At 34.8% G+C, this 450786-nt stretch carries 424 protein-coding genes, 5 tRNA genes, 3 pseudogenes and 1 riboswitch; of the genes and pseudogenes, 152 read left to right on the top strand and 280 right to left on the bottom strand.

Annotated elements, in window-relative coordinates:
• Both ACM39_RS18705 and ACM39_RS07160 read left to right on the top strand, forming a co-directional pair.
• Positions 1–813: pseudogene (locus ACM39_RS18705) on the top strand (hypothetical protein); the annotation flags it as partial.
• A gap of 30 nt (positions 814–843) precedes the next feature.
• A complete protein-coding gene (locus ACM39_RS07160) occupies positions 844–1185 on the top strand; it encodes a DUF4280 domain-containing protein (RefSeq protein WP_048510337.1) in 342 nt (113 codons plus the stop codon).
• Between the two features lie 74 nt (positions 1186–1259).
• Here ACM39_RS07160 and cphA read toward each other — a convergent pair whose 3' ends face one another.
• A complete protein-coding gene (gene cphA, locus ACM39_RS07155; protein WP_048510336.1) occupies positions 1260–3890 on the bottom strand; it encodes a cyanophycin synthetase in 2631 nt (876 codons plus the stop codon).
• Between the two features lie 202 nt (positions 3891–4092).
• On the opposite strand from cphA, the gene ACM39_RS07150 reads away from it, so the two are divergent.
• The 3 genes from ACM39_RS07150 (at position 4093) to ACM39_RS07140 (ending at position 6293) form a co-directional block, all read left to right on the top strand.
• Complete coding sequence (locus tag ACM39_RS07150; RefSeq protein WP_048510364.1) at positions 4093–4980, top strand: cyanophycinase; 888 nt, start codon at positions 4093–4095, stop codon at positions 4978–4980.
• A gap of 132 nt (positions 4981–5112) precedes the next feature.
• Positions 5113–5955 (top strand): isoaspartyl peptidase/L-asparaginase, encoded by an 843-nt coding sequence (locus ACM39_RS07145; protein ID WP_048510335.1) that lies wholly within the window; start codon positions 5113–5115, stop codon positions 5953–5955.
• Between the two features lie 101 nt (positions 5956–6056).
• Positions 6057–6293 (top strand): YtxH domain-containing protein, encoded by a 237-nt coding sequence (locus ACM39_RS07140; protein WP_048510334.1) that lies wholly within the window; start codon positions 6057–6059, stop codon positions 6291–6293.
• Between the two features lie 50 nt (positions 6294–6343).
• Here ACM39_RS07140 and ACM39_RS07135 read toward each other — a convergent pair whose 3' ends face one another.
• The 4 genes from ACM39_RS07135 to ACM39_RS07120 all read right to left on the bottom strand — a co-directional run bounded on the left by ACM39_RS07135 (position 6344) and on the right by ACM39_RS07120 (position 9544).
• On the bottom strand, positions 6344–7141 hold the full coding sequence (locus tag ACM39_RS07135) for a class I SAM-dependent methyltransferase (protein ID WP_048510333.1): 798 nt from the start codon (positions 7139–7141) through the stop codon (positions 6344–6346).
• Between the two features lie 85 nt (positions 7142–7226).
• Positions 7227–8594 carry a histidine--tRNA ligase gene (hisS, locus tag ACM39_RS07130; protein ID WP_048510332.1) on the bottom strand — a complete coding sequence of 456 codons (1368 nt, stop codon included), beginning with the start codon at positions 8592–8594 and terminating at the stop codon, positions 7227–7229.
• Between the two features lie 148 nt (positions 8595–8742).
• On the bottom strand, positions 8743–9198 hold the full coding sequence (locus tag ACM39_RS07125; protein WP_228377071.1) for an HRDC domain-containing protein: 456 nt from the start codon (positions 9196–9198) through the stop codon (positions 8743–8745).
• 13 nt (positions 9199–9211) lie between these two features.
• Positions 9212–9544 carry a single-stranded DNA-binding protein gene (locus ACM39_RS07120; protein ID WP_048510330.1) on the bottom strand — a complete coding sequence of 111 codons (333 nt, stop codon included), beginning with the start codon at positions 9542–9544 and terminating at the stop codon, positions 9212–9214.
• A 300-nt stretch (positions 9545–9844) separates the two neighbouring features.
• On the opposite strand from ACM39_RS07120, the gene ACM39_RS07115 reads away from it, so the two are divergent.
• From ACM39_RS07115 to ACM39_RS07090, 6 genes are read left to right on the top strand one after another with little or no spacing between them, the layout of a single operon-like run.
• On the top strand, positions 9845–10447 hold the full coding sequence (locus ACM39_RS07115; RefSeq protein ID WP_048510329.1) for an HPP family protein: 603 nt from the start codon (positions 9845–9847) through the stop codon (positions 10445–10447).
• 6 nt (positions 10448–10453) lie between these two features.
• Positions 10454–10798 carry a hypothetical protein gene (locus ACM39_RS07110; protein WP_048510328.1) on the top strand — a complete coding sequence of 115 codons (345 nt, stop codon included), beginning with the start codon at positions 10454–10456 and terminating at the stop codon, positions 10796–10798.
• Between the two features lie 25 nt (positions 10799–10823).
• Positions 10824–11729 (top strand): TIGR01777 family oxidoreductase, encoded by a 906-nt coding sequence (locus tag ACM39_RS07105; RefSeq protein WP_048510327.1) that lies wholly within the window; start codon positions 10824–10826, stop codon positions 11727–11729.
• A 22-nt stretch (positions 11730–11751) separates the two neighbouring features.
• The gene (gene nudK / locus ACM39_RS07100) at positions 11752–12333 is read left to right on the top strand and encodes a GDP-mannose pyrophosphatase NudK (protein WP_048510326.1); all 582 of its coding nucleotides are present in this window, start codon (positions 11752–11754) and stop codon (positions 12331–12333) included.
• Between the two features lie 21 nt (positions 12334–12354).
• Positions 12355–12939: a hypothetical protein gene (locus tag ACM39_RS07095; RefSeq protein ID WP_048510325.1), complete on the top strand. Its 585-nt coding sequence runs from the start codon at positions 12355–12357 to the stop codon at positions 12937–12939.
• A 5-nt stretch (positions 12940–12944) separates the two neighbouring features.
• A complete protein-coding gene (locus ACM39_RS07090) occupies positions 12945–13805 on the top strand; it encodes a hypothetical protein (protein WP_048510324.1) in 861 nt (286 codons plus the stop codon).
• On the opposite strand, the gene ACM39_RS07085 is transcribed toward ACM39_RS07090, so the two are convergent.
• Positions 13802–14263 carry an Lrp/AsnC family transcriptional regulator gene (locus ACM39_RS07085; RefSeq protein ID WP_048510323.1) on the bottom strand — a complete coding sequence of 154 codons (462 nt, stop codon included), beginning with the start codon at positions 14261–14263 and terminating at the stop codon, positions 13802–13804. The genes ACM39_RS07090 and ACM39_RS07085 overlap by 4 nt on opposite strands.
• 154 nt (positions 14264–14417) lie before the next feature.
• Positions 14418–14605, top strand: a riboswitch (cobalamin riboswitch).
• 184 nt (positions 14606–14789) lie between these two features.
• On the opposite strand from ACM39_RS07085, the gene metE reads away from it, so the two are divergent.
• Together metE and ACM39_RS07075 are read left to right on the top strand one after the other, a co-directional pair.
• Positions 14790–17105, top strand: coding sequence for a 5-methyltetrahydropteroyltriglutamate--homocysteine S-methyltransferase (gene metE, locus ACM39_RS07080; RefSeq protein WP_048510322.1), 2316 nt, complete (start codon positions 14790–14792; stop codon positions 17103–17105).
• Positions 17106–17428: 323 nt separating this feature from the next.
• Positions 17429–17875 carry a KTSC domain-containing protein gene (locus ACM39_RS07075; protein ID WP_048510321.1) on the top strand — a complete coding sequence of 149 codons (447 nt, stop codon included), beginning with the start codon at positions 17429–17431 and terminating at the stop codon, positions 17873–17875.
• A 275-nt stretch (positions 17876–18150) separates the two neighbouring features.
• On the opposite strand, the gene ACM39_RS07070 is transcribed toward ACM39_RS07075, so the two are convergent.
• The 8 genes from ACM39_RS07070 to recQ all read right to left on the bottom strand — a co-directional run bounded on the left by ACM39_RS07070 (position 18151) and on the right by recQ (position 30556).
• Positions 18151–21339 carry an efflux RND transporter permease subunit gene (locus ACM39_RS07070; RefSeq protein ID WP_048510320.1) on the bottom strand — a complete coding sequence of 1063 codons (3189 nt, stop codon included), beginning with the start codon at positions 21337–21339 and terminating at the stop codon, positions 18151–18153.
• A gap of 6 nt (positions 21340–21345) precedes the next feature.
• Entirely contained in the window at positions 21346–22407 is a 1062-nt protein-coding gene (locus tag ACM39_RS07065; protein WP_048510319.1) for an efflux RND transporter periplasmic adaptor subunit, read from the bottom strand.
• Between the two features lie 6 nt (positions 22408–22413).
• Complete coding sequence (locus ACM39_RS07060) at positions 22414–23766, bottom strand: TolC family protein (protein WP_053073303.1); 1353 nt, start codon at positions 23764–23766, stop codon at positions 22414–22416.
• 97 nt (positions 23767–23863) lie between these two features.
• Complete coding sequence (locus ACM39_RS07055; protein WP_048510318.1) at positions 23864–24457, bottom strand: TetR/AcrR family transcriptional regulator; 594 nt, start codon at positions 24455–24457, stop codon at positions 23864–23866.
• A gap of 211 nt (positions 24458–24668) precedes the next feature.
• Positions 24669–25493, bottom strand: a complete 825-nt coding sequence (locus tag ACM39_RS07050; protein WP_048510317.1) for a S1 RNA-binding domain-containing protein — start codon at positions 25491–25493, stop codon at positions 24669–24671.
• A gap of 157 nt (positions 25494–25650) precedes the next feature.
• Positions 25651–27054 carry a dihydrolipoyl dehydrogenase gene (lpdA, locus tag ACM39_RS07045; protein WP_048510316.1) on the bottom strand — a complete coding sequence of 468 codons (1404 nt, stop codon included), beginning with the start codon at positions 27052–27054 and terminating at the stop codon, positions 25651–25653.
• Between the two features lie 164 nt (positions 27055–27218).
• Positions 27219–28301 (bottom strand): glycosyltransferase, encoded by a 1083-nt coding sequence (locus ACM39_RS07040; RefSeq protein WP_048510315.1) that lies wholly within the window; start codon positions 28299–28301, stop codon positions 27219–27221.
• Between the two features lie 50 nt (positions 28302–28351).
• Positions 28352–30556, bottom strand: a complete 2205-nt coding sequence (recQ, locus tag ACM39_RS07035; RefSeq protein WP_048510314.1) for a DNA helicase RecQ — start codon at positions 30554–30556, stop codon at positions 28352–28354.
• Between the two features lie 160 nt (positions 30557–30716).
• Between recQ and ACM39_RS07030 the strand changes: the two genes are divergently transcribed.
• The 4 genes from ACM39_RS07030 to ACM39_RS07015 all read left to right on the top strand — a co-directional run bounded on the left by ACM39_RS07030 (position 30717) and on the right by ACM39_RS07015 (position 36406).
• Entirely contained in the window at positions 30717–31676 is a 960-nt protein-coding gene (locus tag ACM39_RS07030) for an SIS domain-containing protein (RefSeq protein ID WP_048510313.1), read from the top strand.
• 138 nt (positions 31677–31814) lie between these two features.
• Positions 31815–32642, top strand: coding sequence for a twin-arginine translocase subunit TatC (gene tatC / locus ACM39_RS07025; protein WP_185097452.1), 828 nt, complete (start codon positions 31815–31817; stop codon positions 32640–32642).
• A gap of 160 nt (positions 32643–32802) precedes the next feature.
• Positions 32803–34434, top strand: a complete 1632-nt coding sequence (locus ACM39_RS07020) for a M1 family metallopeptidase (RefSeq protein ID WP_048510312.1) — start codon at positions 32803–32805, stop codon at positions 34432–34434.
• A 115-nt stretch (positions 34435–34549) separates the two neighbouring features.
• The gene (locus tag ACM39_RS07015; RefSeq protein WP_048510311.1) at positions 34550–36406 is read left to right on the top strand and encodes a peptidase M61; all 1857 of its coding nucleotides are present in this window, start codon (positions 34550–34552) and stop codon (positions 36404–36406) included.
• A gap of 72 nt (positions 36407–36478) precedes the next feature.
• On the opposite strand, the gene ACM39_RS07010 is transcribed toward ACM39_RS07015, so the two are convergent.
• The 3 genes from ACM39_RS07010 to pepE form a co-directional block, all read right to left on the bottom strand.
• Positions 36479–37636, bottom strand: coding sequence for a sensor histidine kinase (locus ACM39_RS07010; RefSeq protein ID WP_410470241.1), 1158 nt, complete (start codon positions 37634–37636; stop codon positions 36479–36481).
• A 3-nt stretch (positions 37637–37639) separates the two neighbouring features.
• Positions 37640–39013 carry a D-alanyl-D-alanine carboxypeptidase/D-alanyl-D-alanine-endopeptidase gene (gene dacB, locus ACM39_RS07005; protein ID WP_048510309.1) on the bottom strand — a complete coding sequence of 458 codons (1374 nt, stop codon included), beginning with the start codon at positions 39011–39013 and terminating at the stop codon, positions 37640–37642.
• 100 nt (positions 39014–39113) lie between these two features.
• Positions 39114–39806: a dipeptidase PepE gene (gene pepE / locus ACM39_RS07000; protein WP_048510308.1), complete on the bottom strand. Its 693-nt coding sequence runs from the start codon at positions 39804–39806 to the stop codon at positions 39114–39116.
• A gap of 184 nt (positions 39807–39990) precedes the next feature.
• Between pepE and ACM39_RS06995 the strand changes: the two genes are divergently transcribed.
• Positions 39991–40545: a tetratricopeptide repeat protein gene (locus ACM39_RS06995; protein ID WP_048510307.1), complete on the top strand. Its 555-nt coding sequence runs from the start codon at positions 39991–39993 to the stop codon at positions 40543–40545.
• A 38-nt stretch (positions 40546–40583) separates the two neighbouring features.
• On the opposite strand, the gene ACM39_RS06990 is transcribed toward ACM39_RS06995, so the two are convergent.
• Complete coding sequence (locus ACM39_RS06990; protein ID WP_048510306.1) at positions 40584–41069, bottom strand: YdeI/OmpD-associated family protein; 486 nt, start codon at positions 41067–41069, stop codon at positions 40584–40586.
• A gap of 177 nt (positions 41070–41246) precedes the next feature.
• Between ACM39_RS06990 and fsa the strand changes: the two genes are divergently transcribed.
• A complete protein-coding gene (gene fsa, locus ACM39_RS06985; protein ID WP_048510305.1) occupies positions 41247–41900 on the top strand; it encodes a fructose-6-phosphate aldolase in 654 nt (217 codons plus the stop codon).
• A gap of 174 nt (positions 41901–42074) precedes the next feature.
• Here the strand turns inward: fsa and ACM39_RS06980 are convergent, their stop codons facing one another.
• The 4 genes from ACM39_RS06980 to ACM39_RS06965 form a co-directional block, all read right to left on the bottom strand.
• Positions 42075–42638 (bottom strand): sugar O-acetyltransferase, encoded by a 564-nt coding sequence (locus tag ACM39_RS06980; RefSeq protein ID WP_048510304.1) that lies wholly within the window; start codon positions 42636–42638, stop codon positions 42075–42077.
• Between the two features lie 95 nt (positions 42639–42733).
• Complete coding sequence (locus ACM39_RS06975) at positions 42734–43639, bottom strand: GLPGLI family protein (RefSeq protein ID WP_048510303.1); 906 nt, start codon at positions 43637–43639, stop codon at positions 42734–42736.
• A 70-nt stretch (positions 43640–43709) separates the two neighbouring features.
• Positions 43710–45533 (bottom strand): M56 family metallopeptidase, encoded by a 1824-nt coding sequence (locus ACM39_RS06970; protein WP_048510302.1) that lies wholly within the window; start codon positions 45531–45533, stop codon positions 43710–43712.
• Between the two features lie 2 nt (positions 45534–45535).
• On the bottom strand, positions 45536–45901 hold the full coding sequence (locus ACM39_RS06965; protein ID WP_048510301.1) for a BlaI/MecI/CopY family transcriptional regulator: 366 nt from the start codon (positions 45899–45901) through the stop codon (positions 45536–45538).
• Between the two features lie 336 nt (positions 45902–46237).
• Here ACM39_RS06965 and ACM39_RS06960 point away from each other — a divergent pair, with 336 nt between their 5' ends.
• A complete protein-coding gene (locus tag ACM39_RS06960) occupies positions 46238–46819 on the top strand; it encodes a hypothetical protein (protein WP_048510300.1) in 582 nt (193 codons plus the stop codon).
• Positions 46820–47002: 183 nt separating this feature from the next.
• Here ACM39_RS06960 and ACM39_RS06955 read toward each other — a convergent pair.
• The 3 genes from ACM39_RS06955 to ACM39_RS06945 all read right to left on the bottom strand — a co-directional run bounded on the left by ACM39_RS06955 (position 47003) and on the right by ACM39_RS06945 (position 47299).
• A tRNA-Met gene (locus ACM39_RS06955) sits at positions 47003–47075 on the bottom strand.
• A 39-nt stretch (positions 47076–47114) separates the two neighbouring features.
• Positions 47115–47187, bottom strand: a tRNA-Met gene (locus ACM39_RS06950).
• A 39-nt stretch (positions 47188–47226) separates the two neighbouring features.
• A tRNA-Met gene (locus ACM39_RS06945) sits at positions 47227–47299 on the bottom strand.
• Positions 47300–47400: 101 nt separating this feature from the next.
• Here ACM39_RS06945 and ACM39_RS06940 point away from each other — a divergent pair.
• The 4 genes from ACM39_RS06940 (at position 47401) to ACM39_RS06925 (ending at position 50036) form a co-directional block, all read left to right on the top strand.
• Entirely contained in the window at positions 47401–48012 is a 612-nt protein-coding gene (locus ACM39_RS06940) for an L-threonylcarbamoyladenylate synthase (protein WP_048510299.1), read from the top strand.
• 62 nt (positions 48013–48074) lie between these two features.
• The gene (gene yaaA, locus ACM39_RS06935) at positions 48075–48833 is read left to right on the top strand and encodes a peroxide stress protein YaaA (RefSeq protein ID WP_048510298.1); all 759 of its coding nucleotides are present in this window, start codon (positions 48075–48077) and stop codon (positions 48831–48833) included.
• A complete protein-coding gene (prmC, locus tag ACM39_RS06930; protein ID WP_048510297.1) occupies positions 48834–49685 on the top strand; it encodes a peptide chain release factor N(5)-glutamine methyltransferase in 852 nt (283 codons plus the stop codon).
• A 66-nt stretch (positions 49686–49751) separates the two neighbouring features.
• Positions 49752–50036 (top strand): DUF4180 domain-containing protein, encoded by a 285-nt coding sequence (locus ACM39_RS06925; protein WP_228377070.1) that lies wholly within the window; start codon positions 49752–49754, stop codon positions 50034–50036.
• 26 nt (positions 50037–50062) lie between these two features.
• Here the strand turns inward: ACM39_RS06925 and ACM39_RS06920 are convergent, their stop codons facing one another.
• The 8 genes from ACM39_RS06920 to ACM39_RS06885 form a co-directional block, all read right to left on the bottom strand.
• Complete coding sequence (locus ACM39_RS06920) at positions 50063–51046, bottom strand: NAD-dependent epimerase/dehydratase family protein (RefSeq protein WP_048510296.1); 984 nt, start codon at positions 51044–51046, stop codon at positions 50063–50065.
• Positions 51043–51828: an SDR family NAD(P)-dependent oxidoreductase gene (locus ACM39_RS06915; RefSeq protein WP_048510295.1), complete on the bottom strand. Its 786-nt coding sequence runs from the start codon at positions 51826–51828 to the stop codon at positions 51043–51045. The genes ACM39_RS06920 and ACM39_RS06915 overlap by 4 nt, the downstream gene beginning before the upstream one ends.
• A 140-nt stretch (positions 51829–51968) precedes the next feature.
• Positions 51969–53060, bottom strand: coding sequence for an AraC family transcriptional regulator (locus ACM39_RS06910; protein ID WP_048510294.1), 1092 nt, complete (start codon positions 53058–53060; stop codon positions 51969–51971).
• Positions 53061–53092: 32 nt separating this feature from the next.
• Positions 53093–53746, bottom strand: a complete 654-nt coding sequence (locus ACM39_RS06905) for a rhomboid family intramembrane serine protease (RefSeq protein WP_048510293.1) — start codon at positions 53744–53746, stop codon at positions 53093–53095.
• A gap of 6 nt (positions 53747–53752) precedes the next feature.
• Complete coding sequence (locus ACM39_RS06900) at positions 53753–56335, bottom strand: DNA gyrase/topoisomerase IV subunit A (RefSeq protein ID WP_048510292.1); 2583 nt, start codon at positions 56333–56335, stop codon at positions 53753–53755.
• Between the two features lie 6 nt (positions 56336–56341).
• Complete coding sequence (locus tag ACM39_RS06895; RefSeq protein ID WP_048510291.1) at positions 56342–56818, bottom strand: hypothetical protein; 477 nt, start codon at positions 56816–56818, stop codon at positions 56342–56344.
• Positions 56819–56866: 48 nt separating this feature from the next.
• Complete coding sequence (locus ACM39_RS06890) at positions 56867–58753, bottom strand: DNA topoisomerase IV subunit B (RefSeq protein WP_048510290.1); 1887 nt, start codon at positions 58751–58753, stop codon at positions 56867–56869.
• A 261-nt stretch (positions 58754–59014) separates the two neighbouring features.
• Positions 59015–59797: a TIGR00266 family protein gene (locus tag ACM39_RS06885; protein WP_048510289.1), complete on the bottom strand. Its 783-nt coding sequence runs from the start codon at positions 59795–59797 to the stop codon at positions 59015–59017.
• Between the two features lie 98 nt (positions 59798–59895).
• Between ACM39_RS06885 and ACM39_RS06880 the strand changes: the two genes are divergently transcribed.
• Positions 59896–61044: a methionine aminotransferase gene (locus ACM39_RS06880; protein WP_048510288.1), complete on the top strand. Its 1149-nt coding sequence runs from the start codon at positions 59896–59898 to the stop codon at positions 61042–61044.
• Positions 61045–61138: 94 nt separating this feature from the next.
• On the opposite strand, the gene ACM39_RS06875 is transcribed toward ACM39_RS06880, so the two are convergent.
• Positions 61139–61903, bottom strand: coding sequence for an SDR family NAD(P)-dependent oxidoreductase (locus ACM39_RS06875; RefSeq protein ID WP_048510287.1), 765 nt, complete (start codon positions 61901–61903; stop codon positions 61139–61141).
• 86 nt (positions 61904–61989) lie between these two features.
• On the bottom strand, positions 61990–62928 hold the full coding sequence (locus tag ACM39_RS06870; protein ID WP_048510286.1) for a helix-turn-helix domain-containing protein: 939 nt from the start codon (positions 62926–62928) through the stop codon (positions 61990–61992).
• Between the two features lie 162 nt (positions 62929–63090).
• On the opposite strand from ACM39_RS06870, the gene ACM39_RS06865 reads away from it, so the two are divergent.
• Both ACM39_RS06865 and ACM39_RS19195 read left to right on the top strand, forming a co-directional pair.
• On the top strand, positions 63091–63282 hold the full coding sequence (locus ACM39_RS06865; RefSeq protein WP_048510285.1) for a hypothetical protein: 192 nt from the start codon (positions 63091–63093) through the stop codon (positions 63280–63282).
• Between the two features lie 207 nt (positions 63283–63489).
• A complete protein-coding gene (locus ACM39_RS19195; protein WP_165585104.1) occupies positions 63490–63648 on the top strand; it encodes a hypothetical protein in 159 nt (52 codons plus the stop codon).
• Positions 63649–63766: 118 nt separating this feature from the next.
• Here ACM39_RS19195 and ychF read toward each other — a convergent pair whose 3' ends face one another.
• From ychF to ACM39_RS06835, 6 genes are all read right to left on the bottom strand, one after another.
• Positions 63767–64858: a redox-regulated ATPase YchF gene (gene ychF / locus ACM39_RS06860; RefSeq protein ID WP_048510284.1), complete on the bottom strand. Its 1092-nt coding sequence runs from the start codon at positions 64856–64858 to the stop codon at positions 63767–63769.
• A 188-nt stretch (positions 64859–65046) separates the two neighbouring features.
• A complete protein-coding gene (locus ACM39_RS06855; protein WP_048510283.1) occupies positions 65047–65598 on the bottom strand; it encodes a ferritin in 552 nt (183 codons plus the stop codon).
• A 368-nt stretch (positions 65599–65966) separates the two neighbouring features.
• Positions 65967–67577 carry a glycoside hydrolase family 10 protein gene (locus ACM39_RS06850; protein ID WP_048510282.1) on the bottom strand — a complete coding sequence of 537 codons (1611 nt, stop codon included), beginning with the start codon at positions 67575–67577 and terminating at the stop codon, positions 65967–65969.
• Positions 67578–67709: 132 nt separating this feature from the next.
• On the bottom strand, positions 67710–69515 hold the full coding sequence (typA, locus tag ACM39_RS06845; RefSeq protein ID WP_048510281.1) for a translational GTPase TypA: 1806 nt from the start codon (positions 69513–69515) through the stop codon (positions 67710–67712).
• A gap of 202 nt (positions 69516–69717) precedes the next feature.
• Positions 69718–70266, bottom strand: coding sequence for a type 1 glutamine amidotransferase domain-containing protein (locus tag ACM39_RS06840; protein WP_048510280.1), 549 nt, complete (start codon positions 70264–70266; stop codon positions 69718–69720).
• Positions 70267–70345: 79 nt separating this feature from the next.
• On the bottom strand, positions 70346–70615 hold the full coding sequence (locus tag ACM39_RS06835) for a DUF1294 domain-containing protein (RefSeq protein ID WP_048510279.1): 270 nt from the start codon (positions 70613–70615) through the stop codon (positions 70346–70348).
• A 56-nt stretch (positions 70616–70671) separates the two neighbouring features.
• On the opposite strand from ACM39_RS06835, the gene ACM39_RS06830 reads away from it, so the two are divergent.
• On the top strand, positions 70672–71028 hold the full coding sequence (locus ACM39_RS06830; protein ID WP_048510278.1) for a hypothetical protein: 357 nt from the start codon (positions 70672–70674) through the stop codon (positions 71026–71028).
• Positions 71029–71093: 65 nt separating this feature from the next.
• Here the strand turns inward: ACM39_RS06830 and ACM39_RS06825 are convergent, their stop codons facing one another.
• Positions 71094–71774: a YceI family protein gene (locus ACM39_RS06825; RefSeq protein WP_048510277.1), complete on the bottom strand. Its 681-nt coding sequence runs from the start codon at positions 71772–71774 to the stop codon at positions 71094–71096.
• Positions 71775–72011: 237 nt separating this feature from the next.
• Between ACM39_RS06825 and ACM39_RS06820 the strand changes: the two genes are divergently transcribed.
• Positions 72012–74135, top strand: coding sequence for a Tex family protein (locus ACM39_RS06820; protein ID WP_048510276.1), 2124 nt, complete (start codon positions 72012–72014; stop codon positions 74133–74135).
• 41 nt (positions 74136–74176) lie between these two features.
• On the opposite strand, the gene ACM39_RS06815 is transcribed toward ACM39_RS06820, so the two are convergent.
• The 6 genes from ACM39_RS06815 to ACM39_RS06790 form a co-directional block, all read right to left on the bottom strand.
• Positions 74177–75748, bottom strand: coding sequence for a M20/M25/M40 family metallo-hydrolase (locus ACM39_RS06815; RefSeq protein ID WP_048510275.1), 1572 nt, complete (start codon positions 75746–75748; stop codon positions 74177–74179).
• Positions 75749–75894: 146 nt separating this feature from the next.
• Positions 75895–76071, bottom strand: a complete 177-nt coding sequence (locus ACM39_RS06810) for a histone H1 (protein WP_034678341.1) — start codon at positions 76069–76071, stop codon at positions 75895–75897.
• A gap of 142 nt (positions 76072–76213) precedes the next feature.
• Complete coding sequence (locus ACM39_RS06805) at positions 76214–77317, bottom strand: calcium:proton antiporter (RefSeq protein WP_048510361.1); 1104 nt, start codon at positions 77315–77317, stop codon at positions 76214–76216.
• A gap of 44 nt (positions 77318–77361) precedes the next feature.
• Positions 77362–77631, bottom strand: a complete 270-nt coding sequence (locus ACM39_RS06800) for a hypothetical protein (RefSeq protein ID WP_048510274.1) — start codon at positions 77629–77631, stop codon at positions 77362–77364.
• A gap of 315 nt (positions 77632–77946) precedes the next feature.
• Entirely contained in the window at positions 77947–78156 is a 210-nt protein-coding gene (locus ACM39_RS06795) for a hypothetical protein (protein WP_048510273.1), read from the bottom strand.
• A gap of 106 nt (positions 78157–78262) precedes the next feature.
• Complete coding sequence (locus ACM39_RS06790; protein WP_048510272.1) at positions 78263–78823, bottom strand: helix-turn-helix domain-containing protein; 561 nt, start codon at positions 78821–78823, stop codon at positions 78263–78265.
• A gap of 168 nt (positions 78824–78991) precedes the next feature.
• On the opposite strand from ACM39_RS06790, the gene ACM39_RS19555 reads away from it, so the two are divergent.
• Genes ACM39_RS19555 through ACM39_RS06780 form a run of 3 tightly spaced genes read left to right on the top strand, consistent with a single transcriptional unit; the run spans position 78992 to position 82461 of the window.
• The gene (locus ACM39_RS19555; protein ID WP_262483792.1) at positions 78992–79123 is read left to right on the top strand and encodes a hypothetical protein; all 132 of its coding nucleotides are present in this window, start codon (positions 78992–78994) and stop codon (positions 79121–79123) included.
• A complete protein-coding gene (locus ACM39_RS06785; RefSeq protein ID WP_048510271.1) occupies positions 79123–80157 on the top strand; it encodes a pesticidal protein Cry7Aa in 1035 nt (344 codons plus the stop codon). The genes ACM39_RS19555 and ACM39_RS06785 overlap by 1 nt, the downstream gene beginning before the upstream one ends.
• A gap of 39 nt (positions 80158–80196) precedes the next feature.
• The gene (locus tag ACM39_RS06780) at positions 80197–82461 is read left to right on the top strand and encodes a glycosyltransferase (RefSeq protein ID WP_082140542.1); all 2265 of its coding nucleotides are present in this window, start codon (positions 80197–80199) and stop codon (positions 82459–82461) included.
• A 93-nt stretch (positions 82462–82554) separates the two neighbouring features.
• On the opposite strand, the gene ACM39_RS06775 is transcribed toward ACM39_RS06780, so the two are convergent.
• The gene (locus ACM39_RS06775; RefSeq protein WP_048510270.1) at positions 82555–84690 is read right to left on the bottom strand and encodes a catalase; all 2136 of its coding nucleotides are present in this window, start codon (positions 84688–84690) and stop codon (positions 82555–82557) included.
• Between the two features lie 860 nt (positions 84691–85550).
• Between ACM39_RS06775 and ACM39_RS06770 the strand changes: the two genes are divergently transcribed.
• From ACM39_RS06770 to ACM39_RS06760, 3 genes are all read left to right on the top strand, one after another.
• Positions 85551–86153 carry a hypothetical protein gene (locus ACM39_RS06770; RefSeq protein WP_131701423.1) on the top strand — a complete coding sequence of 201 codons (603 nt, stop codon included), beginning with the start codon at positions 85551–85553 and terminating at the stop codon, positions 86151–86153.
• 88 nt (positions 86154–86241) lie between these two features.
• On the top strand, positions 86242–90585 hold the full coding sequence (locus tag ACM39_RS06765) for a DUF11 domain-containing protein (protein WP_082140541.1): 4344 nt from the start codon (positions 86242–86244) through the stop codon (positions 90583–90585).
• Between the two features lie 19 nt (positions 90586–90604).
• On the top strand, positions 90605–91105 hold the full coding sequence (locus ACM39_RS06760; protein ID WP_048510267.1) for a hypothetical protein: 501 nt from the start codon (positions 90605–90607) through the stop codon (positions 91103–91105).
• Positions 91106–91226: 121 nt separating this feature from the next.
• On the opposite strand, the gene ACM39_RS06755 is transcribed toward ACM39_RS06760, so the two are convergent.
• A complete protein-coding gene (locus ACM39_RS06755) occupies positions 91227–92306 on the bottom strand; it encodes a helix-turn-helix domain-containing protein (protein ID WP_048510266.1) in 1080 nt (359 codons plus the stop codon).
• Between the two features lie 640 nt (positions 92307–92946).
• Between ACM39_RS06755 and ACM39_RS06750 the strand changes: the two genes are divergently transcribed.
• The 3 genes from ACM39_RS06750 (at position 92947) to ACM39_RS06740 (ending at position 94826) form a co-directional block, all read left to right on the top strand.
• Positions 92947–93342, top strand: a complete 396-nt coding sequence (locus ACM39_RS06750) for a helix-turn-helix domain-containing protein (RefSeq protein WP_228377069.1) — start codon at positions 92947–92949, stop codon at positions 93340–93342.
• Complete coding sequence (locus ACM39_RS06745) at positions 93339–93659, top strand: helix-turn-helix domain-containing protein (RefSeq protein WP_117590729.1); 321 nt, start codon at positions 93339–93341, stop codon at positions 93657–93659. Before ACM39_RS06750 ends, ACM39_RS06745 begins: the two co-directional genes overlap by 4 nt.
• Positions 93660–93971: 312 nt before the next feature.
• Positions 93972–94826, top strand: coding sequence for a helix-turn-helix transcriptional regulator (locus tag ACM39_RS06740; protein WP_165585103.1), 855 nt, complete (start codon positions 93972–93974; stop codon positions 94824–94826).
• A 174-nt stretch (positions 94827–95000) separates the two neighbouring features.
• Here the strand turns inward: ACM39_RS06740 and ACM39_RS06735 are convergent, their stop codons facing one another.
• The 25 genes from ACM39_RS06735 to pckA form a co-directional block, all read right to left on the bottom strand.
• Positions 95001–99740 carry an FN3 associated domain-containing protein gene (locus ACM39_RS06735; RefSeq protein WP_048510262.1) on the bottom strand — a complete coding sequence of 1580 codons (4740 nt, stop codon included), beginning with the start codon at positions 99738–99740 and terminating at the stop codon, positions 95001–95003.
• 67 nt (positions 99741–99807) lie between these two features.
• Entirely contained in the window at positions 99808–101160 is a 1353-nt protein-coding gene (locus ACM39_RS06730; protein WP_048510261.1) for a hypothetical protein, read from the bottom strand.
• Between the two features lie 953 nt (positions 101161–102113).
• On the bottom strand, positions 102114–103274 hold the full coding sequence (locus tag ACM39_RS06725; protein WP_048510260.1) for an aminotransferase class I/II-fold pyridoxal phosphate-dependent enzyme: 1161 nt from the start codon (positions 103272–103274) through the stop codon (positions 102114–102116).
• A 20-nt stretch (positions 103275–103294) separates the two neighbouring features.
• Positions 103295–103888 (bottom strand): acetyltransferase, encoded by a 594-nt coding sequence (locus ACM39_RS06720; protein ID WP_048510259.1) that lies wholly within the window; start codon positions 103886–103888, stop codon positions 103295–103297.
• Positions 103889–103906: 18 nt separating this feature from the next.
• Positions 103907–104512 (bottom strand): sugar transferase, encoded by a 606-nt coding sequence (locus ACM39_RS06715; RefSeq protein ID WP_048510258.1) that lies wholly within the window; start codon positions 104510–104512, stop codon positions 103907–103909.
• Positions 104505–105608, bottom strand: coding sequence for a glycosyltransferase family 4 protein (locus ACM39_RS06710; RefSeq protein ID WP_048510257.1), 1104 nt, complete (start codon positions 105606–105608; stop codon positions 104505–104507). The genes ACM39_RS06715 and ACM39_RS06710 overlap by 8 nt, the downstream gene beginning before the upstream one ends.
• 835 nt (positions 105609–106443) lie before the next feature.
• Positions 106444–107823, bottom strand: coding sequence for a phenylacetate--CoA ligase family protein (locus tag ACM39_RS06705; RefSeq protein WP_048510256.1), 1380 nt, complete (start codon positions 107821–107823; stop codon positions 106444–106446).
• A gap of 59 nt (positions 107824–107882) precedes the next feature.
• The gene (locus ACM39_RS06700) at positions 107883–108749 is read right to left on the bottom strand and encodes a glycosyltransferase family 2 protein (RefSeq protein ID WP_048510255.1); all 867 of its coding nucleotides are present in this window, start codon (positions 108747–108749) and stop codon (positions 107883–107885) included.
• Between the two features lie 6 nt (positions 108750–108755).
• The gene (locus ACM39_RS06695; RefSeq protein ID WP_048510254.1) at positions 108756–109925 is read right to left on the bottom strand and encodes a glycosyltransferase family 4 protein; all 1170 of its coding nucleotides are present in this window, start codon (positions 109923–109925) and stop codon (positions 108756–108758) included.
• 7 nt (positions 109926–109932) lie between these two features.
• Positions 109933–110955 (bottom strand): RimK family alpha-L-glutamate ligase, encoded by a 1023-nt coding sequence (locus tag ACM39_RS06690; protein ID WP_048510253.1) that lies wholly within the window; start codon positions 110953–110955, stop codon positions 109933–109935.
• 4 nt (positions 110956–110959) lie between these two features.
• Positions 110960–111541, bottom strand: a complete 582-nt coding sequence (locus ACM39_RS06685; RefSeq protein WP_048510252.1) for an acyltransferase — start codon at positions 111539–111541, stop codon at positions 110960–110962.
• On the bottom strand, positions 111519–112769 hold the full coding sequence (locus ACM39_RS06680; protein ID WP_048510251.1) for an oligosaccharide flippase family protein: 1251 nt from the start codon (positions 112767–112769) through the stop codon (positions 111519–111521). Before ACM39_RS06680 ends, ACM39_RS06685 begins: the two co-directional genes overlap by 23 nt.
• Positions 112769–113866 carry a right-handed parallel beta-helix repeat-containing protein gene (locus ACM39_RS06675; protein WP_048510250.1) on the bottom strand — a complete coding sequence of 366 codons (1098 nt, stop codon included), beginning with the start codon at positions 113864–113866 and terminating at the stop codon, positions 112769–112771. Before ACM39_RS06675 ends, ACM39_RS06680 begins: the two co-directional genes overlap by 1 nt.
• Complete coding sequence (locus tag ACM39_RS06670) at positions 113863–115233, bottom strand: O-antigen polymerase (RefSeq protein ID WP_131701421.1); 1371 nt, start codon at positions 115231–115233, stop codon at positions 113863–113865. Before ACM39_RS06670 ends, ACM39_RS06675 begins: the two co-directional genes overlap by 4 nt.
• Positions 115234–115353: 120 nt before the next feature.
• Positions 115354–116646 carry a nucleotide sugar dehydrogenase gene (locus ACM39_RS06665; protein WP_048510248.1) on the bottom strand — a complete coding sequence of 431 codons (1293 nt, stop codon included), beginning with the start codon at positions 116644–116646 and terminating at the stop codon, positions 115354–115356.
• Positions 116647–116668: 22 nt separating this feature from the next.
• Positions 116669–117637 carry an SDR family oxidoreductase gene (locus tag ACM39_RS06660; RefSeq protein ID WP_048510247.1) on the bottom strand — a complete coding sequence of 323 codons (969 nt, stop codon included), beginning with the start codon at positions 117635–117637 and terminating at the stop codon, positions 116669–116671.
• A gap of 2 nt (positions 117638–117639) precedes the next feature.
• Positions 117640–119979 carry a GumC family protein gene (locus ACM39_RS06655; protein WP_048510246.1) on the bottom strand — a complete coding sequence of 780 codons (2340 nt, stop codon included), beginning with the start codon at positions 119977–119979 and terminating at the stop codon, positions 117640–117642.
• A 3-nt stretch (positions 119980–119982) separates the two neighbouring features.
• Complete coding sequence (locus ACM39_RS06650) at positions 119983–120693, bottom strand: polysaccharide biosynthesis/export family protein (RefSeq protein WP_228377068.1); 711 nt, start codon at positions 120691–120693, stop codon at positions 119983–119985.
• 322 nt (positions 120694–121015) lie between these two features.
• Positions 121016–122926, bottom strand: coding sequence for a polysaccharide biosynthesis protein (locus ACM39_RS06645; protein ID WP_048510244.1), 1911 nt, complete (start codon positions 122924–122926; stop codon positions 121016–121018).
• A gap of 363 nt (positions 122927–123289) precedes the next feature.
• Complete coding sequence (locus tag ACM39_RS06640; protein ID WP_048510243.1) at positions 123290–124528, bottom strand: aminotransferase class I/II-fold pyridoxal phosphate-dependent enzyme; 1239 nt, start codon at positions 124526–124528, stop codon at positions 123290–123292.
• A gap of 55 nt (positions 124529–124583) precedes the next feature.
• Complete coding sequence (locus ACM39_RS06635) at positions 124584–125180, bottom strand: methyltransferase domain-containing protein (protein ID WP_048510242.1); 597 nt, start codon at positions 125178–125180, stop codon at positions 124584–124586.
• The gene (locus ACM39_RS06630; RefSeq protein ID WP_048510241.1) at positions 125177–125548 is read right to left on the bottom strand and encodes a glycine cleavage system protein H; all 372 of its coding nucleotides are present in this window, start codon (positions 125546–125548) and stop codon (positions 125177–125179) included. The genes ACM39_RS06635 and ACM39_RS06630 overlap by 4 nt, the downstream gene beginning before the upstream one ends.
• An 11-nt stretch (positions 125549–125559) precedes the next feature.
• Positions 125560–126657 (bottom strand): glycine cleavage system aminomethyltransferase GcvT, encoded by a 1098-nt coding sequence (gcvT, locus tag ACM39_RS06625; RefSeq protein ID WP_185097451.1) that lies wholly within the window; start codon positions 126655–126657, stop codon positions 125560–125562.
• A 6-nt stretch (positions 126658–126663) separates the two neighbouring features.
• Positions 126664–127044 (bottom strand): glycine cleavage system protein GcvH, encoded by a 381-nt coding sequence (gene gcvH, locus ACM39_RS06620; protein ID WP_048510240.1) that lies wholly within the window; start codon positions 127042–127044, stop codon positions 126664–126666.
• A gap of 1 nt (position 127045) precedes the next feature.
• Positions 127046–128653 carry a phosphoenolpyruvate carboxykinase (ATP) gene (pckA, locus tag ACM39_RS06615; RefSeq protein ID WP_048510239.1) on the bottom strand — a complete coding sequence of 536 codons (1608 nt, stop codon included), beginning with the start codon at positions 128651–128653 and terminating at the stop codon, positions 127046–127048.
• A gap of 131 nt (positions 128654–128784) precedes the next feature.
• Between pckA and ACM39_RS06610 the strand changes: the two genes are divergently transcribed.
• The 6 genes from ACM39_RS06610 (at position 128785) to ACM39_RS06585 (ending at position 134604) form a co-directional block, all read left to right on the top strand.
• On the top strand, positions 128785–129468 hold the full coding sequence (locus ACM39_RS06610; protein WP_048510238.1) for a Crp/Fnr family transcriptional regulator: 684 nt from the start codon (positions 128785–128787) through the stop codon (positions 129466–129468).
• A 109-nt stretch (positions 129469–129577) separates the two neighbouring features.
• Positions 129578–130315 (top strand): YoaK family protein, encoded by a 738-nt coding sequence (locus ACM39_RS06605; protein ID WP_048510237.1) that lies wholly within the window; start codon positions 129578–129580, stop codon positions 130313–130315.
• A 117-nt stretch (positions 130316–130432) separates the two neighbouring features.
• Positions 130433–130792, top strand: a complete 360-nt coding sequence (locus ACM39_RS06600) for a hypothetical protein (RefSeq protein ID WP_048510236.1) — start codon at positions 130433–130435, stop codon at positions 130790–130792.
• 229 nt (positions 130793–131021) lie between these two features.
• Positions 131022–132146 carry a serine hydrolase domain-containing protein gene (locus ACM39_RS06595; RefSeq protein ID WP_048510235.1) on the top strand — a complete coding sequence of 375 codons (1125 nt, stop codon included), beginning with the start codon at positions 131022–131024 and terminating at the stop codon, positions 132144–132146.
• 150 nt (positions 132147–132296) lie between these two features.
• Positions 132297–132557 (top strand): SemiSWEET family transporter, encoded by a 261-nt coding sequence (locus tag ACM39_RS06590; RefSeq protein WP_048510234.1) that lies wholly within the window; start codon positions 132297–132299, stop codon positions 132555–132557.
• 106 nt (positions 132558–132663) lie between these two features.
• Positions 132664–134604 carry an oleate hydratase gene (locus tag ACM39_RS06585; RefSeq protein ID WP_048510233.1) on the top strand — a complete coding sequence of 647 codons (1941 nt, stop codon included), beginning with the start codon at positions 132664–132666 and terminating at the stop codon, positions 134602–134604.
• A 181-nt stretch (positions 134605–134785) separates the two neighbouring features.
• Here the strand turns inward: ACM39_RS06585 and ACM39_RS06580 are convergent, their stop codons facing one another.
• The 6 genes from ACM39_RS06580 to ACM39_RS18700 form a co-directional block, all read right to left on the bottom strand.
• Complete coding sequence (locus ACM39_RS06580) at positions 134786–135439, bottom strand: DUF6766 family protein (RefSeq protein ID WP_048510232.1); 654 nt, start codon at positions 135437–135439, stop codon at positions 134786–134788.
• A gap of 12 nt (positions 135440–135451) precedes the next feature.
• Entirely contained in the window at positions 135452–136975 is a 1524-nt protein-coding gene (locus ACM39_RS06575; RefSeq protein WP_048510231.1) for an FAD-dependent oxidoreductase, read from the bottom strand.
• Between the two features lie 135 nt (positions 136976–137110).
• Positions 137111–137611, bottom strand: coding sequence for a CinA family protein (locus ACM39_RS06570; RefSeq protein WP_048510230.1), 501 nt, complete (start codon positions 137609–137611; stop codon positions 137111–137113).
• 54 nt (positions 137612–137665) lie between these two features.
• Positions 137666–138832, bottom strand: coding sequence for a zinc-dependent alcohol dehydrogenase (locus ACM39_RS06565; protein ID WP_048510229.1), 1167 nt, complete (start codon positions 138830–138832; stop codon positions 137666–137668).
• Between the two features lie 448 nt (positions 138833–139280).
• The gene (locus tag ACM39_RS06560; RefSeq protein ID WP_048510228.1) at positions 139281–139865 is read right to left on the bottom strand and encodes a ferritin-like domain-containing protein; all 585 of its coding nucleotides are present in this window, start codon (positions 139863–139865) and stop codon (positions 139281–139283) included.
• 77 nt (positions 139866–139942) lie between these two features.
• Positions 139943–140614: a KGG domain-containing protein gene (locus ACM39_RS18700; RefSeq protein ID WP_053073302.1), complete on the bottom strand. Its 672-nt coding sequence runs from the start codon at positions 140612–140614 to the stop codon at positions 139943–139945.
• Between the two features lie 412 nt (positions 140615–141026).
• On the opposite strand from ACM39_RS18700, the gene ACM39_RS06550 reads away from it, so the two are divergent.
• Positions 141027–141485, top strand: a complete 459-nt coding sequence (locus ACM39_RS06550; RefSeq protein ID WP_048510227.1) for a PA2169 family four-helix-bundle protein — start codon at positions 141027–141029, stop codon at positions 141483–141485.
• 48 nt (positions 141486–141533) lie between these two features.
• Entirely contained in the window at positions 141534–142535 is a 1002-nt protein-coding gene (locus ACM39_RS06545) for an SDR family oxidoreductase (protein WP_048510226.1), read from the top strand.
• Between the two features lie 94 nt (positions 142536–142629).
• On the opposite strand, the gene ACM39_RS06540 is transcribed toward ACM39_RS06545, so the two are convergent.
• On the bottom strand, positions 142630–143055 hold the full coding sequence (locus ACM39_RS06540) for a low affinity iron permease family protein (RefSeq protein WP_048510225.1): 426 nt from the start codon (positions 143053–143055) through the stop codon (positions 142630–142632).
• Between the two features lie 288 nt (positions 143056–143343).
• Between ACM39_RS06540 and ACM39_RS06535 the strand changes: the two genes are divergently transcribed.
• The 8 genes from ACM39_RS06535 to ACM39_RS06500 all read left to right on the top strand — a co-directional run bounded on the left by ACM39_RS06535 (position 143344) and on the right by ACM39_RS06500 (position 151682).
• Entirely contained in the window at positions 143344–143940 is a 597-nt protein-coding gene (locus ACM39_RS06535; protein ID WP_185097450.1) for a Crp/Fnr family transcriptional regulator, read from the top strand.
• A 553-nt stretch (positions 143941–144493) separates the two neighbouring features.
• Entirely contained in the window at positions 144494–145918 is a 1425-nt protein-coding gene (locus tag ACM39_RS06530) for a helix-turn-helix transcriptional regulator (RefSeq protein ID WP_131701420.1), read from the top strand.
• A gap of 215 nt (positions 145919–146133) precedes the next feature.
• Complete coding sequence (locus ACM39_RS06525; protein WP_048510223.1) at positions 146134–147819, top strand: hypothetical protein; 1686 nt, start codon at positions 146134–146136, stop codon at positions 147817–147819.
• A gap of 181 nt (positions 147820–148000) precedes the next feature.
• Positions 148001–148972: a hypothetical protein gene (locus ACM39_RS06520; RefSeq protein ID WP_048510222.1), complete on the top strand. Its 972-nt coding sequence runs from the start codon at positions 148001–148003 to the stop codon at positions 148970–148972.
• A 47-nt stretch (positions 148973–149019) separates the two neighbouring features.
• The gene (locus ACM39_RS06515) at positions 149020–149952 is read left to right on the top strand and encodes a hypothetical protein (protein WP_048510221.1); all 933 of its coding nucleotides are present in this window, start codon (positions 149020–149022) and stop codon (positions 149950–149952) included.
• A gap of 3 nt (positions 149953–149955) precedes the next feature.
• Complete coding sequence (locus tag ACM39_RS06510; protein ID WP_048510220.1) at positions 149956–150933, top strand: hypothetical protein; 978 nt, start codon at positions 149956–149958, stop codon at positions 150931–150933.
• Positions 150934–150942: 9 nt separating this feature from the next.
• Positions 150943–151356: a hypothetical protein gene (locus tag ACM39_RS06505; protein ID WP_048510219.1), complete on the top strand. Its 414-nt coding sequence runs from the start codon at positions 150943–150945 to the stop codon at positions 151354–151356.
• Positions 151332–151682, top strand: coding sequence for a hypothetical protein (locus ACM39_RS06500; RefSeq protein WP_048510218.1), 351 nt, complete (start codon positions 151332–151334; stop codon positions 151680–151682). Before ACM39_RS06505 ends, ACM39_RS06500 begins: the two co-directional genes overlap by 25 nt.
• 165 nt (positions 151683–151847) lie before the next feature.
• Here ACM39_RS06500 and ACM39_RS06495 read toward each other — a convergent pair whose 3' ends face one another.
• From ACM39_RS06495 to ACM39_RS06480, 4 genes are all read right to left on the bottom strand, one after another.
• A complete protein-coding gene (locus tag ACM39_RS06495) occupies positions 151848–152369 on the bottom strand; it encodes a hypothetical protein (RefSeq protein ID WP_048510217.1) in 522 nt (173 codons plus the stop codon).
• Between the two features lie 475 nt (positions 152370–152844).
• Positions 152845–152916: transfer RNA gene (locus tag ACM39_RS06490), tRNA-Arg, on the bottom strand.
• 28 nt (positions 152917–152944) lie between these two features.
• Positions 152945–154705 carry a TonB-dependent receptor gene (locus tag ACM39_RS06485; protein WP_048510216.1) on the bottom strand — a complete coding sequence of 587 codons (1761 nt, stop codon included), beginning with the start codon at positions 154703–154705 and terminating at the stop codon, positions 152945–152947.
• A 68-nt stretch (positions 154706–154773) separates the two neighbouring features.
• Positions 154774–157737: a tetratricopeptide repeat protein gene (locus tag ACM39_RS06480; protein ID WP_048510215.1), complete on the bottom strand. Its 2964-nt coding sequence runs from the start codon at positions 157735–157737 to the stop codon at positions 154774–154776.
• Positions 157738–157989: 252 nt separating this feature from the next.
• Between ACM39_RS06480 and ACM39_RS06475 the strand changes: the two genes are divergently transcribed.
• The gene (locus ACM39_RS06475; RefSeq protein ID WP_048510214.1) at positions 157990–159669 is read left to right on the top strand and encodes an APC family permease; all 1680 of its coding nucleotides are present in this window, start codon (positions 157990–157992) and stop codon (positions 159667–159669) included.
• Positions 159670–159798: 129 nt separating this feature from the next.
• Positions 159799–160146: a DUF962 domain-containing protein gene (locus tag ACM39_RS06470; protein WP_048510213.1), complete on the top strand. Its 348-nt coding sequence runs from the start codon at positions 159799–159801 to the stop codon at positions 160144–160146.
• Positions 160147–160287: 141 nt separating this feature from the next.
• Here the strand turns inward: ACM39_RS06470 and ACM39_RS06465 are convergent, their stop codons facing one another.
• Positions 160288–162309 (bottom strand): hypothetical protein, encoded by a 2022-nt coding sequence (locus ACM39_RS06465; RefSeq protein WP_048510212.1) that lies wholly within the window; start codon positions 162307–162309, stop codon positions 160288–160290.
• A gap of 146 nt (positions 162310–162455) precedes the next feature.
• Between ACM39_RS06465 and ACM39_RS06460 the strand changes: the two genes are divergently transcribed.
• Positions 162456–162800 (top strand): DUF4377 domain-containing protein, encoded by a 345-nt coding sequence (locus tag ACM39_RS06460; protein WP_053073301.1) that lies wholly within the window; start codon positions 162456–162458, stop codon positions 162798–162800.
• A gap of 55 nt (positions 162801–162855) precedes the next feature.
• Here the strand turns inward: ACM39_RS06460 and ACM39_RS06455 are convergent, their stop codons facing one another.
• On the bottom strand, positions 162856–163788 hold the full coding sequence (locus ACM39_RS06455) for an SPFH domain-containing protein (protein WP_048510211.1): 933 nt from the start codon (positions 163786–163788) through the stop codon (positions 162856–162858).
• A gap of 369 nt (positions 163789–164157) precedes the next feature.
• On the opposite strand from ACM39_RS06455, the gene ACM39_RS19550 reads away from it, so the two are divergent.
• Positions 164158–164721: a nitronate monooxygenase gene (locus tag ACM39_RS19550; RefSeq protein WP_262483791.1), complete on the top strand. Its 564-nt coding sequence runs from the start codon at positions 164158–164160 to the stop codon at positions 164719–164721.
• Complete coding sequence (locus tag ACM39_RS19545; protein ID WP_262483793.1) at positions 164604–165182, top strand: NAD(P)H-dependent flavin oxidoreductase; 579 nt, start codon at positions 164604–164606, stop codon at positions 165180–165182. Before ACM39_RS19550 ends, ACM39_RS19545 begins: the two co-directional genes overlap by 118 nt.
• A gap of 4 nt (positions 165183–165186) precedes the next feature.
• Here the strand turns inward: ACM39_RS19545 and ACM39_RS06445 are convergent, their stop codons facing one another.
• Positions 165187–166542 carry a deoxyguanosinetriphosphate triphosphohydrolase gene (locus ACM39_RS06445; RefSeq protein WP_048510355.1) on the bottom strand — a complete coding sequence of 452 codons (1356 nt, stop codon included), beginning with the start codon at positions 166540–166542 and terminating at the stop codon, positions 165187–165189.
• A gap of 70 nt (positions 166543–166612) precedes the next feature.
• Here ACM39_RS06445 and ACM39_RS06440 point away from each other — a divergent pair, with 70 nt between their 5' ends.
• Positions 166613–167350 (top strand): DNA-formamidopyrimidine glycosylase family protein, encoded by a 738-nt coding sequence (locus ACM39_RS06440; protein WP_048510210.1) that lies wholly within the window; start codon positions 166613–166615, stop codon positions 167348–167350.
• Between the two features lie 69 nt (positions 167351–167419).
• Here ACM39_RS06440 and ACM39_RS06435 read toward each other — a convergent pair whose 3' ends face one another.
• Positions 167420–167755 carry a DMT family transporter gene (locus ACM39_RS06435; RefSeq protein ID WP_048510209.1) on the bottom strand — a complete coding sequence of 112 codons (336 nt, stop codon included), beginning with the start codon at positions 167753–167755 and terminating at the stop codon, positions 167420–167422.
• Positions 167756–168721: 966 nt separating this feature from the next.
• Here ACM39_RS06435 and ACM39_RS06430 point away from each other — a divergent pair.
• Both ACM39_RS06430 and ACM39_RS06425 read left to right on the top strand, forming a co-directional pair.
• Positions 168722–169165 carry a MepB family protein gene (locus ACM39_RS06430; protein ID WP_048510208.1) on the top strand — a complete coding sequence of 148 codons (444 nt, stop codon included), beginning with the start codon at positions 168722–168724 and terminating at the stop codon, positions 169163–169165.
• A gap of 38 nt (positions 169166–169203) precedes the next feature.
• Entirely contained in the window at positions 169204–169923 is a 720-nt protein-coding gene (locus ACM39_RS06425) for an AAA family ATPase (protein ID WP_048510207.1), read from the top strand.
• A 235-nt stretch (positions 169924–170158) separates the two neighbouring features.
• On the opposite strand, the gene gcvP is transcribed toward ACM39_RS06425, so the two are convergent.
• Positions 170159–173017 carry an aminomethyl-transferring glycine dehydrogenase gene (gene gcvP, locus ACM39_RS06420; RefSeq protein WP_048510206.1) on the bottom strand — a complete coding sequence of 953 codons (2859 nt, stop codon included), beginning with the start codon at positions 173015–173017 and terminating at the stop codon, positions 170159–170161.
• A 523-nt stretch (positions 173018–173540) separates the two neighbouring features.
• On the opposite strand from gcvP, the gene ACM39_RS19190 reads away from it, so the two are divergent.
• Positions 173541–173696 carry a hypothetical protein gene (locus ACM39_RS19190; protein WP_165585102.1) on the top strand — a complete coding sequence of 52 codons (156 nt, stop codon included), beginning with the start codon at positions 173541–173543 and terminating at the stop codon, positions 173694–173696.
• Here ACM39_RS19190 and ACM39_RS06415 read toward each other — a convergent pair.
• A complete protein-coding gene (locus ACM39_RS06415) occupies positions 173693–174343 on the bottom strand; it encodes a J domain-containing protein (RefSeq protein ID WP_048510205.1) in 651 nt (216 codons plus the stop codon). The two genes, ACM39_RS19190 and ACM39_RS06415, sit on opposite strands and share 4 nt — an antisense overlap.
• A 205-nt stretch (positions 174344–174548) precedes the next feature.
• Between ACM39_RS06415 and ACM39_RS06410 the strand changes: the two genes are divergently transcribed.
• From ACM39_RS06410 to ACM39_RS06395, 4 genes are all read left to right on the top strand, one after another.
• A complete protein-coding gene (locus ACM39_RS06410) occupies positions 174549–175103 on the top strand; it encodes an RNA polymerase sigma factor (protein ID WP_228377067.1) in 555 nt (184 codons plus the stop codon).
• Between the two features lie 14 nt (positions 175104–175117).
• Positions 175118–175465 carry a hypothetical protein gene (locus ACM39_RS06405; protein ID WP_048510203.1) on the top strand — a complete coding sequence of 116 codons (348 nt, stop codon included), beginning with the start codon at positions 175118–175120 and terminating at the stop codon, positions 175463–175465.
• 85 nt (positions 175466–175550) lie between these two features.
• On the top strand, positions 175551–175808 hold the full coding sequence (locus ACM39_RS06400) for a hypothetical protein (protein WP_048510202.1): 258 nt from the start codon (positions 175551–175553) through the stop codon (positions 175806–175808).
• Between the two features lie 316 nt (positions 175809–176124).
• On the top strand, positions 176125–176958 hold the full coding sequence (locus tag ACM39_RS06395) for a glycosyltransferase family 2 protein (RefSeq protein WP_048510201.1): 834 nt from the start codon (positions 176125–176127) through the stop codon (positions 176956–176958).
• 235 nt (positions 176959–177193) lie between these two features.
• On the opposite strand, the gene ACM39_RS06390 is transcribed toward ACM39_RS06395, so the two are convergent.
• The 18 genes from ACM39_RS06390 to tpx (ACM39_RS06310) form a co-directional block, all read right to left on the bottom strand.
• A complete protein-coding gene (locus ACM39_RS06390; protein WP_048510200.1) occupies positions 177194–179197 on the bottom strand; it encodes an alpha/beta hydrolase family protein in 2004 nt (667 codons plus the stop codon).
• Between the two features lie 179 nt (positions 179198–179376).
• Positions 179377–179835, bottom strand: a complete 459-nt coding sequence (locus ACM39_RS06385; protein WP_048510199.1) for a membrane protein — start codon at positions 179833–179835, stop codon at positions 179377–179379.
• 95 nt (positions 179836–179930) lie between these two features.
• Positions 179931–180380 (bottom strand): SRPBCC family protein, encoded by a 450-nt coding sequence (locus ACM39_RS06380; RefSeq protein WP_048510198.1) that lies wholly within the window; start codon positions 180378–180380, stop codon positions 179931–179933.
• 40 nt (positions 180381–180420) lie between these two features.
• The gene (locus ACM39_RS06375; protein ID WP_048510197.1) at positions 180421–180849 is read right to left on the bottom strand and encodes an SRPBCC domain-containing protein; all 429 of its coding nucleotides are present in this window, start codon (positions 180847–180849) and stop codon (positions 180421–180423) included.
• Between the two features lie 17 nt (positions 180850–180866).
• Positions 180867–181700 carry an SDR family oxidoreductase gene (locus ACM39_RS06370; RefSeq protein WP_048510196.1) on the bottom strand — a complete coding sequence of 278 codons (834 nt, stop codon included), beginning with the start codon at positions 181698–181700 and terminating at the stop codon, positions 180867–180869.
• 45 nt (positions 181701–181745) lie between these two features.
• The gene (locus tag ACM39_RS06365; protein WP_048510195.1) at positions 181746–182612 is read right to left on the bottom strand and encodes a VOC family protein; all 867 of its coding nucleotides are present in this window, start codon (positions 182610–182612) and stop codon (positions 181746–181748) included.
• 60 nt (positions 182613–182672) lie between these two features.
• Entirely contained in the window at positions 182673–182912 is a 240-nt protein-coding gene (locus ACM39_RS06360) for a hypothetical protein (protein ID WP_048510194.1), read from the bottom strand.
• 35 nt (positions 182913–182947) lie between these two features.
• Positions 182948–183361: an SRPBCC family protein gene (locus ACM39_RS06355; RefSeq protein ID WP_048510193.1), complete on the bottom strand. Its 414-nt coding sequence runs from the start codon at positions 183359–183361 to the stop codon at positions 182948–182950.
• Between the two features lie 80 nt (positions 183362–183441).
• Positions 183442–183873, bottom strand: coding sequence for a VOC family protein (locus ACM39_RS06350; protein WP_048510192.1), 432 nt, complete (start codon positions 183871–183873; stop codon positions 183442–183444).
• A gap of 183 nt (positions 183874–184056) precedes the next feature.
• Positions 184057–184833, bottom strand: a complete 777-nt coding sequence (locus ACM39_RS06345) for an alpha/beta fold hydrolase (RefSeq protein WP_048510191.1) — start codon at positions 184831–184833, stop codon at positions 184057–184059.
• 2 nt (positions 184834–184835) lie between these two features.
• A complete protein-coding gene (locus ACM39_RS06340; RefSeq protein ID WP_048510190.1) occupies positions 184836–185360 on the bottom strand; it encodes a hypothetical protein in 525 nt (174 codons plus the stop codon).
• 17 nt (positions 185361–185377) lie between these two features.
• Positions 185378–185788, bottom strand: coding sequence for a VOC family protein (locus ACM39_RS06335; protein WP_048510189.1), 411 nt, complete (start codon positions 185786–185788; stop codon positions 185378–185380).
• A 39-nt stretch (positions 185789–185827) separates the two neighbouring features.
• Entirely contained in the window at positions 185828–186238 is a 411-nt protein-coding gene (locus tag ACM39_RS06330) for a VOC family protein (protein WP_048510188.1), read from the bottom strand.
• A 75-nt stretch (positions 186239–186313) separates the two neighbouring features.
• Entirely contained in the window at positions 186314–186904 is a 591-nt protein-coding gene (locus ACM39_RS06325; RefSeq protein WP_048510187.1) for a Crp/Fnr family transcriptional regulator, read from the bottom strand.
• Between the two features lie 232 nt (positions 186905–187136).
• Positions 187137–188348 (bottom strand): DUF763 domain-containing protein, encoded by a 1212-nt coding sequence (locus ACM39_RS06320; RefSeq protein WP_048510186.1) that lies wholly within the window; start codon positions 188346–188348, stop codon positions 187137–187139.
• A gap of 123 nt (positions 188349–188471) precedes the next feature.
• Positions 188472–188597: a glyoxalase superfamily protein gene (locus ACM39_RS19415; RefSeq protein WP_228377066.1), complete on the bottom strand. Its 126-nt coding sequence runs from the start codon at positions 188595–188597 to the stop codon at positions 188472–188474.
• A 15-nt stretch (positions 188598–188612) separates the two neighbouring features.
• A complete protein-coding gene (locus ACM39_RS06315; protein WP_048510185.1) occupies positions 188613–188960 on the bottom strand; it encodes a VOC family protein in 348 nt (115 codons plus the stop codon).
• 83 nt (positions 188961–189043) lie between these two features.
• Positions 189044–189544, bottom strand: a complete 501-nt coding sequence (gene tpx / locus ACM39_RS06310) for a thiol peroxidase (RefSeq protein WP_048510184.1) — start codon at positions 189542–189544, stop codon at positions 189044–189046.
• Positions 189545–189711: 167 nt separating this feature from the next.
• On the opposite strand from tpx (ACM39_RS06310), the gene ACM39_RS06305 reads away from it, so the two are divergent.
• On the top strand, positions 189712–191931 hold the full coding sequence (locus ACM39_RS06305) for an NADP-dependent isocitrate dehydrogenase (protein ID WP_048510183.1): 2220 nt from the start codon (positions 189712–189714) through the stop codon (positions 191929–191931).
• A 205-nt stretch (positions 191932–192136) separates the two neighbouring features.
• Here the strand turns inward: ACM39_RS06305 and ACM39_RS06300 are convergent, their stop codons facing one another.
• Complete coding sequence (locus ACM39_RS06300) at positions 192137–192475, bottom strand: winged helix-turn-helix transcriptional regulator (protein ID WP_048510182.1); 339 nt, start codon at positions 192473–192475, stop codon at positions 192137–192139.
• 103 nt (positions 192476–192578) lie between these two features.
• Here ACM39_RS06300 and ACM39_RS06295 point away from each other — a divergent pair, with 103 nt between their 5' ends.
• Positions 192579–193325 (top strand): SDR family oxidoreductase, encoded by a 747-nt coding sequence (locus ACM39_RS06295; RefSeq protein WP_048510181.1) that lies wholly within the window; start codon positions 192579–192581, stop codon positions 193323–193325.
• Positions 193326–194061: 736 nt separating this feature from the next.
• Here the strand turns inward: ACM39_RS06295 and ACM39_RS06290 are convergent.
• The 4 genes from ACM39_RS06290 to ACM39_RS06275 all read right to left on the bottom strand — a co-directional run bounded on the left by ACM39_RS06290 (position 194062) and on the right by ACM39_RS06275 (position 198098).
• Positions 194062–195252 carry an MFS transporter gene (locus tag ACM39_RS06290; RefSeq protein WP_082140544.1) on the bottom strand — a complete coding sequence of 397 codons (1191 nt, stop codon included), beginning with the start codon at positions 195250–195252 and terminating at the stop codon, positions 194062–194064.
• Positions 195253–195327: 75 nt separating this feature from the next.
• Positions 195328–196329 carry an aldo/keto reductase gene (locus tag ACM39_RS06285; RefSeq protein ID WP_048510179.1) on the bottom strand — a complete coding sequence of 334 codons (1002 nt, stop codon included), beginning with the start codon at positions 196327–196329 and terminating at the stop codon, positions 195328–195330.
• Positions 196330–196417: 88 nt separating this feature from the next.
• Entirely contained in the window at positions 196418–197323 is a 906-nt protein-coding gene (locus ACM39_RS06280) for a helix-turn-helix domain-containing protein (RefSeq protein ID WP_048510178.1), read from the bottom strand.
• A gap of 349 nt (positions 197324–197672) precedes the next feature.
• Entirely contained in the window at positions 197673–198098 is a 426-nt protein-coding gene (locus ACM39_RS06275; RefSeq protein ID WP_053073299.1) for a hypothetical protein, read from the bottom strand.
• 359 nt (positions 198099–198457) lie between these two features.
• Between ACM39_RS06275 and ACM39_RS06270 the strand changes: the two genes are divergently transcribed.
• Positions 198458–198703 carry a GNAT family N-acetyltransferase gene (locus tag ACM39_RS06270; protein ID WP_228377065.1) on the top strand — a complete coding sequence of 82 codons (246 nt, stop codon included), beginning with the start codon at positions 198458–198460 and terminating at the stop codon, positions 198701–198703.
• Position 198704: 1 nt separating this feature from the next.
• Here ACM39_RS06270 and ACM39_RS06265 read toward each other — a convergent pair whose 3' ends face one another.
• Positions 198705–199802, bottom strand: coding sequence for an MBL fold metallo-hydrolase (locus ACM39_RS06265; RefSeq protein WP_048510176.1), 1098 nt, complete (start codon positions 199800–199802; stop codon positions 198705–198707).
• Between the two features lie 172 nt (positions 199803–199974).
• On the opposite strand from ACM39_RS06265, the gene ACM39_RS06260 reads away from it, so the two are divergent.
• Entirely contained in the window at positions 199975–201513 is a 1539-nt protein-coding gene (locus ACM39_RS06260; RefSeq protein WP_048510175.1) for a S41 family peptidase, read from the top strand.
• Positions 201514–201545: 32 nt separating this feature from the next.
• Here ACM39_RS06260 and ACM39_RS06255 read toward each other — a convergent pair whose 3' ends face one another.
• The 5 genes from ACM39_RS06255 to ACM39_RS06235 form a co-directional block, all read right to left on the bottom strand.
• The gene (locus ACM39_RS06255; RefSeq protein ID WP_048510174.1) at positions 201546–202142 is read right to left on the bottom strand and encodes a hypothetical protein; all 597 of its coding nucleotides are present in this window, start codon (positions 202140–202142) and stop codon (positions 201546–201548) included.
• A gap of 18 nt (positions 202143–202160) precedes the next feature.
• Positions 202161–202661, bottom strand: coding sequence for an RNA polymerase sigma factor (locus ACM39_RS06250; protein ID WP_048510173.1), 501 nt, complete (start codon positions 202659–202661; stop codon positions 202161–202163).
• A 253-nt stretch (positions 202662–202914) separates the two neighbouring features.
• The gene (locus tag ACM39_RS06245) at positions 202915–203730 is read right to left on the bottom strand and encodes a hypothetical protein (protein WP_048510172.1); all 816 of its coding nucleotides are present in this window, start codon (positions 203728–203730) and stop codon (positions 202915–202917) included.
• An 18-nt stretch (positions 203731–203748) separates the two neighbouring features.
• Positions 203749–204252: an RNA polymerase sigma factor gene (locus tag ACM39_RS06240; RefSeq protein WP_048510171.1), complete on the bottom strand. Its 504-nt coding sequence runs from the start codon at positions 204250–204252 to the stop codon at positions 203749–203751.
• A gap of 158 nt (positions 204253–204410) precedes the next feature.
• Positions 204411–206039 (bottom strand): NADP-dependent glyceraldehyde-3-phosphate dehydrogenase, encoded by a 1629-nt coding sequence (locus tag ACM39_RS06235; protein ID WP_048510170.1) that lies wholly within the window; start codon positions 206037–206039, stop codon positions 204411–204413.
• A 291-nt stretch (positions 206040–206330) separates the two neighbouring features.
• Here ACM39_RS06235 and tpx (ACM39_RS06230) point away from each other — a divergent pair, with 291 nt between their 5' ends.
• Both tpx (ACM39_RS06230) and ACM39_RS19600 read left to right on the top strand, forming a co-directional pair.
• Positions 206331–206903: a thiol peroxidase gene (tpx, locus tag ACM39_RS06230; RefSeq protein ID WP_048510169.1), complete on the top strand. Its 573-nt coding sequence runs from the start codon at positions 206331–206333 to the stop codon at positions 206901–206903.
• Between the two features lie 73 nt (positions 206904–206976).
• Positions 206977–207153, top strand: a complete 177-nt coding sequence (locus ACM39_RS19600) for a bacteriocin-like protein (protein WP_410470240.1) — start codon at positions 206977–206979, stop codon at positions 207151–207153.
• Positions 207154–207266: 113 nt separating this feature from the next.
• Here the strand turns inward: ACM39_RS19600 and ACM39_RS06225 are convergent, their stop codons facing one another.
• From ACM39_RS06225 to ACM39_RS06200, 6 genes are all read right to left on the bottom strand, one after another.
• Positions 207267–208040 carry an NAD(P)-binding domain-containing protein gene (locus tag ACM39_RS06225; RefSeq protein WP_048510168.1) on the bottom strand — a complete coding sequence of 258 codons (774 nt, stop codon included), beginning with the start codon at positions 208038–208040 and terminating at the stop codon, positions 207267–207269.
• 3 nt (positions 208041–208043) lie between these two features.
• The gene (locus ACM39_RS06220; protein ID WP_048510353.1) at positions 208044–210029 is read right to left on the bottom strand and encodes a urocanate hydratase; all 1986 of its coding nucleotides are present in this window, start codon (positions 210027–210029) and stop codon (positions 208044–208046) included.
• Positions 210030–210240: 211 nt separating this feature from the next.
• Positions 210241–210534, bottom strand: a complete 294-nt coding sequence (locus ACM39_RS06215) for a hypothetical protein (protein ID WP_048510167.1) — start codon at positions 210532–210534, stop codon at positions 210241–210243.
• An 85-nt stretch (positions 210535–210619) separates the two neighbouring features.
• Positions 210620–211600: a 2-hydroxyacid dehydrogenase gene (locus ACM39_RS06210; protein ID WP_048510166.1), complete on the bottom strand. Its 981-nt coding sequence runs from the start codon at positions 211598–211600 to the stop codon at positions 210620–210622.
• Between the two features lie 91 nt (positions 211601–211691).
• Positions 211692–211955 carry a hypothetical protein gene (locus ACM39_RS06205; RefSeq protein ID WP_048510165.1) on the bottom strand — a complete coding sequence of 88 codons (264 nt, stop codon included), beginning with the start codon at positions 211953–211955 and terminating at the stop codon, positions 211692–211694.
• 601 nt (positions 211956–212556) lie between these two features.
• Positions 212557–213210 carry a protein-L-isoaspartate(D-aspartate) O-methyltransferase gene (locus ACM39_RS06200; RefSeq protein WP_048510164.1) on the bottom strand — a complete coding sequence of 218 codons (654 nt, stop codon included), beginning with the start codon at positions 213208–213210 and terminating at the stop codon, positions 212557–212559.
• Positions 213211–213347: 137 nt separating this feature from the next.
• Between ACM39_RS06200 and ACM39_RS06195 the strand changes: the two genes are divergently transcribed.
• From ACM39_RS06195 to ACM39_RS06165, 7 genes are all read left to right on the top strand, one after another.
• A complete protein-coding gene (locus ACM39_RS06195; protein ID WP_048510163.1) occupies positions 213348–214310 on the top strand; it encodes a Gfo/Idh/MocA family protein in 963 nt (320 codons plus the stop codon).
• 215 nt (positions 214311–214525) lie between these two features.
• Positions 214526–216247 (top strand): cellulase family glycosylhydrolase, encoded by a 1722-nt coding sequence (locus tag ACM39_RS06190; protein ID WP_048510162.1) that lies wholly within the window; start codon positions 214526–214528, stop codon positions 216245–216247.
• Between the two features lie 63 nt (positions 216248–216310).
• Entirely contained in the window at positions 216311–217189 is an 879-nt protein-coding gene (gene bla-A / locus ACM39_RS06185) for a CGA/CIA family class A beta-lactamase (RefSeq protein ID WP_048510161.1), read from the top strand.
• 66 nt (positions 217190–217255) lie between these two features.
• On the top strand, positions 217256–217666 hold the full coding sequence (locus ACM39_RS06180; RefSeq protein ID WP_048510160.1) for a hypothetical protein: 411 nt from the start codon (positions 217256–217258) through the stop codon (positions 217664–217666).
• 24 nt (positions 217667–217690) lie between these two features.
• Positions 217691–218581 carry a 3-hydroxybutyryl-CoA dehydrogenase gene (locus tag ACM39_RS06175; RefSeq protein ID WP_185097453.1) on the top strand — a complete coding sequence of 297 codons (891 nt, stop codon included), beginning with the start codon at positions 217691–217693 and terminating at the stop codon, positions 218579–218581.
• 72 nt (positions 218582–218653) lie between these two features.
• Complete coding sequence (locus tag ACM39_RS06170; RefSeq protein WP_131701419.1) at positions 218654–219973, top strand: hypothetical protein; 1320 nt, start codon at positions 218654–218656, stop codon at positions 219971–219973.
• 37 nt (positions 219974–220010) lie between these two features.
• Positions 220011–220250 carry a hypothetical protein gene (locus ACM39_RS06165; protein WP_048510157.1) on the top strand — a complete coding sequence of 80 codons (240 nt, stop codon included), beginning with the start codon at positions 220011–220013 and terminating at the stop codon, positions 220248–220250.
• Positions 220251–220296: 46 nt separating this feature from the next.
• Here ACM39_RS06165 and ACM39_RS06160 read toward each other — a convergent pair whose 3' ends face one another.
• The 3 genes from ACM39_RS06160 to dnaN form a co-directional block, all read right to left on the bottom strand.
• Complete coding sequence (locus ACM39_RS06160) at positions 220297–220707, bottom strand: META domain-containing protein (RefSeq protein WP_048510156.1); 411 nt, start codon at positions 220705–220707, stop codon at positions 220297–220299.
• Between the two features lie 164 nt (positions 220708–220871).
• Complete coding sequence (pheT, locus tag ACM39_RS06155) at positions 220872–223274, bottom strand: phenylalanine--tRNA ligase subunit beta (protein WP_048510155.1); 2403 nt, start codon at positions 223272–223274, stop codon at positions 220872–220874.
• A 303-nt stretch (positions 223275–223577) separates the two neighbouring features.
• Complete coding sequence (dnaN, locus tag ACM39_RS06150; RefSeq protein WP_048510154.1) at positions 223578–224708, bottom strand: DNA polymerase III subunit beta; 1131 nt, start codon at positions 224706–224708, stop codon at positions 223578–223580.
• 200 nt (positions 224709–224908) lie between these two features.
• On the opposite strand from dnaN, the gene ACM39_RS06145 reads away from it, so the two are divergent.
• Positions 224909–225262 (top strand): diacylglycerol kinase family protein, encoded by a 354-nt coding sequence (locus ACM39_RS06145; RefSeq protein ID WP_048510153.1) that lies wholly within the window; start codon positions 224909–224911, stop codon positions 225260–225262.
• Between the two features lie 167 nt (positions 225263–225429).
• On the opposite strand, the gene ACM39_RS06140 is transcribed toward ACM39_RS06145, so the two are convergent.
• The 17 genes from ACM39_RS06140 to ACM39_RS06060 form a co-directional block, all read right to left on the bottom strand.
• Complete coding sequence (locus ACM39_RS06140) at positions 225430–226056, bottom strand: SGNH/GDSL hydrolase family protein (RefSeq protein WP_082140540.1); 627 nt, start codon at positions 226054–226056, stop codon at positions 225430–225432.
• Between the two features lie 14 nt (positions 226057–226070).
• Positions 226071–226469, bottom strand: coding sequence for a ribonuclease inhibitor (locus ACM39_RS06135; protein ID WP_048510152.1), 399 nt, complete (start codon positions 226467–226469; stop codon positions 226071–226073).
• Positions 226432–228183 carry an AAA family ATPase gene (locus ACM39_RS06130; protein WP_048510151.1) on the bottom strand — a complete coding sequence of 584 codons (1752 nt, stop codon included), beginning with the start codon at positions 228181–228183 and terminating at the stop codon, positions 226432–226434. The genes ACM39_RS06135 and ACM39_RS06130 overlap by 38 nt, the downstream gene beginning before the upstream one ends.
• Before the next feature lie 67 nt (positions 228184–228250).
• Complete coding sequence (locus ACM39_RS06125) at positions 228251–228550, bottom strand: DUF6804 family protein (protein WP_048510150.1); 300 nt, start codon at positions 228548–228550, stop codon at positions 228251–228253.
• A gap of 2 nt (positions 228551–228552) precedes the next feature.
• Positions 228553–229233: a hypothetical protein gene (locus ACM39_RS06120; RefSeq protein WP_048510149.1), complete on the bottom strand. Its 681-nt coding sequence runs from the start codon at positions 229231–229233 to the stop codon at positions 228553–228555.
• Between the two features lie 17 nt (positions 229234–229250).
• Complete coding sequence (locus ACM39_RS06115) at positions 229251–231773, bottom strand: Hsp70 family protein (protein WP_048510148.1); 2523 nt, start codon at positions 231771–231773, stop codon at positions 229251–229253.
• A gap of 12 nt (positions 231774–231785) precedes the next feature.
• Positions 231786–232688 carry a hypothetical protein gene (locus ACM39_RS06110; RefSeq protein WP_048510147.1) on the bottom strand — a complete coding sequence of 301 codons (903 nt, stop codon included), beginning with the start codon at positions 232686–232688 and terminating at the stop codon, positions 231786–231788.
• A 10-nt stretch (positions 232689–232698) separates the two neighbouring features.
• Entirely contained in the window at positions 232699–234189 is a 1491-nt protein-coding gene (locus ACM39_RS06105) for a hypothetical protein (RefSeq protein ID WP_048510146.1), read from the bottom strand.
• Between the two features lie 371 nt (positions 234190–234560).
• Positions 234561–238265 (bottom strand): phosphoribosylformylglycinamidine synthase, encoded by a 3705-nt coding sequence (locus tag ACM39_RS06100; RefSeq protein WP_048510145.1) that lies wholly within the window; start codon positions 238263–238265, stop codon positions 234561–234563.
• A gap of 28 nt (positions 238266–238293) precedes the next feature.
• Entirely contained in the window at positions 238294–239256 is a 963-nt protein-coding gene (locus tag ACM39_RS06095; protein ID WP_048510144.1) for a WG repeat-containing protein, read from the bottom strand.
• Positions 239257–239308: 52 nt separating this feature from the next.
• The gene (gene purB, locus ACM39_RS06090) at positions 239309–240736 is read right to left on the bottom strand and encodes an adenylosuccinate lyase (RefSeq protein WP_048510143.1); all 1428 of its coding nucleotides are present in this window, start codon (positions 240734–240736) and stop codon (positions 239309–239311) included.
• 164 nt (positions 240737–240900) lie between these two features.
• A complete protein-coding gene (locus ACM39_RS06085) occupies positions 240901–241302 on the bottom strand; it encodes a hypothetical protein (protein ID WP_048510142.1) in 402 nt (133 codons plus the stop codon).
• A gap of 115 nt (positions 241303–241417) precedes the next feature.
• Entirely contained in the window at positions 241418–243745 is a 2328-nt protein-coding gene (bglX, locus tag ACM39_RS06080) for a beta-glucosidase BglX (RefSeq protein ID WP_048510141.1), read from the bottom strand.
• 64 nt (positions 243746–243809) lie between these two features.
• The gene (locus ACM39_RS06075; RefSeq protein WP_048510140.1) at positions 243810–244517 is read right to left on the bottom strand and encodes a prolyl oligopeptidase family serine peptidase; all 708 of its coding nucleotides are present in this window, start codon (positions 244515–244517) and stop codon (positions 243810–243812) included.
• Between the two features lie 152 nt (positions 244518–244669).
• Entirely contained in the window at positions 244670–246058 is a 1389-nt protein-coding gene (locus tag ACM39_RS06070; protein ID WP_048510139.1) for a glucoamylase family protein, read from the bottom strand.
• A gap of 76 nt (positions 246059–246134) precedes the next feature.
• The gene (locus tag ACM39_RS06065) at positions 246135–247601 is read right to left on the bottom strand and encodes a RagB/SusD family nutrient uptake outer membrane protein (RefSeq protein ID WP_048510138.1); all 1467 of its coding nucleotides are present in this window, start codon (positions 247599–247601) and stop codon (positions 246135–246137) included.
• Between the two features lie 3 nt (positions 247602–247604).
• Positions 247605–250448 carry a SusC/RagA family TonB-linked outer membrane protein gene (locus ACM39_RS06060; protein WP_048510137.1) on the bottom strand — a complete coding sequence of 948 codons (2844 nt, stop codon included), beginning with the start codon at positions 250446–250448 and terminating at the stop codon, positions 247605–247607.
• 375 nt (positions 250449–250823) lie between these two features.
• Here ACM39_RS06060 and ACM39_RS06055 point away from each other — a divergent pair, with 375 nt between their 5' ends.
• Positions 250824–251501, top strand: a complete 678-nt coding sequence (locus ACM39_RS06055) for a DUF4197 family protein (RefSeq protein ID WP_048510136.1) — start codon at positions 250824–250826, stop codon at positions 251499–251501.
• Between the two features lie 41 nt (positions 251502–251542).
• The gene (locus ACM39_RS06050; RefSeq protein ID WP_048510135.1) at positions 251543–251848 is read left to right on the top strand and encodes a DUF493 family protein; all 306 of its coding nucleotides are present in this window, start codon (positions 251543–251545) and stop codon (positions 251846–251848) included.
• Between the two features lie 57 nt (positions 251849–251905).
• On the opposite strand, the gene ACM39_RS06045 is transcribed toward ACM39_RS06050, so the two are convergent.
• From ACM39_RS06045 to ACM39_RS05970, 16 genes are all read right to left on the bottom strand, one after another.
• The gene (locus ACM39_RS06045; RefSeq protein WP_048510134.1) at positions 251906–252256 is read right to left on the bottom strand and encodes an ArsC/Spx/MgsR family protein; all 351 of its coding nucleotides are present in this window, start codon (positions 252254–252256) and stop codon (positions 251906–251908) included.
• A gap of 103 nt (positions 252257–252359) precedes the next feature.
• Complete coding sequence (locus ACM39_RS06040) at positions 252360–252974, bottom strand: deoxynucleoside kinase (RefSeq protein ID WP_048510133.1); 615 nt, start codon at positions 252972–252974, stop codon at positions 252360–252362.
• Between the two features lie 41 nt (positions 252975–253015).
• Positions 253016–253984, bottom strand: coding sequence for a hypothetical protein (locus ACM39_RS06035; RefSeq protein ID WP_228377064.1), 969 nt, complete (start codon positions 253982–253984; stop codon positions 253016–253018).
• A 275-nt stretch (positions 253985–254259) separates the two neighbouring features.
• Positions 254260–255282, bottom strand: coding sequence for a glutaminyl-peptide cyclotransferase (locus ACM39_RS06030; RefSeq protein WP_048510132.1), 1023 nt, complete (start codon positions 255280–255282; stop codon positions 254260–254262).
• A gap of 83 nt (positions 255283–255365) precedes the next feature.
• Positions 255366–255791, bottom strand: coding sequence for an SRPBCC family protein (locus ACM39_RS06025; protein WP_048510131.1), 426 nt, complete (start codon positions 255789–255791; stop codon positions 255366–255368).
• 20 nt (positions 255792–255811) lie between these two features.
• Positions 255812–257425, bottom strand: coding sequence for a Na+/H+ antiporter (locus ACM39_RS06020; protein WP_048510130.1), 1614 nt, complete (start codon positions 257423–257425; stop codon positions 255812–255814).
• 172 nt (positions 257426–257597) lie between these two features.
• A complete protein-coding gene (locus ACM39_RS06015) occupies positions 257598–258272 on the bottom strand; it encodes a DUF2490 domain-containing protein (protein ID WP_048510129.1) in 675 nt (224 codons plus the stop codon).
• A 458-nt stretch (positions 258273–258730) separates the two neighbouring features.
• The gene (locus ACM39_RS06010) at positions 258731–259180 is read right to left on the bottom strand and encodes a VOC family protein (RefSeq protein WP_048510128.1); all 450 of its coding nucleotides are present in this window, start codon (positions 259178–259180) and stop codon (positions 258731–258733) included.
• Between the two features lie 66 nt (positions 259181–259246).
• Complete coding sequence (locus ACM39_RS06005; protein ID WP_048510127.1) at positions 259247–259618, bottom strand: VOC family protein; 372 nt, start codon at positions 259616–259618, stop codon at positions 259247–259249.
• 152 nt (positions 259619–259770) lie between these two features.
• Positions 259771–260241 (bottom strand): hypothetical protein, encoded by a 471-nt coding sequence (locus ACM39_RS06000; RefSeq protein ID WP_048510126.1) that lies wholly within the window; start codon positions 260239–260241, stop codon positions 259771–259773.
• Positions 260242–260255: 14 nt separating this feature from the next.
• Entirely contained in the window at positions 260256–260711 is a 456-nt protein-coding gene (locus tag ACM39_RS05995; RefSeq protein WP_048510125.1) for a DUF1569 domain-containing protein, read from the bottom strand.
• Positions 260712–260911: 200 nt separating this feature from the next.
• Positions 260912–262117, bottom strand: coding sequence for an ABC transporter permease (locus ACM39_RS05990; RefSeq protein ID WP_048510124.1), 1206 nt, complete (start codon positions 262115–262117; stop codon positions 260912–260914).
• Between the two features lie 2 nt (positions 262118–262119).
• Positions 262120–263076 carry an HlyD family secretion protein gene (locus ACM39_RS05985; RefSeq protein ID WP_048510123.1) on the bottom strand — a complete coding sequence of 319 codons (957 nt, stop codon included), beginning with the start codon at positions 263074–263076 and terminating at the stop codon, positions 262120–262122.
• A 12-nt stretch (positions 263077–263088) separates the two neighbouring features.
• Positions 263089–264504 carry a TolC family protein gene (locus ACM39_RS05980; RefSeq protein ID WP_048510122.1) on the bottom strand — a complete coding sequence of 472 codons (1416 nt, stop codon included), beginning with the start codon at positions 264502–264504 and terminating at the stop codon, positions 263089–263091.
• A gap of 432 nt (positions 264505–264936) precedes the next feature.
• Positions 264937–265425, bottom strand: coding sequence for a serine protease inhibitor ecotin (gene eco, locus ACM39_RS05975; protein WP_048510121.1), 489 nt, complete (start codon positions 265423–265425; stop codon positions 264937–264939).
• Positions 265426–265467: 42 nt separating this feature from the next.
• Positions 265468–271350 (bottom strand): alpha-2-macroglobulin family protein, encoded by a 5883-nt coding sequence (locus ACM39_RS05970; protein WP_048510120.1) that lies wholly within the window; start codon positions 271348–271350, stop codon positions 265468–265470.
• A gap of 18 nt (positions 271351–271368) precedes the next feature.
• Between ACM39_RS05970 and ACM39_RS05965 the strand changes: the two genes are divergently transcribed.
• Genes ACM39_RS05965 through ACM39_RS05955 form a run of 3 tightly spaced genes read left to right on the top strand, consistent with a single transcriptional unit; the run spans position 271369 to position 273506 of the window.
• Positions 271369–272124 carry a hypothetical protein gene (locus ACM39_RS05965; protein ID WP_048510119.1) on the top strand — a complete coding sequence of 252 codons (756 nt, stop codon included), beginning with the start codon at positions 271369–271371 and terminating at the stop codon, positions 272122–272124.
• A gap of 3 nt (positions 272125–272127) precedes the next feature.
• Positions 272128–273207, top strand: a complete 1080-nt coding sequence (recF, locus tag ACM39_RS05960) for a DNA replication/repair protein RecF (protein WP_048510118.1) — start codon at positions 272128–272130, stop codon at positions 273205–273207.
• Positions 273208–273209: 2 nt separating this feature from the next.
• The gene (locus ACM39_RS05955) at positions 273210–273506 is read left to right on the top strand and encodes a hypothetical protein (RefSeq protein ID WP_048510117.1); all 297 of its coding nucleotides are present in this window, start codon (positions 273210–273212) and stop codon (positions 273504–273506) included.
• On the opposite strand, the gene ACM39_RS05950 is transcribed toward ACM39_RS05955, so the two are convergent.
• From ACM39_RS05950 to ACM39_RS05940, 3 genes are read right to left on the bottom strand one after another with little or no spacing between them, the layout of a single operon-like run.
• Complete coding sequence (locus ACM39_RS05950; protein WP_048510116.1) at positions 273484–275514, bottom strand: recombinase; 2031 nt, start codon at positions 275512–275514, stop codon at positions 273484–273486. The two genes, ACM39_RS05955 and ACM39_RS05950, sit on opposite strands and share 23 nt — an antisense overlap.
• Positions 275515–275527: 13 nt before the next feature.
• Positions 275528–276172, bottom strand: a complete 645-nt coding sequence (gene mtgA, locus ACM39_RS05945) for a monofunctional biosynthetic peptidoglycan transglycosylase (protein ID WP_048510115.1) — start codon at positions 276170–276172, stop codon at positions 275528–275530.
• A gap of 43 nt (positions 276173–276215) precedes the next feature.
• Positions 276216–277262, bottom strand: coding sequence for an ABC transporter substrate-binding protein (locus ACM39_RS05940; protein ID WP_048510114.1), 1047 nt, complete (start codon positions 277260–277262; stop codon positions 276216–276218).
• Positions 277263–277309: 47 nt separating this feature from the next.
• Here ACM39_RS05940 and ACM39_RS05935 point away from each other — a divergent pair.
• The 3 genes from ACM39_RS05935 to ACM39_RS19185 all read left to right on the top strand — a co-directional run bounded on the left by ACM39_RS05935 (position 277310) and on the right by ACM39_RS19185 (position 278623).
• Positions 277310–277383 (top strand) — tRNA-Arg (locus ACM39_RS05935).
• A 498-nt stretch (positions 277384–277881) separates the two neighbouring features.
• Entirely contained in the window at positions 277882–278100 is a 219-nt protein-coding gene (locus ACM39_RS05930; protein ID WP_131701418.1) for a hypothetical protein, read from the top strand.
• Between the two features lie 373 nt (positions 278101–278473).
• The gene (locus ACM39_RS19185) at positions 278474–278623 is read left to right on the top strand and encodes a hypothetical protein (protein WP_165585101.1); all 150 of its coding nucleotides are present in this window, start codon (positions 278474–278476) and stop codon (positions 278621–278623) included.
• A 62-nt stretch (positions 278624–278685) separates the two neighbouring features.
• Here ACM39_RS19185 and ACM39_RS05925 read toward each other — a convergent pair whose 3' ends face one another.
• The 3 genes from ACM39_RS05925 to ACM39_RS05915 form a co-directional block, all read right to left on the bottom strand.
• Positions 278686–279321, bottom strand: coding sequence for a hypothetical protein (locus tag ACM39_RS05925; protein ID WP_131701417.1), 636 nt, complete (start codon positions 279319–279321; stop codon positions 278686–278688).
• Positions 279276–279812 (bottom strand): hypothetical protein, encoded by a 537-nt coding sequence (locus tag ACM39_RS05920; protein WP_048510111.1) that lies wholly within the window; start codon positions 279810–279812, stop codon positions 279276–279278. The genes ACM39_RS05925 and ACM39_RS05920 overlap by 46 nt, the downstream gene beginning before the upstream one ends.
• 165 nt (positions 279813–279977) lie before the next feature.
• Entirely contained in the window at positions 279978–282311 is a 2334-nt protein-coding gene (locus tag ACM39_RS05915; RefSeq protein WP_165585100.1) for an alpha-amylase family glycosyl hydrolase, read from the bottom strand.
• A gap of 412 nt (positions 282312–282723) precedes the next feature.
• Between ACM39_RS05915 and ACM39_RS05910 the strand changes: the two genes are divergently transcribed.
• The 14 genes from ACM39_RS05910 to ACM39_RS05840 all read left to right on the top strand — a co-directional run bounded on the left by ACM39_RS05910 (position 282724) and on the right by ACM39_RS05840 (position 300791).
• Positions 282724–284379: a DUF6377 domain-containing protein gene (locus ACM39_RS05910; RefSeq protein ID WP_048510109.1), complete on the top strand. Its 1656-nt coding sequence runs from the start codon at positions 282724–282726 to the stop codon at positions 284377–284379.
• Positions 284380–284626: 247 nt separating this feature from the next.
• Entirely contained in the window at positions 284627–287428 is a 2802-nt protein-coding gene (locus ACM39_RS05905) for a SusC/RagA family TonB-linked outer membrane protein (protein WP_053073298.1), read from the top strand.
• Between the two features lie 11 nt (positions 287429–287439).
• Positions 287440–289008, top strand: a complete 1569-nt coding sequence (locus tag ACM39_RS05900; protein WP_048510108.1) for a RagB/SusD family nutrient uptake outer membrane protein — start codon at positions 287440–287442, stop codon at positions 289006–289008.
• A gap of 13 nt (positions 289009–289021) precedes the next feature.
• Positions 289022–290140, top strand: coding sequence for a SusE domain-containing protein (locus tag ACM39_RS05895; protein ID WP_048510107.1), 1119 nt, complete (start codon positions 289022–289024; stop codon positions 290138–290140).
• 8 nt (positions 290141–290148) lie between these two features.
• On the top strand, positions 290149–291252 hold the full coding sequence (locus ACM39_RS05890; protein ID WP_048510106.1) for a SusE domain-containing protein: 1104 nt from the start codon (positions 290149–290151) through the stop codon (positions 291250–291252).
• A gap of 70 nt (positions 291253–291322) precedes the next feature.
• A complete protein-coding gene (locus ACM39_RS19020) occupies positions 291323–292633 on the top strand; it encodes an alpha-amylase family glycosyl hydrolase (protein ID WP_228377063.1) in 1311 nt (436 codons plus the stop codon).
• 6 nt (positions 292634–292639) lie between these two features.
• On the top strand, positions 292640–294634 hold the full coding sequence (locus tag ACM39_RS19015; protein WP_048510104.1) for a glycoside hydrolase family 97 protein: 1995 nt from the start codon (positions 292640–292642) through the stop codon (positions 294632–294634).
• Positions 294635–294942: 308 nt separating this feature from the next.
• Positions 294943–295311 carry a hypothetical protein gene (locus ACM39_RS05875; protein ID WP_048510103.1) on the top strand — a complete coding sequence of 123 codons (369 nt, stop codon included), beginning with the start codon at positions 294943–294945 and terminating at the stop codon, positions 295309–295311.
• A 19-nt stretch (positions 295312–295330) separates the two neighbouring features.
• Positions 295331–295723 carry a DUF5004 domain-containing protein gene (locus ACM39_RS05870; protein WP_165585099.1) on the top strand — a complete coding sequence of 131 codons (393 nt, stop codon included), beginning with the start codon at positions 295331–295333 and terminating at the stop codon, positions 295721–295723.
• Between the two features lie 287 nt (positions 295724–296010).
• Entirely contained in the window at positions 296011–296766 is a 756-nt protein-coding gene (locus ACM39_RS05860) for a helix-turn-helix domain-containing protein (protein ID WP_048510100.1), read from the top strand.
• A 29-nt stretch (positions 296767–296795) separates the two neighbouring features.
• Positions 296796–297974 (top strand): FAD-dependent oxidoreductase, encoded by a 1179-nt coding sequence (locus ACM39_RS05855; protein WP_048510099.1) that lies wholly within the window; start codon positions 296796–296798, stop codon positions 297972–297974.
• 973 nt (positions 297975–298947) lie between these two features.
• Entirely contained in the window at positions 298948–299511 is a 564-nt protein-coding gene (locus ACM39_RS05850) for a hypothetical protein (RefSeq protein ID WP_048510098.1), read from the top strand.
• A gap of 83 nt (positions 299512–299594) precedes the next feature.
• Positions 299595–300293 carry an ABC transporter ATP-binding protein gene (locus ACM39_RS05845; protein WP_048510097.1) on the top strand — a complete coding sequence of 233 codons (699 nt, stop codon included), beginning with the start codon at positions 299595–299597 and terminating at the stop codon, positions 300291–300293.
• A gap of 51 nt (positions 300294–300344) precedes the next feature.
• Positions 300345–300791, top strand: a complete 447-nt coding sequence (locus ACM39_RS05840) for a hypothetical protein (protein WP_048510096.1) — start codon at positions 300345–300347, stop codon at positions 300789–300791.
• 36 nt (positions 300792–300827) lie between these two features.
• Here ACM39_RS05840 and ACM39_RS05835 read toward each other — a convergent pair whose 3' ends face one another.
• The 10 genes from ACM39_RS05835 to ACM39_RS05795 all read right to left on the bottom strand — a co-directional run bounded on the left by ACM39_RS05835 (position 300828) and on the right by ACM39_RS05795 (position 310658).
• Positions 300828–301628 (bottom strand): patatin-like phospholipase family protein, encoded by an 801-nt coding sequence (locus tag ACM39_RS05835; protein ID WP_048510095.1) that lies wholly within the window; start codon positions 301626–301628, stop codon positions 300828–300830.
• Positions 301629–301998: 370 nt separating this feature from the next.
• Positions 301999–303387 carry a dihydrolipoyl dehydrogenase gene (gene lpdA, locus ACM39_RS05830; RefSeq protein WP_048510094.1) on the bottom strand — a complete coding sequence of 463 codons (1389 nt, stop codon included), beginning with the start codon at positions 303385–303387 and terminating at the stop codon, positions 301999–302001.
• 230 nt (positions 303388–303617) lie between these two features.
• Positions 303618–303878 (bottom strand): hypothetical protein, encoded by a 261-nt coding sequence (locus ACM39_RS05825; protein WP_048510349.1) that lies wholly within the window; start codon positions 303876–303878, stop codon positions 303618–303620.
• A 130-nt stretch (positions 303879–304008) separates the two neighbouring features.
• Positions 304009–304500 carry a DNA-deoxyinosine glycosylase gene (locus tag ACM39_RS05820; protein ID WP_048510093.1) on the bottom strand — a complete coding sequence of 164 codons (492 nt, stop codon included), beginning with the start codon at positions 304498–304500 and terminating at the stop codon, positions 304009–304011.
• Positions 304501–304672: 172 nt separating this feature from the next.
• The gene (locus ACM39_RS05815; RefSeq protein ID WP_048510092.1) at positions 304673–306667 is read right to left on the bottom strand and encodes a S9 family peptidase; all 1995 of its coding nucleotides are present in this window, start codon (positions 306665–306667) and stop codon (positions 304673–304675) included.
• Between the two features lie 190 nt (positions 306668–306857).
• Positions 306858–307202: a phage holin family protein gene (locus tag ACM39_RS05810; protein WP_048510091.1), complete on the bottom strand. Its 345-nt coding sequence runs from the start codon at positions 307200–307202 to the stop codon at positions 306858–306860.
• A gap of 156 nt (positions 307203–307358) precedes the next feature.
• Entirely contained in the window at positions 307359–307781 is a 423-nt protein-coding gene (locus tag ACM39_RS05805; protein ID WP_048510090.1) for a PaaI family thioesterase, read from the bottom strand.
• 140 nt (positions 307782–307921) lie between these two features.
• On the bottom strand, positions 307922–310045 hold the full coding sequence (locus ACM39_RS05800) for a type IA DNA topoisomerase (RefSeq protein WP_048510089.1): 2124 nt from the start codon (positions 310043–310045) through the stop codon (positions 307922–307924).
• Positions 310046–310180: 135 nt separating this feature from the next.
• Positions 310181–310315 (bottom strand): hypothetical protein, encoded by a 135-nt coding sequence (locus tag ACM39_RS19540; protein ID WP_262483790.1) that lies wholly within the window; start codon positions 310313–310315, stop codon positions 310181–310183.
• A gap of 46 nt (positions 310316–310361) precedes the next feature.
• Positions 310362–310658, bottom strand: coding sequence for a GNAT family N-acetyltransferase (locus tag ACM39_RS05795; RefSeq protein ID WP_048510088.1), 297 nt, complete (start codon positions 310656–310658; stop codon positions 310362–310364).
• Between the two features lie 591 nt (positions 310659–311249).
• On the opposite strand from ACM39_RS05795, the gene ACM39_RS05790 reads away from it, so the two are divergent.
• The 4 genes from ACM39_RS05790 to ACM39_RS05775 all read left to right on the top strand — a co-directional run bounded on the left by ACM39_RS05790 (position 311250) and on the right by ACM39_RS05775 (position 316395).
• Positions 311250–312278, top strand: a complete 1029-nt coding sequence (locus ACM39_RS05790; RefSeq protein WP_048510087.1) for a methionine ABC transporter ATP-binding protein — start codon at positions 311250–311252, stop codon at positions 312276–312278.
• The gene (gene metI, locus ACM39_RS05785; RefSeq protein ID WP_048510086.1) at positions 312271–312927 is read left to right on the top strand and encodes a methionine ABC transporter permease MetI; all 657 of its coding nucleotides are present in this window, start codon (positions 312271–312273) and stop codon (positions 312925–312927) included. Before ACM39_RS05790 ends, metI begins: the two co-directional genes overlap by 8 nt.
• A 160-nt stretch (positions 312928–313087) precedes the next feature.
• Complete coding sequence (metQ, locus tag ACM39_RS05780) at positions 313088–313900, top strand: methionine ABC transporter substrate-binding lipoprotein MetQ (protein WP_048510085.1); 813 nt, start codon at positions 313088–313090, stop codon at positions 313898–313900.
• A 233-nt stretch (positions 313901–314133) separates the two neighbouring features.
• Positions 314134–316395 (top strand): glycoside hydrolase family 3 C-terminal domain-containing protein, encoded by a 2262-nt coding sequence (locus tag ACM39_RS05775; protein ID WP_048510084.1) that lies wholly within the window; start codon positions 314134–314136, stop codon positions 316393–316395.
• Positions 316396–316507: 112 nt separating this feature from the next.
• On the opposite strand, the gene ACM39_RS05770 is transcribed toward ACM39_RS05775, so the two are convergent.
• The 3 genes from ACM39_RS05770 to ACM39_RS05760 form a co-directional block, all read right to left on the bottom strand.
• The gene (locus ACM39_RS05770; RefSeq protein WP_048510083.1) at positions 316508–317068 is read right to left on the bottom strand and encodes a DUF2652 domain-containing protein; all 561 of its coding nucleotides are present in this window, start codon (positions 317066–317068) and stop codon (positions 316508–316510) included.
• A 79-nt stretch (positions 317069–317147) separates the two neighbouring features.
• Positions 317148–317510: a hypothetical protein gene (locus ACM39_RS05765; protein WP_185097449.1), complete on the bottom strand. Its 363-nt coding sequence runs from the start codon at positions 317508–317510 to the stop codon at positions 317148–317150.
• Positions 317511–317638: 128 nt separating this feature from the next.
• Positions 317639–319027 (bottom strand): MFS transporter, encoded by a 1389-nt coding sequence (locus ACM39_RS05760; protein WP_048510082.1) that lies wholly within the window; start codon positions 319025–319027, stop codon positions 317639–317641.
• Positions 319028–319170: 143 nt separating this feature from the next.
• Here ACM39_RS05760 and ACM39_RS05755 point away from each other — a divergent pair, with 143 nt between their 5' ends.
• The 3 genes from ACM39_RS05755 (at position 319171) to ACM39_RS05745 (ending at position 321251) form a co-directional block, all read left to right on the top strand.
• Positions 319171–319641, top strand: a complete 471-nt coding sequence (locus ACM39_RS05755) for an Lrp/AsnC family transcriptional regulator (RefSeq protein WP_048510081.1) — start codon at positions 319171–319173, stop codon at positions 319639–319641.
• A gap of 293 nt (positions 319642–319934) precedes the next feature.
• Positions 319935–320384 (top strand): MarR family winged helix-turn-helix transcriptional regulator, encoded by a 450-nt coding sequence (locus ACM39_RS05750; protein ID WP_048510080.1) that lies wholly within the window; start codon positions 319935–319937, stop codon positions 320382–320384.
• A 24-nt stretch (positions 320385–320408) separates the two neighbouring features.
• On the top strand, positions 320409–321251 hold the full coding sequence (locus ACM39_RS05745) for a universal stress protein (protein WP_048510079.1): 843 nt from the start codon (positions 320409–320411) through the stop codon (positions 321249–321251).
• 101 nt (positions 321252–321352) lie between these two features.
• Here the strand turns inward: ACM39_RS05745 and ACM39_RS05740 are convergent, their stop codons facing one another.
• The 3 genes from ACM39_RS05740 to ACM39_RS05730 form a co-directional block, all read right to left on the bottom strand.
• Positions 321353–321949: a Crp/Fnr family transcriptional regulator gene (locus ACM39_RS05740; protein ID WP_048510078.1), complete on the bottom strand. Its 597-nt coding sequence runs from the start codon at positions 321947–321949 to the stop codon at positions 321353–321355.
• Between the two features lie 109 nt (positions 321950–322058).
• A complete protein-coding gene (locus tag ACM39_RS05735; RefSeq protein WP_048510077.1) occupies positions 322059–322601 on the bottom strand; it encodes a flavin reductase family protein in 543 nt (180 codons plus the stop codon).
• Between the two features lie 194 nt (positions 322602–322795).
• A complete protein-coding gene (locus ACM39_RS05730) occupies positions 322796–323119 on the bottom strand; it encodes a hypothetical protein (RefSeq protein WP_048510076.1) in 324 nt (107 codons plus the stop codon).
• Between the two features lie 256 nt (positions 323120–323375).
• Here ACM39_RS05730 and ACM39_RS05725 point away from each other — a divergent pair, with 256 nt between their 5' ends.
• Entirely contained in the window at positions 323376–323861 is a 486-nt protein-coding gene (locus ACM39_RS05725) for a hypothetical protein (RefSeq protein ID WP_048510075.1), read from the top strand.
• 182 nt (positions 323862–324043) lie between these two features.
• Here ACM39_RS05725 and ACM39_RS19180 read toward each other — a convergent pair whose 3' ends face one another.
• The 33 genes and pseudogenes from ACM39_RS19180 to ACM39_RS05570 all read right to left on the bottom strand — a co-directional run bounded on the left by ACM39_RS19180 (position 324044) and on the right by ACM39_RS05570 (position 352044).
• Positions 324044–324184 carry a hypothetical protein gene (locus tag ACM39_RS19180; RefSeq protein ID WP_165585098.1) on the bottom strand — a complete coding sequence of 47 codons (141 nt, stop codon included), beginning with the start codon at positions 324182–324184 and terminating at the stop codon, positions 324044–324046.
• 65 nt (positions 324185–324249) lie between these two features.
• Complete coding sequence (locus tag ACM39_RS05720) at positions 324250–325653, bottom strand: TonB-dependent receptor (protein WP_082140538.1); 1404 nt, start codon at positions 325651–325653, stop codon at positions 324250–324252.
• A 230-nt stretch (positions 325654–325883) separates the two neighbouring features.
• A complete protein-coding gene (gene pstB, locus ACM39_RS05715) occupies positions 325884–326630 on the bottom strand; it encodes a phosphate ABC transporter ATP-binding protein PstB (protein ID WP_048510074.1) in 747 nt (248 codons plus the stop codon).
• Entirely contained in the window at positions 326620–327477 is an 858-nt protein-coding gene (gene pstA / locus ACM39_RS05710; protein WP_048510073.1) for a phosphate ABC transporter permease PstA, read from the bottom strand. The genes pstB and pstA overlap by 11 nt, the downstream gene beginning before the upstream one ends.
• Positions 327467–328357 carry a phosphate ABC transporter permease subunit PstC gene (gene pstC / locus ACM39_RS05705; protein WP_048510072.1) on the bottom strand — a complete coding sequence of 297 codons (891 nt, stop codon included), beginning with the start codon at positions 328355–328357 and terminating at the stop codon, positions 327467–327469. The genes pstA and pstC overlap by 11 nt, the downstream gene beginning before the upstream one ends.
• A 5-nt stretch (positions 328358–328362) precedes the next feature.
• Positions 328363–329223: a PstS family phosphate ABC transporter substrate-binding protein gene (locus tag ACM39_RS05700; protein ID WP_048510071.1), complete on the bottom strand. Its 861-nt coding sequence runs from the start codon at positions 329221–329223 to the stop codon at positions 328363–328365.
• Positions 329224–329588: 365 nt separating this feature from the next.
• The gene (locus ACM39_RS05695; RefSeq protein WP_048510070.1) at positions 329589–330416 is read right to left on the bottom strand and encodes a helix-turn-helix domain-containing protein; all 828 of its coding nucleotides are present in this window, start codon (positions 330414–330416) and stop codon (positions 329589–329591) included.
• Between the two features lie 57 nt (positions 330417–330473).
• The gene (locus ACM39_RS05690) at positions 330474–331517 is read right to left on the bottom strand and encodes an SDR family NAD(P)-dependent oxidoreductase (protein WP_048510069.1); all 1044 of its coding nucleotides are present in this window, start codon (positions 331515–331517) and stop codon (positions 330474–330476) included.
• A 230-nt stretch (positions 331518–331747) separates the two neighbouring features.
• On the bottom strand, positions 331748–332662 hold the full coding sequence (locus ACM39_RS05685) for a helix-turn-helix domain-containing protein (RefSeq protein WP_048510068.1): 915 nt from the start codon (positions 332660–332662) through the stop codon (positions 331748–331750).
• Between the two features lie 55 nt (positions 332663–332717).
• Complete coding sequence (locus ACM39_RS05680) at positions 332718–333755, bottom strand: NAD(P)-dependent alcohol dehydrogenase (protein WP_048510067.1); 1038 nt, start codon at positions 333753–333755, stop codon at positions 332718–332720.
• Between the two features lie 216 nt (positions 333756–333971).
• Positions 333972–334343: a VOC family protein gene (locus ACM39_RS05675; protein WP_048510066.1), complete on the bottom strand. Its 372-nt coding sequence runs from the start codon at positions 334341–334343 to the stop codon at positions 333972–333974.
• Entirely contained in the window at positions 334340–334879 is a 540-nt protein-coding gene (locus tag ACM39_RS05670) for a DUF4199 domain-containing protein (RefSeq protein ID WP_048510065.1), read from the bottom strand. The genes ACM39_RS05675 and ACM39_RS05670 overlap by 4 nt, the downstream gene beginning before the upstream one ends.
• Positions 334880–334988: 109 nt before the next feature.
• A complete protein-coding gene (locus ACM39_RS05665; RefSeq protein WP_048510064.1) occupies positions 334989–335468 on the bottom strand; it encodes a response regulator transcription factor in 480 nt (159 codons plus the stop codon).
• 284 nt (positions 335469–335752) lie between these two features.
• Entirely contained in the window at positions 335753–335980 is a 228-nt protein-coding gene (locus tag ACM39_RS05660; RefSeq protein ID WP_048510063.1) for a hypothetical protein, read from the bottom strand.
• A gap of 24 nt (positions 335981–336004) precedes the next feature.
• On the bottom strand, positions 336005–336358 hold the full coding sequence (locus ACM39_RS05655; protein ID WP_131701416.1) for a hypothetical protein: 354 nt from the start codon (positions 336356–336358) through the stop codon (positions 336005–336007).
• Between the two features lie 41 nt (positions 336359–336399).
• Entirely contained in the window at positions 336400–336606 is a 207-nt protein-coding gene (locus ACM39_RS05650) for a hypothetical protein (RefSeq protein WP_048510061.1), read from the bottom strand.
• 154 nt (positions 336607–336760) lie between these two features.
• The gene (locus tag ACM39_RS05645; protein ID WP_048510060.1) at positions 336761–337735 is read right to left on the bottom strand and encodes a hypothetical protein; all 975 of its coding nucleotides are present in this window, start codon (positions 337733–337735) and stop codon (positions 336761–336763) included.
• A 4-nt stretch (positions 337736–337739) separates the two neighbouring features.
• Entirely contained in the window at positions 337740–338033 is a 294-nt protein-coding gene (locus ACM39_RS05640; RefSeq protein WP_048510059.1) for a hypothetical protein, read from the bottom strand.
• Positions 338034–338074: 41 nt separating this feature from the next.
• A complete protein-coding gene (locus ACM39_RS05635; protein ID WP_048510058.1) occupies positions 338075–338827 on the bottom strand; it encodes a hypothetical protein in 753 nt (250 codons plus the stop codon).
• A gap of 440 nt (positions 338828–339267) precedes the next feature.
• Complete coding sequence (locus ACM39_RS05630; protein ID WP_048510057.1) at positions 339268–339771, bottom strand: DinB family protein; 504 nt, start codon at positions 339769–339771, stop codon at positions 339268–339270.
• Positions 339772–340429: 658 nt separating this feature from the next.
• Positions 340430–341800, bottom strand: coding sequence for a T9SS type A sorting domain-containing protein (locus ACM39_RS05625; RefSeq protein ID WP_048510056.1), 1371 nt, complete (start codon positions 341798–341800; stop codon positions 340430–340432).
• A gap of 238 nt (positions 341801–342038) precedes the next feature.
• Positions 342039–342251, bottom strand: a pseudogene (locus tag ACM39_RS05620) (helix-turn-helix domain-containing protein); the annotation flags it as partial.
• A gap of 17 nt (positions 342252–342268) precedes the next feature.
• The gene (locus ACM39_RS19405) at positions 342269–342532 is read right to left on the bottom strand and encodes a DUF2975 domain-containing protein (RefSeq protein ID WP_262483789.1); all 264 of its coding nucleotides are present in this window, start codon (positions 342530–342532) and stop codon (positions 342269–342271) included.
• 429 nt (positions 342533–342961) lie between these two features.
• Positions 342962–343864 carry a helix-turn-helix domain-containing protein gene (locus ACM39_RS05610; RefSeq protein ID WP_048510054.1) on the bottom strand — a complete coding sequence of 301 codons (903 nt, stop codon included), beginning with the start codon at positions 343862–343864 and terminating at the stop codon, positions 342962–342964.
• Positions 343865–343885: 21 nt separating this feature from the next.
• Positions 343886–344674 (bottom strand): SDR family oxidoreductase, encoded by a 789-nt coding sequence (locus ACM39_RS05605; RefSeq protein WP_048510053.1) that lies wholly within the window; start codon positions 344672–344674, stop codon positions 343886–343888.
• A gap of 12 nt (positions 344675–344686) precedes the next feature.
• Positions 344687–345598: an NAD(P)H-binding protein gene (locus ACM39_RS05600; protein WP_048510052.1), complete on the bottom strand. Its 912-nt coding sequence runs from the start codon at positions 345596–345598 to the stop codon at positions 344687–344689.
• A gap of 198 nt (positions 345599–345796) precedes the next feature.
• A complete protein-coding gene (locus ACM39_RS19535; RefSeq protein ID WP_262483788.1) occupies positions 345797–345925 on the bottom strand; it encodes a hypothetical protein in 129 nt (42 codons plus the stop codon).
• A gap of 1 nt (position 345926) precedes the next feature.
• Positions 345927–346739, bottom strand: coding sequence for an oxidoreductase (locus ACM39_RS05595; protein ID WP_048510051.1), 813 nt, complete (start codon positions 346737–346739; stop codon positions 345927–345929).
• A gap of 132 nt (positions 346740–346871) precedes the next feature.
• Entirely contained in the window at positions 346872–348326 is a 1455-nt protein-coding gene (locus ACM39_RS05590) for an alpha/beta hydrolase fold domain-containing protein (protein WP_048510050.1), read from the bottom strand.
• A gap of 250 nt (positions 348327–348576) precedes the next feature.
• Positions 348577–349404 (bottom strand): helix-turn-helix domain-containing protein, encoded by an 828-nt coding sequence (locus ACM39_RS05585; RefSeq protein ID WP_053073297.1) that lies wholly within the window; start codon positions 349402–349404, stop codon positions 348577–348579.
• Between the two features lie 310 nt (positions 349405–349714).
• A complete protein-coding gene (locus tag ACM39_RS05580; RefSeq protein WP_048510345.1) occupies positions 349715–350686 on the bottom strand; it encodes an aldo/keto reductase in 972 nt (323 codons plus the stop codon).
• Positions 350687–350841: 155 nt separating this feature from the next.
• A complete protein-coding gene (locus ACM39_RS05575; protein ID WP_048510049.1) occupies positions 350842–351672 on the bottom strand; it encodes a pirin family protein in 831 nt (276 codons plus the stop codon).
• 6 nt (positions 351673–351678) lie between these two features.
• A complete protein-coding gene (locus tag ACM39_RS05570) occupies positions 351679–352044 on the bottom strand; it encodes a DoxX family protein (protein WP_048510048.1) in 366 nt (121 codons plus the stop codon).
• 107 nt (positions 352045–352151) lie between these two features.
• Between ACM39_RS05570 and ACM39_RS05565 the strand changes: the two genes are divergently transcribed.
• Positions 352152–352499 (top strand): winged helix-turn-helix transcriptional regulator, encoded by a 348-nt coding sequence (locus ACM39_RS05565; protein ID WP_048510047.1) that lies wholly within the window; start codon positions 352152–352154, stop codon positions 352497–352499.
• Positions 352500–352735: 236 nt separating this feature from the next.
• On the opposite strand, the gene ACM39_RS05560 is transcribed toward ACM39_RS05565, so the two are convergent.
• The gene (locus ACM39_RS05560; protein WP_048510046.1) at positions 352736–353533 is read right to left on the bottom strand and encodes an SDR family oxidoreductase; all 798 of its coding nucleotides are present in this window, start codon (positions 353531–353533) and stop codon (positions 352736–352738) included.
• An 86-nt stretch (positions 353534–353619) separates the two neighbouring features.
• On the opposite strand from ACM39_RS05560, the gene ACM39_RS05555 reads away from it, so the two are divergent.
• Complete coding sequence (locus ACM39_RS05555) at positions 353620–353961, top strand: winged helix-turn-helix transcriptional regulator (RefSeq protein WP_048510045.1); 342 nt, start codon at positions 353620–353622, stop codon at positions 353959–353961.
• Here the strand turns inward: ACM39_RS05555 and ACM39_RS05550 are convergent.
• The gene (locus ACM39_RS05550) at positions 353948–354412 is read right to left on the bottom strand and encodes a thiopeptide-type bacteriocin biosynthesis protein (protein ID WP_165585095.1); all 465 of its coding nucleotides are present in this window, start codon (positions 354410–354412) and stop codon (positions 353948–353950) included. The two genes, ACM39_RS05555 and ACM39_RS05550, sit on opposite strands and share 14 nt — an antisense overlap.
• The gene (locus tag ACM39_RS05545) at positions 354402–355073 is read right to left on the bottom strand and encodes a lantibiotic dehydratase (RefSeq protein ID WP_082140536.1); all 672 of its coding nucleotides are present in this window, start codon (positions 355071–355073) and stop codon (positions 354402–354404) included. Before ACM39_RS05545 ends, ACM39_RS05550 begins: the two co-directional genes overlap by 11 nt.
• Before the next feature lie 158 nt (positions 355074–355231).
• Between ACM39_RS05545 and ACM39_RS05540 the strand changes: the two genes are divergently transcribed.
• Positions 355232–355696 (top strand): hypothetical protein, encoded by a 465-nt coding sequence (locus ACM39_RS05540; RefSeq protein ID WP_048510043.1) that lies wholly within the window; start codon positions 355232–355234, stop codon positions 355694–355696.
• Positions 355697–355883: 187 nt separating this feature from the next.
• Here ACM39_RS05540 and ACM39_RS19175 read toward each other — a convergent pair whose 3' ends face one another.
• The 3 genes from ACM39_RS19175 to ACM39_RS05530 form a co-directional block, all read right to left on the bottom strand.
• The gene (locus ACM39_RS19175) at positions 355884–356042 is read right to left on the bottom strand and encodes a hypothetical protein (RefSeq protein ID WP_165585093.1); all 159 of its coding nucleotides are present in this window, start codon (positions 356040–356042) and stop codon (positions 355884–355886) included.
• Positions 356043–356109: 67 nt separating this feature from the next.
• Positions 356110–357339, bottom strand: coding sequence for a type II toxin-antitoxin system HipA family toxin (locus ACM39_RS05535; protein ID WP_048510042.1), 1230 nt, complete (start codon positions 357337–357339; stop codon positions 356110–356112).
• On the bottom strand, positions 357336–357641 hold the full coding sequence (locus ACM39_RS05530) for a helix-turn-helix domain-containing protein (RefSeq protein ID WP_048510041.1): 306 nt from the start codon (positions 357639–357641) through the stop codon (positions 357336–357338). Before ACM39_RS05530 ends, ACM39_RS05535 begins: the two co-directional genes overlap by 4 nt.
• Positions 357642–358264: 623 nt before the next feature.
• On the opposite strand from ACM39_RS05530, the gene ACM39_RS05525 reads away from it, so the two are divergent.
• The 10 genes from ACM39_RS05525 to ACM39_RS05480 all read left to right on the top strand — a co-directional run bounded on the left by ACM39_RS05525 (position 358265) and on the right by ACM39_RS05480 (position 368171).
• Complete coding sequence (locus ACM39_RS05525) at positions 358265–358966, top strand: SDR family oxidoreductase (protein ID WP_048510040.1); 702 nt, start codon at positions 358265–358267, stop codon at positions 358964–358966.
• 16 nt (positions 358967–358982) lie between these two features.
• Positions 358983–359888, top strand: a complete 906-nt coding sequence (locus tag ACM39_RS05520) for a helix-turn-helix domain-containing protein (RefSeq protein ID WP_048510039.1) — start codon at positions 358983–358985, stop codon at positions 359886–359888.
• 96 nt (positions 359889–359984) lie between these two features.
• A complete protein-coding gene (locus ACM39_RS05515) occupies positions 359985–361016 on the top strand; it encodes a zinc-dependent alcohol dehydrogenase family protein (protein WP_228377061.1) in 1032 nt (343 codons plus the stop codon).
• A 58-nt stretch (positions 361017–361074) separates the two neighbouring features.
• Positions 361075–361626, top strand: a complete 552-nt coding sequence (locus ACM39_RS05510) for a flavin reductase family protein (protein ID WP_048510038.1) — start codon at positions 361075–361077, stop codon at positions 361624–361626.
• Between the two features lie 286 nt (positions 361627–361912).
• Positions 361913–363061, top strand: a complete 1149-nt coding sequence (locus ACM39_RS05505; protein ID WP_048510037.1) for an NADH-dependent flavin oxidoreductase — start codon at positions 361913–361915, stop codon at positions 363059–363061.
• 54 nt (positions 363062–363115) lie between these two features.
• Positions 363116–364135: an aldo/keto reductase gene (locus tag ACM39_RS05500; RefSeq protein ID WP_048510036.1), complete on the top strand. Its 1020-nt coding sequence runs from the start codon at positions 363116–363118 to the stop codon at positions 364133–364135.
• Positions 364136–364153: 18 nt separating this feature from the next.
• Positions 364154–365539 (top strand): aldehyde dehydrogenase family protein, encoded by a 1386-nt coding sequence (locus ACM39_RS05495; protein ID WP_048510035.1) that lies wholly within the window; start codon positions 364154–364156, stop codon positions 365537–365539.
• A gap of 142 nt (positions 365540–365681) precedes the next feature.
• Positions 365682–366530: an oxidoreductase gene (locus ACM39_RS05490; RefSeq protein ID WP_048510034.1), complete on the top strand. Its 849-nt coding sequence runs from the start codon at positions 365682–365684 to the stop codon at positions 366528–366530.
• Between the two features lie 59 nt (positions 366531–366589).
• Positions 366590–367312 (top strand): putative quinol monooxygenase, encoded by a 723-nt coding sequence (locus tag ACM39_RS05485; RefSeq protein ID WP_048510033.1) that lies wholly within the window; start codon positions 366590–366592, stop codon positions 367310–367312.
• Positions 367313–367331: 19 nt separating this feature from the next.
• Entirely contained in the window at positions 367332–368171 is an 840-nt protein-coding gene (locus ACM39_RS05480; RefSeq protein ID WP_048510032.1) for an oxidoreductase, read from the top strand.
• A 263-nt stretch (positions 368172–368434) separates the two neighbouring features.
• Here ACM39_RS05480 and ACM39_RS05475 read toward each other — a convergent pair whose 3' ends face one another.
• Positions 368435–368932, bottom strand: a complete 498-nt coding sequence (locus ACM39_RS05475; RefSeq protein ID WP_048510031.1) for an SRPBCC family protein — start codon at positions 368930–368932, stop codon at positions 368435–368437.
• 41 nt (positions 368933–368973) lie between these two features.
• The gene (locus tag ACM39_RS05470) at positions 368974–369285 is read right to left on the bottom strand and encodes an EthD family reductase (RefSeq protein WP_048510030.1); all 312 of its coding nucleotides are present in this window, start codon (positions 369283–369285) and stop codon (positions 368974–368976) included.
• 119 nt (positions 369286–369404) lie between these two features.
• On the opposite strand from ACM39_RS05470, the gene ACM39_RS05465 reads away from it, so the two are divergent.
• On the top strand, positions 369405–370385 hold the full coding sequence (locus ACM39_RS05465) for a GlxA family transcriptional regulator (RefSeq protein WP_048510029.1): 981 nt from the start codon (positions 369405–369407) through the stop codon (positions 370383–370385).
• A gap of 77 nt (positions 370386–370462) precedes the next feature.
• On the opposite strand, the gene ACM39_RS05460 is transcribed toward ACM39_RS05465, so the two are convergent.
• The 6 genes from ACM39_RS05460 to ACM39_RS05435 form a co-directional block, all read right to left on the bottom strand.
• A complete protein-coding gene (locus ACM39_RS05460; RefSeq protein WP_048510028.1) occupies positions 370463–371332 on the bottom strand; it encodes an AraC family transcriptional regulator in 870 nt (289 codons plus the stop codon).
• Positions 371333–371507: 175 nt separating this feature from the next.
• Positions 371508–372362, bottom strand: coding sequence for an oxidoreductase (locus ACM39_RS05455; protein WP_048510027.1), 855 nt, complete (start codon positions 372360–372362; stop codon positions 371508–371510).
• A gap of 19 nt (positions 372363–372381) precedes the next feature.
• A complete protein-coding gene (locus tag ACM39_RS05450) occupies positions 372382–373233 on the bottom strand; it encodes an aldo/keto reductase (RefSeq protein ID WP_048510026.1) in 852 nt (283 codons plus the stop codon).
• A 23-nt stretch (positions 373234–373256) separates the two neighbouring features.
• Positions 373257–373682, bottom strand: a complete 426-nt coding sequence (locus tag ACM39_RS05445) for an SDR family NAD(P)-dependent oxidoreductase (RefSeq protein WP_082140535.1) — start codon at positions 373680–373682, stop codon at positions 373257–373259.
• Positions 373683–373713: 31 nt separating this feature from the next.
• Positions 373714–374619: a DMT family transporter gene (locus tag ACM39_RS05440; RefSeq protein ID WP_082140534.1), complete on the bottom strand. Its 906-nt coding sequence runs from the start codon at positions 374617–374619 to the stop codon at positions 373714–373716.
• Between the two features lie 23 nt (positions 374620–374642).
• On the bottom strand, positions 374643–375506 hold the full coding sequence (locus ACM39_RS05435) for an oxidoreductase (RefSeq protein WP_048510024.1): 864 nt from the start codon (positions 375504–375506) through the stop codon (positions 374643–374645).
• A gap of 262 nt (positions 375507–375768) precedes the next feature.
• On the opposite strand from ACM39_RS05435, the gene ACM39_RS05430 reads away from it, so the two are divergent.
• On the top strand, positions 375769–376755 hold the full coding sequence (locus tag ACM39_RS05430) for an aldo/keto reductase (protein WP_048510023.1): 987 nt from the start codon (positions 375769–375771) through the stop codon (positions 376753–376755).
• Positions 376756–376854: 99 nt separating this feature from the next.
• Positions 376855–377775, top strand: coding sequence for a helix-turn-helix domain-containing protein (locus tag ACM39_RS05425; protein WP_048510022.1), 921 nt, complete (start codon positions 376855–376857; stop codon positions 377773–377775).
• A gap of 83 nt (positions 377776–377858) precedes the next feature.
• On the opposite strand, the gene ACM39_RS05420 is transcribed toward ACM39_RS05425, so the two are convergent.
• The 10 genes from ACM39_RS05420 to ACM39_RS19010 form a co-directional block, all read right to left on the bottom strand.
• On the bottom strand, positions 377859–378905 hold the full coding sequence (locus tag ACM39_RS05420) for an NAD(P)-dependent alcohol dehydrogenase (RefSeq protein WP_048510021.1): 1047 nt from the start codon (positions 378903–378905) through the stop codon (positions 377859–377861).
• A 91-nt stretch (positions 378906–378996) separates the two neighbouring features.
• Complete coding sequence (locus ACM39_RS05415) at positions 378997–379923, bottom strand: AraC family transcriptional regulator (RefSeq protein WP_048510020.1); 927 nt, start codon at positions 379921–379923, stop codon at positions 378997–378999.
• An 83-nt stretch (positions 379924–380006) separates the two neighbouring features.
• The gene (locus ACM39_RS05410; protein ID WP_048510019.1) at positions 380007–380810 is read right to left on the bottom strand and encodes a helix-turn-helix domain-containing protein; all 804 of its coding nucleotides are present in this window, start codon (positions 380808–380810) and stop codon (positions 380007–380009) included.
• A 98-nt stretch (positions 380811–380908) separates the two neighbouring features.
• A complete protein-coding gene (locus ACM39_RS05405) occupies positions 380909–381883 on the bottom strand; it encodes an NADP-dependent oxidoreductase (RefSeq protein ID WP_048510018.1) in 975 nt (324 codons plus the stop codon).
• A gap of 121 nt (positions 381884–382004) precedes the next feature.
• Complete coding sequence (locus ACM39_RS05400) at positions 382005–382328, bottom strand: hypothetical protein (protein WP_048510341.1); 324 nt, start codon at positions 382326–382328, stop codon at positions 382005–382007.
• 105 nt (positions 382329–382433) lie between these two features.
• Positions 382434–383186, bottom strand: a complete 753-nt coding sequence (locus tag ACM39_RS05395) for an SDR family oxidoreductase (RefSeq protein WP_048510017.1) — start codon at positions 383184–383186, stop codon at positions 382434–382436.
• A 56-nt stretch (positions 383187–383242) separates the two neighbouring features.
• The gene (locus ACM39_RS05390; protein WP_048510016.1) at positions 383243–383719 is read right to left on the bottom strand and encodes a DUF1097 domain-containing protein; all 477 of its coding nucleotides are present in this window, start codon (positions 383717–383719) and stop codon (positions 383243–383245) included.
• Between the two features lie 33 nt (positions 383720–383752).
• Positions 383753–384493 carry an SDR family oxidoreductase gene (locus ACM39_RS05385; RefSeq protein ID WP_048510015.1) on the bottom strand — a complete coding sequence of 247 codons (741 nt, stop codon included), beginning with the start codon at positions 384491–384493 and terminating at the stop codon, positions 383753–383755.
• A gap of 96 nt (positions 384494–384589) precedes the next feature.
• The gene (locus ACM39_RS05380; protein ID WP_228377060.1) at positions 384590–385492 is read right to left on the bottom strand and encodes a helix-turn-helix domain-containing protein; all 903 of its coding nucleotides are present in this window, start codon (positions 385490–385492) and stop codon (positions 384590–384592) included.
• 166 nt (positions 385493–385658) lie between these two features.
• Positions 385659–385886 carry an SDR family NAD(P)-dependent oxidoreductase gene (locus tag ACM39_RS19010; protein WP_053073294.1) on the bottom strand — a complete coding sequence of 76 codons (228 nt, stop codon included), beginning with the start codon at positions 385884–385886 and terminating at the stop codon, positions 385659–385661.
• A 582-nt stretch (positions 385887–386468) separates the two neighbouring features.
• On the opposite strand from ACM39_RS19010, the gene ACM39_RS19355 reads away from it, so the two are divergent.
• Positions 386469–386918 (top strand): hypothetical protein, encoded by a 450-nt coding sequence (locus ACM39_RS19355; RefSeq protein WP_053073293.1) that lies wholly within the window; start codon positions 386469–386471, stop codon positions 386916–386918.
• 235 nt (positions 386919–387153) lie between these two features.
• Here ACM39_RS19355 and ACM39_RS05370 read toward each other — a convergent pair whose 3' ends face one another.
• The 8 genes from ACM39_RS05370 to ACM39_RS05340 form a co-directional block, all read right to left on the bottom strand.
• Positions 387154–388107: a DUF6624 domain-containing protein gene (locus tag ACM39_RS05370; protein WP_048510013.1), complete on the bottom strand. Its 954-nt coding sequence runs from the start codon at positions 388105–388107 to the stop codon at positions 387154–387156.
• Positions 388108–388819: 712 nt separating this feature from the next.
• Positions 388820–388960, bottom strand: a complete 141-nt coding sequence (locus ACM39_RS19005) for a hypothetical protein (RefSeq protein WP_131701425.1) — start codon at positions 388958–388960, stop codon at positions 388820–388822.
• Between the two features lie 126 nt (positions 388961–389086).
• Positions 389087–390001, bottom strand: a complete 915-nt coding sequence (locus ACM39_RS05365; RefSeq protein WP_048510012.1) for a helix-turn-helix domain-containing protein — start codon at positions 389999–390001, stop codon at positions 389087–389089.
• Between the two features lie 35 nt (positions 390002–390036).
• The gene (locus ACM39_RS05360) at positions 390037–390414 is read right to left on the bottom strand and encodes a DUF1097 domain-containing protein (protein ID WP_048510011.1); all 378 of its coding nucleotides are present in this window, start codon (positions 390412–390414) and stop codon (positions 390037–390039) included.
• Positions 390415–390540: 126 nt separating this feature from the next.
• A complete protein-coding gene (locus ACM39_RS05355; RefSeq protein ID WP_165585092.1) occupies positions 390541–391050 on the bottom strand; it encodes a nuclear transport factor 2 family protein in 510 nt (169 codons plus the stop codon).
• Positions 391051–391133: 83 nt separating this feature from the next.
• Positions 391134–391877, bottom strand: coding sequence for an SDR family oxidoreductase (locus ACM39_RS05350; RefSeq protein ID WP_048510009.1), 744 nt, complete (start codon positions 391875–391877; stop codon positions 391134–391136).
• 188 nt (positions 391878–392065) lie between these two features.
• The gene (locus ACM39_RS05345) at positions 392066–393037 is read right to left on the bottom strand and encodes an aldo/keto reductase (protein WP_048510008.1); all 972 of its coding nucleotides are present in this window, start codon (positions 393035–393037) and stop codon (positions 392066–392068) included.
• Positions 393038–393115: 78 nt separating this feature from the next.
• Positions 393116–393685 carry a Crp/Fnr family transcriptional regulator gene (locus ACM39_RS05340; RefSeq protein WP_048510007.1) on the bottom strand — a complete coding sequence of 190 codons (570 nt, stop codon included), beginning with the start codon at positions 393683–393685 and terminating at the stop codon, positions 393116–393118.
• Between the two features lie 329 nt (positions 393686–394014).
• Between ACM39_RS05340 and ACM39_RS05335 the strand changes: the two genes are divergently transcribed.
• The gene (locus ACM39_RS05335) at positions 394015–395106 is read left to right on the top strand and encodes a DUF5700 domain-containing putative Zn-dependent protease (RefSeq protein ID WP_048510006.1); all 1092 of its coding nucleotides are present in this window, start codon (positions 394015–394017) and stop codon (positions 395104–395106) included.
• Positions 395107–395228: 122 nt separating this feature from the next.
• On the opposite strand, the pseudogene ACM39_RS19400 reads toward ACM39_RS05335, so the two are convergent.
• The 6 genes and pseudogenes from ACM39_RS19400 to ACM39_RS05305 all read right to left on the bottom strand — a co-directional run.
• A pseudogene (locus ACM39_RS19400) lies at positions 395229–395585 on the bottom strand (DUF1826 domain-containing protein); the annotation flags it as partial.
• A 182-nt stretch (positions 395586–395767) separates the two neighbouring features.
• Positions 395768–397153 (bottom strand): tRNA uridine-5-carboxymethylaminomethyl(34) synthesis GTPase MnmE, encoded by a 1386-nt coding sequence (gene mnmE / locus ACM39_RS05325; protein ID WP_048510004.1) that lies wholly within the window; start codon positions 397151–397153, stop codon positions 395768–395770.
• A gap of 102 nt (positions 397154–397255) precedes the next feature.
• A complete protein-coding gene (locus tag ACM39_RS05320) occupies positions 397256–397834 on the bottom strand; it encodes an NAD(P)H-dependent oxidoreductase (protein ID WP_048510003.1) in 579 nt (192 codons plus the stop codon).
• Positions 397834–398853: a saccharopine dehydrogenase gene (locus ACM39_RS05315; RefSeq protein WP_048510002.1), complete on the bottom strand. Its 1020-nt coding sequence runs from the start codon at positions 398851–398853 to the stop codon at positions 397834–397836. The genes ACM39_RS05320 and ACM39_RS05315 overlap by 1 nt, the downstream gene beginning before the upstream one ends.
• 54 nt (positions 398854–398907) lie before the next feature.
• The gene (locus tag ACM39_RS05310) at positions 398908–399474 is read right to left on the bottom strand and encodes a Crp/Fnr family transcriptional regulator (protein ID WP_048510340.1); all 567 of its coding nucleotides are present in this window, start codon (positions 399472–399474) and stop codon (positions 398908–398910) included.
• Positions 399475–399761: 287 nt separating this feature from the next.
• Entirely contained in the window at positions 399762–401531 is a 1770-nt protein-coding gene (locus tag ACM39_RS05305) for an aminopeptidase P family protein (RefSeq protein ID WP_048510001.1), read from the bottom strand.
• 263 nt (positions 401532–401794) lie between these two features.
• Here ACM39_RS05305 and ACM39_RS05300 point away from each other — a divergent pair, with 263 nt between their 5' ends.
• From ACM39_RS05300 to ACM39_RS05275, 6 genes are all read left to right on the top strand, one after another.
• A complete protein-coding gene (locus ACM39_RS05300) occupies positions 401795–402232 on the top strand; it encodes a DUF6526 family protein (protein WP_048510000.1) in 438 nt (145 codons plus the stop codon).
• 27 nt (positions 402233–402259) lie between these two features.
• Entirely contained in the window at positions 402260–402427 is a 168-nt protein-coding gene (locus tag ACM39_RS05295) for a hypothetical protein (RefSeq protein WP_048509999.1), read from the top strand.
• 9 nt (positions 402428–402436) lie between these two features.
• On the top strand, positions 402437–403540 hold the full coding sequence (locus tag ACM39_RS05290) for a DNA topoisomerase IB (RefSeq protein WP_048509998.1): 1104 nt from the start codon (positions 402437–402439) through the stop codon (positions 403538–403540).
• Positions 403541–403621: 81 nt separating this feature from the next.
• On the top strand, positions 403622–405247 hold the full coding sequence (pruA, locus tag ACM39_RS05285) for an L-glutamate gamma-semialdehyde dehydrogenase (protein ID WP_048509997.1): 1626 nt from the start codon (positions 403622–403624) through the stop codon (positions 405245–405247).
• A gap of 230 nt (positions 405248–405477) precedes the next feature.
• On the top strand, positions 405478–405687 hold the full coding sequence (locus tag ACM39_RS05280) for a hypothetical protein (protein ID WP_048509996.1): 210 nt from the start codon (positions 405478–405480) through the stop codon (positions 405685–405687).
• A 154-nt stretch (positions 405688–405841) separates the two neighbouring features.
• Positions 405842–406054, top strand: a complete 213-nt coding sequence (locus tag ACM39_RS05275; protein ID WP_048509995.1) for a hypothetical protein — start codon at positions 405842–405844, stop codon at positions 406052–406054.
• 62 nt (positions 406055–406116) lie between these two features.
• On the opposite strand, the gene ACM39_RS05270 is transcribed toward ACM39_RS05275, so the two are convergent.
• Both ACM39_RS05270 and ACM39_RS05265 read right to left on the bottom strand, forming a co-directional pair.
• Positions 406117–406767, bottom strand: a complete 651-nt coding sequence (locus ACM39_RS05270; protein ID WP_048509994.1) for a hypothetical protein — start codon at positions 406765–406767, stop codon at positions 406117–406119.
• 16 nt (positions 406768–406783) lie between these two features.
• Positions 406784–407437, bottom strand: coding sequence for a hypothetical protein (locus tag ACM39_RS05265; protein WP_131701415.1), 654 nt, complete (start codon positions 407435–407437; stop codon positions 406784–406786).
• Positions 407438–407874: 437 nt separating this feature from the next.
• Here ACM39_RS05265 and ACM39_RS05260 point away from each other — a divergent pair, with 437 nt between their 5' ends.
• Positions 407875–409035 (top strand): thioredoxin family protein, encoded by a 1161-nt coding sequence (locus tag ACM39_RS05260; RefSeq protein WP_048509992.1) that lies wholly within the window; start codon positions 407875–407877, stop codon positions 409033–409035.
• 217 nt (positions 409036–409252) lie between these two features.
• Here ACM39_RS05260 and ACM39_RS05255 read toward each other — a convergent pair whose 3' ends face one another.
• The 3 genes from ACM39_RS05255 to ACM39_RS05245 form a co-directional block, all read right to left on the bottom strand.
• On the bottom strand, positions 409253–409936 hold the full coding sequence (locus ACM39_RS05255) for a hypothetical protein (RefSeq protein ID WP_048509991.1): 684 nt from the start codon (positions 409934–409936) through the stop codon (positions 409253–409255).
• A 176-nt stretch (positions 409937–410112) separates the two neighbouring features.
• Positions 410113–411609 carry a tetratricopeptide repeat protein gene (locus ACM39_RS05250; RefSeq protein ID WP_048509990.1) on the bottom strand — a complete coding sequence of 499 codons (1497 nt, stop codon included), beginning with the start codon at positions 411607–411609 and terminating at the stop codon, positions 410113–410115.
• Positions 411610–411775: 166 nt separating this feature from the next.
• Positions 411776–412798, bottom strand: coding sequence for a 3-oxoacyl-ACP synthase III family protein (locus tag ACM39_RS05245; RefSeq protein ID WP_048509989.1), 1023 nt, complete (start codon positions 412796–412798; stop codon positions 411776–411778).
• Between the two features lie 73 nt (positions 412799–412871).
• Here ACM39_RS05245 and ACM39_RS05240 point away from each other — a divergent pair, with 73 nt between their 5' ends.
• The 4 genes from ACM39_RS05240 to ACM39_RS05225 all read left to right on the top strand — a co-directional run bounded on the left by ACM39_RS05240 (position 412872) and on the right by ACM39_RS05225 (position 416573).
• On the top strand, positions 412872–413771 hold the full coding sequence (locus tag ACM39_RS05240; protein WP_048509988.1) for a CorA family divalent cation transporter: 900 nt from the start codon (positions 412872–412874) through the stop codon (positions 413769–413771).
• Positions 413772–413949: 178 nt separating this feature from the next.
• Positions 413950–415536, top strand: coding sequence for a patatin-like phospholipase family protein (locus ACM39_RS05235; protein WP_048509987.1), 1587 nt, complete (start codon positions 413950–413952; stop codon positions 415534–415536).
• 23 nt (positions 415537–415559) lie between these two features.
• Entirely contained in the window at positions 415560–416030 is a 471-nt protein-coding gene (locus tag ACM39_RS05230; RefSeq protein ID WP_048509986.1) for a hypothetical protein, read from the top strand.
• 222 nt (positions 416031–416252) lie between these two features.
• Complete coding sequence (locus ACM39_RS05225; protein ID WP_048509985.1) at positions 416253–416573, top strand: hypothetical protein; 321 nt, start codon at positions 416253–416255, stop codon at positions 416571–416573.
• 59 nt (positions 416574–416632) lie between these two features.
• Here ACM39_RS05225 and ACM39_RS05220 read toward each other — a convergent pair whose 3' ends face one another.
• The 6 genes from ACM39_RS05220 to ACM39_RS05195 all read right to left on the bottom strand — a co-directional run bounded on the left by ACM39_RS05220 (position 416633) and on the right by ACM39_RS05195 (position 422954).
• Positions 416633–417184: a DNA-3-methyladenine glycosylase I gene (locus tag ACM39_RS05220; protein WP_048509984.1), complete on the bottom strand. Its 552-nt coding sequence runs from the start codon at positions 417182–417184 to the stop codon at positions 416633–416635.
• Positions 417181–417501: a MazG-like protein gene (locus tag ACM39_RS05215; protein ID WP_048509983.1), complete on the bottom strand. Its 321-nt coding sequence runs from the start codon at positions 417499–417501 to the stop codon at positions 417181–417183. The genes ACM39_RS05220 and ACM39_RS05215 overlap by 4 nt, the downstream gene beginning before the upstream one ends.
• 387 nt (positions 417502–417888) lie before the next feature.
• Positions 417889–419463 (bottom strand): DHA2 family efflux MFS transporter permease subunit, encoded by a 1575-nt coding sequence (locus tag ACM39_RS05210; RefSeq protein WP_048509982.1) that lies wholly within the window; start codon positions 419461–419463, stop codon positions 417889–417891.
• A 442-nt stretch (positions 419464–419905) separates the two neighbouring features.
• A complete protein-coding gene (locus tag ACM39_RS05205; RefSeq protein ID WP_048509981.1) occupies positions 419906–421009 on the bottom strand; it encodes an HlyD family secretion protein in 1104 nt (367 codons plus the stop codon).
• A 21-nt stretch (positions 421010–421030) separates the two neighbouring features.
• Positions 421031–422344 carry a TolC family protein gene (locus ACM39_RS05200; RefSeq protein WP_048509980.1) on the bottom strand — a complete coding sequence of 438 codons (1314 nt, stop codon included), beginning with the start codon at positions 422342–422344 and terminating at the stop codon, positions 421031–421033.
• Positions 422328–422954: a TetR/AcrR family transcriptional regulator gene (locus tag ACM39_RS05195; protein ID WP_048509979.1), complete on the bottom strand. Its 627-nt coding sequence runs from the start codon at positions 422952–422954 to the stop codon at positions 422328–422330. The genes ACM39_RS05200 and ACM39_RS05195 overlap by 17 nt, the downstream gene beginning before the upstream one ends.
• A 415-nt stretch (positions 422955–423369) precedes the next feature.
• Between ACM39_RS05195 and ACM39_RS05190 the strand changes: the two genes are divergently transcribed.
• On the top strand, positions 423370–423825 hold the full coding sequence (locus ACM39_RS05190; RefSeq protein WP_048509978.1) for an Hsp20/alpha crystallin family protein: 456 nt from the start codon (positions 423370–423372) through the stop codon (positions 423823–423825).
• Positions 423826–423925: 100 nt separating this feature from the next.
• Entirely contained in the window at positions 423926–425122 is a 1197-nt protein-coding gene (locus ACM39_RS05185) for a cation:proton antiporter (protein WP_082140530.1), read from the top strand.
• Positions 425123–425164: 42 nt separating this feature from the next.
• Here the strand turns inward: ACM39_RS05185 and ACM39_RS05180 are convergent, their stop codons facing one another.
• Positions 425165–426283: an ATP-binding protein gene (locus ACM39_RS05180; protein ID WP_048509977.1), complete on the bottom strand. Its 1119-nt coding sequence runs from the start codon at positions 426281–426283 to the stop codon at positions 425165–425167.
• A gap of 303 nt (positions 426284–426586) precedes the next feature.
• Here ACM39_RS05180 and ACM39_RS05175 point away from each other — a divergent pair, with 303 nt between their 5' ends.
• From ACM39_RS05175 to ACM39_RS05165, 3 genes are read left to right on the top strand one after another with little or no spacing between them, the layout of a single operon-like run.
• Complete coding sequence (locus ACM39_RS05175) at positions 426587–427882, top strand: membrane protein (protein WP_048509976.1); 1296 nt, start codon at positions 426587–426589, stop codon at positions 427880–427882.
• Positions 427883–427884: 2 nt separating this feature from the next.
• Complete coding sequence (gene lptC / locus ACM39_RS05170) at positions 427885–428475, top strand: LPS export ABC transporter periplasmic protein LptC (RefSeq protein ID WP_048510338.1); 591 nt, start codon at positions 427885–427887, stop codon at positions 428473–428475.
• Between the two features lie 6 nt (positions 428476–428481).
• Positions 428482–429525, top strand: a complete 1044-nt coding sequence (locus ACM39_RS05165) for an anhydro-N-acetylmuramic acid kinase (RefSeq protein ID WP_048509975.1) — start codon at positions 428482–428484, stop codon at positions 429523–429525.
• A 48-nt stretch (positions 429526–429573) separates the two neighbouring features.
• Here ACM39_RS05165 and ACM39_RS05160 read toward each other — a convergent pair whose 3' ends face one another.
• The 3 genes from ACM39_RS05160 to ACM39_RS05150 are packed head-to-tail and all read right to left on the bottom strand — an operon-like array spanning position 429574 to position 432024.
• The gene (locus ACM39_RS05160) at positions 429574–430113 is read right to left on the bottom strand and encodes a hypothetical protein (RefSeq protein ID WP_131701414.1); all 540 of its coding nucleotides are present in this window, start codon (positions 430111–430113) and stop codon (positions 429574–429576) included.
• A 20-nt stretch (positions 430114–430133) separates the two neighbouring features.
• Positions 430134–430718, bottom strand: a complete 585-nt coding sequence (locus ACM39_RS05155; RefSeq protein ID WP_048509973.1) for a DUF6705 family protein — start codon at positions 430716–430718, stop codon at positions 430134–430136.
• 19 nt (positions 430719–430737) lie between these two features.
• A complete protein-coding gene (locus ACM39_RS05150; protein ID WP_048509972.1) occupies positions 430738–432024 on the bottom strand; it encodes a hypothetical protein in 1287 nt (428 codons plus the stop codon).
• 140 nt (positions 432025–432164) lie between these two features.
• On the opposite strand from ACM39_RS05150, the gene ACM39_RS05145 reads away from it, so the two are divergent.
• Positions 432165–432542 carry a helix-turn-helix domain-containing protein gene (locus ACM39_RS05145; protein ID WP_048509971.1) on the top strand — a complete coding sequence of 126 codons (378 nt, stop codon included), beginning with the start codon at positions 432165–432167 and terminating at the stop codon, positions 432540–432542.
• A 75-nt stretch (positions 432543–432617) separates the two neighbouring features.
• Here the strand turns inward: ACM39_RS05145 and ACM39_RS05140 are convergent, their stop codons facing one another.
• Positions 432618–433007, bottom strand: a complete 390-nt coding sequence (locus tag ACM39_RS05140; RefSeq protein ID WP_048509970.1) for a hypothetical protein — start codon at positions 433005–433007, stop codon at positions 432618–432620.
• Positions 433008–433043: 36 nt separating this feature from the next.
• Here ACM39_RS05140 and ACM39_RS05135 point away from each other — a divergent pair, with 36 nt between their 5' ends.
• Entirely contained in the window at positions 433044–433655 is a 612-nt protein-coding gene (locus ACM39_RS05135) for an NUDIX hydrolase (protein WP_048509969.1), read from the top strand.
• Here the strand turns inward: ACM39_RS05135 and ACM39_RS05130 are convergent.
• Both ACM39_RS05130 and gldJ read right to left on the bottom strand, forming a co-directional pair.
• Positions 433648–434919 (bottom strand): UDP-N-acetylmuramoyl-tripeptide--D-alanyl-D-alanine ligase, encoded by a 1272-nt coding sequence (locus ACM39_RS05130; protein WP_048509968.1) that lies wholly within the window; start codon positions 434917–434919, stop codon positions 433648–433650. The two genes, ACM39_RS05135 and ACM39_RS05130, sit on opposite strands and share 8 nt — an antisense overlap.
• Positions 434920–434983: 64 nt before the next feature.
• Positions 434984–436585, bottom strand: a complete 1602-nt coding sequence (gene gldJ / locus ACM39_RS05125; RefSeq protein WP_048509967.1) for a gliding motility lipoprotein GldJ — start codon at positions 436583–436585, stop codon at positions 434984–434986.
• Positions 436586–436749: 164 nt separating this feature from the next.
• Here gldJ and porU point away from each other — a divergent pair, with 164 nt between their 5' ends.
• The 3 genes from porU to ACM39_RS05110 all read left to right on the top strand — a co-directional run bounded on the left by porU (position 436750) and on the right by ACM39_RS05110 (position 444232).
• The gene (porU, locus tag ACM39_RS05120) at positions 436750–440649 is read left to right on the top strand and encodes a type IX secretion system sortase PorU (protein ID WP_048509966.1); all 3900 of its coding nucleotides are present in this window, start codon (positions 436750–436752) and stop codon (positions 440647–440649) included.
• Positions 440650–440708: 59 nt separating this feature from the next.
• Positions 440709–441872 carry a type IX secretion system outer membrane channel protein PorV gene (gene porV, locus ACM39_RS05115; RefSeq protein ID WP_048509965.1) on the top strand — a complete coding sequence of 388 codons (1164 nt, stop codon included), beginning with the start codon at positions 440709–440711 and terminating at the stop codon, positions 441870–441872.
• 77 nt (positions 441873–441949) lie between these two features.
• Positions 441950–444232: an FUSC family protein gene (locus ACM39_RS05110; RefSeq protein ID WP_048509964.1), complete on the top strand. Its 2283-nt coding sequence runs from the start codon at positions 441950–441952 to the stop codon at positions 444230–444232.
• On the opposite strand, the gene ACM39_RS05105 is transcribed toward ACM39_RS05110, so the two are convergent.
• Positions 444213–444827, bottom strand: coding sequence for a 4'-phosphopantetheinyl transferase family protein (locus ACM39_RS05105; RefSeq protein ID WP_048509963.1), 615 nt, complete (start codon positions 444825–444827; stop codon positions 444213–444215). The two genes, ACM39_RS05110 and ACM39_RS05105, sit on opposite strands and share 20 nt — an antisense overlap.
• Positions 444828–444972: 145 nt before the next feature.
• Positions 444973–445503 (bottom strand): pyridoxamine 5'-phosphate oxidase family protein, encoded by a 531-nt coding sequence (locus ACM39_RS05100; RefSeq protein ID WP_048509962.1) that lies wholly within the window; start codon positions 445501–445503, stop codon positions 444973–444975.
• 170 nt (positions 445504–445673) lie between these two features.
• Here ACM39_RS05100 and ahcY point away from each other — a divergent pair, with 170 nt between their 5' ends.
• Positions 445674–446987 (top strand): adenosylhomocysteinase, encoded by a 1314-nt coding sequence (ahcY, locus tag ACM39_RS05095; RefSeq protein ID WP_048509961.1) that lies wholly within the window; start codon positions 445674–445676, stop codon positions 446985–446987.
• 291 nt (positions 446988–447278) lie between these two features.
• Positions 447279–447671 (top strand): inner membrane protein YiaA, encoded by a 393-nt coding sequence (gene yiaA / locus ACM39_RS05090; RefSeq protein WP_048509960.1) that lies wholly within the window; start codon positions 447279–447281, stop codon positions 447669–447671.
• Between the two features lie 95 nt (positions 447672–447766).
• Here the strand turns inward: yiaA and ACM39_RS05085 are convergent, their stop codons facing one another.
• The 4 genes from ACM39_RS05085 to ACM39_RS19170 all read right to left on the bottom strand — a co-directional run.
• Positions 447767–448714 carry a hypothetical protein gene (locus ACM39_RS05085; protein ID WP_131701413.1) on the bottom strand — a complete coding sequence of 316 codons (948 nt, stop codon included), beginning with the start codon at positions 448712–448714 and terminating at the stop codon, positions 447767–447769.
• 39 nt (positions 448715–448753) lie between these two features.
• Positions 448754–449332, bottom strand: a complete 579-nt coding sequence (locus ACM39_RS05080) for a DUF6705 family protein (RefSeq protein WP_131701412.1) — start codon at positions 449330–449332, stop codon at positions 448754–448756.
• Between the two features lie 31 nt (positions 449333–449363).
• Positions 449364–449939, bottom strand: coding sequence for a DUF6705 family protein (locus ACM39_RS05075; protein WP_048509957.1), 576 nt, complete (start codon positions 449937–449939; stop codon positions 449364–449366).
• Positions 449940–449956: 17 nt separating this feature from the next.
• On the bottom strand, positions 449957–450786 hold an 830-nt coding region (locus tag ACM39_RS19170), incomplete at its 5' end, for a hypothetical protein (protein ID WP_048509956.1).

Here is a 450786-nt window from a genome sequence, read left to right as displayed (position 1 = left end):
AAAGATTTCGAGAAAATAAATACCAATACTAGTGATAAAAGAGAATTTTTGTCAAATGGAAATTTTATGAAAATTACTTGCGGAAACTATGGTTGTTATTATGAGGAACTCATTAAAAATAGTTATTATAAAATCAACAAAGAGTTTTATTCAAATAGTAATATTCAAAGTAAAGGTATCTCCTTCAACCAAGATACCTTTAAAATGGGCATTTGGTATGAGTTTGACGAAAACGGAAAACTTATAAAAGAAACCAACTACGATGATGGGTATGATTTTACACTAGAGGATGTCATACAATATGCGGAAACACAAAAAACCTTTCAGAGATACGAAGACCAAGACAATACAGTTTTTCCAAAAGGAGAATATACCATTTTAAACAGCGAAAACCACAACAAAATAAAAAAAGATACCTTAAGCAACGGGCAAAAACTTTGGATAATTGAATGTCACGAGGATGGATATCCGATAGAGCGGGATGAAAGCATGATTAAGGACGGAAAAATTGTAGGCAATGCCATTTTGCTTGTATATACCCAAATAGTTTTAGACGGGAAAACGGGCAAAGTACTATACAAAAAGATTATTGGTATAGATGAAAAAAATCCCGAAGCATATAAAAAAGTAATTCAGTTCCAAAAATCCACATCCTTTCTTGCCTCTCCCGAAGAAAAAAGCACGTATAAAAAACCCGGACTTGGTGTTGCTTATACTTACGGAGAAGCCTTTCGAAAAGGCACATTCCAAATCTATGACGGAAGAGCCTACACAAAATCCGAATGGGAAGAATTTCGTAACCCGCTTCCTTGACGGAAAAGAATGTTGTAAAATATACTTATTATGCCACAAAAACTTACAGAAAAAGCATTATTGCTTTGCGATAAAGGAGCAAAGCCGAGCCAGCTGAAAGTTACAAGCCAAACTTTCAGCAAAGCAGATGAAAAACTTATTGCCACAGAACAGGACAAGCAGGCAGAAACCAATATTCCTAATTTTGGAGCATGTGCCGTTACTCATGGCCAATGCACACCTGCCGTTGTCAAATGGAATAAGACCACGGAAAAGGATACTATTAATAATTTTAAAATTCTTACAGATGAAAGCACGTGCCAGTGTTCGGTAGGCGGTAAAATCTCCGTACAAGACAAAGGACACACGGAAAAACATGAGGTGTACAAATAATCCATAACCGTTACTTTTGGCATAAATAAAAACCCCGGGAATTTAATTCCCGGGGCTTATTTATACTTAAAAATTTATATTTTTTTATCGTCTTCCAGCAATTCCCTCGCCTGATACTCCTGCACCAAATCAATAGCATTGGAAATCACATCACTCAAAGCGGTAATGAAAGTCCCTTCTTCCGCCATTCCCATTGCGTGTTTTAGCGCTTCGATTTCTTTAGGAATAATTTCATAACTTACATCTTTTCCCGCCTCATTAATTCCGTCTATAATCAACCCGTTAATCTCTTCTTCTTTTCTTCCGCGAAGATGTTTTTCGTTTCTGATAATGATATAATCAAACATCCTTCCTGCGATTTTACCACATAACCTGATATCTTCGTCCCTTCTGTCTCCGACACCGGAAATAATTCCGATTTTCTTTGTAGACTCTACGTTTTTAAGGTAATCTTCAATCGCTTCATAACCGGCAGGATTGTGAGCAAAATCAATCAAAACTTTAAAGTTTTTAAATTTAAAAACATTCAGTCTTCCCGGTGTAAGCTGCGCGCTGGGAAGGAAAGTCCTTAGCGAATTTGAAATATCTTCAATCCCAAAACCGTGAAGATAACTTGCTAAGCTTGCTGCTAAAACATTTTCGATCATAAATCTGGCTTTGCCATCCATTGTGATCGGGAAATCTTTTGCTTTTCCAATTCTGATCTTCCAGTCACCTTTTTTTATCGTTACAAAACCTTCTTCGTAAACACAGGTAATTTTGCCTTCTTTCGCGAATTTTTTGATATGAGGATTATTTTCATCCATACTGAAAATTGCAACATTACTATCCAAATCATTTACAATTCTCATTGAATATTCATCGTCAGCATTCATAACACTCCAGCCGTTCTTCCTCACACTATCCAAAACGACTCTTTTTACTTTCGTCAAATCCTTCAGGTTATGAATATCATTCATTCCTAAATGATCTTCTTTTATGTTGGTCAAAACACCGATATCACACTGTGAAAAACCTAATCCTGAACGTAAAATCCCACCTCTTGCAGTTTCCAGGACAGCAAATTCCACCGTTGGATCTTTCAAAATAAATTCAGCCGAAAGCGGGCCTGTCGTATCCCCTTTCGTAAGCATCGTATTCTGGATATAAATTCCGTCAGAAGTTGTGAAACCTACTCTGTAGCCATTGCTCTTAACAATATGAGAAATCAGTCTCGTTGTAGTTGTTTTCCCGTTTGTTCCCGTCACAGCAATAATCGGAATCGTGAAAGGTTTTCCCTGAGGATAAAGCATATCTACAACCGGAGCTGCAACATTTCTCGGAAGGCCCTCGCTTGGAGCAAGATGCATTCTGAATCCGGGAGCAGCATTAACCTCTATAATCGCACCACCACTTTCTTTTAAAGGCTGAGTAAGATTTTCAGCCATAATATCAATCCCACAAACATCCAAACCAATGATTTTAGAAATTCTTTCTGCCATTGTGATATTTTCTGGGTGAACCATATCTGTAACATCAATCGAAGTTCCACCGGTTGAAAGGTTTGCCGTTGATTTTAAATAAACAACCTCCCCTTTTTGAGGAACAGTTTCAAGAGTATATTGAAGTTTTTCAAGAAGTTCGGTTGTATCTTTATCAATCTCAATTTCAGTTAAAACATTTTCATGTCCGTAACCTCTTCTTGGATCCCTATTTTCTTTATCAATTAATTGCTGGAGGTTCAGCTCACCATCACCCACGACATGAGCAGGAACCCTTCTTGCAGCCGCAACCATTTTATTGTTGATCACCAAAACTCTGAAATCATAGCCCGTAATAAATTTTTCAACAATTACTTTTTTTGAATATTTCTGGGCATGCTCCAATCCTATTCTTGCTGCTTCCCAATCGTTTACATTAATAGAAGAACCTTTTCCATGATTCCCATCCAAAGGTTTTAAAACAATCGGATAGCCAATTTTTTTGATCACTTTATCTAATTCTTCCTCATCTGCAATCAATTCTCCTATCGGAACAGGAACAGCAGCATCATGCAGCATCCTTTTCGTCAGTTCTTTGTTACACGCAATATCTACGGCAATGGAGCTGGTTTTCCCTGTTATGGTTGCCTGGAATCTTTGTTGGTTGATTCCATAGCCAAGCTGCACCAGAGAATTTGTCCCTAAACGAATCCAAGGAATTTTCCTTGAAACCGCCTCTTCTACAATACTTCCCGTAGAAGGCCCGAGACGCACACGTTCTCTGATCTCCTTTAATTTATGAATACAAGCGTTTAGATCGTATTCTTCACCCTCAGTAAGAGCTTCAGCGATTTTTACGGCTTCTTCAGCAGCATAAATCCCTGCATTTTCCTCAATATAATTAAAGACAACATTATAAATACCCGGAGACTTTGTTTCACGGGTTCTTCCGAAACCGACATCCATACCTGCTAAAGTCTGAATTTCCAAAGCAATATGTTCTATGACATGTCCCATCCAGGTTCCCGTTTCTATACGATGAAAAAAACCTCCTTCTACTCCTTCTGAGCATCGGTGGGTAATCAAAGACGGGATTAGTTTTTCTATTCTTTCTCTAAAACCTTCTATCTTATTTGTAGGGTAATTTTCCATTTCTTCAAGATCCAACCTCATCTGTATCAGCTTCTTTCGTCTGATACTCCAGATATTCGGGCCTCTCAATGCCTGTATCTTTTCAATTTTCATAATCTATTTGCATTTTTAATAGTTAACAATAACTCCATTCAAAATCAAAGATAATGTAAAACCCTAAACGAAACTATACCACATTTAAAGATTTATTAAAAAATAAATAAAATTTATCAACAATTCTAAAACCTTCACAATCAATTTAAATGTGGTATGAATTTCGCTAAATGTTAATTATTTTTTAAATTTGCACAATATGATGAAACCCGTTGGAAAATTAATTGTTATCGGAGGAGCTGTAAACAAAGGAAGTTTTGCAGAAACCGATTTCGACCAGAATATAGAAAAAAACCTCAATTTTTTTGAAAGAGGTATTTTAAGAAAAATAATCAATGAATCGAAGCTTAAGGAAGATTCTGTAATAGAAGTAGTTACCACTGCTTCTCAAATTCCGCAAATTGTGGGTACAGAATATAAAAAAGCATTCGAATTCTTAGGTGCTAAAAATGTAAACATTCTTGATATTCACAATCGTGGAGAAGCGAATTCTGATGCAATGGTTGCAAGGGCCAATGCTGCGGATGTTGTCATGTTTACAGGTGGAGACCAATTAAGACTGACTTCCATTCTCGGAGGAACAAGATTTCATGATACCATTTTATTGAAATATCAGGAGCAGGATTTTATTTATTCCGGAACTTCCGCAGGAGCGGCTGCCGCTTCTGAAAATATGATTTACCAGGGAAGCAGCTCCGAGGCTTTGTTGAAAGGGGAAATTAAAACCACTCAAGGTCTGGGCCTGATTGATAATGTAATTATTGATACTCACTTTGTGCAGAGAGGCAGGATCGGCCGCCTTTTCCAGGCAGTGGTAAATAACCCCAGAACCCTGGGAATCGGGCTAGGCGAAGATACAGGACTTTTCATTCATAATGATGTAATGACAGCTGTAGGTTCCGGGCTTGTAATTTTAGTTGACGGTAGATTTATAAAAGACACCAACCTTACAAATATTAACCTTGGAGAGCCTATTTCGATTGATAATTTAACGGTTCATGTGATGTCGATGAATGATCATTATGATTTGACCACAAAAACATTAACAATTGAGAATTCGCAGTTTAACCCGATCCCTCAAGATAAATAAACTTTAATGATGGGTGATAAATTAGTAGTTATGAGTTTTAAAGTTGCAAATAAAATGGTAGATTCTGACCCTAATTGGGCTTTGCATAAAATAAATTTATAATCAACAAATCACTCATAATTTTACAAAACTATGAAGATAATCATTCACGGCGGTTTTTTCTCTGAAAGCGATCAGAGCCATGAAGTGAAAGCTGCAAAACAAACTTCTTTGAAGAACATCGCTCAAAAAGCTTTTGAATATTTACAGCGCAATTCAGCTTTCGACACAGTTGCTTATGCAGTTTCTTTATTAGAAGATGACGAGCTTTACAATGCAGGAGTCGGCTCACAGATTCAAAGAGACGGCATTATCAGAATGAGTGCAGCAATTATGGATGGTGAAACTCAAAAACTAAGTGGAGTTATCAATATTCAGGATGTAAAAAATCCGGTTTTTGTTGCTAAACAGCTGATGAAAGAAGACGACAGGGTTTTAGGAGACAGCGGAGCAAAAAAATACGCTTTAGAAAATGGTTTTGAGAATTTTTCGACTGAAATTCCGCAAAGAAGAAAAGAATATGAAGCAAAATTAAACAACGGTGGAAAAGGAACTGTGGGGTGTGTCGCTATTGATAAAGACGGAAAATTAGCCGTTGCAACCTCTACCGGCGGAAAAGGGTTTGAAATTCCGGGAAGAATTTCTGATTCGGCCACTGTTGCCGGAAATTATGCTAATTCTTTCTGCGCCGTGAGCTGTACCGGCGTTGGAGAAGATATTGTAAGTAATGCAACAGCCGCAAAAATTGTTACAAGAGTCACAGACGGAATGTCTCTGGAAAATGCATTCACCAAAACTTTTGATGAGCTAAAAACCATTGACGGATTTGCAGGTGCCATTGCCATTGATAAAGAAGGGAATATTTATCATCAGGATTCTTATCCCACTATGGTCTTTGCAAGCTTTAATGGTAAAGATTTTGAGGTATTCAATTAATTTTAACATTTTTTTATTATTCCATTCCGTTTTTTGGCACACATTTTACATGATTACTAATAACAACATTTTAATATTAATTAATTAAAAAAATAGAAATCATGGGAAACAAAACGAAAGGCTTATTAGCTTTACTGGGTTTAGGTGCTTTAGCTTATTGGAAATATAAAAAATCTACTCCGGAAGAGCAACAAGCGGTAAAAGATAAGATCAACACGGCAAAAGATAACCTGAATAAATGGGGAAATGACTTGAAAAGCAAAGCTACTGATGCTGCATCTCAGGTTCAGAATAAGGTCGAGGAAGTAAAAACAAAGGCTGAAGACTCATTCAATTAGAATTTAGTTTATTTAACATTCATATATTTAGAAAGTCATCGTAATTATAATTACGATGACTTTTTATTTGCCTTTAAAGCATATACCAAAGGTATTTTATTTCCAAATTGAGGAATTCTCCACTTTCCTTTTTCAAATTCCTCAACATGTTTGAAGCAAGGATAGGGTGACCAGTCAAACTCCTGAAAATTTTTAACTGCTAAATTGTTTTCGATTAAATTTTGGAGAACATCAGCCAATGAGTGATTCCACATTACATATTGCTGAATAATCTCTGCCGAAAAATCTGCATAAGTACCCTCGTAGGTTTCCACAATTGGTTTTTCATTAAAATAATTATACGTGACTCTTTTAAAATCATCATCAAACATCCAGACCACAGGGTGAAATTCCGCCATAACGAATTTCCCCCCCGGTTTTAGGAAATGATTGATAACACCTGCCCACTTTTTTAAATCCGGAAGCCAGCCAATGGTTCCATAGCTTGTAAAAACAATATCAAACTTCTCATCCAAAACATTCGGAAGATCATAAACATCAGAACAAACAAATTGTGTATCTGTTTTACATTGCAGGGCTAAGTCCTTTGCAGTTTCGATAGCTTTGTCAGATAAATCAATGCCAGTAACTTTTGCTCCCAACCTTGAAAGAGAAATAGAATCCTGCCCAAAATGACACTGTAAATGCAGAATACTTTTATCTTTTATATTTCCCAAAAGTTCTAGCTCTATTGAGTTTAAAGAAGTTCTTCCCTCCAAAAACTCATCTACAAAATAGAAATCTGATTTTAAATGGGGCTCTACTTTTGCATTCCATGAATTTTTATTGATTTCTAAATAATCTTCCACTGGTTTTTAGTTTTAAGAGTTCTATTATTAAGCTGATTTCCGCCGGATAAAAATAAAAATACTTTTTTATTGTGTTGCTTTACTTTTATCTTAAAAACTCTTCTAAAGAGACGGTTTTCTGTTCCCCGGCTTCCAGGTTTTTAAAAGTAACAGTTCTATTTTTAATTTCTTCTTCTCCCAGGAAAACAAGATTTTTAATTCCTTTTTTCTCGGCATAAGTAAACTGTTTTCCTATTTTGGCATTTTCAGGATATAATTCTGCAGAAATTCCTTTTACTCTTAATTGCATAATTAATTTTAAAGCTTCTACAGTTTCCTCCCCTCCAAAGTTGGCAAATAAATATTCAGTCTTTGAAGTCGCTTCCTCCGGGAAAAGACCAAGCTCTTCCATTACCAAATAAATTCTGTCAAGACCGAAAGAAATACCAATCCCCGGAATATTTTTCACCCCAAAAACTTCTGTAAGATTGTCATATCTTCCACCACCACCGATAGATCCCATTTGAACTTCATCAGCTTTAACTTCAAAAATCGCTCCTGTATAATAATCTAACCCTCTAGCCAATGTAATATCGAAGACAAGGTTTTCCATATTTACGCCAAGGTTTAAAGATTGTGTCAATACAAATTCTAATTCCTCAACTCCCTTTAAACCAACTTCATTACCGACAAATTTTTCTTTAAGCAGAAGAAGGTTTTCCAAAGCGTCATTTGACTGATTGAATAAAAAATCTAATTTATCAATTGATTCCTGGGCAATTTCTCTCTCCAATAACTCTTTTACAACACCTTCTTTTCCGATTTTATCTAATTTGTCAAGGGCAACGGTAAATTCAATTAATTTATCTGTAATTCCTGCATATTCTGCTAAACCGGATAGAATTTTCCTGTTATTTAAATGAATTGTAACAGGAATTTTTAAATCTGAAAATGATTTTAAATACAGCTGCACTAAATCAACTTCCTGAAAAAGGCTTTCACTTCCCACAACATCCGCATCACACTGGTAAAATTCTCTGAACCTTCCTTTCTGAGGGCGATCAGCTCTCCAAACCGGTTGAATTTGGTAACGTTTGTATGGAAAAGTCAGTTGTCCATGATTCATCGCCACAAATCTTGCAAAAGGCACTGTAAGGTCATAGCGAAGTGCCTTATCAGTAATATTTTCAGAGTTAAACGGTTTTTCTAAAGTTTTTTGAAAATCATTCAGCATTTGATTTTTTTTAGATTCTTTAGCTTCATTAATACTTGAATTTAAAATCTTAAAAATCAAACGATCACCTTCTTCTCCGTATTTCCCTGTCAATGTAGAAAGATTTTCAAAGCTCGGTGTTTCCAAAGGCTGGAATCCGAACAATTCGAAGTTTTTCTGTAAAATATTGATGATAAATCTTCTTCTCGAAACTTCTAATGCTGTAAAATCTCTCGTTCCTTTTGCTAAACTCGGTTTCATTTTATAATTGATAATGATAATTAATATGTATAAGTCTTGCAAAAATAGTGAATTGAAAGGACTTTTTGTAACATAAAAAGCCGAAGAAACAATATCCTTCAGCTTTACAATTTATAATAACCATTTGCGTTTCATTCATCCGAAAATATCAAATGCTTTCCAAAATTTCCAGAATTTCTTCACCGTAATTTTCTATTTTATGTTTTCCGAAGCCTTTAATATCAAGTAATTCCTCTTTTTTGGCAGGTTTGTATTTAGCAACAGACATGAGTTCTTTATTGGTCGCAATAAAGTATATCGGTAGATTTTGTTCCTTGGCTTTTTCGGATCTCCATAATTTTAAAGCTTCTAATATTTTTATTTCATCCGGGTTTAAAGTATCATTTTCTACCGAATATCTCACACTTTTAGCATCTTTTACTTTATTCTGAGCTACTTTTAATTCCTCAAAATATAAAACGACTGACCAATAATTTTCGTCATTTACAAATGCTGTTTCTACTTTTATAATTTCGTTTGCTGCCAAAAAATTATCCAGCATCATTTGATCTTGATGCAAAAATTCTTCAGGTAATCTTATTTTAAAAACTTTTACTTTCATCATTTGTGTTTTTATGTTATTTACCCCCTAAAAGCAGAATTTCATCTACTCTGATCTCTGTAATATACTTCTTCACGCCATCTTTATCATCATAGGATCTGTATGTCAGTTTTCCTTCAACAGCTATTTCTTTTCCTTTGGGAACATATTTCTGGAAAATTTCTGCTGTCTTACCAAAAGCAACTAACGAGTGCCATTGTGTTTCTTCTATTTTTTCTCCTTTTGCATTCGTGTAATGGTCGCTTGTTGCCAAAGACACACTTGCTTTCACATTACCGTTATCGAAGGTTATCATTTCAACTTCTTTACCTGTAAAACCGATTAAGGTTACTTTGTTTCTTAGTGACATAACATTTATTTTTTTGATTAATACTTAGATAAGAGACATTCACTGTTTTCTAAAATCTCTGTTGCAAAGATTCTATAAATCAAAAATAAGAGTCGGTATAAAACTGTTTAAATTCGTTTGTAGTCGTTTAAAAACGGATATACATATCACTAAAAGTTATAAACCATTTGTATTCATTTACATTTTAATGTGTCCGGTTTCATCTAGAATTTAAGATAACATTTACAATGTATATCTACACTCAACAGTCGTTTGCAAACGGATAATTATGTATCTTTATCTTTAAAATAAAAAGCAGTAGTGAAAAAGACAATTAAAAGGACTTTCAGGGTTTCAAAATATGTGATTTATAAGGAAACTCTTGTTGATTACAAAGAACATTTCTGGTCATTTTTAGGAGCGTTTTTTGGTATTGGAATTATTGCTTTTATACAGTCTCATACCCTTTCAGTGACGGAAAACATCTTTCTTATTGGTTCTTTCGGAGCTTCAAGTGTTTTGATTTATGGGGCTATCCAAAGTCCGTTGGCCCAGCCTAGAAATTTAGTTGGAGGCCATGTACTTTCAGCCTTGGTTGGAGTAACCATTTATAAAATTGTCCCGGATATTATTTGGCTTTCAGCCCCTTTAGCGGTAGCATTTTCAATTGTTTTAATGCAATATACAAAAACATTACACCCACCGGGTGGTGCTACAGCTCTTATTGCGGTAAGCTCAACAGGAAAAATTCCGGAATTGGGTTATTGGTATGTTATTTCTCCTGTTTTGTCAGGATGTATTATATTGCTAATTGTTGCTTTATTTTTTAACAATATTACTTCAAATAGAAGTTATCCTGCACACAACAGATTGAAACGGCTGCTAAAGAAAAAACATGAACATTTACACAAAATGAAAAAATAAAAAATTATGAACTGTCTCGAATGTGGCGAAAAAATTCTCGGTCGATCAGACAAAAAATTTTGCAATGATGCCTGCCGAAATGCCTACAACAATAAGCAGAATAGAAACTCAACGAATCTGATGCGAAATGTCAATAATAAACTTCGCAAAAATTACCGTATTTTACAGGAAATAAACGTTGATGGTAAAGCAAAAACCACCCAATCCAAGCTCGATAGCTTAGGTTTTGATTTCGAATATTTTACTAATATAAAGGTTTATAAAAACGGCTCTGAATACAAATATATTTATGATTACGGTTATAAACTTTTGGAAGATGATTTTGTTTTGATTGTGAAAAATCAAACATAAAATACATTATATTTAAATTATTAATATGAAAGAAGTTGTTTTGATTACCGGAGCCAATGGCTTAGTTGCTCAAGAATTATCAAAAATAATCGATAAAGAATATGATGTTCGGTTTTTAACCCGGAAAAAAAGGCAAAACAATGAATATGAATGGAATGTAAAAAAACAAATCATCGACGAATCCGCATTTGAAAACATTTCCCATATTATTCATTTAGCCGGAGCCAATATTTCCGAACAACGCTGGACAGACGAAAGAAAAAAAGAATTGATTTCCAGCCGGGTTGATTCTGCAAACTTACTTTTGACAACATTAAGAAAGAAAAATATCAAGCTAAAATCTTTTATTTCTGCTTCAGGAATAAATTACTACGGAACCAAAACAACTGATAAAATTTTTACAGAAGAAGATTTACCTGGAAATGATTTCCTCAGTGAAGTTGTAGTACTTTGGGAAAGAGCTGCAGATGATTTTAAAGAACAAAATCTAGCCGAAAGAGTTGTTAAAATCCGTACTGCAGTCGTACTTTCTGATAAAGACGGAGCTTTAAAGAAAATGCTTTTCCCAATTAAAAATTATATCGGTTCACCTTTAGGAAGCGGACAACAATATATGCCCTGGATTCATATTAAGGATATTTGTCTGATTTACGAATTGGCTTTAAAAAATTCAGATATTGACGGGGCCTACAACGCTACTTCGCCACAACATACGACTAATGAAAATTTAACGAAACAAATTGCCGCGGTTTTGCAAAAACCTTTATTCATGCCAAATATTCCAGGCTTCATTTTAAAGTTTTTATTTGGTGAATTGGCAAGTGCTTTGCTGGAAGGATCTAGAGCTTCTTCACAAAAAATTCAGAATGCGGGTTTCAGGTTTGAATTTCCGGATTTGAAACAGGCTTTGGAAGACTTGCTTAGAAATTAAATTAACTAAGATTGTAAAATCTATGCAAAATACAAACGTAAGTATTGAAAAAACAGAAGTTTTATCAGACAACTGGTATACTTTAAAAAAGATCACTTTCAATATTCAAAAAAGAGACGGAACAATAGAGCAACAAAGCAGAGAGGCCTATGACAGAGGAAATGGTGCGGTGATTTTGCTTTATAATATAACTTCAAATGCAGTTATTTTAACCAGGCAATTCCGTTTACCTACTTTTATCAATGGAAATCCTAACGGAATGTTGATTGAAGCCTGTGCAGGATTGCTGGACAACGATAATCCCGAAGAATGTATAAAAAGGGAAACCGAAGAGGAAACAGGATATAAAATTTCAAAGGTTGAAAAAATATTTGAAGCCTATATGTCACCAGGTTCTGTGACGGAAATTCTTCACTTTTTTGTGGCAGAATATTCAAACGAAATGAAAGTAGCGGACGGTGGCGGACTTGAACATGAAGGTGAGAATATTGAAGTATTGGAACTTCCATTCAATAATGCGCTTGCAATGGTAGATTCAGGAGAGATTAAAGATGCAAAAACGATTATGCTCCTTCAATATCTTAGGATTAAAAAGATTCTTTAAAGCTAATTTAAATCAAAAACTATGAAACTATTATATACATTAAGCCTTACTTTATTATTATCTGTCAATGTTTTCGGACAGAAAAATGAAAAACTAAGTCCGAGAGACAAAGCTCTTATCGAGCAATACAAAAACGAATACAAGAAGAAAAATTATAAAAAATTTGAAGGAAAAATCACGGTAACAGATACTCAGGTTCAGTTTGATGATAAATTCTTTTACTATGATAAAGCTGATAAGATCACAGCTTTGCTATTAAAAGAAGGATTGCTTTATCCACAACTTTTCACTGATTATCAGATGCGGAAATTTCTTGATGAAACCACAGATAAAACCCAAAAAAGATTTTTAAAATTACAAAAAGATCCTCGTGCAGGCTTTGATGTAAATAACGTAAGACTGAGTAACGCTGCTGAAATAAGCTCATTGAGTTCTAATCCTAAAACCAAAATTATTAAACTAACTTATAAAGACAGCAAGCTGGGAAATACCTCAATTTCGTATCTGATTGAGCTCACCAATAAAAATGCAGTGAAAGATACTGCCTTGGAAGATTTTATTAAAGGTTCTGAATTGACATATTTACTACAACAGAGATTGGATTAAAGCTTATGAGTATTTTTAATTCACCAAGCAGCCATTCAAAAATTGAAAAGATTCATCAATTTATTACTTTAAATAAAGGTGAAAATTTCGATTTTTGGGAAGAAAAAGGATTTCAGGATCTTCATGTTCTACTATTAGCCCTTTCAGATTCAGAAGTAGAGAAACTAGGAAAAAGAATAGAAAATTGGACAGAATATGATCAGGCAATTCTCACAGACTGTGTTGCTCATGGTATCGACAATAAGTTTGATTTAAAATATGATGATAAAAAGAAAAGTTTAATAACTAAACTTTATTCTCATGTTCCTTATTTTTCGCATCCTGATATAAAAAAATGGCGGAAAAATTATAGAGCTAACTCCAAAACAAAAAGCAATAATCTAAAGGTCTTTTCTATCTATGATTATTTATTGAAGAATGAATATAGAGATAGTGATTTTTGGAGTCTGGGAGGAGGAAACGACGAAATCCAGTGTATATTAAATAATTTTAATGATAGCGATTGGAAAGATTTAAAAGAAGACCTGCTTAATTGGAGTAATGATCACCAAACAGCAATAGTAAATGCAGTCCCTTTTGGTTTTGACAGGATATTTGCCTCCACATTGCAGGAAAGAATGATTTCTCAAGCCGGAAATTTTTTACTGGATGTATTTGTTTTACTGGATGATACTGACATTAGATTAGACATTTCATATCATAGCTTTTTTATAAATATGGGTAATACCCAACAAGTTGAAAAACTGAAATTTGTGAAAGACTGGATGCTGAAAAATGGCTTTGATTATCAATCGTGGAAACAATCAACGATAAACCCTATTACCAACATTGAAGAAGCGATAAATAAAGCAAATAATTCATTCTAAATACTCACTCCATACGTATTCTTCACTTCCGCCATCACAAAAGTACTGTGTGTGCTTCCGATAGAGTCTACAGAACCTAGTTTATTAAAAACAAAATCCTGATAATGTTTCATATCTCTTACCTGAACTTTTAAGAGAAAATCAAAGTCTCCTGAAATGTTATAGCATTCTGCAACTTCATCAATCTGTAGAATATCTTCAACAAATTGATTCCCAACAGAACGATCATGAATTTTAAGTTTCACCTGACAAAAAACAGTGAAACCACGGTTCAGCTTTTCGGCTTCCAAAACTGCCGCATAATGCTTGATATATCCTTCCTGCTCAAGCCTTTTGATCCGTTCAAAAACAGGTGAGGCTGAAAGATTTATTTCTTTTGCAAGCTCTTTTACGGTCAGTTTGGCATTTTTTTGCAGGATTCTCAGCAATTGCAGATCCTTTTCGTCTAGTCTTTCCACAGAATAATATTCTTTTTAAGGTTCTAAATTTCAAATTTACAGCATAAATATCTTTTGAAACCCATTAAAACCAAATATTATACTTAATATTTTAAATTAAACCAATCAATTTACTTAATTTAATATCTTTGAAACATATTTTGTTCTTTAACATACTTCATCAAACGGAAAAGGTTTTACTTAACGTAGATTAATAGGGAATCGTGTGAAAATCACGAGCTGTCGCGCAACTGTAAGTAACACAACGAAGGTTTTTGTCCACGTATATATCCACTGTGCAAACGGGAAGGATGACAAAAACTGTTACAAGCCAGGAGACCTGCCTGTTCCGAATTGACAATGCTTTCGCGGTCTGAAGCTTTTTGATCAAACAGATGGTACAATTCAATATTTTTTTATCACTTATCGATAAATTATGTCCTTACTGTATCTATCTATTTCTCAAGATTTCTTTCTTCGAAGGTATTGCGAAGCATCCGAAGAACTTTTAAAATCATTATTGTTTCATTTAAAAGTTTAAAAGAAAATGCAAACGCACCTACTTGGCTATCCGCGTATTGGTAGCAACAGAGAACTCAAAAAAGCCTGCGAGCAATATTGGTCAGGCAAAATAGCTTTGGATAAATTGTTAGAAGTTGGAAAAACCATTGCCCAAAACAATTGGAAACTGCAGCAGGAAGCAGGAATTGATCTTATTCCCTGCAACGATTTTTCCTATTATGATCAAGTCTTGGATATGACATTGACAGTCGGGGCAATACCGGGACGTTATCAGGAAATTACTTCCAAAAAATCTGAATTTGATCTTTATTTTGCGATGGCAAGAGGTTTCCAGCAGGATGGATTAGACATTACTGCTATGGAAATGACCAAATGGTTTGATACCAATTATCATTATATCGTTCCAGAATTTCATAAAAATCAGGAATTTAAATTATTCTCCAATAAAATTATCCAGGAATTCATCAGTGCAAAGCAGGCCGGAATCAATGCAAAACCTGTGATTATCGGTTTGCTGACGTATCTCTTATTGGGAAAAGAAAAAGAAGAAGGTTTTGATAAGTTAGATTTAGCGCAAAATTTGCTTCCGGTTTATCTTCAAATTTTAAAGGAACTGGAAAATCATGGTGCAGAATATATTCAGTTTGATGAGCCATTTTTAGCGTTAGATTTAAATGAAAAAACGAAAGAAACCTATCAGTTTATTTATGCCGAAATCAGAAAACAGTTCCCGAAACTTAAATTCATTGTAGCAACTTATTTTGAAGGTTTAAAGGACAACCTTTCTTTGGCAGTTTCCCTTCCAATGGATGTCTTACACCTTGATTTGGTTCGTTGTCCTGAACAATTGGATGAAGTTTTATATACGATTCCAAACACTTTAAGCCTTTCATTAGGAATCGTCGACGGAAGAAATATTTGGAGAAATGATTTCAGCAAATCTCTGGCTTTTATTAATAAAGCGATTCAAAAGATAGGATCAGAAAGAATTTTCATTGCACCTTCATGTTCACTGCTCCACTCTCCTTTTGATCTTGATTCAGAGAAAAATGATGAAATCCTGTCTCCTGAAATCAAGCAATGGATGTCTTTTGCAAAACAAAAAGTCTATGAAATTGTTAATTTAAAAAAACTCACTTCAGAAAACCCGGATTACAATGCCTTACAGGAGCTGGCAGAAAATAAAAAGGCGATTGAAAACCGTAGAATTTCAACATTAATTCACAATGAAAAAGTAAAAGACCGTGTTGATGTAACCACTGAAGAAGATACACATAGGAATTCCCTGTTTAGTATACGAAAAAAAAGCCAGCAGGAGGTTCTGCAGCTTCCTTTATTTCCGACAACAACCATTGGTTCGTTTCCACAGACGAAAGAAGTGAGAAGTTGGCGGGCAAAATTCAAAAAAGGTGAATTGAATGCCGAACAATATGATATCTTATTGAAACAGGAAACCGAAAGAACGATTCGTTGGCAGGAAGAAATCGGGATTGACGTGTTAGTTCACGGAGAATTCGAGCGAAATGATATGGTGGAATATTTCGGGGAACAGTTGGCCGGATTTGCCTTTACTCAAAACGGATGGGTTCAAAGCTACGGAAGCCGTTGCGTAAAACCTCCGGTGATTTTCGGAGACGTTCACAGGCCGGATCCGATGACGGTGTATTGGTCGGAGTACGCTCAATCGTTGACTCAAAAATGGGTAAAAGGAATGTTGACTGGGCCTGTGACGATTCTTCAATGGTCTTTTGTGCGTGATGATCAACCTCGTTCGTTGACTTGTAAACAGATTGCTTTGGCGATTCGTGATGAGGTGAATGATTTGGAAAAAGCAGGAATCAGAATCATCCAGATTGATGAACCGGCGATTCGTGAAGGGCTTCCGTTGAGGCAATCCGACTGGCAGAATTATCTGAAATGGGCGGTTGAAGCCTTCAGAATTTCGGCAAGCGGTGTGGAAGATGCCACCCAGATTCACACGCACATGTGTTATTCTGAATTTAATGATATCATTCAAAATATCGCCGATATGGATGCAGACGTCATTACGATAGAATGCTCCAGAAGCCAAATGGAACTGTTGAATGCTTTTGCAGATTTCAAATATCCGAATGAGATTGGACCTGGAGTTTACGACATTCATTCACCAAGGGTCCCGTCCAAAGAGGAAATGGTAGAATTGCTAAAAAAAGCACAAGCCGTAATCCCTGCCCAGCAACTTTGGGTGAATCCTGATTGTGGTTTGAAAACCCGTCATTGGGATGAAACAGAAAAAGCGCTGATCGCCATGGTGGAGGCTTCAAGGGAAGTGAGCGGGGAATTTTTGGAGAAGAAAAATTGAGATATTAGTTTGCAGGAGCCAGAAGGCTCCTGTTTCTTTGTTTAATTTAGATTTAAATTAATAAATTTCACATTATTTGTTATTTAATAAAAGTAATTATATAATACAAAAAGAACTAGTTCTTTCTGTATTATCCAAGTTTAAAATATTCATTTGTAAATTTCAATCTAAGTTGAATGATTTATATTGAAAAGCATGTCCAGATTTTTTTCAAATGATCTCAACAAGATATTCTTTATCTACAAATAAATTAATACTGAATAACTTACACTTTCTCAATTTAAAACCTTAATTTTGCACCCTGAAATAAGGATTTTGCAGTTATGAAAAAATTAGGCGAATACAGAAAGCTTCTTGAAGTTGATAAAACCGTTACTTTAAAGGAATTAAAGACAATTTACAGGAATACGATGAAAGACACACATCCTGATAAATTTATCAATGATGAAGTGGGAAAGCTGGAAGCAGAGGAAAAAAGCAAATCTGTGATTGAAGCCTATCATTTTTTGGTAAGCATTAACCCGGAAACGCAGGAAAAATATAAAGAAGAATATACGGAAACGATTACAAAATCTAATATTCAGGATTTTTATTTGGAGAAGTCAGTTTTGACAGTTCAGCATTTAAACGGAAAAACATACGAATATATTGGTGTTCCAAAAAATACATACATCAAAATGGTAAATGCGGATTCACCAAGTCGCTTTGCAAGAAGACATATCTATGGAAGTTTTGTCTTCAGAAAGTCTGGCGAGGTGATGGCAGATTAATTTTTCATATATAAAATAAATGAGGCTTTCAGATAATTCTGGAAGCTTTTTTATTTCTATTACTGATGATAATTTTTTAACGTAAAGAGCGCAAATTTTCTGGTTAAATTTTTGAAAATATTTTTCGTCTGTAAAGGCGTTTCACTCAGCAAAGAGAAAGTTATTTACTAGTATTTATAATTTTGAGATTGCTTCTTCGTTTTACTCATCGCAATGGCATCAAAAAAGCGCATCATTTCTGATGCGCTTTTCGATTAATTAAAGGCTGTTATATTTTAGTCTACGTGTTTTGGAGTAAATCCGTCTTCACTTAGTTCTCTATGCTCATAATCGGCTTTCATCTCAGCTTCGTAGTCTATTTTTTCATGTTTGCCCATTCTCCTTAAGATTGAATCAAATAATGAATAAACTACCGGTACAATAATCAAAGTAAGGAATAATGACGATGTCAAACCGCCAATAATTACCCAAGCCAATCCGTTATTCATCTCGGCTCCGGCTCCTTTTGCAATCGCAATTGGAATCATACCGAAAATCATCGCAATCGTAGTCATTAAAATCGGACGAAGACGTGCGTGGTTTGCCTGAATCAAAGCATCATGTGTATTAGCTCCTGCCGCTTTCCTCATATTCGCAAAATCGACAATCATAATCGCATTCTTCGCTACCAAACCAATCAACATGATCATCCCCAGCATCGTAAAGATATTTAATGAATTTCCTGTGATAGCAAGAATTACCATTACTCCAATCAACGCCAAAGGAATTGAGAATAATACCACAAACGGATATACAAATGAGTCATATAACGAAACCATTACCAGGTAAACCAATACAATAGCCGCCATCAAAGCGATTCCTAATGTACCGAAACCTTCTGTCTGGTTTTCCATATCACCACTCCAGATGTAACTTACACCAGCAGGTTTTGTCTTTTCATTATCCATAAACATCGCAGCCCACTCGTTTGCAACATCTCCTACAGGACGACCAACTACTTTAGATTTTACCTTTACAGAAGGGGCTTTATCTCTACGTTCCAATAAACTTGGTCCTGAACCCATTTTTACATCAGCAAACTGGCTTAACCTTATCTGTTCTCCCTGAGGATTTGTAAACATCAGGTTTCTCACATCATCAATTGATTGTCTGTTGGCATCACCAAAACGGATATTGATATCATATTCATATTCTCCTGCCCTGAATTTTCCGTCTGTATTTCCACTGAATGCAGTCTGCATTGTTTGTCCTACACCCGAAAGATTTAACCCTAAAGAAGCCATTTTATCCCTGTCGATATTCACCTGAACTTCCGGATTTCCAGAGTCAGTTGATAATTCAGCATCCACAGAACCAGGAACTTTTTTCAGTAGTTCTAAAATTCTTTGTGCCTCTTTATTGGCTGTTTCGTTATCCTGAGCGGTGACAACCATTTCAATTGGTGCATTATCTGCTCCCATTAATCCGATTGGTGCTGTTTTAAACTCAACTCCTGTGAATTTTTCTTCTAAAGCTCTCTTGATTTTAGCAGATTTAATATCTGTACTTTCATTACGTTCAGATTTATCTACCAAAATTACCTGAATTTCTGATTGATACAATGTAGCCTGTGCTCCACCAAAACCTGATGACTGCTGACCTACTGTTGTAATCATATCAACTACATCTTTATCATTCCTAAGGTATTTTTCAACAGCTAAAGTAACTTGGTTGGTTTTTTCAACAGAAGCGTCTTTTGGTAATTCCATCTGAACAAGGAACTGTCCTCTATCCATTTTAGGGAAGAATTCGCCTCCGATAAATCCGAATGCAACCAACATAAACGAAGAAATTAAAATAATAAATGTTACTACAACAGTCATCACTCTTCTTAATGTTGTTTTTAAAGCCCATTCCAAAATTCCTGTAATCCAGTGTGTGAATTTTTCCAATTGCTTTTCAAACCAAAGGATAAATTTCTCAAAAGGATTTTTACCTGTCAAATGCACTAGTTTACCATATCTTGAAGATAACCAAGGAATGATGGTAAATGAAGCTAATAAGGACAATAATGTAGCAATAACTACCGTTACGCAGAACTGCGCCAGGATATCAGATACTAATCCCGAACTCATCGCAATCGGTAAGAATACTACCACAATTACTAAAGTAATTGCTGTTACGGTAAATCCAATCTCAGAAGCACCATCGTACGCTGCACGAATTCTGCTTTTCCCCATCTCCATGTGACGATAAACGTTTTCCAAAACCACAATCGCATCATCCACAAGAATACCAACAACCAGTGAAAGTCCTAATAAACTCATCAGGTTTAAGGTATATCCCATCAGATACATTCCGATTACTGTCGCAATCAATGACATCGGAATAGAAACCATTACGATGAATGCGTTTCTTATATTGTGAAGGAATAATAACATCACTACTGCCACCAAAATAATCGCTAAAAATAAGTCGAAAATTACGTGGTCTGCAGCTTCAAGCGTAAAGTCTGTAGTATCATCTACAATATTGATTTTGATCGCCTGAGTTTTATAATCATTCTGAACCTGAGCAATTGTTTTCTGAACTAATTCTGAAACCGCAACCGCATTTGCATCAGACTGTTTTTTAACCTGAAGTAAAATAGTTGAATTCTGATTGTATCTCGCTACTTTCTCTACGTCTTTTTGTGTATCGAAAACTGTAGCAATATCAGACAAACGAACCTGAGCTCCATTTTTATTCGAAACTACAAGATTGCTCATTTCAGCTACGCTTCTATACTTTCCTGAAAGTCTGATCGTAGATCTTGAAGTCCTTGTTTTCAGAGCTCCCGTAGGGAAATCCAAGTTTGAAGAAAGAATTGCCTGCTGTACATCTGCAATTGCAAGACCGTATCCCTGCATTTTCTTTTCATCTAAACTCACCTGAATTTCTCTTTCCTGCCCACCTACAAGGTCAACCTGAGCAACACCATTTACACGAGAGAAAATAGGTTCTATTTTTTTATCTAAAAGATCATAAAGATCTTTATTATTAAGTTTATCACTGGAAATACTCAACGTCATAATCGGGAGATCATCTAATGAGAATTTTTGCAATGATGGCGGATCTGCATCGTCCGGAAGGTCTGCCAAAATAGCGTTTACCTTTCTTTGTGCATCATTCAAAGCATAGTTTACATCGGCACCTGTATTCAACTGAACCATAATTACCGATAAACTTTCATATGATGAAGATTCTACTTTTTTTACGTTTTCCAAAGAACCCACGGCATCTTCAATCTTTCGCGTAACTGAAGTTTCCACCTCAGAAGGTGATGCTCCCGGATACACTGTGGAAATCGTTACCATATTGGTTTCAAACTTCGGAATCAACTCGTACCCCATCATGGAGTAACTTAATAGACCACCCAGCGTAAGTATCGTAAACAATACGATAACGAGGGACGGTCTTTTAATGGATATTTCTGCTAACTTCATCTTCTCTTACTTTACGATATTGATTTTTGAACCGTTATCAAGGTTGATTTGTCCGCTGGTAATTACTTGTTCACCACCATTCAATCCGCTTAGGATCTGAACTTTATCTCCGTATACTTTTCCTGTCTGTACTTTGATTAATTTAGCCGTTCCGTTGCTCACGATAAATAATTGTCCTGAGCTTACCCCATTTACGAAAGCTTCCGCAGGAACTGTTAACATATTTTGAGTTTCAGCACCATGATTTGTCTTAAACAAAGCCGTTGCGTACATACCTGCTTTTAGATTTCCTCTGTTTTGAACTTCAATTTCAACCGGGAAATTCAAAGAAGCATCACTTTTAGGAGCAATAAATGTAATTCTGCCACTGAAAGAATCTTCCGGCAAAACATTTACCTTAATAGGGACTTCCTGACCTAGCTGAATTCTTCCAATCTGGCTTTCATCCACCAAAACTGAAAGTTTTAAGCTGTTAATATTAACGATTTCAAACATTGAAGTCCCCGGAGATACTACAGTTCCCGGCTCAACCATTTTTTTATTGATAGTTCCGCTGATTCCTGCACGGATACTTGTATCATTTACCCTTACTCCCTGAGCTCTTACTGCGGCCTGAGCATTTTTTAACTGTAATCTTGAGTTATCAAGCTGTTGCTTTGTAACACCTCCTGTTTTAAAGGCGTTTTCGTAACGCTGATTATCAATAATTGCATTCTGCAGGTTATTTTGAGCCTGAGAAATATCAACTTCGATAGCATCTTTTTTGATTGTTGCCAAGGTCTGTCCTGCAGAAACTTTCGAACCTTCTTTTACCATAACACTTACAATACGTCCCGCAATCTCAGAAGACTGGTTCATTTCCTGTTTTGGCAGAAAAGTTCCGTTTGCAGTATAATCTGTATCGATATTTTCTCTTGCAACAGTTACAACATTTACGTTGATTTTATCAACCTGCTTAGCAACTTCTTTTACTTCTGTTTCCTGTTTCTTCTTATTATCAGCGATTTTATATGCGGCTAAACCTATAAGTACAGCTGCGACGATGATATATATTAAAGTTTTTTTCATAGTTTATTACGGGTTTTGTAGTGTGTTTAATTCTCCTTTAGCCTTGATTAATTTTATTTCCGCCTGTTTGTAATCTAATAAGGCATTTGCATAGTTCTGTTTAGCTTGGGTAAGAGCATTTTCAGCATCTAAAACTTCTGTAAGTGTTGCCAGACCATATTGGTAATTTGCCTGGGTATTTTTCTGAACCCTTTCCGCCAAACCTGCATTATCTTTCATACTCTCGATATTGATTAATGCATTTTCCATATTGGTAATTGCATTTTTGTAATCTAAGCTTAAATTTAATTGAGTATTTTGAATATCCTGATCTAAATCCTGAATATCAATTTCTGCCTGATTGATTTTTGCTTTCGTAGCGCCACCTGTGAAAATTGGGATATTAATATTTAAGCCAATCGCCGAGTAATCGCTCCAAAGAACTCCGTTATTCATCCCGTTGGTAAGAGGGAATTTTCTTCCTTGTCCTCCCCAGCCGTAATTAGCCACCAAATTCACCGTCGGATACAAATAAGCTTCCGTCGCCTTTTTATTGTATACAAGAAGCTCTCTATTTTTATTTAAAACTTTGACTTCTGTACGGTCATCAAGATTCACATTGCTCGCAATCAGTTCAGGTTTTGGCTCGATCGATTTTTCCTCAAGCTCAATATCTGTAGAAATCGGGATTCCCATATAAAACTTCAATGCATTTTTTGAAAGCTCTACAGAGTTGATTAATGTTTGCTTATTTGAGCCAATATTAGTCAGCTGAACGTTTGTACGATCTAAATCTATCGCTTTTGCCAAACCGTTATCTACTAAGCTTTTAATAACATTCCTCACCCTTTCTGTGTTAGCATAGCTTGCTTCCACTGTCTTCAAATTTTCTTCCTGAACAAAAACCTGATAATAAGCTGTTGCAACATTTTCGATGATTTGTTCGTTTGTCAACTGAGCATTTAATACATAAAACTCTCTTGTAGATTTCGCAGCTTTAAGGCCTGTAAAAACTCTCTGATCAAAAATCGCCTGTTGAAGCTGTACAGAAGCTGTTGAACTCCAAGGCTGCCCCAACTGAGCTCTTATCCTTTCTCCGGCAAATTCAAGCAAAGATTCCTGAATAACAGGATTATAGGTTAAACCTGCCGTAGCGCTTATCTGAGGCAAAGCCCCCGCTCTGGCTTCATCAATTTTATATTCAGCTTTTTTGATCTGTAAAGCAGCTTTTTTGGCTTCTGCTTTATTTTGCAGTGCCTGTTTGATTGCTTCTTGCAGAGAAACCTGCTGTTGAGCAGACACCGATGAAAAGCTGAAAATCATAAATGCAGCAGCTATCCCAATTTTTAGCCTTTTTGCAGTTATACGTTTTCTTTTCATAATTTATTACTTCGTTTATTTTTTTAATGTAATTTTCTTCTTCAATGTTTTTATTTCTAAATGACGAACCATTTCCTAAAATACTTTAATATGTTGTTTAATTTTTAAATAACATATTTAAAATAATCTCCTTTCTTGCGGCAATAATCTTATCAAATTTTTCATCGCTTATCATAAGATTTTCCATTAATAATGGCCTGACTGCACTTGGGAAGACTAATAATGAAACCATATTTAAAACAAACTGAATAGGTTCCATTGTTTCGATATTTCCCAATTTCATTTCTTTTTTTATGTCTTTGTATAGTTTCTTTAATTCATCTTCTTCGATGTCTCTTTTATGACAATTTCCTTTGTTAATCTGCGAAACGATATAGGTTTCCAAATATGGGTACTGAAGACTTGTCGATAAACTATGCTCGATAAACTGCGCCATTTTTTCTTTAAAAGGCAAATCAGAATTTTGGATAACTTTAGATTTATCCTGTTCTACTTTTTGAGCTTCATCAAAAATGATCTGAATCAAATTATCCCTCGAACGGAAATAATAGTTGATAAGCGTTCTGTTTACTCCTGCTGCGTCAGCAATTTCTTGCGTCGTAGCATCAAACTTCCCTTTCACAAAGAATAAATTCTTTGCTGTCTCTTTGATTAATTCCTGTGTTTGGTCTTTTTTTGCTTGATTTGACATTTTTGTTAAACAAATTTGTGCAAATGTAAATCAAATTTCATTTTTGACAAAATTGTTAAACAAAATTATTAAACAAATTATTATGATATACATCATGTTTTAATCATGTAATAATGAATTGAAATGAGATAAATGAAGAGTTTTATAAGGACAATCAACCTTTTGATAATAAGCAAAAAAAAGCGAGCAGAAAATTCTGCTCGCTTTCATTTTATAATAATTTTATTTTGTCTTCCAAAATATCAATCACTTTATCTTTGTAAAGACCTCCAATGGCCTTCTTAAAATTCTTTTTACTCATCTGAACCTCATCTTTAATTTCTTCCGGTGAAGATTTGTCTGAAAGATAAAGCAATCCGTAATTTTCTTCTAATTTATTTAGGATTTTTAGCCTGAATTCATCAATATTTTCAAAACCTTGAGGCTGTAGAGAAACATCTATTTTACCGTCTTCACGAATTTCTTTGATATAACCGTTTTCTTCCGATAAAGGATATAATTTTTTGAAAACATCTGATGTATAGATCAATCCGATGTATTTTTTATTGATAACAACATTCCAGCCCAATTCGCTTTCATTCATCATAATCAAATCAACCTTATCCCCTTTCTGGAAAGGTAAATTTTCATATTGAGGATTTCTTTTAAATTTTGTTGTTCCTGTAATTAGATCTAAGCTTTCATCAATATAAATATAAACCAGATATCTTTTACCTTCAATGATTTTGGATTTCTGTTGTTTATAAGGAATGAATAAATCTTTAATAATTCCCCAATCCATAAAAGCTCCACTCGGAAGACTTTGAACACAGCTCATTACTGCAAACTCACCCACTTCAGCCAATGGAATTTCTGTTGTTGCTTTTAATTTATTATCATCCTGATACACAAAAACTTCAATCTCATCCCCAATTTCTTTTTCATCCTGAGTGAAAATTTTAGGCAAAAAAGCTTTTTCACCTGATTCATCAGTTAAAATCCATCCTGAACTGATTTTTTCTGAAATTTTTAAAGTCTGAGTTTTCCCGAATTGCATGTAATGATAAAATTAGCTGACAAAGGTAAGGAAAATAATTTGCAAGTTGAAGAGTTGTTGTATCGGAGCGCCTAAGAGTTTGAGAAAATAAAAAGACTGCCAATAATTGATGACAGTCTTAATTTATATTTAAATGATTAAAATTTTTAATCAAATATTACATATGAATAGGTCTTTTTCCAGTTGCATCCAACGCAGCCTCCTTAATAGCTTCGGCGTATGTAGGGTGGGCGTGAGAACTTCTTGCGATATCTTCAGCACTTGCACGGAACTCCATTGCAATTACCCCTTCTGCAATAAGATCTGCCGCTCTAGCTCCTATAATATGCATACCCAAAACCTCATCAGTTTTCTCGTCTGCAATGATTTTAACCAAACCATCAACATCACCACTTGCACGGCTTCTTCCTAAGGCTCTCATTGGGAAAGAACCAACTTTGTAAGCCACACCTTCTTCTTTCAATTGTTCTTCAGTTTTACCAACTCCGGCAACTTCCGGCCAAGTATAAACAACACCGGGAATTAAATTATAGTTAACGTGAGGTTTTTGTCCAGCTAACGTTTCAGCAACGAAAACTCCTTCTTCTTCAGCTTTGTGAGCCAACATTGCACCTTTGATAACGTCACCGATTGCATAGATATTGGCAACGTTTGTCTGTAAGTGGTCGTTTGTTTTTACTCTTCCTCTTTCGTCTAATTCAACACCTGCTTTTTCTAGTCCAAGGCCATCTGTGTAAGGTTTTCTACCTACAGAAACCAAACAATAATCTCCTTCTACAGTTACTTCTTCTCCTTTTTTATCTTTAGCCGTAATTTTTACAGTATCACCATTTCTTTCAACAGCAGAAACAGCCGTGGAAAGCATGAATTTCATTCCCTGCTTTTTAAGAACTTTAGTTAATTCTTTACTTAAAGCTCCATCCATTCCAGGGATGATTTTATCCATAAACTCAACAACAGTTACCTGGGCTCCTAATCTTAAATAAACTGAACCTAATTCAAGGCCGATAACTCCACCACCGATAACTACCAAATGTTTAGGAATTTCCTTAAGGTTTAAAGCTTCCGTAGAAGTAATTACTCTTTCTTTATCAATTGAAATAAAAGGTAAAGAAGATGGTTTTGAACCCGTTGCAATGATTGTATATTTAGATTCGATCGTTTCCGTAGAACCGTCATTTTTTGTTACTTTAATCTGAGTAGCAGATTCGAAGCTTCCAACACCTTCAAAAACAGTGATTTTGTTTTTGTTCATCAGGTAGCTGATTCCATCAGTATTTTGTTTGATAACCTCATTTTTACGTTCAACCATTCTTGCAATATCAGCTTGAGGCTCGTTAATAATGATTCCGTGGCCAGCAAAATTGTGTTTTGCGTTCTCAAAATGTTCAGAACTGTCCAAAAGAGCTTTTGACGGGATGCATCCTACGTTAAGACAAGTTCCTCCTAAAGTTGGATATTTTTCAATAATTGCTGTTGTGAAACCTAATTGTGCAGCACGGATTGCAGCAACATATCCACCAGGACCAGAACCGATTACGGTAACATCGAATTGACTCATGTTATTTTATGAATTTGTTATTATTATCTATCTTAATTCTTACAAATTTACTGATAAATTACCAAGCATGAAAGTGAGATTTGTCAATTTTGAAAATGACCTTTATTTGTGATAATAAACGGAATAACCTGTTACTAAAATTCATGCAAAATTTCGAATCTAAATTATTTCTTCATCAAATCCAGCAAAACCTTTTCATACATGTCTAAAATAATATTTTTTGAAAATCTAGATTTTATGGAGTTTTTTATTGCGTCTTTATCATAGGAATAATGCAGGATATTCATGATTTTCTGTGCGAAATCTTCATGATTTTCGATATCTGAAATTTCCCCGTTTGTTTTGTCCTGAATAATTTCATTGATTCCGCCTGGGCAATTGTTGGCTAAAGAATACGTTCCGCAGGCTCCTGCTTCCAGTAAAACATTGGGAAAACCTTCATATCTTGAAGAAAGTATAAATAGATCTGCATATTTTAGAAACTGATAAGGATTTTCCTGTCTTCCATGGAAGATAACCTGCTTTAAATCTAAAAAATCTTTCATTTGATGAAGAATTTCCCTGTCTTTACCATCCCCTAAAATATGAAGAATAATATTCTCATTTTTAAGTCTGGAAAAAACTTTCAGCAAATTATCAAAACCCTTTCTGGCAGATAAATTACCGATAGCAACAACATTTTTATAATTATATTTAAAGCTTTCAGGTTTTGTAGAAGCAGCCAGTTTTGATTCAATAAAATCAAAATCAACAGGATTATTTATCTTGACAATCTTACTTTGTCTAATATTAAAATTATTAATCAAATCCTTCTTCATATCATCACTTTGTGCAATGATTCTCTGGTAATTATTGTAAAAATTATAAAAAAACTTTATTTCTTTTCTTGTAACGTGCTGTGTAACGACATTCGTTTCTCGTGCAATAAATTTTGTTTTTGGGAAAAGCTTGATAAATAGAGATAAATAGGCATTTACTTCACCAAAACCAGAAAATACAATGTCTGGTTTTCTTCGGTAAATCTCCCTTAAAATTGGTTTTAATGAATGCCTGATTCTTTCCCTATTTACATCAATAATTTCAACATCATTCTTAAGAAAGCTGAGATAGCCTCCTTCCTTACGTAAAAGCAAAATCTTAGGTTCAAATCTATCCCTGGAGAGATGATTCGCAATAGTGGTAACAATTCTTTCCGCACCCCCGGTTTCCAAATCCGGCAGAATAAATATGACAGAAATTTTTTTCATTTTATTAAAAAACCTCACCCATAATGCAGGTAAGGTTAATATTTTTAACTTTAATTAGCAACATCACTAATGAATTTTATTCTCAACATTCTTACTTCTTCATCGGAAAGCTCATCGCCAAATTCATCCAACAAGACTTTCATACTATCGCTTTCAGATTCGTTCATGAATTCCATAAAGCCATCAACAATATCTTCGTCAAAATTATCTTCAATATAATAATCAATATTAAGTTTTGTTCCCTGATAAACAATACGTTCCATTTCTTTCAACAATTCATCCATCGTAAGATTTTTAGCTCTTGCAATATCTTCAAGGTCTATTTTTTTATCTGTACTTTGGATGATGAAAACTTTGTGGCTGGATTTGTTTGCCACCTGTTTCAATACCATATCCTGAGTACGCTCGATATTATTATCTTCTACATATTTATTGATAAAATCAGCAAATTCTTTCCCATATTTCTTAGCTTTTCCTTCACCAACACCATAAATTTTTGCAATTTCATCTAAAGTGACAGGATATTGTACCGTCATATCTTCCAAACTGGGATCCATAAAGACCGTGTAAGGCGGAATTCCGTATTTCTTTGCGACTTTCTTTCTTAATTCCTTTAATAGACTATATAAATTTTGGTCCAAACCTCCGCTGGACTGTAACTGAACCTGATCACTTTCAGCCTTTGTCTGGGTTAAATCAAATTCTCTGTCTTCGGCAATTAAAAACGAATGTTCCAGTTTACCATTTAAAACCTGTCTTCCCTTTTCCGATATCTTTAAAACTCCATACGTTTCAATATCTTTCTGTAAAAAATTCTGAACTGTTGCCTGTCTTAAAATAGTTTTCCAATAATTATCTTTTTCATCTTTTCCAAAGCCGAAATAAGAACTTTGCTCCAGCTTATAAGATTTTGTCACCGCATTTTCCTTTCCTGCAATCACAGAAATCAAATCCTTTGCTTTGAATTTTTCTGCATTATCATCAATTAATTCCAAAACTTTCTTCAAATCGTTGGTAGCATCCTTCAATTTTGGCGGGTTTGATGCGTTATCACACATATTAGCACCTTCGCCATTGACCGGATCGAAGTTTTCACCAAAATAATACAATATATATTGTCTTCTGCTCATTGAAGTTTCGGCATAACCAACCACTTCATTCAAAAGTTGCAGGCCAATCTCTCTCTCAGAAACAGGTTTCTGAGCCAAGAATTTCTCTAATTTTTCAATATCTTTTGGATCGTAGAAAGCCAGACAGTATCCTTCTCCGCCATCCCGGCCTGCACGGCCGGTTTCCTGATAATAACTTTCCAAAGATTTCGGAAAATCATAATGAATTACAAAACGTACATCAGGTTTGTCAATTCCCATTCCAAAAGCAATTGTTGCAACAATTACATCAACATCTTCCATCAGGAACTTATCTTGATTTGTAACCCTTACTTTTTGGTCTAGGCCGGCATGATATGGTAAAGCATTTACTCCGTTTACCTGTAAAAGCTGAGCAAATTCTTCAACCTTTCTCCTGCTCAAACAGTAAACAATCCCTGACTTGCCCTTATGTTGGTTAATAAATTTTACAATTTCCTTATCTACATTTACTTTAGGCCGTACCTCATAATAGAGATTCGGTCTATTGAAACTTTCCTTGAATACCAACGCATTAGTCATTCCCAACGTTTTCTGGATATCATCCTGAACCTTAGGAGTTGCAGTAGCCGTAAGTGCTATAACGGGTACGTTTGCAATTTTATCGATAATCTGTTTCAGATTCCTGTATTCCGGTCTGAAATCATGTCCCCATTCTGAAATACAGTGTGCCTCATCAATAGCAAAGAATGAAATCTTTACTTCTTTCAAAAAGTCCAGATAATCTTCTTTAATTAAAGATTCAGGAGCTACATACAGAAGTTTTGTCTTACCGCTTTTAATGTCGTCGAAAACCTGTTTGGTCTGCGTTTTGTTTAATGATGAATTTAAAACGTGTGCTACTCCGTCATCAGATGAAAGACCGTTTACCGCATCTACCTGATTTTTCATTAAGGCTATTAAGGGCGAAACCACTATTGCTGTGCCCTCGGAAATAAGTGCCGGAAGCTGATAGCATAAGGATTTACCTCCTCCCGTCGGCATCAAGACAAATATATCCTTCCCTTCTAACAGGTTTTCTATAATTTGTTCTTGCTGGCCTTTAAAAGTAGAAAACCCGAAATATTTTTTCAATTCGCCTGATAAATTGGCTTTTTTTGCGCTCATCTAATTTTCTATTGCTAAATTTGCATCTATCCCAAAGTTATAAAAATTTTGCTTAAAATAAAAGCGAACGAATTTATAAAAATAAAATTTATATTAAATATTCTTTTTAAAATATAACGTTTTTTAAGATATTTATTGTATACACCCCTATAAAAGTAAAATGGAAAAAGCCAACATCATTTCAATAGCAAAAAGCACTTTAGAAATAGAAATTTCAGAACTTGAGAAACTTAAAAACAGACTTGACGATGATTTTGTAAAAGCTGTCGAAATCATACATTCTGCAAAAGGTAAGCTAATAGTGGTAGGAATCGGTAAGTCGGCTCATGTCGGAAATAAAATTGTTGCAACGTTAAATTCTACCGGAACTCCTTCACAGTTTCTTCATGCTTCAGAGGCCATTCACGGAGATTTGGGGGTTATCCAGAAACAGGATGTGGTTTTATGTATTTCCAATTCGGGGAACTCACCTGAAATTGTAAACTTGGTTCCTTATTTAAAAGACTATTCTTCTGCACTAATCGCAATGACAGGAAATAAAAACAGCAAACTTGCTGAATTTTCTGAAGTTATTCTAGATACTCATGTTGACATGGAAGCTTGCCCCAATAAACTGGCCCCTACAAGCTCAACAACCCTACAAATGTCTCTTGGAGATGCTCTAGCAGTTGCTTTAATGGAATTGAATGAATTTAAAGCTAACGACTTTGCAAAATTTCATCCGGGAGGAAGCCTGGGAAAAAACTTAATTTCGAAAGTTGACGATTTCCTTTCTTCACAAAAACCTCAGGTCACAGAAAACGATACGGTGAAAGATGTGATTATTTCTATCAGCAGCTCAAGACATGGAATCACAGTGGTGGCTAATGAAGACGAAATCATCGGTGTAATTACTGATGGTGATTTGAGAAGAATGCTAATGAAAGGGGATGATATTTCTAAGGTTTTAGCAAAAGATATCATGTCTGCAAACCCTAAAACAATTGAAAGAAGTGCTTTGGCAAAAGAAGCCATGAAAATTTTAAAAGAAAACAATATCGGTCAGCTTATCGTAACGGAAAACGGAAAATATTTCGGAATTATTGATTTGCATAAGTTGTTGGATGAGGGAATAAATTAAAAGTTAAGAAACACAAGGCTTGAAGTTAATATTGAAAATGTGAAAATTTTTCAGATTAATAAATAAACTAACTTCTAAATTTCTACCCTCTAACTTCTTTAAATATTTCATAAATTTGAATCCTTAAAAATATATTCTGTGAGTGAAGGTAAAGACATGTCCTTTCTTGGGCATATTGGAGAATTAAGAGGTCACCTCATCCGCTCAATTCTTGCTATTATAGTAGCTGCATTTGTTGTCGGCTTTAATATCAACTGGATTATGGATCACATCTTTTTTGGTCCTACAAGGAATGATTTTCCGACTTTCAAGATTGTAAATCACTTTTCGAGAATGCTTTTGGGTGAAAACAGCATTCACCTTCCCAAAGATTTTCCCGTACGTGCAAGTAAGCTTTACCAACAGTTTAACGTAATGATGGCTGTTTCCATATTTGGTGGTATGGTAGCTGCTTTTCCTTATATTGTTTGGGAGCTTTGGAGATTTATCAGCCCCGCACTTCATCCGAAAGAAAGAAAAAATTCAATCTTTATCATTAATGCAGTCTGGATGTTGTTTATGATCGGGGTTTTATGCGGATATTTTTTAATCCTTCCTTTTGCCGTAAATTTTGGAGTTATTTTTAAGATTTCAGATATTATTGTTCCGCTTTACGATTTAAGCGATTATACAACTCTATTTTTACAGGTAGTTCTAGGAATGGGAGTTATTTTTCTTTTCCCTATTCTTATTTATTTCCTTACAAGCATCGGAATTCTGACCCCCCTGTTTATGAGAACTTACCGTCGTCATGCGATTGTATTGATTATGGTTGTAGCAGCTATTATTACCCCGGCAGACGTTTTAAGTATGATTATGGCTGCCTTGCCCCTTCTTTTATTGTATGAGTTCAGTATTTTGATGTGTTCATATACGTATAAAAAAGTTCAGAAACGTGAAGGAAATCTTCCAGCCGTTCAGAAATAGCTTTAGCTAAGCTTTATAATATATTCCCGCATTGATGTCTGCGGGATTTTTCTTATTATCATAAAGAAGTGTATCTGATTTAAAAACACGTATATTTTGTTCTTTCGCAGTTTATTATTGATTAATTTTCTATTTTTGGAAAGAGTTAATTTAATTTTAAATGAAAAAGCTGTCATATACACTTTTATTTGTATCGGGATTGTCATTTGGACAATTCTTTGAAAAGGATAAAATCTTCACAAAACAGGACACTTTAAAGGGTTCTAACACACAGTTCCGAAATTTTTGGGATGTTAAAAAATATGATTTATCTGTTGAGCCAGATTTTAGCCAACAAAGTATTAAAGGCAATAATAAAATCAGTTTCGAAATCATAAAAGATATTGTAAACCCAACTTTCCAAATTGACTTACAACAGCCAATGAAAGCCGATAAGGTGGAAGGAAACTTCCCGATTACTGGATATAAACAGGACGGCGATTTTATTTGGGTTAAAACTAATAAAAATTTCAAAAAGGGAGAAAAATATACGATTGATGTAACCTATTCCGGAAATCCTGTCATTGCAAAACGCGCACCTTGGGACGGAGGTTGGGTTTTCACACAAGATGAAAATGGAAATCCCTGGATGAGTGTTGCCGATGAGGGAATAGGAGCTTCGATTTGGCTTCCGACAAAAGATATTTGGAGCGATGAGCCGGATAACGGAATCATAATGAAAATTATTACTCCAAAAGATTTGGTAGGTGTAGGAAACGGGAGATTAATCGATAAAAAAGCAGAAGGCGATAAAATTATATATACCTGGGAAGTTAAAAATCCTATCAACCCCTATTCCATCATTCCTAATATTGGGAAATATGTGAATTTTAAAGATACTTTCAACGGAGAAAAAGGAAAACTTGATCTTGATTATTGGGTGTTAGATTATAATTTAGAAAAAGCTAAAAAGCAATTCCAGCAAGTAAAACCCATGCTCTCGGCATTTGAATACTGGTTTGGTCCTTATCCTTTCTATGAGGATTCTTACAAACTTGTAGATTCGCCATATTTAGGCATGGAACATCAAAGTAATGTTGCGTATGGAAACGGTTATCAAAACGGTTATCTAGGAATGGATTTCTCAGGAACAGGAATCGGTTTAAACTGGGATTATATTATCATTCATGAAAGCGGCCACGAATGGTTTGCTAATAACATCACCGCCAAAGATCAGGCAGATATGTGGATTCATGAAAGTTTCACGATGTATTCTGAAGTTCTTTTCACAGAAAAATACATGGATAAAAAGTCTGCGGATATTTATGCCATCGGAATTAGAAAGAAAATTCAGAATGACGTTCCCATTATTGGAAAATATGGGGTAAGAAATGAAGGAAGCGGAGATATGTATCCTAAAGGAGCAAGTATGCTTCACACCATCCGTCAGGTTATCAATAATGATGAAAAATTCAGGCAAATTTTAAGAGGAATCAGTAAAGATTTTTATCATCAAACAGTAACAACAGAACAAATCGAAAGTTATATTTCAAAAAAATCCGGAATTGATTTCTCAAGTGTTTTCAATCAATATTTAAGAACAACACAAGTCCCGGTTTTGGAATATTCTCAAAAAGGACAGGAGCTAAAATTCCGCTATACAGATGCTGTTAAAAATTTAAAACTGCCGATCAGAATCAATGGCGACCAAACCATTAACCCAACCGAAAAATGGCAAACTGTAAAACTAAAAAATAATAATCCTGCTGAGTTTAATCAGGCTTATTACATCGATTATAAAAAGGTACAATAATTGAAATAAAAGGGCAAAATCATGATTTTGCCCTTTTATTTTTATGAAAAATTTAATATAGTATCCGTAACAAAATGATTTTTACAACAACTACTTAATTATAAAATTTAACTCAATGAAGAAAACAGCATTAAGCTTAGGTGTTTTAACCGCTTTTCTGGTTAATGCACAATCTATAAAAACAACAATTGATTTAGTCAATGTAAAAGACGATAAAGTTGCCGTTACCATGGAATTTCCTAAAATGAAATCCGGTGACATAAAATTCCATTTTCCGAAAACCGTTCCCGGAACTTATTCTGAGGATGATTACGGAAGATTTGTAGAAGGTATCAAATTTTACGACAATAAGGGAAAAGAGCTAACGTATACTAAAGTAAATGATAATACATACTCATTAAAAAACGCTCAAAATTTAACTAAAGTTACCTATTTGGTTAATGACAGTTTCGATGACGAAATAGATACTTCAAAACATAAAGCTGTATTTTCACCTTCAGGAACTGATATCGAACAAGGTAAAGTTTATTTAATCAACACTCATGGTTTTGTGGGGTATATTGATAATATGCAGGATGTTCCCTATCAGCTGGTGATTCAAAAACCTACTGATTTCTACGGAACAACGGCTTTGGTAGATCAGGATAAATCTGAGTCGACGGATACCTTTACATTGGCAAACTATGCTAAAGTTACCGATTCTCCATTAATGTATACAAAGCCTGACTATATCACTTTTAATGCAGGAGGGATGGATTTGGTTCTGGGAGTTTATTCTCCGACAGGAAAATATAAAGCCGCTGATTTTAAAGACAATTTAGAAAAAATGGTTTTGGCTCAAAAGAAATTTTTGGGTGATATGAACACCAATAAAAAGTATGCTATCATGCTTTACCTTTCTGGTGGTGACGGACCTCAGATTAAAGGTTTCGGAGCCTTGGAACATCACGAATCTACAAGTGTTGTTCTGCCTGAAATGATGCCTAAAGATGCCATTGACAAGACTATTACCGATGTTGTTTCTCATGAGTTTTTCCATACGGTAAATCCTTTGAAAACACATTCGGAAGAAATTCATTATTTTGATTATGCTGATCCGAAAATGTCTCAACATCTTTGGATGTATGAAGGAGGAACGGAATATTTCGCCAATTTATTCCAGATTCAGGAAGGATTGATTAATAAAGATGAATTCCTGCAAAGAATCACAGAGAAAATCACCAATTCAAAGAATTATGACGATACCATGCCGTTTACGGTAATGAGTAAAAATGTTCTGAAAGAGCCTTACAAAGATCAATATAGAAATGTTTATGAAAAAGGAGCTCTTTTGGCAATGTGCCTTGATATCGAATTGAGAAAACTTTCAAACGGCGAGATGGGCTACCGTGATATGATCAGAAAACTATCTCAGAGATTTGGTGAAAATAAGCCTTTCAAAGATGATAAACTGATTGACGAATTGGTAACGATTACGGGTTATCCGCAGGTAAAAGATTTTTACAATAAATACATTGCAGGAAATCAGCCAACTCCGTACGAACAATATCTGAATATGGTAGGCGTAGAAATAACAAAACAGGAAACTCCACCAATTTTCTGGTTCATCAAAGATCCACAGCAAACGGGCTATAATGAAAAGAACAAAACTTTTATTTTCGATGAAAATTCACCATTATCTCCTTTTGCTAAAAGTGTAGGCTTTAAAATCACTGATGAAGTTTTGGCTTTAGACGGTAAGTCAATTAATATTCAAAATGTTCAGGAATTTATTGGCTATGCTAAAACCATTAAAGAAGGACAGAATGTAACATTAACGGTTTTAAGAAAAAATGGAGAGAAACTGGAAAAAGTTAATCTTCAGGGAAAAGCAATTTTGGATAAGATGTCAGTAGAAACACTCCAATTCAAACCTAATCCAACACCTGCAGAACAGAAACTGCAAGAGCAATGGTTGACCGGAAAAAAATAATCTTAATTAAAAATTAAGCGGGGAATTTTCCTCGCTTTTTTGCTTGCAATGGCTGATTTGTATGGCTAGCGTTTAAGCTTTCTTAATTGTTATCCTAAAAGTTGTTCCTTTTCCCACCTCGGTCTGCGAAATTTTAATATCACCGTTATGGTATTCCTTAACTACTCTTTTGGCCAATGACAACCCCAATCCCCAACCTCTTTTTTTCGTAGAATATCCCGGTTTAAAAGCATTCCTGGCTTGTTGTTTTGTCATCCCGCTACCGGTATCTTTTACTTCTATCAAAATATTTTTATTTCGCTCAAAGACGGACATTAGCAAAGAACCTTCCCCTTTCATTGCATCAACAGCATTTTTAACTAGATTTTCGATAACCCAGCTCATCAGAATCTTATTATGTGGAACTAAAATATTATATGTTGGGAGATTGAGAGTAAAATTAATTTTTTTAGAAATTCTGGTTTTTAAATAATTGAAATTTTCCTGAATAGTTTGATTAAAATTCATATCATTCAGTTCAGGGACAGAACCAATTTTGGAAAATCTTTCGGAAATTGTCCGTAATCTCTCAATGTCTTTTTCAATCTCATGCACACCTTCGGAATCCGGGTTCTCAAGCTTCATGATTTCCATCCAGCCAATCATAGAAGACAAGGGTGTTCCGATTTGGTGAGCAGTTTCTTTTGCCAGTCCTGCCCAAAGATAACCTTCGTCCGTTTTCTTGATTGTTCTTAAAAACCAAAACGAAAACAAAAAATATGATAAAATAAAAAAACCTAAAATGTATGGTGAATAGCGTAAATTATTCAGCAATTTTGAGTTGTCATAATACACAAACTGGTTATTTCCATTGGGAAATTTCAATTCAATCGCCGGATAGTTTTTAGACATTTTTTTAGCCAGTTCCGTAATCTTAAAAGTATCTTTTTCTATCTCTCCGGGAATGTTTCTATGCGCAATAGGTCTGTCATCTTTATCTAAAAGAATTACGGGAATTGTTGTATTGGAACTATAAATCTGGAGAATCAATTCCTGAACCTCAAGACTGGGAGTATTGACTTCCTGCTGAAATTTTAAGGCGCTTACTAAAATATCCACCCTCTTGACTTCTTCCTTTCTGAGATAATTAATAAGCAATGTAGAAGCCACAACGATAGTAACAACTACCAGCGTCATCAAAGTGAAAATAATCCAGTTATTCAGTTTGGAAAGTATCGTTCTTCTCAAGATAATTTATTTTAAAACATTCAGAATTTTTTGCAATTCGCTGCTTCCGCTCCCTTGATAATTGTTAATAATGATTGAAAATACATATTTTTTTCCATCTTTTGAAGTTTGATATCCTGCAAAAGATTTTGTATCCTTCATTGTTCCACTTTTCATTTTCATCCCATTGTCCTGAGTCGGAAAGCCATCATAATAAGACTCAAACCAAGGTTGTTGTTTGGCATATAATAAAGCCTGGACTTGTGCTTTTGCCGAAACATAATTTTGTGGCGAAAGCCCGCTTCCATCTGCAAAATTGATCATATTGGCATTAATTCCTTTTGACTTCCAGAATTCTTTAAGATATGCTACCCCACTTTTGAAACTTGAATTTCCTTTCTTTTCTTTTCCCAACGTTTTAATTAAAGTCTCACCGTAAAGATTGATGCTTTTTCTTAAAAACCAATAAATAATTTTATCTAAAGTGGGTGATTCATAGGTAAGAATGGTATTATTTTCCGGAAACTTTAAAATATGTTTTCCCTCAATGATAAGTTGAGAATTAGTAATTATCTTTCCTGTAAAATCGATTCCGGATTCTTTAAACCATTCTTTGATCTCAATACCCAGCTGTAACGGTGGGTTTGGGACAGAACCTGAAACTGTAACTGTTTTTCCGGCTGGTAAAGTTCCGTTAATCAAAGCAACATCTGAATGTGGAGCTGTAAAAATCAAACTCTGGTCTGAATTCCCGCCAGTTTTCAATTCATTAATCCATTTTACGTTTTCAAGAGGATATGAAAATCCTTTAAAGTCTGTTCCGTTAATATTGATATCAAATTGATTTTCCCGCCAATTTATTCCCCAAACTCCAGCTCCATAATAGTTTCCCAAATCGTCCCAAGGCCATCCCCCCGGAATGGTTTGAGCATCAAAATAGCTGTCATCAATAACCAAATCTCCGGAAATTTTTGTAATTCCAGATTTTTTTACAGCATCGATAAGCTTCTTTTTAAACATTTCAGGTTTATAAGCTTCGTAGCGCCAACTTCCCAATGTGGGATCTCCATTGGATGCAATGAAAAGATTACCACTCAAGTTTCCTCCCGAAATCGTTCCTGAATATCCTGATAATGTTTTATAGGTATAATTCTTCCCTAAAGTTTCCAAAGCCGCTGCAGCGGTAAATATTTTCTGAGTAGATGCTGTAGACAGTCCTTTATTTCCCTGATACTCGTAAATAAAATTTCCTTTTTCATCAGAAACATAAAATGATAAACTGGAAGAAATTGCTCCCGAAGAATCCATTAAATCTTTAGTTGCCTTGTCTAGTTTTTGAGCTATATTTTGAGCAAAAATTATCTGTGTTGAAAGGGTAAGAACTGCTAATGTTTTTTTCATCGCATTTTTTTGTTTTTCCTTAAATCATTTTCAGGCGCTTCGTGAACGAAAGTTCACGAAGCGCCTGAAAACCTTTATTCAAATATAATTAAAATAATATTTATAATTCCGAACCTGCTTCTATCTCATAAGGTTCTTTATCTTTCTCAAAAACTCTCGTCAGTTCCTGACCTTCCACAGTAATTTTATTCCCAATCCTTCTGATCCAGTTGCCTTCACGAAGTCCTACAACTTTCAAATTATTTTGAGTTAAAAATTCTTTGATTCTGGTTTCTCTGGTTTCTCCGTTGTGCTTCAAATCCGGATTTGGATCAAGATAATGAGGATTCAAATTAAACGGAACCAATCCCATACAGTCAAAACTTGGAGGGTAAACGATTGGCATATCATTCGTAGTTTTCATATTTGGTCCGCCAATATTACTTCCTGCGCTGCATCCCAGATAAGGTTTTCCACTTGCTATATTTGATCTTAGCACAGACATTAACCCTCCTTCGTGTAACTCTTTAACCAGCAAAAATGTATTTCCGCCGCCTGTAAAAAATCCTTTAGCCTTATGTAAAGCTTCTGTTTTATCTTCAAACTCATGAAGCCCTTTTACTTTAATATTAATTGTTTCAAAAAAAGATTTTGCTTTCGCGGTATAATCATCATGAGAAATTCCGCCCGGACGAGCAAAAGGAATAAAAATTATTTCGTCGATTCCTTCATATAGTTTAATTAATTCTTCTCTTAAATATTCTAAATATTCTCCCCCGAAGAGTGTGGAAGTGGAAGCCAATATGATATTCATATAAATTATATTGATTAAAAGATAGTACATACAAAGATAGCTCAAACAGTAACGAATCAAAAATTAAGCTAAAAAAAACATTTATCCCGTTAATATTTTCTAAAAAAACTTAAAGCTTCTAAATTTTTAATTTTTATGGAATTATTATTGAATTTGAAATACATAATTTGAAAAATGTAAGATTATGAAAATGACTAAAATTAATATCAAAAATCTGTTTTTAGGTTTATTATTTGTAGGAAGTGCAAGCTTTTTAAATGCCCAAACTACTCAGACTGACAGTACAAATAGTACTGCTGCTACAACCCAAACAACAGGTAATACCACTATTGAAGGGCTTAAAAAACAAATTGAAGCCAATCCAAAAGATACAGAATCGTTAGCAAAATTGGCTACAGCATATCAAGAAGCTTCAGACTGGACAAATGCAGTTGAAACTTGGAAAAAAATATCCGCTTTATTACCAGACTGGGCTCCATCGTATTACAGTCAGGCATATGCCTATCAATCTGCTAAGGATGATGCCAATGCAAAACTTTCTTATGAAAAATACATTTCTACTGTAAAACCAGAAGAGGTGGAACAAAATAAAAAAAATCTAGCTTACGCTTATTTTTATATTGCCTTTGCAGAACAGCAAAGCGATCCTGATAAAGCTAAGGAGCATATTGCAAAATCTTTACAGTATGACCCCTCTAATCAGGATGCTATAAAGCTTAGCAAAACATTAAATTCATAAAAAAAGAATCTGGGAAAAATTTTCCCGGATTCTTTTTTTTAATTGATTTTTTTACCAAAAAAGTCAGTTTTACCATGTAAGTGTTTAATGATTTTTTCAATATTTCTATCAATACTTTCTTGAGTTTTTAAGTTATTGATATAACGAACCAACTCCAGTTTTCTTGAAGGAATAAGATTTTCAAAATTTTGCAAAGCTACCGGATTTTCTTTGACAGCTTTATCCAATTGAGGATGTATGGGAATGGTTCTAACTGAGCTGTCAAATTCAATGCATATCCCTATCATTTCACCAACCCGTTTAGGAGAATCTTTTAACATTGTCAAATTAATATACAATCTCCATTCACCCAAATATTTCATTAAGTTTTGCTTAAACTCTTTACCATTTACAGTTCCTTTTACAGGAATCGGGCTTTTATTCTTTCCCGAAGTTTCAAAAATATGCTGTAAAATTTCCTCTGGAATGAAAACAAAAGGATTAATTCCGACGATTTTGAGATGGGCTGTGAAATGATTTTTCATGATCAATATTTTTTTTGTATCAGGCTTTAGAAGCTAAGATAAATTTACAATTTTTTCTTTTTTGTAAAGGAATCTTATATTTCTAATACTAAGCAATTTCTCACTCCTAAACCGCAAATTAAATTTTCCACTCACAAAGGAATGATTATCTTTGCAGGAAATAAATCTAATTAAGAAATGAAATTTTTTATTGACACTGCCAATTTAGAACAAATCAAAGAAGCTAAAGACCTTGGAATTCTTGATGGAGTAACTACAAACCCTTCATTAATGGCCAAAGAAGGCATTCAGGGAGCTGAAGCGATTAAAAATCACTACAAAGCTATCTGTGAAATCGTAGACGGAGATATTTCTGCAGAAGTACTTTCCACAACTTATGACGACATGATCAAAGAAGGGGAAGAATTGGCGGCAATCCATCCAAATATCGTTGTAAAAATCCCAATGATTAAAGATGGAATCAAAGCATTAAAATATTTTTCAGATAAAGGAATCAAAACTAACTGTACATTGATTTTTTCTGCAGGGCAGGCTCTTTTAGCTGCAAAGGCGGGCGCAACGTATGTTTCTCCTTTCTTGGGAAGATTAGATGATATTTCAACTGACGGATTAAACTTAATCCAGGAAATCAGATTGATTTTCGATAATTATATGTACGAAACTGAAATTTTAGCAGCATCTATCCGCCATTCTATGCACATTATCGATTGTGCTAAAATTGGGGCAGATGTTATTACTTCACCACTTCCTCCAATCTTGAGCTTATTGAAACATCCACTGACAGACAGCGGGTTGGCTCAGTTTATTGCAGATTCCCAGAAATTAGCTTAATAATTGACACTTTTAGAATATAAAAATCCCGAAACCTTAGTTTCGGGATTTTGCTTCATTTCAATAAATCTAATTCTAAGAGATTATTTTTTATCTCAGGCTATATATCCACTCCTAAAAATCGAGTCAGTGCAATGATTGTTTTTTAATTTCACGTTTTTTATGTAAAATAATTTAGTATTCTTCAATATTTTTTACAACTTTACAGGGGTTTCCAACAGCTACTACATGATCCGGAATATCTTTCGTAACAACACTCCCAGCGCCGATTACAGAATTATTCCCAATCGTAATTCCTGGTAAAACAACTACATTTCCGCCTAGCCAAACATTATTGCCCACAGTAATTGGACGTGCATATTCTAATCCCTCATTTCTTTGTTTTGTATCTAATGGATGCCCTGCTGTATAAAAACTACAATTCGGACCGATGAAAACATTATCTCCGAACGTGACCTTAGCGCAATCAAGAATAATAAGATTATGATTGGCATAAAAATTCTCTCCGACCTCAATATTGTAGCCGTAATCACACCAGAATGACGGTTCTATGCAAATGTTTTCTTTCGTTTTTCCAAGGATCTTTTTGATGAGTTTATTTCTGTTTTCAGTATCAGAATTTTTAAGCTGATTATATTCAAGACACAAGTCTTTGACAGCGATTCTTTCATTAATTAATTCCTGATCATAATTTGCATTATATAAAAGTCCCTGTTCACATTTCTCTTTCTCAGTCATGATTTAATGATATTTAAATTTAAATATAACAAAGAAAAACAGGACAGAAAAACTTCCATCCTGTTTTGTATTTAAATAAATAATTTTGAGACGGTTTATTTTACCAAATCCGGTTCAATCGGGTTGTTGTTTTTTGCTAAAGTTTCTTTAGTTCTTTTCTCAACATCTCTAAAAACCTGGTTGGGGTCAGAAATTTCTTTACCATCTGCCGTTTTTACCCTAAAGGATATCTTTGTATTGCTGTCACCTCCATTTCTCATCATCATTTCTCTCATATTTTTGGCAGGATCGTTTACGTAAGCTTTCCAAACTTTTTTGTATTGGTCTTTTGTTATTTCAATTTCCTTTCCTCCGATTCCCACAAGTCTTACATTTCCCGGAAGTTCCGTTTCACTTCCTGTAGATGATGATTCTATTTTTTTATTTCCTACCAAAGTCATAATATGAGAACCGGTAGTATCTTCAATCTTTACAATCAGTCCCGGAAGCCCATAAAATTTGTAAGGTCCGTCCTGAAAAGGAATATCCGTAGTAAACCAAGCTATCCAATCTCTTCCGCCATAGCTTGTAGTCGCTTTTTGAGCATTATACTCCCCGATTTTCTGTTTATCTGAAAGTATTTTCCATTCAGGTTTTTGGTCTTCTTTTACCTTATATTGATCCATCGAAACTCTTGTAAGCAAAAAAGTTTTAAAGTCAGGGTATGTTTTTGTTACTTTATAAGAAACCTGCCCGGAGTTTTCTTTTCTGTTCACGCTGATATTTCCGGAACCTCCTTTTATCTGCTTTTGCAAATCAGCCATTGAAGTAGAATCTGATACAAATTTATCCCGGCTGTAATAGTTTGAGCCATTTTTATCAATATCCAGCAACATCATTTCTTTTTTCACATCGTTCTTATCATTAGAATCCGGAATGAATTTATATTCATAAAAAAATCTGTTTACCTGTGCATTTCCCAATACACTTAAAAGTAAAAAAAGTAGAATATTATTTTTCATAATTGTATAAAAAAGGCTCTGCCAATATGTTTTAAAATAATACCGACAAAGCCTGATTGGAACTTTTTAATTATTTTTTCTTTGTTTCAATTCTTATTTCTCCCGAAGGATCGCCATCTTTTGATCTTTTAATAACATTCATATTGGCAATATCATTAGGATTTATGGCATCCAATTCTTGTTTTGAAACCTGCTTACCGTCAATATAAAACTTCATATTATTTGTATCTCCAGAATATTTTTTCAACCCTGTTCCTACTACAATATCAGCATTATTCTTCATTGTTCTTACCCTCACATTTTCAAATTTCATAGGTTTAGCATTAAATGTGTTACTATAAATATACATTCTTCTGTCACCGTCTAAAGCCCTTCTTTCTGCTTCCAGCTTGGCACGCTCACCTTCAAGTTTTGCTCTTTTCTCATCCAGTTTAGCTCTTTCTTTTTCAAGCTTTGCTCTTTTTTTGGCAGTAGCAGCAGATTCTTTAGACTTTTCAGAAGATTTGAAAACCATATCAGTTTCAGGAGACCATTTCATATCTTTAAAACTATATACTTTTACTTTTGGAGCATCCGGTGCATTGGGAGCTGATGGAGGAAGCGGGGCATCAGGAAAATCAAAATTCATTTCAGGCATATCTGGAATTTCGATATTCATATTTTTAAGCTCCGCAACTTTACTCTTCCATTCGTCAGATTTGAAATATTCATTGATTTTTTTTACATCTGCATTATCCATTTTGTAAGCCATTCTAAAGTCATCAGAGCTTGCAATCTTTCCGATTTCCGCTGAAAGAGCACCCAGCTCATCCACATTCTTTTTAAACTCTTTACTTTCAGGTTTTAATTCCTTTAGAGCAGTGCTTTTTTCTTCAATTTTTTTACTCAAATCATTCAACTTTTGCTGAGTTTCTTCCTTTTTAGCCAGTTTTGGTGCAATTACCTCTGTTTTTTGAGCTTTTCCAGGAGCAATCGTGTCTTTCTTAATTTGAGAAACAGCTTTTTCAATTTCTATATTTGTTGCTTTAATTTCCTTGTTTTTAGCATTTACCAAATAAGCAAACGCTACTGAAAATACAATCGGCAATGCAAAAATTCTACGCGCATATCCGAATTTGGTTTTAGGTTTTTGTAACATTTTTAATCGTTTTTTTAGATTTGAACTTAAAAACGGACTGGTCGCAGGCAACTGTGTTCCGGAAAAGTGACTTGCTAAAAGCATCTGCGCAAATGCTTTTGTGTCCGATTGTTTCACGGCTTTTTTATCAGCCAGATACTCGTGGATTAAACTAATTTCTTTTTTGATGATATGAAAGAATGGATTGAACCAGAAAACAGAAGTAATAATTTCAATAAAAATTTTATCGAATGAATGTTTCTGCTCAATATGTACCATTTCGTGTTTCAAAATCTGCTTTCCGATATCTGAATTCAGTGTGATGGAATTCTTCCAGAAAAGATTTTTAAAGTAAGAAAAGGGAGCTTCTGTCAAGTTGGTATGATAAAAATTAATTCCATCAAAACTTTCCTTTTGAAATTGATTTTTAATTTGTTGGATTCTGAAAATCCCATAGATAAACCTTCCTAAAAAATAGAAAGAAACCAATCCCAAACCTGAAAAAATAATTCTAAGATAAATGTGGTCATTGTTTATGTTTTTAGTTGTGTTAAAATTCTGTACCTGATCAATCAGCTTATACAAATCATTGCTTACTTCAATCGTGAAATCTTCGACCTTTATTAAAGGAAGCAGTAACGATATCAACATTGCAGACAATAAATAAAATCTGTTGTAATGATGAAATGTCTTGTCTTTAAGAGACAACTGATAATACAAAAACATTACACCAGAACATAAAATTACTTTTCCAAAGTATAAAAGAATTGCTTCCACGGCTAGTTTTTCTTTTTGAGTTCGTTTAATAGCATTTCAAGATCTTCTACGGTCATTTCATTTTTTTCTACCAAGAATGAAACGGCGCTTTTATAAGATCCTTTAAAATAATTTTTAACAAGGCTTTTCATGGTTTTTCCGGAATATTGCTCCTGTGAGATCATCGGGAAATACTCATGTTGTCTTCCGTATACATTGTAGTCTACGAATTCTTTATCTTTCAATACTTTTAAAATAGTAGAAACAGTGTTGGTATGCGGTTTTGGTTCCGGGAAAAGATCAAGGATATCTTTTAGAAATCCTTTTTCCAAATTCCAAAGGTACTGCATCACTTGTTCTTCTGCTTTTGTTAAAGTCTGAATTTTCATATCCTGTTCATTTTATCATTATTGAGATATAAATTTAATCAAAAATCTATATCACTAAGAAATTAGTTATACAAATGTAAAAATAAAACTGATTCAAACAACTATTTTTTTAGTGATAAAAAATAAAACAATATAAACCACTGATAATCAGAGCAATAAATTTTATTAAAATATGTTAAATTTTTAACATACTAAAATTATCACCTAAATAATCCACAGAAAAAGCCTTCATTTCAATAGAAATTCTTAAAACTTGTTAATTTTTATTAAATAAAATTAAAATGGATTTGTTTAAACTGAGAAATTATATTTATTTTAGTGCTTTAAAAATTTCTCATGAAAAGATATAATTTACTGATTGTACTATTACTACTAATTTTTAACGTTACTACAGCTCAAAAGAAGAACTCTCCTGCTGCAGATTTGAGTATTTTAGGAGAAACTAAATCTAAAATAGAAAAAACAGTTCCGTTGGTTATTCAACATTTACAGACCATTGCTACTAAAGAAGGTGACAATAATATTGTGACAAACGGAAAAACAGCTTTAGGTAAAGAATATGGTGTTATGGAATCTGAATGGTTTTTATACAGAAATAATATGAAAAACTGTATCCTGAATAACTCTTCTAAAAAAGCAAAAAAATGTATGCAGTACCACACTTCAATGTTCAGGGGAACTATGATCAATTACAACAATTATATTACAAACCTTACTAAAAAGAACGGATATTTAGGCGTAGAAGGTGATACAAAATTTGATTTCAAACCTGCTGAAATTTCAACTAAATTAGGTGAGGCATATTTCAATGCAAACAATGCGGCAGCAAGAATGAAAGGAACCCAGAAAACAGAATTTTTAGACCAAACAATGGCTGAAGATAATAACCTCACTCCTTATAATCAACTGGCTCAATAATTATTACACTAAAATACTATATAAAATCCTGCTTTTTCGAAGGTGGGATTTTTTGTAACTGAATATAAAAACGAAAAGAATATTATCAAAACTAATTACTGAATATTGTAATTTATTCGATTGAGAACAAATTCTAAAAATAAAAAAGTGAACCACAAATATGTGGTTCACTTAAACACTTAGTAGCGGGAACCGGACTCGAACCGATGACCTTCGGGTTATGAGCCCGACGAGCTACCTACTGCTCCATCCCGCGGTATATTTTTAGAGTACTTATCGAAAGTACTTAGCTTAGTAGCGGGAACCGGACTCGAACCGATGACCTTCGGGTTATGAGCCCGACGAGCTACCTACTGCTCCATCCCGCGGTGTATCTTTAGAGTGCTTACCGAAAGCACTTAACTTAGTAGCGGGAACCGGACTCGAACCGATGACCTTCGGGTTATGAGCCCGACGAGCTACCTACTGCTCCATCCCGCGATATTGGACTGCAAATATACGGCTATTTTTTGAAAATCCTAATTTTTGTTTTAAATAAAGGACTTTTATGAAAACTATTTTAATATTTGTATCTTTGTACTATGGCAAAGATATTGAAAATTTACCCTGACAATCCTCAGGAAAATCTTATCAACGAAGTAATTAAAACTTTAAATAACGGTGGATTAATTATTTACCCGTCAGATACAGTTTATGCCCTAGGTTGCAATATTTTTGACATAAAAGCCATGGAAAAACTGGCCCAGCTGAAAAAACTGAAGCTTGAAAAATCAAAATTCTCTATTATCTGTAATGATTTAAGCCATCTCTCAGATTTCACAAGACCTATTGATACTTCTGTTTTCAGGTTTTTGAAAAGCCATCTTCCAGGGCCTTTTACTTTTATTCTGGAAGCAAACAAAAATTTACCTTTAGCCTATAAAGGTCATAAAACTATCGGTATCCGTGTTCCGGATCATTCGATTCCTCAACTTATTGTCGAAAAATTAGGCCATCCCATTGCATCAACATCCATTAAAGATGATGACGAAATCATAGAATATTCTACCGATCCTGAATTGATTGCTGAAAAGTATGATCATTTGGTTGACATCGTTATCGATTCCGGTTACGGAGATAACATGGCGTCTACAATTGTAGACCTCACTTCCGGAGAGCCGGAAATTATAAGACAGGGAAAAGGAATTATTTAAATTTAATGGCAAAAAATTAAATATATTAATAATTGCCTATTTTATACACATCTTTATACTTAATGAAAATAGTAACATCTCCTGCGAAATTAATGAACATTGAAAATTCAACAGATTTGTTGAAACTTTCAACACCTAAATTCATTGAAGAAGCAGAATTTATACAAACATATTTAAAACAAAAATCGCCGAAATACCTCTCAGAATTAATGGAAATTTCGCCAAAACTGGCAGATGAAAACTGGGAAAGAAACCAAAACTGGAAATCAAAACCAACCGCTAAGGAATCTGCCCCTGCAATGTTTGCCTTTACAGGTGAGGTCTATAGAGGGCTGGATGCCAAAACATTGGATAAAATAGCGGTAGATTATCTTCAAAAAAATTACAGAATGCTTTCCGGATTATATGGTTTATTAAAACCTTCTGATAAAGTAATGCTTTACAGACTTGAAATGGGAAGACATTTTGAGTTTGATACCTACAAAAATCTCTATGAATTCTGGAGAGAAAAAGTAACGGAACAGCTTAATTCTGAGATGAAAAAGAACGAAATTCTTCTTCACTTAGCCAGTAACGAATATGGAAAAGTAATCGACCGTAAAAAACTGAATCACAAAGTAATAGATTTCGACTTCTACGAAATGAGAGATGGAAAACTGAAAACCATAGTTGTTTATACAAAACACGCAAGAGGTTTGATGGTAAGATTCTGCGCAGAAACCAACGCTCAGACTTTGGATGATGTAAAGGCTTTCAACTATGAAGGTTACTTAATTGACGAAGAAAAATCTACAGATACAAAACTGGTTTTTACAAGATAAATGACAATTTCAGCATTCAAAAATTATTTTAAGACAAAACTTTCTGGCATTTATACAGATTCAGAAAGTGCATTTTTGAGTTCTGTTTTTATTGAAAAAATCGTCGGCTTTGACTCTTTTCATCAGAGACAGTTTTCTGATCATGAATTATTGATAGATGATGAAAAACAGCTCCATCAGGTTATTTCTGAATTAAAAACAAACAAACCTTATCAGTATATTTTAGGTGAGGCAGAATTTTACGGGATGACCTTTTACGTTAATGAAAACGTGCTGGTTCCACGACCTGAAACAGAAGAATTACTGGAATTTGCAATAAAAAAAATACAAAATTCTGAATTTAAAGATCGAATTTTAAAGATCCTTGATATCGGAACAGGAAGTGGAATTATCCCCTTAGTTTTAAAAAAATATTTTCCGAAATCCGAAGTAAGTTCTATCGATTTTTCTGAAAAAGCTTTAGAAACAGCTAAAAAAAATGCAGACTTTCATCATCTGGAAGTTAATTTTATTCATGCTGATTATCTGAATTTTGATTTAAAAGAAAACTTTGACATTATTATTTCAAATCCACCTTATATAGGAATTGATGAAGAACAGGAAATCACTGATTCTGTAAAGGAATTTGAACCTAAAATTGCGCTTTTCTCCCCTACTTCCGATCCTTTGATTTTTTACAGAAAAATAGCAGAAGATTCAAAGAAATATTTAAAAGAAAACGGGCTTTTATTTTTAGAAATTAATCAAAAGTTTGGTACTGAAACTTTAAATTTGTATGCTGACCATTTTTCAGAAGCCTTATTAATAAAGGATTTATCTGAGAACGATCGCTTTATTTTTGGAAGAAAATAATTAAACATGGAAATCAAAACCCACGAAAAAAGCAATATAAGAATCGCAGAAATTATTTCTGATTAGTTGGTTATAAATTCCGTTCAGGATAGTTTAGATTTATTGGGAAATATTTATTACCAGGGGTTTGACAAAGTAATCTTATATGATAAAAATATTTTACCAGAGTTTTTCGATTTAAAAACAAAAATTGCCGGCGAACTGTTACAGAAATTTTCGAATTACCGATTACAACTAATCATTATTGGTGATTTCAGCAAGTATCAAAGCAGAAGTTTAAAAGACTTTATTTTTGAAAGCAATAAGACACAGCTCGTGAATTTCGTTACCCATATCTCGGAAGTATTGTAGCAGAATTTAAATATGAAAAAAATCGTTTAAAAATTTGCGCGGTTCTTCTTTTGATTTTCAAAAAATAATACAGCATCCTCAATTGCTTTTTCTATTGATTGATATTCAATGGCAAGTTTTTCTATCGATTTCTTATTAGAATAGAAATTGTCAATTTGAAGGGCTTTCATATTTACAGAACTGAGGCTGGTTCTCATTTCAAAAACCCTCAAAAAATCCCCTGCAAGCCCTAAAATTCGTAAAATAATGTCTGGGATAGGAATCATTATCGGGTTTTGTTGGGTTAGTTTATTTACTTTTTTGAAAAAACTTTTATATTTCAAATTTTCATTGGCCAAAATATATTTCTCACCATTTTGCCCTTTTTCCAAAGCTTTTAAAATTCCGGCAGCAACATCTTCTACATGAACGAAATTTTTTCCTCCCTCCGGATAAAACACAATTTTTTTATTCCATACCCAAAAAATAATTTTTCCCGAACTTGGTTTATGATCGTAAGCTCCAATCATAAAAGTGGGGTTTAAAATAACAACCTTAGTTTTCTGATTATTTTTTAAAAGAAAATTTTCTGCTTCTAATTTACTTTTAGCATAAAAAGAATGAGTAAAAGGATACTTTTGCGGGGTATTTTCATTTCCTAAATCGCCTAACCTTCCAAAACCCAACGTATTCGCCGAACTCACAAACAAAAACTTTTTCACTCTCGCTTCTTCTGAATGGGAAAATAAATGGACTGCTGCATCGTAATTAATTTTTTTATAATTTTCATAAGAAAGCAGATTTTGTTGGGTTTCCGCAGCAATATGAATCACATAATGTACGTCTTTCAAATATTCCGAAACGTCAGAAAACAGGCTTGCTTCAATTAGTTTCAAGTTCTTATTCTTTTCACCCAAATAACCATTTTTCTTGCGCACCAAAGCAATAACAAAATAACCATCTTGTAATAATTTTATAACAACATTCGCTCCCAAAAGCCCAGTAATACCAGTGACAAAAACTTTTTTCATGCTTCAATTTCTTTTTTAATGGCATTTGTCATTAAAGGTAGTTTAATCCAAATGGGTAAAATTTTCATGACCAGCCAGCTCACCGGATTTACCATAATGACAGAATCTTTTTTGAAAAGCTGATCAATACAGTAATTTGCCACCTTATTGGGATCAAGAAGTGTCAATTTTCCCAGAAAACCTTGTTTTTCAATTCTTTTGCAGACGTCAATATTAGTTTTCATTGCCCCGGGATTGACGACGCTTACAAAAACATTTGTATCTTTCAGCTCTTCATGTAAACCTCTTGAAAACGAATGCACAAAAGTTTTAGATGCAGGATAAACGGTTTTAAAGCCTATTGGAGAAAAAGCAGCCATACTGGAAACATTTAATATATAAGCTTGAGGCTGTTTTAATAAATTAGGTAATAATTGATGTGTCATAAGTGAAGTTGCCATTACATTTACCTGGAGAATATTATTAATATAATTTGGGCTTGCATCTAAAAATTTTCTTGTGCCTCCCAGTCCCGCATTATTAATTAAGATATGAATATCAAATAATTTATTCAGCCAGGCGGTAAGTTTTAAAACGTTTTCATTCATGGAAAGATCAACTTCATAATAATATGTTTTAACATTAAATTTTTCAGAAATCTCTTCGCTAACTTCTTTCAAATGTTGATTGGGAAGACTAATAAGAATAACATTTATATTCTTTTTAGCAAGACTTTCAGCAAATGCTTTTCCTAAACCCTGGCTTGATCCTGTGACTACTGCGTACGACTCTTTGATATTCATAATAAACTTTCTGAGGCAAAATTATCCCCGGAAAGTCCTTTTTATGTTCCAAATTATCAGAGTGAACACATTTTCAAACAAGAAAAATAAAATAATTAATTCCTGAAAATCAAATGCTTACCAATAAAAAAAGTAAGAGTTTATAAATCTGAACTATTTTTAAATTCAGAAGGAGTCTGATTGGTGAATTTTTTAAATGTAGTATTAAAAGACGTTTTTGAATTAAATCCTGATTCGTAAGCAATTCCAAGAATCGAAAGCTTGTGATTATCCTTCAACAGTTTTTTGGCATAATGTATTCTAAACTCATTAACGTATTGGAAAAAATTCTTTTGAAACCCAGTATTGATGACGTAGGACAAATGATGCGTGGAAACAGAAAGTAATTCAGCCAGTTTAATCAAATTAAGTTCGCTGTCAAGATATGGTTTCTGAGTTTCCATTACCTCTTTCAATTGTGTTTTAATTCTCAATAATTCTTCATCGGAAATAAGTTTTCGCTTAATTTCTTCTGTTTCGGAATCATTAATGGAAATCAGTTCTTCACGCTGTTTCTCTTCTGCCGGATAAATTTCTTTTTGTTTTAAAGAATTGTAAGCCACAAAATAAACTACCGATAAAAAGACTGTATTAATAAAAACATTAAGAGAATTTGCATTATATGACAAATTATAAATCACATAAATAATGCTTACGATAAAAATAATAAGAATGATATATTCAAGCCAATTAAGATTAATCCCTTCTGTATTTGCAGAAAATTGCTGAATTTTTTTCTGGTGTTTTCTAATCGTAAAGTATGAAAGCCCTGTATAAAACAAAGCCTGAAAGAGAATCAAACCTATAATAACATACTGAAAGGTGTAAAAACCTGACTCCACGAGCAAAAGGCTTATCAAAAACAGTATAGGAAGAACTGCGTATTTAAAATCTGAAATTTTAAACCTGAAAACAGGATTGGTATAAAATAATACACTGAAATAAAAAACAATAGGCGTTAAAAACTGGATAAAACGGACAAAAAACAATGAGTGGAATTCTATCGTTGAATCAGTCACTAGAAACAGTACTTCATCCAGCCAAAAGGTTGACCATAAGAAAAGAAATATTCCGAACCAGAAATTGGCTTTTTTATTTACCTTTAGAGGGTTGGACAGTTTTAATAAAGACAGCAAAACCAATGAACCATAAATAAGTACAACGATAAAATTGTTTAATTCTGATGCGTTCATTGGTTTTGATATTTTGATGAAAGATAAACCTTTTACCCTATTCTTTTTCTAATAAATATTTCATAAGAAAGATAAATAAGAGGGAGTGCCATAATACCAATATACAAAGCATTATCAATAGCTCTTTCCGGCTGGTTTGCTATCGCATATACTAAACCGAAAAATGCTCCCCCCAAATGCGCTGCGTGGCCAATATTATCGTGTTGTCTCGGATTCAGCATCATATAAACCGAATATCCAAAATATAAAAGTCCAAAAATAAATCCGGGAATTGGGATTGGAATAAAGAAAAGATAAATTCCAATATCAGGTAACATTGCTATTGCTGCAAATAAAATCCCCGAAACTCCTCCGCTTGCCCCAATAGCAGAGTACCAAGGTTGTTTCTGGTAAATGAAAAGCGAAAATATATTACCCAATAAAATAGAGCCCAGATAAATTATCAGGAATCCAATATTTCCAAAGCCCTGTACTACAATTGGGCCAAAGAAATACAACGTCAGCATATTAAACACCAAGTGCATAATATCTGCGTGTAAAAACCCTGCAGAAAGCAAACGAACGTATTCTTTTCTATTTTGAATCGCTCCCACACTGAATTTATATTTTTCAAAAATCCCGATATTATTAAAAGCAATAAAGCTTATAATAGATGTAGCTGCTATGATTAAGATTATAATGTTCATATTCTGTTAATTTTCAGCACTTTCTTCACCTTGAAACAAATCACCAATTATACCTCCGTCTTCGTCACTTTCCGTCGGTTCCGGATCTTCATACACTTCAGGTTCTTCTTCGGGCTCCGGAATTGTGATATTAATGGTTTTCACTTTAAATTTAGTAAATTGATTTCCAATTGCTTTTATTCCTTTTACAGAAATAAATTCATCAATATCAACAGTTTCGGGATCACGATCTTTTCCTTTATCTTTAGCAAAATTAATCTCAGCAGTAGCCCCATTTGCCACAATCACATTTTCGATAAATGATTTTGGATGTTCCGATGGCATGAAAGTCTGTACGTTCGGTGTATTTTCAAACAAGAAACGTTTAATGAAATAAATATCCTTTTCACCATCATAATAAATACACGTCACGGGCTGCTCGGGCTTCCATTTTTCAAGGATTAAATATTCATCATCAAAACGGTTTCCAAGATCAAAGCTCACTAATTTTGCCTCTCCGTTGGTATTGATAGTCAATATTTTGTCATCACCCTTAAAGCTTCCCAACAAAGTTCCTCTAGCATCGGCATTTAGTCTTCTCACCGTTTCGTCATACCATATTCTTCTCGGAGCTAAAGTAGAAACCCCTTCTTCTTTCATATCCACTTTTTTCACTGAATACTTCGTCACCAGATTTCCTTTAGAATCACGACCTTTGATGGCTAATTCAGAAAAATCAATCTCCATTTTATTTTTCCTGATTCTCGGATTGGGTTTTAAAAGAACAGTTACCGTTTCAGCTTCACCATTCGGATTTGCTGAGAAATACAGTATTTCTGAGCCTTTTTTATCCGAAGCTAAAGGATAATCGGTATTTCTCGTAACACCTGTCACAGAGAAACGCTTCATATAATAGGGTCCCTCTCTGCCTTCACGATAAATCATGTTATAGACTGTTCTTTTATCATTTTTCTTCCAAATTGCGACGTGAAGAATATCTTTTCCGATAAAAGTTTTAGCTTCTACTTTTACGACCTTCATGCTTCCGTCTTTTCTGAAAGTGATAATATCATCGATGTCCGAACAGTCAAATAAATATTGGTCTTTTTTTAGAGAAGTTCCAATAAAACCTTCTTCGAAATTGGCATAGAATTTTTCGTTGGCAACGGCAACTTTAGTCGCATCAATAGTATCGAAAATTCTAAGTTCTGTTTTTCTTTGTCTGTCTTTCCCGTATTTTTTTTGAATATTCAAATAATAATCAATCGCATACTGAATGAGATTTGCCAAATTATATTTTACCTGCTCAATCTTTCCTTCAAGAGCTGCAATATTTTCTTTAAATTTATCTAAATCAAACCTCGAAATTCTCTTGATCCTGATTTCAGTCAGTTTTAAGATATCCTCTTCTGTTACAGCTCTCAACAGATGTCCTGTATGAGGTTTTAAACCTATATCAATCGTTTTCAAAACATCTTCCCAGGTTTCAACTTCTTCAATATCATGGTAAATTCTATTTTCAATGAAAATTCTTTCCAATGAAGAGAAGTGCCAGCTTTCCTGCAGCTCATGAAGCTCAATTTCAAGCTCTTTTTTAAGTAAAGAAACTGTATGATCTGTATTTCTCCTTAAAATCTCAGAAACATTCAGAAACATCGGTTTATCACCAACAATGACACAGGCATTCGGGGAAATGGTAACCTGACAATCCGTGAATGCATATAACGCATCAATTGTCTTATCAGGTGAAGAATCATTAGGAAGGTGAATCAGAATTTCTACTTTATCAGAAGTATTGTCCTCGATTTTTTTAATCTTAATTTTACCTTTTTCATTGGCTTTTAAGATAGAATCAATCAAGTCGCCCGTATTTTTGGAAAACGGAAGTTCAGAGATGACTAAAGTATGCTTATCAGTTTGCGTAATTCTGGCTCTGGCTCTTACTTTTCCACCTCTTTGCCCGTCATTATACTCCGAAACATCTAGGAAACCTGCGGTAAGGAAGTCAGGATATAACTCAAACTTTTTACCTTTTAAATGGGCAACAGAAGCATTAATTAATTCATTAAAATTATGCGGGAGAATCTTCGTAGAAAGACCAACTCCAATTCCCTCAACTCCCTGAGCAAGAAGCAAAGGAAATTTTACCGGTAAATCGATAGGCTCATTATTTCTTCCGTCATAAGATTTTGTCCATTCCGTTGTTTTAGGATTAAAAACAACTTCAAGCGCGAAAGGTGTCAATCTCGCTTCAATATATCTCGCTGCCGCCGCCGAATCGCCTGTATAGATATTCCCCCAGTTTCCCTGAGTATCTATCAAAAGTTCTCTCTGCCCTATACCTACCATAGCATCCGTAATAGAAGCATCACCATGAGGGTGATATTTCATGGTATTTCCTACAATGTTGGCAACTTTATTATATCGCCCGTCTTCCAGCTCACGCATAGAATGCATGATTCTTCGTTGTACAGGCTTAAAACCATCAAAAACTGATGGAATTGCCCTGTCTAATATTACATAAGAAGCATAATCCAGAAACCAGTCTTTGTAAAGCCCGGAAACTTTTCTTAAGCTCTCACCTTCATGCGAGTGTTCTTCTGTCATCATTTACATTTAATCCTTTTTCTCATTATTAGTTTTTACAACTTTATTTAAAGAGAGTTTTAAATCGTTTATTTCTTTTTTCGTTAAATAAGAAATTTCATATTTCAACATTGTTGTCCCGCTATTTTTACTTGAAATTGTAATATATAGCCGTTTAACAAAAAAAATAGTTATAATCTCATAGCTTATTAATTTATACTTAGGAAATTCATCATGTAAAGGCTTACTTAAAAAGGGAATGATATTTCTGTTCTTAAAATTGAGAGCTTCCCCATCACTATCATATTCAAAAATCTGTCTCCCGTTCAGATAAAACAGTGTAAGCAAAATAATAGGAATGATTAAAAATAAATAACTCTCCATTCCCAAAACATTAAACCTAAATTCCTCAAGTAAAAAAGCTGCAATACCCCCCGCCAGAATCATTATCAGTATTGTGTTGACAAAACTGTATATTGAGGCTTTAGTCCGATTGCTTAGTCTCATGGTTGTTGTTTTTGTTGTGTTGTGTGTATTTCATCATTGTTTGTGTTTCTAGCTTTCCACAGCTTCGTTTAAAATTTCTTTTTTATCGATATCCGGATCTTCTATCACCAGATTTTCCAGAATGAAAGTCTGTCTGTCCGGTGTATTTTTACCCATGTAAAATTCTAAAAGCTGCTCAATAGTCTGATCTTTCCCTGCAACCACAGGCTCAAGACGAATATCTTTTCCTATAAAATGTTTAAATTCATCAGGTGAAATTTCTCCAAGCCCTTTGAATCGTGTAATCTCAGGATTTTTCCCCAATTCATTCAGTGCTTTAATTCTTTCAGCCTCTGAATAACAATATCTCGTTTCTTTTTTATTTCTAACCCTAAACAAAGGCGTCTGAAGAATATAAAGATGCCCGTTTTTGATCAAATCAGGAAAAAACTGTAGAAAGAACGTAATCATCAAAAGACGAATGTGCATCCCATCGACATCGGCATCTGTTGCAATAATTACCTGATTATATCTTAAATCTTCAAGACTTTCTTCTATATTTAACGCTGCCTGAAGTAAATTAAATTCCTCATTTTCGTAAACCACTTTTTTTGTCAGTCCATAACAATTCAGAGGCTTTCCTTTTAATGAAAATACAGCTTGAGTCTCTACATCTCTTGACTTTGTGATAGATCCTGATGCAGAATCTCCCTCTGTAATAAAAATCTGTGTTTCACCTTTCCTTTCCGCTTTCTGATCATTGTAATGCTGTCTGCAGTCACGAAGTTTTTTGTTATGCAAAGAAACTTTTTTAGCTCTTTCCCTTGCTAATTTCTGAATTCCTGAAAGTTCTTTTCGTTCTCTTTCCGAAATTAAAATTTTCCGCTGAATCGCTTCTGCAATTTCAGGGTTTTTATGTAAAAAATTGTCTAATTTACTCTTTAAGAAATCTATAATAAACGTTCTCACTGTCGGACCATTTGGACCCATATCATTTGAGCCTAATTTGGTCTTCGTCTGAGATTCAAAAACAGGTTCCTCTACATTGATGGAAACTGCTGCAACAATTGATTTCCGAACATCTGAGGCATCAAAATTTTTGTTGAAAAATTCACGAATTGTTTTCACATACGCTTCTCGAAAAGCATTCAAATGTGTTCCTCCCTGTGTTGTATTTTGTCCGTTTACAAATGAAAAATAAGTTTCTGTCTGAGATTTATCTGTATGAGTAATGGCAACTTCAATATCATTATCCTTCAGATGAACAATAGGATATAATGTTTCATTTTCAAGCTCTTCGTCCAGTAAATCCTTTAGCCCATTTTCAGAATAGAAAGTTTCACCGTTAAAAAGAATTTTCAACCCTGGGTTCAGGTAAGAATAATTGCGGAGCATCCTTTCGATATATTCTTTTCTGAATTTAAAATGAAGGAAAATTTCTGCATCGGGAATAAAAGAAATTTCAGTACCATTCCTGTCTGAAGTATCTTTTTCATCAAAATCTTCAGTGATAAGTCCACGGGAAAATTCTGCTACTTTCATCTTTCCGTCACGGAAAGAGCGTACACGAAAATAGTCCGAAAGGGCATTCACCGCTTTTGTACCCACCCCGTTCAGGCCTACCGATTTTTTAAAAGCTTTACTGTCGTATTTGCCTCCTGTATTCATTTTAGAGACAGCGTCCACTACCTTTCCCAGTGGAATTCCACGACCAAAGTCACGGATGGTAACCTTACCATCATCAACTTTTATTTCAATTCTTTTACCGGATTTCATTCTGAACTCATCGATCGAGTTGTCCAGAATTTCTTTTAGCAAAATATAGATACCGTCATCAGCAGACGAGCCATCTCCCAGCTTCCCGATATACATTCCGGGGCGTAAACGGATATGCTCCTGCCAATCGAGGGTTCTGATATTATCTTCTGAATATGTTGGATTTATTTCTTGTGACATATATATTTACAGCAAACATACAAAAATACGAAATTTGCTAAAATTATACGATAGTTTTACCTGCAGATTCCTCATTTTTTATTATTATAGAATAAATTTTCGATAATTAATTTTTCATATTTAAAATTTCAACCGAAATACATAAAAACAATTCTCCAAATGCAACCAAATAAAATATTTTAAATAAAAATTTAAATCAGGTAATTCAAAATAAAAAAGGCTGCCCTCCGACAACCTTTTCATAGTTAGATATTTACATATTTAAAATCCATCTCCATCCAGTAAGTTTCCGATTCCGCCTAAAACACTTCCCTGTTCACCTTTTTTGGTCGTTCCATATTGCAAAATCCTGCTTGCCAGTCTTGAAATCGGCAATGTCTGAATCCATACTTTTCCAGGTCCCCGAAGCTGTGCAAAAAACAAACCTTCACCTCCAAAAATAGTATTTTTAATTCCTCCAACAAACTGGATATCATAATCAATGGTATGCGTAAAACCAACGATACAACCTGTATCTATTTTTAAAATTTCTCCCGGCTGAAGTTCTTTTTCAATAACATGACCGCCGCTGTGAACGAAAGTCATTCCGTCACCTTCCAGTTTTTGCATAATAAATCCTTCACCGCCAAATAAACCCGTTCCAAGCTTTCTCTGAAATTCGATTCCTACTGAAACTCCTTTTGCCGCACAAAGAAAACTGTCTTTTTGGCAAATCACCTTCCCACCCAATTTACTTAAATCAAAAGGAATAATTTTTCCGGTATAGGGAGCCGCAAAGGTCACCTGTTTTTTGTTTGAAGAAGTATTTGTAAAAACGGTCATAAAAAGATTCTCACCTGTCAGCATTCTTTTTCCCGCCGAAAATAATTTTCCCATTAATCCTTTTTCAGTTCCGTCTCCGAACAATGTTTCCATCTGGATTCCTTCCGTCATCATCATAAAGCTTCCGGGTTCTGCAATGACGCTTTCCTGAGGATCAAGCTCAATTTCCACACACTGCATTTCCTCACCATAGATTTTGTAGTCTATTTCATGATTAATCATGGTTTAAAATAATTAAAAGTTAGTATACAATATTAGCATTTTTTACACTTTATTCTGAAAAAATAAATTAAATTCGATATGTTTAAAAATCTCAGTTAATGATACAACTTCCATTGTCAAAACTTTCCAATGTAGGAACTACAATTTTCAGCCAAATGACTCAATTGGCAAATGAAAATGAAGCCATTAATTTATCACAAGGATTTCCCGATTTCATGCCAGATTCTGAGTTGCTAAACCTTGTTGATAATTTCATTAAAAAAGGCTTTAACCAATATGCTCCAATGGGGGGAATGATTGGTTTAAAGGAAGAAATTGCAAGGAAAATCGAAAACAGTCATCAGGCAACCTATCACCCTGACTCTGAAATCACGGTAACGGCGGGTGGAACTCAGGCTATTTTTACAGCCATTGCGACTTTCGTAAAAAAAGATGATGAAGTTATTATTTTTGAGCCCGCTTATGACTGTTATGAACCTACGGTAGAGCTTTTCGGAGGAATTGTAAAACGGTTTGAGATGAAAGCGCCTGATTATGAGATTGACTGGAATACAGTAAAACAATTAGTTTCCGATAAGACTAAAATGATTATTCTGAATAATCCGAATAATCCTTCCGGAAAAATTTTAAAAGAAAATGATATTCAGGAACTTATCAGTATCGTAAAAGGAACCTCAATCCTGATTTTAAGTGATGAAGTGTATGAGAATATTGTCTTCGACGGCAAACAGCATTTAAGTATCTGCAAATATCCTGAGTTAAAAGAAAGAAGCCTTTTGATAGCTTCATTTGGTAAACTTTTCCATGTCACAGGATGGAAAGTTGGATATTGCGCTGCTCCGAAATTACTGACAGACGAATTTAGAAAAATACATCAGTTTAATGTTTTCTCGGTAAATACTCCGATTCAATTAGCGTTGGCCGAGTATATGAAAAATGACGATCATTATAATCAATTAAGCCGATTTTTCCAGGAAAAAAGAGATTTTTTAAGAAAAGGATTGGAAAATACTTCTTTTGAATTACTTGATTGTGAAGGAACGTATTTTCAGGCCTTGAAATATGATACAATTTCAGATAAAAATGATTTCGATTTCGCCAGTGAACTCACTATCAATCATAAAGTTGCAAGCGTTCCTTTTTCATCTTTTTATAAAAATAAACTGAACGAGAATGTGATTCGTCTTTGTTTTGCTAAAAAGCAAGAGACTCTGGAGAGAGCTTTGGAGAACCTTTCTAAACTTTAAAAATAAAACTCTCCCGCAGATTTTATTGATCAAGCAGATTTAAATTTTATCTGCTGAATTTATAAAGTCTGCGAGAGATATCTTTTAAATATTTTTATAAAAACATTCCTCCTGAAGCCTCAATTCTTTGTCCCGTAATCCAACCTGCTTCGTCCGTACACAGGAATGCAACCACTCCACCGATATCGTCTGGAAGCCCGGCTCTGCCTAAAGCTGTGATCCCCGCAACCATATCGTTCATATCTTTATTATCCCTTACTCTTCCCCCTCCAAAATCAGTTTCAATAGCTCCCGGTGCCACCACGTTTGCTCTAATTTTTCTTGGCCCTAATTCTTTAGCCATATATTTTGTCAGCATTTCAACACCAGCTTTTATAGAACCATAGACAGATGATCCCGGCAAAGCAAACCTTGCCAAACCTGAAGAAATATTGATGATGCCTCCTCCTTCATTAATAAAAGGTAAGAACTTTTGAGTTAAGAAAAAGATTCCTTTAAAATGAATATCAATAATATCATCTACCTGTTCCTCCGTTGTTTCTGTAATTGGAGCATATAAAGCTGTCCCTGCGTTATTTATAAGAAAATCGATATTTCTGCTTCCTGTATTTTCTTCTAGATGATCACCAACATTTTTTACAAAGGCATCGAAACTTTTAAAATCTTTTGTATCCAATTGATATGCAATTGCTTTTCTACCAAGATCCTGTATTTCGCTGATCACAGCATCCGCTTCTTCTTTATTGCTTCTGTACGTGATGATAACATCAATACCTTTTTGAGCAATTTTTATAGCTGAATTTCTTCCCAATCCACGGCTTCCGCCTGTTACTAATGCGATTTTTGTTTTTGTACTCATTTATTTTGTTATTTAATGATACAAAGTTGGGCAATTTTCAAATACGAATATTTGCTTGAATCAATCTGAAATTTGCAAAATTCAAATCATGTACGGAATTCTAAGGGAGTAACTGTTGTTTTTCTTTTGAAGAAGTTTGAAAAATGAGCAATTTCTTCGAAGCCTAAAGCATAAGATATTTCCGAAACACTCCATTTTGTCTGTCTTAAAAGAATTTTAGCCTCCTGAATCAACCTGTCTGCAATGAATTCCGTTGTGGTTTTCCCTGTACTTTCTTTTAGTTTCTTATTTAAATAATTTACATGAACCGCCAATCTATCTGCATAATCTTTTGCAGTTTTCAATTGCAATCTCTGCTCGGAGGATTCGATAGGAAACTGTCTTTCCAGCAATTCGATAAACAATGAAACTACCCGTAGTGAAGCATCGTTTGAAGTGGATAATTTGGTTGCCGGCTGTAATTTCTGTCCGTAATGGATCAGTTCCAGGACATAATTTCTAATCAAATCATATTTAAAAATATAATCAGATTCTATTTCATTTTTTATCTTTTTAAAAAGCTGCTCAATCTCGTCTGCCAATTCATCTTCGATTTCAAATATCGGAATATTTCCGGGCTGAAAAATAGGCAAAGATTCAAGAGTACTATGAGATTTATCCTTAATGAAAAAATCTTCTGTAAACACACAAAAACTCCCTGACTGACACACATCTTCAGGAACCCAATGGTAAGGAACTTTTGGAGTTGCAAATAAAAGCGCATTTTTTTTAATTGAAATGATTTTATCCGCATATTCGGCTCTGTTTTTCCCTCTGATTAAGCTTATCTTGAAATATTTTCTTCTGTTATAAGGCATTTCAGAAGTTGTTTTTACCTTTTCAATAGTTTGAGCTATATCAAAAACATTAAAATGTCCAATATCTTTATGAAGGCCTTTTGGAAAAATACTTTCAAGGTCTTTTCCTAACTTGGCTGTCATTTCTTTATAAAAATCTTCTAATGAAGCATGAACAATTTTTTCCATGATTTAATCTAGGATTTGTAAAATTCAAATATACAAACTTGCAGAAATATGATTAGTGAATAACTTAATTTTCTAACTATTAAAAATTTTTCTTTATTTAGTGATATACTATATAAATTTTCCTTAACTTTAGCTTAATCTAAATCATTAAAAATCAATATTATGAAAAATCTATTTTTAAGCAAAGGAAAAAAATTAGACAAAAAGCAACTGAGAACTATTGCAGGAGGGCTGATTAACTGCATGGAGGCAATTATCTGTACGGACCCTCCTTGTGAAATTTATGGACCCGATGATCCAAGAGCATGTACTTTGATTTCTGCATCATGTGCTCAAAAAATTTGCCGACCTTAAATTTAATAACACCTAAGAAATCATTACTATGAAAAATCAAAACGTACAAAAAGGGAAAAAACTAAACAAAAGAGAATTGAAAATCATTAAAGGAGGTCTTCAAATGTGTTGGGATGCAGATACTCAACAATGCATAGCTTATGGACCACGCTGTGGTGAATATATATGCAGATACCCTATTTTACCCTAATAATTAAAAATCAGATCATGAACAAAGAAGATCTTCCAAATGGGAAAAAGCTAAATAAGAGAGAGTTAAGAGCTATTAAAGGCGGTCTTAAAGATTGTATCGATCCTCAAACAGGAGGATGCCGAATCATTTCAATAGGTTGCGCACAGTTACAATGCAGACCCGAATTACCATAAAACTCATTAATCTTACATATTTTTCAGGAAAGCCATTCAATTGAGTGGCTTTTTTATGCAAAAAACGCTCCCAAAATACATTGGAAGCGTTTTTTATATATAACTAACTTTAATATTCTTAAACGTTGAACCTAAAATGCATAATGTCACCATCCTGCACAATGTATTCTTTTCCTTCTACAGAAAGTTTTCCTGCTTCCTTGATTTTTACCTCAGAACCGTAAGTCATGTAATCATTATATTTAATGACTTCAGCACGGATAAATCCTTTTTCGAAGTCAGTGTGAATAACTCCTGCAGCTTGAGGAGCAGTCCAGCCCTGTCCGATAGTCCAAGCTCTCACCTCTTTGACACCCGCTGTAAAATAGGTTTGAAGCTTCAATAAATCATAGGCTTTTCTAATCAAACGGTTAACTCCAGGCTCCTCAAGCCCCAGTTCTTCAAGGAAAATTTGTCTTTCTTCGAAAGTTTCAAGTTCATTGATGTCTGCTTCGATCTGAGCGGCTAAAACTACAACTTCTGCGCCTTCATTCTGAGCCATTTCCTCGATTTTACCAATCCATTCGTTTCCGTTTTTGATAGAATTTTCATCTACATTACAAACGTAAAGGACCGGTTTATTGGTTAAAAGCTGAACATCCGAAATAATTGATTTTGCAAAATCATCCATAGGAAATTCTCTTGCGTTTTTCCCATCTTCTAAAAATTTCTGAAGATTTTGAAGCGTTTCGTATGCTAAAATATCATCTTTCTTTCCGGATTTGATGAATTTTTTCGCTTTTTCAACAGCTTTCCCTACGGTTTCCAAATCTTTTAACTGAAGTTCTATATCAATGATTTCTTTATCTCTCATTGGATCTACCGAACCCTCAACGTGAACGATATTTCCGTTATCAAAACATCTTAAAACATGGATAATTGCCTCACACTCACGGATATTTGCCAAGAATTGATTTCCTAAACCTTCTCCCTTGCTTGCTCCTTTCACAAGACCTGCAATATCTACAATCTCAACAACAGCCGGTAATACTCTCTCCGGCTTTACTATTTTTTCCAATTCAAACAATCTCTGATCAGGTACAGAAACTGTTCCCAAATTTGGCTCGATTGTACAGAAAGGATAGTTTGCTGATTGAGCTTTTGCATTGCTCAGACAGTTAAAAAGAGTTGATTTACCTACGTTTGGTAAGCCTACGATTCCACATTTCATATTGTAAAATTCAAAGTTTTAATATTTAGTGCCCAAAGTTTAATGCAAACTCAACTTAAAATTTTTGAATTTCGAACCTTGAACTTTCAGCGTGCAAAGATAGTGAATTTAAAGAGAGTTTCATAATAAAAAAATCTGTCAGCATTTTGACAGATTTTTGAAATAATTATAGTTTCACCCATTAGGTTTTATGGATTCGCACCTGTGGCTTCCTGAGCTAGCGGAACATCATTTGGAGCGTCCTGCAAAGTTTTATCTAAAGTAAACAAAGATTCATCTGTAGCTCTGTCGCCACCTGCAATTTTTAATTTGTCAATCAGGTTTTGAGCTAATGTTTCTTCCTCTATCTGTTCCTGAACGAACCACTGCATAAAATTCCAGGTTGCCCAGTCTTTTTCTTCTAAAGATAAATCTACAAGCCTGTAAATAGAAGTTGTGTTATCAACTTCATGTTTAAAAACACCATCAAAACACGCAGATAAAGAATCTGGATCCTGTGGCGGAGCCGGAATTGCATCAACTTTAGGCTTTCCTCCTCTGTTTAATACATATTCCATGAATTTAATAGAGTGATTTCTTTCTTCCTGTGCATGCCTGTAAAGAAAGTTGGCAATTCCCTGATATCCTTTGTCATCTGCCCAAATTCCGTAAGATAGAAAAACGTGTGATGCAAGAATTTCTTTATTCATTTGATCGCTTAATGCTTTTTCCATCGTATCGGAAAGTCTTTTAGTATTCATAATGTATATTTTTTTTGTGATTATAAAATAATGATGCAAAAATGATTCCGAGAAAGTTTTTAATTTAAACTACATAACACAATACAACTTTATAATTCACTGAATTACATCATTTTAAATTAATAATTTATAGTTATTCTAAAATAAAAACCAGCTCATTCTGAGCTGGTTTTATCATTTTCAATGTAAAAATGTATTTTTTTAGAAGCTATTTATCATTATTCACTCATACTCCCCCATGCCTTAGCTTCCCATGCCTGCTTCGGGCAACCGTTACTATCGGGATTAAAAAATGTACTGTAAAAAAAAACTTTGAATTTTCCCCTAACAGGAGAATATTGGCACCGATTACTCGAATTAAAACATTCTTACTTCACCTTTTTTGCTATATAATCGCTTTCATTTCCAAGCCTGTCGATAGCTTTGATAGCTACTCCGTTCAGCGTTTTTCCGTCTTTAAATTTAGGAATATCTCTTGAAAGCGTGTCTAATGTTAATATTTCAGTTTGCCAAACTCCATTATATTGTGTAAAAAGTACCCATTGGAAAACATCTTTTATATTTTTATTACTCCAACTTGCCTGCACAAAGCTTCCGTTATCATTTGTAAACAATGTGGGTGTCTGTAATGGAACAGCTTTTATCCAAGGGGTTTTCGGAACCAATGCTTTTTCGCTGTAAGGCCCATTTTTTAGAGTTGGAAGCATACTTGCATTTTTGGTTAAACCGGCAATACTCCAATGAATTTCACCCGCATCTTTTCCTAATATCTGTCTGGAAATTTCAATCTGATTCTTAATTTCTGCCGGGCGATCCGAAACTTTAATTTCAACTGTATTCAGTCCCGGCCACAAATGGCGGTTCATTGAGTTTTCTGATTTCCACCAATTTAATAATGCTTCAAAACCTTGCCCTTTAGAATCTACCGGCCAATATAATTGAGGGGAAAAATAATCTACCCAACCTTTATTTAACCATAATTTAGCATCAGCATATAATTCATCATACTGGGAAGAACCAACAATTCCTGCCGGATATCCTGGTTTCCAAATTCCGAACGGGCTGATTCCGAATCTTACATAGCTCTTTTCAGCATGAATTTCTTTATAAATTCTTTCGACAAATTTATTGACATTGTCTCTTCTCCAATCTGCTCTTGTTAAAGTTCCGCCACTGTTTGTATAAGCATTCCAGGTTGCATTATCCGGAAAATCTGCTCCTTTATTATAAGCAGCATACGGATAAAAATAGTCATCAAAATGTACAGCATCTATATCATATCTTTTCACAATATCTTTCACAACATTGGAAACATGACCTTGTGTTTTCGGATTTGCGGGATCAAACCAATACATCCCGTTTTTTAGCCTAACGACAATATCTGAAAGTTTATTGGCCATTGATAAACTATTGGGATAGCCTCCATTCGTATGATGAGCACGATAGGGGTTTAACCAAACATGAAGCTCCAGACCTCTTTTGTGAGCCTCATCAATCCAAAATTGCAAAGGATCGTAATTTGGATACGGCGCTTTACCTGTTTCACCTGTCAAAAAGTATGACCACGGTTCAATATTACTTGTATATAAAGCATCTGCAGAAGGACGAATCTGGAAAATTACCGCATTGAAATTATTGTTTTTCAACATATCCAACATATTAACAGCTTCTGCCTTTTGCTGCTCAACGGTCAAATTATTTCTTGATGGCCAATTGATGTTTGCAACACTTGCAACCCACGCTCCGCGGAACTCTCTTTTGATTTCAGGAAGATTAGTTCTGAAAACTTCTTCTGCCGGGGGTGTTGTTACCGGTTTTGTGGTTACAGCAGGCTCTTTGGGTTTCGAGATATTGTTATTTGGTTTTGTTGTACTTTTTGTGGGAGATGCTGTTTTCACAGAATTATTCTGAACAGAACAACCTGTGAATGACGCAAAAATTCCCGATAAAACAATAAGTTTTAATTTATTCACTTTCATAGTCTGTAAAACTACTTTAATTATTTTTTTCGTTATCTAAATATCAGTATGAAAAAATAGACATTTTCTACCAAATACTTTATAAAAAAGCCCCGAAAAATCGAGGCTTTGATTTAATATATAAGAATTTTATTATGCTTTCGCTGATCTTTCCATTCTTTTTCTTTCTTCTTCAGAAAGGATTTTCTTTCTCATACGGATGAAGTTTGGTGTAACTTCAATCGCTTCATCACTTTGAATGTATTCCATACATTCCTCAAGAGAGAATAAAATTTTAGGTGCTACACCTGTATCTTTATCTTTACCGGAAGCTCTCATGTTGTTCAACTGTTTTGCTTCTACAATATTTACCACCAAGTCACCAGGTTTGTTTTGTTCACCGATGATCATACCTGCGTAGATTTCCTCACCCGGATCAACGAAGAACCTACCTCTATCTTGTAATTTAGCAATAGAATATTCCGTAGCCGGACCCTGAGTTTTGCTGATTAATACTCCATTGTTTCTTCCAGGAATAGAACCTTTAAAAGGCTTATATTCTGTAAAACGGTGTGCCATAATAGCTTCACCTGCAGTAGCTGTCAACATCTGAGAACGCAATCCGATCAAACCTCTTGAAGGAATTTCGAATTCCATGTGTTGCATCTCTCCTTTAGTTTCCATAATGTGAAGGTCACCTTTTCTCTGAGTTGCCAAATCAATAACTCTTGAAGCATATTCTTCAGGAACGTCTACAACCAAAGATTCATAAGGCTCACATTTTTCTCCGTCAATTTCTCTCAAGATAACCTGTGGCTGACCGATAGTCATTTCGTAACCTTCTCTTCTCATTGTTTCAATCAAAACTGATAAGTGAAGAATACCTCTACCGAAAACCAGGAAAGTGTTTGCATCATCAGTCTGCTGAACTCTTAATGCCAAGTTTTTCTCTAATTCTTTTGTTAATCTTTCTTTCAAATGATTAGAAGTAACATATTTACCATCTTTACCGAAGAAAGGTGAATTATTGATAGAGAATGTCATATTCAATGTAGGCTCATCAATTGCAGTTCTTTCCAACGGCTCAGGATTTTCAAGGTCCACGAATGAATCACCAATCTGGAAGGCATCAAAACCTACTACAGCACAGATATCTCCTGCTTTTACTTCTGTAACTTTTTTCTTCCCTAATCCTTCAAAAACGTAAAGTTCTTTTACTTTTCCTTTTAAAACTTTACCATCTGCTTGTGCCAGCCCAATCCATTGGGATTCTTTGATTTCTCCTCTTATTACTTTTCCGATAGCAATTCTCCCTAAGAACGAAGAAAAATCTAAAGATACAATCTGCATCTGTAAACTTCCTTCTGCAACTTTCGGTGCAGGAACATATTGTAAAATTCCGTCTAGTAATGGTAAAATATCTTCAGTTTGTTCTAATGAAGTATTGAACCAACCTTGTTTTGAAGAACCATAGAACGTTGGGAAATCCAACTGTTCTTCAGTTGCTTCAAGATTAAAGAACAAATCAAATACCTGATCGTGAACCTCATCAGGACGACAGTTTGGTTTATCAACTTTATTGATAACAACCAAAGGTCTCAATCCTAATTCCAAAGCTTTTTGCAATACGAATCTTGTCTGTGGCATAGGCCCTTCAAAAGCATCAACCAACAAGATTACACCGTCTGCCATTTTCAATACTCTTTCTACTTCCCCACCGAAATCGGCGTGACCAGGAGTATCGATTACGTTAATTTTAGTGTCTTTATAAGTAACAGAAATATTCTTAGATAAAATGGTAATCCCTCTTTCTCTTTCAAGATCGTTGTTATCCATTATCAATTCTCCACTTTCCTGATTTTCTCTGAAAATGTTTGTAGCATGAATAATCTTGTCAACCAAAGTCGTCTTCCCGTGGTCAACGTGTGCGATAATCGCAATATTTCTAATGTTTTGCATGAATGATTTTTACGGGTGCAAAAATAGTGATTTTAAATGAATTAATTAAAAAGATTATGCAATATTTAACAATATCATAATGAGAAAGTTATTAGCAATGTTTCGTAAACTGTAAATAAAAGCGGTTAATCCTTGGAAATACTAAATGGAAAAAGGTTTAAGTTTTCCAACTTAAACCCAGATTATTTTATAAAACTATAAATTATAAAGTTTGCTCTTTGTGCTTACCTTCTTTAATTTCTTCGACCATTTTGGCATTAAATGCCGGTAAGTCCTTCGGAGTTCTGCTGGTAACTAAACCCTTATCCACTACAACTTCACTGTCTTCCCAATTTGCACCGGCATTTTTTAAATCTTTACTGATGGAATTTACCGATGTTAATTTTCGTCCTTCTACAACTTCAGCATTAATTAAAATCTGAGGACCATGACAAATGGCTGCAACAGGTTTATGTTGTTGGAAGAAATCTTTGACAAAGCTTAATGCTTTTTCATTTGTTCTCAATTGATCAGGATTGATAACTCCACCCGGTAAAACCAATGCATCATAATCGGAAGCCGAAACTTCGCCTAATATTTTATCTACATTATATGATTTTCCCCAGTCTTTTTCGGCCCAGGCTCTGATACTTCCAGATTCAGGACTGATGATATGTGCAGTCCACCCCTGTTGCTCTAAATATTCTTTTGGTGATGCTAATTCACTTTCTTCGAAACCGTTTGTTGCCAGAATGGCGATGTTCTTTGACATAATATTAATGAATTTAAGTGTTGTTTGATTCTAAGTGAAAAAATAATGCCGGGACTACTATTTGTGGTTATAAAATTTGTTAAATGATTTGATTATTAAAATCTTTCAATAAATAAACCATCCCGACCTGTACTAAAACAACCACTCCAAACTTCCATAAAAAAGAAAATTTAGAAATTTTATGTCTAAAAAGAAGCATCCCACAAATCGCCCCAATAGTTCCGCCAAATAGGGAAACCAATAACAAATTGTTTTCAGAAATTCGTCTTTGATGTCTGATTGCTTTTCTTTTATCCAAACCAAAAACAATAAAACTGAAAAGATTAGCTGCTGTTAATAAATAAAACATAGGAACAAATCTAAAACAAGATTCTATAACTTTGCAAGTCCAATAAATAAAAATCAATGACAATACAGGATTTAGCCGGAAACTATTCTGTTCAGGGCAGCAATCAGGAAGCAACAGATCATATTTCTTATCACGGGATATTAACTTTATCTATCGACGAAAACAACCGTATTATCGCTCAATGGATGATTGGTGATCACATACAAAATGGTACCGGATTTTATAGGGATCAGATCTTAGTTATTAATTTCAAATATGAAGGCGATGATAATAAAGTTTACAAAGGCGTTGCTGTCTATCGTTGTCTCAGCAAAGATATTTTGGATGGATTTTGGTCTGAAAAACATGGAAATCCCTTGTATCTCGGAAGTGAATATTGTGTAAGAATTAAAAATTCAAGGATTTTGAATTAATTTTAATTTAAATAAAAAAAGCTGCCCTAGAAAAGCAGCTTTAAAGTTTTGTATCTAGCAATTAATTATTTTTTAGCTTTTACGTCTACAGCAATTTCGATGTCTTTGCTGATCCCCCATTCTGCAGGATCTGCCTCAGAAGTACCAAATTTAATACCCCAATCAGCTCTGTTTACTGTAAATTTTGCCTGAATAGAAGCTGAATTATCCACAACTTCCACTTTCGCAGGAAAAGTTACATTCACCGTTTTTCCAGATAGTGTAAGGTTTCCGCTTACTGTTTTGTTTGCTCCTTCAATTGCTCCTTCTTTCGGTGCATCCTTTAAATCTGCAACACTTGTAATTTTAAACTCAGAAGTAGGGTTTTTAGCTACATCAAAGAAATCAGGATTTTTTAAGTGAGCTTCCAAATCCGCAGGTTTTTTATCCTTTTCAGTTACTGAGGCCGGATCTACTTTAATAGAAGCCATATCGATAACAAAATTACCCGCAGAAAGTTGTCCGTTTTCAACATTCAAATCTCCCGATTTTACATTGATGGTTCCCCAACGTGGCGCAAAACCTCCTTTGTGGAAAGCCTTCCAATTTACCACAGAAGTCGCGGCATCCACAGCCAAAACTTCACCTTTTCCTTCTGCAACAGCCTGTTCAGTAGCCGTAGCAGCCGTATCTGCAGATTTTTCTTTATTACACGATGCTGCAAGCAATCCGAATCCTACTAATGCGATTACACTAAGTTTTTTCATATTTATTTAATTGTAAAAAATTGTTATTTTAATTATTAAGGAGGCTAAATTTATAATAAATATCCTAACTCCTCATTTTTGATAGGTCAAAAGTAAATAAACCAACTTTTCATCTCCTTATCATACATCAAGAAATGAAAATTATTGTTTTTTTATTCCTTTATTGATTCAAATATACTAAATCTGTTATTCTAATCGAGATCAAAAATCCCTATTTTAGCATTTTAATTTTACAAAATGACAAATATTGAATTTATTCAAAATACCATAAATATTTCTGAGAAAAGCATCAATGCCACCCTTCAATTATTAGCTGAAGACTGCACCATTCCTTTTATTTCCCGCTATCGAAAAGATAAAACAGGAAATCTGGATGAAATACAAATTGAGCAAATTTCAAAAATCAGCAAACAGTTTGAAGATATTTTAAAAAGAAAAGAAACTATCCTAAAATCGGTTGAAGAACAAAACGCTTTAACTGCTGAATTTAAACAAAGAATTGAAGGAAGTTTTGATATCCAAGAGCTTGAAGATTTATATTTACCTTTCAAAAAACGTAAGAAAACCAAAGCTGATTCGGCAAAAGAAAAAGGATTAGAGCCTCTCGCTAAAATCATTATGAGTCAAAAATCTCAGGATATTCAGTCTTTAGCTTCAAAATATATTAATGATAAGGTTTCTTCCGACGAAGAGGCTTTACAAGGAGCAAGAGACATCATGGCAGAATGGATTAATGAAAATATGTACGTTCGCAAAAACCTCCGCCGGTTGTTTCAACGGAAAGCAGTTGTAACTTCAAAAGTTGTAAAAGCTAAAAAAGACGAAGAAGATGCCCAAAAATTTTCTCAATATTTTGAATGGCAAGAAAGTCTAAACAGAACTCCTTCTCACAGACTTTTGGCAATGCTTAGGGCTGAAGCTGAAGGCTTTGTAAAAGTAAATATTGATATTGATAAAGAAGAAGCGATTGAGTTTATTGAAAATGCAATTATTAAATCAGACAATAAAAGTGCAGACCAAATTTCTTTAGCTATAAAAGATAGCTATAAAAGATTACTCGAACCTGCTATTTCCAACGAAACTTTACAGGAAGCAAAAGAAAAAGCAGATAAAAAAGCCATCGAAATTTTCGCTGAAAACCTGAGCCAGCTATTACTTGCTCCTCCTTTGGGCGAGAAAAGAATTTTGGCAATTGATCCCGGATATAGAAGCGGCTGTAAAATTGTCTGCCTGGATGAAAAAGGTGATTTATTGCACAACGAAACCATTTATCCTCACGCTCCTCAAAATGAAAGTGGCATGGCGATGAAAAAAATCCGTTCTATGGTCAATGCCTATAATATTGAAGCAATATCCATTGGAAACGGAACAGCAAGCCGTGAAACAGAATTTTTCATTAAAAAAATTGCATTTGATAAGCCTTTACAGGTTTTTGTAGTTTCAGAAGCCGGCGCATCAGTATACTCTGCGAGTAAAATAGCTAGGGACGAATTTCCGAGCTATGATGTGACCGTTCGTGGTGCTGTTTCTATCGGGAGAAGACTTTCAGATCCTTTAGCGGAATTGGTGAAAATTGATCCAAAATCTATCGGAGTCGGACAATATCAGCACGATGTAGACCAGACTCAATTGAAAAACGAATTGGATTCTACGGTGATGAAATGTGTAAATTCTGTCGGAATTAATTTAAATACAGCCAGCAAGTCCCTTTTAAGTTATGTTTCCGGAATCGGGGAGAAAATGGCAGAAAACATTGTGAATTACCGCGCTGAAAATGGAGCTTTTGAAGACAGGAAACAACTAAAAAAAGTTCCGAGATTGGGAGAAAAAGCCTTTCAGCAGGCAGCGGCATTTATTAGAATTACCAATTCAAAAAATCCTTTAGATAATTCGGCTGTTCATCCTGAGGCGTATGGAATTGTTGAAAAAATGGCGAAGGATTTAGGGATAAAATCCAATGAATTGATTGCAAATAAAGAAAAAATTGCACTAATTCAACCTGAAAAATATATCACGGAAGATATTGGAATTTTAACGATAAAAGATATTTTAAAAGAGCTTGAAAAGCCGGGACTTGATCCTAGAAAAGCGGCCAAAGTATTTGAATTTGATCCTAACGTAAGAAGCATTAAAGATTTAAAAACAGGAATGATTTTACCGGGAATCGTGAATAATATTACGGCCTTTGGATGTTTTGTAGATTTGGGGATTAAAGAAAGTGGTTTAGTTCATATTTCGCAGTTGAAAGACGGTTTCGTTTCAGATGTAAATGAAGTGGTGAAGCTGCATCAGCACGTCCAGGTACGAGTAACCGAGGTAGATGAGGCGAGAAAAAGAGTGCAATTGAGTATGATACTTTAATAATTAACCGAGGCTGTCCAAAATGGACAGCCTCGGTTAATTTATTTAAAATCCTTAGAATCTCTTTTCGGCTGTTTAATTTCCGGCCATTTTGCTACTTCACCTTTATCGTTTATAGGCATTTCACGTTTTTCTCTATTGGTAAATTCAGGATCTTCAGAAGCCATATAAGCTAATGTCGCCGTTAAAATTACATTGCTTTTCACTTCATCAAAAACAATTTTATCATATGTATCTTTTGTTGTATGCCATGTATAGCCAAAATATCCCCAGTTTAATGAACTCAAAGAAAACCCAGGTACTCCGGCTGCAACAAATGATGCATGATCAGAACCACCACCTCCCGGCATTCCCGGGAAATCTGTTTTGATTTGGTCTTTGATATTTTTAGGAACTGCAGTCAGCCATTTCCCGATATAATCATAGGAATTGACAAAGCCCTGTCCGCTGATATTCACTACTCTACCCGTGCCGTTATCTTGGTTAAAAACTGCCTGTACCCCTTTAATAATTTCAGGATTATCAGCGACAAAACCTCTGGAACCATTTAACCCCTGTTCTTCGCTACCCCAAAGTCCTACAACAATTGTTCTTTTATTATTTGGATAATATTTTTTTAGAATTCTCATTGTTTCAAGCATCGTAAGAACTCCTGTTCCGTTGTCTGTAGCACCTTGAGCACCGTCCCAAGAATCTAAGTGAGCAGAAAGAATCACATATTCATCAGGTTTTTCTTTTCCTTTAATCATCCCGATTGTATTAAAGGTTTTTGCATCCGGAAGAATTTTTGACTGAATTTCAATTTTAATTTTAGGTTTTGCTCCATTTTCAGCCATTCTGTACAACATTCCATAATCTTCTACATCAATATCAATCATAGGAATTTTATTCGTTTTTGCTCCGAAAATTCTGTTTGCACCCATAATCCCCGTCCAGTTTGAAATGGCAACTCCCGCAACTCCTGCTTTTTCTAACGCTTCCGGCAACGTGCTGTTATCCAATCCTATATTCCTTACATAGTTTTGGAAATCTTTTGAAGCCTGTTCTTTTTCTTTTTTTAGTTTTTCATACAGTTCGGGAGTCGCAAATTCTTTTATTTGTTCATCAGAACGACCTATTTTTTGATATTGTGCGATAAGTACAATCTTTCCTTTTACAGAAGATAACCATGTATCAAAATCAGCTTTGGAATTAACTTTAGGAAGGATGATTACTTCTGCTTCAACAGCTTTTTTGGTCGCCGGGCTCCATGCTAACTGTGTTGCGGATAAAGATTTTATTCTTGGATACGTCATATCAACATGGGTAATACCTCTTTCCCAGCCCTTCCATGTTCCGAATTGCTGAAGATTCGCTTCAATGTCCCACGAACGGAGTTTCTTTGCCGTCCATTCATTTGAAGCCAGCATTTCAGGAGTCCCCACAAGACGGGGACCGATTTCATCCAGAAGCTCATATGCCATTCCTTCCAATTGAGAATTGGTATTCACTTCATTTACAAAATTCTGAACAATAGGATTAAGCTTTTCTTTTGGATCTACCGTTACCTGAGCCCATGAAAACTGTGTGGCGAGAACCATAGCGGGCATTAGAAAAAATCTGTTTACCTTCATAACTTTTATTGATTGCTTTAAAGATAAAAAGATTCAGGGAGAACTTAAAATAAAAGGAGGAAATTGCTTTAAATAAAAGAAATTAAGGCTAAATTTTAATTTAAATACATAAAAAAACCGACTTCTTAAAGTCGGTTTAGGAACAATTATTTTTTTGATTCTTCAACAGAAACTTTTCTGAAATCTTTGAACAATTTGCTTAGTTCCAAAGCTGCTTTACGAGCTCTTGTTCCAGCTGCTTTGTTTCCTTTTTCTACTTGTTGGTTTGCTTCAGTTGTAAAAGCTTCAAATTCCGCGTTGATTTTTTCAATTAGTTCTTTCATTATTTTTAAAATTTAGGGTGCAAATATAGTTTTTATGGTGATTCCAGCCAACTTTGACAGAAAAACTTTGGCACAATTAATAAAATTTAATACCCAAATTTAAAATTCAATTTAATTTTTAATCAAAAATGTTAAAATTTGATCACGGAGCAAGGGTAGTAAAAAGATATAGAAGAAAAATAGAAATAAGAACAAAGCCCTGCATAATATTAGTACGTCCCGTTGCCAAAGAGATAGTAATAATAAACAGAGACAATCCCAAAAGAAGTGTCGATTTTATATCAATTCCCAGCGTCATTCTAAAATCTGCCATCACAGAAGTTACAGCTATTACAGGAATACTGAGCCCTATACTGGCCAATGCAGAGCCAAATGCAAGGTTAAGGCTGGTTTGTAATCTATTATTATATGCCGCCCTGATTGCTGCAATACCTTCAGGCAATAAAACGATCCCTGCAATGATAATTCCTACTAACGATTTTGGAGCTCCTGCCCCTACGACCAAGGTATCGACATCTTTCGAAAGATATTTTGCTAATAAAACAACAATTCCTAAACATAAAACTAAAAATATAATGCTAAAAAACATTACTTTTCTGGTAGGTTTTACAGGAAGAATTTCGCTTTCATCTTTATCAGAATCATTTTTATTGGGAATAGGTGCAATAAAAAAAGCACGGTGCCTAATCGTCTGAACCATTGTAAAACCAAAATATAGGGCTAAACAGGTAATCGAAATAAAAATCAACTGTACAGAGGTGTATTCCCCTTTGTCATGGCTCGTGGTGTAATTTGGCAAAATCAATGTAAATGCTATGATAGCTACAAGCGTAATCAGAGCCGTACTTACTCCCTGTAATGTAAATACCTGCTCTTTGTAGCGAAGTGATCCTACAACAATACAAATCCCAATAATTCCTGTAAGAATAATCATTACTGCGGCAAAAACGGTATCTCTTGCAAGACTAATTGTTTCCAATCCTTTTGCACTCAGCATAATCGAAATAATAAGAGAAGCTTCTATGACCGTTATTGCAAAAGCAAGAAGCAGAGTTCCATAAGGTTCCCCAACCCGATAAGCAATAATTTCTGAATGATAAACTGCTGCGAGAACAGAACCCATGAGAAAAAAAGTAAGGATTATGGAATATAAATGTCCCGTAAATGAATAATGAGCAAAATATGCTATCCAGGCCAGTATCGGAATAAGCATTGTCCATCCCAAAAGATAGATCTTGTTTTTCATATACGTTAATAGTTTGATGGAAGAGCTGTATTTTTTTAAGTTCTTCATATCACATCATAATCATTCAGGACAGTTGCAAAATGATATTCAATAGTGTTCGTAGAACTATTGCATAAGTATGTCAATTGATCATTATCGTAATTTTCAAAACTAAAATCATCAGGAACATCAATGATATATTCGGTGACTTTCTCTGTTTTAATAATATCAATTTTCATCAGATCATTAAGTGAACTGAGCATATCTTTTTCTTTAAATAAAGGCATTTTCTGAGTCACAGAGTCTTTAAATATATATAACTTAATTGTTTTCATAATCTTGATTTTTCAGATCTTTTTCAAATACGACAGGCGCTGCATTCTGATAGATATAATGTATCCCTTCATTTGTGACATAAACAAAAAACGTCTTATGTAAAATAATCAGGATATAAAGCCTGAATTTTATGGTTACTTTAGGAATCCTATAATAAGATTTTTGTATGTTATTGGTTTATAATAATGAATATTGACAGGTCATTTTTGATGTTATTATCATAAAAAAAGAACAGACACTTAAAAGTTTCTGCCCCTTTTTCTATTAAAACTCTTTAAAACATATTTACTATTTTTCGAGTTTTAATAAGCTCATTATGAAAATTGAGTGTTCTTGAGAATCTTAATGACTTCTTCACGGTTTTTACTTAATTTATTCTCTAATTTTGCCAGCAATTCATTTTCTTTCCCTTTTTCAAACACCAAGTCTGAATCTTTTAGCTGTGAAAACTTCTCTTTTAGCTGTCGGGATTGTTCTTCCCAGTCTCCCGTGATTTTAAATCCATTATTATGATTTGTATCCATAAAATCAGAATGTTTGTGTAATATAATTATTACTATTCAAAGATGGTATTTTATATATCTGTTTTTCCTACATATTTCGGGAATAAATTTGCATATATCACACCTTTTACAAATCTTCTAAATTCTTCAAACGTTTTTTTTTCAGCTGTTTATAAAACGAAGGTGAAAGCCCTGTGATTTTCTTGAACTGATTAGAAAGATGGGCCACGCTACTGTAGTTGAGCTTATATGAGATTTCTGTAAGGTTAAGCTCATCATACAAAAGCAATTCTTTTACTCTTTCTACTTTATTGATTATTATAAAATGCTGTAAAGTCACTCCTTTTACTTCAGAAAATGTATTGGCAAGGTAAGTATAATCATAACCTAGCTTTTCACTGATATAGTCAGAGAAGTTTTCCTTCGGAAGAATTTCAGAATAATGAATCATTTCCGTGACTACATTTTTTATTTTTTCTATCAGGATACTTTTTTTATCATCTAACAGTTCGAGCCCGGTTTTGAGTAAATTTTCTTTTAATATCTGCCTTTTTTCGGAACTTATATCATCCGGTATTTCTACCAAACCAAGATCTACCACAGCATTCCTGATATTCAGTCTTTCCAATTCCTGATAGACAACCATTTTGCAGCGTAAGCTTACCATATATTTTATGTACAACTTCATAATCCATACTCTATTTGTACAGCCTGTCAATCAAAATTTTAACAGCTATTTCTTCAAAGTTAAACCTTTAATTTCTAAATATCTATGATTTATGTAATAAATCAATAAACTATTACAAACCTTTCCTTTTTTAAAAAACCAACTTTACATTAATAAAAAGTATGTAAAATGTCAAAAGAAAAAGACGGAAAAAGAAAATCAGATAAAACACCTCCCTCAAAATCTGCAAAAGAAAAGCGGGATGATAAACTTATCAAAAGAATAAATAAAGAAAATGAAAGTAGGCACGCCAGTACCTAATGAAATATGTACCCGTAAAAAAAGAAGGAATTATACTCAGAAAAACCCAACTAAATTTTGAAAGTGAAGGCGTCTTAAATCCTGCCGTAATCAAAGAAAAAGGAAAAATACATTTATTTTACCGAGCCGTAGCTAAAGGCAATTTCTCAAGTATCGGGCATTGTTTGTTATCAGATCCTGTTACGGTAGAAAGCCGAATGGATATTCCGGTGATAGTTCCTGAGTTTGAATATGAAAAACATGGTGTCGAAGATCCCCGGATCGTAAAAATAGATCATCTTTTCTATCTTACCTGCACCTGTTATGACGGTATGAATGCCTTGGGAAAACTGCTAACTTCCAAAGACATGATATCATGGAAAAATGAAGGCATTATTGTACCCAAAATCTCTTATGAAAAATTTAAGCTTTTATCCGAATCGGATGGGACAATACATGAAAAATATCAGCGATTTAACAAATCCAGAATTAGTAACAACAGTAACGAACCCTCATTTTTATGGGATAAAAATTTGATTTTTTTCCCAAGAAGAATAAATGGTAAATTATATTTTATTCATCGTATAAGACCCGATATTCAAATTGTCAATATTGAAAGCATTGAAGAATTAACCCCAGATTTCTGGGAAGATTATTTTTTGCATTTTAAGGATCATATTCTTTTATCTCCAAAATACGATCATGAGATAAGTTATATCGGCGGAGGATGTCCCCCTATAGAAACTCAAAGTGGCTGGCTAATGATATACCACGGTGTTCATGATACTATTAGCGGATATGTTTACAGTGCATGTGCAGCCTTACTGGATCTTGATGACCCAGAAAAAGAAATAGCAAGACTTCCTTATCCTCTTTTCAGGCCGGAGGAGAAATGGGAATTAAAAGGCGAGGTTAATAATGTATGTTTTCCCACCGGCTCCATTATAGAGAATGACCACCTGTATATTTACTATGGAGCAGCCGACAAAAGAATTGCCGTAGCTTCTGTAAATATTTCCGAATTATTGACAGAGCTAATGAAATATCCATCATAACCGATAGTTCTAAATAACTATCCCATTTAAAAATAAATAATGAAAAAAGATATTAATCCAGATGTGGAGGACAAAGTGATAAAACTATCTGTCAAAAGCAAAATAAACACAATTCATAATAAATCTGAGATTCTCTTTATCAGTACTTTTCCTCCTAAGGTGTGCGGAATTGCCACTTATACCCAAGATTTAATAAGATCTCTTCAATCAAAATTCGGAGAATCATTTAAAGCAATTATCTGCCCGATGGAATCAGAGGATGAAAATTATCAGTACGAAGAAAAAATTGAATATAGTTTAAATACATCTGATATAATTTCTTATTTAGAGCTGGCCAATCAAATTAATAAAAATGATAATATTCAGCTTGTCATGCTTCAGCATGAATTCGGATTTTTTAATGATGTTAAAAACGGGTTACTCCTTTTGCTCAAGAATGTAAGAAAAGATGTTATTATCACTTTTCATACAGTGCTGCCAAAACCGAATCATGAACTGAAAGAAAAAGTAAAAGAAATTGCAGGTTTTTCTCAATCTGTTATTGTCATGACCGGAATTTCTGCACATATCCTTTCAAATGATTACGATATTCCTTTTGATAAAATCAAGGTGATTCCACATGGCACCCATTTACTGCCCTTTACCAATAAAGTTTCTTTAAAGGAAAAATATCAACTTCAGGATAAAAAAGTGCTTTCTACATTCGGGTTATTGGGTTCCGGTAAAAATATCGAAACAACTTTACAGGCATTACCGGAAATTATCTCTGAAAATCCGGAAGTTATCTTCTTAATTATAGGAAAAACCCATCCTGTCATCGTAAAAAACGAAGGTGAAGAATATCGTTCATCATTAAAACAGATCATTAAAAATCTTCATCTGGAAAATCATATCCGCTTTATTAATGAGTATTTACCTTTGGATGAATTACTAGAATACCTTCAGCTTACTGATGTTTATCTTTTTACATCAAAAGACAGGAACCAGGCCGTAAGCGGAACCTTTTCTTACGCCATCAGCTGTGGATGTCCTATTGTTTCCACACCTATTCCTCACGCTTTGGAAGTATTAAAAGAAGATACCGGAATTATTATTGATTTTGAAGCTCCGGAACAATTAGCTGTTGCCGTAAATACATTATTGAAAAATAAAAAGGCACAAGAAAAACTGCGTTCAAAATCGTTAGAAAAAATGGCTCCCACAGCTTGGGAAAACTCTTCTATCTCACATGCTATATTATTTCAGGAATATATAAAAGATAAAAAAGAGCTGAATTACACTTTACCAGAAATCAACCTTGATCACATCAAAAACATGACGACAAATTTTGGAATGATTCAGTTTTCCAAAATCAACAGACCCGATATATCTTCCGGCTATACTCTGGATGATAATGCCCGTGCAATGATTGCTGTTTGCAGGCATTATGAATTAAGCAGAAACGAGTCTGATTTGGAACTAATTTTAATTTACCTGAATTTCATTAATTTTTGCCAACAGCCAGATGGAAGTTTCCTGAATTATGTGAATGAACAAAAAAAATTTACAGAACAGAATAACGAAACTAACCTGGAAGATTCTAACGGAAGAGCAATCTGGTCACTGGGATACTTACTTTCAATGAAGGAAATTCTACCTCAAAAGTTTTCTGACAAGGCAGAAGCAATCATTCAAAAAAACCTCATCTGTGCAGAAAAAACCTATTCTACAAGGGCTATGGCTTTTATTATAAAAGGGTTATACTATCAAAATTCCGAAACCAATATTCCCTTATTAAAAAAACTAGCCAACCGTCTTGTGAAAATGTATCAACACGAAAAAAAAGATGATTGGCAATGGTTTGAAAGCTATATGACCTACGGAAACAGTGCATTGCCCGAAGCTCTATTATGCGCGTGGCTTGCTACCGGTGACGAGATATACAAACAAACAGCGCATGATTCTTTCCAGTTTCTATTATCCAAAATTATTACAGATGATAATATTAAGGTAATTTCCAATAACGGATGGCTTCATAAACATGACATGAATACTGATACAAATGGTGGAGAGCAACCTATTGATGTTGCTTATACCATTTTAGCATTATCAGCATTTTACAAGGTTTTTCATGATGAGAAATATTTAGAAATCATGAAAAAATCCTTCAATTGGTTTTTAGGAAAGAATCATTTAAATCAAATCATCTACAATCCTGCTACCGGCGGTTGTTATGATGGTCTGGAAGAAAAAAATGTAAACCTCAATCAGGGCGCAGAATCTACAGTGAGTTATCTGATGGCAAGACTTTGCTTTATAAAATAAGCATTTATAATCTTTTAATACATTATAGCTAATATAAAAAAGCAGAAGGTAATATACCTTCTGCTTTTTTATATAATATTGTGATTTAACTTCCTATGCCGGATTATTTCTTTCCATTTCCAATTCCCAAACACGGTGATTGGCAATAGCTTTGATAAATGATTCGTCGGCATTTTTATTTTCGACAGTTATAATCGCCGGATCCTGATGTTTTTTACTGCTTACATTGCTGGCTTTATATATATCATCCGTTTCATTTCCGAAATAGATCGCTTTACAATGTTTATAAGCTTCATTCACAAAAAGAAGTGTTCCGGGTTTATTATCTTCATTCAATAAACTCTCTGAAGATTTTTTACCGCTGCATAAATATAAAGCATCAAAACAAACACTTGCTGTACTGGTAAGAGAATGTTTCGGCTCGAAGATTGTTCCGTCATCTGCCGTAACCGGTGCAAGACTTCCTGCAATAATCTGTACAACGGCGCCTTCCTTTTCAAGCTTTGATTTCAAAGTATTGACATCTTTTGCATTTACTCCGTTTTCCATAATAAAACCAATGACACGGCTTTTTATCGTATTTTTAATGGTATTACTCATACTTAGAGGATCTGAGCTCTTAGTAGAAGGTTCTTTTTCAGGGCTTTGCAATGTTTTTGGATCAGCATCTGCAGGAATACTTCCATTTGGCTGTTTTAGTTTGGTAACGTTTACACCTACTTTTTTAGCAACCAATGATGCTAAATCATTATTAATGAAAGCCAATTGCCCAACTACTCTTTCTCGGATAGCAGGAATAGTCACCTTTGACAATTCAAAAATCAAAGCATTTTGAAGGTGTTTCTTTTCAGGGTCAGATTGGCTGTTGTAAAATAATTTAGCCTGAGAATAATGATCAACAAAACTTTGACTTCTTGCCCTTATTTTCTGCCCATCCACCCTTTCTTCCTGTGAAGTAAAACCACCGTCTTTCATCATTGCCTGAAAAGGACAGCCTCCTCCAATAGTATTCGGTTCATAGCTTACCTTTCCTTTTACAATCTGCTGTCTCATGTGACCGTCACGCTGGTTATTGTGAACCGTATTAATAGATCGGTTAATCGGTATTTCGTGAAAATTTGGTGACCCTAACCTGGAAAGCTGAGTATCGGTGTAAGAAAATAATCTACCCTGTAGCAGCGGATCATTCGTAAAATCTATTCCCGGAACAAGATGACCGGGGTGAAATGCAATTTGCTCCGTTTCTGCAAAAAAGTTATCCGGGTTTCTGTTAAGAGTCAAAGTTCCTACTAATTCTACGGGTACTTCTTCTTCAGGAATCAGTTTTGTAGGATCAAGTAAATCAAAATCAAATTTATGTTCATCTTCTTCCGGAATAATCTGTACCCCGAAATCCCATTCCGGAAAAGCTCCATTTTCAATGGCTTCCCAAAGATCTCTCCTGTGAAAATCAGAATCTTTACCGGAAATTTTAGTCGCTTCATCCCAAGCTACGGAATGAACGCCTAATTTCGGTTTAAAATGAAATTTCACAAAGTGCATTTTTCCTTCCTCATTAATAAATTTAAAGGTATGAACGCCAAAACCTTCCATCATTCTGTAACTTCTCGGAATTGCCCTGTCACTCATAGCCCACATAATCATATGCATGCTTTCCGGCATCAGGGAAATAAAATCCCAAAATGTATCGTGTGCAGATGCAGCCTGTGGAATGGCATTATCCGGCTCGGGTTTTACGGCATGAATCAGATCTGGGAATTTTATTGCATCCTGAATAAAAAATACAGGAATATTATTTCCAACTAAATCATAATTGCCTTCTTCAGTATAAAATTTAATAGCAAAACCCCTTACATCCCTCGCAAGATCCGTACTGCCCGCACTGCCCGCAACGGTAGAAAATCGCACAAAAACAGGTGTTTCCTTACCTTCTTCCGACAAAAATTTTGCTTTGGTATATTTTTTTAGACTTTTATTTAATCTAAAAGTTCCGTGTGCGCCGGAACCACGTGCATGTACTATTCTTTCAGGTATCCTTTCGTGATCAAAGTGGGTAATCTTTTCTCTCAGAATAAAATCTTCCAGTAAGCTCGGGCCTCTTTCTCCCGACTTTAAAGAATCCTGATTGTTATTGATTTTTAATCCCTGATTGGTTGTTAGAGCCTGATTATCATTTTCTGTTATAGAATGCTCTAGCTGTTGTGATTTTGGGTTAGAAGTTTCTTTCATATTAATTCTATTTAGTTCGTTAATTATCCAACAATTAAGCCAAATCACTATATTTTGATAAATATATTTTACAAATAATAAATAAAAAACAAATAAAAATTGTAATTGCTAATAATATAACAAACACTGTAATACTTAACAAAAAATTACTTCAAATAATACAGTTAATTAATATTGTACTGAAAATAATCTGAAAAGATAATTATCAGATTATCGAATGCATATTTTTTTCAGCTAAAAATGTGTATTAAAATATCAATATGTCCAACTCTTATTTTTCAAAGTATGCTTTATAATCACCATTAGCTATTAATGAGTTCAAAAGACTTTATAAATTTTACGACTTATTATGATAACATTTACTATTTTAACTTACATAACCATTTAATAATCAATACGATAAAAACCGTAAATGAAATTAACAAATTGACTTAAAGTTATCATTATAACTTATCAGGACTATAAATATTATATTACTTTTACCCCAAGAAAATAAAAAACAGAATTAAACATATTTTAGTACAAAATTCTTTTACATTTTTTTTACGCTAAATAAAATACAGAAAATCTCCATTACTAACTTTAAAAATTTAATACTATGAAAAATTTTATTTTTTTAGTTCCGGTTTCATTAAAATTCACATACTGTTTAGCTGATTATAGCAATTATCCGGCTAATAGTATTCTGTATATTGGACCCTAAGCAATAACCATAAAGATAAAAGATATATACGCTACATCTTTTAGGTCAAAAAAAACCTTAATTCCCTCATTTGCATTCTGATTTCCAAACCATGATTGGGTCAGAACGTACTGAGACAGATAAACCTTGTCTTTTACAATTAATAAAAGCACTTATAATGAAATCCTATTTACAACAGCTGAAGCCCACTTTTTCCCTATATAAAGGGGCTTCATTGCTGTTGTTTATATTTTTAATGTCTTCAAATCTAAATTCCCAGGCTTTCTATTATGTAAAGGGTACTAAAATTACTATTCATGATAATACAACATTCTATATTACAGACTCAGGAAATGTTGACCAGGTAAGATTGAGGAATTTTGAGGGTGAAATTTTAATTCAGAAACAGACTTTACATAACACCAAAAACCTTACATCTAATGAAAAAAAATCTAAATCCGGCCCTGAAAGAGTTACAAAACAATCAATTTCAAAATCCTCCAAAGAAAAGATAAAAACTTTTCCGAAAATAGAATCAGTTGAATTTTTGAAACTTTGTCCCGATAATTTCTTTTCAACTTATCAAAAAGGGATAGCAATTTCAGTTTCGGTTCCCAACATTCAATATCATTCGAAATTTTTAATTGAAAATATAAGATATAGACTTTTACATATATACCCTAAAAATACTAATAATGAAATAATTAACAATAATCTTAATTTTTTTAAGGACTATCATTTGTCACAATACATAACCCGTCCTCCACCTCCAGTTTTTTGAATTTATTTTTAAACAAACATGTACTATTATTTAAAATTTAAAGAAAAATAAGGTGAAAAAAATCAATCTTTTAATTGGTATATTCATAATGATGAGTATACCTGCACCAGCACAGAGCCCAGGAGGAGTCGCCGGCACACAATTGTGGTATAAAGCCGATTTCGGAACAAATACTACCGTAGAAGGCGGTACTGTAACATCCTGGAACAATGCCGGTTTTACTGGCGGGCAACTTCAGGCTTTGTCGGGATTCCCGCTCCATACCGCAAATTCCACGTATTTGAATCTGGGATCCAACTTTAATCCAGCTGTAAGAATGATTCAGGGTGCAGGATTAGGAATGCTTAATGCTTTTTCTGCAACAGCAACAACACCAGGAACAGCCGGAACATTCTATAATGTTTCTAAAGCGGGAGCAGGAGGAACACCCAATATCGGCTATAATGTGCAAATGAACGTGAGTAATTCAACATTAAGCACACCCGGTGCAGGAGCATCTGAAAATGAGATGGGAAGTTATATCAACAGTTCCACCTCAGCAGGAATATTTAAATGGAGCCAGAATATACAATTTATTTCTACCAATTTATTCAATCCGTCTACCACTAATATTTTAGGCTGGGCATATACTACAGGTGTGGCAAGTGCTTATCCTTACAAAATAAATGGTAAAAGCCAAGTTCCTTCAAGCTATACTCCACCGGCATTCACGGGTAGAAACTTCCATCTGAATACTGACACAGATGGAGGTGCAGAAAGAGGCGGAAACGATTACCAGGAAGTTATCGGATATGAAAGACAGCTAACGGCGGCTGAGCAAAACAGAATTGAAAGTTATTTAGCCGTAAAATATGGTGTAACGATAGATCAAACTGTAGCAACAAACTATGTGGCTACTGATGCTACTGTAATTTGGAATGCCTCAGTCAATTCTGCTTATAATCAGAACATTGCAGGTATTGGGCGTGACGATGCCACAGCTTTAAATCAGAAACAATCTCAAAGTATCAATACAGGCTCCCACGTAGCTATAGGAATTGGCGGGGCTTTGGCTAATACAAATGCGTTAAACACGAATAGTTTCCCGACCGATAAACAATATTTAATTTGGGGAGATAATGGTTTAGAAAGAACATTATCAACACCTATCAGTGGGATTTCAGGTATTAATTTGCGTTTCCCTGCTATCTGGAAAGTTCAAAATACAACATCCGTAGGAACTGTAAGAGTAATGTGGCCACAAGGAATTACGAATTTGAAATTAATTCAAAGTACAGATGCTGTTTTTGATAATACAGATACTGTCACAAGCATGACTTCTACACAGGTTATTAACGGAATAACATATAATTATGCAGATGTAACGTTAGATAATGGTCAGTTTTTTACTTTTGCAGGATTGATTAATGCTCCTGCAGGGGTTGCTGCCGGATTGGGATATTGGTATGATGCCGGCGTTACTGCTACTTTAACCAATTGGTCTGACAGAGTAAATGGTTTTACCATAAGTAAAAATGGTACAGGAGCCATCTTATTATCTAACGGTGATGCAAACAGCAACTATAATCCGTTCTATACATTCTCTTCAACAGATTTCGCTCACTTTACAGCGGTCATAAACCCTGCATCTTTGGGTAGATTGCATACAACTTTCGCAGTAGGTGCCAAATCAGGAGATATCGATCCTACTTACAGCCATATTTTCAGATTCGGAAATATCGCAGGAAGCGGCGCAGCGCATAGATATGGTTTAGGTATTAATTCATCAAGTAATTTGGTAACTCTCCACTATATAGATAACGGAGGCATTATAAACAGGCAAAATACAGCTTTTAATGCTCTTTTAAATAAAATGACTTTAGTTGGGGGGCAAGTAAGCTCAATTGTCAGTGGCAATAATAAACAGGTAGGTTATAACGGTAGTTTTGTTACTTTTTCGGATGCAATAACTGCAGATGTTCTTAGTAATATGCAAATAGGCGGAAGCGTTTTTGGTTTTGCAGGAAGAATTCCGGAAGTTGCCTACTATAATGTTAGTTTATCTGCACAGGACAGAGATAAAGTAGATACCTATTTTGCAGTAAAGTATGGTATTACACTGATACAGCCTTTGAATTATATCAATTCTGCTGCTACTATTGTCTGGAACTCATCTACTAATACGGCTTTCAACAACAATATTTTTGGTATTGCAAGAGATGTAAATGGTAATTTAGATCAGAAAATATCTCATAGCATTAATGATAACAGTATTCTTACAGCATCTACCATCAATGATTTTACATCACCAAATTCCAATATAAGCAGAACATCATTGGCAGATAAAGGATTTATGATGTTTGGTGATAACAACGTGCATACCGGTACATCAGTGGTGAATCCCGTGAGTTGCCCTGCTTTATCGGACGGCCTTGTAAGAATCAACAAAACATGGCTGGTTCAGAAAACAGGAACTGTTAATGCGTCTTATTTCGAAGTTGATTTATCTTCCTATAATATCAACAGTGAGATATCTTTATATTTCTCAGATGACAGTGGATTCACAACCAACACAGGAATTTCACCGGCAATAAGCGTTTCCGGAGGTAAAGCAATATTTTATTATAACTTTAAAAACGGACAGTATTTTACTGTAGTTGGTAAAGTTGGTCCTGCAGCCTGTCAGGCATGTTTAGGAGGAAAACAAACACTGCAAAATGGGCAAGCCTGGTTTAACGGAGGTGCAACCGGTGCTACAAACAATACTTTGAATAATATCCCTTTAAGCGGAACTGCCCCTGCAAGTGGTGCATTATCAGCAGATATCAGTGTTACTTATCCTTCAGGTGTAGAATGGATTCCTACTATTTTCCCAAGAATGTTTGGTACATGGACACAGCTATCAAGATACGATAATATGAGTGGCGAAGCAGGTAAAGTATCTTATACCGTGAATTTAAAAGATATTAATGGAACTAAAGCTGCAAAAGCCAGCTTCCAGATTGCAGGCATTACTAAATTGGCAGGACAGTCTACAATTGTAAAAGTAATTGGCTATTGCGGTACTGATCAAGTCACTCCAAAAATGAATTATGCTTATAATTCTACACCCGCTCTTAATAATATTTTAAGAAGATACACAATTGATGCTTCTACAGGTACAGCAACAGGAACTCAACCTTATCTAGATATTCTGGATTATGCAACGGTAAATGTAGATTTTGAAAAACCTGTTGAGAAAATCGTGATAGAATGGACGATTGACAGAAGCCCGGTATTCAGCAAAGTTGATTTCCTTTACATTGGTAATATGTCATTTGTTTGTGATAATCCGATTGAGCCAATCCCGGATAACGTGAGTATTATTGCTTCATATATTGAAAATCAACTGCCAACTTGTGAGGATGCAACATTAAAATTAAATATTAAAAATAATAACTGCTCACCTAAAACGATTGATATTAATAATACTTTACCAGGAGGGTTACAATATGTAGCGGATAGCTATGTAGGTCTTGGAACCGAAACTCCTATATATGCAGGCCAAAGTTTCTTACTAAATGATTTGACAGTACCTTCAGGGAATTCTTATATTTATGTAAAAGTAAGGCCTTCAGGAGCAGGAACCTATGCTACACACTTCAATTACACGGTAGATGGGGGAATCAATGATCCCAATCCTTATAGAAGCGATGATGATAGCGGAGCTGCAGGATATCAGGATACGAGCATTACTTATACGGCTTCAACAGCGATCACTAAACCAACGGTAACAAAATCTGTTAACAGATGTTTCGGAGCGTCTTCTACAGAGCTTGAATATACGGTTAACATCACAAATAATGATGCAAATCCTATTACCGATGTGGAATTTACTGATAATCTGGATGCAGCCCAGACGTACATCGCTGGTTCTTTAGTCCAGACTAATTTTACAGCTAACGGAACAGCGATATTTGACGGAGATCAGGTTTATATCTCAGGAATGAACATAGCTGCAGGACAAACAGCGGTGATTAAATTTAAAGTTAATACCAATACTTCTGCTACAATGGCTTATACTGATGTGGACGGAAGCAAATATTTTAGCAATATGGCATCTGTTACAGTAGATCCTCAGTCTGAATGTGGAGCTTCTAATTCTGTATCTTCCCATTTATTAAAAGTTCTGGAATGTACTTACTGTACAAAAGATCCGAACACCTCTCCTGCTGATATGATTACTAAAATCGGTATTACCATTCAGGCTAAGCAAAACGGATGGCCGGAAAATCTTCCCAATGGTGCCGTGGCTCTGGAATCAAAAACAAGAGGTTTTGTCATTACACGTTCCCAAAGCTCTCTGATTGCAAATCCGGTAGAAGGCATGCTAATCTACGATACCGTAGATAAATGTATGAAGCTTTATAACGGAACCGGATGGAATTGTGTGGTGAGAAGCTGTAATGAATAATAATTTTAAAATTAATTAAATGAAAAAAATAATAATATTAACAGTTATTCTTGCCGGCTCTTCTTTCATAAAAGCACAGGTCGGCATGGGTAAGGATTCTGTGGACGGAGATGCTATTCTGGATTTTCCTTTATCTAATACAGGAATTCTCCTTCCGGTTGTAGACACTCTTCCAACCGGGACCGCAGCAAGCAACGGGACATTTTTGCTTGATAAATCAGACATTACGGTAAAAATGCGTGAGAATGACTTATGGGTTTCTTTATCAGACACCGGAAGTCTTACAGGCACAATGCCCAATACATCTGCCGAAGAAGGCGGAGGCATTATTATTGGCGCTCCAGGTTCACCGGCACAAGGTGTGCTGGTACTTGAATCTGCTGATAAAGCCTTAGTTTTACCAAAGGTCAATGATCCGGTTACAAATATGAAAAGTCCGGTAGCAGGGACTATCTGTTACGATACAGTGAGTAAAACAATAGCTGTATTTGATGGATTAAAATGGAGCTTTTGGAAGTAAAGGCGTTTTTGATATTAGTTTTTAAGTTCGGTGCAAATGTGCCGAACTTTTTTTAGAGATAATATAAATTTTGATGATGAATTAATGCAAAGCGAATCTATAAAGAAGAAATTATAAATGATTACTCATGCACTACGTCCCTGTCTTCCTCCTCTTTTATAGTCATTATATATTCGGACGGTGTTATTCCCTCAATTTGTTTAAATACCCTATTAAAAGTAGACTGATTAGAAAATCCGGATGCCGTATAGATGTACATTAAGGTAACCTTACTGATATCATTTTCCTGAAGCAGTTTTTTTACATTTTCAATTCTGCACATATTCAGATAATGATTAAAATTTGAAAATCCATTCAGCTTAATTGATTTGGATATATATAAATTATTGGATCTCAAAATATTAGATAATTGAGAAATGGTAAAATCCACATCTTTAAAGTAAGCCTTTTCTTCTACAATATTTTTAACCTCTTTAAACAAAGCAATATACTTTTCTGTATTTTCACTATCTGCATACATCATCCTGTCTTTGTCAGCGGGTTCAGTAAATACAAAGGCTTCGGCTTCATTAGTATCACTAAAATTATTATTTATTTGATTGTCATTTTTATTTTCAGAAAATGTAATCTTATTAAAAATATTTTCCTCTATTTCTGCTTTTCTTATTTTCTCATTATAATATATCAGAAGGCTGAATACGGCAAGATTCACTATTCCAACAAAAGTATCAGAGATTACAATAACATTTACATCACTGAGATTGAAATAATCAAACACAAATAGTTTTGTCAGAACACTTACCGCGATAATTATCAGTAATATATATATTGAATATATATAAACGTATTTTTTTCCCAGAAAAATATGGGCTCCCAGCGGTACAGGTAAAAGCCACATGGCAGTAGCAGCAGAATATTTCCAGAAATCAAGCATAATAAATCCTGCAAATAAAGGAGCATAAGTCAGATAAAGATGTACAAGTACTTTTACATTATAGCTTTTACGAATAATGATAAATGTATAAAATAATAAAACAGAATAGGCAAATGTGCAAGCTGCAAAAAACGAATCTTTAATAACAAAATAAAATACTAAAGAGTATCCCAGTAATATACCAGACATTAAATACACATATTGTGAAATTAATTTTCTCTTTAATGCATCTACAGATCCATCTATAAATTTTTTATCAGTTGTCATTATAATGTTTTTCAAAAAAAAGCTTATGCAAAGTATTGACTTTCAAAATTCTACAAAACTTTAATGAAATTTAAAATTCTATTTAGATGTGAAATTTTTGATTCCTCCTATCAACTAATTTTGCAAAAGTAAGTTACAAATTTAATAATATATGAGCATATCTGAAATAATGGAAATTATTAATCGATTTTCTTTTTATCATATATAAGTCTTTATACAATGAAAAAATACTACAAAACCAAGTTATTAATTAAATAAACAACACTCATATATGTAAAAAAGCAAATAATTATAAAAAGCAAATGAATTTTAAACAGATAGCTGAATCATAAATTCTAATATAAATATTTTATAAGCCAGACTACTCTTAAATGATTGCCCCTCAAATAGAAGTCTGTCAACACAAATGATGAAATATTTTCAGCAAGGCTATACAGAGATGTTTTTCCCGGTCAGATTTTTCATACAAATTACAATAATGTATCGATACAAATTAAACACACTTTGTATAGCCTTTACGATTAAATGATGAGTCAAACTTAATGTATTTTCTATCTGTACCTAAAAGACATCAGCGCCTACTTCAAATTAAAAGTTAAGATATTATACAATGAATTTTAAAGATATAAACATCGGTTTAATGATCAATAAACGAGCCCAGGAATATGAAATAGAAATGCACAGGCTATGTAAGTTCTTTAATTGTACAGAAAAGGACATTTCAAATATGTATAATTCTAAAAGTTTGGATACTGAAATTCTTTTGAAATGGAGCAGGATTTTAGAATACGATTTTTTCCGGTTTTATTCACAGAATTTGATATTCTATTCTCCGGCTTCTTCCGGTATCAGAAGTAAGAAAAATAAGGACAATTCACAAATGCCACATTTCCGCAAGAATATTTATACCAAAGAGGTTATCAATTTTATGCTTGAAATGCTTGAAAAAGGAGAGAAAACAAAAAGCCAAATCGTTAGTGAATATAATATTCCTAAAACAACTTTATACAAATGGATCGAGAAAAACAAAAAATGAGACAACCTTACTATAAAAAAATTTATTCAGATATCCTCACTAAAAAATTTCCTGGTAAAATTAATGAATGCCAATCTATATTGTCAAAGGAAGAATTGAGTGTTTTGGATATTATTCAGCTTAATGAGCGGATTTTTGGATGCCATGAAATATCTGCAGATAATCAGCGTCTCCGGTCTTATGATAATCAGTCTATTTCTAAGATACTGGAATATCAAAAAAAATATGATCTTAATAATACTCAGCTGTCAATTCATTTCAAACTGAGCAGAAATACCATTGCAAGATGGAAATCTAAATTTAAAATTGATGAGTAAAATTATTCGTTTTTTTTGATACGCCCACGTTGGAATCAATACTATCTCAGACTTTAGCCAAATTCTAGATTTCAATATATTTTGCCGGATTTCTTCAATACTGTTTAAAATCATTATTACTCCCCAAAAAAGGTCAATAATACCCTTTTCTTTATAAAACTCAAACAACTGACTCTCAGTAATTTATTTTATCTAAGGTGAAATGAGGGTTTTTGAGTGATGCTTAATTCTCACGTAAAATGTCATATACTATATGTTTGCCAAAAATTAATTCGTAAAACTCTAAAACAAAAAATTTTCGAACAAAAGCACATGAAAAAAATTACAAATGAAGAATCGAAATTATTACTCAAAACAATCATTACACTTTCGATTATATTCTTCTTTATATCTGTTGCAGATTTCTTCTTTAGCAGCAAAAAGATGTTATTGTATCCTACATCAATTGTTTTACTATTCAATCTTGTCATGCTGTTCAATATTAATAAATCAAACATAGAAAGGTTCAAATTTTTGAACATGAGTATTCTGACAATCTATTTCTCTTTTCTTTGTCATTATTTTTTTCTTGATTTGTTTTTTGTAGCCATATTTTGCCTGTTATTTTTATATACTCTTGTATTATTTAAAAATCTACAGAGAATTATTTTATGCTCATTAATCATTATCAGCATTACTTTCTTATTATTTCTTTTCAGAGAGCAGAACAACATCTTAAGGTCTTCCGGAGACAGCAATCTTTATCTGGGATATCTGCGGGTTACTGCAGTACTTGCAATAGGGTTACTCTTTTATTATATCGCTGATTTTTGGTTTAAAAACAAAAGGGCTCCGGAAGAATCATTGAAAATAGTACAAAATGAGAATAATACAGTAGTAGAATTAGTCGATATATTTGAATCAATTAACAGGAGAGACAATTCCTTTATGCCTCTTTTCTTGGCTACAAACCTCATATTCGTTAACAAGATTAGGGAAATATGTCCTAAAATCAATGAAACAGAACTTGAAGTCTGTGCTTTGATAAAACTCGGACTGACCACAAAAGAGATTGCAATAGCAACAAATTCCACTTACAAAGCAATAGAATCCATCAAATACAGGCTTCGAAAAAAAATGAATTTGGAATCAAGTGTCAACCTAATGCTATTTTTTAATGAAATGTAAAAATCTTATCGCATTTTTATAGACCCAACAGTCTGGCAGGTTTGTTCTTCCTGGTTAATATGGGAACTTCAATCTAAAACCATGTTGTAATTTTTAAATGAAATACTAAAAAGTCCTCCAAATTAATAATTTGGAGGACTTTACATTCATTATGTTTTTTCTGTTAAATACTCTTTATTCTTTAACGGCTTTGAAAACTTTAGAATGTTTTTCGCCCTGAATCTTTATAAGATATCCTCCTTTATTCAGTTCGGATACATCAAGGGCATTTGTTCCTTTCTCAAAAGTTTTCATTTTTATAAACTGTCCAGCCATATTGTAAACAGCTATTACAGATTTTTCATTAGTGCTTACAAATAAAACTTCTTTCATAGGAACAGGGTAAATTTTAGTCTCATTATCCTTTTCAGCCGGAATGATATTCACCGATTTCTGTTCTGTTGATTTTGACATTTTAGCAGTCGATAAAACATTAACAATTGGCACAGCCTCCCAGCTTTCCGGTAATTCATTATTCAAATCAGGAGAAATTAGCTTTAAATAATACCCCTGTCCGTTTGCCTGAACCGGCCAAGGTGAAACACTGCTGAAAAATACATAATCAACCGTATTTCCGGATTTATCTTTAAAAGTAACTGGTTCACCTGAGTTACTCAGACTACCGCTTGCCCATTGATATTTAGTAAACTGGTCAAATCCTGTAATCAGTGTAGGATTTTTCACCAACATTATAGTCTGGTTGGGTAAAATTTTTGTTCCCTGAGGAAAAGTATAGGTAACAGCATCTGAAATTGTATATCCTGAAACATCCAAATCTGAACTTCCTGAATTTGTAACCATTAAAAACTCTGCATCTCCATCGGATTGCGGTTTATAATTAATTCCGGTAATGACAAACTTACCTGAATTCATATCTTCCACTTTAATGGTTTTTGAGAATTTAGGGCCCCAATTATTTGTTCCAAATGAGCGTGCCACAATAGCGTAAGTACCCACCGGTACATTAAACTCACCACTATATAAATGTGCATCCTGCGAAACTATTCCATCATTTCCCATCGGATCTGTCCCGTTTAATGTATAATAAACCTGTGTTCCCGGATTTGGGTTATTTATCTGGATATTATCAGTTGTCTTGATTGTATCTAATGTTGGAATTTCAGCAGGTAAAAGAGTGTGTGCCATATTATATTCCAGCCATTTTTTTAAACTGAAAGAAACTCTCTCCGGAACCTGGCCAATAATTCTGGGACCATCAATATTTTTCCATTGATTATAAACATTGGATGTATAGCCCATATAAGCCGCATCTAATTTGTATAACCTGTCAAGCTCATTCATTACGGTCTGGATCTTATTCTGCACGTTTGCCACAGACAATGTCGCACCATCTGCCCCGGTAAAATTTCCTGAAGCTGGTCCCATATATTGTAAAACAGCATCTTTTACTAAAGTCTTAAACTCAAGATTTCCTGTTGCTACATTGGTATTTGAGCCCATAAACCGCCCGAATAATCCTCCGGGGCCATTTCTGCTTGTCGTAAGAAGCCATTTTTGTTTATAGTTTCCTCCACCGCCTGCAAATCCTCTTGCAGGCATTGATATATCTGATGAAGAATAGGTAATTCCACCAAAAAAAGATCCGTCTGTGTCATTAATCATAAATTTAGTTTTCATCACATCAGGATTGGTATTATGAGTAATAGCTGTTGCCTCGTTTTCGGTATCTGTAAACATAAACATGATCTGGAATTTTATTAAATCATCTACATCCACAAGTTTTTTAAATTCCTGAAACTTCTTATTAGCAGCAATACTTTTGATATTATTCCAAACAGCCTGACTTCCGTCTCCCGCTTCTACGATACCTGATGTAAAATATCCATCCTGAAGGTTTACTTTAGTATAGTTATCATCATCATCACCAAAAATTTCCTCAAGATTATTAGGGTTAAAGTCGTTTCTCATGGTCTTTAATCCACGATATTTCCCGTTGATAAACAGATTTATATAACGTGTGTTTAAAGCATATTTTCCCATTTCTTTCTGCAAATTCATCGATATTTTTTCACTGAACCTCATAAAACCTATATTATAAACATTTCGGGATGCATTGTCCTGACCTTGTTTTAATTCTAAGGACTGGATTTTTCCGGGATTTTCAAAAACATCATTCGGATAATCATCAAAGAATGTATAATTTGCCTTCTTCACTCCAGAGTCAGCGTTAAATTTAAACTTAAGATTAGGGTTATAAAAACCTACACTTTCCTGTCCAAACTTTCTGGTCAGAGAATTGCTGAAGAAGTTATTTCTTCCGCTGTATACATTGTTATCAATATATTCTACTGATGCTTCTGCCCAAAGTGTATTAGGTTCTGAATTGGTAGTAACCGAAACAATGGGCACTTCACCAATAGCCTGTGCATATTCATCTGCTGTGATATTTGATTTATAAAGCCATTGCCAATAGCCATCTAAAGCAGTTTCATTAGCATAATTATTTCTCAAAACATAGGTATGTGCAATTACCCCTGAATTATTTCCTGCGGAATCATAAGCATACACTTTCACTGCAGAAGTTTTGTTGATTGTAATCGGTGCTGTATAAGTCATGCCCACCGTTGCAGACGGAGTTTTTCCATCCAGTGTGTATTTTATTGTAGTTCCTGATTGTGCAGAAATGGTTAAATCAAATCCTACATCGTAAACGCCTCTTTTTTTACTGAAATTAAGGTCTAACCGTTGTTTTCCATCATTATTTGAGGCATTATAAGTAGGTTTAATAAAACTGGTTAAACTTCCTGTGCCGTTTGGAAATCTCCCGAATGACTGATTAAAAGGAATATTTTGATAGGTCAAAACATCCTGCTGAATTACAGTCCCATTTACTTTTCTTGAAAGATAAATTGTTTCTCCGTCAGCGCTCAAGCCGAAATTAAGATGATTATTTCCTTTGGCGGGATCGCTGTCGGCAATAAACATTCCAAATCCTTTTGCCGGAATATAGATGTTTTTTAATTCGCTTAAAGTTCTGTTACCATTTTTATCGGAAAGATAAATTCCACTGTTTTGATTTTTGAAATAAACCGGATAATCATGATCATTGTAAATTTCGAGCCAATCTTCATCCTGAATCTGAGTGCCTTCTGACGATACTTCATTAATATAAAGTTTATTCATATTTGCAGGATTAGTTTCTATACCCTCAATCACAGGACCGGTGTTATTATTCAGATACTCAATCACCAAACGTGGCTGATACAGCTCTGAACCATTCCTCGAATATACACTTGCTCCTCCAGATGCTGATTCCAGTTTAAACGCCAATGAATTTCCAGAATGCCATCCATTCATCCTTATCTGATCAACCACATTTCTAAGATTAGCTGTTCTGTACTTAGAATTTGATACCCAATTCCCGGTATTCCAATCTACAAAGATTGTTGAATAATTACGTTTTGTGATATTTTCTGAAGCTGTAGTATAAACCGCAGCGTCTGAATCTTCAGAATATACTTTTATTTGTGCATTTGTACTATTTCCATAGGCATAAAACTCAATATAAGCGTCTGCAACATAAGCATTATCAGGAAGCTGGATATTTTCAAACCGTATAGCTGTGGTTTGCGGAATATTGCCATACTTTCCACCCAATTCCAAAACACCACTGCCCAAATCCATATTGCCTGTTGTAAGAACCTGTTCGGCATCATTATTTCCGGAAGAAACGTATCTGCGGATGGTTTCATCCTGCTGTACAGCCCCCACACCTGGTCCTGCTCCATTATTAAGATATTCAATTACCAGTCTTGGTTGATAATTTACATTTCCTTCTCTTGACCACGCTGTGGCATAGCCATCATTCCCCTCTACTTTAAAAGCCAGAGCCTGACCGGGTTGCCATCCGTTCAGACGGGTTTCATCTATTATTTCTTTAAGGTTTGCGCTTTTATACTTGGTATTGGAAGTAGTCCAGGCATCAGTAATCCATTTTACCTTACGCAGACTGTAGCTTCTTCCTGCTATATTATTGTTAGCCGTTGTATAGGCAGCAGGACTGCCCAATTCTGTTCTGAAAGTCAGCTCTGCATTATTCACATTATTCCCGTAAGAATAAAACTCAATATAAGCATTGGTAATTTGAGCCCCGGCAGGAATCTGAACATTTTCAAATCTTAATCCTGAAATTTGCGGAGTATTGCCATACTTTCCTCCCAATTCCAAAACACCGCTACCCAAATCTATATTGCCTGTCGTAAGAACCTGTTCGGCATCGTTATTCCCTGTGGAAATGACCGTATTAACAGTCGTTGTCTGGGTAGAATAATTTATAACTAATTTGGGTCTGTAACCTGTTGCTCCGGAGTAAGATTTGACGGTAAACGCTCCCTGCCCGCTTCCCTGAATACGAAATGCGAGACTTACATCATTCATACTATTATTCGGAAACATTTCCTGAACAATATTTTTTAAATCCGGAGACTGGTATTGCTGATTGACTTGACACCCTGAAGTTATCCATTCTGCAAAACTGCCGGAATAATTTCGGGATTTCAGATTTAAACCTGTTGTGGCAGCAGTAGATGCAGGATACGGAGGCGAACTTCCTATTTCCCCTGTAATTTTTATTACTGTTGAAGAAGTACTTGCCTCATCTCCGTAAAAAACAAGATAAACGTTGTTAATAACCGCATCAGACGGTAATGAAATCCCATCAAAACGCAAAAAAGTTTCCTGGAGATTTGCACCATCTTTTCCGGCAAGTTCTAAATCAGAACTTATGAAATTCGCAGTGTTATTACTCATCACTTCAACATCATTATTTTGATTGTTGATTTCTACCTGAAGTAGATTTTGTGATAATATCCATGCAGGAAAACAAAAAAGGAGTATAAATATTTTTATTTTCATCTTTTAAAATTGATTGTTAAAAAAAACCGCCCTTTAAGACGGTTTAAAATAGAATGTTTCGCAAAAATTAATGAATAGGCGCATTATGAATTGCCCATGCAAAAATATTTTTCCAAAGATCAGATGTATTCGTATCTGTATTAGCCCCACTTTTATCTCCAAAAATGAACGCTCCTCTATCATTTCCTATACCAGGATTATTTGTAATATCTGCATATAAATACCGTCTTTTTCCATCACTACTCGCCCCGAATATTACTCCGTTTGTAGAAGTTACGTAAGCTGCATTAGCACCTTGTGTAGCTATCGTAGCAGGAGTTACAGCAGGAAGTGTGTATCCGTCCGGCGAAACCAAAACATGAGGTAACACGCTCGCTGTGATAGAAATTGTACTCGTAGCTCCTGCTTCAATATAAAATCCTAATCCTTGTGCAAACTGTGTTTCCGAAAGCTCATCTCCCTGGTCAATCACTATCCCTTTTCCCGCTTTATACCAATCGTTTAACACCGCAATTGTTCCACTGTTGGATTCCGCACTTGTACGTCCGTTTAGGTATACGATGGATGCTGTTTTTAGTTCGTCACTTAAATCTGCAATATTTGTCGGGCTCACACATTTAATCTGAATACTTGCCACACCTGCAATTGCTTGTGCCTGAGGTGAAGTAAGCCAGGTGCCTGTTTTTCCTGCAGCATTACCTGAACTGTAACTTCCGCAACCTGAAATAAGCCCTGTTGAATAATTTGTTCCTGTAATATTTACAATCTTTAACACAGAAGTTGTTCTGCTGATGAAGTTTACCGGAACATTACATGTTACCCCAGAGTCCCCTATTGAGGTGATAGTTGCATTATAAGTACCTGTGGCAGGAGTTCCTGATACTGAATAAGGATAAAGGCTCACAGTCTGCTGACCGATAGTTGTAAAAGTACCCTGGGCTACAAAATTCACTCCATTTACCGTGGTAGAATAATTATATGAGCCTAAAGCTGTTACCCTTACGGGAATATCAATATGAACATTTTGATTGGTTACCGGTTCATCAATATTATAAACACCCACCACTTTGATGGTATTACAATCTGTAAATATTACGGATCCTTCCTTTTCACCACAAAACTGTGCCCAAGCGCCTGTAGATAAAGAAGTATTCCAGTTCCAAACGTTATAACAGTTTGTTTGTTTATTATAAATGGTAAGGCCGTTTTCCGTAGAGCCGGGATTGATTTGATCCCTTTCTGAGGTAGTATATCTCTGAACCAATAGCCCATTAAGCTTATCAGGACTAGCACTTGCAGGGTTAATTCTTTCTGAGACATGTAATCCTGCTTTTGAATTAGGGGTAACCGTATTAATACCAACCTGTCCGAATGTCAGAACGCTTAAAAGTGAAAAAGTTGTAATGAGTTGTTTTTTCATCATAAATTATTTTAAAAGTAATTAAATCATATTATAAGTCATAGTTATCTCAGCCGAACTATATGATAGTCAGAAACATACATTCAAACTGAAAAAAATTGGTGTGAAAGATATTTATACAAATAAATATCTAAAGTTAATTTCGAGGAATTCTAATTAAAAGAGAATTACCATCAAATTCGCGAAGGAATTTTTACCTGGTGCTGTATCATTTTTTTTCATTGTGTAATTTTTAAAATTTAATATTGAATACTCTAAATAAATAGAAGCCGGGGAATGGTTACCCCAGCTAATTTATATGGGCATTTGTGTTATAAGTTTTCTTATTTAAAGAGTCTTTTTTATTAAATACATTTTCAATGATGAAAAAATCTAATAAAGTATATCACAATCCGTGTATATTCTCGCTCTAAAAATGTGGTACAATATTAATTTAATATAAATCGAAATAACAAAAAAGCATACCCTTATTTACACTTTTAAAACCCTCAAATTGACTTAAAACATATAAATTCTTGATTATCAAATTCACTTAATTGTAATTTTAATAAAATAAAAGCTTAATGACAGACTCTAATATTAATATTTTATATTATTCTTTATAATTATAAGTTCAAACTGAGCTTTTTTTCACAAAAAAATCTCCCCAAATGTGACTATGGCATTAATGAAATGATTTAATAACAGAGCAGACATGTATTCAATTTCACTACAGGTAGCTTATTGCTCAAATAAGAAAGGACGGAAAAAGCATTAAAAAATGCCTCGTCCGTCCGGATGATTACAAGGTTGCAGTTTTGAACAATTTTTATAGGGAATTTGTCGAAAATTGCCACCTGGATTATTTTATAATATTATTTCAGAGAAGTGTTTATATCATTAGTTTATACACATAATTCCGGAATACTACATCGTCAATCCTGCAATTTTTATTTTATCAGATTATAAATAAATTACCGCAAAACAGGATGCTCCTTATTATTTGAAAAAACTTTTATCATAACTTCTGCAATTCTCTCTCTTTCATTATCTGAGAGATTAGATCCTGAAGGCAGACATAAGCTGTTGCCGAATAGATCCTCAGCTACTTTTCCTCCATAATATGGTGCATCTTTAAATACCGGCTGCAGGTGCATTGGTTTCCAAATAGGCCTACATTCAATATCCTCTTCCAGGAATGCCAGACGCAAATCTTCACATGTTTTTAATGATTTTCTTTCGTCTATTGTAATAACAGACAACCAGTGATTGCTGTAAAAATCAGTGCTGGGCTCCGAAAACAGTTCTACTCCATCCATATTTTTACAAAGTTCAGCGTAAAAATCGTGCATTTTTCTACGGCTGTCAATCCTCTCGCTCAAAACTTCCATTTGTCCCCGCCCAATTCCTGCACTAATATTACTCATCCTGTAATTATATCCAATATGAGAATGCTGATAATGCGGAGCATCATCTCGGGCCTGGGTAGAGAGAAATACCGCTTTGTCTTTGTCTGCCTGCAGATGACATACTAATGCACCACCTCCGGAAGTAGTAATAATTTTGTTACCGTTGAAAGATAAAATACCAAAATGTCCGAAAGTACCACAAGCTTTTCCTTTATATTTGGAGCCCAATGATTCAGCAGCGTCCTCAACTAAAGGGATATCATACTCTCTGGCAATTGATAAAATTTCATCCATTTTTGCCGGCATCCCGTAAAGATGAACGACAATAATAGCTTTCGGTTTCTTTCCTTTCACGATTCTATCTTCAATAGCTTCTTTTAAAGCTACCGGACACATATTCCATGTATCCTTTTCAGAATCTATAAAAACGGGAAGAGCTCCAAGATAAGCGATAGGATTAGCAGAGGCAGAAAATGTCATAGATTGGCATATAACCTCATCTCCAGGATTAACATCACATTGAATCAATGCCAGATGCAAAGCAGCAGTCCCAGAGGAAAGGGCAGCTATTTTTACCTTTTCATTTAAGAATACTTCTAAATCTTGTTCAAAACCATCAACATTTGGTCCTAAAGGCGCTATCCAATTGGTGTCAAAAGCCTCATTAATGTACTTTAATTCGTTTCCTCCCATATGAGGAGAAGACAACCATATTTTTGATTTCATATTTTTACTATTCTAAATTTTTAAACTTTTACTTTTATTATTTTACCAGGGTTGCCTACTACCGTAGAACCATCCGGAACATCGCTAATAATAACAGATCCGGCACCAATGGTACACCACTTTCCAATTTTTATTCCTTGTATTATATTTACTCCGATTCCTATATGGGTTCCTTCACCTACATATACACCTCCGGCCAATGCCGCATTTGGAGATATATGTACAAAATCTTCGATTATGCACTCATGATCAATAGAGGCATTAGTATTGATAATACAGTGTTTCCCTATTTCTGCTACGGCATTTATAGTAACACCCGGCATAACAATAGTCCCTTCTTCAATTTTTACGCTTTTAGATATTATTGCCTTGGGATGAAGGAGTGTAATATAGCTGAACAGCTGATGCTGATTAACTATTTCTTTGCGTACCCTGTTATTACCTATAGAAATAAGTACTTCTATATCATGTGGAGGAACTGTATGAAGAACAGGATAATTCAACACTTTCTCTTCCGACAGATATTCATCAATGTAAGCCTCAATATGATAGCCGCATTCTTCAGCCACTTCAGCGACTACTTTGCCATGACCACTTGCTCCGTATAAATACATACTCTATCTACATTTAAATTAATTATTTCCCTTAAAAGCTTCTACCGTAGCTTGTTCTGCCTGGTTTATGCCTTCTTTTTTCACAACTTTTTTTACAGTAAGAAATATCACTTTGCAATCTGTTGCAAAGGACAAATTATCAACATACCATACATCCAATTCAAATTTCTTAGTCCAGGAAATGGCATTTCTCCCATTCACCTGTGCCCAGCCTGTAATCCCCGGACGTATATTGTGCCTACGTTTTTGGGATTCACTATATAAAGACAAATATTGTGGCAACAGAGGTCGGGGACCTATAATTGCCATGTCTCCTTTTAATACATTGATCAATTGCGGAAGCTCATCTAATGAAGTCTGGCGTATAAAACTTCCGATAGCTGTTAAGCGTTCCGAATCAGGCAGATAATTACCCTCTCTATCTTTTTTATCATTCATTGTCTTAAACTTGATGATATTGAATATTTTCTCATGTAAACCCGGTCTTGCCTGGATAAAGAACGGCTTACCCTGATTTGCGAAATACAATAAGATAGTGACAACGATAAAAACAGGCGATAACAGAATAAGTCCTGTCAACGCAATCAAAAAATCTATAACCCTTTTTAAAAAAAATTTATACACGATAATCTTTTTCTTTAATTAATTTTTTGTATTCACTTAATAAGGCATTCCAAATCACTGACTGCTCGTAGCGAGATGCAATCATCTGCCGGGCATTCATTTTTAATTTTTGGTAATACTCTGTATCCGACTTCATTTTTTCCATTGCTTCACTAAGTTTTTCACTATTTTTCACCGGAACTATTACTCCATTTTGACCATCTATAATAATTTCGTTGCATCCGTTGATATCAGAAACTATACCCGGCAAACCCATCGCTCCCGCCTGCATCACTACATTGGGAAACCCTTCCCGGTAACTTGGAAAAACCAATACATCAGAAATCGCAAAATAGGGGCGAACATCTTTCTGAAAGCCTACATCTATGATATCCGGGTTATTTTTTATTTCTTTTAATATAGCTGCGGGTAATGGATCTAATTCCTGCTCCAGAGGGCCAACTAATAATAATTTGAAGCGGTGCTGTGTATTTTTCGTTTTATTTACAAAAGAAAACGCAGTGATCAATTCATTAATTCCTTTATCTCCTACCAAACGGCCTACAAATACAAAAACAAAATCTGTATCTTCTATATTTAATTCTTTTTTTAAAAGACTTTTCTGTGCTTCGGTAACTTGTTCGGGTGAAAAGAATGAGGTATCAATTCCATTTGATGATCCATTTCCGATAACTTTTAATTTTTTTCTGTCAGTGTAATTATTCTGCAGAATATATTCATATAAGCCTTTTGAATTTGGATAAACCCTGGTTGCAGATGAATAGGTTAATTTTTCAACAAAGTCCAGAATTTTACGCTTTACACCTGTTGCTTCCATCAAAGGTAAACCTGCAACTGTGTGCAAACGGTTCGGAACTCCTGCCAGCTTTGCTGCCAGCATTCCTACGATACCTGCTTTAGGAGTATGGGTATGGACAATTTGTGGTTTTTCTCTTTTTAAAAGCTGATAAGTACTCCATAAAGCTTTGATATCTTTAATTGGAGTAATCTGACGAGACATATCAATTGATATCACTTCTATTTCTTCATCATTTTTTACTTCATCAAGTTCTTTTCCGGGTGACGAAACTCCTATTACCTCAAAATGTTTTGACATAAATCGATGCTGCCCCTTTAATAATAGCTTTAAAGAAAGTGGAATTGTTGTTATCCGTATTAATTTAGTTTTCAAATTCTTTTACTATTTATTTATTATTCCTTGCATTTTAAACCAATTAATAATTTTCCCTTTATATCTTTTGTGTATTTTTTATATATTTTTTGATGACAAAGCATCATTAACCGAAATATTCCTATCTGCACCTGTTATTCCCTTGTTTGGGATTTTTTAAGACACTATGCCACATCATATGAATCAGCTATAAAATCCTCCCTAGTTCCATGGAATTTAGTTCTGAAATCAATGCTGCTTCAATTCCGGAAGATCATAATTTCCCGTTCTGTCTTTGTGTGTTTTTCTGTTTTGGTTTATAGTTTTTTGTTGTCGAGTACTTCCTCCTGTAAAGTCAGATTATATCTGAAAACAACCATGCTAGTACTTTTTTCTACCTGGGATATACATCACATACTCCCGACTAACTGATTATTGATGTAGATGATTCTCAATTCTACTCTAATGCTGTTTTTAATACAATTTTTTGATATCAGGTTAGTTTCATATCCTGCAAGATTCCTGTATTGAAATTCTCAACTGAAATATTGTCGCAGCAAATTCTAACTGATTTTAATATAGTTTGCTCACCGGAATGTCCTAAATACAGAGCTACACCTATATTTGCATTATTAATATCAATGCCTGCCATAGGATCATTCCCATTAATATTTGTAATTAATAGATTTTTTTAACAGTACATCTTTACTTCCAGCAATTGTTATTCCATTTCTTCCGGCATTGCTTATAATTCTACCTCTTAAAAATGATTTTATAATTTTCACAATAAATTTTTTATATTATTTTTTACAATTCTGTATTTGCCACTAGCTTCTACAGGAATCTCATTTACATAATGTAAATGTATTTTCATAGAGTTTCCTACTCTGTCTTTCCAGTTCCCAATAAATATTTTTTCAATTTGTTTTGAATAAATTTCTTTATCAGCTACTACATACAAATCCAGCTCTTCTAATTTGTTTTGTACAGCCTGAAACCTAATAATTCCCTTTGTATCTTTTAAAGTATTGGAAACATTCCCCAAATTGATTTTCCCATTTTCAACTGAATAAATAAAATCGTCAATTCTCCCTAAAATTTCTTTCACCAAAGGATTATTATTTCCACAACTGCATTTTTTATCAGCTTCTTCAAGTGTTATCGAATCGCCTATATCATATCTTATCAATGGCGTCGCAGCTGTTGTAAATGAAGTAACTATTAACCTTCCTGATTTTGCAGGCTGATCATTTTCATCTAAAACTTCAAAAACACCGCTTTGCAATTCTAAATGAAGATTACCTTCTTTACATTCAATGATAAAAGGAGCTCCCTCAGAAGAAGCATATTGGTTATAAAGCTTTGTTTTAAAAAATTTTTCAATATGATATCTCGTTTCTGCGGTAATGGTTTCTGCGGTTGGAAAAACTGCCTTTACCGTATTTTCCGGAAAATCATACCCGTTAGCCAGACCATATTTAGCAATCTCTAATATTGTAGAGGGAAATCCCACTAAATATTCGGGTGCATAGCTCAATAAATTTTCTACATAGTATTTAAGATAATCATCTTTGATATGAAATGTAGAGTAATAACGGACATTATTTATAAAATCTGTCTTCCAGAATCTTTTCTTTTTAATATCTCGATCTGTCAGTAAACTTTTTCCGGAAAACCAAGCTGTTTTTTTTCCCAATTCATATCCAAATCTAGACCTGAAATCATCTAAAAAGGCAAATCTTTCCTGACTGTCTCTGACAAAAAACTTAACTTCCAGAGATTTTCCCGTAGTACCTCCCGTCTTAGATTTTTCCAACTTTTCAGAAGTTTTTACAATAATGGCATCAATATTATTGCGGAATACTTCCTTATTAACGATTGGTAAACTGGAAATATTTTCTATTAAAACCGCATTATCAATATTCCCAATTGATTTTTTATAATATTCTGAATTCTGAATTGCGAATTCTATCAATCTGGAATATCTGTTTTTTTGATATTCTTTCAATTCTTCTAATGATAATGTGCGATTATCTTTTTTTTCTTTCCTGAAATTTTCATATTCCCCTCCATATCTTCTTTTATAAGCCTGTCTGTTATAGATATAAACCATAAAATTTTGAAGAAAATCAGGTAATATTTTATATATTTTCTCTTTCATTTTCAGTTAGTATGTTTTATCATTTTCTCATCTCTTTAATACTTGCAAGGAGATATGATTTATAAATTTAAAATCAGTTTATTTTCGTGCTCCTGTAACTCATTCTGATGTGGCGGACGACCAATTTTATCTAAATAAATCTTTTCCTTTCCGACAAGACACAGGATTCCTACGTACATTACCTTTACCTGATTGATTATATATATTCTTAATAAATCTAACATACCCAAGCCTAATTTCTTTTTAGCATAAAAAGCCAGCTCTAATGACTTTTTATATTTTTTGAAAGAAAAAGAATCTGTTCTGTTATATAAATACCCTATTTTAGGTATAAATGCATACTTTTTTTTCTTCAACATCCTGATCATAAAGTCCTGATCCTGGCCAAGCAGCAGTTTTTCGTCAAAAGTTATATTCCCGATTTCAGAAAGCCTGATGATAGAGCACGCATGAGGAACCGCTTTATAATCAGTGTAATGGTCAAATGTCAGGATATGTTCTTTATCAAATGTCTCAAGAACTCCCAAAAGATTATTCTTATCATCAATATACCCTATAGAACAGGACAACAAAGCTATATCCTGATGGAGTTCCATATAATCATATTGCCATTTCAACTTATCAGGATAGTATAGGTCATCTGCATCCAGCATGCATATATACTTCGCATTAATTTCTTTTACTTTTTCCAGTGCTATTTTCCTTGCAGCACCTCTTCCTACATTACTCGCCAAATTGATGATGTAAAACCTCTCATCGTCCTGATACTTTTCAAGGATCTTCGCTGTTTCATCTGTAGACCCATCATTCACAATAACACTGACCCAGCTACTAAAAGTCTGGTTCAATAATGACCTAATCGACCTTTCGATAGTATGTGCGCCATTATAAACCGGGGTTACTACTGCAATTCTGTCATTCTTCATATCCGGTTATTTAATCTTAATTTTTAGCAACTGCTCAATTTGGTTATCAGCCGTATAGCTATTTTTGATAAGCTCGGATGCGTTTTTTGAAATAAAGCCATACAGCTCTTTATCTTTTTGCAAAACATCACAGTACCTAATATAATCTTCAACCGCATTAAAATTGGTAAGATATCCTGTAAATCCGTGTAAAATATAATCTGTCATTCCGCCTACAGCATTGCCAATTACCGGTTTTCCAAAAGCCATTGCTTCCATCACGACACGCGGCAACCCTTCTGTTGCTGACGGATGCAGTAAAACATCCATTTTTTCGAAATATTCTAAAACATCACTTTTGTTCAAGATAATTTCAAAATATTCCTCTAACTGCTCAGCTTTAATCTGGTTGATAATCTTATCATAATATTTTTGGGAAGCCCCGCCTTTATAAATAATTCCTACTAAAAGGATTTTAAAATTAACATTCTCATGTTTGAGTTTTTTTGCTATCTCTATTGTGATATTTTGTCCCTTTGTTGGTAAAAACCCTCCACAATGCATTATTACAAAAGGCCTGTCCGTTTGCTCAGCACCCCAGTTCACCGTATTTTCCTTATTTTTAAAATCATTTAGGAGCTTGGCATAATCTATGGCATTAGGCACAGTATAAATATCTTCCAATGGAGCAAACCCTCCGGCAAAAATAGCCTGTCTTGTCGATTGGGAAACTCCTATATAAATATCTGTTAATTTCTTAATCAAAAAGGTATTGACGCGGGTAACGGTCTTTGGAAGAAACCAGCCTCTTGCAAAAAATGCAATTTTATAATTTCTGGATTTTGATAGAATCGATAAAGTTTTTGTATTGTTTACAATAATAAGATCCGGCTGAAAATCATTAATCAGCAGTTTTACTTTTTTCCTGTAGGACAACAATAACTGCACATACTTCACATAGTTTAAAAACTTTTTTAGTTTATTGGAACTTGTAAGTATTACCGGAGTCTGCCTTTTATCTAGAATGGCATAACTGACACCGCGTTCTTCCATTGCCTTTACGAAAGGTTCGCAGGTTCCCCAAAAATCTATTATTTTTACTCCATGATCTTTTTCCTGTAACCGCCCGGCTAATTCTACGGTACTTTTTCTTGCACCACCATAATTCTGAACAGCCTCAACAAATAATATCTTCATGAGAAATTTATTTCTTTAAAAAATTACCAATAATTTCATATTCCAAGTTTACCTTAGCCTCGTGCCAGTTTAGATTTTTATCATAAAAACCTAAGCAGTTATCATAGACGTAAGGCTGAAATCCATAACTAATTTCTACTAATAACGGCTCATTATCAGAATTAAATATGAAATCGTAGGCTACACATGGCATATTGAGTTTTTGTGCAGTTGTAAAAGCGATGTCAACAGCCTTCAGGTTAAACCCTGCCGGGGCAAATTCAAGCCGTCCGCTGCCCGAAGCCCTGAAATCGTTATCTCTTGTACTTCTTTTCAGGTAAAAACATTTCTCTCCAATCGTAATCAGCCTTATGTCGTAGTCTAAACCAGGGATAAATTCCTGGAAATAAACATATTCTCTCTGTTTGGGAAAAACTTTATATTGTTTATCTACAAAAATCCCTTTAAAGCCCCACTTTATAATCCTAAAAAAATTATGCAGGCTTTTATGTCTCCAGAACCGCTCAATGGTATCCGTGAAAACCGTCCACGAATCATAAGCGCTAAAACCGCGGCCAAATGCCTGGTTGGAAATTTTTCTGGCATGTCTTTTTGTTTTTACCAGTTTTACATTGATGGCTCCTGCCCCGCCCTTTAATTTGAAAACCTTCGGAAAATCAGTTTTTTCAATATATTCCTCCGCTTCTTTTTTATGATAAAAAACATCTGCTTTTACTAATGGTACATCTAATGCTTCTAAAAGGTATTTCTGTGCCACCTTATCATCAAAATGCCAATATGAATCTTCATTCGGGAATGTCTTAATTCCCATTTTACTAATTGCGTTAAACAAAACCCTCGCCTGCAACATATCATCAAAATGATTCTGATCAAAATGCCACATAAAATGGGTAATCTGATTTTTCTTTATCTGACTGACAATATCATTATCAAAAGCATTCAATACCACATAAGGTATATTTTCTTCTTGTAAATATTCAATCCAGCGCTCAGAAAAACTGCCTTTACGGTGATGTATTGCTATCTTCATTCTATTAATACTGTTTAATCACTTTAAATGAGTCTGTTCCATATATACTTTTCGGAGGAACTTCTCCTTTTACAACACTCCCTGCCATTATTACAGCTCCTTCTCTGATAATAGTGCCACCTAAGATTATTACATTTGCCCCAATCCAAACATTATCTTCAATTATGACTGGCCTTCCTTCATCTGCTATCCTTAATCTATCTACTGGATTATCCATAGCCAAAATATGACCATTGGAATCTATGATATTTGTATTAGCAGCAATCAAACAGTTATTCCCAATTTTAATTTTTTTTACCGCATGAATACATGTACCGTGTATTCTACAGTTTTCACCGATAATTATCTCAGCTTGAGGCCTATCCGCCAATAATTTACAGGAAGAATGCATGTTTAAATGATAATTTTTTTTTGAAGAATTTATCAATGTATTTTTTCCTATTATTATTTGGGCATCCTGATGCTTCAAAATCACAGGAATACCTTTAAAATAAACTTTTCCTAAAAAATTAATATTTTTTATTTTTTTGTAATAGCTACTTAATAATAAATTAAGACTCTTATTATAAATTTTGTTTAGTATCATTTTTTAACCATTTAAAAAAGAGGCCGAAACCAATTAAACATCTTACTAAACTCAAGCTTATGGCAGATCCAAAAATTGTGAAATATTTAATTAATGGAATTGTAATAAAAAAACCTAGTATTGAAAAAATTAAGGTGTTCTTCATAACTAACTTATCTTGCCTGTGTACAATAAAATAATTAAGCCCGAAAACATTATACAACGTATATCCGAAAAGGCCTATGGATAATATTAACAATATCCAAAAAGCATTGTCATAAGTCACATTCAAATACCAGAAAATAACTTTATTAAAGACTAAAGCCCCAACAATCATTACACTTATCGTGATCAGCATCATTTTTTTATACCATTGAAAAGCATTTTTTTTGCGGTTTAAAAAAGGGAAAAATACTCGGGAAAGGATTTCAATTAAACTTACAATCAAATTTACAACGGTTAAAATAGCCTGATAAATGCCTACCAGTTCTGCTGTTCCCAAAATTCCTAATAAGAAAGTGCTGGTATTATTATATAAAGTAGGAACAAACTGATTGATAAAAATCGGGGAATTGATTTTAATGGTTTTGAGAATCATTTTATAGGGCAGAAATATAAACTTCAGCTTATATTTTTTTACTAACAGATATTGCCCTACTAAACCCGCGCCAATATTTCCCGCACTTTGTAATAGCGGATAAATCCAAAAATCACTTTCTTTCTTAATAAAAATAAAAACACATAACGTGAAAAAAAGCTTAATTCCTAAATTCAGATATGTGATATAGCGCATTTTTTCAATACCCTGAAAAAACCACTCGGGAAATAATACGTACCCTAATAACATTAAGCTGGTATAAAAATAAATTTCTTTATTTTCATAGAACGGTGGATACAGAAACACTGCTATAGCAATGATGAGCCAGGAAAGTAATAAGAAAATAGTTTTAATCGTCAAAACTTTACTGTAAATAATATTCAGTTTTTTGGGGCTGTCTCTGTAAATAGCCACATCACGGGTAGCTGTGATCCTAAAACTAAAATCTGTCAACGAAGTAAAATACGCTATCAATGATACTGAAAAGACAATTACTCCATATTTCTCAAACCCTAATACTCTTAAAATATAGGGCAGAGTAATCAATGGCAACATCATTCCCAATAACTGCAACGCAGATAATGAAACGAAGTTTTCTAACAAGGCTTTCTTGTCCTTCGTATTAAAAATATTTTTTACTCTGTTGATCATTATTTTAAGACAATTGTTTCATTATTATTTTTTAATTTTTGCCCATATTCATTTGTAGTTTTAGAAGATGTTTTTAATTTCCCAAAATCCATATTAATATTTACCTGATGCGGAGCACCTTTAAAAGATTTAAATTGTGCAGTTGCATTATTTTGTGAAGAAAAATTATTAATACTTATATTTCCTCCTAGCTGAGCAAATCCTGTATTAAGCTTATCTCTAGTAACGGCCAGCCCAAAGCCAATTTTAGATCCGTTATCTCTAAAATTGTTTATGGCAACCGAAATGGCCTTCTTCTGTTTTCCGACCATATTTCCAGGGGAGATTATGATACCGTAATTCCCGTTATTTTCAGTCTGTATATTATTAAGCCTGACGTTTTTTATCTCATAATCGTTACTGTCCGGCTCAATATCTATTCCCGCTTGAGGATTATGTCCTGATGTATTTGAAATATAGGCATTTTCAAATAGCAGATTGGTAACTCCCCCTATCGTCAACCCGTTTCTGCGATTATCCCTTAATATTGTATTTTTAATTGTTATATCTGAAGAATTAATACCGTTTCTGCCTCCTACACAAATTCCATCTCCCCAGTTACTTTCGATGGAAGAGCCTGTAATATTGATATTCTTGCATGATAATATGTATATTCCCATCCCCCATTGTCCGGCAGTTGATAAGTGATTGTGTTTGTCTCCCGCCAGATTAGGATAATAAATATCTACATTCTGAATATTAGACAAACTAAGTATCGCGTAACGACTCTTATTATTAGGTTTCATAATCAGTTTTGAGCTTTTCTGAAAAAGTATTTTTTGATTTGATTTTAATGTCAGCCCGTTTTCGTTAATCAAAACAGGAAAATCAGGCATAATAATAGCCGTATTTTCATTGAGCCCTTTCTGAATATAATTGGTATAATCTTTATCTCCCCTGACAGAATATCCTTTTGGTAAATAAGCCGTAAGATCTTTTGCTGTTTTGAAATATTCGCTTTTAACTGTTGAATACCCTGAAAAACGGTCTTTAACATAATATTGAGCATTTCCCCAAAAATATATTAATACAAAAAATAAGAATATTACCTTTTTCATTTTGATGAATTTAATTTATTAATCATTGTAAAGAATGGTATAAACACAACTAAGTTGATAAATAATGTTGCAGAAATAGAACCTATATTAACCATCATGGAAGTGGAACAGCCAAAAGCCAGAATAATGTATAAAAAGAACAGTACCGGCGAATTGGTAGAATATGCTTTCCTTTCAAATTTAAAAGCTAAAATGCTTAATACAAATATATAGAGGTAAAAAAAATAAATTGAAAAATGGTAAAGTCCTGCTATAGAAACCGGTACAATCTGGTCTCGTGAGCGGCCTGCTCCATAAATCTGATTATTAAATTTAATATTTGTCTTATAATTATCGCTTGAAAATCTCGAAAGTACAGGTATGTTTTGGGTAATATCTGAGATAAAATAATAATATTTATCAAAAGGATTTACTTCATTTTTTTTATATGAATCATATCCTATTGCATAATTGGCTACTCCTCCAAAATAAGCATTTAATTGATGAATACTAAAAAAACCACCTACATCAGCACTTTTTGTATTTCTGGAAAACTTAGATACTGAAGCCACCAGCATGATAGCCCCAAAGAAAACAGACGTATAAGTAACTACTTTTTTCCTGTAAGCAGGATAAAAATAAATTAATAAGAGTATTAAAGGAAAAGAAGTATATACAATACTAAATCGGCTAATCCCTACAATAATGGATGCATTTATTAATACGGCAAGTATTGAAAGCATCAGCTTTGTGCCTTGTTTTAGTTTAAACGAATTGATTACTGAAAAGATAAAAAGAACAATATACTCCCTCATAACAGGGAACATGATACTTACTAAAGGAGAAATGTTTTCTAAATCCCCGGAAATTTTAAGCTTTAGATAAGTGGAAATATCCCATACAAAACTTAACTTATTTAAGAAGCTTCTGTTTGTCATAATAATCACGATGAACAGAAAAAATAAGCCGGTATTAATGATATTTAAAGGTAAAAAGTTTAGTTTGCCAACTTTTGGTTTCTGTTTTGAAAAAGTACAAATATGATAGGCAAACAATATAAATAACAATTCCACCAGCATCATTACCACAGCATAAGCTTCGTTGAGTGTAGTACTGCCAAACCTTAACTTTTCATCACCTAAAAAAAGACAGGGAATCACAATATAGCGTATGAGTTGCTGAATGGTAATTATCCAAAAAATAAAGTATGATTTAAGCTTTACAAATATGTCTGAAATGAATAATACAAAAAAGCCTAAACCTATTGGTAAAAAATAAACATCCTGATAGGAAGTATTGCTGACTTTCCCATAGAGAAAAAAACCTATAGAGAAAAACAGAAAACTTAAAGCGAATAAAGTCAATTTATATGATTTATCTACCATCATGCCCAACAAGCTGCTTACTTTCCAATTAAAATATTATACTATATTAAATCCTCCAATACCGGATGGATTCTAGAAAAGTCAAGAGAAAAAGCATTACTTTTTCCCTCAACTTTGATTGTATTACAGCCTAGAATCGCATTCTTCTAAAACTCCCTTCACATCATAAATTATTCCTCCTTCCTTTAAATAATTATTCAAATTTATATCAATGAATTCTTTATGTGCAACCGTCAGAATAATCGCATCAAACTTTTCGTCCGGAATCTTATTTACAACATGAAGATTATACTCATGTTTTACTTCTTCAGGGTTAGCCCACGGATCAAAAGTCGTGACATCTAAAGCATAGTCTGCAAGCCCATTAATCACATCCACTGCTTTAGTATTTCTTACATCCGGACAATTCTCTTTAAAGGTAATTCCTAAATTCAGCACTTTCGCTCCATTTACTTTAATATCTTTTCTAATCAATGTCTTTACAAGCTGAGAAGCAACGTATTCTCCCATAGAATCATTTAAGCGACGACCCGCTAAAATAATTTCCGGATGATATCCTTTTTCCTGAGCTTTCTGAGCCAAATAATAAGGATCTACCCCAATACAGTGACCGCCTACCAATCCGGGTTTAAAGGGTAAAAAGTTCCATTTGGTTCCCGCAGCTTCCAATACCGCATGAGTATCAATATCCAGCAGATTAAAAATTTTCGCAAGCTCATTGACAAAGGCAATATTAATATCTCTTTGCGAATTTTCAATCACTTTAGCCGCTTCTGCTACCTTTATTGTCGGAGCAAGATGGGTACCGGCAACAATTACAGATTTATATAAATTATCTACTATTTTTCCAATTTCAGGAGTGGAACCTGAAGTAACTTTTAAAATTTTCTCTACTGTATGCTCTTTATCACCCGGATTGATTCGCTCCGGTGAATAACCTGCAAAGAAATCCTGATTAAACTTTAGCCCGGAATCTTTTTCTAATACAGGAATACACTCTTCCTCTGTAACTCCTGGATATACTGTAGATTCATAAATCACAATATCCCCTTTTGACAATACTTTAGCTACCGTTTCAGAAGATTTGTACAACGGCGTCAAATCAGGACGATTATGCTTATCAACCGGTGTTGGGACCGTTACGATATAGATATTTGCATCACGGATATCATCAATATTTGCCGAGCAATATAGTCCATTATTCTCCCCTTCAAGTGAAGGGTTTTCTTTTAATAACACAGCTTGTAAGACATTATTTTCTACTTCTAAAGTACTGTCTATTCCTGTGTTTAATTCATCAATCCTTTTTTGATTGATATCAAATCCTACAACCGGATACTGAGTTGCAAACAAACGCGCTAAAGGTAAACCGACATATCCTAATCCGATAACGGCAATTTTATATTTTTTTTCCATAAAAATTCGATTCAAAAAATGTTTACTTTAAATTTTCCCAATACCATTGAACTGCTTCTTTCAAGCCTTTATCTATAGTATGACTGGGTTTATATCCCAATAATTTTTCTGCTTTTTTAATGGATGCTAACGAATGCGGAATATCTCCTATCCGATTAGGACCATAAATAGTATTAACGTTAGCAATTTCCGGATCAAATTCACTTAAATATTTTTTCAGGTAATGCATTAAATCATTTAAGGTTGTACGATCACCCACTGCTGTATTATAAACTGTATTCACAGCTTCGGCGTTCTCAGATAACATTGCTAATTCATTCATCTGAATGACATTATCGATATAAGTAAAATCACGGGAATAATCTCCTGTTCCGTTAATTTTAGGAGATTCGTGGTTTATCAATTGCTTTACAAATAACGGAATGACAGCAGCATAAGCACCATTGGGATCCTGACGGCGCCCGAATACGTTGAAATAACGTAAACCGATACATTGAATACCATAGGTTTTACTAAATACATCAGCATACAGCTCATTCACAAATTTTGTAACTGCATAAGGGGATAATGGCTTACCTATTACATCCTCCACTTTTGGCAAAGATTCAGAATCACCATATGTGGATGATGAAGCGGCATATACAAAACGTTTGATATTAGCATCCCTTGCTGCAATCAGCATATTTAAAAAGCCTGTTACATTCACATCATTACTTGTGACAGGATCTTTAATTGAACGGGGTACTGACCCCAAAGCAGCCTGATGCAAGATATAATCTACCCCTTCTACTGCTGTTTTACAAGTTTCTAAATCACGGATATCCCCTTCAATTAATTTATAATTCGAGTTTTCTAAAAAAGGTTCAATATTATAGCGGTGTCCTGTTGCAAAATTATCCAGGCAAACAACATAATACCCCTTGTTTAAAAAATACTCCGTCAAGTTGGAACCTATAAAACCTGCTCCGCCAGTAATTAAAATTTTATTCATTTCTATGATTTAAAAATTTTCTTCCACCAAGATTTTTTATCACTGGTGTGCCCATAACCGTATCCATAGCTATAGTTATATCCATAACCTCCTGCCTTTTTTGAAACATCGTTAATGACAAAAGATACATTGCTGAGTTTTGAGTCTTTCACCAAATCGTTAGCAAAATCTATTAATATATTTTTTGATACTCCAGACCTTACCACATATAAAGCTGCATCAGCCACATCTGCAATACTGAGAGTATCTGAAACCAACATAAGCGGTGCAGAGTCTATAATAATATACGCATACTGAGAGGACATCTGCTCAATAAGCTTTTGATATCTTCCGTTAGAAAGCAGTTCCTGAGGATTAGGAGGAATAGCTCCTGCGTAAATAACATCACAATAAGGATTAGTAGATGACGTATGAATAAGTTCTTCCACATTTATTGTATCATCATATAAAAATTCAGTAAGCCCTTTTCTTTTAGTAGGTTCACTATCATATCGCTGAATTTGAGGATTACGAATATCTGAACCAATCAGAAGGGCTCTTCCGTTTTTATTGGCTAATGTAAGAGCTAGATTAACCGATACAAGAGTTTTCCCTTCTCCTTTTACCGAAGAAGTTACCATAATTACGCTGGCAGAATCTTTTGCCGGTAACACAAATTTAAGATTGGAAACCAATACCCTGAATGCCTCTGCCAACTCTGAAAAGTCGTTTTTCTGTACCAGATGGTTTTCATTGTCTTTCAGTGACGGTATATCAACCAGCACTCCTAGTCCGGAACGTTCTTTAATATCATCTCTCGTATAAATCTTATCATCCAGCATGAATAGTAAATAGAAAATGGCCAAAGGAATTAATATCCCCAGGAAAAAAGCTCCCGGAAGAATGATACCCCTTTTAGGTGATACCGGAGTATCCTCTGTAAATGCAGGATTTACAATTTTGGCTTTTGGTACATCTACAGACAGATTGATTGCATTTTCTTCTCTTTTTTGCAGAAGAAATAAAAAGAGCTGCTCTTTAAGGTTCTGCTGACGTTCTATCCCTCTGTAAATTTTAGACTGTCCGGGAACCTTTTCTATAATATTGTTATTTTTCGTAATTTGATTTTGCAGCTGAGCAATACCCGCCTGTACACTCTCTTTCTGCTCACGAATATTATCGCGAATTATATCCTTTAAAGAAGCAATTTCCCTATTCATTTCTATTATAGCAGGGTTTTCATTAGTGGCCTGTTTAAGGGTTTTATTCCTACTGATAAGAAGCAAATTATATTGAGAAATAGATTGTTCCAACGAAGGATTCAGCCCAAGATTAGACGGCATAAGCTGGTTATTGCCTTTTAAGGCTTCTGCTGTAAGAGAATTTAAAAGATCAAGCTGAGCCTGCTGCTGAAGAAGAGCCTTTGTATTTTCACTTGTATTTTGAAGCGCCAATTCTGCCTGTGCCTGTAAATCAACAATACGATTACGGTTTTGGAAATCTTCTTTCTGATTTTCTACCCCTGAAAGATCCTTGGTAATAACCTCCAGTCTTTTATCTATAAACTCCTGAGTATTCTGGGCCTGAATATTCTTATCCTTCTGACCATCTAAATTATACTGTCTGGTCACTTCATTCAGAATAGCTTCTGACTTTTCAGGAAGGGAGCCTATTAAGCTAATGTCCATTAACAGAGCCTTCTCATCCGGTAAATTTACCTGTATTGTTTTTTCTAGTTTTTTGACTTTCTCAATTGGATTCGAAAAAATAATTTTATATTCTGTTCTAAATGCAACAGCAGGATTTCTTTGTAATATTACTGTTCCGAAATCCAGATGTAAAGGAATATTAAATTTTCCTGTAATATCCCCCTTTTTTTCACTATGAAGCGTAAACTGATCTTCCTTTACACCTGTTACAGTGTATTCAGAGGATACGAATTTTTTATTATTGTTGTAAGTTATAATCTTTGCAGTTATAGGAACTTTGGTAAACAGTTGCGAATCTTTAATTTCTCCTGAATTATAATATTCCACGTTGAGATTAAGATTTTGTACTACCTGCATGAGTATAGGTCGTGAATTGACAACCGCTGCTTCACTTTTCAGCTCATCAGCGTTGCCTAAACCTATACCGAGATTATCAAGATCTGCCAAGGCCGAGGACAGATCGGTTTGTTTTTTATCAAATTTAAGGGTAGTTTTCGATTGATATTGAGGTACAGTATACCTCAGATAAATATAAGCACCTATTACAAAGACCAAAATAGAGGCAATAAACCAAGGCCATTTATACAGGTATTTAGAAATAGTTTTTCTTATATTTAATTTTTCTTCCTTTGCCTGAAATTCTGTCTGATGCATATTTTATCGTCTTGTTAAAGCAATAATAAGAGTACCTGCTGTTAGTAATGCGCCAATAATCTGGAATGTCAGAGCTCTGTTTGGATTAGAGTTTGCCTGAACTTGTTTGTTTTTATCCGGCTGTACATATAATATGTCGTTTTGCTTCATATAATAGTAAGGTGAACTTACAATATCTGATCTTGTAAGATCTACATTTACAATCTGATCTGTCCCATCATCTCCAGTACGGATAAGTTTCACATTCGTGCGGTCTCCAAAATCTGTCATATCACCTGCAAGACCCAATGCCTGAAAGATATTAATCTTCTGGGAAACACTTTCTTTCTGCCCGGGCTCCTTTACCTCACCTAAAACACTTACATTAAAGTTTTTTAGAGTAATTGTCACCATAGGATCTGTGAGATATCTCTTTAGGCGAGACTCCAGCTCTTGTTTTAGTTGTACCTGGGTCATTCCTTTACTGTAAACATTCCCTAATACCGGAAAGTATATATATCCTTCTTCATTTACTACATACTCACTTGGCTGTACATATTGATTCATCCCGGTACTTGAATCGGTTCCCACTTTATTTGCTGTGTTAAGGTTAAAAGGTTTTACCGCAATTTCATCCAGTGCAGAAACAAGAATCAGAAGAACGTCCCCTTCCTGAATATGTAAGCCCTGAAACTTTGCCTTAGTAACCTCCTCTTCCATATTATGTTTTGACATGTATACCATATTTTGTTTCGGTCTGCACGATAACAAAATAACCGATAAGAGTATTAAATATGTAATAATAGTTTTCTTCATATGTTATTTTTAGTCTACTTAAAGTTATTGCTAATTTTATTAAAAGTATTTATGATAAAAGAGCAAACTGCGAATATTTTTCTATATTATTAAAGTTTTCACTTAGATGTGAAACGTGTTTTAATGCAATTTTATTATTTTAAGATTAATTCTTTCTGTAGCAATTTTCGTTCCGATTGAAAAAAAAACAGTCAAAATATTTGTTTATTTTTAACATTCCTTGATCGTATTTCAAGCTATATTATTGATATACTTCATGTTTAGGTGTTTTATCCAGAATTTCAAATTCCGAATTATTACTTATAAACTCCGGCACGATTATCTTTAAAATTTTAACGACCTGTAGACTATCTTTTTTTATAGCCGCTCGCATAATTTGTTTGCATAAGACTTCTATATCTTCAAATTCCATCAATGGATCTTTTGATATCATTATTTTCTCATGATGTGTGGGAATAGTAGTAGAATTATCTGTTAAAAGCTCCTCATATAGCTTTTCACCAGGCCTTAAGCCTATAAAGTCAATTTTGATATCAACATCCGGTATATATCCTGATAATTTTATCATTCTTTTTGCCAGATCCAGGATTTTAACAGGTTTACCCATATCAAAGACGTAAATCTCACCTCCATTTCCCATTGTTCCTGCCTGCAGCACCAGTTCACAGGCTTCGGGAATAGTCATAAAATAGCGAATGATATCGGGATGGGTAATCGTAACCGGGCCTCCCTTTTCAATTTGCTTTCTGAAATGCGGTATCACAGAACCGTTGGAACCCAGTACATTTCCAAAGCGTGTCGTAATAAACTTTGTAGTATTACCCGGAGAGTTTTGCAAAGACTGCACAAAAAGTTCAGCAGCCCTCTTAGAAGCCCCCATTACATTGGTTGGGTTCACAGCCTTATCCGTAGATACCATGACAAAACGATTAACGTTATATTGTTTGGATAATAAAGCTAAATTTTTAGTCCCCCCGATATTCACAAAAATGGCTTCATGCGGATTGTCTTCTATTAAAGGAACATGTTTATATGCCGCAGCATGATAAACTATTGAAAACCGGTAATCTTCAAATAATCTTTCAAGTCTATAGTGGTTTGAAATATCCGCCAACACAAATTTGAAATTCTGGTTTGGAAATCTTTCCAACAGCTCAAGCTTCAGTTCATGCAAGGGAGATTCTGCCTGATCCACAACCACAATAAGTGATGAATCTAATTGAGCAACCTGCCTTACAATTTCGCTACCAATAGATCCTGCTCCTCCGGTTACCAAAATACTTTTATTAAAATGGCGGCTTCTTATCTCTTCATTTTCTATCTTAATTGGTACACGGTCAAGTAAATCCTCAATTTGAAGCGGACGGATGTTTTCTATAATACCTTCTTTCAATTCGTTAATTGCAGGTGCTTTTAATACCTGCAATCCTTTGTCTAATGCGAGAGTGGTCCATTCTTCCATTTCAGACTTGCCCATCATGCCTTTGATTAAAACCGCATCAAATTGGCTCGCCCAATTATTACTGTTAAGAAATTCCCTTTTATTATAAATTTTATGACCGAGCAACATTGCTTTTTTAGAATCCGATCTGGCGCTAAGAAATCCTGCTAACTGATAAGGATGGCGAGGATTATGTATGATAGCATTCGCCAATGACACGGATTCCTCTTCTATACCTACAACAGCAATTCTTACTTTGGATAAGACATCCTTGGGATCCATAAGCAAGCTAAAAAGTTGTTTGGTCATCATTCTGAAAAAGAACATCAGAAAAATAGAAATAAAAAAATATAAAAAAAGAATCGGGTATAAATACACTGTTTTACCCAATATCAATTCTAAAATAAAATTCAGCACCAGCAATACTATAAAAGTACCCCCTGACGACCACACAATTTTAAAAAAATCAAAAAAAGTGGAGTATCTTATAATTCCTGCATATGTTTTAAACAGAAACATAAATAAAATATTAACAGCAATGATTGCAAATATTTCTTCATCCCGATATTCAACAAAATTAATTTTTACCTCCAGACTTTTCAAGAACAGATATGAAATTAAGATAGAAAAAGAAATGATTGAAATATCGATAAAAAAAACTAACCATCTAGGTATATACCTAAATTCTTTGACTTTAAAAACATTCCCCATACTACAATAAACCTTAAAAATATCATTATTTTTAATTCAACATTTGGTGGCTTTTATTATTCCGCAAAGATAAATAATTATTATTAATATTTTCTATATCATGCATTAATTTTCATTTAATTAATATTGTAAAACCCCACCAGGAAAGTCTTCATTAAAGTAAATATCTAAAAATCAGCACATACAGATACGTATGGAAGATTGGATAAAAACAGCTGAATTTGGATGTCTGTAAAAATTTTACAGTAAAAAAAGTATTACTACAAAAATGTAGTAATACTAAAAAAAAATATACATAATATTCAGACCTATGTATCGTATTATTGAATAATATAAATGTTCTGCTATATTTTCATTGCCAGGTTAATTCGTCTCTCCCGGCTGGTTATAATAACCTAAATTCAGATTTGTCCTAATCTTTTTAAATACACTTATTGTTCTTTCAACATCTTCTAAGGTATGTACCGCCGTGGGGATTAATCGTAAAATAATCATTCCTTTTGGCACGACAGGATAAACTACCATAGAGCAGAAGATCTGATGATTTTCCCGTAAGTCGTGCACCAAAGCTGTAGCTTCTCCGATAGTACCATTGAGATAAACGGGCGTTACCGGAGAATTGGTATTGCCAATATCGAAACCTGCATCGGTCAGACCATTTTGCAGATTATGTGTTATTGTCCATAATTTTTCTCTAAGCTCCGGCTTTGTACGAATTAATTCCAATCGTTTTAAAGCACCAAAAACCATTGGCATGGGCAGTGCTTTAGCAAATATCTGTGACCGCATATTATATTTTAAAAATAATATAGCCTCTTTGGTACTGGCAACAAAAGCACCAATACCTGCAAATGATTTAGCAAATGTTCCAAAATAAAAATCAATACCATCCTGGATCCCCTGTTCTTCCCCAGTCCCTGCTCCCGTTTTTCCCAGACAGCCAATTCCATGAGCATCATCTACCAAGAGGGAAAAATCAAATTTATCTTTAAGCGCTACAATTTCTTTTAGTTTCCCCTGATCCCCACGCATGCCAAAAACACCTTCTGTTATTACCAATATGGCGCCTTTTGTTTCTTGTACTATTTTTTTCGCACGTTCCAATTGTTTTTCACAATCCTTTATATCATTGTGCTTAAAAACAAACCGTTTCCCAAGATGCAAACGCATTCCGTCAATAATACATGCATGTGATTCTGCGTCATATACTATTACATCTTTCCGGTCAACCAGGCTATCAATTATTGATACCATTCCCTGATAACCGTAATTTAATAAAAAAGCATCTTCCTTTTGAACATAATCAGCAATTTTTTCTTCAAACTCTTCATGCAATTTAGTATTTCCACTCATCATTCGTGCTCCCATCGGATAAGCAAGACCATATTGCCTGGCTCCTTCAGCATCCGCTTTTCTAACTTCAGGATGATTGGCTAACCCTAAATAATTATTCAGGCTCCAAACCAATTTCTTTTTTTCATTAAAAAGCATCATATTGCTAATATCTCCCTCAAGCCTTGGATAAGCATAGTACCCATGAGCATAATGGGCATGATCGCCTAACGGACCGAGACGGGTTTTTATTTTATCTAAAATATTCATATATCTGTTTGGGTATTGAATGTTTATTTTTAGTTTTCCGGTTTATCCCACAGGTTCACGACATTTTCCTCCAAAAGTTTAATAATCCGTTGCAGGCAGTACCCGTCAGATCAAAACTGCTCGGAATTTCATCCCATTTACTCCAGTAGGTTGCCAAACGTGTACCTATAGGAGTTTTATCAAGCTGTTCTTTTACATAATCTGAATAAGCATAATATAAATCCCTGTCTGGCAGTACTGTATCGTCGATGAGACATGAAGTATCTATATTTTCATAAAAAGAATTAAAAAAGTAGAATGCATCATAATCGGAGAAAGAAATTTCGTTGATATTGGAATGTATAAATTCTACATTGGTAATTTTATGCCTGTCCGCTATTTTTTTTGATATTTTGGTGAGAGAAGCCCTTTGCTCAACACCGAAAAACATTCCCTTTGTAGAAGCCGCTCCCACCAGACAAAACTTTCCGGCACCTGCTCCAATATCCAGTATTTTACTGTTAGGCTCTTCGGCAAGATACTCAGCTGCCATCTTGGCAACAGCAATTGGCGTCCAGTGGCGGCTGGCCAATTCTTTTATATGATTAGGATAAAGTTCATTAAAGGTACTGTCTTTAACATCAATATTTAATTTAAGATCATTAAAAATCATTTGATAAGTTGAATATATTCTTCGTTAGTTAAAAATTTGCTGGTGCAAATATCTGCTGAAATGCTCAAAAACCAATAGCTATATGGGTCTGTATTAATATGTGAAGGTTTTTTGTTCAAAATAGTATTTACAGCTATAATTTCACATTCACAAGGCGAAATAAGGGGAAAAGTTTCGTTAATTCCATAGACCGACCCCCATGAAACAGCTTCTTTTATGATGTTTCCTTCTACATTAAACTCAATAAGATCTATCTCACCTATTTCTTTCTGAGCGAAATCAGTGATACCTATACAAAAATCATACAAACCGATTTTTCTCAACCATAAATGGTTTTTAGTATAGTAAAGGTTTTTAGGGATAAACATGCGGATTAGATCTATTTTTTTATAAACGGTGTTTTTACAATAACCGCTTTGGCCGGTTTATTTCTGATATTGATAAAAACTTCATTCCCTATATCGGAATAGTCTATAGAAACATATCCCATGCCTATAGCTTTTTTTAATGTAGGAGACATCGTTCCGGAAGTAACAACTCCTATGACTTCCTGATTTGTATTCCAAATTTCATAACCGTGACGCGGAATACCTTTATCTTCCATTTCAAAACCTACCAGTTTTTTGGTAACGCCTTTTTCTTTCTGAATTTTTAAAAAGCCGCTATGTACAAAATCTTTCGTGAATTTTGTGATCCAGCCCAACCCGGCTTCTAATGGAGATGTAAAATCATCAATATCATTTCCATATAGGCAAAATCCCATCTCTAAACGCAACGTATCTCTTGCCGCTAATCCGACAGGTTCTATATTTTCTTCTTTTCCTGCCTCAAAAACAGCTTCCCACAAGTGGGCTGCATATCTGTTTTCTATATATATTTCAAAGCCTCCTGCCCCGGTATATCCCGTAGCAGACAGCAAAACATTAGGAATGTGGGCAAATTCGCCAATTGTGAAAGTATAGTATTCCAAATCTTTTAAGTTGATATCGGTCAGCTTCTGCAGGACTTGTACAGCTTTAGGCCCTTGAACCGCCAATAAGGAAATAGAGTCTGAAATATTGGTTATTTCCGCCCCAAAAGAATTGTTTGCAAGAATCCAGTTCAGGTCTTTTTGTATGTTGGACGCATTAACTACCAACAGATAATCTTCCTGGCCAATCATATACACCAGGAGATCATCTACTATTCCGCCTGTATCATTAGGCATACAAGTGTATTGTACTTTTCCGGAAATAAGTTTTGATGCATCATTGGAAGTAATTTTCTGAATTAACGCCAAAGCGCCTTTCCCCTGTATTGAAATCTCTCCCATATGAGAGACATCGAATACCCCCACTCCATTTTTTACGATTTCATGTTCGTGGTTTACACCTTTATACTGAACAGGCATTTCATATCCTGCAAAGTCTACCATTTTTCCCCCCAGGATATGATGTATTGCATTGAATGCCGTTTTCTTTATTTTTACAGTTTTCATATTGCACTATAAGCCAATTAATGAGGTATATGCCTCACATCCCAACAACCCTTCCGTATCTAAAATATTTTCGATTTTAATTTTGGTCATCCAGCCATCTCCGTAGGGATCGTTGTTGACAAGTTCAGGATTTGCTTCCAGCTTGGGATTGATCTCCAGTATTTCTCCGGCGATAGGTAAGAAAAGATCCGATACTGTCTTTACTGCTTCAACAGTTCCAAATACTTCATGCTGTTTTAAATTCTCTCCAAGAGTCTCGATTTCAACATACACAATATCACCTAATTCATGCTGGGCAAAATCGGTAATTCCAATATATGCCGTATCATTTTCTAATCTTATCCATTCGTGTTCTACTGTATATAAGAGGTTTTCAGGAATTTTCATTTTATTGTTGTTTATTTAGTTTATTTTGCAGAATAGGACCTCCGTTTATAATCTCTTCATTGGCGAAAGATTCAAAATCTTTAAAATTTTCTATAAACCGGGCTGCAAGTCCTAAGGCTGTTTCGTCATATTGAGACTTGTCTGCCCAGGTATTTTTGGGATTTAAAATTTCTGATGGCACTCCATCACATTGTAAAGGCATCTGAAGCCCAAAAATGGTATCACTTATAAAATCCACATTCACCAATTTGCCTTCCAATACTGCAGCAATCATTGCTCTGGTATAAGCAAGTTTTATCCGCTCACCTGTTCCATAAGCTCCTCCGGACCAGCCCGTATTAATAAGCCACACGTTTACTTTATTATCTCTCAGCTTTTTCCCAAGTAACTCGGCATATCTGGTGGGGTGAAGAGGTAGAAAAGGTTTCCCGAAGCATGCTGAAAATGTAGTCTGTGGCTTAGTAATTCCGGCTTCTGTTCCTGCTACCTTCGCGGTATATCCTGAAATGAAGTGATACATCGCCTGACCTACCGTTAATTTTGAAATGGGAGGAAGTATCCCGAATGCATCACAGGTCAGAAAGAAAATATTATCGGGTACCCCACCGATCGACGGATGTACTGCATTATCAATAAAATCAATAGGATATGCAGCCCTTGTATTTTCCGTTACTGAAATATTATCATAATCAACAATATCTGTCCCTTCAAAAAAGCGTACATTCTCTAGCAGGGTACCGAAACGGATAGCCGAAAAAATCTGAGGTTCTTTCTCTTCACTCAGATTCACACATTTAGCATAGCATCCGCCTTCAAAATTAAAAACATTATCATCATCCCATCCATGTTCATCATCTCCGATCAGTTTTCTGGATGGATCTGCTGAAAGTGTAGTTTTCCCTGTTCCTGAAAGGCCAAAAAATACAGAGGTATCTCCTTGTTTTCCAATATTTGCAGAACAATGCATCGAAAGTACATTTTTCTCATGAGGCAAAATATAATTCAATACGGTGAAAATTCCTTTTTTGATTTCACCGGTATAAGCACTTCCTCCTATGAGAATCACCTTTTTTGTAAAGTTGATAATCGTAAAATTATGCTGACGGGTTTTGTCTATCTCCGGAACAGCGTTAAAATTTGGAGCTGCCAAGATCAGCCATTCATGTTGAAATGCTTCCAGTTCCTTTTTATCAGGTCTTAAGAAAAGGTTATTAGCAAATAAGCTCTGCCACGGATTTTCTGTAATAACCCTGATATTCAGACGGTATTCTGGTTTTGCACAGGCATAAACATCCTTAACATAGATATCATTATCTGAGAGATGGCTGGTAACACGTTCATATAATCTGTCGAAATCTTCAGGAAGAAAAGGATGATTAACCTCTCCCCACCAGATCGAATCTGCGGTTTTCTCATCCTTAACAACATATTTGTCTTTAGGAGAACGCCCCGTGAACTCACCTGTATCACACGCCAATGCCCCTGATTGGATTATAATACCTTCCCTATTTCTTAGAGTCTGGGATACTAACTGAGGTTCTGATAAATTCCAAAAAACTTCTTTAGCAGGTAGGATACCTATATTTTTTAAGTGTTCAATGTACTCCATTTCAAAGTCGGTATTATTATTTCAACAAAAGTAGACTGTTTATTAAGAAATTATAATGATCTATCTCTTTCTAAAATTTGATTTAAGTCAAGTTTCACTTAGTTTAAAATAGCTTAATTTTGCAGCAAGCTATGATTTCAAAATTTCTTTTCAATAACCAGTATCTCTTTGACGAGCTTCCCCAATATGATAAGGAAATGCTCAAAGCAGCGATGCAGAATAAGAATTACCGTAAAAACGAAGCTATTTTTACGGATGGAACAATACCTACCGGTATTTTTTACTTAAAAACGGGCAAAGTAAAAAAATACAAAGTAGATAACGATGGCAGGGAACAAATCATTTATATTTATAATACCGGAGAGTTTTTTGGATATTCAGCCATTTTAAGTAACGAATCATACGGGGACACTACACAGGCTATTGAAAATTCCGTCATTGCTTTTATATCAAAAGAAGATTTTTTAAAGATTCTTGATCAGTCGGTTGTATTTTCCAGGTTGCTTTTAAAAAGCCTGAGCCATGAGTTTAGTGTGATGGCCAACCTGATGACCGTTCTCTCCCAACGTACGGTAAGGGAGCGGGTAGCGCTCAGTTTGCTGATTCTGCACAAAAAGTATAAATCAAATACCAATGAACAAAATGTATATATTGCCCTTTCCAGGAATGACCTAGCTAACATGGTGGGAACCGCTAACGAAACATTAGCACGAATACTTCATGATTTCAGGCAGGAGAGTCTTATTTTAATGGATGGACGTAAAATACAGTTGATAGATTTTAAACAGCTGACCCGTATTGCTAACCTGCATTAAACTTTTCGTAATTGCAGATATGTATACATAAATTTAGTTGTTTATTTCTTTATATTTTAGCCGTCTTTGAGATCTTTTATATGTATAAATGTATTAAAATAATTTACTAATGTTCAGGCATAAAGGAAAAGGACGTACTTATTCCCATAATCTAAAGTTAGCTTCTATTTTATCCTGTGTAGCAGGATTGGTAAATATTACAGGAGTACTTGCTGTAAATACATTAACCACTAATGTTACGGGGCATTTTGCTTTTTTTTCAGAACAGCTGTTCTTAAAGAATTACAGGATGGCCTTTATTTACTTACTTTATATTCTTTTCTTTTTAATGGGGGCCTTTATTTCAGGGCTCATTATAGAATGGGCATCCAAATACAGTTCACATACTTCCTATATCATTCCTATATCCATCGAAACAATTATTATGATTACCATAGGTTTTGCTCCCGTTTTTTTTCCTGAAAGCAATTCTTCATTTTCAATAATTATTTCTTTTATACTTCTATTCGCTATGGGACTGCAGAATGCTCTGGTAACAAAAGTATCTCAATCCGTTGTAAGAACCACCCATCTCACCGGGCTGTTCACAGATTTGGGCATAGAACTTTCACAACTCTTCTTTTATAAGGAAAAAGGAGAAAAAACAAGATTGTACAAGAGCATATTTTTAAAGCTTATGATCATCAGCTGCTTCTTTTTAGGTGGTATTATCGGTGGTTTTACCTTTCAGCACTTTGAGCTGAAAACCCTTTTGCTTCCGGCAGTTCTGCTACTATTCGCACTGTGGTACGACCGGATTCTTTTCAGGTATTATCACTTAAAAAGAAAATTCAGGCATCATGATTAACCGTACTGCCGTTTCCGTATGTATATTTTCACCATACAAAAAAACTTATTGATACTTAGTGTTTTTTTATTTTGAATGTTTTAAGCTTCTGCATAAATTTGTAAAAATTTTACATTCATGAATTATACACTTGAGCTCAATACGCAGGAGCCTGGTTCCAACGTCGTTTTTAACACCATCGTATTTGATTCGTTCAAGGTTAATATCGTAGAAAGATATACGGGACGCATGAATTTTAATCCGACACTGTGTCATGTTTTATTTAAAATCAGGACGCTGGATAATGATATTATTGCAACAAAGAGCGGAAATGTAAGGGTCAAAATTAAAGGTGATGAGTTTGAATCCTACCAAAAATTAATCCAGGTACTCAATTCTTATGACTATAAAAACAGACTCATCAACAGAGAAGAAGTTGAGCAGGAGTATGTTCATTTCATTTTGAGATTAGTCATTTCTAATTATGAGCTTAACTAATATTTTGATACACAGTTCACAAATTTAGAAAATGATTGTTCTGCCTCTAAAATGAATTTAATGACAGATCTTTCTTTTTTCATACGTAATCCAGCCGGACACGCAAGAATCAAATTGTCGGCATACCCTTTGAATGATTAAAAAAAGTTGTCTAAGGATAACTATTTTTATCATCATCTATGATAAACACATTTAAGTTTGCATATATGAAAGGTACTAATAATAAATTATGAAAAAAGTATTGTCTGTTTTTATAGCCGGAACTTCAGCAATAGCTGCCCTTATCTATTTTTCAGGGTACGGATATATTTTTAAAGCTGTGGCGATTAATCTGAAAAAAGGGCCTATTACCCCTTCCAGTGATGATGAAGAAAGGTTCCCGTCTCACACAGTTCCTACCCTGCATCCTAAGTCATGGGAGAAAGACACTTGTTACAATAGAACAGCCATTTCGGAACGCCTGGCAAAAGATTTGGAAAAGACAAGGGCTTCATCGCTTATTGTCATACATGACAATAAACTGGTACATGAACAGTATTGGAAAGATCACCACGCTGCTTCCCTTATGAATTCCTTTTCCATGGCTAAAGGTATCCTTGCCATTTTAGTGGGATGTGCCATTGACGATGGCTACCTGCAGTCTGAAGATCAGCTTATATCTTCTGTATTTCCTTGTTATAAAAACAGCCGGTATGGGAAATTTCTTACTTTTCGCCATTTGATGACCATGCAGGCAGGCATGGACTGGAAAGAAGAGTATCATCATCCTTTCGCTGAAAACTCAAAACAGTATTTTATTGATGATCTTTCAAAACAGGCTTTTGATATAAAAATAAAGGAAATGCCGGGAGAAAAATACAAATACCAAAGCATAGCAGCACAGCTTTTAGGTCTTGCCCTGAGAAAAGCAACAGGTAAAAAGCTGGCAGTTTATCTTTCAGAAAAACTTTGGAATCCGATGGGAATGGAATTTCCCGCCAAATGGAGCATTGATAAAAAGGGGATGGAAAAAGCTTTCTGCTGTATTCATGCAACACCCAGGGATTTTGCAAAAATAGGGCAGCTTATCATGCAGAAAGGCAACTGGAACGGCAAACAGCTCATCAGTAAAGACTACTGTAAAAAACTTCTTACCCCAACAAAAGCAAATGACGCCTTTTGTTTTACCCTATGGGCCAATGATGAAAACGAAATTAAATATCGGTTCTTCTATGGTTTTTTAGGTCAGTTTATCATTATAATTCCTGAAAAAAAGATGGTTATCGTGAAAACAGGTTTTTATAACCGGCTGGATGTAGATAAAAAACAAAGACCGCTCCAGGTAAAGCTTCTGGTCGAAGAATTTTTAAAATAAATTCTCGTTAAGAAAGATACAATTTTATCCAAGGGTTTTCCTGTTGCTTCAGCTCCATCATCATAGATCATAATGGCTACTTCGTCGATGGCCTTTAAGAAATTAGACTTCTCAAAATTTCGGTATATTGTATAAAATTTAGAAATAATTATGAATAATACGTTTTTTACAATTTTAGGCTGGGTAGCCACTGTTACTGCAATGGCGATGTATGTTTCATATATTCCCCAGATAAGCAATAATCTTAAAGGTCTAAAAGGTGATTGGTTACAACCTTTGGTTGCAGCTATTAACTGTACGCTTTGGGTTACCTATGGTCTCCTTAAAAAACCAAAACGTGACTGGCCTGTTGCCATTGCTAATTCTCCCGGAATTATATTCGGGCTCATTGCATTTATTACTGCTATTTAAAATAAAAAATAAATTCCTACATCACTTAACATGATATTTTCTCCAAATATCAAATCTTAGAGAATTATTGTTTAAATTTAAACTGTTATTAATTAAATTTCTAACAATGGAGAAAATCACATCAAAATTCGACAAAGTATTAAATGCGTCTCATGAGTTCGGAAAGGTAAACCATGAGCCCGATTCAAGTAAAGAAGTTCAGATTAACACCCCTGAAAAGACAATGCCTTTTTCAGATCAAATCGGAAACTATCAACGTAATAAAGGAATTCCTTTTAAATCTTACAAAGACTCCAAAATATATATTGTAGGAAGCGGGATTGCCGGAATGGCAGCTGCCTATTACTTTATCCGTGATGGCCATGTACCCGGGGAAAATATTATCTTTCTCGATCAGCTTCACGTAGAAGGAGGTTCTTTGGATGGAGCGGGAAATGCAAAAGACGGATACATCATCCGTGGAGGGCGAGAAATGGATATGACTTATGAAAACCTCTGGGATATATTCCAGGATATACCGGCTCTGGAACTCCCTGCTCCATACACTGTATTAGATGAATATCGCCTTATCAACGATAACGATCCTAATTATTCCAAAGCAAGGCTTATACATAATCAGGGCCAGATACAGGACTTCAGCAAATTCGGATTAGAGAAAAAAGATCAGCTGGCGATAGTCAAACTTTTACTAAAGAAAAAAGAAGAACTTGATGATTTAACCATTGAAGATTATTTCAGTGAATCATTTTTGAGCAGTAATTTCTGGTTTTTCTGGCGTTCAATGTTTGCCTTTGAGAACTGGCACAGTTTATTGGAGTTAAAATTATACATGCACAGGTTCCTTCATGCAATCGACGGAATGAAAGATTTTTCATGTCTCGTTTTTCCGAAATATAACCAGTTTGATACATTTGTAACCCCATTGAAAAACTTTCTGGTCGAAAAGGGAGTAAAAATCCAGTTTAACACCTTGGTAACAGATTTGGATCTACACGTTAACACAGAAGGGAAGGTTGTTGAAAATATCATTACAGATCAGGATGGTAAAGAAGTAAAAATTCCTGTAGGAAAAGAAGACTACGTTATCATTACCACAAGCTCTATGACAGAAAGCACTTTCTATGGTGACAACAACACAGTTCCGGTGGTTACCGTAGACAACAGCAGCAACGGACAAAGTGACGGATGGAAATTATGGAAAAACCTTGCAGCCAAATCTGAAGTATTTGGAAAACCTGAAAAATTCTGCAGCAATATAGAAAAGTCTTCTTGGGAGTCTGCTACATTAACCTGTAGGCCTTCTGCTTTTGTTGACAAATTAAAAGAATTATGCGTTAATGATCCTTATTCAGGAAAAACTGCAACAGGAGGCATTATTACGATTACTGACTCGAACTGGCTGATGAGTTTTACCTGTAACAGACAACCTCACTTCCCTACTCAGCCAGATGATATTCTGGTAATCTGGGTATACTCCTTATTAATGGATAAAGAAGGAAATTATATCAAAAAGACAATGTCTGAATGTACCGGAAATGAGATTCTAACTGAACTTTGCTATCATTTGGGAATTATTGACCAAGTGGATAATGTAATAGAAAATACCATTATCCGTACTTCTTTCATGCCATATATAACATCTATGTTTATGCCAAGAGGGAAAGGAGACCGCCCGAGAGTAGTTCCGGAGGGGTGTAAAAATTTAGGGCTGATAGGGCAATTTGTAGAAACCAACAATGATGTCGTTTTTACCATGGAAAGCTCTGTGAGAACGGCAAGAATAGCAGTATATGAATTATTAAACCTAAATAAACAAGTTCCCGATATCAATCCTCTGCAATATGATATCCGCCATTTACTGAAAGCTACACAAGCTTTAAATGATTATAAGCCATTCTTAGGGGAAGGTATTTTAAGAAAAATTTTAAAAGGAACTTATTTTGAACATATTCTTGTTAATCACTCTGAAGAAAAAGAAGAGCATGAATCTTTTTTCATGGAACAGATAGGAAAATTCCAGGATTGGATAAAAGGTATTAAAAATTAAATGCAAGTCACAACATCTTTATTCTCGCATCTTAAACAACGATACAGATTGCATTATATTTCAAAGTAAAAATTTATTTTAAATAAAAAAGGCTGCTTCAACAATAGCAGCCTTTTATAATAAGATATTTTATTTTGAATATCAGGAACCGGTTTGACTGTATAAATAAAATAATTAAATTTTAGTTTTCGTCATGAGGTGTATCCACAGGTTTAGATTCAGGAGACCCCTTCTCACGGAGCCAGATTGAAAGGATCACAAGGGAAAAAACTGCCAAAAACTCACTCTGCCAGTTTTGTAAAGATTCAAACCAAAATCTTGATTCACCTATATACTTTATTGCAGGTACAGGCAGCTCATGTTTGGAAATTTGTTCTGTGTTAAAATCTTTGAGGCTTCCATAAAAATGAAATGCAAAGCTGATGATAAATAAAATGGCAAAAGCAATAGATAAAGAATGCTTATATAAAGCAAGCCAAATACCGCCTTTTTTTACAGGCCAAGGTGCATTTGCATGCGGAACAGGTTCTCGGTCGACATCCTCTTTCTCCTCTAAAGATTTTGATTCACTTGAGCCTTTCTGCCTTAAGGAAACGGTGAGCAAAATATACAACATCATCTGTAAAAATTCGCTTTCCCAATTTTCAAAAGTAGCCTGAATAAAATGTCCGCTGTGAATATATTCACCTAAGCTCAGCAAAGCCTGTCCTTCTTCTGCCAATTCCTTATTTTCAGTTTTCCAACCTGTAAAAAACTGACCTGCCCAGCATGAAAGCATTAAAATAATCAGCACAATGCTCAAGCTGTTTCTGTAAATAAAGCTTTTTTTAGACATATCGGTATCAATTTATATTTCCTCTTTTGAAGTTATTCTTTGTAAATTACTGACAGCAGGTGCTGTCAGCATTTTGCCGTTAACACTAAAACGTGAGCCGTGACAAGGGCAGTCCCAACTTATTTCAGCGCTATTCCAACGCACTTCACATTTTGCATGCGGACAGGTACTTTCTAAGATGTGCAATTTCCCGTTGGTTTCTTTATAAACTGCATAAGATTCGCCCTCATATTGTATGACCTTAGCTTCTCCATCTTTAAGCTCGGTGAGGGAATCTATTTTTTCAACAAAAACTTTGTCTTTTATAAAATCCATTGCAACACTTATACCCTCTTTTATAAAATTTGAAAATCCGGCAATTGGTTTTATTCTGGCAGGGTTAAAAAGATTTTCATATTTATTTGCTCCGTTAATAATCAAATCACTTAAAATCTGAGATGTAATCGTTCCGAAAATCATTCCGTTTCCCCTGAAACCAGTAGAAACATAAATATGACCATTGCTTCCCGGTAATTTTCCAATGTAGGGCATTCCGTCAACAGGTTCATAATATTGACTTGACCAACTGTACACTGCCAAATCTACATCAAAATATTTCCGGACATAATTTTCCAGTTTAGAAAAACATTCACCCGTATCATCCGCGTGACCTGTTTTGTGATCTTCCCCTCCTGCAATTAATAAATCTTCACCATTGATATTCTGGATCCTGTAATAGTGATAAGGATCGGTAAGATCATAGCCTAAATCTTCAGGATAGTTATTTCCATTCAAACTAAAAGCAATAGCATAGCTTCGGTAAGGAGCAACCGTAAAATTAAGAACATTTACTCCCGGAGGGGTATGGGTTGCATAGATAACTTTTCCTGCCTTAACAATTCCCTTCGATGTATTTAAAATTACGGAATCTGCTTGCTCGTCATGGCTTTCACAAAGGCAGTCTTCTACAATAACGCCCCCTCCGTTAATAAAAGCTTCGGCAAGCCCCTGAATATATTTTATCGGATGAAATTGCCCCTGATCAGGAATGGCAACGGCTTTCTTAAAAGGAATAGGAAAAGGGATATCATTGGTAAAAATCATCTGATGCCCAACTTGTGAAGCCCCTTCCACAATATCATCTAATTGCTTTTCCTGCTTTTCATCGAGAGCAAAAAGGTAAGCCGTTTTATTTTCAAAATCGCAGTCGATATTAAATTCCCTGATATTATTTTTAATCATATTTTTGGCCTCAATTCCTACATATTTGAGAAGCTTTGCATTCTGTAAGCCAAAATCTTTTATGGCCCGAGCATACGTTGTATCAAAGAAATTATTCAGATGAGCAGTGGTTCCCCCTGTAGTCCCAAAACCGATATTTGCAGCTTCCAGGAGAATACATTTTTTACCGGAAAGCTGCAATCTGACAGCAGTTGAAATACCGGTGATTCCCCCACCAACAATTGCTACATCAAACCATTGACTAAAATCTGCATCAGAAGAAAATCTTTTGATTTCTTCCTGCCAAATACTTTTTCGCGCTCCGTCTCTGTTCATGTCATAATCAGTTTAAATTAATAAATTGTAAGACCAATCTTACCAATATTTTTTGCGTTTTTGTCATTCTGCTTCATCAAATTCATATCAGATTTAATGACAGACTCCTTAATAGAAGTATGAGCTCCATGAAATTTAACTTGAAATCATAAGTTGATTAAGCTCGCTTTTAAAACACCCTAAAATAAATTCAGTATAAAATAATTGGGCATCCAAAGCCTGTGTTTTAGGATGAAGCTCAATACATTTTGAAAGCACAGTTTCACCTTTATAACTAAAGGAAAAGAAAGCAAAAATTTTAAATCCTGAATTTCTGACAGGCGTTGCATATCCTGTAATTGCGATTCCCCAATCTGTTTCAAATGATTTTGCTATATTCAGCGCCATGGTATCGGCAATATTCTGAGTAACACAATCGTTTTCTTTAGCTTCAATTCGATTGACATTTAAAAACTTTACTTTTTCGGGGAGAGTATAAGTCGTCATACCACCTTTGTAAAATAAGCTTGCGTTGGGCATTTGAGAAAAGGAAAGCTGTATCAATCCTGATGTAACACTTTCCGCAATTGAAACGCTTTCATTGGCAGTAATCAACGAATTACTAATGTATTCAAGTAAATTTTGCTGAAATTTCATGGCATTTGCTATTTTATTTAATGATTATTTTTAAATATAGTTTTGCAATATTCTCTACTTCCAAGGATCTAAGACTACTTTTACGCATCCGTCTTCTTTTTTATGAAAAATCTCATAACCTTTTGCTACTTCATCCAAAGAAAGCCGATGGGTAATAATATCATCCAGCTTTACCTGACCATTTTCAATATATTTTAAAAGTTTGTCGATGATTGCATGTACAGGAGATTGTCCGGCTTTTAGTGTAATTCCTTTATCAAAAATTTGTCCGAGTTTAAAATTATCATAATGTACGGGATACACCCCTAGAACAGAGACAATCCCGCCACGTCTCACCCCGCTTAAACAAGCTTCCAGAACTTTAATCGAACCTTTTTCAAAATTAATCAATGCTTTTGCCTTGTCTAAAAAACTGCGTTCAGGCTCAAAACCTACGGCATCAATGCAGAGATCTGCACCCCGCCCATCCGTTAGATCCCGGATTTGCTGCACGGTTTGATCAGCATTTTCCCACTGGATAATATCGCAACCTGTAAGTTTCTTAATTTGTTCTAACCTGTAAGGTAAAGTATCAATAACGATTACTTTTTTAGCATTGTGAAGAATTGCACTTTTAGCTGCCATAGAACCAACAGGTCCCGCTCCGAAAATTGCAACAGTTTCCCCACCTTTTAATTCTCCCCACATAACGCCTGTATAACCTGTTGGGAAAATATCTGTCAGAAACAAAACCTGTTCATCAGTAAGATTTTCAGGAACTTTTCGCGGACCAAAATTAGCATAAGGCACTCTCACATATTGTGCCTGACCTCCGTTGTATCCTCCATAAAGGTCGGTATATCCAAACATTCCGCCTCCTTTTTCGGTGAGAATACCTCCTTCGGGACCGTAATGTTCAGGATTACTGTTTTCACAAGCTCCTGGAAGATCATGCTGACAAAAATAGCAGCCTCCGCAAGCTATCGGAAAAGGAACGACTACCCTGTCTCCGCTTCTTAAATGAGTAATATTTTTTCCTACTTCTTCAACAATTCCCATGAATTCATGCCCCATTACCATTGGCTTTAATTGTGGCATTCCTCCCGAATACATGTGTAGATCACTTCCGCAAATGGCTGTTGAAGTAACTCTTAAGATAATATCATTTTCGTTCTGGATAATAGGATCATCCATCGTATCACAGGTAATTTTACCTGGAGCGTGAAAAACTGCAGCTTTCATAATTTTAATATTTTATGTGGTGTGTAATATTTTAAAGTTGGCTAATTGTGCCTAACTGTTTCTATCTTCTCCGAATTTCCAAACGTGAGGCTGTGAAACTGCATTTATAAATTCTCAGTCGCTTTTTATGTAAGAAATGATATATGTTTTTATTGTTGACATTACTTGCCTTATAAATTTTTCTCACCTCCTAAATAAATCCGACTATTACGCCAGATTAGCTATCAATTTCTCATGTTGTTTGATTCTTTAATGAACTTAAGTAATTGAGCTTTGCATTCTGATTTTCTTTACTTTTTATATCATGTCATTTTGGTGATATGAAAAATAATGCAATAATATGACCAAATTTCTAATGCTGTTTACTTTAATTATATCATGTAATACATGAGCCGAAAGCCATATAGAAAATTCCTATATGGCTTGAAATTATATGTACTAAAGGGGCTTAATCTTCTTGCTCGGCATCAAAATTAATCGATGTTTCTGCTATTTCTGTAAGATTATAATCTGTATCTTCCTCTTCCTGTAATGTTTTTTCTAATAGATCTGCAGCTTTGTCATGCCCCATTGTGATGGCAAGCTGGGCAAGACCTCCATAGGTTGCAATTTCGTAATGCTCAACTTTTTGTGCTGCTATAATTAAGGCTGCATCACGCGTCATAGAACCTTCTTCGGTAGATTTTATTATTTCTTCGCCTTCTTTTATCAACCCATCCATTGCCTCGCATTTTTTTTGTTCCGCTGTTTCATTAATTAGTTTAAAAACTTTTTCCAGACGGCTAATATGCTTTTTGGTCTGAAGCTGGTGATCTTCAAAAGCGTCTTTCAGTTCTTCTGTAGTTGCAGCATCATGCATAGTCTGCAGAGCATCTACTAATTTGTGCTCAGCATAATAAATGTCTTTTAATGCATCAACAAAAAATTTGTGCAGAGAAGAATTTTTCATTTCGTTCTCATTAACAGTAGCATTTCCTACCGCAATTTTTTTGTCTGTAGCTGTTGTATTATTATTTTCTGTCTTAGTTGCCATAGTGTGATGTGTGGTGTTTAATTAAAAGGTCACCCCCTTCCTTTTTATGTTACGAAAGAAGTGACCTATTAAATGAATTATGAATTACGTCTGCCTCCAAATCCTGATCTGCCAGAACCTGAAGATCTGCCTCCTCCATGAGAAGCCTGACCTCCCATACGTGCAATTCTTGTACGTTCTGCCTTACTCATAGATGCAAAACCTCTTTTTGAAGTCCCGTTTCCTGAGCCTGAATTTGAATTAGAATTTGATCTTCCTGAATTACCTGATCTTCCTGAATTACCAGACGAACGCGAGCTATTTCCCGAAGAAGAGCTTCTGCCTCTTCCTGATGAGGAAGAACGTCCTGAGCTTGAAGATGAGCTTGATCTTCTTCCTGAATTATTGGAATTACCTGAACTTCCCCGAGAACTTCTTCCGCTTCCCGATGTGTATCTTCCTCTGCTGTCTCTTTGCTGATTTCCGCCTGAACTTCTTCGACCTCTGTTATCATTATCATCATCATCGTCATCATCGTAGTCATCATCATAATCATCATCGTAGTCATCACCGTAATCATCGTCATCGTCATAACCATCATCATAATAATCCTCAAATTCTGAGAAATCATCATCATAATCTTCATCCTGAGATGCGTCATTATAACCGTGATCATATCCTAGCTGATAAACTTCTTCAAGAGTCGATCTTGATTCATTGTTGGAGGAGTTGTTTCTTGAACTTCGATTGTTTGAATTTCTAGTGTTCATAACTGAATTTTTTTTATATTAATATTGTTAAGTGATATATTAATCGTTACTTGTGACTAGTATTAAATAACAATTAATGAGTTGATGTTCTTTTTTAATATTTATGAAAATATTCTGTTTCTCAACAGGAGCGTTGAACTTGTAAATTGGTATTCCAAAGTTAGCAGGTTATAAAAAAATAGTTTATGATCAGGATCACAAAGCAATACTTTGTGTTATTTTTTTAATTTTATTCATCAACTTATCAATTCTCAAAACAGTCCTTTAGTCTGTTTGTTTTTTTTAATCTTCACTTTCTTATAACCCTTTTTTCGTGTATATATAAGCAGTAAATAAGTTACAAATTGGTAATAATAAAGCTTTTTAGAGGCACAATTCTTGTAGAAAATCAAATAATCACAAAAATTTTATTATGAAAACCGAACAGACAGTAGCCGTATTAAATGATTTACTGCAAATCACCAATGACAGAATCGAAGGGTTTGAAAAAGTTGAAGGAAAGGTGTGGGAAATGTATCCCGATGTAAAAGATGAATATGACCGTATGATTTCTCAGTCAAAAATCATGAAAAATGAATTGATCAATCTGATCACTGAAAAAAACGGAACACCGCAGGATTCGCCTTCCGTGGCCGGAACTTTGCACAGAGCATGGATTGATATTAAAAATTCTTTTACTCTGGGAAATCTTGAAGAATCTACTTTGGGAAATGTAGTTTTTGGAGAAAAAGCAGCTATTGATGCTTATCAGAAGGCTCTTGCCAGTGGAGATCTTTGTGAAAAAAGCTCAAAGGTTGTTTCTGAACAGTTACATAGCCTTAAAGACTCTTATAATCAATTTAAAAAGATTGAAGATTATAAAAAAGAATAGCAAAATAATCTTCACCTTTAAATAACGCACACCAAATCTTAAAATAATATGGAAAAAGAAATCACACGAAGAAACGCTATCGGAAAAATAGCGACAACTATTGCTGTGGCAGCTGTTGCACCAAGTGCATTTACCCAAACTCATCGAAATCAGAAAAACAGCATAAGCTCGGCACTTACTGACCCGACAACAAAGTATCCGGCACCTCCATTTAAAAGACAGTCACAACCTTTTCCGGGTTTGGCCAGTAAAATGGTTCCTGTTCCCGATCATGGTGAAAAAACTTATGTAGGATCAGGAAGATTAACAGGAAGAAAAGCTTTAATCACGGGCGGAGATTCAGGAATGGGACGAGCTGCGGCCATTGCCTACGCCCGGGAAGGGGCAGATGTTGCCATTAATTATCTTCCCGAGGAGGAATCAGACGCAATAGAAGTTATCGAATTAATCAAAAGTGCCGGCAGAAAAGCTATAGCTATACCTGGAGATCTGCGTGAGGAATCATTTTGTAATAAACTTATCTCACAGGCAGTCCAGCAATTAGGAGGATTGGATATCCTGGTTAATAATGCGGGACATCAGAAAACTCACGAATCCATTCTAGACATCAGCACTGAAGAATTTGAAAGAACAATGAAAACCAATATTTATGCTCCATTTTGGCTTACAAAAGCTGCTCTGCCTCATTTAAAACCGGGCTCCTGTATTATCGGCTTATCTTCGGTTCAGGCTTATGATCCTTCACCTAATTTATATGATTATGCACAAACAAAGGCAGCCACGACAAGTTACGTAAAATCTCTGGCTAAACAATTAGGTCCTAAAGGAATACGAGTAAACGGTATAGCCCCGGGACCTGTCTGGACAGCGCTCGAAGTGAGTGGCGGGCAAACTCAGGAAAATATAGAAAAATTTGGTGCTGATACCCCTTTAGGAAGACCGGGGCAACCTGCGGAATTGGCCTCCATTTTTGTACAGTTAGCTGCAAATGATGCCAGTTTTGCAACAGGTCAGATTTATGGTTCGTCAGGAGGAATGGGACAGCCTTAATGAAATTTTAGGATAATATAAAGCCACTTTTGAAAGTGGCTTTTTTTATTTAATTTTTTTACCCTGTTCAATACAATTGGGATGAGCAAAATAATTACTTATAATCTCGGGTATGTTTTTCAGCAATAGTAGGGTTTGTTTCACGCGATTCTACTTTTTTCGTGGGGAATTTACCTATTTTTTCGTAAAACTTATGTAATTCATCCAATTCATCTTCTGTCAGATCCTCAATATCCACAATCCTGTTGCTTGCGTTCGCCTGAGTGGCTATAAGTTCGTTAAGTTTAATCTGGATTGCTTTTGAATCTTTATTCTGTGCTTTTTGGATAAGGAATACCATAAGAAAAGTAATAATAGTTGTCCCTGTATTAATCACCATCTGCCAAACTTCAGAAAATTTGAACATAGGCCCTGTAGCTGCCCAAATTACAACCAATAAACTGGCTCCTATAAAGGCTCCTGCACTTCCGGTAAAGCATACGGCCCAATCTGCAAATCTGTCAAAAAAATTCTTTTTCATAATATTAATATATTGATTTAATACAAAATTATATTTAAAAGTTTACCATTAAAAAAAACATTTTTATACTCTAATTTACACAACTATAAAATGGATTTTTATGAGTAAAATCATAAGTTTTCATCAACTTTTACTTATTGTCTTGTAAAAAAATCCGGTATCAAATTATATAAATCCCAGTTGTGTGGTAATTATGTGGTATGTAAAAAAGCAGGTCTGGTATAATTTGTGTATCTAAAATTGAACCAATTTACTTAATATTCATTTTTTAACCATAAAACCTATATTATGATAATTTCTGAAGATCTATTATTAGCTTATGGTGCAAACTATGAAAAATATGAAGCTAATCAAATCATTTTTCACGAAGGTAGTATACCTAAGTTCTATTTTCAAATTGCTAGTGGTATTGTAGAATTAAACAACTATCATGAGGACGGAAAAGAATTTACTCAAAACATTCTTTCTGACGGACAAAGTTTCGGTGAGTCATTACTTTTTAACAATAGACCTTATCCAATGAATGCTGTTGCTAAAACTAATTGTAATATTTTGAAACTTCCAAAGAATGATTTTTTAAGCTTATTAAGTCAAAATCCTGAGGTATCATTAAACATGTTCAGATGTTTATCAGACAGATTATATTATAAGTATATTATGTTATTTAATAACTCATCGCAAGATCCGTTGTTTAAGATTAAAACAATAATGAATTATCTTAAGAATTACAATTCTTATAATGAACCCTATTCGTTTCAGGTTCCCCTTACCCGTCAGCAAATAGCTAATCTGACCGGTCTGCGGGTAGAAACAGTAATCAGATCTGTGAAAAAATTAGAAAATGAAAAGGTATTAAAAATTGAAAACGGCAAAATTTTTTACTAATCAAATGGTGAAATTATACAATATCAACAAAGTAATTTATTAAAAAAATACTTTAGAATTTTGATAGTTTTTAAGAAATTATATTCCTGTACCTATTGCATTTTTTATTAAAAATACAAAACAATCATTACTTATTTATAGAAGAAAAAAAATTTTCTTCTCTTGTAACTTTTACATTTGTACTAAATCATTTTTTTAAAGATTTTTTAACGAAAAATTTATAACTTTGTCCACAACTATTTTTGTTTTGTGAGAGACTTAGTTTATTAATCATACAATTAATAAATCCATTTACTATATTTTCCAGTAAGATTCTATAAATCAACTTTTCTTTTTAATCTTAATTCTTAGGAAGACTTTCTTTTCTTAATCTGTTATTTTCAAAAAATATACAGTAACTCTGCACATTTTATATTAATGTATTAATAATATGAATATTTTACTATTAATTTATTGTAACAATATTCAATATTTTATATATATAATATTTCTACATAATTTTTTGTATATTTTTGTAAATAACACATATTAAACAAATTATGATTAAATATTTATGAAATATTTCAAACATTATAGAAAAATATACTTATTTTTCTTATTTTCCTTCACATTATCAAAAGCGCAAATATATACTATCCGGAAAATTGATAGTTTACAAAACCATGAAGCTAAAAGATTGCAGGATATTGGCGATCTTAAAAGAAAAATCCTATTGGAGAAAAAGCTTATTAAAGAATCACAAAAATTAAAATACGATAAAGGAGAAATAAAAGCATATATAAGCATAGCTTCTACATTATGCGCCCTCCTGAAAAATAAAGAAAGTTTTGAGCTCTTAGAATATGCGAATACCAGACTTAAGAAAGTAAATGACAAAGAATTGCTCACAGGCTTAAATATTGTGTATGGTAGAAATTACTATGGATTGGGAATGTATGAAAAAGGAATAATGAGTTTTAATGAAGCCTTACAATATGCCCAAGAAATTGATGATAATAAAATAAAAAATAAACAATTGTATTATATATATGAATGGAAAAGATCCAGCTTTGCATTAATGGGTATGAAAGATTCCGCGAATGTAATGGAACGCAAGTGTATGAAATCACCCATTCCTATGCTCTTTATAGAAATTGCAGAAAGACATATGGCTTCCAAGGAATTTGATTCTGCAAAATATTATCTTGATAAAGCAGCAGTTTTAGCCCAAAAAGCTTCTGTAGAAGGTAAATCAAATGTGCTTCGAGGTTATGGAGAACTATATCTGGAAAAAAAAGAATATAACAAAGCACTGGAAAATTTCTTTAATTCTTTAAAGATTTCTAAAAAAGCCGGATTGAAAGGAAGGGATCGAGATACCTATAAACTCATAGCTGAAACGTATAAAAAACTTAATGATATTCAGAAAGAAAATGAATATCTTCAAAAATATTCTAACCTCAATGACAGTCTTATCGCAAATCAACGGAATGCCTTGAATATTCCCATGGAAATATTGCTCAACCAACATGCTGAAAAAGAAAAAAACAACAAAATCAAAACTTTCTACATCATTTTAACCATTATTTTGACAAGTATTGCAGTTGTTTTGATTATCTACAATATTTACCGTACAAAACAAAAGCTTCAAAATAAGGCAATTCACGAAAAAGAGCAGGAAACAGATATATTGAAGAAAAGGCTGGATATTTCAGTCGATGAAATTATTCAACTCGCCATAAATGGAGATCCCACTTTTATTGTAAAATTTAGAGAATATTATTTAGAATTTTACAACAATATGACTTCAAAATATCCTGAGCTTACACTCAATGATATGAAGTTTATAGCATACGTGAAACTGAATTTTTCCAATAAAGAAATTGCCCAATATGGAAATATGTCAATCCGTACTGTAGAATCCAAGAAATACAGATTGCGTAAAAAGTTAGAATTATCTCCGGATATAGATTTTAATCAATGGGTAAGAAATCAATAAAATTTAAAATAACTCTACTTTAAGAGTTATTTTTTCATACACTGCACCTACACTCCGCCTCATTTTATTTAATTGAAAATCAAACAATTGCCACATGCAGTGCAAATGCGGTGTGTGTTTTTTTATTTCGAATAGTAGTTTTGCGTATCAATTTCGGTGAAAAAATTTTAAGCTTGAAAATTGAACATAAACACACAAAAAAATTATTTTAACAAATGAGAAAAACAATCACCACGTTAGGGATTATTTCTTTTAGCATTATCTATGCTCAAAGTGGTAAAGTCGGCATTAACACTGCACAACCATTATCAACATTACATGTAAACGGAACAATTCGGGGAGGAATTGCAAATACTACAGCTGAAATTGGCATAAATTCAATAGGTGTAGGGAATGCAGTTACTGCAAGCGGAAGAAATTCGGCAGCTTTTGGTAACGGAACATCTTCTTCAGGCAATAGTTCAATGGCATTTGGCACATCTACAACGGCTTCAAGTGATTATGCAACCGCTTTTGGTAATTCTGCAACGGCATCCGGGCAAAACTCTACTGCCTTTGGATATGATACAAAAGCTACAGCCAACCGTGCAGTGGCTTATGGCTATCAGACAAAAGCCTCGGGGACGAGCGCCACAGCCTTTGGCTCATCCACCGCAGCTTCAGGCGATTATGCAACCGCTTTCGGTAATTCTACAACGGCATCGGGACAAAATTCTACGGCTTTTGGATATGAAACAAAGGCCTTGGAAGCCCGTGCCATATCATTCGGCTATCAGACAACAGCTGCCGGGACGAATTCTACAACATTTGGAAACAATACAAAAGCTTCAGGAACAAATTCAACAGCATTCGGGACAGGAACTACCGCTTTAGGGAACTATGCAACAGCATTTGGCAATTCTACAACGGCATTGGGACAGAATTCTACGGCTTTCGGGTATAGTTCCAGAGCTACAGATTTTCGTGCTATTTCTTTTGGATATGATACTTTAGCTTCCGGGGATACTTCTATAGCATTTGGAAACGGTTCAACGGCTTCCGGAATTAATTCTACTGCATTTGGTTATGGTACAATCGCGTCAGGTGCAGGATCTACGGCTTTTGGAAATTCAACAAGAGCCAACTCATCAAGAGCAATTGCTTTTGGGTTTGATACGCTGGCTTCTGGAGATAACTCTACGGCTTTTGGAAATTCGTCTAAATCATCAGGAAATAACTCCACTGCATTTGGGGTTTTAACGAATGCAACAGGTACAAATTCTACAGCATTCGGAAACTCTACAACTGCTGCGGGTGACAACTCCACCGCTTTTGGTGTTTCTACAAGAGCAATAGCTGAAAGAAGTGTTGCGATGGGAGATAATACAATTGCAACTTTTAATAACGAAATGGTAGTAGGAAAATATAATGCAGTAGTAGCAAACGGAGGAAACCCACAGGCTGGTGACGGAACAATATTTCAAGTAGGAATCGGTACTGAAGGCAGTAGAGCCAATGCTGTCACAGTAAGAAAAAACGGCTGGGTAGGAATAGGATTTACACAGCCTTCAGCAAAAGGAGAAACATTACGAGTTGATGGAAATATAAGAACCAGTTCAGCAAATTATCCTGATTATGTATTCCAGAAATATTTTAATAATTATTCGGATTTAAATAAAAAATATCAGTTTCAGTCATTGGAACAGGTAGAACAGTATGTAAAAGAAAACCATCATTTACCGGGAATAACCTCTGTAAAGGAACTGGAAAAAACCGAAATGGGATACTCGTATGACATTTCTGCGCTTACCGTTCAGAATCTTGAAAAAATCGAAGAACTCTATTTACACATCATAGAATTAAATAAAGAAATTAAAAACCTAAAGAAAATAATTGATACAAAAAATAAGAATATACTTTAAGAAATAAGAAATAAGGAAAGTCATTGATTACTAAGTCTCTCAAATATAAATAATTAATGATACGTAATCTGAACGGTTCTAAATACACAACTGACGAATTAAAGGTATAATCCATATTCCCCCTTCGTGGATTATACCAATTTTTAAATTGAAAAAATTAAACTTTCACAAATACACTATTATGAAAAATTTATCCTTCTTTATTTTAACAATTTTTTCCAGTCTGCTTTATTCCCAGAATGGAAATGTGGGTATCAATACTGTAAATCCGGGAAGCACCCTTACCATTAACGGTTCTATCGCGGGACAGTACAGGAGCGTAACTACTTCAACGACACTTGGAGTAAATGATTTTTATATGGCATACAATGGCTCTTCTGCCGGAACATTCACTTTACCAGCAGCAGTTGCAGCTTCTCCTGCTGCACGAAATACGCTGGGACGAATTTATTATATAAAAAACGTAGGAACAGGAAAACTTACTATTTCAGCAAACGGATCTGAGCTTATAGATAATCAGTCTGGAGCAGGAGTTTCAAGTGTGACACTTACGCCAGGCGGATATACAATGTTCATAAGCAAAGGAACTCTTACGGGAACTACTTGGGAAGCAGCACTTTTAATCAATAAAGCAACACCTACTATAGCCGCTTTAGGAGCAACTACTTCAGTTACGTTTACAGGAACGGATCTCACTAATTTTAATAACAGTAATCCTCAGATAATTCCTTTTTCATCCAGCGATATAATTGTAAACCAGGGAGGCTCTGCAACCTGGAATGATGTCGGCGATTATTGGCAGATTATTGAATCTGGAGTTTATAAGATAGAAGGTTATTCTTATTTTAAAAGCGGAACAGCCGTTACCGGAACTGATGCATTTACCGGGATAAATCTTAATATTACTAAAAATGGAACAACATTAAGTAACATTATCGGTGGAAACAGGGCGAATTTTGACAACCAAACTGCCTCCCAGGGAAATTCCCCCATCAATGTAAGCTGTATTGTTCATCTCGATGCAGGAGATAGGGTATATTTAACCATGAATTGGGGAGCATTTAATAAACCTACCAATAGTGTATCTATTCAAGCGCCGAACTCATTGAAAGAAAGCAGAAACTTTTCGCTACAACAGTTATCTACCCCATAATTTTCTTTAATACTACATATATATCGAAATTTTTAAATACATTAAGAATGAAAAAGCAAGTTATAAAAATCATATGCATATTGTTATCACCGGTTACTTTTGCTCAAGTTGGCATCAACGAGACAAATCCTTCGGCTACATTAGACATTAAATCGAAAGGAAATACAGGTGCAACAAAAGCTCTTGAAATCAATAATTCCACCGGAACAGAAATGCTTACTGTTTTGGATAATGGAAACGTAGGAATAAACGTAACTGCCCCCACTGCAAAACTTCATACAAACGGATCAATACGGTATGAAAATCTGCCACAATTTACGGGAAGTGTCTCTCCGCTTGCAATAGATGCAAATGGATATGTGGGAACCTATGTCCCGAGTGTTGCATATTCATATATTACAATAGATACTTCGGAGACTGTAAATAACTTTTCTTTAAACAATAACAGTATTTTTTACAGCATACCTTTTGCCAGTACCGGAATTGTTAATAACCCTCTGGGAGTTTCGAGAGGACTTGATGCTTCAGCTACTTTGACACGTACTTCAGGCACAACAGTATCAACATCTCAAGTAGTTTATATTACAATTCCTAATCCTGGAATTTATAAATTAAATTTGAACTATTACACAAGCTGTACAGGAACTAAATCCTCAAGCTCGGGAGGAAATAACCTTCTAGGAATAGGAACCGGAATTTATCTGGCTTCAGCGGGAAGTACAAACTATCAGGAACTAACGACAATAAGATATAACGCATTTCCTTTAAGACAGGATACCGGAATTTTGGCAACCACCGGAACATACAATTATCCTTTTGCTCACAATATTTTTTCAGTTGTAGAGACTGCTTCCGCAAACCAGAAAATTGCCTTTTTCGTAAACTGGGGAACCGGCGATCAGTTTAATACAAATGTTTGCAGCCTTTCAGCCCCGAGTGGACTTGATAAGAGAGTTACTTTGATCATTTCAAAATTATAAGACATGAGAAAATTAGTTACTATCTATTTTTGTACAGCTTTTTCTGTTTCTTTTGGTCAGAATGTTGGGATTAATACAGTAAACCCTTCCGCTACACTCGATATTGTTTCAAAAGGAAATACAGCGGCTACCAATTCTTTAAATATTAATAACTCATCGTCTGCGAGACTTTTAAGAATGACAGATCAGGGAAATTTAGGAATTAATACAAACTCATCCCCCCCGACTGCGGTACTTCATATAAATTCAGAAGGTATTAGCAATGTAAGACACGATAATCTTCCGGTACTTAATCCCACGGATTTCACTCCTCCATTCAATACTTTTGGAGTTACTTCAAACGGGAACGGAGTAGATTTGGGAGGTACCGTAAAGTATATGTATTATCAAAATGCAAATACATATCCATCTACATACAATACCACAACGAATACGGGAGGTTTTTCACTGTACACGACAAATCAATACGTGAATCTTGCTATTAAAGATGATCCTGGACTAAAGGGGAATACAATTGGTTTTACCTTTGGAACAGACCCCTCAGCTACCATCAATGGACAGTCTGCAAGTAATGTAAACTATATTATTGTTCCTGAGCCGGGAGTATATCTTTTTGAATTTTATGGAACAGCAAGATGTGACAGATATAATAATACACAAAACTATACGCTGGCAGGACAAATGCAGGTAAATACCATATTTGCCACAGCTTCAGGAAATACATATACTACCAATACAATTTTTAGAGGATTAATGAATGGCATGAGAAATAATGACGGAAGTACACATGCAAATTCTTATGGCATTGCAAATCCGCAAACCCTCACTGTGGCTTTTCCGACAACCCAGCCCAATCAGAAAGTAGCTTTGTTTTTTCAATATGCAAATGGAGAAACCAATCAGTTTACCCATAGTGAATGCTTTTTTAATGTTCCTTCAGGAGCCAATTTCAGTTATTATTTTATTGTGACAAAAATATAGCGCATTTTAATGAACTTTAAAAATATTCATATCGGCTCTTTAATTTATCAAAGAGTTCAGGATTCTGGAATCGAAAGCCATGAAATATGTAATTTTTTTAAATGCGAAAATGAAGAAATTCAGAAAACTTATCAATGTAAGAGCATGGAATCTGATATTTTATTAAAATGGTCAGAGTTGTTGAAATATGATTTTTTTAGAATATATACTCAACACATGGTATTGTATTCTCCAAAACAAAATCTAAAGAAAGAAGTTAAAGGAAAATCCTTGAATCTTAGAAAAAATTTTTACCCCCTGGAAATAATAAGTTTTATGATAGAATTAATAGAAACAGGTGAAAAAACAAAAAAAGAAGTTATAACTGATTACAGGATATCGAAAACCACATTATACAAATGGCTCGTAAAGTACAAAAAATAGTTCACCCCGATTATAAAAGAATTTATACAGATATTATCAATAAAAAATATCCTGAAAAAGAAAAGAAGTGTCAGAGTATTTTGTCAAAAAAAACGTTATCTGTAATGGATTTAATGAAACTTAATACAATCATATTTAATACAACAACTAAAGAAATTAACCAAAAATTTAAAGCCTATGACAGAGAAACTATTCTTGAAATTCTGAATTACCAGATTAAAAACAAATTGAACAATAAACAGTTAGCTTATCATTTTCAGACCAGCAGAAATACTATTACAAAATGGAAAAGACTGTTTCCAATCGATAATAAGGAGAATATTTAAAATTTTTTATATCCATATTGCTACGTTTTACCCTAAAAAATAAACAACCCACCGTAAACAGTGGGTTGTTTATTTTTTATTGTGACCGCAGAAGTAAGGACTTCTCTTGAGGAAAAATCAAACCCCTCAGACATTTTAATGATTATATATTGTACGATTAAAATATTATTCTAAAGGAGGCCAGACACTTTCATAAGACGCTATAGAAGTAACGTTTTGCACTACATTCCAACTAAAGTGATACTTATTAAAAGCTGCCTCACTTGTAATGTATGTAATTTTATTTCCTTCTCTAAAATAAACGTAACCATTATTAACATCACGAATTAATCCGTTATCAATAAACAATGGACTGCCAACTGGATAGCCAGTCAAAGCTGTCGCTTCTTGAAAGCTACCTACGGTATAAGTAAATGGCTTCGATGAGAATAATCCATCCCATGTAGCTTGTGAATCAATATGCCTTAATTCTCCTTTATACCCCCACATGTAGAATGAAACACCGTTTTGAATTACCTTAACAAACTGGCCTTCAAAATAATATCCAGATTTTGCATTATTTTGATCTGTTTTTGATTTGACAGTACTATTTTCAACATCCTCATTTGAGGACAAAGAATCATTTGTACAACTCATAAGTGAAAAAGCAGCAATTAATGTTGCTATTAGTAAAAGATTTTTTTTCATAAAGAAATTAATTTAATTTGAGCAAAAATAGCAATTATATCTTACATGTGTGAATATAGTTATCCGATTTGTGTTAATAAAAAATACATGATCAATGTAGCCGGATAGTAATTTAATTAACCTATTAAAATTAAGGATTATGCCAAGTGGAAAGATTTGTATAGTACGTGTAAAACTTTTAGAGAATGGTTGAGAGAAAATTCTTAAAATAACAATATCCCCACCTAATAAGCTGTTTTTGTTTTGAAACGGTTAACCTGCGACGGTAAGTAAATGGCTTTTCTCTGTCCAGTTCGTAAAAACCGGCACTCAATGGATCAATCATCATTTGAATTGGTTACAAGAAAGTCGGAGCTTTTGTATCCGAAGTTTAGATTTCTCATACGCATTAATTGTTACTATTATTGTTACTGATAATGCGCTTCCAAAAAAATTTAAAAGAGCAAACCCACTGTGGGAGTGGGTTTGCTCACTGTGACCGCAGAAGGATTCGAACCCTCACTGTCGGAGCCGAAATCCGAAGTTCTATCCATTAAACTATGCAGCCGGAAAGTAATTTATAATAAATTACTTCATTAAAATGAAATCTTTATTCCTCCCAAAATCTGAGCACCAAGAACTTTATATCCTTTGTACGTTTGATATTTTGAGCTTAGAAGATTATTTCCGAGCGCAAAAATACTGAAATTTTTGTGAATTTTATACTCCGCGGAAAGGTTTATATCCGCATAGCCTCCAACTTTATCATTGGTATCCTCAGTTGACTGATATATCATTGGAGTCCCAACACCTTCAATGGCGAAAGAATTCGTAGTTCTGTCACTTGCAAAGATTCCTTTGAAACCTAATAATAATTTTTTATCAAGCATCGTATATTTGGCTCCAATACTCGCATTCAACAAAGGAACGTTATAGATATTTTCGTAGTTTTTCAGGTCATATTTTGTGAACCTCACTTCTCCGTCCAAGATTAAATTTTCCAGGGGGAAATACTGCAAACTTCCTTTGATATCACTTACATTCCCATCATCATAAATAGCCGAGAAAGTATTCGCAAAATTGTATGCAGAACGGTTAAGAGAATAGGTATTATCAAACAAGTCATTTGCTTTAAAGAACATAATATCACGCATTTTTCCATATCCCGCCGAAATATCATACTTAAAAGTTTCATCAATATCCCCTCTTAAACCTACATAAAAATGATATTTTGTTTCAGTTGGTTTTAAATACTGATCAGAAACGATGAATGGATTTTCCTGAAGCAAGTCACTGTATGTATTCAGTTTCAAACCTCCGTCAACTCCTCCGTAAAACTTAAATTCATTTGCTGCTGCGTATTGAAACTCTGCCTGCGGAAACCAATACGTCTTGTTATTCTTTAGTTGTTCAGCCAATAAATCGTTTGAATTTTTGGCATTCAAGAACGAAAATGAAGAACCTAACATTAAATATGAATCTCCTTTTCTGAAAGTAACTTTCGGAGCCAGATTCATATTAAAAAATGTAGCCGAATTTTTATCTCTGATAGCAAAATCAGTTTTTACACTTTCCAGGCCAACACCTAAATCAGCATTTAAATTAACTCCAGATTTACCAAGTTCTACAGCATGTTTAGAAAAATTAGCCAAAATAGAAACCTGATTTTCCTGAGCATCAAAATGATCTTTTAAAAATGATGATTTTACCCTTACATCATTCAAAATTTCATTAGAATAAAAATCATAATAACCATTTACTTTAAACTGATTTACCTTTTGCTTTAAATCAACATCTGCAGAAGGTTCTAAAGCATAAATACCATAATAATTATAGTTATTTAGGCCATATTCAGCATTTACATTAAATTTTCCTTTTTCGCCGTAAGAATTAAGAAAAGCACCAATTGTTGCATTGCTTTGTTTAGAATCCCAAGCGTATTCCTTTTTTAAACCTTGAGTTGAAAGCACATGAACATCCGCCCCTACTTCAATTTTGTTTTCCAATGTTTTTGAAATATTGGCATCCGCTAAAATTTTACCGTAATTCCCCATCCCAAACTGGAAATAGTTATCTTGTGCAGTCCCCTCAAATTTTGGAGTCACATCTTCACCCTGAATAGTCGAAGTTTTGAAATCAGAAACCGCAGGAACATCTGTAATATTATACTTTACAGGATTCTGAGATTTCTCTTCCGGCGGATAATTTTTAATAGTTTCCACAGAAGTTTTCTTCTTTTCGATTTTTTTCACCTCCGGTTCTCTTTTTTTATTAAGAATCAGTTTTTCTTCTTTTATTTGGGAAAACGCCACAGACGAAACCCCTAAAAATATGATTGGAAGAATATATTTCATCATAATTTATCAATATTTAAAATGTAGCAACCCTATTCATAAATCCAAAATCGGCTACCTTTTTACTACTTTTACTTTTTAATCTGTTTTTTAACCTCTTTTGCTTCCGTTACAATTTCAGGAAAATCTTTATAATTTTCGATAATCTGGTCGCATGTATAGCTTGCCTGATAATTATCTTTTAAACCGACATAATTTTTCGCCATCAATACCAAAGCTTTTGCTCCCCAATATTCTTCCGATGCATAATTATTGGCTAATTTAAAGATGGTTTCGTTCGAAGATTTGAAAGCTTTTCCTTTGTTTTGATAATATGCTTTTGCATAAAGGGCTTCCGCCGCTACTGATGTATTTGAAGACTTTTCAAGAGAAGTATAAGCTGTTTGTGCATCTTTGTCCTTTCCCGAATTCATCAGGCTTCTCGCTTTGATTACCTTTGCTGTTTCAATTACAGCAGCAGAGTTTTTATTGTTTGAAATTACCGCATCGGCCAATTTTTCGGCTTGAGAAAAATTCTTTTCATCAGCATAAATCTTCATCAATTCTACGTTTGCATAGTTTTTAATATTTACATCTGAAGAGTTTTTGATGCTTTCAAGATACTTTTTAGCTTCATTATTATCACCTTGAGCTACATAAATCTGTGCTAAACGAGTTTGTGCGTCGTCCTGATAATCATTCTGAACATTGGCAACTTCCTGCAACACAAGTAATGCTTTTGTTGTATTTTTCGTTTGATAATAACTTTCCCCAAGCTCATATTTAGCCTGATAAAGCCCCTCTCCTATTGGATTTTGCATTAAATATTTTTCGTAATAAGAAATCGCGTTTTTGTAATCTTTTTTAGAAAAATACTGTTTTCCTGTAGACAGGTTAATTTCATCAATTTCAGACGCATCTACATTCACACCTATATTTCTTGCAAAACTTTCATATCCTGCAACATCTCCATTTTTCGTAAAAATTGGTTTTGCAGCCTGAACAATTTTCTCTGCATACGCCGTATTTTTATATTGTTCACCAAGAGATTTTAACTCAGATAAAGCTTTATCATTCTGATTTTGGTCGATATAGTTCTGAGCTCTGTAAATAGAAGCATTGGCAATCAAATCTTTATCAGAAGAAGTTTTAATGACTTTTCCGAAGAAATCATTTGAGTTCGTGAAGTCATCCTGAGCCGCATAAGCCGTTCCGATTTCATATTGAGCATCGTCATAATATTCCGAACCGGGATATTTTGATAATAAATTTTTAAGGTTGGTAATTTTCGCCTGAGTATCTCCTTTAAATCCTAAAGCCATGGCTTTTTGATATAAAGTATAATCTGTCGCATCTTCATTCTTATCGTAAATGGCAATGGCTTCATTCAGATTATTGTTGGCATAATTAATATCTGCCAAACGAAGCTCTGAGTCATTTTTAAACTCAGGTTTCGGGTTTTTTAAATATTGCTTAAAATAAGTTTCCGCCTGATCAAATTTCTTTGACTTAAAATATGCATATCCTAAATCATAAGGTAACTGCTGTTTTTCAGGGAAATTTTCGTTAAGCAACTTTTCATAACGAGCAATAGCAGACGGGTAATTCCCTTTCTGATAGTATACCTGCCCAAGCCAGTATAAAGCTCTGCTGTTAAATTCTTTATTGATATTAAAGGCTAAACTTCTCAGGAAATATTGTTCAGCTTCATCATAATTTCCCTTGTTAAATTCTTCAGTTCCCAATAGATAAGATACCTCCTGGTCTACTTTATTAATCTCAGGAGTGGAATTTTGAAGCTTGTCAATAGCATTTAATGTTTCCTTATAATTCCCGGAATACAAATAAGATTTCACTAAAAGCGATCTCATTTCAGTTCCATTTGCATCGTTCGGGTTCTCATTAATATATTTCTGGATTACTGTAGAAGCGCTCTCAAACGGGTTACCAATATCGTAGCTTAACTTTGCATATTGCTCGTGAGCCAGCTTTTTAACCTTTGGATCATAATTCATCTGATAAGACGAACGGAAAGCAGAAAGCGCTTCCTGTTTTTTATCAACTGCCAAATAAGCATTTCCAAGCTGATAATAAGCATTTTGCGCTAAAGCAGAATTACTGTTCAGCAACTGGTTATAATAAGAAACTGCTTCATCATATTTTTTAAGCTGAGCAGCAACAAATCCTATTTCATACAGGTCATTTTCAGACGGATTTTGCTGTACGCTCAGGTAATCTTTCAAGTGAGGATAGGCGGAAGTATAATCATTTTTCATAAAATAACTTTCACCTATGATCTTGTGAACTTCAGCTTTATAGGAATCAGAAATATTTTCGTTAAGCAAAGCATTTCCTTCAGAAATTGCCTTGTCATAATCCTTATCATTATAATACATCTGTACATAATAAGGACGAACTAATTTTGAATATTTAGGCTGATCTTTCACAGAATCAAAATATTGAAAAGCTTTATCATTCTGTCTGTTCGAATAATAAAGATGCCCTAACATATAAGCTATGTCGCCTTTTTGAGATTCATCAGCAGTTTTATAAGCTTCTTCCAAGGCATCTGTAGCACCTTTAGAATCACCCATCATGAATTTGGCATATCCCAATTTCAAGATGTACTGCGTATTTTCTTCTTTTGAAAGTTGATATTGATTAACCTTTTTTAAGGTTTCCAATGCTTTTGGAAAATCTTTTTTAGCTAAATAATAATCCGCCAACGGAAGATTTGCCTGAGCAAAATATGCAGATTTCGGATATTCTTTCATAAAAGCAGTTAATCCTTCCTCAGCATGATTTTTCTGAAGAATAACTCCTATTACGTTATCAAAAAACTGTGCTGCCTCTTTTTTCGAGCGCGACAAATTCTGATTATAGAAATATTGTCTCGCATATTCGTATTGGGAAGCATTATATATTTTGGTCTGATAAAGATTTTCGGCTAGATTGAATCTGTAATTTTCTTTCTGTGTAAAATATTGAGACTGCTGAGCTTCGGAAAATCCGAAATACATCACTGCAGTCGCCAGAAGTATTTTTTTTGATTTCATTAATATCAAATTTTAAAATGTGTAAGCTGCAAATAGAGAGCCAAATATTTTAAATTTAAGGGAAAGAGTTATCCACAATTTATCAACGAAAATATTGAAAAGATATTGCATACACAAGCGTTTTAACACATTGTTGATAAGTATATTATTTTTTATGATTTCTTAACTTTTCCATAAGAAGCCTTAAGAAAATCCGAATTATATCTGAGAAATAATTACATTTGTTTTTTTTCAAATCAAATATAGAATTGAATGAGTCAACTTTTTAGAAGAAAAATCTATTCAGAAACAGATACATCTACCAACCTTTTAAGGGTTTTAGGTGTTTGGGACATTGTATTTTTTGGTATTGCGGCGATTATTGGTGCAGGAAGTTTTAGCAGTTTGGGAGAAGCCGTTTTCAGAGGAGGTCCCGGTGTGATTTTGCTATATTTGATATGCGGATTCGCCTGTGGTTTTACGGCACTTTGTTATGCAGAATTTGCGAGTAGAATCCCAACTGCGGGCTCTGCCTATACTTATGCTTACGCCAGTTTTGGGGAATTAATTGCCTGGATTATAGGCTGGGCACTTATCATGGAATATTCCTTCGGAAATATTTATGTTGCTTTTTCATGGTCAGATTATTTTACCAGTTTTCTGGAAAGGTTAGGAATGCATATTCCTGATTATTTAACCTGTAGTTACACAGAAGCTAAAAAAGCTTTTATGAATGGTTCAGAAAATAAAGAACTGCTTAACGCTTGGAAGTCTGCACCACTATTAGGAGGTTTAAAGTTTATCGTTGATATTCCCGCCTTGGTTATCAATGGTCTGATTACTTGGCTATGCTATGTCGGGGTAAAGGAAAGTAAGAATTTCAACAACTCTTTAGTTATCCTGAAATTAGCGGCAATCGTTTTGGTTATTTTAGTTGGTTTTTCATATATCAACACAGAAAACTGGACTCCAATAAGCCCTGAAACAGGTTCTCCTTCATTCATGCCAAATGGTTTTGTGGGAGTAATGAGTGCTGTTTCCGGAGTTTTCTTTGCTTATATAGGCTTTGATGCTTTAAGCGTGCTTTCCGAAGAAACAAAAGATCCGCAGAAAACCTTACCAAAAGGGATGATTATTTCTTTAGTATTGTGTACAGTTATTTATATTGCATTAACTTTAGTTTTAACCGGAATGGTTGATTACAAAAAATTTGACGGCGTGGGTGACCCACTTTCATTTATTTTTGAAAAAGGAAATGCAAATATTGCCTGGATGGAGCTTACCGTTTCATTTATCGCGATTGTGGCTATTACAACAGTACTTTTAGTTTTTCAAATGGGACAGCCGAGAATCTGGTACGCAATGAGCCGTGACGGTTTGATGCCTCAGAAATTTCAAACCGTGCATCCAAAATATAAAACACCATCATTTGCAACGATTATTACAGGTATTGTAGTAGGAGTTCCAATCTTGTTTACGGATAAGACTTTCATCTTAGACTTTACCAGTATTGGAACTATTTTCGCATTTGTATTGGTTTGCGCGGGTGTTTTGATGCTTCCTGCAAAAGAAAAAATTAAGGGAAGATTCCACCTTCCTTATATCAATGGCAAGATTATTTTCCCGGTAATTTTTATCGGCGGATTAATAGCTTTTTACTATTTGCAACCTGAGTTTTTCCATAATTTATTAGACTGGAAAGATCCTAGAGAAGGCGAATTCAGAGCTTCGATTTTCTTCTTTATTATTATTAACCTGATACTTTGTGTAGTCACTTTTATAAAGAATTTTTCATTAATTCCACTGATTGGTTTAAGCTCATGTCTATACCTTCTTACTGGAATGAGCCACGAAAACTGGTTCTGGTTTGGGATTTGGTTTGCAATAGGTTTGGTCATCTACTTTTTCTATGGCCATAAAAACAGTAAGCTTAATAAAGCTAACCTTCAATAAGTTATAATTTAAATAATAAAAAGGCAAGTTTGGAAAATTTCAAATTTGCCTTTTTTCTTTTTAATCATTTTACTAAAAATTGGCGAACTTATTGCTTTAAGATTCATGAATCTTTAAACTAATACCGCCATGTCTGAAAGAATAAAAACATATAACGAATTTTATCAGTTTTACCTTACCGAGCACAGCAAAACGGGAACAAGAATCTTTCATTTTATAGGGACTCTTCTTATATTTTTCGTCATTGGCTATGTGATCAGTTCAGGAAAAGAGAGGTTTTTATGGTATATCCCAATTTTCGGTTATGGATTTGCATGGTTCAGTCATGCTTTAATTGAAAAAAATAAACCTGCTACATTTAAATATCCGCTTTGGTCTTTAATTTCCGATTTCAGGCTATTTTTTGAACTATTAATTGGAAAACAGAAGTTTAGGGAAATAAAAAAGGAAAAGAAGAATTTGGATGATTTAATATAAAAACTAAATTTTAAATAATTTAATTTTTTTTAATAAACAGTTTCGGCGGGTTTGCAAAGCAAACCCGCCGAAACTTATGTAAAACTTTAGGTATAAAATAGGTTTAAAACAAGGATCTTCACTAAGTCTTAATTTCTATAACTATTTAAACCTCTTTTTAAAATTAAACTTCAGCATATTCATTAATCCCGGCTCAATAATATCAATACCCAATCCAAAATTGCTATCTGCAACTGTATGATGAGCCTCTCTGAAATCTTCAAACTTATCTTGTGGAATTTCAATATTTACCAAAGGATTGTATTCAATATAAACTGTTCCTCCATTTTTATTGATTTTTTTACGGCTTTTATATTCAAAATAAGGATTTGAAATGGTACTTTCCTGAACTGTATATTTTTCTTCTGTATCAATTTTCTGATCAGTTTGAAGTGTAATTTCATATTTTTCACTGTCGAAATTATGCCAGAAAGACAAATCTGCATGTATAAAATCCCGTGCACTTGTCTTTATCACATTTCTATCAAAATACATCAGAAAACGATTTTTCTGGGGATCGGTAAAATATGGATTTTCAACTGTTGCAGTATATTGGATTTTAAATTCATTCAGTTTTTTATCATCACTAATCATGTCAATAGATGCATCTTTAAAAATATTTCTGACATCAGTTCCGCTCCTGTCTCCCGAATAATTTAAACTGTAAAACAGAAAGTTATTCCAGCTGTCAATTACTTCTCTTTTATTGGTATTTTTAAAATATTTTCGCATCGCATTTGCCCGGTTCCCCCGATAAACAGTGGTTAGCTTTAACTTACCTGTCATATTTTGAACGATAAATTCCACCTTTTCATCTATACAATAATAAGGATATTTATAAGCCTTTCTTTCCTGCAATTCCTGATTGGGCTTTATTTCCAGATAATGCATAAAGTAAATAAATCCGCGGTTTTCAAGCAATCCAAACTCATCACGAATCGTGGCATCTACAAAATATTCTTCTCCTTTGTGATTAATTTTGACAATGACATGATTAAACGTCAATAGTGACGGGAGATAGTATTTAATATAAAAATCTGTGTTGAAATTTACAAGGACAATCGAAGAGTCTACTCCAATATAATCTAAAATCGATTTTAGCAAAACACATTTCGCCTTACAGTCTCCCTGTTTATTTTCAAACGTAATAGCCGGTTCCTGAGGTTTATGCCCGTTCATCTCATCAGCATTGAATATATAATAAATATTATTCTGAACATATTCAATGGCAAACTGAAGTTTTTCTTCTAATTCAGTAATTGCATCTAATTTTTCAACCAAATTCGGAGCGAATTCCGGAAGAGTAGATTGATGAAAAATTTTATCATACATCGGCGCAATATAATTAGACAAATCTTTCCAGTTCGCGTCTGTTGCAAAATCTATATAAGGAAAAATTTCACGACTTGCATCTACAGGATTAATATAATTTTCCTCTTCAATAATAAATTTCTCTCCTTTTTTCAGATAGCTTATTTCAGGTTCCAAAACATTCCCCTTTTCATCTCTGAAAAATGTTTTTTTGTAAGCAATCGTTTGATTCCGATCATTGATAAAGGTAAATTTAAAGCTGCCATATGCCCAATAATTATCAGGACTCACCCAGACATGCTTAGAAAATTCTTTTCTTAAAAAATCACGTTCTGTAAAAGCTTTTAAACGAGAATCTTCCAGAATTAAAACATCATAAAGCCTTAAATCTTTAATAGTAATGTTAATTTTTTTATTGCTGCTTAAAATTCCTCCACTGCTCTGGTTTTCACTGTCGAAAACTTTAATTTTTGTATCAGGAATTTTGTCAATCAGGATACCATCTCTCAAAACACTAATCCGGTGGATATTATACACCTCATTTTCCTCTACTACTACATCCGAAACGGACGCCCTTTCAAGATTGGCAGGCTCGTTTAACGTATAAGCCATAAAGACATACTCACTGTTCTCTGTATTGCTTGTATAATATTTTTTGTCTAAAAAATAGCAGTAATCCCTTCCTTCATCTATTTGTTTTGCTGCAAATCCGGAATCTTTAATACGATTTATCAGTTCCTGATCTTCAACATTTCCTGCCCACGCTTCAGGACTTTGAATTTTGTAATTTTCAAATTGAATTTGATCCTCCATATTATATTGTACTATTTGTTTTATCTGGTAAAAAATTAAGGGTACCCAAATTAATTAATTAAAAACTAAAAAGCAAGAGTAAACAGTCATTCTGCTCAGATAGACTTCGGCACAATAATTGTCTCCTTAGCTTTAAAATCGGATTCATGAATGCTATTAAAACAGTTTTAAAAGGGATAATCCCAATTTTGTCAATATTCGCAGTAACGCAATGTACAGCTTCATCCGGAGCTTCGCTAAATGAAAAAACTTTCATTGTAGGCCCTCAAACAGCCGACTGCACAGGGGCAGCTCCTATGAAATGCCTGCAGGTAAAAGAAACATCTACTGCTGAATGGACAAATTTCTATACCAATATCGAAGGTTTTACTTATGAACCCGGATATGAATATGTTTTAAAGGTAAAAACTGAAAAGATAAAAAATCCTCCGGCTGATGGCTCTTCCATCAAATATACTCTGATAAGACAAGTGTCAAAAACAAAAAAATAAACGATAAATTATAACATAAAAAAAACTCCGAAAATTTCGGAGGTTTTTTTTATAATTAATGTCCATGCTCTTTTGGAGGAGGCGGATAATTTCCTTTGTTTGCTTCTCCTACTGTATTGGCAGTGGTCATTGCAACTACTAAATCATTCAACATTCCGCTTGCTGCCGTTGGCGAGTTTGGTAATAAAACCAAATTGCTTCTGTTATTCGCTCCTACAGAATGTAATGTATCATAATGCTGGGTAACAACGATTAATGCAGACGCTTCGTGAGAATTAATATCGACGTTATTCAACATCCTTACAGATTCTTCAAGACCTTTCGCAATTTCTCTTCTTTGATCTGCAATACCTTGCCCCTGGAGTTTTTTTGATTCGGCTTCTGCTTTTGCGACTGCGACAATTCTGATTCTCTGTGCTTCAGACTCGTATTCTGCTGCTGTTTTTTCTCTTTCTGCCGCATTAATTCTGTTCATCGCATGTTTTACCTGTTCATCCGGATCAATATCAGTTACTAGAGCTTTGATAATATCATATCCATAACTTTGCATCGCCTCCTGAAGTTCGGCTTTTACAGCAATTGCAATATCATCTTTTTTAAGAAATACATCATCCAGTTTCAACTTTGGCACCTCTGCTCTTACTACATCAAAAACATAAGAAGTAATCTGGTCGTGTGGGCTTTCAAGACGATAATAAGCATCTGCAACCTGTGTTCTGATTACCTGAAACTGTACAGATATTTTCATCTTCACAAAAACATTATCCAGTGTTTTAGTATCAATCATTACATCCAATTGCTGAATCCTCAGATTCATTCTTTTTGAAATTCTATCTAAATAAGGTATTTTAAGCTGTAAACCCGCGTGGCGAACAGAGTGAAATTTCCCTAAACGCTCCACAATCGCTGCTGTTTCCTGTTTTACGGTGAAAAAAGACGCAAATAATGTAACCAGTCCGATAAAAACAATAATTCCTAAATATGCCATAGTTTTAATTTTTAATAATGTGTCGTAATAATTTTTGCTTTGTTAAAAAATACTTTCCAACTGTACCTGCTTAAATATAACAAAAATTAATTTAAGGTGTTGGAAGAGCTGAATGAACACCAAAGAGCTTATCTGCTGCTAAAAACAAATTAATTTCACAAACTATATCATCTATGTAGAAAGGAACCTGCGTAATTAATCGTAAAAATGTATGATTTTAATTACTATAATTTTTTATAACTTCCCATAAAATAAACGGTAAATGACTGATTATAATAAAACATTTTCCGATATAAAACTTTAAGTTATTTTATCATCATGTGGAATAGAAATAGAATTACACAATTATTAGGAATTGAGTATCCAATCATGCAGGGCCCTTTTGGTGGAGGTTTATCGACCATCAAACTGACAACTACGGTGAGTAATCTCGGTGGTTTAGGGGGATTTGGAGCATATACTTTGTCACCTCAGGAAATTTATGAGATTGATAAAGAAATAAAATCTAAAACCGACAAGCCTTACAATCTAAATCTTTGGGTGAATGATCACGATATTATTGATAAAGAGCATACCCAGAAACAATACGAAAAGGCAGTTAAGACATTCAAACCTTATTTTGAGCTTTTAAATACCGAAATTCCCGCTCCACCGCCCACTTTTAAACCCAGATTTCAAAATCAATTGCAGGTTGTATTTGATATCAAACCTAAAGTTTTCAGTTTTATGTTTGGTTTATTAGACGAAAAAATCATTGAAGTCTTCATAGACAGGGAACGATCGTATTGGGAAATGCAACTACTTTGGACGAAGCTATTGCTCTGGAAAATATCGGAGTTGACATTATTATTGCGTCCGGATTTGAAAGTGGAGGTCACAGACCTTCATTTTTGGATAAATCTGAACTTTCAACAACAGGAACTTTCGTTTTGATTCAGTTAATTAAAGATAAAGTGAAAATTCCCGTTGTTGCAGCCGGGGGAATCGCCAACGGACGAGGAATTGCAGGAGCATTCACGCTTGGAGCCGAAGCCGTACAAATAGGAACGGCATTTTTAGCAACTGACGAATCCGGAGCATTGCCGGTTCATAAAGAATTTTTATTTTCTGATTCAGCAAAATCTACTACTCTTTCCAGAGCTTATACAGGAAGGTTAGGCCGGGGAATCACAACAGAAATTACAAGAAATGTATTGGCTGCAACGAATAAAACATTGCCTTTCCCTCTACAGACAATATTTATGGGAGAGCTGAGAAAAGCAGCTTTAGAACAACAAAAAAATGATTTGGTTTTCTTCTGGTGCGGTCAGATTGCACCAATTTTAAAACATAAAAAAGCTTCCACATTAATGAAATCATTAATTGAAGAAGCTTCTGAATTATTAAATAAATAGAATCTTAAACAGTCATTCCTATTTCAATTCCTTTGATTTTTCGGTAAAGATCAGTGGCATAATTATCGGTCATCCCTGAAACAAAATCAATAACGCCGAGAACTTTTTGGTAATCACTTCCATCTTTATAAACAAATTGTCTTGGAAGGAGTTTCAATGCTTTATTATCATACGATTTTCTTTCATCTTCATGTTTCAAAATAGATGGGATGAAATGATCTAACAATTCGTACATTACATTGTAGCCTGCATTTTCGATTTCCACAACAGCCTTGTGATTATAAATTTTTTCCACTGAAAAACTTTCAATATCCTGTAATGATTTATTTTCAGTTTTATACATATCCAGCAGAGCCTTATCAAGATTTCCTTTAAGAATCGTTTCAAAGTTCTGTTGATACATCTCAAGCGACTTATTGATTAAAGCATTGATAACTTTTGCTCTTAAATAAGAAATTTGCTCGTTTTCATTAGAAATAGAACTCAGTTTTCTTTCTATTCTATCAACATCATCCGTCTCGGATTTTACCAATTCAAAAAATAGATTTTTGCAGTCTGCCGTTGAAACAATACCCAATCTGTGAGCATCTTCCATATCGATAATATTATAGCAAATATCATCTGCAGCTTCCACCAACCAGACAAAAGGATGTCTTTTGAAGATGTGAGGTTCTTCGCTTTCTGAAATTAAATTCGTTCCTTTTGCAATTTCAAGGAAAATATCCTTTTCATTTTGAAAAAAACCAAATTTCTTTCTATGAATGATTCCTTTCTTTTTGGCAATTGCCTCACAGGGATATTTAGCAATACTCGCCAGTGTTGAAAATGTAAGCTGAATTCCTCCTGCATCTTTTCCATGCTGCTGCTGGGCTAATACCCGGATTGCATTTGCATTCCCTTCGAAATTTACCAAATCGGCCCATTCTTTTTCACTGAATTTAGGTTTCAAATCATTTTCATTTCTATCAAAATAACTTGCAATTGCATCTTCCCCAGAGTGCCCGAAGGCAGGATTCCCGACATCATGACAAAGGCAGGCTGCAGCAATTACATTCCCTAAATTATGGAGATAAAAATTCTTGGAATCTTCCGTCAAATCATTTTTAAAATTATCATGAATAAATTCTCCGATAATACTTCCCAAACTTCTTCCCACAGATGAAACTTCAAGCGAGTGTGTCAGACGGTTATGTACAAAAACACTTCCGGGAAGTGGGAAAACCTGTGTTTTATTCTGAAGTCTTCTGAAAGCCGAAGAAAAAATAATTCTGTCAAAATCTCTCTGAAAATCTGTTCTCGAAGCCTTGGTATGTGGATTATTCCCTGTACGCTGATTCGTAAAAATCTGATTTAAATTCATCATTTTTCAAAATTACTTCAAATTTTACTTTTACGGAATAATATTTGAATTTTTATTATAAAGCAAAATTATGCCCGAAGGCCCATCCATAATATTAATGAAAGAAAACCTGCAAAAATTTGTAGGTAAAAAGGTTTTAGAAGTTTCCGGAAACGCAAAATTTGACAAAGAAATTCTTGAAAAGAAAATTTTAAGGGAAATCAGGACTTTTGGAAAGCAGACCTATCTTATTTTTGATGAAACTGCTGTGAGAATTCATTTGTTAATGTTCGGTACTTACAGCATTGACGAACAGACAAAGCCAGACCAGCAATTGCGGCTATCATTGATTTTTAAAGATGGCGGAATTTATTTTTACACCTGTAATGTAAAGCTTGCAGATTCAGAATTTCTATCAAAAATTGATTGGGAAGCTGATGTTATGAGTAATGCATGGAATCCTGAAAAAGCAGAAAAAAAACTAAAAACCAATCCTGGAATGATGGTATGTGATGCATTGATGAATCAGGATATTTTTTCAGGAGTCGGGAATATCATTAAGAATGAAGTTTTATTTAGAATTGCAGTGCAGCCGGAAAGTTTAATCGGAAATTTGCCTTCAAAAAAGTTAAAAGAGCTCATCGCTGAAGCAAGAAATTATAGTTTTGATTTTCTGAAATGGAAACGTGATTTTGTCCTAAAACAGCATTGGCTTGTTCATACAAAATCCACTTGTCCGATTTGTGGAGAAAAACTAGTGAAAAAGCAAACAGGGCTTGGAAAAAGAAGAAGTTTTTATTGCGAAAAAGATCAAAAATTGTATCAGTAAAACATCAATCTTTCTTTTAAACCTTTTGGAAAAGTGGTAAACGGCTTTAATTTCATAATTAAAATGAATTTATTGACCTCCCATTTTAGAAAACAGATTGATCACAATCACACCTACAACTATCAAGGAAATCCCAACAATTGCAGGTAAATCAGGAGTTTGTTTGAAGACAACAATTCCTATAATGGTAATAAATATAATCCCTACTCCGGACCAAACCGCATAGGCAATCCCAACAGGAATTTGGCGCAATGCAAGGCTTAAACAATAAAAAGCCGCAATATAACCTAATACGGTAAATATAGAAGGCCAAAGTTTTGTAAACTGATCAGACTTTTTCAGGAAAGTGGTAGCTATAATTTCAAAAATAATCGCCAAAACCAAAAATAAATAACTTCTACCCATATTCTGTTTTACCTGTAAAAATAATCAAAAAACATTTCTATGTGGCTACTAGTACTAAAGAAAGCTAAAAGCCCACACTTCTGTTTACATAACAAATTATTTTATGAAAGATAAGACAGTTCATTTTTGACATACATCATGACAATTAATCTTCCTGCTTCGAAACGTTACTTTACATTTTTGCAAAATCACAGAAAATTTTAAACCAAAAATAAATTTTCTTAATACAAAATCTTTCTCAACTTAAATTTTGGGGCTTTTTTTACCCATGGTCAATATATTATGCATACCATTTATTTTCTTTTTGCATTATTAAGTCATAAACCTAAAACATCAAAGCGTTATCAGATTGACAAAAATTTACAGATAAATCAATAAAATTACATATAAATTTTTAAAAATACATTAAATTAATGTAAACAAACCCTTATTAAAAATAAACAAATAACACCCTTAACTCACTGATAAACATCATGATTATTTACTTTGGCACGTGATTTGAAAATAGTAATATTGCAAATGTAAAATTGATAATTAAAAGTCAAATAATTAAAAATACAACAAAATGGTAACTTACATTGGAATTGCAACATGTTTAGTAGTATTCACTTCTTATTTTATTACAGCTAGAAGAGAAAGAAATTAATTATATTCTATTAAAAAAATAACCGCTTATAGAATATATTTACTAAATCGTATTATGTTTACAATCTATTTCAGGTTGTTCGCTCTTTTACTCAATTGGAGTAAAAGGGCAGAAAAACATAATGTAGGAAACTTTTCACTTAACAAATTTTAATTTTTATAATAGCCGATAGGGTCGAACGAAAGTTCGGCTTTTTTGTTTTTATATCCTTTAAATTGTTATCAAATTCCTATGTTTGTGTTTTAAGGAAATATTATTAATAATGAAAAAAGAGTTTGAAGACATGCAGAGATTGATTTTCGACAAAGTAAATTTAAAAAATGACTGACCTTAGCAAAGATTTGGAATGTGAAGAATATTTCGGGTATAATTTTAAGCTCAATCAATTCAGTATAAAATTCCGAAAAGCGAAAATTACACCTAAAAAAATTGGACAATTCGTTACTTTATGGAAAAGAAATCCTGAAACTAAAGAAATAGAACCCTTTGAAGACAAAGATAATTTTGGTTTTTACATCATCGCTGCTGAATCTCAAAATAAGAGAGGATTTTTCTTTTTCAGCCAAAATGTTTTAATTCAAAACAAAATTTTAACTACATCTGCCAAAGAAGGAAAAAGAGGTTTCAGAGTTTATCCGGATTGGGATATCATCAAAAATAAGCAGGCTGAAAAAACAAAAAACTGGCAAACAAAATCATTTATAAACTTTTCCGAAATCAATTATATTGAAAAGTCTAAGGGGATTCTGAATTCCGTTGTTTAAAATTTTAAAACTTTATCTTTGTATAATTTCAATACACAATGAATCTGTATAACCTTATCATTCAGGACAAAGAAAAAGTTACGCTCAATGATGTTTTCCTTGACGAAACCAATAAAAAACAGTTTGTACAGCTCATCAAAGAACATACTTACCTCAAAGAACTTCAGGAATACGGACTCCCTGTCAACAATAAAATTCTTCTGCAAGGAAGCTCCGGGTGCGGAAAAACTATGACTGCAAAAGCAATTGCAAACACTTTGGGCAAAAATATCATTATTCTTAATCTGAGTAATATTGTTTCGTCAAGAATTGGTGAAACTTCACAGAATATTAAGATGATTTTTGATAAAGCTTCCAGAGAGAGATCGGTGCTTTTCCTTGATGAACTTGATCAAATCGGGAAAGCAAGAGGCAGTGACGATAAAGACGTGGGCGAAATGAGAAGACTTGTAAATACTTTGATTCAACTGATTGATTATTACCCCGAAAATGCACTTTTACTGTGTGCTACAAACCATCCTGAAATTATTGATGCAGCTTTAATAAGAAGATTTCAACTAAAGATTAACTATGAAATGCCTTCTAAAAAATTTTTAGATAGTTTTTATGATAATCTTTTATTCAAATTCCCGGAAGATTTGAGACAAATAGAACGAAAATATGATATCTCTTTTGCGGAAGCTAAAGATTATGCTTTTACGGCAGTAAAAGGGACTTTGATTAGTAAACTGGAAGGGAAACATCAAAACCAAATATGAGAGAATATTAACTTATATTAAGTTCCATAAATGGAAAAAGGATAAATAAAGCGGTGTAAGCAGAATATTATATTAAGTTTAAAACGATTAAAGATATTAATGTTAAAGTACTGAAAGAAATTATACAATATGTGAGTAAACTGTAATTTCTTTATAAATTTTGAACAGTGGCAATATAAATAAAAATCCCTTTCAAATTGAAAGGGATTTTTATTTATATTTAGAAAAATTCCTATTACATATAAGCTTCAATCGGCTCACAAGTACAAACCAAGTTTCTATCTCCGTAAGCTTCATCAACTCTGGAAACAGAAGCAAAGAATTTATGATCTCTTACCCACTCCAGTGGGTATGCCGCTTTTTCTCTGCTGTATGGTTTATCCCAAGAATCAGAGATTACTACCTGCTCGGTGTGAGGAGCGTTTTTTAATACATTATTTGCAGCATCAGCTTCTCCATTGGCAATCTCATCAATTTCTTGTTTAATAGCAATTAAGGCTTCTGCAAAACGGTCAATTTCTGCTTTGCTTTCCGATTCTGTAGGCTCAATCATCAATGTCCCTGCAACCGGGAAGGAAACTGTTGGAGCATGGAAACCATAGTCCATCAATCTCTTGGCAACATCAGCAACTTCAATTCCTAACGATTTAAATTGTCTGAAATCTACGATACATTCGTGAGCCACTTTTCCATTTTCGTTTGAATATAAAATCGGGAAATGTTCTGCTAAAATTTCTTTTAAATAATTAGCATTCAGGATAGCATGTTCAGTCGCCTTTTTCAAACCTGAAGTTCCTAACATTTTGATATAAGCGTAAGAAATATTTAAAATTAATCCGGAACCGTAAGGTGCCGCAGAAATCCCTTCAATCGCTTCTTTAGCTCCGATTCTGATGTTTGCATTTGTCGGAAGGAACGGAACCAAATGTTTAGCAACACAGATTGGACCCACTCCGGGACCTCCTCCACCGTGAGGAATTGCAAAAGTCTTGTGAAGATTCAGGTGGCAAACGTCTGCCCCGATATTCCCGGGACTTGTGAATCCTACCTGAGCGTTCATATTTGCCCCATCCATATACACTTGTCCCCCATGTTGGTGAATCAGGCTTGTGATTTCTTTAATATTGGCATCAAAGAAGCCGTAAGTTGAGGGATAGGTAATCATTACACAAGCTAAATTTTCAGAATGCTGTTCTGTCTTAGCTTTTAAATCTTCGAAATCAATTTCTCCGTTTTCAAGATTTTTAACAACAACGATTTTCATTCCTGCCATTGCTGCAGAAGCCGGATTTGTTCCGTGTGCAGACTGAGGAATCAACACTACATTTCTGTGACCTTCACCTCTTGAAATATGGTATTCTCTGATAACCATTAGCCCTGCATATTCTCCCTGAGCTCCAGAATTTGGCTGAAGAGAAGTTCCTGCAAAACCAGTGATTTTAGCTAAATCTTTCTCCAGTTCTCTAATCATTTCCTGATAACCTCCAGCTTGATCTACCGGTACAAACGGATGAACACTTCCCCAATCTGCCCAAGAAAGTGGCAACATCTGAGTAGCAGCATTCAGCTTCATTGTACAAGAACCCAGAGAAATCATGGAATGCGTTAATGATAAATCTTTTCTTTCCAAACGTTTGATGTAACGCATCAATTCCGTTTCTGTATGATATTTATTGAATACTTCTTCTGTAAGAATTTCGTCTTTTCTTAAATTCTCTTCAGGGATACTGTATCCTTCTTTTATTTCTAATTTGAAAGTCTGCTTATCTTTAAACTGAGCAAAAGAAGCCATTAAATAATTTAATTTCTCTAATGTTGTACTTTCATTGATAGCAATGCTTACAATTCCTTCTGTGAAATAGTTCAGATTCAACCTGTGATCAAGCATCAATCTTGATAATCTTCCTTTTTCATCTTCACTCATCACTATTTTTACCGTATCAAAGATGGGCTCTTCAACAGTTTGGTATCCTAGAGCCTTAAGGCCGTTTTTCAAAGCATTTGCTTTAAAGTGAATCTGATCAGCGATGTAATTTAATCCTTTTGGACCATGATAAACAGCATACATTCCTGCCATCACAGCTAAAAGAACCTGGGCCGTACAAATATTTGAAGTTGCTCTTTCTCTCTTGATGTGCTGCTCTCTGGTTTGTAAAGCCATTCTCAATGCACGCTTTCCGTACATATCCTGAGAAACCCCGATGATTCTTCCCGGAATATCTCTTTTATAATCTTCCTTACAAGAGAAAAATGCCGCATGGGGACCTCCGTAACCCAATGGAATACCAAATCTCTGTGAAGTTCCAACCGCACAGTCTGCTCCCATTGAAGCAGGGGATTTTAATTTAACCAAAGCCATAGGATCACAAGCAACAACAACCTGTAAATCTAATTTTTTATATTCTACAATATCTTCTGAATAATCCAGAACGATACCGTTTTTACCGGGATATTGTAATAAGACTCCGTAATAAGTTTCATCAAACTGATGAGTTTTGTGGTCACCTTCTACAATCTCGATTGCCAAACCTTCAGCTTTAGTTTTTAAAACAGAAACTGTTTGAGGTAAAACAAGGTCAGAAACAAAGAATTTGTTTGCATTTGCTTTTTTCTGATCCTTCGTTCTGTTATTAAAGAACATATGCATTGCTTCTGCAGCAGCCGTAGATTCATCTAATAATGACGCATTTGCTAAAGCAAAACCTGTAAGATCACATACAACAGTCTGATAATTGAGCAAAGCTTCTAATCTTCCCTGTGCGATTTCCGCCTGATAAGGGGTATAAGCAGTATACCAGCTCGGATTTTCAAAAATATTTCTTTGAATAGCCGATGGCAACAATGTATTGTGATATCCAAAACCGATATAGCTTGTATAATCAGTATTTTTCGATGCCAGTTCTTTCGAATGGATAAGCATTTCGTATTCTGAAAGCGGTTTTGAGATTTCAAGATCTTTTTCTAAACGGATAGAAGAAGGGATGGTTTGAGAAATTAATTCTTCGATACTTGAAACGCCAATTCTTTCCAACATTGCCTGCTTATCGGCTTCATTTAGGGAAATATGGCGGCTCACAAACTGTTCTGTATTCATTTTTATATTAGATTTTGTTTGTAAAAAAGATGGGTAAAATTACAATTTTTTACACGATTGTACAACAATCTCAAAACCTCGCATAAATTATGGGAAACACTCTTATATATTTAAAATCAATATATTATTATCAATCAATTCAGCTAAAAATTTAATTTTAAATATAAATTACATGATTTTAAACGCTAATCTTAAAAAAACTTCAGCAGATATTTTTTCATAATACAATATCCAAATACCTATTTTGTTCTAAAAATAATCAGTTAAAGGGATTTTACTAATAATTGATCCCAACTTTATTTTTTAGCTTTATTAAAATTCTATAGGTGAACCTTGCTGATATTCATGCAAAGAATAAAAAAATTGAAGTTCAAAAAAGCTCACATACGAACTTTAATCATTAATAAGGCTTAAATTCTAATGTTTTTTGATTCATAAAAATGTTAAATTATTAATAATCAGCATCAAAACAATTTATGAAAATTTATTATCTATATTTATTCTAAATTAATATATTTGCAGCATGAATATGATTGTCCCTTTCAAAGTACCGGCTTTGACTCCTGCATTTTCTTTTAATAATGAAGATATTTACTGTGGCGACAAAAAATCTTGCTGCAAAAAATTTAAAAAAGGAAAAAGATGTAAAAAATGTCCGGGGAGGAAAAAGCTGGCTTAATTGCTAAAACTTTTTACCAAAAAATAGATCGCCATTATTATCACTACTATTCCAACAATTATTTTCATAATTTTTGGCTGGCCATGCGGATTCATAGGTGTTTTAGGTTGCGACCTGAATAATTCTTCTGCCTTATCCCTGAATTTTTCACCTTCACTTTCAAAAACCTCAGTAATTGTAATTCCCTGAACTGCTGTTTTATGTAACAGTGAATTTGTTGCATGAAGCAAAATCTGAAACTTCCCGTCTTTAAATTCCGTAATTTTAAAAATTCTTTCTCCATAAGGCTTTTCCAAACCAAAAGGCAGGACTTTTACCACATCAGCATTTTGTGTCTGCCAATTAATAATAATCTCTTCCCCTTTTTTTACATGAATTTTATTTGCTGTAAAAGTCTTAATTGAAGGTGGAATATTATAACGAAAACTTTTCTGATGACTTTCTAAATTCTGGTCATAAGTATATCTTTTACTTTTATCGCTCAATGTTTCATAAGCTTCCTGAATTTCACGAAAACGTTCGGCAAAAAAATCATCATTGTCATTTTTATCCGGATGATATTTTAAAGATAACTTTCTATAAGACTTTTTGATGTCCTCATCCGAAGCATCATGCGAAATCCCTAGAAAATAGTAGTAATCTTTCATTGAACTATGCAAAAATAAGAATTTTATTTTCTTTAAGTCTTTAATTTTTGCAGGATTTTTGTCATTCCGAATACAGTAAAAGGAAAGTTGAAAAATGTGACAAATAAAAGAAAAACAGGATTTCCGGAAAAATATTTTAAATTTATTAAAGTAAAATAAAAATATCAATCGTCATAGCAATATGGAGGTTGTCGAAAAAATAGCAATGCCACAGAAGGAGAAGGAAAATATCATCTCGCAAGCCGTTTCAAAGTACGGAGGAAAGCTGATGTCTTATATTCGTCCGAAGGTGAAAAACACGGAAGATGCGGAAGATATTCTGCAGGAAGTATGGTATCAGTTCAGTAGTCTTACCAATCTTTCTGAGATTGTGAATGTTGGCGGTTGGCTGTACAGAGTGACAGCCAATAAAATCACTGACAAATACCGAAAAAAGAAAACCGAAAATTTAGAAGATTTTGTTTACGAAGATGAAGACGGAAGTTTTTCAATAAAAGACATTCTTTTGCTGGATGAAAGTGCAGGTCCGGAAATAAAAATGTTTCAGGATGAGATTTGGAAAAAGCTTTTTGAGGCTTTAGAAGAATTGCCGGAAAAACAAAGACTCGTCTACGTAGAAAACGAGCTCAACGACAAAACTCTCCAGGAAATTGCCGATGAACAAGGCGAAAATATTAAAACAATTATCAGTCGAAAAAACTATGCTGTAAAGCATTTGAGAAACAGATTGAGAAAATTATACGAAGACTTAAATAATTAGTAAAAAAGAAAGATATGAATCATAAACATAAAAAAGGATGGATTTTTTTAATTCTATGTCCGCCACTGATTTTTTTAGCCGTTACCTGGATTGTAATGACGCTTTGGAATTGCCTGCTTCCTGAGATTTTAGGAGTGAAATCGATAACATACTGGCAGGCAATGGGAATTTTGATTTTGAGTAAAATTCTCTTCGGAGGTTTCCATTTCGGGAAAGGAATGAGAGATTTTAAAGAAAAGAAAATGATGCGAGATAAGATGATGAGTTTATCTCCTGAAGAAAGAGAAAAATTCAAAGAAGTCTGGAGAGATAGATGTTCAGGCGGATTCTTCAACAGACACAACAGAACAAACGAATCATAAAAATTTTAGAAGTAGTAAAGTAAAATTAAAATTCATTCGTCTATATAAAAAAACAAGAAGTAGTAAAATTTAAAATTTAAAAAAAATGAAAAATTCAGTATTAAAAGGTGCTCTGGGAGCATTAGCCGTAGCCGGAGTTGCAATAATCGCTAAAAAAGCAATTGAAAGAAAAAGATTTGTAAAAGGTGTTTTCGAAGAATACGGAATCAAAGAAAAATCTCCTTTCGGATTGGCAGACAAAATCAGAGAAATGAACGAAGACGAATACCAAGAATTGAAAGGAAAATTTAAAAAAGAATTTGCTTCAAGATGTGGTAGAAGACACGAAGCATTCGAGAAATAAAAAATAAACTAAATTGAAATTGTAAAAAAACCCGGCGCGGGAAGCTATGCTTCCCGCGCCGGGTTTTTTTACAATAAGGATATAAATTTAGGTGTTCAAAGTCAAAAATAAAGAATATTTATTCTACGAACTAGAAAAAAATATAAAAAAAATCGAGGTTCACAAAACACGAATAAACTACTACTTATCAGCAAGTTAAGATTTATCATCAATCTCTATTACAATTTTATCAGTCATCACATCTGTGTGAATACCCAGTTGTGCACGAATTTTGCAAAAACATATTTCTAACCTGATTTTAAAATTAACACAAACTATGAAAATTTCAATTTTAATTGCAAATTACAATAATGGAAAATATTTTAAAGACTGTTATCTCTCATTAATAAATCAAACATATAATAATTGGGAAGTTATTATTGTTGATGATGCTTCCACAGATAATTCAGTAGAACTAATTAAGGAAATAATAAACGGGGATGACAGATTCCTGTTATATGAAAATCCGGAAAATAAAGGCTGCGGGTATACCAAAGGAAAATGTATGGATTATGCAACAGGGGAAATATGCGCCTATTTAGATCCAGATGATGCACTTTATCCGGCAGCATTGGAAGAATCAATTAAGCAATACGAGAATGCTGATATTGTTGCAACCTATTCTAAAATGATGATGTGTGATGAGAAACTAGTCCCCCAAAAAGTATTTGCTAATACCAAACAAATTTATAACAATCCATATTTTTTTAATTGTCCTATTCAATTTGCCCATTTCTTCACTTTTAAAAAAGAAGCTTACCTAAGGACATCAGGAATAAATCCCAACCTGAAAAGTGCGGTTGACCAAGATCTATATTTGAAAATTTTAGAACTTGGAAATATAAAGTTTATCAATGACGTTTTATACAAATACAGGCTTCATTCTGATGGAATATCTCAGGAAAGCTCAAAACAGAGTGCAAAAGATTCATTTGCAAAAGTAATTCATGAAACAATGAGGCGAAGAGGTATTAAAATCATTAACAATCAAAAAGTCCCCGAGGTGTATGGAAATTCTGAAGAAATCTTTATGCTTCTTAACTATCAGGTTAGCTTTTTATATAGATTAAAAACCAAAATGAAATTATTGCTCAAACATTCAACTGTATAATTGTAAATGAGTATATGGAATAAAGAAAATATGAATTAGATTATGATCTAACGGTCAACAATCTATTGAATATATTTTATATTTTATCAGTTCCGCAGGAATTCTGGATTTTATAGAATGGTAAGCCAACCGTTAAAACTTTCTACATCACTGCCAGTTTCGTTATTTACAATGACAAATAAAAAAACAGAAAGCAAAATACTTTCCGTTTCTTTAATTATAAAAATTGCCGGTTTTATTTATTGAAATTTTCAGCAAAGAATCCTAACATAGATTTATATAACTCAATTCTGTTGGGTTCTTTCCCGAATCCGTGTCCTTCATCATATTTTACCATATAGGGAACTTCAAAACCTTTACTTCTTAAGGCTTTTACAATCTGATCAGACTCATTGATATTTACTCTTGGATCATTCGCTCCCTGGACTACAAACAAAGGTTTTTTGATTTTATCAATCTGGAAAACAGGAGAAACTTCTTTTGCAATTTTAGCTTCTTCAGGATTATCCAAATCATACCAGATCTCTTTTACCATTTCCTTGTAAGGTTTCCAATACTCAGGGAAAGAGTCGAAGAATGTAAAAATATTTGAAACTCCGACATAATCAACTCCACAAGAATACAAATCCGGGGTTTTTATAAGCCCCATCAAAGTAGCATAACCACCGTGGCTACCGCCATAAATTGCTACTTTATCCTTATCAGCCCAACCTTGTTGAATCACGTATTTTACCCCATCTTCCACATCATCCATCGCTTTTCTACCAATTTGCTTATAACCCGACGTCTGAAATTCTTTTCCATATCCTCCCGAAATTCGGAAATTAACCTGCAAAGTCGCATAACCCCTGCTTGCAAACAACTGGGCTTCAGGATTGAATCCCCAATCATCTCTGATGCCCTGCGGACCTCCATGAGGATTTACTATTAATGGAACTTTTTTACCTTCCAAAGCAGCTTTTGGCAAAGTAATGTAACCATGAATTGTTAAACCGTCCCGGCTTTTAAATTCTATCGGGCGCATTTCCGCCATATCTTCTTCCTTCAACTGAGGCATCAGATCAAAAAGCAGTTTTACATTTTTCGTTTTGGTATCATATTCATAATATTTTCCATACAATTTGTCACTGTCAACAATCACTAAAAGTTTAGAATCATTGTCATCTGAAGAAACTACATAAAACTGTTTATCCCCAAATTCAGCAGCCAATTTATTATGGACGTCTTTATAAAAATTACTTACAGGAATGGTTTCATTTTTAATTCCTGTATAGCTGATGTAATCTAATTCGTAATTTCTGTTTTTCCCTGCAACGCTTATTGAATTTACATCAAACGTTGGATTAGAATAAACTTCTTTAATTACAGCATTTTTCTTTAAATCATACAAGACAATTCTTGATTTATCACTATCCAGATTGGTTACAACATACGCCTCATCTTTATTTTTAGAATTATCATTGAGCCTGATAATGCTGAATGTATCTTTCCAGTCCGTAGATTTTAAAAGATTGAATTTACCGGTCTGTAGATCTTTATAGTATGTTTTAGTTGTTAAACCATTTTCAAGAACAATATAACCTCTTAAGTTTCCGTCTTTATCGAAAAGATAATCATCAATAGGACTGTTAACATCTTTATTTTCATAAAGCTGTGTCATTTCACCTGTATTGAAATTGATTTTATAAGGTTCAAAGATCTGCTTATTGTTCTTATTCATAGTAACAATCACAAATTCGGTATCTTTTACTAATCTTACATTCCCTAACGTAATTCCTTCAAAAGGTGTTAAATCTTTTAAGTTTTTACCGTCAATATCTGCGGCATAAAGATGAATATTCTCATTTCCACCTTTATCCTGGGTATAGAAAAGACGTTTTTTATCAAGCCAGCCATAACTTTTGATAAGATCCTCTTTTTCTACAAGAGCTTTTGTAACTTTTCCTGTTTTAAAGTCTTTTACATAGACATGATTTTTGCTGTCTTTGTCTTTTTCCTTATAAGAAAGGTATTGTCCATCAGGAGAAATTTTAAACTGTGATGCTTTGGGTCTTGCAAAATAATCTTCTACTTTATATTTAAAATTCCCTTTATCATAAGAGATAAGCTTATCAAAAGTGGCTTTAGAAGATACTAAGGCAGGATCACCCGGCAACTTTGTTATTGAAGTCTGTGCATTGATCATAATTGCTGATATTACGACGTGAGCGGTAGTTAAAATTTTAGAATTTAGATTCATAACTCTATTTTGATTTGGTTTGGAATAGTTATTTCAACATTTTTATTTAAATAAAAGCAAATATTTCTTAATAAGACACTTAAACAATACAAAACGTTACAAACAATTCGCTATTTTGTGAAGTTAACCAAAAAAAACGGAAAGTAACCTCTCCGTTTTAATCATAATATAATATTTTTCTAATTCAGATAAATTCCAAAATACCAAGTCCAAGCAATCAAAATAACCTGCATCGGAAGCCGTTCTTTGTACAGATATCCCATTCCGGGACCTGAATAATCTCCTTTAAATATATTTACCTTTTTTTGGGAAGAATTAATATTTGCGATAAATATTAATACATAAAATATGATTAATAAAATAGCGGTCATTTCACGGATAGAAGGAAACATTAATCCAATCCCTGCTGCAATTTCAATAATTCCGGTAAAATATACCCAAAACAATTTCGCAGGAATAAAATCAGGGATCATCATCGCCATTCCTTTTTGAAATTTAAAATGAGAAAAACCTGTAAATATGATAAAAACGGCCATTCCCAAATTGCCTGCAAACAAAAAATTCCAGTCCCCCTGAAATATTTTTGTTCCCAGCAAAGCCAGAATAAATGTTGTGAAAAGAATTATTAATAGTTTCATATTCAGTTTTTTATTTCTTACAGACTGTCGAGATCATTAAAATTAAATAAAAATAAGCCTGGTTTGTACAATCTGCCAAGGATAAACTATTTTAATCATAATGAATTATTTTCAGCAAGATTTTTCACAATTTCCAGCCCTTTTATAAAACCGGAATTTATATGATCCTGCCATTCTTTTTCAGTCTGAACCTCAGCGTGAAGTTTGGTTTTCCCGTCAAAATCAATTAGAATATATTTCTCAAAAGAACCGCTCCACTGTTTCACTTCCTTACTTTCAGTATCTTCGTTTCCTTCTTTATCAACCATTCCTAAATGCTTAAAAATAACCTGATTTGGCTCGTCAAGGCTATCAATTGTTGAAACCATTCCTTCACCCTCCGCATTGAGAAAATATGTTTTTCCACCAACTTTCCAATCAGATTTCATAGTAGAATCGGGAGCGAAAAATTTTGTCCATTCATTATATGTTTCCGGGCTCCAAAGAATGTCCCAGACTTTGTTCTTAGGAGCATTGATTACTTTTTCATAAGATAGGGTTTCCATATTTTTAATTTTTATGATGTTTTTTGATTAATTTATTCAGCTACAGCTGATTTTCAGAAAGATTTTTGATAATTCCTAAAGCTGTCGGAAATTTATCTTCAAAAAAAGCCTTAAATTCCGCAGGTGTCTGAATTTCAGTCCTCAGTTTTGTCCCTTCTTCATTTTCCTCCAAAATATAGGCTTCCGTAGCTTCTCCCCATTCCTGAGGCACTTCTACTCCGTCATATATTTCCCCTAGATGCAAAAATTTTATTTCCTCATTCGGAATATTTTTTTCAACCTGACTGTACATCCCGTTATTATTCGGATCAAAAAATTTCACAATGCTCCCTTCATCCAAAGTCCCTTCGTAAAAAGAACCCTCGGTGAAAGCAGTTGTCCATTGCCTGTAAGAAGTATGATCCCAAAGTACGCTCCAAACTTTCTCAGGTATGGCATTGATTTGAATTTCAAATGATAATTTTTCCATTTTTTCTTTAATTTAATCTATCCTCCTACAAAATCTCCTCCATTAATATGAATAACTTCTCCGGTAATATAATCTGAATCCTCAGAAGCAAGAAAAACATAGGCCGGAGCCACTTCTGAGGGCTGACCCGCACGTTTCAGGGGGGTATCTTTTCCGAATGTTGAAAGATGTTCAAAAGCTTCTTTTACAAGCGGTGTCCAGATGGGACCGGGAGCAACTCCATTAACTAAGATTTTCTTTTCTGCAAGATTTGTAGAAAGTGAACGTATAAAAGATAAAATTGCCCCTTTTGTAGCAGCATAATCAATCAAATGATCACTTCCACGATAGGCTGTAACCGAGGTTGTACAGATAATTCTACCTCCTTTTTTAATCATAGGAAGGAAATTTCTCGTTAAAGAAATCATAGAAACAATATTGGTATTAAAAGTCTCCTGAATCTGCTCATCAGAAATCTTTTCAAGAGTATTTTTTGAAGTATGGATCCCTGCATTATTTACCAAAATATCCAATTCTTTCCACTCCTTTTTAATCTTATCAGCACATTTTGTTCTGAATGTTTTTTTTGTAAGATCTCCTTTGATCAAGATACACTTCCGGCCTTCTTTTTCTACCAATTTTTTAGTCTCTTTCGCATCATTGTCACTTTCCTTATAAATGATTGCAACATCAGCCCCTTCTCTCGCAAAATGAACAGCAACAGCCTGTCCGATACCACTATCTCCGCCAGAAATAACTGCTTTTTTATTAAGCAACTTCCGGCTTCCTAAATAATTATTTCTGATAATTTCAGGAAATAGTCCGTCTTTAGGGACTTTTGATTTAGATTGTGACTTGTTCTGTGTTTTCATAAGCAAATCTTTTTCTAAATAACATCAAACAACAAGCCGAAAAAATTAAGAATTATAAGCGTTTTCCAAATCCTGTATAATAATTTTCTGCATTTTCATCATTGCCTGTACAACTTTTTGAGCTTTAGCCGGGTCAGGATCGCTCATCAGTTGAATAAGTCTTTTAGGAACAATTTGCCAGCTAAAACCATACTTGTCTTTAAGCCAACCGCACATACTTTCTCTTCCGCCTTCAGACGTTAAGGTACACCAGTATTTATCAGTTTCTTCCTGATTATCAGTCATTATAACTATTGATATTCCTTCATTGAAATCAAATTTATGATCATAGGAATTGTCCATGCAGAAAAAGCTGTAACCATCGATTTCAAAATGTGCATGCTGTATATTATCAGCAGGTTCAGAAATCGGATGACCTTCCCCTCCTTCTCCATATTGTAAGATCTTGCCAATTTTAGAATCCGGAAAAGTTTTTGTGTACAATTCCATGGCTTCCATGGCTTTTCCATTATTTTCATGAATAAACATCAATGTCGGAATGATTTTTTGATCACCCTGCTTTTCACCTAAAAAAAGTTGCCATGTGACCCCATATTTATCTTGTACCCATCCGTATTTTTTACTCCAAGAATAAGAATCCAAAGCCATTAAAACTATTCCCCCTTCCAGCAGCTGATCCCAATATTTTTGAACCTCATCTTCCGTTTCACAAATAACCATAAACGAAACTGAGGCGTTTTTTTTAAATTGCGGACCCCCGTTTAATAGCATTAACTTTTGATCAAAAAGCTTAATATTCATCACAACTGGCGTGTCTGCGGTAATTTTTCCGTTAAATACTTTACAGTAAAATTCTGCAGATTCTTTTGCATCTCCATCGTACCAAAGGCATGGGAAAATATCATTATTCATATCGTTTCATATTTAAGTATAAAGAAGTCCTTCCTTTGTCAGAATGACGAGTTCTATATTTCAATTATTTTTAAAAGAAACTTGATTTTCTTTCATATAAATTTTCAGTTTCTCCATTGCATTTTTACCAAAACCATGAAGTTCCATGATTTCTTTTTCAGAATAATCTGATAGCTTTTCTAAAGAATTTATTTTCTCTTTTTCCAAAGCTCTTCTTGCGGACATTGCAATAACCCCTCGCAAAAAATCTCCCTCCATAACATGATTAACGACACAAATAGAGCTTAAACATTTTGCCATTATTATTAAGTTTATCATGATGATTCAAAAGGTATTTAATGGTTTTCAACATATTTATGGAAATTATTCAGGATGGCATACCACCCTTCTCTTTGCATTTCCACAGAATTTTGTTTTTCAGGCTCAAAGTTTATTTTAACTTTCGTTGTATTTTCATCCATTGTATCGAAAATTATCTCTACATTTCTACCATCTGCGATATGATATTTTATTCTTTCATTTGGGATCACTTCATCATAAACTCCTTCGAAATCAAATCCAAAACTTCCGTCTTTGGCTTCCATTCTGTTTTTGAATTTTCCGCCAACCCTTAAATCATTTTCAGAACTTGGACATTGCCAGGTTTCGTGAGCAAAATTCCATTTCGTAATGTGTTTTGGTTCATTGTAATATTCCCAAACTTTTTTAACCGGGGCTAAAATCGTAATATCAATCTTAATAGGTTCCATAAATTATATTTTTTAATGTGGAATAAAAGAGGTAACTAAAAATCCAGTTACCCTTTTTATAATTTAGTTTAAAGATAAGATTATTTTGTGTATTCTTCATTATAGTTCACCATCCAATGAACACCGAATTTATCCTGAAAGCTGCCAAAATAGTCACCCCAAAACTGGTCCTCAATCGGCATTTCAATGTTTCCTCCTTCCGAAAGACCTTTAAAAAGTCTGTCCGCTTCTTCTTTTGATTCAGGAAAAATTGATACATAATTATTATTTCCTACATTCAGTTTTTGCCCAAAGCTTGGAACGATATCCGAAGCCATTAACAAATCTTTCCCAATTGGAAGCGCGATGTGCATCACTCTGTTTTTTTCTTCGTCTGATAAATTTTCAGTTCCGGGAGCGTTGCCCATTTTATGAATTTCACCTAGAAATTCTCCACCGAAAACTGATTTGTAAAAACTGAAAGCCTCTTCTGCCTTCCCATCAAAATTTAAGTATGGATTTAATTTAGCCATGATATTTATTTTTAAAAGTTGTAATAATTATATTTATAGTATTTTCTTAAACTTAAAGAACACAAATATTTTCCTTCGCAAAGGCTTTTTATTCAGCAAAGTCGGAAGTTTTACTTCGCAGTAAGCCGGTCATTCTGAAAGAAGCGTAACGATTTAAAAAATCTATTTAACAACAGATTTTAATTAATCATTTAAAAATTTCTCAACCTCACTCACCGTAAAATCAATCAATTTTTCATCTGCATACCCTTCAAAATCAGCCATCATATAAGAACCGTGAGTCGCGGGAAGAATCATTAACTGCGAATCTTCTACCAAACGCCACATTTCAACAATATGTTCGGGTTTCATGACATCTTTATCACCAGAAATGAATAAAACCGGAGATTGTATGCTCTTCAAAACATCTTCGTTCCAGTCTTCGAAAGTCTGCATTCTTTTGCTGTCTTTATCGAACATATTTTCAAGTTTTGAAAAATCCGGATTTAAGTTTAAAAAATTAATTTTCAAAGGTTCCGGCATCGAGTCCAATGTTGCCTCCATCATTCCTTCAAAGAAGCCGCCCATCATTCCGTTTCTTTTGTAAAATGCAGATGCAACAATTAATTTTTCTACTAGCTCTGGGTAAAGATGAGCGATTTGCATTACAGTGTTTCCACCGTTGCTAAAACCCCAAAATGATGCTCTACCTATACTTAATTCTTTTAAAAGGACAGCAACATCATGAGCATCCTGTTCAAAAGTTTCGGGAATATCACGATGCTCAGACATTCCGTGGTTTTGTAAATCGATTCCTATTAATTGAAACTTGGCTTCCAATCTTAAAATAACTTCTTTATAATCAAATAAAATCGAAGAACCTCCGCCGTGAATGAGCACCAAAGGTTTTCCGGAACCATATATTTCATAATAGATCTGGATTCCGTTGGCTTTCCTGTAACCTTTTTCAACCGGATTCATGTTTAATATTTTAAATCTTTATCGAAATCATATTTCATTCCTTCATAATTCAGAATTCTTCTCATCAACCCGATTTGCCCACATAGATAATCTTCACGGCCAATGCACATTCCAACAAAATTCAAAACGGTTTCAGGAAAAAAATCAATGTTCATTCCCATTGGAAATGCTTTATCTAGTTCTTCGTCTGTTGCTTTCAATAATTTCTGATAAACAAGAGGGGATATTTTATGAAAACTATCTTTCAATTGTTGTAAAGACGGGTAATCCAAACTTTCATCCAGCGCTTTTCCCTGAAAGAAAAAATCTTTAAATTCAAATTCTTCCTGAAGTCCAAGAACAAATCCCAAAGCGTAACGCATATCGAGAAAGTTTCCGGCCATCCAAATAATATGGTTTGTTCTGCCTTCGATTCTTTTTAAGGCATCTTCTTCCGAAATTCCGTCAAGAACCATCAGAAAATTCTGACTGTGGCCTCGAAATGCCGGGATTATGATGTCTAATTTTTGTGATTTTGGCGTATCCATAATTTAATATTTAAAAATTAAGATTGGGAAGGCATTTGAGAAGGGTCTGCAAACATTACGTTCCAGCCGTGTCCGTTGATATCCCAGAAAGAATTGTGATACATCCAGCCGTAATCCTGCGGTTCTTCATGCTGATAAGCTCCATTCGCTACAGCCGCATTCACGGCTTGGTCTACTTCTTCACGACTGTCTAACCCGATAGCTACCAAAACCTGGGTGGTATCACCTTTGGGAACTGGTCTTTCCGAAAAAGTCTGGAAATGTTCTTCTGTTATAAACATCACGTAAATATTCTCATTCATCACAATACAAACCGCTTTGTCATCTGACATCTGCTCGTTGATTGAGAATCCAATATTTGTCCAGAATTCTTTAGTTTTCTGAATATCTTTTACCGGAAGGTTGACATACATTTGATTGATTTTCATTTTGTAATTTTTTTAGGTTTTGTTTTAATTTTTGAAATTTTATTCTGTCGGGAGCTTAGACATATCCGCAAACATTACTTCCCATTGATGCCCGTTTAAATCTGAGAAAGCATTTTGATACATCCATCCGTGATCTTGGGGCTCGCTGTATGTTGAACCTCCGTTTTTAACAGCTGTTTTCACCATATTATCCACTTCTTCGCGACTGTTAACACCGATAGCCAGAAGCGTCTGAGTAGTCTCTCCTTTCGCAACAGGTCTATCCGTAAAAGTCTTGAAAAATTCTTCCTTTAAAAACATTGTATAAATATGATCTTCTTTCATTATTACACAAATTGCTTTTTCATCTGAAAATTGTTCGTTGATAGAAAATCCTAGTTCTGTCCAGAACGCTCTTGTTTTCTGAACATCTTTTACAGGAAGATTGACATACATTTGATTGATTTCCATTTTGTAATTTTTATTGTTAAACTTTAACCAAAATTACCTTGTCTCCATGAAAATCATCTTGCCATAAGACAAGAATTAAATTTTCTTTGGATGAGAAACCAATTCTTTGCGGATTCTGCTTAAAGAAGTATCGGTAACGCCCAGATATGAAGCTATTTGTTTTAAAGGAGCAAATTGTATGACGTGAGGTTTTTGCTCTAAAAGATTAAGATAACGTTTTGTTGCAGAAAGAGTAAACATTTCTACCGAACGTTGTTTGTAAACAAAAAGTTGTTGGGACATCCACGCTCTTCCCCACTCTCTGAGATTTGGGATTTTGTGGAACAATTCCTGAAAAGTTTCGAAACTGAATTTCCAGCATTCACAATCTGTAATACAAACAATATTTTCCTGAGTCGGAATTCTTTGGAACAAAGAAGAAACTTCGATAATAATTTCGTTTTCTACAAAAAAGTGTGTCGTCACTTCGTTTCCATTAAAATCATTAACAAATGACCGGGCCAAACCTTTTTCCAAAATATAATATTCATTAGCCGTTTTTCCTTCTTCAAGAATAATATCTCCTTTCTGAAAAATTACTTTTTCATGAGCCTGAAATATTTCTTCGAGCTCTTCAGATAAGAAAAATGGAAAATCATAACAGATTTCCAAGGCTTTGTTTGACATCAAATCAATGTTTTTAAGATTTTAAAATTAAAATTTTTATTGGAAATGATGAAAGAATTATTAAACAAAATGACAATTTCTCGTAGCTAACCTTATTATAATCATTTATACAGAAGCATACAAGTTATTTATATTAATTATAAATCATTAAACAGTCACATTATCTTTCTGGCGAAGGAAGAATCTAAATGCAAAAAGTGTTTAGAATGATATAACCTTTATTAGTTGATTTTCAAAACAAAGAAAGCTGAATTGGTTTTGGATGAGAAGGTTTCTGTGCATCTCCGAAAATAGTTTTCCCGCCGAATCTCCATGAGTTTTGTCTTTCTTCTTCAATGACCTGCTGCATATCAAAATTCGGAGTAAAATCTTTTTCTGTTGCTTCCATAATCTGATGAAGCTTATTTAAAGTTTTCAATTTATCAGAATTTCCAAGCTTTGATTTTTCAATTCCTGATCTAAGAATCAGGATATTTTCATCATAAACTTTCGTCGGAACAGGAAACGGATGGCCGTCTTTTCCACCATGAGCAAAAGAAAATCTTGCAGGATCCTTAAATCTCGAAGGCGCTCCATGAATTACTTCACTTACCAATGCCAACGACTGCATTGTTCTTGGCCCGACACCTTCCAAAAGCAATAAATCCTCAAAATTCTTAGGTTGCTGTTCACGGGTTACATATAAGAGTGCCCCAAGCCTCCGTAAGTCAACATCAGAAGCCTGAACGTCATGATGGTTCGGAAGAATCAGTCTTGAAAAATCACTCATGATTTCTGCTGAATCAGTATGTGAAATATCCAAAATCCCTTTTCTGTTGCCTGCCGCTTCGGAATCGGTAAGATTAAGAATTTTTCCTCTGAAAATCCCATTGATTCCGGTATGAGGTTCTTCGACGAATGATTTTATATTTTCTGAGTGCCAATGATACCGTCTCGCTGTTCCGTCAGATTCATGCATTCCTTGCTGCACCACACTCCAGTTTCCGTTATCTGATACAATAAAATTGTGCAAATATAATTGATAGCCGTCCTGAATAGCTGTATTATCAACCTTTGCAGAAAGTTTACTGGCTCTCACCAAATCATTTCCATTCAGACCTTTTTTATTTGCAATTTGGATTAATTCCGATGGTGTATCCCTGGAAAATTTACCTTTCCCTCCACAAATATATAATCCGAGAGACTGTGAATTGGGATTGATCGATCGTTTCAGAGCTCCCATTACGGAAGTGGTAATTCCTGACGAATGCCAATCCATTCCCATCACCGCTCCAAAACTTTGGAACCAAAATGGGTCGGCCAGTCGGCGGAGAACTTCATCTTTACCATAATCCATTAAGATAACTTCAATAATTGAAAGCCCCAAAATTGACATACGCTCATACAGCCACGGCGGTACTTTGCCATAGTGAAGTGGTAGATCTGCTGTTCCGGAACGTTTCATCAGGTAAAGGTAGTTTTATTAGAATTAAATTTTAATGACTGAAATCAATTTTATAAAATAAAGTCTAAATCTTGTCTAATGTATAGAATAAAATTTCACCTCTTTATCTTTCTTTTCATCATCTTATTTCCGAAAGTGATAGAAACAGTATTCCAAAATAATTTCAAAGCCCAACCAATCAATATAAAACTCAATCGTCTTTTGATAATCAAAAAATCTGAAAATCAGGACGACCTGTTGCGCTTTCATATTAATCTTTTATATTTATTGGTGCGAAAGGATGTTAACTAAATTTCCAAAGGGATCTTTTACAAAAAAACGGCGGACTTCCCAATCTTCATTGGTTATATCATAAATGATTTCAAAATCTGAATTTTTAAATTTCTGATAAATTTCATCAATATTATCAACTTCAATGGAAAAATTCGGGACTTCAGTATTGTTTCCGCCCTGAGTGGCAAAACTTATCTGAACTTTTGATTCTTCATGATTACCAAAAGTTTTAATCCACCCATGATCCATCAATGCTTCAAGGCCTAAAATATCATGATAAAACAGATCTGCTTTTGACAAATCTTCAGTTTTTATATTCGCAACAATTCTTTTTACCATTTTAAATTGAATTTAAAAATTCTTATAGCCAAAAAAGTCCTGTAAAATAAAACTTTCACAGGACTTAAAAATTCTACTTCTGGTTATTTTAATGCCTCAATTGCAGCTTCGTAATCCGGCTCATTTGCAATTTCGGAAACCTGCTCTGTATAAACGACTTTGTTATTCTCATCAGTAACAATTACGGCACGGCTTAACAGCCCTTTCATCGGAGAATCTGTAATCGTCACTTCGTAATCATCCCCGAAACTGCTTCTGAAATCTGAAAGTGTTTCCACATTATCTAGACCTTCCGCTGCACAGAATCTTCCCAAAGCAAAAGGGAGATCCTTAGAAACATTGATTACTACCGTATTATGTAATTTTGATGCTTCTTCATTAAATTTTCTTGCTGAGGCAGCACAAATTCCCGTATCAATACTTGGGAAAATATTGAATATTTTCTTCTTTCCTTCAAAATCCTCAAGGGTTTTTACATTTAAACCTGAATCTACCAATGCAAAGTCTCTTATTGTTCTTCCTATAGCAGGAAGATTTCCTATAGTATGCACTTTTTTTCCTTTTAGTGTAATTGTAGTTGACATAATTTAATTTTTAAGTTTTTCAAATTTAATCAAAAAAAGAAGCTTTTTCTGTGAAATAAAGGTTAAATTAATCTTAAAGTGGAAATCTTATCTAGGATTAATCTAAAAAAAATTAAATTTTAACTAAATTTGTAAAACTTAAAATTTCAATAATAAATAACAGTATAATGTCAGACAAATCAAAAATCTATTACACATTAACAGATGAAGCTCCAATGTTGGCAACACACTCGTTTTTACCGATTGTAAAAGCTTTTACAAAATCAGCAAACATTGAGATCGCTGTTCCGGATATTTCTTTGGCAGGAAGAATTTTAGCAAACTTCCCAGAATTTTTGAAAGATGATCAGAGGATTGGTGATGCTTTGGCCGAATTGGGACAATTGGCAACTCAACCGGATGCAAATATTATCAAATTACCAAATATTTCAGCTTCTGCACCTCAGTTAGATGAAGCAATCGCTGAATTACAATCTAAAGGTTTTGCGGTTCCAAATTATCCTGCGGAGCCTAAAAATGATGAAGAAAAAGCTATCAAAACTAAATATGCTAAAGTTTTAGGAAGTGCTGTAAATCCTGTGTTAAGAGAGGGAAATTCTGACAGACGAGCTCCAAAAGCCGTTAAAAACTATGCAAAAGCAAATCCTCACAGAATGGGTGATTGGGCTTCTGACAGCAAAACTGATGTTGCTCACATGGACAACGGAGATTTCTACGGAACAGAAACGTCTGTCACTCTTGAAAATGCTACAAAATATAAAATCGTTTTCAAGGGAAATGATGGAGCTGAAACTTTATTAAAAGATTTTGCCAACCTTCAGGCCGGAGAAGTTATCGATTCTTCTGTAATGAACTTAAATGCTTTGAAAGCTTTCGTTCAACAAGCTATTGATGACGCTAAAAACAAAAACGTACTTCTTTCCGCTCACCTTAAAGCTACGATGATGAAAATCTCTGATCCTATTATTTTCGGAGCTATCGTAGAAACTTTCTTCAAAGAGGTATTTACAAAATATGCTGAGACATTCAAGTCTTTAGATATTAATCCAAATAACGGTCTTGCTGATCTTTTTGAAAAAATAAAAGGCAATGCTCAGGAAGCTGAAATCAAAGCTGATATTGAAACAGCTTTAGCAAACGGGCCAAGGGTGGCAATGGTGAATTCTGACAAAGGAATTACCAATTTCCACGTTCCTTCTGATATCATTGTGGATGCATCTATGGCTGCATTAGTAAGAGGGGGAGGTAAAATGTGGAACAAGGACGGAAATGAAGAAGATACTGTCTGTATCATTCCTGACCGCTCTTACGCAGGTTTTTATCAGTCGGTAATTGATGACATGAAAGCTCACGGAAAATTAGACCCTACAACAATGGGTTCTGTTCCGAATGTGGGTTTAATGGCTCAGAAAGCGGAAGAATATGGTTCTCATGACAAAACTTTCCAAGCTGCAGCAGACGGAACAATTGAAGTTCAGGATGAAGCCGGAAATGTTCTTCTTTCTCAAAAAGTAGAAAAAAATGATATTTTCAGAATGTGTCAGACTAAAGATGCTCCAATCCAAGACTGGGTAAAGTTGGCAGTAAACAGATCAAGATTATCTGACACTCCGGCAATTTTCTGGTTAGACAAAGGAAGAGCTCACGACAGAGAAATCATCAAAAAAGTAGAAAAATACCTTGCTGATCACGATACAAACGGTCTTGACATTAAAATTCTTGATGTAAAAGACGCCATGACGGAAACATTAAAAAGAGCGAGAGAAGGAAAAGATACAATTTCTGTTTCAGGAAATGTATTGAGAGATTATTTAACTGACCTTTTCCCAATCCTTGAGCTTGGAACTTCTGCAAAAATGCTTTCCATTGTTCCATTGATGAATGGTGGTGGTTTATTCGAAACCGGTGCCGGAGGTTCTGCACCAAAACACATTGAGCAGTTCCTAGAAGAAGGATATCTAAGATGGGATTCTCTTGGAGAGTTTTTAGCGCTTCAGGCTTCTTTAGAACATTTAGCTCAGACTCAAGGAAATACAAAATCTCAGGTTTTAGCTGATGCACTAGATGAAGCAAACGCTAAATTCTTAGCTACAGATAAATCTCCTGCCAGAAAAGTCGGACAAATCGATAACAGAGGTTCTCACTTCTATTTGGCAATGTATTGGGCTGAAGCGTTGGCAAACCAGACTGCGGATGCGGAATTGGCTCAACAATTTGCTCCGATTGCCAAAGCAATGCAGGAAAACGAGGAGGTAATTAATGCTGAATTAATCGGTGCTCAAGGTAAACCTCAAGACATTGACGGATACTACAAAACTGATACTTATAAAACATATGCAGCAATGAGACCGAGCACAGTTTTAAATGAAATCATTGACGGAATTTAATTTTCAATTTTGATTATACAATAAAAAGCTCCTTTTTTAAGGAGCTTTTTATTGTATAATACTTTTTTAAACAGAAATTAGTTGAACCAATAGTTTGTTATGCTGACAAACGAAGAATCTAAGCAAAGTATTAAAGCATATTCACTCTACTCTGTTTCGCTCTGAATAACAAAGAAATATAAGTAACTACTAATCAGCAATTAATTTAAATTTTATCTTCTACAATTACTTTCCTATGTTCTCTTCCCCAATTAATCATTTCTCCGATGATTTTTCCGAAAGTTCTGCAATATTCTGTTGGCTCGTATTCTATTAAAACAGGAGTATCAGGATACACAGTTCGTCTCACCAATTTATTCATTTCCATATCTTTTAACTCTTTCGAAAGCATTCTTGTTGTAATTCCGGGAATACTTCTTTCAATTTCACGAAAACGTCTGTTTCCGTTACAAATGGCATTAATAATGGGAATTCTCCATTTTCCTCCTATGAAGTAAAGCGTATCCTGCAATGCTCTTAATTCTTCGGTTTGATCTCTTTCCATATTGGTAAAGTTAAGTGATATAATTGATGATACTGATATACTCTGGTATACTGGTTACAAAAATATACCAAATTGAAATAACTTTGTCAAAAATTTTAAATAAATGAATACATTTAATAACAAACTGGCTATTGTAACAGGCGGAAACAGCGGAATTGGCTATGCAACGGCAAAAGAATTAATCGCTAAAGGCGCTAAAGTAATTATTACAGGAAGAAGAAAAGAAGCGATTGAAAAAGCTGCGGAAGAATTGGGAGCAATCTCTTTTGTGGCAGACCAGGCCAATCTTAATGATATTGATTCATTAAAAAAAGAAGTTGAAAATCAATATGGAAAAGTTGACATTCTGTTTATCAATGCCGGAATTACAGGCGGCCTAATTCCTATTGAAAACATGAATACCGAAAATTTTGACAGTGTGATGAATATTAATTTCAGGGGAGCATATTTTACATTAAGCAAATTCATCCCACTGTTGAATGATGAAGCTTCTGTTGTTGTTTTATCTTCCATTGTCGCTTCAACCTACAAACCTAACAGTTCAGTTTACCAAGCAAGTAAAGCAGCATTAAACTCCATTGCAAAAACAGCTGCAGCAGAATTAGCTCCAAGAAAAATCAGGGTAAATATGGTCAGCCCGGGACCTACAAAAACGGAAATCATGAAGAAAGCAGGCTTGGATGAGGCAACTTTAAGCGGAATTACAGATTATTTAATTCATGAAATTCCGTTGAAGAAAATGGGAACAGCAGAAGATGTAGCCAAATTGGTAGCCTATTTATCTGATAATACTATTTCGAGTTTTATTACAGGAACAGAAATTATTGTTGACGGGGGAATGGTTTTGTAAAAAATATCTACATTAAATCTTATAAAGTACCGGCAGTTTTGGTTGTCGGTATTTTTAATTTAATCTTAAAGAATGAAAATTCTATTTCAGTCTTTTATTTGTCCGGTTCACCTGATTTTACATTTCATAATGTTCCTTTAGCCTATACTTTTGAGCCATAAAAATAAATCATTATGAGCTCAGTAAAGAAACACAGAACAGCAAAACATAGCAATCATATTTTTGGCTGTTTTGGGAATTTTTGCCATTTTACAACTTTTCAACAAACCATTAGAAGGGAAACCTGTTGTAAAAAAAATCGAAGCCCCACGTGATGTTCTTGCTATTTTAGAAAACTCATGTTTTAATTGTCATTAGAATCAGCAAAATTTACATTGGTATGATAAAATCACTCCGATTTCTTGACGGTAAACTAAGATATCAAAAGAGCCAGAGAAGTTTTAAACTTTTCAGAATGGAACTATTCAGCCGGGGGAACATCAGGGAAAAATGTTTGTAATTTTAAATATGCTGCAAAAAGGAAAAATGCCTCTTCATAACTACCCCTATTTCATCCATCTGCAAAAATTACTACAAAAGATATTGAAACAATTAAAAAATACACACCTTCCCGAAGCCATGCAAAGCGTTCAGCATTTTTCTTTGTAAAGTCTAATCCAGACCAGAACAAATGATGTAAGCCCTTGAAAAAGGAACAGAACTTAACAGTTCCGGCAATAGTTCTCTTTTGCTCATATTAAATGTGTGCTTTCCTAATTTTAATCATACTTAAAATCAACAACCCCAACATTCCCAAAACAAAATATCCTTCTGCAACCTGTAATTGAATCTGAGGTTTGATGACAGCCACAATTCCATAACTGATCGCTGATGTTATGATAAAAGCAATTCCACCCGTCAAACCACCTGCAATTCCCGCAGAATTCGGAAACCTTCCGATACAGTAAGAAAAATAATTATTAAATATAAACCCGGCTGTTACATGAATTAAGAATGCAAAAGCCACCAAACTATAAATATTGCTTAAAAAATAGGAAGCAATAAACATTAAAATGATCAAAAATAATTGAATAAAATTGGCGTAACGAATTTTAGGCAAAAATGCTTTATTGATTAATGCTTTTCCTAAAAAACCTCCTGTCATCCAGGCAAAACCAAGAATTAATGAAACATAGCCCGCAACAACTTCAGAATATCCCATTTTATGCTCAATAATGAAAGAACCGCACAAATTAAAGAACATAATCATTGAATAGCTCAGTCCGCACATCAGCATTCCGTAAAAGAAATCTTTTGTCTTAAACATTGACTCATATTCTTTTAATAAGAATTCAACATGAAAAGGATTTCGTTTTTTCAATGTTTCCCCTGAAAATATTAACTCTAAAATTAAAAGCAATACACTGTAACCAGCCAGCACATAAAAATTGGACTGCCATCCGAAATTTTTTTGTAAATATCCTCCGATAAACGGTGCAATAATAGGACCTACAGACCACACAATGGTCATAATACTCAAATAATGTTTCCGTTCTTCTCCTTCATAAACATCTACAAAAAATGCCCTTTTTGAAACCACCGCAAACCCAGACAAAATCCCTTGTAGAACACGCATTGCGTAGATTACCATGATATTTTGAGTAGTGGCTGTAACTAAAAAAGAAACAACAAACAAAGCCAGCGAAGCCATCGAAACCCTGTATCTTCCAAATGAATCCACAATACTTCCCGCAAAAAACTGAGTCAATCCGTAACTGATTAAAAATATGGATAAAGTAAGCTGAATATTGCTTTCAGCCTGATGCAGTTCCGTTGCCATACTCGGCATTGATGGCAGGTAAATATCCGTAGCCAAACCAGACATCGGAATTACAGCAAAAGCTAAAATTGTGGCAATAAATTGATTTTTTTCTTTAAGAATCTTCATTTCTATCATTAAACCTTTTCATAAAAAATCCAGATTCCTGAAAATGAATTCAGGAATCTGGATTGTATATAGTTTTTAGTTATTTACTAATTTCATTGAACCTTCACTATATCTTTCTCCAATATTTGGATATTTTTTAAGGATAAGATCAATAGTCTCTATATCTGATGAGGAAAGCTCAATATCAGTAGCGGCAATATTTTCCTCCAGATATTTAATACGTTTCGTTCCCGGAATCGGGATAATATCATCACCCTGGTTCAATACCCAGGCAAGCGCCAATTGAGTACCTTTTACACCTTTAGATGCTGCAAAATCATTGATTTCTTTTGCCAGATTCTTATTGTTTTCAAGATATTCAGCCTGATAACGAGGTAAAGATTTTCTGAAATCTTCGTCACCAAAATTCTGAACATCATTGATATTCGAAAAAAGCCCTCTAGCTAAAGGCGAATATGGAACTAAGCTAATTCCCAACTCTCTGATTGTCGGTAAAATTTCTTTTTCAACATCTTTTGTCAGCAATGAATATTCTGATTGCAGCGCTGTAATCGGATGAATTTTATCCGCTTTCCTGATAGATTCTGCAGATGCTTCTGACAATCCTAAATATCGTACTTTTCCGGCTTTTACCAAATCTGCCATTGCTCCTACGGTTTCTTCAACGGGAATGTTCGGATCAACCCGGTGAGCGTAATACAAATCAATTACATCAATCTTTAATCTTTGAAGACTTAAATCAACCGCTTGCTTTATCCATTCCGGCGAACCGTCAAAATATGTTCCTGGAGCACCGCTATGGCCCGCTTTTCCATCTTTAAATCTGAATCCGAATTTTGTAGCGATGAATATTTTATCCCGATTCGGAACCAATACTTTTGAAATCAGCTTTTCATTTTCTCCGTTTGCATACATATCTGCCGTGTCCCAAAAGTTTACCCCCAGATCCAAAGCTTTATGCAACGTGCTGATACTCTCCTGCTCATCTGAAGGACCATATGCAAAGCTCATTCCCATACACCCTAAACCGATAGCAGACAACTGCTCTCCTGTGTTTCCTAATTTTCTAAATTTCATGATAGTTTGTGATTTAAAATTTACATGACAAAATTATGACAGGGATTCACCTATTTCAATATAGAATTCAAACGAAGAATTATAAAATTCAAACAACAGAAGTTCTTACTGTATTTGGTGTCATTCCTGTTTGCTTTTTAAAATAATTGGTAAAATAGGCAGGTTCTTCAAAACCGAGTCCGTAAGCAATTTCCGAGATATTCCAATCTGTATGCTTCAATAAAGCATTAGCTTCCTGGATTATTCTCAGAGCAATCTGCTGACTCGTTGTTTTTCCGGTAATTTCTTTCACCGATCGGTTTAATGAATTTACGTGAATTGAAAGACTTTCCGCGTAATCAGTTGGCGTTTTTAATTTTAAGTAAGCCTCCGGGCTATCAATAGGAAACTGTCTTTCAAGCAATTCCATAAAAAGAGATGCCACTCTCTGAGAAGCATTTTGATAAGGTTCAAAATTTTCGGCAGGGTGCATCTTCATTGATTCATGGATCATGAGATGAAGGTATGCACGAAGCATATCATATTTGTGTAGATAATCAGACTGAATTTCTGTCATCATTTTAATAAAAATATCAGAAATAACCTGCTGCTGCTCTTCATTAACAAAGAAAACGGGAGTTCCGCCAATCTTAAAAAAAGGCGAATCATTGATTGCTCCCAAGCGATTGCCATTATGCAGAAACTGATCTGTAAAGAGACAAAACCAACCTGTTTGCTCTTCATCCTCAGCTTCCCAGGAATACGGAATAACAGGGTTTGAAAACAGCAATACAGGTTTATCCACTTTTATCCATTTATCTGCATAATGAAGCTTACCTTTTCCTATTATCAGAGATATTTTATAATAATCTCTTCTACTGTAAGGCGTAATTGAAGAACAATGTTCGCGCGAAAATACATTAAAATGACCGATTCCCGGAGTTTTAACACATTGTAAACCTTGATTCAAAGCGTTTCGCTCATAAAACCCTTTTACTGTTTCTTTAGATTCCATGATTCAAAATTATAAAATTCAAACAATACCCATATCATAAAAATGATTGTTTTTATAAATTATGAATGATGAGTGGATATTTATTTATCATTTATTAATAGCCCCGATAGAAACGGTTACCCCACAGCAGGCTGTGGACGAAGCTTTGGAGCGAGGAGTATGAGTGGATAGCGGGAAAAAGCTTCCAACAATTACCAACTGTGAATGACTGAATTTTTTAGATACCTTGAAGTATGTTCGCCCTTCAGTCTGCATCGGATAACAGACAGATGGCTCTCTTACTATTTTTCATAAAAATGACTGATCTACGACCAGTCACTTTAAAATTGAATATGTAGTTGACAAAAATTTAATGACGATGCCCTTTTCCAGAGTTTTCTTTATGCGTTTTTGACTTTTCAGTCATATGCTTATATCGTTTGTCATTATTTTTATTTCTGTTGTAGACAGCAACCGGATTCTGACCTTTGTAATATTTATTTTTAAATTTCAAATATTTCTCACGTCCCATAATTCTTTCCAGCTCAGTATATCGGTCATTTCTCCAGCCATCGGGATTATGAATATATACCCTGTTCCAAGAGTCGTAATCATCATACCTGTCGTTCAGGGCTACAATCTGATTAGACTGAGTTTTAGACAATAATAAATCTGCTGCAACAGTCTGCCAGTTGATATCTGTTACACTTCTTCTATAATCATTATAATAATCTGACTGTGCATAACTTAGACTAAAAGTCCCAATTAATAATGCTGTCAATACTATCTTTTTCATTTTTCCTCATTTTAAATTAAACTACCATAACATTCTCAATTAAAATGCCAAATCAATGACGTCTATTCCCAAAATTTGTTAAAAATCATATAATCCGCCCAATATCTTTGAAATATTTTTAATTCTACCGTAATAATTTAATATTTATCGCCAAAAATATCTGGTTTCAGAACCGTTTTCACCTCTTCATTTCTTAATAATTGTTTTAAAAACTTTTAAAATTTAATTTAATATCATTTTTAATTTGTAATTTTAAAGAAAGGAATTTTCAAAAAAACTCTTTTTAAGCATAATAACTCAACCCAATCTCAATAATTATGGAAAATATAAAATTTGAAATATCTCCATATCAAGATGAATTGCAGATATTAATTGACGGAAAAAAAGCAGGCTATATGTCTATAGAGGTTGATGGAAGACAACTTATTGTTTACTACACCAAACTTGATGAAGAACATGAAGGTAAGGGATATGCCAAAATGCTTCTGGATGAGTTGGTACGCTACGCCGAAGAAAAAGATTTACTTGTAGATCCTGAATGTGATTTTGTAAGACAACAATTTGAGCATCATCCGGCAAGGTATAAAGATATCTGGCATGCTTAGGCTAGCTTTCCCACCAGATTTTAAACTGATTATCTTTTTTATTTAAATCTACAGTCTCGCCAATCATAGGGGTCAGAATATTTAAATCTTTATCTTTTCCAAGTCGTACTATATTTTCCAGAGGTTCGTTCCATGCATGAAGAGCCAATGCAAATTTGGAAGAATGAACAGGAATAATATTTTTTGCATTTACATCAATACTCGCCTGAATAACATCTTCCGGTAAGGCGTGAATGTATTTCCAGGCAGGATTGTATTGCCCGTTTTCGATAATTGCATAGTCAAACGGCCCATATTTGTCCCCAATCATTTTGAAATGAGTATCATAGCCGCTGTCACCGCCTAAAAATATTTTTTTGGTTGGCGTTTCTAATACATATGAAGTCCAAAGTGTCACATTTCTTTTTACTTTTCGCCCTGAAAAATGCCTTGCAGGAGTAAAAGTTATTTTAATATTATTCTCTAGAATAGCTTCTCCTCCCCACTCTTCTTCAATCAGCTGGTTTTCAGAATAACCCCATTTTTCAAAGTGTGCGCCAACTCCAAGAGGTAAAATTACTTTTCCTACCCTATTTCTTATCGCTTTCACTGTTGGATAATCCAGATGATCATAATGATCATGGGTAATGACCAGATAATCTAAATCCGGGATATCGTCAGGTTTAAAAATATCTGCTCCTGCGAAGGCTTTATTGAAAAATTTAAATGGAGAACCATATAAGCTCAAAACTGGATCAATCAAAAAAGAAACTCCATCTGTCTGAATATAATAAGATGAATGCCCTAACCAAATAAACACGTCCTCATCTTTTGAAAGGCTCTTCAAATCAGTATGAATTGACGGAATATTTTGTAATGGCTTCAAAAGCGGGTTTTTCTTAGCAAAAAAGAAATCATACACTACTTTCGGCATGCTGTACCCTTCTGTAATTGACGGTGTATAGCTTAAATTTTGGAATTGTTTATCTTTATAATGCTTTGATTGCTGCATCCTTTCAAGTCTTTTGCCTTTTGCTTCGGCACCAAAAACTTCTTGACCGGTAATAATATAATATGTTAAAATTATTAAAACAGCTATCGTAATAATTGTGTAAATCATTTGTATAGAAAATAATCAGTAAATGTATCAACTTTTATTCCCAAAACAAGAAATTTTAGAAATAAGACTGCTATTCTTTAACTAATATTATGCCGTTTTTGGAATAATTTATTATTTATTTAATTGATCACTAATTTTAAACTTTATAAATTAGCAGCTTAAAACTCAATTTTTGAAAAAATATGTTTTAATATTAATTGTTTTAATTTTAGGTTCATGTACTTCCATCAGCAAACATAATGAACAGCGAACTTCTTTCGTTTCTCCTGAAAAGCTAAAAGAAGACATTGATTTCACCTATTCCAAGCTCAAAGAAATGCATCCAAAATTGTATTGGTATATTTCAAAAAAAGATTTGGACTATAAGTTTGACAGCCTTAAGCAAACCATCGACAAACCTTTAACTCCAATACAGTTCTACTTCAAATTGCAACCCATCATTGCAACTATTCGAGAAGGACATCTTTCACTCAGAATCCCAAGAAAAAAATATACACAGAAGGAAATCAAAACATTGGAACGTAAGAAACCTATGTTTAGCCGTTTTGAATATTATATTGGTAATGATCATTTGTATATTATTGAAAATAAAGATTCTATTCAAAATATAAAGCCCGGAACAGAGATTTTATCTGTAAATGATATTCCCGTTCCTGAATTGATGAAAAAATATAAAACTCTAATCAGCAGTGATGGTTTTAACAGTACTTTTCAACCTTATTTTTTAAAAGATGTTTTTTTTAATTTCTATACCGCTGAAAATGGCTTTGTTGACAGCACAACCATTGAAACCCTTTATAACGGACAAAGAAAAAAATATACTTTGACAAGAGAATCTAAATCTAAAACCGAACTTAAAAAAGATAAAGAACAGGAAAAAAGAGATCAGGAAAAAAAATTAAATGATTATGTGGCTTTCAGTAATTCTTACAACAGGAATTTTAAATTTTTAGATAAAGACAGTACAGTTGCTTACATAAAAGTGAAAAGCTTTTCAAGGGAGTATTCTAATAAATTTTACAAAGAAACTTTTGAAAAGATTAAAAACGCAAAATCTTCTTACCTTGTCATAGATGTCCGCAATAACTACGGAGGTTCTTTGGATGAAATTAATAACCTGTATTCCTATCTTGCTCCTGAGCCTTATGTCTTAATAAAACCTTCTCAGGTGACTTCAAAACTGACTCCATTAAGAACCAATTATTTCAGAAAAAGTAAACCTTTTGAATATGCCCTGAAGAGTATTTTTTATCCAAGTTATCTTTTTGGCCAGACTTTCAGCACTTATAAAAAAGACGGAAAAGTATATTATAAAATGAAAGCCGACAAGCCGACAAAACCTAATAAAAATGCTTTTAACGGAAAGGTTTTTGTACTTATAAACGGTGGAAGTTTTTCAGCTTCATCTATTATTACCTCTAAACTTAAAAATGATAAAAGAGTTGTTTTGGTAGGTGAAGAAACCGGGGGTGCCAATGACGGAACTGTTGCCGGATTTTATTCCTATCAAAAACTACCAAATTCTAAGATTAAATTACCTATCGGATTGCTTTTGGTACAGCCTAATATCAATTTTACGAATACCTATCGAGGCGTAATTCCTGACGTTACGGTAACAGAAAGCATGCAGGATATTATTGAAAAGAAAGATCCGCAACTTGACTGGATAATAAGCGAAATAAAGAAAGAAAAAGAGAATCCAAACAAATAAAGGTTTCGGCGGGCTTTAGCCCGCCGAAATCTTTATTTTCTCAGTTGTTTTATAAGATTTTCAACATGTTTTATATTTCTTCCATACAACCTCTTAAACCACCAGGTTCCAAATAAAAATAATAAAGACATACCTATTACAAGAGTACTAATAAGAATAGTTGCCGCCCGTAAATCTGATATAGGTTTCGGACTGGGAATAAACTCCATTACTATGATTAATTCACAGACCAAAAACGGGGCAAATGCTACATAAAAAGAAAGATAATATTGCTTATTTAAGTTGAACTGATGCAGCAATTCATTCAATCCGTCAAAAGTTTTCAAAGCAGGATTGCTCATATCCTTATACAGTTTAAAGAACTTATTATAAAAGAAAAATGTAACGAAAACCATTGACGCAATTAATATAGAAATATAAAATTTAAACTTAAAAGGAGCTTCACATAAGCTTATCAGGCCAAAAGAAAAAATAAAAATCCCTACCGTAGACCAAAATTCCATACGCATATTTTTACGCATTTTTTCAAGCGGAAGATTCAGTTTATTACTTTGTTCAATGGTGACTTCAGGTGTTTCTTCGAAGGAATCATCTTCATTCCATATATTTTTCAGTTCATCTATATTCATTGTTGTTGATTTAAAAAATTAGTATTTATTTGAGTTTAAGATATCTTTCAGCTTATTTTTTGCACGATTCATTTTTACTCTTACATTTCCTTCCGAAATACCCATTTGCTCGGCAATCTGTTTTCCGGAAAAATTTTCCAGGTAATAAAAAATAAAAGCTTTATCAATAGGATCTAACTGATGAACCGCATTGTACATCTTTGCTAACTTTTCTTCTTTTTCGTGATCATATTCATCCTGTATAATCTTATAATTAGTAAAATCTTCATTTCCTATAAAATTTCTTTTCTTTGCAGCTGTAAGGAAAATAATAGCCGTATTCAAAGCAATTCTGTACAGCCAGGTTGAAAATTCACTTTGTCTTCTAAAATTCGGATAAGCTTTCCAAGCCTGAAAAGTAATCTCCTGAAAGAGATCATCCCGATCGTCTTTATGATCCATATACATTTTAGAAATCTTAAAAATGATTCCTTTATGCTTTTCAATCTTATCTAAAAATTCTTGTTCTAATGAATTCATGATTTCCTACTCTGAGGAGTTAGTTAGCTACTCAAAAATTTGTTACAACATTTTTGGGAAAAAATAAAAAACCGGTAGAAATTTTCTACCGGTCGTTACTCGTGTGTTTTTAGCCCCCAAACGTTTATCGTTTTTATTCGAAATTATTTGCTTCTGAATCAGTCTTTTAAAACTTATCATTATTTCACAGTTAGTAGGAAAAAATCCAAAATGTTACAAAAAATTTACAATTGATATTTTAATTATAAATTGATCAGTGTATTCGGCTTAGAGCCTTTTGCAATGCAGGTAAATCAATAAAATCAAGTTTTACTCCTATTATAATAATTATAACAAGAACAAGCGTCAAAAAAAAGATAATAAAAAAATACATTGACACAAACCAAATGACCGTATTCAATATATTTCCTTTGATTCCCAGTTTATTTATCCAGAATCTTTGAGACCGTTCAAACCATGATTTTTTCTTTCGAAGATCAGGCTTTACATCAATTCCGTTAAGCTCATCTACAAGTTTCACCACATCATCGATATATTTTCCGTACATATAATACATCCAATATTTCAAAATAAACCAAACCAGCAATAACGTGATTAAAAAACTGATTCCGAAAATGGCAAAATTGTAATCCATATCAAAATGGAAGTCAATCTTAATCAAAGATAAAAGAAACGCTAACGGGATATAGGAAATGTAATAAGAAATGTAGATTTGTTTCGATATTAAAAGCTGTGTTTTCAGGTTAAATAAATCATAATTGGTATTAATACTGCTCTTCCGGAGCATTCTATAAAGCTTGAGAAACCTCGAATAATAATACACAATAATTGCCAGTGTCAAAATCGAGACAAGAATTGATATTATCCTTATATTATGGTTTTCAGTCACTGCCGGCAAACCCGTAAAAAGCATTGGCAGAGTGATGACCATGAGCCAAAATTCGGTTTCCATATTGATTTTCAACATCTGCAAGGGGGAATGAATCTCTGTTTGTTTCTCCAGAGAGACTTCCGGAGGAACCTGTCCGGTATCTTTGTTCCAAAGTTGTTTTAAATTCTCTAACTCCATTCTTTAGTGTTTTCATAATTAAATAATTCTTTGCTTTTCAATTATTTCTTTCAGCCTGGCTTTTGCACGGTTAAGTTTCACCCTTGCATTCACCTCTGTAATTCCTAATTGGCTGGCAATTTCTTTACCTGGAAAATCTTCCAAAAAGAAAAAGATAAGTGCTTTGTCGATAGGACTCAATTGATGGATCGCCTCATACATCATTTTCATATTCACATCATCGGTATCATTGTAAGATTCCTGACATACATTAAGATTTTCAATGCTTTGATTTTGTATAAAACTACGTTTTTTTTCGCTTCGGAGAAATACAATTGCTGTATTAAGTGCGGTTCTGTAGAGCCAGGTAGAGAAATCGCTTTTCCCTTGGAAATCGCCATATGACTTCCAGGCCTGATAAATAATCTCCTGATAGAGATCATTCTGGTCATCCCGATTATCCATATACATCTTGGATATCTTGAAAATCACACCTTTATGTTTTTCAATTTTGTCCAAGAATTCATTTTCAAGTGAAGACATAGCTTGTACTCTCCAGAATTAGTAGCATTTTTCATAAAATGTTACATAATTTTAACAGATAAGCCAACACTTTAACATATTTAAACCAAAAATCCCCAAAAAATAGAATTATTTTTTGAGGATTTAAATATTATGTTAAATTCATTTTAATAATAACTTTAAAAAATATAATCTGTACTCAAAAAGTTAGAATCATGTTCTCTTACAATTGTATTCAATAACTTTTTATTTGAATCTGTCACTTTTGCAGCTACCAATGAACGGATTGAGAACGAACGAAGCGCATCAAAAACAGAAAGTGTACCTTCTGCACTGTCTTTTCTTCCTGTGAAAGGAAAAACATCCGGCCCACGCTGAGCCTGGCAATTGATGTTCACACGGCTTACCAGATTCACAAACGGATCAATCAGTTTTGCCACTTCCACAGGATCTTCGCTGAAAATACTTACCTGCATTCCATGAGAAGCATTCACCTGATAATCAATCGGTTCATCAATATTTTCAAAAGGAACAACAGGGATTACAGGTCCAAATTGTTCTTCATGATACAGTTTCATATCACTGTTTACAGGATACACAACTGCCGGAAAAAAGAAAGATTCCTCATTATACCCTCCGTTTTCATTTAAAACTTTCGCTCCTTTCGCTGAAGCATCTTCAAGACATTCTTGTAAATAAGGTGGTTTATTCACTTCCGGAAGCGGTGTGATTTTCACGTCTTTTTCCCAGGGAAGTCCTCCTTTCATTGCAGAAACGGCGTCTGATAATTTTTTTGTAAACTCTTCAGCAACATCTTTCTGAACGAATATTAATTTAAGTGCCGTGCATCTTTGCCCGTTAAAAGAAAGCGAACCTAAAATACACTCGCTTACCGCAACATCAAGATCTGCATTTTTAGTCACAATCGCAGCATTTTTTGCATCTAAACTCAAAATAGCCCTTAAACGATTAACTTTCGGATGCAGCTTTTTCAGACCGTTTGCTACTTTACTTGAACCGATAAATGCCAAAACATTTACTTTTCCGCTTTCCATAATCGGAGTGATGATTTCAGCCCCTTTTCCATATAAAGTATTTACGGTTCCTTTCGGAAAAGCTTCTTTGAAAGCCTTTAATAAAGGATAATGTGCTAAAACTCCATGTTTAGGAAGTTTAAATAAAATCGTGTTTCCCATAATCAAAGCGGGAATCAACGTGGTGAAAATTTCGTTTAAAGGATAATTAAATGGTCCCATACTCAAAACTACACCAAGCGGTGCCCTTCTGATTTGGGCAATTGTACCTTCAGCCTGTTGGAAACGAGAAGATTCTCTGTCTAAATCTTTCAATGCATCGATTGTCTGATTGATATAATCTACCGTTCTGTCGAATTCTTTTGTAGAATCGGCCAATGTTTTTCCGATTTCCCACATCAGTAATTTGATCACCAACTCGCGCTGCTCAATCATCAGATAAACAAACTTCTGCATACACTGTATTCTGCCTTCTACAGACATTGTCGGCCACTCACCAAGCCCATTATCATAAGCTTTTACACACGCTTCCAGAACTTCCATTGCATCTTCCTGGTTTATATTCGGAATACTTCCCAATAGTTTTCTCTCCAAACCGTTTTCTGTGGGAATACAGATTGGGGAATAAATATCCTGAACATCACCGTTCCACTCTACCAATTCACCATTTAAGAGATAAACCCGCTGATGAATTTCGGGAACTTTATATTCTTCGGGGATTTCGTTTTCGCTTTTAAATATTTCATGAAATGACTTGCTGTTTGCTGAATCCATAAACTTTTATTTTTTTAATAGTGTTCGTGTAAACTTTTAATAGAATAAAGTTAGACGTAAAAATCGATTAAAAAAATAACCGATTGATAGATTCGCTCTATTTAATGCTTGTTTGAATTAAATTTAATCTTAAACGATTGAAAAAAGAATAATTTTGTTACCGTTTTAACCATGAAGCTTTTATTAAAATTTTAAAAACTCATTTAACTATTTAAAATTTAAATGTTCTAAGGAAGGAAGCCTGTAAAAGCTTTATAGGGTTAAAAATTAAACTTATTAAAAATAAAATTCATGTATTCAAAATTATTTTTCAGCACATTGTTGTTTTTCTCAGCATTAATTTTTGCGCAAAATTCTAAAACAGCTAACACCGTTTTAGCGGGGGGAAAACCGGTACATACTTACGCAAAATTACCCTCGGTAAACAAACCGGCGCCAAAATTTACACTTACAGATGTTACGATGAAAGACCAAAGCCTTGAATCTTACAAAGGAAAATATTTGATTTTAAACATTTTCCCAAGCGTAGATACAGGTGTTTGTTCGGCTTCTGTACGTCATTTCAATGAAGATGCAGCCAATCTTCCGAATACGGTGGTTCTTTGCATTTCTAAGGATTTACCTTTTGCCCAGAAGAGATTTTGCGGTGCAGAAGGAATAAAAAATGTAGTGATGCTTTCAGATTTCCGTTCTGATTTCGGGAAAATATACGGTGTGGAAATTACAGATTCTGCTATGAAAGGGCTTTTGAGCAGAGCGGTTGTTGTGATCGATCCTTCAGGAAAAATTATTTACGAAGAACAGGTAGATGATATCTCTCACGAACCGAATTATGAGGCAGCGATAAAGGCTGTGAAAAATTAAAATTTGAAAAAAATAATTCTTCATATAGGGAATATTGTTATATTTGAAATTCAAACAAATTAAACAAATTACTATGAAAAATTTGAAAAAAATTTCAAGAGAGCAATTAAAGCAAGTACAAGGAGGAAGTTCAGTTCCGCAATGTCAAATTGGTTACATATACAAATGCGATTCATTCGGTATATGTGATGAAACAACTGGTCAGGATGATTGTGTTTGCGGATGCGTACCTAAAGTCGTTCTACCATAAAATATTAAATCCTCTTTTAGAGATTTTTTATTGTTTATATTCTTCTTTTCGGTTAAAAATTATTGAATAGAATAAAAACTAAAAAACCTGCCTCACAGCAGGTTTTTTTATTGTTAAGAAAGAATCTCAATATGAAAATATCGCGGATCCGGATATTCAAATTCAAAGTTTAATTCTGAAATTAATTTTGAAGGTGATATCGTTCTGCCAATTGTCGTTCGTTCACCGGAATACGGTAAATCTTTCTGAGCATTGATTACCTCTTCTTTATTGGGATGAATAGGCGCAACCACATTATATACTTTGGATTGAGATTGATTTTTCAGCATTTTTTCAACTACTGAACAAATATCAGCGTAATGAATATGATTTACCAATAGATCCAAATTTGAAATATGATAATTCTTCAAAAGCCGTTGATCTCCCATCAATCCTGCTAATCTTAAAATATTAACCTGCGGAAACTGAGCTTTTATAACAGCCTCACTCAGAACATCATCTGCAGACTGTTCGTCTTCCGTAAAATCTTTTTCAATGTCAGGATAAACACCCGTAGAACTCATGAAAAACATCTGCCCTTTATAATTTCCAACAAATGCCAACAAGTTCTTAGCCTTTTCCTGCAACGGAATTTCAGCACCTTTCACTCCCGAAAACGGAACGGTAATAATCACAGCGTCTAACTGTGATGCTACTTCCCATTCTTTCATTGTTTCAGATAAATATTCGCTTGGAAAATCAACCAACGTCGGATGATATCTTTTTGAAGTTAATTCTTCTATTTTTGATTCGGATGTCGTTGTCGTGAAAATTTCATATTGACCCGATAGTCTTTCTGCAATATGATTTCCTAACCAGCCACAGCCGATGATTCCTATTTTTTTCATAAATTAAAACAAACTCTCATCCACAAAACTCGGAAGTGTCACTTTCAGATTGGGTTCGGCTTCCATTGCTCTTTTAATTGCGAAAATTGCACCTTCATTTCTTGCCCAGCTCCTTCTCGAAATCCCGTTGTTTACATCCCAGAAAAGCATTGATTTTAATCTTCTGTCAGCAGCATCACTTCCGTCAAGCAGCATTCCGAAACCACCGTTGATAACTTCTCCCCAGCCAACTCCACCTCCATTATGAATAGAGACCCAAGTCGCGCCACGGAAACTATCACCAATCACATTGTGAATCGCCATATCTGCCGTAAATCTTGAACCGTCATAAATATTGGAAGTCTCCCTGTAAGGCGAATCCGTTCCCGAAACATCATGGTGGTCTCTACCCAAAACGACAGGTCCGATTTCTCCATTTTTAATTGATTTGTTGAATGCTTCTGCAATTTTCATTCTTCCTTCTGCATCAGCGTATAGAATTCTCGCTTGTGAACCTACAACCAGTTTATTTTCCTGCGCCCCTTTTATCCACTGGATATTATCTTTCATTTGCTGCTGGATTTCTTCAGGAGAATTCTGCTGAATTTCCTCTAAAATCTGACAGGCAATTTCATCCGTTTTTTGTAGATCTTCAGGTTTTCCGCTGGTACAAACCCAACGGAAAGGCCCAAAACCATAATCAAAACACATCGGCCCCATAATATCCTGAACATAACTCGGATATTTAAATTCTCTTCCTAAAGTTGGATTTTCTGCCATTACATCCGCTCCCGCTCTTGAGGCCTCTAACAAGAAAGCATTTCCGTAATCGAAGAAATACGTTCCTTTTTCTGTATGTTTATTGATGGCAACAGCATGTCTTCTTAATGTCTCCTGAACTTTTTCTTTGAATAATTCAGGATCTTCCGCCATCATTTTATTAGATTCCTCAAAACTTTGTCCTACAGGATAATATCCTCCTGCCCAAGGATTATGAAGTGAAGTCTGATCTGAACCAATATCAATTCTTAAATCTTCCTCATCAAATTTTTCCCAAACCTCAACAATATTTCCAAGATATGCCAATGAAACAGTCTCCTTGCTCTCCTGAGCTTTTCTGACTCTTTCTACTAATTCATCAAGATTCTCATGAATTTCATTCACCCATTTTTGTTCGTGGCGAATTTTTGTAATCTTTGGATTTACTTCCGCACAAACTGTAACACAGCCTGCAATATTTCCTGCTTTTGGCTGGGCTCCGCTCATTCCTCCCAATCCTGAAGTCACAAATAGCCCGCCTTTTGGTTCTTTATTTATTTTTCTGAAAGCATTCAAAACCGTAATCGTAGTTCCGTGAACAATTCCCTGCGGGCCAATGTACATATAACTCCCCGCCGTCATTTGACCGTATTGGGAAACGCCCAATGCATTGAATTTTTCCCAATCATCAGGCTTGGAATAATTAGGAATAACCATTCCGTTCGTCACGACAACTCTCGGTGCATCTTTATGAGAAGGAAACAATCCCATCGGATGCCCCGAATACATTACCAAAGTCTGTTCTTCTGTCATTTCTGACAAATATTTCATCGTCAAAAGATACTGCGCCCAATTTGAAAAGACGGCACCGTTTCCACCGTACGTAATCAGCTCGTGAGGATGCTGGGCAACTGCATAATCCAGATTATTCTGAATCATCAGCATAATTGCTTTTGCTTGTTCAGATTTCCCCGGATAGTCAGAAATGGGTCTTGCTTTCATCTCATAATCCGGACGAAAACGATACATATAAATTCTTCCGTATTTTTCTAATTCCTCTTTAAATTCAGGCATTAATTCTGCATGAAACTGAGGCTCGAAATAACGCAAAGCATTCTTTAAAGCTAATTTTTTTTCTTCTTCGCCTAAAATTTCTTTACGCTTCGGAGCATGATTGATATTGATTTCGTATGGTTTGGGTAATGGCAATTGGCTTGGTATACCTTGTTGTATCTGTTCCTGGAATGTCATATTTTGTTTTAAGTTCAAATGTTTAAAATTCAAAATTTTTGATTTTTTAAAGATATTCAAATTGGAAAATACAATGCAACAAATCGTAGAAAATTACAATAATGTATAATTCTCCTCCGGAAGAACGGGAATCTTTAGAACTATCAATTTTCAAAAAATAAAAACCTCACTGAAAATTCAGCAAGGTTAATTTATCTCTATTCTTTAGAAACTATGTTAAAACATCATCATTTTCTTCTTCATGATCATCATCATTATCACTCAGGCTCCAGTAATTGTTTTCTTCGTCTTCGGAACCTATTTCTTCCATCTCATCATCATCTTCAGCTCCCGGAATATCCAGGCCTTTGTCTATTTTATCTTCATCAAAATCTTCATTGAGGACGGGATTTCCATCCCCATCCAAAGGGATATGCTTTTCCTGATTAAAAATATCTTCGTTTGATTTGTACTCCATTTGTTCTAACTTTCTGTTTTGTTCCGGAGTGTTATTTTCTGATTCCATAATATTAGTATTTAGTGTAAACTTTACATGACAAAAATAGTTCCAAGCTTTACAAGAATGAAAATTTTAAACAAATTTTTAATCCTTATTCATTATTATAAACATCAGGATTTGCACAATGCGGCATTTTCTCACCTTTTGAAAAAGCAATAATATTTTCTGCTGCCAGTTTTGCCATCCCGTTTCTCGCCTCAACCGTTGCAGAACCGATATGCGGAAGTACACAAACATTGGAAAGTTCTAAAATAGGATCATCTTTAAATATGGGTTCAGGATTCGTAACATCCAGGCCGGCCCCCCAAATCTGTTTCGAGGTAAGGGCTTCATATAAATCTTTCTGATGATGAAAACCTCCTCTTGCCGTATTTACAAAAATTGCATCCGGTTTCATTTTTTCAAAAACAGAAGCATTAAACAGTTCTTTCTGTTCAGGTTTATAATTTGCATGCACGCTTAAAACATCAGATTGCTCAATCAGTTCATCAAAAGAAACATATTTTGCATTCAGTTCGTTTTCAGCTTCTTCGTTTCTATGACGATTGTGATAAATGACATTCATATCAAAAGCTTTTTGTGATTTTTTAGCCATTTCAAAGCCTATTCTCCCTAATCCGAAAATTCCCAGTGTTTTTCCATACAATTCCTGTCCCAAAGCCTGTAAAGGATCAAAAGCATCCCAATTTCCCGATTTTACTTTTTCAAAATTATAACTTGCTCTTCTTGCAACCGACTGCATCAATAAAAATGCGACATCAGAAGTAGCTTTGCTTAAAACATCCGGTGTATTTCCAACCGGGATATGTCTTTGATTGGCTTCTTTGATATCGACATGATCAAAACCAACAGAATACAGAGCAACAGCTTTTACATTCGGGCATTCATTAAAAAAGTCCTTATCGTATTTAAACTCACCCCCTACACTCAAAATGGCATCCGTTTCTTTACAATAGCTTAGCCATTCATCTTGCGATAAGTTGTCATTTTCAGGGATAAATATCTCCAATCCGTTTTCTTCCAGCATTTTAATTCCAATTTCAGGAATTCTTTTATTGATGAATACTTTCATTTTATTTTGTAATTAAATTGATTAAAATTTTACAAATAAAAAGCCTCACTCCTATGAAAAGCAAGGCTATTTTAACTTTAATATTTAAAAATTATTGATTATCATTTGAATGATCTTTGTTCTTTTCCCAAGCTTCAGAAGCCATCTCCTGAATCTCTTCCCAAACTTCCTTTGCTGATTTTTGAACATGAGTCATAAATCCGTGCTTTGTAGCTTCCTGATTCTGACTTTTCATTTCATTAATATAATCTTTAGCTTGCTGAGAATAACTTTCTGCACTATAACCCGGGTTATTATGCAGATTTTTCTGAATATTGCTAAAATCATGTGATGATTTAAATCTATTCGTGTCCATAATAATAAGATTTAAGTGATTAGGCTTTATTCAGAATCCAATTATCATTCCGAACCATAAAAAAATATTTTTTTTATTTGAATCAATTCTCCTTTTCTTTCACAATATTTTTATAATCCCCTTGAATATTTTCAGATTTTTCCAGACATCTTTTTATAGCATTCTCTCTAATTTCCGAAACATTATTATAAAATACGGACGCGTCCTGAAATTTTCACCATGAACATCTAGAAGTTCTTCGTTAAAAGATTTTCCACTCCAAAGCATTAACCGAATCCCTTCTTTTGTTTACTATATCCTACCATCGGGTTGCCATCCAAAAACCAAACGGGATGGGCGTTCCAGATTTTTGATTCAGCATTGGGCAGATTTTTGTCAATGATTTCAGATAATTTTAAACAAATCTCCTGATCATCTTCTATTTGTAAACTGTTGTATTTTTAAATATCGGAGGTCATATTTTAGATTTAATTATCTTTTAAAATTAAGGATCTTTGTAAAGTCTATAACTCAAAAATAAGTTGTGGATAGCTCTGTGCTATTCAAAACACACATGAATAAACTGCAAAATTTATAAATAATTAATTCTAAATTATAATACCTACTGATTTGTATCTCCTAACATCGGAACAAATTTATAAGCTCCAAATTCTTCCTTTTCAAATTCTGTCTGAGAAATTTTTGTAAATCTATATAAAACCTGCTCATCTGGCGGGCCTAACGGAATGACCATTTTTCCGCCAACTTTTAACTGTTTCAACAATTCTGTCGGTAAAACGGAAGCTCCACAAGTAACAATAATCCTGTCAAAAGGAGCAAATGTCGGAAGTCCCGCAAAACCATCACCAAAACTCTGAAATTTTGGGTACAAATGCATTTCACGGAATTTTTTCTTTGAAAAATCAAACAAATCTTTCTGCCTTTCGACCGTATAAACCAGTGCTTTCATGGCCAGTAAAACTGCCGTCTGATATCCGCATCCGGTTCCGATTTCCAAAACTTTATCTCCTGCTTTCACCTGTAAAAGCTCAGACTGCTCCGCCACCGTTGAAGGGTGCGAAATAGTCTGATGTGCCAAAATCGGGAAAGCACGATCTTCATAAGCAAAATCTTCAAAAATACTTTCTATAAAAAGATGTCTCGGAACATCATTCATTGCCGAAAGTACATTTTCATCTGAAATCCCGATTCTGTATCGAAGATACTCAACCAAATTTTTTCTTTTTCCTTTATGTACAAACGAATCTTGCGTCATTTAGATGATAGTTAGTTATTAGATTGCGGATGGTATGCGCACAAAAATAACAAAACAAATACTATTTATCAACCTAAAACCTATCATCTGTTTCCTAATACCTAAAATCATTATATTTACAAAAATTTAATACAGCTATGTTAAAAGCAGGTTTGGTAGGAGCCGGACATTTGGGAAAAATACATTTAAAACTTCTGAATCAATCAGATAAATATGATTTTGTAGGTTTCCATGATAAAGATGTAGAAAACGGAAAAAAACTGGAAGCCGAATTCGGATATAAATATTTTGAAAATTTTGATGAATTGCTTGAGCAAATCGATATGTTGGATATTGTAACGCCAACGCTTTACCATTACGATTATGCTTTGAAAGCCATTGAAAAAGGCCTGCATTTTTTCATTGAAAAACCTGTAACCCAAACTCTTGAACAAGCCGAAGAAATCCTTCAGAAATGTCAGGAAAAAGGCATTAAAGCTCAGGTAGGGCATGTTGAAAGATACAATCCCGCATTCATTGCGACCAAAGAATACATTAAAAATCCGATGTTTATTGAGATCCACAGGTTGGCGGAATTTAATCCCCGTGGAACAGATGTCTCAGTTGTTTTGGATTTAATGATTCACGATTTGGATATTTTATTAAGCATTGCCAAATCTAAAGTGAAAAATATCCATGCAAGCGGTGTTTGTGTAGTAAGTAAAACTCCGGATATTGCCAATGCAAGAATTGAATTTGAAAATGGATGTGTTGCAAACCTTACCACTTCCAGAATTTCCATGAAGGCAATGAGAAAGAGCCGTTTTTTCCAGAAAGATGCTTATATTTCAGTTGATTTTTTAGAGAAAAAAGCAGAAGTTATCCGAATGAAAGATGCACCTGAAAACCCTACTCCTTTCGATATGATCATTGAAAATGCAGAAGGGGAAAAGAATCAGATTTTGTTTGAATATCCGAATATTCAGCCTAACAATGCAATTCTGGATGAATTAAATTCTTTCGCAGATTCTATCACAGAAAACAAAAATGTTGAAGTTTCTATTGAAGATGGAACCGAAGCTTTGAAAATAGCATTGCAAATTATGAAGCTTATTTCTTAATTACTAAAAAATATTTAAATATAAACGGGCTTTTAGTCCGTTTTTTTGTGACTCATTTCTGGACGGTTTTAACTTGAACTTCTCAAAATACTTGTGATTTTTAATGATTAAATTTAAATCAATATCATTTTATTCAACATTTTTTAAATATATTTGTCATACTCTAAATAATATTTCTAAAAAAATCCCTAATATTTAAATAAATTAAAACTACTATGAAAAGAGCTATCCTACTATCCGCTTTATTATTGTCTCAATTTGGGACATCACAGCTTTTAAAAACAAATGGTCAGAAAATTGTCAATGATAAAGGTGAAAATGTTCAGCTGAGAGGTCTCGGTTTAGGAGGATGGATGCTGCAGGAAGGATATATGCTGAAAACTGCTGATTTTGCCGGCCCGCAATACAAAATCAAGGAAAAAATTGCAGAATTGATAGGTAAAGACGGAATGGAAAACTTCTACAAAGCTTATCTTAAAAATGGAATTACAAAACAGGATATTGACTTTCTAGCAAAAGCCGGATTCAATTCTATACGGCTTCCGATGCATTATAATCTTTATACTTTACCTATTGAAAAAGAATCCGTGAAAGGCCAAAACACATGGCTCGAAGAAGGCTTCAAAATGACCGATGCTCTATTAAAATGGTGTGCCGACAACAAAATATATCTAATTCTGGACCTTCATGCCGCACCGGGCGGGCAGGGAAATGATGTAAATATTTCTGATAACGATAAAACAAAACCATCTCTCTGGGAAAGTGAGGAGAATCAGAAAAAAACCATTGCTCTTTGGAAAAAACTAGCGGAAAGATATAAAGATGAACCTTGGATTGGCGGTTATGATTTGATTAATGAGCCCAACATTAATTTTACAGGGAAAAATCCGAACGGAACGGATGAAATGTCAAACGCTCCCCTTTGGAAGCTTCAAAAGGAGATCACAGAAGCCATTCGTCAGGTCGATAAAAAACACATTATCATTATTGAGGGTAACGGTTGGGGAAACAATTACAACGGTTTGACTCCGCTTTGGGATAATAATATGGTTTTCAGCTTCCATAAATATTGGAATAACAATGATGACGCTACATTAAAACCCATCTTAGATTTAAGAGAAAAACATAATATCCCTATCTGGCTTGGAGAAACAGGAGAAAACTCCAATGTTTGGTTTACAGAATTGATACAACTTTTAGATCAACATAATATAGGGTATGCTTTCTGGCCAATGAAAAAAATTGACAATATTGCCGGAATTACCAACGTAAAAATTACTCCTGAATATCAAAAATTACTCGATTATTGGAAAAACGGAGGCGAAAAACCATCAAAAGAATTCGCAACAAAAGCTTTAATGAAAATTGCTGATAACTATAAATTCAGCAATACCGAAATTAAAAATGATGTGATTGATGCAATGTTCAGACAAACAACAGATGGCACTACAAAGCCTTTCAAAAATAATCAGGTTCCGGGAAAAATTTTTGCTACAGACTATGATTTGGGAAGAATGGGCGCTGCCTATGAAGATAAAGATTTCATCAATCTTTGGGTAAGTGATCCTGCCAAAAGATCAGAATGGAATTCCGGAAACCAATTGAGAAATGATGGTGTAGATATTTATAAATCAAAAGACAATCAATATTATGTCGGAAAAACTGAAGCCGGCGAATGGCTTCAGTACACCATCAATGCAAAAGCCGGTAAAAGTTATAATTTTGACATAAAATATGCAAGTACCAACAATGGAAAAATAAGAGTTGAGGATGCTTCCGGTAAACAATTAGCCACTTTTTCCCTCAATTCAACAGGCGGGAATGAAACTTGGAAAACCGTTTCAGCAAAAGGAATTAACCTTAAAAAAGGAGAAAATAAAATCAGGCTCATTTTCGAAAATGATGGTGTCAACCTGAATTATTTTGAAGTAAAATAAGAAATATCTTAAATTGCAAATCCCTTTTAGCTTCTAAAAGGGATTAATTTTTAAACTTAAATTATGAAAAAATTATCGTTTCTTCTTATTCTGATTTCTGTATTTACTTTTGCGCAGACTGCAGCGCTGGAAAAGAAAATCAGTAATATTATTAAAGATAAAAAAGCAACTGTCGGAGTCTCAGTTTTAGATTTTGAAAATAATTTTAAATACAATAAAAACGGAGAGAAAAAACTTCCGATGCAAAGTGTTTTTAAATTTCATATTGCGGCTGCAGTTTTAGATTTTGTAGATAAGGGAAGACTTTCTTTAGACCAGAAAATTTTGTTGAATAAAACAAATTTATTAGAAAACACGTGGTCGCCGCTCCGGGACAAATATCCAAACGGTGGCGTTGAAATTCCGTTAAGTGAAGTTATTGAAAATACTGTTGCCATGAGTGACAATAATGGTTGTGATATTCTTTTGAAATTAATAGGAGGAACACAAACGGTTCAAAAATTTATGGATTCTAAAGGGGTAACCGGTTTCCAGATAAAATTCAACGAAGAGGCTATGCACAAGGATTGGAATGTACAATATGAAAATTACAGCACAACTAATTCTGCAGTACAGGTATTGAAAAAATTCTATGCAGGAAAACTGCTTTCAAAGAAATCTACAGATTATCTTCTGAAGATAATGCTTGGAACGAAAACAGGTTTGAATAAATTGGTAGAGCAGCTTCCAAAAAACACTCCTGTTGCAAGAAAAACGGGAGCTTCAGGAAAAAATAAAGAAGGCTTGACCGGTGCAGAAAATGAAATTGCAATCGTAACTTTACCTAACGGGCAACATTACGCAATTGCCGTATTTGTAAGTAATTCCACAGAAACTGATGCCATAAACTGTAAGATGATTTCAGATATCTCAAAGTCTGTTTGGGATTATTTTAATAAGTAAATTTTTAAGCTTAATTTTAAAGCAATTTAAAAAGCTTAAAAACCCTTATCAAATAGATACTTAATTATGAAAAAGATATTACTGACCTTCTCAATATTTTGTTTTGCTCTTTCTTTTGCTCAAAAAGGGCAAAGTTACCTGCAAATTGGCTACGGAAGCATTTGCTGCGGAACTCCGTCTACGGATCCTGTGATGAATTATATCAACCAATTTCAGAAAAAAAATAAAATAAAATCAATTGAGGTTCTGAAACAGTCAGGCATGGGAAGAGAAGGAGAATTTAACCTATACATCTGTATTGATAATCTTTCTAAAACTCAACAGCCTAAATTTATCAAAGGACTTCAGACTGCAGTACTTGATCAGAACTCAAAAAGAAAACAAAACAGTGACGGAATCGTGAATTTTGAAGAAGTTACGATGATATCAAAAGCAGATTTAGCAAACTCAAGAAATTTAACTATCTATAAAAAATAAATTTTAACTAAATAAGGAAAAATGATCAAAAACATTGTAGTTATCGGAGCAGGAACCATGGGAAATGGTATAGCACATACTTTTGCACAGAGTGGTTTTAAAGTAAACTTGGCAGATGTTTCTCAAGATGCTTTAGACAGAGGATTGAAAACCATCACTACCAACCTTGACAGAATAATTGCAAAGGGAAACCTTACAGAAGAACAAAAAGCTGAAACTTTAGGAAATATTACAACTTTCACGGCATTACAGGACGCTGTGGGAAGTGCTGATTTAATCGTGGAGGCTGCTACTGAAAACCAGGATTTGAAATTAAAAATTTTCGGTCAGATGGACGAGTTTGCTCCAGAAAACTGTATTTTGGCTACTAATACGTCATCTATTTCTATCACAAAAATCGCTGCGGCTACAAAAAGAGCCGATAAAGTAATCGGGATGCACTTTATGAATCCGGTTCCAATCATGAAACTGGTAGAAATTATTAAAGGATACTCTACTTCTAAAGAAACTTTTGATGCTATCTACGAAATGAGCAAAACTTTAGGAAAAGTTCCTGTAGAGGTAAATGATTATCCGGGCTTTGTAGCAAACAGAATTTTGATGCCGATGATCAACGAATCTATTGAAACGCTTTACAACGGCGTTGCGGGTGTTGAAGAAATTGACACGGTAATGAAATTGGGTATGGCCCATCCAATGGGGCCACTTCAATTAGCCGATTTTATCGGTCTTGATGTTTGTTTAGCTATCTTAAACGTAATGTATGACGGCTTCAAAAATCCTAAATATGCACCAAACCCACTATTGGTAAACATGGTAATGGCAGGAAAATTAGGTGTGAAATCCGGTGAAGGTTTTTATGATTACTCAGAAAGCAAAAAAGCTGAAAAAGTTGCAAAAATGTTTTCAAAATAATTGTTAAGTTGTGCGGTAGAAGTTATAAATTTGAGGCATAACCCCGTAATCTATAATCTAATAACTGCAATCTTGGTAAAATTCAGAGAAAAATACATTCAGATATCCATGGTCATCATTACTTTAGTGATGACCATTTTACGTTTTTTGCTCAATGAAAAAGGCAGAACAAATCCTGACTCTATCCGATACATGAGATTTGCTCACGGCTTACCTGAAATTGATAATACGACGACACCTTTAGGATATCCTGCAGCCATAGAATTTTTTACTTTTTTCGGTTTTGATGAGTTTTGGAGCAGTAAACTTGTTGGTATTATATCTTTTCTTTTCATCATCTTCTTTACATGGAAGAAAAATTTTTACTTTAAAGAATCAATCGTTTTAGTTGCATTGTTCGGGTTTCTTTCCATCTTTTCTTACACGATGAGCGAAGCCCTTACCTTACCTTTTGTATTGCTTTTATTATACTCTGCAACGCTTGTAATTACTGAGAAAATTGTAAAATGGCAAGGTATCTTTTATCTTACCTTGTCTTTGATTGCTATTTATAATATCCGGTACAGCGCAATGTTTATGGTTGTAGGAACGGGACTGTTCGGACTGCTCTATTGGAAAAGAAAATTCGCTCCAAGTTTTATCATTTCAGGAATTTTAGGTTTCATTTTCATCATTCTGTATAAATTTCTATTTATTGACTATTTTAATGAAAGTTATGTAGAACAATTTCTGAATATAGGATTACATACCACTCCCGAATTATTGGTCGAATTATTTCAAGGTTTGTGTACTACTTTTAACCCGTTTATACATATTGCAAATCCTGGCGGCGGAATTATTAATTACGGAATCTATGGAATCGGGTTTTTAAATATTCTTTTGATTATTTTCCTGTTTGTAAAGAAAAAGCTTTCAGATGTAGAATCGTTTTTTATTGTTATCGGGGTCTCCGGAATCGTTTGCTCTTATTTCATTCAGTATTTTTACTCTGTAAATGCCATTGATTACCGATTAATGGCACCTTTCAGCTTTCCGATATGGTTGATTTACTTCAGAAAATTATTCGAAATTTTTGGTATAAAAATATATGTCATCGGCTTTTTAAGTTTAATGACAGGATTAGTTTTTACATGGCTATCAAAGGGGAATTATTTGGAAAACAGAAAAGAAATGATGAATTTTTTACAATCTGAAAATCTGGATAAAGTACCTTTAAAATTTTATCTTGAAAGTGAAGAAGATCTCGAAAAAATACAGATTGTGGAATTGATAAGTACAATAAATCCGCAAATTCGAATAACTTTTAAACCAAAAGACAGTTTGCAGAAAACAACGCTTACACGCTACAAAGTTTTACAAAAAATTAAAATCGACAAGAACAAATATCAATAATTTTATTATCTTTGATTAAAGTTAAAACATTAGAAAAATGAAATTACCAAAGTTTTTATTAGCAGATAATTCGGAATTTCCTGAGGATTTATTCGTTGTACATACTGAATATCCAAGATTCATCTTAAATGTTGAGGAAGAGGAAGTTGAGTGGTTAGATGATTTGGAAGGGGACGATGAAGAAACTATGGCAGACGAAGCTACAAAAGTAGTGGAAACTGCATTTAAATGGTGTGATGAGGAGTTAGCTAAGTATGACGAGGAAGAGGAAGAATAATAACAATTCAAACATAAAAAAGGAACTCAATTGAGTTCCTTTTATTTTATTCAGCTTTGTTGAATTTCAATAATAACAAATTATCTTTATACAATTCTAAAGTGTTTCCTGAAACTACATATTTATTGGCCTTTCCTATCATATCCATAAAGTTCTGCTCTACACTCATGTTATCGCAAGCCATTCTTGTAGATCCCAATTGCCCGGCAGAGAAATCACCTGTTGAAGCATCTACTTTTGCAGTTCCAAAATAATTGTTGCATCCTGCATTTCCGCTTATTTTTTCTCCTTCGATATTCAACGTTGGAACTTTTCCTTTTACATTATCCGCTAAAGCCCATTTTGTACTTGCCAATGAAGGCTGGGATTTACCTACTTTTGAAGCAGATGGGCTAGACATTGTTCCGCATGACACCAAAACAACCGCTGTACATATACTTAAAAAAAGATTTTTCATTTTTTTCTTTTTTGATTTAATCAAATTTACGTAAATATTATTATTTAAACGGGTTTCGAAAGATTTTATTATTCTTTAACAACCGAATTTTATATAATTTTTTCAAGTTTTAAGCATAAAAAAACGGACTTTTTAGCCCGTTTAAATAATATTTATTAATTTCCTTAAGACCTTAATTCGGCATTAAATTCTTTTTGAAAAGATTTAATTAATGAATCCATTACTGCTGCAATTTCTTTCTCTTCTAACGTTTTTTCTTCATTTAAAAGCTCGAAACTCATTGCATAAGATTTCTTCCCTTCCGGAAGATTTTTTCCTTCATAAACATCAAATAAATTGATATTTTTAATGAAAGGGGATTTATTCTTTTTAGCAGTTTGGTATAAATCCTGATAATTCACATTTTTATCAATCAGTAAAGCTAAATCTCTTCTGATTTTGTTGAATTTGGGAATATCGTTGAATTTCAGCTCATTTTTAGAACGTAATTCCTGAGCAAGCTCCAATTCGATCTCAGCGTAAAAACAATCTTGGTCGATGTCAAAATCTTTCAATAGTTGAGGAGCAACTTTCCCTATTCTTACTAAAGTTTTTCCGTCAGCTTCATAAGCTAAAGCATCAGAGAATCTTTCGTCAGACAAAGCAACTTCCTTATAATCAACTGCTAATCTTTCCAATAAAACTTTCACATAAGCTTTTAAGTTATAGAAACTTGTAGCAGATTTTGGCTGCAGCCAGTTCTCAGCAACCTCCCTCCCTGAGACCAAGATAGCTATTTGTTTTCTTTCTTCGTATTTATCTCTTCTGTGATAAATTTTCCCGAGTTCAAAGAATTTAATATCCTGATTCTTTCTATTGATATTGTAAATTGCATTTTGTAAAAGGCCTTCTAATAAAGATTTTCGCATGAATGCCAAATCGTTACTTAAAGGATTTAACAACTTCACAGCATCGGTTTCATCTTTCACGGAAGTTAATGAATTATTCATTACTTCATTGAAACCTAGACTTTGTAAGGTTCTTGCCCAATTATTTTCCAATTCATCCTGATCATTTGCACTCAACTTCACAGGCGTGAAGGAAATTTTCTGTGGAGCATCAATTTTATTATATCCATAGATTCTTAAAATCTCTTCAATAACGTCAATTTCCCTTGTTACATCAGCTCTGTAAGCAGGAACAGAGATTTCCAGACCATTTTGAATTTCATTTAAAACCTGAATCTCCAATGCTTTTAAAATTTCTTTTACTTTTTCCCTGTGAATTTTTGTTCCTAAAATCTGCTCAATTTTAGAGAATCTGATAATTACATAATTATCCTCAATTTTTTTAGGATATTCTTCCAATAATTCTCCCACTAGCTTTCCTTCAGTTAATTCCTGAATCAAGTTGATAGCGTGAGTAATTGCAGTTCTTGTGATATTAGGATCAACCCCTCTTTCGAATCTAAAAGATGCATCAGTATTTAACCCATGGTATTTCGCACCTTTTCTTACTGCAACCGGGTTAAAATAAGCACTTTCTAAGAAGACAGTTTTAGTTTCAGTAGAAACTCCTGAGTCTGCGCCACCAAAAACCCCTGCAATACACATTGGATTATCTTTTCCGTCCTTAATGATGATTTCAGAACCGTTTAAAGTTCTTTCAACACCATCCAAAGTTGTGAATTTTGTTCCTTCTTTTACCGTTCCTACCTTTACTTTTTTACCTGCAATTTTATCGGCATCAAAAGCGTGAAGCGGCTGTCCTAAACCGTGAAGAATATAGTTTGTAATATCTACAACATTGTTAATAGGACTTAGACCGATAGCTTTTAATCTGTCTTTTAACCAAGCCGGAGAGTCTGTAACTTTCACATCTTCAATTACCGCTCCGATATATCTCGGACAAAGGTCCGTATTTTCAACTTCTAAAGTAAAATCATGTGCCCCTTCGTTGTTCAGAACCACAGAAGAAACTTTCTCAAATGTAGATTTTTGCTGGTTCGTTGAAAGAAAAGCATACAAATCCCTTGCAACGCCATAATGGGACATCGCGTCGGTTCTGTTTGGTGTTAGCCCAATTTCGAAAACTTCATCGTTTGTCAATTCAAAATAATCAGCGAAATTTTTCCCAACTTCATATTTTTCTTCATCCAAAACCATGATTCCACCGTGATCATCGCTAAGACCTAATTCATCTTCCGCACAAATCATTCCCTGAGAAACCTCACTTCTGATTTTAGCTTCTTTAATTTCAAAAAAGTTTCCGGTTTTATCATAGATTTTAGTTCCAACAACTGCTACAGGAACAATTTGCCCGGCCTCTACATTTGGAGCCCCACAAACGATGTTCAGCACTTTTCCGTTCCCTATATCTACTGTTGTTTTCTTTAATTTGTCTGCATTCGGATGTTTTTCGCAAGTTAAAACCTTACCGACAACAATTCCTTCCAGGCTGCCTTTTATGCTTTCAAATTTTTCTATCCCTTCAACTTCAAGACCAATATCTGTAAGGAATTCACCGATTCTTTCAGTTTTTAATTCCGTTTTGATGTAGTCTTTAAGCCAATTGTTTGATATTTTCATCTGATAATTTTTGAAAATTTATTTGAATTTTTGTACCATTTTAGTTGTACAGTTTTAAGCGTACAAATGTCGTGTTTTTTTGAGAAATACAGAAATTTATGGGAGACTTTAAGATGTTAATTTTCTACCGCAGATTTTGCAAATTGAAGGGATCTTATTTTTAAGATTATTCACATAAAACTGACTATACTTTTGTACAGATAAATATGTAAAAAATATCTGCGAAAAATTATAATCCAGCATTAAATAAAAAAAGAGGCTCTGAAAAATCAAAACCTCTTATATTTTTATTTATTGTAAATATTACAACCCGATTACCGGCATTGATAACATTAATATATTCTCGTTTTCCTCAAGACCATCCAGAGGTTCAATAATTCCCGGTCTGTTTGGCTGAGACATTTTCATTGTAATATCATCAGAACCAAGAATTGTCAACATTTCTGTTAAAAATTTAGAGCTAAATCCTATGTTGATATCTTCTCCGTTGTAATCACAAGGAATCTGCATATCTGCCTTGTTTGCATATTCTGTATCTTCTGCATGCAGGTGAAGAATATTTGCAGATAATTTAAATCTTACCTGATTGGTAGACTTGTTTGACATAATAGAGGCTCTCTTGATGGCTCCCAATAAAAGATTTCTGTTAATTGTCAGTACGTTCGGATTTTCTTTTGGGATTACCGCTGTATAATTAGGATATTTCCCATCGATCAATCTACAAATCCAGATATGCTTACCAAAAGTAAATTTAGCCATATTCTCATTGAAGTCTATAGTAACGTCTTCATTTGAGCTTGCTAAAATATTTTTGAAAATATTCAATGGTTTTTTAGGCATGATGAATTCCATTGGTTCGGCATTCATCAAATCTGTCCTTTTATACACTACCAATCTGTGAGAATCTGTAGAAACAAAGTTTGTTTCATTTTCTCCAAACTGGAACAAAACTCCTGTCATTACGGGACGCAGAGAGTCATTACTTGTCGCAAAAAGGGTGTTTGTAAGTGCTTCTGATAAAACCCCGGCCGGCATCGTGACACTTTGGGACGCGTCAAATTCAGGCAATTCAGGATAATCATCAGCGTTGTCTAATGCTACCGCAAAGTTGTCTTTTTCATCTAAAATTTCAAGCTGACTTCCCGTTCCTTCTGCATTATCTTTCACAGCCAATGTCAGGGGCTGCTCACCATAAGTCTTAATGAAATCCTGAAAAATCTTAGCAGGAACAGCAAATTTTCCCGAATCATCAGACTTCACATCAAGAGAAGTAACAAGAGTCGTCTCGCCATCAGATGCTGTAATGGTAACATTATTTCCGTCTAATTCAAAAAGATAATTTTCTAAAATCGGTCTCGATTGAGAGCTTGATATTACGCCACTTACAGTTTGCAAAGCTTTCTGCAGTTCTCCACTTGAAATAATAAATTTCATAGATTTAAAAATAAATTTTTACAAATATAATAAATAGAAAATAGATGGAAAAAAATATTCCTGAGAGTTATTAACAACCATCAAAAGAATTTTCGAGTATTTTCTCTCCCACTTTCCCAATTCAGGAGATTCTCCTGAAAAGGATAAATTTAATAATTATTTTTCACCAATTAAGTATATTTGTCAATAATATTTTTATCATGCGAAAACCAGCTATTCATAAAAGTTTTTTTAATGCTTTCCATGGCATTTTTCTGATGATAAAAAGTGAGCGAAACTTCCAGTTAGAACTTTTGGCTTTCTTTATTAACCTTGCTCTGATTTTGTATTTAAAACTTTCAAGCATCGATATCATGCTAGTTTTTATTGTTTCTTTTGGCGTTTTGAGTGCTGAAATTTTTAACACAGCCATTGAAAAAATCTGCGATATTATTCATCCTGAATATGACAAACGAATTGGCTTCATTAAAGATATTTCTGCAGGAGCCGTTATCTTGATGGTAATCGTTTCTGTTGTTGTGGGAACTTTAGTATATTGGAAATATATTTTTTAAACAGAATTAATCCCGTGTTGCGGCTGAATCTTTACATTCGGAACCTACTAATGGAATAATAGTAAATAACTTTCCATTAAAAATAAAAGCCTGTTGATTTTCAGAACAGGCCATGTTTTTGGCTATTTTAAATACTTTTTGTAAATTATAGTATCAAAATAGATTCGTTATAGATATTTTTCAATGATTGGAATTGCAGTTTCAGCCATCATTCCATAGCCTTTTTCATTGGGATGAACACCGTCCGCGGAAAGCAGTATTTCCTTATCGTCTAAAAATACAGAATGAAAATCAATGTAACTTAATGAGTTTTCAACAGAAATATCTTTTAAAATTTGATTATAAACCAAAACATCTTCATCCGTTCTTATCTTTCCAGTTGCTGAAATTTTTCCGTCTATTTTCTCAGAAATTGGAAGAATGCTTACCAAATAAATATCGTCTGAATAAAGCTCTGCAGCTTGAATTGCAGCTTCAATATTGGTTTTAAACTGTGTCGGGTCTACCATTTGACTTCCATCTTTTACAGCCAAATCATTTGCGCCATAACCAAGGAAAATGATATTTCCGTCAGCAGAATTTCGGGCTTTCATTTCGTGTGGAATTCTTTTGACCAGACCTTCTGTTGTTTCGCCGCCTATTCCAAGATTGAAAAGAATTAATTCATTACTTCCTTCATTGTATTTCTGCAGAGCATATCTTTTCAAAATATCAACCCAGCCTCCAAAAACGCCATCATATTCTCCGTAGGTTATGCTGTCTCCGAAGAACAATCCATAAATCATCTTATTCATTGTCTTGTTTTAAATCAGTCCAAAATTAATGTAATATTCTGGTGTGATTCTATAATTTCAACTAAAATTTCAAATAAGGTTTGCCCGCTTCCGTCAATCAATTCATCCAGTTTTTGTTGAATTAATTTTACATTAAAAGGTTTTCCCTGACTGATTTTATTTTCGTAAAATTCTTTAGTTGCTTCAAAGCCCAAATCTTCTTTCGATTTCTGAGAGTTTTTCCAAGTGATATCCGTTTCAACTCCATACAGAATATCATCAAAACCGTCCAAGGTCCCGACTTTCCAATCCGCATCTTTCATCAAGACATTAGAGATTTCTTCGTAGAACCCCTCCAGACTCGAAAAATGACTGCCATTGATGACAGTCATTTTCTTATTTCTTAAATCCAATTCTTGGTCTGTCGTTATCATTGCTATTTAGATTTCCCATTTTTGTTTTAATGACTGAATAATTACTTAATTCCTGTATTGAAATTGACGATTTATTACTTCGAATTGTTTCTAAAACAATGTTTTTTGTAATTCGTGTATTAGCGTTCAACGCTTTTCTTGATGCTTCATCACACAAAAATTTGATGTCGCTGGACACATAATTTTCTGTTGATTTAGCTAATTCTTCGTAATTCAAACCGATTTCTGTCGGACGCTTTTTTAAATACAATTCAAACATCAATTTCCTTGCTTCAAAATCAGGTGGTGGTAAATAAATATGTTTATCCAATCTTCCAGAGCGCAAAATTGCCGGGTCAATAGCATTGGGTCTGTTGGTTGCTCCGATAATAAAAATTCCGTCTTCTCCGCAGTTATTCATCTGTGCTAAAAACTCATTGACTGCACTTGTATTCATATGACTGATGTTTGATGTGTCCCGACTTGGAACCAAGGCGTCTAATTCATCAATAAAAATAATGCTTGGTGCATTTTGCCTTGCTTCATCGAATAAATTCTTGATATTTTCCTGTGAAGCATTCACAAATTTACTTTGAATGTCGGAAGGCTTTATCTGATAAAAATTAAAGCCTATTTCTTCTGCCATTTTCTCCGCAAAGAAAGTTTTACCGCAACCAGGCGGACCATACAATAGCATTCCGTTTGGAATCGTCAAGCCGTATTCTGCATACCGTTCTTTATCATTTAAAGCATCAATAACATCTAATTTTATGGTGTCTTTCAGTTCCTGCATTCCTGCAATGGCTGAGAATCCTTTGCCTTTTTTCTTTTCTTGGGGTTGAACTTTAACCGTTTTTTCTTCTGGAATTGAAAGTTCAATCTCTAATTCTCCGTTCAATGCTTGTATAAATTCTTTGACAGATTTGAAACGGTTTTCAGCTTTAGGTTGCAACGCTTTTCGGATAATCGTTTTCGTTTGCTCATCTACTTTATCCAAAAATTTTAGCGGCTTTTTCCGCTCTTCTAAAATCGTTTCTTCTAATTGTATTCTGTCGGATTTGTATTTGGATATTTCTACAAAATGAGGTGGCAAACCTGTCAATAAATAATAATACAAAGCACCAACTGAATAAATGTCGCTTTGGAAAGAAAAGACTTTATTAAAGGTTTCATTGGCTGTGTAAAATAGATTTAAACCATCTTTCAAGAAGTCTTTATTGGATTGTTGCAAAAAACGAGCGTAGCCAAAATCTATGATTTTAGAAATGACAACCTTTCCCGATAAATCCAACATTACATTTTGATTGGTAATGTCGTTGTGAATGATTTGTTTGTTGTGCAGATAGTTTAAACCGTTTAGAACACTTAAAATAATGTCTTTCGATTCATATGTGCTAAGCTTATTTTCACGTTTCATTTTATCAGCCAAGGTTTCTCCGCTGATAAAATCCAATACTACATAAGCAAATTTTTGACTGTCAATAATAATGTTTCCACTATCATTGTACTTTACCAAATTTGAGTGTTTGATTTGTTTTAAAATTTCAATTTCCAAAACATCTCCGTTTTCGGTGAACTGTGTACGGTGCAGTTTACTGTAATCAAATAGTTTCAGAAACCTGGTTTCTTTCGTATCGTTTTGTACACGATAGGTCTCGGCATAACTTCCTTTTTTCAAGAAGAAACTTACTGAATATTTGTTGTCAATGACTTGATTTTTGGATAATATGCTCATTTTATGAACGATGATTTTTGAATTTTACAAAACCTGTTGGATTTTACAAGTTTTAGAAAATTTGAAATTACGATAATGTCTTCTTTGGTTTAGTAAAAATAGAAATTAAAAGTCCGATTCCCACAATAACATCCACTACATTCCATAACTCACGACCTAAAGCAATCTTGAAAAACGGCTGGAACAATAATGCTAAAGCTCCGTAAATAATCATTTCGGTTTGTTTACCTTGTTGATTTGCTTGATAAGCCAAAAACCCAAAGCCAATCAATGCCAGAAACCTTACCAATTGAAAATAACCATACGGCATATCCAACAAGCAGATAAAAAACAAAATGGCTAAGCCTATTTTAATTATTTTATCCATAATTATAAAGCTTCCTCTGGATTGCTTGGGCGAGTACTGAAATTTCCATTTTGTTGCAAAATCAATTCATAAACTAATTCATTATTAAAAAGATTTTGAGGGTCGTCTTTTCCGAAATGTTCTTCGGAAATAAAGCCGCCTTTTATTTCACCGCCTTTCATTTCTTTTTCCGGATTCCAGCCTTTTCCATAGTAGAAAAAAGCCTGATAAGTTCCATTAGGAAATGAAAAAGCATAACTATCACCTGCTTGTATAAATGCGTGTCTTACAACTTTATCATTTTTCTTGATAGTAACCAAAACATCTGAATTGCTTGTGCGCACCTTTATTTGCGAACATCCATAATCGCTACAAGATGAGTTCCCTCCATAATATTTGGAATAAGGTGTTGAACCCGTGCGTAAAGTGTTGGAAATATACCTGTCATAGATTTCCTGTTCTTTTCTTTCTTTCTCTAATTGAGCTTCTCTTTCTATCCGCTCGGCTTCTGCTTGTTTTTCTTTCTCTATACGAACTTGTTCCAAACGAATAGCTTCTGCTTTTTCTTCTTCTTTTTGCCTTTGCTCTAATTCAATACGTTCTTTTTCTTCACGAGCTTCTCGTTCTTTTCTTGTCTGTTCTGATTCACAAGAAGTCAAAAATAACAAGGCTAAAAAAGAAAGTGATAGTAATTTAGTTTTCATAATTATTAGTTTAGTTTTTATCCTACCAAAACAGAATCGTCTCCACTTGGTCTTTCATCATTTGGTAATAAATTGATTAAGTCAACAACAATCGGATGCAAATCATCTGTGTTGGGATTTTCTCCGATTTGTTGCAAGCCTTCGTTTAATAATTGTCTTGCTCTGTTGCTGTCTTTCCAATGGTATGAACCAAAATGCTGATTATGTTGCCTAATGAAATTAATCAATTGGTACACTAAGGTCATTTGGAAAAATACAGAATGTATTTCTTCTGCCAATGCTTTACCTAATTTAATGTCCTGTGTTTTCAAAACTTCTTCCAATTGACTACGTAATTGATTGACAACCTGCGTAGAACGGTCATTTCCTAAATCTTTATTGGCTTTCTCTAATCTGTAAAATTCCTCTTTTAGTTCTTCTTCTAATTTTGGCCATTCCGTGGTTTCGCTTAGTTCGTCAATGGTTTTAAGCGTTTTCCTAAGATTGGTCAAAACTTCTTGCTTACCGTCCACATCATTTTTGCTGTTCTCAAATTTCTTTTCTAATTCAGCAATCTCGGCTTCGGCTTTTCGAACTTTATCGTTGCTTATTCCTTCGTCTTTCAGTTCTTCAATACTTCCTTTTGCTTTACGGATTTCATTGGAAAGCCAATTGGTCTCAACAGATTGAACGGTTCTTTCTACAGTAGCTTCAAAAGAAAAATCCAAATAAGGGAAATATGCAGTAACTGTAATTTTTTCTGACCTATCTACATTTACAGTTAAATCAACATCACTATTTTCAGGCAATAATGCAGGTAAATCCGCTCCGCTAATGATAATATCTGTTACGTGGTTGTTGTAGATGGCTCTTGTTCCATCTGCTTCGTGTTCACCTTCAAAAACTGGGATTTTAATAAAATCAGCATCCATTCCGGGACGGATTTGCTTTTGTGTTTTTAATCCATTTCGTGTTCCTACTGTTGGAATTGATTTGTTTTTTTCTAAGTTCTTTACTGTTTCAAAAACAATTTTTCCAGATTCTCGTTTTTTGATTTCAATTCCGATATTGTAAGCCAAAGTTGCATTACCAATTTTTGAACCTTGAATTACCGTAAATTCTTTTGGTTCGCTTTCTAAAATATTTCCTTTGTCATCAAACAAAGTAACTTCAAAACCATTGGTTTTTCCTTCTATCAATTGTGTTTGGATAACTTCCCCGATTTCGTTGATTTCCACTTTTCCGCTTGACCAAGCTTTGTCACTTCTTGTGATTTCGGCAAATACTTTTTCAGGAATTGCTCCTTCGGTTTTGTCAACCAAAATTTTCAGTGTTACAAATTCTTCCAACTCAACGGTTGATGCTTCGTGTCCGATTTCGATTTGAATTTTGGACTTATCTCTCGTTTGTTCTTTGATTTCTTCCGAAATATCGACCGTAGAAGCATACAATGCAGCACCTTTGGAAACCACCGTCATCGGGTCAACGCTTGTGTCGGGTTTGCAAATTTGCTGTTCCAACATTTTTCTGACAACTGGCGAAAAAGTAGGACCTCCAACCAAAATCAACGAATCTAAAGAAGAACCTTGTAAGTTGTTTCGCTTTAAAAGGTTCTTACAAATATCAATAGCTTTTTGGAAAATTGGAGCTAAAGCTCTTTCCATATCGGCTTGTGTAACGGTAATATCTAATTCAAATTCTTCTCCATTGTCATCTTCTCCTGGGATATCACCTAAATCAGAAAGTATGTTGTGAGAATCATTAAATGATAATTTTATTTTGGTTTCTTCTGCGTAAAATTTCATTGCATTACGCAAAATTTGCTTTTTGTTGTCATCTTCCAAAATAGAATCTATCGCATAATTATTTTCGATATATGGCAAAATGATTTCGTCAACTATAGCTAAATCGAGATTTTTTCCACCCAAATAATTATCTCCTTCGGTATCGGCAACTTTCATAATTCCATCTTCCACTTTCAGTAAAGCCGCATCAAAAGTTCCACCGCCAAAGTCATAAACCAACCAAAAGCCGTCTTTCTTTTTACTGTCCAAACCGTAAGCCATTGCAGCCGCAACTGGTTCTTGCAGCAATTCTATATGATTAAATCCTGCTAATTTTGCAGCTTCACGTGTGGCTTCTTTTTGATTATTACCAAATGCAGCCGGAACAGTAATCACAACAGCATTTATATTTTCATCTTTTACGAACGATTTCAATGTTTTTAATACTTCGGCGGATAATTCTTCCGAACTCAATTCTTTACCCAAGTTAGAACTGAAATATTTTTTATCCGTTCCCATTGTTCTTTTGAACTCAATGAAAGAATTAGAATCACTATCATCCCAATTTTTCATAGCCCCTAATTTATCTCTTTTAAGTGCATTATATGCACTATCACCAACTTGGATGGCTTGTTTCTTATTGATATAAACACAAGAGGGCATTGTGTCTTTAAGCGTGTCTGTTTTTTTAATAACAGCTTCTCCGTTTTCAATTCTTGAAATTGCAGAATTGGTCGTACCTAAGTCGATACCGTAGTCTATTTTTGTTCTTGCCATAATTATTATATTTTATTCTCCTACACTTACTTCTATTTGTGCGGATTGTATCATTTGTCCTTTAAAGTTTACTTGTGGTTTTATAATTCTTGTAATGATTTGTTTGCCTGTTTCTAAATCTTCGCTTGGAACAAAATTGGCTATGACTTTCATTCCCTCATTGTATTCTTTGCCTAACATTTCTACCAATTCATAGCCATTGGAAGCAAAATTATCTTGAATTCTTTTTACAGAAGCTGAGAGTTGTTTTAATCCTTTTGTATTCGCATCCATTTGCTGTAAGTTCTTTTGAATACGGATAATTTCATCCGCTACTTTCAATGCTAATGAATGGTCGATTTCATTATTGGAATGGGTTGAAATAATTTGTTTTTCCTCTTGTTTCAATTTTAATTGCGATTCCAAAACTTCAACTAATTTGCTATCCAATTTGATGCTCTCTTCTTCCAAAGACTTTTTGGTGTTTTTGATTTGGGTTTCTACATCCGTTTTACTGATGGCAATACGTTTGCCTAACAACCAATAAATAATTCCACCCAAAAGCAAGGTTGCCAAAGTGGCAATAATCCAATACAAACGGTTTTGGCTAACATCCTTATCCAATTTGGAAATACTGTCTTTTGCTGTGGTTTCCGTTTGTTGGATTTTTGTGCCTAAATCGTCTGCAATTGTCTGAATATTTTGGACATTATTTTTTGTTTCTGATTTTAGACTATCAATCTGTTTTTTCTGGTTTTCTGTTTTTATGGAAAGATTTGCCAGCTCTGTCTTTTGTTGGTTAATTACAGACTGTTGATTGTTCAGTTTTTGTTTTAATGTAGCAATTTCTTGCTGTTGCTTTTGTGCTTCAACTTTTTGTTGGGCAAAGAGTGAAACTGTACAAAAGAGAATTGGTAAGAGAATTATTTTTTTCATTGTTATTTTTTTAATTACACGCCCGTAGAAGAATTATGAAGATTATAATTCCAACAATCCAATAGATACATCCATTATTATTGCTTGAATTACTTGTTGTAGGTGTTGGTTTATATGTATTTATTGGTTTCCCTAAAACAGGTGCTGTCGTAGTAATTGTTTTCCAATAGCATATATATTTAACCTGATTTTTCTGAGAGTAATTTAATTTGCTTAGTAAAAAATCTACTAAAGATTTATATTCTGTAATTTTAATAGCCTCACTTGAAATTTTAATTTTATCAATATTTCTTGATGGAATGACATCCTTAACTAACTCAACAACTTTATCCCAGTTTATAGAATTTTCTATCATTTGGTTTACTTTATTCCAATTGATAGATTGGTTATAGCCTAAAGGAGTTGATAGAATATCAGCATTTATTTTTGCTTTATTACTTTCATATAGATTTTTTATTGATTTTAGAACTTCTATTGCTTTTGAAAGTTCTTGGTCTTTCATCCCTTCGAGAGTGTGAATGTTTTCTCTGATTTTTTCTTTGGTGGCTACATTTACAGCTAATGCTTCTGCTGTTTTTGCCAAATTCATTGCTTCCTGAAGATAATTACCAGTTTTTTCCTGCTCCTGACTTTCATTGAAATAATCAATCGAACACTGCAATACTTCTTTTGCTACATTATCTGCCGATATTTTGTATTGCAAATTACCTGCACCCAAAATAGATTTTAAAAGTGACAGTTCATTTTTTACATTATTATGTAAATCTATTCCAAAACGATAGGCATTACCTTTATTATCTTTACGCTTATTTTTCGTTTGTTCAAGTTGCGTTTCAATTTTATGAATCGGCTCTTCGGTAAATTTTTTAGAGAGATATTTTTGAGATGTTCCATTGCAATTGCTGAATAAACCCATTGTTTCCGCAGTGGAAAATTTATTTTTCAATTGTAGCAATATTTCATCTACAAATAGTTCAATTTGCTTATTGGTATCAATAGAAAAAGTTTCGTCAGCGACTGTATGGACAAAATCCTTAAAATTTTCGGATTCAATCAGTTTGATTTTGACTGTAATTCCCTGTTTAATTTTCTCCTTGGAATTGTCCAATAAATAAAGTGTTCCGATATTATTGAAAGCCGAATAGTTTTTGGAATTAATTTCTTTTTCATCGGTTAGCTTTTTCCAGATTTCAATAGCTTTCTCCTTATTTCCACTTATCAAATGTTGAATTGCGGTATTGTCAATTGGATTCAGATTGATAAACCAAAATAAGGAATGAGTAACTTTGTTTTGATTTTGCTCAATATCAGAAAAAGCGTTGTCAATAACAGCACTACTTCTTTGTAACGGAGTTAGAAAAGGAAAATCATATTCAGAAGTGATTTCTTTTCCTACTTTGGCATAAGCGGAAATTTTTCCTTTTCTGCTCTGAACTTCTCTTGCAGAAGCATCGGAAAGAATACCTATAACTCTATATGGATTTTGTATAATTAATTTCATATCAATTTCTACGGTATGGCAATTTAAATCTGTTTTTTTGTTGTTGATTACGGTTTTCCGTAAAACACTAATAAAATTACTTGTTAATTTAGCTACAAGGCTAAATAACAACGTGGGCTAATTCCTTTTGCTCGTATCTGAGGAGGTCGAAGTCCTTACCACAAAGCAAAAAGGAACGCCCACGCTTTACCGTAGACATTTCCTCTTTTAACTTTCCCTGTGGTATTTGAAATTTTCGACCTTTCAGATTCAGGAAATTTTAAAGCGAAACGCTGTAATTATATGTTTTTAATATTTTTAGTTCATTAAGTCAAATTATTTGCTTGTAAATGTAAAGTTTTTATTAAAATTATACAATATTTCTTTATTTCTTATTTGAAGTATTCCACTCCATTTTTAAAAATATTGTGATAATTCGCAGTTGGAATATTCTTCATCAAACCTTCTGCAAAACGTTCCGGGTGTCCCATTCTGCCGTAGATTTTTCCGTCCGGACTGGTAATTCCTTCAATTCCAAACAATGAATTATTGGGATTGAACGGCATTCCGTGAGCGATATTTCCGTCTAAATCTAAATACTGCGTTGCAATCTGTCCGTTCTCATACAACTTCTGAATTTCCGCTTCCGAAGCTATAAAACGACCTTCACCGTGAGAGATTGGAATTGTGAAAACTTGGTCTTTCATTCCTTTTAGCCAAGGCGATTCGTCATTGACCACTTTTACGTTCACCATCTGAGAAATGTGTCTTCTGATGGCGTTGTGAGCCAACGTTGGAGAATTTTCATCCAAATCTTTGATTCTTCCGTATGGCAACAATCCTGACTTAACTAACGCCTGGAAACCATTACAAATTCCGATAATCATCCCATCTCTGTCCAGTAATTCGTGAACCGCATTTTTCATCTTTTCGTTTTTCAACACATTGACGATGAACTTCGCCGAACCGTCTGGCTCATCACCCGCGGAGAAACCTCCGGAGAATGCTAAAATCTGAGAAGTTCTAATTTCTTCTACCCAGGCATCAATACTTTCATCCAGCAATTGATGATTGATATTAATTAATGGCAAACTGCTGATAACAGCACCTTCTTTAGCGAAAGCGTTCAATGTATCGTATTCACAGTTCGTTCCCGGGAAAATCGGTGCGAATACTTTCGGCTGAGCGATTCCGTGTTTTTTTATGATAATATGTCGCGGGTTGATTGAGTTTAATGTCGAATCAATTTCAACCGTTATTTTTTCCTTTTCTATCGTTGGGAAAAGATTCTCAAATGTGCTTGTGTTTGCTTCTACTAATTTCTCAATCGCAAATCCAGTATCATTAATTTTGATAATATTTGAATCCTTAACTTCACCTATCAATTGAAGATTTACAGAGCTTAATTCCTCTTTAGATTCGATGATTAAGCTGCCGATATTTTTCGCTAATAAAGCATTTGTCACATTGAGCGGAGTCGAAATGTCAGCGCCTAATCCGTTTCCGAAACTCATTTTTGCTAAAGCAACTGCAACACCGCCTTCTTTCACTGTTTTCACAGAAACGATTTTTCCGGCTTTTATATTTTCGAAAATAAATTCAAAAACTGCTTTTAAGGCATCATAATTTGGAAGTCCGTTTTCCTGAGCGATATGATTGAAGAAATAGATTTTGTTTCCTGAATTTTTGAATTCCGGAGAGATGATATTTTTCTTGTCACCGTTGGCACAAGCGAAAGAAATCAATGTTGGCGGAACATTCAAATCATGGTACGTTCCACTCATCGAATCTTTACCTCCAATTGCCGCTAAACCGAAATTGATTTGGGCATCATAAGCTCCCAGAAGAGAAGCCAAAGGTTTGCCCCATTTCTCAGGGTTCTGACCCAATTTCTCAAAATATTCCTGGAAACTGAATCTGATATTTTTATAATCACCGCCCATCGCCACGATTTTGGCAACACTTTCTACCACAGCGTAAGAAGCTCCCAACAGAGAATTCTGCTTAGAAATATCCGCATCAAATCCCCAACTCGCCAAAGAAACCGTTTCAATATTTTTTGCTCCGATGATTGGCAAGGTCTGAACACTTCCTTCCATCAAAGTCTGCTGATATTTTCCGCCTAAAGGCATCGCAACCGTAGTCGCACCGATAGAAGAATCGAACATTTCCAACAAACCTTTTTGAGAAGCAACATTTTTATCACCTAAAATTTTCAAGAAATTCTCTTCGTTGAATGATTGAGTTTCTTCTTTTACTTCATTAAGATGCGTAATCTTAACTTCCTGACTTTTAGAACAACCGTTGGTATCGAGGAATTCTCTTGAAAGGTCAACAATTTTATCGCTTTTCCAGAACATCTGCATTCTTCCAGAATCTGTCACTTTTGCAACCTCAACAGCTACAATATTTTCAGCTTCACAGAATTTGATGAACTGTTCTTTATCTTTTGGTTCGACCACAACCGCCATTCTTTCCTGAGATTCGGAAATGGCAAGCTCGGTTCCGTTCAGACCTTCATATTTTAAAGGTAAAACATCCAGATTAACTTCCAAAGAATCAGCGATTTCCCCGATAGCAACTGAAACACCTCCTGCTCCGAAATCATTTGATTTTTTAATCAGTCTCGTTACCTCGGGATTTCTGAATAATCTCTGGATTTTACGTTCTTCAACCGCATTTCCTTTCTGAACCTCAGAACTCATCGTGTGAATCGAAGTCTCGTCCTGTTCTTTTGAACTTCCGCTTGCTCCGCCAACGCCGTCACGACCAGTTGCACCGCCTAAAATGATGATAGAATCGCCAGCTTCAGGTTTTTCACGTCTTACCCAATCTACAGGAACCGCTCCTGCAACGAAACCAACCTCCATTCTTTTGGCTTTGTAGCCTTCATCATAGATTTCGGAAACCATTGTAGTTGCCAAACCGATTTGGTTACCGTAAGAAGAATATCCGTTCGCCGCCTGCTTTGTGATTGTTTTTTGAGGTAATTTGCCCGGTAAAGTTTTGTCAACTGACTCTAAAACATCAGCCGCACCTGTCAATCTCATCGCCTGGAAAACAAAAGAACGCCCGGACAAAGGGTCTCTGATGGCGCCACCTAAACACGTTGAAGCGCCACCGAAAGGCTCAATTTCTGTCGGGTGGTTGTGCGTTTCATTTTTGAACAATAAATACCAAGGTTCTTTCTTACCGTCGTATTCAGCTTCGATTTGGATGGTACAGGCGTTGATTTCATCAGAAACAACAAGGTTTTCCAATTGACCTGTTTTATGGAAATATCTTCCGCAAACTGTTGCCAAATCCATCAAGGAAATTGGTTTCAATTCACGTCCTAAAAATTTTCTTTTTTCGATATAATCATTGAAAATGGTTTCCAATGTATGTTTAAACTGTCCTTCAAATTCAATATTTGACAACTCCGTTTCAAACGTTGTGTGACGGCAATGGTCACTCCAATAGGTATCTAAAACTTTCAGTTCGGTTTCCGTAGGATTTCTCTGTTCCGATTTAAAATATTCCTGAATGAATTTCAAATCATCCAAACCTAATGCAAAACCGTGAGAATTATAGAAGTTAGTCAGCTGTTCAGTTGTATAGTTAATAAAATTATCGTGAACAATCACTTTTGACGGCGTTTCTTCCGCAGGAATATCCAAAATAGATAAATCTTTTTCCTGAGATTCTACTTTATTGATGAGAAGGTCTTTGATTTTTGCCAAATCGGATTCGGAAACGCCTTCAAACTCGATGAGCTTTCCGCTTCTTACTTTAGATTTCTCATTTTCAGTCAATAAAGCGATACATTGCTGCGCAGAATCCGCTCGCTGGTCGTATTGCCCGGGTAGAAATTCTAATGCGAAATGAATTCCCTGAGCAGGATTTTCTTCGATTAAAATATCGGTAACAGGGTCTACGAAAGTGCTGTTTACCACCTTTTCGAATTCACCGTCGTTTAACCCGAAAATATCGTAAACATTATACACCTTTACGCTTTGGATAGACGGAACCACCGCCTTTACTTCATCAAAAATTTTGGGGCTTTCCACATCGAAAATTCCTCTTTTTTCTACGAAAATTCTTTTGTTTTGAGACATTAGATGTCAGATATTAATATTATTAGACTTATTTACTTAATTTATTCGGATTATCGGGATGCTCTTTTTGAAATTGTTTCGCTTTTTTTATTTCTCTCTTAAGCCATTTTTCAAAAGGAATCTTTTCTTTATCATAATCCAGAGCATACGTTTTTGTTCTGTCTTCTGATACCAAAAATTTAAAATCATACGATAATCCTGCTTCCACTTTCCTGTAATCGTAAGTGTTTATCTGATAAAATGGGAAATTTTCTTTTGGCCTTTCCACAATTTCAAAAAATAATTTCTTTTCATTTTCAGATAATTGAGTATAATGATTTACATAATACAATTCTGAAAGCTTTTTATTTTGTTTCCTGAAAAACTGAAGAATAGCCTCCTCTTTTTCATTGTAACTGAATGGATATGGATAATACTCTGCTCCAACCTCAACAGCAATTCCGGACTTTGAAACAGGTTTAACAGACTCTCCTTTAAAATTCATCACGCCCCAAGTCCCGCCAACGATTGCTTTATGTTCGTCTTCAGTTTTTTCCCAGTCACAACCGTCACAAAATGCCGCATAACCATAATTAAAAGGTGATACAAAATCATGTTCAGGTTTAATAACAACTGCTCCGTTTCTGTCTACAAAACCGACTTTTCCATTTTTGACAAATCTTCTTACACCTTCGGAGAAATAATCTGCTCCGTTGTCGTAAAAGAAAGGTCTGTACAGGAAATTTCCATTTCTGTCGTAAACATATCCCCAAGCATTTTTCTCTTTCTGTTCGTCTTTTTTGGAACCATCAAAATAAATGGTTTCCTCTTTGACTAACTCTCCATCCTTCAAATATGAAAACACTTTAAACTGTGCGGGAATGATAATTTTTCCCTCTCTATTTTTAATCCCTACCAAGGAATCTTTTGATTTGAAATACTTTAAAACTTCCTTTTGCTGAGAAAACGAAAGCATTGGAATCAATAAAACTATTAAAAGTATTTTGTTCATGGTAACTGGGTTAAAAATAGAATATGCAGCCGAAAAGACTGCATATCGATAATTATACTTTAAGGTCAGCCTCTAATCCTATCAAATCTCTATTCACATCCAAAATAGGCTGAACTTCATTGGCAATGAATTCCTCCGTCTGAATGGGTGCAAAACCGATAAAGTTTTTAGGGTCTAGAACCTCTTTTAATTTTGACTTATCTAATTTTAATGAATCGTCATTTAAAATTCTTTCGATAAGGTCGTTTTCTTTACCTTCCTCTTTTACTTTTTTAGACGCTTCCATCGAGTGGACTCTTATTACCTCGTGGATTTCCTGACGGTCGCCACCGGCTTTCACTTCCTCCATAATGATGTATTCTGTCGCCATAAAAGGAAGCTCTTCCATAATATGCTTGTTGATTCTGTTTGGATATACTACGATTCCGTTCATAATGTTATTCCAAATCAATAAGATTGCATCAACAGCTAAGAAAGCTTGAGGAATGGTTAATCTTTTGTTGGCAGAATCATCCAAAGTTCTTTCAAACCATTGTGTGGAAGCGACCATTGCAGAACTTGTCGTCAAAGACATCACGTATTTTGCCAATGCTCCAATTCTTTCGCTTCTCATCGGGTTACGTTTGTAAGCCATTGCCGATGAACCGATTTGGTTTTTCTCGAACGGCTCTTCAATTTCTTTAAGATTTTGAAGGAGACGTAAATCGTTAGTAAATTTATGGGCTGATTGAGCGATATTTCCCAATAAAGCTACCACTTTTGCATCAATTTTTCTGTCATAAGTCTGTCCGGAAACTCCGAAAACTTTCTCAAAACCGAATCTTTTCGACAATTCTTTATCTAAGTGTTTTACTTTAGAATAATCTCCGTTGAAAAGTTCAAGAAAACTCGCAGCAGTTCCCGTAGTTCCTTTTACGCCTCTGAATCTCAATGTTTCTAAGAAGAAATCAAGCTCTTCGATGTCAAGAACCAAACTTTGTAACCACAGTGTCGCTCTTTTTCCAACAGTTGTCAACTGAGCCGGCTGGAAGTGGGTAAACCCTAAAGTCGGTAAATCTTTATACTGAATCGCAAAATCAGAAAGATTTTTCATCACATTGACCAACTTTTTCTTTAAAATTAAAAGCCCGTCACGGATTTGAATCAAATCTGTATTGTCTCCTACAAAAGCCGAAGTAGCTCCCAAGTGAATAATTCCCTTCGCTGACGGCGCCACATCACCATACGTATGAACGTGAGCCATCACATCGTGACGGAATTTCTTCTCATATTCAGCAGCTTTATCATAATCGATATTTTCAGCATTAGCTTTCAATTCAGCAATTTGCTCGTCTGTTATTTCAAGGCCAAGGTCTTTTTCGATTTCAGCAAGAGCAATCCAAAGTTTTCTCCAATTCTGGAATTTGTTATTATGTGAGAAATTAAATAACATTTCTTCACTGGAGTAGCGCTCTTCCAATGGATTTTTGTAGGAATTCATTCTTTCTTTTACTTTTTAGATATGCAAAAATAGGGTTTTTAAACGAGAGATAAAAATCCTGTTTTATTGATTTTTACTCAAATATTTTTAATGTTATCCCGCTTTTATATGCAACGGCAAATCTATCAATAAAAAGAAAGTCATTCTTTCGAATGACTTTCTTTTTATTGATAGATTACAACATCATCTTTTTTAATTTGGTAGCCTGTTTTTTTGTAGGGAACTAAAACATAGGTTTCTTTAATATAGCTGCCACTTTTCCATATTTTCCCTTTTCCTTGCCTGTCAAGGATAATGCTTTTTGCATTTCCATCAGGAATAAAAATTTCAGCTTTTTTCATGTTTTTGCTGAAAATGACTGCCGTCATTGAAGTATAACTTTTATCAGAGTTCACTTCATTTAGTTTAATTTTCTGTTCAAAAACCCTTACACAATCATTTTTTATTTGTGAATAGGTATAACCTGCCGATCCGATACATCCGTGAACATCTCTGTCTCCGCCAACTTTCTGTGCGAAAACCAATGAACCCAGGAACATTGCGCTGAATAAAATAGTTTTTTTCATGTTTATAATATTAATAGTTTTGAGTTTGGTAAAAATTATGCCAAAAGCATGGTAATAAGTTTATATTATTCTAAGATACAAAAAAAGCCACTCAAAACGAGTGGCTTATGAAATTTTATTTTGTCCAGTTGATTTTTGAATGTTTCACATCTTCGGAATTTGTACCGATCATGATATCAAATTCTCCTGGTTCCCAATCATACTTCAGATCTCCGTTGTAGAATTTCAAACTTTCAGGAGTGATATCGAAAGTAATCTTTTTAGATTCCCCTTTTTTCAACATCACTTTTTGAAATCCTTTTAATTCTTTTACCGGTCTGGTGATGCTTCCCACCATATCTCTGATATATAACTGCACAACCTCGGCTCCATCATAATTTCCAGAGTTCGTCACAGTAACTGAAGCCTGGATTGCCTGATTTCCTTTTGGATTGGCATTAGAAACCGTAATATCAGAATAGTTGAATTTCGTATAGCTCAATCCATACCCAAACGGATATAACGGGGTATTACACTCATCCATATAATTTGACCGGAATCTTTGATATTCACATTTATCAACTAAAGCCTGATCTAATGGACGGCCTGTATTTTTAGCATTATAATAAATCGGAACCTGCCCCAAACTTCTTGGGAAAGTCATCGGCAATTTCCCGGAAGGGTTTACTTTTCCAAAAAGAACATCAGCAATTGCATTTCCAGCCTCTGAACCTGCGAACCAAGCGTTCAAAATAGCATCAGGAGTATCTTTTACATTTGTCAAAGCCAACGGGCGGCCTGTGAAAAGCACCATTGCAATTGGCTTTCCGGTTTTCTTTAATTCATTCAGTAAATCTACCTGAGACTGAGGAATCGTAATTTCAGTTCTTGAAGAAGATTCTCCGCTCATTTCTGCAGATTCTCCGATAGCTAAAACAATAACGTCTGCTTTATTGGCAACCTCAACTGCTTCTTTTAACAATTCTTCTTTTGAACGGCTATCTCTGTCAGTTTTCTTACCGTGAGCTGCGTAGATATCCTCTAATTTTGCATCATAATCGATATTTGCTCCTTTAGCAGAAAGGAATTTCACGTTCTTCCCATAATTCGCCTGAAGGCCTTGCATTACATTAACCGCTTTCTCATGTTTAGCAGCAACACTCCAAGTTCCAGCCATGTTTAGTGAATTGTTCACCAATGGTCCGATAACCGCAACTGTCCCTGAATTTTTCAAAGGAAGGACCTGGTTGTCATTTTTCATTAAAACCATCGACTGAGCTGCAGCGTTTCTTGCAATATTTCTGTTTTCCATACTGAAAACTTCTTTTGCCGCTAATTTTGCGTCTCCGTACTTATATGGATTATCAAATAACCCTAAATCATATTTTGCTTCAAGAATTCTTCTTGCTGCTGTATCAATTTCTGCCTGAGTAACTTTTCCTTCGGATAAAGATTTTTTTAAAGTTGTTAAAAACCCTTCACCCACCATATCCATATCAATCCCCGCCTTTAAAGCTAGAGCAGAAACTTGTTGAAGGTCTCCCATTCCGTGGTCAACCATTTCGTTGATACCTGTGTAATCCGTAACTACAAAACCTTTGAAGTTCCATTTGTTTCTTAATACTTCTGTCTGTAACCATCTGTTTCCAGTTGCAGGAACCCCGTCCACTTCGTTGAAAGAGGCCATCACAGAAGCTACTCCGGCATCTACGGCCGCTTTGTAAGGTGGAAAATATTCGTTGAACATTCTAACGTGGCTCATGTCAACCGTGTTATAATCTCTGCCTCCTTCGCCAGCTCCATACAACGCAAAGTGCTTCACACAAGCTAAAATCGTGTTACCAATAGACAAATCTTTTCCCTGATAACCATAAACCATGTTTTTAGCAATTTCACTTCCTAAATACGGGTCTTCACCAGAACCTTCAGAAACCCTTCCCCATCTTGGTTCGCGGGAAATATCCACCATTGGAGAATAGGTCCAGTTGATTCCGTCAGAAGAAGCTTCTTTAGCTGCAACCCTTGCAGACTGCTGAACCAAATTCATATCCCAGGAAGCCGCTAAACCTAACGGAATCGGGAAAGTAGTTTCGTAACCGTGAATCACGTCCATTCCGAAAATTAAAGGAATTTTCAAACGGCTGTTTTCAACGGCAACTTTTTGAACGGCTCTGATTTTATCAGCTCCTTTTATATTGAATAGCCCTCCGACTAAACCTTGTTCAACTTTTTTTCCGATATCGGAACTTTTAGCCAAACCTGTAGTAAAATCGCCTGAACTTGGTAAATTCAGCTGCCCGATTTTTTCATCTAACGTCATTTTCGACAAAAGATTATCTACAAAAGCTTTCTTTTTAGCCTGATACTGAGCCGTCTGATAAGACTGAACGGGTTTGGTTACCATTTCCTGTGCCGAAAATACCGGCGCAAGGGCTAAAGTTGCAATTACAATTAACTTTTTCATAAATCTATCTTCTTACAAATTATAGTTCTGTTTTATTTTAATTTCTGGCTAGATGCAAAATTGACTATTTTTCTTTCCTCTTAGACAACATCCATTCATATAATGCAGGATTTGAATAAGCTGAATCCCATGAATTATGATTATCATTTGGAAAAACCGTCAATTCTGCGGCTGGATTTACAGGATGAAGTTTTTGGTAAAAATTAAATGCATTTTCCGGTAAAACTACATCATCCATTCCGCCATGAAAAATTTTCATGTTTAAATCTTTATATTGATCAATATTCGCATACATAACCCTGTCAGTAGGTGCACAAACTGAAACCACGGCAGCAAACATTTCAGGATGCTCCATTGCCAGCTTTAATGTTCCCCAGCCTCCCATTGAGAGTCCTGTGAGATAAATTCTGGAAGCATCGATCTTATATTTTTTCTGAATTTCTTTAATCAAATTATAAACGGTAACCGTATCCCACCAAGTATTTTCAGGACATTGAGGCGCTAAAATTGCAACAGGTTCCTTAATCAGATTTTTATACGTGAAAGGGCTGTGCGCTTTTACGGCTTCCAGGTTATTTCCTCTTTCTCCCGAACCGTGAAGAAATATGATTAAAGGAACATTGCCTTTTACTTTTTGAGGATAATCGAGAACATAGGAAATTTTTTCCTGTCTTTTAATTTCTTTGTTTAATTCTGCCTTGATTTCCTGAGCTTGTAAACTCAATGAAAATGGCAGAAGTAAAAGGGGTAAATGGCTTGGTTTTAATTTCATTTTAATATTTAGGTTTTGTTTGGCTTTAGTTGTATGGATTATTTTATTAGCCCCGATTGAAGCGGCATCCTTTTTTGTTGCGGCCGGAGCAAAGCGCAGGCCGTAACAAAAAAGATACAGCGGAAAGCGGGAAATAGCTCCTAAAAAAAATATTAATTAATATTATACTTTTCAGATTTGAAGCTTAGTTTCTTTAATCCTTGCTGAATTTCAGGAGCATTCATGAATAATTTCCATAAAAACCCTGTTCTGTAATTTTCAATCATCGGAGCAATTGTTCCCTGATCGATTGCCAAATATCTTGGAGTTGTCCAATTATTATAATTGATTGAAGTTGCATCGTAAGGTCCTGCAGAACCAATAAATTCGGGTTTTTGAGTATAAATAAATCTCAGAAAATCCATAGATTCTTTTGGCGAGTACGGAAAACTGCTTAAAGCCGCAGTTGGGGTGATTACTCCGTGATCATTTTGTGGAAAGTGAGCATTGTAACCAACACTTCCGTTCTCGTTTCTTGAGTAACTAGCCGTCAACCCCCAATAGTCTGGACCATAACCTTTCCATCCTTTTGGATTTTCAACGCAGTATTTGTAGTCAATAAGTACTTGATTTTTATTTAAATCAAAGTAATTTTTGATTAACTTATCAGATAAGTTCGTTGGATCTAAACCGATGTATGAGTAATGAGCCCAAAATAACGGCCCTCCATATTCCTCTGCTCCATTATGTTTTACATACATTGGAAGTCCATATTTTTCTTTATCGGAAAGGTAAGATCCATTTCTTGTCCAGCCTTTGTAATAAGTCTCGGCATCAATTGGATACGTTGGTGATGAAGCGGCTAAAATATAAGTGATTAAGCATTCATTATAACCTTCCAAAGGAAAATTCATTTCCCATTGATATTCCGGTGACCAATGCCAATAAAGAACTTTTTCTCCACCTTTTGTATACCAGTTCCATTGAATTCCTTTCCAAAGCTCGTCACATTTTTTAGCAAGAGCTTTTTCTTCTGCATTTCCATTTTTGAAATATTCACGAACCATCAAAATCCCTGAAGTCAAAAATGCGGTTTCTACCAAATCTCCACCATTATCTTTTTTTCCAAATGGAACAGTTTTCCCTGTTTCTCCATTGATCCAATGTGACCAAGCCCCTTTATGACGATCCGCTTTTGCTAAGAAGCCCATCATGGCTGTCAGTCTTTTCACCGCATCTTTTCTAGGAACAAATCCTCTTTCCACTCCCACAAGAATTGTAGCTAAACCAAATCCAGAACCTCCTGTTGTTACAACGTGTTTATCATTATCAGGATAAATATTGTCTTCGTGATAACGCTCCCTTCCTAACATTGAGTGCGGTTCTGCGTAATCCCAAAAATATTTTAAAGCATCTTTCTGAACTTTATCCATTAATTGTTCGTCTGTAATATTGCTTTTTACTATTTCTTTTTGAGAAACTTCCTGCATCGCATTTTGAGAATTTTTGCAAGAAACGGTAAATAGTGACACCGCCGCAATTGATAGTACTATCCTTTTCATAATTCAAATATTTTTAAAATTCATCCCTAAAAGAAGAGGAGAACTTTCATTCTCCTCTAAAGTTTATGATTAAATCTTAATAACCTGGGTTTTGAGCTGATAATCCGCCGGCTTCCATGATAAAGTCTTGCGGAAGAGGAAATACCTCATGAGTTCCTACCTTGAAAACTTTTCCACCATCAGCAGCCATTGCAGCCTGAGCCTGGCCTGTCCTTACTAAATCGAACCATCTGTCGTGTTCAAAAGCCAGTTCCAGTCTTCTTTGCTCCCAGATATCTGCTCTTACATCTGCTTGAGAAACAGCCGGAGTATTTCCGATATTTGCTCTGTTTCTTACTTCATTTAAGAAAGGAATTGCTCCAGAAGTTTGACCTAGTTCATTCATTGCTTCAGCTTTCATTAAAAGAACCTCTGCATATCTTAAATAGCGAATGTTTACGTCTGTAGATGCCTGGTCTCTGTAACTTGAAGAATATGCTTTATAATTATAAAATTTGTTTTCAGTGTTAGGACCTACATAATATCCATCATATAAAGTCATATCTCTATGGATAATTGTAGCGTCTCTCCTCGTATCTGTTGCAGAATAAGCATCATATAAACTTTGAGTTGGAGTTGCAAATCCCCAGCCCCAGCCTGTAGTTCCTCTGGCTCCCTGTACTTGACTATATTGTTGAATTGCTCTTCCTGCCGTTCCTCCTGTACCATTGATTTCAAATACGGATTCTGCATTATTTTCTCCTGAAACTTTATAAATATCTTGGAAATTAGGAGTTAATGAATAACCTGATACTAAATTACATTCATCTACAGCTAATTGCCATTTTTTCTGATATAAATAAACTTTTGCTAATAAAGCATGAGCAGCTCCAACAGACGCTCTACCTACATCACTTCCACCATAAGCAGATTTATTAGGAAGTGCTTCTATTGCATCTTTAAGATCTTGCTCAATGAAAGCGTAAATTTCTTCTTTACTTTTTCTTGTAAGCGTCATTACTTTATCAGCTTCAACCCCAGTTACAGGAACATGATCTACTAATGGTACACCTCCAAAAGATCTAACCAAAGTAAAATACATAAAAGCTCTCAAAAATTTAGCTTCTCCCACTAATCTTTTGCGTAATTCTGGATCAGCTTTATCCAATTGAGGAAGATACTTTAAGGCTTGATTACATCTATTAATTCCTTGATAATTAGAAGCAAACAACTCTTTAAATGAAGGAGTTGCGGCTGTAAAATTTAAAGCATCTAAAATATCTTTATCGGAACCAGAATCGCTAGGACTAGAACCTTTATCTGCATCATCAGAAACGATAGATGTCACACCAATCCAAGCAAATGTGCTCATATTCCAATCTAAAAATTTAGCATAAATAGCTGTTACTAGACTGTTTGCGCCCTCATTATTATTATATAGTTCTCCAAATGCAGATTCAGGAACTTTTTCTGTAGGTGACACATCAATAAAGTCATTACTACAACTTTGGTTAACAGCTCCTAAAATTAAAAATGCTGCTGCTATGATATATTTCTTATTCATTTTTTAAAAATTTAGGTTAACACCAAATACAAAAGATCTCAATGTAGGATAAGCATCTAACTCTATCCCTGCACGTTGATATGGATTTCCTTCTGCCGTAGGATCTGCAGGATTATATCCTGATAATTCTGATGAATATCCAGAGTATTTCTGGAATACAAAAGGATTAATTGCACTTACATAAAGCTTAATTGATTTCATATAATCTGTTACATTTTTAAATGTATAGCCTACTGAAATATTATTAATTCTGAAATAATCTCCGCTTTCTAAGTAGAAATTAGATGCAAGTGGAATGTTTGATGGGTTTACTGGATTTGCAGCATTAGTGTTTGTTGGTGTCCAGAAATCATTTGCTACAGAAGCTTCCACATTTTCACCACCATTTCTTTGCGCTTTTTTACCATTATAAACTTTAAATCCAAAGGCTCCATAGCCATTAAGAGCAAAATCCCAATTCTTGTAAGACATGGAAATATTAACACCTAATGTTGATTTTGGAATATAAGAATCAAAGAAACGTCTATCTCCTCCATCTGTAACTCCATTACCGTTCAAATCTTTAAACTTCAAATTACCATTTGCATCATACCCATCTATCTCATATAAATAAAAACTTCCTAATGCATATCCTACAGATGAAGCATTGAAAAGTTTTGTATCTATACCATTACCTAAATTTCCTCCTATAATTTGAGAAACAGGTTTTGAAAGGTCTATACTAGCAAGTTTGTTTTTATTATAAGAATAGTTTGCACCAATTGAATACGTAAAATCTTCCCCAACTTTATCAGACCAATTTAAACCTATTTCAGCTCCTTTATTTTCTACACTTCCCATATGTGAATAATTCACATCAGAAATTCCTGTTGACAAATATGGAACAACCCCCAAAATAAGATTGTTTGTTTTTCTGTTATAAACATCAAAAGTACCAGTCAATCTATTATTTAGAATTCCAAAATCCAATCCTAAAGAAGTCTCTTCTGTAACTTCCCATCCTAATTCTGGATCGTACCCTTGATTAACTGTAACTCCATTACTTACTGGTGAAGTTCCAAATCCATAATTGTAACTAGCTCCAGAAGAAAGTGGTAAATAATTTAAAGGTACTTTTTGATTACCTAGTCTACCCCAACCTCCTCTAAGCTTCAATAGATTAAAGAATCCTCCTTTCAAGAAATCCTCTTCTGAAATGATCCAACCTGCTCCAAATGAAGGAAATGTTCCCCATCTACGGTCTTCAGCAAACTGAGAAGAACCATCTCTTCTAATAGTTCCGCTTAGTAAATATCTATTCATAAATTTATACTGAAGTCTGCCAAAATAAGACAAGGTTGTATTTCTGTTACCTTTTACAGATTCAATAGCTTTTGTTGTATTATCACTAAACAAATTACCATAATAGTCAACTCCATCAAGATTCCAATAATCTTGTGAAACAGGAACATTTTTTCTATTGATTACCAAAGTCTCAAGACCGTTTGACACTGAAGTTTCCGTTCCTGCTACAATCTCAATATCGTGATTTCCTATTTTTTTTGTATATGTTAAATAGTTATTAAGTAGCCAGTTGTAATAATTTTGATTTTTATTTGTCAATCTTGTTAATGGTAAAGTTGGATCATAACCACTATCAACTCTTGTAGGATCACTATCTAACCAAAAAGCTTTAGAGTTTACAAAATTATAATATTTATAATTATTATACTCACCACTAAATTGAGATGTAAATTTTAAATCTTTAAAAATATCAATGTCTAGTTTTAAACCTCCTTGCAATAAAAAGTTTTTCCCCTTTTGATTATCATATGCAAGCTGCATTACTGGGTTTCCTACATTATTAAAACGTCCTCCTGTATAGCTAATATTACCATTTGAATCATAAATTGGCTGACCATATTGACCATTTGGATAATACACTGGAACTAATGGAGATTGTTTATAAGCATTTGTAAAAGCACCAAATGATTTAGGTGTATCATTCGTAAAAGTAGCACTTAAAGTTTGAGCTAATCTAATCCCTTTAGTAATTCTAAACTCATTATTAGTTCTTACTGTAGTTCTATTATAATTAGTTCCTTTAAGAATGGATTCTTCTTCGTAATTACCTAAGCTCAAAAAATACTTTGCAGCTTCAGAAGACCCTGAAATTGCAACATTATGCTGGTTATAAATACCTGTTCTTGTAATTTCTTTAAACCAATCAGTATCATATGGCTGATTTGGATTCAAATAAGTACTGGTTTTACCCGCATTGTTATAATTTGCAAATTCAGATGCATTTGCCATTTTGATAGTTTTCAAAGGAGTCCTGATCCCAATTAAACCATCATAAGATACATTAAGCTTTCCTTTACCTGATTTTGTAGTAATAATAATAACTCCATTTGCTGCTCTGTTACCATAGATAGCCAAAGCTGCTGCATCTTTCAATATATCGTAGGTAAGAATGTCATTTGAGTTAATGTTATTAATGTTGTCCGTAAACATACCGTCAACAACATATAATGGTGTTCTTCCTCCCAATACCGTTCCTAAACCTCTAATCATTACAGTAGGCGTAGAACCTGGAGCATCAGATGCAATTACCTGTACACCTGCTGCTTTACCCTGAATTGCCTGAGAAGCGTTTAAAACCTTAGTTTTAGTTACTTCCTCAGCGCTGATTGAACTAATAGATGTAGTATTATCTACTTTTTTTCTGCTACCATATCCAATCATCACTACCTCCTCAATCTTCTGTTCTTTAGGAACAGTGTCTGCCGGTGTAGTCTGTGCATTGACATTCATACCGAAGTATAAAACAGCAATGAGTGATGAATACTTTAAATCACTTTGTTTCATATAGTTTAATTTTATTTCGTACAATCAAATTTAGATAGGTCTGATGAACCTTTTTTAATGCCTTATTTTAAGTTACAATGTATTTCTCAAAAAAAGACATTAACCAAAATTATAAAAATATATGTAATATAGTTAATCTTTCATAAAAATTCTAAAAAAACATAAATCATCAAATAAAAAAGTAAAAAAAACACAATTCAATAGCATTTTATTAATATTAATCGAATTTTAAATAAAAAAAATGTAATCGTTTTTACATACATTTTAATAATTTGACTCCCAAATTAACAGGTCAACCACTAATATTTTGTTAAACAGATTTTAGTGGTTAACTTTGGTTCATTATTTGAAAAGTATAAAGATTAAGAAATATAAATGAAAAAATACATCATCGCAGCAGCTTTAGTTATTGGTACAGGAGCTGTTGTTACAACAACGGTTAACTCTTGCACTACCCTAGCTACTACAGATTTGGGTCTATCTATTATCAAAAAACTTTTATTAAACGGTATTGACAAAGGGGTTAACGTTTATAGTAATAAAGACGCATTCCTGCAAAACAATATGGTTGATAAAGCACTTCCGAAACAATTGAGGGAAATCAACTCAATGTTAGAGAAAGTTGCCCCGTCTCTGGTGGCTAAAGAGAGAGCATATATAGCTGATGCTGCCGTTTATACTGTAAATATTTCAAAACCAATTCTGGTGAATGCTGTTAACAGTCTAAATGCACAAGACGTTACGAGAATTATCCAGGGAGAAAAAGGAACCGCCACCCTGATTCTGAAAGAAAAAACATCTCAACAATTAATTGCTGCAATTGCTCCGAAAGTAGACGAACAACTAAACCAATATGGTATTGTGAAAAGCATTAATACCGCTTTATCCGGGAATAATCTTTTAGGAAGCCTTTTTGGAGGAAATACAACAACCGTAAACTCAGGAGGCTTGAGTCAACTTGCTTCTGAACAATTGGTAAACGGAATGTTTAATATTATTGAAGATTACGAAATTCAGAACTCCAGATCACTTCTCGGTCCACTTGGAAAATAGAAAAATTTTCATTATTTTTATATATAATTTAGAATTCGCAGATGGATATATTACAAGGAAATCAACATGCAAGTCCTGAAGATTTTTATAATTCTTTAAAGGAAAAACTGGAAGATCACCATGATTTTCCGGAAGATTATTTATTTAAATTTATTATTCCAACGGATCAGTCTAAACTAACTGAAATCTACAGAGTTTTTGACGGTATAAAATTTACTCTGGGAAACCGTGAAAGTAAAAACGGAAAATATACAGCCTGCAACATTAATGCATTTGTATTAGACGCCAATCAGGTAGTTAATATTTATAAAGAAGTTGCAAAAATAGAAGGAGTAATTCTATTGTAGAAATTCAAAAGTCAGCATAAAGCTGACTTTTTTTATTTATTTTTTATATTTATTTTTTTATTTCTCAATAAAAAATTTCACGTTCTCAATTGGTCTTCCCAACATAGCAACAGAACCCTTTATTAAAATTGGTCTTTGAATCAAAGAAGGGTTTTCAGATAAAATTTTCAACCATTCTTCTTCAGAGTAATTTTTATTTGCAAATTTTTCCAAATATAGCTTCTCAGTTTTACGGATGATATGAAAAACACTTTGATTAAGCTTTTTCAAAACCGTTTTCAATTCTAAAATACTAAGTGGATCTTCGATAATATTTATAATCTCAAATGCCACTCCGTTTTCATCCAAATACTCTAAAACAGCATTTGATTTTGAACAGTTCCCGTTATGTAAAACTTTAACCAACATTTTTAATTATAATTTAATAAACAATAAAAATTAATTCATCTTATTCATAACAAATTTAATCATAAATCAAGTTACAAAAAATAAAACTTATGATAATTAATTGTTAAAACAAGCCATTTAGTTCAGCTTCTATTTTTTCCAGAATAAACCCAAAATCCTCCGGTTTTTCTACAAAATCCAAATCATCAACTTCAATTATTAAAAGTTTCCCTTCCGTATAATTTGAAATCCATTTTTCATATTTCTGATTAAGCTTAGAAAGATATTCGATACTGATGGAAGCCTCATATTCCCGCCCTCTCTTGTAGATTTTTTTTACTAAATTCGGCACATCAGATTTAAGATAAATCAATAAATCCGGTGCAGAAACAAAAGATTTCATCAAATTAAACACGGAAGAATAATTATTAAAATCCCGATCTGAAAGCAAATTCATATCATTAAGGTTTTCCGCAAAAATATGGGCATCTTCATAAATCGTACGATCCTGAATAATATTTTTCCCACTTTCCCTGATTTCCTTTACCTGACGGAATCTGCTTCCCAAGAAATATACCTGCAATGCAAAACTCCACTTGCTCATATCCGCATAAAAATCCTCCAGATAAGGATTATGATCTACATCTTCAAACTGGGCATCCCATCCGTAATGCTTGGAAAGCATGGTCGTCAACGTAGTTTTTCCTGCTCCAATGTTTCCTGTAACCGCAATATGCATATTTTTTTCTCCTTAAAATATTTATTGATTAATTATAAAGATTAAACACCCAATTTCTGAACCTCACCAATTTCTTCAAAAAGCTTCAGCATATCAAAGTTTTCAGATTTTTCTGCAGAGCCGTCCTGGGATTTTTCTTCCGAATTTTCTACAGGTTTATCCTTAGTTTCAGGTTCAGTTTGCTGTTTAATTTCTTTTTTCTTTTCGAGGCTGTAAAGATAAAGGTTGTTGGCTTTGATTTCAAAATAAGAAAGGTTGTTTTTATCCACAATTTGTGCATCCGGATCCTCCAGAATTTTCACCATCTCTTTTCCCGGAATATATTTTATGATGGAATTATTAGTTATGACCAAAATCACATCATTTTCTCTTCTGAATCGTTTACCATTTTGAATCTCGGCTTCAAAAATTTTCTCGAATTTTAAAGTATAAACTCTGATATGTTTTCTCGTCAAAATGTATACCTTGTTTTCATACACCAAAAGATCTGTCAAATCATCAAAACTTGCATCGAAAGGATAAGAATTAATGGTAGTATCGTTCCTGAAATTATACTGAATAAGGCGTTTTGTACTTTCATCCAACAGCCATAATTGCTGCAGATCTTCTGCATATGCCATTTTGATAAACCCAAATTTTTGCTTAAAATCTACTTTTTGAATTTCATTAAAATTCTGATCCACAAACTTCATTTCCTGAGCATTTTCTGAAAATAAGGGCACACTCAAAGGATTCTGAACATTTTGGATTTTAAAAGGAACAGTCACCATTAATTTTCCAATCTGCCTTCCCAAAGAATCATATTTCGTAAAACTGAAATCTTTATTTTTATAAATATATAAATTGCCGTAATCATCAGCAAACATATCTTTAGCTTCCTTTAGCTTTAAACTATCTAAAGGAAGGGCTTTCTGCGCAGAAAATGAGCAGAAAATAAAAACAAATATAAAATATAATAATCTCAAATTTTCTCTTGGTAAAAGTAACTTTCCTATATAGAATGTTGGCAATTTACATACTTTTATTTAAATAGGATTAAACTTTAAATTATAAATTATATGATGAAAGCATCATAAGTTTTTTGATGATTTTCACCTGTTGCCAACTTTTTTAATGATAAAATTCATATCATTATGTGAACAACGGTAAAACCAATTATAATACTCTTTTTCATACAATTCTTAACCGTTTTTCAAAAGTAGTAAATTTTATAATCTTTTTAATGAAAATAGCGCTCCACAGGGAACGCTATTAATATATTTTTATAAATAGAACTTTATTAAATTTATTTAATCTGAATTTCATAAATCTTTGACCAGTTTTTACCTGTCACCAACATGTTTTCTCCTTTGAAAGCAATTCCGTTTAATACATCATCACTTCCTTTGGTGTTTTGTTTAGCAATATCTGTAAAATCAAATGTTCCCACCACTTCTCCGTTTGCCGGATTGATTTTAAGAATAATTGGTTTTTGCCAAACGTTTGCATAGATAAACCCGTTGTGATATTCCAATTCATTTAATTGATCATAGGCTTCTTTATTACCTGCTACAGCAATATACTTTATCATTTTAGAAGGATCTTTCGGATCTAAAAAATATAAAAGTTTACTTCCGTCTGATGCAATAAGGTAAGTCCCGTCGTACGTTAATCCCCAGCCCTCTCCTAACACATTTGGATAAGGAAATTCTGATAAAAGTTTTAGAGAAGCTTTATCATAAATATATCCTTTTTTATTTTGCCATGTTAACTGATATACCTTATCACCAACGATGGTACTCCCTTCTGAGAAATCTTCCTGAGCCTGTTTTGTAGAAACAAGCGGGGTTGTAGTCCCTAATGTATATTTCAAAATCTGTGAAGAGCCGTTTTGCCCGTCACTTTCATAGATTGTATTTCCTTCGATCTGAAAACCCTGCACAAAATTTTTAGGGTCATGAGGGTATTCCCCTACAATTTGGTAAGAAATATTTTTTTCAGGGCTTTTTGCAAAAACATTAATTGTCGCGTCCTGAGTCAGTATTTCTCCATTTTTAGTTTTAATATTGAAAGTTACTGCATTATCTCCTAAAGTATAAAATTTCGGATCAATATCAAGACTTGTAGTTTCTTTATCTCCAAAACTTATGGTAATACTTTCTGCATTATCAGAAACATCTTTTGGAAGCTGAAGTTTATCCCCAAAATGATAACCCGTACTTTCCATAGAATTATTATAATCCGCCAGAGTATCAAGAACCTTTTTATCGTTATTACAAGACGCTAATAATAAAATTGCAGCAAAACCTGCTATAATATTTTTTCTCATTGAAATTCTAAATATTTCCCCAAAAATAGCAAATTTTATTCCGCTTTGCTAATTTCATTCAGATGTTGACAGAATTGTAATATTTACTTTTCCAAATAGGGTTTCAAACTTTGCCCGATAATTCCGTTCCAGCCTTGGGCAAATGATTCTCTTGAAAAATTCTCGCCCAGTTCTTTTAGATTGTCAATTTCATCATGAATTAAGGTAATGACCGTTTTTTCACCTTGTTTATTCAGCTCCCAGGTTACAGTTGTCATTCCTTTTGATAATTCCGGAAAAGCCCAAGAATGCTTCAATTTTTTATTTGGGATTATTTGTAAAATTTCACATTGGTGATGATACTTTTTCTCATCTCCCGGTTCATAAAAATTAAATACTTTACCAACTTCCAGTTCAAAATCAGGAATATCAAAATACCATGATTTCATTTCGTGTTTTTCCGTAAGCGCCTTCCAGGCTTTATCAATCTGAACCTTTATTTTATACTGAACAATAACTGGGATACTCATTTCAAATCTTTAAAATTTAATTAACCGTGAGAAAATCCTGTAATTTTTGCTTCATCGAAATCAAGCTGCATTTCAATTGTCCTCATCACATGATCATCGAATATTTTTTCACGCTTCATTCGATGAAGTTCATTTCTTTGTGCCTGAATGATTTGTCTCATTACATCTTTATTTTCACTCATTGCCGTTACATAATCTCCCGTAGAAGCCATACATTGAGCTTTATCTGCCATCATCATCATTTCGTTTTCCAGCTTGTGTTTTTGATGTTGAACCAGGCTGTTTCTTTCTGCTAAATCTGAAAAATCATTTTCCAGCTTGTGCAAAGCAGTTTCTTTTAATTTTCTCATTAAAATTACTTCCTGCTTCTCTTCCGGAAGCTCGCTTCCTGCATCATTTATTTTTAATAATTTCAAAATTGGCGATAAAAGTAAACCCTGACCGACCAAAGTAATTAATATGATAACGAAAGTTACAAACAGAATAATATTTCTGTGCGGAAAAGCTTCTCCATTTGGTAAAAATGCCGGAATTGATAACGCTGCTGCTAAAGAAACAACTCCTCTCATCGCGGCAAAACTTATGATAAAAGGTTCCCGCCAATCCGGTTTGGGAACTTTTAAACGTAATTCCTTTGAATAGAGCCTTGGGAAATACATCAAGGCATAGCTGTACAAAATTCTCGTTCCAATAATAGCCCCACCAATCACGATGCTGTAGAAAATCCCTTCCGTGATGGTGTAATCCTTCATCGCAGCTACTACAACAGGTAATTCTAATCCGATAAGAATAAAAATAATGGTATTCATTAAAAATATCAGAACACTCCAGACATTTCCAGACTGAATTCTAGAAGTATGACTCAGGTAACAGTGTGAATTGTAAGACATTAACAAACCTCCTGCAACCACAGATAACACTCCCGAAAAGTGAAAATGTTCCGCACCGACATACATTATATAAGGTACAATCAAAGTAATGATAGTATCAATATTAGAATTCGACGGAATAATTCTTAACAGAGCTCCGAAAAGCAAGCCTGCCGCTACTCCCACTGCAATTCCCCCGATTGCCATTGTAAAAAAGTCTTTCACCGCTTCACCAAAAATAAATTGTCCTGAAATCACTGCAGCTAAGGCAAATTTAAATACAATCAAACTTGAAGCATCGTTAATCAAACTTTCACCTTCCAGAATACTTGTAATTTTTTTGGGAATTTTCATATGTTTTAACACAGAAGTCGCAGCTACGGCATCCGGCGGAGAGTTTACACCTCCTAATAAAAATCCCATGGCAACAGTTAATCCCGGAATTATTGATGATGATAGATAAGCAACAACAATTGAGGTGAGAAATACCAACCCAAACGCCATCGAGAAAATCTGCTTTCTCCATTTATGAAAATCCTGCCATGACGTAAACCAAGCTGCCTCAAATAAAATCGGTGGTAAGAAAATAAGGAAAACCAAATCAGGCTCTATTTCAATATGTGGCATTCCCGGAACCAGGCTTATCAACAAACCTGCTATCACAAGAAAAATTGGGTAAGCAACTTTAAGTTTTTGCCCAATCATTACCAATATCATCACAGACAACAATACCGCGATTGATATTATGACGTAAGTGTGAATCATTTTTTATAATTTTTATTAATGTTAATTTTTAGTTCTTCTAGCTGATTATACATATTTTTTATTCTGAATAATCTGTTCAATTTGCAAAATCTGCGGAGCTTTCTAATTGAACAGATTATGTCAACAAAAAATATAATACCGATAGGAAAAGTGTTTTTAGTTTCTAATCGATTTAATTTTTCGTAAACGGGATATTATTATAAAAACCAATCTGAATCTGCCCCCTATTCTTGTTTTCCTGAATTTGATTCATATACCCGGCTTCTATTCTCATGTTTTTGTTAATCACATATCCCAAAGCTCCATACACCCTGTTTCTGTCGAAAGTCGGACTGTTTAAATTTAGAAAAATTTCATTATATACAGAACCGTAAATCGTTTTCGGAGCCATTTCTTTATTGGTAATAGGAACATTTACCCCTAAATAGTACCGGAATCTCATCCTAAAATCATCCTGTAGAAAACGTTCTTCCAATCTGTAACGATGCTGAAGGTTAAAACGTCCGAATTTCTGTTTTGTGATATATTGCTGGAAAATCCTATGCTCTATATTTTCAGTTTTTTCATCATTTACATAAGGCTGGCTTAAAATAAAACCATATCCTAATAAAATATTGTTATTATTTTCCGTTAAATCATATCCAATTCCGGTACGGATTAATAATTGTTCCAAATCTCCGATTGCGTCAAAATTACGGTACTGGATTTCGTTGTGCCAATTTAATTTTTTACTGATTTTATTATTACCAAAATACATATACCAAGCTCCCAAATCATTTTTCTGGGCAAATGAAAATATAGCTCCCAAACTAAAAACCAATGCTACCACCGACCTTAAACTGTTCATATTCCTATCTCAATTATATTACTATTATCTATCGTATTTTTAAAAACGATTTCAATTATCAATAATAAGCAAAAAAAATGTCGTATGAAAATTTTCTTTTATGATAAAAATAATCACTAATTTATTCCGGAACCCGTTCTTCCAAAATATCACTTCCAGTCTTATCAAAATAGATACACATAATGAGAAACTTCTAAAGTTTTAATGGTCTAATATAGTTTGGAAATCTGCACCGTTTTTTACTTTTTGATACCCTGTTTCGATTTGATCGATTGTGAATTTCACCCTTTGTATCTTTTTGTTTTTTATGTTGTACATCTTATCAACTTCCCAGGGCCTGCAACCTAATCCTAACTCTCAAACTTAGCGTTTTCGGAATGTAGACGTATAGTAAATAAAAAAACCGACAGAAAATCCGTCGGTTCCTTTACCTGTATTTTGTATCCAAAATATTAATATTAAGGATGCTGTTGCACTTTCGCAGGATCATCGTAGTTTACCATCCAGTTGATCCCGAATTTATCTGTAAACATCCCGAAATATGCTCCCCAGAAAGTGTCTGCCATCGGCATCGTTACCTGTCCTCCCTCAGAAAGCCCTGCAAATAATTTATCTGCTTCTTCTTTAGATTCAGCATTGATAGAAATAGAGAAATTGTTTCCGGCCTTGAATTGAGATGCATAATCACATCCCGCATCACTTCCCATTAACATTGTTTCTTTTGAAATAGGAAGGGAAACATGCATGATTTTGTTTTTATCTTCTTCTTTATTTTCCTGACCTTCCATTGGAGGCATATCCCCGAAAGTTCCGATATAAGGATATTCTCCACCGAAAACAGATTTGTAGAAATCGAATGCTTCTTTACAATTCCCGTTGAATGTTAAATAAACGTTTACACTAGCCATAATGAGTTTCTTGTTTTAAGTTTAGTTTTAATTTGTATAAATTTAATATCCTGAAGTTTCAAAATATCATCTGTGTTGATCAATTAAAATCATATTTCCATCAGGATCTTTCAGAAAAATATGTTCCGGACCGGAAGTCGTTTGATCTGCTTCTTTATCAAGCTGAACTCCATTTTCCTTTAAACGTTTCTGAATATCACGAACATCATCAAAAGATTCCAGATTCTGGGCATTCTGATCCCAACCAGGATTAAAAGTCAGCATATTTCCATCAAACATTGCCTGGAACAAGCCAATCAAGTGATCTCCATTTTTCATGATCAAATAATCATGTTCCATACTTCCAGCCATTTGACTGAAACCTAATTTTTCGTAAAAATCTTTAGATTTCTCAAGATCTTTTACACTCAAGCTGATTGAAAACGCGCCTAGTTTCATATAGATTTTTTATTTATAGCCAATCTGCTTCCAACGAAAACCAATCCCCAGACCTAGATTCCTAAAAATCCAAAACCTGATTAGAGTTGGTAAAACAGCCATATTGTAAATGGTGAATAACAAAAAGAAGCCTCAAATATTTCTCAACATACTTATTGATTTTTCAGGCGGGTTTTAAAGTCCAGAGTTCCGTCGTAGCTTTTCCAGTCACCGATCAGCTCAATGTATTGTCCTTCAACTTTTTCAGTATTTTTGTTCCATTTGAAGGTATAAACGAACTTTCCTTTAAAAATGCCGGAATGTTTTCCTTTATTTTCTTCAGCAAATTCATACTCTCCAAACACCGTTCCTTTTTTGTTGAAATCTTTATATTTTGTGATAGTAAATTTACCTTCAAGTTTTGCATATGTTTTATCAACAAGCGAATACCCCGAAATAAAATATTCCTGATCATTCTTTTTATTTTGTTCAGAAATATTGATTTTAAGTTTAAGCTCCTGCTTATCATTTCCGATAGTCCCAAGGTAAGCTTTGCTGTTATTCAACCAGACATTAGAAATATTCGGCATTTGCGCCAAAACAAAATGGGAAGAAAGAACAAGGAATAATAAAAGTTTTTTCATGTGTTTTTGATTTTTTAAACTCCGAATTGTGATAAATGGTGGTTCAAATGTTTTGCAAACATATTATTCCACTCCTGAGCATTTAATTTTCCGAAAGAATGGGATTCTTTTCCATCAAAAGACCCAGCTCCCATCTGTTGGGTTTTTTGGATAAAACCAATCAGTCTTTTCTTCTCATCTTCAAAGTTTTTTCTTCCCTTGATTAAGAATTGTGGCGCGGTAGGAGAATCTCTCGGATAAGATTTTTCACCAACTACTTTAGGCTTTACAAAAGTCTTTAAAATGAACTTTGCAATTGCCCCTGGTTTTTTGTGTTTTTCAGGCTCATAGACCATTTCATATGTCACACAACAGTGCGCCAACATTTGGTCAACGGTCATTTTCCCCCACAACCCGTGAGTATCTTCTACAAGATTATTTATTCTATCTATATAGTTTTGAGCATCTTTTGCATCAAATACATTTTCCATAGCTTATTTTAATTTGTAAAAGCAAATATATTAGTTTTTTCTTATCATTTTCCACCCTATAAGAAAAATAGTTAAAATACTAAATAACAATACTTTATAGAAAAAAACATTCACAAAGTAAGTCTTTTTGCCTATAAATTAGTTGTAAAATTTAATGATCGATTATTAATAAAAGAAGGTGGAATTTTTCGATATTTAACTTAATCTACTTTTTCGGAAGAATTTTCGTTGGAGATCTCATTTGGTTTGATGTATCTGAACATCAGCCACATTTTAATTTTTAAAGCAATCCAGCCTAAAAATGCATAAACAATTAACAGAATTCCCAAATGTTTTAAATATGGAAAAGTAAGTTCTACAGAACCTTTTTGAATTAATAAAATTTTAAATGCCTGTAAAAATGGCGTCAACGGAATAATGTTCGCGATGAATTGCACAAAGGCAGGCATTGCATTTAAAGGCCATGTAAAACCACTGATGATGAACGCTGGAGAAGCAATCACCATTAAGATTTGTGTCGCTTTCAGGGCATCCGGAATCAAAATACTGATGAAAACACCTAAAAATGAAGCTGAACCTACGAAAACTGCCGTTAACAAAATAAAATTTAAAATTCCTTCCGGCATCGGGACTTTGAAAATCATGTGCATAAAATAATATACTCCAACAATCAAAATTGAGAAAACCCAGATTGGAATTACTTTAATGAGCATTGTCGGAAATGCCCGTCTTTTCATTTTAAAATATTCTTTAATGAATGTTCCACCTTGGAATTCGGCTGCAAAACTTACCGCCATTGCCAGTAAAATTACCTGCTGCAAAACTACAGCCAACATTGCTGGCCACATAAAAATAAGGTAGTTTCCCGTAGTGTTAAAAAGCGTTATATAATTTGCTTTAAACGGCTCATATTGTGTTGCTGCTCTTGTTGCTGGCATTCCTGCTTTTTGAAGCGCTTTGATGGAAACTCCCGCAGAGAATGTTCCTATAGTTAATTGTAATGCTTTTGATGCAAAATTTGCTGTCAGAACATTTCCTGTATTCACATAAACATTGAGTTCAGGATATTTTTTTTGAAGAATTGAAGCTTCAAATTTCGACGGAATAATAACAACAGCGGCCGCTTCGTGTTTTATCACTTCATCTTTGATACTAAATGGTTCCTGTAAATATCGGATAACCTTAATACTTTTATTATCTTCCAGCATTTCCGTTAACTGGTTTGACAAAGGCGTGTTATCTCTGTCAATCACCAAAACAGGAGTGTTTTCCACTTTTCCGCTTTTATAGACAAACCCTAGCAACGTTGCATAGAAAACCGGCGCCAGAAAGAAAACCGTTCTTAATGTCGAATTGCCGGTAAACAGCTTAAATTCTCGTTGTAAAAGTCGGAAAAATTCTTTCATATTTATTTCAGGATAACATTTGAATTGACCAAAATATCTTTCGCTTTGTTCATATCCTTTGGTTTTACTTTTATCTCATAAATAGCGTCCTGCAACTGATAATCGGGATAAGCTGTGGTGATGTCCGCATATTTTGTCAATTGTTTGATATACAAAATCGTACCCTCTAATTTTTCTTTATTATAAGGAATTTCCATATTGACCGTCTGCCCTTTTTTATATCTTGAAATCTGACTTTCAGGAACCGTAAAACGGAAAAAAGTACTGCTGGGGATATATCCATTGAATAACGCAAACCCTGCCGTCGCCAATTCTCCGGTGTTCAGGCTGATGGTTTCAATTTCCATATCATTGGTTGCGATGATGTACCTTTCGGAATAAGCCACATTCGCTTCCTGCAAAGCGCCTTTTGCCTGGGAAGCCTGGCCTGCTGCCATTTCCACTTTTTCAAAACGGGTTCCTCTTTTCACATCGTCTAATTCTGCAACAACGGCATCATATTGGGCTTTCGCTCCCTGCATTTTGGCATAGACCTCATCATAAGCCTGTGGGGACATCAAACTGTCCCGATACATATTGGAGGCTCTCCGAAAAGATTTTTGTGCAAAATCATATTGTTCTTTCAAGCCTTTATATTTCGCCTGTAATTGCTTCATTTGATCGGCTGTCGCTCCGTTTTTCGCCATTTGTTCCTGAGCTGTGGCAGCACTTACAGCCCCTTGAGCCTGTGCAATTTTGGCAGAAACTTCCGGAACATCAAGCAAAGCCAATGTATCGCCTTTTTTCACGGTTTGACCTTCAGTAACATATATTTTTAAAATTCTTCCGGTCACTTTTGGAGCAAAAGAAACAACATCTTTTTTTGTTTTCCCTTCAGAATCATTGAGTTTTTCATTCTTTTTGTCACAGCTTCCCAATAACAACAGTCCGGCAAATAGTAGGGAGAGTTTTTTTGGCATCATTTTAATTTTTTAAGGTTGATAAAGTTTAGCAATATCCAATTCCTGGGTAGATCTCATCAGTTCTATTCCCGCTCTTCTTTGGTTGAAAATCGTGTTTTGATATTCCAGCTCGGCAATTTCCAAATCATTTTCGGCATCAATAAGCTGTGAAGACTTGCTCATTCCGTATCTGAATTCTTTTTCAGCCTGGATCAAAGCATTTTTTGCCAGTTCTTTTTCCTTTGCCTTTAATGCAATCTGGGCATTGGCGATATCATAATTGGTTTGATTGTTCGCTAAATTTAAAGTCAGTTTTTTTAAGGCATCTTCTTTCTGGTTTTGAAGAATTTCTTTTCCTATTTTAGCAGTTTCTTCGGCATGCTTCCCTTCATTTCCGTCAAAGATTTCCCATTTGAATCCCACCCCGGCTGTAATCAAAGGAAGAATATTAATATTAGTTGGCCTCCAATCCAGCTTTGCACCGCCATATCCAATTTCAGGAATGGCAGGGATTATATTTTCAGAAGTTTTAATTCTGCTTCCATACAATCCTATATAATAAGCAGATACCATCAACTGAACTTTTGGAATCATCCAGGTTTTTTCCGCTTTTATTTTATAATCAGCAGCAACAATTCCGTGCTCTAAGGCCCGAATTTCCGCTCTCTGTTCGATTCCTTTTTCTGGAGATAATAATTCAACAGGCTCTAAAACAGGTTCTATCATTCTCAACCTTTCTTTACTGATTCCCGTCAGAACATAAAGCTGGGTCAGAAGCAGTTCTTTTTTGCCTTCATATTCCACAACTTTTGCATGTAAAGTTGCTTGGGCCAATTCAATTTTCTTATGATCATAAGGAGTGATTAGCCCATACCCTAAAGCTTTATCTGCCGTTTTTCGGTTGATATCCAATCTTTTTTTGCTTTCATCCAATACTCTTTTGGATTGATGAATTAAAGCCAGCTGATCATAAGCTTTGGAAACATTTGCTACGACTTCGTCTTTTGTTTTTTCAAGCAAAATATCTTCGGAAATTTTCTTTTCTTCGATGGCTTTTTTTAGATATTTTACTTTTCCTCCGGAATATACTACCATTTTTGCATCTGCTTTGGCAATTCCTGAAAAACCTGAAACGTTTAGATTATTATTAAAACTTCCTTCCGGAATCCTGATAAAAGGTGTGAGATTGATCTCCGGGGAAGTCAAACGAGCTGTGGCATTGAGATATCCAGCCTGGCCGCTCACTTCTAATGTTGGAAGAAAGATGTCTTTTAATTTATGTTCGTCAAGATCGGTTAATTTGTTTTGGGTGAGTTGCATTTTGAGATCAGAATCCCTAACCATCGCACTGTCTAAAAGTTCTCGAAAAGCCGGCGCCGATTGTGCCCAACTAAAAGTTGGAAGTATAAAAAAACCAAACGTAAAAATCAATAAATTGTTTTTCATAGTTCCCGTTTAAAACAAATATAGTGCAAAAAAATCTGAAAAACCATAAGAAAATCCACGAAACGGTGAATTTAGCAACAGTTTAAAACAGGTTTAATGTAAAGGCTTTATTAATGGGAGTTTCCGAAGCATCGTTTAACTTTAATTTGAGTTTCATTTTAATTGAAATTTTTCTCTTTTTTCTTTGGCTGCATTATTATTTTCCTCATTTAAACACAGATTTCACGAAGTTTTTGATGAGAACAATTTGAATTTTTCATTCGTATTTCGATAATACCAAATACCTTAGCCCAGATAGAAACGGCTACCCCACAGCAAGCGCAGATTCTAAAAGAAAGCTTCGGCGCGAGGAGTAAAAGTGGATAGCTGGATAAGCTTCTAAAACAAAAACTCCCCACAAATGCGAGGAGTTTTGTATGAAATATAATTTGATTATTTCTGAACTGCTTTTTTCATTGTTGCATCAGGACGCAAAATTCTGTAGCGAACTTCCAAATCCTTCGGAACATAAAACACCAACGGTAATTTGCTGTTATATCTTACAATTTCCGGCTGAAGCGTTACGAATTGCTTTGTCAGTTTTTTATCCAGACAAGCCATCAAAGTCCCGCCAACTTCACCATTTGATTCTACATCATAATAGCTGTAGCCCCAACCCTGCAAATCCTGAGTTTTTACATTGCCCACCAAAAAATGTTTGTTGCAATCCAACGTTTTCTCTGCACCAACAAAGAGTTCAACTTTCAGATCATTTTCATTTTTAGCAATCGGAAGCTGAATATATACTTGCTTATAGCCTTCTTTGGCTTTTGGGAACATTTCAATCTGTAATTTCTCAAACTTTTCCGCCTTTTTCTGAGCGAAAGCATTTACACCAACCAACATTACCAAACCTGTAATTACCGTTTTTGAAAATTTCATATTTTTTGTATTTATTTTTTATTGATTCTATAAACCCAAAAATCATTCCAAAATCTGAACATTCGCTCCTTTTGTATGAGCATTCATCTGCGGAGCATAATAATTCTGTATCGTCGTAATGCCGTTTGAGAATTTTCCGGATGCATTGGCAAGATAGTCGTATTCAAATACATATTTGCCTTTTGGCATATATTGAATATAGAAATTTGTGGATGCATCTTTAGTAGACTGATAATAGCCTAAATTATTTTTCCACTGATATCCTGAAAGCACATTTACAGGCTCAAATCCAGCCGCTCTCATGTCTTTGATATGAATAAACTCCATCGGCCGGTCTGTATTCAGAATCATTCTTACGGTCACTTTCTCTCCTACCTTCAATGGAGTTTCAGGTGAGATTTTCTGTAATTCTTCACCATTTACTGTTTTGATTTTTTTGTACAATTCTTTTGTGATAGAAATGTAATTTTCAGACGATTTGATTTTATCCAAATCTTCATAATATTGCCAGAATAGCCCTCCCTGAACAATTCCGGGACCAGGTTTTGTTACAGTAACCGTTGCCAAATTCTTGTCTACAACATCAGTTTTTACAGCAGATTTCACGTAACCTGTTGCCTGGGTCTGAGTCTGTAATTCTTTTCCTCCCCAAACAACAGTTGCTTTATCACTTTCAGTGCCTGCCCATGATTTCCCTGAATTTAAAATTGTAAAAATCACTTCCGAAGTTCCTCTTGAGCTACCCCAAGAATTAACTTCTTTCTGGGTAATCAGCCAGATTTTCATGTCTTCAATGAATTTCTGATCGTTTGGTCTTAAAGTATTGAAAGCTTCCAAAGCTCCTGCATGATTCACCACTTTTGAACTGAACCAACCCCAGTCATCAAGATTCTGTTTCCAGTAAACACCTTGAGTTTTTGTATCTGTAGAAGTTTCTTTTAAATAATTCATTACTTTATCTGAAACATCTTTCAGTCCAAAATCGTTTGTCAATAAAGCCATACGATGCAATCCGAAGAATGTAAATTCAGATAATTTAGCTGTTTTTGCTTTCTGTTTTACCAATGATTTTAAGGCTAAACCTTTTCCTTTTAAAGGATATTGTTTTTCCCAATAGTTTCTTGTGTCCAGATAATCAACCGTCGAATTATTCCAAACATTTTCTTTCTTTACATCATAATACTTACTGATTTCGTTGTCTACATACTGAACTAATTTCATCACCAATTCATTCTGTTCTGAACTTTGATAATCTTTCACATTATCTTTTAACCAAGAGTTGATTTTTCCTAAGTTTTTCAAGATATACAACGAAGTCGAGTATGAACTTGGATAACCTTGATACCACGAGAATCCACCGTCCGGATTTTGCAGCTTTTTGAAATCGTCCCAATCCTGATTGATTGAATTTTTCATCATATTTGCATCAAATAAAAGTGCCAGTTTCTGCATTTGTTCACCTTCATTTTTGCTTTCTAAAACCCAAGGTGTTTCTTCCAACAACAATTGTTTTAGTTCCTGATTTTTTTCAAGTTTTGAATTTAATAATCCTTTGTTTTGATACTCTTCAAAAACATTTTTCATTTTCGGATTAGCTTTAAAAATTTCAGAAGCTAAAACATCTGCAAACCATTTATTGAAAATCACATCGGCAGAATTATTCTGATCATTTTTCAGACTTGGAAGCGCAAACATAATCTCCCAAATCGGATTTGTCGTTAATTCCAATGTATTTGAAACGTTGGAAATAGTCGTAGAATTTGTACCTTTAAGGTTATCTAAAACAAAAGTTTTTGTTTCCCCTTCTTTCACAAAAATCGGAAGCGCATCAGTCACCAACATTCTGTTTGGTAAAATTGCCACCGCTTTTTGTTCGCCATCAGAATAATTTCCTGCTTTTGCCACTACTTTTAAAATAATTGAAGAAACATTGTTCGGAACCTTAACTTTCCATGTCAACACTGAATTTCCGTTTTCGTTTATATCAAAATTTTGGGTACTTGAATTTAGCCCAAATTTAGACGAAATATCTTCATTGGTAAAAGCATCCAGTACTTGTAAACTTGCCGAACCACTCAGTTTTTTATTCGTTAAGTTCGAAAGTTTTGATTGCAAATTAAGCTCATCCCCTTCTCTTAAAAATCTAGGATAATTCGGAGTTACTGAAAACTCCTTCTGTGTCACAACTTCTTTTTGTAAGGTAGCTGCTCTTGCATCTTTTGTGTGGGCTAAAAACAGTAATTTCCATTTTGTCAGAGCTTCAGGAGAAGTGAATTCAAAGCCTACATTTCCTTCTGAATCTGTTCTCAAATCCGGATAAAAAAATGCTGTTTCATTCAAATTCTGACGAACGGGAACTTTTTCTAAAGAACCTTCATCATCTTTATCTAAAATACCATCTGCATCCACATCTGTATATTGCTTCTTTTCCTGCTCAGTCAACTGCCTTCCGGAATTCACAATATCTACTGCGGCATCATTCATTTGAATAGATTCCTTTTTCATTTTTGGAGCTGCTGCTACCATAGCCACAGCCCTTGCGCCGCCACGGATATTAAGGCCCGGAACTCGTCCGCCAAGTTTTTGTGGGGTGATATAGCTTATTTCACCATCAAACCAATTAAACTGAGGCACATCTACATAATTTCCATTAAAATATTTTCCTCTTTTTTCGTAATATTCTGACGAAAGATTGTCACTCATAGCGTACGAAGAAACTATGGAGTAAGGAATATACAGATTTTGCCAAGTAAAATTATTTGCATCAAATTGGTCAAGAGACATATCATACATATTAGCCAAAACCTCAGCATTAATCTTCTCTTTGTCGTTTCCTGAAACTTTTACGGACCATTTTTCTTTAGAGTTGGGTTCTAATTTATCTCTGAAAGTAACGGTTTCAATTTTTAAAGGCTGTTCTGTGTTTTTGATTTTCAAATCAATACCCTGTGTCTGAACATCATTAAATGCAACAATCTGGAATTGAATGTTCACCAGAGAAACAGATTTATCTTTTGGGATATCTACCGAATATTCCAACACTCCGTTTTTAAGCTTCTGAACATCTGAAGCCGTTTTCCCCAAACCATTCTGAACGAAAATATTCACCAAAGCATCCGGAATCGCAGAATAAACGTATACTTTTGCTCTTTCACCTCTTGAAAATTCATTTTTAGGTTCTAAGACTGTCAGGAAAGTTTTTTGATTAGGTCTTAAAGAATTTTTATCCCAGATATTGAAATTCTGCGTAGTTTTTATTGTGTCTTTTCCTTCAATATTATACAATTCCAATTGATAATTACCGGCTTCCAATTTTCCTAACTCTAACTCAGTTGCTGATTGCTGAGTTTTATCAATCAAAACTTTTTCAACTTGCCAGTTTTTCTGTTCATCATTTTTATTATAAAGATCATGAGGAAATTTGCTGATAAACTCCTCTCTCGAAAACTTCGGTACATCCTGAATTACTGATTTAAAATTATTTCTAAAAATTCGGTTTGGTTCCTGAAGCTTTGACAATTTTATCTGGTAAGATTTTTTAAGTTCCTGTTCATTATAATTTTTTGTCTCTACTTTCAGTTTTACATTTTCATCTGAGAAGGTATTTTTAATCTCATCAGCTTTGATGTAATGTGAAACCGAAGCTACTCTCAGATTCGTATCTGCAGATTGTGTCTCACCATTAATATCTGTTACCGATGCATTGATTTCATAATTATCAATCTGAATACCCTCTGTATTTTCATCTTTTTTAAGATCTAATTTAATTGTGAACTCTCCTTTTTCATCAGTTTTCACTTCTCCCAAAATTGAGTTTTCGTTATTGTCGCCTCGCGGATACCAACTGAAATATCTCCACCGGATATTATGCTTTTTAATTTCATAATTTACCGTGGTATTATTTAATGGTACTCCGGAAAACATCAACGCTTTTCCTTTCAGCTCAATAATCTGCCCATATTTGTATTCTTCTTTTACCGGCTGAAATGTTACTTCAAATTTTGGTCTTTTATATTCTTCAACGTTTACACTTTTATAGCCTCCAGTTCCGCCATCCGTTTGCAGAGTAAATCTGCCGTTTAATTTTCCTTTTGGCAGAACAAAACTTCCGTGATAAGAACCGAATTCATTCGTTGTAAAATCCTGTGAAGTTACGTCCTGGTAATTAGCATCTTTTAAAGTGATTTTTTGTTTTAAACCAGAAACAACAGACTCAATTTCTTTATCAATTTTGATATTGATGACTTTAAAATAAACGGTCTGCCCAGGTCTGTAAATCGCTCTGTCTGTAAAAATTTGGGCAGCTGTCCTGGTTTCTTTATTAGGGCTTCTATCACCATAATCCCTGTAAATGTTAATAATCTGATAATCATTAGTTTTCGATTGCTGAATAAGATAAGTTCTGTAATACTCTTTAGGCGGCAATGTAAAAACACCTTTTTCATCAGTTTTACCTGAAGTTTTACTTAATCCTTTACCGTTTATATATTCATAAAATGTAAGATTTTCATTAATAACAGGTTTACCGTCTTCACTGTTCACTAATTTTAGTTCATTAGAATTAATTTCTCCTCCAGCTTTGTTTTGGTAAATAATTTTGTTGTTTGAAACTAAGAAGTAGAAGTTTTGGTTCTTGTCATTTTCTCCTTCCACAACATTATATTCCGCCACATATACTCCCGATGGGAGAGGTTTTATCTCCAAAGAAGTAGAATGTAGCTGGTAATCTTTTGAATCCGATAGCTGATATGTCTCTTTTCTTACCAAGTTCTTTTTAATGTTCCCATATAAATCTGAGTAAGAATTTCCTGCATATTGCATGAAAAATGTAAAATCTTCTTTTACTTCATAAATATTTAAAGAAAATTCTGAAACATTTTTATGATCTACAGCAAAGTGAATCGGCAGGTTAGCCTGAGTTTGGCGTTCATAATGAAAATTAAGGCTTGGTGTTTTAATTTGTGCCTCTTGTTCTTTAATATTTTCAATAAAAGGAGATTTTGGATATTGAGCTTTTGCTTCGTCCGCAATTTCCAAAGCTGCTTTTTGTTGCTTTTTCACAATCAATTCAGACATGACTTGTTCCATAATTAGAACCTTATAATCGCCTTCGGTATTGGATTTTACAAGATTTTTAAGTTGTTCCAGTTTATCTTTACATTGAGTAAAATTGCAATTCTCTTCCAATTTCTGATGCATGAAATACAACTTAGAATTTCCATTATTCTGCACTATCAATTCATCAAAAATCTCATCAGTTTTTTTTCTGTTTTCAATGAGTTCATTTTTTGTAAAAAGCTCATTATTAGTAAGAAATTCAACTTTCTTCAAAACATACCAATCAGCCAAAGTCGGAAAATAAGCAACATCTTTTGAATTGGAAAACAAGTCTTTATACTTTGCCAAAGAAACTTTTTTCATTTCAGTTTTTTGCTGATCAAGTTCCTGAAAGTTTTTCGACAGATAATTTTTAAAGTCAAGTTTGCTCCAGGTTTCAATTTGTAAAATATCCTGAGAGCTCAGATTAGTTCTGCCATTTATTTTCCATGAGTTCTGGTTATAATAATCCATAAAGAAATTATTTTCCAAAACTTTAAAAACAATCTTTTCATCACCCTTCAGCTGTTTTTCACTCTTCTGAATTTTAGTGAAAAACTTTGATGCAGAATCATTTTGCTCATCATCTGTTGTCATGTTTACAATACTGAACTCGCCCTTCAGAGACCGAATCAGCTGCAATGTATTATTTTCTTTCATGGCTTGGTTTTGTATCTCTAAAATAATGGGAAGATTAGATTTATACGCTCCCTTTTTACTATTTTCTTCTATTTTTTTCCACTGGCTGTCATAATATTTCTGAGCAAAAGCAGCAGAAAAATTCAGTAGTAAAAGCAAAAGCAGAAAAATCTTGGAAAATCTTTTCATATATGTTATTTTTGATAAATGAACTTCTTAAAAATACTGAAAAAAACCGTTATTGATAGTCAACTTTACGTGTCCTTAATGGGAACTTTTTTTGCAGTATTTTTCATGGAAGAGCAAAACACATTCCGTTTCCCTACAGTCTTCTTAATTTTCATCACTTATTTCAGCGGTTATTTGTACACAAAATACCAATACACTCAATATTTCTTTAAAATTTTAATTTTAAATGCTATTGCAGGTATAATTTGTGCTTTTTTAATTTATCATAATCATAATGAAATACGATTACTAAAATGGTTTATTATTGTAATTCTCGGATTGCTTTACAACAGCTTTTTTCTTGATGTATATATCAGAAAAATTCCTTTATTAAAAGTGTTTTATGTAGGATTGGTTTGGGCTTTGGTAAATTGCTGGCTTACCTTACCTGAATTTAATCTCCCCATATTTCTGATAAGTTTTTTCTTTATTACAGCCTTAGTTTTACCTTTTGACATCCGGGATATGAAAAATGATACTGTGGAAACCTTTCCAAAGTTAATTGGAATTCAAAATACAAAATATATTGCTTATTTATTGGTTTTTGTGAGTATTATTCTATCAATTTTATATTTAGATTTAAATTATTCAATTGCTTTTTTTATTTCCGGCATTATCACTTATATTTTAATTTACTTCTCTGAAAATGAAAGAGATGACGTATACTTCTCTTTTGGAGTGGAAACCTGCTCTGTACTTCCTTTTTTATTTTCAGTAATAATGAAGTATTTTTGACAAATGATTATCAAGAAACTCTCCCTGTACAATTTTAAGAACCATTCCGAAAAAAGGTTCGAATTTTCTCCTCAAATTAATTGCTTTGTGGGAAATAACGGTGTGGGAAAAACCAATATCTTAGATGCTTTACATTATCTTTCCGTAGGTAAAAGTTTCTTGGGTAATACTGATATCAACAATATAAAACAAGAAGAAGATTTTTTTACTATTGATGCTGAGCTGCAAAATGAAGACAGCGAAGATATCATTAGAATTACACAGCCAAAAGAAGCAAAAAAAACCATAAAAAAAAATGATAAAAGCTACGACAGATTAGCCGATCATATTGGTTATCTTCCAAGTGTGATGATTTCGCCCTATGATTCAAATTTGATTTCCGACTCCGGAGAAAGCAGAAGAAAGTTTTTGGATTCAATGATTTCCCAGACAGATTCTGAATATCTTTTTGATTTAATTCAATACCAAAAGACAATTCAGCAGAGAAATGCATTGTTGAAATATTTTGCAAAAAACAGAACCTGGGATAAAGATTCTTTAGAAATTTATGATGATCCAATTACTAAATTCGGGACTAAAATTTTTACCAAAAGAAAAAACTTTGTAGAAAAATTAAACCCGATTGTACAAAATTTTTATAAAATAATTTCCGGCGGCAAGGAAACCGTATCTGTTATTTATGAGTCTCATTTGCTGGAACAATCCTTTGAAAACCTATTAAGAGAAAGCATTGAAAAAGACAGAATGCTTACTTATACCTCGAGAGGGATTCACAAAGATGACTTACTTTTTGAAATGGATTCTGTTTTGATCAAGAAAATTGGTTCTCAAGGACAGCAAAAATCTTTCCTGATTTCTTTAAAATTAGCTCAGATGAGCCTTGTAAAAGAATTAACAAATAAAACTCCGATTCTGTTATTAGACGATATTTTTGATAAGCTTGATGATACCAGAGTTTCCCAGTTAATTGAGCTCGTCAATCAGGAAAATTTTGGACAGATTTTCATTACAGATACCCATAGAGAACGCACAGAAAGTGTCGTCAGAAAAATCAATGAAGAAAGTATAATTTTCGAAATTTAATAATGAAGAAAAATAAAAAACGTGAATTTCAGTCTTCAGAACTTGTAAAATCCTTTGCAAGAATTCATGGTTTTGAGCACAAACTGATAGCTTTTGACATCAGAGATTTTCTTGAAGATTATCTTGACGAAAGTCTTTTTCGTGAAATCAGGAGTGTGGATATTGAAAACACATGTATTATCATCAAAATAGATTCTCCTCTATTAAAGCACGATTTTAAAATGCGAAAAAGTTTTTATTTAAAGAAATTTCAGGCAAAATTTGGAGAAGACAAATTTAGTGATCTCCAGATTTTGTAGAAACTGTATTGTTCATCAAGTCATCTGCTTTTTTATCTAATCTTGAACGTAACGGTAAGAAAAATTTTAATGGATGTTTAATAAAATATTTAAAAATTTCTTTATAAATCTCACTCACCTGTCCAAAATTTAATTTTCTTGATCTAAATGCTAAAAACATTGAGAGAGTAAAGCTGATCAAAAAATTAAAGAACCCAATTAAAAATACGGTAATAAAAGAAATCCAGAAGGTATAGGAGTCAACAGTAAAATCTTTTCCATAAAGACCAAGAGCGAAGTTTCCAGCGGCAAATGTAATGTGGCGGATATCCAGGTCTAAACCAAAAAATAACCCTACAGGAGCCGTCGCCCCCAAGAAAACCCCGAACCAGAAGTTAGAAACAATCCCAGGCCAGTTTTTAGCATAATATTTAGATAAATTTCCTGCAAATTTTTTACCGAAAACCCTTCTGATAGAAAGGTTTTTTGCAATTCTTTCGGGTATCTGGTAAAAAACAGAATTATTGCCAATATTTCCTGAAATAATCCCTGAGATAAAAAGGTAAAATCCAGCAATACTTGCATGTAAAATGGCCTTAGATTTAAAAGGATCCAAATCTTTTAACAATTTATCAGATCGGTCAACGGCTAAGTTTTGTGAGAAAAATACATCCAGACCATAAATTATTGCCAACGCAATAGGAAAAGACAGCAAAACATTTCCCACAAATGCAATAAACTGACTTCTAAACAGTTTCGAAACCAAATGCGCAAATTCTGTGTTATTTCTTTTACTGTATCCTTCTTCAGATAGTACTTTAGTCATGGTTGCTGCTGTCATTGCGGGTTGTTTTGTAGCCAAAGTGAATCCCATCAGATAAATCATCACAAAACCCATCGCATAATTCATAGAATATAAAAACGCATGAGAAAAATCACTTCCTGGAATATAGCCGTAAAGCATTTTCAAAACACATAATGCACCCACAATAATCCCACCACCACTTGCTTTGTAGAACATAGTCATATACTCTTTCCTCGTTGAAGTGATGTAATGAGTGCCGGTTTCAGCCGTATGATTGGTGATAAGATGAGAAATTAATCTCGTACTATCGTTGATTAATTCTGTAATATTATTTTTATGAGATTTATAACTTAAAATATTAAAAACCAATTGCTTTGATTTAATAATAACATCATCTTCGTTATCAATTACAAGCAATTGTACAATCTCGTAAATTCTTTGTATCTGTTGACCAATTTTCAGAAGAGACTGATTAATTTTCCCTGAAATTCCGTATTTAGATGAATTTTTAAAGGCAATATTTACAAATTCCTGACATTGCTCAATATAAATTTTAATCTGTTTATATCTGCTGTCTTTAGAGGTTAACTGAATCTCAGGATTATTTTTAAATTCTTCAGCAAGCCCTTCCAATTCATTTTGTAAGGCTAAAAACGGATTGTCAAAATTCCTGTATTCCGGAGCCATTCTTACCACCTCTACTTCCATTGCTGCCCCCGTCACCCGCCAAGAAAGGATGTTCATTGCGAATATCATCTCATTCTTTACCCTTGCATTTTTAATAAAATCAGAAATTCCCAGAATAGTAAAGAATTCATTGATTTCATTTTCCGGAAGATTGTAAAAGTATTTTAAATCTTTTTTAGGCCTTACGCTAACATTATCAATCATGTACCACACCGTTTTTTCATTCACTACAGGTGGTAAAATTGTATTAAGAACCCTTTTTTTAAGTTCAGGAAAGAAAGCGTTTTCCGACAAGATATTGGCCTCTGTAAGAGATAAATTGAATGGTCTTTCTTCGAAAATATGATGAAGGTAATATTTAAAATTTTCAGCAAAAACAGGGTTATTTCTGAAAAAATTAATAACATCCGTAAAATCTGCTCTCTTTACACTTTCTAATAACTCTGCGAAAGGTTCTAGAGAAAGAGTTTCGTTCTTAAATGAAAAGTATTTTTTAAGAACTGATTTAAAATTTATACTGGAATTGAGAAATTTCATTAGCACAAAGATACTATTTCAAACTCACATTCCTCATTTGTCTCATAATCCAATTATGTTTCTTGCTCAGATATGCTGATGGATTTTTAGGATCATACTTCTTAGGATTAGGTAAAACGGCTGCTATCCAGGCTGCCTCAGAAGTCGTAAGCTCTTTGGAAGGTTTTCCAAAATAATACTTTGCTGCAGCTTCAACGCCAAAGACCCCCTGTCCCATTTCGATAGAATTCAGATATCTTTCCAAAATGATATCTTTTCCCCAAGTTTTTTCAATAATAAATGTATAAACGGCTTCTAAACCCTTTCTAAACCAACTTCTGCCCTGCCAAAGAAAAATATTTTTTGCTGTCTGCTGGGAAATGGTACTTCCCCCTCTGATTTTTTTCCCCTTTTCATTGTGCTCCATTGCCTTTTCGATAGCGGTATAATCAAAACCATTATGAATAAAGAACTTTTGGTCTTCCGAAGCAATAACTGCCTTCTTCACATTACTTCCCATTTCATCATAAGAAATATAGTCTCTATGCAGTTTTCCGAACTCAAAAAGCCCCCCTATTTGAGTAATAGTAATTGGTGGATTGAAAAATCTTCCCCAAATGATAAATACCACATTCAGTATTAAAACTATGAACAGAAATTGTTTAATTTTTTTCCACATAATATTTAAAAAAAGAAATGCAAAAGTAAGGAAATACTCTGAGTTATTTTAATTCTGCCATATAAGTTGGCTGATAATTAGGTAAAAGCTCAGGATGAAAAATTTTAATATAATCTTTAAGAACTAAGTCTGATCTCACGACCCCACTTTCAAAAAAATCATTTGCTTTTCCCTTTTCTTTACCTGCAATACTATATACTTTGCCTTTATTAAAAACTTCTAATTTCCCATAAAAAGGATTGATATCTATCATTTCTTTCTTAGAAATATGATTTCCTGCATTTACCCAATACTGAACCTCGCCGGACTTCGCAAACACTTCTTCAAAGCTCATCGTCACCGCTTTTGTATCAGCATTATCTTTTAAAATATAATTTGCGTTGGCATCCGAAATATAATTTGCTAAAGAAGTCTTACCACCAGGAAGATACCAGACATCACCATACATTTCATTCGCCAAAACAGTTGGCTTTACAATCGCCTTTAAAGCTAATCGCTTTAGATCATTATAACTTTTTTCAATTTCTGCATATTTAGCTTCAGCTTCTTTATCTTTTCCCAAAAGTTTTCCGAAAAGCTTTATGTAAGCTGTTTTCTCTAATGAATTCTGCTCCATATATTCATCTAAGAAAATAACCTGGACTCCATTATTTTTAAGCAGCTCATATGTATTATCAAAACTAGCAATATGATTGGTAAAGATAGCATCCGGTTTTAAAGAAATAATTTTCTCTACATCATATTTCTGCTCGCTTCCTACATTTTGAATCTTTCCTCCTTTAAGCAAACTGTGAATTTTTTCTGAATAAATATATTCAGGACTTGAGACACCAATAACGAGATTTTCAGCTCCCAATTCTGAAATATATCCCATCAAACTGGCATTTAATAATATTATTTTCTTGAAAGGAACCTGTTCAGATTTAAAATTGTAGGTATAATTTCCAGATTTAATTTCCAATACATTCGTTTGTTCTTTATATTGAACATTATTTGAAATGGAAATCCAGTCTGAAGATGAAATTTTTTGCTCTCTTTTACAAGAGATTAGCATAAAAAACGTGATTAATAGTAAAATTCTTAATTTCATCTTTCAAAGAAAAGAAAAAAGTGTTATATTTGCAAACCTTTAAGGAAGGCCTCGTGGCGCAACTGAATAGCGCATCTGATTACGGCTCAGAAGGTTACAGGTTTGAATCCTGTCGAGGTCACAAGACCGACATTTGAAGTTTTTCCACTTCTTTGTCGGTTTTTTTTATTTTATAACTCTTTGTTAATCAAAGCAATATTACCAGCAAGACTGTTAATTTTTGTGGTTTGAAAATACTCGCCATCGAAAGTTAACTTTTCAGGATATATCAAACCAACAATTGCCCTTTTGTCAATTTACTTGCGTTATTGTATCTTTCAGAGATGTTTACAATGGCATTTAAGGCTTGACTCATCTTCTTCTCTATATCATCTGTGTCACCAGAATTTTTTAATGAATGTAATTAAAGGTGATATCTTCAATTTCCGCTTTATATTTCATTTTAATCCTGAACTTGAATTTAATTTTAACTTCTGATCCGTTTGACAAAAAACTATGTTCGCAGCTGAAGAAAAAATTCAAGAAGGAATTGAAGCACAAATGAATGAATATAAAGATAAATTGTTACTTTTTAACTTAATAGTAGTTTCTACTTATCAAGTTATTAGAAGAAGATCCGATGGTAGAAACATTAAAAGCTTTACATATAGGGATGACTGACAAAGAGAAGAAAGCAACACTTCTAAAATTGCAAAGAATGAAGCAACTCCCAAAACAGTGTGAAAAAGTAGAGTATGCTGCTAAATTATATGCAGATTCAACTCCTATACAAGGTCTAATAACCGCAGAAACAAAGAAACCAGACATTTGGCTTAATGATTTATTTAACATACAATAACCATGAAAGAAATAAAAGAAATTATAGAATATTTTATTGATATTGAAGAAGAAATTGAAGTTTCATTACGAAATAGAAATTTAATTGAACATAATATTTAGTAGATAAAATTTTAAAAATTAGTGGTGAAGATTTGTTTTTAGCAGAAAAGAAGTTTGAGCCATTATCTATGATTATAAAAAGAGAATGTAGATTTATTAGTAACACCGCGCTATTTATTTAAAATAAGCGAATATAATAATGAAAAATATGGTACAAGCATGGGTATGTTATGTTTCTTTTCCAAATCCAAATGAATCAATAAAAAAAAATAAAAGAATTTTTTTTTATTGATTCAATTAATGAAGAATTAAAAATTGTTTCTGATTTTATAGTGAGTTCAGACGCTAAAGAATGGAGACATGTTGGTGGTGATGAAGATAAAAGCTTACGTTTGCATAATCTGGGTAAACCTGTAAAGGTAGAGCGTTATTTAGAGCCAACTGATGAATGGAGTTTAGAAGAGTATTTAAAAAATAAATAAATCATTACAATACATTTAAAAGCGAAATTCTAAGGTAGAAATTTTGCTTTTTTATAAATAAGTTAGACTTTGTCCTTATGGTGATTATAAAATTCTAGTTGATCTATCAAAACCTCATTAATCTCTGTCCAGCCATGTTTTTCAGACAAATGGATGGCAGCTTTCCAGGCATTCATATTGGGTTCTCCAAAATTTGCTCCATTCCAATATCCCGCACTTACTAATGCATCCCATGCCATAAGGGGATCGTTTAATTCTTCATCTAATGTTTTGGCGGCTTCTATATGGGCGTCTCCATTGTATGACTTTGAAGATTTAGCGATTCTTTCCAATGGAAGAAATAATGGATGATTTTGTATTTTTTCAGGCAATCGGTAAATATTATCAGGATGACTTAGCATTAGATCAAATTCTAAATTAGTTCTAGCGTTTGTATTGGGTAATATTTGCAATGAATAGCCTGAAGCATCAAAACCATGAGACTGAATAAAACTTTGCCAATAAAACTGAACCTTACTTTCTTCTCTCAAATCAATTAAATCATATGAATAAGCTCTTTGTCCAATAGCATTATAAGCTCTTATATTCCATATACCATAATCTTTTATTTCAAAATCCGGAAGGTAAGACTTATTTTCATTCATCAAATGCATTAGCTTAGTATATTCTTTCTGTTGTGGAGTGTATAATGATTCCAAAAATCTAAATACACTTTGGTGTAAAATTCCGAGGGATTCTCAAGATATTTTAATTTATCTTTATTATGCAGATATTCTTTTAAAAACTCTAACGAATCCAGGCTATCCGTATATTCTCTAAACGGTAATGAAAGCTCCTCAAGTAATTGCCAATCATCCAAAATGTATTGGATAAAGTCTGACGTATCCAACATTTTTAACTGTCTAAAAGGTAAAAAGTTAGCTAAATTATTTGAAAACAGATAATGGTCACTTCGATTTCTTAAGTAAACAGGAGATTCTAATAATTTTTTATTTGGGGATAATTTAATAGCATAACTATCATATGTCTCAAAGGAAAAAGGAGCTATATACCATTGTCCAGCCTGTAATATTCTGGTATAAATTTTAGCTTCTTCGTGATGGCTGAATTCAACGCCTAAAATTGTATTTAATTTTTCTTTGCCTTTATACAATTCTTTTAAGCCTTGGTGTATCTTGTTTAGTCTCATAAATTAATTTAATACCTAGTGGTAAACTCATTTACCCTCTTATATTAAAAGCTAAACCTCGGTATGAAGTTTAGCTTTTTAATGTTAGATTATCGTTGAAATTTGTAGTATCTCTCAAATTTTCAACAGAACCAGAGTTATCTCCACCCTTAGTTTTTTAAATATTTACTTAAAAACAATCTTTTGCGTTGTAGATTTTGTTTTTGAAGATATATTTATAAAATATATTCCGCTTGGTAATTGGCAGTTTATCTTTCCGGAAGACGATAAATTACTTTGCATTAACATTCTTTTGGAGAAATCAGTAATTGTTATTAAAACTTTTTCATTTGAGGAAATAAAGGATTGGGGAACTTTCACATAAAATTCTCCATTGGTAACAGGGTTAGGATAAACCTCTATATCATTATCTTTTAAATCACTGATTAAACTATCTTTCTCTGCACTTCCTGTCATTTTTAAAGACGAAGATATGGGTACAAATTTCCATTGTGCACTGTACCATCCATTCTGAGCACCTGCATATTGGGCATTTCCTGAAAGATTTTCGATATGCACCCATTCGCTGGTCTGCCATCTGTTAATGATGTAATTCCAGCCGTTGTCCGTAGCTGAAATACTCCATTGTGCGCTGTACCAAGTGGCATCTGTAGCACCTGTCTGCACGGAACCTGTCTGATTTTCAACATGCATATATTTTCCTGTCGCTCTGTTTTTTAATAATACAAAACCTCCTGTAGATATTCTTTCCCATTGATAAGAAGAATTTGTTCCCGGATTTGTTCCGTATTTAAGGGTTCCGCTATTGTTATCATATAAATAAAATTCCGGATGCCATCTGTTTTGAATATTGTAATAGGTGACAGGCGGAGTACCTACTGTAACAGTACTGACAGCAGTCTTGTTTCCATCCTGAGTTTTAACTGTAATAGTAGCTGTACCCGCAGAAACACCTGTCACTACTCCACTGCTGCTCACTGTTGCTACAGAAGAATTGCTGCTGCTCCATGTTACATTTTTGTTGGAAGCATTGGCAGGAGCTACCGTTTCGGTTAATTGTGCTGATGATCCTGTGTTTAAAGAAACTGAGCCCGGACTTACACTCACTCCCGTCACAGGCACTCCCGCAACATTGACATTGGTAAGAACAATATACTGGAATGGCGATAAAGTCTGGGTATTTCCTGAAGTTAATGTCACAGAATTTCCTGAGTATGCATCTTTGTAAGCCCCCGCAAAAGATGAAGGTATGGTAAATGTAGAATTACTGTTTCTTAAGTTTACCATCACGATCACTTTCTCACTTCCGTTTATTTTGGTGAATGCACAAACATTAGTATTGGAATAATTGGTCATTGAACCTCTTCTTACGGCTGTACTTGAGGATCTGAAATTATTAATTTTAGCAAAATCAAGCGCTGCCGAAGGATTCGTATTCCAATTGATCTTTACACTTTGAAAAGGCCAAGGAATGGTTTGGTTAAAATCGACTTCCTGCCCGCTCGTCAGGAACGGAACACCGCGCATATATGCAGATACAAGATAATTTGCGACTACACCTGCATGCCCTCCGAATTGCTGTAACGCTGTGGTACTTCCCAAAACATCATGATTACTGGTGTATCTTACTACCTGTTGCCCATTAGTGGCAAAAGTATATTCTACATCTGTTGTGTTCTGGATCTGAGCTACAGATGTTCCGTTTGCGATAGGTGAAATAGCATCATAATACCATTTATCTCCAAAATTCAGGTCAAATCCTACCTGAAAATTCTCTTTTCTGTCTCCTTCCGCAAACATAAGCAGCTTATGCGAAGTAATTCCCCTGAGGTTTGTAATCACATCAGACCAGAAACTTAACGAAGGATCATTCGCGAAATCACATCTGTATCCGTCGATATTCGCAGCAAAAATCCAATATCTCATGGCATCTATGATCGCAGATTTTACGGAAGCATTATTTAAATTAAGATCAGCAACATCAGGAAAACTGGCCAATTGCCTGATTGATGATCCGTTATAATCATACCAGTCAGGATGCTGTGTAATCCAAGGGTGATCCCATGAGGTTCCGTTCACGGCAAAATCAAGCATGACCGCCATCCCGAGATTATGTGCCTGATCTACCAGTGACCGCAGATCTGCCAATGACCCGTATTCGGTTGCGACAGATTTAAAATCTTTAATACAATAAGGAGAAGGAGAATCCTTAGCACTTGTTCCGTGCGGATAAATAGGCATTAAATAAATGACATTTACGCCCAGGTTTTTAATATCATTAAGTCTTGCAATAACACCCTGCAGATTCCCTGAAGCACTATACGGACGGATGTGAACCTGATACATATTGACATCACTCCTGTCGGGGACTCCATTGAAGGGAGTTCCGTATTGGGCAGGATCCTGCGCCTTAGTCTGAAAACATAATAAAAACAGACACAAAACAGAGAAAATAAATTGTACTGTTTTTCTGTTACCAAAAAATGTTGATGTGTTCATAAAGTTGAATTTTGTGGTTAGCAGTTTAAAATTATATTCTTTCGACAAAGAAAACGGATGGGATGAGGCTAAGGTAAATTGATGAAAAAATAAATTCATAATAATTAACTAAAAATCAAACTATTAAATTAATCGACTATTAAGTTTAAGGTAAATTATAGGTATAAATTGTTTACAATTTTTTAACAAAAACAGAACAAATGCAACCTCAGAAAAAGTTCTCAAAACAACAATTTTGAAAAAATAAGCTCACTTTATTGTGAAAATTAATAAAAATTGACAATAAATTAAGTTTTAAAATATATTCTGTAAACAATCAACAATATAACATGTATTTTTTTTAATAATCTGTCATTATCTGAAAATATATCTATATTAGTAGACTCTTTCATAAAGATCAAAACTCTTTTCAATGTTTAAAAAATTTCTTTTCGGAATATTCTTCCTCGTAGGGGCAACTATGGTGTTTTCGCAAAAAACACTGGATATTCTCTTAAAAACACTGGATCAAGATGTTGCAAAGGAAGATTTTTATACCCAAAAAAAGCAACAGGAAATTCATGCCGTTTTAAAACAGCTGAATTCTAAGAACAGCAACGAGGAAAACTATAAAATCTATCATACGCTTTCCAGAAGTTATGAAGTTTTTATTGCAGATTCAGCAGAATATTATACCAAGAAATCTTTAGAAACAGCACAATTGCTGCGCAATCAAAACTATTCCGCAGAAAGTAAAATCCAGCTCGCCCGAATAAAAGCAAAAGCAGGAATGTTCCCCGTATCACTCGACATCCTGAAAACCATTGATAAAAAAATCCTGAGTCAGAATCAGCTCGTTGATTATTATAAAGCCTATATCGAAGTCTATATTTATTGGATAGAATACCAGGACGGTCACGATATGGAAGAAATTATTCAGAAAAAGAATGCTGTTCAGGATACGCTTCTTGCCATTCTTCCCAAAAACAGTTATGAATATGTGATTAATTTCGGCACAAAAAATATCGAACTTAAAAATTACGACCTTGCTGAAAAAGAACTTTTGCAGGGTTTCAGGTATGTAAAACCGGATACGCGGGAATTTTCAATCCTTAATTCTATCCTTGCTTATCTTTATGAAAAGAAAAATGATATTGAAAAGCAAAAAGAATATCTCGCAAAATCTGCACTTTCAGATATCCATGCTGCCGTAAAAGAAAATATATCGCTGCGTTCGCTTTCTATTTTACTTTTTGATGACAATAATATTTCAAGAGCCAATTCTTACATTAAAAGAAGTCTTGAAGACGCCAATTTCTATAATGCAAGATTACGTAATATACAGATTGCAAGAGTGTTACCTATCATAGATAAAACTTACCAGATAGACCGCGAAAATCAGCAGAAAAAACTACGGGCATTATTCATTACGGCCAGTATTCTATCGCTTATATTATTCATCGCTGTTATTCTTATTATTAAGCAAAACAAAAAAATTTTAAAAGCTCAAAAAAAACTGACGGAAACCAATGAAAAGCTTAATATTTTAAATAATGAGCTTAAAGAAGCCAACCTTCGCCAGATTGAAACCAATCATTCACTTGCTGAAGCCAATCACCTGAAAGAGCAATATATTAAAAGCTTTCTTGAGATCTGCACAGAATATATCGACCGTCTTGCGCATTTCAAAGGAATTGTCAACCGCAAGATCAAAACCGGACAAACCGCCGAGATCCTGAAAATGACCACCTCATCGCAGGATAATACCAAAGAGCTGAAAGAATTATACAGCAATTTTGACAAGGCTTTTCTTAAAATATACCCGAATTTTGTGGAGCAAATCAACGAATTGCTTCGCCCGGAAGAACGTTATCTCATCAATGACAGCCAAACCTTAAATCAGGAGCTTCGTGTTTTTGCCCTGATTAAATTAGGAGTTACCAACAATAATCAAATCGCAACGTTTCTTCATTACACCTTGCGTACGATTTACAACTACAGAAGCAAAGTAAAATCAAAAGCAATTCAATCTGATGAAAGCTTTGAAATTAAGGTTCAGAATCTGGGAAACTTTTCAGATCAGGCATAAGTTTCAGTGATTTTTTTTTACTGAAACAAGAACGTTTTATCTTTTTTTCATCTTAAAAAGTTACTTTATCGCATGCATATTTAATTGATAAATAATTAATATTCAGTTCATTGAAAATTAATACAGTTATTTACGATTTACTTACCCCTGCTTTCGGAAGTTACAGCAATGCATGAATATTATATTTGTGAGGAAAGGAATGCTTTTTCAAAAAGAGCTGATTTCTTCCCTTTACTAAAACTATAATATGAACATCAAATTTTTTGAATTCCGGAAAAATAATACATCTTCGTTACGGTTTCCTGTAGCTGCAGTGTTTTTATTTTCTGTAGCCTTAGCTCCGAATTTTCATGCTCAGCAAAAGAAAGCAGATACGCTTAAAGAAAAATCCATAGATGAGGTTGTCCTTATCGGATATGGAAAAGTAAAGAAAAAAGACCAGACAGGTTCTGTTGCCTCCCTGAAAATGAATAACGATACAAGAGGTTTTGCACCCAATGCACAAGACGTTCTGGTAGGAAAAGTGGCGGGTGTTACTGTAACAACGGAAGGCGGCTCCCCAAGTGGAGGTGCAACGATCAGAATACGTGGAGGTTCTTCATTATCCGCAAGCAATGATCCTTTAATTATTATTGACGGAGTAATGATCGATAATGGCGGATTGGGAGGTGCAGGAAATATCCTTAATATACTGAACCCTACTGATATTGATACTTTCACTGTCCTGAAAGATGCTTCTGCAACTGCAATTTACGGTTCCAGAGCTTCTAATGGAGTTATCCTTATTACCACTAAAAAAGGCGGCGGCAAAATAAGAGTAACGTATGATGCCAATATGTCTGTAAGCTCCCCTAAAAAAACGATCGATGTTTTAAATGCAGATCAATACAGATCTTTCGTAATGAAAACCTTTGAAGGTCTGGGAAATTATGATGAAGTGGTAGGAAAATTAGGAAACTCAAATACCAACTGGCAGAAAGAAATTTACAGAACTACCTTTAATACAGAAAATAATCTAAGCTTTTTAGGTTCGATCAACAATAAAACACCTTATCGCGTTTCGTTTGGTTATACCAATCTTTCGGGTATCCTTACTACCTCAAATATGGAACGTTACACTTCCAGCATCACTTTTAACCCTACATTTTTTGATAAGCATTTAACTGTAAATATTAACGGTCGCGGAATGTATATCAAAAACCGTTTTGCTACCCAGGATGCTGTAGGATCTGCTATTGTCATGGATCCGACACAAAGTGTGTACGACAGCAACAGCCCTTTCGGAGGTTATTTTACATGGACAGGAAGTGATCATAATATCATACAGGTTTCTACCAAAAATCCACTTTCATTACTTACTATGAGAGAAGATGAGTCTAATGTGTACAACTTTGTAGGCAATGCCCAACTGGATTATAAATTACATTTTTTACCCGACCTTCATTTTAATCTGAATGTTGGTCTGGATTATTCCGAAAGTGATGGAAAAACTTATATTCCGGCCCTTGCTCCGTCCGATTACATCTATGGAGGTTATGATATGACATGGGATCAGTTGCGAAGAAATTCAACACTGGATTTTTATGCACAATATTCTAAAAATTTCGGTTTCCTCGATAGTAAATTTGATATAATGGGTGGATATTCCTGGCAGCATTATTACAGAAACGGAAGCAATACTGCCCACAGAGTCTCGAGATACGATGTATATGGCGACCCGCTTTTGGTGAGTGAAAACAATTATGCCACAGAAAATTATATCGTTTCCTTCTTTGGAAGACTTAATTACAGTATCAAAGATCGTTATCTCTTTACTTTTACCTTGAGAAATGACGGTTCATCCAGATTCAGTTCAGAAAACCGTTGGTCTGTGTTTCCGTCAGCTGCTTTTGCATGGAAAATTAATGAAGATTTCTTCAAAAATTCTAAAAATTTCAGTGACTTAAAGCTCCGTTTGGGGTGGGGAAAAACCGGCCAGCAGGATATAAATCAGGGAGATTATCCTTATTTGGGAACTTATCAGCACAGTATCGGTTCTCAGGCGACTTACCTCCAGGGGTATAATAATGGTGTTCCGGTTTGGGTTTCTTTACTTCGCCCTCAGGCCTATAATCCCGACCTGAAATGGGAAACCACAGAAACCTACAACATCGGGCTCGATTATGGTTTATGGAACAACCGCATCGAGGGAAGTATAGACCTTTACCAAAGAAAAACAACCAATCTGATTAATGCCGAAACTAAAGTAGCAGCAGGAACCAATTTCGCCGAATATGTTGCTGCCAACATAGGATCTCTGGAAAATAAAGGAATAGAATTTTCTTTAAATACAAAACCCTTTGTCAGCAAAACCTTCACTTGGGAAATCGGCGGAAATATCGCATACAACTACAATGAAATCACTTCTCTGAGCTATGGAGATAACGCCAACGCCATGAGAAGATACAGTATGAATGTACATAAAGTAGGCTATGCAGCCGGAATGTTTTATGTATATGAGCAAATCTATGACAACAACGGAAAACCTGTGGAAGGATTTTATAAAGACCAGAATAATGACGGCTTAATCAATGAATCCGATTTAAGGGTTTATCATAAACCTACTCCGGATTATACTTTTGGGCTCAATACACGGTTGACTTACCATCAATGGGATTTGTCAGTAGCCAGCCACGGAAGCATAGGAAATTACAATTACAATGCCGTGGCAGCAAATAATGCAGCTTTAAGCCCAAGCTCGATCTACGCCAACGAATTCCTTGTCAATCGTCCTACAAGCGCTTTTGATACTAATTTCCAGAACTCACAAGCCCTTTCGGATTATTATGTTCAGGATGCGTCATTTTACAGAATCGACAATATTGTTTTGGGCTACACTTTTAAAGATCTGAGCAAAATGCTTAAAAGCCTGCGTGTCTACGGAACCGTTCAGAATCCTTTTGTTTTCACTAAATATAAAGGTCTGGATCCCGAAGTTTTCGGAGGAATTGACGGAAATGTTTATCCAAGACCGGTTACCGTAATGCTTGGAACTAATTTTAATTTCTAAAAATATTTAAAATGAAAATTACCCATATATATATTCTGGCTCTCATGATTTTTTCCATGCTTATATCTTGCGTTAAAGACCTTGATACAGAACCACTTACAGATAATATTCTGACTCCTGAAAAAGCATGGCAGGATCCACAGTCTTACAGCCAGTTTTTAGCAAAAATCTATGCCGGATTTGCACTTTCCGGAAATGAAGGCCCTGCCGGCGCTCCTGATATGAACGCCCCCGATCAGGGTGAAGCTACTTTTCTGCGCTCGTACTGGAACCTTCAGCAGCTTTGTACGGATGAGGTCATTGGAGCCTGGGATAATGAGACGTTACGAGGATTGCAGTTTTGTCAGTGGAATTCAGCAAATAATTTTCTCTTGCTTAATTATACCAGAATCTATCTGAATATTGCTTATGCCAATGAATTTATGCGTGAGACAACCGATGAAAAATTGAATTCCAGAAATGTTTCACCCGAATTAAAAGCGCAAATCCAGACCATGCGTGCTGAAACAAGAGCATTAAGAGCTTTAAGCTATTATTTTTTAATGGATTTATTTGGTAAAATCCCTTACATTCCTGAAGAAGAAGGTGTTGGTTCTTATCTCCCGGATCAGAAAGACAGGGCATTTATTTTCAGTTTTATTGAAACAGAATTAAAAGCTGTAGAAACTTCTCTTCCTGATAATTCTGCTAATAATTACGGAAAATTTACGGCGCCGGCTGCATGGATGCTTCTTGCCAAATTATATTTGAATGCAGAAGTTTATATTCAGCAAAATAAATATTCCGAATCTTTAATATATCTTAATAAAGTACTGTCAGCAGGCTATATCCTGGAACCTGAATACAAAAATCTGTTCAACGCAGATAATTATCAGTCTAAAGAAATTATTTACTCAATAGTTTTTGACGGACAGCATGCTACAACCTATGGCGGTACTACTTTTTTACTCGCAGCATCCTATAAATCAGATATGAATCCTTTGGATAATTTCGGTTTTTCACAGGCGTGGTCGGGAATCCGTTCAAAGGAAACTTTATCCGATAAATTTACAGATACTGACAAACGTGCTATGTTCTGGAAAACAGACAGAACCAAAGAAACGCTTCAATGGAGTGATTTTAACCAAGGATGGTCCGTAGTCAAATTCAGCAATAAAAATAAAGATGGATCTAATGGATCTAATACAGTTTTTGCCGACACCGATTTTCCTGTTTACCGATTGGCAGATGCTTACCTGATGTATGCAGAAGCTGTTTTAAGAGGCGGGCAAGGCGGAACGTTACCCCAAGCCGTAGCCTATGTAAATCTCCTGAGAACACGGGCAAATGTACCACTCATCAGCGAGTCTTCCATGAATTTAAATTTTATTCTGGATGAGCGTTCCCGGGAATTGTACTGGGAAGGGCACAGAAGAACAGATCTTATCCGTTTTGGAAAATTCACAAAAGAATACAACTGGCCATGGAAAAACGGAGTCTACAGCGGAACACCAAATATAGATGAGAAATACAAGATCTACCCTCTTCCGGCAACAGAAATTTCTGCTAATCCTAAACTTACTCAAAATCCCGGCTATTAAAATCCGAAACACTATGAAAACTTATTTAAAAATATTTATCACAGGGCTTTTTGGAGCATTACTGCTTTTTTCGTGCAGCACTGATGATCAGCTTACACTGGATGAAATCCTTCCAAGTAAAATAGATGAGGTTGCCGTCAATAAATTTATCCTTCAGGAACCCGCAACCAATACGAATCCTTTATTACTGACCGTTACCTGGACACAGACTCAATTTATGCTGAGCAGCGCTTCACATCCCGAACCAGGTGGGCCTGTTAATTATATTATTCAAATGGATAAAGAAGGAAATAATTTTGCAAATCCTGCCACTTTAGCTTCTACTAACGGGCTTTCTGCAGATCTTTTTGTAAAGGATATTAACACTGTTTTGCTGACTAAATTAAATGCAGCTCCTGATCAGGAAAATGTTGTGGAAATAAGAATTATGACCAATTACGGACAAAATCGATCTATACCTTCTACCAATATACTGAAACTGTCAATTACTCCTTATAAGCCTTTAGAAGAAATACAAGCAGTTTATCTTTTGGGAGATATGAATGGCTGGAACAATACCAGTACAGAATACCTCATGTACAGAAACTCCAATGATCCGAATGATAAAACGTATACTTATACAGGAAGAATTGCGGGGAACACGTACTTTAAATTCATTCCGCAGGAATCTTTAGGAACCTATAAAGCCTATTGCAGAAAAGACGATACCACGATGACCTATGAAGACAAAACAGACGGCTCGTTTTATAATCAGACTGAAAGATATGTTACCATTACGATCAATATTGAAACCCTGACTTATACTATCGAAGATTATACCGGAAACAATACCTCTGTTTTTTATAATACTATAGGACCAATCGGAGGATTTTGTAACTGGGATAATGAACCTCCAATGGCAAAGTCACCTTATGACGGACATCAATGGAGCGGAACTTTCACTTTCGGAGTTTCCACAGCCTGTAAATTCAGAGCTAACCACGATTGGGCAATCAACTGGGGAGGCGGAGCTGCTGATTATCCATACGGAAAAGGTGTTTTTGACGGACCCGGAGCGAATGTTTCGGTTACCGGTACGTACAAAATTTATTTTAATGACTTAACGGGACATTATACTATTCTTCAACAATAATTTGCACCATGAAAAATCTAAAATTCTTATTATTCATATATGTATTGGCATGTTTCGCAGCCTGTGCCCCGGAATATGATACTGATGATACCGGGATCAAAGTAACTCCTCCATCGATCAATACCCTTTCTAAAACAGACTGGAAGCTAACCAAACCGACAGCTGGTGAAGATCCATTGGTTTTCCGTCTCAGCTGGACGAAAGCAAGATATAACTACGACAACGGAAATTACATCTATACAGATGATACCAGCTACGAAGTGCAGGTAGATCTTACGGAAAACAATTTTACAAAAGCCCAAACCATGCTCACTACGAAAGAAGTTTATACAGATTTTTTTACTGTAAAGCTTAAATCAATTCTGGATGAGGTTACAGGTGAAGAAACAGCTACCCCTCAAAACATAAGCATCAGAATTAAAGCAACTTCTTCAAAGGGAGAATCTTTCTCTGAGCCTCTGAACCTTACACTCACCTCATATTATACTATAGATCCTGTTGCGAAAAATGTGTACATCATAGGCGACATGAACGGTTGGGATAATACCAGCAAAAATTATATCATGTTCCGTAATTCTAACAATTATCAGGATGGAGTTTACACCTATACAGGCTACTTTCCTTCTGCAACCTATTTCAAATTCTGCTCCGAAGAATTTCTCGGAAGCTATGACCATATGTACTGTGCAGGGAACGGTGGTGTTCTGGAACAGGGGGATTTGGGAGCTTTTTATGTAACAGCCGGTTATCATACGATTACAATCAATACCCAGGATATGACTTGGGAAATCACTGATGCGGGCATTACAAATCCCACTGTTTATAATCAGATGGGCCCCATCGGCGGTTTTTGCAATTGGGATAATGAGCCTATGATGACCCAATCTGCTTTTGATCCGCACCAATGGAGAATTAATTATGATTTTACCTCATCCACAGCCTGCAAATTCCGTGGTAATCACGATTGGGCAAACAATTGGGGAGGAAATGATACCGAAATTCCGTACGGAAAAGCAATTTTCGACGGACCTGGTGCTACCATTCAAAATGCCGGAAATTATAACATTTATTACAATGATCTTACCGGTCATTATGCGATTGTGAAACAATAAATTAAAAAATCTGATGAGACCATTCAATATAATTAAACTCTTTGTTCTGTCATTTTTGCTGACCTTTAATTTGTCAAGCTGTAATGATGACAATGACAATATTCAGGAAATTTCCAACAGCGAAGTTTCTCCCGTTACTGCTCACAATAAGGTCATCTATGAAATCAATGTCAGGAATTATTCTTCTGAAGGATTTAACGGTGTTAAAAAAGATTTACAACGTTTAAGAGATCTTGGTGTAGATATTATCTGGTTAATGCCGATTCATCCAATTGGTGTGCAGAATCGTGAAGGAAGTCTCGGTAGCCCTTATTCAATACGCGATTACAAAGCCATTAATCCTGAATTGGGTACTGAAAATGATTTTAAATCTTTAATTGAAACAGCCCACAGTCTTCATATTGAAATCTGGATGGATTGGGTAGCCAATCATACAGCATGGGATCATCCGTGGGTTACAGCTCATCTTGATTATTATGCTTCGCAAAACGGACAGCAACCATATTCCCCAAACGGATGGAATGATGTTGCACAGCTTAATTACAACAATCCCAATCTCCGCACTGCGATGATCGACGCCATGAAATATTGGGTGCAGAATTATAATATTGACGGCTATCGTTGTGATGCAGCAACTTTTGTTCCTCTTGATTTCTGGCAACAAGCTATTCCACAGGTCAACAGCATAAAAAAAATAACATGGCTTTCGGAAGGTGATAATCCTTCTTATATGGCTGTTTTTGATTATGACTATGCTTGGGAATTTAATAATAAACTTAATGATTTTGGGACGGGAAGTAATACTTCCGGACTGATTCAGGCTTGTAAGGAACTTTATAATAATCCGGCATATTCAGGAAAAGGAAGAATGGTTTATCTCACCAATCATGATCTCAATTCCCACAACGGAACCGAATTCGGAAGATATGGCGCCAATGTTCTGCCATTATCCGTTTTATATTTTACGATTTACGATATGCCCCTTATTTATAACGGACAGGAAATCGGAATGAATAAAACGATGAGCCTTTTTAATCCTGACCCGGTACAGTGGGAGCCCGCCAATAAAATCTATATGAACCTTTTCAAAAAACTGACCCTCTTGAAAAGAACCCAACCTGCGTTGGAAGACGGTGCTGGTCGTGGTACCTTAAAAATCTACCCTACTAATAAAGAAAATGTTTTTGTGTATTCCAGAAAAAAAGGAGAAAATGAAGTTTTAATTATGCTGAATTTCAATAATGTCGCCGTCAATTTCAAATGGACTCAGGATGTTCCTTCCGGAAGTTTTAAAGATTACCTTAATGATGGTCAAAAGACTTTCAGCACCAGCGAAGGAAATATCTTAATGGAAAAAGGCTATGCCGTATTTGTAAAATAATAAAGAATGAAGAAATTTATCATACGATTTTTAAGCGTTTTTTTGCTGCTTTTGGGTACAGCAAATGTATTTTCACAAAACCCCAAAAACTATTCTGTAAAATCTCCGGATGCAAAACTGAATTTTGAAATAGGAATTTCAGAAACCGGATTATACTACCAGGTTTCAAAAAACGGGAAATTGGTTCTTGCCCCTTCTTTACTAGGTTTAAAGCTAAAAAACAGTGAAATTCATAAAAATATTGAGATAAAAGAGGTAAAATATGCTGAAGCTGACGACACCTGGCAACCCATTTGGGGAGAAGAGACACAAATACGAAACCAATACCATCAAATGTTAGTTTATGTTCAGGAAAAAACAAATCTTAAAAGAAAATTTATAGTAAATATTAAGGTTTTTAATGATGGATTCGGTTTTCGCTATGAATTTCCGGAGCAGAAAAACATGAAAGATATTGTTATTATGGATGAGCTGACAGAATTTAATTTCCCTGAAGATCATCAAGCCTGGTCCATTCCTTATCAAACCGAATTTTATGAAGGCCTCTTCAAAAAGGAACCGCTTTCAAAAAAAGACACGATCTCCACTCCGGTTACAATAGAAACCAAGTCAGGTCAGTTTTTAGCACTTCACGAAGCCAATCTTACCGATTATGCCGCCATGAATGTTTATCCCGACAAAAAATCTTCCCACCTGAAAGTATATCTTACTCCATGGTCTACAGGAGAAAAAGTATTTACCAAAACGCCTTTCCAGACTCCCTGGAGAACATTGATTATTGCCGATAGTGCCGGAGATCTGCTCCTTTCAAGATTAATGCTGAACCTTAATGATCCAAATACCATAAAAGATGCTTCATGGATAAAACCGGGACGTTATATCGGGATCTGGTGGGGAATGCATATGAAAAAATACACTTGGGAACCAGGTCCGAATCATGGAGCAAAGACAGAAAATGTACTTCGCTATATTGATTTTGCAGCTTCGCATAAATTTGCCGGAGTACTTGTAGAAGGCTGGAATATAGGTTGGGAAGATTGGAAGTCTTTTGAATTTGACAAACCTTATCCTGATTTTGATATTAAAAAAATTACAGATTACGCAAAACAGAAAAACGTAGAACTCATCGGCCATCATGAAACCGGAGGAAACACATTGAAATATGAAAGTCAGCTGAAAGATGCCTTTAAACTTTACCGTAAATATGGTGTTACCACCGTTAAAACAGGATATGTGGGCGGTCTTTTGGATGGAAAAGAACAGCACAGCGGTCAATATGGAGTAAGGCACTATCGCAAAGTTATTGAAACAGCCGCCCAATATAAAATAATGATTGATAATCATGAGCCTGTAATGCCCAGCGGCTTACAGCGTACTTTTCCAAACCTGATGACACAGGAAGGCGTTCGCGGTCAGGAGTGGGATGCATGGTCAAAAGACGGAGGAAATCCTGCAGAGCATACCACCATTATTCCTTTTACAAGAGGACTGGCGGGTCCGATTGATTTTACGCCCGGAACTTTTAATTTTACCAATACGGCACTTCCGGATACTAAAGTTCATACCACTTTGGCAAAACAGCTGGCTTTATCAGTGATTATGTACAGCCCGCTACAAATGGCTTCGGATATGATTGAGAATTATGAAAATAATCCTGCCTTTGAATTCATTACTTCATGTCCTGTAAACTGGAGTAAAACTGTAGTTCCGAATGCGAAAATAGGAGAATATGTAACGATTGCAAGAAAAGATAAGGATTCAGAAAACTGGTATCTGGGAAGTATTACCAATGCCGACTCGCGACAATTAAATGTCCCGTTAAATTTTTTAAATAAAAATGTAAAATACAAAGCGAAAATCTTCAAAGACGGAAAAGATGCCGATTTCGAAAAAAATCCTTATCCGGTAGAAATTCTCGAAATGGAAGTTAATTCTGACACTGTTTTACCCATTTCTTTGGCGAGAAGCGGAGGAACTGCTGTGATACTTGTAAAATTGTAGAGTAAAGATCATCACCTCTCTATAATCACATAATTATCAACCAATAAACAGGAATTACATTTTTTAAGAATAATTGATGAAATACCGGTTCATTTTGTTTATTTAATTCAAATTTTGAGTGACAGTGATAATATATTTTAATGCACCAAACAATTTTAGTGCTTATGGTAAAAAAGAAATTATTATCTTCACTAGATATAAAATAAACTTTAATCTTTTCGTTCAAACATCTTAGGATTATCTTTGTCTGTACTTAAGATTACTTTAATATTTATAAGTTTTAAATCACACATTAATATATGAATAGAATGAGACCTACTATTTTAACTCTATTATTTTTTTCAGTTACTTTTGTTGTGAAAGCTCAATCAAGCAATTGTAACATGTCAGTCACCTATTCAGAGATGGCTTTTGAAACTTATAAAAAAGCTTACAAAACTTCTGATCAGGATGAAATGACGGTTCTTTTAAAAAAAGCAGTTGAAGAATCGGAACAAGCTTCTGCTTATGCACTCATTTGTAACTGTCAGATAGCAAAAAATTATGCTTTAAATGCGGTTACTTTTGGTAAAAAAGCCACCAAAGAATCTGATATTTCGGAAGCTAAAAAATTATCAAAACAAGCTATGAATATGTCGTTAGATGTAATGACTGCCACTCCTAATTGTAAGCAATAATTAATATTAAATTATGTTTATGAAAAAATTAAAAACAATTTTGATTCTAACATTTTTTGTGCTCTTTTGTCAATCTGCAATAGCACAGACTGCGCAGGAATTATTGGGCAAATGGCAACTCGTAAAATGGGTGAAAAACGGTAAAGAAAAGGACATTAGATCTTATTTTAAAACTGACCAGGTTTATCAAATATTCAAAGATGACAGAACATTTGAGAGTGTCAACGGCTCTGAAGTTCACAATGGTAAGTGGCATTTTTCTAATGACAATACTGAACTCACACTTACGACCACAATCATTCCCATTAAATTTCGAATTGATTATTTTGATAGTGAAAAAAGAATAATGACTTATAAAGATCTGGGTACATTCACATACATCAAGATAAAGGAGCCTGAAAAAATCGAATAATTTTGCCAAGACAGAATTTAAAAGTTTAGGCTTAGATTTTATAATCTGAGCCTGTTTTTATTAATATGCATAATTACATTCATACAATTATTAAACTATTTTTCAAAAGCATCATCCATTTTATTGCTTCTTTTAACATCATAAAAAGAAGACTTCAAAAAATCAGTAATTTTAATAAATCTGGCTTTCCTGACATTAAATTTGAGAAATTATATGTTTGGAAGATTTTTATGAGCCAAAAAAGATTTTGAAAACCATTATAGACTAACCTTATATTAACAGGAACAATGGACAGTGATCTACATTACAAATTTGTTAAACCAGACAAATCACTTGTTGATTTTGTAGAAGATCTTTGGTTTTTTCAAAATCAATCGGACAGCAATAAAGAAGCTATTGCATTACCAGATGGAAGAATTGATTTGATTTTATCACAGTCTCCTTCAGAACCTTTTAAGATTTCCTTATTAGGCATTGCTACACAACCTGATGAAGCTATCATTGCACCCAAAAGTTTAATGTTTGCTGTCGGTTTTAAACCGCTGGCAGCAGAATATATTTTTGAACATTCCATTGCAAGCATGCTAGACACAGGAAAAATCTTGCCAAATGATTTTTGGGACTTCAATGCTAATGATCTGAATGATTTTGAAACATTTTGCAAAAAAGCATCCCGAAAAATTCAATCTCTTATACCAAAAGAAATGGATAGCAGGAAACAAAAATTGTTTGAACTCCTGTATGCTTCAAAAGGCGAAATAACCGTAAAGGAACTTTCTGAAAAAGTATTTTGGAGCAGCAGGCAAATCAATCGTTATTTCAATCAGCAGTTCGGACTTTCATTAAAGGTATATTGCAACATTTTGCGGTTCAGGACATCGCTGGAACATATTGCAAAAGGAAAACTCTTTCCGGAACTTGATTTTGCAGACCAAAATCATTTCATTAAGCAGGTCAAGAAATTTTCGGGTGTTGTGCCGAAAGAATTATTCAAACATAAAAATGACCGATTTGTACTATTATCAACATTCTCTCTTAAATAATTTTGCATTGAAATTTAAAATGCAAAATTATGTTATTACAAAATAAGAAAGTTGCCATTATCGGTGGTGGTCCCGGCGGGCTGACATTAGCCCGGCTGCTTCAACAGAAAGAAATTGACGTAAAAGTTTATGAAAGAGATTTGAACAGAAATGTGCGGACGCAGGGTGCAACCCTTGACCTGCACGAAAATTCGGGACTAAAAGCCCTTAAAACGGCAAATTTACTCGATGCTTTTAAAAGCACGTATAGACCAGGTGCGGAAAAAGGGCGAGTGCTTGATAAAATGGGCTATATCATTTTCGATGAACACGAAAAAGCGTTTTCTGAAATTGATTTTGACAGCCCTGATGCCAGACCGGAAATCGACAGAAGTGATTTGCGTGACCTTTTATTGAATTCTCTTGCACCCGATACAGTACTGTGGGACAGTCAATTTGTGAATATGACACCAGCTGGTTCTCAATGGGAAATTAAATTTAAGGATGGCAAAACTGTCTTAGCAGATTTGGTCATTGGAGCCGATGGCGGCAATTCTAAAATCCGCCCGTTTGTTACGTCAATTCAGTCTTCCTATGCCGGAATTACCATCCTGCAGGGAAACGTTGACGATGCGAAAACGAAAGCACCTCGTGTAAATGAATTATTGCAAGGAGGTAAAATATATGTTCATAACGGAGGAAAATATCTGCATATTTCGGCAAAAGGCGATGGCAGTATAGATTTTTACATCAGCAGTAAAAGGGATGAAACCTGGACAAAAGACAATGGAATCAACTTTTCAGACAGAACACAATTGATAAAGTGGTTCAAAACAGAGTTTGTTGAATGGGGCAGCATATGGTTTGAACTATTCGAAAATGTAGATTTGCCAATGTTGGTACGACCACAATATTCCATTCCTTTAGACCAATCCTGGATTGCAAAATCCAATATAACCTTACTTGGAGACGCAGCCCACATCATGGCACCTTCCGGCGAAGGGGTAAATCTGGCAATGCTTGATGCGCTTGAACTAAGCGAATGCCTTACTAATGAGGATTTTATAGATGTGCAAAATGCCATTGCAGCGTATGAAGCACCCATGCGTGAAAGAGCAGCGCAAGAAGCGGCAGAATCATTTGAGATGATAGAATGGATGCACGGTGAAGATGCGCAGGAGAGGATGCTCGCATTTTTCAATAATGCAGATGAACAAAATGACTGCTAACATAATATTGCTGCAATGGGACTGATGTCTATATTAAAACTTTGCATGACTAATTTGTAAATTTATGTGTTCTGATGAACTGAATGAAATTTACGGTTATGAAAAGCCAAAGCATCCGCTATAATTAAGGATTTCGTTTGTAAATGTCTATAAATACTCTATTCGTGAATAATTAATCATATTTGAAATTATAAATTTTATAATTTCCAAAGCTTTCTATGAATAAATATTTTTTTCTTGGTGCTTTTTTATTTTTCTCTACATTCTTTATTTTCTCAAAGTAAGGAGCTAATTTCCTTACCAATCTGCAATTCTTTTAGTTCCGGAGTTACAGATTGAGCCACTGTAACTCATGGATGCTAGTAATATCGACAAATGTCTGTTGCATACGGTAATAGTTTGGTAGTTATGTAAATTTACAAGATTCCCCTGTTGATAGTGATTATTCTCAGCTGAGAAAATTTGAATTCACCCAATTATTTTAGTTAACTTTGTGTCCTTAATTTTTTAAAATACATACATGAAAAAATTTTTAATTTACAAGTTTTCAGGCTCTACTAAAAGGAAGTCTCTAATTTTCAAATCATTAATTCAAATTATTTAATACATTTCTAAAAATATTGGTATCTTAAATCCTGACGAGCAGATTTAACATTTATTTTAAATAAGCAATTATTTTTTAAGCTAAAAATTAGGTTAACAATTGGCTTTTAATATTTTAGAAATAAATAATTATTAATTCAAAGAGCTAGATATCCTTATATCATTTAGTCTGCAAACCTTTATAAATCCCTAATCAATAAAGGCTTACCAGTTAAACATCTATTTAAATGACCTTCATACTATCCACTTCGGCTCAATTAGGGATATTAAAAAAAAGTATTACTTTTGCTTTCAAGAATAAAAATTGTTTCTTACCGTTTTTATTCCTAAATTTAGGTACACCAATTATAAGGCATTAAAATCCAGTCAAATGAGAAAAATACTTCTACTATTTACTTGTATGTTCGGTATTTCTGTTTTTTCACAAATAAAAGTGTTAAAAAACGAAACTTTGGTGGAAATTGGTAAAGATAATTCCGTTGGTTTATATAAAAAAGACGATAAATTCACAATCAATTACCAGGATCTAAACACCAGTAATCTAAATACCATTCGATCATTCTCTTTTTTAAATTTAAATGCAGACGTTGAAGGGCTGTATAAGCTGATTTCGGATGGCTTCATTGACCCCCCGATAGGGAATACGACTTTAGAGCTTCCCAATGATATTATTGAGCTTCATTACGAGAAAAATTACGGACAGCCGACCGTACAATTTATTCAGTACATTAATAAGAATAAAAAATACGTTGGAAAATCACAATTTTTAAACAAAAAACAGATTGATAAAATCTTTGGGAAATCTACAGGAAAATCTGCTTTATATGACAAACCTGCAACGATCAATAAAATAAACGAGTCTAAACCTTACTCTAATCAGGCTTCTACTGTAGCACCTGCCTCTAACGGTAAAGATAAAAAAGCAAGAAAATAATTTTAATTTTTTAAAATATAACTACACTCATTCTAGCGAATGAGTTTTTTATTTTACTTTTGTAAAAAAGATTGTTAAAAAATATGTCTCTTCAAATAAACAATTTAACCAAAAAATTTGGTGAACAAACCGCACTTAATTCTATTAATATTTTAATTGACAAAAACGAGATCATTGGTCTTCTAGGTCCGAACGGAGCCGGAAAATCTACTTTGATGAAGTCTATTGTCGGTGCTTTGAAGATTGATGAAGGCGAGATAATTTTTAATGATAAAAACATTTCCGGATATGAAATTGAAAGCAAGAAAAAAATAGGTTTTTTGCCTGAAAATAATCCTTTATATCTTGAAATGTATGTAAAAGAATACTTACAGTTCGTTGCAAACATTCATAAAATTCCTTCTTCAAGAGTAGACGAGGTGATTGAATTAGTTGGAATTACTCCTGAAAAATCAAAAAAAATAGGGCAACTATCTAAAGGTTATAAACAAAGAGTTGGTCTTGCTCAGGCAATCATTCATCAACCGGATTTACTGATCCTAGATGAGCCCACAAATGGTTTGGATCCTAACCAAATCATCGAAATCAGGAATGTTATAAAGGAAATCGGGCAACAGAAAACCGTTTTGCTTTCTACACATATCATGCAGGAAGTGGAAGCTCTTTGTTCACGCGTCATCCTTATTCACAAAGGAAATATCCTGCAAGACTGCCCTATTGATGAATTCAAAGGGAGATTTGGCAGCTTAGAAGAAGCATTTGCAAATTATACTTCGGTTTAAATGGCTTTATATTTGATCAAATTTTAATATCAATGAATAAACATTAAAAAAATGATCAAAAAAACTCTATTAGGTGCATTGTGTATTGCACAATTTTCATTAGTATATGCTAATAGCTTTAATGAAAATCCAAATTTCAAAGTAAGTAACAATACGGAAAATTATCAAAAAGAGAAAGTTCCCAAGTCTTTTATTTTCAAAACTAAAAAGTTTAAAGTAAGAATTGATTTACAGCCAAACGGAAATTATTTATATCAATCCTGGGGAGTCAATTCAAAAATTACGGCAAAACCAAGCATGATTATAGGGAATGGGGAACTGATTCCGGACGGCTCGGGAGGTAATTATTACTATGAATTTTCAAACAATGGATACACGTATCAGGTTTGGAGAAATTACCTTACAGCATCTGCTAAAAAAGCTCCTTATACGCTTATGGTAACCGACCAAAATGGAAAAACAATCGTAAATCAGGACGGGCAAATCGTAAAAAACTAACAATAAAAAACTCTCGCATATTGGTGAGAGTTTATTTTATGTTCCTGATTGTTTTAGCTGTGCATAAAAGCTGTTTTCATTGTAGCTTTGTTTAGCTGCATTATAGCCTATATTAAAAATCTCTTCCAATCTATCTTTGCCTCTTTCAAAAGTTCCATAATTCGATAACTGTTGGGAAGAAATAAACCAGTCACAGTAATCAAATTTCACTTTTTCAATTCTGTATGAAAGTAAATCGTAAGAACGTGAAACAATAGCTTTAATCGATTTTAAGTCATTAATCTGAATTTCATGAGGCGGGGAAACAAATACACCTATCAGCTTATCGCAGTCTTCTCGAATAATATCTGCGGGAAAGTTATTTAGAACACCACCATCACAGTACATTTCATCATCCAAAATATAGGGAGTGGTAATACCGGGGATAGAACAAGATGCAATAACGGCGTCCATTACTTTAAAATCTTCGCCAAAGATTTTCTGTGTACCGGAAACAAGTTCTGTTGCGACGATTTTTATTTCTTTATCTAAATCTCCAATTTTTTTATCCTTAAAAATGGGTCTTAAATAATTTTTAAAAATTACCGAAGAAACCAATCCCGGTTGATTGAAGGTAAAATGTTTCCAATTAAAAAAATAAACCGAATTGAAGAATTCTAATATTTCTTCAGGAGTTTTGCCCACTGCGTATAGAGCTCCGACGATAGAACCTGCGCTGCAACATGATAAAATATCAACATTAATATTTTTTTCATTCAAAAATTTTAATACTCCTGCATGAGCAATACCTTTGGTACCGCCTCCTGATAAAACAAGCCCTACTTTCTCAAAATTCATAGAATAAAATTAATAAAACAGGGCGAGAAAATCAGGTTAATTTTCCTAAATATGAAAATTTTAAAATTATTTTAATAAATATTCCTGCATAAATCTGACTGTAGCCAACGTTAAAAATCCACGTTTCTTTTTTACGGAAACCATGCCCTCCATTTTTTACATCAAGATACAAACGGTGTGTCGTCCTGAGCTTTTAATGCTAAACCCGCATTACTTCCCATCGAAAGCGCTAAAACAGCATATTTGTTTTTCATAATAAATTTTTACCTGAATTAAGGATTGTCCATAAAAAACCACGACTAAAAAGCCGTGGTTATTGTATTTAAATAAAATATGCTTAATATTCTAATTGCTTACATAAGTTATATAATTAAATATGAATAACTTCTCCGTAAGCTGCTGCTGCTGCTTCCATAATAGCTTCAGAAACAGTCGGATGCGGATGGATAGACTTGATGATTTCGTGACCTGTAGTCTCTAATTTTCTAGCTACAACAGCTTCTGCAACCATGTCTGTAACACCTTCACCAATCATGTGGCAACCTAACCACTCACCATATTTAGCATCGAAAATAACTTTGATGAAACCATCTGTATTTCCGTTTGCAGTAGCTTTTCCACTCGCAGAAAGAGGGAATTTGCCAACTTTGATTTCGTATCCTTTTTCTTTTGCCTGTTTTTCTGTAAGACCTACAGAAGCAACTTCCGGGTGGCAGTAAGTACACCCTGGGATATTGCCATAGTCAATTTTCTCAACATGCATCCCTTTGATTTTTTCAACACAGGTGATACCTTCCGCAGAAGCAACGTGTGCTAAAGCTTGAGTTGGAATGATATCTCCGATAGCATAGTAACCAGGAACTGAGGTTTCGTACCATTCGTTTACCAAAACTCTGCCTTTATCTGTCTGGATTCCAACCTCTTCAAGACCAATGTTCTCGATATTTGCAGCAATACCAACAGCAGATAATAAGATATCAGCTTCAAGAGTGATATTTCCGTTTGCAGTTTTTACAGTAGCTTTTACGCCTTCTCCGCTTGTATCAACGCTTTCTACAGAAGCGTTTGTCATGATTTCAATCCCCGTCTTTTTCAAAGATTTTTCTAAATGTTTAGAAATTTCTTCGTCTTCTACAGGAACAATGTTTGGCATAAATTCAACAACAGTTACTTTAGTACCCATTGTATTATAGAAATCGGCAAATTCTACCCCGATAGCTCCGGAACCTACAACAATCATAGATTTTGGCTGTTCAGGAAGAGATAATGCCTGTCTGTATCCTATTACTTTTTTACCGTCTTGAGGTAAATTTGGTAATTCCCTAGAACGGGCCCCTGTAGCGATAATGATATGAGTTCCTGTATATTCAGTCACTTTTCCGTCTTTATCTGTAACAGAAACTTTTTTACCTTTTTGTACTTTTGCAGTTCCTAAAATAACATCGATTTTATTCTTTTTCATCAAGAATTCAATTCCTTTGCTCATTTTAGATGCAACACCACGGCTTCTCTGGATTACGTTCGGAAACTCAAAACTAGCTTCCACTTTATTCAAACCATAATCTTCAGCGTGATTGATATAATGAAATACCTGAGCAGACTTCAATAAAGCTTTAGTTGGAATACATCCCCAGTTAAGGCAGATTCCCCCCAAATTTTCTTTCTCGATAATTGCAGTTTTAAAACCTAATTGTGCCGCTCTAATAGCTGTAACATATCCACCAGGACCACTTCCGATGACAATAATATCGTAGTTCATTAGTATAAAAATTTTAATGCGAATTTAAGGAAAAATATTGGATGTATAGTATTTTGGGAAAATCATGACGTAATGCATAATAAACCTATTTTATTTACTATTTCAATAAAAAAAGAGAACACAAAAGCATTCTCTTTCAATAAATTTTATTCTAATTTGTAAAACTTGTAAAACCGAATATTTAGAATTAAACTATTTCAATTTTAATATTTCCAAAAAAATTCACAGTATTACATTTTTTTAAGTAATTTTTTCTGACTTTGATATTTTTCGTTTAAGGCCTTCAATTGGTCTCTCTTCATCTTTTTAGTGGCTAATGGATGATTCAAAATCAATTTCTTTTCCTCGTTATATCTTTTATCCAGCTCACGTGATTTTATATTCACCAGTTCACTTTTCGAAGGATGGGGAGGAGGTGAAGGATGTTTCTGCGCTGAAACATTTATTGATAAACCTACTAATAAAATTGTTGATATAAATAACTTTTTCATAATATTTAATTTTTGAACTATTTTAACCAATTAATGACTTTTTAGTTAAATTCATTCATGTTCAGAATAAATATTACATATATCATACCATAATTTATTTCACTACATAAAACCTATCAGGTTAAAACCTTCAATTAATAAAATTTAGAATATTTTTCCATTCCTCAATTTTTTTTTCGAAAGAAACAGTATGCAGCGGGCTGGTGGACGGCATCAAATAAACCGGAATTTTAAAGTTCTTTCCTAAAATTTTCTGTAAATTTTTATAAGATTTTCCTCCATTGCAAAATATTGCCTGAATATTCGGATGTTCTTCCAACAGCTCGGCAATCTGGTTAGATTCTTCGTTTTTAATCTCAGAATCAAGGCTGCCTTTTCTTTCACAGGAATCAATAACATCCCATAGTGCAATATTATGTTTTTGTAAAATATTAATTCTTTCATCATAATTTTCCGTAAAATCTTCATCAAATAATTCAAAGATAATTTTCCAGAATTTGTTTTGTGGATGTGCATAATATTGTTGTTTTTCCAAAGATTTCACACCGGGAATCGAACCTAAAATTAAAATTTTAGAGCTATCATCAATGATTGGAGGGAAAGAGAAAATACGTTCTTGCATAGTTCAAATATATAAATTTTGGCTAAAGCCTTTGGAACATTAGAAAACAAAAAACGGGCTAAAGCCCGTTTGTACTGATATTTTAAGTAGTTCTAAATTAGTAACTGTTTAATACCATCATCCCTTCAAAAATTATTCTGGAATTTTCATCGCCTTGCAAAGAAATGAGATTTTAAAGCGTTTCCTTCAACCAATCAAAGAATTCTCTCTGCCAAACTAAACCGTTTTGAGGATGAAGAACCCAGTGATTTTCGTTCGGGAAATAAACCAATTTAGATTTCAAACCTCTCAGTTTTGCAGCCTGAAAAGCCTCCTGACCTTGTTCGTAAGGAACTCTGAAATCAATTCCACCCTGAACGATCATAATTGGTTTATTCCATTTTTCAACAAAATTACTTGGATTAAATTCTGTGTAAGCTTTTGGAAGCGGTTTTTCCCAAGGAGAACCTAAATCCCAGTTGGCAAACCAAAGTTCTTCCGTGGTCAGATACCAGGATTTCATATCAAATAGTCCGTCGTGAGCAATGAAAGTTTTGAATCTGTTTTCATGAATTCCAGCCAGCATAAATACACTGTACCCTCCATAACTTGCCCCAACAGCTGCTACTCTCTCACCATCAACGTATGGTAAAGTTTTAGCATAATCTGTTGCAGCCAGATAATCTCTCATCGGTTGCCCACCCCAATCTCTTGAGATTTCTTCATTCCATTTTGTACCCCAGCCCGGCATCCCGCGACGGTTTGGCGCTACAACAATGTATCCGTTTGCTGCCATCAAAGCAAAATTCCATCTTGTACTAAAGAATTGAGTCAATGCAGATTGTGGGCCTCCCTGACAATATACCAAAGTCGGATATTTTTTATTCGGATCAAAATTTGGCGGATAATGGAACCATACTCCCATTTCTTTTCCGTCTGAGGTTTTTACCATTTTAAGTTCAGATTTTCCCTGAGCCAATTTTGCATAAACCTCTTTATTGGGTTCAGTAATCTGCTTCATTTCTCCGTTTTTGATGTTTACAGAGAAAATATCTGTTGCATGATTTACGTCTGTTCTCCCTACTAAAAGTGTATTTTTTTGATCTGCAAAAATTTCATTTACATCAAAATCACCTTTTGTAATTTGCTGAACTTTAGCATTTTTAGGATCTAAAGAAAATAATTGTTTCGTTCCTTTAAAAGCTGCTGTAAAATAAATAGTTTTAGAATCTCCGCTCCAAAAAACATCTCCTGAAATGCTTTCATCCCAAGCTCCTGTGAGATTTGAAGTTTTTCCTGATTTCCAATCCATGATTTTTACATCATTTTTATCTGCTTCATACCCATCTCTAGCCATACTTTGCCAGATTAAAGATTTTCCATCCGGACTGAATTTTGGGTTTACATCGTATCCTTTATTAGTTTCAGTTAAGTTTTTTGTAGTTCCTGAAGCTAAATCATATGCAAAAATATCTGTATTTGTGCTCGTAGAATATTCTTTACCGCTTTTGGGTTTTGTAACATATAAAAGTTGTGTAGAATCCGGGCTCCAGATGAAATCTTCAGCTCCACCGAAAGGCCTTTGAGGAGAATCCCAAGTTTTACCTTCCAATAAATCTTTAGCAGAATCAACATTTGAAGAAGTATTTACCACAAAAACATGGTTATATTTTCCTTCATTAAAGTAATCCCAATGCCTGTGGTTCAGATCTGTATAAACCTGAGCAGTCGTTTTTGGTGTATCAGCAAATTTATCTTTCCCCATTACTTTTTCTACTAAAACCTGCTTGCTGAAAGCAATTTTTTTACCATCAGGAGAAATTACAATATTCTCTGCATCACCGATTGTATAAAATTCAGCCCATGTATTTCCATTGTCTTTTGAAAGGAAGATTTTGTCATCTTCCTGAGCATAAATTCCATTTTTATCCCACTGAATAATTGTCTTTTTACCAAAGTCTATTTTGGTAGACTGATTATTAAGAACATTTAAGAAATAGTTCTCACTTTTTGTTTTTTCTGTTTTTAGATCAACCTGCCCTATTTTATAGATAAGCGAAGATTGATCCGGTGAAACAGCCTGTACTCCAACTTTTTTCAAAGTCCAAAGAATCTCAGGCGTCATTAATTGTTGTGCATTCATTAAAAGCGGAGCTGCCAAAGCCAGCAGACTGTACTTAAGTTTCATAAATTCTTATTTAATTCAAAGATTGCCAAAGTTAATATTTAAAATAAAATTGAACGAAAAAATTAACATTTAGTTTTTTTGCTTTAGGCAAAGCTAAATAGCTAAAAAACGGTATTAAAATCAGCAATAAAAAAGTCTGCCAATAATTTACTGACAGACTTTTATAATTTGTTATGCATTTTATTTAAAACTAATCTCCATCTGAAAACATAGAATTCGCCAGAGAAGTAATAACGGAAAGCAGAATACTGAAAATAAATGCCCACCAAAAACCATCTACAACCATCCCGTCAATAAAATAATCAGCAATAAGAATAATCGCCGCATTGATTACCAAAGCAAACAATCCTAAAGTAATGATAGTAAGCGGTAACCCGAAAAGACTTAAAATAGGTTTAACAATCAGGTTTAAAACCCCCAAAACAATGGCAAAAATAATTGCTGTTGCAAAACCTTCGAAATGTACTCCCGGTAATATTTTAGTCAAAAGAAACGCAACTATTGCAGTCACGAGTAATCGGATAATTAAGTTCATAATCTTTATTTTTTAATGTTTATAACACTTACTTTGCAAAAGCCATTCCATTTGATCAAAATTTTTTCATATCATAACATGAAAATTTTAAAACAATAAATTTAAATTACAGGCTTATTTGTTTTAAAAATTGAAAAGGAGCAGAATTTGTCGCTTTTATTTTATCTTCATCATCGTAACCAACGAAGTGGCAACATGGCTTTCTGATTCGCCATTTTCATTAACAGTATAGATTTCCGTCCTGATAACACTGATTTTTGCACCGCCTTTTATCACATAAGATTTTGATATCAAAGCATCCCCGATTGCAGGTCGCAGATAATTAACCTTCAATTCAACGGTTACCACATAGCAATCTTCTTCATAATGGCTTACTGCAGCATAGCCCGAAGAAACATCTACTAAAGATGCAATCATTGCACCATTGAACATTCCTGCTTTTCTGGTCATCAATTCCATTTTCGGAATTTTCATGGAAATGAAACCGGTATCAACCTCTAATAATTCCGCTTTATAGAATTTTAAAGTTTCTGAACGATTGAAACTGTCTGTGAGGAGTTGCTTTTTCTCGGGTGTCATTGGTTGTTATTTGAATTGTAAAGATAATGAAAGTTGATTACACATTTCAATTGCGCTCAGCATAACAATGGTGCTATTTTTTACATGAGAGCATTTACCCTATTATGCTGAGCAAAATCGAGGACTCTTTATTATGTCAATTAATTTAAAAAAACCTGGAAGTTTTCATCTACTGACAAGACACCTTCCGTCAAACCATCAGGGTGAGTATTAAATCCTTTTAATTTTGACGTTTTACCTTTCAACATTAGATCCATTAACTGTTTATCCGAAATCTTTTTCCCAAAAATTTCAAAAGTAATCTTAAAACCGCAATTTTTAAAATCCGAACAACCGACAGCTGTTTTTCCTTTCATCAGATGATATCCTTTACATTTCGGACATTTGGTCTCTTCCCAGGATTGAAGCTCTTTTTTTATTGCAGGTTCCCGCTTTTTCTTCTCCTTAACCTCCGGTTTTTCTTCTTCCAAAGTAAAGACTTTTGCTTTTCCGTCAATTACTTTTTTGGTCAATTCTGTCACCATCTGAATCAACTCTTCTTTAAACTGATTGGCTTCATACTCGCCACTTTCAATTTTACGGAGCTTCAATTCCCATTCACCCGTCAACTCAGGGCTTTTCAGCAGCTCATCTTCAATTGTATCAATTAATTGAATTCCGGTTTGGGTGGCAATCAGATTCTTTCTTTTCTTTTCAATGTATTTTCGTTTGAAAAGTGTTTCAATGATGTTTGCACGAGTTGAAGGTCTTCCGATTCCATTGTTCTTCAACAACTCCCGAAGCTCTTCGTCCTCCACTTGCTTTCCTGCGGTTTCCATTGCTCTCAAAAGCGTTGCCTCCGTGTAAGGTTTTGGCGGTGAAGTTTTCCCCTGATGAATCATCGGGTCATGCGGACCTGTTTCTCCAACCTTAAATTCAGGAATAGTTTGTTCTTCTTCCTTTTCTTTTTCCTTGTCAGACGGTTCTTCTTTGGCATCTTTTGCATAAACGGCTCTCCAGCCCGGCTCAAGAACCTGTCTTCCGCTTGTTTTAAAAGGAATTGTGCCAACCTGTCCTTCAACCAATGTGTTTGAAATTTTACATTCAGGATAAAAAACAGCAATGAAGCGTTTTGCAATTAAATCATAAATCAGCTTTTCTTCTCTTGTTAAATTTTGTGAAGGCGGAATTTCGGTGGGAATAATTGCATGGTGATCAGTCACTTTTGCATCATCAAAAACAGCTTTTGACTTTGGAATCGGGGCTTGTAATAAAGGTGCAGCCAACTCCTGATAAAAATACATTTTTCGAAGAATACCTTCTATTTTAGGATAAAGACTTTCAGATAGATAGGTTGTATCAACACGCGGATAAGTTACATGTTTTTTCTCGTAAAGACTCTGAATATATTTTAAAGTATTGTCTGCAGAATACCCATATTTTTTATTGGCTTCTACCTGAAGACCGGTCAAATCAAACAGTCTCGGATTTTTTTCTTTTCCTTCTTTAATTTCAAAAGAAACGATTTCAAAAGGATTTTGTTTCAAATATTCCAGTCCTTTTTCAGCACGTTCTAATGTTTTTAAACGATCAATCGCTGCGTTGAAAATAACGTCACGATATTTAGTTTTCAGCTCCCAGTATTCCTCAGTGGTAAAAGCATCAATCTCTTTCTGACGCTGAACCAGCATCGCCAACGTTGGAGTCTGAACTCTTCCGATTGATAAAACCGCTTTATTTCCACCAAACTTTTTTGTAAAAAGTCGGGTTGCATTGATTCCCAACAGCCAGTCTCCTATCGCTCTTGCATTTCCTGCGAGATAAAGATTTTTGTAATCTTCGGCAGGTTTTAAGCTTGCAAAACCTTCTTTAATAGCTTCTTCCGTAAGCGACGAAATCCATAACCGCTGAATGGGTTTGTTGCATTTTGCCTTCTGTAAAACCCACCGTTGAATCAGCTCTCCTTCCTGCCCTGCATCCCCACAGTTTATGACTTCATCGCATTCGCCGACCAGTTTTTCAATAACTTTGAACTGATTTTCAACACCTTTGTTAGGAATTAACTTGATTCCGAAGTTATTTGGAATAATAGGCAACAAAAACAGATTCCAGGATTTGTATTGAGGACCGTAATCATGCGGTTCTTTCAGGGTACAAAGATGTCCGAAAGTCCATGTCACACAATAGCCGTTTCCTTCCATATAGCCTTGTTTCGGCGTGGTAGCACCCAAAACTTTAGCGATATCTCTGGCAACACTGGGTTTTTCGGCAATACAAAGTTTCATGAATTTTCGGAATTATAGAAGAGGGGCAAAATTCGGGATTTTTTCTGGATTTTGCTAATTTAGTTGACATTTGTCAGTTGAAGGTTGATAATATGAGCGTTATCCATTGATGTCATTAAAATTGCTGATGTTCTTTCATAAGCATTCAACCAAAACATTCCATTCGCAATGAGACACTTCGTTTGCCATTCCGAACAAAACGAAGGGAAGAATCTTTTTATCCCACAAAGCAGATTCTTCCCTTCGTTTTGTTCGGAATGACAGCATCATTTTTTCCCTGTTTTTTCCTTTGTTTATCAGCTACTTCGTCTTTCAATTATTCCCCTTCTTTCAACCAAACATCATTATACTCTTCCGGATGACGTTTGAACTGCGCATAAACGTATGGGCACAACGGCACAATTTTCAAATCGTTTTCTCTTGCATAGGAAACCAGTTTTTCTAATAATAATTTTGCGAAACCTTTTCCTGCATATATTTCGTCAACTTCTGTATGGTAAACAGTTAGTTTCTTCCCGATTACCGAGATATCCATTTTTCCGGCTTTGTTATTGTCTGAGAAAAGCTGCACTTCTCCCCTTACGTTTGCTAAAACTACTTCTGTTCTTTCCATTATTTTAATTTTTTAATTAATGATTTAAAAATAAGACCTTTTAAAAAATTGAGTAATGACCTATGATAACTTCGGAAATAATTCTATTTTTTATCATAGCCTTCATGTTGTTTAATCTTTTTTGTCATCAAGTGTCATCAAGGGAATGATTCGACGAATTATAACCACCAGGATCTTTAAATAAAGACTGGAATGCCGGACATTTAGCTAATTTAATAAATGATATTTGGGACATTTTCGCTAAAGACTAAAGATTAAATATCACCATCTAGCTATTAATTCTAAAAAAACATAAATTATTTAAAATCAATACATTAATTATAAAAACAAAAATTATTTTCAAAAAGTCTACTTTTTTAGTGGACTAATAAAAATTTATGTCCTATATTTGCCACCATAATCAGGACATAAAAAAATGAAAGCGGAATTTAATATTCAATTAATAAGCAAACATACCATCAATACAATGATGATATATTGCTGTATGCCGAAATTGCAATATTGCTGTGGTTGACCTTACTTTTATATGACATATTTCTAAAGGCTTTACCACGTTGTAGAGCCTTTTTATTTATAAGAATACCATCAAAAATGATAGAGATAAAGAATATTTCAAAGACTTTCCATCAAAAAAAACAGTCTTTTAAAGCTCTGGATAATGTAAGCCTAAATGTTGAGCAAGGCGATATTGTCGGAATCATCGGATTTTCAGGTGCCGGAAAAAGCACATTAATCCGAACAGTAAATCTTCTTGAAAAACCTGATAATGGTGAAATTATCATTAACGGGAAAGACTTTACGAAATTAAGCTCCAAACAACTAGCCAACGAAAGAAAAAAAATTGGAATGATTTTCCAGCATTTTAATCTACTTTCCTCAAGGACAGTTTTTGAAAATATTGCGCTTCCCTTGGAACTGGATAATGTCAATACAACTGAAATCAACAGAAAAGTCAACGAACTGTTGAATATTGTAGGGCTCAAAGACAAAACAAACGATTATCCTAAAAGTCTTTCGGGTGGTCAAAAGCAAAGAGTTGCAATCGCAAGGGCTTTAGCAAATGATCCTTATCTCCTACTCTGTGATGAAGCGACAAGCGCGCTCGATCCTTCGACTACACAGTCTATTTTACAATTATTGAGGGATATTAATCGAAGATTGGGTATTACAATTTTATTAATCACCCACGAAATGGAAGTTATCAAAACTGTTTGTAATCACGTTGCAGTGATTGACAAAGGAAAACTACTAGCCAAAGGAACTTTAAGCGAGATTATCTCCAACAAAGAAAATCCTATTATCAAACAATTTTTAAACTCTGGTGTTATGACTATACCACAAGAACTGAATAAAAAACTACAAAAAGAGCCACAAGACGGATTATTTCCACTTGTAGAGGTTGAACTTAATGAGCAAATATCTGTTGAAGAATTGCTTTCAATAGTATACGATAAGTGTAAAATTCCTTACAAACTTTTGAAGGCAGACGTAGAATATCTCGGCGATTCCAACTTTGGAAAATTATTATTGCAACTTCAGGGTGAAGAAGAGGAAAACCAGCGAGCCATCTATTATTTCAACCAGAATAAAATTCAAAATACGGTAAGAGGGTATGCTTAGTGATACAGTGATTTCTCTTTTATCAAAAGGAGTTTGGGAGACAGTTTATATGACATTCGTATCGGGATTTTTTGGATTTGTTTTAGGTTTGCCTGTTGGGATTCTGTTATTTTTCACAAAAAAAGGACAGCTGTTGGAAAATGCAATTTATAATAAGATTTTATCCGTTTTGGTTAATATTTTCCGCTCTATCCCTTTCATTATTTTGATTGTCTGGATGATTCCTTTTACAAGAAGCTTGGTTGGTACATCCATCGGAATGAATGCAGCTCTAGTTCCGTTAAGTATCGGAGCAGCTCCCTTCATTGCGAGATTGGTTGAAAACAGTTTGTTGGAAGTTCCTCACGGTTTGATCGAAACGGCAAGAGCTTTGGGAGCAAGCCCATTTCAGATTATCCGAAAAGTTTTGTTGCCGGAAGCTCTTCCTTCATTGATTAATAACGCTACGATTACGTTAATCACTTTAGTCGGGTATTCTGCAATGGGTGGAGCAGTCGGAGCCGGTGGTTTAGGACAAATCGGGTACCAATACGGATATATCGGTTATGACGCAGTGATAATGAATCTTGTATTAGGGTTACTGGTTTCAATTGTATTTATCATTCAGTTTTCGGGAGATAAATTGGCAAAAAGATTTGACCATCGTTAAGTTTAGAAAATGTGTATTTGAAATAGTGTGGTGACTTTGAAAATCTTTGTCACCAGGGTGAAAGAGCGAATATCACAAAAGGATTTAAAATTATCAGACAATTTCTGTCGTTTGTGATTTTGCTTTTTTACCATTAAAATAAAAAAGAAAATAATTTATAATGAAAAAAATAAAGATTTTAAGTCTAGTAACAGCCGGCTTATTGTTATTTGCAGCATGTAGTTCGCCGAAAAAAGACGATCCCAATTACATCAAAGTGGGTATAACCTCCGGTCCTGAACAAGAAATTGCAGAAACTGCTAAAAAAGTGGCAAAAGAAAAGTATAATCTTGAAGTGGAACTGGTTTCTTTTAATGATTATGTAGTACCAAATGAGGCTTTGAATAATGGAGATATTGATGCTAATGCTTTTCAACACATTCCTTATTTAAATGAGCAGTCAAAACAAAGAGGTTACAAACTGGCAGTTGTCGGAAATACTTTTGTGTATCCTATTGTGGCCTATTCTAAAAAGATTAAAAATATTAATGAACTTCAAAACGGAAGCACTATTGTCATTCCAAATGACCCAACAAATGGCGGACGTTCTTTACTCCTTCTACAGAAAAACGGACTATTAAAATTAAAAGACGGGATCGGTTTATTACCAAAAGTTACAGATATTGTTGACAACCCGAAACAACTGAAAATCCTTGAAATTGAAGCCCCTCAGTTACCCAGAGTTTTAGATGATAAAGAAGTGGTAATCGCTGTCATCAATAATAATTTTGCAGCACAAGCGGGGTTAGATGCCGACAAACAGGGGATTTTTAAAGAAGATAAAGATTCTCCTTATGTCAATGTTATCGTTGCAAGACATGATAATCAAAATTCCGAAAATGTAAAAAACTTTGTGAAAGCTTATGAATCTGATGAAGTCGTGAAAAAAGCAGAAGAAATTTTCAAAGGCGGGGCAATTAAGGGGTGGAATTAGTTTCAATAAGCAAATTCCCGATTGATTAAAAGATTCTATTATTATATATTCAGACATTGTTTCAATACTATTTGGAATGATGTCTTTTTATTTAGGCTCCAATATTCTTATAAATTTGTATTTTTTAATAACAGCTTGGTTATTAATAACCATTTTGATTAAATTTTCATTTTCTCAATTTGAGATAATAAATATTTTTGCTATTTTTGTTACCAACCAAAAAAAAGGCTTTTATGTTAAAGAAAACTGCCATTGTAAGTTTATTCACCCTTATTTCCGTTTCTTATATGGCTCAAAATACTACTCTACCCGTTTATTTAGACGAAACAAAACCCATTGAGCAAAGGGTGCAGGATGCACTTTCAAGAATGACTCTGGAAGAAAAAGTAGCAATGCTTCACGCCCAATCAAAATTCAGCTCACCAGGGGTTCCGAGATTAGGAATTCCGGAATTCTGGACAACAGACGGGCCTCACGGAGTTCGCCCGGAAGTAATGTGGGATGAATGGAACCAGGCAGGCTGGACAAACGATTCAATCATCGCTTATCCTGCGTTAACTGCTCTTTCCGCAACCTGGAACAAAAAAATGTCATGGAATTACGGTAAAGCTTTAGGAGAAGAAGCCCGTTACAGAAAAAAAGATATTCTTCTGGGCCCCGGAGTGAATATTTACAGAACTCCACTGAATGGAAGAAACTTTGAATATATGGGTGAAGACCCTTATTTGACATCAAAGATGGTAGTTCCTTATATCAAAGGAGTGCAGTCAAACGGTGTAGCAACTTCCGTTAAACATTTTGCCTTAAATAATCAGGAAATGTTCCGTCATACAAGTAATGTAAATGTAGATGACAGAACGTTGTACGAAATTTATCTTCCTGCCTTCAAAGCAGCAGTGACAGAAGGTGATTCCTGGACAATCATGGGAGCCTATGATATGTATAAAGGCCAGTACGCAAGCCAAAATCAGTATCTTTTGAATGATATTTTAAAAGGCGAATGGAAATATAAAGGTGTTGTGGTTTCCGATTGGGGAGCTGTAAATAATACAGAACAGGCCATTCACAACGGACTTGACCTGGAATTCGGAAGCTGGACTAACGGGCTTTCGGCAGGAACAAAAAATGCTTATGATAATTATTATTTAGCAAAACCTTATTTAGATTTAATTAAATCCGGAAAAGTTGGCACAAAAGAGCTTGATGATAAAGTGACAAGACTCTTAAACCTAGCTTATAAAACAACGATGAACAGAAATAAACCTTTCGGAAATATCGCTTCTGAAGAACATAAAGCTGTTGCCAGAGAAATCGGTGAAGAAGGGATTGTTTTGCTGAAAAATCAGGGTAATGTACTCCCAATTGATAGTAATAAAGCTAAAAAAATTGCCGTAATTGGTGAAAATGCTATCAAAATCATGACTGTTGGCGGAGGTTCTTCTTCATTAAAAGTGAAGTATGAAACACTCCCTTTAGATGGAATCAAAGCAAGATTTGGAAAACAATCTGATGTACAATATGCAAGAGGCTATGTAGGAGACATCGGTGGAGAATATAATGGAGTACAATCCGGTCAAAATTTAAAAGACGACCGCTCACCTGCAGAGTTATTGAACGAAGCTGTAGAATTAGCGAAAAAATCTGACTATGTAATTTTCGTTGGCGGATTAAATAAAGCCGATTTTCAGGATAGCGAAGGAAACGACAGGAAAAGCTACGGATTACCATACAATCAAGATAATGTGATTTCTGCATTGGCAAAAGCTAATAAAAACCTTGCCGTAGTTTTAGTTTCAGGAAATGCAGTTGCAATGCCTTGGATCAAAGATGTTCCGACGGTTTTACAATCTTGGTATCTGGGTTCTGAAGCCGGAAATTCTATTGCTTCAATTTTAGCCGGAGACGCCAACCCGTCAGGAAAATTACCTTTCACTTTTCCTGTTAAACTAGAGGATAATCCGGCTCATCAATTGGGAGAATATCCGGGACAGAAAGATGAATTTGCAGCCGGAAAAGGAAAAGATCAAAAAGATCCTATCAATATTACTTATAACGAAGGAATTTTTGTTGGTTACAGATGGCATGACACAAAAAAAATTAAGCCATTATTCAGTTTTGGACATGGTTTGAGTTACACTACTTTTGAATTCGGAAAAGCTAAAGCCAATAAGACAACCATTTTACAAGACGACAAAATTACATTCACGGTTTCTGTTAAAAACACAGGAAAAAAAGCAGGAGCAGAAGTTGCTCAATTGTATATTTCTGATTTAAAATCGTCAGTTGAAAGACCAACCAAAGAATTGAAAGGTTTTGAAAAGGTATTTTTAAATCCGGGAGAAGAAAAAGAAGTGACATTCACGATTGACAAAACGGCTTTAAGTTTCTTCGATGCCCAAAAACATGACTGGGTAGCTGAACCCGGAGATTTTGAAGCACAGATCGGAAATTCTTCTGATGCTATTAAAACTAAGGTAAAGTTTACTTTGAAGTAATCTTACTTATATATTTCTAAAACGGGAATGCCTGAATTTTATTCGGGCATTTTTTATTATGATTATGATAGTGTCAAATGATATTATCAAAGTTTGTTTTTCTTCACTACAATCAAACATGTTCTTTTAATTTCTCAAAATATTGAATAACACCCACATCAGGAAGATATGACTGACCATTTGAACTATTCTCAAAATCATTGGCACTCTCAAGAAAAGAATTACTGAATAAAGCATAAGAAGGCTGTTTGGCAAAATTATTTTTAAGCAGTTGATGAGCTTCAACCACTGTCGTTCCGTACAATTTTCTAAAGCTGCCGATTTTATATTGCGAAAATCGCCCATAAGTGATAATAAATTTCAAAGATAACTCTATCGAAGTATTTAAAATCTCACTCAGTTCTTTTACTTTTTCATTAAAAGCGTTTTGCATATGTTGGAGAATTGTGAAAATTTTCTGATAGGAAGGAGTTGCATCGTATCGGTAAAATAAAATAGCATCGCCTTCGATTTCGGATATTTCAAAATATTCACAGTTTGCTTCGATAAGGGTAGAAAGTAGTTGTGTTACAATATATTGTCCTGTATAGAGTTTAGTATTAAATACAAATTCTGTAAATCCGTTAAAATCCGGAATAAGTATGATACCATTGTGTATATTTAAATTTTTCATAATGATATTAAATTAAAAACTTGTTGTAGAATAAAAGACGCAACGGACTTAATTTTACTTTAATATCATTATGAAAAATTTAAACTACCACAATCAACTCTTTTTCATAACCATTGTATTTTTCATCAATATATCCATGAGGATTACAAATAACTTCCGTCTCTCCTATTTTATATCTTGAAGGTGTATGAACATGGCCGTGAATCCAATACAAAGGTTGATGTTCCAAAATAAAATCTTCAAGATTTGAAACATATGCCGACGTAACAGGATTATTTTTATATTTTCCGGGAATAGATTGAATACTTGGAGCATGATGTGTAACCACAATATTTTCTAAACTTCCTGATTCTTCCAAACTTTCCTTTAGCCATAACTTGGAAAACCGATGAATTTTATATCCAAACTCCTGATACAAATCGCTAATAATCTCTAGTTTCATTTTTTAATATCCGCAAATTAAAACAAAAAGATAATTCTAAGATCAATAAGCTTAAATATATCTGATCCAAATAAGCCGCGTGGGTGTCGAATCGACACCCACGCGGTTTTGAACAATATAAAAAAATATTATGAAATAACCGTTTGGGCTTTCTTTATTTTAAATTCTTTTACGATTAAAAGCATTAAAATTCCCAGCGCGCAAATTGAATACCCTATTAAAATTTCTAAACTCAAATGACTCACTGCCAATTTTGAAGGAAAAATCTGGCTCATTAAAGTCATAAAAGACAAACCAATTCCTGCACCTAAGAAATAGCTGGTCGTACTTAAACTTGAGGCAACTCCATAATGTTCCGGCTGAATATCCTGAATACTTAAAATTGATAATCCGGTGAAACAAAACGTCATTCCAATCCCTGAAATACACGCTGCGCCTAATAAAACAATTGCCAGAGGGTGCCCAATATAAACGGAAACAAACAATAAAAATGCCCCTAAAGACATGAAAGACCATCCTAACATCGCCAATTTTCCCGGATTTAATCTTTTTGAAACAAGAGGTAAAATAAATTTAGCTACCAAAGCCGACATTACACTAAAAGGTACCAACATCAATCCTGCTGCTGCCGAACTATGGTTCATATCTTTCTGCAACATCAATGAAATAAGAAATAAAAATCCGATAAAAAAAGCACCCAATGTAAAGAATACTGAATTGGCAACTGTTAGTGACCTATGTTTTAACAATTTTACATCTATGAGAGGTTCTGTAATAGTTTTTAATCGATAAAAAACAAATCCGAGCAACAAAATAGATAATGCTAAAGAACCAATGATAAGTAAAGGCTGTTCTTTTATCCGGATCAATTCGTGAGTTCCATATGTTAAGGTTAATAATCCTAAAACTAATAATATTCCGGAAACAAGATCTGTTTTTTGAATTTTTTCATTTTTCTCATCTTTGGGTAAATATTGATACGCTAGAATCAAAGTGAAGAATAAAATTGGAACATTAATCAAAAATACCCAATGCCAACTCAGATAAGTACTGATAATACCACCGATAGATAATCCGCTTCCTGAGCCAATCGCTGCAAATGAACTGAAAATCCCTACTGCACGATTTCGTTCCTGATCTTCTCTGAAGGTATTGGTAACAATTGACATCGCAGAAGGCATGATAAATGCCGCTCCTAATCCTTGTAATGCCCTGAATATTGCCAACGCTTCAAAACCAGTGGATAAACCTGCACCTAAAGAGGTTAACATAAAAATTAATCCGCCAATAAGGAAAATCTTTTTACGTCCGATTTGATCCGAAAGTTTTCCGCCAATAATTAAAAAACCGCCAAAAAACAGAACGTACAACGTTTGCAACCATTGTACTGTTGCTGCTTCAATATTAAACTGCTCCTGAATAGACGGAATCGTCAAATTAATAATGGCAATATCCAATGCCTCCACAAATGTTCCTATCGATGCCAATATTAATATTAAATTTTTTCTTGATTCCATACTCTTCAAATTTCCTGCAAAATTAAAATTATCAGGACATTTATTAAAATTTTATATTAATTTTGGAACATAAGTAACTTAAATATCAAATATAAAGAACATTTATTCTATTAAATAAGTATTAAATCTAAAAAACAGAACAAATGGCAACAGAGAACTATACTTTAGATGACAAAGATCTTTCTATTCTGCGTTTATTACAAAAAGATGCAAAACTGAGTGTGAGAGACATTGCAAGCAGAATAAATTTAAGCCCCACTCCAACTCACGAACGCATAAAACGTATGGAAAAAGCAGGGATCATCAAAGAATATACAACTGTTCTTGACCGTAAAAAGATTAATAAAGGAATGATGGTAATTTGTATGATCGCTCTCAATGTTCACAATAAAAAAACCGCGGGAAGATTCATCGAAGAAGTAGGAAAGCTGAAAGAAGTAGTTGAATTTTACAATATCAGCGGTGATTTTGATTTCATGCTAAAAATTTTAGCTCCAAATATGGATGAGTTTCATGAGTTTTTTATTAATAAATTATCTGAAATTGAGGGCATCGGGCAAACTAAAAGTATTTTTGTGATGAATAGTATTAAAGAGAGCTCACAGATTTTGTAAATCCAGTTTATCCATCATAACGAGCAACATCTTAAGAATGTAATCCACAGTAATGAGCATCTTTACTTTTTCCAGGTCTGTCCAACAGTTCCACATTCTCTTTAGCAAGCTCTATTTGCTCTTTGTAAGTGCTTAAAGGATAGAATAAACAACTAGAGCTTTAGTATATATAATTCCAATAAATTAGTTTTAATTAAAACTAATTTATTATATTTGATAGAAAGTAAAAGTTGGCATTTTCGTTTTGTTTGATTATTTTCTTCATTATATTATAGTTTATACACTAAAGATTTATGTCTGTACAACAAAATAATGTTTCAGAATTGGCCTTAGAATTAGGTCTGGCAATGAGCGAAATGAAAAGTCGCTTACGACAGAAAATTCAGACAAAAATAAATGAATACGATTCAGGTCTTTCTTTTGAGCTTGTTGAAATACTTGGGCTTCTTTCGCGTAACGACGGTATAAATCAACAGGAAATAAGTACAAAAGTCAGCAAAGATAAATCAAGTATAACTTATTTGATAAACAGCCTTGTAAAACGGGGGTTGGTTCAACGCATCGAAAACGAAGCAGACAGAAGAAATAATCAGGTTTTTTTAACTCAGAAAGGAAAAGAAATTATAGAAACTATTTATCCTTGGGCTTTAGAGCTTTATGAAAGGGCAGCTGATAATATTCAGATAAAAGAGATTAATACTGCTCTTCTTTTAGTAAAAAAAATGATAACCAATCTTGATTAATTAAATTGTAAAAACGAATTATATATGAAAACGATACTTGTACCCGTAGACTTTACATCAACCACCGAAAATGCGGTAAAACTTGCAGCAGAATGGGCAAAACAATATGAGTACGACCATATTATCCTTTTAAAAACTGCAGAAGAATATGAGTTCGATTATTTACACATTGCAGAAGGCCATTCATTTGTCAATGAAGAAAGTGTTAACAATTTGATTCAGAGAACCGAATTATTACTGAATCATTTAAATGAAATCATAATAAAAAATTCACCGGATACAAAAGTCTCAAAAGTGATAAATGACTGGGCAATTACAAGAAGTATCAATGATCTACTGAAAGAACAGCCTTCCGTAGAACTGATTATTTTAGGCAGTGATGATCAACCCAGTGATAGCTTTGTTTCAGACAATATCATAAGTATCGCAAGAACAAGCCCTGTGAAAACTTTAATTGTTCCTAACGGATATACTTACAGTGCAGTCAAAAACATACTGATACCCTGTGATATAAACGGTATAACAAAGTTAGAAAGATTATTCCATCATAAATCTCTTATCCAGAAAAAAGATGTGCAGCTAACATTCTTAAATATAAATACGAAGGAAGAAAATAATATTAGCGAGCAGACAAAAAACGAATTAAAAGAATATATCCATCAGCACCTTACCGAAATACCCAGTAATATTTATTATTCTTATGATAAAAATATTATTAATGGAATTTTATCTTTTGCGATATCTAATAAAACGGACCTTATTATTGCCTTACCCGGAAAACACAGCTTCCTTTATTATATGGCCAATAGAAGCATATCTGAAGGAATTTATCAAAATGTGAACCAACCTGTTTTAATACTAAAATAATTGGCCTATTATTGAATTTTACAAAATATTAATCTCTAACCTTTTTTAGCTCAATCAATAAATAAAATTAAGTTATTTTCAAATCACATTTCCTGCAAAAGTTAAAAATAAACTTTTGCATTATCAATCTTAACTACTCCCTGAATTTCCATTTTCTTTACCACTCTAATTACTGTTTCAACCCTCAACCCGGTTAAAGCTGCAATCTGTTGCCTGGTATAAGGAATTAAAAATGAGTGCTTTGATTGGCCTCCAAAGTATTTTCTCAGATAAGAAAATAGCTTTTCAATCTTTACCAAAGGATCGGAAATACTTAAAAAACCTGAAATTATATATCTAAAATGCAGTCTATCAGCTGTATATTTATTTACTTTTAAAAAAAGTTCAGGTTCTTTTAATAGAATTTGTAAAAATTTATTTTTATCCAGTACAATAATTTCACAATTGGTTAAGGCTACTGCATTGACAGCGTATTTATTTTCTGTAAAAACATAACTTTCTCCAATGCAATGCCCCTCATAAGGAAACCCGTGAATAAATTCTTTCCCATCTTCTAAATAATTATTCAGCTTAACCGTCCCGCATCGTATTTGAAAATAATTTTTAGCAACGGTTCCTTCGTTAAAAATATATTCTTCCGGATCATAACTGCATAATTTTGCCCCCTGAGACAGTAGTAAATGTTCACAAATAATCATTTCACAATATTTTGAGTAAAATTAAAAACACTTACAGTATTGGGCAAATCTTTAGATACCACAAAAAGGTGAAAATTTGAGGATTACCTCTATATAAAATATTTACTTTTTATTTAATTGAAGGAATGATAATATTTTTACCCGACTCAACAAAATGACTATCTCCACGATACTGGATTGTTTTGGGATATTTTGGTGAAATTGCAACAAGGGCTTCTACAATTTCAAAAATAAAAAAGTTATATTTTCCAATAAATTTATTATCATACAGTTTACATTCAAAATTAGCATAACAATCTGTGAGCAATGGCGCTTTAACAGTAGTTCCAAAATCTGTAGATAAATTAAACTCCTGAAATTTATCCACTTCAGAACCGCTACAATTCCCTATGGCTACAACTTTTTCAGCCAACTCTATCGTTGGAATATTAATCACACATTCCTTACTTTTTTTAATCAGTTCAAAGCTGTAATTTCCGCTGGAAATTACACATCCTATGAGTGAAGGAGTAAATTCCATTATGGTATACCATCCCATTGTCATAACATTTCGGTCATTTTTATAGGAAGATGTAACCAAAACTGTCGGGCTTGGCTCCAGAAAACATCTGGAATTTTCAACCGGGTATTGTTTTTTCTTATACTTTTTCATAATACACGTAAATATGGTATGCTCTTCTTTCCAGATTTAAAATAAAATAATTAATAATAATATTATAGCTACCATTTATGAAAAGCACAGCTGGATTTGCCGTAATTAATTTGAGTCAATCTTAAATAATAAATTATTCAGTCTTTTTAATTGAAAAGGTTGGTATGAGCTCATTTTTTGTAAGGCATTATTTATCATTTATGCCTGGAACCTTTATGATGATATTTCATATCGTATTTACTTACCTTAGGATCTTGTTGTGTATTTTTCATCTGAGCGTCATTATACGGATTATTTGACATAGATTCTGTCTCGGGAGTAAGTGTTTTAAAATGCACTTGTTTTCCATTTTTGTACAATTTGTTATCGTAAGTTTTGTAAAGCTGATTTTCCTTATATGACATTCCATCCGGTGCTGTAAAGACTTTTTCCTCAGTTTTTCTCCTTCTCTTGGAAGCTAAAAAAGCTATTGAGCCTCCTACAAGCAGTCCTAATGTTATTTTTAATCGCTTATCCATTGTATAATTTTAATAAGTATTCAACAAAGTGTTTGCCAAAATATTTTAAGCTGTTTTGGGATCATCATAAAGCACTGTTAAAACCCCAGTATTATATTAAAAATTACAGAAATTAATCTCAACGATAAGCTCTGAAAAAAATCATTAAGCCCGTTCAATATAAATTGATAATGAAAACCCAGAACTAACCCAGATTATTAAACTATCTCTTTTTGATATAACCTTTTTTAGCTATTTTTACTTCATATAATAACATATGAGAAAAATTGCATTTGCAGGAATGATAATCTTTGGTGGGTTTGTAACAACAAATGCACAGTGTAAAGTTGTATCCACACTTACAGAAAATTTTGATACATGGAAAGATATTGATAAATGCTGGACTGCTCAGTCCGGAAAAGCAATGCTTTACCCTAATGATAAAAAAATTATATTTTATTCGATGAACAGCCCGGGAGAGAATATGTATTTAGTTACTCCCAAAATTAAAGCTGGAACATATACACTCACACTTGATGTTTCGGACAACGGAGGAGAAACCACTCTAGAGCTGTTCTCAATTAACAATGTATCCGATGCAAAATCATACTTTTCAATAGCTAAATCTTCAAAAATAACGGGAGAGAAAAAAGTATTTACTATTTCTCTAAAAAAAGATGCGAACTTAGGTTTGAAAGTTTTGCTTAATGGCGTGCATCAAGCAGTTTATTTGGATAATTTTTCTTTAAAGCAAAAAAGATAAAGGATAACACTGCATACTAAGGTGAAGATTGGGAACAAGTAGCCGTGATTAAATTTTTTGTAGTAATTCAAATATTTCAAAATTGATTCCATTAACCGATTGGTATGCCTTGTCTTACCTCAGATAAATTTACCTTTATAAATAAACAAAGCAACTTATAAAAGTTGCTTTGTTTATTTTGATTATTTTTTAGTATAGGAAACCCTCCAAACAATACCGCTGACATCATCGGCTACTAAAAGAGAACCATCCGCAATCTGAAGAACACCGACAGGTCTTCCGTACACATCACCTTTAGCTTCATCCGCAATAAAACCAGTCAAGAAAGGTTGGTATGGGCCAGAAGCCTTTCCATTCTTAAAAGGAACATACGCAACCTGATAGCCTACTAATGAAGAACGGTTCCAAGAACCATGCTGACCGATAAAGACCTGATTTCCTCATTGGTAGGTGCAGAATTCCCCATACCTATTTTTCCACGAACAGAAAAACCTTTTCCCAAAAGATAGCTTATCCCAAAGTTCGGGAGCCACTGATTTTTAAACTTCGATTTACCATTCTCTATTTCAGGATAAAGACGTTGCCAATCATATAAATTTGAGTTAAGACTAATCGAAATATCGGTGAAAAGTTTTTCATTAATATTTAATTTCTGAGAAAGGAAGTAAAAGCCCGATGTATTTTTAATCCTGTCAAAATTTTGTGGCTCACCTTCATTTCCTTTGATATTATTATAATTTTTAACCAAAATATCATTGATTCCGCCTTCAAAACCGAATCGGTACGCCAGAGAGACGGCTTTCCAGTTCTTCTCATAGTTCAGATGTGTCCGTATTGCCCAATTCGTTTCAAAACGGTTTTCGAAATTCGTGATAAAAGGGTTTTCAAAATCAACATATGAACCTTGTATTAAAATAAAATGTGAAAAATTCTGATCAAACCGATAGTCATTGGAAATCCCTGCTAAAAACATTTTATTACGGATTCCCGCTTGCTGTTCTTCAGAACCCGGAAGGGCTGCCGTTCCCGGCCTTGCCTGTTTTCTGTTCATCTGCATCTGCTCCAGGGTCAATCCCCCCGGTGTTTGATAATCCAAATCGGAATAGAGTACCATCGCTTTGAGCAAAGCTTTTTCAGCATATTTAAAATCATCTTTAATAAAAATCTGCTTGCGCTGCATTGCTGATTGTTCCCTATAGGAATCTGTTCTGTAATAATTCTGGAATACTTCAAAAAAATGTTTTCCCACCTTCTCAGACACATTAAAACTCTGATTAAAAGCGCCATAACTCCCAATAGATAAGTTTGCAGAGAGATTATCTGAATCCTTGGTTTGAAGAAGAAGAGTTCCTCCCGTTACCGATCCGTAATCACCACTTTCAGGACCTTTATAGATTTCCATCCTATTGATGAGTTCAGAAGAGATGACATTGAAATACGTATTGCCCGAAGCATCAGACAAAATAAAATCATCGAGATAAACTTTTACATTGCGAACTCCAAACGGTGATCTCAAAGTACTTCCTCTAAGAGAAATCCTGTAACTTCCCGGGGATCGCTCTTCCATACTCGCGCCAGGGACCTGATTGACGGACTCCAGCATTCTTTCGGGTGTATTTTGTCTAAGTAAATTTTCGGAAACAACAGCAACCGACTTTGTAGAGGATATAAAACTCGCAGGTTTCTTATAAGCATCAATGTTAACCTCAGAAATAAGAGTCGCCGAATCTCTTTTTTGAGACCAAACTATCGAAGCAGAAATTACCAGAAAGAAAAAATACAGTTTTACCATCAGGTAATGCTTATCAAAAACTATACTTTTCTTGATTTGATTCGGATTTATTATTAAGATTAAAGCAAGATTATCGTATTTAAAGTGGAGTTATTAAAAATATTATCTAAGACTCTCTATAAAAATAAAAATGTACAACGATTTTCTTACAATGATAATTCAAAAATGAAAAGCAATAGGACTGTTATCAATTATTTAATCAGAACAATATAAACTTTGTAAGTTCTGCTTCATCCGAAATATCCACCAATATAACTTTTAGTTGTTTCCATTTTAGGATTATTAAATATCTGACCGGTTTCGCCCTGTTCTATAATTTCCCCGAGATACATAAAAACCGTTTTATCTGCTACACGTTGAGCCTGCTGCATATTGTGTGTTACAATTACAATAGTATATTGTTCCTTAAGCTTATGGATTAAATTTTCAATTTTCGATGTACTTATAGGATCTAAGGCAGAACAAGGCTCGTCCATCAGAATCACTTCGGGTCGCAAAGCTACGGTTCTGGCGATACATAGTCTCTGTTGCTGCCCTCCCGAAAGCCTTGTTGCCGGTTTTTTCAGATCATCTTTAACTTCATCCCAAAGATAAGCCTCTTCAAGAGCTTTCTGTACTGTTGCCTGATCAGTGGGTAAATTATTGATTTTTAAACCGTATGCAATATTGTCATAAATGCTTTTAGGAAACGGATTAGCTTTCTGGAATACCATACCAATTCTTCTGCGTATATCGGTTACTTCAATACCTTTTTGATAGAGATCCTGCCCGTCCAAAGAAATTTTTCCATCAATTTTGGCATCGGGATACAGATCGTGCATCCTGTTGAAACAACGAAGCAGTGTACTTTTTCCGCATCCGGAAGGTCCTATTAATGCCGTTACCTGCTTTTCGGAGAATTCAACGGACACGTTTTTTAAAATATGCTTGGTTCCGAATGATAAATTCAGATTTTCTGCAACTAACTTACTTTTCATCTTTTCTATATTTATATCGAATATAAAAGGCTGCCAGGTTCATAATGAATACAACAACAATGAGAACCAAAGCAGTTCCATAAGCTATCGGCCTTACTTCTTCAATAGATTGATGCTGTGTAGAAAGCATATATAAGTGATAAGGCAAAGCCATAAATTCCTGATTTGGAGTTCCTAAAGCATTTGTAATGTAAAATGCTGCTCCGGTAAACAAAATCGGTGCAGTTTCTCCGGCTGCTCTGGATAAAGTCAATACCACACCGGTTAAAATTCCTGACATTGATGAGGGCAATACAACATCGCGGATAGATTCATACTTAGTTGCACCAACACCCAGAGCAGCTTCACGCATACTTGCAGGAATTCGCAGCAAAGCTTCTTCAGTAGTGGTAATAATATAAGGAAGTGATAACAAACCAAGCGTTAAACCTGCCGATAGAATGGAAGTTCCAAAATTTAGAGCCTGAACAAACAATGCCAATCCAAACAGCCCATAAATAATGGAAGGAACTCCTGAAAGATTCCTGATAGAAGCCCTGATAATTCTTGTTAGCCAGGTATTTTCAGCATATTCATTCAAATAGATGGCACAGCATATTCCAAATGGAATAGAGAAAAGCGCCGTAATAATAGTTAAAAATACTGTTCCGATAATGGGAGTCAAAATCCCGCCTTTTGTCATGCCGTCTGTTGGAAATGTTGAGATAAAATCCAAGGAAATAACCGTAATACCTTTACTGAAGATATCATAAAGAATAACAATAAGGAAGAAACACACCAACCCCGTGCAGAGCAAGAGTGTTCCCCACTCTATTATGGGAGTTAATTTTTTGAGTTTAAGCTGCATGGTACTTTCGGAATTTGTTGATAAAATATTCGCCAGTCAAATTGGCGGCCAGGGTCATAAAAAACAGAACAATCGCAATGGCAAACAAAGCATAATAGTGTGTTGTCTGATAGGGAACTTCACCCATCTCAATTGCGATCGTTGCAGTGATAGTTTTTACAGAATCAAAAAATCCTTTCGGAAAAACAGCAGCATTTCCCGTTGCCATCAATACCGTCATGGTTTCACCGATTGCCCTCCCTAGTCCCAGCATTACGGCAGCAATAATACCGGGGGCAGCAGCGGGAATAGTTGTCTTTCTCAAAGTCTGCCATCTTGAAGCCCCCAACGCATAGCTCGCTTCCCTGTAGGTTTGAGGAACGGAATAAATTGCATCTTCTGAAATTGTGATAATCGTGGGTAAAGCCATTATCGCTAAAAGAATGGCTCCATTTAATGCATTTAAACCATTGGGCAGGTTATTCATTTCTGCAATATGAGGTCCCAACAGCACAATTCCTAAGAATCCGATGACTACAGACGGTATAGCAGCAAGCATTTCAATAGCGGGTTTCAAAAATGCTTTTAATTTAGGATTTGCATATTCCGAAATAAAAGCAGCGGTCCCTATTCCCAAAGGAATTGCGATAAGCATGGCTCCACAAGATACTAATGTCGTACTTACAATGAGGGGCAATAGACCATAAGCCGGTTCTGAAGCAGTTGGATTCCACTCGCTTCCTGTGATAAAATCTAAAGGAGAAACTTTAAAAAAGAACGATATCGAATTGTATAAAAGCATGAAAAAAATACCTCCAAGTAAAGCCAAAACCAGCAATCCAGTGGACTTAAAGATAATTTTCGCTGTGTTGTCGATGAATATACGTTGTTTATATTGCATGATATTTAATTGATAAGATAATATCCGGAATTTTCAATAATCAGTCTTCCTAATCCTTTTGTTTCAAAATCGATAAAAGGTTTTACTTTCTGCCATGATTTAGCAGGAATAAACTGATATAAGGGTCGCTGGAAAAAGTAATTACGACTTTTAATAGATGCTGAATCCAGCGGTGAAACAGCAACGGAATTCGGATTTACTTTAATTTTTAAAACTTTTATCCCTTTATTTTCTTTAGCATTTTTTGAAATATATCCAGCCCCCACGTATCCGATCCCGGATTTATCAATTTTAATTCCCTCAAGAATCTGGGCATTTCCGGTCATCTCTTTGGCTTTGGGGCTGTATTCAATGGCAAGTTTTTTCTTAATGAACGAATGCGTTCCTGAACTGCTCTGCCTTCCGTAAATATTAACGGGAAGATCTAATCCTGAAACTGACTTCCAGTTTGAAATTTCCCCGTCCATTATCTTCCCGAGAGTTTTGACATCAATCTCGTCAATTTCATTATCTTCATTCACAACAAAAGCGGTGGCATCTTCAGCAAAAACGACGCTTTTCAGTTCGATATTCTTGTTTTTGAACATTTGCTTTTCTTCATCTGTCAAAGGTCGGGATGAATTGGCTATATCAGCTTGCCCGTTCAAAAGAGATGTAATTCCTAACCCCGAACCGCCACCGGAAATTGAAATAATAAAACTGTGATCAATCTTATTAAACTGTTCCGCAAGATTAACGGCAAGGTTAACTTCTGTATCAGAACCTTTCATTTTGATGGTATGGTCACTTTGATTGCAAGACAGGATCCCAAGAGAAACTGATAATAACAATATAAAAGGAATACGGTATGTAGAAGTTTTATCCATCTACAACAAATCTACTCTTATCAAGCTAATTTAACATTCAAATATGGATTAATATATTATTAATAATCTTAGTGTTTTTTTAATAGTAGATTAAGAACTTTCAGTTGAGCTACTATATATCTTTACTTTAAATCAATATAATCATGAAAACTCATAGTTCGAGTTGTACAAAAGTCGCACAAAATGAAATGCTACAAAGTCTTTTTTTAGATGCTTAACAGTATTTTCTGCTTTCGATAAAATAAATCTATATCATTGCTTGCTAATCCATTTACATCAATTCCGTGGTGAATATCATTAATTAAGAAATAAAAATGCCTTTGATATTACCAAACGATTCCTAATGAAAAATTTCTCTGCCAGTGTTAGCTGCCAGACTTGGCTTTTCGGTTGGTCAGCTCTGTAGGTGGATAGCCAAAATGCTTTTTAAAGACAAAGGAAAAATGAGATAGATTTTCAAAACCAACTTCATAAAATATTTCAACAGGCTTTCGGCCTTTCTCTGTAAGTTGGTAATGGGCAAGCTCTAACCGTTTTTGTGTAAGCCACTTTCGTGGTGTCGTGTAAAATGCTTTTTTGAAATCCCGTTTAAAGGTTGTCAAACTACGTCCCGTCAAATAACCAAACTTTTCCATTGGCATATTGAACATATAGTTCTTTTCCATAAACTCGGCAAGGTCGATTTTACCCGGTTCAGAAAAATCGGCTAAAAGATTATCAATACCTTTATCAGTAGTTCTCAGAATGGTTAATGCTTCTTCAATCTTTACGGAAATGATTTTTTCGGGTAGTTCGTCCGATAAATCAAAGTATGGTATTATTGAAGCAAAAAAACTTTCCAATAACGGATGTTTATCAAATGTCCTGATTTTATGTGTATGCGGTTCTGAAAGCTGAATTGGATTTTTAGTGTAAAACCTTTTCAACCTTTCAGTAGTTAAGGTCATCACCACCGATTTGTAAGGTCTTCCGTCTTTAGGATATTTAATGTAAGTTGATAATTCATTTCTTGGTATAAGTAATGTATCGCCTGCACCGAAAGTAAATGAACTGTCCGCTTGTATTACTTTCATCTCGCCCGAAATAATCCGTATAAAAGAATGATACTCTAAAATGATTTCATCTTTGAAATACTTTTCTTCAATACACGATAAGACAATTTCGGCATATTTATTTTGTTGTTTATCAGCCATACGAAATACAAAATTACAAAAATGAAAGAGAGGCGTTGCTAAAACACCCCTCTATAATCACTTGGAAATTATATTTTCAAATTTTACACCTGTCAATTCTTCGCTCAAAGTCCAAAGTCTTTTTGCTGTTTTTTCTTCCAAAGCATAAGGCATTACACCCTCAATTTTGCTCACACCGTGCATACGGCTTTCCGGGTCGTCAATATTTCCTAAATCCAATTCGGCTACTTCAGCATTTTCACAATACACACCACCAATGTTGCTGAGTAATGTGCTTGTGGCAGCAAAAATTGTAGTAGAAGCACCTTGTGGAATGGTTTTCAATCCTTTTGATGGGTCATAAACCACATTATTATCTGCATCAAACACACCTAATTTTTGCAAGTCTTCATTGGAAAGCAAACGACCCAACTCGGTTTCCACGATAGAACCCGGATGTAAAGAATAAGAACGCACGCCAAAGTCTCTACCTCTGTTGTCCAGCTCTAATGCAAAAAGAATATTTGCCGTTTTAGATTGTCCGTAAGCCGCCAAGCCTTGACTATCATATTCACGGTTTTCAAAATTCGGGTCGTCAAAAACAATGTTTGAAAAATGATGTCCCCACGAAGAAACATTTACTACTCTTGCTCCGCTGGCTTTTACCAAAGCACCCCAAAGACGTGCAGTTAATTGAAAATGCCCTAAATGATTGGTTGAAAAGTGAGTTTCATAACCACGACTATCACGCTGTAACGGAGCCCACATTATGCCTGCATTGTTGATAAGTAAGTGTAATGGTCTGCCCGAAGCCAAAAACTTTTCGGCAAACTGGTCAATGGAGGCGGGGTTCATCAAATCCATTGTTTCCAATTCTACATTTGGAATACCCTCTAAACTTTGCTGTGCTTTTTCGGTATTTCTTGCAGGAACGATAACCGTTGCACCAGCCGAAGTCAATGTTTTTGCAGTTTCTAATCCGATACCTGCATAACCACCTGTTACAATGACTGTTTTTCCTGTTAAATCAATTCCTTTAATTACTTCTGTTGATGTAGATGCTGCATTAAATCCTGAACCTATCGGTTTTTGTAATGCTCCCTGATAATTACTCTGTCCCATTATTTTAAAAATTTTATTGAGACAAAGGTAGACAGGCTTAATTCCTGAAACTTTGTTTTAAAGACCTATTTTACTTTGTTGAGAGGTCAGCTCAGGCTCGCCAGTACCTGGTTGTCCCATAAAAAATAAAAAGAGGGAAGGAAAAATTTTTATCTCGTCCTTGTTAATTTCAGGTGTATAACCAAATTGCTTTTTGAAAGCAAGCAAAAATGAGACAAGGCACTCTATTGTCAATTAAACGATTGCCGAAACTCTGAAGGTGAAATATCGGTTTTCTTCTTAAACAATTTATTGAATGATTGTGGATATTCAAAACCTAACTGATACGCGATTTCGCTTACCGATAAATTAGTCGTGGCTAATAGTTCTTTCGATTTGTCAATAAGCTTGTTGTGTATGTGCTGTTGCGTGGTTTGTCCCGTAATGCTACGCAGCATATCGCTTAAATAATCGGGCGAAAGGTTTAATTGTTGTGCAACAAACTGAACGGTTGGCAGTCCGGTTTCTACGATATTTTCATTGAAATAATCATTAAGAAGGTTTTCTAACCGGACTAAAACTTCGTCGCTTGCGGGTTTTCGTGTTATAAACTGGCGATTGTAAAAACGGTTTGCATAATTGAGCAACAAATCCAGATGCGAAACAATAATATCCTGGCTGAAAGTGTCAATATTTGATTTTAATTCCTGTTGAATTTGCTGGATTAACGCGGAAACAACATTCATTTCCGTTTCTGAAAGATGCAATGCTTCTGACAAATCGTAAGAGAAAAATCCGTATTGGTTGATGCTTTTTCCTAATGGATAATTTCGGATTAAATCGGCCTTGAAAAACAATGCAAAACCAGTTGCCTGATAAGCATCTGTTTCTGAAACGCTGAAAACCTGACCGGGTTTGGTAAAAATCATCACACCTTCGTTGAAATCGTAATAGCGTTGCCCATATCTCATTTTACATTTGTTCCCTTGCTTCACCGAAACACAATAAAAATCCTGACTAAAATGCTTCCACACTTCGCGGTTATTTTCGTAATCGAACAAACTAACATCTGCCACACTAATTAACGGATTATGTGGTTTGGGAAGATGGAATAATTCGTGCAATTCCGAAATGGATTTTATACTGTAAGGTGCAGACTTTTTCATTCCTGTAAATTTATAAAAAAGAAAGAAGTTGTTCTTCTTCCTTTTAATTTTTTAATTATAAAGTGGACATATCAATTACGAAACGATAACGTACATCGCCTTTTTCCAATCGTTCAAAAGCGTTGTCAATATCTTTTATATCAATCAGTTCAATATCTGAAACAATGTTGTGTTCAGCACAAAAATCGAGCATCTGCTGCGCTTCGTGCAGACCACCGTGTCCGGAACCTGTAATCACTTTGTTGCCCACAACTACGGAGAAAGATGATATCTCCCAAGGTTTTGACGGTAAACCAACATTGATATAAACGCCATTTGTCCGTAAAACCGCAATCAAGGGATTGATGTCGTGGTTGACTGAAACCGTGTCCAGAATAAAATCAAAAGAATGAAAAACGGCCTTCATTTGTTCTTCGTCTTTTGAAACCACAAAATGATGGGCACCGAGTTTTTTGGCGTCTTCTTCTTTATTGGGCGAAGTGCTGAAAACGGTAACTTCCGCACCCAATGCCACGCCAAATTTTACAGCCATATGCCCGAGCCCGCCCAAACCGATAACGCCTAATTTGTGCCCTTTCCCGACTTTCCATTTTTTCAAAGGCGAATACGTGGTAACGCCCGCACACAATAATGGTGCTGTTGCCGCTAAATCCAGTTTTTCGGAAATACGGAAAACATAATCTTCATCTACTACAATAGTGTTAGAATATCCGCCGTATGTTGGTTGTCCGTTTCGGTTCAAACTATTGTAAGTCTGCACATTTTCTGCACAAAAAACTTCGTGCCCGTTTTTACAATCTTCACATTCCCTGCAAGAGTCCACATAAGTTCCAACGCCTGCAAGGTCGCCAATTTTGAACTTCTTGGCGTGGTCGCCTACTTTTATAATTTTCCCGACAATTTCGTGTCCCGGAACCATCGGGAAAATCCCCGGAAACCATTCGTTTTTGAGGTTATGGATGTCGGTATGACAAACACCACAATACTGAATTTCTATCTGAACATCGTGATTACCAACTTCCCGTCTTTCAAAGTTCCAGGGTTGTAACTGTTCATTTGTGGCTTGTGCTGCATATCCTTTTGTTTGTATCATTTATCATAATTTTTTATAATACAAATTTCAGCAAAGAAATGTTGTTGAAATTATCCAAATCCTTGAAATGATTGTCCAAAAACCGGCAGTTGTAGTTTTTTACGTAACGGTTCAAGACTTCGCGAAATGGAGAAAAATCGGAGCGGAAACATTCAGTAAATCAAAATTTCAACCGAAGAACCAAGCTTGGATTTTAGCATTTTCGCCCTTCTTTTCTTAACGATGCTGGTCAATAAGAATATTATTTCCGTCCGGGTCGGTCAAAGTTATGTAGGCTGGTCCTTCTGATTGCGTGTCAGCTTCCGCAGTTAATGCTATCCCTGCATTTCGCAACTGTTCCTGAATGGCCCTTACATCATCAAATTCTTCTAAATTTTGTGCGTTGCCATCCCAACCCGGATTGAAAGTGATAATATTGCCTTCAAACATTCCCTGAAAAAGACCAATTACGGCATTCTCATTTTTTAGGACAATCCAGTTCTGGTCAATGTTACCTCCTTTGTATTTGAACCCTAATTTTTCATAAAAATCTTTTGATTTATGAATGTCTTTTACTGCAAGACTTACAGAAAATGCTCCTAATTTCATATTGTATTATTTTTAGTTTTGCTTTTTAAAATTAATGCGCTTATCAATGTTACAATTAACCCGACAGGTAAAATTTCCGCATAGGTCATCATTGCATTAAAGAAGGGATTTTTGTACATTTTGGCGAATTCCGCCATTTCTTTAGTTTTGCTTTCTATTTCCGTCATTGTTGCCCCGCTCGTTTTCATATTTTCAATTTCACGGACACCATATTTGTCCATAAAATCAGGAATGAAGAAAAAATAGTATACTAACCACGAAACAACATAAATGGTCGAAGCAATCAATACAATCAAAATTCCGATTTTAAAAGCTTTTCCAAAACTGATAGTACCGTTGTTAAATTTGTCGCGATAATTGCGGATGCCCACAAAAACCATCGAAAAAGCAATCAGCATAGAAGCGTAGCCGATGAGCATACTTGTGTTCCAGTCCACGTTGCCTTCGCAATGACTGTAATAGTTCATTGAAAACAGCATTATAACCGAAACGATAACGCCCGAAATAAGTCCGTAGATGAGAATGTTCTTTTGCATTATTTAAATTATTTGTTACTGCAAAAGTGAGAAAAGCGATGCTCTTTTAGATTATACTTTCGGCCATTTTTGCGTTTTTCTGTTCAATTTTATACTAAAGGATAACTTTTTAAGGTATGATATTCAGCCTTTTGGCTTTTTCAACGGCTTGTATCCTTCTCTTTACATCCAGTTTTTCAAAAAGGTTCTGGTTGTGTGCTTTTACGGTGCTTAACGAAACGAAAAGCTGCGATGCAATTTCCTGGTTGCTGCTCCCTTTTGCTAAAAGTGCTAAAACTTCTAGTTCTCTTTTGCTCAATTCAAGTTCGGAAATGAGTGAAGTATTCGGAACAAAAGTTTCAGGCTTTTCAATGTAAATTTCTTTTTCGATAATAACCGTTTCAATTTTTGGTTTTGACAATTTTAGGGCAAGCCAAATTCCTAATGCTGTAAATAACACAGCGATTAGTCCTATATAAATTTCATATGAATGGCTAAAAATAATGAACCGAAGTTCTAACCATTTAAGAAAAAACAACAGGAATGCTAAGCTAATTCCATAGATGATATTTGCCTTGTTGTTGAGCAATATATTTTTGTTAATTTTCATAAATTCTGTTGATGACATTAGCTATCTCAAAAATAATAAAATAATTCGGGCCGATTACAAATCTGCGGTATCGGGATTTTTTTGTCATTCCGAAGAACGGGCATTCCCCGTTTTTCTATATTGTATGCTTTCACGCCTATCATAATAGTCTTTCTCCATCGTGTCATAATACATTTTATCTACACGGCATTCGCAGCTGTCTTTTTTCAGTGTAAGCGAAACTACTCTTTCGCCCAACGGGAAATTCCCCGTCCCCAGTTGGTTACTTCAAACCCTTTCTTTTTTCAGTATTTCTGCAAAGATGAGCTTTCGTTTCCGTCATCGGAAATGCTGTTGGCTAATTGGTTATACAGGCGGGTAAGCTCTATGATTCTGTCTTCTGTTGTATCTGCATTGGCGATGGTAAAATCCACTACTTTTTCGGCAAAATCCTTTGGCGCAGGTTTTGGCTCTTCTTTTTCCCTGCAGGAAAATATCAAGAAAATAAGAGGCAGGTAAATGAGCGGTTTCATTTTATACTTGTGTTAATCTTATTTTCAAAAATCATCCAGCAAATACCTGGTATCTTCAATGGTGCAGCTTTTTACAAGGCTGTCTTTCCCGAACTCAAATACCAGCCGCTTTGTTGTTACGGGCGAATAAACTCCAAACCTGTCGCTTTCCGCTTCAAGGACGTATCTTGTATAAAATACTTCTCTCTCGGGAAAGCGGCTTACATCTTGCGGCTTACCTAATAAGCTGTCGATTTGTGCATAGCTTTTGCTTTTTAACGGATAATTCTTTACCAAATCTTCTGCCATCGCAGACCTGTGCCTAAAATCGTAGAAAAAGGCTTCTTTTTTCCAGACTTCCGCGTCAAATTTTTTGTCGCCCTTGCAGGACAACAGCATCAAAAAGACAGGCAGGTAGAAGTATTTTTGTTTCATCTTAATCAGTTATAATGCACGTTTTCAAAAGCGAGATACAAATACCAGAATGCTGCTGCTACAGCAAGCATCACAATGGTAAGAATGATGTAGAACGTCTTTCTTTTCTGAGCAGTTTCCTCCGCATTTCCACGCCCGGGAAGCAGCACAAAACCCCGCCATATTAAAAAAGCAGCGATTGTAAAAAGCAGGTACTGACCTACTGTTGGCATATTTAACAGCCTTCCAACATATACAAACCGGAATATAAACCTGAGAGTGCTAAGGGCAATAAACGTTATCATCAACAACCCCAGCTCTTTTAATACGAGCAGCAGGTAGCGGGAAAATTTGTTTTTTTTCATTTGTGTTAATATTTTATTTTTTCTATTTATATTTTTCGTTCAGCAATCGTAACATTTCCTCATCTTCCTTAGTAAACTCAACTGTGTGGTAGGTCATATCATCCAACTTTATCATATCGCAGCCAAGAGTTATCTTCAAGTTATATAAGGACGGGTCAGATACCGGGAATTTCATTTTGTCATAAGGAATATTCTGCATCCTGCATTGAATGGCAATGCTTTCGTTTGGCTTTAAATATGTATCGGGGTCGGAGCCATTACTGCAAATCCAGCCACTGTTTTCATTAGTGCCGGATTGTATGCTTATTCTTGTGCCGTAAACATTTATTGCCTGACCTGATTTGTTTTTAAATTCACAAAATACATAAGGTTTGCCGTCAACCATATCTATTTTCAGGAATTTTCCTTCCAGCAGTTTCAGCTTGGCTTCGTTTTGCAGGTATTTTTGTTTGCGTTCGTTCAATTCTTTATAAATGGTGTAATCTTTATCTCTTTCTAACAGTGCAAGCCATTCTTTTTTGGTAAGGTTGCTAATTGCTCTAATACTTTTAAAATTATTGCTTGTTGTATTTACCGTATAGGCAGTAAACATCAAATGGACTTCATTTAGTTTCGGTAGTTTCGGAAACATTTTACCAATTGCAGGTGCTTCATAATCCTGCGATTGCGGTTGACCAGGTTGTAGAAGAGCAGGAAGAGGCTTGGTGTCCAGCCATTCCATACCATCACCTATTTCCCCATTATGTATTACCAGTATTCCAGAAAACGAGGTAATAGGTTCTTTTCCCAGATTGTTCCATTCTACCGTAGCATAATATTTCCCCGATTTTTTGAATATTTTTTTGAGGGAAACATCCAGCACTTCCAGCTTTCGGTTGTTGTCGAAAATTTTGCTGAGGCTGTCCATTCTGGCTTTTTCTTCGGGCGTGAGCGGTGCGAGCTGTGCTTTAACCGAAACCGTGGAAATCATTATAATGAAGAATAATAGCTGTTTCATCTTTTTATTTTAATGTCTTTTTTAAGTGATGGATAAAGAAAAAAACAATGATTAATACAACAGACCATCCTACCACTATCATTGAGAGGAACTGGAAGATAATTTCTCCGAAAACCTTGCTTTCGCCGAAACACTGCACTTCATCGCCCCAAATGTCCGTTCCCATAGCGCCTTCGGAATTGCAGTTCACACACGCCAGATATTCGGGTAAAACAATGCCCGAATAAAACAAAAGAACGGGTATGTAGATTGTCAGCAATATGATTTTAACTGCTTTCAGTATTTTCAGCTTGTTCATTCCTGGTTTATTTTATCATCTGTGAGTTTGATTTAAATAGGTTAGCATAATAGCCACCATAACGTAAAATAATCTAATTTACCGTTTTTGAAATAAAACAAAAACGCGTTTTCTTTCTCTTTATCAATATAAAATCTAAACCTGGCTTCATCGGGCTTTTCCAATTTTTCAATTTTTGAGTGTGGGAACTTTCTTTTAAATGCTTCTAATGTGGTGCTTTTATCCAAGGTGATGTTGTGGGAAATTATCCTGAAAGAATTATTGCCTGCAAAAGCCATATCAAACAACACAATATGGTTATTGGTGCTGAACTCGATATTTTCTCCATAAAGCATTGTTATTTTCCCGTCGTATTTTTCAAATGTGCCTTTGGTTTCATTGTATTTCCCATAGGTTTTGGTCATCCATTGCTCGTCTAACCAATCAAACGGGCTTCCGCAATCTGCAGTTATGGTTTTTGAAGAATCAATTTTGGGATAAGCCGAGCGAAACTCATTTGCGGACAGTATAACCTGATGCCCGTTTATTAAAACATTTTCTATTTCAATGATATCTGAATTGTAAACTGTTTGCGGATTGTCTTTTTTGATTGAAACGGTTTTTTCGGTTCTGGTTTTGTCTTTGCCTGCGTTTTGGTTACAGGCAGGCAAAATCATCGCAAAAGTGATTAGGATAAGCAGGTTTTTCATCTTGGTTTTATAATTTTTGGCGGTTGTTTTGGGGTTTCCCAATGTGGTGCATTTGGGTTTAGTATATATTTCCCTTGCAGGAAAACCCGAAATTGTTTTATGCAAAGGTTGAAGATTTTATATATTAAATTTTACAGTCACGGATTATAATTGCGGCATCGTTTTTTTTTGTTCTAATAAATAATTATTCCAATTCATTTGTTAATATTTTTAGCGGTTTTTTATATTGCCCATAACTCGCCGATGGGCGCAACTTTTCTTTTTAAAGAACAGCTTTGCAATGCTGTAAGTGTTTGTTTTATAATTTTTTAATTCAAAATACCGTTCTCAAAAAACAGGCATAGTACAAATGCGACAATTTTAGTTGTAGTTTTATGCTTACTGCTAACAGTGGGGCTTTGCGATGGTGGGGCAATCGAAGAACAAATTTTCAATTTTGCATAAAAGTTTAATCGAAAAACTACCGCTGAATTTTGCAGTTTCATCCCACTATTACAAAACCTTGTTACCTCTAGCCATATTTCGTCCGTTTAATTTTTGGCTGTCTATTTATCGGCAAGCTTCTTTGCCTGAGCTACCCAATTCGGTGCATTGTTAATAGTCTGTCTAAGAACCAGGTTAAACTGTGCGGAATGATGTTGAATATGTCTCATATTATACAACAAAATTTCAAGTAAAGAATAGTTTTTGGATTCGTTAATCCAACGGTCGTTCATTCTGTTTGGTGTCAGTTCGCTAATAAGCCGATTTGCTTTTAGCCGGCAGTGTTCCAAATAGTCAAGAACCTCTGACTTTGTGTAAGTTCTTTCCGGTCTTTTACCTGTAGGGTCAAATTCTGAAAAAGTAAAAGGTTTCGGTGGTTCAAATTTATGCGGTTCTGTTGACAAGTAATAATCTGTCCAAAAAATGCAATGGAAAGACAGATACCAAAAGTCTGATTCCGTTTCCCAATGTTCATCGGGACACATATTGATTGCATTTTCGAGCATATCGAGACTTGCTCCAAATTGTGTCCAAATTGCGTCTGTTATTGATGTTGAATTCTCCATATTTTTTCTCAATTTTTCGTTATGTTAATCAGTACGCCACCAGATAGCTGGTGCTTTGCGTAGTCGCAGCATTACAGCACTGCAGTTTCTAAAATGAAATCTAAGAATTCGCAAAATTCTCATTTACAAATATTTTTTTCAGTGTCAAAATCAGGTAAAATTATTTGGTAATTTGAGTTTTTATCAAAACTGAATGGGTTTCCAAAACCATCACTTCCAAAAACAATTCAGTTATTTCCATTTTCAAAATTTTCATCAAAATAATCATTCAGTGTTTTGAATTCAATATAATTTCTATTACTGTTAAAACTTGAAAAAGGAGCGAATTGATTTGGAGCACCATTAATTAATAGTCGAATTATTGTTTCATCAGAAATTAAATTTTACTAAATAAACATTGAATTCAAGCCAATTTTCATATTTTCTTTATTTAATTTCATACGTGATTTTTTGGAAGCTTGCAGCTAACGGAAAAAGTATAGGCGAAGTATGTGATTTAGGAGAGCTTTAGTTCAAGAAAGACTTACTGAGCCGATGCTTTTTCAATGTATTGAAATTACAAAAAGAAAACGGAATTGAAAAGCAGCAGCAAAAAAGTAGAGTTTTCAATTCAGGTTTAAACCCGCATTTTGCCAATATGATATTAGCTGCAGGCATTTTAATCTTGGTTTCTCACAATTTTTTTTGTAAACATTTTTCCGTTTACATCTTCAATTTTAACCCAATAGATTCCTTTTGGTAGTGATTGGATATTGATGATATTTTTATTTTGTACAGAATGTACAATTCTTCCTTCTTCATTAAAAATTTGAACATTTTTTATATTTACCTTATGTTCGATTTGAAACATTATTTTAGTTGGATTCGGATATATAGTGATATTAGCATTATTCAAATCTAAATCCTGTGTTTGTAATACCGAAGTTGAACAAGTAATAGCAACTGGACTTGTTTTAAAATCGGTCGTGCCGTCTCCAAGTTGTCCATAGCTGTTAAATCCCCACGACCAAAGTGAACCATTAGTTTTAATTGCAAGGTTATGGTAATGTCCTCCCGCAAGTTGTGACCAATCACTTGCAATACCAATTTGTGTTGGAATATTTTTGTTTATAAAGGTTCCGTCTCCCAATTGTGCGTTATCATTTAATCCCCATGTCCACAATGTGCCATCTGTTTTAATCGCTACAGTATGATTTACTCCCGCTACAGCGGTTTTCCAATTATTCGCTGTTCCAATTTGGATTGGTACATTCTTGTTAGTGTTTGTTCCGTCTCCTAATTGTCCATAACCGTTGTAACCCCATGTCCAAAGGGTACCATCAGTTTTAATTGCTACGTTGTGGTTAGAACCCGCTGAAATCGTTTTCCAATTTGTAGCAGTTCCAATTTGTGTAGGTATATTTTTGCTAATATTTGTGCCATCACCTAGTTGACCTTGAAGATTATTTCCCCACGACCAAATAGTACCCTCTGATTTTAATGCTAAAGTATAGAGATTACCTCCTTTTATATCTTCCCAATTGGTCGCAGTACCAATTTGCGTTGGAAAAGGTTTGTTGTTAGATGTTCCATCTCCCAACTGACCATCGTTATTTAATCCCCATGTCCAAAGTGTACCGTTATTTTTGAGTGCTATTGAATGTGCACTACCTGCAGATGTGTTTTTCCAGTCTGTTTGGGTGTTTATTTGGACTGGGCTGTTTTTATGCGTTGATGTGCCGTCTCCAATTTGTCCTGCGTTGTTTCCGCCCCATGACCAAAGAGTGCCATTCAATTTTATTGCAATTATGTGGTCTGCAGTTGGACCACTATTTGCAACTTTCCATTCCGCAATTCCAATTTGCAGAGGAACACTGCTGTAATTATTTGTTCCGTCTCCTAATTGTCCGTATAAATTATTTCCCCAAGCCCAAACTGTGCCATCTGATTTCAAACCTACGGAATTCCATCTTCCAGTTGAAACTTCTTTCCAACATTGTGAAAACAAAATGGAAGATAAAAATAAAAAAAGTAAACCTATTTTTTTCATAATTTCATGTGTTAATTTTTTTTAGTTGTGTTACCAGCATTTTTGATACGCTTGCTGCTAACGGAAAAGTATTGGTAAAGTGCAGGCTTTTTTGAACTAAAGTTCTTCAAAAGCCTGCACGAAATCAATGCTTTTTCAAGGCATTGAAATTACAAAAAGAAAATGGATTGAAAAACAGCAGCTAAAAAAGTGAGAGTTTTCAATTCAGAGCTTAATCTCACATTTTGCCAAATCCTTGTTAGCGGGCCATTGTTTTTTGTTCGACATTGACATACTCTAAAATATCACCAGGTTGGCATTCTAATACATTACAAATTATTTCCAAAGTGCTAAATCTAATTGCCTTTGCTTTACCAGTTTTCAATATTGAGAGATTCGATAAAGTTAATCCAACTTTGTCAGAAAGTTCATTGAGTGACATTTTTCGTTTAACCATTACAACGTCTAAATTACTACAATTGCCATAGCCTAAACAGTTAAATCATTTTCTTTTTGGATATCTACTCCTTTTTTGAAAATAGTCGCAATAATATAGATTACGGCTCCCATTAAAATAAATGCCTGACTGTCTGTCCAAAATTGGTTTAAATTGTCGGTAACAAAACCGTGATGCATTAAATTTTTAACCAACTGTCTGGCAATATAGCTTAACATCCCAATTGAAAGGGTATAATAACTAATATGTGAAAATTGTCTCGCAACAAAAGTACTGAACGGTTTTGACAAATCCATTGTGTGCATTAGCCTGATAACTGTGTAAAATAGGCAGGCTTTCAAAATTGAAATGGTTAGAATAAAGCTATAGACACCGAAAAAAAGCTAATCTACTGCCATTATACATTTCAATTAAGTCCAACTTTTGAAGATTCTGGATAAATTCAGGCTTATACAGACTGAAAAAGAAATTTGCTATTAAGCCTCCTGCTTCAATGGACAAGCCGACAAAAATAAGCCAGGCCACAATATAGCTGATTATTTACGCTTCGTCATTATTAGCGACTATGGTTCTATCGTTCGGTGTCTGTCGCTGTCAGGATAATTTGTGCCGCCTTGCGGTTGAAAGAAAAATTAATTGAAATTGGTTGATAAGGTCAAATGCTTCTACGTTTTCAAACTCCTGTATTTCCTTTTCCTGATGATATGAAGCACAAAATTCGTCTGTCAGTTAAACGACTGTCTAAATGCTAAGGGAGAGAGAGTCGTTTTTGTCTTAAACAATCGGCTAAACGACTGCGGATGCTCAAATCCTAACAGGTATGCTATTTCAGCTACGGACAAATCAGAGGTTGACAGTATTTTTTTTGCCTGCTCAATCAGTTTGTTGTGAATATGTTGCTGCGTATTCTGCCCGGTCAGGGAGCGTAACATATCACTTAAATAGGTGGCAGATAAATTAAGTTGTTCAGCCAGGTAATGCACAGTCGGGATACCATTGTCTAATGTTTTTTCATTATTGAAATAATCTTCCAAAAGGTCTTCAAACTGTTGTAATAAATTGTTGCCAACCGTTTTACGTGTAATGAATTGGCGTTTGTAAAACCTGACGCTGTAATTCAGAAGCAACTCAATTTGTGAAATAATAACATCCTGACTGAAATCGTCAATCCTGCTGTTTATTTCTTCTTCAATGATATTAAAAACAGAGAAAATGGTTTCTTTTTCCTTTTCGGATAGATGCAAAGCTTCATTGGTATTGTATGAAAAGAAACCATATTGCGTTATTTTTTTTGCTAAGGGATAAGATAACAGGAAATCAGGATGAACAAGCAAAATATACCCTTTATGGGTACTGTTACCCGGTTTCTGAAACAATTGACCGGGAGAAGTGAACACTAAACCACCCTCTCCAAAATCATAATAATGCTGTCCGTATTTAGCCTTTCCGAGATTGTCTTTGTAGGCAATTTTATAAAAGTCTAAAACCAATTGGTCAGCCAATTCTTCGGCGGGCAATTTCATATCTTCAAGGCGGATAAAACTTACCAAAGGATGCACGGGCTTTGACACCCCGAACATCCGATGGAAATCCGATAACGACTGAAACTTATGCGGTTTGTTTTTCATCTTACTAAATTACTGAATTTATTACCATGGAGTTTCCCCGGTTTCAGGATTATATTCTTCACTGATGAATTTGCCTGTAGGCCCATCTTCTCCAATCATTGCATATTTAGCAATGCGAATGCCACCCTCCTGAACGGTTCCGGTTCCCCTGTGTCCATTGAAATCGGTAGCCACAAATCCCGGACATACTGCATTTACTCTAAAAGGTGTATCTCTCAACTCGTAAGCCAGATTAATGGTGTACATATTAAGCGCTGCCTTTGAAGCAGGATAAAGGGCGGCTTTGTGCGTGTAATATTTCCAGCTGGGGTCGCAATGCAATGTTAGTGAACAGCCGCTTGATGATACATTGACAATTCTTGGCTGCTCTGATTTTCTTAATAAATCAATGAATGCCTGCGTTACCCTTACCACTCCATATAAATTGGTATCCATTACCTGCTGAAAAGCATCGGCACTTGCTTCTAATGCAGCTTGTGGAAAGCCGCCATTAATGCCGGCATTATTAATAAGCACATCGAGTACAGTCGTTTTACTACCGATTTCCTTGCGTGCAGCTTCTACTGAAGCAGTGTCTGTCACATCTAACTCAATGGCTTCTACATTTTCAAAACCCTCACTTTTCAATTGCTCTACGGCAGTGTTACCGTTATCTACATTGCGGCTTCCGATGAAAACGTAATATCCGTTTTGCAAAAGCTGTTTTGCTGTCTCGAAGCCAATTCCCTTATTCGCTCCCGTTATTAATGCTTTTTTACGCACTTCTTTATTATTATTTTCTTCGGTGTTTGTGATTACTTCGTAATTCATTTTCTTTTAAATTTATTTAGCCTGTTTATTATACGTTTGAGCAAATTCTGTGGCGAAATCGTCCAGCTTGACTTTTCCGAATGTTGGTTTATTGCGATAAAAGTCTTCAAACAGTAAACCATTACGCTGACTTGCCTGCATTGCTACCATACCGTTGGCAATTTTCGGATTCACTCCCATTTCTAACATTCCATCCAACATTTGCTCATCGGAAATTTCTATCCATTTCAAATCAGGGTTTCCGATGGCTTTTCCCAAAACTTTTGCCACTTCGTTGGGCGATGCTTCGTCACTTGCTATATAACGAACTTTTCTGCCGTTAAAAGGCAATTCCATTTCTTCAACAATTGCAGATGCAATATCTAACGGGGATACCCAAGGTTCTTTCTTGTTACCGCCATAATTTGAAATAATTGCACCTTTTTCTTTAATGCTTGAAATTGACCTGAATAAATTGGTATAGAAACCTACAGGACGCATAAACTTGATAGAAACATCATTGGGAAGCTGTTTTAAAATAGTTTCAACATCATAATGAGCCGAAAGTGTTCCATATCCTGTAGCACTATGAGCACCCACACTACTTAAATGCACAACTTTTTTTACACCGGAAGCTTCAACTGCCTGTTTGTAATTATTGCCAATGGTATGAAACCCGGCTATAAAATCAATATCCTTATCGAAGATACTCCCGATACCTTCCCACGCTTCCATCAGGTAAACTGCGTCAGCACCTCTAAATGTTTCAGATAGAAACCCGGCATCCTGGATGCTTCCTATTGCCGGAATAGCCCCCAATGCTTCAATTTCTGGTTTTCTTTCGGTTTTACTGCTGATTACGGTTACCGTGTGTCCTTTTTCAACCAATGCTTTTGTAAGCGGTTTTCCTATGTTCCCTAAAGAACCTGTTAATACGATATTCATTTCCTTGATTTTTCTTACTGCAAAGTTGCACCCATCGGCAAGAAAAGAAATAACAGAATTGAGGGATTATGTAACCGAAATGAGGATTTGGATTATAATATTATCCGCATAACTTATGATGAAAATCGCAATTGGCTGCATGGATTTGATAAACGATGCGTTGCCGTTATTTATATTTAAGATTGAATATTTGATAGTTTACTTATCCAACTTTTGCAGTGTTTGTGCAGGATAGCGTTCGCCTGCAATCTTAAAATTGATTCCTGAAATCAAACCTCCTGTAAAGCCGCGTTTACTTTCTATAATGATGTATTCCGTAAAGTCCATTTTATTTCATTTGTCTCATTATCATTTTGTCAAACAGTTTGTCCGACAATAATTTTCTTGCAATGACTGCCGATTTTGCCATATAACCACCCACATAGCGGAACTTCGGTTTTTTAGCTTCAATGCTTTTCAAAATGAGATTTGTTATTACTTCGGGTTCTGCGTTTTTTGCAGTTGCCTTTTTCATAAAGTCGGCAAGTTTGTCAATGGTTGCTTTGTAGGCGGAATGGGTTGAATTTTTCACAAGGTTGTCGTAAGCAATATTTGCCCACTCTGATTTTACGCCTCCTGGTTCTATTACGATTACATCAATGCCGAATTGTTTTACTTCATTGCGAAGTGCATCACTTAACGCTTCCAAAGCGAATTTGCTGGCGTGATACCAACCACCGTAAGGCAATGCAAACTTTCCTCCTATGGAAGATATGTTTACGATTTTACCAAACTTGTTTTCACGCATTTTAGGCAATACCAATTGTATCAATCTTGCCGCACCGAATACGTTTACCTCCAACTGATATTTTGCATCATTCATTGGCACATCTTCTATTGTGCCGTAAGCCCCAAAACCTGCGTTGTTGATTAAAACATCAATTCGTTTTTCCGTGTCTAAAATCTGTTGAACACCTTTAATCATTGATGTTTCATCGGTTACGTCCATTGAAAGCGTTTTTATTCCCAACGGCTCAAGGTCTTTCATTTTGTCTAAACGCCTTGCTGCTGCGTAAACCGTGTAACTGTTTTGAGCTAACAGCTTTGCTGTTTCTTTTCCCATTCCTGCGGAAGCTCCTGTTATTAATGCTACTTTTTTCATTGTTTCTTGTTTTTATTCCCACGAATGCACGAATATATTTTTCAGTACATAAGCGGTGATTATTTTGTTATAATACATTATTGTCTTATTCACTACTAATAATTTTATTCGTGCATTCGTGGCTTTTCCTGATTATTTAATAAATCCGAGCTGCTGAAACATTGCCAAATGGTCTTCTGAAAACCACGCTTCGGCTATCTTGCCGTTTTCAATCCTGTAAATACCCATTCCATTCCATATTGCAGTTTTGTTGGTCGCTTTGTTGCCCATAAAATCGCCTATGTTTTTACCGCTATTGGAAAAATACAACACCACTTTATCATCAGAAACAATAATATCTTTTACTTGTAAAAGCATATTGCTGAATGAAGCATCTGCCGCACCGATGAGCATTTTTTTATAGTTCTCAATTCCGTAAACTTCACCTGCACTTCCACCGTGCCAAACCATAGTTGGAGACCATAATTCATCAATTAATTCAAAATGTTTGTTGTTGATTACTTCGTTTACAAAGCGAAGCACAACTGCTTTATTTGCTTCTGTATTTATTTGTGTTTCTGTTTGCATAGTTCCTGTTTTTAGTTGTCTGTTTAAAAAATCATAGATTGCTTTTCGTGCTTCAATTGATTCGGGAATGTCGGGATAGGTTTGGTAGCCGTGCCACATTCCCTCACCTACAAGTAACTCTGCAGCTATTCCGCCTGATTTTAATTTCCAAAGCAAGCGTGATGAATTGCTTAAAAACAAATCTCTTGTTGCTGTTGTAATAATTGAAGCGGGAAAATTGCCTTTGTAATCCGCATTTACAGGCGACACAAAAGGGTCGTTCAAATCTGTGTCTTTATCTAAGTATGCAGGTAATGCCAATTTATTGATGCTGTTTTTTCCTGCAATCACATCTCTGCGGTCGTTTGAAATGTATGTATCACCTTTAATGGCCAACTCTAATGCCGGTGATAAAACAACATTAGCTATTGGCATTTTCAGATTTTCATTTTGTGCTTTCAGCAAAGCTGACATCATTAAAGGTCCACCTGCCGAAAGACTTGATGATACAATATTTTTTGCAGGAAAATTAGTAACAAGGTATTTGTAAACTTTCAGGCACTCATTTATCGCTACCGGATATTTGGCTTCGGGTGCAAGCGTGTAATCCACCGAATAAATGGTGTAGCCATATTCGTTAGCCATTAGCAAGGCGGCACGTTCATAGCCCGAACCCAAAAAGAATGCACCACCGTGAATATGAAAACCAATCACATTTTGATTTTCGGGTTTGATGTTTTTAGGTTTGATGATATTTACTTTTACATTCTCAATAATGGTGTCGGTAACAGTAAAGTCAAAACGCTTGTGCATATCAGCAATCTGCCACTTTTCGTAAGCAGCAAATTGTTCACGCCCCATTAACCGCATTTTGTCGGTTGCCTTAATAATGGGAAGTTTAAGGTATTTGAAGCTTTTCAGGGTATCAACCGCCTGTTGGCTCATCGTGGCGGCTTGTTCTTTTGAGATTTTAATATGGCTGGCACATCCTCCTAAAAATAGGGTAGCTGCTATTCCAATAGTTATGATGTGTTTTTTCATTGCTTTTTTTGATTATCATTTTTGATAATGCAAAGGTGCAATGAAAGGCAGGGTAGCTGTTTTTGTCAGCGGCTCAAAGTTGCTTTGCTCAATAGCTCAAATATAAATGCCACGAATGCACGAATGTCTTTCCATTCGTATGTTCGTTTGTAAACAAATATTCTGAATAATGGTAGCTTTCTTCTTTGTATATAATGTTGCTCATAAGGCATATATATTTTTATGCACGAATTAATGTTAGTAATGCTTTTTATTCGTGCATTCGTGGCGAATTTTGTACTGCTGAAGGCGTATATCCAAAATGCTGTTTGAACGAACGTGAAAAGTGAGAAAGATTTTCAAAGCCTACTTCCAAATAGACATCGGACGGCTTTTTGCTTTTTTCGGTAATGAGAAAATGTGCTTGTTTCAGTCGTGTTTCAAGTAACCATTTTTGAGGTGTGCTATTGAATGCTTTTTGAAAATCTCTTTTGAATGTTGCCAAACTTCTGCCTGTGAGATACGCAAAACGCTCCAACGGAATGTTGAACGAAAAACTTCTTTGCATAAAACCGGCAAGGTCAATTTTACCTTGTTCGGCAAAGTTGGCAAGTATGCTGTCGGTGCCGATGTCCACCGTGCGAAGTATGGTAATGGCTTCCTGTAATTTGATGTCGGTAAGATGTGTGGGTAAATTATCACCGTGCAATTCGTAATAAGGCAGAATGGAGTCAAACAAGCTGATAAGCAAAGGATGTTTTTCTATTCGCTTAGCTTCCCATTTTGGTTTTGTGTTTTCGTTCGGTTTGTTGAGCGAATAGAATTTTTGTAAAAACGGTTGGGAAAATAATATAGAAATGGACTTGAACTCTGCATTGTCAGACGGATGCTTGATGAATTTCGCCAACATATTTCTGTAAAACAAAATCGTTTCGCCCTCTTTTATTATGTGTGTGCCGTTTGTGTCTGTTACGGTCATACTGCCCGAATAGATGTGTACAAGGGCGTGTTCGGTAACGGTGTTTTCATTGCCCCTGTGTTCTTTTTCTGTGCAGGAAAAGAAAATGTCAGATTTTGATATGTGATTGATATGAGGCATTGCTGTGCAAAGTTAAACATTATCAACAGAATTAATTTATGCACTTATCTACTGTAACACCTAATTCCTCGCTTACAATCTTAGCATATACTTTGTTGTATGGTGGAATGGTCAAGCGTTTTCTAATATCAAACAAAGCATTTTCGGACTGCTGTTTCGGAATAGGCGTCTGGTCGGGAAATTGCACTGTTTGTTTGATGTGATTTTTTAAGAGATACGTTAATAAAAAACAGGAAAAGGTTATATGAACTAGTATAGATGACAGGATTGCTATCATCTATACTCTGCTTTTTTCAATAAAGAGTGTTTTTTACTTACCCAACTTTTGCTGTATTTGTGCGGGATAGCGTTCGCCTACAATCTTGATTGTCGCCAATGCCGAATTGATTTTGTTTAATTCATTGTCAGACAAAGAAATGTTTACTCCGCCAATGTTTTCCTGTAAACGGTGTAATTTTGTTGTGCCTGGAATTGGAACAATGAACGGTTTTTGAGCCAACAACCAGCCCAAAGCAATTTGTGCAGGTGTAGCGTTTTTATCTTTTGCAATGGAAACAACTAAATCAACCAACGCTTGATTGGCTTCTCTGTTTTCTTTGCTGAAACGTGGCAACATACTTCTTGTGTCCGTTTTCTCAAACGCTGTGTTTGCGTTGATTGTTCCCGTTAAAAATCCTTTACCTAACGGACTGAAAGGCACAAAGCCAATTCCTGATTCTTCCAAAGCAGGAATGATTTCGGTTTCAGGGTCACGGAAAAACATTGAATATTCGCTTTGCAAAGCGGTAACAGGCAAAACAGTGTGTGCCTTGCGAATAGCTTCGGCATTTGCTTCCGACAAACCAAAGTGTTTTACCTTGCCTTCTTCTATCAACTCTTTTACTGCACCTGCAACTTCTTCAATCGGCACCTTCGGGTCGAGTCTGTGTTGGTAAAACAAATCAATGTAATCGGTTCTTAATTTTTTCAACGATGCTTCCGCAACTGCTTTTATGCTTTCGGGACGACTATCCAGACCTAACTGAAAATTGCCGTCCTTAAACCCGAATTTTGTTGCAATGACAACTTCTTTACGAAATGGCTCAAGTGCTTCGCCAACCAGTTCTTCGTTGTTTCCATAGGCTTGTGCGGTATCAAAGAATGTGATACCGTTTTCAAATGCCGAACGTAATAATTTAATGTTTTCTTCTTTTGCAGGTGCGTTTGGGAAACTTAATCCCATACAACCAAAACCCAATGCAGATACTTCTACTCCGCTGTTTCCTAATTTTCTTTTTTCCATTTTTTTTGCTTTTAATACTGAAACAAAGGTCAGTCTTAAAAAAATGGAATCATTTGCCATTTGGCAAAAAGTGCTTGTGTCAATCTTTACAGTCGTGCTAGATATTTACCTGTCGACTAAATACTTGTTCATCAAATTAATTTCGGACTGTTCCTTTAATAGAAATAAGGTTCTAATTTTCCCATTTCTCCGCGAGAATATCTATGTTGCATTTCTTCCATTTGTTCGGATGTAGTCGCTACGAATGGTCCGCCATAAACTATCGGTTCGTTATGCGGGGTGCCGCTTCCAAGCATAAACTGCAGTCCTTCTTCACCTGCTTCTACTGTAATACTGTCACCTTCCAATGAATAATTGATCATTGTTTTGGGCAGGATTTGTTCACCTTCTGTCGCTCCGCTGCCTTCCATGCCATATACAAAAGCCATTGGTTTGGTAACTATCGTAATGCTTTTGTGTGGTTTCAGATAAATGTGAAAAAGGTCAATGTCTGTTACCATTTTATGAGTGGTGCTTTTGCCGTCATAAGTCCCGTGCACTATTCTTACCAAAGCATTATCTGATACTACTTCCGGAACATCCTTCGCATCTACGTGAATAGATTTTGGTGTTACAAAACGATTTTTATCTGAATGGTTGAACCAGATCTGAAAACCGCTTGTTTCCACACCTTGAACTTTGGGAAACTCGTCATGGTGCATTCCGCTTCCTGCCTGCATGATTTGTAAGCCACCGGGTTCAATATAACTCAAACCGCTTAAATTATCCCTGTTGATATAACTTTCTTTACTGTCAGGCCGCATGTAGGTCATTACCGAAACACCTGCATGAGGATGAGGCCCAAAAACCTGTTGCGACATCCGGAATTCTGAAAAGAGTAAAAAAGGTTCAATAGGAAAATCCCTTGCAAAGAAGCCCGCACCTTTAAGCCCTTTTGCAATTGGATTAAATGCTGAATCCGTTTTTTTGATTACTTTTTTGTTCATTAGAATTTATTTTGTGGCCAGATTCTTATGAAAGTAAATATAAGAGACTACCAAAAACGCAAGTGGTATTAACGGAAAGATAGCAGCCGGAAAACCATCTATTACAGAATGTGCTATGAATGCGGAAATAAATGCGATTGCAAAACCTATATAAGCCCATTCTTTGAATTTTGCAGGTACCATGGGTAACACTAAGATTATTGCACCGATTATTTTAGATATACCCAGCTCTATTCTAAAATAGTCAGGGAAGCCCAAGTGGTGAAATGATTCAATAAACATAGGGCTGGTAAAATACATTGGAGCCGTTGATACTCCGCTAAGCAACATTAATATGGTTGCTGTCCAATAAATGATTTTGTTCTTTTTCATTCTTTTTATATTAATTGTTTCAACAAAAGTACTTACATTTACTTTCTAAAATATAGTTGTTACCTGGTGGTAAGTAGTTACCTGTAGGTAAGTAAATCTGAAAAGCAATGGCAAAAGCAATTAAAAAAGAGACCTGTCAGTATAGACTGATAGCCGGAAAAGATGCTATGGAGGTACTTCAGGGCAAATGGCGAATTCCAATTATTATTTCTCTCACTGATGGAGATAAGCGTTTTGGGGAAATTCAGAGAGAAATTGGTATTTCTCCTAAAATGTTGTCGCAGGAATTAAAAGCGCTGGAAGAAAATAAAATCATCACCCGCACTTTGTATGACAGTATGCCTGTAACCGTTGAATATTCTCTAACGCCACTTGGAAGGTCAACGGATAAACTTTTAGAGGAGTTTCTGAAATGGGGCACTCATTTTAGAAATGAAATGTTGGGAAATAGGTAAAGGAAAGCAACTCCGAAAACTGAGCTGCTTTATCTTGATAACTTTCAAATTTCCGATGCACTTTTCATGAAGCTTTTAATACATTGGACTAGGTTCCTTTAAATTTGTAGATTCTATCTGATCTTAATATTGTGCGGGCTAGACTTCTTACACTTCGCTTGATACGAAGAACCTATCCCACCCTATGATAAAAAAGCCTATGCTGCGAGCATGGCTTTTTGTCATAGGGCTTTTTGTCAGGCATTAAATAAACTTAAAAAGAATTTCTTTGTTTCTTTTCTAAACTCTTCTGCACCAATCTCCACACGTCTTGCATAGGTTTTCTTTGCAATATCTCCTGCAAGGTAACTAAGCTGGTCTTTATTGTCAGTGGCAGCTTCATAAATGACATCCGCAATTTGTTCCGATGTGGAAGCAAAATTAAATCCGCCAAGCATTTTTTTCATCACTTCATCATATTCAGGAAGCGAAACTAATTCTGTAGCATGAAGGAAATTTGAGTTTGTTCCATTCGGCGCAACCGTTTTTACACCAATATTGAATGGTGCCAGTTCAACAGATAGGCTTTCACTCCAACCCTCAATGCCCCATTTTGTAGCGTGATAAACATTGCTAAATGGATATCCCACAAATCCTGCGGTTGATGTTACATTGATGAACAAACCAGTTTTCTTTTTTCTAAAATAAGGAATGAATTCTTTTGTAACACGTATCACACCTAAAAGATTAGTATTGATTTCCCGCACAATTTGTTCATCGCTGAACGATTCCATTGCGCCAAATAATGCGTAACCTGCGTTGTTCAATACAACATCAATATTTCCTAATGAAATTGCTTTTTTAACCGTTTCTTTTATTTGCTCAACATTGGTAACGTCTACCGGTAAAACCGTTACGTTTTCAAGTTGTGTTAATTCCGTTTCTTTTTCGGGACTGCGCATTGTAGCGATTACGTTCCAACCTTTTGACTGAAATAATTTTGCACTTGCCTTGCCCATTCCTGATGAAGCACCTGTAATGAAGATTGTTTGCATTTGAATTAAATTTATTGATTACACTGCAAACGTAAAACTAAAAAGGTATATATTTGATACTTGTATCCTAAAGGATACCAGATTTTATGACAAAAGAAGAAAAACGGTTTCAAGAGAAAATCAAAGCAATACAAGACACCATGTATGTGCTTGGCGGTAAATGGAAATTACCGATTATTCTATCTATTTATAGCGGGAACAAGCGGTTTAATGACATTTCAAATTCTATTCCGAAGATTACCAATCGTGTGTTATCAAAAGAATTGAAACATTTGGAAGAAAATTTATTGGTCAAAAGGGAGATTACTGAGGATTATCCTGTTAGAATTGAATATTCTGTAACGGATTATAGTTTCGGGCTTGAAGAAGTAGTGAAACCCATGGAAAGCTGGGGCAAAAAACACAAAAAGAAAATTAGTGGGAAGTAGTGGTTTGATAGAAAAGAGAAACAATAATTTTCTCTTCATCGTCATAATGCAAGCATTGTAAAGTAAATTCACTGTTTTTGTAAAATAGAATTTCAGCTTCTTCAATAGTATTCTCGCCATAACGTTCAAGCTCCCTGCTGTAAGTATCAATAACAATATCTGAAATTTCACCACTTTCAATATATTCTTGCAGAGCCTCATTAATTTTGACAAGTATTTTACTATAATCATCAATATTATTTAATTTAAACCTTATCCTCAAATGCGGTTTCGGATCATTGTAGCGGATAAAAAACCATTTTGAAATGTAGTCGTTTTCTTGGAAATACTTCATCAAAGGCTGTATAGCTTCATCCAAAATAATATCAGCAGTTTTTACTCCTGCATAGATTTTCAGATATAGCCACTCAGTCGCGGGAATAAATTTCTTTTTACTATTGTCATTTATCATTTTTATACAATGGAAAAATAAATTCTCGTTTAAAATTATCATTTTCATTATACAAAAATTCTTCAATGATAATGAACCCCTCATTTTTTACAGAATCAATAAACATTTTTACCAAATCAAAATTTCCTAAATTAATGGTAAGTTTATTATCCGATTTTACCCATTGTACCCACTGAGGAATTTGCTTCATTTTTCTCCAGTCTTCTAATTCTGAAAAAAGCCGCTCTTTGCTGTTTAGTAATAATGAAATTTTTTTTATCTCTTTATTAGTTATTTTCCAAGAAGCTTTTGATAGAACGATATTTTGATATTCAACTCTTGGTAAGAAATTGTAAATATTTTTTAAATCGCCCCAATTAAAATAGATCCCCGATTGAATATTTTGAGAATATAAGTCACATAGAAAATGATAAACAGGTAGAGGGTTTGCTGAATAGTTATGAGCGTTTGTAAGATAAGGTTTAACTTCTTTATTAAGCCTTTTAGAACGTAAAATGATTTTATTATTTTTCAAAGAGATATACAAATCATCTACTTGTATTTGATTCTTTTGGGGTAAAACAGATTGAGCCAAATATGGAATTTCATATTGTCTCAAAGTTGGTCTCCGTATTACATTTCCTATTCGCGCTTCGGGTAAATGAATCACCTCTGCTAAAATATTATCAGGGTTAAGATTATTTCAAAAAGTGATTAACCAGAAGTGGTTTAAAAAGGTCATTAGACAATATTTGATAAGAAATTATTTAGATGATATAATTATACTTGGTCTAAACAAATTCTAGAATTCTTATTTGATTCTTAAAATTTATACAAAACTTGTTTACTCCAATAAACAAGTTTTGTTTTCTACTTGGAACTTTAGCATTATCACTATTAGTAATCGTAAACTGTTCTAGCAGTAACGATAATGATAACGGCACTACAAACAACAATCAACAACAATCAACAACCCAATATTTTCATCCTCCTGCATGGATTCAGGGAACATGGAAATATGCACCGCTTGACCCGAACCACGTAGGATTTACTTATAAATTTACAGATTCAGATTTTATCAATATAAGTACAGGCGGAATGGAAACAAGTTGGATTCAAAGTATCAAAATGTTTCCTAATGGAGGTAGTGTTGAGGAAACCATTACTAATACAGAGTATAGCTTTACTATAAAGTATAATGGTACAGCAAATTCCCAGTTTCTAGAGTTAAAAAAAGTTTCTGCAACTGAGATTCAATACAGAGCTGCACCTACTTTGAATTGGACAACGTTGATTAAGGGGTAATATTGAGACTTAACCTACGGGTTGAGACTTATGTTTTTAATCCCTGCGAACACTGATGAACAAGGGACTAAAAAAACAATCTGCTAAGTAACATTAAACCATAATTGTAAGACATCTTTATCATACTCTCAATCTAAATAAACACTCTAATTTGAGAAAAAATATTATTTCAGTGGCTAACTTTAGCTTATTTAAGATTCTCTAATTTATTTATAATATCCTGCCTGTACAATTCAACATCTATTCCATCCTTAATATATTTTTCTGCCAAGATTGTTGACAAATCTTGTTCATTATTCTTCCCTAAGACTCCTTCTGCATAAAGTTTGTTTTTTACTATATCCAATCTTTTTTGATTTTCATTTAGGACGAAAATAATTTACAGTTCTAACAAGTGTAGCTCAAATTTTATATTAAAATGTTTTAATCAATCTACTTATTAATTCTCTATTGGATTTACTAACTCCAAAATCTTTTGATAGGTTTGACCATTTACTAAGTGCAGAACGTGTTTGCTCAATAACATTCTCTATGAATTCTTGTGATAATTTGGCTTCCCTTCCTAATTTAGTCAGATGTTTGAAAGTTATATTTCGCCCTTCTCCCATTACCATAGTGCTTTGTTCGCCTCCTGGTCCATTTGAGAAAGTAAGGTCATAAGCGGGTGATAATATCCATTCGCCAAGTTCATTCATCAAAAACGAAAAATTCTTAGCATGGTCGTCTCTATTATGTGCCATAATATTGAAAACTGCTAACCGAAACATTTTTTCTACCTCTCGGATATCTTTGGTTAAAACACCTGTCAATGATAATAAATCTTCATAATCAAGAGATGGAAACCTAAAATTATTGTGAATAAGTCCACTCACCGTATGCATATGGAGACGCTTATCTCCATTTCTATCAAAACGTTTAACAGCAAAATAGCCATTTCCTTTCTGTGACGGAAACAAATAGACTTCAGGCATTTTAATTCCTGCATCTACTGCCATTAAGGCGTAAACGTATTCTATTGCGCCCGCATCTTTGCCATCTAATGAGTTTGGAAATTTCACCATCCAGGGCTCAAAACCATCGCTTAACAAATTTGCTCCGTAGGATATATTTTTTCGTTCTGCATCAACGCCAATTAATGCTTTTGGCCGTGCTCCGGCAGAAGATCCATTCAAAGCTAAAAGCTCTGCAATCACTTCCTCAGAATCACCTTGCAAAACTTCTTCTGTTTGCATTGCCAAAATATCCAAATCAATCATTTCATTACCACTATTTGGACTCTGATCTGGTTCATAAATCAATGCGCCCATACTTTGCAATCCAACAAAAGCTAAACGATCAAGTGGGGAAATATCCGATGGGGAAATTCCTTCCGAGCGAAGCAAACGGTCAAAAAGCAATCTTCCCCAACCGTCTGGCAAACTATCACTGAAAACACCGGCCAAACCTTCAAATGGATCTCTTGGAAGCTCTATCAAGCCTTGTTGCAAAGGAAGTCTTATAGGTGAAATTTCTAAATTGGTTTGCAGAAATTCTTCATCGTATTGAAAGTAGATAATGCCATTAAGAATTGCCAAACGTCCAACGGGTTGAACTCCAGAACCAAAATTCAATCCTACCTTTATTTCTTTAATGGATATTTTCATTTCCTATTTCCTCTTTTTTTAATGGGTTTTTCCTCTGATTTTAGTACATCATCAATAGATTTAAAACTTTGCTCCTTCGGTTTTAACACATTAACCATTTCTTCCAATCCACCAACAACTGAAAGCAATTTTAAAAATGACTCCAAAGAGATCAAGCCTTTTTGCTCAAATTTCCTGAGGGTCGGTAAAGGAATACCCGATCTTTCTGCCAAACCCTCCTGTGTTAGATTCATTTGCAATCGTCTTTCACGGATATTATCAACTAGTTTTTTTTGGGCTTTGGACAAAGAAACAAATAACATAATAGTAGTATTTATTGTTATTATTAAGATTTAAATAATATTATCATATTACAAATATACGAAGTTTTTACATATTTATCGTTCAACCTGACGTACCTTCTAATTACTTTTTATTGTTTCGGCATTGTATTGTCTTTTAATATTGACTGTCAGCACTTAACAATAGTTATATTGACTCCAGCTCAAATGTGCATACAGTGTATGCAAATTCTCAAATGTACTGTAAAACTAGCGATAAAGGTTAATTTGTCTTATAGAAAAAGTACTTCCAAACTGAGTTTGTAGTTGTTCCGAAAGATATTTGATAAGAAACTTCACTTAATTATTTAGATTATATATTTTGTCTATTGAATTATAATCACAGACTACTTTTCTTTCTAAAAACCAATCCGAACCTTAAGATATCCCCAAAATTTAAATTATTGCATTTTTTAAACTAGTCTCATATTTTTTCTATTTATAGATTGTTTTATAATTATTGCCAATTTCAAATACAAAACTTGAAAATATCATATTTTAGATATTTGAAATTAGTTTATAGTGTTTGATTTTTGCATCAAAGCATTTGATTTTTGTAACACTCCCGATATCTATGTCCGTAATTTTGTGAAAAATAAGTTGTTATGGAAATAAAGAATGTTAAAGCTATTATTACGGGTGGAACAAGTGGTATTGGATATAAAGCTGCAAAGGTTTTAAAAGAACTTGGAGCTGAAGTAGTGGTTTGTGGGACTAATGAATTTAGAGTAAATCAAACAACTAAAGAACTTGGAGTTTATGGAATTAAAGCTGATGTTACAATTGAAGAAGAAGTACTCGCATTGTTTGATTATGCAAAAGAGAGAATGGGAACGATAAACGTATTGATCAACAATGCGGGAATCGGAAAATTCATTTCATTGATAGAGACCACAGCCGAAGATTTTCAAAAGGTCTGGGAAGTAAATGTCCGGGGACTTTTTCTGTCTGGAAGAGAAGCTGCAAAGCATTTTATGGATAAACAGTATGGAAACATAATCAATATTGGCTCTACAGCTTCACTTCGCGGATATGCCAATGGATCTTCTTATGTAGCCAGCAAATTTGCCGTTTCCGGTTTAACAGAATGCTGGAGAGCAGAATTAAGACCATACAACGTTAGGGTTATGCAAATCAATCCAAGCGAGGTGATTACGGATTTTCTTCTTAAAGAAGGTTTGGAAATCAAAAATGAAGACAATAAACTTAAACCAACAGAAATTGCGCATTTAATTGTAAATATGTTAAGTATGAGCGATGTTGGGTTCATTCCTGATGCATCTGTATGGGCAACAAATCCGTGGTAATTTAAATGATAAAATTATGGAAAGAACAGTACAAGCACAACAGTTTTTTGATGATAAATTAATCTGGATGCCGGATCACCTGCAAAGAGAAATCGGCCAGTTTAATGTTTTCCCGATATATAGCACACCCACAAATAAGATCAACTGTCAGCCTTATAACCGAAAGGGATTTTATAAAATAAGCCTGCTAAAAGGTCATACAAAATTTTCTTATGCAGACAAGGGTTTGGAATTTATGGATAGCGCCCTTTTATTTTCTAATCCCAATATCCCATATTCCTGGGAACTGCTGGATGAGGAACAAACGGGATATTTCTGTGTATTTACCGAAGGTTTTTTCAATCATTTCGGCAATATCAACGATTATCCTGTTTTTAAGCCCGGAAACATTCCTTTGTTTGAACTGAATGAAGAACAAGAAGAGCAGATCGGTATTATCTTCAAAAAGATGATCGCAGAGATTGAATCAGATTATTTTTACAAATATGACGCCATACGCGCGCTGGTTTTTGAGCTTATTCATCTCGCGCTAAAATTAACTCCTATCAGAAGTAACCCTGTTGACGATTCAAATGCGTCTTTGCGAATAACGTCATTGTTTACAGAGTTATTGGAACGTCAGTTTCCGATAGAATCACCAAGGCAACAGATTAAGCTAAGACATCCCATTGAGTTTGCCGACAATCTTTCGGTACACGTTAACCACCTAAACCGTTCATTGAAAAAAGTAACAGGAAAAACAACCTCTCAATTTATCTCCGAAAGAATAATGCAGGAAGCGAGAAGTTTACTTCAACATACCGACTGGAATATCTCTGAAATTTCCTGGTGCCTGGGATTTGAAGAACTACCTCACTTTATTAATTTTTTCAAAAAGGCGGAGACTTCCACACCTAAACATTATCGTAATAGCCATTTGTAGACATCAAGGCACAAAAACAAAGCTCTGCTTTAGTAGCAAGAAAAGTGACTGTATGTCGAGATATACGGTCGATATACATTTTAAAATTTTAATACTATGTTAGAAAAATCAATAACGATGAAAGCTTGGCAATTACATGCTTTCGATTTAGAGAACCTGACACTTGATAAGGTAGCAGTTCCAACGCCGGGTCCTAATGATATCTTAATTAAAGTAGGCGCGGTTTCTCTTAATTTTAGAGATAAGGCAATTGTAGATGGCATTTACGAACCGGAAATGATTCCTAAACCACTAATCCCTGTATCAGATGCAGCAGGAACGGTCGTAGAAATTGGGGCAAATGTAACCCGTTTTAAGGTTGGAGATAGGGTCACCTCTCACTTATACTCAAAGTGGATTGACGGACAACCCGCACCAAATGAACCTGATTTCTGTTTTGGTGCGCCCCTGCCGGGTGGATTGGCTCAATATATGCTTATCCACGAAGAATCTGCAGTCAAAGTCCCATCATATATGACAGATGAAGAAGCTTCAACGCTTCCTATTGCTGCATTGACTGCATGGTTTTCACTCGTAACTTATGGTAACCTGAAGGCCGGAGAAACGGTATTGATACAAGGTACTGGAGGAGTATCCATTTTCGGGTTACAAATAGCCAATGCTTTGGGCGCAAAAGTAATCGTGACTACCAGCAGTGATGAAAAAGGAATTAAGGCTCGTGAACTTGGAGCACAGGAAATAATCAATTATGTAAAAACAGCGGATTGGGTGGCTGAAGTCACCAAACTGACCAATGGACTGGGTGCCGACCATTTACTCGAAGTTGTAGGCGGTGAAGGTCTCAATCATTCTGTCCGGGCGACAAGAGTTGGTGGTCAAATCTCACTCATCGGCTTCCTGACCGGACAGAAGACCAACTTTGATCTAATGCCGGTGATATTCAGACAAACCAATATTCAGGGTATTGCTGTTGGACATAGAGCAGCATTTGAAGAAATGAATAAAACCTTTGAACAGTATCGCATTAAACCTGTAATAGACACCGTATATAGTTTTGAAGATGCAGTTAAAGCTTATGAACATCTTGGCCGTGGTGCGTTCGGTAAAATAGTAATCAAGGTTTCATAAATTGATCAAAGTAAGCCGTTAGATTACCAAACAGCTACTAACATGTAATAAATTAGTTATGGAAACATACCCTATTGATAAGATCTACCGCCAGATAGAGCCGGGATCTGTTTTACTCGTATGTACGCAAAACAAGGGCGTACCTAATGTCATGACTACGGGATTTCAAATGATGATACAGCACGACCCTCCTTTGATCGGAGCGATTGTTGGTCCATGGGATTACAGTTATAAGGCGCTCGTGAAAAACCAGGAATGTGTGTTAACTATTCCCGGTATTGATATCATTGAAAAAGTTGTGGACATCGGTAACTGTTCTGGTGATAGCGATAACAAGTTTGAGAAATTTAACCTGACCATTATACCTGCAAGCATTATCCAGGCTCCTATGATCGAGGATTGCCTTTTTAATATTGAATGCAAGGTGGTCAACACCGATCTCGTTGACCGATATAATCTTTTTGTACTGGAAGCGGTAGCTGCCTGGAAAAACCCTGACAAAGATAAAATAAAACCGTTTCATCATCATGGCAATGGGGTGTTTTCAACAGAAGGTAAATCTATCAATCTTCAGGACAGAATGACAAAATGGAAAATTTTTCAGGACTAAAGTGTTTTCATTTTATGAATTAAAGTTATTCTAGCAATTACGACGGTTCGTTTTTCAAGCTTGGTACGTAGCGATTAAATTCGCTGGTTAAATAATAAAAGAAGAGACTGCTCTCAGCCATGAGACGGTCTTTTCTTTTTTGTAAGCTATCAAAATGATTTTCAAGTACAGTATTAGAAGAAATTTTAGTATCTGATGAGGTGTTTGAAATTTGCATTTTTTGGTTTCATCTACGCATCCGTTACCTCTGAAATGGTATCTACCTTTGTATCAAACAATAAGAAAAATGAAACAATACAAAAAATTACTTGAGCCTTTTCAATTGACAAAAGGAATACAAATCAAGAACAGGATTGCAATGGCTCCTATGACTACATGGGCAGGAAACGATGATTTCACCATTGCGGATGAAGAAGTTGAATGGTATAAAGCACGTGTAAAAGACGTAGGATTGGTTATCACCGGCTGTACCCATGTAACCCCGGAAGGGATTGGCTTTAACCATGAATTTGCCGGATATGATGATAGCTTTATTCCTAGTCTGAAAAAATTAGCCGATGCCGCCAAAAGTGGCGGTGCTCCTGCTATACTGCAAGTTTTTCATGCAGGAAACAAAGCGGTCACTGAATTGATCCCCAGCCGGGATGTTGTAAGTGCCAGTGCTATAAAATCAGAGGTAACCCCTTTTACGCCTGCTGATCTGCTAACGCCCAGGGCTTTGGAGGAAAATGAGATCTGGGATATTATCAAAGCTTTCGGTGCTACTGCCCGCAGAGCGATTGCAGCCGGATTTGATGGTATTGAAATACACGGTGCCCATGGTTTCCTAAACCAAAACTTTTTATCTCCGATGTTCAACCAGCGCACAGATAAATGGGGTGGTTCAATTGATAACCGTCTGCGTTTTTCTACTGAGGTAGTTCGTGAGGTGAGGCGTGTTATTGCCGAGTATGCTGATCGTCCTTTTGCATTGGGCTTCCGGGTTTCTCCAGAAGAATTGCCTAAAGAAGGTTTAAGGTTACCGGATAGCCTGGCTTTGGTGGATAGATTGATCCAGGAACAGGTGGATTATCTCCATTTCTCACTATTTCAGGTTTTGACACAAAAACCATTGGACAGCGACACCAGTAAAACCATTACCGAAGTATTGACTTCTTATGTTAACAACCGTGTACCCGTAATCGCAGCAGGACAGGTGACCACACCCTCAGAAGCCGAACAAGCTTTAAGCCTGGGACTGGATCTGGTAGCCATCGGAAGAAGTATGGTGGTCAACCCAAAATGGGCACAATGGGCCAATGAAGGAAATGAGGATCAAATAACGATGATTCTCGATACAGAACATGCTGCTGATAAGAAAATTCCTGAAAAACTGATGGCGATTGTTCATTATGCTAAAGGATGGATCAAGACCACCGAAGAAGTAACAGCTTAATTGAACTGTTTAATAACAGAATACTATCATGAACAAATCTTAAAAATAAAAATTATGAAATACAATTATGTAGGAAACACTGGACTGATGGTATCAGAACTTTGCTTTGGAACAATGACATTCGGCGGCCAAAATGCCGGTATGTGGGAAAATATTGGAAAGTTACAGCAAAACGAAGTCAATGAATTAATGAAATCGGTCATTGATGCCGGGATCAATTTCATTGATACAGCCAATGTATATTCCTTTGGACAGTCAGAGCAACTACTGGGGCAATCCCTCAAAGACCTTGCTGTACCGAGGGATCAGGTAGTTATTGCCACAAAAGTATTAGGCATTATGGATGAGACTCCTAACGGTCGTGGCCTCTCACGCTACCATATTTTCAACTCAGCTGATGCCAGTCTGAAAAGGCTGCAACTGGATCACATCGATATTCTTTATGTACACGGTGTCGATTTCAAAACAGATCTTGAAGATATTGTCCGCAGCTTGAACGACATCGTGGAAACAGGTAAAGTGCGTTATATCGCCATCTGCAACTGGCCTGCGTGGATGGTGGCAAAAGCTCAGGCTATCGCTCATTATAATGGCTGGCATAAATTTATCGGACTTCAGTACCACTACGCAGCTGTTACCCGTGATATTGAGCACGAGCTGGTACCAATGGCCCAAGATCATAATCTGGCAATTTTTCCTTGGAGCCCACTTGCCGGAGGTTTTCTTTCAGGAAAATTCACAAGAGATCAATCGAGCGAAGGCTCGCGTCGGGCAAATTTCGATTTTCCTCCCGTTAATAAAGAAAAAGCATACGACCTGGTGGATGTTATGAAGGAAATTGGTCAGCAATACGATGCTACGGTGGCACAGGTTGCCCTGGCTTGGGTAAGGCAGCAAACCGGCATCACAAGTACCATCATCGGGGCTAAAACAATTGACCAGTTGAAAGACAATATCCAATCTGTAAATATTCAGCTATCAGCAGACGATTTAAATAAGATAGATACTGTCAGCCCGTTGCCGCTTCAATACCCTGGTTGGATGATAAGAAATCAAAGCGGTTACAGAATTTAACCATTAAATATATTTACGATGGAAAATCAATTCAAGAGCATCTTCGAAAAGCAAAAAACTTATTTTTTGACTGATGCTACCAAAACTTATGAATGGCGGATTGATCAGCTTACCCGCCTTGAGAATATGATCAAAGAAAATGTTCAGGCATTTAAAGAAGCGTTAGCAAAGGATTTCAAAACCGCAGAATTTGAACAGGATCAGGAGATCTTTGCCAGTTTGGGAGCCATTGAGGAAACTAAACAAAGCCTGAAGAAATGGATGGAACCAGAATTGGCAGAGCTTCCCAAAAGAATGTCAGATACCGGACACAAAGGCTATATATATCGCGAACCCTATGGAGTTTCCCTTATTGTAGGTCCTTTTAATGCACCAGTCGTATTAATTATCGACCCTCTGCTGGCTGCTTTGTCTGCCGGTAACACGGCCATTGTCAAACCATCAAATTCCTCATCCGCAGTTGCGGCCCTCTTCACTCAATTAATAGCTCAGTATTTTAATGAAGAGTGTGTAACGGCAGTGCAGGGAAATAGAGAGGCCATGACTCAGCTACTGGAGTTGCCCCTCGATTTTATTTTCTTTACAGGCAGCATTCAGGTAGGTAAAATTGTGATGAAAGCCGCTGCCGAAAATTTAACCCCTGTGCTATTGGAACTAGGTGGGCAGAATGCGGTAATAGTAGATCAGACCGCTAATTTAAAAGAAGCGGCGCGTAAAATAACATGGGGCGCAACAGCTTTCGCTGGCCAATGGTGTGTTTCGCCCGGCTATGTTTATGTACATCAATCTGTAGCTGAGGAATTTGTTTCTGAATGCAAAATTGCGTTAGATGAACTCTATGGTAAGGATGCTTCGAAAAGCGAGGATTATTCAAGGATTATTTCGGAGAAGGATGTCTTACGTCTGGCAGAAGTAATTAAAGGGGCTAACGTAGTTTATGGAGGTAACTTCGATGTCGAAAGCCGCTATTTTGAGCCAACCCTGGTATTCCCTGCTTCCTGGGAAGAAAAGGTGCTGGAAGAAGAAATATTTGGCCCTATTCTTCCAATTATCCCATACGATGATATTGCAACAGCAATTAAAGTAATCAAGGAGAAACCAAAAGGATTAGCAGCCTATATATTCAGTAGAGATCAACAGGCAATTGACCTGTTCATCAACAGTGTTTCTTCCGGAGGCGGAGCTGTTAATCAAACTAATATGCAAGTATTCCTGACCTCACTACCATTTGGTGGCGTAGGAACTTCAGGATTAGGAAAATATTTCGGAAAACGTGGATTCGATAGTTTATCAAACATCAAGTCCATTCTCTTTTCCGATCCGGATGTTACCATAAATGACTTCCTGCCACCTTTTACAGAAAGCAAAAAGAAAGATTACCTAACGTGGTTTTTACCTGCATAGGTCTGTGCCATGAAGAAATGTAAATCTTATTTTATCTACTTATAATGAGCTATAAAGTTAAAATGTTTGAGCTGTTTAGAACTGTCGAAATGTAAAAATAGAACAACCTTTGTAGTGTAATTTAATTTAAAAATATTATAAAATGAAAAAGCAAAAAATATGGTTAGTTACCGGAGCTTCCCGTGGATTGGGGTTGGAAATCGTCAAAGCTGCTCTTGATGCAGGTGATAAAGTAGTAGCAACAGTACGTAGTAATCCGGAAAAATTGCAAGCTCAATTGAATAATGAAAATTTATTTGTGACTATTCTGGACGTTACAAATGAGCAGCAAGCGAAAGAAGTGGTAAATCTCTCCACGAATAAATTTGGAAGGATAGATGTACTAGTCAATAACGCCGGATTTGGATTATTGAGCGCCGTGGAAGAAGCAAGCAACGCAGAAGTCAAAGCCAATTATGAAGCAAATGTATTTGGCTTGCTAAATGTTACCCGAGGTGTGTTACCATTTATGCGTAAAGAACGTAAGGGACATATTATTAATCTCTCTTCGGTAGGTGGACTCACGGGAATCATAGGATGGGGATTGTATGGTTCCACTAAGTTTGCTGTGGAAGGAATAACCGAAGCCTTATCAAAAGAGCTGGCCCCACTTGGTATTTATGCTACAGCAGTAGAACCTGGCTTCTTCCGTACGGATTTCCTTGATCAATCATCGCTTACAAGATCAGCCAATAGTATTGAAGATTACGCCGAAACTGTTGGTGATATGCGAAATTATGCCACTCAGGTAAATCAAAAGCAGCCTGGCAGTGCGGAGAAATTGGCACAGGCTATTCTCAAAATAGCGAATGCTGAAAAACCGCCAGTGCATCTCCCTTTGGGAAAAGATACATTGCAACTTTTCAAAGAAAAGATGGATAGGTTTAATGCAGATATTGAGGCCTGGCATGAAGTAATCACCGGCACAGACCATGATGATGTTGTTGCCTAACATATAAATAGTTAAATATAGGTTAGGCACTTATTTTTAACAATCTAACAATTTAAAAAATGAAAAAAATCAATTTGTGGAATAAAATTATTCCCATCATAATTATTACGTTTATGACAAGTTTTAATATTGCCTCTGCTCAAAATGTGAGCGAAGAAAGAATAACCATGTTGGTCACCTTTAACGTTAAGGCGGAACAGAAAGAAGCGTTAAGAAAAGCACTTATCGCAGATAAAAATGGTGCCCTGAATGAGAAGGGGAACATATCGATGGAATTATTCGAACATAAGGACAAACCAAACACGTTTTATTTATTTGAAAGATGGGATAGCCAAAAATCTTTGGATGAGCATTTTACAAAGAAATATGCAACAGATGTGCTGGAATTAAATAAAACGACATTGGCAAAACCAATGGAGATTCTTTACCTCCATGATGTATCTCCTTTGTCAAAAAATGAAATCAAGAGCCCTCTTTCGGGTGATACGCCAGTTGATCTTGTTGTTATTTTCAAAGTAAAAGATGGCATGCAGGAAACCTTTATTAATCAGTTTCAAAAATCCATTGTAAACAGCAGACCTGAGCAAGGAAATATCGAATTCTTCTTCCACACGGTACCTGGTGACAATACTAATTTTGTCCTGTATGAGAGGTGGAGAAGCCAGGCAGCGATTGATTTCCACTTTGCTCAACTATACACTAAAGAACTGTTTGAAATGTTTAAATCGGCTCTTGAACAACCCATTGAAGAGTACCTCAATTTTATAACTGAAATCAAATAGAAATAAAACCGATAAACAAATGAATAAGATATGGTACGTAACTGGGGCCTCCAAAGGATTGGGCCTGGCCCTGGTAAAAAAACTATTAGAAAAAGGATATCAGGTAGCCGCAACTTCAAGATCACGTAGTGCACTCGAAAAAGCCGTTGATTCACGATATGAAGGAAACTTCCTGCCTCTGGAAGTAGATTTAACCAATCCATCTTCTGTCGCAGCATCCATTAAAGCAACCTATGACAAATTTGGAAAGCTTGATGTGGTTGTTAATAATGCAGGCTACGGAATAGGTGGAGCGTTGGAAGAACTTAGTGATAATGAAATCGAACAAAGCTTTGATGTAAACCTATATGGAACTATTAATGTCATCAAAGGAGTGTTGCCGTACTTCAGGAAAGCAAAAGCCGGTTATTTGATGAATATATCCTCTATGTTCGGATTTTATTCAGGGTATGGCTGGTCTGTTTATTCTTCTACCAAATTTGCGGTAACAGGACTCTCAGAAGGTCTGGCAAGAGATTTAGCCCCGCTTGGTATTAAGGTAACGACGATTGCACCAGGTGGATTCCGCACGAATTTTTTAGGAAACTCGGCAGTATTTCCTTCCGCAAGCACAATAGACGACTATGATGGAATTCATAAAGCCCAGGAAGAGATCATCGCTACATTGGCAGGCAAACAGCCGGGTAATCCCGAAAAAGCAGCAGAAGTGATGATTACGCTTGCAGATCACCCAAATCCTCCGGTTCATCTATGCTTAGGAAGTGATTCCTATCATCTTGCAAAAGATAAGATCCAGACTTTTGAAACAGAATTGGAAGAATGGAAAGAAATTAGCTTTTCAACAGACTTCCCAAGTTAAAAATCATGAATACATCTGATTGAGGAAAGCATAAACAATTTATGTACAGCTGTATACAAGAAATCCGTAGTAATATTCTACGGATTTCTTTATACTTATTGCTGATGAAAATTAGACGGCGAGTAGCCAATATGTCCTTTGAATATTCTCGAAAAATGAGCAGGATTTTCAAAATCTAATGTATAACAAAATAGCAAAACTGCTATAACCCACAATTTGATATTGCCAATTTCAATTTTATGTTACTTTTTACGGCTGACAATTTATTTTTTAGGCAAACCCCATTTTTCAACTAATTCTGCATTAAGTCCGCCTTCTTTTGCGTTTGGCTTTCCCTGTCCTGTTGTTATTAAACTTTGCAAGCTGCCTTGTATGTAACTTGTCCAGGCATCATTACAAACTTGATAACATTCATATTCGGGAACTAATCCTTCGTGTATGAACTGAACTTTTGTTTTTCCGTTATCTTCGGAAATATCAAAAATCAATTTATTGCCAATCCATTCGGTTTTGTCTTTAACAAAATTGAACTCATTGTCCGCAACTTGATAAACCAATTTTTTGTTGGGAACAATTTCAATCAGTTTTATTTTACTCAAATGAACATCTTTGTAGTGATAGAAAAATGTTTCGTTAAGTTTATCGGTGTTTCCCTCAATTTCTTCCGACCACCAGGCACGAAAATTTTTAATAGCATTAAACGCGGTTTCAGGACTTTGCTCAACTAAAAAATTTGAATTATAGTTTTTACTTTCTACCATTTTTCTTGTTTTAATTATTATATCAATTAAATTATTTGCGGCTACACCTCTACAGCATCAAACAAATAAATCTGAACGTCATTGTTCGGGGCTAAAATTCTTCTGTCTGTGGCGCACGCTTGCCCTTGCGGAGAAGCGAATGCGACTTTAATCGCATCTAAACTTTCAAAGTATAAAGTGCCAATGCAATAAACATCTGAATGCCCTGTTGTTGAAATAATTGGGCTTATGCCAATATCGTATTTTATTAATCCGGGAAGTTTTTTTGCCAATGGAATATGTACTTCAAAATAGTGTTTGTTAAAAGCCTCAAGGTCTTTTGGAGTTTTATAAATTGCAATCATCCGTGCCATTATATTTATTTTATGTTACAAAGGTATTGTCCAAATTAGTAATTTTAAGGGTGTAATATAGACATTGTAAGGGGTTGATTTGGACAATATGATTTCTTAACTTTGTAGAAAAATTTCCAATGAAACATATTTCTATAATAGTTCCTAATGGCGATAATAATTTGAGCAGTATCATTGGTGCATACAAAATTTTGACAAGGGCTAACACGATTTGGAAAGAGAAAACAAAAAAAGAACGCTACGAAATAGAGTTAGTTGGCATCTCAAAGAAAGTGAACTTTCATAATGGATTATTTTCCGTCAGACCGCATACTCATATTTCAAAAGTTACAAAGACCAATTTAATTATCATTCCGTCTTTAAACCACAATTTTCAAAAGGCAATGAAAGAAAATAAATCATTGGTTGAGTGGGTTGAAGAACAATATAAAAACGGTGCAGAGATAGCAAGCATTTGCACGGGTGCATTTTTATTGGCTTCTTCGGGTTTGCTTAACGGAAAAACTTGTTCAACACATTGGGCGTTTGCAGACACTTTCAGGACAATGTTTCCGAAAGTAAATTTACAAACCGACCGACTGATAACGGACGAAAATGGAATTTACACAAATGGTGGTGCCTATTCTTTTTTAAATCTTATTCTTTATTTGGTAGAAAAACACTTTGACAGACAAACGGCTATTTTTTGTTCCAAAGTTTTTCAAATTGAAATGGACAGACAAAATCAATCGGCTTTTATTATCTTTTCGGGACAAAAATCGCATAGTGATGAAGTAATTAAACAAGCACAAGATTACATTGAAAACAACCTGCAAGAAAAAATATCCATTGAAGATTTAGCATCAAAATTCGCAGTTGGAAGACGAAATTTTGACAGGCGTTTTATCAAGGCGACAGGCAACACACCTATTGAATACGCACAAAGAGTAAAAATTGAAGCAGCAAAGAAATCGTTTGAAACAAGTAGAAAAAACATCAACGAAGTAATGTATGAAGTCGGCTATTCAGACGTAAAAGCATTTCGGGAAGTGTTTAGAAAAATATCTGGAATGTCGCCATTGGAGTACAGAAACAAATACAACAACGATACATTAAACTAAATCCATTATACTAAAATACGGCTGGGCGCTATGCGGCTGATGTGCAGAAGTTAGACTTAGACCTGCAGTGCAATTTTTTATGCTTGCTGTTGGCGTAGATTAGAAGGCGGATAGCCAAAATGTTCTTTGAATATTCTTGAAAAATGAGCTGGATTTTCAAAACCCAGCGTATAACAGATATCGGAAACGGCCATGGAAGTATTTTCCAGCACTTCCTTTGCCTTGTCTAACCTCTTGTTGCGAATCCACTGAGAAGGTGCCATATTGTAAATAGCTTGAAAGTCGCGCCTGAAACTGGCTAAACTCCTTCCTGATAGATAAGCAAGCTCTGTTAAAGATACAGGACTGGTATAATTTTTCTCCATTACTTCCGGAATTTCTGTGCGTACCGGCTGTTTCATCTGTAGCAATTGCTGAAATAGGTTCTTGTCTGTTCCGGCAAGGTCATATAACAGCTCCAGCATCTTTATTTTTATCAGTCCGGCATCAATGTTCTCAGGTTCATTAAAATAAGGCTCTATAGATTCAAAAAAACGCAACAGCCTTTCGTTTACAGGTTTAACCAAAATCCTTACTCTCTCCTCAGTGTGGACAGATTTGATATTGGCCATTTTGATAAAATCCTGCAGAAATTCATCTTTTAAAAAAAACATCAGACTGATGTATAGATTGTCCTGATCCGCATCACCCGTTTTGTGGTATTCCACAAGCGTAGCCTTTTTAAGAAATACCATCTCATTTTTGCGTACAACAAATTCAGTCTTTCCATCCTTGAGGATATTCACACCTTGCTTCACGAATAGAAGCATGTGCTCTTCCAGATACATAGCTCCCTTATTGTTTACAGTATGCGTACACGATTCTACAACTGAAAAACCGTTCAGTTTAAGTTCCCTTTGGTTATAAGGAGCCATCGTTAACGCCGCGGGTGCCTTTATATGTTTCATAATGCAAATATATTACTATATCATAAGTATCTGTTTACTTTAAGGGTCAAATGTATATTCTAAAAAGCTCATATTGAGAAATACTAATTTTTATGAATTAGATAAAATATCTAAAGGATGATGTGCATATACACACATCCTCTTTCAATCAATTAGAAACTCCTATAGCAATACATCATTCTCCATCAGGAAAATCCGCACCTAGAGAAACATCCTTCCACAATTCAAAATTTGCCTTTAGCGATTCTAATTTTTCATTTGCAAGATCATAAGCACCCTTTCCAAGTAACAAACGAAGTGGTGGGTTTTCTGCTTCAACGGCTTTGATAATAGCCACTGCCGCTCTAACAGGATCTCCTTTTTGTTTACCGCTATACCCTTCTGTCATGCGTATGCGTTCTCCTACTGTGACATCATACTCCGCGATTTTTACAGGAGTTAGAAATGCTGAACGTCCTGCCCAGTCTGTTCGGAAAGGGCCTGGTTCTACCAATGTTACTTTAACACCAAAAGGTTCGGTTTCCAAAGCCAATGTTTCGGAAATTCCCTCTACGGCATATTTAGTCCCATGATAAAATCCCAATGCAGGGAAGGAGCGTAAGCCGCCTATGGAGGAAAAATTTACAATATGACCGCTTTTATTTTTACGCATACCTGGAAGGACGGCCTGTGTAACATATATCAATCCAAAAACATTGGTCTCAAACTGCGCACGGATTTTTTCATCTTCGCCTTCTTCTACACTGCTGAAATATCCGAACCCCGCGTTATTCACCAGCACATCAATACGCCCGAAGGTTTTCTCTGCCTTTGCTACAGCGGTTTGTACTTGTTCTTTATTGGTTACATCCAATGGAAGTACCAAACTATTATCTTCGTGCCCAGCTACCAAATCGCTCAACTTAGTTGTGTCTCTTGCGGTAACTACAACATTGTAGCCTTTTTCAAATAATTGTTTTGCCAATTCTCGTCCGAATCCGGTGGAGCATCCTGTGATAAACCATACCGGTTTTTTATTATTGTTTTTCATTTTATTGATTTATAAATAATTAAAATGATTTTGATAGTAAGCTGAATTCCTCATCAGTCAGCTTGACCTGAACTGTTGCCATATTCTCTTGCAAATGCGCAAGAGAACGAGTGCCGGGAATCAAAAGAATGTTATCTGAACGCTTTAACAACCAGGCCAATGCAACCTGAGCCGTCGTAGCACCGTGTTTCTCCGCAATCGCCTGAATGTTTTGTTGCATCTTGCCAGGGCCGGAAGCCAGTGGATACCACGGTATAAAGGCAAGGTTTTGCTCAATAGTGTAATCAAGAACAGGCTCCCACGAACGCTCAGAGAGATTATACAGGTTCTGTACAGAAACCACAGGAACTACCTTTCTGGCACGTTCGATGGTCTTTACATCAACTTCTGACAATCCCACATATTTGACCTTTCCGCTTTTCAGTGTATCGGCTACAGGCGCAAGTGTTTCTTCGATGGGAACGCGGGGATCTACCCTATGCAATTGCCATAGTGTTATCTGGTTTAATTGCAGGCGCTTCAAGCTACCTTCTATCGTAGATGCGATGTATTCGGGCTCACCGTTTACATGCCACTGGTTCGGGCCGCTTCGTTGCAAGCCTCCTTTTGTCGCAATCACGATTTTATCATAATATGCGTGCAAGGCATCATGATAAAGCACCTCATTTGTGTTGGGGCCGTAGGCATCTGCCGTATCAAAAAAATTAGTACCGCTTTCCACTGCTGAATGCAATAGACGTACTGCTAAATCCCTGTTGGGCGCATCGCCCCATATGCCGGAACCGGTTAATTGCATACCACCGTATCCAAGTCTGTTGATTTCACTTTCTCCTCCTAATTTGTAGGTGAGAGAGATATTATTATTGCTCATCGTTTTGATATTTAATTTTTTAATTATGATTTCTTAATTCTTGACATCATCAAGATCAGTTGAGGTTGCAATTTCATACGCATATATGGGAGCACTGCTCGTAACACATTCAATAGTCCGAATACATTTGTATCGTACATATTGCGGACTTCCTTGTCCGTTCCTTCTTCTACAGCACTCAATAATCCAAAACCGGCATTGTTGACCAATACATCAATACGCCCAAAATAAGCAACGGCTTCCTCTACTGCGACCTTCACTTGCCCTTCATCGGTGACATCCATCGCCACTACATGCAGGTTTTCACTATTTAGGTCTGAAAGGAGTTGCTCTTTATTTTTTCTGACCGTAGCCACTACCTTATAGCCTTCGGCTAAAGCTGCTTTTACAATCTCGTTACCCAATCCCCTTGCAGCTCCGGTGACCATCCAAACTTTATTGTTACTCATAGCTAATTGTATTTAGTTTCGACAGTTATAGTTACTTGTTGATAATGACATCCTTTGCCTGCTTCGGAAGGAACTTCTTATAGAACATTGCAGTCCCACCCATAATGATAAGCCATCCAATAAGCTGACCCCATACGGGCATTTCACCAAGAAAGATCAGGGAAATCAATACACCGAATACTGGATTGAAATTGATAATGAAGCCAGATTCCGCCGCACCGAGATTTTTAATGCTCAAATTGAAAAACCATTGCGCCAATGCTGTAGAAACAACGCCTATCAGTAAAATTTGCCCAATCAATTTAGCGTCCCATACTGGCGAACTAAACGATGTTATTGCCATAGGAAGCAATACAACCAAACCGATTATACTTGAGTAAAACAAAGCATTAAGGGGGCTGATAGATTGGGTAGCAAACCTTGAACATATAGCAGAAAGCCCAAAACTGAACACAGCAGCAATCATCCATAAATCTCCTTGATGGAACTGTAATGATACCAGTGCTTGCAGATCGCCATGGAAGACCATGACCAGTACACCGAAAAAGGCAACAAAAGCACCAAGAACCTGCAACCAGCGAAAGCGGACTTTCAGTATGACAAAAGACCAAAAAGATATGGTTAATGGGTTCATGGCGGAGATAATGGAGATATTTGTTCCGGTAGTGGTTTTATATCCCTCAAACATCATTAAATTCATGAGCAGTACATTGAATACTGCCATTCCCGCGATGGGCAGGATATTGTTTTTCTTTGGAAAGTCGAAACGTTCCGTTTTCAGGATAATCGGAACCAGTACAATAGCGGTTATAGAGTATCGCAAAAACAGAAGTGTAACGGCATTTACTGACTTCAGTACGCTGCCCATAGTGATAAAGCCCGCCGCCCAGCAAAGGCTGGCGGCGAACATGAGTATTATAGATTTTTGACGAGACATAAGCTGCTCTTTAGAAAAGTAAATTAATGATTAGCCGCAGGCTGATGAACATCGTCATGGTCTGTACTGGTCACAACATCCAGCCAGTCCTGTATATCCAGCTCGAAAGATGCAGTTTTTGTACGGTAGGCTTTTAGCGTATCGTTACCTAACGGAAGATGAACCGGTGGTTGCTCAGCATCAGCAATTTTTAGAATAGCTTTTGCCAGTTTTGCCGGATCACCTGGTTGCTTATAGCTCACTTCGCCTGCATAGGTTCGCATATTCCCTGAAGTTTCGGCATAGTCATCAATTACCTGTTTAGCAGTTGCAAGGGATGACCCATCAAGAAAATTGGTGCGGAAATAGCCAGGTTCAACCGCAGTAGCATAGATGCCCAACGGAGCCAATTCTTTTGCCAAAGCCTCTGTAATACCTTCTACGGCAAACTTGGTAGAACTATACAATCCCCAACCAGCAGAGCCGGTCAATCCACCTACTGAAGAAATATTGATGACATGCCCTGAATGCTGTGCCCGGAAATGCGGCAGTACTGCCCTCAATACTTTTAACAACCCGAATACGTTTGTTTCGTACATATTACGGATTTCGCTGTCACTGCCTTCTTCCACGGCACTCAATAGACCAAAGCCCGCATTGTTGACCAATACATCAATTTTTCCAAAATGTGCCAATGCTTCTTTTACGGCAGTATTAACACCCACTTCGTCGGTAACGTCCATTTCAACTACGAATAGGTTGTTACTGTTGAATTGTGCTGCTAATTGTTCTTTTCCTTTACGAACAGTAGCAATTACCCTATCGCCTTTAGCTAAGGCTGCTTTGGCGATCTCAAATCCGAAACCTCTTGCGGCTCCCGTGATGAACCATGTTTTATTAGTGTCCATAATCAATAAATTTTTTTGATAAATTTTATATCACAAAGTTCGGACTGTGATAGCCTGAACAGGATATGTGGTTCAAAGTCGTTTTTATGAATTTCAAAGATGGCCTTCCGATTGGGTCAAACTCCCTGATTTACACCTCTGTTTTGAAAAAACCATAATTCGGATACAACATCAGATAATAGAGCAACATCCCTCCTTATAGGAGCTGATAATTTTGTTTCATCAATTAGAAATTATTATTAACTCTTTAAAAATTAAAGTAATGAAAACGAAAAAATTAGGAAATCAGGGCCTTGAAATCCCATTGGTAGGTTTAGGCTGTATGGGCATGAGCCCCTCCGTTAATGTAAACACATACGGTAAGGCAGACGAGAAAGAATCAATCGCCACCATCCACCGTTCATTGGAACTTGGCGGCAATTTTCTGGATACTGCCGACCTTTATGGTCCCTTGCTTAACGAAAGGCTTGTGGGTAAAGCAATCAAAGGAAACCGGGATAAATACATTATTGCCACCAAATTCGGTTTTGAGATTGATGACAATGAACAGCTTACATGGGGTATTAACGGCAAGCCGGAATACGTGAAAAAAGCTGTAGAGCGTTCCTTGAAAAATTTAGGGACTGACCATATCGACCTGTATTATCTGCACCGCCCAGATCCTGAAGTGCCTATTGAAGAAACCGTTGGTGCAATGGGGCAACTGGTGAAGGAAGGCAAGGTTAAATATATCGGCATCTCGGAAGTAACTGCCGAACAGATCAGAAAGGCGTATGCAGCATTTCCGCTTACTGCCGTACAGAATGAATACTCCCTGTTTGAGCGTGCAGCCGAAGCCGATGGCGTATATGAAACTACAAAAGAATTGGGGATTGGGTTGGTAGCTTACTCGCCGTTGGGCAGAGGTTTCCTTACCGGGCAGATCAAAAGCCCCGATGACTTTGAAGCCGATGATTTTAGGCGTTCTATCCCACGTTTTCAGGGTGAGCAGTTTTATAAGAATATCGAGTTGATCAACGAAATCAACAAGATCGCTGCTGAAAAAGGTGTTAACTCCACACAGCTTGCTATCGCCTGGATCATTGCTAAGGGTATCACACCAATACCGGGCACAAAAAAAGCGAAGTATGTGGAACAGAATATCGCGGCAACGGAGGTTGTGCTTACAGATGGAGATATGGACAGAATAGATGCCATTATTCCTATCGGAGCAGAAACCGGCGACCGGAATATTTACCAATCCTTTTAGACTTTTACCACAATACTATGCAGCTTCCTGTTTCGCACAAGAGCAAGTGGGAAGCTGATTTTTTAAACTCGTCCTTGAAAAAACAGTAAATTTGAAATAATGAAAAAACAGGAACAAATATTCCAGACTGTCAATTCCGTTGCGGCTTATCATGAATTGCTGCAACTGAATAAGCCTGAGCATCCGATGGTAAGTATCATTGATTTTTCAAAAGTCAATTATAATAACCCTATGCCCGGCACATCGGTCATCTTAAACCTGTATTGCATTTCTATAAAGCAAGGATCCGACTGCATATTAAGATATGGCCCAAAAACTTATGATTTCAGCGAAGGTGTCATGTCCTTTTTTAAACCCGGCCAGGTAGTAAGCGTCGAGCGCCAATCGGAAAATGTAACAGACGGCTATATGCTTACCTTCCATCCAGACTTTATCCAGTCGTTTGCGTTAGCAAAAAAAATCAAGCAATACAGCTTCTTTGATTATAGCGTAAATGAGGCACTTTTCCTATCGGAGAAGGAAAAAAAGCATATTCGTGAGATCATGGCAGGAATTGAACGGGAATATCACACCAACATAGATAGCTTTAGCCAGGAAGCTATTGTTAGCTATATTGACCTGTTGCTGGTGTATGGCAATCGCTATTACAATCGCCAGTTCATTACCCGGAAACCACAAAGCGATAATCTTTCAGCTCGTTTCGAGCAACTACTGGATGAATATTTCGCTGGTGAAGATGCTTTGGTCAAAGGCTTGCCTTCTGTACAGTATTTTGCGGATAAGCTGCATTTATCGGCCAATTATTTAGGCGAAATGCTGCGGGTATCTACCGGCCAGAGCGCACAGCATCACATTCAACATAAAGTGATCGAAATGGCTAAAACCCTTTTATCGACCACCCGTTTGTCCGTTGCAGAAATTGCCTATCAGTTAGGATTTGAAAGGCCACAGTCATTGAATAGACTGTTTAAGAGTAAAACAGCTCTTTCTCCGCTGGAGTACATAGCTTCATTTAATTAATTTATAAACGCACACCACATTTCCTAAAATAATAAAGCCTTGAACAAGTAAATTCAAGGCTTTTATCTTTTTTTTAAATTATTTTACAAGGTTTTCATATCTATCACAAAACGGTATTTTACATCGCCTTTTACCATTCTGTCATATGCTTGTTGAATGTCTTTGATATCGATTAATTCAATATCGGAGATGATGTTGTGTTCTGCGCAAAAATCCAACATTTCCTGTGTTTCTTTAATCCCACCGATGGAAGATCCTGCAAGGCTTTTTCTGCCATCCACAATAGAGAATGGAGGGATTTGGGCCGGTTCTGTAGGTATGCCTACACAAATATGTGTACCGTCGGTTTTCAACAAGGAAAGGTAAAGTGCAAAATCATGTGGCGCACTCACCGTGTCTATTATAAAATCAAAACTTCCTTTTACAGACTTCAGTTGGGTTTCATCAGAAGTTACCACAAAATGGTGTGCGCCTAATTTTTCAGCATCCTCTTTTTTATTAGGCGAAGTACTAAGTACCGTCACATCGGCTCCAAATGCTACTCCGAATTTCACGGCCATGTGTCCCAGACCACCTAAGCCCAAAACGGCAAGCTTGTGTCCTTTGCCCACTTTCCAATGACGTAATGGCGAGTAAGTTGTAATGCCTGCACAAAGTAACGGTGCTGTTGCTGCTAAATCCAGTTTCTCCGAGATGTGAAGAACAAAATCTTCGTTCACGACAATGGTATCAGAGTAGCCGCCATAAGTAGGCATACCATCTGTGTATTGATTTACACCGTTGTACGTTTGAACATTCCCGTTTTCGCAATACTGTTCCTGATTGTTTTTGCAATTGGTACATTCTCTGCACGAGTCCACCATACAGCCGGTTCCGGCAAGATCGCCTACTTTAAAACGGGTTACTTTATCGCCCACTTTTACCACTTTGCCTACAATTTCGTGACCCGGAACCATGGGGAAAATCCCTTCGAACCACTCGTCACGGATTTGATGTAAATCGCTGTGGCAAACACCACAGTATAAAATGTCAAATTGCACATCATGAGGGCCTACCTCTCTTCTTTCAAAATCCCAAGGAGCCAACGCTGTAGTTGGAGATTGTGCTGCATATCCTTTTGTTGCTATCATTTTATTCAATTAAATATTGTGTGCTAAAAATTAATTTTAAAATTCTTCCCGCATTTATTAAATCTGATTATAAGATGTTTGCTATCAATAGTTAAGATTTGATTTTATATTCTTTTCTAAACTCGTTTGGCGTTACTCCAGTGTTCTTTTTGAAAAATTGCGAAAAATTAGGTTGGTCGGCAAAGCCGATAGCAAAACCGATCTCTTGTAAAGACCAATCTGTCTGGACTAATAACGTTTTGCTTTCGTCCAAAATTCTACTGCGAATGTGTGTACTGACATTCTGTCCGGTATACTTCTTTAATAAGGCATTTAGATGATTGGGATGCACTGCAAGTTCCGAGGCAAATTCTTTAACTGTCTTTATCCTCAGCGGTTGGCTATAATTGATATTAGCAGCTTCCTCTTCCAATAATTGAAAAAAATGATAAATATGCCTCATTTCTTCATTGATAGCATCCGGCTTAGGAAAGTTAGCAGCCTTCATCGTTTCCACAACTATTAACTGAATGTATGCCTGCAAACTATCCTCATAATAATCACCGCCGTTTATCGCTTCCTGGTGCATTTTTGCGAATAATTCGTCAATCACCTGTGTAGTGTCTTTGTCCAGCCGTACAACGCTTTTCGCAGCATTATTAAACAACGGGTATCTTTCAATAATGGACTTCAGGGAAGGGAATTGCTCGATATATCGCTTTTTGAACAAACAATAGTAACCTCCTGAATGGTCAGATAGGTTCTTCCACGATATAATTTCATTGGGGTGGATAAACAGGATGGTAGGTTCTTCTATATAATAGGTATTTGCCCCTACTGTAAATATGCCAATGCCTTTAGTGATAAATAATATTTTGTAGAAGTCGCGACGGTTTGGCGACAGATAGTTTTTGCAAGCGAATTGCTCCCTATTAAAAACCCGAATATTCCAATCTTCATAATACTCCCTGGTTACGGGAGTAAGATCCGGAACATCGCGTAATTGTTCAATAACCTGTATATCTAATGTTTGAGCCATCTGTAGTCTAATTATTTTATAAAATTAGGATTAATTTCTCCTGTCGGATATATGAAAATCAAAGATTTTATTATGAATTACTATTATGAAATTTCGCTTGGTGCGTACCCATACTGTTTCTTAAAAGCATAAGAAAAGTGAGACAGATTTTCAAATCCAACCTCCAAATACACATCAACAGGCTTTCTTTTTTCCTCACTTAGTTTTTGCTTAGCCAGTGCCAGACGCCTTTTTGTAAGCCATTTTTGCGGAGAAGTTTGAAAGGCAGTCCTGAAATCTCTATTAAAAGCAGAAAGACTTCTGCCTGTCAGATAGCTGAATTTTTCGAGGGAGAGATTAAACATGTAGTTCTTTTGCATAAAATCAAACAGATTAATTTTACCCGGTTGGGAAAAATCTGCCAGTATTCCATCTACATCTTTGTCAATTGCCCGAAGTACACTAATGGCTTCCTCAATCTTCAATGCCGTTAAATTCTCCGGCAATTGATTGTCTAAACGGAAGTAAGGTAATAAAGAGTCGAAAAGACTATCCAGCAAAGGACTGGGGGCAAACTTTTTTATTTGGGAAGAGGGAGATTGGCTTGATATGACATTCTGCTTCTTGTAAAAATCTTCCAAACGCTGTGGCTTTAATGTCATCACAATTGATCTGTATGGCCTTCCATCAAGAGGATATTTGATTACAGTGCAGAGCTGATTTCTTGGGTAAAGGAAAGTGCTTCCGGAACCAAACACATAGGTTTTATCAGCCTGGATTACTTTCATTTCGCCCGACAAAACCCTTACAAAAGAATGATAATCAAAAAAAAGATCATCTTTATAATATTTTTCTTCGGTAACGGAACATACAATTTCGTTGAAATCATTTTTAGTCTGTACTGCCATAGTAGCTCCTAAATTTTTACATTAATTCTAACACGCTCTTTAATAATGACTAGTCCTCTCTCAAATAAATAAGCAGGTTAATTACCACCTGCATCGCTTTATGGAACAACAACTAATTTTCCTACCGTGCTATGGGTTTCAATCTGAAGGTGTGCCTTATAAGTTTCTTCCATAGGAAAAACCTGGGATACATGCGATTTTATTTTTCCTGCGGAAAGTAAAGCATTAATTGCTTCAATGTCTTCCTGCTTATCTGGTGTATCCGATAAATTGGCACGAACTACGGTAATGTTTTTCTTCTCTTTTGCAGCCTCAATAAAGTCAACACTAGGAAAAACCATTAAGCTAAGTAAGGTTCCGCCAGGTTTAAGGGCATTTAGTGATCGGGCAAGGTGAGTTTCGTCTTCGCTCCAAACAGCATCATGTACCAGGTCCGCATCTTTGACGATTTCCTCAAAATTTTGAGTTTTATAGTCTATATACTCATCTGCTCCCAAACTAAGAACCCAATCTCTATTTTCTGCTGAAGAAACTGCCACTACATAGGCTCCAAAACTTTTTGCAATCTGTACGGCATAATGTCCAACACCACCTGAAGCACCTGTAATTACCACTTTGTCGCCTTTTTTGATTTTTCCATAGTGAACAAGCGAAACCCATGCTGTTTGCACAGCCATTGTTGCGGCCGCAGCTTCCTCGAAGCTGATATTATCGGGCTTTAAAGACAGATCGGTTTCCGGAGCCGACACATACTCAGCATAGCCATTACCAGCACCTAAAAACCTTATCAAACCATAGACGGCATCTCCTTCTTTAAACTTGGTGACGTTTTCTCCTATCTTTGTGACAACACCTGCCACATCCCATCCCAGGATCATATACGGTTCTGTAACCTCTGAACCGCTAACTAATTTCCACCAATCCGGTATTGCTCTTACATGTGCATCCAAAGGATTTATCCCAAATGCCTTTACCTGTATTAAGACTTCATTTTCCGCTATCTTCGGAGTTGGTACTTCAGCTACCTGTAAGTTTCCCGCCGGACCAAATTCTTTTAAAACTATTGCTTTCATTATAATCATATTTTGAAAGCAAAATTACCGGTAATAAATATAAGTTAGTTTGCTCAGAATGCCAAATTTGCTTTGCTCAAAATGTCAGAATACATTTTGTGTAACAGCAAATGTTTAGATTTTAATAGCTTGCCTGCCCAATCTCCAGTTTGTCAAACCTGCCTGTGTCATCGAGATGAAATTTAAAATACGTTTTAAAATCCCCCCAGATATCGCTATGAAAGTACCCGTAAACAGACATCCCGTTGTCTTCTACTTTATCAATGCTTGTGAAACGTTCATGCCCGATGGCCTCAGTGGAAAATTTTCTAAAATCTCTCGAATGTCCATCATCAAGGAGTTGGGCATCCGTTGTAAAAAAGGAAAGCCATAAAGTAGTATCTCCTTTTTGCCATGCTTCTATGGCGACTTTTACTTTTGGATTGCTGATTTTTCCGTATTCCATTTGGTTAACTGTTTTATGTTGATGATTACCGATCTGTCCACATGCTTGTAAGGAGCACAGGAGCAGAATCGGTAATATTTTTTTGAATATACTCATTGGTAATAATTATTGAGTGGCTCCTCCATTTACCAATAAATGTTGTCCGTTTACAAAAGAGGAAAGATCGCTGGCGAAAAATTCAGCAATGTTGGCTACATCTTCCACTTCCGCTAATCTTCCCATCGGGCAGCTATCAATCAGGGATTTCCTCAATTCAGGATAACTGCCTTCTTCCGCGAAAATTCCTGAATGATCTACCGCAAAAGGAATGATGGTATTAACGGTTACACCACGGTGCCCAATCTCTTTTGACAGCACATCCACCAGGTATCTTGGAGTCGTTTTACTCCCTCCGTAAACTGCCATACCAGGAACAGGAAAAGCAGTGGTGCTTGACGCAATATAAATGATCCGTCCATTGTCTTCGACATTCAGCGCAGCCTGCTGCATGGTGAAATAAGCACCCTTAGTATTGATGGAAAACAAACGGTCAAATTGCTCTTCCGTAAACTGGGTAACAGGTGTCTCCACCATTTCAATACCAGCATTCGCAACGACAATATCTATTTTGCCAAATGCTTTCTTTGCCTCTTCAAACAGGTGCTTGATATCGGCTACCTTGCTTACGTCAGCCTGTACTGAGATTACCTTAGCACCCATAGCCTTGATGTTGCTTTCCACTTCATCTGTCGAAGCCTTGTTCCTTGAATAGTTCAACACGATGTCTGCACCTAAAGCGGCATAACGTTCTGCGATGGCTTTTCCCAAGCCTCTTCCTGAGCCTGTAATAATGGCTACCTTATTCTTTAATGAGTTCATTGTTTCTGAATTTTTTATAAATTTTATAATGATTTTTTTAATAGACCTCAGTGAGGTTATGATTTCTGTGATTGGTAACCATGTATCTTCTCGACTGCCATATTGTTGAGCCATGCAAATACAAAACCTGCTGCTATTGGAATAAGTATTTGCAGTATGGGCAGTGGTTCAAGTGGAGGATGAACTCCAAACAGGATGATTAGACCAAGGAACCATGCCGGTATGTTGTTTAATGTTTTTGTTCTCGCGATGTAAGCCAATGATCCTATGTAAAGAAACACTGAGACAGCAAAACCTAAAGTTCCGATCAACTGTCCTAATAATCCAGCGGTTAGCTGTATCAGTACCGCCATACACATACCCAATACGATTTGCAGGAACACCCAAAGTGAACTTCGCCACGTTTTGCCGAAGATGTAAAAGCTGACCCACGCTATAAACATTACCCAGGTAGGCCACTCCTGAGAGAAAGAGACGGTTACCGCAACCGCCCCGAACAGGCCAAAAGTTATTGCAATCGGTAAAGTTTTCATATTTTTCTTTTTAAGTGTTATTGATTAGCATGGTTATGCCATAGCGCCATTTACCCCTATATTCTGTGCAGAAATCCATTTTGCATCATCGCTCGCCAGAAAAACAATTACCTTAGCGATATCCTGCAGCTCGCCGATACGGTTAAAAGCAGAGAAAGAAGCTAGTCGGTCGATGACTTCCTGTGGTTTACCATTAGTAAATAGTTCGGTATTGGTAGGACCTGGAGAAACAGAATTGACATTGATACCTCTATTTCCTACCTCTTTTGCAAATACACGTGTCAGTTGTTCCACGGCTGCCTTGGTAGCTACGTATGTGCCATAGGTTGGTAGCATCAGGCGATTTACCGAAGTTGAGAAATTGATAATTGAACCGTTATCTGCCAAACGTGTTGACGCTTCACGAAGCGTATTGAAGACACCTTTTACATTGATGTCGAACTGACGTGAAAAGTCTTCGTCAGTAGTGTCTCTGATCAGTTTGGTGATCATGATGCCCGCATTGTTGACCAATACATCAATCCTTCCGTAATGATTGATGGCGTTGTCGAATAGCTGCTTTACCGCATCGGCATTGCTTACATCGGCTTGTAAGGCAATAGCATCGCCTCCCTGCTCCTTAATAGAAGAAACTACTTGATCGGCAGCATCTTTTCCACCAGCATAGTTTACGATTACTTTTGCGCCGGCGGTAGCCAGCCTTTGTGCTACTTCAGCACCGATTCCTCTTGACGCTCCGGTCACAAGGATCACTTTGTTGTTTAATGTACTCATAATACTTTGTTTTTATCATTGTTAATTTGATAAGACAAAGTTGGCACATTACAGCCCCTGCTAACGTACAAGGATCATAGCAGGTGTTGCAAATATCTAAGAAAGGTTACTGAAATACTGTTTTCTGTATTCGGCGGGGCTGACTGATGCGTGTTTTTTGAAGTAATTGCTGAAGTGGGGCGTTTCCAGAAATCCTAAACGGGCAGCAATCTCCTTGATGCTGAGACCTTCGTCCTGGAGCATTACTTTAGCCTCTGTAATACTTTTGTCGGCTATCCAAGAGCTAATGGGTTTTCCCGTTTTACTGCTGATGACACTCGACAGATAGTTGACGTGTAGCGACTGTAAATCCGCATAATCCTGAACCCTTAATTGGGTGTTTGTTTTTCCGCTGATCAAATCTCGAAAATGTCGTTCAAGGTTTAGTTTGAAATTTTTTACAATTTGAGAGCCTCGGTTCCCTTCATAAATAGGATTGTAATCCTGAAAGAAATATTCTTTGATCTTTAATAGCAAAGCAATAACAAGCGCCCCGATAATTTTATTCTTGTAAAGGGCATCGCCTTTATACTCTTTATGTATCTGATTGCACAACTCTTCCACCTGGTCAAATTGATGCGGTGTCAAAACACGCGGTGAAACAACTTCTGATAACAAAAAAGAAAAATCACGATATACATCATCGTGCACATATTCCTTTAAAAAACCTTCCCCAAAAGTTATTAGACAGGTATGTTCCAGTTTTTCCCATTCAAATATCCTATAGTTCCCTGGATTGGTAAAATAGACGGTATTTGAGGTCACTTCAAACCGCTGGTCGTCAATTGTGTAATGTCCAAAGGCACTTTTGATAAACAGAAAACTGAAATAGTTTGGGCGAAAGGGCTCTGAACGGAATGGCAAATCTTTGAAAGTATGTTCGAGGTAATGTATGGTAAAACCCGATTCTTTTTCCAGGGAATCGGTAGAAAGGCCAAGCTGCTGATACAGCTCGTGCAACGTTCGAGCATTTATGTTACCATTTGCCATTACTACTTACATTGGGGCTTAAATTTACGAAATTAAATATTGATTGATATGTTTTTCGTTGAATGGTCTGATATTAAGTGCAGGGGTTTTTATATCAAATCAGCTTTTGCTGATGCTATCTTAGCCTTCTTAAATATTAAGTCGAAAATGTCCCCAATTCGTCCCTCTGGAAAATTTCCCGTAAACTCAACTCTAATATGCCAACTACACCATAGCCCGCATTGTTCAGCACCACATCTACCGAATATTCTGCAGTTACTTGGTTTACTACTTCAGAAATTTGTTCAGGATTTGTCACATCCAATTTTATAACTGTAACATTTTTGGGCTTGGTGAGTTCCGTTTCATTTTCCGGATTTCGCATGGTCGCAATCAGGACCGCTGTTTCCGAGCGTCTAATTTAATTGTTTCCATCTGTATGTTCAGGAAATTATCAAGGATTTCTTTTGTCTTACAGAAGAAATCCAATATAAGTTGGCTGATAAAAACAAAGATTAGATGAGAATGTTTAACCGTTCTAAAACCACTAGCACTGCACGACTGGTATTCGACCGTTTCAAAGGAGAAATCTCGACAGATATTCTAGGAAGCTTGAACAATACGATTCAATCAACCTTCTCTAAAAATAAAGCCGACTACTGGCAAGGAACAAAATCGTTGAGAAATTTCAAAAAAGACATTCCAATTCCGCTTCCGGTTAACTGCATTAGTTAAATGAAATATGATGAGGCAACGAAAGGAAAGCGTTTTGCTTCAATATGTTTGCAGTTCCTGTTAAAACATATTTAGAAAAAGACTACTCTGATAAGCGACTGATGATGGAACGTCTATTAAAAGAAGAGATAAAACTTTGCACTTCGCAAATCCAGCTAAAAGACGGGAAAATTTATTGGCTTGCAGTATTTGAATTTTGAAAAAGAAGAGCATCTTTTAAAATCCGAAATCATTGCCGAAGCTTCCTTATCTCTGGAAATCTCTAGAACATCCAGTAGTAGCAAAAGCCAACAATATGCGAATCAATATTGGCTCGAAAGAGGAGTTTTTATACCGAAGGCTTTCAATCCAGGCAAGTCAGAAAAGGATTCAAGCCGGAGTCGCCTATGCCCGTTTGGGAAATGGAGCCAAGCGGAAACAAAAGGCATTGTATAAAACAGAAAATTTGGAAAGTAGGTATGTGAGTCATCGGCTTCATTTGTATAGCCGGAAACTTATCAATTTCTGCACCCAGCAACAAGCAGGCACACTTATTCTTAAAAATCAGGATGACAAGATAGGAATTGCAGACCAAAATAAAATACAAAGCAGAAAAAGCTGGAATCGAGTTGATCATTGGATAACGGAAAAAATAATGAGAGTGCTTGTACACCCGCAGGGTAAGGTCGTGAACACTCACTAAATACTCAAGAATATATACAACGGCGTGGGCTTCTTTTTTGTGTTAAAAGCTTGTTTAGAATAGAGAGAATTATTTTATAGTGTGTAAAATTGCCTATAACGTTTTGCAGCTTCCAGAAGTGATTGATTAAGGAATTCTAACTTCGGTTAAAAACTGACTTTGCAAATACAAAACCAACTTTACATTATAACCTAAACTTGCAATTTTTGCAAATTGCTGTTAGCAAACGTTTTTTCTATTTATTTAATTTTTCTAATTCGGGTAATTCACTTTTATACTTTTCAACGTCCCAAATTAAATTCCAATTTTTAACATAGTCAGAGATTGAACCTAGACCAACTTCTGTTCTTCTTTTATCTACATTGTCAGGATCAATTAAAGGTAAGACATATTGAGTATTAGTATTTGGATTGATTCCTATTTGACTTCCGTATATTTGTTTTCTACCTTCTCGAATTTCTATTCTGTCAATTAACAAAGCTAAAGAACCTGGATTTGCATTTCCTTTTGTTACAGCTTCTTTCATCATTGGTAAATATTTTTTTTGCGTTTCCAAATCTGAATGTTGAATTACAAGAAATAATGCATTGTTGGCTTGTGCGCCTACTTTGTCTTTACCAACCCAACCTTTTTCATCTAATATTTTTTTTACTTTTAATAAGTTAATTGAATCTTTCTGCATTGTCATTTTCCAAAGGTCTTGCATTTCTTTAGAATCTTGAGCGAATTTTTTTTGAGCTTCATGGATTTGAATTCTATATTTTTGGTCTTCGTCAAGAATTGTCAATAATTCAGTCTGCAATGGCTTGTCATAATTTGCTTCTATTAACTCTAATTTTTTTTCTAACTTTTCAACTGTTTTTTCCCATTCTTTTTTTGAATGTAAATTTTCTAAATCAGTATCAGAATTTAAGTGCTTTAGATTTGTCCAACCTTTTTCTATTGCTAAGTTCAACCATTTAAATGCTTTTTTTGTATTTCCTGCTAATGAAGATGCGCATGCGCCATTATATAGATGACTTGGATTTTTGCTTTCAATTTTAAAAGCTTTATCATATAAATCAGTAGACATTTTATAATCTTTTGTTTCATATAATTTATTAGCTTCATTTATTAATTTTGAATATTCTTGAGCATTAACGCCTGTGAATAAAAATATTAATAACAAAGTATAAATATTGTTTCTCATTTTTTTCTGTATTAAATTATTAAACTTTAGATGTTTTCGTTATGTTTTTTTAAATGTCTGCTAACTTCTAAATTTACGCATTGCACCAATCTGATTTATATATAACTTACACAAAGCTATCTCTACCGCTAATATAAAATTTATTTTGATGATTTGATTGTCAGGAGCCGACAAATATTTTATCTTAAGTTTTCTTTGGATTGATGAATGTTTTGTTTTTTTATAACACAAATGCAGATAAAAAAATACGGTGCTAAGACTGAAAGTTGAAATAGGCGCTGACATCAAATCGACAATCAAAACATAATTTGATTTTCATCCTTAAATCTCAATAAATCTTCCACTTTATTAGCACCAGTTTTAGTTCACAGTTTTAGTAAATTATTATTTTATTCAATATTTCCCACTTATTTTTCGCCAATTTTTTTTTCTATTCACCAGCATTTCTCCTATATATCTACGCAAAAATTCATAGTTTTTTATCCTTTTAAAAAAATTCCCAGAACAAAAAGACGAGTTCCGATGTTTTTTCACCCTTTTCGCAGAAAAGGCAAGAAAGTCTGTGGTAGTACAAAATATAATTTGGTATTAACTAGTATATTATTATCTTCAGCAAATATTTCGTCCTAACAAATTTTATCTATACTTGACCACATGCAAATCCGGATTATTTCAGAAAATGTTGCAAATCCGGGTCATTTTTAATACGCTCCTATTTCATGTTGATAATCTTTACAATGTCTTGTTTTTTCTGATGGTAATTGCTTTCGACTCGCTGTTTCACTTCATCCTTTTCGCCCATTCTCCGTCTTAGCTCCTCACGAAACGCACTCAGAAATTTAGTCCGGTTCATCTTCCCGTTTCTAAGTTCCAAATAAGTCTGATAAAATTGCCTAAATCCATATTAAAGACACTTTCAAAACATTGGGCTGTTATTCTTATATCGTTGCAAAAAGTGATTTTCAGCGAATATTTTTTATTAATTAAACGACTGTCTGAACTCCAAAGGCGTTAAATTGGTTTTGCTTTTGAAAAGCTTGTTGAACGACTGTGGATGTTCAAACCCAAGTTCGTAGGCGATTTCGCTAACGGACAGATTTGTGCTGCTTAACCGTAATTTTGCGTACTCAATCAGCTTATTTTGAATGTGCTGTTGGGTATTCTGCTTGGTGTGCAATCGTAAAAGTGTTCCGAGGTAGTTGCTTGAAATGTTCAATTCCGAAGCAATAGACCTGACAGTTGGAATACCGTTTTCTAATGGCCTTTCACTTTTGAAATAGTCCAGTAAAGTTTGCTCAAATCGCTCCAATAACTCATGGCCTGATTTTTTCCGGGTGATAAACTGACGTTCATAAAACCGCTCGGAATAAATAAGCAACATTTCAATCTGTGCAATGATGAGTTCCTGACTGAACTTGTCTATATTGGATTGGTATTCTTTTTCTATGCTTTGAAGAATTTCCACGATAACCGTTTCTTCTTTATCGGATAAGAAAAGTGCTTCATTAACCGCATACTGAAAAAAGTCGTAAGACTTTATTTTCGTTGCCAACGATGAGTTCCAAAGAAAATCGGGATGGATGAGCAAAAGCCAGCCCGTCGGTTCAGCCACAATATCCTGATTGATTTCGATTTTCAGAAATTGAAGCGGCGAAACAAATGTCAAAACACCAGAATCGAAATCGTATTGCTGTTGCCCATAGTTAAATTTAGCATTGACATTCCGCTTTAAACCAACAGAATAAAAATGCTGTATCCATTTCAATTCGCTATCGTTTACCGGATAAGAAACCTTGTTGTAATCAATCAGGCTGATCAACGGATGTTCAGGCTTGGGAAGATTACAGAAATCGTGAAATTCGGATATTGAATGAAAGCGGAATGTATTTTCCATTTTGCTAAATTACTTAATAAATTTTCATGTTTTCTTTACTTGGCCAATCTTGAATTTACATTTTCAGTGACCCACGCAAAAGCAAATCCCAGCATGATTGTGCCAATTATTACGCTGATTTCTGCCACGTCAAGTTTCGGATGGGTACCGAAAAAGGTAATTAGCCCCAAGAAATAGGCAGGTATGGTATTTATCGGTTTCAGTTTCGGAACGAAATACATAAAAAGGGACATTACGAATACAATGGCTATTCCCGTACCGGTACCGCCTACTATTCCGCTTAGAAAATGTCCTTTGAGCAACATGAGTACGGCAATCCCAAATCCTAATACAATTTGAATAAATGTCAGCAATATCTGTTTTAGACTTTTACCGAACAGGAAGAAGCTTACCAGCCAATAAACAAAACCCACGTATATAAGCCCTGGCTTAATGTCAAAGAAACGGCAACGGCACTCATGATCCCGATTACAAGAGGCGGAAGGATTTTTTTTGTTGACATCATTCTCCTGTTTTATATATTCATTCCACCTGAAACTTCAATCCGTTGTGCGTTTACCCATTTTGGGTAATAATTCGTGGCGGATATGACCGTCTTTCGTGACCCACATTCCGATATATTCCTTGGTTTCTTCTATTGTTCTGTACATTGTCTTTTCCTGTTGATTCATTAAAAGAGCTAATTCATAGGTGTCCAGAAATGCGATGCCGCTCGTGATTTTTCCATTTTCCAACCGCATTTCCCACACATAGGTGTTTTCGTAAACTTCACCGTTTTGCGCAATCGCTTTCGCCCTGAAATGAAGCCATACAAATGAACTGTCTGAGGTAAGGCTAATCAGTTCCGATTTTAATGGTGTCTTTAATTTGCTTAAAATAGGATTTACGGCACGTTCCATAAAATTCGTTTTTCCGTCATAAACACCCGAAACAGGCGACCTGCCGCTAACTGTCCAATGAACATCGTCTGCCAAAAGGTCGAAAAAGCCCGCTTCGCCGTTTTTCCATTTTTCAAATTGACGGGCTACTGTTTTCTCCGAAGCTTTCATTTCTTGTGCTGTTGTTGAACAGGCTATATTTCCTAAGTAGAGCAGAACGATTACCCAGCGATAGGCAAAATGTAGTTCCATGATTACAATGCTTTCTGTGCGGTAGGCCTTACTACGATTTCATTAACGTCCACGTCAGCTGGTTGGGATACTGCATAAGCTACAGCCCTTGCGATAGCAGATGCCGGCAGTAGATCCGCTCTGAATTTTTCAATGGCCAGTTTCTTCAGATCAGGGTCTGAGATACTTTCTGCCAATTCAGACTCCGTTGCTCCCGGCGCTACCAATGTCACCCTGATATTGGCACTTACTTCTTGGCGTAAACCATCGGAAATGGCACGCACAGCAAATTTTGTAGCACTGTAAACGGTGGAAGTAGGCCCTACCCAGCGGTCGCCAACCGAAGTGATGTTTACAAACTGCCCGCTGTCTTTGCTTTCAAAAATAGGAAGTGCCGCAGCAATGCCATGTAAAACGCCTTTAATGTTTACGTCAATCATTCGGTGCCATTCCTTGATTTTGTAACTGTTAATCATCGAAAGCGGCATCAGTCCGGCATTGTTCACAAATACATCCAATGTACCGTATTGCTCCACCGCATAACCTGCAAAAGCAGCCACATCTTCCGTGTCGGTTACATCCAGTTTTTTGTAAACAGCTTCTCCGCCACCTGAAGAAATGGACTCTACAATCGTTTTTAAATTATCCACACGTCTGGCTCCCAAAACTACCTTTGCCCCCAATTGAGCCAGATGGCGTGCAATCGCTTCTCCGATACCGCTGCTCGCACCGGTAACAGCTACTACTTTTCCTCTGATACTTTCCATTTTTCTTTAAATTTTTATGTTGTAAAATGATAGTACAAAGATGATCAGGTAAATTACGTTCTATGTAGCCCAATCAATGAAAGATGTAGTTGAATCGTGGATTGTAAGATTAGAATGTGCCAAATTTCATCAGCCATTATGCCAAACCCTCGTCACCAACACGGGATTTTTTATTCACGCTGCATTAATTATTTGCCCAATTTTTGCTGTATTTGTGCAGGATAGCGTTCGCCTACAATCTTGATTGTCGCCAATGCCGAATTGATTTTGTTTAATTCAACGTCAGACATTGAAATGTTTACCCCACCTATGTTTTCTTGTAAGCGATGCAATTTCGATGTTCCCGGAATTGGCACAATAAATGGTTTTTGAGCCGATAACCAACCTAATGCAATTTGTGCAGGCGTAGCATTTTTGTCTTTCGCAAGGGAAACTACCAAATCAACCAATGCCTGGTTGGCTTCTCTGTTTTCTTTGCTAAAACGTGGCGACATATTTCTCGCATCAGTTTTATCCAGCTCCACGTCTGCGTTTATTGTTCCTGTCAAAAATCCTTTGCCTAATGGACTGAAAGGCACAAAACCAATCCCCAATTCGTCCAATGTCGGAATGATTTCATTTTCGGGTTCACGATAAAACATGGAATACTCGCTCTGTAAAGCGGTAACAGGCAAAACAGCGTGTGCCTTGCGGATGGTTTCTACATTTGCCTCACACAAACCGAAATACTTTACTTTCCCCTCTTGTACTAAGTCCTTTACTGCACCTGCAACTTCTTCAATCGGCACATTCGGGTCGGGTCTGTGCTGATAAAACAAATCAATGTAATCTGTTTTTAGTTTTTTCAACGAAGCGGCTGCAACTGCTTTGATGGTTTCGGGATGACTATCCAAACCTAACTGAAAGTTGCCGTCTTTGAAACCGAATTTTGTAGCAATCACAACTTCTTTGCGAATAGGTTCAAGTGCCTCACCAACCAGCTCCTCGTTGTTTCCATAGGCTTGTGCGGTATCAAAAAAAGTAATTCCGTTTTCAAATGCCGAACGCAATAATTTAATGTTTTCTTCTTTTGCAGGTGCGTTTGGGAAACTTAATCCCATACAACCAAATCCTAATGCAGATACTTCTAATCTGCTGTTTCCTAATTTTCTTTTTTCCATTTTTTTTTGTTTTTAATACTGAAACAAAGGTCAGCCTTAAAAAAATGGAATCATTTGCCATTTGGCAAAAAGTGATTTTTAGCGGATGTTTTTTCTTATTCGGCTCAATGAAGATTGCGTAAGTCCTAAGTAAGAAGCGATGTAAGACAGTGGTACACGATTAACCAACGTCGGGAATTTTTGGATAAAATCAAGATATCGCCGTGTTCCGTCTTGCGAAACAAGCTCACTTCTTCTGGTTATTTTTTCGTTGTGATGTTTTGCGGTTATTTTTTGGATAATATTGTCCCAGCCAATGATGATTTCGGAAATTTCTTTCCAGTCCTGACAGGAAAACACAACAAGTTTACAATCGGTAACGGCTGACAGGTATTCGGAAGGCGTAAAGATTTCATCAATGCTATTCCCTGATAAAATCAAATGGTTTTCGTCAATAAAGTAGCGTGTAATTTCTTCGCCTTTGTTGTTGTAATAAAAGACACGAATAACACCATCCGTAAGAAATCCAATCTGTTTAACCATTTTTTCTGCTTCCCAATAATATTCATCCTTGCGCAACTCTAATTCTGTTGCTTTGCCTGTAATCAGGTCAATTTGTTGCTTGTTCAGATTACCAAACTGTAAAACGTAGTCAATAAATTTTTCCATTAGGCAAAGTTAGCAATCGTTATTTATCGAGCATTTGTCATTTGGCAAAATGTGTACGATTGTGTGGTTGCCTAATATTGCCTGTAAAACGATATGAATAATTTACCATATCCTTTTTTCCGGTTTATATCCTATAAAGGCATTTTGTAATATCAGAACACTATCTCTTTTTGCTGACAAGTATATATCAATCATCTAACATATCAGGGGCGGCCAGTTTTCAACAGGGGCCCTGTGAACACAGGCAATACCTGTTAGCACTTGATATCAGATTGCCATTTTTTTATTTTTTATTAATTTAGTGCCTCAAACAAAAATAAGACCTACCAATGATCAATCGCATCCTATTTACTTTTTTCACGCTTTTCATCTCTCATTCGCTACATTCACAGACCATTGACGATTCTTCCTGTTGGGAATATTTTAAAATTACCGAAGCTTTAAAAAAGGACCGACCTCTTGATAGGGAAACGTGGAATAATTTTCTAAAGAATGAGGCTATTCAGGTTTATTTAAAAGATCAGGGTGTTGACAGCACATATACTGAGAACTACAGGAAAATTATGGAAATTGTATATATGCCGAAAAACAGCAATGCTTTACGGGAAAAACTAAAAAACCGGAACAAAAACTGGTGGACCTATATCGTAAATGAATACAGGATAAATGAGGACAATATGAAAGAATACCTCACCCAGCTGAAACAAGATCCAAAAAGTTATTTTGATACGTGCTATCAGTACAGCTACCAGATGCTTCCCGACAAAAACCACAAAAAAGCTCCTGAATATAAAATCACCATTATTCCTGTTCACAATGATGCCCATGTTGAAAACGGCTGGATGGTATTTACCCTGATGGCAGCATATTTCAGTGACCACAATAAAAACGGAACATTGGGAGGGCATGAATTTCACCATGTTTTAAGACCCCGTCTCGTCTTTGATGTGGAAGAAGAGGACAAAGTCATTGTCAGCTTGCTTCAGAGAATACTTAATGAAGGAAGTGCGGATCTCATTGATAAAAGGTATGAAGGTGAAGATGCGGTAAAGTTACTGGAATTCCAGAGGGGATATCCCGAAAGCTTTATTGCTGAAGGACCTAAAACACTGAAAAATATCGATTCTTTACTGTCCGTAAAACCGCTTAACAGATCTGAGTTAAAAATCAACAAACTGATTAATACCTGGAATACCAGTGGTCACATTCCCGGATATTACATGGCCAATATCATAGAAAAAGGCGGTTATAAAAAGCAACTGATCGAACATATAGAAGATCCATTTCAATTTATATACCTTTACAATGATGCGGCAAAAAAAAATAAAGGTGCCTTTATCCTATCACCGGCTACTATGGAAATAATTAAAGAACTGGACAAAAAATACAGATCTAAGGCACAACTTGTACAGCATGATTAGAGCGCAGCTGAATAGTGTCTGTTTACCATAACTTTGGCAGATTCATTGAGCATAAAACCGGAAAAATGAATTCTTTCAGAAAGTTTAAAGATGTCCTGATTCAGTATATACCAATCATCTAAACAGATCAGGAGCAGCCGGTATTCACCATCGTTTTCAACGGGGCCCTGTGAACACAGGGCAATACCTGTTGTGACGGATGATCTACCGCCAGACGCCAAAGATCTCCCGATTCAAGATTGATAGGTTACGCATTGGGCCTTGGCCGATAATGCAGATCAAAGAAACAGTCTTTCAGGAAGTTTTCAAATTCCGCTTCCGGACCGTTGTGCAGTTTTTTAGTTTTTCCCGGATTTTCGGAATCAAAATTTTTTGTTCAGCCTGATCATTGGGCAAAATATCACCCGCGGCACCATGATACGTACATAAAAAGTATCCGTTCCAATAGGTGAACGATCAACATGATATGAATATACGTCCTTAAGCGCAATAATTCCCCCCTAGAATTAGATTTTTTTGCAAAACGCAAAATGAGGAACAAATAGGAAACAAAAAATCTCAAAACAACACAAAAAAACGCAAAACATATCAAAACACCGATTTAAACAAATCACTATAAATCAATATTTTACGTGATTGTTTTTATATTTTTTATGAGGAATTATTTCCCAATACAAAACTTAGAAAAAATATTCCCCAGCACCTCATCATTCGTTACTTCACCAGAAATTTCTCCAAGATATTCCAGAGAATTTCTCAATTCATAAGCAAGCAATTCTGTAGAAATCTGGAAAGAAATAGCTTCCCTCACTTTATTTACCGCATCTAAGGATTTCTGTAAAGATTCAAAATGACGCTGATTCGTAATCACTACATTATTTTCCGAGGACTTTAATTGCTCGACATAAGAAGACAGTTCGTTTTTAAGATCTTGAATATTCTGATTTTCAACAGCCGAAATTTTAATAAAATCGAAATCATTAGTAATCTGATTTCTGAAAGAACCTTCTACATTTTCATAAATTGTCGGGGAGACTTCATCAATTTTTGTTGCACAGATAATTACTTTCAAATCATCTCTCAACAAAGATTTTATCATTTCTATATCTTCTGAAAAATCTTCTGTTGCAGCATCTGCCAAATAGACCAAAATATTGGCATTTTCAACTTTCTCCTTGGCTTTTTTTACTCCAATCGCCTCAATTTCATCAACCGTATCACGCAATCCCGCGGTATCAATTAAACGAAAAGCATGGCCTTTAATATGTAGAACTTCTTCAATTGTATCTCTTGTCGTTCCTGCAATGTTACTTACAATTGCTCTTTCCTCCTTCAGCAAAGCGTTCAATAATGTTGATTTCCCGGCATTTGGTTTCCCGATGATAGCAACTGCGGTTCCATTCTTAATAGCATTTCCGTATTGAAAACTTTCAATCAAAGAATTTAATTTTAATTCAATCTTATTAAGTAACTGATTTAAAGCACTTCTATCAGCAAACTCTACATCTTCTTCTGCAAAATCAAGTTCCAATTCAATCAATGAAACAAAATTCAGTAAATCAGTTCTTAGAAGTGATATTTCATTGGTGATTCCACCTTTTAATTGATTTATTGCAACTTTTCTTGAAGCTTCATTTTCAGAGGCTATCACATCTGCAATTGCTTCAGCCTGAGAAAGGTCTATTCTGCCATTGATAAAAGCACGAAGAGTAAATTCTCCCGCTTTCGCCATTCTTGCCCCATTTTTAATCAACGTTTCCAGAATACGTTTTCCAATGTGCGGAGAACCATGAAAAGCGATTTCCACAGAGTTTTCCGTAGTAAAACTTTTAGGTGCTAAAAAAATTGAAAGCATCACCTCATCAATTGCCTCTTCCCCATCCACAAAATATCCATAATGAATTGTATGAGATTTTTGTTTTTTAAGATCTTTTACAGGAAAAGATTTTTGAACGACAGATAAAGCTTCGTTTCCCGAAACTCTGATAATGCCTAAGGCTCCTACTCCATTGGCCGTAGCCAGTGCGCAAATGGTATCGTTATTCATGCTACAAATTTACGGTTTTTAATGATAATCTTATAGCTATCGGCTATACAGATTCTCTATTACTGCCATTACTTCAGAGAAGAATTTATCATCCTAAAAACTTTAAATTTGTTTTTGGCCCAGTAATTTTACTTTTTCAAGCCATCTTTTGCGTTCTGTTTGATCAGAAGTCTTAATAATTCCTATATAAGTTACTTTTACAGGTTTAATTCCACAAAATTTCAAAACAGATTTTCTAAGCTGATTCACACTTGGTCTTCCAAAGAAAAGACAGTAATACCAACCTGGCTGATCTAAAGTTGTAATAATATGTGCTGTTTTACCTTTTAAAAATTTATCCCACCAAACAGAATTTTCACGGTACTTAAATGCCAAACCCGGTAAAAAAAGTCGGTCAATAAAGCCTTTTGTAATTGCAGGAAGTCCGCCCCACCAAACCGGATGAACCCATATTAAGTGATCTGCCCATTGTATTTTTTCCCAGGCATTTTTCAAATCTGGTTCTAGCTCGATTCTTTTTTGATATCCAAACTGCAAATTCGGGTTAAATTCTAAATCTGTAATAATAATTTCCTGTACTTCCGCACCAGACTGCAATGCTCCGATTTTATAAGCTTCCGCAAGTCCAAAATTGAAAGATTTTCTATTAGGATGTCCGTTTATAATAACTATTTTTTTCATTAATCGGTTTTTATGAGTATCGTTTCATATGTATTAAGTGATTCAAGAAGTATTTTCGGATAATGAAGCTCATGGCTAAAATAAACTTTATTTTCGAGATGATTTTTTAACAATTCTTCCGTATGTAAAACAGCAGAAAAAGCGGTCAATTCTGCCTGTCCTTTTAAACTTTGCAAACTTATTCTTATCGATTCCGTTTTCTTTTTAATAATAATTTCAAAAACGGATTGGTCTCCATTTCCACTTGACCCAAAAATCATTTTTCTTTCCTTTAAAGATAAGATATTAAACAGTCTAATTTTCTGAAAAATACCCAAAAGCCAAGTAATAAATTTCGAATTGTAAGTCATTTTAACTCTGACATTCGGGATTTTCTCTATTTTATTTAAAATATATAAATCCGGGACATCAAAATTATAAGCCTGCCTTTTTCCGATGCCGAAGGAAAAATTAAAATATTCAGAGTCTAAAAAATGTTGTATCAAAACAGGTTGATTATTTTTATAGCTGAAGAAAGGTTTAGCAACATTTTCAGCCATAAAATGAGCCGAACTTTCACCCGCCAAATCGTTAACCGAATAATACACAAAAAGCTCCACTTCCTCAACCTCTTTTTTATCGGTGACAGCATTTATCAGTCCGCTCACAATTCCTCCCATCCATCCGGAACTGAAAACGATTCTACTATTAACAGACTGATTTTTCGCCAGCTCATAAGCTTTCATCAAATCAGGAGTGGGTTTTGTAATATCTAAATAATCAATATTATTTTCAATGGCAAAACGTAGAACATTATCTTCTTTATCATTAACAGAAAGGATAATAAGATTGATTTTTTTCTCTAAGATTAGTTTTAAAGTTTGAGGTTTTGTAACATCAATTAACAAATCATTTCTAGTCTTTCCTTCCTTTCTTCCTCCAATAAAAATACCTGTTTGTGGGTTTCTTGATGCAAAAATTCTAGCGATAGTTTTACCTACCATTCCGTTTCCGCCGATAATTAAAATGTTTGACTGCATATAATTTTTTTAACAAAAATATCCGGTCACAGCCTCAATAAACAGGACAAATGTCTAAAAAGAAATATCTCTTCGGATACGGCTCAAATGTCTTTGAGTAATTCCTAAATAAGAAGCCAAATACTGCAACGGAATATCCTGAATATAATTGGGATGATTTTCAAGCAAAGAAGCATATCGTTGAGCTGCAGAATCTCTTTGGAGCTGAAAAAATCGTTTTTCAAGCTCAATATATTCCTGTTCGGCGATTATTTTTAAGAATTTTATCCAGGTCGGATTTTTATTTACCAGCTCTTCAATCTTCTCTTTTTTAATAACCAAAATATCAGTTTGAGAAATTGCCTGCATGTTTTCTAAACTCGGTTTTTCAGAAATAAATGAAGAATAAGAAGCAATCAGGTCATTTGGAAATCTAAAACAATATGTGATATCCTTTCCTTCATCAGAAATATAATAAGAGCGGAAAACTCCGGATTCTATAAAAGCTATTTCCTTACATTTCTCTCCTTCCTGAACAAAAAAGTCATGTTTATTTAACCTTTTTTTCTCAAAAAGCTTTAAAAAGTCTTCAATTTCATTTTCTGTAAATATATTAAAACTCTGAAAAAATTCCTGTATCATGAAAGAGGTTTGATTTTTTTCAAAATTAAGCAAACTCATTAGAAAATTTAAACAAAAAATAAAATCACCTCAGAATGAGATGATTTTACCGCTTTTGAATTTACTAAAGTTATGAAGATATGAAATGATGTTCTTTTTTGTTGATACAAAGATAGATTCGAACAAACTTTTTTATCTCAGGGTAAACCCTAAAATTTTTTCCGTAAAAATACGGTTGCGTAATAAAAAAAGCCCTGTAAATAGCTTACAGGACTTTTAAATTTATCTAACAATTACTTTGTTTAATATTACAGCGGACTTACCAATTGTAAGAACCACTCTTTTACTTCACCTTCCAAATGTGGCCCTATTTTCTCTTCACAAGTTTTGTGATAAGTATTTAACCAATGAATTTCCTTCTCAGAAAGGATTTCTTTTACGATCGTATCTTTAAAGAAAGGGCAGAAAGTCAAAGTTTCAAACTCATAAAAAGTCCCGTGAATTGTTTTTTCCGCTTCTTTTACGGCAATTAAATTCTCATGACGGATTCCGTAATCTCCTTCTAAATAATACCCTGGTTCGTTTGAACAAACCATTCCCACTAAAAGGTCTTGCGGGTTCATATCCTTTCTGATATTTTGAGGACCTTCATGTACGTTCATAAAACTTCCAACACCGTGGCCTGTTCCGTGATTAAAATCTTTTCCTTCCATCCACAATGGCAGTCTGGCAATAGCATCAAGATGAACTCCTTTTGTTCCTTTCGGGAATTTCACCATTGACAGACGAATTAACCCCTGTAATACTAAAGTAGAATTTCTTTTAAAATCATCAGAAACAGCTCCTAAAGCCAACGTTCTGGTAATATCTGTAGTTCCTTCAAGATATTGGCCTCCTGAATCTATCAAGATACTCGCATCATTTGTAACATCTTTGCTTCCTTCTCTTTTTGCTGAATAATGCATAATGGCACCGTTATCTTTGTATCCAACGATACTTCCGAAACTTTCTCCCACAAAATTTTCTCCTTCTGCACGGAAATCCCTTAATTTTTCACCAATTGAATATTCGTTCATTGTTTCTTTCCCCGCATTGTGAGTGAGCCAATACAGGAATTTTACCATGGCAACACCATCTCTTACCATTACTTTCCTGAAACCTTCCAACTCAGTTTCATTTTTCTGAGCCTTCATGAGGTTTCCCGGAACAGGAGCCTGGATAAATTGATTATCAGCCTTTAATACTTCAAAAATAGATTGATTGGTATTGGGAGAAACTAAAACTCTTTCGTTTTTAAATACTTTTAAATGATTGTAAAATTCTTCATATGGCATCATTTTCACGAAAGAATCGTCCATTTGCTTTCTTGCTTCAACTTCTAATTTTTCTAAATCAGTAAATAAGATAGCATCGTTTTTAGTGATAATAATATATCCTAAAAATACAGGATTGCTTTCTACATCGCTTCCTCTTAAATTCAGTGTCCAGGCTACATCATCCAGACTTGAAATAATGTGAACAGTAGCTTCCTGCTCTTCCATCTTCTGACGGATTGCAGAAATTTTATCTGTAACAGATTTTCCCGCTCTTTCTACAGGATGTACAAATATCGGATTTTTTGACGGCGTTCCTCTGTCAGTCCAGATTTGTTTTAAAAGAGGATTATCAACCAACGTGATATTCTTTGAATTTAATTTTTGAGTCAGGAGTTCCCAGTTTGCATGAGAAGTTGCAACAGCATTTACCGCTACATTTCCGTTTGCAGGAATTTCAGAAATAATCCAGTCAATATAGTTTGGAGTTCCCTCCATCCCGTCTTTGAAAAGATCGATTCCTGAACCTTCAAGTTCAATCGCAGCCTGAGTAAAGTATCTTCCATCCGTCCAGAGCCCCGCTTTATCTTTGGTAATAACCACAAAACCCGCAGAACCCAAAAATCCTGACAGCCATGCTCTTTCCTGCCATTGTTCAGGCAAATATTCACTCATATGAGGATCTGCAGAATATACTATAAATGCATCAACATTATTTTTCTGCATTTCTTCACGAAGCGCAGCTACTTTTTCCTTTGAAGTCATTTTTTAATAATTTTTAAAGAGGTGAAGTTACGAATTTTTTGAGGTTTGAAAATCAAATTTTCATGGTATTTTCTTGATTTTTCACTTTACTCTAATGCATTTATTAATCTTTTTTAATTTATAAAATGTTTCACCCGGAAAGATCAGATATTTCTATTAAGATATCGATTATTAAATGTAAACAACAGTATTTTAGATACCACAAATATCAATTATTATTAAAATTCCTATTTTTTGGAAAGATTCTTGCTACATTTTACATTATGGAAAGACAGAATTACAAAAATCACAGAAAATTTTATCCTCCTCACCATTTCATTTATCTTCCATTATTAATTCTGTTGGAAGTTTTTGGGATTTATAAAATCTTTAATGATGAACCTGATACATTAACGTGGATATTATTTTCAATTGTGATATTTCTGATTTTCTATCTGGCAATAATGGTTCGGCAACATTATGCTTTAGGGCTTCAAAACCGTTTGGTAAGAATTGAGTTTAAACAAAGATATTTTGAAATCTTTAATCAAAGATCAGATGAAGTGGAAAAAAAACTGAAGTTTGACCAGATCGCCGCATTAAGGTTTGCCTATGATAATGAATTCAAGGAACTTTTATACAGAGCGCTTCATGAAAATATTTCTGGAGATAAGATTAAAAAGTCCATCAAGAACTGGCGGGCAGACCAACACAGAATTTAAAATAATAAACACTAAAAATAAATTATTATGAAAAAGTTAGCCTTATTCAGTATTACAATATTCAGTTTACTATTATTGACAAGTTGTGAAGCAGTAGAGACCGTTTTTAAGGCAGGAATGTGGTGGGGAATCATATTAGTTGTAGGCGTGATAGGCATTTTATTATGGCTATTTTCAAGGGGTAAGAACTCTTAACCAGATTTTATGGAAAATTCAGACTTAGACCTCATTTCACATCTGAAGCCTTCAAAAATTGTCAAGATTATGAAAGATCCGGTAGCATCTGCAAAGGCGGTACATCTCGTATATACCTCCGATGCAGAAACAGCCGGTATCACCCGGAAAAAGAACGGAAAAAAATATTCCTATTATAAAGACGGAGAAAAAATCAAAGATAAAGAGGAAATTTCCAGAATTAATAAGCTTGTCATTCCCCCGGCTTGGGAAAACGTCTGGATTTGCGCATTAGACAACGGACATCTCCAGGCAACAGGCTTTGATATCAAAAGAAGAAAACAGTACCGCTATCATCCTTTATGGAGCGCATTAAGAAATCATACGAAATTTTACAGAATGCTTCAGTTCGGATATGCGTTACCTCAAATAAGGCTTCACATTGAGCAAGATCTGGCATTAAGAAACTTTGAAAAAAGAAAAATCTTAGCTTTAATTGTAAGTTTAATGCAAAGAACAAATATCAGAATTGGAAATAATGCTTACGAAAAACTTTACGGTTCTTTTGGGTTAACGACTTTAAAAGACAAACATGTGAAAATTCAAGGGCAGAAAATCAATTTTTCCTTTAAAGGCAAAAAAGGAATTATGCACAATGTGGATTTGAAAAGCAAAAGGCTTTCGAGACTGGTTCAAAAATGTAAAGATATTCCCGGAAAAGAACTCTTTCAGTTTTATGATGATGAAGGAAACCATCATTCCATAGATTCGGGAATGGTGAATAATTATATTAAAGAAATCAGTGGTGAAGATTTTACCGCAAAAGATTTCAGAACGTGGTCCGGAACAGTGAATGCCTTGATCGCATTCAAAGAAATAGGCTATGCGGAAAGCAATACAGAATATAAAAGGAAAGTAAAAGAAGCCCTTGAAATGGTCGCTTCCCATCTTGGAAATACAAGCACAGTCTGCAGAAAATATTATGTGCATCCTTTGGTTATTAACCTGTATGAAAATAATTCTATCAAAAAATATCTTGATGAATTAGAAAAAATAGAAGAAAATGACGGCAAAGCTGGCTTAACTCAGGAAGAAAAACTGGTACTCAAAATTTTAGAAAACGAAAAGATATAAATAGTCTCTATCGATTTTTTGTCCAAATTAAATGTTGTAAATTTGTATCATTAGCAAATTAAAAAAATAATACAACGTAATATGTCAAAAGCAATTTCGCAAGTACCATTTGCAGTAAATGAACCGGTAAATTCTTACGCACCCGGAACTCTAGAAGTAAAAAGTCTTATTGCTCAATATAAAAAAATGTGGGCTGAAAAGATAGAAATCCCAATGGTGATCAACGGTAAAGAAGTAAAAACCGGTGATACGGTTCAGCTTCAGTCGCCTCAGGATCATGCTCATGATTTCGGTTTTTATCACAGAGGAACAATGCAACATGTAGATGATGCTATTGACGCTGCATTGGCTGCAAAAAAAGAATGGAATGAGCTGGGTTGGGAACACCGCGCTGCTATCTTCTTAAAAGCTGCTGATTTATTGGCGGGACCTTACAGAGATGTTATCAATGCTGCTACAATGATTGGCCAGTCTAAGAATGTACACCAGGCCGAGATTGATGCTGCTTGTGAATTCATTGATTTCTTAAGATTCAACGTAGAATTCATGACGGAAATGTATTCTGAACAACCGGTTTCTGATGCTGGAATCTGGAATCGTGTGGAATACAGGCCACTAGAAGGATTTTGTTTCGCAGTAACACCATTCAACTTTACAGCTATTTCAGGAAATTTACCAACTTGTATGGCAATGCTTGGAAACGTAGTGGTTTGGAAGCCATCTGATAAGCAAATTTATTCTGCAAAAGTGATTATGGACGTTCTTACGGAAGCCGGTCTTCCTGCAGGAGTTATCAACATGATTTTTACGGACGGAAAAGAAACTGCCGAAAAAGTTTTAGCACACAGGGATTTTGCAGGACTTCACTTTACTGGTTCTACAAAGGTATTCCAAGGAATGTGGAAAATGATTGGTGATAACATTCACAACTACAGAACATATCCAAGAATCGTAGGGGAAACCGGTGGAAAAGATTTTGTTATCGCTCACCCTTCTTCAAACGTAGAAGCTGTGGCAACTGCTTTGGTAAGAGGTGCTTTTGAATATCAGGGGCAAAAATGTTCTGCTGCTTCAAGAGCTTATATTCCTCAGTCGCTTTGGGCTGATGTGAAAAAAGTAATGGAAACTCAGATCAGTTCAATCAAAATCGGTTCTCCGGAAGATCCTTCAAACTTCGTCAATGCTGTAATCGACAAAAATTCCTTCGAAAAATGTAAGGGTTATATCGACAGAGCAAACGCGTCAAATGAGGCAAACGTAGTAATCGGTGGAAAAGTTGATGATTCCAAAGGATGGTTTGTACACCCCACCGTAATTGAAACTACCAATCCTCAATATGAAAGTATGGTTGAAGAAATCTTCGGCCCAATCTTATCGGTTTTCGTTTATGAAGACAAAGATTGGAAAGAAACTTTAAAAGTAGTTGATGCATCTTCTCCTTATTCATTGACAGGTTCAGTTTTCGCACAGGACCGTTACGCTATCAACGAAGCTTTCAAAGCATTGGAAAATGCTTCAGGAAACTTCTACATTAATGACAAACCAACAGGTGCAGTTGTAGGTCAACAACCTTTCGGAGGTGGTAGAGCATCAGGAACTAATGATAAAGCAGGTTCTAAAATGAATTTACTGAGATGGACATCCGTAAGAAGTATTAAAGAAACTTTTGTCTCTCCTAAAGATTACAAATATCCATATTTAGGTTAGTAGTGAGCAATCAGTAATTATTGTTTATCGATAAATACAGCCTCGAAATTCCGGTTTCGGGGCCTTTTTATAATGAAAAATTAATTTTAAATTGAAGTTTAAATCTGTTTTTTATTTGCAACTTATTGGTTTTTAACAAAATTTAAACTATTTTATTGATATTTTAATAAATAGTCACCCCTATTCGGAACAATAATTGAACTTTTACTACTACATCAAAATAAAATATTATGAAAAAGTTATTAGCTGTCATAGGTTTAGGAATAATCGCAATAAGTTGCGGAACAAAAGAGTCTTCTATGTCATCAAGTAATACAGATTCTGCAACAGTAAATAATACAGTACAAAGCGTACCTCCTACTGCAACAGATACAACTACTACGTCTACCAATCCTGACACGATCAAGATGAGAGCGGATTCAACAACTATTGTTAAATAATAAAAAGTTAACTTAAATATGGAAATCCTCAGATGAAAGTTCTGCGGATTTTTTTATATTAAAATTTAAGAATCAACAACAATTCAAGCTAAAATAAATATATTTCACCTAATATTCATTATATTTGATTATACTAAACATTAAAATAATTACTATGAAAAAATTATGGATTGGGGCTGTTTTTGGCTTATTCTTTTTGGGAAGTTGTGCCGATAAAAAAGAAAATAGAGAAGAATTCAAAGAAGCACATGATAAAGATTCTTTGAGAAATAAAATGGGAGATTCTGCTGTTGCCAATTCAGAAGAGGCTTCAGCTACAATTTCCGATACTTCTAAAGCAAAAACCGATAGTACAAACACTAAATAAAAAAACAAGAATCCGCAGAAAATTTTGCGGATTCTTGTTTTTTTATTTTTCATATATCATCATTAATCCATTCGAACTATATTAATTTTATACGTAACCCCCGACAGATTATTCGTCGATCCATATATAAGGGTCTGGAACGAAAGTGTTTGTCCGGCATTTAATTTATATACATCTTTAATTCTTACGTATTGATTGGCCGCACTCAAACCACTTTCAGGATTATAAATTTTAGTATTGTTATAGAGTTGCGAGCTGCCGCTTTTCGTAATGGATGCGTAAGCCAAATATCCATCACCGCTATCTGACGCACTGGAACGCTGTGGATAGGTCACTGTAAAAGCAACCCAATACAAACCAGCCTGTGAAGCAGTGAAGACATTTCCGTTGAATTCATTCAGATTATCAAACTCCTCTACAGGCGTATTAGTGGCATTTGTATTATAAAAAATATTGTTTATTGCCATTGTAAGATTTCCTGATACGCGGATTGCACTTACTGTATTGAAGTTTTGTCTTTTGATTACCCCGGTAGATGTAGATACCAGAGTTTCCAGATTAGATTGATTTTGCTGTAGCCCTTCCACTCTGAAAGGGTCGGCACCTCCGTTTCCTCTTATATGAAGCATATTGGTTGGCTGATTGGTATTCACTCCTACTTGTGCGCAAAGATTTAATCCTAAAAAAATAGAGCTCAAATATAATTTTTTCATTTTCCAAATTTTAAGATTAATCCATACGTACAATATTTATTTTATAAGAAGCCGAAGTGGAAGCTCCTGCACCATAAGCTCTCGTCTGGAAGCTGACTGTATCTCCTGCGTTCAGCTTAAAAACAGCTGAAGCCTCAGAATAACTATTCCCGGTTGCTACTCCTGAAACTTCGGTGATAGCTATTTTTGCTGCATTATTTTCAGTAACTGTACTATTCTTTAAAATTACAGCATGTCCTAAAAAGCCATCGCCGCTATTTTGTTGCGTGAACTGTACAATTAAAGTTACCATATATAACCCTGTCTGTAAGGCAGTAAAAGTGTTTCCGGTAAATTCACTGAGATTATCGTATTCTTTTACCGGCGCCGAAGTGATGTTAGTGGCATAATAAATATCGCTCGCCGCCAGCGTAATATTTCCCGTTGCTCTAACGGAGCTGATTGAATTTGAGTTCCTCAATCTTGTGACTCCATTTGCATCTGCCACTAATGTTCCTGCTGTGTTTTGTGCGGGTAATAAATTTTCAATCCGTAAAGGATCCGAGGTTCCGTTTCCTTTAATATGAAGAGTATTCGTGGGTGTGGGCGTATTTATTCCTACATTTCCCGATTGTGCGTGCATAGAGGCATAACCTACTATAAAAGTAGATAAAAATAATAATTGTTTCATCCCTAATGTTATTTATGTTTGTATCTATTTTAGAGTAGGCTCTTGATGTGTATGTCCTTATTAAATAAACAAATACCTACTTGTGAATAATTATTATTCTAACAACCTTAAAAGTAAAATATTTTTTCATGTTTAATGTTTAAGAATCATTCTATTTTCCTTACAAAAGAAAGAAAGTATTCAAGAACAACAAAAAAACAGCCTATCACATTGGTATCACATTTTCATAAAAACCCGGAAAATAACAAAATAGAATGCAATATCTTTGTAATAAAATTCAATCTTAAATAAAAAACAAAATAAGTTGCAGAATTTTGATCGCAATAACAGAAAAAAACATTAAACAAAGCAGAAGTTGTATTCTACAAAATCATATTCACAATTAAAATAGTTTATTTAACATAATCATTACATTTGTATCTAAGTAAAAAATATTTATGAAAAAAATAGCAATATTCTCTTCCCTTTTCATTGGCGCAATTGCTTTTGCTCAGGGGATAAAATTTGAAGACAGCAACTTTACATCAATTTTGGCAAAAGCAAAAAAAGAAAATAAACTTGTGTTTGTGGACGCCTATGCTTCATGGTGTGGACCTTGTAAACTAATGGTGAAAAATATTTTCCCTTTACAGTCTGTTGGCGATTATTATAATTCACACTTTATCAATGCAAAGATTGACATGGAAAAAGGTGAAGGAATTGATTTAGCAAAAAAATATAACGTAAAAGCTTTTCCTACCTATCTTTTCATCAATGGTGATGGCGAGGAAGTACACAGAACCTTGGGCTATGTAGAAGAAAAAGATTTCATTCAGTTTGCAAAAGATGCCGGAGATCCCAACAAAAGATTAGCAGCTTTAAAACAAAAATTTGAAAATGGAGAAAAAGATCCTGAATTTTTGAAAAACCTTGCCGGTCTTACACTTTATAATGATGCAGCTTTTTCTAACAGCGTGTTGGAACGTTATTTTAATGGTAAAACAGAGTTGGATCAGGAAGATATCCAGATTTTACTTATAGCAATTCAAAGCACAGAAGGCCCATTGTACAAAATGTTCCTGGATAAAAAAACAGATATTCAGAAACTTCTTCCAGGTGACCAGTATGATAAATTTGACAAGAATATAAAACTAAACACTATCGTTAAAAAAGCCTATAACACAGACACAAAAACTTGGAATGACAATTTTTTTATGTCTGAAACTCAAAAGTTTTTAACTAAGGAGGAAGCTGAAAAAGCTTTAAAAAGAGCAAAAGCAAGCAGAGCTTTAAAAAATAAAGATATTGCAACTTATGAAAAACTGAGTTTAGAATTATACAAAGATACTTCTACTGCAAGTTCTAGAGAATTAAACTCTCTTGCCTGGGATTTCTTTGAAAATGTAAACAACAAATCTTCTTTAGAACAAGCTTTATTATGGGCCCAGGAATCTGTAAAGAAAGATGAAAATTATGCTAATACAGATACCCTTGCAAATCTTTACAACAAAATAGGAGATAAAAAGAATGCCAAACTCTGGGCTGAGAAATCAATAAGCATGGCAAAAAGCACAGGACAGGATTCTTCTGATACCGAAAAATTATTACAAAGCCTTTAAAACAAAATCCGGATTTCTCCGGATTTTTTATTTTTTCACTAAGTATTTCATTAATTATAGCGTTTTAATTTTAGCAAATTAAAAATAGCCTCCAATCTTTTCTCATCATTTGCGCAGGGAAAACAATGGAAAGGAGGCTATAAAAATTGAGGGATTATTTCGTATAGCTAGGAGTCTTGTATTTATATTACATTAACCTAGATTTGTTAAAATCATATTATTCAGAAACATAGACTGCTGATATTGATGAACTGCTTAATTTATATTGTCTGGTATGACTCCCTGTAACTGAAATCTGATCTCCTACCGAACAATAAGCCGTACCAACGAGATTATGAAATACATAGGGTGTACGCTCACTATGATTGGTTGTATTTCTGGCTACAGCAACTCCCGTTGTATTATTGGTTAAGGCAGAGCTTGCAGTACCTGACGTTTCACCATTAGGATTTGTATTCAAATCATAGGTAAGATAAACAACAATCTGGTAGTAGCCGGCCTTTACTATTGTAATCCTACCGGTAGTCGAATTATAAGTAAGATTAGAATTATCAATCTTAGGAATACTGTTGAAAATTACAGTATTAGTAGTACCTCCTCCAAAAGTGCCTGAAGCCGGGCTGATACTGTTTTTGGTACCTACAATTGTCGTTTTAGGAATAAAAACCTCTTCCAGATTTACCCAGCCTGGAGCAACTCCGGGTCCATTGGAACGGATGATCTGTCCTGTAATTCCGGCACTTCCTGCTGCAGAGGCATTCCCCCCCAGATTCAGCTCATTCGTAACCTGTAATGCACCATTCACGTGAAGGGTTTTCTGCGGGGTTGGAGTATTAATCCCAACTTGTGAAAATGTAAACGAGAAAATAAAGAGGGTTGATAATAAAATAATTTTTTTCATTTTTTTGATATTTTTAGTTATCCTTGATTAACAATAAATAAAAAACCTTTATGGATTGTTCAAAATTTAATTCAAAAATTCTCTGAATTAAATTTCTCAACAAAGCAAATAAAATTTATCAACACTTTGAAAAAAACACCTATCTCACAAATATCTAAAATAATAAATATTTAATATTAAACATTTTGCTCTAAATTATTCATCCATGCATAAATATCTTCTGACGAGGATATATTAAGTTTTTTCCTGATCCTGTTTTTCCGTAGCTGAATTGCTCTGGGAGTAATAAAGTTATATTCCGCAATATCCTTAGTAGAAAAATTCAGCTTCAATAAAGCGCAGAATTTTAATGTTTCAGGATTAATATCCGGATATACTTTTAGTAAAGCCTGATAAAACTCCGGATATATTTCTATAAAACGGGCAATAAACTCAGGCTTATTTTTTTTAGCCAGAAAAACCACCTCATCAAAACCGTCTTTAATTTTATTTTCAAGCTTTTTTGTTTGTTTTTCCTGACTTTTTATAATTTCTTCTTTTTCTGCAAGAACGAGTTTCTCTCTTTCCAACTGTCTTTCTATATCTTTTTTCTCTTGGAAATATCTGTAAATACAATAAATTAAGATGATTAACAATAAAGAAAAGGCTATTGATACATAATAAAAGCGGATTTTGTTTTTACCATATTCAGCTTCAGTTTTATCTAAAAATTTTTGTATAGAAATATCCAGAGATTTCTTCTGCCGGGCGTTGATACTGTCTTTGATTGTTGTAGCTTTTGTAAGGTATTCTGTGGCTTTTGCGAAATCTTTTTTCTTTTGAGATATTTCGGCAAGGTGCTGATAGGCTTCAAGAATGATACCCGATTCATTTGATTCTATAGCTTTTTTTAAAGACTTTTCATAAAAATCTATGCTCCTGATATAGTCCTGTTTTTTTTCATAGAATTTTCCCCAGCTTTGGTACAGTATAGACTCATCAAAAGCTGTATAAGCCATATAAATATCTGTCTTCCTCCCCCATTTGTGAGTAGCTTCATTTAAATAATACCTTGCAGAATCTTCATTATTTTTATAATCATTAAAAAAATTAGCCAACTGTATTGTATTATATGAGTCCTGGACTGCTTTATAAGCTGCTTTTTTGTAATAATATGCAGAATCTTCGTTTCCTGTTTTCTCATAAATATCACCTATATTACTATAAGCATAATTAATCAAATATGTTCTTCTTTCCTTTCTTGGAATTTTATACGCTGATTGTATGGTTTTATGAAAATATTTCACTGATGCCGAATACACTTCCAACATTAAATAATTATTCCCATATACAGTATAAATAATTGCAGACAATTCTTCATTATTGATTTTTCTGTTATACTGCATGGCAATGTCAAGATAAAATAAACTTCTTTTATATTCCCCCATCATTGAAAGGGCATTCCCAATATTGTAATACCCCATCACTAATCCTGCTTTGTAGTCGTTCTCTTTACATTCGTTAATAAGCTTATTATTCAGTAATATCACTTCTTCAAACTTCCCGGAATTTATTAGTTCATTACTTACAAACCAAAGCTGTCTGGTCGTTTCATGTTTATCAAATTTCTTTGCTGAAACAGAATAAAATATGCATAAAAGCAGAATAGGTAATAGTCTATTAATCTGGACCATATTATATTATTTATATCATCAGAAACATTGTTGGGCAAAGAAAATAAAATTCTGTTGAGATATAAAAGATATAGATATCTCACAGCTATCTAAAATGTTTATTTTTAGTATGTCTAATAAAAAAGCGAACAAAAATGTCCGCTTTACCTCATATAATAATTTAGTCTTAATATTCAAACAAAACGCTACCCCAAGTAAATCCACTTCCGAAAGCTGAAAGAAGAACTAAATCTCCCCTTTTAATTTTGCCCAATTCAATTGCTTCATTTAATGCGATTGGAATAGAAGCAGCTGTTGTATTACCATATTTCTGAATATTATTATGAACTTTCTCATCTGGTAATCCAAACTTTTGCTGTACAAACTGAGCAATTCTCAAATTCGCCTGATGCGGAATAAACATATCAACATCTTCAATCGTTTTTCCTGCTTTATCTAAAGCTTCATGCATCGTTTCAGGAAATCTTGTCACCGCATGTTTGAATACAAAATTTCCGTTCATGATAGGATAAACTTCTTTATCCGTAACGTTTTCAGGTTCTTTTCTCATTCTGTCACTCCATCCGAATTTAGACCCTGGGAACTGGGTACACAATTCATCTGCATATTTTCCCTCCGAATGCATATTTACGGCCAATATATCTCCTGCATTTTCGTCTTCTGTAGCAGAAAGTACAATAGCCCCTGCCCCATCACCAAAAATAACAGAAACCCCTCTTCCTTCATCAGAAAAATCTAATCCGAAAGAGTGAACTTCAGCGCCTACAACCAAGATATTTTTATAAATACCTGATTTAATAAAAGCATTGGCAACACTCATAGCATAGATAAAGCCCGAACATTGATTTCTCACGTCCAAAGCTCCAATAGTATCACAACCCAGCATATCCTGTAGCAAGACTCCGCATCCCGGAAAATAATAATCCGGAGAAAGTGTTGCAAAGACAATATAATCAATATCTTGAGCAGTCATACCCGCTTTTTGCAATGCTTTTTCAGAAGCTTTAAAACCTAAATAGGCTGTCGTTTCCTGGGAATCATTTCTATTTTTCCTGTGTCTTCTTTCTCTGATGCCTGTTCTTTCCGTGATCCATTCATCATTAGTGGTCATTAATTTCGCTAGATCATCATTCGTAACAATGTTATCTGGAACATAAAATCCGATCCCTTTTATTGTACTTTTAATCATATAGTTTTTTAATTTTGGCAAAGATAAACTTATTTAACACATAGTATTTCAAAATATTACTATTTTTACTATTATGCCAATCGATACAATTTACAGAAATTCCCAATGCGAATGGGTAGATGTAGAAGCACCTACAGCAGAAGACGTGAAATTTCTCCATGAAAGATACGAAATCAATAATCTCCTTTTGGAAGATACTTTAGACCCCAACCACTTACCCAAATATGAAGAAGATCGAGATGTGAAATTCTTTTTACTTCGTGAAAGTACAGAGCTTGAACGGAAAAACCTCAACACCATCAGCGATATAAGCACCAAAATTGGGATTTTCATTGTAGGAAATACTATTATTACAATTCACAGGATGAAAACCCGGAGTATTACCGAAACAAAGAAAATACTTTCAGGGTCCCAAAAAGAAATAAGCCCGCAAAAGATTGCTTTACAAATAGCCCTGCTCATCATGAAAAGCTTTGATGATGAATCTGTAAGCCTTTTGGAAACGATGGATAATATTGAAAACGAAATTTTTCTCAAAAATACCAATCACACAAATCAAATCCGAAGATTGTATAAATTAAAAAGAAAATCAGGTTTAAACTCAAGAGTTTTGACAATTTCTACGGATGCAGTTGATAAATTTAAACTTCTTGGATTACAGGATTCCGAAGTAGTTGATTTAAAGGATAAACATAAGGATGTTGTTGCTGATTTTGACCATCTAAACATACAAATTACTAACTTAATCGGAATGTTTTTGGCTCTCTCCGATCAAAAAGCAAATCAGGTGATGAAGGTTTTGGCTATTTATTCGGTCTATTTTTTACCTATCACTTTTATTGCAGGGGTCTACGGAATGAATTTTGACAATATGCCTGAACTTCACCACAAATATGGATATTTTATCACTTTAGGAGTGATGGCTTTGGTTGTTTTTTGCACATTCATCTACGCCAGAAGAAAACAATGGTAATTATACTAGCCGAAGTATAGTAAAAACCCTGTAAATGCAAAGTTGATTTATAATTAATTTTAAATAGTAAAACGAATGATCAAAATGCTGTAATTTTATTATGTTAAATCAGGACTTCAGTACCATTGTGAATCATCTTATCTGAAGTACTTAACCATACACAAACACCAATTCAACCATGAAAACCGAAATCCTACACAAAATTCTCGAAGAAAATGTACTTTCCGGAGAGTCTAAAGAAAAGCTCAAAGCTTTACATGAAAACATATCGACAAAAGAGTTTTCTGATCTTTTAGATGTCAACGGGAATCAGTATGTAGAATTTGTGCAGGAGGGCGGCGGAGTTTGGGGAAGTGCGCTTGTGGGTTATCTTTATGGTTTGGAAATTTTCGGGGTACGGTTTTTAAAAGTTGCAGGAACGAGTGCCGGAGCTATTAACACAATGCTTATCGCGGCCTGTAAAACCAAAGAAGAAACAAAAAGTGAAATCATCAAAGACATACTTTTCGACTGGAATTTTGCCGATTTTATGGATGGAAAGCCTTATGTAAGAACAACCATTCATGCAATCCTGAACAATAAAAATTTCATTAAAATAAACATTATCCTGGCTGTTGTTTTAATGGTAATGCTTCTCATTGTTCCTTTTGCAACCCCTTCTGATACCACCTTACGGGCAAAACTTCTTTTTCTGGTTCCGTTAATTCCTATTATTATCGCTTTGATTTGTTTTAACAAATTTTACAATGATTTTAGAAAACAAAATAGCGGATTGAATCCCGGAAACGTTTTCCTAACTCAAATGACAGATGTTCTGAAAAGTTTTGGAATAAAAACCGTTGCCGAGCTGAATGAAAAATTCATTCAGAAAGAGCATCAGCTCAATCTCAATTACCGCTACGGAAACGGAATGGAATATTATACTATTGCTTTAAACAATATTGAGGAAATTAAGGTGAATAACGCAGAACACATCGACCAGACCCGCTATAAAATATTCTATGAAAGTGCCGTAAACAATGATTATTATAAAAACAACCCTTTCTATCAGCTAAAATCAGAATACATTGTCATCACCACCGATATTAATGCTAAAATAAAAGTCGAGCTTCCGACAATGGCCAATTTATACTGGTCGGAAGAAGAATTAAAGAAAATAAGTCCGGCAGAGTTTGTGCGGGCTTCTATGTCTGTTCCTTTTTTCTTTGAGCCTTTTCAAAAACCCGTTATTGCAACGGATGATTCCGTAAAATACGCATGGAAATTCTGGATGAATATCAAACCTGAAGAAATCTATCCTGCCGGGATTTTCATAGATGGGGGAAGCATTTCAAATTTCCCTATTGATTTGTTTCATTCCAGTGATGTTTTTTACCCAAGAATGCCTTTGTTTGGCGTACAACTGACCAGCGATTCCGACATTGCTTCCGAAAAGGGGAAAACCAGCGAGCAGATTATGAAAACCCCTTTTTCTTACGCCGGAAATATCATTAGTACCCTAAAAGGTTTTAACGATAAATCTTTTCTTACCAAACATACTTTTTATCACCAGTTCAGCATTCAGACTGTTAATTGTGGAACAAGCAGCTGGCTGAATTTTTTCATGAAAAGAGAAGAAAAAGAAGAACTTTTCAACAGAGGTTTTCAGGCAGCTCTTGATTTTCTTAACAACTTCGACTGGGAAAAATACAAATGTGAAAGAATGATGCTTTCCATGAAAGAGAAAAAGATTTTGAAGGAAGAGGATACACCGACGGTGGGATAAGAAATTTTGAGTAATTTTAAAAAATGAATTGGGTAATTAGAAGTACAAAAACAATAAAATTCCATACTAACTTAAAGGAAATTATACAATCTATTTGGAAAGATCTGACTGACTATAATTGGATATTAACTGATTTGGATTTCCTTTCAAATGATAACAAAATTCCTATTAATTATGATCACGATATTTTTACTTTAAATAATAAACAATTTGAAATACTTTATAAGTCTGATATTCAAATAATTTGGGGGATTATTTCTGCAATTCCAAAAAATACTGATTTGAATTTAAAATCAATTTCAACTTTGTCTGTTGAAGATGAAAAAGTTTGGAAAGATAAATTTTTAATTCCAAAAGCTTTTGTCGAGATTGTGGCTTTCGATAGCAGCTACACAATTGTCAAATTTAAAGATGAAAAGCTTTCTGACAAGTTTAAAGAATATTTTAAAGAGGAAGCTATAGATTTAGAAAAATTTAACAAAAAATATTTTTAGTAATTTTAATCACACCCCAAACAAATACTATATGAAAAATCCCTATCTTTTCTGCTATTATTTTTTGTAATTGGTTTCGGAACTTTTATCAATGCTCAAAAAATCACTGACGGATAGTCAATAGACCTCAACGGAATGAACGTAACCTTTTTAGCATTTTAAACAAAGAAAGTATTGAAGCTGGCGGAAAACCGTATGACCAGCTACAAAGTTTAGGCTTCCGTGAAAAATACATCTGATAAATCTTATAATATCAGATTGATGTCTTTTTCGCAGATTGTCACCAATATCGGAATCGTAGAACTTAACTGCATTAATGCAACGGGTGCGAAATTGCTCTCAAAAAAGATCCAGTTGAAAATGAAAGCTCAAATTATCAATGTAACTTACTCTGCGTACGACAAATCTGGAAAATTCACCAACAGCATTATTCCTGTGACAGGAAGTTATTATTTTGATATAGGGAATACTATCAGTGATGATGCTATTTTTATCGTTCCAAAAGGCGAAAAACATGATGCAACGGTAAGAAGTTTAAAATAATTCAAAATTTAATCTATAAAAAATCCTTTCAGACGAAAGGATTTTCTGCTTAATCTAAACTATTTATCATTCCACTTCGGATTTTGTTTCAAAACCTCATCATAAACAGGACAGCTTTCATCATGGCAGCCTTTCAAGAATCCGATGCTCATTAAAAATTCATTTACAATTTCACCACCGGTAAATTTGAATGTTTTCTTAAAAATCTTCATCCATTCCTGTAATGTTTTCGGATGATAATGCTCCAGCCATTTTTCAAACGAGCCAAATTCTTTTTGCAATTCAATAATTGTTTTTGCGTTTTCAATCGCTGCATTGACCTTTAATTTATTTCTAATAATACCCGGATCGTTCAACAGCCTTTCTCTGTCCTCTTCTGTGTAGGCTGCAACTTTTTGAATATTAAAATTGCTGTATGCATTTCTAAAGCTCTCTTCCTTTTTCAAAATCGTTTCCCAACTCAGCCCTGCCTGATTAATTTCCATAATCAGTCTTCCGAACAGTTCATTATCATCATGAATAGGGAAACCATAATGATTATCATGATAGTTTTTATGAAGTTCTCTTCTGCTTTCAGGCTGCATTCCATTAATGGCTAAACAATAACTCATTTAAGTATTTTCTCTGTTTTAGTTAAAAATTTTTCCAAAGCCATTCTAACATCAATCCCGGTTCGGTCTGCTAAGATAATCAACCACCAAATATTCTCGGCTAACTTATGTTCCAATTCTTCTGCTGAATTATTTTTTGACCATGTTTTCTGATATGACATTACATTTCTGCCCACCAATCCCGCATCTGTAAGATAAGCCAGAGCATCCTGCTCCGGAGTCCACTCACCTCCATTTTGTTGAGTTTCCAATTGATGATATTTCTCCCTGATTTCAAGAGAACGTTTTATAATTTCATCGAAATTATTCTGACTCATTGTTTTTATATTTTAATAATATAAAGATATGACAGTGTTGTGACAAATGTTTGTCAGGAGAGTTTTTTATTTTAATAATTCCGTGAGGTTCTGATTGAACGGATGGCTAGAATTAAATAATTTTTGAACCATTAAGAGTTTAATTAAGAGTTAAGGTGCTTTGGCTACGCCCAGCATTACTGTGAATAACTTTATGCAAAATTTAGCGTTAATATTAGCAATGTCATGCTGAGCCTGTTATATTTTTTTCATTAATATAGATTCCTCTTTTCAGAATCGTAGTGCCAGGAATATGCAAATTCATTTATTAAAATTCCAATAAAAATAAGCTTCAAAAACAAGAAAACCTCCACAATCGCAGAGGTTTTCCTGTTATTTTGATAAAATTTAGTGTACACCACTCAAATCTATTTTTTCTTTGCTTTTTCGTTCTTTAATAAATAAGATAAACGGAATACATATCAGGAATATCACCCCTAAATAAAGGAAAACATCCATGTAAGAAAGTACTGTTGCCTGTTTTGTTACTGATAAATCAAGCATTTTGTAGGCTGCATTCATCGCCGCATCAGGAGTCATTCCTTTTGACATGAAGCTTGCTTTTAATGCATTCAGTCTTTGTTGAACCGCAAAATCAGTTTCATCCAAATGAGAAATTAAACTCACCCTATATTTCTGGCTGGCATTCGCAATAAACGTAGTAATTGCCGCAATCCCGAAAGAACCTCCAAGCTGTCTCATCATTCCTGTAAATGCCGCCCCCTGACCAATTTCCTGACCTTTCAATGTGCTTAATGACAATGATGTAATCGGGATAAATAACAGTCCCAGACCCGCTCCTCTCACAATCAACATCCAGAAAAAGGCATCTTTACTTGTATCCGGAGTCAGAATTTTGTAACCCCAGAAACTGTAAATAAAGAAGATCAATAATCCCAAAGAAACAAGGATCTGCTGTTTTGCGCCTTTTGATAATAATCTACCGATAATAGGCATCATGAAAGCTGTTGTCAATGCCGCAGGAATCATCAAAGCACCTGATTGAAGGGCTGTCCAACCTAAAATACTCTGAGTATAGAGGGGAACAATAAATGTAGAGCCATACAATCCGAAACCTAGTACAAAGGACATTATCGTTCCGATTCTTAAATTTCCGTTCTTCAATACACGGAGTTCCACAATCGGATATTTGAAAGTAAGCTCCCTCCAAAGGAACAATATAAATCCTAAGACTGCAGAAATGGTAAATATTACAATCCATCCGCTTGCAAACCAGTCTTCTTCATGGCCTCTTTCCAAAATATATTGCAATGAACCGACTGTCACTGCCAATAATCCAATACCCAGCCAGTCTACATCCGAAGCTTTTCGTTTTTCTGCATATCTCGGACTTTTTACAAACTGAAGTGTCATCAAGGTCGCTGCAATACCGATAGGAATATTAATATAAAAAATATAAGGCCAGCTAAAGTTATCTACAATATATCCTCCCAATGGCGGGCCTAATGTAGGGCCAATAATTACCCCAAGACCATAAATCGCCTGAGCCATACTTCTTTTTTCAATCGGATAAGATTCCGTAATAATCGTCTGTGAAGTTACCAATAAGGCTCCCCCACCGATTCCCTGCATCAACCTGAAAAATACCAGTTCCCAAATATTCGTTGCGTTTCCGCATAAGAATGAAAATATGGTAAATATAATGATGGAAGCAGCGAAATAATTTCTTCGTCCAAACTGTTGAGAAAGCCAGCTCGTCATCGGTACAACGATTACGTTACCAATGGCGTATGCTGTGATCACCCAGCCGACTTCAGAAAGAGTAGCTCCAAGATTTCCCTTCATCTCATTCAGGGCAACATTTACAATCGTGGAATCTACAATCTCAAGCAGAGCACAAAGAATTGCCGTAATCGTAATGATTACTCTTCGGGCTCCATATTCTACTAATGAATCTTGCATAGTTTTTTATTGGTATTAAAAAATTAAGAGATTATGAGATTCAGAAATTTTAGAAATCAGAACAAGTTTTTACGAACTAACTTTGCTCTCAATTATAATTAAATTCCATCCTGTATTAATAAATGAAATGATTAAAAATTTTATTAATACAGTAACTTCCAAATCTCTTAATTCCTTAATATTTTAATTATTTTTTAAAAGTGAATTGCCAACTATCAATCAACTAAGTTGTCTTTTTTACTACTTCATCTTCCAACTCATTATTGATTTTCATTTACAAACCGATATCAACTTTATTGTCAATTTGCCACTTCATATTACTTTCACCATTGACTTTCATCTGCAAAACGGCACCTGCTTCATTATCAATTTTACACCTTCATTTTACATTCACAATTCGACCTGCCTCTGCAAAATTGACAATTCACTTATTTTTTTTATATTATTTCAAAGAAACTTCTGCTTTCACGTTCATTCCTGTTCTTAATCTTTTTGCGATATTTTTATCAAGATTCACAAAATCTATTTTTACGGGCAGTCTCTGAACCACTTTTACAAAGTTACCACTCGCATTATCCGGAGGAAGTATTGAGAAAGTAGCACCTGTTGCAGGGGAGAATGAGCTTACAACTCCTTCAAATTCCTGATCAGGAAAAGCATCAATCTCGATTTTTACTTTTTGTCCTTCCACCATTCTGTCAACCTGAGTTTCTTTGAAGTTTGCCACAACCCATTTTTGATCATTTTTAACCAAAGCAAATAACTGTGCGCCAGCCTGCAGATATTGTCCTGCCTGAATTGGGACTTTTCCAACATATCCGTCTTCAGGAGCCACGATTACAGTATATGACAAGTTTAATTTTGCATTTTCAACATCTACTTCTCTTTGTTTAGCCACAGAACCTGCAACGCTGATTTGTTGAGAGCTTGCAGCCGTTTGAGAAGATGCGATATTGGTTTGCTGAGCTATTTGGTTTCTCTGATCAATTAAAACCTGCAGCTGTTTATCCGCAGTTTGCTTTGCAGCTAAAGCCTGCTCGTATTGTTGCTCAGTAATTGAATGGTCTTTCACAAGATTTGCATATCTTTTCAGGTCCTGAGAAGTTTTCCAAACGTTAACCTTTGCAGCTTCTATTTGTGCGTTTGCAGTAGTTACCGCAGCCTGGGAAGAACCAATATTCTTTGAAGTGGCAGTAGTGGTAGCTTCTGCATTTGAAATATTGCTTTTTGCTGTAGACAACGCCGCCTGAGCCTGCTGAAGAGCCATTGTCTGATCTTTATTATCTAAAATAACCAGTGTATCACCTTTTTTTACGAATTGGTTATCTTTTACTTTTACTTCGGTTACGTATCCAGAAATTTTAGATATTACCGGAGACATGTTTGAAGCAATTTGAGCATCATCAGTTTCTTCGTGAGACTGGCCGTAAGTATAAGTTCTGTAGCCGTAGATCCCTCCACCGATTAAAACAACCGCCAGGATTATTGGGAAAACTAAACTTTTCTTCTTTTTAGGTTCAGTTGCCTGTGTATTATTATTTTCCATTTTTGGTATCGTTCTTAATTTTTATTTAATTGTTAGAGTTCCTGTAGTTTGTAATAGTTTTCTGTAAGCCAATGCTGCATCTGCTTTAGCATTAATTACCCCGACATTTGCCGAAATCTGAGCTGCATCTGCATCCAACAATTCTGTCATTGTTGCAAGGCCGTTATCATATTTATTTTTTGTGATTCTGTAGTTTTCATTAGCTTGCTCGGCAGATTTTTCGAAAACTGCGATTCTCTTTTTGGAGTAATCTGTATTTTGATATTCTCTGTTTACATCAAGCTTAATGTTGTCGTTTAATAATTCATTATTCGCAGCCAATTGCTTTTCTCTAGCCTGAGACTGTCGCAAAGATGAATTTTCTTTCCAAAGGTTTGATAAATTGTAAGACACTCCCAATCCTACATTCACAGCATTGTACACCGTAAGAAATTTAGGAATATCTGCTGCTACATAACCTCCTGTAAATGCAATTGAAGGAAGATTTTCTGCTTTTGCAGCTTTTGTTCCCAATGCAGCAGCTTCTCTTTGCTTACTTAAAGCCTGTAAATCTTTACGATTTTCTTTAGCTTCATTTACATAAAAATCAACAGGTCTCACATCACTTCCTTCATCAATATAGTTTTGGTCAACTTCAATTTCAGTAGTTTCAGGAATACCCAATAACAAATCCATATTGATGTTTGCAATATTGTAATTGTTTTTTGCTTCCAATAATTGCAATTCGATATTTGAAGTCTGAAGATTTGCTTTTAATCTATCGTTTCTTGCTATTATGCCGTTATTTTCCATTTTAAGGAAAGTTTCATCTCTCTTTTGAGAAGCAGTAAGGTTTTCCTCTAAAACTTTAATCGATTGATTTGCCTTAAACAAATTATTATAAGCCTGAGCAACATTATAAGCAATTGCTATTTTGTCATTTTCAGTGCTTAATTTTGATGCTTCCACCAAATATTTTGCAGACTGAATACCGTATTTTATTCTTCCTCCACTGTAAATCGGAACGCTGAGATTGGCAGATCCGTACACAACCTGATGCACCTCCGGACCTCCTGCGCCTGAAACACCCGGAAGTTTGATATCAATAGTCGGTTTTATGGGAAGATACATATAGCTTCCTGAAACTTTAAGTTCCGGAAGTTGTCTGTTCTTCGCCTCCAGAAGATCCGCTGTAGCTTCTTCTATTTTCGCTGCATCAATCTTCAGATTTTTGCTGTTTTGGATACCCAACTGCACAGCTTCATCAAGAGTAAGCATTTTTTTCTCCTGAGCATTTATGTTTGCAACCCCTATAAATAGGGCCAGTGCAAGGACTGAGTTATTTATTTTCTTCATAACCTAAAAGGTCTTTTAGTAAATATTTAATATGTTTATTAAGTTCTGTGTAATATTTTTCATCAAAAATTTCATCTTCTTCGGTATTATTCAGGAATTCTTTATACATTTCTTTTGCATTTGATGCATAAAATAAGGTGCCGCTTACCGTCGCATGAAGAAGATAAATTGGGGGATTTTTCGTAAAAATTCCTTTTTTCAGTCCACTTTCCAGGACTTTAGAATACATATTGATAAAGCCCATTTTCGTTTGCTTCAAAAACTCTATCATTTGAGGATTTTTCGTATGAAGCTGTTCTCTCTGCATAATTCTGTAGAAACATTTATGATGCCTCACCCTTCCTGAAAACTGATCAACAATCTTTTCTATTTTTCCCCATTCATTGATATCGGTTCTTTCTAAAATATCTTTTGAAAAGAATTGCCCTTCATTCATCCTGTATTCAACTAATTTCTCATAGAGCTTTTCTTTTGAACCGAAATAGTAGGAAATCATAGAAATATTTACATTCGCTGCTTTTGCAATTTCCCTGGTAGAAGTTCCTTCAAAACCCAGCTCAGCAAATAGCTTTTCGGCAGCATATAATATATTTTCTTCTTTTGATACCATCTATTTTCTATTTTCAGGGGGCAAATTTACGCAAGTTTTACAACAAATCAAACGATTGATTGATTTTTTTAATTTATTTTTGTATATTGAGCAACGCAACCTACTTAAGTTACTGATTTAATGTTCATTAAAACCCAAAAAAAAATCATTAAAGATAATTTCAGATTTTCAATTACATTTCGCTCAGAAAGCAATGGTTAGAATACAAAAATAATGAATCAGTAAAACTAATATCCAGTTTGCTAAACATTAGATATAAATACAGGTTATTTTTACAGGCAAAATTTGCCTCTTTTTATGACATTTTTTCAGCTTGTTCTGACATTTTTTCCTCTTCAGGTATTTGGTATGCTGTTTGTGCGCTCTCAAATGTGTTCATTAAATTTATTGTTTAACCTTAAAAAATGGTTTTATTATGTCAATCGTAAAAAGAAACAATGGCAGTTTGCTCCCTGCAAATCCACGTACGCTGTTCGATGACTTTTTTAGCCGCGAACTTTTTAATTGGGGCAATAATAATTTTTCTTCTACTCTCACCACTCTTCCTTCGGTAAACATCAAGGAGAGCCCGGGAAATTACGAAGTAGAAGTTGCAGCACCGGGTATGGAGAAACAAGACTTCCAAATTACCCTGGAAGGTAATCTCCTTACCATCTCTTCTTCGAAAAAAAATCAGAAGGAAGAGAAAGATGACAATTATACCCGTAAGGAATTTAGCTATCAGTCTTTTCAACGCAGCTTTGAGCTGCCTAAAAATGTTGTTGACGAGGATAACATCCAGGCTAAATATGAAAACGGAGTTTTAAAGCTGACGATCCCGAAAACGGAGGAGGCTAAAAAACAAGCCCCTCGACTCATCGAGATCAAATAATCATTATTTTTCTTCATAAAATTGGTTTTCCTTACCCGGAAAACCAATTTTCTATCATCTTCACCTAATCAATTCATCAATTTTTTAAACATAATAAACTATGAATGGCTTACTTTGGTCAATATGCGTATTATGTCTTACCACATTAGGGATAATGTTCCTGCTGAAGAAACTGAACCAGCCTTATCTGATTGCTTATATAATAGTAGGAATAGTTCTGGGACCCCATATTTTAGGAATTTTTACCAACCCGGAAGAAATAGAAGTCATAGGTGAAATAGGAATTTTACTTTTAATGTTTTTTCTCGGGATGGAAATCAACGTTCCTGATAAACGGAGTTTACTGATAACACCTGTGGTAGCTCAGAGTATAAAAACTCTTTTGAGTATTATATTTGCTTTTTTAGTAGGTAAGATAATAGGGCTTTCCTTAAACAGCATTATCCTGATCGCTGTACTTTTTGTGTTTAACAGTACAGCAGTGGTCAGCGAATTTTTAAAAAAGCATAATGCTTTAAAAACAGCTTTCGGCATCACAATTTTAAATATGCTGATATTTCAGGATCTGCTTCTTGCCCCTGTTTTAACCCTGCTAAAAGCATGGAATAAGGAAGATTTCAATTTTATACAGATTATATTTCCTATTATGGTGTGTATTGCCATTTTCTTTGTTGTCAAAAGGATAAGAACTACACGGGAAATTAAACTGCCGAAACTGTTCAGGGCAATTGAAAATGATCATGATTTGCAGGTATTTTTTGGACTGTTTATCTGTCTCGGATTCGGATTGCTTGCTGAAACAGCAGGGTTAAGCGGTGCGCTCGGAAGTTTCATTGCCGGGGTGATGGTAGGTAAAGTAAAAATATTCCATTGGCTTGAACACTCTTTGATACCTTTTAAAGTTTTCTTTGTTACCCTGTTTTTTGTTTCAATAGGTTTGCGTCTTGATCTTTATTATCTCTATTCGAATTTCCGAATCATTTTACTGGGAACATTTTTTGTACTGATAAGCAACAGCTTCATGTCAGCAATTGTTTTCCGATTATTAAAATACAATTGGAGAGACAGCTGGTACGGAGGAGCCTTGTTATCTCAAACAGGGGAGTTTGGGATTCTTGCCTTATCTGTTGCATATAAAACTGAAATTATTGAATATAGTCTTTATAAGGCAGGCCTGGGAATAACCTGTTTATCTCTTTTGCTTTCTACCATATGGATTGCCATATTAAAAAAAATAATTGACAAAAATCAAAATACCAGAATAGGAAAAGTTTTGAAACATAAAAATTTAGGATAACATATTTATGATATAAAAACTCCGGCAGTATTGCCGGAGTTTTTATGAACTCTTATGAATATATCTTGATAGCTTTATACCTAAATCAGTCCATACAATTTTGGGATTCCCGTTTCGGGTAAGGTGTAAATCGGCGGTACTGATTTCTTCTAAAATACTTTCAATATTAGCTCCGCTAATGAATTTTGAAAAACCTGCCCAGTTAAAACCATTGGCATCAATTTTTTTATACACTAAACTTTCCGACTGGTAATTCTGAAGTAAAGCCAATCTGAAAATTTCCGAGCAATAATTTAAAAAATTCTTTTGTTTTTCTCTGTTCCAGCCGGCAATTTCTCTTGCCCAGAAAATGATACTTTTTAGAAATTCAGGTTTCTTTTTTACCATAAAAGCATCGCGGACCCATTGAACAAACAATTTTTCAAACTCTTCATTCTTTGTTCCTGACTGTAATAGTTTCATTGCATCATTCAAATCTCCCTGGGCTTCATGAATAATTTCTTTTACCTTTTCATCAGAAATATTGAATTGCTTTTTTAAATAAGCTCCCAAATCCTCGTCAGTAATTCTCGGAACTTCTACAATTTGAGTTCTCGAAAGAATTGTGGGAAGAATATCATTTGTACTTTCGGCAGTCAGAAGAATGATTGTCTTTGCGGGCGGTTCTTCCAAAAATTTCAGGAATTTATTTGAAGCGGCAACGTTCATTTTATCTGCTCTCCAAACGATAAGGATCTTTGTTCCTCCTTCGAAACTTTTAAGTGAGAATTTTTGATTTTGATCATCTATTTCATCAGCAGAAATAAAAAGCTGTTTGTTTTCAGACTCTAAAAAAGCTGTCCAGTCATCATAGCTTGAATAAGGAGAGCTAATGATCATTTCCCTGAACTCCTCAAATTTATTTTTACTTAAAGAATTCTTATTGTCAGTGAAAACCGGAAAACTGAAGTGTAAATCAAGATGGTTTAAATGTTCTACTTTTGAAGCTGCATGCTCATTTTCCCGGCTCAAAACCTCTTTAGCATACGCCAAAACCATTGGCAATGTTCCGTACCCTTCCCTTCCTACGAAAAGCTGGGCGTGGCTTACTCTGTTTTCGGCGATACTGTCTCTAAGAAGTTTTTTCAGATTTCCTTGTCCGGCAATGTTCTCCCAATTCATGTTCCAAAGATAAAAAATCTTCGCTCATTTTTTTAAATTATACTTTAATTTAAATTTAATATTCTTAAAAGCTATTGACTACTGATAGAAGGAAATGCCAATAATCAATTTAGAATAAAATTAAAACTATATACAAGCTGCTTCTGTACCTGAGTGCCTTTTTAATTTTATAAAATCTATATTTTTATTTTGAAAAAATTGTGTTTTCTGCCTAAAGACAAGGCCTTAACAAACTTTAACCACATATAATTTTTACAATTCATTAATATTTAAGATATTTGCGCATTATTTTAAAAATAAAGAATGAAAAAAATCTTTGTACTATCATTCATATCGGTTGGATATTTCCTTAATGCGCAGAGTTTAAGCAACTCACCATATGCAACTTATGGAATAGGAGATGTAAAATATGATAATACGATTGAAACTGCCTCAATGGGCGGTATATCAACAGCCTATATTAGTGATTTTACCGGTAGTTTCAATTTTGCAAACCCTGCGAATAATGCTAATTTCGAGCTTACAAGTATAAAATTGGAAGCTACCAACGAAAACAACTATTTTAAGACCAACTTTAACAATACAAAGTCTACAAAGCATTCTACGTATCTTTCAAACATATCATTGGCTTTCCCTATCTCCTCAAAGATAAAAATGGGACTTTCTTATCAGCCGTACAGCTCAAAAAGCTATGACATTCTTAATTCAGAAATAAGAAAAGACGATGCCGGAAATGATATCACCGTAGCCAACCGTTTCAAAGGAAGTGGTACTTTGAATACCGCTCAGATGGCACTTGCTTATAAAATCACTCCTGAATTTTCTGCAGGTTTGAGAGCTAACCTGTATTTTGGTACTCTTTATGATACTAATGAAATAGCATATTCCAATGCTGAGCTAATTAATGGTTATGAAACTAAAAACAAGATTAAAAATTTCAATTTTACACTTGGTGCGAGTTATCAGAAGCTGAACACAAGTACAGATCGTAAATTGACGATTGGTGCTACCACAACTTTTGGGAATACAAATGGTAATATGACGACTGATTATACAAACAGTACGTATTATTACACAGCCGGTGATGTAAAAGCCGGGCAAAGCTTTATAGAACAGAAAAGTACAAGTTCTAAAAACCTTCTTCCGTTACAGGCATCATTGGGTGTAGGATACGGGGAAGAAAACAAATGGTTTTTATCCGGACAGATTGATTATAAAAAAGGAGAAACAATTAGCTATTTCGGAACTACGTTAGATTTCGAAGATTCTTACAGAATTTCTGCGGGGGGGTGGTATCTGCCAAACTATAACAATTTCAGAAGTTATTTCTCAAGAATTGTTTATAGATATGGAGCATTCTATGAAAAAGGAAATCTAAAAAATATAGTTGGCAACAACATTGATAAATTTGGTATTTCGGCAGGTGTTATGCTTCCTTTCAAAAACAGCAGCATAACAAGAATGAGTGGTCTGGAGCTGGGTTTAGAGGTTGGGAAAAGAGGTACTCTTAAAAATGACTTAATCAATCAGAACTTTATTAACCTGAGAGTTGGTTTCAATTTTGCTGATAAATGGTTCAGAAAAACTCTATACAACTAAGAATGAAGTTTTTTCAAAACATATCATATAAAAATATAGCATGCCTTTTTAGTTGTGCTATATTTTTTATATTGACATCCTGTGAAGAAGATTTAACGAAAGCAAACGGTACTCAAAGTAAAAATTTCCCTTCACAGATCATTAATAACGCTAATATTATCCAGAGAGATTCCGGGTTTGTAACCATGCGGGCAACTGCTCCCATTATTGAAAAGTATGAGCTTATTGATACGCCGTATGTGGTAGCAAAAAGGGGAATCAACATCCAGTTTTTTGATAAGAAAAAACCTAAAGTTCCAGGAAGAATTACAGCAAAGTATGCCCGCTTTTTTGAAACTAAAAAATTCTATGAAGCAAAAGGCAACGTAAGAATCACAACCAATGAAGGTCAAAAGTTTGCGATGCAGTCTGTGTACTGGGATCAGAAAAAACAGAGGATTTACACACACGACACCGTGTTTGTAACAATGGAAGACGGCTCTACTCTAGTCGGAGCAAAAGGTATGACCGCCAAAGACGACTTCTCAGAATACACTTTCTACAAAAATACCGGAGATTTCAGCACCGCGAAAATCTCAGAATCTAAAAAATAATATATTATGATTTTGCAGGCTATTGGTTTGATGTCCGGAACGAGTTTAGATGGCCTGGATATCTGCTTTGCAAAATTTGAAAAAAAAAATTCCTGGAGTTTTCAGATTCTTAAAGCTGAAACTATTCCTTATCCCAAAAACTGGGAAGATAAGCTTAGAAATTCCATCCATTTATCTGTGGAAGAATTATTAGAATTAAATTCTGAATATGGGTTTTATCTGGGTGAGCTGACAAATCGTTTCATTCAAAAAAATCGCCTGGAAAGTATTGATTTGATAGCTTCACACGGACACACTGTTTTTCACCAGCCACAGAAAAAATTTACCTTACAAATTGGCGATGGAAGAGCCATTAAGCTGAAAACCAACTTGCCCGTTATTTACGATTTCAGAAGTCAGGATGTTTTGATGGGTGGAAATGGTGCTCCGTTGGTTCCTATCGGAGATGAATTTCTTTTTTCACAATATGATGCATGCCTTAATCTTGGTGGATTTTCCAATATTTCTTTAAAAATTGATAATAAAAGGATAGCTTTCGATATTGCTCCTGTCAATATTGTTTTCAACAGACTGGTTCAGAAGTTTAATAAAAGTTTTGATGAAAACGGTGATTTGTCGAGAACAGGAAAAATCAACGAAGATTTATTATTAAAATTAAATTCATTAGACTTTTACAAACTGCCTCATCCAAAATCTTTAGGAATTGAATGGTGTAATGAGAATGTTTTTCCACTGTTTGAAAACATTGAGACCATCGATGCATTAGCCACTTTTACGGAACATGTAAGCCTGCAAATTGCCAATATCATCAATGAAAATAAACTGGACAATGTCCTTTTCACAGGTGGTGGAACTTACAATATATTTTTAGTTGAAAAAATTAAGGCAAAAACAAGTGCCCAAATTATTATTCCCCAAAAAGAAATTATTGATTATAAAGAAGCTCTGATATTTGCATTCATGGGTGTTTTAAGGTTTAATAATGAAATTAATGTACTCGCTTCTGCTACGGGAAGTACAGCCAATCACAGCTCTGGAATTATTATATAAAAACTACGAAAAGGCTTTATATTATTGCTTTGCTAGTATAATTTCTCATTATTGCTTGGTAAATATTAAACCCTTTGTCTCCGGCAGGTATATATTTATATCTGTTCCGCTTGGGCATTTACTACTGTCAAGGATAATATCATTGGGTCGGTATTCCCAAGATAATTGTGTCGCATTTATCTTTTTTAGAATTATTTTTCCCCAACCAACACTACAATTTGTTCCACTATAGAAAAATATTGCTGAATTATCATAAGGTTTTGTTCCTATACTAAAAAGATCTATTTGGGAAATATTATTATTCTTAGTGTCTTGCAAAACTATACCAGAAGAATTTTTAACAATATATTTTATATCCAGAACATCTGAATAATAATTTTTTTGTGAACTTTTTTGTAACTTATTTTCAATTTTTGTGATATATAATGTGATATCTTTTCCTTGAAAATTAGCTCGAAATATTCCGGTATATGGTGCTAATTCATTGTTTGAATCTTTTATATAAGCATTTGCAGGAATATCGTTCAAGGCTGTATTTAATGGAAAAATTTGCTGTGCTTTACAAAAAAGCACAACAAAAATTCCCAAGATTGATAAATAATTTCTCACTATTGCTTGGTAAATATTAAATCTTTCGTCTCCGGCAGATATATATTTATATCTGTTCCGCTTGGGCATTTACTACTGTCAAGGATAATATCATTGGGTCGGTATTCCCATGAAAGTTGTATTGAACTTAATTTTTTTAAAATTATCTTACCATTGCCAACACTACAGTTTGTTCCACCATAGTCAAAAATTACGGCATTTTGGCTCGGTCTTGTTCTCATACTATAAATCGTATGTTTAATTTGATTTGACAGGAAATTCATATTTTTAGTGTCTTGTAAAGCGTTCCCAGTGGAATTTTTAACAATATATCTTATACATAAAACATCTCTATAAAATTTTTGGTCAATATAATCTATAAGTTTATGATTCTCTTGAGTTATATATATTGTAATTTCTTTTTCTTGAAAGTTAGCTTTATATGTTCCAATATAAGGAGATAATTCATTGTTTAAATCTTTTAAATAGGAGTAATTTTGTATCGTCGTAAAGTCTGTATTCAATGGATACTCCTGTGCTTTACATGAAAAAAAACTTATAAAAAGACTAAAAAGTATAATTGTTTTAATATTTATTGTTTTCATATTCTAATATTTGATTTATTTATGAACAAGTTGTTGAAATTGGTTGGTTATTAGTGTTTACATTAATATTTTTTACAATACCGTCATTTTCTATTTTTTGTAAATTAACTTTTCCCTCTAATCCCATACTCTTTAATGTTTCAAAAAATAATTTTTCCAGCCCATTTGTATTTAAATCAGCACCTAAATAATTAACATAATTTAAATCTTCAGATAATGCACTTTCTCTATCTCTATATTTTTTTGTATATATATTCAATTGATCCTGTGAAAAATTAGTCAAAGCATCGCTATAATTCCCATTAAACCAAATAACATAATGCATGCCATTGGGAGCAACCATTCCTAAATAAGCATTAGAAGGATTTCCATAATTTCCCTGTGCTCTCGCAAAACCCAATAATTGATCTATATCCGGAGGAGATAACATTGGGATCCCACTAGGTGTATGGTTGTGATAACCACCGGCATATCCTGTTTTATCTCCAAAATCCACGCTATGTGCTGTTCCTGTTATTGTTGCAGAAGGGGTACCATCTGCTTTAAATTTTATTCCTTTTTCACCACCGGCAGTCGATTGATTTTTCAATTCCTGAAGACCGGCTTGCATTTTGGGGTTGTTAACAATAGCTTTTGTTTTCTGGCAGGGGTCTTCCTCGGGAGTCTCCGGCTCAGGATTATTATTTCCTCCTCCTCCCCCTCCTCCCGGATAAGGATATGTAGGATTTCCACTGTCACCATCACCATCTCCCTGATCGGTGGGACATGTAACAATATAGCTGGTTTCCCAATATCCGGCATTAGAACCATATTCATCTTGAGGATACCACATAGATACGGATGTAAAACTACATTCTGCCAGTCCTTTTGCTGCCTGGGAAGTAAGCTTTTCAGACTTTATAGGTTTTCTGTTTTTCAAGGTAGTATACTTCTGAAAGAATGTAATATGTTCCCGGTCATTATCAGAAATAAATGTAATATTATCTCCATTCCTGGGAGCCTGCAGACAGGAAATAATTTTGCCTCCATCACTTACAGGTACGATAAGAAAGCTTTCATCAAAATGACCCATCGTCATGGCATAATCCCAAAGTGGAGTGCCATTTATTTTTTTGATGTCAGTCTCATGTTCCTGATAAACCTGCATTACGTTTTTAATGTATTTCTCATCTTCTTTGAAAACGCTTTTAGAATGGTATTCTTTGGATAGAGGATCCACTGAGCTTATAATCTCATCGTGTACACAGGAGTGCAGGGTAAAGGCAAATGCTATCAGCATCAGCCGAAGAATTAAATTTTTCTTCATGATTGAATGTGTTTTTTACGTTAGTAAATATATAATTTTTTTCTTAATCACCTATACGGGATTGGTATTTGACAAAACTAGAATAATTTTTCTTTCAGCATCATCGATATTTTGTTATTTTTGACCAAAATATCGATATTATGAGTATAGGCACCAAAGTAAAAAGATTAAGAGAAGCAAAAGGCCTTTCCCAAGACGAGCTGGCTTTACGCTTAGATGTGGCACAAAGTACCATTTCAAGTATAGAATCTGATAAAAATATTCCTAATTCCTTATTATTAAGCAATATTGCAAAAGAGCTCGAAGTTGATATTAATGATTTATTAAATGATTCGTCTACTAATATTATGTCAAATAATGAATTTAGTGATCATGCTGTAGCTGCTGTAAATCAATATAATCCTATTTTCAATATCCAATCTCCTGAGTTAATAGAAAGTATTCTGAAAAATCAGGAACAGATCTTTAAACTAATGGAAGTTCAAAGCAAACTCATTGAAAATTTGCTAAAAAAATAAAAGCCTTTACGAATCACAAAAAAAGCGACTGTAATTCTAAACAATCGCTTTTTTTATTTGATAAATCAGATAATATTATTTATATGCTTCGATTTTATCCGTCAAAGTATTAATGAAGTTTTGAAGAGGCTTTTCAACCATCATTTTGATGAAAGGATTAAACTTACCTTCAAACAACATCTGAACCTCAGTTTGATTTTCGTTAACAGGATTCAAAGTTGCCGTCAAAGTAAAATCTAAGCTAGAACTTGCAGACTTCAACACAGCCTTTTGGTCATTCACTTCGTCAATCTTCAAAGCAATCTCAGGCATCCCCTGCAATCCGAATTTGAAGCCGTCTTCTCTTGTTTCAAACTTTTGAAGACCGTCCGGCATAAAATCTTTGTAGTTTTCAGGAGATTTTAGTATTTCCGTCAACTCTTTAGATGATTTATTGACAATAATTTTTCGTCCTTCTAAATTCATTTTTTATTTTTGTATTTAAATTCTTAATTCTTACAAATGTATAAAGTTTTTGTGAACGAAAAAAAATTATTACTGTCTAAGCAATCTGAAAACTTAGAAAAAACGCTTGGCTACGAAAATGTCACTACGCTGGAGATCGCATTGGATCTTTTGGAGAATACATCTGTAAGCGAATTGAATGTATATGGGGAAAATATTGACGAAATCTGGACTGAATTTCAGCACCTTTTCAGAATTATCGAAGCCGCAGGAGGAATTGTGAGTAACGGCATCGGAGAAGTTCTTTTTATCAAAAGACTCGGAAAGTGGGATTTGCCAAAAGGGAAAATGGAGAAAGGTGAATCCAGGGAAGAATCTGCCATAAGGGAAATCGAGGAAGAAACAGGTCTAAAAGAGGTAGAATTAGTAAAATTCATTAATACCACTTATCATATTTATGTAGAAAGAAACGGTGAAAAAATCCTGAAATGCACCCACTGGTTTGAAATGAATTTCAACGGCGAAGATACTTCAAAACCACAGATTGAAGAAGGAATCACAGAAGTTGCCTGGAAAAACGATACTCAGATAGACCGTGAAGTTTTTCCAAACACATTTAAAAATATTAAGTTAATCTTAAAAGAATTCTGGAGCAATAGAACTAAATAAATTCTATTGCTTTTTCTAATGCGATTCCCCGGGAGCCTTTTAAGAGAACATTTTCAGATTGAATTTTATTCTGTTCCAAATATTCTATAAGTTGTGCGGTACTTTCAAAAGCAGTCTCAGATGAATTAATATTTCTGAAGTGTCTGCCTACCGTAATTATTTCATTAAATCCTAAGTTTAGCGCTAAATTTAAGATGTTTTCATGCTCTTTTTCACTCTCATCACCCAATTCCAGCATATCACCTATAATTATCGTCTTTGAGCCTTCAAAAGTGATAAAATTATGCAAAGAAGCCGACATAGAGCTCGGATTTGCATTGTACGTATCAAGAACTAAAGTTTTACCTTCTTTCTTGACAACCTGGGAGCGCATATTCGTTGGGGTATAATTTTCAATAGCAGATTTGACAGTATCAAAATCAATTCCAAAATGGAGCCCTAAACTTGCCGCTGCACAAAGATTGGTAAAGTTGTATTCCCCTGTAAGTTTAGATAAGGCCCGGATATTCTGATATTTTAAACCTACAAAATGGTTTTCTGAAAAAGATTCAAAATTATAATCGGAATGAGCTTTTCCGAAAGTAATCTTAGGTGAATAATTGTCTGTTTTTTCTGCCTGAATAGGATCATTTTCATTAACTAAAATAGTTTGAGCATGATTTTTCAGGTAATCATACAGCTCAGATTTGCCCTTTATCACCCCTTCAAAACCGCCAAAACCTTCTAAATGAGCTTTTCCAAAATTGGTAATATATCCAAAATTCGGTTGTGCAAGGCTTGAAAGCAGCTCGATTTCTTTTTGATGATTGGCTCCCATTTCTATAACAGCCATTTCATGTTCCGGTTTGATAGACAAAATCGTCAAAGGAACGCCGATATGATTATTCAGATTTCCAAAAGTATACTGAACATTGAATTTTTCTGAAAGAACTGCATGAATCAATTCTTTAGTCGTGGTTTTACCATTACTCCCCGTTAATCCAATAACAGGAATCCGGAGCTGTTTCCTATGATAAACCGATAATTCCTGTAAAAATTCTAATGTAGAACGAACATAGAAAATATTTTTTGCCTCATTTTCAAAATCCTTTTGCTCCACGATTACAGCCAAAGCTCCTTCATCAGCAGCTTTTTCAGCCAAAACAGCAGCATTGAAACTCTCCCCCGAAAAAGCGAAAAAGATATCATTCTTTCCTATTTTCCGGCTATCGATGGTTACTTTATTTGACTTCAGAAATAAAGCGTAAAACTGTTCTATATTCATAGCTCAAAAATAGAAAAACCTTCCAAAATTTTGGAAGGTTTTTCTAAATATTTTTTGATAAATATTATCTTCTAGTTCTAGCTTTATCACTCACTCTAGCATCCTGAGCAACACGGAATCCGATCCATCCGTAAGCTTTGTTTTGATTTTTATATCTTCTCTGACCCGGGTCTAGCCAATATGCTGTATCCTGCCAAGAACCTCCTTTTACAACTCTGATGTCATTTGACATAGCAGAAGTTCTGTCTTTAGTATCTTTTTGCATTACTACTCTACCCGTACCATCTACGATAAATCTCTTTTGAGGAGAATTATACATATCATAAGATGCAACAGAATCTGAAGCTCTGTAATATTCTAAAGAAGACTGTCTGTCTCCGTCTCTGAAGTTTCTGTAGTCAGCAACAGTTTGTCTTTCGAATTGACCCGGTAAATTTTTATACACCAATCTACCGTCAGCTAAAGTATCATATTTAATGTTTGTCTCATCTACCATTTTGTAAGTTCCGTCTCCGTTTCTTACGATAGCCTGAGGCATATTTCCTCTGTAATAGTTAAAATCACTGTAATCTTCATCAATGATTGGTCTGTAAACATCAGCAGTCCATTCAGCAACGTTTCCGTACATACCGTAAATCCCTAAGTCATTTGACGGATATTGTCTTACGTCTGAAGTTTGTGCAGAACCATCATTTTTCCAACCTGCGATACCGGAATAATCACCTCTGCCCATTTTGAAGTTTTCAAGGAACATCCCTCTGTCTCTTCCTTTAGTACCTCTCAATTTTTCGATTTCAGGCTTTTTACCCATGTACTGGTTGTACTCTCTGTTTTTAGCCATACCTAAAGCTGCATATTCCCATTCAACTTCTGTAGGAAGTCTGAATTTCTGAACCATCGCAGCATTCGGAGCTCTGTTTGCAGCCAGTAATCTTTGGTTTGTAGTTTTCAAACCTGTTTTTTGCTGCATTCTTTGCTCGTTTATATAACCTTGCATTTCAGGATCATTCGATTTGAATTTATCCATGTTGAATGCTGTTCCTCCTTGATTGTTTGATTCGTTGATATACAAATCTTTAGCAATGATTCCAGATTGCATCAAAGCTTTTTCGTTTGCTCTGTCTGATAACCATTCACAGTATCTGTTTGCCTGAGTCCAAGAAACTCCTACTACCGGATAATAATCAAACTCAGGAGAACGGAAATAAGTTTCGTTATAATCGTTTCTGGACAGTTTGTTATCCCATAATAAGGTATCAGGCAAAGCGCCATTGTAGATTTCCTTGAAACTAGGATCACTTGGTGGGAATACATACTTCAACCATGTAAGGTATTCGCGGTATTCATAGTTAGTAATTTCTGTTTCTCCGATAAAGAAAGAACTTACCTGCATTCTGCGAGGCGAGTTATTCCAATCGTGCATAACATCATCTTTCACTAATCCCATGGTAAAAGTTCCACCTTCTACATATACCATTCCCGGCCAACCCTTCTGCTTTTGTTGCTTTCCTGCAAAAAACCAACCTTGTTTTTCGTTTGGTTTCCAACCTGTCTTGCTGACAAATTTTTTAGTACCGCCGCCTTTGCTAGTACCTGACCCTCCACAGCTGGTTAATGCAAGTGTAGAACTTAATGCTATTAATGAAAACAACTTTAGTTTTTTCATAGTCGATATAAATATTTTCAAAGTACAAAGAAAAAATAAATTATTCAATAAATCAAGTAATAGTTTGATTTTTTTGAAAAACGTTAACAAATTAATTTTATTGTATCGCAATTTAATTATAAAATTTTCATTTATTTTGTAATTCAGAAATTTGAATAATAAACATGAGAAAAAAATTCACTCTTTTACTTCTATCAGCCTTTGCTTCAATGCTTTGGTCTCAAAGAATCAATATTGAATGGAATGGTTCAAAAATTCAGGACTTCGGTGAAACAAAATTAAATCTTCCGAGTTTCAAAAATGAAGGTTTTTCTTACAGCCAAAATAATGTTTTTATCATAACCGGACAAAAAATAGGAGAAAAGCAGCTAAAAATATCTAATCTGGCCTGGGAAAATGTTTCTAATGGAGAGTTGTACGAACTTAATAAACAGCTGATTCCTGATTATGAAGTAAAAGATATTACTTATTATTATTCAGAAGGTGAAAGATATGCAAGTATCAACGTCTCTGCATTTAAAAATGTAAAAGGAAGAATCCAAAGATTATCTTCATTTGAAATTTCTGAAGGTGCACCAGCCATTTCAAACAGCATTAACGCAGGCAAGGTTGGCTCAACAGTAAATCCTCTGTCCAGCGGAAATTTCTACAAAATTAAAGTTGACAAATCCGGTATTTTTAAAATCACCCGTCAATTTTTACAGGATAACGGGATTAATCCGGGTTCTGTAAATCCTAAAAACTTTAGAATTTATGGAAACGGGGGAATCATGCTTCCTGAACAAAATCAGGATACAAAATACAGCGCATTACAGGAAAATGCAGTGCAAGTTGTGGGCGAAGATGACGGAGTTTGGAATGATGGAGACTATGCATTGTTTTATGCACAGGGACCCAATGGATACAATCTTTATGATACCACAAACGGAAATGGTTTTAAAAGACGTGAAACAAGAGGCGACAGAAGTAACAATGTGAAAAATATCTACGAAGACTTCTCTTATTATTACATCACTTTCGATAAAGGACCAGGAAAAAGGGTACAGCCAGTTGATGCCAACCTTCCCGCTACTCCATTAATCACACGATATGACGACTATCAAGTTATTAACAATGATCAGAAGAATTTATTAAAAGTCGGAAGGATTTGGGTGGAAGAAGCTCCTTTTACAACAGATAAAGCAGTCAGCTTTACTACGAACTCTTCTATTCAGGGAGGTGATCAAATAAGGTTCAGAGCTCAGGTAATAGGATTTCATGCCCAGCAAAACAATATCTCTTTTGATATTAACACGCAAAATCCTATAACGTTGCCAGTTCTTGCAAATACACCGGATTTTTCTTATGATTATTTTCCTTTAACATACAGCGGGACATTATCAAATTTAAGTGGAAATCAAATAACATTTAATTTAAAACCAAATATTGCAACAAACCCTAACGGAACTTTTTATTTGGATTATGTAGAAGTACAATATAAAGAAGATTTGAAATTCAACGGAACCCAAATGAATTTCAGAGATTTTTCTCTCGCAAGCGGCACAAATACCAATTATGGTTTCAGTATCTCAAACGCCACAGGCATGGAACAGGTTTGGGATGTTACAGATATCACCAATGCTAACAGACGAGTGAATAAGGCGGCGGGAAGTGGTACTTTTAATTTCGGCTATGCTACTGCGGATCAGAATTTCAACAATGAATTTGTTGCCTTTAGAGCAGAATCTGCTTATTCACCTCAGTTTGTTGAAAGAATTACCAATCAGGATCTTTCTTCTTTACAAAATGTAGATTACCTGATTATCACCACTGCCCCTTTGATGTCACAAGCTCAAAGACTAGCCAATTATCATCAAACAAAAAACAACTACAACGTACAGATAGTTGATGTAAGCAAAATCTACAACGAATTTGGAAGTGGCAGCAGAGATATTACAGCAATAAGAGATTTTGTAACAAAACTGAATACACCAATAGGACGTTTAAAATATGTCTTCATTTTAGGAGATGCTTCATATGATTATAAAGACAGAGTTTCAAATAACTCAAATGTGGTTTCTAGCTACGAAAGTGAATCTTCTGCAGATTTTATCAATTCATTCGTTACAGATGATTATTTTGTAATGACACAGCCACAAACAGCAGATATGATTTACAATAATCTTCCGGATCTACCGATAGGAAGAATTCCTGCTGCTACTGTTACAGAGGCAGCCAATATGATCGATAAAACTTTAGCATATTACAATTCTTTACCCGGACAATCTACTCCTTTTGGAGAATGGAAAATGAAGCTGGATTTCGTAGTAGATGACGACAGAGATGGCGGCTCTCCTTTCCATGATGTAATGAATACCTCTTTGGCTAATATTTTTGAGCAAAATAATACAACGCTAAAAGAATATAACGTAAGAAAACTGTATCTGGATGCTTTCCAGCAACAGAGTTCTGCGGGGGGGCCAAGATATCCTCAAGTAAACCAAGCCATTGCAAATGATATAGGAAACAGCCTATATCTTTTCTACTTCGGACATGGAGGAATCAACGGTTGGGCTCAGGAAAGAGTATTATCTACAGATGAAGTACAAAGTGCCAATAACTTTTCAAATGTGTATAGCAGATTCCCGTTTGTGTCAACGATTACCTGTGAATTTACTTTATGGGATGATCCCGCAACAAATTCTGTAGGTGAACAATTCATGAAACTAAAACAAGGAGGCCCTGCTACGATGATTACATCAAGCCGTGCGGTAGGCGTAGGATATGGTAGAGATTTCACAGGTTTGTTTACCCAAAATATTTTCAAATTAGAAAATGATGATTTTCTGAGCTTGGGACTTGCTCATTTAAATGCAAAAAAACAAAAGCTGGCAGATGGTAACCACTTAAAAGTAAATTTCCTTGGTGATCCGGCTATGAAGCTGAGCAGACCTCAAAGATTATTAACAATCGATAATATAGAAACTCCTGTTCCGGGATTGATTAGAGGTTTAGATTTTGTTAAAATTAAAGGCCACATCAATAATACAAACGGAACCATAAATACCACTTTCAACGGAAGGGTGGTTATCAATATTTTTGATAAAAGATTAAACAAAACCACACTCAATAATGACGGAGGAATGACTCCGGTATTAAATTATACTGAAGAAGGAAGTGCCATTGTAAAAGCATCAGGAACTGCCGTAAACGGGGTTTTCACAGTAGAATTCTACGTGCCTAAAGATATCAATTACGCGGTAGGACAAGGTAGAATTCTTGGATATGCTGACAACAAAGCAATGGATGTATTCAACAACCAGGCTGTACAGGTGGGAGATATCAACCCAAATGGCATCAATGATAATGAGCCTCCAAAAGTAAAATTGTACATGAACAATACCAACTTTGCAGACGGAGGGATTACAGATCAAAACCCGATGTTGCTTGCCTGTATTACTGATGATACAGGAATCAACTCTACCGGCTCAGGTGTAGGTCACGATATTACAGTATATCTGGACGGGCAGATTATCAATACAATTGTTTTGAATGATTTTTTTGCTTCCGGAGAAGGAAACGGCTGTCTCAATCCCAGTTTGGCAGATTATCAAAAAGGAAATGTGACATATCCTTTCAGAAACCTGGCAATCGGGCAGCATCAATTAACATTTAAAGTTTGGGATATAAACAATAATTCTACAACAACTACGTTAAATTTTGAAGTTAAAGATGAAGCTGATCAACATTTAATTATCAACAGACCATTGAACTGGCCAAATCCGTTTACGAACAAAACGTACGTTCAGTTTGAACATAATTGTGATGATATCCTGGATGTAAATGTTCAAATTTATACAATTACAGGAAAATTAGTAAAAACATTATCACAGCCGGTAGTTGCAGAACCCTTCCTACAGGGCTTTAGAACACCACGCCAGGCAATAGAATGGGACGGAAGAGATGATTTTGGGGCAACAGTAGCAAAAGGTACGTATATTTTTAAGATATTTGCAAAAAGTCAAAATCAAGAAAAATGCAAAGGAAGTGCTACAGCTGTGGAAAAAATGGTACTTTTGAAATAAATTAAAAAATAATAGATAATAATATTAACAAAAAACTGATAATATATAAAAGACAACATATGAATTTAACTACTAAACTGCTTTTAGGTATTGGGTTAGGTGCTGGTTTTTTAGGCTATTCGCAAGACCTAAGTAAAATAAACCCAGTATTAACCGGAGCTCCTTTCCTAAGAATTGCACCGGATGCAAGAGCCGGAGGTATGGGAGATCAAGGGGTGGTGACCTCTCCGGATGCATTTTCTCAATTCTGGAATGCAGCGAAATATCCTTTTAGCAGAACGAGTTCTTCCTTAGGTATTACGTACACACCTTATATGGGAAAACTTACGAATGATGTATTCTTATTATATGGTGCATTCCATAAATTTTTAGGTCAGGAAGAAAGATCTACTATCTCAGCGAGTATCTATTACTTCAATATGGGTGAGGTAGATTTAACTCAGTTAGTAGGTTCAGAAGTTGCACCTATGGGTACATCTAAGCCAAACGAATTTTCTATCGACGTTGCTTACGGATTAAAACTTTCTGATTCTTACTCAATGGCAGTAACGGGTAGATACATCCGTTCCGATTTGGGTGGAAGCTTCAACACAGATAATACTATTAAAGCTGCAAACTCTTTTGCAGTAGATGTTTCAGGTTACTATACCTCTCCAAGATTCTCTAGTTTTGGAGGTTATGACGGTAAAGTAAACGCAGGTTTTGCGATTCAGAACTTAGGGCCGAAATTAGACTATACAGGAAACGAAGAATCAAGATCTTATCTTCCGACCATGGCTAGATTAGGTATTGGTTACGATATGTATCTTGATGATGTAAATAAAATCGGACTTAGCGTGGAAGGATCTAAAATTCTAGTTCCGGGTTCTGAGTATGTCGGAATGGATCCCAATACAAGAAAACCAATCTATGCCGTTCCAAACGTAGGACCAATTGCTGGTATCGGAAAATCTTTCAAAAACACAAACTCTATCATGTACAGTGGCGGTCTTGAATATTCTTATGACAATGCATTTGCTGTAAGAGGAGGTTACTTCCACGAAAGTGAGGAGCAGGGAGCAAGACAGTTTGCTACTGCAGGTATAGGATTAAAATATCGTTCTTTCGGGCTTGATATTTCTTACTTAATCAATATGTCTAAAATTAATACTGCTTTAGATAACACACTTCGTTTCGGGCTGACTTGGAATATTGGTGACGAAACATCTAATGTAGATTATTAAAAAAAATATTACATTTAAGTTTATAAAAGTCTCATTTTTATGAGGCTTTTTTTATTTTGTATAAGTATTTTTGTAATATGAATTATTCCGCGGAACTCAAAAAATTCGTAACCAGCCAATATGTATATTCTGCAATCAGGATTACATTGGCTACCGTTCTGCCATGTGTGGTTCTGGCCCATTTCGGAATATTAAAAGAATATTTCCTTTTCCCTCTCGGAACCAGCTTTGTAGCATTGACTGATCAGCCCGGACCTTTTATACGCAGAAGAAATGCGTTGACATTCGCTATTTTTTGTTTTGTAGTCGTTGCGCTCATTGCAAGTTTGGTGATGAATTTTAAAATTCTTGTGTTCGCTGAAATTATTGTTTTCGGGATGTTTTTTTCTTTAATTGGAGTTTACGGGCAAAGGTTAGCAGCCGTAGGTTCATTGTCCCTGGTTGTCCTTGCTATATTTATTGACGGGCATTTGACAGGGATAAATATTTTTAAAAGTTTGCTGATCTTTACGTCCGGATGTATTTGGTTTTTATTAATATTTTTAGTTGTATCAACTATTCAGCCTTATAAATTGGCAAGCCAGATGATTGGAGAAAATTATCTTCAATTAGCTGAATTCTTAAAAATCAAGGCCAATTATTACCAGAAAAACCCTGACTTCAGTAAGCTGACAACACAGGTTATTGCCAAACAGATTGAAATAAAAAACCTTCAGGAAGATACCCGGGAAACAGTTTTCAAAACGAGAACCATCGTTAATGAATCGACTACAACAAGCCGTTTGCTGATGCTGATGTTTCTAAACTCAATGGACCTTCATGAAAAGCTGATGACCTCAGAAAGTGATTATGAAAAGCTTCAGCAAAGCTTTGATGACAGCACCATTCTGGTCACTATCCATGATTATCTGAATCTTCTTTCCGAAGAAATTACAAACATCGGAATCTCGCTTCAAATTGGAACGAGAGCAAAGCCTATGTTTAATTTAGATACAGAATTAAAAAGTTTAAACCATCATTATTTCGATCTTAGAAATAAACAGATCTCTCCTGATAACTTTGAAAACTTCATGATTTTGCGTCAGATTTTGATGCGTATCAATGAAATTACAAAAGAGATCAACGAAATTTATAAAGTATTTTCTCAAAACGTAAAGCTGGCAAAAAGTCTTTCCACTGGTCTGGATTTAAGAAAATTTATGCCAAATGAAGAAAAACTGAACTTTAAGGTTTTAAGAAATAATATTTCTCTCTCTTCATCCCATTTCCGTCATGCATTGAGAATCACAATAGCCTTGCTGTTGGGCTACTCTTTTTCATTGTTTGATTTTTTAGGATTAGGTCATACGTATTGGATTTTAATTACCATCACTGCGATTTTAAAACCAGCCTACTCTATCACGAAAAAAAGAAATCTTCTCCGTCTCTACGGAACTATTTCGGGAGCCGTCATCGCATATGCAATTTTACATTTTGTGCATATCAATCAGATTTTATTTGCTATTCTGCTTTTAAGCATGATTATGTGTTTCAGCTTTCTGAAAGGCCGATATTTTTGGGCCGTTTTATTTATGACGATTTATGTTTTCCTGAGCTTCAATTTTTTGAGTCCCGGGAAAATAGATGTTATTTTTAAAGACAGAATTGTTGATACCATCATTGCGGGAATGATTGCTTCTTTGGTATCATATATTGTACTGCCTGTTTGGGAACATACGCAAAATTTAGATTTGATGAAAAAATCTGCAGAATCCAATCTCATTTATTTTCAGTGCGTGATTTCCAAATTTTTGCAGGGAGGAGAATTTGATATTGAAGATTATAAAGTAAAACGTAAAAATTCTATTATCTCACTGGCAAACCTTTCCGACAATTTCCAAAGGATGATTTCCGAGCCTAAGAACCAGCAGAAAAAGCTGGAAGTCGTTCATCAGTTTGTGGCGACCTCACATCTTATTACAGCTTATACCGCATCACTTTCACAATATGTGAAAACTGATGAAAAATATCCTGAAATTGACGCTGATGGATGGAGCAGGAAAATCGAAGCTGAGATGCAGCAAACTTCCGGTATCTTAAACGGGCAGGAAATAGATGAAACGCTGAAAAAGGAAAGCCGGCTGGAACCGGAAGACTCTTCAATTGAAGATCTAATTTTAAAAAGAAGGACCCAAATCGAAGAAAATGATATTGAAGCATTGGTAGATCCCAATAAAATTTCCCGTCTCACAGAACTTAAAAATATTCATGATGTTTTGGAACTTATTTATGACGTTGCCAAAGAACAAAGAAAAGTAATCGAAAAGTATAGAAATGAAGAAGTAAAGGAAGCTGTTAATCCTATTCCTCAACAATCGTAAAGCAATAATCGTCGAAGAATTCTACCCTGGCTTTTAGTTCGTCGGAGATTTGATCATCGTAAACTCTACATTTAATGTGATGAAGATGCTTTAATTCAAAAGGTCTTACATCGTAATGCTTTTTCAATGACCAGTGTTTTGAATGGTGAATTTTATACATGCTTTCTTTTACGCTCCAAATGATCGTATAAAAAGTTACTTCATTATCAAAAGGAATAAAACCTCTTTCATTTTCATACGTGAATTTATCGATAACCCTTAAAATCTTGGGATTAAATTTTTCAATATCGATCCCTATTTTATTTTTAGAAATAGCGATTGCTGCAAAGGGAAAAGAATGTGTGATAGAAATCTCAGCATCTTTTGGAGAAAGAAAAGGTTCTCTTTCCTTATATAATATTTTTGAGTGCGGTTTTAAACCTTTTAACAATTTACGAACCATCAAAACCTCTAACAGTTTTTTGGGATGATAATCTTTTACTTTTTCGGCATTTTCAGGTTCTAAAAGTTCATCAATATTCAATTCTTCGGTTTCATCATATTTCCATACAAGAATTGTGGCATTATTATCTGAAAAATCACGGTAAAGAGGCATTGCTTTTTTTATTCTGTAAAAATAGTGAAAAAATTTTGGACGGAAGACGGAAGAAGGCTAATGGAGTTTTTACAGCTCTATGATTTTTAGGACACAGGTTATTGAATAAAAAAGGCTTAATCTTTTCGACTAAGCCTTTGATCATTTATTTTGACTGGTGATTCATATCATTTCTGTGCTCCATAATTTCAAGATTTTCATCCACAAAATAAGCGCTTCCGAATCCGTTTACATAAGAACCTTTAGCGGGGTGTAAAGCGATAAGAATAAAATCTTTCATTTCAGCGATAACGTCAACTACTTTTCCATGAGTTTCTTTCAACTTACCCACAACGGAATTCCAGGTTTCAGAATCTCTCTCGATTTGTGAAGCTGAAGCTTCGACTGTCAATCTTTCACGAGCGTAAATCTGCTTTGTAGCAGACTCATCTTCAATAAACATTACTGAGGTTTTTCTGCCTTCTGCAAGATTTTTTGTGTGTCTTGCCATGAAAGACACCAAAATGTAAAATGTATTATCTACCTCAACGAAAGGGGCATAACTAGAATTGGGATTTCCTTCTGCATCCACAGTAGCCAACATCACACTTTTCGTGTTTGCAATTAATTCTTTTACTTTTGGTGCTACAGGCTTTGCTTTTCTCTGAGCCTCATCTTGAGTATTTGTATGATCCATAGTATAAAATTTATTTCATGCAAAAATAGGCTATTTAGATTAAAACTAAATAAATTTAATTCATGTATAATCTCATAAAGCAGAACTTGGTTTGTCGTTTTTGTATCTAAATTATTAATTGTAATTTTGCATCTTATTATAATTTGAATTTAAACTTATTCATTCAACATATGAGTACTACAACACAATACGTTCCTTACAAAGTGAAGGACATTTCCCTGGCAGAATGGGGAAGAAAAGAAATTACCCTTGCAGAAGCAGAAATGCCCGGTTTGATGGCTATCCGTGAAGAATACGGACCGTCTCAGCCGCTTAAAGGTGCAAGAATTGCCGGATGTCTTCACATGACCATCCAAACAGCTGTACTTATTGAGACGTTGGTAGCTTTAGGAGCTGAAGTTACCTGGTCTTCTTGTAATATTTTCTCTACACAAGATCATGCTGCTGCTGCTATTGCTGCTGCTGGAATTCCTGTTTACGCTTGGAAAGGCCTAAATGAAGAAGAATTTGACTGGTGTATTGAGCAGACTTTATTCTTCGGTGAAGACAGAAAACCATTAAACATGATTTTGGATGATGGCGGAGATTTAACCAATATGGTTTTTGATAAATATCCTGAGTTCACAAAAGATATCAAAGGACTTTCTGAAGAAACTACAACCGGTGTTCACAGATTGTACGAAAGAATGAAGAACGGAACTTTGGTAATGCCTGCAATCAATGTAAATGATTCAGTAACCAAGTCTAAATTCGACAACAAATACGGATGTAAAGAATCTGCAGTAGATGCTGTAAGAAGAGCGACTGATGTGATGCTGGCCGGAAAAAGAGTTGTAGTTTGCGGATACGGAGACGTAGGTAAAGGTACTGCTGCCTCTTTCAGAGGAGCAGGTTCTATCGTTACTGTAACTGAAATTGATCCGATTTGTGCGCTTCAGGCTGCAATGGACGGTTATGAAGTAAAAAGACTGGATACTGTGGTTGATAACGCAGATATCGTAATCACTACTACCGGTAACTTCAATATCGTAAGAGGAGAGCATTTCCTTAAAATGAAAGATAAAGCTATCGTTTGTAACATCGGTCACTTCGATAACGAAATCGATATGGCTTGGTTAAACAAAAACTACGGTCACACAAAATCTGAAGTGAAACCTCAGGTAGACATCTATACAGTTGAAGGTAAAGAAGTTATTATACTTGCTGAAGGTAGATTGGTCAACTTAGGATGTGCTACAGGCCACCCAAGCTTTGTAATGTCAAACTCTTTCTCAAACCAGACTTTGGCTCAGATCGAACTTTGGAACAATTCTGCAGCTTACAAAAACGAAGTTTATATGCTGCCTAAACATTTAGATGAAAAAGTAGCAGCTCTTCACCTTAAGAAATTAAGTGTTGAATTGGAAACTCTTTCTCCTGAACAGGCTGAATATATTGGTGTAGATGTAAAAGGACCATTCAAACCTGAATATTACAGATATTAAAAAGTTATCCTGTTTAAGGGATTTCAAATCAAAATAAACTCTCCATTTTGGAGAGTTTTTTATTTTCCAGAAGCTGTTTCCCGCTATCCGCTCATACTCCTCGTGCCAACACCATTTCCAATACGCACTGCGGGGTAACCGCTACTATCGGGGCTAAGAAATCACCTATCTTAACTCAACATTTACTTTAACTTTCTATCTTCTAAAGAAAGGCTATTTATTACCGTATTTTTCCCTATATCCAAATAAAAAAAAATCGATATATTTGGCTACTTTAACAAAAACATTAACATGAAAAAACAAAATGTATCAAATGCATTCGTTGCCGCGTCTTGGGTTGCATTGGGAGCAGGGATGATCGGTTTTATCGTAGGTCTTGCAAGAGCTGAAATGCAGCTTAATGAGAAGGGATATTATTTCACTATCCTACTTTATGGTTTATTTGCTGTCGTTTCTTTGCAGAAAGCAGTTCGAGACAGATTAGAAAACATTAAGGTTACCGATATTTATTATGGTATCTGCTGGTTTGCTACTCTATCTTCCATCGTTTTACTGGCCATAGGATTATGGAATGCCACTATCCTGCCGAGTGAAAAAGGTTTTTACGGCTTCGCATTCTTGCTGGCACTTTTCGGAGCTATTGCAGTTCAGAAAAATACAAGAGACAACATGCTTCAGGAATAATACAAAAACTCTCCAAAATCTGGAGAGTTTTCTGTTTATCAGTCAATTTTCAATGAAAAGTAAACCTTTTTACCTGTGGACAGTTAAAGTTTTAACTATTTTTGATTTTTTGTAGAAATCTCTTTCCAAAGCTTTACTAAATCTTCTGCATATCTTCCTTTTATTGGATATGCTTTTCCATTTTTTATTTTATAATATTCTTTAGGGAATTTATACTCAATCCGTACAGATGAGTAATCAGACAAATCAAAATTAACTGAATGATCGAAAGTTATATCTAAGGGGGAAAATTTTTCAGATTTATAATAATGCTCCATATAAATATCAACCGGTGTCGCCCATCTTCCATCAATTGTTTTGTAAACGGGAAAAAAATAATCTTTAATTAAATCCCCACAGTATTCTCCCACAAAAATAAGTATATTATCGTAGTTTCTAAAATCGTATTCATACATACTATTGTGATCATAAGCCGTAAATATAATTGTCGAATCTGGATAATGATCACCAAATTCTTGTGTAATGTTATATTCTGCTTTATATTCTGTACTCAAAGAAACACCACAATACTTAGACTGATCTATATATGAGACATCTATTTTCTTTCCAACAAATGCGTATAGTTTTGAAGGATTTTGTTGATCACATTTTTTATATGGAATACAAGGCCTCGGTTTTAAGACAACTTTTATATTGTTATTTATTATATCCTCAACTTTATATTTTTTAGTGGTATAGCCCCATTTATAAAAATACAAAGTATCTGTCAGCTTTGCATTTATTGTATAGTTTCCCACAGAATCAGGTGATGTAAAAAGATCTTTATTTTTAATTAATTTATCATATCCATCCGGATTTTTTTCTTTAAATGCTTTATCTTTAAGCTGTCTATCCCTAAATTTCCTTATGGTGTCATTAACATTAATTCCTATAAAACTATTTATTTTTAAGGAATCCTCAACAATACCTCGAACATTTATTGTTTGAGATTTGCAAATAATCATACAAAGAAATAACACTGAACAAATAATTTTTTTTTTCATAATTTATAATTTTAAAACCTTTGGATAGAAGAATGAGTGTTATTGTTTAGTAAAAATCAGATCCTTTGCAACAGGGAGATATACTTTTATATTTTGGCTGCCTGGGCAATCCTCCCCACTGAAAAGCGAGTCATTAGGGTAATATGACCAGCTGATTTGGGTATTGCTGATTTTTTTTAATGTAATGCTTCCCCAGCCAATACCGCAAGTGGTTCCTTCATAGTACAAAGAAACACTGTTATTGTCATTGTCGTTTGTCATCACACTGGTAATTTTATTGTCCGGATCTGATACATTTTGAGTATCCTGTAATAAAGCTCCTGTTGATATATTTTTTACAATATATTTTACATGAAGAACATCCTGATAATATTTTCTTTTTCCGGGTCCATAGTCAGTCAGATACATATCTTCTTTAGTGATATAAAGAGTAATTTCATTTCCCTGATAAGTAGCTTTATAAGTACCGGCATAAGGAGGAAGATAATTGTTCAGATCCTTCATATAGGCATAATCGGGTACATCTTTGTAAAATGTATTCAATGGATAAACTTGCTGTGCTTTGCAATGTATTAAGCTTATTGCTAAAGCGAATAATGATAGTATTTTTTTCATCATATGTTTAAAAAGCCTCTAAAGAGGCTTTATATTATTGTTTAGTAAAAACCAGATCCTTTGCAACAGGAAGATATACTTTTATATTTTGGCTGCCTGGGCAATCCCCTCCACTGAAAAGCGAGTCATTAGGGTAATATGACCAGCTGATTTGGGTATTGTTAATTTTTTTTAATGTAATGCTTCCCCAGCCAATACCGCAAGTGGTTCCTTTATAATATAAAGAAACACTGTTATTGTCATTGTCGTTTGTCATCACACTGGTAATTTTATTGTCCGGATCTGATACATTTTGAGTATCCTGTAATAGAGCTCCTGTTGATATATTTTTTACAATATATTTTACATGAAGAACATCTTTATAATATTTTCTATCACCAGGTCCATAGTCTTTAAGATATTTATCTTCTTTTGTAATATATAAAATAATTTCATTTCCCTGATAAGTAGCTTTATAAGTACCGACATAAGGAGGAAGATAATTGTTCAGATCCTTCATATAGGCATAATCGGGTGCATCTTCATAATAAGTATTCAGAGGATAAACTTGCTGTGCTTTGCAATGTATTAAGCTTATTGCTAAAGCGAATAATGATAGTATTTTTTTCATTGTTGTTATTTTAAGGTTTAATTGGGACAAGGTACATCTTTTGGCTTTCCGTCTGCACCAAGCGTTACATTGGTTACATTTCCGTTTTTATCTACTTTTTGCAGAATCATTTTATTTTTATCAATATTCATTTTATCTAAGGCGTTAAAGAAAACTTCTTCCAGTCCTTTAGTGTTCATAAAATTACCATTTTGGGAAGCATATTCGGATTTTGGCCTAAGACTTAGTTCAAATTCTGCAAATTTGTCTTTAAAAGCTTCTAAATCAGCCTTTGTATAGTTTCTGTCTTTAATTGCCTGTGCATCGGCAAAAGATCCGTTAAATCTAATGATATAATTATAATATTCATAACCTCCCGGGCAGTTAGGACATACCTGTGTACCTACCATCTCTCCAAAAGCCGCATCTACCGGGGTTCCCGTAGGCTGGTTCACAATAAAGTAAAACAATTTATATATATCGGGAGGAGACAACATTTTAATCCCATCCGGTGTATGGTTATGAGAATACCCCTGATATCCTGTGATATCACCAAGGTCTGTACTATGCTCTCCTCCCGGTATAATGGGGCTTGGGGTACCATCTGCTTTTGTCATAAAAGCCTTTTCACCGCCTTCTTTAGATTTGTTCATTAGTTCTGTAAGGCCGGCTTGCCTTTTAGGATCGTTTACTACGGCTTTTGTTTTCTGGCAGGGGGTATTAATAAACTGATTATAAAACTGTTCCCACGTCAAAGCAGGATTTTCCATAAAAAGTTGTATTGCAAAATTGGCAAAATCCCAGTAATAGCTGTTTGGCGGTGGAGATGAGGGAGGAATATGGTCAAGATAATATTCTAGAATACTGC

It is taken from the genome of Chryseobacterium sp. FH2 (assembly GCF_001045455.1).
GTDB lineage: Bacteria > Bacteroidota > Bacteroidia > Flavobacteriales > Weeksellaceae > Chryseobacterium.
Note: the sequence above shows the minus strand (reverse complement) of the source record. Positions and strands in the feature narration are given on the sequence as shown.

Bases quoted from the DNA above. Each gene is read 5' to 3' on its own strand.
- pruA (WP_048509997.1), top strand. From the start codon at position 403,622: ATGTCAAAAGCAATTTCGCAAGTACCATTTGCAGTAAATGAACCGGTA.
- ychF (WP_048510284.1), bottom strand. From the start codon at position 64,858: ATGAAATGTGGAATCGTAGGCTTACCAAACGTAGGTAAATCAACTCTT.
- ACM39_RS06775 (WP_048510270.1), bottom strand. From the start codon at position 84,690: ATGAAAGAAACTTCTAACCCAAAATCACAACAGCTAGAGCATTCTATA.
- prmC (WP_048510297.1), top strand. From the start codon at position 48,834: ATGACAATTTCAGCATTCAAAAATTATTTTAAGACAAAACTTTCTGGC.
- porV (WP_048509965.1), top strand. From the start codon at position 440,709: ATGAATTTAACTACTAAACTGCTTTTAGGTATTGGGTTAGGTGCTGGT.
- ACM39_RS06010 (WP_048510128.1), bottom strand. From the start codon at position 259,180: ATGGCTAGTGTAAACGTTTATTTAACATTCAACGGGAATTGTAAAGAA.
- nudK (WP_048510326.1), top strand. From the start codon at position 11,752: ATGCAAAATACAAACGTAAGTATTGAAAAAACAGAAGTTTTATCAGAC.
- hisS (WP_048510332.1), bottom strand. From the start codon at position 8,594: ATGAAACCGAGTTTAGCAAAAGGAACGAGAGATTTTACAGCATTAGAA.
- ACM39_RS05430 (WP_048510023.1), top strand. From the start codon at position 375,769: ATGAAAACGAAAAAATTAGGAAATCAGGGCCTTGAAATCCCATTGGTA.
- ACM39_RS06690 (WP_048510253.1), bottom strand. From the start codon at position 110,955: ATGAAGATAGCAATACATCACCGTAAAGGCAGTTTTTCTGAGCGCTGG.
- ACM39_RS06000 (WP_048510126.1), bottom strand. From the start codon at position 260,241: ATGAAAAAACTTTTATTATTCCTTGTTCTTTCTTCCCATTTTGTTTTG.
- ACM39_RS06990 (WP_048510306.1), bottom strand. From the start codon at position 41,069: ATGAAAAATCATTTCACAGCCCATCTCAAAATCGTCGGAATTAATCCT.
- ACM39_RS06115 (WP_048510148.1), bottom strand. From the start codon at position 231,773: ATGGCAAGAACAAAAATAGACTACGGTATCGACTTAGGTACGACCAAT.
- tpx (WP_048510169.1), top strand. From the start codon at position 206,331: ATGTATTCAAAATTATTTTTCAGCACATTGTTGTTTTTCTCAGCATTA.
- bglX (WP_048510141.1), bottom strand. From the start codon at position 243,745: ATGAAAAAGTTAATTGTAATTGCAACTTTAGCCCTTGCGCCGGTATTT.
- ACM39_RS05165 (WP_048509975.1), top strand. From the start codon at position 428,482: ATGATTTTGCAGGCTATTGGTTTGATGTCCGGAACGAGTTTAGATGGC.
- ACM39_RS06245 (WP_048510172.1), bottom strand. From the start codon at position 203,730: ATGGAGTTAGAGAATTTAAAACAACTTTGGAACAAAGATACCGGACAG.
- ACM39_RS19015 (WP_048510104.1), top strand. From the start codon at position 292,640: ATGAAGAAATTTATCATACGATTTTTAAGCGTTTTTTTGCTGCTTTTG.
- ACM39_RS05465 (WP_048510029.1), top strand. From the start codon at position 369,405: ATGAAACATATTTCTATAATAGTTCCTAATGGCGATAATAATTTGAGC.
- ACM39_RS05650 (WP_048510061.1), bottom strand. From the start codon at position 336,606: ATGCCAACAGTAGGTCAGTACCTGCTTTTTACAATCGCTGCTTTTTTA.
- ACM39_RS05140 (WP_048509970.1), bottom strand. From the start codon at position 433,007: ATGAATTTAGAAGGACGAAAAATTATTGTCAATAAATCATCTAAAGAG.
- ACM39_RS05900 (WP_048510108.1), top strand. From the start codon at position 287,440: ATGAAAATTACCCATATATATATTCTGGCTCTCATGATTTTTTCCATG.
- ACM39_RS05730 (WP_048510076.1), bottom strand. From the start codon at position 323,119: ATGGATAAGCGATTAAAAATAACATTAGGACTGCTTGTAGGAGGCTCA.
- ACM39_RS05280 (WP_048509996.1), top strand. From the start codon at position 405,478: ATGAAAAAGTTATTAGCTGTCATAGGTTTAGGAATAATCGCAATAAGT.
- ACM39_RS06515 (WP_048510221.1), top strand. From the start codon at position 149,020: ATGAAAAAGCAAGTTATAAAAATCATATGCATATTGTTATCACCGGTT.
- ACM39_RS06025 (WP_048510131.1), bottom strand. From the start codon at position 255,791: ATGAGTATCCCAGTTATTGTTCAGTATAAAATAAAGGTTCAGATTGAT.
- ACM39_RS05425 (WP_048510022.1), top strand. From the start codon at position 376,855: ATGAAAAAACAGGAACAAATATTCCAGACTGTCAATTCCGTTGCGGCT.
- ACM39_RS05940 (WP_048510114.1), bottom strand. From the start codon at position 277,262: ATGAAATTAAGAATTTTACTATTAATCACGTTTTTTATGCTAATCTCT.
- ACM39_RS05610 (WP_048510054.1), bottom strand. From the start codon at position 343,864: ATGAAAAACAAACCGCATAAGTTTCAGTCGTTATCGGATTTCCATCGG.
- ACM39_RS06550 (WP_048510227.1), top strand. From the start codon at position 141,027: ATGAAAACCGAACAGACAGTAGCCGTATTAAATGATTTACTGCAAATC.
- ACM39_RS06595 (WP_048510235.1), top strand. From the start codon at position 131,022: ATGAAAAAAGTATTGTCTGTTTTTATAGCCGGAACTTCAGCAATAGCT.
- ACM39_RS05875 (WP_048510103.1), top strand. From the start codon at position 294,943: ATGAGACCTACTATTTTAACTCTATTATTTTTTTCAGTTACTTTTGTT.
- ACM39_RS06320 (WP_048510186.1), bottom strand. From the start codon at position 188,348: ATGAAACGTTCCGGAACAGCAGATCTACCACTTCACTATGGCAAAGTA.
- ACM39_RS05180 (WP_048509977.1), bottom strand. From the start codon at position 426,283: ATGAATTGGGAGAACATTGCCGGACAAGGAAATCTGAAAAAACTTCTT.
- ACM39_RS06255 (WP_048510174.1), bottom strand. From the start codon at position 202,142: ATGAATATAGATGAACTGAAAAATATATGGAATGAAGATGATTCCTTC.
- ACM39_RS05305 (WP_048510001.1), bottom strand. From the start codon at position 401,531: ATGACTTCAAAGGAAAAAGTAGCTGCGCTTCGTGAAGAAATGCAGAAA.
- ACM39_RS06165 (WP_048510157.1), top strand. From the start codon at position 220,011: ATGAAATTACCAAAGTTTTTATTAGCAGATAATTCGGAATTTCCTGAG.
- ACM39_RS06100 (WP_048510145.1), bottom strand. From the start codon at position 238,265: ATGTCTCAAAACAAAAGAATTTTCGTAGAAAAAAGAGGAATTTTCGAT.
- ACM39_RS07110 (WP_048510328.1), top strand. From the start codon at position 10,454: ATGAACTGTCTCGAATGTGGCGAAAAAATTCTCGGTCGATCAGACAAA.
- metQ (WP_048510085.1), top strand. From the start codon at position 313,088: ATGAAAAAAATAAAGATTTTAAGTCTAGTAACAGCCGGCTTATTGTTA.
- ACM39_RS05130 (WP_048509968.1), bottom strand. From the start codon at position 434,919: ATGAATATAGAACAGTTTTACGCTTTATTTCTGAAGTCAAATAAAGTA.
- ACM39_RS06410 (WP_228377067.1), top strand. From the start codon at position 174,549: ATGCCACAGAAGGAGAAGGAAAATATCATCTCGCAAGCCGTTTCAAAG.
- ACM39_RS05775 (WP_048510084.1), top strand. From the start codon at position 314,134: ATGTTAAAGAAAACTGCCATTGTAAGTTTATTCACCCTTATTTCCGTT.
- ACM39_RS06635 (WP_048510242.1), bottom strand. From the start codon at position 125,180: ATGATTTTTAATGATCTTAAATTAAATATTGATGTTAAAGACAGTACC.
- ACM39_RS06900 (WP_048510292.1), bottom strand. From the start codon at position 56,335: ATGATGACAGAAGAACACTCGCATGAAGGTGAGAGCTTAAGAAAAGTT.
- ACM39_RS05995 (WP_048510125.1), bottom strand. From the start codon at position 260,711: ATGGAAAATGTATTTGATGCAAAAGATGCTCAAAACTATATAGATAGA.
- ACM39_RS05815 (WP_048510092.1), bottom strand. From the start codon at position 306,667: ATGAAACTTAAGTACAGTCTGCTGGCTTTGGCAGCTCCGCTTTTAATG.
- ACM39_RS05755 (WP_048510081.1), top strand. From the start codon at position 319,171: ATGGCAACAGAGAACTATACTTTAGATGACAAAGATCTTTCTATTCTG.
- ACM39_RS06130 (WP_048510151.1), bottom strand. From the start codon at position 228,183: ATGAGCATATTATCCAAAAATCAAGTCATTGACAACAAATATTCAGTA.
- ACM39_RS07060 (WP_053073303.1), bottom strand. From the start codon at position 23,766: ATGAAAAGAAAACGTATAACTGCAAAAAGGCTAAAAATTGGGATAGCT.
- ACM39_RS06375 (WP_048510197.1), bottom strand. From the start codon at position 180,849: ATGGAAAAATTATCATTTGAAATTCAAATCAATGCCATACCTGAGAAA.
- ACM39_RS05475 (WP_048510031.1), bottom strand. From the start codon at position 368,932: ATGGTAGAAAGTAAAAACTATAATTCAAATTTTTTAGTTGAGCAAAGT.
- ACM39_RS05250 (WP_048509990.1), bottom strand. From the start codon at position 411,609: ATGGTCCAGATTAATAGACTATTACCTATTCTGCTTTTATGCATATTT.
- ACM39_RS05850 (WP_048510098.1), top strand. From the start codon at position 298,948: ATGAGAAAAATACTTCTACTATTTACTTGTATGTTCGGTATTTCTGTT.
- ACM39_RS05920 (WP_048510111.1), bottom strand. From the start codon at position 279,812: ATGAGACTAAACAAGATACACCAAGGCTTAAAAGAATTGTATAAAGGC.
- ACM39_RS07160 (WP_048510337.1), top strand. From the start codon at position 844: ATGCCACAAAAACTTACAGAAAAAGCATTATTGCTTTGCGATAAAGGA.
- bla-A (WP_048510161.1), top strand. From the start codon at position 216,311: ATGAAAAAATTATCGTTTCTTCTTATTCTGATTTCTGTATTTACTTTT.
- ACM39_RS05260 (WP_048509992.1), top strand. From the start codon at position 407,875: ATGAAAAAAATAGCAATATTCTCTTCCCTTTTCATTGGCGCAATTGCT.
- ACM39_RS06315 (WP_048510185.1), bottom strand. From the start codon at position 188,960: ATGGTAAAAAGAATTGTTGCGAATATAAAAACTGAAGATTTGTCAAAA.
- ACM39_RS05485 (WP_048510033.1), top strand. From the start codon at position 366,590: ATGAAAAAAATCAATTTGTGGAATAAAATTATTCCCATCATAATTATT.
- pstA (WP_048510073.1), bottom strand. From the start codon at position 327,477: ATGCAGCTTAAACTCAAAAAATTAACTCCCATAATAGAGTGGGGAACA.
- ACM39_RS06105 (WP_048510146.1), bottom strand. From the start codon at position 234,189: ATGAAATTAATTATACAAAATCCATATAGAGTTATAGGTATTCTTTCC.
- ACM39_RS05525 (WP_048510040.1), top strand. From the start codon at position 358,265: ATGGAAATAAAGAATGTTAAAGCTATTATTACGGGTGGAACAAGTGGT.
- ACM39_RS05665 (WP_048510064.1), bottom strand. From the start codon at position 335,468: ATGAAAATTAACAAAAATATATTGCTCAACAACAAGGCAAATATCATC.
- ACM39_RS06750 (WP_228377069.1), top strand. From the start codon at position 92,947: ATGATCAATAAACGAGCCCAGGAATATGAAATAGAAATGCACAGGCTA.
- ACM39_RS05440 (WP_082140534.1), bottom strand. From the start codon at position 374,619: ATGTCTCGTCAAAAATCTATAATACTCATGTTCGCCGCCAGCCTTTGC.
- ACM39_RS05800 (WP_048510089.1), bottom strand. From the start codon at position 310,045: ATGAAACTTTGTATTGCCGAAAAACCCAGTGTTGCCAGAGATATCGCT.
- ACM39_RS05965 (WP_048510119.1), top strand. From the start codon at position 271,369: ATGAACTTCTTAAAAATACTGAAAAAAACCGTTATTGATAGTCAACTT.
- ACM39_RS06910 (WP_048510294.1), bottom strand. From the start codon at position 53,060: ATGAACGCATCAGAATTAAACAATTTTATCGTTGTACTTATTTATGGT.
- ACM39_RS06005 (WP_048510127.1), bottom strand. From the start codon at position 259,618: ATGAAACTAGGCGCGTTTTCAATCAGCTTGAGTGTAAAAGATCTTGAG.
- ACM39_RS19540 (WP_262483790.1), bottom strand. From the start codon at position 310,315: ATGATGCTGTCATTCCGAACAAAACGAAGGGAAGAATCTGCTTTGTGG.
- ACM39_RS06510 (WP_048510220.1), top strand. From the start codon at position 149,956: ATGAGAAAATTAGTTACTATCTATTTTTGTACAGCTTTTTCTGTTTCT.
- ACM39_RS05570 (WP_048510048.1), bottom strand. From the start codon at position 352,044: ATGAAAAAGAACAAAATCATTTATTGGACAGCAACCATATTAATGTTG.
- ACM39_RS05700 (WP_048510071.1), bottom strand. From the start codon at position 329,223: ATGGATAAAACTTCTACATACCGTATTCCTTTTATATTGTTATTATCA.
- ACM39_RS19190 (WP_165585102.1), top strand. From the start codon at position 173,541: ATGAATATGATTGTCCCTTTCAAAGTACCGGCTTTGACTCCTGCATTT.
- ACM39_RS05270 (WP_048509994.1), bottom strand. From the start codon at position 406,767: ATGAAAAAATTATATTTGAGCTCTATTTTTTTAGGATTAAATCTTTGC.
- pckA (WP_048510239.1), bottom strand. From the start codon at position 128,653: ATGGAGTACATTGAACACTTAAAAAATATAGGTATCCTACCTGCTAAA.
- ACM39_RS05470 (WP_048510030.1), bottom strand. From the start codon at position 369,285: ATGGCACGGATGATTGCAATTTATAAAACTCCAAAAGACCTTGAGGCT.
- ACM39_RS06470 (WP_048510213.1), top strand. From the start codon at position 159,799: ATGTCTGAAAGAATAAAAACATATAACGAATTTTATCAGTTTTACCTT.
- ACM39_RS05795 (WP_048510088.1), bottom strand. From the start codon at position 310,658: ATGGAAAGAACAGAAGTAGTTTTAGCAAACGTAAGGGGAGAAGTGCAG.
- ACM39_RS06455 (WP_048510211.1), bottom strand. From the start codon at position 163,788: ATGGCATATTTAGGAATTATTGTTTTTATCGGACTGGTTACATTATTT.
- ACM39_RS05770 (WP_048510083.1), bottom strand. From the start codon at position 317,068: ATGAAAAATTTAAATATACACAATGGTATCATACTTATTCCGGATTTT.
- recQ (WP_048510314.1), bottom strand. From the start codon at position 30,556: ATGAGCGCAAAAAAAGCCAATTTATCAGGCGAATTGAAAAAATATTTC.
- mtgA (WP_048510115.1), bottom strand. From the start codon at position 276,172: ATGTGGAAAAAAATTAAACAATTTCTGTTCATAGTTTTAATACTGAAT.
- ACM39_RS05275 (WP_048509995.1), top strand. From the start codon at position 405,842: ATGAAAAAATTATGGATTGGGGCTGTTTTTGGCTTATTCTTTTTGGGA.
- gcvH (WP_048510240.1), bottom strand. From the start codon at position 127,044: ATGAAAATTCCTGAAAACCTCTTATATACAGTAGAACACGAATGGATA.
- ACM39_RS05390 (WP_048510016.1), bottom strand. From the start codon at position 383,719: ATGAAAACTTTACCGATTGCAATAACTTTTGGCCTGTTCGGGGCGGTT.
- ACM39_RS05255 (WP_048509991.1), bottom strand. From the start codon at position 409,936: ATGAAAAAAATTATTTTATTATCAACCCTCTTTATTTTCTCGTTTACA.
- ACM39_RS05200 (WP_048509980.1), bottom strand. From the start codon at position 422,344: ATGAAGAAAATAAATAACTCAGTCCTTGCACTGGCCCTATTTATAGGG.
- ACM39_RS06570 (WP_048510230.1), bottom strand. From the start codon at position 137,611: ATGAAATTTCAGCAAAATTTACTTGAATACATTAGTAATTCGTTGATT.
- ACM39_RS06705 (WP_048510256.1), bottom strand. From the start codon at position 107,823: ATGAAAGAGAAAATATATAAAATATTACCTGATTTTCTTCAAAATTTT.
- ACM39_RS05185 (WP_082140530.1), top strand. From the start codon at position 423,926: ATGAATGGCTTACTTTGGTCAATATGCGTATTATGTCTTACCACATTA.
- ACM39_RS06445 (WP_048510355.1), bottom strand. From the start codon at position 166,542: ATGAATTTAAATCAGATTTTTACGAATCAGCGTACAGGGAATAATCCA.
- ACM39_RS05415 (WP_048510020.1), bottom strand. From the start codon at position 379,923: ATGGCTCAAACATTAGATATACAGGTTATTGAACAATTACGCGATGTT.
- ACM39_RS06220 (WP_048510353.1), bottom strand. From the start codon at position 210,029: ATGACATTCCAGGAACAGATACAACAAGGTATACCAAGCCAATTGCCA.
- ACM39_RS05295 (WP_048509999.1), top strand. From the start codon at position 402,260: ATGAAAAAGTTAGCCTTATTCAGTATTACAATATTCAGTTTACTATTA.
- ACM39_RS07140 (WP_048510334.1), top strand. From the start codon at position 6,057: ATGGGAAACAAAACGAAAGGCTTATTAGCTTTACTGGGTTTAGGTGCT.
- ACM39_RS06265 (WP_048510176.1), bottom strand. From the start codon at position 199,802: ATGATTTACACAATTATTACGATAGCTGTTTTAATAATTTTAACATAT.
- dnaN (WP_048510154.1), bottom strand. From the start codon at position 224,708: ATGAAATTTATTATTTCAAGTGGAGAACTGCAGAAAGCTTTGCAAACT.
- ACM39_RS06330 (WP_048510188.1), bottom strand. From the start codon at position 186,238: ATGGAAATCAATCAAATGTATGTCAATCTTCCTGTAAAAGATGTTCAG.
- metI (WP_048510086.1), top strand. From the start codon at position 312,271: ATGCTTAGTGATACAGTGATTTCTCTTTTATCAAAAGGAGTTTGGGAG.
- ACM39_RS06785 (WP_048510271.1), top strand. From the start codon at position 79,123: ATGAAATATGTACCCGTAAAAAAAGAAGGAATTATACTCAGAAAAACC.
- ACM39_RS06805 (WP_048510361.1), bottom strand. From the start codon at position 77,317: ATGAAAAACAAGATCTATCTTTTGGGATGGACAATGCTTATTCCGATA.
- ACM39_RS05315 (WP_048510002.1), bottom strand. From the start codon at position 398,853: ATGCAGTCAAACATTTTAATTATCGGCGGAAACGGAATGGTAGGTAAA.
- ACM39_RS06335 (WP_048510189.1), bottom strand. From the start codon at position 185,788: ATGAAAATCAATCAAATGTATGTCAACCTTCCGGTAAAAGATATTCAG.
- ACM39_RS06385 (WP_048510199.1), bottom strand. From the start codon at position 179,835: ATGAAACTATTAATAATTCTTTTCACAACATTTATTCTGGCTTTGCTG.
- ACM39_RS06780 (WP_082140542.1), top strand. From the start codon at position 80,197: ATGAAAAAAGATATTAATCCAGATGTGGAGGACAAAGTGATAAAACTA.
- ACM39_RS05980 (WP_048510122.1), bottom strand. From the start codon at position 264,504: ATGAAAAACAATTTATTGATTTTTACGTTTGGTTTTTTTATACTTCCA.
- ACM39_RS05605 (WP_048510053.1), bottom strand. From the start codon at position 344,674: ATGAATTACGAAGTAATCACAAACACCGAAGAAAATAATAATAAAGAA.
- ACM39_RS05220 (WP_048509984.1), bottom strand. From the start codon at position 417,184: ATGAGTTATTGTTTAGCCATTAATGGAATGCAGCCTGAAAGCAGAAGA.
- ACM39_RS05580 (WP_048510345.1), bottom strand. From the start codon at position 350,686: ATGGAAAAAAGAAAATTAGGAAACAGCGGAGTAGAAGTATCTGCATTG.
- ACM39_RS05435 (WP_048510024.1), bottom strand. From the start codon at position 375,506: ATGGACACTAATAAAACATGGTTCATCACGGGAGCCGCAAGAGGTTTC.
- ACM39_RS06740 (WP_165585103.1), top strand. From the start codon at position 93,972: ATGAAAAAAATTACAAATGAAGAATCGAAATTATTACTCAAAACAATC.
- ACM39_RS05385 (WP_048510015.1), bottom strand. From the start codon at position 384,493: ATGAGTACATTAAACAACAAAGTGATCCTTGTGACCGGAGCGTCAAGA.
- porU (WP_048509966.1), top strand. From the start codon at position 436,750: ATGAGAAAAAAATTCACTCTTTTACTTCTATCAGCCTTTGCTTCAATG.
- ACM39_RS06095 (WP_048510144.1), bottom strand. From the start codon at position 239,256: ATGAACAAAATACTTTTAATAGTTTTATTGATTCCAATGCTTTCGTTT.
- mnmE (WP_048510004.1), bottom strand. From the start codon at position 397,153: ATGAATAACGATACCATTTGCGCACTGGCTACGGCCAATGGAGTAGGA.
- ACM39_RS06075 (WP_048510140.1), bottom strand. From the start codon at position 244,517: ATGAAATTAAAACCAAGCCATTTACCCCTTTTACTTCTGCCATTTTCA.
- ACM39_RS06710 (WP_048510257.1), bottom strand. From the start codon at position 105,608: ATGTCAAAACATTTTGAGGTAATAGGAGTTTCGTCACCCGGAAAAGAA.
- ACM39_RS06890 (WP_048510290.1), bottom strand. From the start codon at position 58,753: ATGTCACAAGAAATAAATCCAACATATTCAGAAGATAATATCAGAACC.
- ACM39_RS07065 (WP_048510319.1), bottom strand. From the start codon at position 22,407: ATGAAAAAAACTTTAATATATATCATCGTCGCAGCTGTACTTATAGGT.
- ACM39_RS06030 (WP_048510132.1), bottom strand. From the start codon at position 255,282: ATGAGAAAAAATATTATAGCAGGTTTTGCTGCAATTTTATTATTAGCG.
- ACM39_RS05855 (WP_048510099.1), top strand. From the start codon at position 296,796: ATGTTATTACAAAATAAGAAAGTTGCCATTATCGGTGGTGGTCCCGGC.
- ACM39_RS19005 (WP_131701425.1), bottom strand. From the start codon at position 388,960: ATGAACCGGACTAAATTTCTGAGTGCGTTTCGTGAGGAGCTAAGACGG.
- ACM39_RS06575 (WP_048510231.1), bottom strand. From the start codon at position 136,975: ATGAACAGAGACGGAGCGCGAAAAAGTATTTGGCAGGAAGAAATCAAA.
- ACM39_RS06300 (WP_048510182.1), bottom strand. From the start codon at position 192,475: ATGGAAAGAGATCAAACCGAAGAATTAAGAGCATTGCAGGATACGCTT.
- ACM39_RS05895 (WP_048510107.1), top strand. From the start codon at position 289,022: ATGAAAACTTATTTAAAAATATTTATCACAGGGCTTTTTGGAGCATTA.
- ACM39_RS07105 (WP_048510327.1), top strand. From the start codon at position 10,824: ATGAAAGAAGTTGTTTTGATTACCGGAGCCAATGGCTTAGTTGCTCAA.
- ACM39_RS05370 (WP_048510013.1), bottom strand. From the start codon at position 388,107: ATGAGAAACAATATTTATACTTTGTTATTAATATTTTTATTCACAGGC.
- ACM39_RS05685 (WP_048510068.1), bottom strand. From the start codon at position 332,662: ATGAAAAAGTCTGCACCTTACAGTATAAAATCCATTTCGGAATTGCAC.
- ACM39_RS06070 (WP_048510139.1), bottom strand. From the start codon at position 246,058: ATGAAAAGGATAGTACTATCAATTGCGGCGGTGTCACTATTTACCGTT.
- ACM39_RS05460 (WP_048510028.1), bottom strand. From the start codon at position 371,332: ATGAAACATATAAAGGCACCCGCGGCGTTAACGATGGCTCCTTATAAC.
- ACM39_RS05515 (WP_228377061.1), top strand. From the start codon at position 359,985: ATGTTAGAAAAATCAATAACGATGAAAGCTTGGCAATTACATGCTTTC.
- ACM39_RS07145 (WP_048510335.1), top strand. From the start codon at position 5,113: ATGAAGATAATCATTCACGGCGGTTTTTTCTCTGAAAGCGATCAGAGC.
- ACM39_RS05585 (WP_053073297.1), bottom strand. From the start codon at position 349,404: ATGCCTCATATCAATCACATATCAAAATCTGACATTTTCTTTTCCTGC.
- ACM39_RS06400 (WP_048510202.1), top strand. From the start codon at position 175,551: ATGAAAAATTCAGTATTAAAAGGTGCTCTGGGAGCATTAGCCGTAGCC.
- lpdA (WP_048510316.1), bottom strand. From the start codon at position 27,054: ATGAGTCAATTCGATGTTACCGTAATCGGTTCTGGTCCTGGTGGATAT.
- ACM39_RS05760 (WP_048510082.1), bottom strand. From the start codon at position 319,027: ATGGAATCAAGAAAAAATTTAATATTAATATTGGCATCGATAGGAACA.
- ACM39_RS06380 (WP_048510198.1), bottom strand. From the start codon at position 180,380: ATGGAAACCCTATCTTATGAAAAAGTAATCAATGCTCCTAAGAACAAA.
- ACM39_RS06215 (WP_048510167.1), bottom strand. From the start codon at position 210,534: ATGGAATCAGAAAATAACACTCCGGAACAAAACAGAAAGTTAGAACAA.
- ACM39_RS05690 (WP_048510069.1), bottom strand. From the start codon at position 331,517: ATGGGACAGAGTAATTATCAGGGAGCATTACAAAAACCGATAGGTTCA.
- ACM39_RS06205 (WP_048510165.1), bottom strand. From the start codon at position 211,955: ATGGACACGAATAGATTTAAATCATCACATGATTTTAGCAATATTCAG.
- ACM39_RS18700 (WP_053073302.1), bottom strand. From the start codon at position 140,614: ATGAACACTAGAAATTCAAACAATCGAAGTTCAAGAAACAACTCCTCC.
- ACM39_RS05395 (WP_048510017.1), bottom strand. From the start codon at position 383,186: ATGAACTCATTAAAGAATAAGGTAGCCATTATTACAGGCTCAGGAAGA.
- eco (WP_048510121.1), bottom strand. From the start codon at position 265,425: ATGAAATTTTCAAAAACGGTAATTACAGGTTTGGTAATGTTGGTTGGT.
- pstC (WP_048510072.1), bottom strand. From the start codon at position 328,357: ATGCAATATAAACAACGTATATTCATCGACAACACAGCGAAAATTATC.
- gldJ (WP_048509967.1), bottom strand. From the start codon at position 436,585: ATGAAAAAACTAAAGTTGTTTTCATTAATAGCATTAAGTTCTACACTT.
- ACM39_RS06125 (WP_048510150.1), bottom strand. From the start codon at position 228,550: ATGGATAAAATAATTAAAATAGGCTTAGCCATTTTGTTTTTTATCTGC.
- ACM39_RS05735 (WP_048510077.1), bottom strand. From the start codon at position 322,601: ATGAAAAAGTATAAGAAAAAACAATACCCGGTTGAAAATTCCAGATGT.
- ACM39_RS06475 (WP_048510214.1), top strand. From the start codon at position 157,990: ATGAGTCAACTTTTTAGAAGAAAAATCTATTCAGAAACAGATACATCT.
- ACM39_RS06120 (WP_048510149.1), bottom strand. From the start codon at position 229,233: ATGAAAACTAAATTACTATCACTTTCTTTTTTAGCCTTGTTATTTTTG.
- ACM39_RS05660 (WP_048510063.1), bottom strand. From the start codon at position 335,980: ATGAAACCGCTCATTTACCTGCCTCTTATTTTCTTGATATTTTCCTGC.
- purB (WP_048510143.1), bottom strand. From the start codon at position 240,736: ATGAATTCCTACAAAAATCCATTGGAAGAGCGCTACTCCAGTGAAGAA.
- ACM39_RS06045 (WP_048510134.1), bottom strand. From the start codon at position 252,256: ATGTTGGTTAAAGTTTTACATAACGGGAACTGTTCAAAATCAAATGCT.
- ACM39_RS06865 (WP_048510285.1), top strand. From the start codon at position 63,091: ATGAAAAATCTATTTTTAAGCAAAGGAAAAAAATTAGACAAAAAGCAA.
- ACM39_RS06350 (WP_048510192.1), bottom strand. From the start codon at position 183,873: ATGGCTAAATTAAATCCATACTTAAATTTTGATGGGAAGGCAGAAGAG.
- ACM39_RS06700 (WP_048510255.1), bottom strand. From the start codon at position 108,749: ATGAAGAATGACAGAATTGCAGTAGTAACCCCGGTTTATAATGGCGCA.
- ACM39_RS05845 (WP_048510097.1), top strand. From the start codon at position 299,595: ATGTCTCTTCAAATAAACAATTTAACCAAAAAATTTGGTGAACAAACC.
- ACM39_RS06665 (WP_048510248.1), bottom strand. From the start codon at position 116,646: ATGGAAAAAAAATATAAAATTGCCGTTATCGGATTAGGATATGTCGGT.
- ACM39_RS05265 (WP_131701415.1), bottom strand. From the start codon at position 407,437: ATGAAACAATTATTATTTTTATCTACTTTTATAGTAGGTTATGCCTCT.
- ACM39_RS06590 (WP_048510234.1), top strand. From the start codon at position 132,297: ATGAATAATACGTTTTTTACAATTTTAGGCTGGGTAGCCACTGTTACT.
- ACM39_RS05725 (WP_048510075.1), top strand. From the start codon at position 323,376: ATGAGAAAAATTGCATTTGCAGGAATGATAATCTTTGGTGGGTTTGTA.
- ACM39_RS05695 (WP_048510070.1), bottom strand. From the start codon at position 330,416: ATGGCTGATAAACAACAAAATAAATATGCCGAAATTGTCTTATCGTGT.
- ACM39_RS05245 (WP_048509989.1), bottom strand. From the start codon at position 412,798: ATGATTAAAAGTACAATAAAAGGGATCGGATTTTATGTTCCAGATAAC.
- yiaA (WP_048509960.1), top strand. From the start codon at position 447,279: ATGAAAAAACAAAATGTATCAAATGCATTCGTTGCCGCGTCTTGGGTT.
- ACM39_RS06905 (WP_048510293.1), bottom strand. From the start codon at position 53,746: ATGAACATTATAATCTTAATCATAGCAGCTACATCTATTATAAGCTTT.
- ACM39_RS06520 (WP_048510222.1), top strand. From the start codon at position 148,001: ATGAAAAATTTATCCTTCTTTATTTTAACAATTTTTTCCAGTCTGCTT.
- ACM39_RS06540 (WP_048510225.1), bottom strand. From the start codon at position 143,055: ATGAAAAAGAATTTTTTTGACAGATTTGCAGATTGGGCCGTATGCTTT.
- ACM39_RS05555 (WP_048510045.1), top strand. From the start codon at position 353,620: ATGACAAAAGAAGAAAAACGGTTTCAAGAGAAAATCAAAGCAATACAA.
- ACM39_RS05630 (WP_048510057.1), bottom strand. From the start codon at position 339,771: ATGGAGAATTCAACATCAATAACAGACGCAATTTGGACACAATTTGGA.
- ACM39_RS06640 (WP_048510243.1), bottom strand. From the start codon at position 124,528: ATGAATATTTTAGATAAAATAAAAACCCGTCTCGGTCCGTTAGGCGAT.
- ACM39_RS06275 (WP_053073299.1), bottom strand. From the start codon at position 198,098: ATGAAAAAGATAGTATTGACAGCATTATTAATTGGGACTTTTAGTCTA.
- ACM39_RS05290 (WP_048509998.1), top strand. From the start codon at position 402,437: ATGGAAAATTCAGACTTAGACCTCATTTCACATCTGAAGCCTTCAAAA.
- ACM39_RS06975 (WP_048510303.1), bottom strand. From the start codon at position 43,639: ATGAAAAATAATATTCTACTTTTTTTACTTTTAAGTGTATTGGGAAAT.
- ACM39_RS05905 (WP_053073298.1), top strand. From the start codon at position 284,627: ATGAACATCAAATTTTTTGAATTCCGGAAAAATAATACATCTTCGTTA.
- ACM39_RS05320 (WP_048510003.1), bottom strand. From the start codon at position 397,834: ATGAAAAAAATAGTTATTATAAACGGACATCCTAATAGAAAATCTTTC.
- ACM39_RS05990 (WP_048510124.1), bottom strand. From the start codon at position 262,117: ATGAAAGAATTTTTCCGACTTTTACAACGAGAATTTAAGCTGTTTACC.
- ACM39_RS05205 (WP_048509981.1), bottom strand. From the start codon at position 421,009: ATGGAAAATAATAATACACAGGCAACTGAACCTAAAAAGAAGAAAAGT.
- ACM39_RS05970 (WP_048510120.1), bottom strand. From the start codon at position 271,350: ATGAAAAGATTTTCCAAGATTTTTCTGCTTTTGCTTTTACTACTGAAT.
- ACM39_RS05790 (WP_048510087.1), top strand. From the start codon at position 311,250: ATGATAGAGATAAAGAATATTTCAAAGACTTTCCATCAAAAAAAACAG.
- ACM39_RS06280 (WP_048510178.1), bottom strand. From the start codon at position 197,323: ATGGAATCTAAAGAAACAGTAAAAGGGTTTTATGAGCGAAACGCTTTG.
- ACM39_RS05825 (WP_048510349.1), bottom strand. From the start codon at position 303,878: ATGAAAAAGTTATTTATATCAACAATTTTATTAGTAGGTTTATCAATA.
- ACM39_RS05405 (WP_048510018.1), bottom strand. From the start codon at position 381,883: ATGAAAGCAATAGTTTTAAAAGAATTTGGTCCGGCGGGAAACTTACAG.
- ACM39_RS05235 (WP_048509987.1), top strand. From the start codon at position 413,950: ATGAAAACCGAAATCCTACACAAAATTCTCGAAGAAAATGTACTTTCC.
- ACM39_RS05805 (WP_048510090.1), bottom strand. From the start codon at position 307,781: ATGACACCCGAGAAAAAGCAACTCCTCACAGACAGTTTCAATCGTTCA.
- ACM39_RS05150 (WP_048509972.1), bottom strand. From the start codon at position 432,024: ATGAAGAAAAATTTAATTCTTCGGCTGATGCTGATAGCATTTGCCTTT.
- ACM39_RS06725 (WP_048510260.1), bottom strand. From the start codon at position 103,274: ATGAAATCAAAAATATGGTTGTCTTCTCCTCATATGGGAGGAAACGAA.
- ACM39_RS06360 (WP_048510194.1), bottom strand. From the start codon at position 182,912: ATGGCAAAATGTTTAAGCTCTATTTGTGTCGTTAATCATGTTATGGAG.
- ACM39_RS05595 (WP_048510051.1), bottom strand. From the start codon at position 346,739: ATGAAAAAAGTAGCATTAATAACAGGAGCTTCCGCAGGAATGGGAAAA.
- ACM39_RS05930 (WP_131701418.1), top strand. From the start codon at position 277,882: ATGGTAGAAACATTAAAAGCTTTACATATAGGGATGACTGACAAAGAG.
- ACM39_RS06340 (WP_048510190.1), bottom strand. From the start codon at position 185,360: ATGGATACGCCAAAATCACAAAAATTAGACATCATAATCCCGGCATTT.
- ACM39_RS06770 (WP_131701423.1), top strand. From the start codon at position 85,551: ATGAAATCCTATTTACAACAGCTGAAGCCCACTTTTTCCCTATATAAA.
- ACM39_RS05640 (WP_048510059.1), bottom strand. From the start codon at position 338,033: ATGAACAAGCTGAAAATACTGAAAGCAGTTAAAATCATATTGCTGACA.
- ACM39_RS05215 (WP_048509983.1), bottom strand. From the start codon at position 417,501: ATGAGTCAGAATAATTTCGATGAAATTATAAAACGTTCTCTTGAAATC.
- ACM39_RS19600 (WP_410470240.1), top strand. From the start codon at position 206,977: ATGAAAAATTTGAAAAAAATTTCAAGAGAGCAATTAAAGCAAGTACAA.
- ACM39_RS06195 (WP_048510163.1), top strand. From the start codon at position 213,348: ATGTTAAAAGCAGGTTTGGTAGGAGCCGGACATTTGGGAAAAATACAT.
- ACM39_RS06430 (WP_048510208.1), top strand. From the start codon at position 168,722: ATGACTGACCTTAGCAAAGATTTGGAATGTGAAGAATATTTCGGGTAT.
- ACM39_RS05510 (WP_048510038.1), top strand. From the start codon at position 361,075: ATGGAAACATACCCTATTGATAAGATCTACCGCCAGATAGAGCCGGGA.
- ACM39_RS06895 (WP_048510291.1), bottom strand. From the start codon at position 56,818: ATGAGACTAAGCAATCGGACTAAAGCCTCAATATACAGTTTTGTCAAC.
- lpdA (WP_048510094.1), bottom strand. From the start codon at position 303,387: ATGAACTACGATATTATTGTCATCGGAAGTGGTCCTGGTGGATATGTT.
- ACM39_RS06020 (WP_048510130.1), bottom strand. From the start codon at position 257,425: ATGATTCACACTTACGTCATAATATCAATCGCGGTATTGTTGTCTGTG.
- ACM39_RS06525 (WP_048510223.1), top strand. From the start codon at position 146,134: ATGAGAAAAACAATCACCACGTTAGGGATTATTTCTTTTAGCATTATC.
- ACM39_RS05155 (WP_048509973.1), bottom strand. From the start codon at position 430,718: ATGAAAACAATAAATATTAAAACAATTATACTTTTTAGTCTTTTTATA.
- ACM39_RS05455 (WP_048510027.1), bottom strand. From the start codon at position 372,362: ATGAAAAACAATAATAAAAAACCGGTATGGTTTATCACAGGATGCTCC.
- ACM39_RS06760 (WP_048510267.1), top strand. From the start codon at position 90,605: ATGAAAAAAATAATAATATTAACAGTTATTCTTGCCGGCTCTTCTTTC.
- fsa (WP_048510305.1), top strand. From the start codon at position 41,247: ATGAAATTTTTTATTGACACTGCCAATTTAGAACAAATCAAAGAAGCT.
- ACM39_RS05210 (WP_048509982.1), bottom strand. From the start codon at position 419,463: ATGCAAGATTCATTAGTAGAATATGGAGCCCGAAGAGTAATCATTACG.
- ACM39_RS06790 (WP_048510272.1), bottom strand. From the start codon at position 78,823: ATGAAGTTGTACATAAAATATATGGTAAGCTTACGCTGCAAAATGGTT.
- ACM39_RS05080 (WP_131701412.1), bottom strand. From the start codon at position 449,332: ATGATGAAAAAAATACTATCATTATTCGCTTTAGCAATAAGCTTAATA.
- ACM39_RS06145 (WP_048510153.1), top strand. From the start codon at position 224,909: ATGCGAAAACCAGCTATTCATAAAAGTTTTTTTAATGCTTTCCATGGC.
- recF (WP_048510118.1), top strand. From the start codon at position 272,128: ATGATTATCAAGAAACTCTCCCTGTACAATTTTAAGAACCATTCCGAA.
- ACM39_RS06885 (WP_048510289.1), bottom strand. From the start codon at position 59,797: ATGATTAATCATGAAATAGACTACAAAATCTATGGTGAGGAAATGCAG.
- ACM39_RS06600 (WP_048510236.1), top strand. From the start codon at position 130,433: ATGAATTATACACTTGAGCTCAATACGCAGGAGCCTGGTTCCAACGTC.
- ACM39_RS05565 (WP_048510047.1), top strand. From the start codon at position 352,152: ATGGCAAAAGCAATTAAAAAAGAGACCTGTCAGTATAGACTGATAGCC.
- ACM39_RS05820 (WP_048510093.1), bottom strand. From the start codon at position 304,500: ATGCAAGAACGTATTTTCTCTTTCCCTCCAATCATTGATGATAGCTCT.
- ACM39_RS06800 (WP_048510274.1), bottom strand. From the start codon at position 77,631: ATGAAAACAATTAAGTTATATATATTTAAAGACTCTGTGACTCAGAAA.
- ACM39_RS06655 (WP_048510246.1), bottom strand. From the start codon at position 119,979: ATGCATCAGACAGAATTTCAGGCAAAGGAAGAAAAATTAAATATAAGA.
- ACM39_RS07055 (WP_048510318.1), bottom strand. From the start codon at position 24,457: ATGTCAAATCAAGCAAAAAAAGACCAAACACAGGAATTAATCAAAGAG.
- ACM39_RS07070 (WP_048510320.1), bottom strand. From the start codon at position 21,339: ATGAAGTTAGCAGAAATATCCATTAAAAGACCGTCCCTCGTTATCGTA.
- ACM39_RS05175 (WP_048509976.1), top strand. From the start codon at position 426,587: ATGAAAAAAATCTTTGTACTATCATTCATATCGGTTGGATATTTCCTT.
- ACM39_RS05195 (WP_048509979.1), bottom strand. From the start codon at position 422,954: ATGGTATCAAAAGAAGAAAATATATTATATGCTGCCGAAAAGCTATTT.
- ACM39_RS06825 (WP_048510277.1), bottom strand. From the start codon at position 71,774: ATGAAAAAACTTAGTGTAATCGCATTAGTAGGATTCGGATTGCTTGCA.
- ACM39_RS05835 (WP_048510095.1), bottom strand. From the start codon at position 301,628: ATGAATTTTGAGAAAGTAGGGCTTGTTTTATCAGGAGGCGGTACCAAA.
- ACM39_RS06875 (WP_048510287.1), bottom strand. From the start codon at position 61,903: ATGAGTACAAAAACAAAAATCGCATTAGTAACAGGCGGAAGCCGTGGA.
- ACM39_RS06140 (WP_082140540.1), bottom strand. From the start codon at position 226,056: ATGAATAAGATGATTTATGGATTGTTCTTCGGAGACAGCATAACCTAC.
- ACM39_RS06835 (WP_048510279.1), bottom strand. From the start codon at position 70,615: ATGTTTTATTTATTAACAGCAGCTAATCTTTTCAGTTTTATTGTTTTT.
- pheT (WP_048510155.1), bottom strand. From the start codon at position 223,274: ATGAAAATATCAAACAATTGGCTTAAAGACTACATCAAAACGGAATTA.
- ACM39_RS05335 (WP_048510006.1), top strand. From the start codon at position 394,015: ATGATCAATCGCATCCTATTTACTTTTTTCACGCTTTTCATCTCTCAT.
- ACM39_RS06795 (WP_048510273.1), bottom strand. From the start codon at position 78,156: ATGGATACAAATCATAATAATGGATTTAAAATCACGGGAGACTGGGAA.
- ACM39_RS06015 (WP_048510129.1), bottom strand. From the start codon at position 258,272: ATGAACAGTTTAAGGTCGGTGGTAGCATTGGTTTTTAGTTTGGGAGCT.
- ACM39_RS06365 (WP_048510195.1), bottom strand. From the start codon at position 182,612: ATGAATAATGATATTTTCCCATGCCTTTGGTACGATGGAGATGCAAAA.
- ACM39_RS05190 (WP_048509978.1), top strand. From the start codon at position 423,370: ATGTCAATCGTAAAAAGAAACAATGGCAGTTTGCTCCCTGCAAATCCA.
- ACM39_RS06765 (WP_082140541.1), top strand. From the start codon at position 86,242: ATGATGAGTATACCTGCACCAGCACAGAGCCCAGGAGGAGTCGCCGGC.
- ACM39_RS05340 (WP_048510007.1), bottom strand. From the start codon at position 393,685: ATGGAAAAATTTATTGACTACGTTTTACAGTTTGGTAATCTGAACAAG.
- gcvT (WP_185097451.1), bottom strand. From the start codon at position 126,657: ATGAAAACTGTAAAAATAAAGAAAACGGCATTCAATGCAATACATCAT.
- ACM39_RS05740 (WP_048510078.1), bottom strand. From the start codon at position 321,949: ATGATTATTTGTGAACATTTACTACTGTCTCAGGGGGCAAAATTATGC.
- ACM39_RS05810 (WP_048510091.1), bottom strand. From the start codon at position 307,202: ATGAACTTAATTATCCGATTACTCGTGACTGCAATAGTTGCGTTTCTT.
- yaaA (WP_048510298.1), top strand. From the start codon at position 48,075: ATGAAAATAGTAACATCTCCTGCGAAATTAATGAACATTGAAAATTCA.
- ACM39_RS06730 (WP_048510261.1), bottom strand. From the start codon at position 101,160: ATGAAAAAACAACTCATTACAACTTTTTCACTTTTAAGCGTTCTGACA.
- ACM39_RS06085 (WP_048510142.1), bottom strand. From the start codon at position 241,302: ATGAAAAAAACTATTTTATTCAGCGCAATGTTCCTGGGTTCATTGGTT.
- ACM39_RS06545 (WP_048510226.1), top strand. From the start codon at position 141,534: ATGGAAAAAGAAATCACACGAAGAAACGCTATCGGAAAAATAGCGACA.
- ACM39_RS05600 (WP_048510052.1), bottom strand. From the start codon at position 345,598: ATGAATATCGTATTAACAGGTTCTTTAGGGAACATAGGAAAACCGCTT.
- ACM39_RS05445 (WP_082140535.1), bottom strand. From the start codon at position 373,682: ATGAGTAACAATAAAGTTTGGATGGTCACCGGAGCTGCAAGGGGATTG.
- ACM39_RS07120 (WP_048510330.1), bottom strand. From the start codon at position 9,544: ATGTCACTAAGAAACAAAGTAACCTTAATCGGTTTTACAGGTAAAGAA.
- ACM39_RS07075 (WP_048510321.1), top strand. From the start codon at position 17,429: ATGAAAAAATTAGGCGAATACAGAAAGCTTCTTGAAGTTGATAAAACC.
- ACM39_RS06290 (WP_082140544.1), bottom strand. From the start codon at position 195,252: ATGAAGATTCTTAAAGAAAAAAATCAATTTATTGCCACAATTTTAGCT.
- ACM39_RS06425 (WP_048510207.1), top strand. From the start codon at position 169,204: ATGAATCTGTATAACCTTATCATTCAGGACAAAGAAAAAGTTACGCTC.
- ACM39_RS07090 (WP_048510324.1), top strand. From the start codon at position 12,945: ATGAGTATTTTTAATTCACCAAGCAGCCATTCAAAAATTGAAAAGATT.
- ACM39_RS06610 (WP_048510238.1), top strand. From the start codon at position 128,785: ATGATTTCAAAATTTCTTTTCAATAACCAGTATCTCTTTGACGAGCTT.
- ACM39_RS05105 (WP_048509963.1), bottom strand. From the start codon at position 444,827: ATGCCTCTTTACCGTGATTTTTCAGATAATAATGCCACAATTCTTGTA.
- ACM39_RS06055 (WP_048510136.1), top strand. From the start codon at position 250,824: ATGAAAAAATACATCATCGCAGCAGCTTTAGTTATTGGTACAGGAGCT.
- ACM39_RS05310 (WP_048510340.1), bottom strand. From the start codon at position 399,474: ATGATACAGGAATTTTTTCAGAGTTTTAATATATTTACAGAAAATGAA.
- ACM39_RS07030 (WP_048510313.1), top strand. From the start codon at position 30,717: ATGGAAAAAGCCAACATCATTTCAATAGCAAAAAGCACTTTAGAAATA.
- ACM39_RS05750 (WP_048510080.1), top strand. From the start codon at position 319,935: ATGTCTGTACAACAAAATAATGTTTCAGAATTGGCCTTAGAATTAGGT.
- ACM39_RS05680 (WP_048510067.1), bottom strand. From the start codon at position 333,755: ATGATACAAACAAAAGGATATGCAGCACAAGCCACAAATGAACAGTTA.
- ACM39_RS06395 (WP_048510201.1), top strand. From the start codon at position 176,125: ATGAAAATTTCAATTTTAATTGCAAATTACAATAATGGAAAATATTTT.
- ACM39_RS06110 (WP_048510147.1), bottom strand. From the start codon at position 232,688: ATGAAAAAAATAATTCTCTTACCAATTCTCTTTTGTACAGTTTCACTC.
- ACM39_RS05915 (WP_165585100.1), bottom strand. From the start codon at position 282,311: ATGAACACATCAACATTTTTTGGTAACAGAAAAACAGTACAATTTATT.
- ACM39_RS06605 (WP_048510237.1), top strand. From the start codon at position 129,578: ATGTTCAGGCATAAAGGAAAAGGACGTACTTATTCCCATAATCTAAAG.
- ACM39_RS06345 (WP_048510191.1), bottom strand. From the start codon at position 184,833: ATGAATCCGGTTGAAAAAGGTTACAGGAAAGCCAACGGAATCCAGATC.
- ACM39_RS05560 (WP_048510046.1), bottom strand. From the start codon at position 353,533: ATGCAAACAATCTTCATTACAGGTGCTTCATCAGGAATGGGCAAGGCA.
- ACM39_RS05670 (WP_048510065.1), bottom strand. From the start codon at position 334,879: ATGCAAAAGAACATTCTCATCTACGGACTTATTTCGGGCGTTATCGTT.
- ACM39_RS19195 (WP_165585104.1), top strand. From the start codon at position 63,490: ATGAACAAAGAAGATCTTCCAAATGGGAAAAAGCTAAATAAGAGAGAG.
- ahcY (WP_048509961.1), top strand. From the start codon at position 445,674: ATGAGTACTACAACACAATACGTTCCTTACAAAGTGAAGGACATTTCC.
- ACM39_RS06180 (WP_048510160.1), top strand. From the start codon at position 217,256: ATGAAAAAGATATTACTGACCTTCTCAATATTTTGTTTTGCTCTTTCT.
- ACM39_RS06960 (WP_048510300.1), top strand. From the start codon at position 46,238: ATGAAAAGATATAATTTACTGATTGTACTATTACTACTAATTTTTAAC.
- ACM39_RS05625 (WP_048510056.1), bottom strand. From the start codon at position 341,800: ATGAAAAAAATAGGTTTACTTTTTTTATTTTTATCTTCCATTTTGTTT.
- ACM39_RS06745 (WP_117590729.1), top strand. From the start codon at position 93,339: ATGAGACAACCTTACTATAAAAAAATTTATTCAGATATCCTCACTAAA.
- ACM39_RS06670 (WP_131701421.1), bottom strand. From the start codon at position 115,233: ATGATGGTAGATAAATCATATAAATTGACTTTATTCGCTTTAAGTTTT.
- ACM39_RS06940 (WP_048510299.1), top strand. From the start codon at position 47,401: ATGGCAAAGATATTGAAAATTTACCCTGACAATCCTCAGGAAAATCTT.
- ACM39_RS05075 (WP_048509957.1), bottom strand. From the start codon at position 449,939: ATGAAAAAAATACTATCATTATTCGCTTTAGCAATAAGCTTAATACAT.
- ACM39_RS06565 (WP_048510229.1), bottom strand. From the start codon at position 138,832: ATGAAAGCTGCAGTTTTTCACGCTCCAGGTAAAATTACCTGTGATACG.
- ACM39_RS05535 (WP_048510042.1), bottom strand. From the start codon at position 357,339: ATGAAAATATCCATTAAAGAAATAAAGGTAGGATTGAATTTTGGTTCT.
- ACM39_RS05520 (WP_048510039.1), top strand. From the start codon at position 358,983: ATGGAAAGAACAGTACAAGCACAACAGTTTTTTGATGATAAATTAATC.
- ACM39_RS06305 (WP_048510183.1), top strand. From the start codon at position 189,712: ATGTCAGACAAATCAAAAATCTATTACACATTAACAGATGAAGCTCCA.
- ACM39_RS06295 (WP_048510181.1), top strand. From the start codon at position 192,579: ATGAATACATTTAATAACAAACTGGCTATTGTAACAGGCGGAAACAGC.
- ACM39_RS05950 (WP_048510116.1), bottom strand. From the start codon at position 275,514: ATGAAATTTCTCAATTCCAGTATAAATTTTAAATCAGTTCTTAAAAAA.
- ACM39_RS05410 (WP_048510019.1), bottom strand. From the start codon at position 380,810: ATGGCAGTACAGACTAAAAATGATTTCAACGAAATTGTATGTTCCGTT.
- ACM39_RS05135 (WP_048509969.1), top strand. From the start codon at position 433,044: ATGTATAAAGTTTTTGTGAACGAAAAAAAATTATTACTGTCTAAGCAA.
- ACM39_RS06435 (WP_048510209.1), bottom strand. From the start codon at position 167,755: ATGGGTAGAAGTTATTTATTTTTGGTTTTGGCGATTATTTTTGAAATT.
- ACM39_RS06650 (WP_228377068.1), bottom strand. From the start codon at position 120,693: ATGTCAAAACATAATATGGAAGAGGAGGTTACTAAGGCAAAGTTTCAG.
- ACM39_RS05480 (WP_048510032.1), top strand. From the start codon at position 367,332: ATGAATAAGATATGGTACGTAACTGGGGCCTCCAAAGGATTGGGCCTG.
- ACM39_RS05550 (WP_165585095.1), bottom strand. From the start codon at position 354,412: ATGATAAATGACAATAGTAAAAAGAAATTTATTCCCGCGACTGAGTGG.
- ACM39_RS05100 (WP_048509962.1), bottom strand. From the start codon at position 445,503: ATGGATCATACAAATACTCAAGATGAGGCTCAGAGAAAAGCAAAGCCT.
- ACM39_RS06040 (WP_048510133.1), bottom strand. From the start codon at position 252,974: ATGCATATTGCGGTTACAGGAAACATTGGAGCAGGAAAAACTACGTTG.
- gcvP (WP_048510206.1), bottom strand. From the start codon at position 173,017: ATGAATACAGAACAGTTTGTGAGCCGCCATATTTCCCTAAATGAAGCC.
- ACM39_RS06355 (WP_048510193.1), bottom strand. From the start codon at position 183,361: ATGGAACCTATTAAGATTGATATTACGATTTTAGCCCCGGTTAAAAAA.
- ACM39_RS05300 (WP_048510000.1), top strand. From the start codon at position 401,795: ATGGAAAGACAGAATTACAAAAATCACAGAAAATTTTATCCTCCTCAC.
- ACM39_RS05955 (WP_048510117.1), top strand. From the start codon at position 273,210: ATGAAGAAAAATAAAAAACGTGAATTTCAGTCTTCAGAACTTGTAAAA.
- ACM39_RS05345 (WP_048510008.1), bottom strand. From the start codon at position 393,037: ATGGAAAAAAGAAAATTAGGAAACAGCAGATTAGAAGTATCTGCATTA.
- ACM39_RS06235 (WP_048510170.1), bottom strand. From the start codon at position 206,039: ATGGATTCAGCAAACAGCAAGTCATTTCATGAAATATTTAAAAGCGAA.
- ACM39_RS19535 (WP_262483788.1), bottom strand. From the start codon at position 345,925: ATGGACTTTACGGAATACATCATTATAGAAAGTAAACGCGGCTTTACA.
- ACM39_RS06460 (WP_053073301.1), top strand. From the start codon at position 162,456: ATGAATGCTATTAAAACAGTTTTAAAAGGGATAATCCCAATTTTGTCA.
- ACM39_RS06560 (WP_048510228.1), bottom strand. From the start codon at position 139,865: ATGGCAACTAAGACAGAAAATAATAATACAACAGCTACAGACAAAAAA.
- ACM39_RS06820 (WP_048510276.1), top strand. From the start codon at position 72,012: ATGACAAATATTGAATTTATTCAAAATACCATAAATATTTCTGAGAAA.
- ACM39_RS06735 (WP_048510262.1), bottom strand. From the start codon at position 99,740: ATGAAAATAAAAATATTTATACTCCTTTTTTGTTTTCCTGCATGGATA.
- ACM39_RS05085 (WP_131701413.1), bottom strand. From the start codon at position 448,714: ATGAAAAAAAAAATTATTTGTTCAGTGTTATTTCTTTGTATGATTATT.
- ACM39_RS06850 (WP_048510282.1), bottom strand. From the start codon at position 67,577: ATGAAAGTGAATAAATTAAAACTTATTGTTTTATCGGGAATTTTTGCG.
- ACM39_RS05840 (WP_048510096.1), top strand. From the start codon at position 300,345: ATGATCAAAAAAACTCTATTAGGTGCATTGTGTATTGCACAATTTTCA.
- ACM39_RS06685 (WP_048510252.1), bottom strand. From the start codon at position 111,541: ATGATACTAAACAAAATTTATAATAAGAGTCTTAATTTATTATTAAGT.
- ACM39_RS07015 (WP_048510311.1), top strand. From the start codon at position 34,550: ATGAAGAAAACAGCATTAAGCTTAGGTGTTTTAACCGCTTTTCTGGTT.
- ACM39_RS05400 (WP_048510341.1), bottom strand. From the start codon at position 382,328: ATGGAATACGGAAAAATCAGCAATCCAAAAGTAAAAGTCGCCATAGAA.
- ACM39_RS07150 (WP_048510364.1), top strand. From the start codon at position 4,093: ATGAAACCCGTTGGAAAATTAATTGTTATCGGAGGAGCTGTAAACAAA.
- ACM39_RS07095 (WP_048510325.1), top strand. From the start codon at position 12,355: ATGAAACTATTATATACATTAAGCCTTACTTTATTATTATCTGTCAAT.
- ACM39_RS06050 (WP_048510135.1), top strand. From the start codon at position 251,543: ATGGATATATTACAAGGAAATCAACATGCAAGTCCTGAAGATTTTTAT.
- ACM39_RS06755 (WP_048510266.1), bottom strand. From the start codon at position 92,306: ATGACAACTGATAAAAAATTTATAGATGGATCTGTAGATGCATTAAAG.
- ACM39_RS06675 (WP_048510250.1), bottom strand. From the start codon at position 113,866: ATGAAAAAGGTAATATTCTTATTTTTTGTATTAATATATTTTTGGGGA.
- ACM39_RS06535 (WP_185097450.1), top strand. From the start codon at position 143,344: ATGATAATTTCTGAAGATCTATTATTAGCTTATGGTGCAAACTATGAA.
- ACM39_RS05350 (WP_048510009.1), bottom strand. From the start codon at position 391,877: ATGGAAAGTATCAGAGGAAAAGTAGTAGCTGTTACCGGTGCGAGCAGC.
- metE (WP_048510322.1), top strand. From the start codon at position 14,790: ATGCAAACGCACCTACTTGGCTATCCGCGTATTGGTAGCAACAGAGAA.
- ACM39_RS05495 (WP_048510035.1), top strand. From the start codon at position 364,154: ATGGAAAATCAATTCAAGAGCATCTTCGAAAAGCAAAAAACTTATTTT.
- ACM39_RS05765 (WP_185097449.1), bottom strand. From the start codon at position 317,510: ATGAAACTAGAGATTATTAGCGATTTGTATCAGGAGTTTGGATATAAA.
- ACM39_RS06225 (WP_048510168.1), bottom strand. From the start codon at position 208,040: ATGAAAAAAATAGGAATCATCGGCTGTGGCTGGTTAGGAAATCATATT.
- ACM39_RS05645 (WP_048510060.1), bottom strand. From the start codon at position 337,735: ATGAAACAGCTATTATTCTTCATTATAATGATTTCCACGGTTTCGGTT.
- ACM39_RS05530 (WP_048510041.1), bottom strand. From the start codon at position 357,641: ATGTTATTTGTTTCTTTGTCCAAAGCCCAAAAAAAACTAGTTGATAAT.
- ACM39_RS06200 (WP_048510164.1), bottom strand. From the start codon at position 213,210: ATGACGCAAGATTCGTTTGTACATAAAGGAAAAAGAAAAAATTTGGTT.
- ACM39_RS06065 (WP_048510138.1), bottom strand. From the start codon at position 247,601: ATGAATAAGAAATATATCATAGCAGCAGCATTTTTAATTTTAGGAGCT.
- ACM39_RS06580 (WP_048510232.1), bottom strand. From the start codon at position 135,439: ATGTCTAAAAAAAGCTTTATTTACAGAAACAGCTTGAGCATTGTGCTG.
- ACM39_RS19010 (WP_053073294.1), bottom strand. From the start codon at position 385,886: ATGCGAAATCCGGAAAATGAAACGGAACTCACCAAGCCCAAAAATGTT.
- ACM39_RS06995 (WP_048510307.1), top strand. From the start codon at position 39,991: ATGAAAATGACTAAAATTAATATCAAAAATCTGTTTTTAGGTTTATTA.
- ACM39_RS19405 (WP_262483789.1), bottom strand. From the start codon at position 342,532: ATGGATTTGTCAAAACCGTTCAGTACTTTTGTTGCGAGACAATTTTCA.
- ACM39_RS06160 (WP_048510156.1), bottom strand. From the start codon at position 220,707: ATGAAAAATCTTTTTTTAAGTATATGTACAGCGGTTGTTTTGGTGTCA.
- ACM39_RS06500 (WP_048510218.1), top strand. From the start codon at position 151,332: ATGGCTCGTAAAGTACAAAAAATAGTTCACCCCGATTATAAAAGAATT.
- ACM39_RS06720 (WP_048510259.1), bottom strand. From the start codon at position 103,888: ATGTATTTATACGGAGCAAGTGGTCATGGCAAAGTAGTCGCTGAAGTG.
- ACM39_RS06250 (WP_048510173.1), bottom strand. From the start codon at position 202,661: ATGAATTCATTAGAACAAGAATTTTTAGATAAGATTGAAAAGCATAAA.
- pepE (WP_048510308.1), bottom strand. From the start codon at position 39,806: ATGAATATCATATTGGCTTCCACTTCCACACTCTTCGGGGGAGAATAT.
- ACM39_RS06815 (WP_048510275.1), bottom strand. From the start codon at position 75,748: ATGAAGGTAAACAGATTTTTTCTAATGCCCGCTATGGTTCTCGCCACA.
- ACM39_RS05870 (WP_165585099.1), top strand. From the start codon at position 295,331: ATGAAAAAATTAAAAACAATTTTGATTCTAACATTTTTTGTGCTCTTT.
- ACM39_RS05505 (WP_048510037.1), top strand. From the start codon at position 361,913: ATGAAACAATACAAAAAATTACTTGAGCCTTTTCAATTGACAAAAGGA.
- ACM39_RS06980 (WP_048510304.1), bottom strand. From the start codon at position 42,638: ATGACTGAGAAAGAGAAATGTGAACAGGGACTTTTATATAATGCAAAT.
- ACM39_RS06920 (WP_048510296.1), bottom strand. From the start codon at position 51,046: ATGAAAAAAGTTTTTGTCACTGGTATTACTGGGCTTTTGGGAGCGAAT.
- ACM39_RS05575 (WP_048510049.1), bottom strand. From the start codon at position 351,672: ATGAACAAAAAAGTAATCAAAAAAACGGATTCAGCATTTAATCCAATT.
- ACM39_RS06285 (WP_048510179.1), bottom strand. From the start codon at position 196,329: ATGAAATTTAGAAAATTAGGAAACACAGGAGAGCAGTTGTCTGCTATC.
- ACM39_RS05240 (WP_048509988.1), top strand. From the start codon at position 412,872: ATGCCAATCGATACAATTTACAGAAATTCCCAATGCGAATGGGTAGAT.
- ACM39_RS06695 (WP_048510254.1), bottom strand. From the start codon at position 109,925: ATGAAGATATTATTTGTTGAGGCTGTTCAGAATTATGGTGGTGCAAGA.
- ACM39_RS06965 (WP_048510301.1), bottom strand. From the start codon at position 45,901: ATGAAAATTCAGACTTTAACAAAAGCAGAAGAACAAGTGATGCAGTAC.
- ACM39_RS05355 (WP_165585092.1), bottom strand. From the start codon at position 391,050: ATGAAAGCTTCGGAGAAAACAGTAGCCCGTCAATTTGAAAAATGGAAA.
- ACM39_RS06465 (WP_048510212.1), bottom strand. From the start codon at position 162,309: ATGGAGGATCAAATTCAATTTGAAAATTACAAAATTCAAAGTCCTGAA.
- ACM39_RS05655 (WP_131701416.1), bottom strand. From the start codon at position 336,358: ATGCTGTTGTCCTGCAAGGGCGACAAAAAATTTGACGCGGAAGTCTGG.
- ACM39_RS05860 (WP_048510100.1), top strand. From the start codon at position 296,011: ATGGACAGTGATCTACATTACAAATTTGTTAAACCAGACAAATCACTT.
- typA (WP_048510281.1), bottom strand. From the start codon at position 69,515: ATGCAAAACATTAGAAATATTGCGATTATCGCACACGTTGACCACGGG.
- ACM39_RS06585 (WP_048510233.1), top strand. From the start codon at position 132,664: ATGGAGAAAATCACATCAAAATTCGACAAAGTATTAAATGCGTCTCAT.
- ACM39_RS05365 (WP_048510012.1), bottom strand. From the start codon at position 390,001: ATGGAAAATACATTCCGCTTTCATTCAATATCCGAATTTCACGATTTC.
- ACM39_RS06870 (WP_048510286.1), bottom strand. From the start codon at position 62,928: ATGGAAAAAATTGTTCATGCTTCATTAGAAGATTTTTATAAAGAAATG.
- ACM39_RS05590 (WP_048510050.1), bottom strand. From the start codon at position 348,326: ATGAAAAAACACATCATAACTATTGGAATAGCAGCTACCCTATTTTTA.
- ACM39_RS06415 (WP_048510205.1), bottom strand. From the start codon at position 174,343: ATGAAAGATTACTACTATTTTCTAGGGATTTCGCATGATGCTTCGGAT.
- ACM39_RS06660 (WP_048510247.1), bottom strand. From the start codon at position 117,637: ATGAATAAAATTTTAATTACTGGCGGAGCAGGTTTTATAGGTTCCAAC.
- ACM39_RS05420 (WP_048510021.1), bottom strand. From the start codon at position 378,905: ATGATAGCAACAAAAGGATATGCAGCACAATCTCCAACTACAGCGTTG.
- ACM39_RS19555 (WP_262483792.1), top strand. From the start codon at position 78,992: ATGTCAAAAGAAAAAGACGGAAAAAGAAAATCAGATAAAACACCTCCC.
- ACM39_RS05230 (WP_048509986.1), top strand. From the start codon at position 415,560: ATGAATTGGGTAATTAGAAGTACAAAAACAATAAAATTCCATACTAAC.
- ACM39_RS06915 (WP_048510295.1), bottom strand. From the start codon at position 51,828: ATGAATATCAAAGAGTCGTACGCAGTAGTCACAGGATCAAGCCAGGGT.
- ACM39_RS05450 (WP_048510026.1), bottom strand. From the start codon at position 373,233: ATGAGCAATAATAATATCTCTCTCACCTACAAATTAGGAGGAGAAAGT.
- ACM39_RS06405 (WP_048510203.1), top strand. From the start codon at position 175,118: ATGAATCATAAACATAAAAAAGGATGGATTTTTTTAATTCTATGTCCG.
- ACM39_RS06810 (WP_034678341.1), bottom strand. From the start codon at position 76,071: ATGAAAGAACTAATTGAAAAAATCAACGCGGAATTTGAAGCTTTTACA.
- ACM39_RS06840 (WP_048510280.1), bottom strand. From the start codon at position 70,266: ATGTCAAAGAACATCGCCATTCTGGCAACAAACGGTTTCGAAGAAAGT.
- ACM39_RS06645 (WP_048510244.1), bottom strand. From the start codon at position 122,926: ATGGGGAATGTTTTTAAAGTCAAAGAATTTAGGTATATACCTAGATGG.
- ACM39_RS06440 (WP_048510210.1), top strand. From the start codon at position 166,613: ATGCCCGAAGGCCCATCCATAATATTAATGAAAGAAAACCTGCAAAAA.
- ACM39_RS06190 (WP_048510162.1), top strand. From the start codon at position 214,526: ATGAAAAGAGCTATCCTACTATCCGCTTTATTATTGTCTCAATTTGGG.
- ACM39_RS06680 (WP_048510251.1), bottom strand. From the start codon at position 112,769: ATGATCAACAGAGTAAAAAATATTTTTAATACGAAGGACAAGAAAGCC.
- ACM39_RS07040 (WP_048510315.1), bottom strand. From the start codon at position 28,301: ATGAAAAAAATTTCTGTCATATTTATTCTGCCGGATTTGGAAACCGGG.
- ACM39_RS05890 (WP_048510106.1), top strand. From the start codon at position 290,149: ATGAAAAATCTAAAATTCTTATTATTCATATATGTATTGGCATGTTTC.
- ACM39_RS06530 (WP_131701420.1), top strand. From the start codon at position 144,494: ATGAAATATTTCAAACATTATAGAAAAATATACTTATTTTTCTTATTT.
- ACM39_RS06390 (WP_048510200.1), bottom strand. From the start codon at position 179,197: ATGAATCTAAATTCTAAAATTTTAACTACCGCTCACGTCGTAATATCA.
- ACM39_RS06370 (WP_048510196.1), bottom strand. From the start codon at position 181,700: ATGAAAACACAGAACAAGTCACAATCTAAATCAAAAGTCCCTAAAGAC.
- ACM39_RS05985 (WP_048510123.1), bottom strand. From the start codon at position 263,076: ATGCCAAAAAAACTCTCCCTACTATTTGCCGGACTGTTGTTATTGGGA.
- ACM39_RS06830 (WP_048510278.1), top strand. From the start codon at position 70,672: ATGACAATACAGGATTTAGCCGGAAACTATTCTGTTCAGGGCAGCAAT.
- ACM39_RS05910 (WP_048510109.1), top strand. From the start codon at position 282,724: ATGTTTAAAAAATTTCTTTTCGGAATATTCTTCCTCGTAGGGGCAACT.
- ACM39_RS19550 (WP_262483791.1), top strand. From the start codon at position 164,158: ATGCAGGGCCCTTTTGGTGGAGGTTTATCGACCATCAAACTGACAACT.
- ACM39_RS05745 (WP_048510079.1), top strand. From the start codon at position 320,409: ATGAAAACGATACTTGTACCCGTAGACTTTACATCAACCACCGAAAAT.
- ACM39_RS06485 (WP_048510216.1), bottom strand. From the start codon at position 154,705: ATGATGAAATATATTCTTCCAATCATATTTTTAGGGGTTTCGTCTGTG.
- ACM39_RS06495 (WP_048510217.1), bottom strand. From the start codon at position 152,369: ATGAAAAAAAATCTTTTACTAATAGCAACATTAATTGCTGCTTTTTCA.
- ACM39_RS19415 (WP_228377066.1), bottom strand. From the start codon at position 188,597: ATGAAAGCGCAACAGGTCGTCCTGATTTTCAGATTTTTTGATTATCAA.
- ACM39_RS07050 (WP_048510317.1), bottom strand. From the start codon at position 25,493: ATGCAATTCGGGAAAACTCAGACTTTAAAAATTTCAGAAAAAATCAGT.
- tpx (WP_048510184.1), bottom strand. From the start codon at position 189,544: ATGTCAACTACAATTACACTAAAAGGAAAAAAAGTGCATACTATAGGA.
- ACM39_RS05675 (WP_048510066.1), bottom strand. From the start codon at position 334,343: ATGAAATTAGGAGCATTTTCTGTAAGTCTTGCAGTAAAAGACATTCAT.
- lptC (WP_048510338.1), top strand. From the start codon at position 427,885: ATGAAGTTTTTTCAAAACATATCATATAAAAATATAGCATGCCTTTTT.
- ACM39_RS05500 (WP_048510036.1), top strand. From the start codon at position 363,116: ATGAAATACAATTATGTAGGAAACACTGGACTGATGGTATCAGAACTT.
- ACM39_RS06240 (WP_048510171.1), bottom strand. From the start codon at position 204,252: ATGTCTTCACTTGAAAATGAATTCTTGGACAAAATTGAAAAACATAAA.
- ACM39_RS05490 (WP_048510034.1), top strand. From the start codon at position 365,682: ATGAAAAAGCAAAAAATATGGTTAGTTACCGGAGCTTCCCGTGGATTG.
- ACM39_RS05145 (WP_048509971.1), top strand. From the start codon at position 432,165: ATGAGTATAGGCACCAAAGTAAAAAGATTAAGAGAAGCAAAAGGCCTT.
- ACM39_RS06210 (WP_048510166.1), bottom strand. From the start codon at position 211,600: ATGAAAGTATTCATCAATAAAAGAATTCCTGAAATTGGAATTAAAATG.
- ACM39_RS05720 (WP_082140538.1), bottom strand. From the start codon at position 325,653: ATGGTAAAACTGTATTTTTTCTTTCTGGTAATTTCTGCTTCGATAGTT.
- ACM39_RS07020 (WP_048510312.1), top strand. From the start codon at position 32,803: ATGAAAAAGCTGTCATATACACTTTTATTTGTATCGGGATTGTCATTT.
- cphA (WP_048510336.1), bottom strand. From the start codon at position 3,890: ATGAAAATTGAAAAGATACAGGCATTGAGAGGCCCGAATATCTGGAGT.
- dacB (WP_048510309.1), bottom strand. From the start codon at position 39,013: ATGAAAAAAACATTAGCAGTTCTTACCCTTTCAACACAGATAATTTTT.
- ACM39_RS06880 (WP_048510288.1), top strand. From the start codon at position 59,896: ATGATACAACTTCCATTGTCAAAACTTTCCAATGTAGGAACTACAATT.
- ACM39_RS06630 (WP_048510241.1), bottom strand. From the start codon at position 125,548: ATGTTTATCCCTAAAAACCTTTACTATACTAAAAACCATTTATGGTTG.
- ACM39_RS06505 (WP_048510219.1), top strand. From the start codon at position 150,943: ATGAACTTTAAAAATATTCATATCGGCTCTTTAATTTATCAAAGAGTT.
- ACM39_RS07125 (WP_228377071.1), bottom strand. From the start codon at position 9,198: ATGATGAAAGTAAAAGTTTTTAAAATAAGATTACCTGAAGAATTTTTG.
- ACM39_RS06855 (WP_048510283.1), bottom strand. From the start codon at position 65,598: ATGAATACTAAAAGACTTTCCGATACGATGGAAAAAGCATTAAGCGAT.
- pstB (WP_048510074.1), bottom strand. From the start codon at position 326,630: ATGAAAAGTAAGTTAGTTGCAGAAAATCTGAATTTATCATTCGGAACC.
- ACM39_RS05110 (WP_048509964.1), top strand. From the start codon at position 441,950: ATGAATTATTCCGCGGAACTCAAAAAATTCGTAACCAGCCAATATGTA.
- ACM39_RS06480 (WP_048510215.1), bottom strand. From the start codon at position 157,737: ATGAAATCAAAAAAAATACTTCTGGCGACTGCAGTGATGTATTTCGGA.
- ACM39_RS06135 (WP_048510152.1), bottom strand. From the start codon at position 226,469: ATGATAACGACAGACCAAGAATTGGATTTAAGAAATAAGAAAATGACT.
- ACM39_RS06325 (WP_048510187.1), bottom strand. From the start codon at position 186,904: ATGTCAAACAAAGCCTTGGAAATCTGTTATGATTTTCCATTTTTCTTA.
- ACM39_RS06060 (WP_048510137.1), bottom strand. From the start codon at position 250,448: ATGAAACAAAGTGATTTAAAGTATTCATCACTCATTGCTGTTTTATAC.